Origin of the sequence: Casimicrobium huifangae (genome assembly GCF_009746125.1) — a bacterium.
GTDB classification, from domain to species: domain Bacteria; phylum Pseudomonadota; class Gammaproteobacteria; order Burkholderiales; family Casimicrobiaceae; genus Casimicrobium; species Casimicrobium huifangae.
This window is the reverse complement of record NZ_CP041352.1, coordinates 2,526,835-2,988,207: the sequence shown is the minus strand read 5'-3', so window position 1 is coordinate 2,988,207 and position 461,373 is coordinate 2,526,835. Positions and strand designations below refer to the sequence as shown.

388 protein-coding genes, 9 tRNA genes, 3 rRNA genes and 3 pseudogenes (2 of these 403 cut by a window edge) are annotated in these 461,373 nt (G+C 62.3%); 220 read left to right on the top strand and 183 right to left on the bottom strand.

All coding sequences use genetic code 11. The features are described from left to right. The 6 genes from narH to FKL89_RS13440 all read left to right on the top strand — a co-directional run. On the top strand, positions 1-851 hold the 3' portion of the coding sequence (narH, locus tag FKL89_RS13465) for a nitrate reductase subunit beta (protein ID WP_156863304.1). 673 nt of this gene lie to the left of the window's left edge; only the last 851 of its 1,524 coding nucleotides appear in the window; its start codon lies off the left edge, out of view; its stop codon occupies positions 849-851. Between the two features lie 3 nt (positions 852-854). Then, on the top strand, positions 855-1,550 hold the full coding sequence (gene narJ / locus FKL89_RS13460) for a nitrate reductase molybdenum cofactor assembly chaperone (protein WP_181955196.1): 696 nt from the start codon (positions 855-857) through the stop codon (positions 1,548-1,550). Continuing rightward, positions 1,547-2,278 carry a respiratory nitrate reductase subunit gamma gene (gene narI / locus FKL89_RS13455; RefSeq protein WP_156863303.1) on the top strand — a complete coding sequence of 244 codons (732 nt, stop codon included), beginning with the start codon at positions 1,547-1,549 and terminating at the stop codon, positions 2,276-2,278. Before narJ ends, narI begins: the two co-directional genes overlap by 4 nt. Before the next feature lie 161 nt (positions 2,279-2,439). Beyond that, complete coding sequence (locus FKL89_RS13450; RefSeq protein ID WP_238363605.1) at positions 2,440-3,258, top strand: peptidylprolyl isomerase; 819 nt, start codon at positions 2,440-2,442, stop codon at positions 3,256-3,258. A gap of 21 nt (positions 3,259-3,279) precedes the next feature. Next, positions 3,280-3,969: a carbonic anhydrase gene (locus FKL89_RS13445; protein ID WP_156863301.1), complete on the top strand. Its 690-nt coding sequence runs from the start codon at positions 3,280-3,282 to the stop codon at positions 3,967-3,969. A gap of 108 nt (positions 3,970-4,077) precedes the next feature. Further along, on the top strand, positions 4,078-4,758 hold the full coding sequence (locus FKL89_RS13440) for a Crp/Fnr family transcriptional regulator (protein ID WP_156863300.1): 681 nt from the start codon (positions 4,078-4,080) through the stop codon (positions 4,756-4,758). An 85-nt stretch (positions 4,759-4,843) separates the two neighbouring features. On the opposite strand, the gene FKL89_RS13435 is transcribed toward FKL89_RS13440, so the two are convergent. Continuing rightward, complete coding sequence (locus tag FKL89_RS13435; RefSeq protein ID WP_156863299.1) at positions 4,844-5,182, bottom strand: c-type cytochrome; 339 nt, start codon at positions 5,180-5,182, stop codon at positions 4,844-4,846. Positions 5,183-5,193: 11 nt separating this feature from the next. Next, positions 5,194-6,912 (bottom strand): nitrite reductase, encoded by a 1,719-nt coding sequence (locus tag FKL89_RS13430; RefSeq protein WP_156863298.1) that lies wholly within the window; start codon positions 6,910-6,912, stop codon positions 5,194-5,196. 268 nt (positions 6,913-7,180) lie between these two features. Here FKL89_RS13430 and FKL89_RS13425 point away from each other — a divergent pair, with 268 nt between their 5' ends. From FKL89_RS13425 to FKL89_RS13380, 10 genes are all read left to right on the top strand, one after another. Beyond that, positions 7,181-9,160 carry a TonB-dependent receptor plug domain-containing protein gene (locus FKL89_RS13425; protein ID WP_156863297.1) on the top strand — a complete coding sequence of 660 codons (1,980 nt, stop codon included), beginning with the start codon at positions 7,181-7,183 and terminating at the stop codon, positions 9,158-9,160. Between the two features lie 29 nt (positions 9,161-9,189). Continuing rightward, positions 9,190-10,437 (top strand): NAD(P)H-dependent flavin oxidoreductase, encoded by a 1,248-nt coding sequence (locus tag FKL89_RS13420; protein WP_156863296.1) that lies wholly within the window; start codon positions 9,190-9,192, stop codon positions 10,435-10,437. 4 nt (positions 10,438-10,441) lie between these two features. Next, positions 10,442-11,752, top strand: a complete 1,311-nt coding sequence (locus tag FKL89_RS13415; protein ID WP_156863295.1) for an NnrS family protein — start codon at positions 10,442-10,444, stop codon at positions 11,750-11,752. Between the two features lie 134 nt (positions 11,753-11,886). Further along, positions 11,887-14,805: an adenosylcobalamin-dependent ribonucleoside-diphosphate reductase gene (locus FKL89_RS13410; RefSeq protein WP_156863294.1), complete on the top strand. Its 2,919-nt coding sequence runs from the start codon at positions 11,887-11,889 to the stop codon at positions 14,803-14,805. After that, positions 14,802-15,377 carry a hemerythrin domain-containing protein gene (locus tag FKL89_RS13405; protein ID WP_156863293.1) on the top strand — a complete coding sequence of 192 codons (576 nt, stop codon included), beginning with the start codon at positions 14,802-14,804 and terminating at the stop codon, positions 15,375-15,377. Before FKL89_RS13410 ends, FKL89_RS13405 begins: the two co-directional genes overlap by 4 nt. Positions 15,378-15,637: 260 nt before the next feature. Beyond that, entirely contained in the window at positions 15,638-17,029 is a 1,392-nt protein-coding gene (locus FKL89_RS13400) for an aminotransferase (protein ID WP_156863292.1), read from the top strand. 15 nt (positions 17,030-17,044) lie between these two features. Continuing rightward, a complete protein-coding gene (locus tag FKL89_RS13395; protein ID WP_156863291.1) occupies positions 17,045-17,269 on the top strand; it encodes a hypothetical protein in 225 nt (74 codons plus the stop codon). A 284-nt stretch (positions 17,270-17,553) separates the two neighbouring features. Then, complete coding sequence (locus FKL89_RS13390) at positions 17,554-19,767, top strand: TonB-dependent receptor plug domain-containing protein (RefSeq protein ID WP_162527519.1); 2,214 nt, start codon at positions 17,554-17,556, stop codon at positions 19,765-19,767. A 45-nt stretch (positions 19,768-19,812) separates the two neighbouring features. Next, positions 19,813-20,565, top strand: a complete 753-nt coding sequence (locus FKL89_RS13385; protein WP_156863289.1) for an SDR family NAD(P)-dependent oxidoreductase — start codon at positions 19,813-19,815, stop codon at positions 20,563-20,565. 283 nt (positions 20,566-20,848) lie between these two features. Beyond that, a complete protein-coding gene (locus tag FKL89_RS13380; RefSeq protein WP_156863288.1) occupies positions 20,849-21,694 on the top strand; it encodes a YihY/virulence factor BrkB family protein in 846 nt (281 codons plus the stop codon). 25 nt (positions 21,695-21,719) lie between these two features. Here FKL89_RS13380 and FKL89_RS13375 read toward each other — a convergent pair whose 3' ends face one another. Next, the gene (locus tag FKL89_RS13375) at positions 21,720-22,793 is read right to left on the bottom strand and encodes a substrate-binding domain-containing protein (RefSeq protein ID WP_156863287.1); all 1,074 of its coding nucleotides are present in this window, start codon (positions 22,791-22,793) and stop codon (positions 21,720-21,722) included. A 256-nt stretch (positions 22,794-23,049) separates the two neighbouring features. Between FKL89_RS13375 and FKL89_RS13370 the strand changes: the two genes are divergently transcribed. The 4 genes from FKL89_RS13370 to FKL89_RS13355 all read left to right on the top strand — a co-directional run bounded on the left by FKL89_RS13370 (position 23,050) and on the right by FKL89_RS13355 (position 26,642). Continuing rightward, positions 23,050-24,378, top strand: coding sequence for a substrate-binding domain-containing protein (locus FKL89_RS13370; protein WP_162527518.1), 1,329 nt, complete (start codon positions 23,050-23,052; stop codon positions 24,376-24,378). Further along, positions 24,375-25,079, top strand: coding sequence for an ABC transporter permease (locus FKL89_RS13365; RefSeq protein WP_156863285.1), 705 nt, complete (start codon positions 24,375-24,377; stop codon positions 25,077-25,079). Before FKL89_RS13370 ends, FKL89_RS13365 begins: the two co-directional genes overlap by 4 nt. Continuing rightward, positions 25,072-25,770, top strand: a complete 699-nt coding sequence (locus FKL89_RS13360) for an energy-coupling factor ABC transporter ATP-binding protein (RefSeq protein ID WP_156863284.1) — start codon at positions 25,072-25,074, stop codon at positions 25,768-25,770. The genes FKL89_RS13365 and FKL89_RS13360 overlap by 8 nt, the downstream gene beginning before the upstream one ends. Before the next feature lie 98 nt (positions 25,771-25,868). Beyond that, positions 25,869-26,642: an ABC transporter substrate-binding protein gene (locus FKL89_RS13355; protein WP_238363603.1), complete on the top strand. Its 774-nt coding sequence runs from the start codon at positions 25,869-25,871 to the stop codon at positions 26,640-26,642. A 21-nt stretch (positions 26,643-26,663) separates the two neighbouring features. Here the strand turns inward: FKL89_RS13355 and FKL89_RS13350 are convergent, their stop codons facing one another. Then, positions 26,664-27,296: an HAD hydrolase-like protein gene (locus FKL89_RS13350; RefSeq protein ID WP_156863283.1), complete on the bottom strand. Its 633-nt coding sequence runs from the start codon at positions 27,294-27,296 to the stop codon at positions 26,664-26,666. A gap of 176 nt (positions 27,297-27,472) precedes the next feature. Here FKL89_RS13350 and FKL89_RS13345 point away from each other — a divergent pair, with 176 nt between their 5' ends. Continuing rightward, complete coding sequence (locus FKL89_RS13345) at positions 27,473-29,359, top strand: MFS transporter (RefSeq protein WP_156863282.1); 1,887 nt, start codon at positions 27,473-27,475, stop codon at positions 29,357-29,359. Positions 29,360-29,377: 18 nt separating this feature from the next. On the opposite strand, the gene FKL89_RS13340 is transcribed toward FKL89_RS13345, so the two are convergent. Then, positions 29,378-29,635, bottom strand: coding sequence for a hypothetical protein (locus tag FKL89_RS13340; RefSeq protein WP_156863281.1), 258 nt, complete (start codon positions 29,633-29,635; stop codon positions 29,378-29,380). A 134-nt stretch (positions 29,636-29,769) separates the two neighbouring features. Between FKL89_RS13340 and aroC the strand changes: the two genes are divergently transcribed. Next, positions 29,770-30,870, top strand: a complete 1,101-nt coding sequence (gene aroC / locus FKL89_RS13335; RefSeq protein WP_156863280.1) for a chorismate synthase — start codon at positions 29,770-29,772, stop codon at positions 30,868-30,870. A gap of 314 nt (positions 30,871-31,184) precedes the next feature. Continuing rightward, positions 31,185-31,838 (top strand): adenylate kinase, encoded by a 654-nt coding sequence (gene adk / locus FKL89_RS13330; protein WP_156863279.1) that lies wholly within the window; start codon positions 31,185-31,187, stop codon positions 31,836-31,838. A gap of 66 nt (positions 31,839-31,904) precedes the next feature. Here adk and FKL89_RS13325 read toward each other — a convergent pair whose 3' ends face one another. Beyond that, positions 31,905-32,828, bottom strand: a complete 924-nt coding sequence (locus FKL89_RS13325) for a LysR family transcriptional regulator (protein ID WP_156864695.1) — start codon at positions 32,826-32,828, stop codon at positions 31,905-31,907. A 197-nt stretch (positions 32,829-33,025) separates the two neighbouring features. On the opposite strand from FKL89_RS13325, the gene FKL89_RS13320 reads away from it, so the two are divergent. After that, positions 33,026-33,661, top strand: a complete 636-nt coding sequence (locus tag FKL89_RS13320) for an NAD(P)-dependent oxidoreductase (protein WP_156863278.1) — start codon at positions 33,026-33,028, stop codon at positions 33,659-33,661. Between the two features lie 25 nt (positions 33,662-33,686). Next, positions 33,687-34,097 carry a DoxX family protein gene (locus FKL89_RS13315; protein ID WP_156863277.1) on the top strand — a complete coding sequence of 137 codons (411 nt, stop codon included), beginning with the start codon at positions 33,687-33,689 and terminating at the stop codon, positions 34,095-34,097. A gap of 9 nt (positions 34,098-34,106) precedes the next feature. On the opposite strand, the gene FKL89_RS13310 is transcribed toward FKL89_RS13315, so the two are convergent. The 4 genes from FKL89_RS13310 to FKL89_RS13295 all read right to left on the bottom strand — a co-directional run bounded on the left by FKL89_RS13310 (position 34,107) and on the right by FKL89_RS13295 (position 38,958). Next, positions 34,107-35,648, bottom strand: a complete 1,542-nt coding sequence (locus FKL89_RS13310) for a serine/threonine-protein kinase (protein WP_156863276.1) — start codon at positions 35,646-35,648, stop codon at positions 34,107-34,109. A 37-nt stretch (positions 35,649-35,685) separates the two neighbouring features. After that, on the bottom strand, positions 35,686-36,282 hold the full coding sequence (locus FKL89_RS13305) for an ECF-type sigma factor (RefSeq protein ID WP_156863275.1): 597 nt from the start codon (positions 36,280-36,282) through the stop codon (positions 35,686-35,688). 231 nt (positions 36,283-36,513) lie between these two features. Further along, positions 36,514-37,377, bottom strand: coding sequence for a thioredoxin (trxA, locus tag FKL89_RS13300; protein ID WP_156863274.1), 864 nt, complete (start codon positions 37,375-37,377; stop codon positions 36,514-36,516). Positions 37,378-37,467: 90 nt separating this feature from the next. Beyond that, a complete protein-coding gene (locus tag FKL89_RS13295) occupies positions 37,468-38,958 on the bottom strand; it encodes a mannose-1-phosphate guanylyltransferase/mannose-6-phosphate isomerase (RefSeq protein WP_156863273.1) in 1,491 nt (496 codons plus the stop codon). A gap of 115 nt (positions 38,959-39,073) precedes the next feature. Between FKL89_RS13295 and FKL89_RS13290 the strand changes: the two genes are divergently transcribed. From FKL89_RS13290 to FKL89_RS13265, 6 genes are all read left to right on the top strand, one after another. Then, positions 39,074-39,952 (top strand): DMT family transporter, encoded by an 879-nt coding sequence (locus tag FKL89_RS13290; protein WP_156863272.1) that lies wholly within the window; start codon positions 39,074-39,076, stop codon positions 39,950-39,952. A 152-nt stretch (positions 39,953-40,104) separates the two neighbouring features. Next, positions 40,105-41,937, top strand: coding sequence for an ABC transporter substrate-binding protein (locus FKL89_RS13285; RefSeq protein ID WP_162527517.1), 1,833 nt, complete (start codon positions 40,105-40,107; stop codon positions 41,935-41,937). Positions 41,938-41,940: 3 nt separating this feature from the next. After that, positions 41,941-42,879 (top strand): ABC transporter permease, encoded by a 939-nt coding sequence (locus tag FKL89_RS13280; RefSeq protein ID WP_156863270.1) that lies wholly within the window; start codon positions 41,941-41,943, stop codon positions 42,877-42,879. A gap of 10 nt (positions 42,880-42,889) precedes the next feature. Continuing rightward, positions 42,890-44,065, top strand: a complete 1,176-nt coding sequence (locus tag FKL89_RS13275) for an ABC transporter permease (protein ID WP_156863269.1) — start codon at positions 42,890-42,892, stop codon at positions 44,063-44,065. A 10-nt stretch (positions 44,066-44,075) separates the two neighbouring features. Beyond that, positions 44,076-45,767 carry an ABC transporter ATP-binding protein gene (locus FKL89_RS13270; RefSeq protein ID WP_156863268.1) on the top strand — a complete coding sequence of 564 codons (1,692 nt, stop codon included), beginning with the start codon at positions 44,076-44,078 and terminating at the stop codon, positions 45,765-45,767. Between the two features lie 583 nt (positions 45,768-46,350). Beyond that, a complete protein-coding gene (locus tag FKL89_RS13265) occupies positions 46,351-49,107 on the top strand; it encodes a TonB-dependent receptor (protein ID WP_162527516.1) in 2,757 nt (918 codons plus the stop codon). Here the strand turns inward: FKL89_RS13265 and FKL89_RS20185 are convergent. Continuing rightward, complete coding sequence (locus tag FKL89_RS20185; protein ID WP_162527515.1) at positions 49,092-49,229, bottom strand: hypothetical protein; 138 nt, start codon at positions 49,227-49,229, stop codon at positions 49,092-49,094. The genes FKL89_RS13265 and FKL89_RS20185 overlap by 16 nt on opposite strands. 48 nt (positions 49,230-49,277) lie before the next feature. Here FKL89_RS20185 and FKL89_RS13260 point away from each other — a divergent pair, with 48 nt between their 5' ends. Beyond that, the gene (locus FKL89_RS13260) at positions 49,278-51,272 is read left to right on the top strand and encodes a S9 family peptidase (protein WP_162527514.1); all 1,995 of its coding nucleotides are present in this window, start codon (positions 49,278-49,280) and stop codon (positions 51,270-51,272) included. Positions 51,273-51,365: 93 nt separating this feature from the next. On the opposite strand, the gene FKL89_RS13255 is transcribed toward FKL89_RS13260, so the two are convergent. After that, a complete protein-coding gene (locus FKL89_RS13255; RefSeq protein WP_156863265.1) occupies positions 51,366-53,378 on the bottom strand; it encodes a S9 family peptidase in 2,013 nt (670 codons plus the stop codon). Between the two features lie 513 nt (positions 53,379-53,891). Between FKL89_RS13255 and FKL89_RS13250 the strand changes: the two genes are divergently transcribed. The 6 genes from FKL89_RS13250 (at position 53,892) to FKL89_RS13225 (ending at position 60,570) form a co-directional block, all read left to right on the top strand. Then, positions 53,892-56,651: a TonB-dependent receptor gene (locus FKL89_RS13250; RefSeq protein ID WP_156863264.1), complete on the top strand. Its 2,760-nt coding sequence runs from the start codon at positions 53,892-53,894 to the stop codon at positions 56,649-56,651. A 434-nt stretch (positions 56,652-57,085) separates the two neighbouring features. Then, positions 57,086-57,970, top strand: coding sequence for a MotA/TolQ/ExbB proton channel family protein (locus FKL89_RS13245; protein ID WP_156863263.1), 885 nt, complete (start codon positions 57,086-57,088; stop codon positions 57,968-57,970). A 30-nt stretch (positions 57,971-58,000) separates the two neighbouring features. Next, a complete protein-coding gene (locus FKL89_RS13240; RefSeq protein ID WP_156863262.1) occupies positions 58,001-58,432 on the top strand; it encodes an ExbD/TolR family protein in 432 nt (143 codons plus the stop codon). A 35-nt stretch (positions 58,433-58,467) separates the two neighbouring features. Next, positions 58,468-58,890 (top strand): ExbD/TolR family protein, encoded by a 423-nt coding sequence (locus tag FKL89_RS13235; protein ID WP_156863261.1) that lies wholly within the window; start codon positions 58,468-58,470, stop codon positions 58,888-58,890. A 53-nt stretch (positions 58,891-58,943) separates the two neighbouring features. Further along, positions 58,944-59,642 (top strand): energy transducer TonB, encoded by a 699-nt coding sequence (locus FKL89_RS13230; protein WP_156863260.1) that lies wholly within the window; start codon positions 58,944-58,946, stop codon positions 59,640-59,642. A gap of 409 nt (positions 59,643-60,051) precedes the next feature. Beyond that, positions 60,052-60,570: a lipocalin family protein gene (locus FKL89_RS13225; RefSeq protein WP_162527513.1), complete on the top strand. Its 519-nt coding sequence runs from the start codon at positions 60,052-60,054 to the stop codon at positions 60,568-60,570. Between the two features lie 43 nt (positions 60,571-60,613). Here the strand turns inward: FKL89_RS13225 and FKL89_RS13220 are convergent, their stop codons facing one another. The 4 genes from FKL89_RS13220 to pcnB form a co-directional block, all read right to left on the bottom strand. Then, positions 60,614-62,683, bottom strand: coding sequence for a type IV pilus assembly protein FimV (locus FKL89_RS13220; RefSeq protein WP_156863258.1), 2,070 nt, complete (start codon positions 62,681-62,683; stop codon positions 60,614-60,616). 90 nt (positions 62,684-62,773) lie between these two features. Next, complete coding sequence (locus tag FKL89_RS13215) at positions 62,774-63,421, bottom strand: deoxynucleoside kinase (protein ID WP_156863257.1); 648 nt, start codon at positions 63,419-63,421, stop codon at positions 62,774-62,776. 1 nt (position 63,422) lies between these two features. Further along, positions 63,423-63,956, bottom strand: coding sequence for a 2-amino-4-hydroxy-6-hydroxymethyldihydropteridine diphosphokinase (folK, locus tag FKL89_RS13210; protein ID WP_156863256.1), 534 nt, complete (start codon positions 63,954-63,956; stop codon positions 63,423-63,425). A 32-nt stretch (positions 63,957-63,988) separates the two neighbouring features. Further along, the gene (gene pcnB / locus FKL89_RS13205; protein WP_156863255.1) at positions 63,989-65,380 is read right to left on the bottom strand and encodes a polynucleotide adenylyltransferase PcnB; all 1,392 of its coding nucleotides are present in this window, start codon (positions 65,378-65,380) and stop codon (positions 63,989-63,991) included. Positions 65,381-65,635: 255 nt separating this feature from the next. Between pcnB and ppa the strand changes: the two genes are divergently transcribed. Beyond that, the gene (gene ppa, locus FKL89_RS13200; RefSeq protein WP_156863254.1) at positions 65,636-66,169 is read left to right on the top strand and encodes an inorganic diphosphatase; all 534 of its coding nucleotides are present in this window, start codon (positions 65,636-65,638) and stop codon (positions 66,167-66,169) included. A 17-nt stretch (positions 66,170-66,186) separates the two neighbouring features. Here the strand turns inward: ppa and FKL89_RS13195 are convergent, their stop codons facing one another. Further along, a complete protein-coding gene (locus tag FKL89_RS13195) occupies positions 66,187-67,116 on the bottom strand; it encodes a peptidoglycan-binding domain-containing protein (RefSeq protein WP_156863253.1) in 930 nt (309 codons plus the stop codon). Positions 67,117-67,374: 258 nt separating this feature from the next. Here FKL89_RS13195 and FKL89_RS13190 point away from each other — a divergent pair, with 258 nt between their 5' ends. The 4 genes from FKL89_RS13190 to FKL89_RS13175 all read left to right on the top strand — a co-directional run bounded on the left by FKL89_RS13190 (position 67,375) and on the right by FKL89_RS13175 (position 70,506). Further along, positions 67,375-67,884 (top strand): DUF6622 family protein, encoded by a 510-nt coding sequence (locus FKL89_RS13190; protein ID WP_156863252.1) that lies wholly within the window; start codon positions 67,375-67,377, stop codon positions 67,882-67,884. A 19-nt stretch (positions 67,885-67,903) separates the two neighbouring features. Further along, positions 67,904-69,058: a sensor histidine kinase gene (locus tag FKL89_RS13185; protein WP_156863251.1), complete on the top strand. Its 1,155-nt coding sequence runs from the start codon at positions 67,904-67,906 to the stop codon at positions 69,056-69,058. Between the two features lie 127 nt (positions 69,059-69,185). Continuing rightward, a complete protein-coding gene (locus FKL89_RS13180; RefSeq protein ID WP_156863250.1) occupies positions 69,186-69,986 on the top strand; it encodes a LytR/AlgR family response regulator transcription factor in 801 nt (266 codons plus the stop codon). 88 nt (positions 69,987-70,074) lie between these two features. Further along, complete coding sequence (locus tag FKL89_RS13175; protein ID WP_156863249.1) at positions 70,075-70,506, top strand: GFA family protein; 432 nt, start codon at positions 70,075-70,077, stop codon at positions 70,504-70,506. Here the strand turns inward: FKL89_RS13175 and FKL89_RS13170 are convergent. From FKL89_RS13170 to egtB, 4 genes are all read right to left on the bottom strand, one after another. Further along, complete coding sequence (locus FKL89_RS13170; protein WP_156863248.1) at positions 70,503-70,907, bottom strand: ribonucleotide reductase subunit alpha; 405 nt, start codon at positions 70,905-70,907, stop codon at positions 70,503-70,505. The genes FKL89_RS13175 and FKL89_RS13170 overlap by 4 nt on opposite strands. A 132-nt stretch (positions 70,908-71,039) precedes the next feature. Then, complete coding sequence (locus FKL89_RS13165) at positions 71,040-71,789, bottom strand: DUF2189 domain-containing protein (protein ID WP_238363357.1); 750 nt, start codon at positions 71,787-71,789, stop codon at positions 71,040-71,042. Positions 71,790-72,118: 329 nt separating this feature from the next. Beyond that, positions 72,119-73,141: an L-histidine N(alpha)-methyltransferase gene (gene egtD / locus FKL89_RS13160; RefSeq protein ID WP_156863246.1), complete on the bottom strand. Its 1,023-nt coding sequence runs from the start codon at positions 73,139-73,141 to the stop codon at positions 72,119-72,121. A 25-nt stretch (positions 73,142-73,166) separates the two neighbouring features. Next, positions 73,167-74,477 carry an ergothioneine biosynthesis protein EgtB gene (gene egtB / locus FKL89_RS13155; RefSeq protein ID WP_156863245.1) on the bottom strand — a complete coding sequence of 437 codons (1,311 nt, stop codon included), beginning with the start codon at positions 74,475-74,477 and terminating at the stop codon, positions 73,167-73,169. A gap of 446 nt (positions 74,478-74,923) precedes the next feature. Here egtB and FKL89_RS13150 point away from each other — a divergent pair, with 446 nt between their 5' ends. The 5 genes from FKL89_RS13150 to FKL89_RS13130 all read left to right on the top strand — a co-directional run bounded on the left by FKL89_RS13150 (position 74,924) and on the right by FKL89_RS13130 (position 81,894). Beyond that, a complete protein-coding gene (locus FKL89_RS13150) occupies positions 74,924-75,700 on the top strand; it encodes a TetR/AcrR family transcriptional regulator (RefSeq protein WP_156863244.1) in 777 nt (258 codons plus the stop codon). After that, positions 75,697-76,986, top strand: coding sequence for an efflux RND transporter periplasmic adaptor subunit (locus tag FKL89_RS13145; RefSeq protein WP_156863243.1), 1,290 nt, complete (start codon positions 75,697-75,699; stop codon positions 76,984-76,986). Before FKL89_RS13150 ends, FKL89_RS13145 begins: the two co-directional genes overlap by 4 nt. Beyond that, positions 76,983-80,072: an efflux RND transporter permease subunit gene (locus FKL89_RS13140; protein WP_156863242.1), complete on the top strand. Its 3,090-nt coding sequence runs from the start codon at positions 76,983-76,985 to the stop codon at positions 80,070-80,072. The genes FKL89_RS13145 and FKL89_RS13140 overlap by 4 nt, the downstream gene beginning before the upstream one ends. Before the next feature lie 160 nt (positions 80,073-80,232). After that, a complete protein-coding gene (locus FKL89_RS13135) occupies positions 80,233-81,498 on the top strand; it encodes an Nramp family divalent metal transporter (protein WP_156863241.1) in 1,266 nt (421 codons plus the stop codon). Between the two features lie 201 nt (positions 81,499-81,699). Further along, entirely contained in the window at positions 81,700-81,894 is a 195-nt protein-coding gene (locus tag FKL89_RS13130) for a hypothetical protein (RefSeq protein WP_156863240.1), read from the top strand. A 29-nt stretch (positions 81,895-81,923) separates the two neighbouring features. Here FKL89_RS13130 and FKL89_RS13125 read toward each other — a convergent pair whose 3' ends face one another. The 4 genes from FKL89_RS13125 to FKL89_RS13110 all read right to left on the bottom strand — a co-directional run bounded on the left by FKL89_RS13125 (position 81,924) and on the right by FKL89_RS13110 (position 85,666). Next, positions 81,924-83,258: an ankyrin repeat domain-containing protein gene (locus FKL89_RS13125; RefSeq protein WP_156863239.1), complete on the bottom strand. Its 1,335-nt coding sequence runs from the start codon at positions 83,256-83,258 to the stop codon at positions 81,924-81,926. Next, complete coding sequence (locus FKL89_RS13120) at positions 83,255-83,845, bottom strand: RNA polymerase sigma factor (protein WP_156863238.1); 591 nt, start codon at positions 83,843-83,845, stop codon at positions 83,255-83,257. The genes FKL89_RS13125 and FKL89_RS13120 overlap by 4 nt, the downstream gene beginning before the upstream one ends. 70 nt (positions 83,846-83,915) lie before the next feature. After that, the gene (locus FKL89_RS13115) at positions 83,916-84,812 is read right to left on the bottom strand and encodes a hypothetical protein (protein WP_156863237.1); all 897 of its coding nucleotides are present in this window, start codon (positions 84,810-84,812) and stop codon (positions 83,916-83,918) included. Between the two features lie 251 nt (positions 84,813-85,063). After that, positions 85,064-85,666 (bottom strand): restriction endonuclease, encoded by a 603-nt coding sequence (locus FKL89_RS13110; protein ID WP_162527512.1) that lies wholly within the window; start codon positions 85,664-85,666, stop codon positions 85,064-85,066. A 222-nt stretch (positions 85,667-85,888) separates the two neighbouring features. Here FKL89_RS13110 and FKL89_RS13105 point away from each other — a divergent pair, with 222 nt between their 5' ends. Together FKL89_RS13105 and FKL89_RS13100 are read left to right on the top strand one after the other, a co-directional pair. Further along, positions 85,889-86,899, top strand: a complete 1,011-nt coding sequence (locus tag FKL89_RS13105; RefSeq protein WP_156863235.1) for a Bug family tripartite tricarboxylate transporter substrate binding protein — start codon at positions 85,889-85,891, stop codon at positions 86,897-86,899. 170 nt (positions 86,900-87,069) lie between these two features. After that, a complete protein-coding gene (locus FKL89_RS13100) occupies positions 87,070-88,194 on the top strand; it encodes a LamG domain-containing protein (RefSeq protein WP_156863234.1) in 1,125 nt (374 codons plus the stop codon). A gap of 36 nt (positions 88,195-88,230) precedes the next feature. Here FKL89_RS13100 and FKL89_RS13095 read toward each other — a convergent pair whose 3' ends face one another. The 6 genes from FKL89_RS13095 to FKL89_RS13070 all read right to left on the bottom strand — a co-directional run bounded on the left by FKL89_RS13095 (position 88,231) and on the right by FKL89_RS13070 (position 93,689). After that, positions 88,231-88,443 carry a DUF2788 domain-containing protein gene (locus FKL89_RS13095; RefSeq protein ID WP_156863233.1) on the bottom strand — a complete coding sequence of 71 codons (213 nt, stop codon included), beginning with the start codon at positions 88,441-88,443 and terminating at the stop codon, positions 88,231-88,233. After that, positions 88,440-89,336 (bottom strand): DUF2189 domain-containing protein, encoded by an 897-nt coding sequence (locus FKL89_RS13090; RefSeq protein WP_420361126.1) that lies wholly within the window; start codon positions 89,334-89,336, stop codon positions 88,440-88,442. Before FKL89_RS13090 ends, FKL89_RS13095 begins: the two co-directional genes overlap by 4 nt. 81 nt (positions 89,337-89,417) lie before the next feature. Next, a complete protein-coding gene (locus FKL89_RS13085; protein ID WP_156863231.1) occupies positions 89,418-90,092 on the bottom strand; it encodes a glutathione S-transferase family protein in 675 nt (224 codons plus the stop codon). Between the two features lie 33 nt (positions 90,093-90,125). Then, a complete protein-coding gene (locus FKL89_RS13080; protein ID WP_156863230.1) occupies positions 90,126-91,928 on the bottom strand; it encodes an acyl-CoA dehydrogenase family protein in 1,803 nt (600 codons plus the stop codon). 76 nt (positions 91,929-92,004) lie between these two features. Beyond that, entirely contained in the window at positions 92,005-92,937 is a 933-nt protein-coding gene (locus tag FKL89_RS13075; RefSeq protein ID WP_156863229.1) for an electron transfer flavoprotein subunit alpha/FixB family protein, read from the bottom strand. A gap of 2 nt (positions 92,938-92,939) precedes the next feature. Beyond that, entirely contained in the window at positions 92,940-93,689 is a 750-nt protein-coding gene (locus FKL89_RS13070) for an electron transfer flavoprotein subunit beta/FixA family protein (RefSeq protein WP_156863228.1), read from the bottom strand. 262 nt (positions 93,690-93,951) lie between these two features. On the opposite strand from FKL89_RS13070, the gene FKL89_RS13065 reads away from it, so the two are divergent. Both FKL89_RS13065 and FKL89_RS13060 read left to right on the top strand, forming a co-directional pair. Beyond that, entirely contained in the window at positions 93,952-95,769 is a 1,818-nt protein-coding gene (locus tag FKL89_RS13065; RefSeq protein WP_156863227.1) for a hypothetical protein, read from the top strand. Further along, positions 95,766-96,215: a GtrA family protein gene (locus FKL89_RS13060; RefSeq protein WP_156863226.1), complete on the top strand. Its 450-nt coding sequence runs from the start codon at positions 95,766-95,768 to the stop codon at positions 96,213-96,215. Before FKL89_RS13065 ends, FKL89_RS13060 begins: the two co-directional genes overlap by 4 nt. Here FKL89_RS13060 and FKL89_RS13055 read toward each other — a convergent pair. Both FKL89_RS13055 and FKL89_RS13050 read right to left on the bottom strand, forming a co-directional pair. Beyond that, positions 96,212-96,562 (bottom strand): hypothetical protein, encoded by a 351-nt coding sequence (locus tag FKL89_RS13055; RefSeq protein ID WP_156863225.1) that lies wholly within the window; start codon positions 96,560-96,562, stop codon positions 96,212-96,214. The two genes, FKL89_RS13060 and FKL89_RS13055, sit on opposite strands and share 4 nt — an antisense overlap. Further along, positions 96,559-97,374 (bottom strand): enoyl-CoA hydratase, encoded by an 816-nt coding sequence (locus FKL89_RS13050; RefSeq protein ID WP_156864694.1) that lies wholly within the window; start codon positions 97,372-97,374, stop codon positions 96,559-96,561. The genes FKL89_RS13055 and FKL89_RS13050 overlap by 4 nt, the downstream gene beginning before the upstream one ends. A gap of 24 nt (positions 97,375-97,398) precedes the next feature. Here FKL89_RS13050 and FKL89_RS13045 point away from each other — a divergent pair, with 24 nt between their 5' ends. After that, the gene (locus FKL89_RS13045) at positions 97,399-97,965 is read left to right on the top strand and encodes a cob(I)yrinic acid a,c-diamide adenosyltransferase (protein WP_156863224.1); all 567 of its coding nucleotides are present in this window, start codon (positions 97,399-97,401) and stop codon (positions 97,963-97,965) included. Positions 97,966-98,082: 117 nt separating this feature from the next. Next, a complete protein-coding gene (locus FKL89_RS13040; RefSeq protein ID WP_156863223.1) occupies positions 98,083-100,140 on the top strand; it encodes a M3 family metallopeptidase in 2,058 nt (685 codons plus the stop codon). Between the two features lie 142 nt (positions 100,141-100,282). On the opposite strand, the gene gloA is transcribed toward FKL89_RS13040, so the two are convergent. The 4 genes from gloA to FKL89_RS13020 all read right to left on the bottom strand — a co-directional run bounded on the left by gloA (position 100,283) and on the right by FKL89_RS13020 (position 105,947). Next, the gene (gloA, locus tag FKL89_RS13035) at positions 100,283-100,669 is read right to left on the bottom strand and encodes a lactoylglutathione lyase (RefSeq protein WP_156863222.1); all 387 of its coding nucleotides are present in this window, start codon (positions 100,667-100,669) and stop codon (positions 100,283-100,285) included. A 236-nt stretch (positions 100,670-100,905) separates the two neighbouring features. Beyond that, complete coding sequence (locus FKL89_RS13030) at positions 100,906-102,054, bottom strand: NHL repeat-containing protein (RefSeq protein WP_156863221.1); 1,149 nt, start codon at positions 102,052-102,054, stop codon at positions 100,906-100,908. A gap of 43 nt (positions 102,055-102,097) precedes the next feature. Continuing rightward, positions 102,098-105,124: an FAD-binding and (Fe-S)-binding domain-containing protein gene (locus FKL89_RS13025; protein ID WP_156863220.1), complete on the bottom strand. Its 3,027-nt coding sequence runs from the start codon at positions 105,122-105,124 to the stop codon at positions 102,098-102,100. Between the two features lie 133 nt (positions 105,125-105,257). Further along, positions 105,258-105,947: a GntR family transcriptional regulator gene (locus FKL89_RS13020; RefSeq protein WP_156863219.1), complete on the bottom strand. Its 690-nt coding sequence runs from the start codon at positions 105,945-105,947 to the stop codon at positions 105,258-105,260. A 125-nt stretch (positions 105,948-106,072) separates the two neighbouring features. On the opposite strand from FKL89_RS13020, the gene FKL89_RS13015 reads away from it, so the two are divergent. Together FKL89_RS13015 and FKL89_RS13010 are read left to right on the top strand one after the other, a co-directional pair. Further along, complete coding sequence (locus FKL89_RS13015; RefSeq protein ID WP_156863218.1) at positions 106,073-107,293, top strand: pyridoxal-phosphate-dependent aminotransferase family protein; 1,221 nt, start codon at positions 106,073-106,075, stop codon at positions 107,291-107,293. Positions 107,294-107,301: 8 nt separating this feature from the next. Next, positions 107,302-108,291, top strand: a complete 990-nt coding sequence (locus FKL89_RS13010) for a Bug family tripartite tricarboxylate transporter substrate binding protein (protein ID WP_156863217.1) — start codon at positions 107,302-107,304, stop codon at positions 108,289-108,291. Here the strand turns inward: FKL89_RS13010 and FKL89_RS13005 are convergent. The 6 genes from FKL89_RS13005 to FKL89_RS12980 all read right to left on the bottom strand — a co-directional run bounded on the left by FKL89_RS13005 (position 108,288) and on the right by FKL89_RS12980 (position 113,950). Continuing rightward, positions 108,288-109,229: a CysB family HTH-type transcriptional regulator gene (locus FKL89_RS13005; protein WP_156863216.1), complete on the bottom strand. Its 942-nt coding sequence runs from the start codon at positions 109,227-109,229 to the stop codon at positions 108,288-108,290. The genes FKL89_RS13010 and FKL89_RS13005 overlap by 4 nt on opposite strands. A 23-nt stretch (positions 109,230-109,252) precedes the next feature. After that, positions 109,253-110,284, bottom strand: a complete 1,032-nt coding sequence (locus tag FKL89_RS13000) for a sulfate/molybdate ABC transporter ATP-binding protein (protein ID WP_156863215.1) — start codon at positions 110,282-110,284, stop codon at positions 109,253-109,255. Next, positions 110,281-111,174 (bottom strand): sulfate ABC transporter permease subunit CysW, encoded by an 894-nt coding sequence (cysW, locus tag FKL89_RS12995; RefSeq protein ID WP_156863214.1) that lies wholly within the window; start codon positions 111,172-111,174, stop codon positions 110,281-110,283. The genes FKL89_RS13000 and cysW overlap by 4 nt, the downstream gene beginning before the upstream one ends. Beyond that, positions 111,171-112,100 carry a sulfate ABC transporter permease subunit CysT gene (gene cysT / locus FKL89_RS12990; protein ID WP_156863213.1) on the bottom strand — a complete coding sequence of 310 codons (930 nt, stop codon included), beginning with the start codon at positions 112,098-112,100 and terminating at the stop codon, positions 111,171-111,173. Before cysT ends, cysW begins: the two co-directional genes overlap by 4 nt. A gap of 103 nt (positions 112,101-112,203) precedes the next feature. After that, positions 112,204-112,893 (bottom strand): RBBP9/YdeN family alpha/beta hydrolase, encoded by a 690-nt coding sequence (locus tag FKL89_RS12985; protein ID WP_156863212.1) that lies wholly within the window; start codon positions 112,891-112,893, stop codon positions 112,204-112,206. A 37-nt stretch (positions 112,894-112,930) separates the two neighbouring features. Then, entirely contained in the window at positions 112,931-113,950 is a 1,020-nt protein-coding gene (locus FKL89_RS12980) for a sulfate ABC transporter substrate-binding protein (RefSeq protein WP_156863211.1), read from the bottom strand. Between the two features lie 222 nt (positions 113,951-114,172). On the opposite strand from FKL89_RS12980, the gene FKL89_RS12975 reads away from it, so the two are divergent. After that, positions 114,173-114,898 (top strand): tetratricopeptide repeat protein, encoded by a 726-nt coding sequence (locus tag FKL89_RS12975; protein ID WP_156863210.1) that lies wholly within the window; start codon positions 114,173-114,175, stop codon positions 114,896-114,898. A gap of 104 nt (positions 114,899-115,002) precedes the next feature. Here the strand turns inward: FKL89_RS12975 and FKL89_RS12970 are convergent, their stop codons facing one another. The 4 genes from FKL89_RS12970 to FKL89_RS12955 form a co-directional block, all read right to left on the bottom strand. Beyond that, on the bottom strand, positions 115,003-115,380 hold the full coding sequence (locus tag FKL89_RS12970) for a hypothetical protein (protein WP_181955195.1): 378 nt from the start codon (positions 115,378-115,380) through the stop codon (positions 115,003-115,005). Further along, positions 115,377-116,186 carry a GNAT family N-acetyltransferase gene (locus FKL89_RS12965; RefSeq protein ID WP_156863209.1) on the bottom strand — a complete coding sequence of 270 codons (810 nt, stop codon included), beginning with the start codon at positions 116,184-116,186 and terminating at the stop codon, positions 115,377-115,379. The genes FKL89_RS12970 and FKL89_RS12965 overlap by 4 nt, the downstream gene beginning before the upstream one ends. A gap of 47 nt (positions 116,187-116,233) precedes the next feature. Continuing rightward, entirely contained in the window at positions 116,234-117,886 is a 1,653-nt protein-coding gene (locus tag FKL89_RS12960; RefSeq protein WP_156864693.1) for an electron transfer flavoprotein-ubiquinone oxidoreductase, read from the bottom strand. Positions 117,887-117,985: 99 nt separating this feature from the next. Continuing rightward, positions 117,986-118,582, bottom strand: a complete 597-nt coding sequence (locus FKL89_RS12955; protein ID WP_156863208.1) for a GNAT family N-acetyltransferase — start codon at positions 118,580-118,582, stop codon at positions 117,986-117,988. Between the two features lie 59 nt (positions 118,583-118,641). On the opposite strand from FKL89_RS12955, the gene FKL89_RS12950 reads away from it, so the two are divergent. The 4 genes from FKL89_RS12950 (at position 118,642) to FKL89_RS12935 (ending at position 123,059) form a co-directional block, all read left to right on the top strand. Beyond that, complete coding sequence (locus FKL89_RS12950; RefSeq protein WP_170293819.1) at positions 118,642-119,082, top strand: acyl-CoA thioesterase; 441 nt, start codon at positions 118,642-118,644, stop codon at positions 119,080-119,082. 31 nt (positions 119,083-119,113) lie between these two features. Continuing rightward, positions 119,114-121,120, top strand: coding sequence for an acetoacetate--CoA ligase (locus tag FKL89_RS12945; protein WP_156863207.1), 2,007 nt, complete (start codon positions 119,114-119,116; stop codon positions 121,118-121,120). A gap of 330 nt (positions 121,121-121,450) precedes the next feature. Then, positions 121,451-122,146: a CoA transferase subunit A gene (locus tag FKL89_RS12940; protein ID WP_156863206.1), complete on the top strand. Its 696-nt coding sequence runs from the start codon at positions 121,451-121,453 to the stop codon at positions 122,144-122,146. Between the two features lie 274 nt (positions 122,147-122,420). Then, positions 122,421-123,059, top strand: a complete 639-nt coding sequence (locus tag FKL89_RS12935; protein WP_156863205.1) for a CoA transferase subunit B — start codon at positions 122,421-122,423, stop codon at positions 123,057-123,059. Positions 123,060-123,102: 43 nt separating this feature from the next. Here FKL89_RS12935 and FKL89_RS12930 read toward each other — a convergent pair whose 3' ends face one another. After that, positions 123,103-124,284, bottom strand: coding sequence for a lipase family protein (locus FKL89_RS12930; RefSeq protein ID WP_156863204.1), 1,182 nt, complete (start codon positions 124,282-124,284; stop codon positions 123,103-123,105). A 199-nt stretch (positions 124,285-124,483) separates the two neighbouring features. Beyond that, positions 124,484-125,101 carry a DUF4198 domain-containing protein gene (locus FKL89_RS12925; RefSeq protein ID WP_238363356.1) on the bottom strand — a complete coding sequence of 206 codons (618 nt, stop codon included), beginning with the start codon at positions 125,099-125,101 and terminating at the stop codon, positions 124,484-124,486. Between the two features lie 177 nt (positions 125,102-125,278). Between FKL89_RS12925 and FKL89_RS12920 the strand changes: the two genes are divergently transcribed. The 7 genes from FKL89_RS12920 (at position 125,279) to FKL89_RS12890 (ending at position 129,267) form a co-directional block, all read left to right on the top strand. Then, positions 125,279-125,647: a VOC family protein gene (locus tag FKL89_RS12920; protein WP_156863203.1), complete on the top strand. Its 369-nt coding sequence runs from the start codon at positions 125,279-125,281 to the stop codon at positions 125,645-125,647. Positions 125,648-125,712: 65 nt separating this feature from the next. Then, positions 125,713-127,041, top strand: a complete 1,329-nt coding sequence (locus FKL89_RS12915) for an MFS transporter (RefSeq protein WP_238363355.1) — start codon at positions 125,713-125,715, stop codon at positions 127,039-127,041. A 101-nt stretch (positions 127,042-127,142) separates the two neighbouring features. Next, a complete protein-coding gene (locus tag FKL89_RS12910; RefSeq protein WP_156863202.1) occupies positions 127,143-127,574 on the top strand; it encodes an energy transducer TonB in 432 nt (143 codons plus the stop codon). An 81-nt stretch (positions 127,575-127,655) separates the two neighbouring features. After that, positions 127,656-127,732: transfer RNA gene (locus FKL89_RS12905), tRNA-Pro, on the top strand. 86 nt (positions 127,733-127,818) lie between these two features. Beyond that, positions 127,819-127,895: transfer RNA gene (locus FKL89_RS12900), tRNA-Arg, on the top strand. A gap of 36 nt (positions 127,896-127,931) precedes the next feature. Then, a tRNA-His gene (locus tag FKL89_RS12895) sits at positions 127,932-128,006 on the top strand. Positions 128,007-128,322: 316 nt separating this feature from the next. Further along, positions 128,323-129,267, top strand: a complete 945-nt coding sequence (locus FKL89_RS12890; RefSeq protein ID WP_156863201.1) for a DMT family transporter — start codon at positions 128,323-128,325, stop codon at positions 129,265-129,267. A 55-nt stretch (positions 129,268-129,322) separates the two neighbouring features. Here FKL89_RS12890 and FKL89_RS12885 read toward each other — a convergent pair whose 3' ends face one another. Next, on the bottom strand, positions 129,323-131,131 hold the full coding sequence (locus FKL89_RS12885; protein ID WP_156863200.1) for an ABC transporter substrate-binding protein: 1,809 nt from the start codon (positions 131,129-131,131) through the stop codon (positions 129,323-129,325). A gap of 135 nt (positions 131,132-131,266) precedes the next feature. On the opposite strand from FKL89_RS12885, the gene FKL89_RS12880 reads away from it, so the two are divergent. Continuing rightward, positions 131,267-131,911 (top strand): trimeric intracellular cation channel family protein, encoded by a 645-nt coding sequence (locus tag FKL89_RS12880; RefSeq protein WP_156863199.1) that lies wholly within the window; start codon positions 131,267-131,269, stop codon positions 131,909-131,911. A gap of 89 nt (positions 131,912-132,000) precedes the next feature. On the opposite strand, the gene FKL89_RS12875 is transcribed toward FKL89_RS12880, so the two are convergent. From FKL89_RS12875 to FKL89_RS12865, 3 genes are all read right to left on the bottom strand, one after another. Continuing rightward, a complete protein-coding gene (locus FKL89_RS12875; protein ID WP_156863198.1) occupies positions 132,001-132,798 on the bottom strand; it encodes an alpha/beta fold hydrolase in 798 nt (265 codons plus the stop codon). Next, on the bottom strand, positions 132,795-134,375 hold the full coding sequence (locus FKL89_RS12870) for a benzoate-CoA ligase family protein (protein WP_156863197.1): 1,581 nt from the start codon (positions 134,373-134,375) through the stop codon (positions 132,795-132,797). The genes FKL89_RS12875 and FKL89_RS12870 overlap by 4 nt, the downstream gene beginning before the upstream one ends. 92 nt (positions 134,376-134,467) lie before the next feature. Further along, positions 134,468-136,033, bottom strand: a complete 1,566-nt coding sequence (locus FKL89_RS12865) for a 3,4-dehydroadipyl-CoA semialdehyde dehydrogenase (RefSeq protein ID WP_156863196.1) — start codon at positions 136,031-136,033, stop codon at positions 134,468-134,470. Between the two features lie 165 nt (positions 136,034-136,198). On the opposite strand from FKL89_RS12865, the gene FKL89_RS12860 reads away from it, so the two are divergent. The 8 genes from FKL89_RS12860 (at position 136,199) to FKL89_RS12825 (ending at position 148,354) form a co-directional block, all read left to right on the top strand. Next, positions 136,199-137,158: a helix-turn-helix transcriptional regulator gene (locus FKL89_RS12860; protein WP_238363354.1), complete on the top strand. Its 960-nt coding sequence runs from the start codon at positions 136,199-136,201 to the stop codon at positions 137,156-137,158. Positions 137,159-137,346: 188 nt separating this feature from the next. After that, the gene (gene boxC, locus FKL89_RS12855) at positions 137,347-139,023 is read left to right on the top strand and encodes a 2,3-epoxybenzoyl-CoA dihydrolase (protein WP_156863195.1); all 1,677 of its coding nucleotides are present in this window, start codon (positions 137,347-137,349) and stop codon (positions 139,021-139,023) included. 52 nt (positions 139,024-139,075) lie between these two features. Then, a complete protein-coding gene (boxB, locus tag FKL89_RS12850) occupies positions 139,076-140,506 on the top strand; it encodes a benzoyl-CoA 2,3-epoxidase subunit BoxB (protein WP_156863194.1) in 1,431 nt (476 codons plus the stop codon). A gap of 299 nt (positions 140,507-140,805) precedes the next feature. Beyond that, a complete protein-coding gene (boxA, locus tag FKL89_RS12845; protein WP_156863193.1) occupies positions 140,806-142,086 on the top strand; it encodes a benzoyl-CoA 2,3-epoxidase subunit BoxA in 1,281 nt (426 codons plus the stop codon). A gap of 178 nt (positions 142,087-142,264) precedes the next feature. Continuing rightward, a complete protein-coding gene (locus FKL89_RS12840) occupies positions 142,265-144,007 on the top strand; it encodes an NADH-ubiquinone oxidoreductase-F iron-sulfur binding region domain-containing protein (protein WP_156863192.1) in 1,743 nt (580 codons plus the stop codon). Further along, on the top strand, positions 144,004-146,820 hold the full coding sequence (gene fdhF / locus FKL89_RS12835; RefSeq protein WP_156863191.1) for a formate dehydrogenase subunit alpha: 2,817 nt from the start codon (positions 144,004-144,006) through the stop codon (positions 146,818-146,820). The genes FKL89_RS12840 and fdhF overlap by 4 nt, the downstream gene beginning before the upstream one ends. Positions 146,821-146,830: 10 nt before the next feature. Beyond that, complete coding sequence (locus FKL89_RS12830) at positions 146,831-147,271, top strand: MaoC family dehydratase (protein ID WP_156863189.1); 441 nt, start codon at positions 146,831-146,833, stop codon at positions 147,269-147,271. A 99-nt stretch (positions 147,272-147,370) separates the two neighbouring features. Next, the gene (locus FKL89_RS12825) at positions 147,371-148,354 is read left to right on the top strand and encodes a Bug family tripartite tricarboxylate transporter substrate binding protein (protein WP_156863187.1); all 984 of its coding nucleotides are present in this window, start codon (positions 147,371-147,373) and stop codon (positions 148,352-148,354) included. A 167-nt stretch (positions 148,355-148,521) separates the two neighbouring features. Here the strand turns inward: FKL89_RS12825 and FKL89_RS12820 are convergent, their stop codons facing one another. From FKL89_RS12820 to FKL89_RS12805, 4 genes are read right to left on the bottom strand one after another with little or no spacing between them, the layout of a single operon-like run. Next, positions 148,522-149,871 carry a sulfate adenylyltransferase subunit 1 gene (locus FKL89_RS12820; RefSeq protein WP_156863185.1) on the bottom strand — a complete coding sequence of 450 codons (1,350 nt, stop codon included), beginning with the start codon at positions 149,869-149,871 and terminating at the stop codon, positions 148,522-148,524. A gap of 36 nt (positions 149,872-149,907) precedes the next feature. After that, on the bottom strand, positions 149,908-150,876 hold the full coding sequence (cysD, locus tag FKL89_RS12815) for a sulfate adenylyltransferase subunit CysD (RefSeq protein WP_156863183.1): 969 nt from the start codon (positions 150,874-150,876) through the stop codon (positions 149,908-149,910). Beyond that, positions 150,873-151,676 (bottom strand): phosphoadenylyl-sulfate reductase, encoded by an 804-nt coding sequence (locus FKL89_RS12810; RefSeq protein WP_156863182.1) that lies wholly within the window; start codon positions 151,674-151,676, stop codon positions 150,873-150,875. The genes cysD and FKL89_RS12810 overlap by 4 nt, the downstream gene beginning before the upstream one ends. Positions 151,677-151,716: 40 nt before the next feature. Beyond that, complete coding sequence (locus FKL89_RS12805) at positions 151,717-152,517, bottom strand: sulfite exporter TauE/SafE family protein (protein ID WP_156863180.1); 801 nt, start codon at positions 152,515-152,517, stop codon at positions 151,717-151,719. A gap of 132 nt (positions 152,518-152,649) precedes the next feature. Here FKL89_RS12805 and FKL89_RS12800 point away from each other — a divergent pair. From FKL89_RS12800 to truB, 14 genes are all read left to right on the top strand, one after another. Further along, a tRNA-Ser gene (locus FKL89_RS12800) sits at positions 152,650-152,740 on the top strand. A gap of 116 nt (positions 152,741-152,856) precedes the next feature. Then, the gene (locus tag FKL89_RS12795; protein WP_156863178.1) at positions 152,857-154,566 is read left to right on the top strand and encodes an AMP-binding protein; all 1,710 of its coding nucleotides are present in this window, start codon (positions 152,857-152,859) and stop codon (positions 154,564-154,566) included. 257 nt (positions 154,567-154,823) lie between these two features. Beyond that, a tRNA-Met gene (locus FKL89_RS12790) sits at positions 154,824-154,900 on the top strand. 413 nt (positions 154,901-155,313) lie between these two features. Further along, a 16S ribosomal RNA gene (locus tag FKL89_RS12785) occupies positions 155,314-156,847 on the top strand. A gap of 169 nt (positions 156,848-157,016) precedes the next feature. Beyond that, positions 157,017-157,092, top strand: a tRNA-Ala gene (locus FKL89_RS12780). Between the two features lie 48 nt (positions 157,093-157,140). Beyond that, positions 157,141-157,217: transfer RNA gene (locus FKL89_RS12775), tRNA-Ile, on the top strand. A 314-nt stretch (positions 157,218-157,531) separates the two neighbouring features. Next, positions 157,532-160,413, top strand: a 23S ribosomal RNA gene (locus FKL89_RS12770). A gap of 164 nt (positions 160,414-160,577) precedes the next feature. Beyond that, positions 160,578-160,692, top strand: a 5S ribosomal RNA gene (rrf, locus tag FKL89_RS12765). Together the 16S, 23S and 5S rRNA genes with 4 tRNA genes alongside form the textbook arrangement of a ribosomal RNA operon. Positions 160,693-160,793: 101 nt before the next feature. Next, positions 160,794-160,869, top strand: a tRNA-Phe gene (locus FKL89_RS12760). Positions 160,870-160,959: 90 nt separating this feature from the next. Then, positions 160,960-161,412 (top strand): ribosome maturation factor RimP, encoded by a 453-nt coding sequence (locus FKL89_RS12755; RefSeq protein ID WP_162527511.1) that lies wholly within the window; start codon positions 160,960-160,962, stop codon positions 161,410-161,412. 12 nt (positions 161,413-161,424) lie between these two features. Further along, positions 161,425-162,987, top strand: coding sequence for a transcription termination factor NusA (nusA, locus tag FKL89_RS12750; RefSeq protein ID WP_156863174.1), 1,563 nt, complete (start codon positions 161,425-161,427; stop codon positions 162,985-162,987). A gap of 20 nt (positions 162,988-163,007) precedes the next feature. Next, a complete protein-coding gene (gene infB, locus FKL89_RS12745) occupies positions 163,008-165,839 on the top strand; it encodes a translation initiation factor IF-2 (protein WP_156864688.1) in 2,832 nt (943 codons plus the stop codon). Between the two features lie 4 nt (positions 165,840-165,843). Beyond that, entirely contained in the window at positions 165,844-166,260 is a 417-nt protein-coding gene (gene rbfA / locus FKL89_RS12740; RefSeq protein ID WP_156863172.1) for a 30S ribosome-binding factor RbfA, read from the top strand. An 8-nt stretch (positions 166,261-166,268) separates the two neighbouring features. Beyond that, a complete protein-coding gene (gene truB / locus FKL89_RS12735; protein WP_156863170.1) occupies positions 166,269-167,198 on the top strand; it encodes a tRNA pseudouridine(55) synthase TruB in 930 nt (309 codons plus the stop codon). A gap of 149 nt (positions 167,199-167,347) precedes the next feature. On the opposite strand, the gene FKL89_RS12730 is transcribed toward truB, so the two are convergent. The 6 genes from FKL89_RS12730 to FKL89_RS12705 all read right to left on the bottom strand — a co-directional run bounded on the left by FKL89_RS12730 (position 167,348) and on the right by FKL89_RS12705 (position 175,222). After that, entirely contained in the window at positions 167,348-168,277 is a 930-nt protein-coding gene (locus FKL89_RS12730; RefSeq protein WP_156863168.1) for a dienelactone hydrolase family protein, read from the bottom strand. Between the two features lie 20 nt (positions 168,278-168,297). Next, on the bottom strand, positions 168,298-170,691 hold the full coding sequence (locus FKL89_RS12725; protein WP_156863166.1) for a glycoside hydrolase family 31 protein: 2,394 nt from the start codon (positions 170,689-170,691) through the stop codon (positions 168,298-168,300). Beyond that, a complete protein-coding gene (locus FKL89_RS12720; RefSeq protein ID WP_156863164.1) occupies positions 170,691-171,785 on the bottom strand; it encodes an ABC transporter ATP-binding protein in 1,095 nt (364 codons plus the stop codon). Before FKL89_RS12720 ends, FKL89_RS12725 begins: the two co-directional genes overlap by 1 nt. Then, positions 171,785-172,834: a carbohydrate ABC transporter permease gene (locus FKL89_RS12715; RefSeq protein ID WP_156863163.1), complete on the bottom strand. Its 1,050-nt coding sequence runs from the start codon at positions 172,832-172,834 to the stop codon at positions 171,785-171,787. Before FKL89_RS12715 ends, FKL89_RS12720 begins: the two co-directional genes overlap by 1 nt. Beyond that, complete coding sequence (locus FKL89_RS12710) at positions 172,831-173,748, bottom strand: carbohydrate ABC transporter permease (protein WP_238363352.1); 918 nt, start codon at positions 173,746-173,748, stop codon at positions 172,831-172,833. The genes FKL89_RS12715 and FKL89_RS12710 overlap by 4 nt, the downstream gene beginning before the upstream one ends. Positions 173,749-173,995: 247 nt before the next feature. Continuing rightward, the gene (locus FKL89_RS12705) at positions 173,996-175,222 is read right to left on the bottom strand and encodes an ABC transporter substrate-binding protein (RefSeq protein WP_156863159.1); all 1,227 of its coding nucleotides are present in this window, start codon (positions 175,220-175,222) and stop codon (positions 173,996-173,998) included. 272 nt (positions 175,223-175,494) lie between these two features. Between FKL89_RS12705 and gltX the strand changes: the two genes are divergently transcribed. Together gltX and FKL89_RS12695 are read left to right on the top strand one after the other, a co-directional pair. Then, positions 175,495-176,931 (top strand): glutamate--tRNA ligase, encoded by a 1,437-nt coding sequence (gene gltX / locus FKL89_RS12700; RefSeq protein ID WP_156863157.1) that lies wholly within the window; start codon positions 175,495-175,497, stop codon positions 176,929-176,931. Between the two features lie 51 nt (positions 176,932-176,982). Beyond that, the gene (locus FKL89_RS12695; protein ID WP_156863155.1) at positions 176,983-177,774 is read left to right on the top strand and encodes a DsbC family protein; all 792 of its coding nucleotides are present in this window, start codon (positions 176,983-176,985) and stop codon (positions 177,772-177,774) included. Positions 177,775-178,220: 446 nt separating this feature from the next. Here FKL89_RS12695 and FKL89_RS12690 read toward each other — a convergent pair whose 3' ends face one another. Next, a complete protein-coding gene (locus tag FKL89_RS12690) occupies positions 178,221-179,228 on the bottom strand; it encodes an XdhC family protein (RefSeq protein ID WP_156863153.1) in 1,008 nt (335 codons plus the stop codon). Positions 179,229-179,588: 360 nt separating this feature from the next. Here FKL89_RS12690 and FKL89_RS12685 point away from each other — a divergent pair, with 360 nt between their 5' ends. Next, positions 179,589-179,861: a hypothetical protein gene (locus tag FKL89_RS12685; RefSeq protein WP_156863152.1), complete on the top strand. Its 273-nt coding sequence runs from the start codon at positions 179,589-179,591 to the stop codon at positions 179,859-179,861. A 39-nt stretch (positions 179,862-179,900) separates the two neighbouring features. Here the strand turns inward: FKL89_RS12685 and FKL89_RS12680 are convergent, their stop codons facing one another. The 4 genes from FKL89_RS12680 to FKL89_RS12665 form a co-directional block, all read right to left on the bottom strand. Next, positions 179,901-180,701 (bottom strand): hypothetical protein, encoded by an 801-nt coding sequence (locus tag FKL89_RS12680; RefSeq protein WP_156863150.1) that lies wholly within the window; start codon positions 180,699-180,701, stop codon positions 179,901-179,903. Between the two features lie 144 nt (positions 180,702-180,845). Further along, complete coding sequence (locus FKL89_RS12675) at positions 180,846-181,259, bottom strand: type II toxin-antitoxin system VapC family toxin (RefSeq protein WP_156863148.1); 414 nt, start codon at positions 181,257-181,259, stop codon at positions 180,846-180,848. Between the two features lie 9 nt (positions 181,260-181,268). Beyond that, positions 181,269-181,502 (bottom strand): ribbon-helix-helix domain-containing protein, encoded by a 234-nt coding sequence (locus FKL89_RS12670; protein WP_156863146.1) that lies wholly within the window; start codon positions 181,500-181,502, stop codon positions 181,269-181,271. A gap of 405 nt (positions 181,503-181,907) precedes the next feature. After that, positions 181,908-182,522, bottom strand: a complete 615-nt coding sequence (locus FKL89_RS12665) for a TetR/AcrR family transcriptional regulator (RefSeq protein ID WP_156863144.1) — start codon at positions 182,520-182,522, stop codon at positions 181,908-181,910. A 70-nt stretch (positions 182,523-182,592) separates the two neighbouring features. On the opposite strand from FKL89_RS12665, the gene FKL89_RS12660 reads away from it, so the two are divergent. The 8 genes from FKL89_RS12660 to FKL89_RS12625 are packed head-to-tail and all read left to right on the top strand — an operon-like array spanning position 182,593 to position 189,904. Next, on the top strand, positions 182,593-183,957 hold the full coding sequence (locus FKL89_RS12660; RefSeq protein ID WP_238363351.1) for an NAD(P)/FAD-dependent oxidoreductase: 1,365 nt from the start codon (positions 182,593-182,595) through the stop codon (positions 183,955-183,957). After that, positions 183,942-184,808 (top strand): DUF1365 domain-containing protein, encoded by an 867-nt coding sequence (locus FKL89_RS12655; protein ID WP_238363350.1) that lies wholly within the window; start codon positions 183,942-183,944, stop codon positions 184,806-184,808. The genes FKL89_RS12660 and FKL89_RS12655 overlap by 16 nt, the downstream gene beginning before the upstream one ends. Positions 184,809-184,810: 2 nt before the next feature. Beyond that, positions 184,811-186,058, top strand: coding sequence for an SAM-dependent methyltransferase (locus FKL89_RS12650; protein ID WP_156863143.1), 1,248 nt, complete (start codon positions 184,811-184,813; stop codon positions 186,056-186,058). 2 nt (positions 186,059-186,060) lie between these two features. Then, positions 186,061-186,951: an SDR family NAD(P)-dependent oxidoreductase gene (locus FKL89_RS12645; protein WP_156863141.1), complete on the top strand. Its 891-nt coding sequence runs from the start codon at positions 186,061-186,063 to the stop codon at positions 186,949-186,951. Then, entirely contained in the window at positions 186,948-187,403 is a 456-nt protein-coding gene (locus FKL89_RS12640) for a nuclear transport factor 2 family protein (RefSeq protein WP_156863139.1), read from the top strand. Before FKL89_RS12645 ends, FKL89_RS12640 begins: the two co-directional genes overlap by 4 nt. 4 nt (positions 187,404-187,407) lie before the next feature. Continuing rightward, positions 187,408-188,025, top strand: a complete 618-nt coding sequence (locus FKL89_RS12635; protein WP_238363349.1) for a chalcone isomerase family protein — start codon at positions 187,408-187,410, stop codon at positions 188,023-188,025. After that, a complete protein-coding gene (locus FKL89_RS12630; protein WP_156863136.1) occupies positions 188,022-189,356 on the top strand; it encodes an MFS transporter in 1,335 nt (444 codons plus the stop codon). The genes FKL89_RS12635 and FKL89_RS12630 overlap by 4 nt, the downstream gene beginning before the upstream one ends. Then, entirely contained in the window at positions 189,353-189,904 is a 552-nt protein-coding gene (locus FKL89_RS12625) for a DUF3833 domain-containing protein (protein WP_156863134.1), read from the top strand. Before FKL89_RS12630 ends, FKL89_RS12625 begins: the two co-directional genes overlap by 4 nt. A gap of 36 nt (positions 189,905-189,940) precedes the next feature. On the opposite strand, the gene FKL89_RS12620 is transcribed toward FKL89_RS12625, so the two are convergent. Then, entirely contained in the window at positions 189,941-191,983 is a 2,043-nt protein-coding gene (locus FKL89_RS12620) for a sigma-54-dependent Fis family transcriptional regulator (RefSeq protein ID WP_156863132.1), read from the bottom strand. A 477-nt stretch (positions 191,984-192,460) separates the two neighbouring features. Between FKL89_RS12620 and FKL89_RS12615 the strand changes: the two genes are divergently transcribed. The 11 genes from FKL89_RS12615 (at position 192,461) to FKL89_RS12565 (ending at position 204,226) form a co-directional block, all read left to right on the top strand. Then, positions 192,461-192,925, top strand: a complete 465-nt coding sequence (locus FKL89_RS12615; RefSeq protein ID WP_156863130.1) for a (2Fe-2S)-binding protein — start codon at positions 192,461-192,463, stop codon at positions 192,923-192,925. 15 nt (positions 192,926-192,940) lie between these two features. Beyond that, positions 192,941-195,289, top strand: a complete 2,349-nt coding sequence (locus tag FKL89_RS12610) for a xanthine dehydrogenase family protein molybdopterin-binding subunit (RefSeq protein ID WP_156863128.1) — start codon at positions 192,941-192,943, stop codon at positions 195,287-195,289. Positions 195,290-195,321: 32 nt separating this feature from the next. Continuing rightward, positions 195,322-196,116, top strand: a complete 795-nt coding sequence (locus tag FKL89_RS12605) for an FAD binding domain-containing protein (protein ID WP_156863127.1) — start codon at positions 195,322-195,324, stop codon at positions 196,114-196,116. Positions 196,117-196,207: 91 nt separating this feature from the next. Beyond that, on the top strand, positions 196,208-197,092 hold the full coding sequence (locus tag FKL89_RS12600; RefSeq protein WP_156863125.1) for an AAA family ATPase: 885 nt from the start codon (positions 196,208-196,210) through the stop codon (positions 197,090-197,092). Between the two features lie 4 nt (positions 197,093-197,096). Then, on the top strand, positions 197,097-198,338 hold the full coding sequence (locus FKL89_RS12595; protein ID WP_238363348.1) for a vWA domain-containing protein: 1,242 nt from the start codon (positions 197,097-197,099) through the stop codon (positions 198,336-198,338). A 25-nt stretch (positions 198,339-198,363) separates the two neighbouring features. Further along, positions 198,364-198,948: an SRPBCC family protein gene (locus FKL89_RS12590; protein ID WP_238363347.1), complete on the top strand. Its 585-nt coding sequence runs from the start codon at positions 198,364-198,366 to the stop codon at positions 198,946-198,948. Between the two features lie 48 nt (positions 198,949-198,996). Further along, positions 198,997-199,785, top strand: a complete 789-nt coding sequence (locus FKL89_RS12585; protein ID WP_156863120.1) for a HesA/MoeB/ThiF family protein — start codon at positions 198,997-198,999, stop codon at positions 199,783-199,785. Positions 199,786-199,969: 184 nt separating this feature from the next. Then, positions 199,970-200,434, top strand: a complete 465-nt coding sequence (locus FKL89_RS12580; protein WP_156863119.1) for a (2Fe-2S)-binding protein — start codon at positions 199,970-199,972, stop codon at positions 200,432-200,434. An 11-nt stretch (positions 200,435-200,445) separates the two neighbouring features. Continuing rightward, positions 200,446-202,599, top strand: coding sequence for a xanthine dehydrogenase family protein molybdopterin-binding subunit (locus FKL89_RS12575; protein ID WP_156863117.1), 2,154 nt, complete (start codon positions 200,446-200,448; stop codon positions 202,597-202,599). Between the two features lie 177 nt (positions 202,600-202,776). Next, complete coding sequence (locus FKL89_RS12570) at positions 202,777-203,481, top strand: glutathione S-transferase N-terminal domain-containing protein (protein WP_156863115.1); 705 nt, start codon at positions 202,777-202,779, stop codon at positions 203,479-203,481. 55 nt (positions 203,482-203,536) lie between these two features. Continuing rightward, a complete protein-coding gene (locus FKL89_RS12565; RefSeq protein WP_156863113.1) occupies positions 203,537-204,226 on the top strand; it encodes a glutathione S-transferase family protein in 690 nt (229 codons plus the stop codon). Here FKL89_RS12565 and FKL89_RS12555 read toward each other — a convergent pair. The 4 genes and pseudogenes from FKL89_RS12555 to FKL89_RS12540 all read right to left on the bottom strand — a co-directional run bounded on the left by FKL89_RS12555 (position 204,223) and on the right by FKL89_RS12540 (position 207,663). Further along, positions 204,223-205,829: pseudogene (locus FKL89_RS12555) on the bottom strand (TonB-dependent receptor plug domain-containing protein). The gene FKL89_RS12565 and the pseudogene FKL89_RS12555 overlap by 4 nt on opposite strands. A gap of 133 nt (positions 205,830-205,962) precedes the next feature. Beyond that, complete coding sequence (locus FKL89_RS12550) at positions 205,963-206,424, bottom strand: copper chaperone PCu(A)C (protein ID WP_156863110.1); 462 nt, start codon at positions 206,422-206,424, stop codon at positions 205,963-205,965. A gap of 43 nt (positions 206,425-206,467) precedes the next feature. Next, a complete protein-coding gene (locus FKL89_RS12545) occupies positions 206,468-207,034 on the bottom strand; it encodes an SCO family protein (RefSeq protein ID WP_337774371.1) in 567 nt (188 codons plus the stop codon). Between the two features lie 236 nt (positions 207,035-207,270). After that, positions 207,271-207,663, bottom strand: coding sequence for a DUF2946 domain-containing protein (locus FKL89_RS12540; protein WP_156863106.1), 393 nt, complete (start codon positions 207,661-207,663; stop codon positions 207,271-207,273). Between the two features lie 327 nt (positions 207,664-207,990). On the opposite strand from FKL89_RS12540, the gene FKL89_RS12535 reads away from it, so the two are divergent. From FKL89_RS12535 to FKL89_RS12465, 15 genes are all read left to right on the top strand, one after another. Beyond that, a complete protein-coding gene (locus FKL89_RS12535; RefSeq protein ID WP_156863104.1) occupies positions 207,991-208,479 on the top strand; it encodes a Fe-S cluster assembly transcription factor in 489 nt (162 codons plus the stop codon). Between the two features lie 26 nt (positions 208,480-208,505). Further along, positions 208,506-209,714 (top strand): IscS subfamily cysteine desulfurase, encoded by a 1,209-nt coding sequence (locus FKL89_RS12530; protein WP_156863102.1) that lies wholly within the window; start codon positions 208,506-208,508, stop codon positions 209,712-209,714. Positions 209,715-209,840: 126 nt separating this feature from the next. Then, positions 209,841-210,242: a Fe-S cluster assembly scaffold IscU gene (iscU, locus tag FKL89_RS12525; RefSeq protein WP_156863101.1), complete on the top strand. Its 402-nt coding sequence runs from the start codon at positions 209,841-209,843 to the stop codon at positions 210,240-210,242. Between the two features lie 138 nt (positions 210,243-210,380). Continuing rightward, complete coding sequence (gene iscA, locus FKL89_RS12520) at positions 210,381-210,704, top strand: iron-sulfur cluster assembly protein IscA (protein WP_156863099.1); 324 nt, start codon at positions 210,381-210,383, stop codon at positions 210,702-210,704. A gap of 13 nt (positions 210,705-210,717) precedes the next feature. After that, on the top strand, positions 210,718-211,074 hold the full coding sequence (locus FKL89_RS12515) for a DUF3703 domain-containing protein (protein ID WP_156863097.1): 357 nt from the start codon (positions 210,718-210,720) through the stop codon (positions 211,072-211,074). A 5-nt stretch (positions 211,075-211,079) separates the two neighbouring features. After that, complete coding sequence (gene hscB, locus FKL89_RS12510; protein ID WP_156863096.1) at positions 211,080-211,592, top strand: Fe-S protein assembly co-chaperone HscB; 513 nt, start codon at positions 211,080-211,082, stop codon at positions 211,590-211,592. Positions 211,593-211,633: 41 nt separating this feature from the next. Then, the gene (hscA, locus tag FKL89_RS12505) at positions 211,634-213,523 is read left to right on the top strand and encodes a Fe-S protein assembly chaperone HscA (RefSeq protein WP_156863094.1); all 1,890 of its coding nucleotides are present in this window, start codon (positions 211,634-211,636) and stop codon (positions 213,521-213,523) included. Positions 213,524-213,528: 5 nt separating this feature from the next. Next, a complete protein-coding gene (gene fdx / locus FKL89_RS12500) occupies positions 213,529-213,867 on the top strand; it encodes an ISC system 2Fe-2S type ferredoxin (protein WP_156863092.1) in 339 nt (112 codons plus the stop codon). Beyond that, positions 213,867-214,076 (top strand): Fe-S cluster assembly protein IscX, encoded by a 210-nt coding sequence (iscX, locus tag FKL89_RS12495; protein ID WP_156863090.1) that lies wholly within the window; start codon positions 213,867-213,869, stop codon positions 214,074-214,076. The genes fdx and iscX overlap by 1 nt, the downstream gene beginning before the upstream one ends. Positions 214,077-214,265: 189 nt before the next feature. Beyond that, entirely contained in the window at positions 214,266-214,658 is a 393-nt protein-coding gene (locus tag FKL89_RS12490) for a hypothetical protein (protein ID WP_156863088.1), read from the top strand. Between the two features lie 107 nt (positions 214,659-214,765). Continuing rightward, positions 214,766-215,170 carry a hypothetical protein gene (locus FKL89_RS12485; protein WP_156863086.1) on the top strand — a complete coding sequence of 135 codons (405 nt, stop codon included), beginning with the start codon at positions 214,766-214,768 and terminating at the stop codon, positions 215,168-215,170. Positions 215,171-215,204: 34 nt separating this feature from the next. Next, complete coding sequence (locus FKL89_RS12480; protein ID WP_238363346.1) at positions 215,205-216,608, top strand: TolC family protein; 1,404 nt, start codon at positions 215,205-215,207, stop codon at positions 216,606-216,608. Positions 216,609-216,621: 13 nt separating this feature from the next. Beyond that, a complete protein-coding gene (locus FKL89_RS12475; RefSeq protein WP_156863082.1) occupies positions 216,622-218,076 on the top strand; it encodes a multicopper oxidase family protein in 1,455 nt (484 codons plus the stop codon). Further along, a complete protein-coding gene (locus FKL89_RS12470) occupies positions 218,073-218,612 on the top strand; it encodes a cupredoxin domain-containing protein (RefSeq protein ID WP_238363345.1) in 540 nt (179 codons plus the stop codon). Before FKL89_RS12475 ends, FKL89_RS12470 begins: the two co-directional genes overlap by 4 nt. A gap of 129 nt (positions 218,613-218,741) precedes the next feature. Further along, positions 218,742-219,050: a copper-binding protein gene (locus tag FKL89_RS12465; protein ID WP_156863081.1), complete on the top strand. Its 309-nt coding sequence runs from the start codon at positions 218,742-218,744 to the stop codon at positions 219,048-219,050. Positions 219,051-219,173: 123 nt separating this feature from the next. Here the strand turns inward: FKL89_RS12465 and FKL89_RS12460 are convergent, their stop codons facing one another. Then, positions 219,174-219,362: a DUF2933 domain-containing protein gene (locus FKL89_RS12460; protein ID WP_238363601.1), complete on the bottom strand. Its 189-nt coding sequence runs from the start codon at positions 219,360-219,362 to the stop codon at positions 219,174-219,176. A gap of 403 nt (positions 219,363-219,765) precedes the next feature. On the opposite strand from FKL89_RS12460, the gene FKL89_RS12455 reads away from it, so the two are divergent. Both FKL89_RS12455 and FKL89_RS12450 read left to right on the top strand, forming a co-directional pair. After that, entirely contained in the window at positions 219,766-221,997 is a 2,232-nt protein-coding gene (locus tag FKL89_RS12455; protein WP_238363344.1) for a copper-transporting P-type ATPase, read from the top strand. A 3-nt stretch (positions 221,998-222,000) separates the two neighbouring features. Then, entirely contained in the window at positions 222,001-222,543 is a 543-nt protein-coding gene (locus tag FKL89_RS12450) for a metal-dependent hydrolase (RefSeq protein ID WP_156863075.1), read from the top strand. 226 nt (positions 222,544-222,769) lie between these two features. On the opposite strand, the gene FKL89_RS12445 is transcribed toward FKL89_RS12450, so the two are convergent. The 4 genes from FKL89_RS12445 to FKL89_RS12430 form a co-directional block, all read right to left on the bottom strand. Continuing rightward, the gene (locus FKL89_RS12445) at positions 222,770-225,898 is read right to left on the bottom strand and encodes an efflux RND transporter permease subunit (protein ID WP_156863073.1); all 3,129 of its coding nucleotides are present in this window, start codon (positions 225,896-225,898) and stop codon (positions 222,770-222,772) included. After that, positions 225,895-227,463 (bottom strand): efflux RND transporter periplasmic adaptor subunit, encoded by a 1,569-nt coding sequence (locus FKL89_RS12440; protein WP_156863071.1) that lies wholly within the window; start codon positions 227,461-227,463, stop codon positions 225,895-225,897. Before FKL89_RS12440 ends, FKL89_RS12445 begins: the two co-directional genes overlap by 4 nt. Beyond that, complete coding sequence (locus FKL89_RS12435) at positions 227,460-228,830, bottom strand: TolC family protein (RefSeq protein ID WP_238363343.1); 1,371 nt, start codon at positions 228,828-228,830, stop codon at positions 227,460-227,462. The genes FKL89_RS12440 and FKL89_RS12435 overlap by 4 nt, the downstream gene beginning before the upstream one ends. Positions 228,831-229,530: 700 nt before the next feature. Next, a complete protein-coding gene (locus FKL89_RS12430) occupies positions 229,531-232,389 on the bottom strand; it encodes an Rne/Rng family ribonuclease (RefSeq protein ID WP_156863067.1) in 2,859 nt (952 codons plus the stop codon). A gap of 598 nt (positions 232,390-232,987) precedes the next feature. Between FKL89_RS12430 and FKL89_RS12425 the strand changes: the two genes are divergently transcribed. Genes FKL89_RS12425 through FKL89_RS12415 form a run of 3 tightly spaced genes read left to right on the top strand, consistent with a single transcriptional unit; the run spans position 232,988 to position 235,662 of the window. After that, positions 232,988-234,019 (top strand): RluA family pseudouridine synthase, encoded by a 1,032-nt coding sequence (locus FKL89_RS12425; protein WP_156864684.1) that lies wholly within the window; start codon positions 232,988-232,990, stop codon positions 234,017-234,019. A gap of 9 nt (positions 234,020-234,028) precedes the next feature. Next, positions 234,029-234,688 (top strand): HAD-IA family hydrolase, encoded by a 660-nt coding sequence (locus FKL89_RS12420; protein ID WP_156863065.1) that lies wholly within the window; start codon positions 234,029-234,031, stop codon positions 234,686-234,688. 17 nt (positions 234,689-234,705) lie between these two features. Further along, positions 234,706-235,662 carry a S49 family peptidase gene (locus FKL89_RS12415; RefSeq protein WP_156863064.1) on the top strand — a complete coding sequence of 319 codons (957 nt, stop codon included), beginning with the start codon at positions 234,706-234,708 and terminating at the stop codon, positions 235,660-235,662. A gap of 46 nt (positions 235,663-235,708) precedes the next feature. Here FKL89_RS12415 and FKL89_RS12410 read toward each other — a convergent pair whose 3' ends face one another. From FKL89_RS12410 to serB, 3 genes are all read right to left on the bottom strand, one after another. Beyond that, positions 235,709-236,227, bottom strand: coding sequence for a flavodoxin family protein (locus tag FKL89_RS12410; protein ID WP_162527508.1), 519 nt, complete (start codon positions 236,225-236,227; stop codon positions 235,709-235,711). Between the two features lie 172 nt (positions 236,228-236,399). After that, positions 236,400-238,565 (bottom strand): Ig-like domain-containing protein, encoded by a 2,166-nt coding sequence (locus FKL89_RS12405; RefSeq protein WP_156863061.1) that lies wholly within the window; start codon positions 238,563-238,565, stop codon positions 236,400-236,402. A gap of 86 nt (positions 238,566-238,651) precedes the next feature. Then, a complete protein-coding gene (serB, locus tag FKL89_RS12400) occupies positions 238,652-239,356 on the bottom strand; it encodes a phosphoserine phosphatase SerB (RefSeq protein WP_156863059.1) in 705 nt (234 codons plus the stop codon). A 321-nt stretch (positions 239,357-239,677) separates the two neighbouring features. On the opposite strand from serB, the gene FKL89_RS12395 reads away from it, so the two are divergent. Then, on the top strand, positions 239,678-240,202 hold the full coding sequence (locus tag FKL89_RS12395; protein ID WP_156863057.1) for a gamma carbonic anhydrase family protein: 525 nt from the start codon (positions 239,678-239,680) through the stop codon (positions 240,200-240,202). Between the two features lie 29 nt (positions 240,203-240,231). On the opposite strand, the gene FKL89_RS12390 is transcribed toward FKL89_RS12395, so the two are convergent. Beyond that, entirely contained in the window at positions 240,232-240,780 is a 549-nt protein-coding gene (locus tag FKL89_RS12390) for a DUF924 family protein (RefSeq protein ID WP_156863055.1), read from the bottom strand. Positions 240,781-240,836: 56 nt separating this feature from the next. Further along, the gene (gene rnr, locus FKL89_RS12385; RefSeq protein ID WP_162527507.1) at positions 240,837-242,771 is read right to left on the bottom strand and encodes a ribonuclease R; all 1,935 of its coding nucleotides are present in this window, start codon (positions 242,769-242,771) and stop codon (positions 240,837-240,839) included. A gap of 442 nt (positions 242,772-243,213) precedes the next feature. On the opposite strand from rnr, the gene FKL89_RS12380 reads away from it, so the two are divergent. The 5 genes from FKL89_RS12380 (at position 243,214) to FKL89_RS12360 (ending at position 248,112) form a co-directional block, all read left to right on the top strand. Continuing rightward, positions 243,214-243,298: transfer RNA gene (locus FKL89_RS12380), tRNA-Leu, on the top strand. 232 nt (positions 243,299-243,530) lie between these two features. After that, the gene (locus FKL89_RS12375) at positions 243,531-245,810 is read left to right on the top strand and encodes a M64 family metallopeptidase (RefSeq protein WP_156863052.1); all 2,280 of its coding nucleotides are present in this window, start codon (positions 243,531-243,533) and stop codon (positions 245,808-245,810) included. Between the two features lie 16 nt (positions 245,811-245,826). Further along, positions 245,827-247,461 carry a mechanosensitive ion channel family protein gene (locus FKL89_RS12370; RefSeq protein WP_156863050.1) on the top strand — a complete coding sequence of 545 codons (1,635 nt, stop codon included), beginning with the start codon at positions 245,827-245,829 and terminating at the stop codon, positions 247,459-247,461. A 32-nt stretch (positions 247,462-247,493) separates the two neighbouring features. Next, positions 247,494-247,835, top strand: a complete 342-nt coding sequence (locus FKL89_RS12365; protein ID WP_156863048.1) for a transcriptional regulator — start codon at positions 247,494-247,496, stop codon at positions 247,833-247,835. Continuing rightward, a complete protein-coding gene (locus FKL89_RS12360; RefSeq protein WP_156863046.1) occupies positions 247,810-248,112 on the top strand; it encodes a helix-turn-helix domain-containing protein in 303 nt (100 codons plus the stop codon). Before FKL89_RS12365 ends, FKL89_RS12360 begins: the two co-directional genes overlap by 26 nt. 92 nt (positions 248,113-248,204) lie before the next feature. On the opposite strand, the gene FKL89_RS12355 is transcribed toward FKL89_RS12360, so the two are convergent. Together FKL89_RS12355 and FKL89_RS12350 are read right to left on the bottom strand one after the other, a co-directional pair. Further along, complete coding sequence (locus FKL89_RS12355) at positions 248,205-249,191, bottom strand: Bug family tripartite tricarboxylate transporter substrate binding protein (RefSeq protein WP_156863045.1); 987 nt, start codon at positions 249,189-249,191, stop codon at positions 248,205-248,207. Positions 249,192-249,284: 93 nt separating this feature from the next. Further along, positions 249,285-250,388: an ornithine cyclodeaminase gene (locus FKL89_RS12350; protein WP_156863044.1), complete on the bottom strand. Its 1,104-nt coding sequence runs from the start codon at positions 250,386-250,388 to the stop codon at positions 249,285-249,287. Positions 250,389-250,518: 130 nt separating this feature from the next. Here FKL89_RS12350 and FKL89_RS12345 point away from each other — a divergent pair, with 130 nt between their 5' ends. From FKL89_RS12345 to FKL89_RS12325, 5 genes are all read left to right on the top strand, one after another. Continuing rightward, the gene (locus FKL89_RS12345) at positions 250,519-250,944 is read left to right on the top strand and encodes an Lrp/AsnC family transcriptional regulator (protein WP_156863043.1); all 426 of its coding nucleotides are present in this window, start codon (positions 250,519-250,521) and stop codon (positions 250,942-250,944) included. Positions 250,945-251,352: 408 nt separating this feature from the next. Then, positions 251,353-252,450 carry an ABC transporter substrate-binding protein gene (locus FKL89_RS12340; RefSeq protein WP_156863042.1) on the top strand — a complete coding sequence of 366 codons (1,098 nt, stop codon included), beginning with the start codon at positions 251,353-251,355 and terminating at the stop codon, positions 252,448-252,450. A gap of 236 nt (positions 252,451-252,686) precedes the next feature. Then, positions 252,687-253,760 carry a gentisate 1,2-dioxygenase gene (gene gtdA, locus FKL89_RS12335; protein WP_156863041.1) on the top strand — a complete coding sequence of 358 codons (1,074 nt, stop codon included), beginning with the start codon at positions 252,687-252,689 and terminating at the stop codon, positions 253,758-253,760. A 38-nt stretch (positions 253,761-253,798) separates the two neighbouring features. Then, the gene (locus tag FKL89_RS12330; RefSeq protein ID WP_156863040.1) at positions 253,799-254,494 is read left to right on the top strand and encodes a fumarylacetoacetate hydrolase family protein; all 696 of its coding nucleotides are present in this window, start codon (positions 253,799-253,801) and stop codon (positions 254,492-254,494) included. 1 nt (position 254,495) lies between these two features. Continuing rightward, a complete protein-coding gene (locus FKL89_RS12325; RefSeq protein WP_238363342.1) occupies positions 254,496-255,167 on the top strand; it encodes an RraA family protein in 672 nt (223 codons plus the stop codon). A gap of 35 nt (positions 255,168-255,202) precedes the next feature. On the opposite strand, the gene FKL89_RS12320 is transcribed toward FKL89_RS12325, so the two are convergent. The 4 genes from FKL89_RS12320 to FKL89_RS12305 all read right to left on the bottom strand — a co-directional run bounded on the left by FKL89_RS12320 (position 255,203) and on the right by FKL89_RS12305 (position 259,509). Next, entirely contained in the window at positions 255,203-256,234 is a 1,032-nt protein-coding gene (locus tag FKL89_RS12320; protein ID WP_156863038.1) for a lipase secretion chaperone, read from the bottom strand. Next, positions 256,231-257,181 (bottom strand): esterase/lipase family protein, encoded by a 951-nt coding sequence (locus FKL89_RS12315; RefSeq protein ID WP_156863036.1) that lies wholly within the window; start codon positions 257,179-257,181, stop codon positions 256,231-256,233. The genes FKL89_RS12320 and FKL89_RS12315 overlap by 4 nt, the downstream gene beginning before the upstream one ends. Before the next feature lie 403 nt (positions 257,182-257,584). Beyond that, positions 257,585-258,121, bottom strand: a complete 537-nt coding sequence (locus tag FKL89_RS12310) for a hypothetical protein (RefSeq protein ID WP_156863034.1) — start codon at positions 258,119-258,121, stop codon at positions 257,585-257,587. A gap of 137 nt (positions 258,122-258,258) precedes the next feature. Further along, positions 258,259-259,509, bottom strand: coding sequence for a diguanylate cyclase (locus tag FKL89_RS12305; RefSeq protein WP_156863032.1), 1,251 nt, complete (start codon positions 259,507-259,509; stop codon positions 258,259-258,261). Positions 259,510-259,713: 204 nt separating this feature from the next. Here FKL89_RS12305 and FKL89_RS12300 point away from each other — a divergent pair, with 204 nt between their 5' ends. Continuing rightward, a complete protein-coding gene (locus tag FKL89_RS12300) occupies positions 259,714-260,949 on the top strand; it encodes a vanadium-dependent haloperoxidase (RefSeq protein WP_156863030.1) in 1,236 nt (411 codons plus the stop codon). Positions 260,950-261,200: 251 nt separating this feature from the next. Further along, a pseudogene (locus tag FKL89_RS12295) lies at positions 261,201-262,095 on the top strand (transporter substrate-binding domain-containing protein). Between the two features lie 249 nt (positions 262,096-262,344). On the opposite strand, the gene FKL89_RS12290 reads toward FKL89_RS12295, so the two are convergent. The 6 genes from FKL89_RS12290 to FKL89_RS12265 form a co-directional block, all read right to left on the bottom strand. Then, positions 262,345-263,385, bottom strand: coding sequence for a hypothetical protein (locus FKL89_RS12290; RefSeq protein WP_156863029.1), 1,041 nt, complete (start codon positions 263,383-263,385; stop codon positions 262,345-262,347). Positions 263,386-263,400: 15 nt separating this feature from the next. Then, the gene (locus tag FKL89_RS12285) at positions 263,401-263,877 is read right to left on the bottom strand and encodes a hypothetical protein (RefSeq protein WP_156863028.1); all 477 of its coding nucleotides are present in this window, start codon (positions 263,875-263,877) and stop codon (positions 263,401-263,403) included. A gap of 202 nt (positions 263,878-264,079) precedes the next feature. Further along, complete coding sequence (locus tag FKL89_RS12280; RefSeq protein WP_156863027.1) at positions 264,080-265,132, bottom strand: VWA domain-containing protein; 1,053 nt, start codon at positions 265,130-265,132, stop codon at positions 264,080-264,082. Continuing rightward, complete coding sequence (locus tag FKL89_RS12275) at positions 265,129-266,067, bottom strand: DUF58 domain-containing protein (RefSeq protein WP_238363341.1); 939 nt, start codon at positions 266,065-266,067, stop codon at positions 265,129-265,131. The genes FKL89_RS12280 and FKL89_RS12275 overlap by 4 nt, the downstream gene beginning before the upstream one ends. 7 nt (positions 266,068-266,074) lie before the next feature. Next, the gene (locus FKL89_RS12270) at positions 266,075-267,079 is read right to left on the bottom strand and encodes an AAA family ATPase (protein WP_156863025.1); all 1,005 of its coding nucleotides are present in this window, start codon (positions 267,077-267,079) and stop codon (positions 266,075-266,077) included. A gap of 99 nt (positions 267,080-267,178) precedes the next feature. Then, positions 267,179-267,985, bottom strand: coding sequence for a S1C family serine protease (locus tag FKL89_RS12265; protein WP_395705942.1), 807 nt, complete (start codon positions 267,983-267,985; stop codon positions 267,179-267,181). A gap of 369 nt (positions 267,986-268,354) precedes the next feature. On the opposite strand from FKL89_RS12265, the gene FKL89_RS12260 reads away from it, so the two are divergent. Then, positions 268,355-270,124, top strand: coding sequence for a putative bifunctional diguanylate cyclase/phosphodiesterase (locus FKL89_RS12260; protein ID WP_162527506.1), 1,770 nt, complete (start codon positions 268,355-268,357; stop codon positions 270,122-270,124). Here FKL89_RS12260 and FKL89_RS12255 read toward each other — a convergent pair. From FKL89_RS12255 to FKL89_RS12190, 14 genes are all read right to left on the bottom strand, one after another. Beyond that, positions 270,121-271,227 (bottom strand): alpha/beta fold hydrolase, encoded by a 1,107-nt coding sequence (locus FKL89_RS12255; protein WP_156864682.1) that lies wholly within the window; start codon positions 271,225-271,227, stop codon positions 270,121-270,123. The two genes, FKL89_RS12260 and FKL89_RS12255, sit on opposite strands and share 4 nt — an antisense overlap. A gap of 321 nt (positions 271,228-271,548) precedes the next feature. Next, entirely contained in the window at positions 271,549-272,064 is a 516-nt protein-coding gene (locus FKL89_RS12250) for a hypothetical protein (RefSeq protein ID WP_156863022.1), read from the bottom strand. Between the two features lie 296 nt (positions 272,065-272,360). Next, positions 272,361-272,645, bottom strand: coding sequence for a type II toxin-antitoxin system RelE family toxin (locus FKL89_RS12245; protein ID WP_156863021.1), 285 nt, complete (start codon positions 272,643-272,645; stop codon positions 272,361-272,363). Then, positions 272,635-272,886, bottom strand: a complete 252-nt coding sequence (locus FKL89_RS12240; protein ID WP_156863020.1) for a type II toxin-antitoxin system Phd/YefM family antitoxin — start codon at positions 272,884-272,886, stop codon at positions 272,635-272,637. Before FKL89_RS12240 ends, FKL89_RS12245 begins: the two co-directional genes overlap by 11 nt. 83 nt (positions 272,887-272,969) lie before the next feature. Beyond that, entirely contained in the window at positions 272,970-273,548 is a 579-nt protein-coding gene (locus tag FKL89_RS12235) for a hypothetical protein (RefSeq protein ID WP_156863019.1), read from the bottom strand. Positions 273,549-273,611: 63 nt separating this feature from the next. After that, entirely contained in the window at positions 273,612-274,259 is a 648-nt protein-coding gene (locus tag FKL89_RS12230) for a glutathione S-transferase family protein (RefSeq protein WP_156863018.1), read from the bottom strand. A gap of 52 nt (positions 274,260-274,311) precedes the next feature. Continuing rightward, positions 274,312-274,734 carry a DUF3052 family protein gene (locus FKL89_RS12225; RefSeq protein ID WP_156863017.1) on the bottom strand — a complete coding sequence of 141 codons (423 nt, stop codon included), beginning with the start codon at positions 274,732-274,734 and terminating at the stop codon, positions 274,312-274,314. Between the two features lie 61 nt (positions 274,735-274,795). Further along, positions 274,796-275,308 (bottom strand): phosphoribosyltransferase, encoded by a 513-nt coding sequence (locus FKL89_RS12220; RefSeq protein WP_156863016.1) that lies wholly within the window; start codon positions 275,306-275,308, stop codon positions 274,796-274,798. A 386-nt stretch (positions 275,309-275,694) separates the two neighbouring features. Beyond that, positions 275,695-276,984, bottom strand: coding sequence for an adenylosuccinate synthase (locus tag FKL89_RS12215; RefSeq protein WP_156863015.1), 1,290 nt, complete (start codon positions 276,982-276,984; stop codon positions 275,695-275,697). 270 nt (positions 276,985-277,254) lie between these two features. Continuing rightward, positions 277,255-278,235 carry an ATP phosphoribosyltransferase regulatory subunit gene (locus tag FKL89_RS12210; protein WP_156863014.1) on the bottom strand — a complete coding sequence of 327 codons (981 nt, stop codon included), beginning with the start codon at positions 278,233-278,235 and terminating at the stop codon, positions 277,255-277,257. 216 nt (positions 278,236-278,451) lie between these two features. Next, positions 278,452-278,988, bottom strand: a complete 537-nt coding sequence (locus tag FKL89_RS12205; RefSeq protein WP_156863013.1) for an RDD family protein — start codon at positions 278,986-278,988, stop codon at positions 278,452-278,454. A gap of 100 nt (positions 278,989-279,088) precedes the next feature. Further along, positions 279,089-279,670, bottom strand: coding sequence for a DUF3106 domain-containing protein (locus FKL89_RS12200; RefSeq protein WP_156863012.1), 582 nt, complete (start codon positions 279,668-279,670; stop codon positions 279,089-279,091). Beyond that, a complete protein-coding gene (locus FKL89_RS12195; protein WP_156863011.1) occupies positions 279,667-280,083 on the bottom strand; it encodes a DUF3619 family protein in 417 nt (138 codons plus the stop codon). Before FKL89_RS12195 ends, FKL89_RS12200 begins: the two co-directional genes overlap by 4 nt. After that, on the bottom strand, positions 280,080-280,646 hold the full coding sequence (locus tag FKL89_RS12190) for an RNA polymerase sigma factor (protein ID WP_156864681.1): 567 nt from the start codon (positions 280,644-280,646) through the stop codon (positions 280,080-280,082). The genes FKL89_RS12195 and FKL89_RS12190 overlap by 4 nt, the downstream gene beginning before the upstream one ends. Positions 280,647-280,860: 214 nt before the next feature. On the opposite strand from FKL89_RS12190, the gene FKL89_RS12185 reads away from it, so the two are divergent. Further along, positions 280,861-281,610 carry a helix-turn-helix domain-containing protein gene (locus FKL89_RS12185; protein WP_156863010.1) on the top strand — a complete coding sequence of 250 codons (750 nt, stop codon included), beginning with the start codon at positions 280,861-280,863 and terminating at the stop codon, positions 281,608-281,610. A 136-nt stretch (positions 281,611-281,746) separates the two neighbouring features. Here FKL89_RS12185 and FKL89_RS12180 read toward each other — a convergent pair whose 3' ends face one another. The 6 genes from FKL89_RS12180 to FKL89_RS12155 all read right to left on the bottom strand — a co-directional run bounded on the left by FKL89_RS12180 (position 281,747) and on the right by FKL89_RS12155 (position 292,664). Continuing rightward, a complete protein-coding gene (locus tag FKL89_RS12180) occupies positions 281,747-283,201 on the bottom strand; it encodes an alpha/beta hydrolase family protein (RefSeq protein WP_156863009.1) in 1,455 nt (484 codons plus the stop codon). A gap of 231 nt (positions 283,202-283,432) precedes the next feature. Then, complete coding sequence (locus FKL89_RS12175) at positions 283,433-285,463, bottom strand: NADPH-dependent 2,4-dienoyl-CoA reductase (protein WP_156863008.1); 2,031 nt, start codon at positions 285,461-285,463, stop codon at positions 283,433-283,435. A 111-nt stretch (positions 285,464-285,574) separates the two neighbouring features. Further along, the gene (locus FKL89_RS12170) at positions 285,575-287,659 is read right to left on the bottom strand and encodes a 3-hydroxybutyrate oligomer hydrolase family protein (RefSeq protein ID WP_156863007.1); all 2,085 of its coding nucleotides are present in this window, start codon (positions 287,657-287,659) and stop codon (positions 285,575-285,577) included. A gap of 164 nt (positions 287,660-287,823) precedes the next feature. Then, positions 287,824-289,926 (bottom strand): S41 family peptidase, encoded by a 2,103-nt coding sequence (locus tag FKL89_RS12165; RefSeq protein WP_162527505.1) that lies wholly within the window; start codon positions 289,924-289,926, stop codon positions 287,824-287,826. 98 nt (positions 289,927-290,024) lie between these two features. After that, positions 290,025-291,017, bottom strand: a complete 993-nt coding sequence (locus FKL89_RS12160; protein ID WP_156863005.1) for an endonuclease/exonuclease/phosphatase family protein — start codon at positions 291,015-291,017, stop codon at positions 290,025-290,027. Between the two features lie 66 nt (positions 291,018-291,083). Next, positions 291,084-292,664, bottom strand: coding sequence for an ABC transporter substrate-binding protein (locus FKL89_RS12155; protein ID WP_156863004.1), 1,581 nt, complete (start codon positions 292,662-292,664; stop codon positions 291,084-291,086). Between the two features lie 250 nt (positions 292,665-292,914). On the opposite strand from FKL89_RS12155, the gene hrpA reads away from it, so the two are divergent. From hrpA to FKL89_RS12140, 3 genes are all read left to right on the top strand, one after another. Beyond that, on the top strand, positions 292,915-296,868 hold the full coding sequence (gene hrpA / locus FKL89_RS12150; protein ID WP_156863003.1) for an ATP-dependent RNA helicase HrpA: 3,954 nt from the start codon (positions 292,915-292,917) through the stop codon (positions 296,866-296,868). A 144-nt stretch (positions 296,869-297,012) separates the two neighbouring features. Next, positions 297,013-299,307: a DUF1631 family protein gene (locus FKL89_RS12145; RefSeq protein ID WP_156863002.1), complete on the top strand. Its 2,295-nt coding sequence runs from the start codon at positions 297,013-297,015 to the stop codon at positions 299,305-299,307. 27 nt (positions 299,308-299,334) lie between these two features. Beyond that, positions 299,335-299,973 carry a molybdopterin-binding protein gene (locus FKL89_RS12140; RefSeq protein ID WP_162527504.1) on the top strand — a complete coding sequence of 213 codons (639 nt, stop codon included), beginning with the start codon at positions 299,335-299,337 and terminating at the stop codon, positions 299,971-299,973. On the opposite strand, the gene FKL89_RS12135 is transcribed toward FKL89_RS12140, so the two are convergent. After that, positions 299,970-300,995, bottom strand: a complete 1,026-nt coding sequence (locus FKL89_RS12135) for a quinone-dependent dihydroorotate dehydrogenase (RefSeq protein ID WP_156863000.1) — start codon at positions 300,993-300,995, stop codon at positions 299,970-299,972. The genes FKL89_RS12140 and FKL89_RS12135 overlap by 4 nt on opposite strands. A gap of 18 nt (positions 300,996-301,013) precedes the next feature. Between FKL89_RS12135 and mltB the strand changes: the two genes are divergently transcribed. Beyond that, positions 301,014-302,048, top strand: a complete 1,035-nt coding sequence (gene mltB, locus FKL89_RS12130) for a lytic murein transglycosylase B (protein ID WP_156862999.1) — start codon at positions 301,014-301,016, stop codon at positions 302,046-302,048. 161 nt (positions 302,049-302,209) lie between these two features. Here mltB and queF read toward each other — a convergent pair whose 3' ends face one another. Further along, positions 302,210-302,650, bottom strand: coding sequence for a preQ(1) synthase (queF, locus tag FKL89_RS12125; RefSeq protein ID WP_156862998.1), 441 nt, complete (start codon positions 302,648-302,650; stop codon positions 302,210-302,212). Positions 302,651-302,790: 140 nt separating this feature from the next. On the opposite strand from queF, the gene smc reads away from it, so the two are divergent. From smc to FKL89_RS12105, 4 genes are read left to right on the top strand one after another with little or no spacing between them, the layout of a single operon-like run. After that, a complete protein-coding gene (gene smc, locus FKL89_RS12120) occupies positions 302,791-306,294 on the top strand; it encodes a chromosome segregation protein SMC (RefSeq protein WP_156862997.1) in 3,504 nt (1,167 codons plus the stop codon). A 53-nt stretch (positions 306,295-306,347) separates the two neighbouring features. Beyond that, positions 306,348-307,589 (top strand): cell division protein ZipA C-terminal FtsZ-binding domain-containing protein, encoded by a 1,242-nt coding sequence (locus tag FKL89_RS12115; protein ID WP_156862996.1) that lies wholly within the window; start codon positions 306,348-306,350, stop codon positions 307,587-307,589. A gap of 13 nt (positions 307,590-307,602) precedes the next feature. Continuing rightward, positions 307,603-309,660, top strand: coding sequence for an NAD-dependent DNA ligase LigA (ligA, locus tag FKL89_RS12110; RefSeq protein WP_181955194.1), 2,058 nt, complete (start codon positions 307,603-307,605; stop codon positions 309,658-309,660). An 11-nt stretch (positions 309,661-309,671) separates the two neighbouring features. Beyond that, positions 309,672-310,589, top strand: coding sequence for a UTP--glucose-1-phosphate uridylyltransferase (locus tag FKL89_RS12105; RefSeq protein WP_156862994.1), 918 nt, complete (start codon positions 309,672-309,674; stop codon positions 310,587-310,589). Between the two features lie 103 nt (positions 310,590-310,692). On the opposite strand, the gene FKL89_RS12100 is transcribed toward FKL89_RS12105, so the two are convergent. The 5 genes from FKL89_RS12100 to FKL89_RS12080 all read right to left on the bottom strand — a co-directional run bounded on the left by FKL89_RS12100 (position 310,693) and on the right by FKL89_RS12080 (position 317,559). Further along, the gene (locus FKL89_RS12100) at positions 310,693-311,895 is read right to left on the bottom strand and encodes an ABC transporter permease (protein ID WP_156862993.1); all 1,203 of its coding nucleotides are present in this window, start codon (positions 311,893-311,895) and stop codon (positions 310,693-310,695) included. Beyond that, complete coding sequence (locus tag FKL89_RS12095; protein ID WP_156862992.1) at positions 311,892-312,671, bottom strand: ABC transporter ATP-binding protein; 780 nt, start codon at positions 312,669-312,671, stop codon at positions 311,892-311,894. The genes FKL89_RS12100 and FKL89_RS12095 overlap by 4 nt, the downstream gene beginning before the upstream one ends. Then, on the bottom strand, positions 312,668-314,185 hold the full coding sequence (locus FKL89_RS12090) for an alpha/beta fold hydrolase (protein WP_156862991.1): 1,518 nt from the start codon (positions 314,183-314,185) through the stop codon (positions 312,668-312,670). Before FKL89_RS12090 ends, FKL89_RS12095 begins: the two co-directional genes overlap by 4 nt. A gap of 110 nt (positions 314,186-314,295) precedes the next feature. Further along, positions 314,296-314,796 (bottom strand): hypothetical protein, encoded by a 501-nt coding sequence (locus FKL89_RS12085; protein ID WP_156862990.1) that lies wholly within the window; start codon positions 314,794-314,796, stop codon positions 314,296-314,298. A gap of 228 nt (positions 314,797-315,024) precedes the next feature. Next, positions 315,025-317,559, bottom strand: coding sequence for a penicillin acylase family protein (locus tag FKL89_RS12080; protein ID WP_162527503.1), 2,535 nt, complete (start codon positions 317,557-317,559; stop codon positions 315,025-315,027). A gap of 111 nt (positions 317,560-317,670) precedes the next feature. Between FKL89_RS12080 and clpB the strand changes: the two genes are divergently transcribed. Next, entirely contained in the window at positions 317,671-320,250 is a 2,580-nt protein-coding gene (gene clpB, locus FKL89_RS12075) for an ATP-dependent chaperone ClpB (protein ID WP_156862988.1), read from the top strand. A 139-nt stretch (positions 320,251-320,389) separates the two neighbouring features. Next, entirely contained in the window at positions 320,390-320,941 is a 552-nt protein-coding gene (gene aac(6') / locus FKL89_RS12070) for an aminoglycoside 6'-N-acetyltransferase (RefSeq protein ID WP_156862987.1), read from the top strand. A 73-nt stretch (positions 320,942-321,014) separates the two neighbouring features. On the opposite strand, the gene FKL89_RS12065 is transcribed toward aac(6'), so the two are convergent. The 3 genes from FKL89_RS12065 to FKL89_RS12055 form a co-directional block, all read right to left on the bottom strand. After that, on the bottom strand, positions 321,015-321,467 hold the full coding sequence (locus FKL89_RS12065) for a hypothetical protein (protein ID WP_156862986.1): 453 nt from the start codon (positions 321,465-321,467) through the stop codon (positions 321,015-321,017). Between the two features lie 517 nt (positions 321,468-321,984). After that, the gene (locus tag FKL89_RS12060; RefSeq protein ID WP_156862985.1) at positions 321,985-323,739 is read right to left on the bottom strand and encodes an NAD-binding protein; all 1,755 of its coding nucleotides are present in this window, start codon (positions 323,737-323,739) and stop codon (positions 321,985-321,987) included. A gap of 32 nt (positions 323,740-323,771) precedes the next feature. Further along, positions 323,772-324,155, bottom strand: a complete 384-nt coding sequence (locus FKL89_RS12055; protein ID WP_156862984.1) for a DUF6394 family protein — start codon at positions 324,153-324,155, stop codon at positions 323,772-323,774. A gap of 457 nt (positions 324,156-324,612) precedes the next feature. Here FKL89_RS12055 and FKL89_RS12050 point away from each other — a divergent pair, with 457 nt between their 5' ends. Further along, the gene (locus FKL89_RS12050; RefSeq protein WP_156862983.1) at positions 324,613-325,647 is read left to right on the top strand and encodes a hypothetical protein; all 1,035 of its coding nucleotides are present in this window, start codon (positions 324,613-324,615) and stop codon (positions 325,645-325,647) included. A 562-nt stretch (positions 325,648-326,209) separates the two neighbouring features. Here the strand turns inward: FKL89_RS12050 and FKL89_RS12045 are convergent. Beyond that, positions 326,210-326,743, bottom strand: a complete 534-nt coding sequence (locus FKL89_RS12045; protein ID WP_156862982.1) for a phasin family protein — start codon at positions 326,741-326,743, stop codon at positions 326,210-326,212. A gap of 262 nt (positions 326,744-327,005) precedes the next feature. Between FKL89_RS12045 and phaR the strand changes: the two genes are divergently transcribed. The 3 genes from phaR to FKL89_RS12030 all read left to right on the top strand — a co-directional run bounded on the left by phaR (position 327,006) and on the right by FKL89_RS12030 (position 329,953). Next, a complete protein-coding gene (gene phaR, locus FKL89_RS12040) occupies positions 327,006-327,611 on the top strand; it encodes a polyhydroxyalkanoate synthesis repressor PhaR (RefSeq protein ID WP_156862981.1) in 606 nt (201 codons plus the stop codon). Positions 327,612-327,790: 179 nt separating this feature from the next. Next, a complete protein-coding gene (gene rimO / locus FKL89_RS12035) occupies positions 327,791-329,173 on the top strand; it encodes a 30S ribosomal protein S12 methylthiotransferase RimO (protein ID WP_156862980.1) in 1,383 nt (460 codons plus the stop codon). Positions 329,174-329,254: 81 nt separating this feature from the next. After that, positions 329,255-329,953, top strand: coding sequence for a DUF2711 family protein (locus tag FKL89_RS12030; protein WP_156862979.1), 699 nt, complete (start codon positions 329,255-329,257; stop codon positions 329,951-329,953). A gap of 39 nt (positions 329,954-329,992) precedes the next feature. Here FKL89_RS12030 and FKL89_RS12025 read toward each other — a convergent pair whose 3' ends face one another. Together FKL89_RS12025 and FKL89_RS12020 are read right to left on the bottom strand one after the other, a co-directional pair. Beyond that, the gene (locus tag FKL89_RS12025; RefSeq protein ID WP_238363340.1) at positions 329,993-330,772 is read right to left on the bottom strand and encodes a molybdate ABC transporter substrate-binding protein; all 780 of its coding nucleotides are present in this window, start codon (positions 330,770-330,772) and stop codon (positions 329,993-329,995) included. 211 nt (positions 330,773-330,983) lie between these two features. Beyond that, entirely contained in the window at positions 330,984-331,433 is a 450-nt protein-coding gene (locus tag FKL89_RS12020; protein WP_156862978.1) for a hypothetical protein, read from the bottom strand. A gap of 67 nt (positions 331,434-331,500) precedes the next feature. Between FKL89_RS12020 and FKL89_RS12015 the strand changes: the two genes are divergently transcribed. From FKL89_RS12015 to FKL89_RS11985, 7 genes are all read left to right on the top strand, one after another. Further along, positions 331,501-332,202, top strand: a complete 702-nt coding sequence (locus FKL89_RS12015; RefSeq protein WP_156862977.1) for a cupredoxin domain-containing protein — start codon at positions 331,501-331,503, stop codon at positions 332,200-332,202. Positions 332,203-332,217: 15 nt separating this feature from the next. Continuing rightward, complete coding sequence (locus FKL89_RS12010; RefSeq protein WP_156862976.1) at positions 332,218-333,267, top strand: DUF72 domain-containing protein; 1,050 nt, start codon at positions 332,218-332,220, stop codon at positions 333,265-333,267. 36 nt (positions 333,268-333,303) lie between these two features. Next, complete coding sequence (locus FKL89_RS12005; RefSeq protein WP_156862975.1) at positions 333,304-333,942, top strand: DUF47 domain-containing protein; 639 nt, start codon at positions 333,304-333,306, stop codon at positions 333,940-333,942. 22 nt (positions 333,943-333,964) lie between these two features. Beyond that, positions 333,965-334,975, top strand: a complete 1,011-nt coding sequence (locus FKL89_RS12000) for an inorganic phosphate transporter (RefSeq protein ID WP_156862974.1) — start codon at positions 333,965-333,967, stop codon at positions 334,973-334,975. A gap of 34 nt (positions 334,976-335,009) precedes the next feature. Next, complete coding sequence (locus tag FKL89_RS11995) at positions 335,010-336,095, top strand: sensor histidine kinase (protein WP_156862973.1); 1,086 nt, start codon at positions 335,010-335,012, stop codon at positions 336,093-336,095. A 17-nt stretch (positions 336,096-336,112) separates the two neighbouring features. Beyond that, a complete protein-coding gene (locus tag FKL89_RS11990; protein WP_156862972.1) occupies positions 336,113-336,862 on the top strand; it encodes a LytR/AlgR family response regulator transcription factor in 750 nt (249 codons plus the stop codon). 136 nt (positions 336,863-336,998) lie between these two features. Next, positions 336,999-339,104: a S9 family peptidase gene (locus FKL89_RS11985; RefSeq protein ID WP_162527501.1), complete on the top strand. Its 2,106-nt coding sequence runs from the start codon at positions 336,999-337,001 to the stop codon at positions 339,102-339,104. Positions 339,105-339,156: 52 nt separating this feature from the next. Here FKL89_RS11985 and FKL89_RS11980 read toward each other — a convergent pair whose 3' ends face one another. The 4 genes from FKL89_RS11980 to FKL89_RS11965 all read right to left on the bottom strand — a co-directional run bounded on the left by FKL89_RS11980 (position 339,157) and on the right by FKL89_RS11965 (position 343,259). Then, positions 339,157-339,978 carry a sugar phosphate isomerase/epimerase family protein gene (locus FKL89_RS11980; protein ID WP_156862970.1) on the bottom strand — a complete coding sequence of 274 codons (822 nt, stop codon included), beginning with the start codon at positions 339,976-339,978 and terminating at the stop codon, positions 339,157-339,159. A 6-nt stretch (positions 339,979-339,984) separates the two neighbouring features. Continuing rightward, the gene (locus tag FKL89_RS11975; RefSeq protein ID WP_156862969.1) at positions 339,985-340,611 is read right to left on the bottom strand and encodes an NIPSNAP family protein; all 627 of its coding nucleotides are present in this window, start codon (positions 340,609-340,611) and stop codon (positions 339,985-339,987) included. Positions 340,612-340,684: 73 nt separating this feature from the next. Then, positions 340,685-342,397 carry an FAD-dependent oxidoreductase gene (locus FKL89_RS11970; RefSeq protein ID WP_156862968.1) on the bottom strand — a complete coding sequence of 571 codons (1,713 nt, stop codon included), beginning with the start codon at positions 342,395-342,397 and terminating at the stop codon, positions 340,685-340,687. A gap of 28 nt (positions 342,398-342,425) precedes the next feature. Continuing rightward, positions 342,426-343,259: an IclR family transcriptional regulator gene (locus FKL89_RS11965; RefSeq protein WP_156862967.1), complete on the bottom strand. Its 834-nt coding sequence runs from the start codon at positions 343,257-343,259 to the stop codon at positions 342,426-342,428. A gap of 232 nt (positions 343,260-343,491) precedes the next feature. On the opposite strand from FKL89_RS11965, the gene FKL89_RS11960 reads away from it, so the two are divergent. Then, complete coding sequence (locus tag FKL89_RS11960; RefSeq protein ID WP_156862966.1) at positions 343,492-344,286, top strand: shikimate dehydrogenase family protein; 795 nt, start codon at positions 343,492-343,494, stop codon at positions 344,284-344,286. Position 344,287: 1 nt separating this feature from the next. After that, the gene (locus FKL89_RS11955) at positions 344,288-346,063 is read left to right on the top strand and encodes an FAD-dependent oxidoreductase (protein WP_156862965.1); all 1,776 of its coding nucleotides are present in this window, start codon (positions 344,288-344,290) and stop codon (positions 346,061-346,063) included. 60 nt (positions 346,064-346,123) lie between these two features. On the opposite strand, the gene FKL89_RS11950 is transcribed toward FKL89_RS11955, so the two are convergent. Next, complete coding sequence (locus FKL89_RS11950) at positions 346,124-347,401, bottom strand: Glu/Leu/Phe/Val family dehydrogenase (protein WP_156862964.1); 1,278 nt, start codon at positions 347,399-347,401, stop codon at positions 346,124-346,126. 339 nt (positions 347,402-347,740) lie between these two features. Here FKL89_RS11950 and FKL89_RS11945 point away from each other — a divergent pair, with 339 nt between their 5' ends. Beyond that, positions 347,741-348,580 carry an amino acid ABC transporter substrate-binding protein gene (locus FKL89_RS11945; protein WP_162527500.1) on the top strand — a complete coding sequence of 280 codons (840 nt, stop codon included), beginning with the start codon at positions 347,741-347,743 and terminating at the stop codon, positions 348,578-348,580. Between the two features lie 162 nt (positions 348,581-348,742). After that, positions 348,743-352,615: a phosphoribosylformylglycinamidine synthase gene (gene purL / locus FKL89_RS11940; protein WP_156862962.1), complete on the top strand. Its 3,873-nt coding sequence runs from the start codon at positions 348,743-348,745 to the stop codon at positions 352,613-352,615. 150 nt (positions 352,616-352,765) lie between these two features. Here purL and FKL89_RS11935 read toward each other — a convergent pair whose 3' ends face one another. The 5 genes from FKL89_RS11935 to pncB all read right to left on the bottom strand — a co-directional run bounded on the left by FKL89_RS11935 (position 352,766) and on the right by pncB (position 360,071). Beyond that, positions 352,766-354,688, bottom strand: a complete 1,923-nt coding sequence (locus FKL89_RS11935) for a hypothetical protein (protein ID WP_156862961.1) — start codon at positions 354,686-354,688, stop codon at positions 352,766-352,768. Positions 354,689-354,818: 130 nt separating this feature from the next. Further along, on the bottom strand, positions 354,819-356,009 hold the full coding sequence (locus FKL89_RS11930) for an MFS transporter (protein ID WP_156862960.1): 1,191 nt from the start codon (positions 356,007-356,009) through the stop codon (positions 354,819-354,821). A 129-nt stretch (positions 356,010-356,138) separates the two neighbouring features. Beyond that, positions 356,139-357,665, bottom strand: coding sequence for a UxaA family hydrolase (locus FKL89_RS11925; protein WP_156862959.1), 1,527 nt, complete (start codon positions 357,663-357,665; stop codon positions 356,139-356,141). A gap of 85 nt (positions 357,666-357,750) precedes the next feature. Beyond that, positions 357,751-358,755 carry a tripartite tricarboxylate transporter substrate binding protein gene (locus FKL89_RS11920; RefSeq protein WP_156862958.1) on the bottom strand — a complete coding sequence of 335 codons (1,005 nt, stop codon included), beginning with the start codon at positions 358,753-358,755 and terminating at the stop codon, positions 357,751-357,753. 152 nt (positions 358,756-358,907) lie between these two features. Further along, on the bottom strand, positions 358,908-360,071 hold the full coding sequence (pncB, locus tag FKL89_RS11915; protein ID WP_156864679.1) for a nicotinate phosphoribosyltransferase: 1,164 nt from the start codon (positions 360,069-360,071) through the stop codon (positions 358,908-358,910). Positions 360,072-360,251: 180 nt separating this feature from the next. Between pncB and FKL89_RS11910 the strand changes: the two genes are divergently transcribed. Further along, positions 360,252-361,547, top strand: a complete 1,296-nt coding sequence (locus tag FKL89_RS11910) for a matrixin family metalloprotease (protein ID WP_162527499.1) — start codon at positions 360,252-360,254, stop codon at positions 361,545-361,547. Continuing rightward, entirely contained in the window at positions 361,514-364,132 is a 2,619-nt protein-coding gene (locus tag FKL89_RS11905; protein WP_156862956.1) for a S8 family serine peptidase, read from the top strand. Before FKL89_RS11910 ends, FKL89_RS11905 begins: the two co-directional genes overlap by 34 nt. A 208-nt stretch (positions 364,133-364,340) precedes the next feature. Here FKL89_RS11905 and FKL89_RS11900 read toward each other — a convergent pair whose 3' ends face one another. After that, positions 364,341-364,979, bottom strand: coding sequence for a LysE family translocator (locus FKL89_RS11900; protein ID WP_156862955.1), 639 nt, complete (start codon positions 364,977-364,979; stop codon positions 364,341-364,343). A gap of 119 nt (positions 364,980-365,098) precedes the next feature. Here FKL89_RS11900 and FKL89_RS11895 point away from each other — a divergent pair, with 119 nt between their 5' ends. Next, on the top strand, positions 365,099-365,926 hold the full coding sequence (locus FKL89_RS11895; protein WP_156862954.1) for an alpha/beta fold hydrolase: 828 nt from the start codon (positions 365,099-365,101) through the stop codon (positions 365,924-365,926). 213 nt (positions 365,927-366,139) lie between these two features. Here the strand turns inward: FKL89_RS11895 and FKL89_RS11890 are convergent, their stop codons facing one another. The 4 genes from FKL89_RS11890 to FKL89_RS11875 form a co-directional block, all read right to left on the bottom strand. Continuing rightward, complete coding sequence (locus tag FKL89_RS11890) at positions 366,140-367,204, bottom strand: purine-nucleoside phosphorylase (protein ID WP_156862953.1); 1,065 nt, start codon at positions 367,202-367,204, stop codon at positions 366,140-366,142. A 73-nt stretch (positions 367,205-367,277) separates the two neighbouring features. Continuing rightward, positions 367,278-368,246 carry a Bug family tripartite tricarboxylate transporter substrate binding protein gene (locus tag FKL89_RS11885; RefSeq protein ID WP_156862952.1) on the bottom strand — a complete coding sequence of 323 codons (969 nt, stop codon included), beginning with the start codon at positions 368,244-368,246 and terminating at the stop codon, positions 367,278-367,280. A 39-nt stretch (positions 368,247-368,285) separates the two neighbouring features. Next, a complete protein-coding gene (locus tag FKL89_RS11880; protein WP_156862951.1) occupies positions 368,286-369,671 on the bottom strand; it encodes a phosphomannomutase/phosphoglucomutase in 1,386 nt (461 codons plus the stop codon). A gap of 108 nt (positions 369,672-369,779) precedes the next feature. After that, entirely contained in the window at positions 369,780-370,751 is a 972-nt protein-coding gene (locus FKL89_RS11875) for a YheT family hydrolase (RefSeq protein ID WP_156862950.1), read from the bottom strand. 83 nt (positions 370,752-370,834) lie between these two features. On the opposite strand from FKL89_RS11875, the gene FKL89_RS11870 reads away from it, so the two are divergent. Continuing rightward, a complete protein-coding gene (locus FKL89_RS11870) occupies positions 370,835-371,524 on the top strand; it encodes a LysE family translocator (RefSeq protein ID WP_156862949.1) in 690 nt (229 codons plus the stop codon). A 3-nt stretch (positions 371,525-371,527) separates the two neighbouring features. Here FKL89_RS11870 and aroG read toward each other — a convergent pair whose 3' ends face one another. From aroG to FKL89_RS11855, 3 genes are all read right to left on the bottom strand, one after another. After that, complete coding sequence (gene aroG / locus FKL89_RS11865; RefSeq protein ID WP_156862948.1) at positions 371,528-372,604, bottom strand: 3-deoxy-7-phosphoheptulonate synthase AroG; 1,077 nt, start codon at positions 372,602-372,604, stop codon at positions 371,528-371,530. A gap of 562 nt (positions 372,605-373,166) precedes the next feature. Further along, positions 373,167-376,157, bottom strand: coding sequence for a serine/threonine-protein kinase (locus tag FKL89_RS11860; protein WP_156862947.1), 2,991 nt, complete (start codon positions 376,155-376,157; stop codon positions 373,167-373,169). 67 nt (positions 376,158-376,224) lie between these two features. After that, positions 376,225-376,800 carry an ECF-type sigma factor gene (locus FKL89_RS11855; protein ID WP_156862946.1) on the bottom strand — a complete coding sequence of 192 codons (576 nt, stop codon included), beginning with the start codon at positions 376,798-376,800 and terminating at the stop codon, positions 376,225-376,227. Positions 376,801-376,894: 94 nt separating this feature from the next. Between FKL89_RS11855 and FKL89_RS11850 the strand changes: the two genes are divergently transcribed. After that, positions 376,895-378,127 (top strand): metal-dependent hydrolase family protein, encoded by a 1,233-nt coding sequence (locus FKL89_RS11850; RefSeq protein WP_156862945.1) that lies wholly within the window; start codon positions 376,895-376,897, stop codon positions 378,125-378,127. Positions 378,128-378,340: 213 nt separating this feature from the next. Here the strand turns inward: FKL89_RS11850 and FKL89_RS11845 are convergent, their stop codons facing one another. Continuing rightward, the gene (locus FKL89_RS11845) at positions 378,341-379,942 is read right to left on the bottom strand and encodes an ABC transporter substrate-binding protein (RefSeq protein ID WP_181955193.1); all 1,602 of its coding nucleotides are present in this window, start codon (positions 379,940-379,942) and stop codon (positions 378,341-378,343) included. Between the two features lie 162 nt (positions 379,943-380,104). Here FKL89_RS11845 and FKL89_RS11840 point away from each other — a divergent pair, with 162 nt between their 5' ends. From FKL89_RS11840 to FKL89_RS11820, 5 genes are read left to right on the top strand one after another with little or no spacing between them, the layout of a single operon-like run. After that, the gene (locus tag FKL89_RS11840; RefSeq protein ID WP_156862944.1) at positions 380,105-381,220 is read left to right on the top strand and encodes a Re/Si-specific NAD(P)(+) transhydrogenase subunit alpha; all 1,116 of its coding nucleotides are present in this window, start codon (positions 380,105-380,107) and stop codon (positions 381,218-381,220) included. Further along, positions 381,217-381,540, top strand: coding sequence for an NAD(P) transhydrogenase subunit alpha part 2 (locus FKL89_RS11835; RefSeq protein ID WP_156862943.1), 324 nt, complete (start codon positions 381,217-381,219; stop codon positions 381,538-381,540). Before FKL89_RS11840 ends, FKL89_RS11835 begins: the two co-directional genes overlap by 4 nt. Next, positions 381,537-382,958 (top strand): NAD(P)(+) transhydrogenase (Re/Si-specific) subunit beta, encoded by a 1,422-nt coding sequence (locus FKL89_RS11830; RefSeq protein WP_156862942.1) that lies wholly within the window; start codon positions 381,537-381,539, stop codon positions 382,956-382,958. The genes FKL89_RS11835 and FKL89_RS11830 overlap by 4 nt, the downstream gene beginning before the upstream one ends. Before the next feature lie 19 nt (positions 382,959-382,977). After that, the gene (locus tag FKL89_RS11825) at positions 382,978-383,940 is read left to right on the top strand and encodes a DUF4268 domain-containing protein (protein ID WP_238363339.1); all 963 of its coding nucleotides are present in this window, start codon (positions 382,978-382,980) and stop codon (positions 383,938-383,940) included. 3 nt (positions 383,941-383,943) lie between these two features. Further along, positions 383,944-384,849 (top strand): EamA family transporter, encoded by a 906-nt coding sequence (locus FKL89_RS11820; RefSeq protein ID WP_156862940.1) that lies wholly within the window; start codon positions 383,944-383,946, stop codon positions 384,847-384,849. Here the strand turns inward: FKL89_RS11820 and FKL89_RS11815 are convergent. From FKL89_RS11815 to tal, 5 genes are all read right to left on the bottom strand, one after another. Next, entirely contained in the window at positions 384,846-385,904 is a 1,059-nt protein-coding gene (locus FKL89_RS11815; protein WP_156862939.1) for a cation diffusion facilitator family transporter, read from the bottom strand. The two genes, FKL89_RS11820 and FKL89_RS11815, sit on opposite strands and share 4 nt — an antisense overlap. Before the next feature lie 75 nt (positions 385,905-385,979). Continuing rightward, positions 385,980-386,915, bottom strand: coding sequence for a histone deacetylase family protein (locus FKL89_RS11810; RefSeq protein WP_156864677.1), 936 nt, complete (start codon positions 386,913-386,915; stop codon positions 385,980-385,982). 123 nt (positions 386,916-387,038) lie between these two features. Next, on the bottom strand, positions 387,039-387,596 hold the full coding sequence (gene efp / locus FKL89_RS11805) for an elongation factor P (RefSeq protein WP_156862938.1): 558 nt from the start codon (positions 387,594-387,596) through the stop codon (positions 387,039-387,041). A 144-nt stretch (positions 387,597-387,740) separates the two neighbouring features. After that, complete coding sequence (gene earP / locus FKL89_RS11800) at positions 387,741-388,817, bottom strand: elongation factor P maturation arginine rhamnosyltransferase EarP (RefSeq protein WP_238363338.1); 1,077 nt, start codon at positions 388,815-388,817, stop codon at positions 387,741-387,743. 141 nt (positions 388,818-388,958) lie between these two features. Next, positions 388,959-389,891: a transaldolase gene (gene tal / locus FKL89_RS11795; protein ID WP_156862937.1), complete on the bottom strand. Its 933-nt coding sequence runs from the start codon at positions 389,889-389,891 to the stop codon at positions 388,959-388,961. 111 nt (positions 389,892-390,002) lie between these two features. Between tal and zwf the strand changes: the two genes are divergently transcribed. From zwf to FKL89_RS11750, 9 genes are all read left to right on the top strand, one after another. Further along, the gene (zwf, locus tag FKL89_RS11790; protein WP_156862936.1) at positions 390,003-391,460 is read left to right on the top strand and encodes a glucose-6-phosphate dehydrogenase; all 1,458 of its coding nucleotides are present in this window, start codon (positions 390,003-390,005) and stop codon (positions 391,458-391,460) included. Between the two features lie 9 nt (positions 391,461-391,469). Then, complete coding sequence (locus tag FKL89_RS11785) at positions 391,470-392,435, top strand: MurR/RpiR family transcriptional regulator (RefSeq protein ID WP_156862935.1); 966 nt, start codon at positions 391,470-391,472, stop codon at positions 392,433-392,435. 70 nt (positions 392,436-392,505) lie between these two features. Then, positions 392,506-393,357: a CDP-diacylglycerol--serine O-phosphatidyltransferase gene (gene pssA / locus FKL89_RS11780; protein ID WP_156862934.1), complete on the top strand. Its 852-nt coding sequence runs from the start codon at positions 392,506-392,508 to the stop codon at positions 393,355-393,357. Positions 393,358-393,418: 61 nt separating this feature from the next. Beyond that, positions 393,419-394,624, top strand: coding sequence for a DUF2279 domain-containing protein (locus FKL89_RS11775; RefSeq protein WP_156862933.1), 1,206 nt, complete (start codon positions 393,419-393,421; stop codon positions 394,622-394,624). 355 nt (positions 394,625-394,979) lie between these two features. Then, positions 394,980-396,686 carry a 2-isopropylmalate synthase gene (gene leuA / locus FKL89_RS11770; RefSeq protein ID WP_156862932.1) on the top strand — a complete coding sequence of 569 codons (1,707 nt, stop codon included), beginning with the start codon at positions 394,980-394,982 and terminating at the stop codon, positions 396,684-396,686. An 81-nt stretch (positions 396,687-396,767) separates the two neighbouring features. Next, on the top strand, positions 396,768-397,253 hold the full coding sequence (locus FKL89_RS11765; RefSeq protein WP_156862931.1) for a GNAT family N-acetyltransferase: 486 nt from the start codon (positions 396,768-396,770) through the stop codon (positions 397,251-397,253). A gap of 15 nt (positions 397,254-397,268) precedes the next feature. Next, positions 397,269-397,613 carry a hypothetical protein gene (locus FKL89_RS11760; protein WP_156862930.1) on the top strand — a complete coding sequence of 115 codons (345 nt, stop codon included), beginning with the start codon at positions 397,269-397,271 and terminating at the stop codon, positions 397,611-397,613. A gap of 129 nt (positions 397,614-397,742) precedes the next feature. Next, complete coding sequence (locus FKL89_RS11755) at positions 397,743-398,759, top strand: glycosyltransferase family 9 protein (protein WP_156862929.1); 1,017 nt, start codon at positions 397,743-397,745, stop codon at positions 398,757-398,759. Between the two features lie 107 nt (positions 398,760-398,866). Next, positions 398,867-399,979, top strand: a complete 1,113-nt coding sequence (locus tag FKL89_RS11750; protein ID WP_238363337.1) for a malate/lactate/ureidoglycolate dehydrogenase — start codon at positions 398,867-398,869, stop codon at positions 399,977-399,979. A gap of 110 nt (positions 399,980-400,089) precedes the next feature. On the opposite strand, the gene ccoG is transcribed toward FKL89_RS11750, so the two are convergent. The 4 genes from ccoG to FKL89_RS11730 all read right to left on the bottom strand — a co-directional run bounded on the left by ccoG (position 400,090) and on the right by FKL89_RS11730 (position 403,019). Continuing rightward, a complete protein-coding gene (gene ccoG, locus FKL89_RS11745) occupies positions 400,090-401,598 on the bottom strand; it encodes a cytochrome c oxidase accessory protein CcoG (protein WP_156862928.1) in 1,509 nt (502 codons plus the stop codon). A gap of 30 nt (positions 401,599-401,628) precedes the next feature. Continuing rightward, positions 401,629-401,886, bottom strand: coding sequence for a DUF2249 domain-containing protein (locus FKL89_RS11740; protein WP_156864674.1), 258 nt, complete (start codon positions 401,884-401,886; stop codon positions 401,629-401,631). Between the two features lie 49 nt (positions 401,887-401,935). Then, positions 401,936-402,367 carry a hemerythrin domain-containing protein gene (locus FKL89_RS11735; protein ID WP_156862927.1) on the bottom strand — a complete coding sequence of 144 codons (432 nt, stop codon included), beginning with the start codon at positions 402,365-402,367 and terminating at the stop codon, positions 401,936-401,938. A gap of 172 nt (positions 402,368-402,539) precedes the next feature. After that, entirely contained in the window at positions 402,540-403,019 is a 480-nt protein-coding gene (locus FKL89_RS11730; RefSeq protein WP_156862926.1) for an RrF2 family transcriptional regulator, read from the bottom strand. A gap of 249 nt (positions 403,020-403,268) precedes the next feature. Between FKL89_RS11730 and FKL89_RS11725 the strand changes: the two genes are divergently transcribed. Then, entirely contained in the window at positions 403,269-404,297 is a 1,029-nt protein-coding gene (locus tag FKL89_RS11725) for a Bug family tripartite tricarboxylate transporter substrate binding protein (RefSeq protein WP_156862925.1), read from the top strand. Positions 404,298-404,451: 154 nt separating this feature from the next. Here the strand turns inward: FKL89_RS11725 and FKL89_RS11720 are convergent, their stop codons facing one another. The 6 genes from FKL89_RS11720 to FKL89_RS11695 form a co-directional block, all read right to left on the bottom strand. Beyond that, complete coding sequence (locus tag FKL89_RS11720) at positions 404,452-405,240, bottom strand: fumarylacetoacetate hydrolase family protein (RefSeq protein WP_156864673.1); 789 nt, start codon at positions 405,238-405,240, stop codon at positions 404,452-404,454. Positions 405,241-405,441: 201 nt separating this feature from the next. Continuing rightward, positions 405,442-406,950, bottom strand: a complete 1,509-nt coding sequence (locus tag FKL89_RS11715) for a tripartite tricarboxylate transporter permease (protein ID WP_156862924.1) — start codon at positions 406,948-406,950, stop codon at positions 405,442-405,444. A gap of 9 nt (positions 406,951-406,959) precedes the next feature. Then, positions 406,960-407,421, bottom strand: a complete 462-nt coding sequence (locus FKL89_RS11710) for a tripartite tricarboxylate transporter TctB family protein (protein ID WP_156862923.1) — start codon at positions 407,419-407,421, stop codon at positions 406,960-406,962. A 145-nt stretch (positions 407,422-407,566) separates the two neighbouring features. After that, complete coding sequence (locus tag FKL89_RS11705; protein ID WP_156862922.1) at positions 407,567-408,388, bottom strand: peptidylprolyl isomerase; 822 nt, start codon at positions 408,386-408,388, stop codon at positions 407,567-407,569. Further along, positions 408,385-408,687 (bottom strand): BolA family protein, encoded by a 303-nt coding sequence (locus FKL89_RS11700; protein ID WP_156862921.1) that lies wholly within the window; start codon positions 408,685-408,687, stop codon positions 408,385-408,387. Before FKL89_RS11700 ends, FKL89_RS11705 begins: the two co-directional genes overlap by 4 nt. Before the next feature lie 21 nt (positions 408,688-408,708). Continuing rightward, positions 408,709-409,281, bottom strand: a complete 573-nt coding sequence (locus tag FKL89_RS11695) for a septation protein A (protein ID WP_156862920.1) — start codon at positions 409,279-409,281, stop codon at positions 408,709-408,711. A 192-nt stretch (positions 409,282-409,473) separates the two neighbouring features. Here FKL89_RS11695 and FKL89_RS11690 point away from each other — a divergent pair, with 192 nt between their 5' ends. Together FKL89_RS11690 and FKL89_RS11685 are read left to right on the top strand one after the other, a co-directional pair. Next, positions 409,474-409,953 carry a MarR family winged helix-turn-helix transcriptional regulator gene (locus FKL89_RS11690; protein WP_156862919.1) on the top strand — a complete coding sequence of 160 codons (480 nt, stop codon included), beginning with the start codon at positions 409,474-409,476 and terminating at the stop codon, positions 409,951-409,953. A 9-nt stretch (positions 409,954-409,962) separates the two neighbouring features. Further along, complete coding sequence (locus tag FKL89_RS11685) at positions 409,963-410,388, top strand: organic hydroperoxide resistance protein (RefSeq protein ID WP_156862918.1); 426 nt, start codon at positions 409,963-409,965, stop codon at positions 410,386-410,388. Positions 410,389-410,415: 27 nt separating this feature from the next. On the opposite strand, the gene ampD is transcribed toward FKL89_RS11685, so the two are convergent. Genes ampD through FKL89_RS11665 form a run of 4 tightly spaced genes read right to left on the bottom strand, consistent with a single transcriptional unit; the run spans position 410,416 to position 414,237 of the window. Continuing rightward, positions 410,416-410,982, bottom strand: coding sequence for a 1,6-anhydro-N-acetylmuramyl-L-alanine amidase AmpD (gene ampD / locus FKL89_RS11680; protein ID WP_156862917.1), 567 nt, complete (start codon positions 410,980-410,982; stop codon positions 410,416-410,418). Continuing rightward, positions 410,975-412,417, bottom strand: a complete 1,443-nt coding sequence (locus FKL89_RS11675; RefSeq protein WP_156862916.1) for a sigma-54-dependent transcriptional regulator — start codon at positions 412,415-412,417, stop codon at positions 410,975-410,977. The genes ampD and FKL89_RS11675 overlap by 8 nt, the downstream gene beginning before the upstream one ends. Before the next feature lie 10 nt (positions 412,418-412,427). Further along, the gene (locus FKL89_RS11670) at positions 412,428-414,017 is read right to left on the bottom strand and encodes a sensor histidine kinase (RefSeq protein ID WP_156862915.1); all 1,590 of its coding nucleotides are present in this window, start codon (positions 414,015-414,017) and stop codon (positions 412,428-412,430) included. Continuing rightward, on the bottom strand, positions 414,001-414,237 hold the full coding sequence (locus FKL89_RS11665) for a PP0621 family protein (RefSeq protein ID WP_156862914.1): 237 nt from the start codon (positions 414,235-414,237) through the stop codon (positions 414,001-414,003). The genes FKL89_RS11670 and FKL89_RS11665 overlap by 17 nt, the downstream gene beginning before the upstream one ends. A 124-nt stretch (positions 414,238-414,361) precedes the next feature. Between FKL89_RS11665 and FKL89_RS11660 the strand changes: the two genes are divergently transcribed. Beyond that, complete coding sequence (locus FKL89_RS11660) at positions 414,362-414,793, top strand: PhaM family polyhydroxyalkanoate granule multifunctional regulatory protein (protein ID WP_156862913.1); 432 nt, start codon at positions 414,362-414,364, stop codon at positions 414,791-414,793. Between the two features lie 390 nt (positions 414,794-415,183). Continuing rightward, the gene (locus tag FKL89_RS11655; protein ID WP_156862912.1) at positions 415,184-415,987 is read left to right on the top strand and encodes a ZIP family metal transporter; all 804 of its coding nucleotides are present in this window, start codon (positions 415,184-415,186) and stop codon (positions 415,985-415,987) included. A gap of 17 nt (positions 415,988-416,004) precedes the next feature. Here the strand turns inward: FKL89_RS11655 and FKL89_RS11650 are convergent, their stop codons facing one another. Next, a complete protein-coding gene (locus FKL89_RS11650) occupies positions 416,005-416,235 on the bottom strand; it encodes a hypothetical protein (protein ID WP_156862911.1) in 231 nt (76 codons plus the stop codon). 124 nt (positions 416,236-416,359) lie between these two features. On the opposite strand from FKL89_RS11650, the gene FKL89_RS11645 reads away from it, so the two are divergent. From FKL89_RS11645 to FKL89_RS11630, 4 genes are all read left to right on the top strand, one after another. Then, entirely contained in the window at positions 416,360-418,189 is a 1,830-nt protein-coding gene (locus FKL89_RS11645; protein ID WP_156862910.1) for a PHA/PHB synthase family protein, read from the top strand. A gap of 72 nt (positions 418,190-418,261) precedes the next feature. Continuing rightward, entirely contained in the window at positions 418,262-419,002 is a 741-nt protein-coding gene (gene phbB / locus FKL89_RS11640; RefSeq protein WP_156862909.1) for an acetoacetyl-CoA reductase, read from the top strand. Between the two features lie 347 nt (positions 419,003-419,349). Continuing rightward, positions 419,350-420,129 carry a gamma-glutamyl-gamma-aminobutyrate hydrolase family protein gene (locus tag FKL89_RS11635; RefSeq protein WP_156862908.1) on the top strand — a complete coding sequence of 260 codons (780 nt, stop codon included), beginning with the start codon at positions 419,350-419,352 and terminating at the stop codon, positions 420,127-420,129. A gap of 24 nt (positions 420,130-420,153) precedes the next feature. Continuing rightward, entirely contained in the window at positions 420,154-420,792 is a 639-nt protein-coding gene (locus FKL89_RS11630) for an MBL fold metallo-hydrolase (protein WP_156862907.1), read from the top strand. A gap of 28 nt (positions 420,793-420,820) precedes the next feature. On the opposite strand, the gene FKL89_RS11625 is transcribed toward FKL89_RS11630, so the two are convergent. Further along, a complete protein-coding gene (locus FKL89_RS11625; protein WP_156862906.1) occupies positions 420,821-422,428 on the bottom strand; it encodes a toll/interleukin-1 receptor domain-containing protein in 1,608 nt (535 codons plus the stop codon). 87 nt (positions 422,429-422,515) lie between these two features. Beyond that, positions 422,516-424,933 carry a tetratricopeptide repeat protein gene (locus FKL89_RS11620; RefSeq protein WP_156862905.1) on the bottom strand — a complete coding sequence of 806 codons (2,418 nt, stop codon included), beginning with the start codon at positions 424,931-424,933 and terminating at the stop codon, positions 422,516-422,518. Between FKL89_RS11620 and FKL89_RS11615 the strand changes: the two genes are divergently transcribed. The 4 genes from FKL89_RS11615 (at position 424,933) to FKL89_RS11600 (ending at position 428,934) form a co-directional block, all read left to right on the top strand. Next, positions 424,933-425,583, top strand: coding sequence for a Crp/Fnr family transcriptional regulator (locus FKL89_RS11615; RefSeq protein WP_156862904.1), 651 nt, complete (start codon positions 424,933-424,935; stop codon positions 425,581-425,583). The genes FKL89_RS11620 and FKL89_RS11615 overlap by 1 nt on opposite strands. Before the next feature lie 172 nt (positions 425,584-425,755). After that, complete coding sequence (locus FKL89_RS11610; protein ID WP_156862903.1) at positions 425,756-426,067, top strand: hypothetical protein; 312 nt, start codon at positions 425,756-425,758, stop codon at positions 426,065-426,067. Between the two features lie 597 nt (positions 426,068-426,664). Further along, complete coding sequence (locus FKL89_RS11605) at positions 426,665-428,452, top strand: adenylate/guanylate cyclase domain-containing protein (RefSeq protein ID WP_162527498.1); 1,788 nt, start codon at positions 426,665-426,667, stop codon at positions 428,450-428,452. 80 nt (positions 428,453-428,532) lie between these two features. Further along, positions 428,533-428,934: a hypothetical protein gene (locus FKL89_RS11600; RefSeq protein ID WP_238363334.1), complete on the top strand. Its 402-nt coding sequence runs from the start codon at positions 428,533-428,535 to the stop codon at positions 428,932-428,934. Between the two features lie 156 nt (positions 428,935-429,090). On the opposite strand, the gene FKL89_RS11595 is transcribed toward FKL89_RS11600, so the two are convergent. The 3 genes from FKL89_RS11595 to FKL89_RS11585 all read right to left on the bottom strand — a co-directional run bounded on the left by FKL89_RS11595 (position 429,091) and on the right by FKL89_RS11585 (position 431,955). After that, complete coding sequence (locus tag FKL89_RS11595) at positions 429,091-429,828, bottom strand: FadR/GntR family transcriptional regulator (protein WP_156862900.1); 738 nt, start codon at positions 429,826-429,828, stop codon at positions 429,091-429,093. Between the two features lie 119 nt (positions 429,829-429,947). Then, positions 429,948-430,934 carry a Bug family tripartite tricarboxylate transporter substrate binding protein gene (locus FKL89_RS11590; RefSeq protein WP_156862899.1) on the bottom strand — a complete coding sequence of 329 codons (987 nt, stop codon included), beginning with the start codon at positions 430,932-430,934 and terminating at the stop codon, positions 429,948-429,950. Positions 430,935-431,028: 94 nt separating this feature from the next. After that, positions 431,029-431,955: a dihydrodipicolinate synthase family protein gene (locus tag FKL89_RS11585; protein ID WP_156862898.1), complete on the bottom strand. Its 927-nt coding sequence runs from the start codon at positions 431,953-431,955 to the stop codon at positions 431,029-431,031. A 343-nt stretch (positions 431,956-432,298) separates the two neighbouring features. Here FKL89_RS11585 and FKL89_RS11580 point away from each other — a divergent pair, with 343 nt between their 5' ends. Further along, positions 432,299-433,027, top strand: a complete 729-nt coding sequence (locus tag FKL89_RS11580) for an SDR family NAD(P)-dependent oxidoreductase (RefSeq protein ID WP_156862897.1) — start codon at positions 432,299-432,301, stop codon at positions 433,025-433,027. Between the two features lie 11 nt (positions 433,028-433,038). Beyond that, positions 433,039-433,683, top strand: a complete 645-nt coding sequence (locus FKL89_RS11575) for a DMP19 family protein (protein WP_162527497.1) — start codon at positions 433,039-433,041, stop codon at positions 433,681-433,683. A 37-nt stretch (positions 433,684-433,720) separates the two neighbouring features. Here FKL89_RS11575 and FKL89_RS11570 read toward each other — a convergent pair whose 3' ends face one another. Beyond that, complete coding sequence (locus FKL89_RS11570) at positions 433,721-436,093, bottom strand: winged helix-turn-helix domain-containing protein (protein ID WP_156862895.1); 2,373 nt, start codon at positions 436,091-436,093, stop codon at positions 433,721-433,723. Positions 436,094-436,251: 158 nt separating this feature from the next. Between FKL89_RS11570 and FKL89_RS20370 the strand changes: the two genes are divergently transcribed. Continuing rightward, positions 436,252-437,610 (top strand): hypothetical protein, encoded by a 1,359-nt coding sequence (locus FKL89_RS20370; protein WP_238363333.1) that lies wholly within the window; start codon positions 436,252-436,254, stop codon positions 437,608-437,610. Positions 437,611-437,633: 23 nt separating this feature from the next. Here FKL89_RS20370 and FKL89_RS11560 read toward each other — a convergent pair whose 3' ends face one another. Further along, positions 437,634-438,587 carry a COX15/CtaA family protein gene (locus tag FKL89_RS11560; RefSeq protein ID WP_162527496.1) on the bottom strand — a complete coding sequence of 318 codons (954 nt, stop codon included), beginning with the start codon at positions 438,585-438,587 and terminating at the stop codon, positions 437,634-437,636. Between the two features lie 215 nt (positions 438,588-438,802). On the opposite strand from FKL89_RS11560, the gene FKL89_RS20230 reads away from it, so the two are divergent. Genes FKL89_RS20230 through dnaB form a run of 10 tightly spaced genes read left to right on the top strand, consistent with a single transcriptional unit; the run spans position 438,803 to position 450,148 of the window. Further along, on the top strand, positions 438,803-438,958 hold the full coding sequence (locus tag FKL89_RS20230) for a hypothetical protein (RefSeq protein WP_170293818.1): 156 nt from the start codon (positions 438,803-438,805) through the stop codon (positions 438,956-438,958). A 52-nt stretch (positions 438,959-439,010) separates the two neighbouring features. Continuing rightward, complete coding sequence (locus tag FKL89_RS11555; protein WP_156862893.1) at positions 439,011-439,550, top strand: cupredoxin domain-containing protein; 540 nt, start codon at positions 439,011-439,013, stop codon at positions 439,548-439,550. A gap of 12 nt (positions 439,551-439,562) precedes the next feature. Continuing rightward, positions 439,563-441,263, top strand: a complete 1,701-nt coding sequence (locus FKL89_RS11550; RefSeq protein WP_156862892.1) for a cbb3-type cytochrome c oxidase subunit I — start codon at positions 439,563-439,565, stop codon at positions 441,261-441,263. 7 nt (positions 441,264-441,270) lie between these two features. Further along, entirely contained in the window at positions 441,271-442,167 is an 897-nt protein-coding gene (gene cyoE, locus FKL89_RS11545; RefSeq protein ID WP_156862891.1) for a heme o synthase, read from the top strand. Continuing rightward, positions 442,167-443,153: an SCO family protein gene (locus FKL89_RS11540; RefSeq protein ID WP_156862890.1), complete on the top strand. Its 987-nt coding sequence runs from the start codon at positions 442,167-442,169 to the stop codon at positions 443,151-443,153. Before cyoE ends, FKL89_RS11540 begins: the two co-directional genes overlap by 1 nt. Then, positions 443,113-444,750 carry a cytochrome b N-terminal domain-containing protein gene (locus tag FKL89_RS11535; RefSeq protein WP_156862889.1) on the top strand — a complete coding sequence of 546 codons (1,638 nt, stop codon included), beginning with the start codon at positions 443,113-443,115 and terminating at the stop codon, positions 444,748-444,750. Before FKL89_RS11540 ends, FKL89_RS11535 begins: the two co-directional genes overlap by 41 nt. After that, a complete protein-coding gene (locus FKL89_RS11530; RefSeq protein WP_238363331.1) occupies positions 444,747-445,274 on the top strand; it encodes a hypothetical protein in 528 nt (175 codons plus the stop codon). Before FKL89_RS11535 ends, FKL89_RS11530 begins: the two co-directional genes overlap by 4 nt. Continuing rightward, a complete protein-coding gene (locus tag FKL89_RS11525) occupies positions 445,271-446,716 on the top strand; it encodes a cbb3-type cytochrome c oxidase subunit I (RefSeq protein ID WP_156862888.1) in 1,446 nt (481 codons plus the stop codon). The genes FKL89_RS11530 and FKL89_RS11525 overlap by 4 nt, the downstream gene beginning before the upstream one ends. Before the next feature lie 5 nt (positions 446,717-446,721). Next, positions 446,722-448,665 (top strand): 2Fe-2S iron-sulfur cluster-binding protein, encoded by a 1,944-nt coding sequence (locus tag FKL89_RS11520; RefSeq protein ID WP_238363330.1) that lies wholly within the window; start codon positions 446,722-446,724, stop codon positions 448,663-448,665. Between the two features lie 49 nt (positions 448,666-448,714). Next, complete coding sequence (dnaB, locus tag FKL89_RS11515) at positions 448,715-450,148, top strand: replicative DNA helicase (protein WP_156862887.1); 1,434 nt, start codon at positions 448,715-448,717, stop codon at positions 450,146-450,148. A gap of 164 nt (positions 450,149-450,312) precedes the next feature. Here dnaB and FKL89_RS11510 read toward each other — a convergent pair whose 3' ends face one another. The 5 genes from FKL89_RS11510 to FKL89_RS11490 form a co-directional block, all read right to left on the bottom strand. Then, on the bottom strand, positions 450,313-450,666 hold the full coding sequence (locus tag FKL89_RS11510) for a type II toxin-antitoxin system VapC family toxin (protein ID WP_420361147.1): 354 nt from the start codon (positions 450,664-450,666) through the stop codon (positions 450,313-450,315). A 41-nt stretch (positions 450,667-450,707) separates the two neighbouring features. Continuing rightward, positions 450,708-450,965 (bottom strand): type II toxin-antitoxin system Phd/YefM family antitoxin, encoded by a 258-nt coding sequence (locus FKL89_RS11505; RefSeq protein WP_156862885.1) that lies wholly within the window; start codon positions 450,963-450,965, stop codon positions 450,708-450,710. Between the two features lie 177 nt (positions 450,966-451,142). Next, positions 451,143-452,474: a sulfatase family protein gene (locus FKL89_RS11500; RefSeq protein ID WP_156862884.1), complete on the bottom strand. Its 1,332-nt coding sequence runs from the start codon at positions 452,472-452,474 to the stop codon at positions 451,143-451,145. Next, positions 452,474-453,478 (bottom strand): Bug family tripartite tricarboxylate transporter substrate binding protein, encoded by a 1,005-nt coding sequence (locus FKL89_RS11495; protein WP_156862883.1) that lies wholly within the window; start codon positions 453,476-453,478, stop codon positions 452,474-452,476. The genes FKL89_RS11500 and FKL89_RS11495 overlap by 1 nt, the downstream gene beginning before the upstream one ends. A 19-nt stretch (positions 453,479-453,497) precedes the next feature. Then, positions 453,498-454,466 (bottom strand): Bug family tripartite tricarboxylate transporter substrate binding protein, encoded by a 969-nt coding sequence (locus tag FKL89_RS11490; RefSeq protein ID WP_156862882.1) that lies wholly within the window; start codon positions 454,464-454,466, stop codon positions 453,498-453,500. Positions 454,467-454,560: 94 nt separating this feature from the next. On the opposite strand from FKL89_RS11490, the gene FKL89_RS11485 reads away from it, so the two are divergent. After that, positions 454,561-455,109, top strand: a complete 549-nt coding sequence (locus tag FKL89_RS11485; RefSeq protein ID WP_238363329.1) for a MarR family winged helix-turn-helix transcriptional regulator — start codon at positions 454,561-454,563, stop codon at positions 455,107-455,109. A gap of 101 nt (positions 455,110-455,210) precedes the next feature. Here FKL89_RS11485 and FKL89_RS11480 read toward each other — a convergent pair whose 3' ends face one another. The 4 genes from FKL89_RS11480 to FKL89_RS11465 all read right to left on the bottom strand — a co-directional run bounded on the left by FKL89_RS11480 (position 455,211) and on the right by FKL89_RS11465 (position 457,562). Beyond that, positions 455,211-455,762 carry a GNAT family N-acetyltransferase gene (locus FKL89_RS11480; RefSeq protein WP_156862881.1) on the bottom strand — a complete coding sequence of 184 codons (552 nt, stop codon included), beginning with the start codon at positions 455,760-455,762 and terminating at the stop codon, positions 455,211-455,213. Between the two features lies 1 nt (position 455,763). Further along, positions 455,764-456,303, bottom strand: coding sequence for a phage tail protein (locus FKL89_RS11475; protein ID WP_156862880.1), 540 nt, complete (start codon positions 456,301-456,303; stop codon positions 455,764-455,766). 100 nt (positions 456,304-456,403) lie between these two features. Beyond that, complete coding sequence (locus FKL89_RS11470) at positions 456,404-456,940, bottom strand: phage tail protein (protein ID WP_156862879.1); 537 nt, start codon at positions 456,938-456,940, stop codon at positions 456,404-456,406. Positions 456,941-457,016: 76 nt separating this feature from the next. Then, positions 457,017-457,562: a phage tail protein gene (locus FKL89_RS11465; RefSeq protein WP_156864668.1), complete on the bottom strand. Its 546-nt coding sequence runs from the start codon at positions 457,560-457,562 to the stop codon at positions 457,017-457,019. A 296-nt stretch (positions 457,563-457,858) separates the two neighbouring features. Here FKL89_RS11465 and FKL89_RS11460 point away from each other — a divergent pair. Then, positions 457,859-461,373: pseudogene (locus FKL89_RS11460) on the top strand (beta strand repeat-containing protein) (its annotated part continues 1,207 nt past the right edge of the window); the annotation flags it as partial.

Here is a 461,373-nt window from a genome sequence, read left to right as displayed (position 1 = left end):
GCTGCCCGTACAAGAAGATTTACTACAACTGGCAGACTGGCAAGGCCGAGAAGTGCATCTTCTGCTACCCGCGCATCGAAGCGGGTCAGCCAACGGTTTGCTCCGAAACCTGTGTCGGCCGCATCCGCTACCTGGGCGTACTGCTGTACGACGCCGACCGTATCGAGCAGGCAGCAAGCACCGAACACGACCGCGATCTCTATCAGGCGCAGCTGGACATCTTCCTTGACCCCAGCGACCCGAAGGTGATCGCTCAGGCTCGTGCTGATGGCATCCCGGATGCATGGCTGGAGGCGGCGCGCAGGAGTCCGGTCTACAAGATGGCGGTTGACTGGAAGGTGGCGTTGCCGCTGCACCCGGAATACCGCACGCTGCCAATGGTCTGGTACGTCCCGCCACTGTCGCCGATTACGGCAGCAGCGAATGCTGGTCACGTGGGCACCAATGGCGAGATCCCTGACGTCAACCAGTTGCGCATTCCGGTGAAGTACCTGGCGAATCTGTTGACCGCCGGTGACACCCAGCCGGTGGTGCGTGCGCTTGAGCGGATGCTGGCGATGCGCGCCTATCAGCGCGGCAAGCATGTCGAGGGCGTGACCAATATCAAGGCACTGCAGCAGGTCAACCTGACCGAAGCCGATGTGGCCGAGATGTATCACGTCATGGCGATTGCCAACTACGAGGATCGCTTCGTGATTCCGACCACCCATCGTGAGTATGCGGAAAACGCGTTCGATGTTCGCGGTGGTTGCGGCTTTTCGTTTGGCAATGGCTGCTCCGATGGAGCCAGTAGTGCCAGCCTGTTTGGCGGCAGCAAGCGTCGCACCATCCCGATCAAGGTGGAGGTATAGGCAATGGCTGCAACTTCCATCTCAAAAAGTTTGCGGGTGCTCGCGCACTTGCTTGCCTATCCGACGCCGGAGCTGCGCCAGCATCTGCCTGAGCTCCGTCGGGCGCTGGCTGATGAAGGCGCCGTACGCGGTCGTCGCCTTGAAGAATTGACCGCCTTGGTCGACGCGCTTGACCGTCTGCCGGCACTGGACGCCGAAGCGGCCTATGTCGAACTGTTTGATCGTGGACGGGCGACATCACTGCACCTGTTCGAGCACGTGCACGGAGACTCCCGTGATCGTGGGCCGGCAATGATCGACCTGGCAAAGACGTACGAGCAGAAAGGCCTGTACCTGGCACCGGGCGAAATGCCCGATTACCTGCCAACGGTACTCGAGTTCGCATCAATGCAGCCCGTTGACGTCGCGCGCGAGTTTCTCGCCGAGATGACGCACATACTGCAGGCGATCTTCAGTGCGCTGAGTAAACGTCAAAGCGCCTATGCCTCCGTCCTCGGGGCGTTGATCGAATTGTCCGGCGGTCGCGCCGAGCGGGTGGACGTCGCTGCCGATCCAGCGCTTGACGAAACATGGGAAGAGCCGCTTGCCTTCGGCGGTTGCAGTACGAACGGGCAATCCCGTCCCGGAGCGGCACAGCCAGTGCAGCTCGTCAGAAATCACAATCCTTCGTCAACACGTTCTTCGGGAGCATCCGCATGAACTACCTCGACACCCTGCTGTTTGGCTACTACCCGTACATCTGTCTGGCGGTCTTCTTTCTCGGCAGCCTGATCCGGTTCGACCGCGACCAATACACGTGGAAGAGCGATTCGTCGCAGTTGCTGCGTGCCGGGCAGTTGCGTCTCGGCAACAACCTGTTTCACGCCGGCGTGCTGTTCCTGTTCTTCGGACACTTTTTCGGCATGCTGACACCACATGCGGTGTACGAGCACTTCATCGGCGCTGGCGCCAAGCAACTGATGGCGATGGTGAGCGGTGGCGTGGCAGGTGCGCTGGCGTTTGTCGGGTTGTCCATATTGCTGCACCGTCGCCTGACCGATGATCGGATTCGCGCCACCTCAAAGCCGAGCGACATCCTGATTTCGGTTCTGCTTTGGCTCCAGCTTGCGCTCGGGCTGGCCACCATTCCGTTCTCCGCGCAGCACATGGATGGCAGCATGATGATAAAGCTGGCGGAGTGGGGGCAGCGGATCGTCACTTTCCGTAGTGGTGCGGCCGAGTTGCTTGTCGATGCGGGCTGGGTGTTTCGCCTGCACATGTTCCTGGGCATGACGATTTTCCTGATCTTCCCGTTTACGCGGCTCGTTCACGTGTGGAGTGGTTTCGCCTCGATCAGCTACGTCTTGCGTCCCTATCAGCTGGTTCGTAGCCGTCGGATCGGCGTCGGTGAAGGTCAATCGCCCGCCTCGGCGCGCGGCAACCGTTGATCACTGCTTCAGCAACATTCAAGGAGATGATCATGCAACATGGATGTGGTTCGGGTTCTGGTACCTGCAGTTGTTCGGGGGGCGTGACATCTCCCGGGGCAGTGCTGGCGGCCGACGGTGGCAAAGCTGCCGTCGGGAGTAGTGACGCAGCGCTCGATGCGATGGTGGCGGCATTCAATGCAAGGGCGTCTGGCTACGTACCGGCTCCCACTGTCGGTGAAGTGGCGAGCGTCAATGGCATCGCGCTGCACGCCGCCGGTGATCGCCCTGACGACGACAGTTTGCGGCAACGGGCCTGCGGTGAACTGTTGCGCCAGGAGGCGATCAGGCAGGACCTGCTTGATGCCGGTGACGTCGCTGGCGACGCTGGCGCGCAGTCGGAAGCGGCGACGTCCGCCATCGAAGCGCTTCTCGATCGGACCCTGGTCGTACCGCAGCCGGATGAAGCTACCTGTCGCCGGTACTACGAGCAGAACGACAACCGCTTCCGTGCCGGCGAGCGGGTATCGCTGCGTCACATCCTGTTCGCAGTGACTCCAGGGATTGATGTCGCCCAGTTGCGGCGGCGTGCTGAAGCTGCCTTGCTCGATGCACGGTGCCGGTCCGACGACGGCGAAGACCGATTCCCGTCACTTGCCCGTGAGTTGAGCAACTGTCCGAGTGGTGCAGAAGGCGGCGTGCTTGGCTGGTTGCAGGCGCAGGACTGTGCTCCCGAGTTTGCACGGGAAGTGTTTGATCAGAGTGAAATTGGGGTCTTGCCCCGCCTTGTCCACAGCCGCTTTGGCCTTCACGTCGTCGAGGTGCTGGCCAGACAACCCGGTACGCTACTGCCCTATGAGAGTGCGAGAGGTGCTGTAGCCCAGATGCTGCAGCAACAGAGTTACGTCACGGCCGTACGCCAGTACCTCCAGTTGCTTGCGGGGAGTGCTGACATCCGGGGTGTCGATCTGGATGCGGCGGATTCGCCGCTCGTGCAGTAGTCCGGTCGGATTGCTACCGCAGTGACTGACGAGCTGCTCGACCGACTGCGGCGCTTTCACGACGACGCGTTTCCACAGTATCAGTCGCACTTCCGGGAGCTGGTTGAGGACGGTCAGCATCCGATGACCCTGTTCATCGGCTGCTCGGATTCGAGAATCGTCCCCTATCTGCTGACCGGCGCAGGCCCGGGCGAGCTGTTTCTCGTCCGCAATGTCGGTGCCTTTGTACCGCCGTATGACCAGTCGCAAGGATTCCATGGCACGGCAGCCGCAATCGAGTTTGCGGTGCTCAACCTGAATGTGAAGCGCATCGTTGTCTGCGGCCACACGCACTGCGGCGCCATCCGTGCCTTGTACGGCGAGGTGCCACGGGAGGCGCAGAACCTGGCGCTGTGGCTGGAGCTTGGTCGCGAGGCCGCGTTGCCGGTGGCTGAGCCCGGCCCCGAGGTGCTGCGACGAACCGAGCAGCGTGCGGTGGTCCTGCAGCTTGAGCGGTTGATGGACTACCCGATGGTGCGCCAGCGCGTCGAGGCAGGCAGCCTGACACTTCATGGCTGGCACTACGTTATCGAGGACGGCGAGATTCATGTGTTCGACGTTCAGCAGGGTGGGTTCGTGCCGGCGTCAAAGTCCGAACACGCTGGCACAGGACCGTACCTGACAGGGGAACCGGATCAAATGCTGGATGCGAGTGGAATTCCGTTTGCATAGCCCCCGAATGTGATGATGGTCGTCAATTGCGCAGATGGCCAGACAGAAGAAGATGCGCGCTCTGAAATTTCGTCGATAACGGAGGTTTCCGTGCCAGAACGATCACCAATGGACCCTGCGCTTTGGTTGGCGCGGCTACCGCTATTTCACGACATCGATCCACAGGCGCTTGCTCGCCTCGCTGAAAGCAGCCGGGTGCGACGCTTCGAACGAAGTGATTTTGTCTTCCGCATGGGTGATCCGTGCGACAGTTTCCACGTCGTGCTGTCGGGACAGGTAAAGCTCTTTGTGCTGTCGCCGGCTGGGCACGAAAAGGTGATTGAACTGGTTGGTCCGGGCGCGAGTTTCGCGGAAGCATTGATGTTTCTCGGTCGCCCATGCGTCGTCCATGCCCAGTGTCTGGCCGATTGCGCACTGCTTTCAGTACAGCGCAAAGCCGTGCTGGACGAGGTGCAGGCGGACAGTGGCTTCGCGTTGCGCATGCTGGCCGGGTTGTCGCGCCGGCTGCACGGCCTGGTCTCCGACGTGCAGGCTTACGCGCTGCAAAACGGGGTACAGCGGGTAATCGGCTACCTGCTGCGTGATCAGGCCATGGACGATGAGCGTGCGGATGATGCAGTGACCGTGTCCTTGCCAGTCAGCAAGGCTACGCTGGCGTCGCGCCTGTCACTCACGCCAGAGTACTTCTCGCGGGTGTTGCGCGAGCTCGAAGATGCCAAGCTGATTGAAGTGGACCGTCGCGACATTCGGATTCCCGACGTAAAGCGTCTGTCGGCCTATACCGGCTAGCGTTGCCAGCGCACCCGCGACGGCTGTCGCCCGCGACAAAAAAAGGGCGAACCCAAAGGTTCGCCCAGCTTCTGCCTTGGCAGGCCTATTGCGCGAGGATGTACTCCACGGCAGCCTTCAGGTCAGCATCCGATATCTTGTCCGGTGGATTGGGGGACATCGGTACAGGTCCGAAGGTCCCTTTGCCGCCTTCACGCACCTTCTTGCTGAGCACAGCGACGGCACCGGCCTGACCCTTGTAGCGTGCAGCGATGTCCTTGAACGAGGGCCCGACCAGTTTCTTGTCCTTGACGTGGCAGGCGACGCAGCCTGCCTTCGTCATTGCCTCTTCGGGCGTCGCACTGATCACGGGGCTCGTACCGGAGGCTGCCAACAAGGCGGCGATCGCCGTCGTGACCAGTCCTTTTGGAACGCAGGATTTCATCTGGTCACTCCCTAGTACACGTCGTGCACGGTGTTGTAGATGTTGAACTTGCCGGTTGGGGTGATGAGGCGCGGGTCCTTGATCACGGCCTTGAGCTTCAACGTCTTGTCATCAACCACGACAATCGCGCTTTCCTTGTTCTTGGCCGACCACACCGAGAACCACACTTCATCGCCAGCCTTGTTGTACTCCGGCTGCACAACGCGTTTGGCGCCGTCATCCTTGAGTCCGGCCCATTGGGCGATCGGCAGAACCTTGAAGCCCTTGTCGAGATTCTTGGTGTCGAACACTGCCACGGATTGCGAAACGGCTGCTTCCGGATTCAGGGCGGTATCGACGTACAGGTTGGTTGACTTGGGATGAGTCTTGATGAACAACGACCCGCCGCCCTGGCCCTTGACCTGTGCCACTTCCTTGAACGCGTATTGCTTGTGCTTCACCGGATCGGTGGCGATCAGCGAGATCGCTTCGTCCCCCAGGTGACTGGTTGCCCATACCGGACCAAACTTGGGATGCACAAAGTTGGCGCCACGGCCCGGATGCGGAATCTTGCTCACATCCACCAGCTTGACCAGCTTGTCTTCCTTGGCATCGACCACGGCGATCTTGTTCGACTGGTTGGCAGCCACGAGGAAATAGCGCTTGGTGCTATCCCAGCCGCCGTCGTGCAGGAAGCGCGCAGTGGCGATCTCGGTGGTCTTCAGTGCGTTGAGATCGGAGTAGTCGACCATCAGCGTCTTGCCGGTTTCCTTGACGTTGACCACAAACTCCGGGCGGAAGTGGCTGGCCACGATGCTGGCCACGCGCGGTTCGGGGTGGAACTCCTGCTTGTCGACCGTATTGCCACGGGTGGATACGATCTTGAGCGGTTCCAGCGTGTCGCCGTTCATCACCGTGTATTGTGGAGGCCAGTAGCTGCCGGCGATGGCGAACTTGTCCTCGTAACCTTTGTACTTGCTGGTATCCACCGAACGCGCTTCAAGGCCGACACGAATTTCGGCCACGTTGTCGGGCTTTTCCATCCACAGATCAATCATGTTGATCTTGGCGTCGCGACCGATCACGAACAGGTAGCGACCAGAAGCCGACACACGCGAGATGTGGACCGCGTAACCGGTCTTCACGATGTTGATGATCTTCTTGCTGTCACCATCAATGAGCGCGACTTCACCGGTGTCCCGCAACGTCGTCGAGAAGATGTTCTCGATGTTGTAGTTATTCATCTTCTTCTTGGGGCGCTTGTCCGGCGGAATGATGACCTTCCACGTCTGCTTCATCTGCTCCATGCCAAATTCCGGCGGCATCGGCGGATCGTGCTGGATATAGCGGGCGAGGATATCCACCTCTTTCTCGGTCATCTCGCCGCTGGTTTGCCAGTTCGGCATGCCGGCCGGTGAGCCGTAGGCAATGAACACCTTGAGATAGTCCGTTCCCTTGCCAAGGGTGATGTCCGGCGTCAGCGGCTTGCCGGTAGCGCCTTTACGCAGCACACCGTGGCAGCCGGCGCAACGCTCGAAGTACATCTTGCGCGCGACGTCGAATTCCGCCTGTGTCATCGGCGGCGCCTTCGGATTGGTTGCCTGATACATCGGCTCGGTGGCCAGTGGCGACGAGCCAGCCTGATACTTCATTTCGGCTTCGGTGACAGGCTTCTTGTCCTGTGCGAAGACGGCGATCGGCAATGTCGCTGCTACAGCCAGCGCGAGATATGCGGATTTGATGCGTTTCATGTTGCACTCCAGTTTCGGGTTGATCGCCATTCAGCGGAAAACTCCGTTCTCAGGCGCTGGGTGCATCGTCGACCACAGTGAGCTTCGCATCCTTGACCTGGTTTCAGAATGGCCGGCGCCCGGATGCATCGTGCACAAAGTATGCGCTGGATCAAAGTGACTGTGGAACCACCACCACTAGACTGCAAACCTGAACTGGATCAAGGATGATCGCAGAGGTGGCAGGGAAACTCCGCGGACACTTTTCCTGCAGTTGCCCCCTCCCACGATGAGATATTTTCGACCCCGACTGCTGCGACGCAGTCTTGTTCATCTTGCAGGCGCAGCGGGCGTTCTCACCACCGGTGCCGCATTCGCCGACTCATCTGCCAGCGTCGAGACGATGCAGTTGGTCGTTGTTTCGGCGACGCGCCATGCGTTGCCCGTTGCTGACGCACCGGCTGCGACAACCGTGCTCTCGCGTGAGCAGATTGAAATGAAGGCGGCCGACAATGTGCTTGAGGCTCTGCGCGGCGAAACAGGCATCACAGTCTTCGGGCGCACCATCGCTGGCCGCAAGGCGCTGGCGCTGCGCGGGCTCGATCCAAAGCACACGCTTTTTCTGGTTGACGGCAAGCGCATCAGTGCGACAGATGGTGTCATCGGACACACGGACTTTCAGCTTGACTGGGTTGCCATGCCGGAAGTCGAGCGGATCGAGGTGGTGCGAGGTCCGATGGCATCTTTGTACGGTGCCGAAGCCCTGGGTGGCGTTGTCCAGATCTTCACGCGGGCGCCATCGAAAAAGTTTGAGGCCGACGTGGCGGTTGACGCGTTCAGCGCCGACAGCGACCGGGGTGGTGACGGACACCGCGCCTCAGCACGCCTGTCGTCTCCATTGACCGACTCGCTCGCTGCGTCGCTGAGCGTCACCGACGCGAGAAGGCAGGCCATTTCCTCCGCGCTTGATCCCCGCCTGTCAGATCTTGAAGGGCGCTCACGCTTCGACGCCTCGGGCCGGCTCCTCTGGCAAGTGATACGTGGTCACAGCATTGACCTTGAACACAGGGTGGCCCGTGAAGAGCGATGGACGAATGCGATCGAGAAGAGCGGTCGGCGGCGCCTGTACGAATCCGATACCGATGTCGACCGCGATCACAGTGCCTTGACATGGAACGCCGACTGGGCTGCGACCGGCGACGCCGCGCGCGAGATCAACTCGACGATCCGCATCTATCGCACCCGTCTCGAAATGACCAATGCGCGTACCAATGGAGTCGCTGCGCTACGGCCCAACGCGCTGGATGATCGTGTGGTTGAGGCCGTACTCACCCTGCGGCCTGCTGCCGCCCATGCCGTGACCGCAGGCGCCGAGGGACGACAGGAGCGACTGACCAACGCCGGGTTACCCGGTGGCGATGCCCAGGTCAACCACAGCTCACTTTACCTGCAGGATGAGTGGAATCTGGCCCGCAACGCAACGGTCACCACTGGGCTGCGCCACGACAGTCACCAGCATTTCGGCAACCAGTGGAGTCCTCGCCTGTACGGCGTATGGCGGCTGGCGCCGGAGTGGGTACTCAAGGGCGGTTACAGTCATGGCTTCAAACCGCCCACGCTCAAACAGGTCACGCCCGGCTATCAGGAGGACGAAGGTCCTTACACCTACGTGTCGAACCCGGCGGTTCGCGCAGAGCGCAACGATGGCTTTGAGCTGGGCGCGGTGTGGGATACCGAACGCGCCGGCGTACAGGCCATGCTGTTTGACAACCGGGTGCGTGATCTGATCGTACCGCGCCTGCTGGGTGTTATCTCCGGCCGCACTACCTACGTTTTCGACAATATCGACCGCGCGAAGTTGTTGGGCGGCGAGGCGACCGCCAACGTACGCCTCGGATCGCAATGGCGACTGTCGGCGAGCTATCAATACCTCGATGCGCGTGACGGCTTTGGCCAGCGGATCGAGAAGCGGCCGCGACACACGTTCGGGGCAGCGCTTGATTGGGTGCAGGGCGCCTGGCGCGCCAATCTGCGCGCCGATTCAACAGCGGGACAGGTAATTGCCACGGCCGTTCCCGGCCAACTGTCGCAGGCGGCGCCCAGCCTCACCTACATCGGAGCCAGCGTTGCGCGCGACCTTGGCAAGGGCCTGAGGGCGGTTGCCTCGGTCAGCAATCTCACCAACATCAATCCAGCGGAGCGTTCGGCGTTGTTCACCTGGGGTGAAGCACCACGAACGTTCCGCATCTCACTGCACGCGCGCTGGTAGCCGCGCTACACACCACGGAGTTTCCCGACATGCTTTCTGCTCAACCGTCAAACCGTCTGCAATCGGCAACAGCCGATAGCTCCGCGCTCGCGCTATGGCAAATGATGGAGCAGTCAGGGCTTCGTGCACTGGCGCTGGGCGGCAGGCAGTTGTTGCCGGTTGTGCAGGGCGGCATGGGCGTTGGCGTCTCGGCGCATCGGCTGGCGGGAACGGTTGCCTCAATGGGAGCGATGGGCACCATTGCCTCAGTTGATCTGCGTCATCACCACCCGGATCTCGCCGAATGTACCCGTCAGTTGCCGATGGGGCCGGAATCGAAGGAGACAATTGACGCCGCCAACCTTGAAGCGCTTCGCCGCGAGATTGCGCAAGCGAAGGCGATTGCGGCGGGTCGCGGTCTGATCGCAGTCAACGTCATGAAAGCACTGAATGCCTACGCCGCGTCCGTGCGCACGGCGCTGGAGGCTGGTGCTGATGCCGTGGTTGTCGGCGCTGGTCTGCCGCTTGATCTGCCCGATCTGGCGCGCGATTTCCCGGCTGCCGGTCTGGTGCCCATTCTTTCCGATGCTCGTGGCGTGCAACTGATCGTGCGCAAGTGGGAACGCAAGCAGCGCATGCCGGCAGCGATCGTGATCGAACACCCGGCCCACGCAGGAGGACATCTTGGCGCAACCCGCCTGGGCGATGTACACGATGGCCGGTTTGAATTCGACGTTGTACTGCCTGCAGTGCAAGACTTCCTGCGTGGCGCGGGTCTTGAACGGACGGTGCCGGTGATCGCCGCAGGCGGCATTCGCAGCTTCGAGGACATTCGCCGCATGCAGTCACTCGGTGCAGCCGCCGTCCAGATGGGCACTGCATTCGCGGTGACGGAGGAAGGCGATGCACACCGCGTGTTCAAGGAAGTGCTGGCCGGCGCGCGCAGCGAGGACATCGTTGAATTCCAGAGCGTGGCCGGGTTGCCGGCGCGCGCCGTCCGTACCGCATGGATGCAGGGCTATCTGAAAGTGGAGTCGACGCTCAAGGCAGCAGCACACGCCAAGGCACGCTGCGCCAAGAAGTTCGACTGTCTTGTCCAGTGCGGTTTGCGCGACGGTCTTGCCGACTGGGGACAGTTCTGCATCGACAACCAGCTGGTTGCAGCGCTGCGCGGTGATCTGAAGAAAGGGCTCTTCTTCAGGGGCGCTGGCAGTTTGCCGTTTGGCGACGCGATCCGCCCGGTGCGCGATCTCTTCGAGCGCCTGCTGACACCCGCCAGCGGAACGGCTGCTGCCTGATGCGATGAAGACCATCGCCATTCAGCCTGTCGCCGTTCTTTCGAAACCTCGACCCCCGACGTCTGGCCGGACGGATCCGCCCTGGCAGTTTGCCACCTTGCTGGAGGCGCCACATCGCCTCGCCTTTGCTGCGGGGGCATTGCTGCTGGCGTTGAGCGCGCTCTGGTGGCTTGCTGCGCTGGTCGCACGCGAGATTGCTGCACCATTCGCGTGGGCGGTACCGATGCCGATCGCGCACAGCCTGCTGATGGCATTCGGTTTCATGCCGCTGTTTTTCGTCGGTTTCCTGTTCACCGCCGGCCCGCGCTGGTTGGGGATGCCGCCGGTACACGCGCGCAGCCTCGTGGTACCAGTCGCCGTCTATGCGTTTGCCTGGCTGGTCTACCTGCCCGCTGTGCACATCAACCTGTACGTGGCAGTGGGTTGCGTGGCGTTGGCGGCGTACGCCTGGAGCATGCTCGGATGGCGCTATGCGCGGATGGTCGACGCCAGCGACGCCGAGGATCGCGTGCATGCCCGCGTGGTGCGAATCGGCGTCGTGATGGGCATGGCGGCGCTGTGGACGGCTGCGTTCGCCTGCGCGACCGAATCCTGGCTGCTGCTTCGGGTCACCGTGATCGGTTCGCTCTGGGGTTGCCTCGCCATGACTTATCTAGGCGTTGCTCACCGCATGATCCCGTTCTTTACTGCGAGTGCATTGCCGTTTCTTGACGCGTGGCGGCCTATGTGGCTACTGGGGGTCTTTGTCGCAACGACCGTGACCGGATTTATTTCCGGCGTGATTGATCTGACCGTATGGCCGGCCCCGATGCTGGTGCGGATGCTGCAATTGTTGCCAGAGGCCGCTCTTGGATTGGGGCTGCTGCTCCTCGCCGTACGCTGGGGAATCGTGCAGAGTCTGCGCGTGCGGCTGCTGGCCATGTTGCACGTCGGGTTCGTCTGGCTGGGGCTGGTCTTCGTGCTGCAGGCGGTGTCGCACAGCATGCTGCTCGTCACCGACGAGAGCCGGTCGCTTGGCCTGGCGCCACTGCACGCGCTGACCATGGGCTTCATGGGGGCAACGCTGATTGCGATGGCCACACGCGTCAGTGCTGGCCATAGCGGTCGTCATCTGGTGGCGGACAACCTGGTGTGGACCTTGTTCTGGGTGCAACAAGTGGCGACGGTGCTGCGGGTGACCGCCGCGTGCTGGCCGGGTGCGCCGTCGTGGCTGACCTCGGTCGCAGCCTCGCTGTGGGCGCTGGCGACGGTGAGCTGGGCGGTCCGCTACGGACGCTGGTACGGGCGGCCACGTACGGATGGGGCGCCGGGGTAGGGGCAAGGGTGCGAGGCACTGGCTCTGCTCGCCAGTCGCGGAGGATAATGGGGTTGTCCCGACGCACGTTCACACAACGTCAGGGCAAACCTCTAGGTGTGTGGTTTTGAAGTTTGCCGCAAGGTGGAGGATGAATGACTGAATTGCTTGCTGCTGCCATAAGCGCGTCGCGTGTCCAAACGGAACCGTTGGCGCCACAGACCATCAGCGAAGAAGTATTGCTGGAGAAGTACGCGAAAGGCGACGAGAAGTCCGTCGCTGACGTGTACGCAAGGGTTGCCCGTGCGCTCGCCGAGGCTGAGCTGCCGGAGCACCGCACGCACTGGGCGCAAAAGTTTGCCGAGGCGCTGGAAGCCGGCTTCATCCCGGCGGGACGCATCCAGTCGGCGGCGGGTACCTCGCTGTCGGCCACGCTGATCAACTGCTTCGTGCAACCGGTCGGTGACTCCATTACGCACGTCGAGGATGGTCATCCGGGCATCTATGCTGCGCTGGCAGAAGCAGCAGAGACGATGCGCCGAGGCGGCGGCGTCGGCTACGACTTTTCGCGCATTCGTCCGCGCGGTGCGGCGGTCGGCAGCACGCAGTCACTGGCATCAGGGCCAGTGTCGTACATGCGGGTGTTTGACCGTTCCTGTGAAACAGTCGAATCGGCGGGTTCGCGGCGTGGTGCGCAGATGGGCGTTCTGCGTTGCGATCACCCGGACATTGAAGAGTTCATCCACGCCAAGGACGGCGGTGACCTGCGCAACTTCAACATTTCAGTCGCAGTGACCGATGCTTTCATGGAAGCGGTGGTGGCAGACGGTAACGTGTCGCTGGTGCATCGCGCAGCGCCGGGGCCGGAGCAGATCGCAGCGGGCGCCTATCAGCTTGGCGCGAGCGAGGGCGGGCTCTGGGTCTACCGTAACCTGCCAGCGCGCACGCTGTGGGACCAGATCATGCGCTCGACGTATGACCATGCCGAGCCGGGCGTACTGTTCCTCGACCGCATCAATCGCGACAACAATCTGTCGTACTGCGAGACGATCGCCACTACCAACCCCTGCGCTGAGCAACCGCTGCCGCCCAACGGCTGCTGCTGTCTGGGTTCGATCAATCTGGCGCGCTTCGTCAGCGATCCGTTTACCGCAGAGGCGAAGTTCGACGAAGCCGGCTTTGCGCAACTGGTTCGTGTCGCCGTGCGCATGCTCGACAACGTGCTCGACGTGACCGTATGGCCGTTGCCGCAACAACATGTCGAGGCGATGAACAAGCGGCGCATCGGGCTCGGCTTCACTGCGCTCGGTGACGCGCTGATCATGCTCAACCTGCGCTACGACACCCCCGAGGCGCGGGCGATGGCGACGCGCATTTCCGAGCTGATGCGTGACACCGCGTACGCCGCCTCGGTCGATCTGGCCCGGGAACGCGGGGTTTTTCCGCTGTTCAATGCCGACCTTTATCTGAGCGCACCAACCTTCGCCTCGCGCTTGCCGCAGGAACTGAAGGCAAAGATTCGCGCGACCGGTCTGCGCAATTCGCATCTGCTGTCGATTGCGCCGACAGGCACCATCAGCCTGGCCTTCGCCGACAACGCCAGCAACGGCATCGAGCCGCCCTTCAGCTGGAGCTATCTGCGCAAGAAGCGCATGCCGGACGGGACGACCAAGGAATACGCCGTCGAGGATCATGCCTGGCGGCTGTTTCACCATCTGCGCGGTGAGACGCACAAGAGCGAACCGTTGCCGCATGCTTTCGTGACAGCGCTGGAGATGAGCGCCAAGGCGCACGAAGCCATGGTGGCAGCCGTGGCGCCGTACGTCGACACGGCGATCTCGAAGACGGTGAACGTCCCGGCTGACTATCCTTACGCCGACTTTCAGGATCTGTACCTTGATGCCTGGCGGTCGGGCCTGAAGGGGCTGGCCACCTATCGACCGAATGCCATTTTGGGCTCGGTGCTGAGCACGCACGAGACGCCGAAAGCGGCGCCGGCCGCGTTGGCGAGCGATGGCGTCAACCAGCGCCTGGCGTTGAAGCGATTGCCAGCGCCGGTGCTGGCCTCATTGCGCTGGCCGGGACGGCCCGAGCTGCCCGGCGGCAACGCTGCATGGACGTACATGATCCATCACCCGTTTGGCGACTTCGCGCTGTTTGTTGGTGAACTGGCGCGCGAGGAGGGCGGTAAGCTACGCCCGTTCGAGGCGTGGGTGAACGGCGCCGAGCAGCCGCGCGGGTTGGGCGCATTGGCGAAGACATTGTCGATGGACATGCGCGCCAACGATGCGGCGTGGCTGAAACTCAAACTCGATGCGCTGGCGACGGTCAGCGAAGAGCGCGCCTTCGAGATGCCATTCCCGCCGCATGGCGAACCACGGCTGTTCCCCGGCGTCGTCGCGGCCACGGCCGCGGTGATCCGCTGGCGCTGCGACATGCTGGGCACTTTCACCGAAGACGATGCCGCGCCGACACCCGTGCTGGACGCCATGTTCAGTCGCGACGAGCCGGAGACGGGGCCGTGCGGCACGCTGGCATGGACCGTGGACATCGACAACCCGGTGGCCGGCGAGCGCTTTTCGCTCACACTCAAGGAAGTGAACCTGCCAGACGGCGAGGGTGGCATTACCACCCGGCCGTGCGCCCTTGGACTCTCGGGCAACTACCCGCGCGCACTGGATGGGCTGGCGCGGTTGCTCTCGCTCGATATGCGGGTAATTGACCCGGCATGGATCGGCATGAAGCTGCGCAAGCTCACCAACTACGCTGAGCCGCTCGGGCAGTTCATGGCCTTCGTGCCGGGATTGCCGCACGGCGCGCGACGGCAGCAGACCTGGCCGTCGACAGTCGCCTACATGGCGCGGCTGATCATCCATCGCTACGCGATGCTGGGCATCCTCAACGAGGAAGGCTTCCCGGTGCGCGATATGGGGGTGCTCGACACGCCCGAGCAGCCGGGCGTATTGCACGCATTGCCGGGCAAGACCTGCCCCGAGTGCGGCAATCCGACGATGATTCATCGCGACGGTTGCGATTTCTGCACTGCCTGCGGTTACGTCGGGCAATGCGGATGACGACATCAAGCGCAGCACTGCCGGGTTTCAGCGCGCCAGCCGCGAGCTTTGATGAGCCCTTCGCGATGCTTTCAGGCTGCCACGAGCGGGTAGAGCGCACGCTGCGCCTGCTCGCGCGCTTGGTCGAACACGTGGCAGCAAAGGGCAGCGACGCGCAAGCGCAAAGTGCGGCGAACGACGTGCTGCGCTACTTCGATATCGCAGCGCCGCGGCACCATGAAGACGAAGAACTGCACGTCTTCCCGTTGCTGCTGACGCAGGCGGATGCGGCGCACTTCGCGCTGGGCGAACATGTACGGCGCATGCAGGCCGATCATGTGCAGATGGGCGCAGTGTGGGCCGAGTTGCGCCCCCTGTTGCAGGCGGTGGCTGCGGGCGTATCGCCACCGCCGAGCCTGGGCGATTGCGCTGACCGGTTTGCGGCGTTGTACGCCAGCCACATCGACACCGAGGAGCGGCTGCTCTATCCCGCGGCAGCTGGCCTGATCGCGCCCGAGGCGCTGCAGCGAATGAGCGACGATATGCGGCGCCGCCGCGCCGCGCCCGTCCCGGCAGCGCAGGCTGCGATTTGAGCGGAGGCGCCTGGCCGTTCGCCGCCGCGCAATAGACGGCAAAGACGCTCCATCATCGGCAATAACAGCTTTTTGTTGGAACCCTCAACGGCATTGGGCTAGGCGGCCGATTTTGGCAAAAGTCGATCAGCGATGGACATTTTGAGCGTCTGCGAGTCGATTGACTAGCCGCAGGCAGCCGTTCATGTTCGGGTGGTACAGTCAAAAAATGTGCAACATTCGCTGCGCAGCCTGCGCCAGCCATCAAACCGTCACCGCTTATGACTGTCTCCACCACTGCGTCGTCGCTCGCCCGTAAGGACGTTGCCAACCACTTTCACCCCTACACCAACCTGCGCGCCATCGAGCAGGACGCGCCGCTGATTATCGTCGAAGGCGATGGCATCGAGGTGATCGACGACGCCGGCAAGCGTTACATCGAAGGCATGGCCGGGCTCTGGTGTGCATCGCTGGGTTTCAGCGAAAAGCGGCTCGCCGAAGCAGCACGGCGGCAGATGGAAGTGCTGCCGTACTACCACTCGTTCTCCGGCAAGGCGCACAACGTGGTGGCCGAGCTGAGCGAAAAGCTGATTTCGCTGGCACCGACGCCAGCCCTGCGCGACGGACGTGTGATCTTTGCCAACTCGGGCTCGGAGGCCAACGACACCGCGTTCAAGCTGGTGCGCTACTACCACAACGCCATTGGCAAGCCGCAGAAGAAAAAGGTGATCGCGCGGGTCAAGGGCTATCACGGTGTCACCGTCGCTACGGCCTCGTTGTCGGGCATCCCGATGATGCATCAGCACTTCGACCTGCCGATTGACGGCGTGCTGCGCGTGGGCTGCCCACATCCGTACCAGTTTGCGCAGGACGGCGAAGCGCCAGAGCAATTTGCCACCCGGCTCGCCGAAGAACTGGAAGCGCTGATCCTGAAGGAAGGCCCGGACACTATCGGCGGCTTCATCGCCGAGCCGATCCAGGGAGCGGGTGGCGTGATCGTGCCGCCGCCGACCTACTTTGAGAAGATCCAGCCGATCCTCAAAAAGTACGACATCCTGTTCATCGCCGATGAGGTGATCACCGGCTTTGGCCGTACCGGCAACCTGTTCGGCAGCCAGACCTTCAAGCTGGAACCGGACCTGCTGACGACCGCCAAGATGATTACGTCGGCCTATGTGCCGCTGTCGGCGCTCTACGTCAGCGGCAAGATCTATCAGGCTTGTGCCGATGCCAGTGCCAGCCTCGGCGTGTTCGGCCACGGCTACACCTATTCGGGGCATCCGCTTGGTTGTGCGGTGGCGCTGGAGACGCTGAAGATTTACGAGGAACGGCAGATCGTCGAGCACGTGCGGGCGATGACGCCGGTGTTCCAGCAGGGACTGCAGGCGTTTGCCGGGCATCCTCTCATTGGCGATGTACGCGGCGTCGGGCTGATCGGCGCCGTCGAGCTGGCGGAAGATCGCACGGCGCGCAAACCGTTCGACCCCAAACGCGGCGTCGGTGCCTATCTGGTGCGGCGGGCACAGGAACACGGCCTGATCCTGCGTGTGATGGGGGGCGACATCATTGCCTTCAGTCCACCGCTGATCATTACCGAGGCGCAGATCACCGAGATGATGACGCGCTTCGCGCGGGCGCTGGACGACACGGCATCGTGGCTGAAGGGCGTTTGAAAGGCAATACGAGTCATGGAACTGAAACTGACCCTCACTGCCACCGCACAGAAGCTCATCCGCAAGACTGAGTTCACGTTCTCCACCAATGCCGATCCCGGCATGACCATGCCGCAGGTGGGCGACATGATGCGGGTGACGATGGACGAGCCACCGGTGTTTTTCAAGGTGATCCAGCGTGCCTATGACTTCACCACGTCGCCGATTACCGTGACGCTGGTGCTTGGGGCGCCGGACTAGGCCGCTTTCCCGGACCCGCGTATCGCGCCTGTCCGTCGTTCGTCGCACGGTTACGTTTGCTTACATTCGCACCGTCGGTCGATCCCTACAATCTGGAACTTGTCGTACCTCTTTCGGGAATAGGGCGAGCCGCCCGCACTTCAGCGGCGGCCTCGGTCCATCTCCATCCGTTGCTCCGTTCCATGCCACCATTTTTTCTACGCGCCCTCGCGCTCGCCGTTGCCTCGAGCTTTTCTTGTCCCGTTCTGGTCTCTGCGCAGAGCACTCCCGCCGCGCCGGCGCCCGTGCCAACTGCGTCTGAGCCTGCACCGCCAGTTGCTCCGCCTGCACCAGCAGAAAATGCCCAGCCGCGTCGCAGTCCTGCGGGCGCGCAGCGCGTCGAGCAGGTGGAAATTACTGGCAAGAACACCGGCACCGATGAGCGCCGCAACTCGACAGCGGCCAAGATCGTCATCACGCGTGAGGACATAGAGCAATACGGTGACAGCAATCTTGGCGACGTGATGCGGCGCCTTCCCGGCGTCACGTCCGGTGGTCGCCCCGGCCGGCCTGGCCCACCCGCGATGCGGGGCATGGGCGGCGGCTTCACGCAGATCCTGATTGACGGCCAGCGCATCCCGCCGGGCTTTTCGATTGAGCAGTTGTCGCCCGACCAGGTTGAGCGCATCGAGATCTACCGGGCGCCGACGGCCGAGACCGGTGCCCGCGCCATTGCCGGCACCATCAACATCATCCTGCGTGAGCCGCTGCGCCAGACCAACAATGACCTGCGACTGGCCATTGCCTCTGAACGTGGCCTGGTGGTGCCGGAGGCATCATGGACACGCAACGATACTTTTGGCGACAACGGCACCTACAACGCGACGCTGACCGCCCGCACCCGTCACCAGTACAACGACAGCCACAATCGCACCACCTACGTCGATACCGCCACCGGCAAGACGACACTGGATGACGAAACCGTCAGCCACAGCGAGGAGAAGGGGCAGAACCTGTTCGGCAATGTCCGCTGGCAGTGGCGGCTTGGCAACGGTGAGCAGTTCGGTGTGCAACTCCTCGGCGGCCACAGTACGTCCGACAACAAGGGCAGCACCAACCTGACCGAATACACCGGCCCCGGTGCAGCCTATGCTTTGAGCCAGTACAAGTTCGACGGCAACTTCGACTTTGCCCGCATCAACCTCAATCTCAACAAGCGGCTCAACGACACTACCCGCTACGAGCTGCGCGGCGGCTTCGGCGGCTTTCAGTCCGACACTGACTTGCGCGTCAATCAATATGACGCGGCAAGTTCGCTGTTGCGACTGCAAACGACGGAAGCTAGTGTGCGTGATCGTGGTGGTGCCTTCTCTGGCAAGGTCGTACACAACACGCCGGGTGACAAGAGTCATGCCATCACTGCGGGATGGGACATGGAAGGGCTCAAGCGCCGCGAGAACTCGGTAACGCTGCTCAACGGCGTGCAGCAGCTTGAAGACCTCGGCACCGTGTTTGACATCTCGACGCGACGTCTTGCCTACTACGTGCAGGACGAATGGGATCCGGCGCCGAACTGGTCCGCCAACGTTGGCTTGCGCTACGAGGAAATTCAGACAAAGAGTAGTTCGGCGGAAGACGGCTTTGTGAACACCAGCCGGGTGCTGACGCCGCTGGCGCACGTGGTCTGGCGTTTCGCTTCGCCGCGGCGTGATCAGGTGCGCCTGAGCCTGACGCAGAGCTATCGTGCGCCGAATGTCGGCCAGCTCACGCCAAAGCCGACGCTGTCGGTCAGCTACCCGGTACCCGGCTCGAATTTGTACACGGCGCCAGACCGAGCCGGCAATCCAATGCTCAAGCCCGAGCGCGCCAACGGCCTTGATCTGGCCTACGAGCATTACCTGTCTGCGGGCGGCATCATGTCGGCCAACTTGTTTGCCCGGCAACTGCATGATGTGATCCGCAACGTGACCTCACTGGAGGACGTGTCATGGGCCAGTTCACCGCGGTATGTCAACCGGCCGCAGAACCTCGGCGACGCAAAGACCTACGGCATCGAGCTGGAGGCAAAGTTTCGCGTCAATGAACTGATGGCTGACGCCGGCGCGCTCGGTCGTCTCAGCGTCAAGATGAATGGCAGTTTCTACACGTCGAAGGTGGCTGCGATCCCCGGCCCGGACAACCGCATCGACGGCCAGCCCGCCTTCACCGGCAATTTGGGCCTCGACTATCGCTTTACTGGCGTACCGCTGGCGATCGGCGGCAACCTGGCGTGGACGCCGTCGTACGAAGTGCAGCAAACCGAGACGCAGCGGCAGAAGCTCTCCACCAGGCGGGTGTTCGACGCCTATGCAACGTGGAACTTCACACCGGGCACGAGGCTCCGGTTCTCGGCGTCGAATATCGCGCCGCTCGATTCGGTGACGCAGACCACCAACTTCGAAGGCAACATTCGCCAGAGCACGCTTGGCGTGGCGCGCACCTATGTCAACTACGCTTTGCGGCTGGAAGTGCGGCTGTAGCGGGCTGTTCGTATTGGAGGCGTATCGCCCGCCTACAATCAATGCATGGCGAACACCAAGAAAACCCTGCTGCTGACCGGTGCCTCGCGCGGCATCGGGCACGCGACGGTCAAACACTTTCATGCCGCCGAGTGGCGGGTCATCACCGTGTCGCGCCAGCCGTTCGACAAGATCTGCCCGTGGCCGCAGGGGGAGAAGGATCACATTCAGGGTGACCTCAACGATGTCGAGCACTACGATGCCATCATTGCCAGCATCCGCGCCAAACTTGCTGAACCGGAGACCGGGGGGCGCCTCGCCGCGCTGGTCAACAACGCTGGCATTTCGCCCAAACTGCCGGGCGGCAAGCGCATGGGCGTGCTTGATACCGATCTCGCGGCCTGGCAGAACGTTTTCAACGTCAATCTGTTCGCCACGGCGCTCTTGGCACGTGGTTTGTTCGAGGAGCTGAAGGCCGCGCAGGGCAGCGTGGTGAACGTCACCTCGATTGCTGGCTCCAAGGTACACCCCTTCGCTGGCGTGGCCTACGCAACATCGAAGGCCGCTCTTGCCGCGCTGACGCGCGAGATGGCACACGACTTTGGCCCACACGGTGTCCGCTGCAACGCCATCGCGCCGGGCGAAATCGATACCTCCATCCTGTCACCGGGGACTGCCGACATTGTCGAACGCGAGATTCCAATGAAGCGCCTTGGCAAGCCAAGTGAAGTGGCGCAGTTGATCTATTTCCTGTGCACGTCGCAGAGTTCTTATGTCAACGGGGCCGAGATACACGTCAACGGCGGCGAGCACGTCTGATGTCGGGTATGGCAGGGCGTGATGCTGCGTTGCGCGCCGGCTTGTGTACGTCAAGTACACGTCGCCGACGCGCGCCTTGCCTGACGCCCCGCCATACCGGACATCCCGCGTTGCCAATCGATGGCGGCTGGAACTGGACGCCATCTGGCGCGATGGCTGGCGTACCTGACGTACGCCGCGTCGACGCGCGCCTTGCCTGCCGTCCGCTCACGACGCGCATGCTTGAGATCTGGCACTCCCGCCGAGCATGTTGCTGCCGGCCCCTGTCGCCCCTCCTTGACCCATGACGCTCTGGCATGCGCTGCGCCGCTACTTCAAGGGAGACGGCCTGGTCTTCTCAGGGTATCTGGCGTTCCTCACCCTGCTGGGCATCTTGCCGGCCCTGGCGATCCTCTTCTGGCTATCGCAGCAGAGCGTGCTGATTCGCTCGGCTGACGGTGCCCTGCGTGATTTCCTCTACAGCAACCTGTTCCCAGACGCGGCGCGCCAGGTGATGGGGGTTGTCGACAAACTGAGGGCCAACGCGCGTGGCCTCGGGCAGACTGGTGTCATCATTGTTGCGGCTGACCTCGTTCTGAAGGCGCTCACGCTCAACGCTGCGGTTGACCGCATCTGGGGCCCCGCGCGACGCAGCATCTGGGGGTATGTGCGCGGCGTGCTGGCGGTGCTGGTGGCATTGCCGCTATTTGTCGGCGCGCTGGCGTGGTTGCTGCAGTTTCTGGAGTTGTTCGTCGTTCGCCTGATTCCCGGCGCCGAGAGATTCACTCACTTTGTCTTTGACCCGATCCAGATTGGCGCGCCACTGGTACTGGGGCTGACGCTGCTCTACCGCTGGGTGCCGGTGAAGGTGCACACCTGGCGTTCGCCGGTGATCGTCGCGTTCTGTGTCACCCTGCTGGTGGTCGGTGCCCGTTTCCTCATCGGGCACTATCTCGCTCAGGCGCAGCAACTGAAATCGCTGTACGGCGCATTCATTGCCTTTCCGCTGCTGATGATCACGATTTTCGTGATCTGGGCGCTGGTACTTTACGGGGCTGCGCTGGTGGCGGAGGGGTTCGGCAGCCAATGGCGCTGGCCCGGTGCCAAAAAGACACGGCCGAAGCGGACAGACCTGGTCAGCACGAAGTGATGACCGCCTCCGCAGACATTCCGGGTTATCGACGCGCCGCTGCCAGCACGCGGTAGCCCGGGAGCTTCGCAGCCTGCTGATGCGTCGCCGCGATCAATGCAGCGACCGTTTCGTGGGTACGTGTGTCTACCGCGCCTGCCAGACGATAGGTCTCGGTGGTGAGCGGGATGAAGCCCAGATTGAACTGTGCCGCCGCGGCTTTGAGCCCCGGCCCAGCGTCGGCGGCGCCGGCGGCGACAGTCGCCGCCACTGCCTGATGAGTGAACTCTTCCTGATCGTAGCCTTCGATCCGGCTTGGTGAAATACCGGCATCACTCAGCCATGCGTCCAGCAAAATGCGGGTACCGGAGCCACGCTGGCGATTGACGAAACGAATCCCCTCGCGGGCAATGTCCGCGATCGACTCAATCTGGCGCTTTGCGCGCGGCGCAACGATGATCCCCTGTTCGCGCTCCATGATCGGCAGGCTCCAGAAGTCACTATCGGACTCAACCCGCTCCCAAGGTGAATTGGCACGCTCGGAGGCGGTTGTCGTGACATGGTGATAGCCGGCCAGATCAGCATCGCCTTGCAATAGCGAACGAACGCAGTCAACACTACCCGCGTTGCTCAGATGAATCAGTTCGCTCAGGTCTACCGACGCTGATTGTCCAGAGGCAGGCGAAACGCCTCGCCGTGCATTGATCGCCCTCGCGATGGCGTAATCGTGGCTCGCCATCAGCCGAAGCAGTGGCCGGTCACGAAGCGCGCGCGCCAGATCTGTCGTCAGCGCTGCCACCGGCTCAGGCGGCGGGGGTAGAAACAGCGCACCGTGACGTTCGAGGGCGGCGAGCAGGGCGCCGCCTTTGCCGGTCAGTTGCGTTCCGCGCCCACGGGCCTTGCCGATCAGCTTGCAGCCAAGGGCGGCATCAAACGAAAGCATTCGTCCCCAGAGCGTGCGGTAAGTGACTCCGAGCACGTTCGCCGCCGCAGTGATGGATTGCGTGTCAGCCAGCGTACGCAAACAACGCGTCAATTCAACGAGGTCAACCTCAGAGGACCCAATGCGAAGCGTCGCGTTGGCGGTGAACTCAATTGCCAGGCTCGGTATTTTTGACATCCCGCAATTGTCTCATTGAAACTATATATGACTGTAGTTGCATATTAAATGGTAATTACGGGAAAAATCCAGAATGAGTGTTGCTTGTCAAAAAAGTCAAAGTCAGATCAGCAGACTGCAGTCATTCCGGCCTAATCTGTACGACGCGCCTGACAATGTTCATGATGGAGGACGATCTGTGGACTGGTTTCCGCGAGCGAGCTTTACTGCGGTACTGTTGCACGGAGCGATCTTGACCGGTCTCGCGAATTTCCCTGTGTCTGATGCCGCTGCGCAGCCGCAGCCACTCGCTGGCGGCGATGGCGCTGCTGCGGTGACTACCGCCGGACCTGTTGTTGCCTATGCCGCAGGCAGTCTGCGCGAGGCGATGCAGGCGTTGCAGACGGCTTATGCAGCGGAGCGGCTGGCTGCACGACCTCCATCGGGCGCGACTCCGACATCGACCACTGCACGCCCAGCCGTACGCTTTTTGTTCGGGCCATCCGGCAAGTTGCGCGAACGCATTGAAGCGGGCGAGGAGGCGCATCTGTTTGCGTCGGCTTCGCCGGTGCATACGGAACGGCTGCTTGCGAGCGGCAAGCTACGTTCATCAAACGCATTCGCCAGCAATTCGCTGTGCGTGCTGGCACGCCCGGGTGTCGCGATCAACGAAGGCAACGTCATCGCCACGCTGCTTGATGTCAACCTGAAGCTGGGCACCTCCACACCGGGCGCAGATCCGTCCGGTGACTACACATGGGAGATGTTTCGCAAAATTGACGCTGTTCAGCCTGGCGCTTACGCGCGACTGGACGCCAAGGCGCTCAAGCTCGTCGGCGCCGAGATCAACGCCGCCGATACCAAGGCGCCCTATGCTGATTTGCTGGTGGGGCGACGTGCCGATGTGTTTGTGACTTATTGCACTAACGCGCGGGCGGCTCAGCGCGAGGTGCCGGGTATCAGTTTCGTGCGCGTTCCGGACGCCTATGACATTGCCACGTCATACACCATCGGGATTGCCACCAGTGCACCGAACGAAGCGCGGGAGTTTCTGCGCTATGTGCTTTCGCAGCGGGCACAGAAGGTGGTCGGTGAACTGGGTTTCTCGCCGCCACCGCAACGCTGTGAACAGGTGGAGCCGGCGCTTTCTGCAGCACACGCTGCATGGAGCGGCAAAGCGGTGCCGCTGATTGCCGGTGCAGGTGCTGAAAGCAAGTCCGTGGCCTCGCCATCAATCCGTATCGCGACTCGCCATGCGGTGACGCTGCAGCCAGCCGGAGCGCTGCGTTTTCGTCATCGGGCACAGGGTGGCGTGGCGGGCAGCTTTGGCGGCAACATGCAATTTACTGCTGGCGAGACCGGTCGAGTCGAGGTCTTTGTTGACCGTCGTGCCTGGATTGATGTCGTTCGTCTCGCCGACGACGTGTCTCTCGCACCGACGCGCGGTGATCGCTGGCTGGGCTGCGCCGGCGTTGGCAAGAATTTGGGCTTTCTGCTGCAGGCGGGCGAACGCTACGAGTTGCGGCTGTCGGAGGTTGACAGCGCGCAAGCCGCCGTACTGCTGATGCCGATGGCCGATTCCGGATCGACGAAGCCCGCGAAGTGAGTCTGCTCGCGGATTCTTTTGGCTCAGCGCTCACGTTGCTCGCATCTGCCGACGCGACGCTGTCTGAAATCACCTGGCTTTCCCTGCGTGTCAGCGCGACGGCTACACTGCTCGCCGCCGCGCTTGGATTACCGCTTGGCGCTTGGGTTGCGCTTGCGCGTGGGGGCTGGCGGCAGTCGGTGATCGTAGTGCTCAACGCTGCCATGGGCCTGCCGCCCGTCGTGGTCGGACTCGTCGTGTATCTGCTGCTGTCGCGCAGCGGTCCGCTGGGCACGCTTGGCTGGCTATTTACGCCCGCCGGCATGGTGATGGCACAGACAGTGCTCATCACACCAATCATCGCCGCGCTCGCGCGGCAGACCATTGAGGATGCCCATGCGCCGCTGGCCGACTGGTTTGCATCGCTCGGCCTGACCACGACGCAGCGTGTGGTGACCTTGCTGCACGAAGCGCGCTTTTCGCTGGCGGTAGTGCTGCTTGCGGGCTTCGGACGCGCAATTGCCGAAGTGGGCGCCGTAATGATGGTTGGCGGCAACATCGCCGGCAGCACCCGTGTGATGACGACGACCATCGCGCTTGAAACCTCAAAGGGCGATTTGCCTCTGGCGCTGGCCCTGGGCATGCTGCTGGTGACGCTGGTATTGATGGTGAACGGCGGCGCGCAGGCACTCAAGCGGTGGATGGAGCGGCGCCATGGCTGAAACCAGCGTGTTGCTCGGGTTGGCCGGTGTTACCGTCAGTCGTGACGGGGCGCAATTGCTGGCCGACGTGCAACTGACCGTCACTTCGGGCGAGCGTGTTGTGGTGCTTGGTGCCAATGGTGCAGGCAAGTCAACTCTGCTCAAGGTCGCCAATGGCGTTCTTGTGCCTGACCACGGCCGCGTTGACGCGCCACCACGTACAGCCCAGGCGCATGTGTTCCAGCGGCCAGCAGTGCTGGCACGTAGCGTGTTTGCGAACGTTCAGTTTGTGCTTGCTGCGCATGGGGTTGACGAACCGGAACGCAGTGCGCGTGCCAAGCGCGCGCTGTTGGCATGTGATCTGGCGAGTCTGCGCGACCGGCCGGCGCGCACGCTCTCCGGCGGCGAACAACAGCGTCTTGCCCTGGCCGGTGCCTGGGCTTGTGAACCAGCCTTGCTGTTTGCCGACGAGCCTACCGCCAATCTGGCACCGGTGTCGGCCCGTGCTATCGAACAACTGTTGCTGCGCCTGCACGGCAACGGTACGACGCTGGTAATGACGACGCATAACGTCGCACAGGCCCGCCGCATGGCGACGCGAATTGTCTTTGTCGATGGCGGTCGCGTGGTCGAAGACCGGTCCGTCGATGTTTTTTTTGATCGCCCGGAGTCTGCCGCGGCGCGTGCTTATCTTGAAGGAGAAACACTGTGAACTTCCCGCACGAATTGATAACGAGCCCCAAATTTCGCGTGCAACGCGCCATGTTCGGCGCCTTGGCCAGCGCAGCGCTGGCTGTGCTTTCCGGCCTGATGCCAGCGTCGGCAGCGGCTCAGGATACGTCGATTGTGGTGTCGTCGACCACGTCCACCGAGCAGTCGGGGCTGTTTGGTTTCCTGCTGCCGCAGTTCACCAAATCCAGCGGCATTGCCGTCAAGGTGGTTGCACTTGGGACGGGGCAGGCGCTTGATGTCGGGCGTCGAGGCGATGCCGATGTGGTGTTCGTGCATGACCAAACGGCTGAGGAGAAATTCGTCGCGGAAGGAGCGGGCGTTGAACGCGTGGCGGTCATGTACAACGACTTTGTGCTCGTTGGTCCTGCCGATGACCCCGCCAAGGCAGCTGGCAAAGACATCGTGGCTGGCCTGAAGGCGGTCCATGCGGCGAAGGCGGCGTTCGTTTCGCGTGGCGACAAGAGTGGCACCCATGCCGCTGAACTTCGCTACTGGAAGCAGGCGTCGCTTGATCCCGCTGGCGAAAAAGCTGCGTGGTACCGCGACACCGGCTCCGGCATGGGGCCGGCGCTCAATACCGCTGCCGCGATGAATGCCTACCTGCTTGCCGACCGTGGCACCTGGCTGTCATTCAAGAACCGGCAGAACCTGAAGATCATCGTCGAAGGCGACAGCAAGCTGTTCAACCAGTACGGCGTGATTCTCGTGAACCCGAAAAAGCATCCGCATGTGAAAGCGGTGGCAGGTCAGAAGTTCATCGACTGGCTGGTCAGCGCCGAAGGGCAGGGCACGATCGCCGCCTACAAGATCGGTGGTGAGCAGCTGTTCTTTCCGAATGCTGTGAAGAAGTAGCGCTTCAGTACTGCGTAGCCGCTATGCGGCTCGCAGCAGTCGCGCGATGTCGGCGACGGTGGCGAACTCAACTTCGGGTTGGTGTGCGCGCAGTGATTCGATGGTGCCATAGCCCCAGGCGACCGCCGCAAACGCAACCCCGGCGGTGCGCGCTGCCTCGGCATCGGTAGTCTGGTCGCCGACGTAAAGCGCTTGCGCGGCCGGGATTCCCAGCTGATGCAGGACTTTGTTGAGTCGCGCCGGTTTGCCAAAGATCGACATGCCGCATTCGTAACTTGCGAATAGTGCGGCAGCATCTCGGCCCAGCACCTGGCGAACGTTGTCCTCGGCGTTCGATGACACGATTGCCAGTTGCAGGTCGGCTTCGGCCAGGTCGCGCAGCATCCGGGGCACACCGTCAAATAGCTGAACTTGATGCTGGTTTTGCCGCATCAGCGCGATGAAGTCTTTGGCGACCAACGGCAGCTTCCAGCGCGGCATTCCGACATGCTCCATCAGCTCGCGTGGGCTGCGCTGGCGCAGCGCTGGTACCTCGGCGGCGTCGATTGGCCTGAACCCATGCCTAGCTGCCAGCTGGTTGAACACGCCAGCAAAGAACGGAAAAGAATCGGCCAGCGTGCCGTCGAAGTCAAAAATGATGAGGCGGTAGTCCATCGTTTGCCTGCTAGCCATCTGTGGCCCGGTCATGCGCGAATGTACGACGGACAGCATCACCGGCGGTATTGCGGCGTGATACTTCGGTGTAGACGGGTGTCGTCGGCAGGTGATCGGGCACAATTTGCTTCGTTACCAGTCGCCACCATCTGGCGCGGCCAATCCTGGGGGAAAGCATGTCCGGTCACAGTCAGTTTGCGCTGCTCGGCGAACGCCGTTTCGCACCGTTCTTCTGGACGCAGTTTTTGGGCGCGATGAACGACAACGTGTTCAAGAACGGCATGATCATCTTCATGGCGTTCGGTGGCATGACGCTCGCGGGGATGGATTCCAATCTGCTGGTGAACGCCGCTGGCGCCGTGTTCATCCTGCCCTTCGTGCTGTTCTCTGCGTTTGCCGGACAACTGGCTGACAAATACGAAAAGACGCGGGTGGTGCGCGGCGTCAAGATTTTCGAGATCGTGGTGATGGCGCTCGGGGCCGTGGGCTTTGTGACCGCGAACCTGGCGATCCTGTTCATTGCGCTGTTCGCAATGGGGTTGCACTCCACGCTGTTCGGCCCGGTGAAGTACTCCATCCTGCCGCAGGCGCTGCAGCAGGACGAACTGGTCGGCGGCAATGGGCTGGTGGAGTCCGGCACCTTCGTGGCGATCCTGCTCGGCACCATCGCCGGCGGCGTGCTGGTCGCGATGAAGCCGAGCGGCCCGATGATCGTGGCGGCTTCGACCATTGTGCTGGCGGTGATCGGCTATCTGGTGAGTCGCTCGGTTCCCGAGGCGCCGGCGACGGACCCGACACTGAAACTGAACTGGAATCCGTTCACCGAAACCGCCGCCAATCTGCGGCTTGCCGCGAAGAACATCGTGGTCTGGCGCTCAATGCTCGGGATCTCGTGGCTCTGGTTCTACGGCGCAATGCTGCTCAACCAGTTTGCCAACATGAGCAAGGATGTTCTGGGCGGCAACGAGCAGGTGGCGACCGCTCTGCTGGCCGTGTTTGCGGTGGGCGTAGCGGTGGGCTCGCTGCTCTGCGAGCGGTTGTCGGGCAAGAAGGTGGAGATCGGTCTGGTGCCGTTTGGCTCGATCGGCATGAGCCTGTTCGCGATTGATCTGTACTTTGCAACCAAAGGCTTGAAGCCGGCGGGCCATAGCGGTGTCGGTGAATTCATTGCCAAGCCCGAGCACTGGCGTGTGATCGCCGACCTGTTCCTGCTCTCGGTCAGTGGCGGCCTCTACAGCGTGCCGCTGTACGCACTAATTCAGGAGCGTGCCGATCCGTCGCACCGCTCACGCATCATCGCGGCAAACAATATTCTGAATGCGATCTTCATGGTGGTGTCCGCGCTGCTGGCGATTGCGCTGATCAAGTTCGCACACTTCAATGTGCCGGAACTGATCCTCACCATTGGCGTGCTGAACGCCGTCGTGGCGACCTACATTTACACGCTGACGCCGGAATTTCTGCTGCGTTTCCTCTGCTGGATGTTGATCTCGTTCGCCTACCGTTTGCGCGTGAAAGGCCTCGAAAACATTCCGGATAAAGGCCCGGTGATCGTGGTGGCCAATCATGTGAGCTACGTCGATGCGCTGGTGATCACGGCCGCCTGCCGCCGCCCGATCCAGTTCGTGATGGATCACAACATCTTCAAGACGCCGGTGCTGGCCTGGGTGTTCCGTCAGATGAAGGCGATCCCGATTGCAGGTGCGAAGGAAGACCCGGCGATGATGGCGCAAGCCTTCGAACGCGTGAAGCAGACGCTGGCCGACGGCGACGTGGTGGGCATCTTCCCGGAGGGCAAGCTGACCAAGGATGGCGAAATGAACCCTTTCCGCCCGGGCATCGAGCGCATCGTCGCCGAGACCGGCGTACCCGTCGTGCCGCTGGCACTGCGCGGGTTGTGGGGTAGTTTCTTTAGTCGAAGCGTTGACGGTCAGGCGTTCAAGCGTGTCCGCGGCTTTTTCAACCGGATTGAACTGGTGGGTGGGGCGCTGGTGCCGGCCGGAAATGTCACGGCACCCAAGCTCGAAGCCGACGTGAAAGCGCTACGCGGCGACATGCGCTAGCCGCGCAGCGATCGACCGTCAGACCGACAGATTCACCCAGTTTGCCTGCAGCTCGGTCGGCGCGGTGCGGATGTCGAACGCGTCGACGCGGTCAGCTTCACTGTTGCTGACGGTGCTGCTCAGGTTCAGTTCTCCATACGCGCGAATGGCGCTGAAGCTGCCTTCGCGCAGCTCGAGATCGCTCGGCTCTGGCCGCTGTGGCGTGTCGCCGATGAAGGTGTGCAGTTCTGGCTGATGTTCGACTTGCTGCGGTGTTCCGGGTGGTTTGATGTTCATGAGAAGTCCTTTCGGGTATTCGCTTTGGCGATGGAAGGATCGTAGGCGGCTCCCCTCGACGGCCCTATCGGCGCCGTCCGCTTGTGTCCGTAGGACGCGTCTGACGGCGCGAAGGCGCCCCGTAAAATCCCTGCATGTCTGGAAACACCCTCGGAACCCTCTTTGCCGTGACCACCTTTGGTGAGTCACACGGCCCCGCGATAGGTTGTGTCATCGATGGCTGCCCGCCGGGGTTACCGTTGGCGGCGGAGGACATCCAGCCCGATCTCGACCGCCGCAAACCGGGCACCTCGCGGCATGTGACGCAGCGCAAGGAAGACGACACCGTCGAGATTCTTTCCGGCGTGTTTGAAGGCGTCACCACCGGTACGCCGATCGGACTGTTGATCCGCAATACCGACCAGCGCAGCAAGGATTACGGCAACATTGCGCAGACTTTTCGTCCGGGGCACGCTGATTACACCTACTGGATGAAGTTCGGCCAGCGCGACTATCGTGGTGGCGGCCGTTCGTCGGCAAGGCTGACCGCGCCGATCGTGGCGGCAGGCGCGGTGGCAAAGAAGTGGCTGGCGCAGCGCTACGGCGTGACGGTGCGCGGCTATTGCGCGCAGATTGGTGACGTTGAAATCCCGTTCGAGTCGCACGACAGCGTGAACGAAAACCCGTTCTTTGCGCCGGTTCGCAACGATTCGCCCAAGCTCGCCGAGCTTGAGCAATACATGGACGAGCTACGCAAGAGCGGCGACAGCTGCGGCGCGAAGATCTACGTCGAAGCGACTGGCTTGCCGGTGGGCTGGGGCGAACCGCTATATGACCGGCTCGATGCCGACATCGCGCACGCCATGATGGGGCTCAATGCCGTGAAGGGCGTGGAAATCGGCGCCGGCTTCCGCTCGGTCACGCAGAAGGGCACCGAACATTCCGACGAGATCGTCGATGGCAAGTTCGTGAGCAACAACGCGGGCGGCGTGCTCGGCGGCATTTCGACCGGGCAGCCGGTCACCGTCAACATCGCCATCAAGCCGACCAGCAGCACGCGCCTGGACCGGGTGAGCATCGACAAGGCCGGGCAGCCGGTGACGCTCAACACCCACGGTCGCCACGACCCTTGCGTGGGCATCCGCGCCACACCGATTGCCGAGGCGCTACTGGCACTGGTGCTGATCGAGCATGCGCTGCGGCATCGGGCGCAGAACGCCGACGTGGTGGTTACCACGCCAGTCGTAAAGGCTTGAGTCCGGCATGGTGTGAAGGCGCAGCCTTGGGCAGCGTCGTCCCTCGGGCGCATCGTTGCGGCGCACAGACTGTTCATCGCGGCCACTCAGCTTTTCGTTGAACGCCCCATTTGATGGCGGCTTTGAGGACGAATCTGCCAAAAGTCGACATTCAGTGATTTATGTATTCTGGCCCGATGAAATGGACGTTTCCATAAAAAGCTGATACGCCACAGATGCCCCGACGCACCGTTTGGAGGCGACCGTCAGGCCTGCGCAAGAAGCGACGGGTCATAATCAGACAAAGCGCTATTCATCCACCACGAATCCAAGACATGCGACTCATTCTTCTGGGGGCCCCGGGGGCGGGCAAAGGCACGCAGGCGAAGTTCATCTGCGAGAAGTTCGGCATCCCGCAAATTTCTACCGGTGACATGCTGCGCGCCGCCGTCAAGGCGGGCACGCCGCTGGGCCTTGCCGCCAAGAAGGTGATGGATTCCGGCGCACTGGTCAGTGACGACATCATCATCGGTCTCGTCAAGGAGCGTCTGAAGGAGCCCGATTGCAAGAACGGCTACCTGTTTGACGGTTTTCCGCGCACCATTCCGCAGGCCGAGGCCATGAAGGACGCCGGCGTTGCCATCGATTACGCCCTCGAAATCGCGGTGCCGGACGAAGTGATCGTTTCGCGCATGAGCGGTCGCCGCGTGCATCTGGCCTCGGGCCGCACCTATCATGTGCAGTTCAATCCGCCCAAGGTCGAAGGCAAGGACGACGTCACCGGCGAGGACCTCATCCAGCGCAAGGATGACGAAGAGGCCACGGTCAAGACCCGCCTCAAGGTCTATCACGACCAGACTGAAGTGTTGCTGGGCTACTACGCCGACTGGGCGAAGACTGGCAAAGCGGGCGCACCGAAGTACGTACAGATCAATGGCGTCGGCGACGTCAATGCCATTACGGCGGCGGTGCTGGCAGCGCTGAAGTAGCCGTTACCGCACCTCATCAAAAAAGGCCGCTGCGATTTTCGCGCGGCCTTTTTCGTTGGCGGCAAGTCAGAAGCCGCCACCCGCCTGATCCTCGATCAGCGCCCGCCGCGTGCGCGGGCTGTCCAGCGCCTGCAGCCACCAGGTCAGTGCATGCCCTTGGGCGCCACGTGGCTGATTGCGCCAGGCGTAGCTGGTGCGCGCGACGCGCAGTGCGCGTTGTTGCACGGTTTTGGCGACCAGCTCGCCGGCATCGACATACGGCTGCGCCAGGTGCAGCGGCAGAAAGCCACAACCAAGGCCACGCAGATGGGCATCGAGTTTGGCCTGCATGCTGGGCACGGTGAACACATCCTGCCCGGCCAGCAGGTTCACGCTGAGGCCATCGCCGCGCAAGGTTGAATCCGCTACTGCAACCACGCGGTGCTGCGCGATTTCTTCGTCGGACAGCGGCTCTGGTCGCTTTGCCAGCGGGTGTCGCGGCGCGACGGCGAACACAAAGGGCATGTCGCCGAGGGCCTTCACCTGGATGCCTGCGAGCTGTGTGCTGGCGATGCTGCCAGTCTCGAATGCGCCGCCCAGCGCGATGTCGGCCTTGCCGGTCGTCAGCGCCTGCCAGGTGCCGGACAGCGTCTCTCCACGCAGACGCAGGCGCGTCGGCGCTTTCAGCTCGAAGAATGCCTGACAAAGTTCGAACACCACCTTGCGTGAGATCAGGCTATCGACTGCGATGGTCAACACCGGCTCCCAGCCCGTCGCGACACGCTTCACGCGTTCGGCAATCGCGGCGACATCTGCCAGCATGCGGCGGCCCTCGCGCAGCAGTTCGGCGCCGGCGGGCGTCAGCTTCGCATTGCGAGATCGTCGATCAAACAGCAGCACATCGAGCGTTTCCTCGAGTTGTCGCACGCGGTAGGAGAGCGCACTGGGAACCAGATCCAGTGCACGCGCTGCCGCAGCGAAGCCGCCCTGGGTGGCGATGGCGTCGAGCATCGCGAAGCTCTCTGGTGTGAGCACTTTGCCGTAGAGATCGCTGGCGGTCGCAGAGCTATTAATTCAGAAAATTTGCACGATATAGTCAAAAACAGGTGATTATTTTGAAGTGTAATCGGCGCAAAAATTCTGTCCATCGCGGCGCTGCACTCTTTCAAGGGCGCCGAATAAACCGAACATCACCGTAAGGACATCGTATGAAACTCTTTCTCTTCGGCGTTACTGGCAACGCGGGCCAGGCCATCCTGCAGGAAGCGCTGTCACGCGGCCACAGCGTCACCGCTGCCGCGCGGCAGACGGGTTTTTTCCATCCCGTTGGCAAGGCCAGCGTGGTGACGGCCGATGTGCTTGATGCCGCCACGTTGAAGGACTCGATCAAGGGCCATGACGCGGTGGTCGTGGCGATCAGCGGACGCAAGAGCGGTCACGACACCGTGGCGCGGGCGGCAACCAATCTGCTGGCGACGATGCCGGAAGCCGGTGTGTCGCGCTTGTTGTGGGTGGGCGGCGCTGGCAGCCTGGAAGTGGCTCCCGGGCTGCGTCTGGTTGACACGCCCCAATTCCCGGCGATCTACAAGGAAGAGGCGCTCGGTCAGGCCGCAGCGCTGCAAACCCTGCGTGCCGGCAAGACCAGCGTCAACTGGACCTACGTCAGCCCGCCGGCGATGATTGGCGTGGGCGGTCGTACCGGCAAATACCGCGTGGGTGGCGATCAGTTGCTGGTCGACGGTAACGGCGTCAGCACCATCACCTGGATCGACTACGCAGTTGCAGTGGTCGACGAACTGGAAAAGAATGCCCATCCGCAAGCGCGGATCACGGTGGCTTACTAAACCGTAAACAGGAAAGCGAAACAGAATGAACGCAATGCAAAATCCCCTGACCCTGATCGGCCGCATCATGCTGGCGGTGTTGTTCCTGCCCGCTGGGCTATCAAAGATCGGCGGCTTCGCGGGTACTGCGGGTTACATCGCCTCGAAGGGCCTTCCGCTGCCGGAAGTCGGCGCGGCAATCGCTATCGCGGTCGAGGTGCTGGGCGGCCTGGCGCTGATTCTCGGCTTTGGTACCCGCTGGGCGGCGCTGATTCTGGCGATCTTCACCGTGGTCGCGGGCGTGATCTTTCACAACTTCTGGGCGTCGCCGGCTGACCAGCAGATGGTGCAACAGATCATGTTCATGAAGAACATTGCCGTGGCTGGTGGCTTGCTGCTGCTGGCTGCCTGGGGGCCAGGTTCGATCAGCGTTGACGCCAAACGCGGTAACGCTTAACGCTCACCGCTACGGCGCGGCGCCCAGGTGGCGCCGCAATTGCTCGCGCGCCTCGGCATCGTTGCCCAGGCGCGCTTCGGCGTCTTTGTTGGCCTGATCGATCGCCGGTAGCAAATTCGGGTCGGTGCTGGCTGCGGCATTGGCGCGATGCCTGCGTAACAGGTCGGCCAGCGCCTGTGCTACCCGCGTGGACCGCGCCGCCTCGTCGCGGGCGCGGGCAATCTCGTTCCGCGCGGTCGCAGCGTCCGTCAGGGCAGTGCCGCGCTGCCACAAGCTCAGCCCGAGCGCGACGATGATGCCGGCCACCAGCAGCGTGCCGGCGCCGACCAGTTGCCAGTGGCGCTTGAACCAGAGCCTGGTGGCGTAGGCGCGGTCGCCCGCGTGCAGTGAGGTGGGTCGCGCGGTCATCCAGGCGTCGAGGTCGGCTGCCAGCGAGGCTGCGGTGGGATAGCGCTCTTCCGGCGCCAACCGCATGGCGCGGCGGATGATGTTGTCGAGATCGCCGCGCAGCCGGCTTGCATCGACTGGCGGCGGGATGGTGTCGGGAATCGGGCGCTCGGGTTTGGGCTGAGCCAGACTTGCCGACGCCAGCGGCGGGTCACTGTGCACCACGGCGTATTCGAGCGCGGCGCGCGTGCTGCTGGCGGCGAATGGCCGGTTGCCCGTGCACAGATGGAACAGCAGCACACCCAGCGAATAGACGTCGCTGGCCGGCATGGTCGGGTCGCCGGTGATCTGCTCCGGTGAGGCGTATTCAAGCGTGAGGCCGCGACCAGTCAACTGGGTGAGTTTGGTCATCGGCTCGTTGGGGTCGCTGTCGAGCACGCCGGCGACGCCGAAGTCGAGCAATTTCACCTGACCGTCGCGGGTGACCAGCACGTTTGACGGCTTCAGATCGCGGTGCAACACGTGCTGGTTGTGCGCGTGCTCGACGGCGAGCGCCACATCACGCACCAGCCGCAGGCGCTGCTCCAGCGTGCGCGCGTGCTGCGTGACGTAGTCGAGCAGCGGAATGCCGTCGACCAGCTCCAGCACGATGAACGCCTGCCCGGCTTCGACGCCGGCATCGAGCAGGCGCGCGATGTTGGGGTGATTGAGCCGCGCCAGCACCACGCGCTCGCGGGCGAAACGGCGCGACAGCTTGTCGTGCGAGAGATCAGTGCGCAGCAGCTTCACTGCGACGCTGGCCTTGTACAGGCCGTCACTGCGCTTCGCCCGCCACACTTCGCCCATGCCGCCTTTGCCAAGGCAGCTCTCCAGCGTCCAGGCGCCAAACTTCTGGCCGACGGCATAGCCTTCGGCAGGCTCGGTGAGCGCTTCTTTCAGTACGGAATTGAACGGCGCCTGAGTCAGGGGCACGGTCTTGTCGACGTTGGCGGCGGCTACCAGCAGCGCCATCAGCTCCTTGGCGACGAGCGGCTCGCTACCCCAGAGATTTCGGATGTAGGGGATGCGATCAGTCTCGGGCAGGTCGATGACTTCGTCGAACAGGTCGGAGACACGCTGCCAGAGCTCCGGCGGCAGGTCGGAGAGCTTCATCGGCTCGGGCATGGCAGGCTCTGCGGACGTGGAACGGTGGGACGACGGGTCAGGGAGCGCTGCTGGCCGCAGTCTCGGTGCCGAGCGAGCGCGACAGCAGGGCGCGCGCCTTGAGCAGGTCGCGGTTGATGGTACGCAGCGTGACGCCCAGCTCGTTCGCGACCTCCTGCAGCGAAAGGCCGGAGAACACGTGCAGCTCGATCACCTGATAAAGCCGCTGGTCGAGCTTTTGCAACTGGTCGAGCGCCTCATCGAGCGCCACCATGTCGGTCACGTCCATCCACGGCGCCAGCGTGCCGTCGGCCGCCGACATGGTGAGCAGCGTCATGCCGCCACCGCGCTTTTCGGCGTCGCGCTCGCGCACGAAGTCGATCACGATCGAGCGCAGCACCTTGCCGACGTAGGCGAAGAACTGCAGCCGCGTTTGCCCCTGCAAGCCTTCACGCTCGGCCATCCGCATGAAGCCTTCGTGCACCAGCGCGGTGGCGTTGAGGCCGGTGACACCACCGGCCTGCGCCAGCTTGCCGCGGGCAAGGCGCTTGATGTCCGGGTAGAGGCTGGAAAACAGCGCCCGCATGGCGTCGGAATCACCGCTGGCGGCGCGCTGCACGAGCAGCGTCGGTGGTGTGGAAATCTTGCTGGACACGCTTGGAAACCCCCTGTACCCGCCGCGAGACCCCGATGGCCACAGCGAGAAGACTATGCCGTTATTGTGCAATGGAATGACGGCAATCGCGGCGCATTCGCGCCAGAGGATTGGCTTTTTGCTGCAAGCCCCATTCGATCAGGGCTCAGACAGCAATAGCATTGAATGTCGACTTTTGGCGATTTACAGCGTCAAGCCCTTTGCCGACGCCATTCGCACAAAAAGGTGCTGCTAGTTGAGCGTCGCCGCGAGCGCCTGCCGGTAGCGTCGGACCAGCTCTGGCTGTTCATTGGCCAGCGAGAAATACTCGACCATGCGCTTTTTCGCGGCCTGTTCGTTCCAGGCGCGATCCAGTTGCACCGATTCGAGCAAGGTCTGGAAGGCCGGCTCGTACTGGTTCTGCGCGGCGTAGACGGCGGCAAGGTGGTAGCGGGCGTCGTGGTCGTTCGCATCCTTGTCGATGCGTGCCTTGAGCGCGGCGGCCTCCGGTGAATTGCCGGCTTCCTCGGCGGCGAGGATTTTGGTGGCAACGCGCTGGAAGTCTTCCTCCATGCGGGTCATCGGCGAGCAGGCTTCGAGATAAGCCTTGGCTTCGTCGATGCGGTTGTCGCGCATGGCGACGTCGGCCAGCATCACGCGGGCCGCGTCGAGCTGCGGATTGATGGCCAGCGCGACCTTCAGTTCATCCACAGCGCCGTTGATGTCGCCGGCGTCGAGCTTGGCGACGGCTTTGCCCAGGCGTTCGTCGCTCTCCGACGGCACGATCTTGTCGAGGAACTGCCGTACGGCGCTTTCCGGCTGTGCGCCCTGGAACGCGCTCACGGGCTTTTGCCCCTTGAGCGCGATAACCGTCGGGATCGAGCGGATGCCGAACATGCCGGCAATTTCCTGCTGTTCGTCGGAATTGACCTTGGCGAGGCGAAAACGGCCGCCGTATTCCGCCGCCAGCTTTTCCAGAATCGGCGTCAACGTCTTGCACGGGCCGCACCACGGCGCCCAGAAATCGAGCACGATGGGTGTCTGGTCGGACGCCGCGATGACGTCGGCCTCGAAGTTTTCTACGGTGACTTCAAAGATGTGCGGAGAGGAGGTCATGAGGTTCTGAAATTGGGCTTTGAATTGACAAGGCAGATTGCGGCGACGGCAGATTTCTCAATCAACAGTCGCCACCGTTGCGGGCGGGCGCTACGTGCGCTGGTAACGGTCTTCCAGGCGGACGATGTCGTCCTCGCCGAGGTAGCTGCCCATTTGCACCTCGATGAACTCAACGGGGTCGTCAGTTTCGTTGGCGATGCGATGCACGGTGCCGACCGGGATGTGCACATGCTCGCCGGCCTTGTAGGCCTGCACGCGCTCACCCAGTGTGATGGTCGCCGTGCCCTTGATGATGACCCAGTGCTCGGCACGTTTGTGGTGCAGTTGCAGCGAGATCGCCTGTCCCGGATAGACGCCGAGGTGTTTGACCTGATAGGCAAGCGCTGAGCCCTCGGGCGGCGCCGAGCCCAGCGAGTCGTACCAGCCCCAGGGCCGCTCAACGCGGCGATGCAGTTGTGCGCGGCTGTCGCTGCGTTCGGACAGCGTGGTGGCGATCTTCTTGACGTCCTGCGCGTAATCCTTGCTCGCCACCAGAATCGCGTCCGGCGTATGCACGATCACGGCGTCATCAATGCCGACGCAGGCCACCACGGGCGCGTTGGGGCCGGTGGTCCGCACGTAGGTGTTGTTCGATTGCTCAAAAATGGCTTCGCCAATTGCCGCATTGCCGCGATCATCCTTCGGTGCAATGGCCCATGCGCTGTCCCAGGCGCCGATGTCGCTCCAGCCTGCATCAAGCGGCACCACCACGCCGCGAATGTTGAGGGCTGGCGAGGCGGCGAGCTTTTCCATGACCGCGTAGTCAATCGAATTGGACGGGCAGGTCGCGAACACTTTGGCGTCGGGCAGCAGGTCGTCACCAACCGCGCTGGCGCCAGCCAGCGAAGCCTCACAGGCCGCCAGCATCGCTGGCTCCAGCGCCGCCAGCGCGCGCAGCCAGACGCTGGCACGCACCACGAAAAGGCCGCTGTTCCACAAATACTGCCCACTCGCCACATAGTCGCGCGCCTTCTCCAGCGGCGGCTTCTCAACGAAGGAATCGAGCACGAAGGCGGCCGGATCGAAAGCACTGGTGCCGCCGACCTTGAGGTAGCCATAACCCGTGGCAGGCTCGGTGGGGACGATGCCGAAGGTGACGATCGCGTCGCCGGCAGCGGTGTTCTGCGTCACTCGCAACGCGGTCGCCACCACCCGCTGAAAGGCGCCGATATCGGCGATCACGTGGTCGGCTGGCATCACCAGCAGCGTTGGATCAGCGCCGGGGTGGGCTGCCTGCGCGCGCAGCGCGGCAAGTGTGAGCGCTGGCGCAGTGTTGCGGCCGGCCGGCTCGGCAATCAACTGGGCATGACTTTCGCCAATTTCCATCAACTGCCGGCGGGTGACGAAACGGTGCGAGTCGTTGCAGACCACGATGGGCGCGCTGCTGGCAGCGGCATCGAAGTCAGCGAGTCGCTGCGCCGTGGCCTGCAGCATGGTCGCCTCGTCGTGCACGGCGAGCAGCTGCTTGGGCATGTGCGAGCGCGAGAGCGGCCACAGACGGGTGCCGCTGCCGCCACAAAGTATGACTGGTGTGATCATCATGGCCGACATTCTGTCACTGGCGGCGGCGACCGTCCGCTGCTGAATTGCTCGCCCGTACAAACGGAGCGGCTGGCGTCCACGGCGGAATAGCTCCCAGCGTGCAAAATGCAGGCAGATGCATGCCTCACACGATCACCGGCGCGCCATCCTCCTGATGCTGGTCGGGCTGGCGCTACTGCTTTGTCTCGACGCCAGCGGCAAGTACCTGGGCGCACAGGGCGTTCCGGTGGGCGCTTCTACCTGGTCGCGCTACTTCGGCCATTTCCTCGTGGTGCTGGCCATTTTTTCCGGGCGCGATGGCGTGCGCCTGTTCCGCCCGCGCCGCGCCTGGGTGCAGTGGGTGCGCGGCGTGATGATGGTGGGGGTGACGCTGTTCTACTTCGCTGCGCTCGGCTATGTGCCGCTGGCCGAGGGGACGGCAATCTTCTTCCTGACGCCGATCCTGACCACGATTCTGTCGTCGTGGTTTCTGCATGAGCGGCCCGGTCGCTGGACCATTGTGTCCATCGCGCTGGGCTTTTGTGGCGTGCTGATCGTGGTGCGTCCCGGCTCGCAGGTGCCGCTGACCGGCGTGCTGCTGGTGCTCGGCGCCGCCTGCTGCAACGCGGCGTATCAAACACTTACTCGGGCAGCCAGCGCGTCCGACAGTGCGCCCGAGCGCAGCAGCACCCAGCTCATGTATGCCGGGCTGGTCGGTGCCTTGCTGATGACGCTGGCGGCGCCATTGTGGTGGACGCCGGGGTGGTACCTGGACAAGAGCCTCATCACCTGGGTCGTGTTCCTGATGACTGGCGTGCTGGGTGCACTGGGGCATCTGCTGCTGATCCGCGCCTATCGTCTCGCCCAGGCTACCGTGATCGCGCCGTGGATGTACATGCAGTTGCTGCTCTCGGTGGCCATCGGCTGGCTGGTGTTTGGTGCGGTGCCGGATACGGTGACGCTGGTCGGCATGCTGGTGATCGGGGTTTCCCCGCAGTTGACGCGGCTGAAGTGACGCGACCGACAGCGAGGCCGCGCCAATGGGCCGTCGCGGGCCGTTTCGTGGCGCAGCGCCCGTACAATCGCCGCTTCCGATAATTTGCGGTCCACAAGACCGGAATAACAACTATGGCAACTTGGCCTCTTTCACATTCACTGAGGCGGGGGTTGGCGCAACGTCTGATCGGCGTGGGCGCTGCAACAGTTGCGGCAGTCAGCTTGCTGGCGGGCTGCGGCGACACGGCAAAGAGCGGCACCGACGGTGCCACCGTCTCGGCCGTATCACCCGTCAAGTCCCCTGACGGCAAGAAGGTCGTTCGCTTCCCCTTCGTGATCGGCGAGTCCGGTTTCGATCCGGTGACTGCGCATGACCTCTACTCCAGCGAGGTCATCGACGGCATTTTCGACACCATCCTGACCTACGACTACATGGCACGCCCCGCCAAGCTCGTACCCAAGCTTGCCGCAGAAATGCCACTGGTTGAGGACAGCGGCAAGCGCTGGACCATCAAGCTGGTGAAAGGTGCCTACTTCTCGCCGCATGAAGTTTTCAACGGCAAGAAGCGTGAGGTGACAGCGCGCGACGTTGAATATTCGTTCAAGCGCCACTATGACGATTCGCTGAAACCGGTGTGGCGCTTCCTCACCGATGGCAAGATCGTTGGCCTCAACGCCTGGTATGACAAAAGCAAGAAGTCCGATGGCCTGCTGTGGGACGAGCCAGTGCCGGGCCTTGAAGTGCTCGATTCGCACACGCTGCGCATCTCGCTGACCAAGCCGGACTACAACTTTGGCTACGTGCTGGCGCATGTGGCAATGTCTATCGTTGCGCGCGAAGTGGTCGAGAAGTACCCGAACGACGTGCAGAGCCATCCGGTCGGCTCCAGCGCGTACTACCTGAAGGAATGGGTACGCGGCCAGCGCATCATTCTTGAAAAGAATCCGAACTGGCGTGGTGGCACCTGGAACTTCAAGGCCAACGCCGACGATCCGTACGACGAAGTCATCGTCAAGCAGATGCAGGGCAAGCCGCTCGCGCAGATTGACCGCGTCGAGATCTACCCGATTGAGGAAGAGCAGTCGCGCTGGCTGGCATTCAAGAACAAGCAGCTCGACTTCATCAACATGCCGCAGTCGTTCATCAAGCAGGCGCTGCCGGGAGGCAAGCTGTCGCCGGAACTGGCGGCGGAAGGCATTCGTGTGCAGAAGGCGGTGGACCCGGAGTACACCTACACCTACTTCCAGTGGAACGACCCGGTGTGGGGTGGCCTGGAGCTGCCGAAGGTCGCGCTGCGCCGTGCGATTGCCTACGCCATCAACCGCGACGAAGAAATCGAAATCATCCGCAAGGGCAATGCCAAGCGGGCCGAGTTCATCATCCCCGAGGGCATCGTTGGCCATCAGGCGAATTACAAATCGAGCGTCAGCTACAACCCGGCGCTCGCTAACGCCTTGCTCGACAAATTTGGCTACAAGAAGGGCGCTGACGGCTACCGCAACACACCGGATGGCAAACCGTTCACGTTCAAATACACCTCGACGCCAATCGCCATCGAGCGTGAATTCGACGAGCTGTACAAGAAGAACATGGACGCGATCGGCATCCGCTATGAAGCCGAGAAAGAGAAATTCGCTGATTCGATCAAGCGCGAAAAGCGTTGCCAGATCATGATTCGCGCCGCGGCGTGGATTGCCGACTATCCGGACGGCGACAACTTCACGCAACTGCTCTACAGCAAGAACATTGGTGAGTCCAACAACGGCTGCTACAAGAGCCCGGCTTACGACAAGCTCTACGAGCAGTCTGCCGTGCTGCCCGATGGCCCCGAGCGTGACAAGCTTTATCTCGAAATGCAGAAGCAGTTCGAGGCCGATACGCCGTGGGTGCTCGGCGTGACCCGCTACCGCAACCAGATGGTGTATCCGTGGGTGCTCGGCTACAAGCGGCATCCGGTGCTGCTGGCGAACTGGATGTATTACGACATCAATATGGGGAAGTAGCTCATGGCCGCCTACATCATTCGCCGACTATGGCAGATCATCCCGACGATGGCCGGGGTGATCCTGCTGATCTTTACGCTGTTCAACGTGGTGGGCGGTGATCCTGCCTATCTGCTGGCCGGCAAGATCTCCAACCCGGAACAGATCGCCAATATCCGCAAGCAGCTCGGTATCGATGAGCCTTACTGGATGCAGCTGCTGATCTTCGTGAAACAGGTGGTGACCTTTGACTTCGGCGCCAGCTGGAGCACCAACGAGGTGGTGTCGCACATGTTTGCGTCCCGGCTGCCGGCATCGCTGATGATCACCGTACCGCTGCTGATTCTGGAGACGATCATCGCGGTGAGCATCGCACTGGCAGTGGCCTATGTGCGCGGCTCGTTCACTGATCGCGCAGCGATGGTGACCTGCACGGTCGCGCAGTCGATCTCGATTCTGGTCTACATCATCGTGTTCCAGTATGTGCTCGCCTACAAATGGGGATTGTTCCCGGTGCAGGGCTGGGGCAATAACTTCGGCGAAAACCTGTTCAAGTTTGCGGCGCTGCCTATCCTGATCGCGCTGGTCGTGTCGCTGGCACCGAATATCCGCCTGTACCGCACTTTCCTGCTTGACGAGGTGAACCAGGACTACGTGCGTACCGCCCGGGCCAAAGGGCTCTCCGAGAACCGCGTGATGTTTGTGCACGTGCTACGCAATGCGTCGATTCCGATCATCACCAACCTGATGATCCAGTTGCCAGGCCTGCTGGTGGGCCTGTTCCTGATTGAGCGCTTCTTCTCGGTGCCGGGCATCGGCCGTGAGGTGATCCTCGCAGTGGAACGCTCGGACTTCCCGGTCATCAAGGCGATAACGGTCTATGTGGCGCTGGCCACGATGCTTGCCAACCTGGCAGCGGATCTGCTCTACAAGGCAGTCGATCCGCGCGTAGAACTGAAATAAGGACGGCAAGATGACTACTGCTGCAATGAATGCCGCGGCGGCCAGCGCGCCTGCCCGTTCCCCCGGTCTCTGGTCGCTGGCGTGGAAGCGCCTGCTCGGTGACCGTATCGCCATTGTTTCGATGATCGCGGTAATCCTGTTTCTTTTGTTGTCACTGGCTTCGTTTGTTGGCCTGGTGGCGAAAGACTGGAACCGTGAAGTGGCGATCAACTACGCACCGCCGACGCTGTTCAAGGACAGTCACAAACCGGCCGCTGACCTCAAGGCTGGCGCCAAGGACAGCGGGCCCGCAGTGGACAGCGGTGCCGCCAAGGCGGAGGTGGTCAACGATCGCGATCCGTTACGCGACGTGATCATCGAACTGAAGGGCCAGCTCGGTCAGGCCACGGGCGAGGTCGACTCCGGCATCAAGGTGGTTGACCCGCTCGCAGACGTCATGGCCGAGCTGCGCAAACAGCTTGGTCGGACGGGCGACGGCGCTGTGGCTCAGGCGGACGAAAAACGTGCGGAGCACTTGCCGTTTGGCGCCGACAAATGGGGCCGTGATGTACTCAAGAAGGTCATCCAGGGGTCGGAGACGTCCATTCTGGTGGGCTTTGCCGCCGCCATCGTGGCAACGCTGCTCGGTACCGTCCTTGGCGCCTTCGCCGGGTACTTCGGCGGCAAGACCGACGACGCGCTGAACTGGTTCTATTCGATCTTCAGCTCGATTCCGTACATCCTGCTGGTACTGGCGATTGCCGCCGTACTCAAGCAGAAGGGCATCGTGACCGTGGTGCTGATTCTCGGTCTCACCGGATGGACCAGCATCTTTCGGCTGGTGCGCGCCGAGTACCTGAAGCACAAGGCGCGCGACTACGTGCGCGCGGCCAACGCGATTGGCGCATCCAACATGCGCCGCATGTTTGTGCACATCTTCCCGAACATCTCGCACGTGGTGCTGGTACAGCTCTCGCTGCATGTGGTGCTATTCATCAAGAGCGAGGTGATCCTGTCCTTCCTCGGTTTCGGTGTGCCGGTCGATACGGTGAGCTGGGGCTCGATGTTGAACGAGGCGCAGAACGAACTGATTCTTGGCTACTGGTGGCAACTGGTGGCGGCCACGGCGTTCATGGCAGTGCTGGTTACAGCGTTCAGCCTGTTCACCGATGCGCTGCGCGACGCGCTTGACCCGAAACTGAAGTAGCGAGGACACCATGACGACACCACTTCTCTCCGTCAAGAATCTTCGCGTCAAGTTCCGCCTCGACAAGAAGAACTCCTTCGAAGCGCTCAAGGGCATTTCGTTCGACGTGATGCCCAACCAGACCGTCGCCCTGGTCGGCGAGTCCGGCTCCGGCAAATCGGTCAGTTCGCTGGCCATTCTCGGTCTGCTGCCGAAGGAAAACGCGACCGTTGATCGTGCCAGTGTGATCGAGTTCGAAGGCCGCAATCTGCTGACTTTCTCGAACGCCGAAAAGCGGGCGCTACGCGGCAGCAAAATCTCGATGATCTTTCAGGAGCCGATGAGCTCGCTGAATCCGGTGTTCACTGTGGGCTACCAGATCGAAGAGGTGCTGAAGGAGCACAAGGGGCTTGCTGGCAAGGCGGCACGCGAACGTGCGATCGCGCTGTTGACTGAGGTAGGCATTCCGGAGCCGGCGATCAAGATCGACAGCTTCCCGCACCAGATGTCCGGCGGCCAGCAGCAGCGCGTCATGATTGCGATGGCGATCGCCTGTGAACCCAAACTGCTCATCGCCGACGAGCCAACGACCGCGCTCGACGTCACCATCCAGAAGCAGATCCTCGACCTGATCGCCGAGCTGCAGAAGAAGCATGGCATGAGCGTGCTGTTCATCACTCACGACCTCGCGGTGGTGGGCGATATCGCCGATCATGTGGTGGTGATGCGGCACGGTGAAATCCGTGAGCAGGGCGCGGCCAGGGAGGTCTTTGCTGCACCGAAGGACGACTACACCCGCGCCTTGCTGGCGTGCCGTCCGGTGGTGGATTCGCGTCCGAAGCGTCTGCCGGTGATCGATGACTTCATGAGCGGGCGGGCTGACCAGATGCGTCTCGACCAGCGCACGCGGGGCGTCAAGGATAGCGATCCAGTCGTGCTTGAGGTCAAAGGCCTGTGCAAGGATTTTGTCTCGCGTGAGGGCTTCTTCGGCAAGCGCGTGTTCCATGCCGTGAAGGACGTGTCCTTCAAGCTGCGCAAGGGCAAGACGCTTGGGCTGGTGGGTGAGTCCGGCTCCGGCAAGACCACCGTCGGCCTCACCATCATGAAGCTGCACGATGCCACGAAGGGCGAGGCCTGGTTCGACGGCAAGAACATTCTTGCCATGCGCGAAAAGGAATTCCTGCCCTACAAGAAGCGCATCCAGATCATCTTCCAGAACCCCTATGCGTCGCTGAACCCCCGTTTCACTGTGGGTCAGATCATCTGCGAGCCGATGGTGGTGCACGGCATCGGCAGCAGCGCCGATGAGCGCGCTAAGATGGCCTTCGAGCTGCTGGCGAAAGTCGGACTGCCGGAGATGAGCTTCTACAAGTATCCGCACGAGTTCTCGGGCGGCCAGCGTCAGCGTATCGCCATCGCGCGCTGCCTGACCATGAAGCCGGACATCCTGATCTGTGACGAGTCAGTGTCGGCGCTGGATGTGTCGGTGCAGGCACAGGTGCTCAATCTGCTGCAGGATCTGCAGGACGAATTTGGCCTCTCCTACATCTTCATTTCGCATGACCTCGCCGTCGTCAAATACATGAGCGACGAAGTCATGGTGATGAACAACGGTGAGGTGGTGGAGCAGGGTGATTCCGACGCCCTGTATTCGGCGCCGCAGCAGCCCTATACGCGCAAGCTGCTGGATTCGATCCCGAAGGGCCTGGGCGCCCACGGCTAGCAGGCACGACCTCAAACATCGCGGAGGGGAGGCGGCTTTTCCCGGTTGGTACGCGCCAGCCGGATGGTCGCCGGTCGCCTGCTGCCATCGCCAGCGCGGCCATCATGTGCGCTGCTGCCACTTGCCTCGCTGACTCAGTTGGCATTTGCCATCAACATGCGTTCACACGATCGTTGTCGTACATCTAACGTGCTGTTGTAGCGGTGCAACGTCTGCTGATTGGCTCTGGCCTGAAAGGCCCATTATGAAAGGGCTTGGCGCCGCTTTTACGGGAAAGTCGACTTTTAGCGAAAATCGCGTGAAAGCCCTGCAAACAATGGGCTTCGTCAAAATTCCTGTAACGATTCTGTACAGCTGTTCAGCGCTCCGGATGACCTCAGTTTCGGATTCAGGTACTGGCCGGTCTTGGAAAAATCGCTTATATTTCAAAGAATTACAGAGATTGAGCCTGCGAGGCTTGCAACGGAGGGCGGAACGCTCCGAAGCGCCCGGCAGGACATCCCTGTAGGCGAAATGACGGCTTGATGACAGAATTAAAAAGTCATTCTTCCAACCGCCCGCAATGGGGATTACAGAGGTATTTATGATTAAAAAGAAGCAATTGGCTGTCGCTATCGCGGCAACTTTTGTGGCCACCGGGGTTGCTTACGCACAGCAACAGCCGCAGAAGGTCGAAAAAGTCGAGGTAACCGGTTCCAACATCAAGCGGACCGATGTTGAGACCGTTGCGCCGGTTGACGTCATCACCCGTGAGCAGATCGAGAAGTCCGGTCAGCCCACCATCGCTGAAGTGCTGCGCAACGTGCCGGCCAACAGCGGTAACTCGTACAACGAAAGCTTCTCCAACAGCTTCGCACCGGGCGCCTCGGGCATCTCGCTGCGTGGTCTGGGCCAGAAAGCCACCCTCGTGCTCATCAACGGTCGTCGTACCGCTGGTTATGGCTTCGCGCAAAACCTGCAAGACACCTTCGTTGACCTGAACTCGATTCCGTCGGCGGCTGTTGAGCGTATCGAAGTGCTGAAGGATGGCGCCTCCGCCATTTACGGCTCTGACGCGATCGCCGGTGTGGTGAACGTGATCCTGCGCAAGGATTACAAAGGCATCGAAATGTCGGCTGGTGCGGGCACTGCTGCCGGCAAGAACGACTATCGCTTCAGCGCCACTGGCGGCTTCGGCGACCTCGGCAAGGACAAGTTCTCGGTCCTCGGCGTGTTCGACTACTACAAGCGTGATCTGGTCAAGCTGAGCGACACCGACTTCGGTGCCTCGCGTGACTGGCGTGGTCGTGCAGGCGGCGGTCGTAACTTCGACTCGCTGACCGGCCTCGGCACGTGGCAGCAATACACCAACGCCGGTGTTGCGACCCAGAACTTCCAGGCAGTGCCTGGCTGTAACGCCGCTGGTGGCACTTTGATGACCGGCCCGCAAGCTGTTGCTGCCGGTTTGATCAACCTGTCGTCGAACCAGTCGGCTGCCACGCTGGCCACGCTGCAAGCGCGCGCTGCTGCCACCAACACGTTCTGTACTTACAACTCGAACAACGCGATCACCGCGCTGCCGGGCACCGAGCGTTTTGGCTTCCTGGGCCGCGGCACGGTTGAAATTTCGCCGAACCTGCAAGGTTATGCCGAGGTCGGTCTGTCGCAAGTCAAGAGCAACCAGATCTTCACCCAGCCGTTCTTCAACACGACCGGCCTGACCCAGACTGCGGTTGGCTTGCGTCCGTTCAGCTACACGGTGAACTTCGCCCCCGGCGTCGCCGGCAATCCGTTCAGCACGCTGGCTCGCTACGCTGGCTCGCTGAGCGACATGGGTACCCGCGACACCTCGATCAAGTCTGACACCTATCGCGTGCTGGCTGGTTTGAAGTGGACGGCTGGCTCGTGGGACGGTGACAGCGCCTTCGGCTGGTCGCGCAACGAAGTGACGTCGACCAACACCAACCGTCTGAACATCGCTGGCGTAAGCGCTGCGTTCGGCATCTCTTCGGCTGCCCAGCCGCCGGTGCCGACATCGAACAGCTCGACTTACAACCTCAACAATCCGTCGGCCAACAGTGCTGCGGTTCGCGATTCGATCCGCGCCAATTTTGACCGCAAGTCGGCTTCGGAACTGTTCTTCATTGACACCCGCGCATCCACCGAGTTTGCCCAGCTCACGCTGCCTGGCGGCCCGGTTGGCCTGGCGGTTGGTGCTGAGTACCGCGCCGAAAAGCTGAAGGACAGCCCGGCAGCGATCGCCCAGCAGGGTTTGATCCTCGGCCAGGGCATCACCAAGACCGACGGTGATCGCAACAGCATCGCGGTGTTCGCCGAAGCCAGCCTGCCGATCCTGAAGAACCTCGAGGCTCAACTGGCCGTTCGCTCTGACCGCTACAACGACTACGGCAGCTCGACGGTGCCGAAGGTTGGCCTGAAGTGGAAAGTGTCGCCGGAAGTCGTGCTCCGCGCCAACTGGGGCCAGGGTTTCCGCGCTCCGACGCTGCCGGAAATCTCGCCGTCGGTCGCCACGTTCTTCACCCAGGTGAACGATCCGGTAACGGGCGCTTCGGGCATCAACATTTCGGGTATCTTCGCGGGTAACCCGAACCTGAAGGCGGAAACGTCCAAGAGCGCAACGATCGGTGCCGTGTTCGAACCGACCCGTGACCTCAACATCGGCGTTAACTGGTACCAGATCGACTGGAAGGACCAGGTTGGTTCCTACAGCTTCCAGAACCTGGTCAACAACAACGGCGTGATCAACGGTGTTCAGCAGGGTATCGTTACCCGTGATCCGGCGACCAACGCGATCGTGTCGGTGCAAACCAACTACACGAACCTCAGCGAAGTGACCACCCGTGGTTTTGACTTCGACCTGAACTATCGCCTCAACACGCTGTACGGCAAACTGGGCTTCCGCGCTGGTGGTTCGTACCTCGAGAAGTACGCGATTGATGGTGACGAGTACGTAGGTGGCAACGGCTACACCTCGCTGCCGCGCATTCGTGGCTTCGCGCAGCTGTCGTGGGAGCAGGGTCCGTACTCTGCTGCTCTGACCGCGAACTACATCCACAGCTACTACCAGCAGCTGCTGGCCGCGAGCTACTTCTCGACCGCCAACGATCCGCGTTTCCAGACCGGCGTATACGGCGACAAGATCGGTTCGCGTACCACGCTTGATCTGTTCGGCGCTTACGAGTTCAACAACAAGCTGAAGATCTCCGGCTCGGTGCTGAACATCGCCAACAAGCAACCGCCGTACGATCCGGGCACGTCCTCGACGTTCCTGTATGACTTCACGCAGTTCGACGTGCGTGGTCGTGCATATCGCCTGAACCTGACCTACAAGTTCAAGTAATAGGCGCAAAGCCCCTCGCGGGGCTTCGGAAGAGGGGCTTCGGCCCCTTTTTCTTTTTGTGCGACGCCCTTCTCCGGGTGGTAATGTGTCGGCTGGTGCCGTTTCACCAGATCGCGCAGCATGGCATCATTGCATCTGCCGACGCCCGCTTCCCACAGGACTTCCGACGCATGAACACACCACTCTTTCGCTTTCTCGCGCTCTGTCTCGGCGCGTTTCTGCTGCCACTCCCCGCTGCGATCGGTCAGGGCGCTGCAGAGATCCCGGTCGAAACGCTGTTCAAGAAGACCGAGTACCGCTCGCTGACGTTTTCGCCGGACCAGAAGTCGATGGCGGCGTTGATGCCGGTAAACAGTCGCTACAACCTCGTCATCATCGATCTCGATAAACGCGCTGCCACGCGAGTGACCAACTTCGACAAGGCTGATGTGCTGAGTTTCTGGTGGGCGAGCAATGATCGCCTGCTGTTCACCACTGGTGACATGCAGCAACTGGCGGCCAACGCGGGCGACGGTGGCTTGTTTGCCGTGGATCGTGACGGACGCAATTCACGCATCCTGGTGCAGCCGATCACGGCGACACCTGGCCAGTACGTTGGCCGGCAGACCAGTTTCGTTGGCCGCATCAAGGACAGCAGGGACGAAGTGATTGTCTCCGCGAATGACCGCTCTGCCGATTCGCAGGATCTGTATCGCATGAATATCGTGACCGGGCGCAAGTCACTGATCAGCTTTGATTCGCCCGGCAAGGTGAATGACTGGGTTCTGGATCGCAACAATCTGGCTCGCGCGGCCTATACCGAGGATCAGAAGGAGAACGTCTACGCGTTTCATTACCGCGCCTCCGACAAGCAGCAATTCAAGGTCTTGCGTCAGTGGGATCACATGTTGAAGGACGTGGTGATTCCGGTTGGTTTCGACACGGACAACAAGACCATGTTCGTTGCCAGCAACATCGGCCGCGACACTGTCGCTTTCTTTCGCTTCGACCCTGAAGCTAACAAGCTGGGTGAACTGATTTACGGCGATGACCGCTTTGACATGGTGAGTCCAGGCCCGCTCGGCGGTGGTGGCGGCGCACTGCGGTTCAGTGGGCGCGACGAAGACCCCGGCAAGATCATCGGCGTCACTTACGATGCCGACCGGCGCAAGACCGTCTGGTTCGACCCCGCCGTGCAGAAGACACAGGCCATGCTCGACGCGGCGCTGCCGGCGGGCTACAGCAATCGCTGGAACCCGAATCATCGTCGTTCGCTGGTCATGTCGTCGTCTGACACTGATCCGGGGCGCTACTACATCTTCGATCAGGACAAGAAGACGCTGGAGGAAACTGGTGTTCGTCCGGCACCCTGGATTGACCCGAAGCAGATGCGGCCGATGCAGTACGTATCGTGGACGGCGCCAGACGGGCTCAAGGTGGACGGCTACCTGACGCTGCCGGCGAGTTATCGACCTGGGGCTCCGGTCCCCTTGATCCTGCATCCGCACGGTGGGCCCTGGGTGCGGGATATCGGCGGCTTCAACCCCGAAGTCCAGTTCATGGCGAACCGAGGTTTTGCCGTGCTGCAGCCAAACTTCCGGGGGTCGACCGGATACGGCCGCCGTCACCTCACGTCCGGCTACATGCACTTCGGCGATACACCCATGGAGGATCAAATTGCGGGCGTCGAATGGGCCATCAAGGAGGGTTTTGCCGATCGCAACCGCATTGGCGTTTTCGGCGCCAGCTACGGCGGCTATTCAACGCTAATGGTGATGGTCATGCGGCCGGAGCTCTTCAAGTGGGGCGTCAACTACGTGGGCGTTGCCGACATGTTCGTCAAACAGGACACGCAGCCGGCCCAGAAGTACTCTGACTTCGGCTATCTCGCCAAGCTGGTCATCGGTGACCAGAAAGCCAATCGCGAGATGTTTGAACGGATGTCACCGGCGCGCTACGTCAGCAGGATCCAGGGCCCCGTATTCCACGCCTACGGCGGCGAGGATCGCAACGTCGATATCGAAAACGGTCGCGTCATCCGCGCGGCGTTTGAACGTGCCGGTAAAGCGCACGAGTGGATGTTCGTGGCCGATGAAGGGCATGGCTATCGGCTCGACAAGAACGTTTTCGAGTTCTACAAACGCTTCGATGCCTTCATCAAGAAGAACACACCGAATCCCAGGTAGCTGCCGACACAAACGGTTCGCCCGCTAGCGGTCAGCCGGCAACAAAAAAGGAGGCCTCGGCCTCCTTTTTTGCTGGTTGTTGCGGTTGGCTTGCTATTTGCCGATCTGCTCGTCGAGGAACTTCAGTACCTGGGTGTACAGGTCGATGTTGTTCTCGAGTCGACCGAATCCGTGGCCTTCCTTTTCCTTGATCACAAAGGCCTTGGCCGGGTTGCCCGCAGCCTTGAGTGCCTTGTCCATGCGGATGATCTGGTCGATCGGGACACGGATGTCATCCTGACCGGCATACAGGAACACAGCACCCTTGACCTTGGTCGCATTGTTGACCGGTGAAATGTCGCGTACCAGCTGTGACTTCAGGTCCTGCACGCCGATGATGGCTTTCCAGAAGTCGACCGCCGCCGGGCTGCTGACGTAGTCCGTGTCCAGCGAGGTGTTCTGATAAACGAGATCGGCGACGGCGAGGCCGGCGACGGCGCACTTGAACAGATCCGGCGTCTTCACCATCGCCTGCAGCGACGCGTAACCACCGTAGCTTGCACCCGAGATGCAGGCTCGCTTTGGATCGGCAAATCCCTGCTCGACAGCCCATTTCAGTGCATCTTCGTGATCTTCCGACATCTGGCGGCCGATGGTGCCAAAGCCTGCCGTGTAGACCTTGCTGCCGATTCCCGGTGTGATGCGGAAATTGGGCACTACAACGGCGTAGCCGCGCGAGGCGAACAACTGCCCTTCGATAAAGCCGAATCCTGACCCGAAGCGATCCGCACGGACACTTGGACCGCCGTGAATGTGAACGATGGTCGGCAACTTGTCGCCCTGTTTGTAGCCTTTGGGCAGGAAGTAGTAGCCGGTGATTTCAAGTCCGTCGCGCGTCTTGTAACGGAACGGACGTTGTTCGACCAGTTTTCCGTCCAGCCACGGGCGCGAGGCACCGACTTCTTCCAGCGTGCGCTTCTGCTCGTCGAGCAGGTACCAGCGCGTGGACTTCTGATCCGAGAAGGAAGTCACCAGCAGCCGTTTGCCATCGGGCGTGCGCCGGAACGTATTGACCATCCCCGGAAGCGCTGCATCGAGCATGGCCTGGGTTTTGGCCCGGCCCTCGTCGGTCCAGACCGTCTCGGGCTTGTCACCGTTGACCTGATAGCCCAATACCCGGTCGGTTTCGCCTTCCACCAGAACGCCGGCCACGCGGTCGCCCTGCGAGTCTGCGCCCATGTCGAAACGCGGGTGCGACGCGATCATTTCACCGACTTTCTTTGTTTCCGGGTCGTAGCGATAGATTGCCATCGTGTCGCGGTCGCGGTTGGTGGCAATTTGCAGCGTCTTGTTGTCCGACTCAAACGCCAGCGGAACAAATACCGCGCCCTTGTCGCGCGAATAGCGTGCGATCTCTTCCCACGGGCTGCCTTCGCCCTTGCGGTAGTAGACGACACGGGTAATTTCATCCTTTACGCCGGCAACCACGACACGCGGCACCAGCTTGCTGTCGAGCATCCATTCAATGGTCAGATCGGCCGGGCGGCCGGAGGTGAGCAGGGTGGTGCGACCGGTATTGAGGTTCAGTCGGTACAGATCGACGGAATCGGCCGACGTCTGGTTGCCCTCGGCAATGACCTCGTCAGTGTTGCCCGGGATCGTACGGTGCAACGACAGGCTGCGATACACATACTGGTTGCGTTGCCGCGTTTCCCGGACGGTCGGCGCCAGGCGGCGCGCGCCGGAGCCATCGCGACCGACGACGAACAGGCCACCACCGTCGAATTGACCAGCGCCAGTGGGCGAGTTCGCCTGCCCCAGCGAGAAGATCAGACGGTCATCGCCAACCCAGGCAACATTGATCACGTCGTAGTCATCAAATGCCGTCAGCAGGTTGCCCTTGCGGGTTTCCATGTCCATCACCAGCAGGTTCATCCGGCCCTTGAACGGCGCCGTCGCCGCCAGGTATTTGCCCGAGCGCGACAGCGTGGGGCCGGCCAGGCTCGGGCTCTTCCAGATGTCCTCGACCGTCAATTGATTGGCAGCGGGGGCGGTGGCCGGCTGTGCCTGCGCGCTGGCGCCAAACAGTGGCACCGCCAGGGCGAGAATCGCAACTACTTTACGCATCCTAACTCCAGATTGCTGCGTGCGAAGCACGCGAAAGTAAACCTGAAAAGTTAGCTGAATATCGGGCGCCTCGACACGTCGCTGGTCGCAATGTGTCGTCGCTCGTCACAAAGACGGCGACGCACTCGAACTCGCGGTCTGTATCACCTGAGATTGCGCGGGAGGTAGTGTCATGTGGCGTGTTGTAGCTGCGCAACGCATGTGGCAGCGGCATTTTCTGGAAATGGCCTTTTAATGCGGCCTGAAAGCCTATTTTGCAAAAAGTCGACTTTACTGAAAAAACGTGTGCAGGCCCCGTAAAATAAAGGAAAAGTCGACAAAGATGATGGGTTCGGATTTGCATCTTACGATGTAATATGAGCGCCGATTCGGCATCAACGGGCTGTTCTCGATGCGTTCAAAACAACGCCAGATCAAGCACTTACGAGACATCCGGCAGGTGCTCACATCGTCACCGGGTCCGGCGTCGCAGCGGACAGCGTCTGACCGGTAGCTGACAGAACCGCACTGAACATGCAGAATGCTCAGGTCATATTCATGTCATCTTTCGGGGATCTTTTTATGCAAATCAAACGGAAGCACCTTGCCGTTGCGGTTATCAACGCCGTGGCAGTGATGGCGAGCGGAGCTGTTTACGCGCAGTCGGAGCCGCAAAAAGTCGAACGGGTAGAGGTTACGGGGTCGGCCATTAAGCGCATTGAGGCTGAGGCGGCATTGCCCGTCCAGGTAATGACGCGCAAGGATATCGAGCGCACTGGCGCCACGTCCGTGGCGGAATTGGTGCAAAAACTGCCTGCCGTTCAGGGATTCACCGAGGCTTCGCAGTCAGTTGGTGGCGGAGGGGGCGGGTTGTCCTCTGCGTCTCTGCGCGGATTGGGCGGCCAACGCACACTCGTTCTGCTGAACGGCCGCCGGATGGCCGCATATGCGGGCCAGACGCTGACGGGTTACGGTGATGGTATCGACCTTAATCTGCTTCCACTCGCCGCGATTGAGCGCGTCGAGATCCTGACCGATGGCGCCTCCACACTCTATGGAACCGACGCTATCGCTGGCGTGATCAATTTCATCACCAAGTCGACCTACTCTGGCATCGATGTTGCCGGTTCGTATTTTTCTCCGCAGAAGTCTGGCGCCAAGGAATACACCGTATCGGCGACCGCGGGTGTCGGTGACCTGCAAAAAGACGGCTACAACTTCATGATCGCCGCCACGCACAACGATCGTGAACAGCTTCGCGCCGATCAGCGTGATTTTTCCCGTACGGGCATTCTCTCGTTCAACTACAACGGCCAAACTTACGACTTCTTCAATGGTTCGAGCCGCGGCATTCCGGGCAACATTCGTCCCAGCACGGAAGCCGACATCAATGCGCTCGGTGCGCGCAACCCGTATTTCATGGCCAATGGCCGTTGCCCTGACCGTCACGTTGCGATTGGCCGTCAGTGCTTCTTCGACTATGCGTCGACCCTAGAGATATACCCTGAACAGACTCGTACCAGCGGTATGTTGTCGTTTAGCAAGCGTCTGGGGGGGGATCACACCCTATTTGGTGAGCTGCTGTACGCCGAGTCCAAGATGATCTCGCGCATTGCCGCGCCGCCAGTTGACATCCCGGTGGCCACCACAAGTCCGTTCTATTCCTATGCTCGCGCTTTGGGATACACGGGCAACGTCACGGTCCGCTGGCGTCTTTGGGATGCCGAAAACCGCACCACTGAGGATACTGGCAAGGCGACCCACTTCACCCTCGGTAGCAAAGGGGTGGTAGCCGGTTGGGATTACTCGACTGCGTTTACCCACTCGGAGAACAAGTGGGCTGAGAATTATTTGGCTGGCTGGATGAAGTCCAATGAACTTCTGGCCGCCCTCGGCTCTGGCACGTTGAACCCGTTCGTTGGACCAGGGCAGCAGTCGGCAGCAGCTTTGGCGACGATCAACGGCGCTGTTTATCGTGGCATGTACAAGAGCGCAGACACTGCCTTGACGATGGTGGACGTCAAGGCATCGCGAGAGCTCTTCGCTGCGCCTGGTGGCACGTCGATGATCGCTGTCGGCGCAGACTTCCGGCGCGAATCCAATACCTACACACCGTCGGCTATCGCTCGCGCGCAGGGTAACGTCATCGCTGGCGACAGCGCTGCGGAAGAGCCCTACGATCTCGCACGTCGTTCATTCGGCGCCTTTGCCGAGGTTGCTGTTCCTCTTACCAAGACGCTGGAGCTGACTGGTGCAGTGCGTGGCGATCACTACTCGGACATCGGTAGCACGACGAATTTCAAGCTGGCCGGACGCTGGCAGCCCACTCAACAAGTGCTGGTGCGTGGTTCGTTCGGGACGGGGTTCAAAGCACCGAGCATCGCGCAGGTTTCCAACATTCATCAGCTCTACGGTGTGACAGGTGGGTCGTATACCTGCCCGTTCCCGGCTAGCGATGCGATGGCGCGATACTGCGTTCCTGGCAGCACGCAGTACAACGTGTTTGCGGAAGGCACGCCAAATCTGAAGGCAGAAAAGTCTCAACAGTTCACACTGGGCGTGCGCTTCGAGCCTTCGCCGATGGCCACCATTGGTGTCGACTACTGGTCGATCAATCTGAAAGATCGCATCAGCCAGCTCGACGAAAGCGTGGTGTTCGGTGATCCAGTGCGATATCGCAATCTGTTTACAACGTACACAGATCCGACTTCCGGTTCGACTGACTTGGCCATCCTGCTGAAGAACGCCAACCTCGGCAAGAGTCAGACCTCCGGTCTTGACTTTGACGTCGCGCTGCGCTTCAAGACACCTGTTGGACAGCTGACCTCACAGCTTCTGGCGACATACACGCTGAAGAATCGCTACCAGCGTGAAAATGGCGGCGCTTACTTTACCGACCTCGGCAACTTTAACGACGGCGGTGTTACGTTCCGGTTCCTTGGTCGTTGGATCAATACGCTCGAATACGGCAAGTGGACGCACTCGGCAACCGTGAACTACAAGTCTGGCTACGGAGATCAGTTCCAGAGCGCGGACGATTGCCTTGTATCCGATGCGAACGGTGATTGCGTTGATATCCGCCGTGAGGTCAAGCCGTACGTCACCTTCGATTGGCAAACGGTCTATCAGCACAACAAGAACCTCAAGCTCTCGCTCGGTGTTCTGAATCTGCTTGATCAGGACCCGCCGCTGAGCATCAAGACCGTGGGCGGTCACCAGCTCGGCTATGACAATCGGTACACGGATCCGCGTGGCCGCACGTTCTACGGGCGCATCAACTACACGTTCAAGTAGTCGTTGCTTTTCTGCGGATTTGCGATAATCCGCAGCTTGCTCAGGCCGGCGCCGCCAAATTCTGGTGGGCCGGCTTGTGCTTTGTCTGTTCCCGTTTATCGATCTTGACGGTCAGCAACGCTCACAAGGCGTGCCCGACTGTTTTCTCACAAGGAATGCAGGTATTTTGCAAACAGGCGCTGTCCTGCGGCTTCGTCCCGTGCGGAACCGTTCGATTCATGCTCGCGCATCAGGCTGTGGCGGTTACGCCCGGCTGCGAGCTTTACCCCCACCAGTTCTTGCTTATGCCTCCCCGGTTTTGATCCGTGGCACGAGCGGTGGTGTGCAGTTTGCTTCTACGTTACATTCCCCTTTTCCAATCAAACTAGTGTCATGTATGATGTCGTACATCGACGATGCCGTGAGGCAAAAAGGAGTCTTCTGTGTCCATTGAAATGAAAAAAGCAATTCGCCGTACTGGCAGTGCACTGATGGCCGGCTCAGTGCTGTTCGTCTCGCTGGTCAGCGCCCCGCTGTCCGTTTTCGCCCAGACGCCCGCTGCTGGTGGCGCGCCCGCCGCGTCGTCTTCCGCTGCACCGGCGGCTACCCCTGCAGCTGCTCCGACTCCCGCAGCTGCCCCGGCTCCGGCGCCGTTCCAGGCAGGCAAACCTGCCACCGAAAAAGTCGAAAACCCCTACGGCCTGAAGGCGCTGTGGGCGGAAGGCGACGTCGTTGCCAAAACCACCCTGATCATCATGGTCATCATGTCGGTCGGCACCTGGTACATCATGGTTGCCAAGCTGCTTGAACTGTCCAAAATCGGCCGCCAAGCGAAGCAGGCCGAGAGTTCCTTCTGGAGCGCTCCGTCGATTGCCCAGGGCGTTGAGTCCCTGAAAGAGCAAAGCCCGTTCCGCTTCCTCGCTGAAGCCGGTCTCGAAGCAACCAAGAAGCATGAAGGCCTGCTTGCGCATATCAGCTTCTCCGACTGGGTTACGCAGTCGATCCAGCGTGCTACCGACAGCGTGCAAAGCAACATGCAGAATGGTCTCGCGTTCCTTGCTACTGTCGGCTCTACCGCCCCGTTCATCGGGCTCTTCGGTACCGTTTGGGGCATTTACAACGCGCTCGTGAAGATCGGTGTGTCCGGTCAGGCGTCAATTGACAAGGTTGCCGGTCCGGTGGGTGAGGCGCTGATCATGACGGCCATCGGCCTCGCCGTCGCGGTTCCGGCCGTGTTGGGTTACAACTTCATCGTCCGTCGTAACAAAACCACGATGGACAAGATCCGCAACTTCGGCTCCGATCTGCACTCGGTGCTGATCGCGTCCGGCAAGAAGTAATCGCAAGAATCTGACAACGGAGCCTGAACCATGGGCATGAACGTTGGCAGCGCCAGCGGCGACGAAGACCAGGTCAACTCGACCATCAACACGACGCCTCTGGTGGACGTGATGCTGGTGATGCTGATCATCTTCCTGATCACCATTCCAGTGGTGACGACGTCGATCAAGGTGCAACTTCCGAAGGAAGAAATACAGATCCGCGAATCGAAGCCGGAGAACATCGTTGTTTCCGTCGATGGCAACGGCCGCATGTTCATGTATGACACGCCGATTCGTGATATCCGCGATCTCACCGATCGCCTGAAGAAGTTTTCCAAGATGGATCCGCAACCCGAGGTGCATATCCGGGGCGATCTGGCGGCAAACTATGACGGCGTCGGTCGGGTCATCTTCGCGTGCCGCTCCGCAGGCATTTCGAAGATCGCGTTCCTGACCGAACCTGCAGCGCGTGGCGAATAGCCGCGCCGCACGCAGACATAAGAAGGATTGAACCTATGGGAATGAACCTGGGTAATTCGAGCGGTGATGCGGACGTCATGGTCGACATGAACACCACCCCGCTCATTGACGTGATGCTGGTACTGCTGGTCATGCTGATCATCACCATTCCGATTCAGTTGCACTCGGTCAACATGAATATGCCGCCGCCGAGCCCCAACAAGCCGCTGGTGGAACCGGAAATCGTCAAGATCGACATTGACGAAAACAGCGTTGTGTACTGGAACGGTGCGGCGATGCCGAACCGGGCTGAACTTGAGGCAAAAATGGCAACAGCGGCGGCGCAACAAACGCAGCCGGAAATCCATTTGCGGCCCAACAAACTCGCCAAGTACGAGATCGTTGCCTATGTGATGGCTGCCTCGCAACGCGCGGGACTGGTCAAGATGGGCATCCTCGGACACGAGCAATTCCTGTAAAGCGCTACGCCATAGAGCACGACGCCAAAAGCTGAAGAAAGCGCTGAACACGCATGGATTACACCTATAAACCCGCGAAATCGAGCAAGCGAACGATCGCCATCGCCGCCGTGCTCGCTCTGCACGCTTTCATTGTCTACGCGCTGGTCACCGGGCTGGCGCGCAAGGCAGTGGAAGTGATCAAGAAGCCGCTGGAAGCGAAGATCGTGGAGGAGGTCAAGTTGCCGCCGCCACCGCCACCGCCTCCACCGCCTCCGCCACCGCCGAAGCAGCCGAATCTGCCGCCACCGCCTCCCGCCGCGCCGCCGCCTCCGTACGTGCCGCCGGTTGAAGTCGTGGTGCAGGCACCGGCCGCGCCGACGATTACCACGACGACAACCGAACCGCCGAAGACCGATTACAAGATCGCGCCTCCGGTTCCGCCGGCACCGCCGGCACCGCCTGCGCCACCGCCGCGACCAGCGGTTACGCGTCTCGGCATGTCGGCGCTACCCAACCCGTGTCGCCCGGATTCGCCGCCGGCCCGCGACATGAACAAGGCAGGTATCGATCGCATCGACGGTACCATCCTCGCGACAGTCAATCCCGATGGTTCGTTCTCCAACGTCCGGGTCCGGGAAGTGACGCCAGGCAACATGCGCAATGCTGTACAGCGTACGTTCAATGGCCCGCTGACGGATCCAGCATGCCGTACCGAGAAATCGGACAGCAGCCACGAGGTTGAGATTCCGTTCACCATGAAGCTCGACTGATTGTTTCTGCCGGACCGACGCGTCGTCTGACGATGACGCGTCTGGGTCGAACAGACGCAATTGCACGAAAAGGCGACCCTTGCGGTCGCTTTTTCTTTATGTACTTGCTGGCATCGCGGCTACGCTCGTGCGCGCCGAGAAGTCCTGCTCGCCCATCGGGAACGGTGGCCGAAGCACGATAATCTGCGGTCTTACCGCCTGAGATCCTTGTCATGCTGTTTCTAGTTACACGCAACAACGATCGCCGTCGTCGGCGAACTGTCGGCCCCTGCTCCACGCAGGAAGGGCGCCTCGACAACGACATACCCAATTTCCTGTGGGCCGTACAGGCGTCGTGGCGTATATGAGTCATCTGCGTGCAATTGCTTCTGCGCTGTTGCTGATGCCAGCGGCAGCCAGCAGTGCCAGCATGGACGTGACGCCAGTACAGTCGCTGGATGTGTCACGCTATATGGGGAGCTGGCACGAAATTGCGGCGATTCCGCAGTTCTTTCAACGCAAATGTGTTCGCGATACGCGGGCGACCTACTCCCTGGACCCAGGTCAGCCGTTGATCATTGTTGAAAACGTCTGTACCAGAGACGACGGCGGCAAGGAACGGGTTCTGGGCCGGGCGCGTCCAGTTGAAGGGCAAGCCGCATCACGCCTGGAAGTCACATTTCTCGATCTGTTTGGCGAGTACCGTTTCTGGGTCGCGGCCGACTATTGGGTCATCGCTCTTGACCCGCAATATCGCTGGGCAGTCGTCGGGCACCCGACACGGCGCTATGGATGGGTGCTGTCGCGTGAGCCGCGCCTTGCGCCAGTTGTGCTGGCAGAGATCATCGGGCGCATCAAATCGCAAGGTTACGACGCTTGCCAGTTTGTGGTGACGCCGCAGACCGGGGGGCTTTCCGTGCGGCGCCCGCTTTGTGAGGCTCTGCCGTGACGTGAGTCCTTTGTTGCCCGGAAGTCGTGGCCCTAAGGGCAGCTCACGACCTTTCGGGCGGCGGCATGTTGCGCAGAAACGAGTCAAGTTCGCCGGGCTTGGGGGTGTCGATCATGTCGAGCGAAAGGTCCCACTTCGGCGTGCCGTCCGCATCGTTGGCGCCGCGTGACTCCCAGTCGGCGGCAGGGAACTCAACCGGTGCGCCCGCTGCAATGCCCTCATGCACCTGCAACAACAGGAGGATGTCGCGATACGCCGCCAGGCTGAAGCCAAGCCGTGAGCCGCCGCGGTTGTCGTACAGCAGTTCCTCAAGAAACTTCTTGGCCTCTGCCGTGCCCCAATCGCGCTCGATTCGGGACACGAGATGCGGGAACGCTTCCAGGCCATCGTCCAGCGCCAGCTCATGGCCATAGTTGTCCCAGTCGGGCATGCGTCCGTTGAACTGTTTGCGAAATCTGGGCGCCAGCTCGTCGTAGCCGGCTCGATTGTTGGTGCGCCGGTACAGATCAAAAATCATCAGCCAGGGCGCCGGTGATGAGTGTTCCACATCCTGGCCTTCCTGGCTGTCGATGTGAGCGCGCAAAATTTCAATGGCCTGATCGTTGCGACCAAGGTCGGAGTAGACCTGAGCCTCATCGGTGATCTGCGACAACTCGGTCACGTCGACGTGCGACTCCGTGTCGCGCAACTGGAACAACGGGCTGATCAGCCGGTCGGATGCCTCGCTGGCCTCCTTTGCAGTCATCGGCGCCTGGGCGGGTGTCGCTGCTTTGGTTGACGGCCCTTCGTCCGCTCCTGGCGACGATTCGCCCGAGTTTTGCGATGCTGTTGAAGTCGCGGTAGTGCGGGCGGCCGTGGTATTGACCACGGTCCTTGTTGGCATCACCGTGTCAAATTCGTCGCCCGTCTGCACGACAGTCACCGGGCCGGCATTGGCAAACTGCACTTGCGAGCGCTGCGCCTGCCGCTGCCGCACCAGGAACACGATCAAGCCGAGTACCAGCAGGCTTGCCGGTATCCAAAGCCATTTCTTCCAGTCCCACTCGCTAGCCGCAGCGCTGGCGATTGCTGGCTTGCCAGCGGATTCGGCGGCGCCGGTTTTGGTGGTCACGACAGCGCTGCCGCCGGCGGCAGCGATTTGTGCCTGAAGCTCAGCCAGACGGCGCTGGGCCACGACCAAATCCGCTTCCAGCCTGGGCGCAAGGTCTTCTTCGATCGGTGCTGCGAACAATCGGGCACGCCGCTCCTTCGCGATAGCCGCCTGCAGTTCGTTACTGCCTGTAGCTGACGGTGCGCCCCCGGCTGCGGCGCTGGTATCGAAACTGGGTAAGTCACTGGCGATGCGCAACCGCGGTATGGCCAACGCGGCGATGGAAGCATCCTCGATGGCAACGCCGCCTGCGGCCGCGCCGCCCTGGACGCGCAGTTCGTCGGGGCGTGGTGATGCCGGCTTCGCTTCGTCCTTGCCAACCACTGAGCGGCCCGCGCGGGATGAAGCTCTGGTCGGTGCGGCAATTGTCGACTCATTCGCCACGGCGGGATTCCCGGCGCTGGTGCGACGGGACTTGGCCCGGGCCGCTGATCGGTCTCCGGCCTTTGGCGAAGACTTTGCTGCGGCAACATCGCCCGCCGGGTTGTCGACCGTGCGTGCACCCGACTCGGCCTGCGGTGGTGAGATCACCGGTGGCAGTGGGGGCGCTGCGGCGCTTTCACGAGCGGTCAGCGGAGGGGGATCAAGCAGGATCGTGTATTCGCGCCGGATCGGCGTGTCACAGATTGCCTCGATGGCGACGCGAACAACCGGTTCGTCGACGGATCGGGCGCTGCGCACCAGTAACCGCGGCGTATTGCCGAGGTCCAGTTCTATGCGCGCTTGACTGACTGAGGACAAGCCGTCGGCACGGCTGGATGTGGCAATACGGAAGCAGCGTGCTTCCAGCGAATCACCAGGGGCGCCCAGCAGCGGAATGCTCATGCGCAGGGGTTGTCCGAGGTAGGACGTGACCTGCTCGGTACCGAAAGACAGTGCAAGGCTCGACGGTGCGACCGCGACCAGCGCGAGCGCGACCGCCACGCGCAGATACACACGCTCCGACACAACCCGAGGCGTCAACCGATACTCCCCACGATTACTTTTGATATGAACTCCGACCAGAGGGAGTGTAACCAAGAACCGCCGCCGGCCTGTCGCGCGCCGTCCTGTTCAGCCGATGGCATCGACGTTGAAAAACTCACGGCTGCCGCGCATCTGGGCGATGCGCTGGACAAGCAAGTCGAGGTGGTCGGGGTTGTCGACGAAGTTCAGACCGTCAGTGTTGACGAACAGCACCGGGGCCGCGTCGTAGCGGTGGAAAAGTCTGACATAGGCGTCGGACAGGCGGACGAGGTAGTCTGCTCCGACCGCCTGCTCATAGCGAATGCCGCGCTGCCGCACCCGTGCGAGCAGGGTGTCGGATGACGCTTGCAGCGCCAGCACCAGATCGGGGCGTGGCGACTGCGGCTGCAGATGCGCATACAGTCTGCGATACAGCGCCAGTTCATCCTCGGCCAGCGTGAGCTCGGCAAACAATGGATCTTTGTCGAGCATGAAGTCGGCGACCACCACGCGCTGAAACAAACTGAGTTGCGCCAGATGTTTCACCTGGTCGGCGCGCTGAAACAGAAAGTTCAGCTGCGTTGGCAAGGCGTAGCGAGAGGGCTCGGCGTAAAAGCGGGCAAGAAATGGATTGTCCGCCGGAGCTTCCAGCAGGAGTTCAGCGCCAAGGCGTTCACCCAGAAGTCGTGCGAGACTGGTCTTGCCGACTCCGATGGGGCCTTCGACGACAACGTAGCGCAGTCCGGTCAGATCCATCTCATGCCGCCTGCCTGACTGTTTGGACGGCGTTGATGGCGGCGGGTGGCATTGCCCGCAGCAGATCAGCCGCCTTGCCATGACCCGGAACCTCGGCGCCCGGTGCGATTTCCGCCAGCGGACGTAGGACGAAGGCGCGTTCGTGCATCCTTGGATGGGGCAAGGTCAGCCTGGCCGAGTCGATGGCCAGATTGTCGTAGAGCAGGATGTCGATATCGATGGTCCGCGCAGCGTTGCGTTCGTTGCCGCGCACGCGTCCGTGATCCTGCTCGATACGCATGGTTGCACTGAGCAGGGGCTCCGGGTCAAGCGTCGTGTCAATTGCGGCCACGGCATTGATGTAGTCAGGCTGCGCTGACACTGCGCCCCACGCAGCGCTTTGGTAGAGCGATGAGACAGCAACCACCGCAATGCCCGGGATCTGTTGCAACGCCAGTATCGTACGCAGTACCTGCTGTTGCGGCTGCAGCAGGTTGCTGCCCAAGGCAAGGTAAGCCCGATGCCAGCCAACTCCGGGGGTGGCGACGTCAGCCATTCTTGCCGGCGGTTGGCCGCGCCAGGGCACTGCTACTCGATGCTGCCGCCGGTGTCACCAGTGCCACCGTCATTGCTGTCATCGCGCCGCTTGCGGCCCCTTCCGCCGCGCGAGCGTCGCCGGCGCCCGCCTGCGTCGCTGGTGCCGCCGCCGTGCTTGAGTTGCGCGCGTTGCCGCTGGCTGATCAGCTCCTGGCGGATGTCCGGATCGGACTCGATGAAGTTGGTCCACCAGTCCGCCAGTTCCTGCTCGATCTCACCGGCCGCCGCGCGCAGCAGCAGGAAGTCGTAGGCAGCGCGGAAGCGCGGCTGCTCCACCATGCGCAGCGCCGCCTTGCTGGTGCGCTGTTCGAAGCGTGGCTGCATCAGCCAGATTTCACGCGTGATGCCGGCAAACCGCTGTGGCAGTGTGATCGTCTCGCGCTGTTCGTCGATCACCTGCTCCATTGCCAGCATCAGTGCCGGCACATGATGCTCGCCGCGCGCTTCAATCTCGCTCCAGCGCTTCACCACCTGGTGCCAGAGCAGGCTGGCGAACAGGAAGGCGGGCGATACCGGCTTGTCTTCGCGTACCCGGCGATCCGTGTTGTCGAGCGCCAGCTCGATGAATTTCTGGCCACCAGGCTGCTGGTAGATCAGGTCGAGCAGGGGTAGCAAACCCTCGGCGAGACCGTGTTTGCGCAGCTCGGCGAGGGTGGCATTGGCGTAGCCGGAGAGCAGCAACTTCTGGATTTCGTCAAACAGGCGCGCCGGCGGCACGTTCTTGATCAGCTCCGAATGCTCGCGAATCGGTGTCGCGGTGGCCTTGGCGATGCTGCAATTGAGTTTTACGGCGAGGCGCACCGCACGCAGCATGCGCACCGGGTCTTCGCGGTAGCGCGTTTCGGCGGTGCCGATCAACCGCAGCGTGCGCTTCTCGACGTCCTTCAGGCCGCCCATGAAATCGACCACGACGTCTTTCGTCGGGTCGTAATAAAGCGCGTTGATGGTGAAGTCGCGCCGCGCAGCATCCTCTGCCTGGGTGCCGTAGACGTTGTCTGAGGTGATGCGGCCGGTGGCATCGGCCTCGACCTCGCCGCCGCGATTGCTGCGGAAGGTAGAGACCTCGATCGTCTCATCGCCGAACATCACGTGAACGAGCTTGAAGCGGCGCCCGATGATGAAAGCGCGGCGGAACTCGTGGCGCACCTCTTCCGGCGTCGCATTGGTAGCGACGTCGAAATCTTTCGGGATGACGCCAAGCAGCGCGTCGCGGACGGCACCGCCGACGATGTAAGCCTCGAACCCGGCCCGCTGCAATTTCTCGCAGACGTAGACGGCGTTCCTGCTCATATGCTCGCTGTGGATGCCGAGCGCCTTGCCGGAATGTTCGACGCGCACCGGCTTCTTGCGGGGCAGCACACGTTCGATGAATGCTTTGATCATGCGACGAAAGCCTATGCAACGGCCGCGACCGGATGGGTTCGCGGTGCGCGTCCCAAGGCGTCGTCATTGCGCTGGCCGGTCGCAGCGGGTGCAGACCGGGCAGTGAAATGACCCCGTGGGACGGCGGTGGAAAGTGCGCGAAGTATAGCGAGCATGCGCCTTGCAGCGCACCGGACAAGCTCGCTGCGCCAGTTTTGCGTCAGGTCGAGCCACTACAATGCTGCGACGCAACAAATCCGTTTTCGCGAGACCTCCATGGCATTCGATAATCTTTCCCCCGGCCGCGACGTTCCCAACGACATCAACGTCGTCATCGAAATTCCGATGAATGGCGAGCCGATCAAGTACGAAGTCGACAAGGCCACCGGCGCGATCTTCGTTGACCGCTTCATGTCGACAGCGATGCACTATCCGTGCAACTACGGCTACATCCCGAAAACGCTCTCGGGAGACGGTGATCCGGCTGACGTGCTGGTGCTGTCGCCAGTGCCGCTGATGCCCGGGGTGGTGGTGCGATGCCGCCCGATCGGCATGCTCAAGATGCAGGACGAAGCTGGTAGCGACGAGAAACTGCTGGCGGTACCGGTCGACAAGCTGACCAGCATCTACCGCAACGTGCAGAGCCCACGCGATCTGCCGCCGATTGAGGTGGATCGCATCACCCACTTCTTCGAGCACTACAAGGATCTGGAACCGGGCAAATTCGTCAAGGTGCTTGGCTGGACCGAGGCCGCTGACGCGCGCGCCGAGATCATGGCCGCGATGGAGCGCTTCAACGCCAAGAAGTAGTCGCCGGGACGGCGGCGTCAGGGCGCTGTTCCCCAGCCCGGTGGCACCCAGGCCATCGTGTAGTCCGGGATGATGAAGCGCCAGAATTTCGAGAAGCGTGGCCACGGTACCGAGTTTTGTTTCGGGCTGTTGGCCGGCGCGTAGTTCAGCGCATCAATCATTACCTTGCGGTTGCGGCTGACCCAGGCGTCGCGAATGAGGTCACCGCCCTTCACAAACAGCGGAATGTAGACGGTGTGGCTGCCGACTTGCGCGGCCAGGGTGCCCATGCGGTCGAAGCCGCGCACCTCCTTCAGCCAGTTGTAGTAGCCGACGTGGATGCGCACGGCTTCCTCGTTGTTGGCTAGTATTCGCGCCGCCACCTGCTCGCCGCGCTGCGCCTTTGACGTACCCGGCGGATCAACCGGCAGCCCCGCCCAGGCGTAGTACTCCTGCTTGTCCGGGTTACCGGTTTCCATCTGGCCGAAGCCGCTGGCGGGCCCATCCTTGCCACTGTCGGTGATCTGGCGGCGGTTGCAGAACTGCGACTCCTCGAAGAAGATCGAGAGGATGATCTCGGTGCTGAGCGACGAGCGGTTGTGGCGCTCAATCGCCGCCTTCAGCGTGAACAGGTCCCATGCCTTCTCCGGCTTCCACAGGCCGCCGCCGGGGCGGTCGTTCTTGCTGAACTCGAAGCTGAATTGTGGCGGCTTCGAGCCGGGGATCACACCGGGAATGCCAATCGACATCAGCGCGTCGTCGATGCGTGACCAGGTCACCGGCCCCACCACGCCGTCGATGACGATACCCAGTGCGGCCTGAGCCTCGCGCACACGGGCGCCGGTTTTCGGTCCAAACATGCCGTCCACGATCAGCATCGCGTACTCGGTTGGCAACGCGTTCAGGGCCGCCTGCAGGATTTTGACGTCTGGCCCCTTGGAGCCCTGCATCAGTGTCGGTTTGGCCATGTTGTTCCCCTCGCTTTGCTGTTTCTTTTACCGCAGTAGCACGTGCGCACTGCCGCCGGCCGCTTGCCGCACAACCACAAGCCTGAATAGACGAATAACCCCATTCATTTGCGCCAGAGCGCTCGCAGCCGCCGGTGACATCCACGCCAGCATTTGCCCGCTGGCGCCCCCGTCACTCCATTCGTCGCAGCAGGCTGACGCCGAAGGGCTCACCGGCAAACATTCAGTCATCGTAATGAACACACGTTGGAGTTGGCAATGAACGGATTCGCATCACAAATCATCAGCGGCACGCCGGTTTGGGTGTGGGGCATCCTGGCCACCCTGGTGGTACTAGGCTTGCAGCAGCTACGCGCAAGAACCGTCCGTCGTCACATCGTGCTGATCGCACCGGTCGCGTTCTTGTTCGTAGGCCTGCTGTCGGCAGGGCGGGGTGCGTCGGGCTTTGCCGTATGGGCGCTGGCGCTGCTGACCACGGCAGCATTGACTTTCCTGGTCTGGAAGCCGACCGCAGGTGCCCGTTACGACGCCGCAATTGACCGTCTGCATGTGCCGGGCAGTGTGGTGCCGATGCTGCTGATGCTGACCATCTTCCTGTTCAACTACGCGATCAACATCGCGCTGGCCGTCAATCCGGCGCTACGTGGTGAGTTCGCATGGCAGGTCGGTCCGGCCCTGATCCTGGGCGTGCTTTCCGGCATCTTCATCGGACGCGCGGCTACACTGTTTCGCATGAATCGTTCCGCTAACGGCCTCGTTGCCGCCTGACCCGGATAGCACCTGATTGATGGATCCGAAAATCGAGGCGCGCCTGAAACCGGGGACCGACTATCACCCGCTGCAGGTGATTCCGTTCTTCCGGCGCTGGCGTCCCTCGGTGCTGCGCAATCTGCTGTTCACCGCGATCCTGTGCGCCATCGTGATCGCGGTCATCGTGCTGTTTTCGCTTGGCATGGGCCATCGCATCACCTGGAAGATGCTCGCGGAAGTGGCCACTTTCAGCCTGCTGATCGGCTATACCCAGCACTACCTGTACAAGATCACCATCACGCTGGCACGCCGCCGGCAGCGCCTGGCGCCGTTGCTGATGCATCCGATGATGCTGGGCGTGGCGCTGCCGATCGCCGCGATCTATGTCGGCTACGTGCTCGCGGTGTCGCTGCTGACTGGCACGCTGTGGCTCAACGTCAGCGAAAACTGGCGCGGTTTCGTGTTCGCCAGCTGCGTCACCATCGCCATCGGCTGGCTGCTGTGGGAGGCCATTGAAGCGACCCGCAAGAACGAGGTTGAGCGGCGTGAACGGGCCGAGCTGCAGGCCAATGTTGACCGTGCCGAGCGTGAGCGCACCACTGCCGAGCTGAAGGCGCTGCGCGCCCAGGTCGAGCCGCATTTCCTCTACAACACGCTGTCCAATGTGGTCAGTCTGATCGAGCGCGAGCCGGCCACCGCGAAGTACATGACCGAGCGGCTGATCGGCTATCTGCGGCATACGCTCGACGCCTCGCGCCGCGAGAACGCTACCGTCGGCGATGAACTGGCCATCATTGCCGACTATCTGGAAATCCTGCGGCTGCGGATGGGCGAGCGACTCTGGTACGAGGTTGCCGCCGACGACGCCACGCGTGCGTTGCCGCTGTCGCCCATGCTGCTGCAGCCACTGGTGGAGAACGCGATCAAGCACGGGCTGGAGCCGAAAATCGAAGGCGGGCGCATCACGGTCAGCGCCGTAGTGCAGGATGGTCGCCTCAATATCGTCGTTGAGGATACTGGCCTCGGCTTTGGTGTCGCCACGGATACGGCCGGCAGCGGCAGTGGCCTGGCCAACGTCCGCGGCCGGCTGAAAGCAATTTACGGCGATGCCGCGCGGCTCAGCATCGAGCAGCCGGAAGCAGGCACAAGAATCCGTCTGTCACTGCCGATCGCAGCCTCTGCTGCTGTGTGACATCTTTTTGCTGAAAGGCGCATCCGAATGGGGCCTGCAGCATGAAATGGGCGATAGTTGACTTTTAGCTAAAACAAGCTCCAAGCCCATATTCAATAACGGTTCAACTGAAAAGCTGAAGTGCATCATGACGCAACCCGTTGCCCTCATCGCCGAAGACGAAGCCAATCTCGCCCACGCGCTCAGGGACGCGCTCGCGCGCACCTGGCCGGAGCTGCGCGTGGCCGAGATCGTCGGCAACGGGCCGGCCGCGATTCACGCCGTTGACCAGCATGCGCCCGATGTGCTGTTCCTCGACATCCGTATGCCGGGGCTCACCGGTCTGCAGGTGGCCGAGCGCCTGGCGGGCTCGGCCGGGGGGCCGGGACCGCTGGTAGTGTTTGTCACGGCCTACAACGAATACGCGGTGCAGGCCTTCGAACGGGAAGCGGTGGACTACCTGGTCAAGCCGGTGATTGATGACCGCCTCGCCGAAACCGTCGAGCGGCTGAAAAAGCGGCTTGCCAACGCCGCGACTCCAGCCACAACGGGCAGCGACGAGCTGGGTCGGGCGCTTGACCTCATCAAACGCCTTGCCGGCGGTGCGGGAACGGCGGCGGCGTCCTACCTCAAATTTCTGCGTGCCGGCATCGGCGACACCGTTCGCATCGTGCCGGTCGACGAGGTGACGCATCTGCAGGCGCAGGACAAATACGTCTCGATCTACACGCCCGACGGCGAGCAGCTGATCCGCATCTCGCTCAAGGAGCTGGCCGACCAGCTCGACCCGGCGCTCTTCGTGCAGGTGCATCGTTCGACCATCGTCAACATGCGCGCGGTCGAAACTGCCGATCGCGATTTCACCGGCCGCGTGCTGCTCACACTCCGGGGCGTCAAGGACAAGGTGCAGGTGTCGCGGCAGTACGCGCACCTGTTCACCCGTATGTGAGCAGCCGCTGTGCAAGTGAGCGGGCACGCGTCAAGGCGTTCAAGGCACAATGGGTGCAGCCTTATTCATCACGAAAGCGAGCACTGTCATGAGCGAACGAACCGGCGGCTGTCTCTGTGGTCAAGTGCGTTATCGGCTCACTGGCGAGCCACTTGTCGCGCGCATCTGCTGGTGTCGCGATTGCCAGCACATCGCCGGCAACGGCACGGCAAATGCCATTTTCCGGAGCGACGATATCGAGTTCAGCGGCGAGGTGGCAGCGTTCACCAGTACCGCCGAAAGCGGCAATCAGGTTCGTCGCCGCTTCTGCCCGCGCTGTGGCAGCCATCTGTTCGCCGACAACACCGGTCGTGCCGGGTTCACCGTGGTGCGCGTCGGCACGCTCGACGATCCGTCGTCAGTGACACCTGTTGCCAACATCTGGAGCGCCAGCGCGCCGCGATGGGCCTGTCTGGATCCAGCGATCGACCGCGTTGAACGGCAGCCGACGCTGCCACCGGCACCGACGCGGCCGGGCTAGCGCAACGCTACCGCCTTGCCCTCGCGGTTGAAAGCGATGAAGTTGTCGATCATGCCTTCCTTGACTGCCTCGACCATCTGCTGCAGATAGGGCTCGGCTTCGTCACTGCTGGGGGCAACGCCACCCTGGCCGGACATGCCTGCAGCAAAGACGATGCCCCAATCGTGACCGAACTGCGCAGCCTCACTGAGCAAGGCGGCAAAGCTGCCCAACTCCTGCGGTGATTTGTCAACGCACATCACAGGTGTCAATTCACCGCCTTGGCCCGCTTCAAAGGCGGCGCGTTGCGCGGGTGAAGCACTGTTCGACAAGCTAACGCTGGCGAACACCAGCAACAAGCGCTGTGCATCGGGCTGCGCGATGGCAGCGTTGATCAGGTCGTCGAAGTGGGTAATGCTCATGGCGATTGCAACTGGACTCGGACCGCTGCGATGATGTGGAGATTGGACATTTTGGCCGCAAATCGCCTTGTACAACCTGCTTTGCCGCAATTACCCGGCGGGCAGCAGCTCTTGCCGCCCAATTTGATCAAGTCAGACCACCACGTCGCGGGCGATCCTGGGCGGCGTAGCTGGGTCGACCTTCGCTGGCACCAGCGCCCGATACGCATGCCAGGTGGCGTGGCCAAGCCAGGGCCCGACCAGGATGAGGCCGATGAAGGCGGGCAGCATGGCGACGAGTGTCAATACCGCGATGGTGGCGCCCCACAAAGCCAGCGAGCCGGGGGAGGCAAGGCAGACGCGCACGCTGGTCAGCGCGGCGGTGATGGCGTCGGTATTGCGGTTGAGCATCAGCGGAATGGCTACGACGCTGGTCACGAACACCAGTGTGGCGAAGATGGCACCAACGATCACGTAGGCGATCACAAAGGGCACGTTCTGCAGCGTCATGAACGCGCGCAGTATGTCGCCCGTCTCCGGCAAGCCGCCGGTGTAGAAAAGGGCGAATACCACCAGCGAGGCGCGGCCCCACAGCAGCTCCAGCACGCCGAGCACGGCGGCGAAGATGGCGATGTTTTTCGCGTTGTTGCGGAAGGCGAGCGCGGCGCGCTTGATCTCTGGCTGCTTGCCGCGCTCCAGCGCGTACGAGATGGCGTAACAGCCCACGCAGATGAAGGGGCCTACCAGCAGAAAACCGGAAATCAGCGCCATCAGGTAGGCCGGCGCACGGTTGAAAGTCAACATCAACAGCGCGCCCATCGCCACGAAGCAGACACCGAACCACACGCCGGTGAGATAGGACCGCATCAGGTCCTGCCAGCCAAGCCGGAGCCAGTTCAGCACTTCCCGAGGTGCGACGTCCGTCGCGATCGGAATGAGGAATGATTCAGGCGCCGCTGCTGCCGACGCTGATGTGTTAGCCGGCGACGCCTCAGGGCTCGACGTGGACGAGGTACTGCCAGGCAAAGATTCGCCAGACGACATGACGCGGTGCCTCCTTGAGATTTCTTGTCGGGCAGACTGCTGACGTAACGGGGACCGCGCTGCCGCTGCCGGCGCCATCTGCTGCAGCGAAATTTAACGCAGATCAATTTTCTGGAGGCCCGCCATTTCAGGGGCGGCAAACTGGCGCACGGCTATGCGCACAGGGGCGCGAAACGCGCAACAGGCTGCTACGTCGTGGCGTAAAACACGCTGAAATCACCCCGCGTGTCCTGCCAGAGCCGGATGTCTGTGAATCCGGCTTCGACCAGCAGGGCGCGGAATTCATCGGGAGCGAACTTGTAGGAGTTCTCGGTGTGGATGCGCTCGCCGGCCGCGAAACGACGGGTGTGTCCACGCACCTTCACGTTCATCTCACGCCGCGCTTCGACGTGCATTTCGATGCGGCCCAGCGCCGGGTTGTAGAAGCCGCGATGCAGCCAGTCGCGCACATCGAAATCAGTGCCGAGCAGCGCATTCACATGGCGCAGTGCGTTGAGGTTGAACGCGGCAGTGACGCCGAGCGCGTCATCGTAGGCGGCGTCGAGACGGGCACTGTCTTTTTTGGCATCGACTCCGATCAGCAAGCCACAGCCGTGACCGTGGCAGTGGGCGCGGATCTGTTTCAGGAACCACAGCGCTTCGTCCGGCAGGAAGTTGCCGATTGACGAGCCGGGATAGAAGAACAGCGACGGCTGCGGTGCCAGCACCGGCGTCACGTCGAGCACGCGCGAAAAATCGGTAATCAGTCCGGCCAGTTCCGGTGCGTCAGCGTTGCCGGCGAGGCGGGAGAGCGCTTCGGTCAGCGCGGTGGCGGAAATGTCCACCGCAACGTAACGGGAGGGCCGCAGCGATGCGAACCATTTCTCCGCCTTCACCGAGTCGCCGGATCCGAGATCCACAAACTGCTTGCCGGTGCCAATCACGGCGGCGATGTCGTCGCGGAACTGCTCGAAGATCGCCGCCTCGGTGCGCGTCGGGTAATACTCGGGCGTCAGCACGATCGCGTTGTACAACGTCGAGCCCAGCGCGTCGTAGAAGAACTTCGGCGCGATGCTGGCCGCCGGCGCCAGCAGGCTGCGCTCCAGCGCGTCAAGCTCGGCGCGGGCATCGAGTTTCAGCGTGTTGGTGATGCTGAAGTGTCTGGTATCGGCGTCGATGGCCGCATTTGCTGCGGCGATGCGATGGCTGGTGATTAGATGATGTGGTGCCATGTTCTTCTGCCCCGGGCTCGTGCCTTTAGCGTGCAAGGCGGATGCCGGTGAACTGCCAGCGCTTTTCGGGCTGGAAGAAGTTGCGATAGGTCAGCCGTGCGTGCCCGACCGGCGTGGCGAGCGAGCTGCCGCGCAGCACAAACTGGTTGCACATGAATTTGCCGTTGTATTCACCGACGGCACCTTCGGCGGTGCGAAAGCCGGGATAGCCGAGATACGCTGACGCCGTCCACTGCCAGAGCGTGCCGTAGAGCTGCAGCAGGCCACCCGCCTCTTTGCCTGCGGCATGCGGGTGCAGGGCGGCCGAGTCGCGCGGTTGCAGCGGAGGGGCGTCGCATACCTCGCTGGCGGCATGTTCCCACTCGGACTCGGTCGGCAGCCGCGCATCGGCCCAGCGGGCGTAGGCATCGGCCTCAAAAAAGCTGACGTGACTGGCTGGGGCATCGAGGTCAAGCGCCTGCAATCCGTGCAGCGTGAATTCCTGCCAGCCACCGCTGTCGCCGTCGGCCTGTCGCCAGTACAGCGGCGCCCGCCAGCCGCCGTGGTTGACGCGGTCCCAGCCTTCCGACAGCCACAACTCGTGGCGCGCATAGCCGCCATCAGCAATGAAGGCGAGGTAGTCACGATTGCTGACCAGCCGACGCGCGAGCTGGAAGGGCCGCAGAAATACCTGATGCCGCGGCGACTCGTTGTCGAAGGCAAACGTCTCGCCCTGATGGCCGATCTCAACCAGCCCGCCGGTGAAGGATTGCCATTCAGCGCTGACGGCAGTCGTGCCGGTTGCGACATCGCTGGCCGCGCGAGCTGCAGGCCCCGGGGCGGCGACGTAGGCTGGACACAGGGGGTTCACCGACAGCATGTGCTTGAGGTCGGTCAGCATCAACTCCTGATGCTGCTGTTCGTGGTTGATGCCCAGCGCCAGCAATTGCTGCACGGCGGCGCCGATGATAGGGTCACCCAGCAGCGCGACCATCGCGGTGTCAACGTGGGTGCGATAGGCGCGGACCTCATCAAGCGACGGCCGCGACAGCAGGCCGCGTTCCGGACGCGGATGCTTGTCGCCGACTGTGTTGTAGTAGCTGTTGTAGAGCACCTTGAAGGCCGGGTCGAAGGCGCGATAGTCATCGTCGAAGGTTTCGAGAATGAAGGTCTCGAAGAACCAGGTGGTGTGCGCCAGATGCCACTTGACCGGGCTTGCGTCCGGCATCGACTGCACCTGGCTGTCCTCGGCCGACAATGGCGCTGCAATCGCCACGCTCGCCGCGCGCACGCGCTGATAGGCGCCAATGCGCGCCTGCGCAGAAAGGTGGGCGAGGGTGCTGGTATCCGGCGACATGGGGCCTCCTTTGCTCAGGGTTCCGCCTGATCGGTGTCGTCGAGGCCCTGACTGCGGCCAGTTATCCATCATACGAACGAAAACCGCTGCCGGTTTCCGCCGCGAACGCGATCAATTCGGCGTCACTGCGGCAAAGTCGTCGCTTGATCGGCGCTCCTTACAAATTGCCAGCGCCGTCGCGCGTCGCAATTGTGACTGTCGCAAGCGTCGTGCAGTGGTCGCTCGGGTTTGACAGCTTTTCGTTCTATGCGTTCCTGCATCAGGGCTATGAGCGATAAATCATCAAAGTCAACAAACGTCAATATTCCCCGTCAGGCCCAATGAAATGGTCGTTGCGGGAAAAAGCTGCTAGTTCATAGAACTTTTTCACCGAGACCACTTTACAACTGACCGCGAGTCATTTACAGTCCGCACCCAACTGACTCGTGGTCATTTAACGGAATTTCATGACGCTTTTCAAGAAGTTTTTTGCCTGCCACGCAGCGGGTGTCGTTCGTGAGTCGGGCGGCGGCCGCCCGCGTGTGCGAGCGGTCGATGGCGAGGACAAGGAAGCGCGCCGTCAGGCCATTCTTGATGCCGCCGAGCGCCTGTTTGCGGAGCGCCATGAGCTGGCCAATGTGGCCGACGTCGCCGAAGCCGCCGGCCTCGCCAAAGGCACCGTTTACCTCTACTTCCAGACCAAGGAAGAGATTTACCTGGCGCTGCACTTGCGCCATGAAGAGGCGTTCTTCACTGCGCTGATCGACCAGCTGCAACGCGACGAGCCATTTCGCTTCGAGCACATTTTTGATCTCGCCCGCCGGCACATGATCTCCGACCCGACGCACATGGCGCTGGGCGCCTGCTGCATTGGCTTTGCACCAAACGCCGTACCGCTCGAAGCGGGCATCAATTTTCAGACCAAGCTCACCGGCTGGCTGCTCACTGCGGGCGCCGGGCTTGAACGTCATCTGCCGCGTCTGGCGCCGGGCGAGGGTGTACGTCTGCTCAAGCACAGTTATGCATTGATGATCGGGCTATTTTCACTGCGCAACGAGCGCAACGAATCCGACGTCAAGTGCCCGGTGCTGCCCGGCCTCGGCACCTACCAGCAGGAAGCATCGCTGGCCCTCATCCGCTACTGGGCCCACGTGGCCGGCGTCCCCGACAGCACGGTGGCGGCCATGAGCCGCGCCACCGGACTGCCTGAATTCAACCGCGACATCACCAACGACCAACCATGAACACCAAGAAGGCAACTCTCCTCCTCGCCCTGCTGATGGGCACCGTGATGATCAGCGCCTGCGGCAACAAGGACGAAGCGAAAGCCGCCGAAGGTGCTGCGCCGAAAGCCGAGGCCACCGCCGGCAAGGCCGATGCGCCGCGCCCGGTGCGCACGATGCAGGCTGGCATCAGCTCACTCGCCGATGTCAACTACCTGCCGGGTGAAGTGCGCCCGCGCTACGAGCAGCGCTACGGTTTCCGCGTGCCGGGAAAAATTGCGCGCCGGCTGGTTGATGTAGGTCAGGAAGTCAAGGCCGGACAAGTGCTAGCCGTTCTCGATTCGGCCGATGTGCTGCCCGCGATCAACGCGCAGGCCGCGCAAGTCGAAGTCGCCCGCACCGACTTCAATCTGCAACAGAGTGAGCTCAAGCGTCAGAAGGAACTGCGCGACAAGGGCTTCGTCTCCGGCGCTGCGCTTGAGCGTCAGGCGGCGGCGACCGAGGCCGCCGATGCCCGTGTCAAGGCGGCGCAATCGCAACTCGCCAACGCACAGAACGGGCTTGCCTTCCAGACCCTGAAGGCTGATCGTGACGGTGTGGTGGTCGGCGTGGACGCCGAAGCGGGCAGCGTGGTCGCCGCCGGGCAAAGCGTGGTGCGCGTGGCGCAGCTCGGCGAGAAAGAGTTGCTGGTCAACGTGCCGGAGCGTGCCGTTGCGCTGATGAAGCAGGCGACCGGCTTCATGGCGCATCTGGATGCGGTGCCGGGCAAGCTCTACAGCGCCAAACTGCGCGAACTGTCGCCTGCGGCCGATGCCGCCAGCCGCACCTATACCGCTCGCCTCAGCATTACCAACGCCGACGACGCGCTGAAGCTCGGCATGAGCGCGACCGTGCGCCTCGACCTCGCCGCGACGCAAGCCATCGTGGTGCCCAACACCGCGCTCTACACCCGTGACAGTACGCCGCGCGTCTGGGTGGTTGATCGCAGCAGCGAAACGGTGCGCGCCGTAGACGTGAAGCTCGGTGAAAGCACGGCTGATGGCGTGGCGATCACCGCCGGCCTGAAGCCGGGGGACATCGTGGTCACCGCCGGTGCAAATCTGTTGCTGCCGGGACAGAAAGTGCGCCTGCTGGAGCCGCCTCCGGTTGCCGCAGTTCCGGCAGCGGACGCCACCGCTACCGCGTCTGCTGCTCCGGCTAACGCTGGCGTGCCTGCTGCAGCAACAGCCGCCGCGGCCCCCGCACCCGCACCTGCGAAGGCAGCGCCCGCAGCTGCTGCGACCGCTCAAGCCGCGAGCAAGCCATGATTGGCCGCAGCCCACAAGACGGCGGCAAATTCAACGTTTCCGCCGCTGCGATCAAGCACAAGCAACTGACCATCTTTTTCATCCTGGCGATCGCCATCGCCGGCTTCGCGGCGTACTTCAAGCTGGGTCAGCGCGAGGACCCGGATTTCACCTTCCGCGCCATCACGGTGCGCACGCTGTGGCCGGGCGCTACCACCGCGCAGGTGGACTCGCAGATCACCGACCGGCTTGAGAAGAAGCTGCAGGAGATGCCGTACTTCAAGCGGACGCAGAGCTACTCGAAGCCCGGTGAATCAATGATCATCCTGGAGCTGGTGGATACCGCGCCGCGCAAGGATATTCAGGCGCTCTGGTATCAGGTGCGCAAGAAGGTAGGCGACATCCGCCACACCCTGCCGCCGGAGGCGCTTGGCCCGTTCTTCAACGATGAATTCGGCGACGTATTTGGCTCCATATACGCCTTCACCGGCGACGGCTTCACGCTGTCCGAATTACGCGACAAGGTGGAGGACGTGCGGCAGGAGCTGCTGCGCATTCCCGATGTGTCGAAGATTGAGCTGGTCGGCGTCGTCGATGACAAGATCTACATCGAGATTGCCAATGCCAAGATCGGCGCGCTGGGGATTGACGCCAATTCGATCGCGCAGCAATTGCAGGCGCAGAACGCGATCACGCCGTCGGGTGTGATCCAGACCAAGGACAACGCCGTCGCGCTGCGGGTCAGCGGCAATTTCGACTCGGTGAAATCGGTGCGTGAACTGCAGCTCGCGGTGCCGAACTCGGGCGGTCGCCTGATCCGGCTCGGTGACATCGCGAGCGTCTATCGCGGCTACGCCGACCCGCCGACGCAGACCATCCGCTTTGGTGGCAAGCCCGGTATTGCGCTCTCGGTGTCGATGAAGAGCGATGGCGACGTGCTGCAACTCGGCGACAGCCTGACCCGCGAGATGGAGCGCATCCGCGGTGATCTGCCGGTCGGCATCGAATTTCATCAGGTGAGCAACCAGCCGAAAGTGGTCAAACAGGCGGTGGGCACCTTCATGCGCTCGCTGCTGGAGGCGGTGGCGATTGTGCTGGCGGTGAGCTTCCTGTCCCTCGGCTGGCGCGCTGGCGCGGTGGTCGCGCTGACTATTCCGTTTGTGCTGCTGTCCACCTTCCTGGCCATGCAGATCTTCAAGATTGATCTGCATCGCATCTCAACCGGCGCGCTGATCATCGCGCTCGGCCTGCTGGTGGATGACGCCATGATCGTGGTCGAGATGATGGTGCGCAAGCTGGAGGAGGGCTTCGACAAGTTCGCCTCGGCCACCTTCGCCTATGCCACCACGGCGTGGCCGATGCTGTCCGGCACGCTGGTGACGGCAGCCGGCTTCCTGCCAATTGCGACCGCCAAGTCATCGACCGGTGAATACACCTTCGACATGTTCAGCGTGACCACCATCGCGCTGGTGCTGTCGTGGTTCGCTGCGATCATCGCCACGCCGCTGTTCGGTTACTGGATATTGAAGAAACCGAAGAACGCCACGGCTGAAGGCGAGGAACACGAGCACTTCGACACGCCGTTTTACGCCCGCCTGCGTGCCACCATCGACTGGTGCATCAGCCATCGCTGGATCACTATCGGCATCACCGCAGCCGGCCTGGTGCTCGGCTTCATCGGCATGGGCCTGACCGAGAAGCAGTTCTTTCCGACCAGCGACCGCACGGAAGTGATGGTCGAGATGTGGTTGCCGGAGGGTTCCAGCTTCAAGGCCACCGAAGCGCGCGTCGAACAGCTGGAAGCGCTGCTCAAGGCTGACAAGGATGTGCAGACCTTCGTCACCAGCGTCGGCATGTCCTTGCCGCGCTACTTCCTGTCGCTGAATCAGGAGCTGTTCCGCCCGAACTTCGCCCACACGCTGATCCTCACCGCCGACGTCGAGGCCCGCAACCGCGTCACGGCGAAGCTGCAGAAGGAACTGGACAGCAACTTCCCCGGCGTACGTGGCCGCGCACTGAAGACCCCGCTCGGGCCACCAGTCGCCTACCCGGTCATCTTCCGCGTCAGCGGGCCTGACATCGCCAAGCTCAAGCAGATTGGCGACGAAGTTGCCGCTGTAGTGCGCAAGCATCCGAAGACGGTGGAAGTGAACACCGACTGGGGCGACCGTTCGCCTGCGTTGCAGATCGAGGTCGACCAGGATCGCGCCCGCGCGCTCGGGGTCACGTCGTTTGCGGTAGCGCGTTCGCTCGGCGGCGCGGTTTCCGGCGCCACCATCGGCCAGTTCCGCGAGCGTGATAAGCTCATCGACGTCGTGTTGCGCGGGCCCGAGGCCGAGCGCGTGGCGATCCCGCAGGTGGATGATCTGCAGGTGCCCACCGCGAGCGGACGCACGGTGCCGCTGGCGCAAGTGGCCAGCGTGACACAGGTGATGGAAGAGCCGATCATCCGCCGCTATTCACGGGTGCCGACGCTCTCGGTGCGCTCCGACATCGTGGAAGGTGTGCAGGCGCCGGACATCTCGGCGCAGATCAATCCGCAGCTTGATGCCATTCGTGCCAAACTGCCCCCCGGCTATCGCATCGAAGCCGGCGGCGCGTTTGAGGAGAACACCAAGGCGCAGGCCTCGATCGGTGCCGGCGTGCCGCTAATGATCTTTGTGTGGTTGGCACTGCTGATGCTGCAACTGCAACGCTTCTCGCTCGCCGCGATGGTGCTGATCACGGCGCCGTTCGGCATCGTCGGTGTAGCGCTCGGGCTGCTTACCTTCCGCATGCCGTTCGGTTTCGTGGCGATGCTGGGCATGATTGCGCTGATGGGCATCATCATGCGCAACACCATCATCCTGATCGACCAGATCAAGCAGGATCTCGAAACCGGCACCCACGCCTGGGTGGCGGCACGTGAGGCTGCCGTGCGGCGCTTCCGTCCGATTGCGCTTACGGCCGCCGCAGCAGTGCTGGCGATGATTCCGTTGACCCGTAGCGTGCTGTGGGGGCCGATGGCCGTGGCGATCATGGCTGGCCTGATCGTGGCGACGGCACTGACCATTCTCGCGGTGCCGGCGATCTACGCGGCGTGGTACCGGGTGAAGCGCCCGGCGTAATGTTCGTTCTGGCGGCGCAGTGCGATGGGCGCTGCGCCGCGTAGTAGATGCCAGCGATGGTCAGCACTTGGTCAGTCGCATGGTGAGATGATTTGTTTGCGGGCGCTGGGCCCCCTTGGCGCTCGCACTTCGTTTTTCCAGTCCACTTCCAGAGGCGGCGATGGAACCTCTCAAAAAACTCGCCAGCCATCCGGGTATCAAGCATCTTGGCCCCGGTCTCATTACCGGTGCGGCGGACGATGATCCCAGCGGCATCGCCACTTACTCGCAGGGCGGCGCACAGTTCGGCTTCAACATGCTGTGGACGGTCATCCTGACCTATCCGCTGATGAGCGGCATCCAGATGATCAGCGCGCGCCTGGGTTGCCTCACCGGGCGCGGCCTCGCTGCCAACATCAAGGCGCAGTTCCCGCGACCGGTGCTGTTCGCGGTGGTTGGGCTGCTGCTGCTAGCCAACACAGTAAACATTGCCGCCGACATCGCGGCGATGGGCGAGGCCCTGCGCCTGCTGCTGGGCGGCTCGGCGCATGTCTACTCGGTCACCTTCGGACTGCTTTGCCTCGTGCTGCAGGTGTTTCTGCCGTACGAGCGCTATGTCCGCTACCTCAAATGGCTGACGCTGGCGCTGCTGGCCTATGTGGCCGTGGCCTTCACCATCGAGGTGCCGTGGCTGGAAGTGGGCGCGCGAGTCGTACTGCCCTCGCTGGCGATCAACCGCGACAGCATCATGATGGTGGTCGCCGTGTTTGGCACCACCATCAGCCCCTATCTGTTCTTCTGGCAGGCCGCACAGGAGATGGAAGACCTGCGCAGCCTGCGTGAACGTGGCGAGGCAATCAGCGATGACGCTGCGCGTGGCCACCTGAGCCGCATCCGCTGGGACACCTATGTCGGCATGGGTTTCTCCAACCTGATTGCCTTCTTCATCATTCTGAGCGCAGCGGCGACGCTGCATAGTGCGGGCGTCACCGACATTCAGACTTCGGCGCAGGCCGCCGAGGCGTTGCGCCCGCTGGCTGGCAACTTTGCGTTTTTGCTGTTCAGCCTCGGCATCATCGGCACCGGCATGCTCGCGGTGCCGGTGCTCGCCGGCTCGGCGGCTTACGCGGTGGTGGAGAGCTTCGACTGGAAGAGCGGCCTCGACAAGAAACTGCACGAAGCGAAGGAGTTCTACGGCATCATCGCCTTCGCCACCGTCGGCGGCGTCGCCCTCAACTTCACACCGATTGATCCGATCAAGGCGCTGTACTGGAGCGCCGTCATCAACGGTGTCATCGCTCTGCCGATCATGGTGGTGATGATGCTGCTCGGCAGCAACCCGAAGGTGATGGGCCACTTCGTCATCGGCCGCCGCCTGCGCTGGCTGGGGTGGCTCGCGACGGCTGTGATGGCGGTCGCGGTGGTGGCTATGTTTGTGACGATATGACCGCAACGACCATCGTCGCGACAATAAAGGCGGTACCCGCTATTCGTCGCCTGCCCATTTCGCGAACTGACATGGAACCTTATCGTTCGCTCCGCTGAATACAGCATGTAGTGACTTGCGGCCGCCGATTGTTTCGGCCTGCTGCCTGTGATTGCGCGCATCGGTACGCGCTGCAACACAGTTCATTCAGGGAGACGAATCATGGAATTGCTGCACGCGATCTTCGCGTTCAATCTGGTGACCAGCCTGGGCATACTCGGCGCTGCCTATGCCATTCACCGGCGCGACGACACTACCGTCGACGGCCGTCCGTTGCCGCGCCTGAGTTTTGCTGGCATGTCCGGCGCCGCGCTGGCACTGGGCATGGTGAGCGCGGTGGCGACGCTGTTTGTCTGATACCCGCGCAATCGATCAGACAGCGTCCGCTACTTGGCGCCAGCAGCCTCCAGCACGCGCACAATCTCCGTCTGATTACCTTCCCGCGCGATCTGTAGCGGTGTGCGGCCGCGATCATCGCGGGCATTGACATTGGCGCCGCGCGCGATGGCGCTGCGTACCGATTCAACCTGACCTGAACGCAGCGCCGAGAACAGCGCCACGTTGGCCATGCCTTGTTGCATCGGTGGCGTCAAGTCACCGATACGCGCTGGCGCTGCGGCCGCAGGCATTGGTGGCGGAGCAGCGCCCGCTGCCGCTGCCGGGGCGGCAGGCGCAGCAGCGGGTGCCGTTGCGACCGCCATCGTCTGTTCGGAAACTGCTTTTGCACGTGCCTCTGCACGCGGTTCGGTGCGCTCGTTACGTGCAAGCGCCCCGGACGCGGCGACTCCGCTGGCGATTGCTGCGTCAGTCGTCGCTGCTGCTGGCTGCTCGGTTTTGGCCGCCCGGGCGGCGGTGCTGCGCTTGGCCAATTCGGCCAACGCGACCGCGTCTTCCGCGGGGGGCGCGGTGGCGGCCGGCGAGGCCGGGAACGGCTGCGGAGTACGAGCCGCCATGACAGGTGCGGCAGGTGCCGGCGGTGCCGGTGGCGCCGCAGGAATGACCGGGGCTGCGCTCGGGACAGGTTTCGCCAGCGCAATGACTGGCTCATCCGCTTTCACCTTGGCGCGACCGGCCTCGCTGTCAGCGCGGGCACGGCCGACGTTGAACGCCATCAGGTCTTCTGCGCTCTCCCGTTTCGCTGGCAGGACCGTAGCGGGCGCGGTATCGCGTGCGGCCGACGTGGCGCCACCCATCGCGGCGCGATCCGTGCTGGTGGCACCAGCGACAGCGATTTGCGCCTCTGCCGGTGGTGCGGCGGCCGGTGTCGGTGCTGCGGCGCTCGCTGCGACGGGTTGCGCCGTGTTGGCAGAGATGGCCGCGTTGGCGCCGTCGCTGCCATCGCGCGCTGCTTTCTCGCTCGCTGCCGGGGACGCGGCCGCCGGCGCACTCGCTGCAGCGACTGCTGACTCGGGGGCGGGTTGCGTCGTAAGCCGGTACATCCAGACACCAGCAATGCCGAGCACCAGCCCGGCCGCTGCGCGCCAGTACCACGCCCGGTCGTTCGCGGCCGGGCGGATGACGATGGCTTCCGGCATCGCGCGCAGGTCACCGGACTTGGCAGCCGCGTGACCACTGTTCGACTGAGCGACAACGCGCGCGTGGGCCAGCACTGCATCGCGCACGCGTGGGCTCGGGCGCGCGTCGTCGTGCGCGCTGGCCTGACGGTAGGCGTCGACGAGCGCATCCGAGCGCGCGTTGTTGGTATTGCGTGGCTCGCTCATGCGCGCACCTCCGCGAAATCGGCGAGCAGTTCCTTCAGCTTGTTGCGCGCGTAGCGCAGGCGGCTCTTTGCTGTTTCGAACGAGACACCGGTGGCGGCTGCAATGTCATCCACGCTCATGTCGCCTTCGGCCTGCAGCAGGAAAGCTTCGCGCTGGTCGGGCGGCAGTTGTTCAATGGCGGCGAGCAGCGCTTTTGCCTGCTCGCGCGACGTCACCTGCCGCAGCGGGCCGAGGCGGGAATCGGCGGCAAGGTCGGAGAACATCGATTCGCCATCGTCGTTCTCGGCGTCGATACTGGTGTGGTTTTTCGCGGTGCGGGCGTGGTCAATCACGCGGTTGCGCGCCATCGTGAACAGCCAGGTCTTGAACTTGGCAGTGGGTTCATAGCTCGCCGCCGTACGGGCGACAGCGAACCAGAGCTCCTGAACCAGATCGTCGGCCACAGCCTGATTCTGCACGCTGCGGAAAACGAAGCGCCAGACGCCGGTTTCGTGACGGTCATAGAGCTGTTCGAACGCGTTCATATTGCCTCGCGCAAACGCCAGCATCAGGGCTTCATCAGTCTCGTTGGAAGGTGGCGCGGCCATGCACGGGATTATCCATGCATGGCCGCCCTCTTTGTCGCCCGGCGCTGACCGCTCCGGCGATCCGTTCTGCCTAGCGCCAGTGACGCGGCGGATCCGGCACGTAGCCGAGGTTGTCCGGGAACGGGTTCGGTGTGCGCTGCCACGGGCGGGGCGACTGGATCACCCCCATCGACACCAGATTCTCGTAGCTGTCGTAGCGGATGCGTATGGTTTCGTTCGGCGATGATTGCGCGCGCTCGAACGAGGTGTGAGTGACCTGCGACCACTCACGTTCACCGTGGCCGGTACCGAGCTTTTCGCGTGCTGCCTCGGCGCGACCGTCGTAGCGCGGCTCGGCGCGTTTCGCCATCTCGGCGGGTGGAGCGCTGGCGGCGGGGGCAGCCGGTGCCGGCTGCGCAGTATTTGACGCGGAGTCGGCAGCACGGCCAGCCGCGCCGGTTTCCATGTCCGATTTGCGACCCCCTTGTGGCCACCATGGTGGCGACATCTGCGGCGTGACTTGAACCGGCGGCTGGTAGACGCGTTCCTTGAAAAGGGCGACACCGATCACGCCGACATTCGCCGGGCGCCCGGTGCGCTCGGCGTAGGACGCTGGGGAGGCAACGAATTCGAACGCTGCGACCTCGGCGTTACTCTTGCGCCAGCCGGTCACTTCGTAGCGCTGGTAGCCGTTGAACACGTAGCCCGACTGCTCGGTGCTGGCAGTCTGGCCGTTGAGCACATTGACGCCATCGACCGACATCACTGCCAGTACGCGACCGCCGGAGGCGTTGGCCACCGACACCGAGTATTTGGCGCCGGGCGTGCCGGCCACCCAGTATTCGCCGCGATAGTAATGCACCGGCAGCGTTTGCCCGGTGCTGCGGTCAACGACGGTCACGTCGGCCAGACGGCCGATGGCGCTGGCGTTCATCGATACCGCAGCGGTGGCAGCAAGAACGGCGGTAAACAAGGCTTTGTGCAACATGGCGGGCTCCTTCAGCTTGCCTGCACGCCCCGGAAATGAGGCGGTTAGTGACTGAAACGAGCCGGCGTGGCAAACGGGGTTAACGACAGCGAAAAAGGCTCGCGAGCCCTATGCGGACGTTATGACTTTTTCGTCCAAGCACCATTGATCGCGGGGTACGGGCCGATTTCCACAGAAGTCGACATGGCCGCGAAATACACCGATAGCCCTAATCGAATGGGGCTTTCAGGCAAAAGCTGTAATGGATGCCGCTAACGGTGCGCAGCCACCGGCGGTGCTTCGCTGGGCTGGCCGATCGTGATGATGGTGGTCGGTACGCCGGTGGGCAGACCGGCAGTGTCGTTGAGCATCTCGCGCAGCGTCGCGCCGTCGATCAACTGCAGATTGCGCCCGCTGGCAAACGCCAGCGTTTCACGGGTGAATTGGCCGGTGGTAACGATGAAGCCCCCCGCAGCATGCCGGGCGCGCACCTGGTTGTGCAACTCGCGCGCCGTCGTGACTTCAATGGACGGCGAGCGCCATTCCAGACAGTGGACGAGGAAATACTCGCCTGACTTGCGCAGCACCATGTTGCTGGCGCCATCTGGAGCCCGCTTGCCTTCGCTGCCAACCAGATAGCCGCGATGGCGGAACGCCTGGCTGACCAGCAGCTCGAACTGCTGCCACGTCAGCCGGTTGAGCGGCACCAGCATTGGATTGGGCGATACCTCGGCAGCACGCTGCAACTGGCGCCGGCGCTGCAGGGTGTTGACCAGCAGCAGAATGGCGATCACCAGCAGTAGCCCGACCACTACCAGCAGCCACAGATCAGCGCTGGCAAAAAAGCCGGTGGCAGGTTGTGCGGCGGGGTTCATGGTTGGGGCGGGAGGACAGCGGACAACGACAAAGTGACATTTTGCGTCATCTCGACGTGTTGCAACCTGCGAGATGCCGGAATGTGCTGGCCGGTGTGCGGCGAGCGACCACCGGCGCAACAGCAATCGTCGGTGCGACGTGCGCATCAGTTTGGAATGAGCGGTACGCCGCATCGACATCGCCGCCCGACGCCGCTACCATGCAGCGCACAGGAGGTCACCATGCAGTCAGTCTTCGCTTCGTTTCGCCGCTTGCCCGGCGCTGTCTTGACTTGCGCCGCCGTTTTCGGCGCTGCGGTATCCATCGCCCCAGTCGCTGCGCAGGCGCCCGCCAGCAGCTTCCCGGACAAACCTTTGCGCATCGTCGTCACCTTCACGACCGGCGGCGCACCCGACATCCTGGCGCGCATCCTTTCGGAAAAGATGTCCGCGAGCTGGGGGCAGCCAGTGGTGGTGGACAACAAGCCCGGCGCCGGCGGCAACCCTGGCGCCGATTTCGTCGCCAAATCGCCGGCTGATGGCTACACCGTCGTCGTCGGCACCGTCGGGACGCACTCGATCAACCCGGCGCTTTACTCAAAGATGCCGTACGACGCGGTGAAAGACTTCGCGCCGATCACGCTGCTGGCCACCACCCCCAACATGCTGGTGATCAACAACGACGTGCCGGCGAAAAACCTCAAGGACTTCATCGCGCTTGGCAAGAAGGAGGGCAAGATGACCTTCGCGTCGTCGGGCTCGGGCACTTCGATCCATGTCTCGGGTGAGCTGTTCAAGACGATGACCGGCATCGACATGGTTCATGTGCCCTACAAGGGCCGCGCAACGGCGATCCCCGACGTGCTCGGCGGCCGTGTCACCATGATGTTCGACAACATGCCGTCGAGTCTGGCGCTGGTGCGCGAAGGCAAACTGCGCGCACTGGGCGTCACCAGCGCCCAGCGCTCGCCTGCCGCACCGGAGATCCCGACGATTGCGGAGTCCGGCTTGCCAGGCTTTGATGCCGTCAGCTGGTTCGCGCTATTCGCACCGGCCGGCACGCCGAAACCCATCGTCGACAAATGGGCCACCGAGGTGCGGCGTGTGCTGAAGTTGCCGGACGTCGCCAAACGTCTCGCTGATAACGGCCTGGAACCGGTCGGCTCCACGCCGGAGGAGCTGGCGGCGTATCAGCGCGCCGAAATCACCAAGTGGGCGAAGGTGGTCAAGGATTCCGGCGCCAAGGCGGATTGATTCGCGGGTATGTGTTGCCAGCGCTCGCGACCGGGTGAGTGCTCTACTGGCGCGATAGTGATCTTGCGCCGCATCAAGGAAAGCCCCCCGTAGCAGGCACACCATACGAAACATAGCGATGCGCAGATGACATTCGTCACCTGCGAAACATCGCAGTTTCGGAGGTTGCCGTGAAGTTGCGTCATGTCGTGGGTGTGTTGCTGGCTGCAGTGCTGGCGACGGTTTCGCTGTCTGCTGCTGCCGTTTGCCAGGCGCCGCTGTCCGGTCTGGTGAACTGGTGGAGGGCCGAGGGTAACGGCGCGGATGTGGTGGGGTCGTACAACGGCGCGCGCATGCTGGGGGCTGGCTTCGCGGCGGGTCAGCATGGGCAGGCGTTCAATCTGGATGGCGTTGACGACTATGTGCATGTTGGCATGCTCGGCAACATTGGTGTCAACGAGGCGGATCCGTTCTCGGTGTCGTTGTGGGTCAACGCGCTGGAACTGACCCGTAACTCACCGCAAGTCATTGCCAGCAACTACATGGGCGAGCGGGGCGGTACTGGTGACTATTACACCTACCTGTTCACCGTGATGGACCAGCTGTACTTCGGGGTTGGCAAACGTCAACTTGCTGGTATCACGGTGTACGCCACGTTGCCGGCTGGTTGGCATCTGGTGACTGGCACTTACGACGGCTCGTCTGTTTCGATCTACGTCGATGGCGTTTTGGTCGAGACCGGCACGCGCCCGTTCAGCGACTCTGTGCCCAACACTCGCGGCTGGAACTTCGGAGACTTCTCGCCGGAAACCAACTGGTCTCACCTGACGCTCGGCGGCGCAGACCGCAATGGTGCCTTCACCGGTCAGCTCGACGAGATTCAGGTGTTCGACCGGGCGCTGACGGCGAACGAGGTGGCGAGCTTGTATCAGGCTGCCGGTGACGTGTGCGGATCACCGACACCTACGCTTGATATCGACGGCAACGCGCTGGGCGGCAAATACACTGCGCTGACCGATGGCGTGCTTGCGCTGCGTTACCTGCTCGGGCTTTCCGGCCCTGCGATGACAGCGGGAGCGACAGGCCACAACCCGGCGCGCGACGACAGCGCCATGTTGCTCCATCTCGACAAGATGCGCTGGGCGCTTGATGTGGACGACAGTGGTGTCGCCGATGCAGCGACTGACGGCCTGATGATCCTGCGCTATCTGCTCGGCTTCCGCGGCAATGCGCTGATCGCCGACGCGCTCGGCACCAATGCGGGCCGGACCACGCCGGCAGCCATCGAGTCCTGGCTCGCGACGCTGACGCCGTGAAGCCTGCAGGTTTTCAAATACCGCGCAGCTTCGCCGCTATTTGGCCAGTATCCAGGTGATGACCTGCTTGGCGATGAAGCCGGTCATGCCGAAGCCGAGGGCAAGAAAGAGAACGAAGGTACCAAGCTTGCCTGCCTTGCTCTCCCAGGCGAGCTGGGCGATGATGAACACCATGTAGAGCATGAAGGCGCCAACGCCGAAGGTGAGGCCGAACCACGAGATCTGTGCCTCGGTGAAGCCGAAGATCATGCTGACACCCTGGTGGCGTCAGGCGCAGCAGGTGCGATGCGTTCCGGGATCGCCGTTGCATCAACGAGATCGCGGTAAGCGTGCCAGCTTGCATGGCCAAGCATTGGCACGATGACAATCATGCCGAGCAGGGCAGTGACGAAGCCGCAGAACGTAAAGATCATCAGCATCGCGGCCCACAGCGCCATTGTGACCGGATTGGTGAGGACGACTCGCCAACTGACCAGCACCGCATCGAGTGCGTTGACGTGGCGGTCGAGCAGGAGCGGCATTGAGATCACGCTGGAGGCAAACACCGGCGCGGCAAGGACACCACCCATGGTGAGCCAGGCCTCGAACACAAAGTGATCCGGTGACAGCACGATGTGGCGCACGAAGTCTTCGGGCGTTGCGATGGGTACGGGTGAGAAGAGTGTGATGAACGCCGCCGAGGTGAGGACCCAGCCGGTGCCCGCGAGCGCTAGAAGCAGGCCGAAGCGCACGAGGCACCAGTAGCTGGCCGGGTCCGAGCGGCGGTTGACGCCCCAGTGTGTCCAGGTGCGCAGCAGTAGCGCCATGTCGGCCGGCTCGCCGCGCTCCAGTGCACGGCTGAGCGCGTAAAGGCCGGTTGCCAATACCGGCGCGACGACGAGGAAGCCGGAGAACGCGCCAGCGAGCAACCAGAAGCGGTCGCGTGCCAGCGCGAACAGCGCGGCGCCGAAGATAGCTACTGCGATGCCATGAGCCACGCTGACCCAACGACAAGCGATGAAATCGCGACCCGCACGTGCCATCCAGTGAAAGGGCCGGGTTGGGCTGACCGAGTGCACGACGATTGCCGCCATGCGATCACGCCGCCGGGCGAGCGTTTGCGGGGACGATGGCAAGTGGTGGGGAGTGGGAGGCTCGTTCACGGCACGAAGTCTACGGATTCACTGAGACGTCGCCGCTGACCTGTGTCAATCCGGTTGCCGCCCTTGCCAGGCGCAAAGTGGTCAGATGACCGGCTCCTTCAGGCCTTCTTTTGCCACCACACGCTGTACTGCCGGGCGGGCCAGCATGCGGTGCATGAAGGGGCCGAGATGCGGCCAGAAGGCGACGTTGCTCGCTTTCTGCGTGGCTGGCGGCGCGCCTTCAAAAACTCGAGTCCAGCGACCCAGCATGAATGCGTAGATGTCCAGTACGCTGAATTTTTCACCCATCATCCACGGTCCATCACTCTGCGCCAGTTGGTCATCGAGTTGCTTGAGCATCGCGCCCATGCGCTCCTGCGTCCTGGCCTTGATGGCGGCAACCGCAGACGGGTCAGTCGCCGCGGTGTAGCGGTCGGTGTAGAAGTACATGATCACCGCTGGTTGCAGCGTGTTGGTCATCCACATCAGCCACTTGTAAAAATGGGCTCGCTCAACGGTACCGACGGCCGGAGCCAAGCCAAACTGCGGATATTTGTCGGTGAGGTAGAGGCAGATCGCTGCTGTTTCGTAAAGCACCAGATCGTCATCGATCAGTACCGGAATCAGGCCATTTGGATTGAGCTTGAGGTACTCTGCGGACTTGTGCGCGTTGTTGGCTCGATCCACCTGCTTCAGCTCGAACGGCAGGCCCATCTCTTCGAGCAGGATGTGCGGCGTGATCGACGCGTTCGACGGTGCATAGTGCAGCTGGATCATGACGAGTGTTCCTTTTGACGACGGCAATGACGGTCAGAACGCGGCTTCCGCCAGCGCCAACGTGCCTTCCGAGCCGTTGACGATCACCTCGGCTGCGGCAATCGCCTCCGGGATCATGGTGTCAGCGAAGTAGCGCATCGTTGCGATCTTCGCTTCAAGGAATGCGCGGTCATCGCTGCCCGCGTTGATGCGCTGTTCGGCTGCCAGCGCGACGCGCGCCAGTTGCCAGCCGCCGCAGACGATGCCGAACAGCTTCACCATCGGCACCGAGCCCGCGAAGCAGGCGCGGACGTTCTGGTTGAAGTTGCCAAGATTGAATTCCACCGCGCGTTCAACGGCATCAATGCCTTCGACCAGGCGCTTGTGCGAGGCTTTCAGATGCGGGTTGGACGATTTCGCCAGCTCTGCGCAGAATGCACGCATGGTCGTGATCAGTGCCTTGGCAGTGACGCCGCCTTCACGCGCCATCTTGCGGCCGACGAGATCGTTGGCCTGAATGGCAGTGGTGCCCTCGTAGATCGTGGTGATGCGGGCGTCGCGGTAGTGCTGGGCGGCGCCGGTTTCCTCGACGAAGCCCATGCCACCGTGGACCTGAATGCCCTGATAGGTGACGTCCTGCGCCATCTCGGTGGCCCAGCCCTTGTGCACGGGAATCATGAGTTCAACGAAGGCCTGATTGGCCTTGCGCACTTCGGCGTCGGGATGGGCCTCAGCGAGATCGAATGCGTAGCCGGTGGCAATCGCCAGCGCGCGTGCCGCCTCGGTCTGCGCCCGCATGCGCAGCAGCATGCGGCGTACGTCGGGGTGACGGATGATCGGTACCGACGGATTCTTCGGCGCACCGACATCGCGCGACTGCACGCGCTCGCGGGCGAAGGCGACGGCGCGCTGGTAGGCGCGCTCGGCGATACCCACGCCTTGCAGGCCGACGCCGAAGCGTGCCAGATTCATCATGACGAACATGTATTCAAGGCCGCGATTGACCTCGCCGACCACGTAGCCAACCGCACCGCCGGCGTCGCCGAACTGCATCACGCAGGTGGGTGAGCCGTGAATGCCCAGCTTGTGTTCGATCGACACGCACTGTGCATCGTTGCGGGCACCCAGCGAACCATCTTTGTTAACCAGGAACTTCGGCACTGCGAACAGCGAGATACCCTTCACGCCCTCTGGTGCATCGGGCAGGCGGGCCAGCACCAGATGCACGATGTTCTCGGTGAAATCGTGCTCGCCGAAGGTGATGAAGATCTTGGTGCCGAAAATCCTGAAGGTGCCATCGGGTTGCGGTTCGGCACGGGTTTTGACCAGCGCCAGATCAGAGCCTGCCTGCGGCTCGGTCAGGTTCATGGTGCCGGTCCATTCGCCGCTCACCATCTTCGGAACAAAGATCTGCTTGAGCTCATCCGAGCCGGCCAGCAGCAGTGCCTCGATGGCGCCTTGGGTCAGCATCGGCAGCAGGCCGAAGCTCATGTTCGACGAATGCACCATCTCGTCAGTCAGCGTGATCAGCGAGCGCGGCATGCCAAGGCCACCAAACGCCTCCGGCATCGGCAGCGCTGCGCCGCCCATGGCGCAATAGGCGTCATAGGCCGTCTTGAAGCCTTTGGGCGTCGATACCGAGTTGTCGGCGGGATTGTGCCTCGCACCTTCCTGATCGCCTGACCAGTTCAGTGGATCAAGTACCTCGTTGGCAAACTTGGCCGACTCTTCAATGATCGCGAACACCGTGTCCGGCGTCGCTTCAGCGAAATGCGGCAGCGCCGACAGCTCGCTCAGCGGCGCGATGGTTTCGAGAAGAAGACGATACTCTTTGACGGGGGCGTGATAAGTGCTCATGGCGCGTTCTCTGCGGGCGGTGGCGGGCTGGGCGGAAATAAAAAAGCGGGCAACCGCCCGCTTTGTGACTGGGTGACTAGAGCTGGCTGGTCAACTGCGGCACGGCCTCAAAGAGGTCCGCCACCAGGCCATAGTCGGCCACGCTGAAGATCGGCGCGTCCGGGTCCTTGTTGATGGCGACGATGACTTTCGAATCCTTCATGCCCGCGAGATGCTGGATCGCGCCGCTGATCCCGACCGCGACGTAGAGCTCCGGTGCCACAATCTTGCCGGTCTGACCGACTTGGTAATCGTTCGGCACAAAGCCCGCGTCAACGGCGGCGCGCGAGGCGCCCATGGCGGCGTTGAGCTTGTCGGCCAGCGGTGTCAGTACCTCGCGGTATTTCTCGCCAGAACCCAGGCCACGGCCACCGGACACGATGATCTTGGCGGCGGTCAGCTCGGGGCGTTCGCTCTTGGTGATTTCAGCCGAGACGAAGCTTGCGACGCCGATATCAGCAACCGCAGCGACGCTTTCGACGGCACCACTACCGCCAGTCGTAGCTGCTGCAGCGAACGCGGTACCACGCACGGTGATGATCTTCACGCTGTCCGACGATTTGACCGTCGCGTAGGCGTTGCCTGCGTAAATCGGCCGCACAAAGGTGTCAGCGTCCACGACCTTGATGATGTCGCTGATCTGCGCCTTGTCGAGGAGGGCTGCCACGCGTGGTGCAACGCTCTTGCCGTACGCAGTAGCGGGGGCGAGGATGTGGCTGTAGCTGCCAGCGACGGCGACGATCTGCGCCGCTGCGTTTTCTGGCAGCAGATTGGCATGCGCGGCACCGTCGGCATGCAGCACCTTGCTGACGCCAGCGACTTGCGCTGCGGCGGTTGCAGCTGCGCCCGCGTTGTTGCCGGCCACCAGCACATGCACATCGCCACCGATCGCCGCTGCGGCCGAGATGACGTTGAGCGTTGCTGCTTTGAGCGAGCCGTGATCGTGTTCTGCAATAACGAGATTAGCCATGATCAGATCACCTTCGCTTCATTCTTGAGTTTGTCGATCAGGGCGGCTACATCGGCCACCTTCACACCGCCCTGGCGCTTCGGTGGCTCTTCCACTTTCAGCGTGGTCAGACGCGGCGTGACATCTACGCCGAGGTCCGCCGGCTTCACGTTGTCGAGCTGCTTCTTTTTCGCCTTCATGATGTTGGGCAGCGTGGCGTAGCGCGGCTCGTTCAGGCGTAGATCAGTGGTGATGATGGCGGGCAATTTCAGGGCGACGGTTTCGAGACCACCGTCGACTTCGCGGGTCACGGTTGCGGTGTCGCCCGCAACTTCCACTTTGGAGGCAAACGTCGCCTGGCCCCAGCCGAGCAGCGCAGCCAGCATCTGGCCGGTCTGGTTGGCGTCGTCGTCAATCGCCTGCTTGCCAAGGACCACCAGTTTCGGCTGTTCCTTGTCGACCACTGCCTTGAGCAGTTTCGCCACCGCCAGCGGTTGCAGATCGGCGTCCGTCTCGATCAGGATGCCGCGATCAGCGCCGATCGCCATCGCGTTGCGCAGCGTTTCCTGGCATTGCGCCACACCGGCAGACACGGCGATGATTTCGGTCGCCACGCCCTTTTCCTTCAGGCGAACCGCTTCTTCAACGGCGATTTCGCAGAACGGATTCATCGACATCTTGACGTTCGCGATATCGACGCCCGAGTTGTCGGGCTTGACGCGCACTTTCACGTTGTAGTCCACAACGCGCTTGACCGGGACGAGTATCTTCACACCTGCTCCTGAGGGCGGAAATTGCGCAACCACGCGTATGGACGCATGACGCACCGCCGGTTGACGTTAACGTTAGCTTGCCATTATAAAAACTGGCGCACGCGGGCGGCGATTCTTCGCGCAGTGCTTTGAGCCGTGGCTCTAAAGCCCGGCCCGTGACGACGTGGCGGGGGGGGACGCCGACGATGGCCGCTTCTTCGGGTACGCTCGCAGAATGGAAGCCAGTTTCACAAAACGCCGTGGCCGGTGGCATGCAGGAGCAATGCTGCTGTTGCTGGTATTAACGGCGGCTTACGTGCTGGCGGTGGCCAATGGCATCGTGACGATTGACGTTGCCCGCGACCTGTTCTGGGCCATCGAAATCGCCGACGGGCGCGCCTTGCCTTTGCTCGGTCCGCCGGTGGGATCGGTCGAGCTGCTGGCCGCGTGGTGGTACTACCTCGGTGCGCTCGCCATATGGCTGGGCGGCTCGGTGACGGCCTATTTTGCGCTGCTTGGCCTGCTCGCGGCCAGCAAGTACCTGCTGATCTACCTTACTGGCCTTCGCATCGGTGACGCGCGATTTGCCGCATTGCTGTCAGCCGCTGCCGCAGCGCCCGGGATTGCGGGCTATCAATTGTTCGGCGTCGGTCACACCCAATTGCTTGAAGCCGCAGTCTGGGGATGCGCGCTCCTTTCACTTCGCCTGTGCCAACCGGGGGCCAGACCGTCTCAGCGCGCGGTGATTGCCAATGCAGCTCTCCTCGGTGCATGCGCTGCACTCGCACTGCACGCTCACCCCACGGCGGTGTTGCTGTCGCCCTGGTTGATGGCGGCGCTTGTTGCCGTGCCACGTCCGCATCGCCTGACAGCGGCGGTGGCTGCGATGATCGGTGGTGGACTGATTTTCCTGCCTTTGATATTGGCTCATTGGATGCCGGGCCTTGCCGGCGACAGTGCCGCGATCAACGCGCCTGGCGTTTCCGGTCTCGGCGGCACCCTCAGCGGCTTCACGCCGCTGTTGGTGAACCTGCTCTGGCAGCAGCCGCTGGCGGTGCTGGATACTGCGTTGAACGCAGCGGGTGTGCTGGTCGCCGCCACGCATGTCGTATGGGGGGCGCTGCTGGTTGCCGCTGCGGCAGGCGGGCTGCTTGCCCTGAACGACATCCGCTGGAGGAAGCAGCTGGTCGCGGCGGCCGCGACGCTGATTGCAGTGCTGGCAGCGACTGCGCTGCTGCGTGACCACACACCGTTCTACATGCTTTACGTGGCGCTGCCGCCTTACGCCCTGGTGTTGGCTATCGGCTGGCGCGCCCTCGAGCGAGTTCGTGTTTTGCCGACGGCGATTGTTTTGGCGGCGGTCGTGCTGCATGTTCTCGTCGTGGTGGGGCTGGTCAACACGGCACAACGCGGTCTTGTCCACTCGCACCTGCCGTTGCACTCGAACATGCGTGATACCAGCACTACCGCGCACGATGAATCTGTGCTGTCGGCTCCCGCTCGCGACGAGGTTGCCGCCCGGTTTCTGTGCAGACATGAGGGCGATGCGTCATTGCATGGCGACGTCGCTTCCTTCGCCATGGGCCTCGGCCACGAAATGCGCTTGCATTGCGCTGGGCGGAAGTCGCAGGTCCATATTGGCGGATTGACGTCGCCGTGGATATGGCTGCCCGCCGACGCCTGGACAATCCTGAACGTCAAGCCGACCGTGAATTTGCGAGGCGGCGGGCTCGCTCCGGCCAGTGCAGTCGTTGCGCCCGCAAGCCCGCTGCCCGCGGTGTCTGGTCGGAACTATCCACCGCGAATGGACCTGATGCTGGCGGCGGCCAGGGCAAAGACCTGGTCAACGTCGCTGACGACCACTGCTGATTCCATCCTCGTCGTCAGCAATCTGTTGCCGACTTCGCCTGCCTTTGCAGTTCGTGTTTTGCGCAACGATGTTGTGCAGCCGGCGGCGCTGCGCTTCGCGAACACCAGTGCTTATCGCTGTACCGCCTGCGCCGACGGCGCCGCACATTGGACAGTGGAGGTGCTAGGTGGGCTACCCGAGACAACCTCAATCGCTGCACTATCGCCGCCGACTGCTACGCTACCGCGATGAGTAATGACGTGGAGCAGCAAAAGCCGGCCGTGCGGGAAACTGCGGGGCAGGCGGGTCGCTATCTGATTGGGGCGTTCATTGCGCTGGCAATTGACGCAACCATCGTGTCGGTCATGGTGAGCATGGGGGCCCCCGTACTGATTGCCCGCCTGCTGGCGATGCTGGCTGGCGTGACCACGACCTATGCTTTCAATCGTCGCTACACCTTTGCCCCCAGCCATCCGGCATCATTTGCCGATTGGGGGCGCTACGTGGCAGCGCAATCAGTCGGCTCCGCCATCAATTTCGCACTGTCGACAGGTTTGTTGTGGCTGTCCGACCGGTCTGTGCTGCAAATTTGGGGCGCGGTGATAGTGGGAGCAGCGGCCGGCTTCTGCGTGAATTTCTTCACAGCCCGCCGCTTGTTGCATAACTCCGATACGGCGCAGCAGAAATCGGGCCGCTAGTCGCGTCCGTCTGGTCGCCGGCCGCGAATATCCACCGCCGTCGTCGGATCGAGGCTGGCTGGAGTGATGGGTGGCACCAGGGCCGCCGACCGGCTTACGCGGCGCATATAGCCGAGCGCGGTCAGCGGAACGCCAATCGCCCACAGTCCGGCGACGAGTGCGACAGAGCGCCAGGAAAACTCGGCGAACAGCATGGCGACGCCGGCAATCAGCATTACCATCGTCGTGACCGGAAGCATCACCAGCAGACTCATGCGATAGCGTTGCCACCAGCTCTGTCGCGACCACTCGCGCAGGGTGTCCCACGCCTCCTGCGGTGGCGGCACGTTGCGGTCGATGATGCTCATCGGCCGCTCCAGGCCGGCATTGGCCGCTTGGCGATGAAAGCGTCAATGCCCGCCTGGGCATCGCCCGACTGCATGTCGCTCGCCATGTTGCCCGCGGCCAATTGGTAAGCTGCATCAAGCGGATACCCCTGCCCTTGCCGTAGTTGCCGCAGCAACCGTTTTCCGGACGCCAGCGCGTAGCGGGACTTCGATGCCAACTGATCAGCCAAGCTCTGTACTTCTTGCATAAGGCAATTATCGTCTACGCAGCGGTTGACCAGTCCCCACGCGGCAGCCTGCTCAGCGTCAACAAACTCACCGGTCAGCAGCATTTCCGCTGCGTGCTTCGGCGCCAGGCTTCGGCTGAGCGCAACGGCGGGCGTCGAACAGAACAATCCCAAGTTGATGCCGCTGGTGGCGAACCGCGCCGAACGGGCGGCTACGGCGAGGTCGCAGGAGGCGACCAGCTGACAGCCTGCAGCGGTTGCAACGCCCTGCACGGCAGCAATCACTGGCTGCTGCAGCTCAGCAATGGTCAGCATCAGCCGCGAGCAACGGTTGAACAGTTCGTTCTGCCAGCTTTCGGCGGGGTTGGCGCGCATCTCGCGCAAATCGTGGCCGGCGCAAAACGCCTTCCCGCTGGCGGCAAGCACCAGCACTGAGCACGCCGGATCGCGCGAGGCTGATTCGAGGGCTTGCTGCAGGGCTGCAAGCATGTCCGATGAGAGGGCGTTGTATTGCGCCGGCCGGTTCAGGGTAAGGGTTACCACGCTCCCGCTGGCGGTCCGCAGCACGGGAGCATCTTCTACACTACCGGGTTGTTTTACATCCATTGGCGCGCCAGCAGCAGTTGAGCTATGGGCCATCGACTCTCCAAGATTACAACGAAAACCGGCGACGGTGGCACCACTGGTCTCGGCGATGGTTCGCGCGTACCGAAAACGCATCCGCGGATTGCTGCGATCGGCGAAGTCGACGAACTGAATTGCGTGGTCGGGCTGTTGCTGACGGAGACGCTCTCGGACCAGCTTCGCGAGTCTCTGGTTGACGTCCAGCACGACCTGTTCGATCTTGGCGGCGAGCTGTCGATTCCGGGCTACACCGCGATTGGCGAGACGCATGTGGCTCGGCTCGAAGCGTTGTCAGAATCGCTCAACGCGGAGCTGCCCATGCTCAAGGATTTCATCCTGCCTGGCGGTTCGCGGGCAGCGGCTTACGCGCATCTGGTGCGAACGGTGTGCCGCCGCGCTGAGCGGGCGGTGCTGGTGCTGGCGGCGAGCGAGACGGTTTCTGACGATGCCCGCGTCTACCTCAATCGCCTCAGCGACCTGGCTTTCGTGCTGGCGCGCACACTTAACCGTGCTGCCGGACAGCCGGACGTGCTGTGGCGCAAGGATCGCCGCGCCAATGCAACTCCCGCCTAAGACAGTTAAAGGCGCTCACTATCGTTAACCCCGGCCGCTGCGATCTGCTCATCCTGCAGTACGCGGCACCGACGAATCTGGCGCCTACCCGGCGTCATCAGCATCAGTAAGGTCCCCATGCACAACCCGCTTCTTGCCACCTGGAACGCCCCGTACGGTCTGCCGCCTTTCGCGGAGACGCGTCCTGAACATTTTGGCCCGGCCTTTGCTGCCGCATGTGCAGAGCATCATGCCGAGCTCGACGCCATTGCTGGCAATCCCGAGCCCGCGACGTTCGCCAACACAATCGCCGCGTTCGATCGTGCCGGCTGGAAGTTTGTCCGCTTCGGCGAAATGTTCTGGAATTTGAGCGCTGCCCACACCAGTCCCGCGCTGGAAGCAGTGGAGCGCGAGCTGGCGCCAAAGATTGCCATGCATCAGAGCGCCGTTTACATGCATCAGACGCTGTTCTCGCGCATCGACACCGTCGTAAATTCTGCCGAGATGCAGTTGCTGGCGGACGAGGACCGTCGCCTGGCGGAGCGCGTGCACCTCGACTTCGTTCGTCAAGGCGCACGCATCGCCGCCGACCAGCGTGAGCGTTACGCCGCCATCGTGGGCCAGCTGGCAACGCTGTGCACGCAGTTCTCGCAGAATGTGCTGAAGGACGAAACCGACTGGGTGCTCTGGCTTGAGGACGAAGCATCGCGCGCCGGATTGCCAGCCGATGTCCTCAACTCGGCGCGCGCCGCAGCGGCAGAGCGCGGGCGAGCTGACGGCTGCGCGATCACGTTGTCGCGCAGCTCGGTGGTGCCGTTTCTCACCTTCTCCACGCGGCGTGACCTGCGCCAGGTCGCCTTCGACGCCTGGGTCTCGCGTGGTGCGCATGATGGCCCGAGCGACAACCGTCAGATCATTGTCGATATCCTCAAGCTGCGTCAGGAGCAGGCCGAGCTGCACGGTTACAGAACATTTGCCGATTTTCAGCTGGTGGATCGCATGGCGAAAACGCCCGAGGCCGCGCGCGCGCTGATGCTGCAGGCGTGGGAGCCAGCGAAGGCCACGCTCGTTCGTGAGGCCGCGCTGCTCAACGCAAGCCGCATCGCGCACGGGCAGACTGAGGCACTCGAACCCTGGGACTGGCGCTTCTACGAGGAAAAGGTGCGACAGTCGCACTTCGAGCTTGACGACGCGGTAGTGAAACCCTATTTCGAGCTCGACCGCATGATTGCCGCGATGTTTGGCGTGGCGGGACGGTTGTTTGGACTCAGTTTCAAGGAAGTCACGCAGGCGCCGGGCATCAAGCTTTATCACCCGGATGCACGGCTGTTCGAAGTGCATCGTGAAGGCAAGCTGAAAGCGCTGTTCATCTCCGACAATTTCGCACGTTCGTCGAAGCGCGGCGGGGCGTGGATGTCGAGCTATCGCGTGCAGGGCAGGAATAGCGTGCATGGCGAGGTGGTCCCGATCGTTGGCAACCACAACAACTTCGCCAAGGCACCTGCCGGGCAGCCCAACCTGATCTCGTTCGACGACGTGCGCACGTTGTTCCATGAATTCGGTCATGGCCTGCACGGCATGCTGTCGAATGTCCGCTACGAGCGGCTGGCAGGGACCAATGTCTATCAGGACTATGTGGAGCTGCCGTCGCAGTTGTTCGAGCATTGGGCCCTTCAGCCCGAGGTGCTTGCCGAGTTTGCGCGTCGCTTCGATACCGGCGAGACAATTCCGGAAGCGCTGGTCAAACGTATCCGCGCGGCGGCGAAGTTCGGTAATGGCTTCGAGAGCGTGCAGTATGTGTCGTCTACGCTCACCGATCTCGCGGTGCACTCACGCAGCAATTTCGATGGCTTCGACGTGATGGCATTCGAACAGGAAGAGCTGGCCCGCATCGGCATGCCGCGCGAGGCGCATCCGATGCACAGATTCACGGGCTTCCGGCATCTGTTCTCTGATGCCGCCTACGCTGCGGGTTACTACGTGTATATGTGGGCCGCCGTGCTCGACAACGACGCCTTCGAGGCGTTCGAGGAGGCTGGCAACGCGTTCGACGCCCCAACGGCGAAACGCCTGCACGACTACATCTACTCCGCAGGCAGCTCGATCGAGTCCGCCGATGCCTACCGCGCGTTCCGCGGGCGCGATGCGAAGGTGGAGGCGATGTTGCGGAAGCGGGGGCTGGTGGAGACGGTGTAATTCCCCGGCCGCTGTTCGTCGCAAACACGTAGCCCGGAGAAGCGCAGCGCGTCCGGGAGTTTCTCTACATGCGCTAACGGCACGAATCGATCGACCGCGTTAACAACTGCCTTGACGCGCTTCGCTTCTCAAGGCTACGGCCTCAAGCCTTTGCCTCAATCAACTCAATCTTGTACCCGTCCGGGTCCTGCACGAAGGCGATGACGGTGCTGCCGCCTTTGACCGGGCCGGCTTCGCGGGTGACATTGCCGCCAGCGGCGCGTACGGCATCGCAGGCTGCGGCGGCGTTGGCCACGGCGATGGCGATGTGGCCGAAGGCGGTGCCGATCTCATAGCTCGGGACGCCGTAGTTGTAGGTCAGCTCGATCGTTGCGCCGTCCTTTTCATCGCCGTAACCAACGAACGCCAGTGAGTACTTCTGCTCGGGCCGATCCGTCGTGCGCAAGAGCTGCATGCCCATCACTCGGGTGTAGAAGTCGATGGAGCGTTGCAGGTCGCCGACGCGCAGCATGGTGTGGAGAATTCGCATGGGGTTACCTCTACTCTAAATTTCGAACTGGGTGACGCGGTGGTCGCCTCGGTGTTGTTGGCTTTTCTCTGGAAACCCCATTCAATAAGGGCCCCTGCGTATAAATGGCTATAAGTCGATTTCTGTCATTTTCACGGTATTAGCCCATATAAATTGAGCTTCTTCGGGAAAAGCCAATACCGAAATCGACTCGCAACCATCCCGCCAGACGCATCTGACCACGCCAGCGACGCTGACTACTGCACGCGGCGGAACCGTTGCGCCCGCTTGCCGGTGTCAACCTCGCTGGTGTACACCGATCCTTCCGAGTCGATCGCAATGTTGTGTACCCAGTGGAAGTCGCCGGCCTGGCGTCCGGGGCGGCCGAACGATCCGATCTTTTCGCCGGTCGCGCGCTCGACAATGCGCACTTCGTTGTTGGTGCCATCGGCAATCAGCAGGTAGCGCTGCGCCGCGTCCTCGGACGGCACCAGATCCCAGGTTGAGCCGGAGCCTTGCGTGGCGGCGTCGTAGACGAACTGCTTCAGGAACTCGCCCTTCTTGTTGAAGATCTGCACGCGGTTGTTCATGCGGTCGCAAACGTAGACCAGATTGTCTTTCGTCATGCGCACGCAGTGCACCGGCATGCCGAAGTGTGCCGATTCCGGGTTGTAGTTCGGGAAATTGCCGTCCTCCGGCTTCTTGCCATAGGCGCCCCAGTGCCGTTTGTAGGCACCGGTGGCAGCGTCGAACACAATGACGCGACGATTGCCGTAGCCGTCGGCAACAAACAGCTCATTGGCATCGGCATCAAGCTCCATGTGCGCGGGCCGGCTAAGCTGCGTGGTCGAATTGCTGCCTTCGCTCTTGCCCGGCTTGCCGATCTGCATCAGGAACTTGCCGTCGGGAGTGAACTTGAGCAGCATGCCGTCGGTGTTGGCGTTGCCGCCGACCCAGACGTCGCCTTTCGGGTCAACGTAGATGCCGTGCTCGTTGGCGGGCCAGTCGTAGCCAGTACCCTTGCCACCCCACGAACGCAGCAGATTGCCCGCGCGATCAAACTGCAGTACCGGCGGCGCCGCCACACAGCACTTCGAGCGCGGCGGCGTCAGTGCCGCGCCTTTCTCGTCGTCGGTGAGGGTCAGCGGCCGGTGAATCAGCCAGATGGTGTCGTTGCGGTCAACCGCGATGCCTGCCACCTGCCCAAGAATCCAGTTGTTGGGCAGCGGCTTCGGCCACAGCGCGTCCACCGCGTAGCGCGGCCCGCCTGCAACAGTCGCGCCTTCCACCCTGGCGTGGACGTGCGAATGGTTCCCTGCGGACTGCGGGCCGTGTGCGCAGCCCGCGAGCAGCAGCAGCGAACCCACACTGGCAGTGACGACAGACAGCGAGCGAAGCAATGACATGATGACTCCCCTTCTTTGCGCTCTTGATAATGCGCGGACGAGACTATTGCAGATGTTCGGCCAGAACGCGAATGGCATGTTTCGCTTCACGCGCTGCGCCGTCGTGAATCTGGTGCCGGCAACTGGTACCGTCGGCAACGATGATCGCGCCGGGTGAATTGCGGACGGCCGGTAGCAGCGACAGCTCGGCCATCTGCATCGAGATTTCGTAATGCTTTGAGTCATAGCCAAACGCGCCAGCCATGCCACAGCAGGAGCTTTCGATCAGGTTTGGCTTGACGTCCGGGATCAAGCCCAGCAGCGAGAGCGTCGGGGTCATTTCGCCAAACGCTTTCTGGTGGCAGTGGCCGTGCACGAGGATCGGTGATGCTGCAGGCTTGAGCTTGGCGCGCAGTTCGTCGAGTTTGCCCGCTTTCTCCTCGCGTTCGAGGAAAGTTTCGATCAGCATGGCGTGCCTGGCGACGACGTCCGCTTCTTCGCCCAGGCGCATGGCCGGGATTTCGTCGCGCAGCGTGAACAGGCAGCTGGGTTCCAGGCCGACGATGTCGATGCCCGCTTCGGCAAATTCGAGCAGGGCCGAGAGCAGATAGTGCGCCTGCTGCTTGGCGGCTTCCACCATGCCGACGGCGAGGAAGGTGCGGCCGCAGCAGAGGTTGCGCTCGTCGCGGTCGCCTTGCGGCGTCCAGCGCGGAATGTGAACTTTGTAGCCTGCCGCACCGAGCACTGCAATTGCTGCGTCCACGTTTTCGCGCTCGAAGGCGCCGTTGAAGGTGTCAACGAACAGCACCACCACACGCTCGCCCGCGGCATGGGCGTCGAGCAGTGCGCGGCCACCTACCAGCACCGGGCCGGTCGGCGGCTTGGATAGTGTTGCCCATACCGTGTCGCTGCGCCACTCCGGCAGTGAGCGTTTTGCTGAAAAGCCGAACATGCGCTCACCCAGTTTGGCAAGCCACGGCATGCGATTGCGCGCGTTGAACCAGCCAGGATGCTTTGCTGCAAACGGCGCCGTGATTGGCAATCGCGCGATCAGATTGTCACGAATCGAGAAGCCGTGCTTCTTCTTGTAGTGATGCAGGTGCTCCACCTTCATCTTCGCCATGTCGACGCCCGTGGGGCAATCGCGCTTGCAGCCCTTGCAACTGACGCAGAGATCCAGCGCGTCGTGAACTTCGTCGCTGGCGATGCCATCGCTGCCGATCTGGCCAGAAATCGCCAGCCGTAGCGTATTGGCCCGGCCGCGCGTGGCATGTTGCTCATCGCGAGTCACGCGATAGCTTGGGCACATGGTGCCAGCGTCGAACTTGCGGCAGTGGCCGTTGTTGTTGCACATTTCCACGGCCTTGGCAAACCCTTCCGCCGGGTCGCCACCGGTGCCAGGCCCCGTGGTCTGCTCGGTGACCGCATCGTTCTGCACATTCCACGCACTCCAGTCGAGTGTCGTCTGGATCGGAATTACCCGGTAGTCTGGCTTGAAGCGGAAGAGGCTCGCGTCATCCATCTTCGGCGGATCAATGATCTTGCCGGGGTTAAACAGGTTTTGCGGGTCAAAGGTGCGCTTGATCTCGCGGAACGCCGACGTGATGGCCGGTCCGAATTGCCATTCGACCCATTCGCCACGGCAGAGGCCGTCACCATGCTCGCCGCTGTACGCACCCTTGTAGCGTCGTACCAGCGCACTTGCTTCATCGGCGATGGCGCGCATTTTCGCTGCGCCACCCTCCGGGCCAGCGTGGCGCATGTCGAGGATCGGGCGCACGTGCAGCGTGCCCACACTGGCATGCGCGTACCAGGTGCCGCGGGTGCCGTGTCGGGCGAACACTTCGGTCAACTGCGCGGTGTAGTCAGCCAGATGCTCCAGCGGCACCGCGCAATCCTCAATGAAGCTCACCGGCTTGCCATCGCCCTTGAGGCTCATCATGATGTTGAGCCCGGCCTTGCGCACTTCCCACAGGTTCTTCTGTGGCGCATCGTCGGTCATCTGCACCACGGCACCGGGCAGGCCGAGTGTGCCGATCAGATCAACCAACTGCGAGAGTTTGCGCTTGAGTGCATCGCGATCATCGCCGGAGAACTCCACCAGCAAAATCGCTTCAGGCTCGCCCACCAGCGCCGTGCGGATCGTCGGCGCGAAGGCCGGGTTGGCGAGCGAGAGCTCGATCATCGTGCGATCCACCAGCTCGACGGCCGTCGGCCCGAGTTTCACGATGTGCTGCGCCGAGTCCATCGCCCGATGGAAAGTCGGGAAGTTGACCACGCCGAGCACCTTCGCTTTCGGCAAGGGCGAGAGTGCCAGCGTCAGTGATTTGGTGAAAGCGAGCGTACCCTCCGAGCCCACCAGCAGATGCGCGAGATTGACACTGCCGTCAGCGGTGTAGGGCCGTTCGCTCTGGTTGCAGAAAATGTCGAGGTTGTAGCCGGCGACGCGACGCATGACCTTGGGCCACACACGCTCAATTTCCTCACGATGTTTCGCAGCGAGGGAAGCCGCCAGCGCGCCCAGTTGTTGGGCAGGTCCGGTCGCATCCGCTTGCGGGCCAAACGACGTGACGCGACCATCCGCCAACCAGGCGTCGATACCCAGCACGTTGTGCACCATGTTGCCGTAGGCGATGGAGCGTGAGCCGCAGGAATTGTTGCCTGCCATGCCGCCCAGTGTGGCCTGTGCGCTGGTCGATACGTCCACCGGAAACCAGAGCCCGTGGGGCTTGAGGTAGGCGTTGAGGTGGTCAAGCACCATGCCCGGTTCAACCATCACGGTGCGTGCTTCGGCGTCGAATGCGAGCACGTTGCGCAGGTACTTCGAATTGTCGATGACCAGTGCCACGCCGGTCGTCTGCCCGCACTGGCTGGTACCGCCGCCGCGCGCGAGCACCGGCACCTTCAGGTCGCGAGCGATGTCGATGGCGTTCGTAACGTCGTCCGCAGTGCGCGGCACCAGCACACCCACTGGCATCTGCTGGTAGATCGATGCGTCGGTCGAGTAGCGACCGCGATCAGCGTCGGAGAAAAGGACCTCGCCCTGGGTGTGCTGGCGGAGGCGATGGGCGAGTTGGGGGGCGTCGGACATGGACTAGATCGGTCAACAGTATTTCGTAGTTTTGTAGCCTCGATGCAACGAAGTGGAATCGAGGGGCGATATCGGTTCGGCGAACAATTGCCTCGATTTCGCTATCGCTGCATCGAGGCTACGGGGTTATGACTTAGAGAGATGCGCCGGCCCGATTGAGCTGGCCGCTTCGAATGAGTTCCAGCACTGCATCGCGCTTGTTGTTGAGATGTTCAGTGAGAACAGTGCGCATCGCTGCACCGTCGTGGCGGGCGAGGGCGTCGATCATGCGCTCGTGCTCGTCAACGGCGCGCTGCCATTTTTGCCCGTCCTGATTGGAACGAAAGCGCAGCGCCTGCAGGCGGGCATTGAGCTGGGCATAAGTTCGCGTCAGCACCGGGTTCTTTGCGGCGGCGTTGATGCAGGCGTGAATCTGTGCGTTGAGCGCGTAATAGCGCGGCAGGTCACGCCGTGTGTAAGCTGCGAGCATCTCAAAGTGCAGCGCGCGGATCTCTGCGAGTTCGTCGTCGGTGATGCGCGCCGCGGCAAGCTCGCCCGAATGCGCTTCGAGATTGGCCATCACCTCAAAGGTGTCGATCACATCCTGCTCGCCAAGCGAGAGCGCAACGGCGCCACGGTTCGGCAGCAGCTCGACGAGGCCCTCCGAGGCCAGCATCTTGATCGCCTCGCGCAGCGGCGTGCGAGAGATCTTAAGTTGCTCGCAAAGCTCGCGCTCATTCAGCTTGGCACCGGGCGCAATGGTGCCTTCGATCAGCATGCTGCGCAGCCGGGCGGCCGCCTGATGTGGGAGCGCCTGGCGGGCGAGTTCGATGATTTCGGCCATGCTCTATTTTTGCATACAAATTGACCGAGCTTCAAGTGAGTAGGGATTTATTCCCTTGCGATTCCGGTTGACAAATGAATTTTGTATGCAAAAATGCCCCGTCACTGATCGTGAGATATACCGCCATGCTGCAACTGAATTTCCACCCTGCTGGACGCCATCAACTGTCGATTCCCGGGCCGTCGCCGGTGCCGGATCGCATCCTGCGTGCGATGAGCATGCCGACCATCGACCATCGCGGCCCGGAGTTCGCGACGCTCGGGTTCAAAGTGCTGGCGGACCTGAAGAAGATATTCAAGACCGAGCACCCCGTCATCATCTATCCCGCCTCGGGCACCGGCGCGTGGGAGGCAGCGCTGTGCAACGTGCTGTCGCCGGGGGATCAGGTGTTGATGTACGAGACGGGGCAGTTCGCCACGCTCTGGAAGAAGATGGCCGACCGTTTGGGTGTGAAAACAGAGTTTATCGGCCTGCCAGGTCTGGAGGGCTGGCGACGTGGCGTGCAGGCCGATCTCATCGAAGCGCGCTTGAAGGCCGACACCGGGCACGCGATCAAGGCGGTGTGCGTGGTGCACAACGAAACCTCGACCGGTGTGACCAGCAATATTGCAGCGGTACGCGCAGCCATCGACGCGGCCGGGCATCCCGCGCTTCTCATGGTCGACACCATCTCCGGGCTCGCCAGCGCCGACTACCGGCATGACGAATGGGGCGTGGACGTGACCGTGTCCGGTTCGCAGAAGGGCCTGATGCTGCCGCCGGGCATTTCGTTTAACGCAGTTTCACCGAAGGCGATCGAGGTCAGCAAACACGCGCGCCTTCCCAAGGCGTTCTGGGCTTGGGACGAGATGCTGGAGTTCAACAAGACCGGATACTTCCCGTACACACCGAGCACCAATATGCTGTACGGCCTGCATGAGGCGCTCGACATGATCCTCGGCGAGGGGCTCGACAACGTCTTCGCCCGACATCAACGTCTGGCGCGCGCCTGCCGTGCTGCGGTGAACGCCTGGGGTCTGGAGATCCAGTGCGCTGATCCGGCCGTCTATTCGCCAGTGCTGACCGGTGTCATGATGCCCGACGGTGTCGATGCCGACGCCGTGCGCAAGATCATCTATGACCGCTTTGATGCCTCGTTGGGCACGGGTCTCGGCAAGGTGAAGAGCAAGATGTTCCGCATTGGTCATCTTGGCGAATGCAATGATGTGTCGCTGATGGGTACGATCTGCGCGGTCGAGATGGGGCTCGCCATGGCGGGCGTCTCGCTCAAGGGGAGCGGCGTAGTTGCAGCGATGGCTGAACTTCAGAAGCAGGCGGCTACCACCCGCGCACCAACCCGGAACTAAGGACAACGATGAACAAACCCAATACCACCCGCCGCCAATTGATCAAGGCGCTCGCCGCAGCACCGCTCGCCGGTAGCGGCGCGCTATGGGCACAAGGTACCTGGCCACAGGGGCCGGTCAAGATCGTTGTGGGCTTTCCGCCGGGCGGTGGTACCGATGCACTTGCCCGTGTGCTGGCGCCCAAGCTCACGACCATGTGGGGGCAGCAGGTCATCGTCGAGAACCGTGCTGGCGTTGCCGGTGTGCTTGCGGCCGACGTGGTGGCCAAGTCGACGGATGGCCTGACGCTGCTGATGGGCCATATCAATTCGCATGGCATTGGCCCGGCGCTGAATCCGAAGATGCCCTACAACGCGGAGACCGATTTCTCTCCATTGGCGCTGGTGGGCGTGACGCCGAACGTGCTGATCTGCCACCCGAATGCACCGGCGAAGACGCTGAAGGACATCGTTGCGCTCGCAAAGGCAAAGCCCGGCACGCTGTCATTCGGCTCTGCGGGCAGCGGTAGCGCGCAGCATCTGGCGCTGGAGCTGTTCAAGGTTGCGGCAGGCGTCGATGTGCTGCACGTGCCGTACAAAGGCAGTGCCCCACTGTTGACAGATCTGATGGGCGGCCAGATTAACTATTCGTTCGACACCATGGCGGCGGTGACGCCACATGTCAAGGGCGGCAAGGTGCACGCAGTTGCGCAGACCCGCACCAAGCGCTCGGCGTCCTATCCGGATCTGCCGACTGTTGCGGAGAGCGGCTATCCCGGTTTTGAGGCCACGACGTGGTACGGCATGATTGGGCCAGCTCGCATGGCGTCCGACCTCGTGCAGCGGATCAATCGCGACATCAACACTGCGATGGCGATGCCGGACGTCAAGGAGCGCCTCAATGCAGTGGGTGCTGAAGACGGCGGCGGTACGGCGCAACAGTTTGCCGACTTCATGCGCGCCGAGCGGGTGAAGTGGGCGCGCGTCGTGAAGGAAGCCAACGTCAAGGTGGACGCCTAGATCGCCGCTTCCTCAGCCCGAGGCGTAACGCCGGATTGCACGACACTGCGCGTCAGTGACGGCGCGCACAGCTCGATGAATTTGTAGGCGAAATCGCGCAGATAGTGGCCACGACGTACCGCGATGCGCGTCACGTTGGCCGGGAACAGGTGATCAGCATTGAGCAATGCCAGGCCACGATCTTTGGCCTCGTTGAAGGCACCGGATGCGATGATGCCGATGCCCAGTTCCAGTTCGACGTAGGTTTTAATCACATCGGCGTCGAGTGCCGACAACACCACGTCGGGGTCGAGCGCCGCTGCAGCGAAAGTCTGGTCGATGCGCGCGCGCCCGGTAAACCCCTCGTGATACGTAATGATCGGGTAGTCGGCAATTGCCCGCAAGTTCAGAGGCTGCGCCGCAGCCAGTGGATGCCCAGCCGGTACCACCACCGCATGGTGCCAGGCGTAGAACGGAAACGTCGCCAGCTCTGGCTCGTCAGCCAGGGCTTCAGTGGCAACGCCAATATCTGCCTTGCCTTCAAGCAGCAGCGCCAGCGTCTCTGCCGGACTGCCCTGATGCAGGGCCAGATGGACTTTCGGGAAGGCTTTACGGAACTCCGCTACCACTCGTGGCAGCGCGTAGCGCGCCTGCGTATGTGTGGTGGCAATGGTGAGTTGGCCTTCATCGCGATTGGCGTACTGCGCTGCGAGATGCTTGATGTTCTTCGCATCCAGCAGCAGACGCTCCACGATTGTCACCAGCTCGCGACCGGGATCCGTCAGCCCGGTGAGACGCTTGCCCTTGCGCACGAAAAGCTCGACGCCGAGCTCGTCTTCGAGATCCTTGATGTGCTTGCTGACACCCGACTGTGAAGTGAAGAGCGCATTGCCGACCTCGGTCAGATTGAAGTTCTGACGGACGGTTTCGCGAATGATGCGGAGTTGCTGAAAGTTCATGGGGAAATTGGTGTGCTTGGGTGTCAGGCCGCTTTCGCCAGATCGAACGAGCGCAGCTTTGCCGGCACCAGATGCACCGGTCGGCCTTCGGTCAACTGCAGCGCCTCAAACTCCTGCCGCGTCAGCTCGACTTCGTAGTACTGCGGCGCAGCCTTGCTGTCGGTCAGGTGTTGCGCCTGCAACTCAACGCGTGCGGAGCTACCGAAGGCATGAATGCGACTCACACGCGCGGCAACGCCAGCGTTACCGGCAAGGCCGAGATCAGTGACAATGGTGGTCTCGTGCGGGCGCGCGTAACCCACGGCGGAATCGCTGCCGGCAAGAGGGAAGCGGTTGGCTGAACCGAGGAAGCTGTAGACGAAAGACGACGCAGGATTGCGGTACACCTCGTCCGGTGCGCCGACTTGTTCGACCTGCCCCTGGTTGATCAGCACAATGCGGTCGGACACTTCCACCGCCTCATCCTGATCATGGGTCACAAAGACGGAGGTCACGTGCAGTTCGTCATGCAGGCGACGCAGCCAGCGGCGCAGTTCCTTGCGCACCTTGGCATCGAGCGCACCAAAGGGCTCGTCGAGCAGCAGCACGCGCGGCTCGACGGCGAGCGCGCGGGCAAGCGCGATGCGCTGGCGCTGGCCGCCCGAGAGTTGCGCAGGGAAGCGGTCACCGGCCCAGTCAAGCTGCACCAGCTCCAGCAGTTGGTGCACCTTTCGCCTGATTTCACTCTCTGCCGGCCGTGTCTTGCGTGGACGGGCGCGCAGGCCGAAGGCCACGTTGTCAAACACGGTCATGTGCCGGAACAGCGCGTAGTGCTGGAACACGAAGCCGACTTGGCGTTCACGCACATGGGTGTCGGAGGCGTCATCGCCGTCAAGCCAGACGCGACCGCTATCCGCCGTCTCGAGTCCGGCGATGATTCGCAGCAGGGTTGTCTTGCCGCAGCCCGACGGGCCCAGCAGGGCGACCAGCTCGCCGGTCGGAAAGTCCAGCGACACATCCTTCAGCGCCTGAAAGGTACCGAAGGATTTTTGCAGGTGTTCAACGCGAATGCTCATGAATGGGCGTCCTCTTGTGCGGCAGCGATGGCCTTCGCCTGGCGCCACTCAACGAAAGTTTTGAGAATGAGGGTTACGAGTGCCAGCAGGGCGAGGAGCGAAGCAACCGCGAAGGCCGCGGCAAACTGGTATTCGTTGTAGAGAATTTCGATGTGCAGCGGCATGGTGTTGGTGAGCCCGCGAATGTGCCCGGACACCACCGACACGGCGCCAAATTCGCCCATCGCTCGGGCGTTGCACAGGATCACGCCGTAGAGCAGTCCCCACTTCACGTTGGGCAGCGTCACCTGCCAGAACACGCGCCAGCCGGAGGCGCCAAGCACCACGGCAGCTTCTTCCTCTTCCTTGCCCTGCGCCTGCATCAGCGGGATCAATTCGCGCGCCACAAAAGGAACCGTAACGAATACGGTTGCCAGCACAATGCCCGGCACGGCGAAAATGATCTTGATGTCGTGCTCACGCAGCCAGCCGCCGAACCAGCCGTTCAGGCCGAAGACCAGCACGTAAATCAGCCCGGCGACCACCGGGGACACCGAGAACGGCAGATCAATCAGTGTGATCAAGATCTGCTTTCCGCGAAAGTCAAATTTGGCAACCGCCCACGCCGCGGCGACACCGAAGACCACATTGAGCGGCACTGCAATGGCAGCTGCCAGCAGAGTGAGTTTGATCGAAGCAATCGCATCGGGTTCGACGATGGCTGCGAAGTAGACTTCCCATCCCTTGCGCAGTGCTTCGGCAAAGACGGAGATCAGCGGCAGCAGCAGAAACAGCGCGAAGTAACTGACGCCGAGCCCGACTAGCGTCCACTTCACCCATGCCGGATCACGGGTAGCTGCGCGTGTCTCGAAGCGGCCATAGCGATGCCCGGCCGCAAACAGGCCGTTCATGGTTGTCTCCCGGAGCGGCGCGCGCTCCACGCCTGCAGCAGATTGATCGCCAGCAACAGCACAAACGAGAAAAACAGCATCACCACTGCCACCGCAGTGGCACCGCGATAGTCATATTGTTCAAGTTTGGTGATGATGATCAGCGGAGTGATCTCGGACACATACGGCATATTGCCGGCGATGAAGATCACCGACCCATACTCTCCGACTGCCCGGGCGAACGCCAGCGCGAAGCCGGTGAGTAGCGCGGGAAGCACCGCCGGAAATATGACTTGCGCAAAGGTGCGCAGACGAGACGCACCGAGACTTGCAGCGGCTTCCTCAAATTCCGCGTCGTGGTCCTCAAGCACCGGCTGCACGGTTCGCACCACAAAGGGCAGACCGATAAAAACGAGCGCCACAAACACACCCAATGGTGTGAACGCCACTTTGACCCCAAGCGGTTCAAGCAGGCTGCCGAGCCAGCCGTTCTTCGAATAGAGAGCTGTCAGCGCGATGCCGGCCACAGCAGTGGGCAGCGCGAAAGGAAGATCCACCAGGGTGTCAATCAGCTTGCGACCGGGAAAGTTGTATCGGACGAGTACCCACGCAAGCAGCAAGCCAAATGCTGCATTGAGTAACGCGGCGGCCAGTGCTGCACCAAAGCTCAGCAGGTAGGTAGCAACCACCCGTGGCGCAGCAACTGCTTCCCAGAATTGGGGCCACGATAACTGCGCAGTCTTCAGAAATAGTGTCAGCAGCGGAATGAGGACTACCAGCGACAGATAAGTCAACGTGATACCAAGCGACAGTGAGAAGCCCGGAAGCACGCGTTGCGCCGATCGCCGACGCGGTATGCGGTGTATGGCAGCGAGGGCAACATTTTTTGGAGAGGACTGTCGTCGGATTGACGTCCAAGGACGTAGTGCGGAGGTGCTGGCGGTCATGGAAACTGCGGCGATGAAGATGAAAAGTTAGATCTGTTTGAGCGATTGCCAACGTACTGAATTGGTACTAGCGTATGCATATTTCGCATAAGCAAGCGACAGTTCATCCAAACCACTGCCGCGCCAACATCCGCTCGCCACGCTGGCCATGTGCGTGCGAATACCCAGTGTCAACCGCCTCGATGTGGCCAAGTGGTTCGTTTCCGTGTGCGTGCCGCAACCGCTCAAGTACCGCAAGGCCTTGCGGCCAGGGGCCGTGACCCGACTCGACATTGATATGCCCGGCGCGACCGATGCATTCGAACTGCGCACCCCAGCGGTCGGCCCAGACGGAGGCGGCCGTCAGCCGCATCCAGGGATCGTTGCTGCTTGCCACCACGACGGCGGGGACTCCGAGACGTCGGTGCGGGAGCAGTGCGGTGATGGTGTCTTTCAGGTCGGTGGTTTGGGTGACCGACGAGCCACCGCTGGTCAGCAGCCCTCGTGGTCCGAAGCGCTCCGGGTTGGCGGGTGCCACCAGCAGCATGCCGGCGACGCGGTCCTCCGGATCGCTTCGCTGAGCAAGTGCCGCCACCGCCGCGAGGCAACCGAAGCTGTGGGCGACCAGCCAGACAGCGCCCACGGCGTCGTCAATCGCTGCACCGACACGGGCCGACCAGGCATCGAGTGACGCGATGGCCCAGTCCGCCTGCTGCACGCGGTGCGCACCTTCGATGCGCGACTCCATCCAGCTTTGCCAGTGGCCCGGGCCGCTGCCATAGAGGCCCGGGATGATGAGCGTCGTCGACTTCATGCGATTGGCGTTGAGCAGGGGTTGCGGTAGCGAGTTACTACTTGCGCGCCGCGATCTGGTCAAACACGCCGCCGTCGGCGAAATGCGTCTTTTGTGCTTTCTGCCAGCCGCCGAACACTTCGTCGATGGTCACCAGTTTGACCGGCGCAAACTGCTTGGCGAATTGCGCGGCCACCTTGGCGTCACGTGGCCGGTAGTAGTGTTTGGCGGCAATCTGCTGGCCTTCCGGGGTGTAGATGAACTCGAGATACGCCTGCGCCTGTTTGCGGGTGCCGCGCTTGTCCACCACTTTGTCGACCACACTCACCGGCGGTTCAGCCAGGATCGAGAGCGACGGTGTGACCAGTTCGAATTTGTCAGGCCCAAGCTCCTTGATGGCGAGATAGGCCTCGTTTTCCCAGGCAATCAGCACGTCACCAATGCCGCGTTCCACGAAGGTGGTGGTGGCGCCGCGAGCGCCGGAATCGAGCACTTTCACGTTGTCGAAGATCGATTTGGTGAAGGCCCGCGCTTTGGCCTCATCACCGCCCGGTTGCCTGAGCGCATAGGCCCATGCTGCCAGGTAATTCCAGCGCGCACCGCCGGATGTCTTCGGGTTCGGCGTGATCACCTCAACACCGGGGCGCGCGAGGTCGTTCCAGTCCTTGATCTTCTTCGGGTTGCCCTTGCGCACCAAAAATACGATGGTCGAGGTGTAAGGTGACGCATTGTTCGGCAGTCGTTTCTGCCAGTCCTGCGGCAGCAGCTTGCCGTTTTCGTAGAGTGCATCAATGTCGTAGGCGAGCGCCAGGGTGACCACATCGGCTTCGAGACCGTCAATCACCGCGCGCGCCTGCTTGCCGGAGCCGCCGTGGGATTGCTTGATGCTGATCGTCTCGTTGGTCTTGGCCTTCCACTGTTTGGCGAAGGCAGCATTTAGATCGGAATAAAGCTCGCGGGTCGGGTCATAAGAGACATTGAGCAGACTGACCTGCGCATGGGCGTGGGGGGCGCCAAGTGCGGCCAGCGCGAACGCTGCTGCGATGCTGGTGAAACGGGGGGCGGTGTTGCGTGACATGCGAAAAGCTCTGCGTGAACAAAAGAAGTGATGGCAGAACAATAGGTTCGACAGCGCTCAAAGAGAACCAAGAAAAATTCACATGCTTAGCAGTTCTCGCACGATGTTGATCGCGGTGGGCTGGCGCAGGCAGGATCTGCCAGCTAGCATCCGAGGTGCGGGCCGTCGTGCGCAGGTGTGTTTGGTGCGACAACCGGCAAGGACTTCCAGGGAGCGCTTCGCATGAAATTCATCCGCCTGTGCCTCATCGTGATCGTTGCAGCGGTCGCTACGCCCTGCGTGGCGGGCGAAGCTGACGCGCAGTTGATGATGGCCCTGCTGTATTGGCGAGGTCGGGCGGTGGTCCGCGATGATCGCGTTGCGTTCGCGTGGATGAGCAAGGCCGCGCAACGCAACAACGCCGAGGCGCTGAATCACCTGGGCAGCATGTATGAGCGAGGCGAGGGCGTTGAGCGTGACGCGGTTCAGGCGCTGCGCCATTTCGAGCAGGCGGCAGAGCTGGGCAGCCCGAGCGGTCAGTTCAATACCGGTCGCGCGTACAACGGGGCCATCGGTACCCGGCGCGACACCATTCGGGCGCGTTACTGGTATGAGCTGGCGGACGCGCACGAGGTACGTGGTTATCCGGCGTTGGTTGGCCCCCATCCGACAGAATCGACGGATGGCGGTAAGCGTCAGCTGCCGGACCAATGCCGGCCTTCGCGCCCGCCAATTCTGGCGATGAATCGCCTGGGACTCCGCGAGGTGAGCGGGCGCCTCTTTTTTGCCGTGGACGGAGAAGGCAAAGTCCGTGGTGTGCGCAATCAAGCGCTATCGGCGCCCGAGTTGCGCTACGAGTCTGTGGCGTGGTTCAGCGAGTCATTGCGCTCCGAGCGTTGTCAGCTCGATGTCGCGATGCGCGGTCGCGCGGTGGTCGTGCCATACCGTTTTGTCGTGACCGGATGGTGAGCTGGGCGCTAAAGCTTGGTCGTTCAACTTTCTATTGAAAGTGACATCTGATAAGGGCTGAGGCGACAGAAAAGCCCAAAGTCGACAAAGGTGATTTGCCGACGCTAGGCCTTATCCGGTGGTCGTTTTGGAAAAAAGCTGATCGCTGCCCGACAGCTTTGTCCAGTCAGCAAACCGGACTGCGAAGCGACGCCATTGACGGCACTCACGATGCCGGTTTCAAGCGTGCTGGCGGCCTCGCCGATGTGTGCAGTGTTGTGGCTGACGACAATGGCAGCGACGCCAGCTGCGTCAAGCACCTGTAAGCCACGCACCCCGGCATCGTCTAGCCCCATTCCGGCGTCGTTGAAGATTGCCAGCGCTGGCGGGTGAGCGAGGGCAAGATGCGCCGCGCTGATGGCACCCTGTGAGCCGCTGACAACAATCTGCCCCGCCATCTCCGCCGTGATCGCGCTGATGCTGTCGATCAGGAAGGTTTTCACGACGCGGCGGCAGGCGTGTCGGCGATGTGCTTTTCGTAGAACATCAACGTAGAGAGGGGCTCAAAGCCCAGACGCGCCAGGATCGGCTGGCTCTCTGGGCTGGCTTCTACCGCCAGGTGGCTGGCGCCACGCTTGGCAGCGGCCTGAGCGCGCACGGCAAGCATCAGCGTGTAGGCGTGCTGACGCCGCCACGCGGCTTTGGTTGTGCCGCCACAGAGCAGGGCGATCGGATCGCCGGGGTGATGGAACATGTAGCCGCTGGTCACCGCTTCGCCGTCTGGTGCGAAGCCTGCGTAGAACAGGATGCCGGGGTCGTGCTGATCGATACGGCTCTTGTAATCGTTGACGTAGCGCGCATTCGGCGCCCCGGGCCAGACATCGTCCCAGATTTGCTGATAGGCGTCGAGGTCGCGCACGGTGGTCAGTTGTCGCGCGGCAAGCGGGCCAGACGGGGCAGCAGGCAGCGCGGCGAGCACCGTGTCAACGGCCGCGACCATCAGTGTGCTCGGATCGTTTTCTTCAAAGCCACGCGCGAGCAGGGCCGAGCGCAGGGCGTCGTGCGCGCGGTCGTGCCGGTAGAGCTTCCACATGAGTACCCCAGCGTGCCCATGCACCGCTGCCATTTCAGCGTCAACATGCAGTGCGGCGTCGCTGTCGTCAAAGTCATGCCACATGACGAAGCGCTGGCTGCCGCTCGATGTGGTGTAGCGCGAGAGATGCGGCAGCCGCTCGGGCGCCATACCGGCTGGATGCGCATTGCGGCGCATCGTGTCGTCATAGAGCGCGAGGAGGGCGGCAGGATTCATGGGGGTCATTTCGTGCCCTCGCCCTTGAGGGGAGAGGGGATAGTGCGCTACATCACGCTATACACCGGCCCGCCGCCGCCTTCCGGCGTGACCCAGTGAATGTTCTGCAGTGGGTCCTTGATGTCGCAAGTCTTGCAGTGCACGCAGTTCTGCGCGTTGATCTGCAGTTTCTTCGCGCCATCGTCGCTATCAACGAACTCGTAAACGCCGGCCGGGCAATAGCGGCTTTCCGGCCCGGCGTAACGGGCCAGGTTGTGCTTGACCGGGATCGAGGCGTCGCGCAGTTGCAGATGCACTGGCTGATCTTCCTCGTGGTTGGTGTTGGACAGGAACACCGACGAAAGCTTGTCGAAGCTGATCACGCCGTCGGGTTTCGGGTAGTCGATCTTTGGCATCTGGTCTGCCGACTTCAGATACTCGTTGTCCGGTTTGCCGTGGCGTAGCGTCCAGCCGACCAGTTTGCCGAGCCCGAGGTCGTTCATCCACATATGGATGCCGCCGTGCAGCGTGCCCAGCGTCATGCCCCACTTGAGGCCGGGCTTGACGTTGCGTACCTTGTAGAGATCGTTAAACACCCAGCTCTTCTTCCAGCCGTCGTTGTAGGCGTGCAGCTCGTCGTGCTGGCGATCAGTCTTGAGCGCGTCGAAAGCGGACTCGGCCGCCAGCATGCCGGTCTTCATCGCGTTGTGGGTGCCCTTGATGCGCGGCAGGTTCACGAAGCCGGCGCTGCAGCCGATCAGCGCGCCGCCGGGGAACGACAGTTTCGGCACGCTCTGCAGTCCGCCTTCGTTGATCGCACGGGCGCCATAAGCCAATCGCTTGCCGCCTTCGAACAGCGGCTTGATGTGCGGGTGTGTCTTGAAACGCTGGAACTCGTCGAACGGCGACAGCCACGGGTTCTCGTAGTTCAGATGGATCACGAAGCCCACGGCCACCAGCGCGTCGTTGTTCTCGTTGGTCAGGTGGTAGAGGAACGAGCCGCCGCCGGTTTTCGAGTCGAGCGGCCAGCCCTGCGAGTGCGTCACCAGGCCCGGCTTGTGTTTGGCCGGGTCAATTTGCCACAGCTCCTTGATACCGATGCCGTACTTCTGCGGATCGACGCCATCGCGCAGGTTGAACTTTTTCATCAACTCCTGCGACAGTGACCCGCGAACACCTTCCGCGAACAGCGTGTACTTGGCATGCAGCTCCATGCCGGGCTGATACTCGCCCTTTTTTTCGCCATCCTTGCCAATGCCCATGTCGCCGGTGGCGACGCCGATCACGGCACCCGCATCGTTGAACAGCACTTCGGCCGCTGCAAAGCCAGGATAAATTTCGACGCCCATCGCCTCCGCCTGCTCGCCCAGCCACTTGCACACGCGACCCAGGCTCACGATGTAGTTGCCGTGGTTGTTCATCAGCTTCGGCAGCGTCCAGTTCGGAATCTTTGACGCGCCCGTCTCCGTCAGCGTCCAGAACTGGTCGTCGGTCACCGGCGTGTGAATCGGCGCACCCTTGTCCTTCCAGTCGGGGATCAGCTCATTGAGAGCGGTCGGGTCGATCACCGCGCCGGACAGGATGTGGGCGCCAATCTCGCCGCCCTTTTCGAGAATGCAGACCGAGATTTCGCGGTCATTCTCGGCGGCGAGCTGTTTCAGTCGAATCGCCGCAGCCAGGCCGGACGGGCCACCGCCAACGATTACCACGTCGTATTCCATCGCCTCGCGGTCGGCTCGGATGCTGGTCATGTTTTTCTCTCAGGACGAATGACGAATGACGAATGACGGGATGGCCCGGAATTCATCATTCGTCATTGGTCATTCGATCTCGCACAGCGTGACGCGCTCGCGCAGCGTCTTGCGCATCTTGTATTTGCCGCTGAGCAGGTCAGTGTCGATGCGCTGGTATCCGCAGCGCTCATAAAGGCGTACGGCAGGGTTCTCGCGAAACACGTTGAGCGTGAGCTCGATGCGCCCGCGATCACGCGCCAGCGCGTCTGCCAGCGCGAGAGCGGTGCTGCCAATGCCGCGACCGCACAGCGCCGCCTCGAGCTGGATGTCGCCGATGTGCAGGGCATTCGGGCAATCCGGCTCGTCGCGCACGCTCAGGAAGCCGGCAGTTTGTTCTGCCGACATCGCATGGTCGGTCGGCTGGCAAACGATCAGGAAGAAATCCGCCTGCGGTGCGAAGTTGCGCCATCGGGTTTCGTCGAAGCGTTGCCGGCGTTGTTGCAGATACGGTGTCATGTTGCGTGCGGCCAGTTGCAGGCAATACTCCATGCGGCGGTCGGTGATCGCCAGCGGCGCCAGCGAGATCGCATGCGTGGTGAATGGCCCGGCACCGACCGTGGCAAGAGTGCCGCCATGCCGTGTCGTGACAAGGCGGCCGGAATCCGGTTCGCTGCTGCAGTACATCGGCCGATTATAGTTAGCGCTCAACTGGTGATTTTGCGCATATTGAGGCAGTTTTTTCGATGGATCACTCCAAACAGATCGTCAGCGTCACCGCACTGCGGGATGTGGTCATGCACGAAGTCGCCATGCCGGTGCGCTGGGGCGACATGGATGCCTACCAGCACGTCAATAACACGGTGTACTTCCGCTACATGGAGCAGTGCCGTCTGGAATGGTTTGCCAAGCTTGGCTTCGAGACGGTGGGCGTTGATATCGTGCCGATTCTGGTCGAGGCGAATTGCCGCTTCATACGTGCAGTGACCCATCCGGCGACCGTCCGGGTAACCATCCGGGTGACCGACATTGGCCCGAAGATTGTCGAGACCACGCATGACATTTTTGTCGGTGACGATCTCTACGCCACGGGCATCTGCAAGCTGCTCTGGATGAGCCGCAGCGCGAACAAGGGCGTCTCGCTGCCAGACGCGGTGCGGACGCGCCTGCTGGCTGTGAAGTCGTGATGGCGGACTGCCGCTCCTGCAGAGTTGCGCGATGACGGCCCCGTTGTGGACGCCGTCGCCAGAGCGGGCCGCCGCCACGCGTATCGCAGCGTTTACACAGCACCTGCGCGACAAGTACGGTCAGCGCTTCCCCGACTACTGGAGCCTGTGGCGCTGGTCAATCGCCAACAAGGAATACTTCTGGCGCGAGCTGTGGGACTTCTGCGGCATCATCGGTGAGCAGGGCGCGCGGGCGCTGATTGACGGGCACCTCATGCCCGGGGCCAGGTGGTTCCCCGACGCGCAACTCAATTTCGCCGAGAACCTGCTGAAAAAGCGGGGCGATGACGACGCGCTGGTGTTCTGGAACGAGCATGGAGCTCGCCGTCGCCTGAGTTTCGATGCACTGCGGCTGGACGTAGCGCGCGTGCAGCAGGCGCTGCGCGATGCTGGCGTGCAGGCGGGCGACCGTGTGGCGAGCATCCTGCCAAATATTCCGGAAGCGGCGATCGCCATGCTCGGCACGACGAGCCTTGGCGCGACGTGGTCGTCATCGTCGCCGGATTTTGGCGTGCAGGGCGTGCTGGACCGCTTCACGCAAATCGCGCCGAAAGTGCTGTTCGCCGTGAATGGCTACTTCTACAACGGCAAAGCCGTCGATACCCGTGACAAGGTGCGCGAGATTGCCGCCCGCCTGCCGAGTGTCGAACGGGTGGTGTGGGTAGAGTACATCGACGATCATCCAGTGCATGGGGTAGGAGCGGCTCCGCCGCGACCCCGGCCGGGCTCGGCAACGGTTGATCGCGGCGGAGCCGCTCCTACAGAGGAGACTCCTTGGCATGACTTCCTTGCCAACGACGCCACCGAGCCAAGCTTCGAGCGCTTCCCGTTTGACCATCCGCTGGTGATCGTCTATTCGAGCGGCACTACTGGCCTGCCCAAGTGCATGGTGCATGGCGTCGGCGGAACACTGTTGCAGCACGTGAAAGAGCATGTGCTGCATAGCGATGTGCGCGACGGCGACCGCGTGTTTTATTTCTCCACCACTGGCTGGGTGATGTGGAACTGGCTGATCTCAGGGCTGGCGACAGGCGCCGCCTGCATGCTGTACGACGGCTCGCCGTTCGCCAATGGCGGCCGCATCCTGTGGGACTTTGCCGAGGCCGAACGCTTCACGCTGTTCGGCACCAGTGCCAAGTACATTGATGCGATCAAGAAGGCCGGCGTGGTGCCGCGCCGCTCGCACCAGTTGCCCGCCCTGCGTGCAGTGCTGTCGACCGGTTCACCGCTGCTGCCCGAGAGTTTCGACTACGTGTACGAATGCGTGAAGCCGGACGTGCATCTGGCGTCCATCTCCGGTGGCACCGACATCATGGCCTGCTTCGCTGCCGGCAATCCGGCGCTGCCGGTCTATCGCGGTGAACTTCAATGCCGGGGCCTTGGGATGGCGACCGACGTCTTCGACGAGGACGGGCGTGCGCTTGCGGGCGAGATGGGCGAACTGGTCTGCACCCAGACTTTCCCGTCGATGCCGCTCTATTTCATGAACGACCCTGACGGTGCGCGTTACCGGGCTTCGTATTTCGAGCGCTTCCCGGGTCTGTGGTGCCACGGTGACTGGTGCCAGATCACCGCCAACGACGGCATGGTGATCGTCGGTCGCTCGGACGCCACGCTGAACCCTGGCGGTGTACGCATTGGCACCGCCGAGATCTATCGCCAGGTCGAGACCCTGCCCGAAGTCGTCGAATCGATCGTGATCGGGCAACAGTTTCAGGGCGATGCCCGGGTGGTGCTGTTCGTCAAGCTTGCCGACGGGCTCAGGCTCGACGTGGCGCTGATTGAAAGGATCAAGCAGCGCATCCGAGAAAACACTACACCGCGTCATGTGCCGGCGAAGGTGGTGCAGGTGCCCGACATTCCGCGCACCAAGAGCAACAAGATCGTGGAGTTGGCGGTGCGCGACGTCGTGCACGGCAGGAACGTCAAGAATGTCGACGCGCTGGCCAACCCGGAAGCGCTCGAATACTTCCGTAACCGGAGAGAGCTGGCGGACTGACCATCTTGCGCGGCCATCGCGCCGCGCATGAGGTTGCCGCCGCAATTTGGGCGGCAGTTGTGATGGTGGATTCACGACGACGGCGACGTCTTCGTACGACCTTGTGGCTTTACAACTTTCAGTCGAGATTGTTTTTGGATATGGGCTCAAGCCGCAATTTGCCCGCTTGTCGACTTTATGAATATTCAGGCTTCAGCCCGCGTCTGATCGTGATTCCAAGTGAAAGCCGCTTGGGTTGGCGCGGTTTTGTGCATTGCATCAAACGGTGACGGCAAATCCGTACAATCTTGCGGTCAACCACGATGCCCCGGTGGGGGTCTGGAGCTTAGTGTGAACAAGGTATTCCCGAGCGCCGACGCGGCGCTCTCCGACATCATCAAGGACGGGCAGACGCTCGGTGTCGGCGGCTTTGGCCTCTGCGGCATTCCCGAGGCGCTGATCGATGCGCTGGTGCGCACCGGCAAGACCGGCCTGACAGCGGTGTCGAACAACGCGGGCGTCGACGGCTTTGGTCTAGGCAAATTGCTCGCCACTCGCCAGATCAAGAAGATGATCTCGAGCTACGTCGGTGAGAACAAGGAGTTCGAGCGGCAGTATCTCTCCGGTGAACTGGAGCTTGAATTCACGCCACAGGGCACGCTGGCCGAGAAGCTGCGCGCCGGCGGCGCCGGCATCCCGGCGTTCTTCACCAAGACCGGCGTTGGCACCATCGTCGCCGACGGCAAGGAAATCCGCGAGTTCGACGGCGTGAAGTACGTCATGGAGCGCTCGATCGCTCCCGACGTATCGCTGGTCAAAGCCTACATCGCCGACAAATCCGGCAACCTAGTGTTCCGGAAGACCGCCCGTAACTTCAATCCGAATGTGGCGATGGCCGGCAAGATCACCGTGGTTGAAGTTGAAAAGATCGTCGATACCGGCGCACTCGACCCGGATCAGGTGCATCTGCCGGGCATCTTTGTTCATCGCATTGTGCTCAATGCAACGCCTGAAAAGCGCATTGAACAGCGCACGGTGCGCGCGTAGCGACGCGAAGGACGACGCGCTTCGCGCTAGGACGTCGCTCGCTGGCGCTTGCTAGGACGACGCGCCGCAGGCGCTAGGACGCGAGGTTGCGTTGACCATCTTCCCCCTTCTGAATCCCATCTACATTTGATACACAGTTACAGTGTGAAGAGTACGAAATCGATGGCCGAGCTTTGCGTCCTGGGTGCGCGACACACGTGTCGCCACCTCGCACTCGCGCGCCGTCGTCCTTCGTCCTTCGTCCTGCGACGAGCGTAGCGAGGAGCAAAAAAACATGCCCTGGAATCGTGACGAAATGGCGGCGCGTGCCGCGAAAGAACTGCGGGACGGCTTCTATGTGAACCTTGGCATCGGCTTGCCGACGCTGGTGGCGAATCACGTGCCGAAAGGCATGGAAGTGTGGCTGCAAAGTGAGAACGGCCTGCTTGGCATCGGGCCGTTCCCGACTGAAGATCAGGTCGACGCCGACCTCATCAACGCCGGCAAGCAGACGGTGACCACGCTGCCGGGCTCGTCGATTTTCTCGTCGGCTGACAGCTTCGGCATGATCCGCGGCGGCAAGATCAACCTCGCCATCCTCGGCGCCATGCAGGTAAGCGAGAAGGGCGATCTGGCCAACTGGATGATCCCCGGCAAGATGGTCAAGGGCATGGGCGGCGCGATGGACCTCGTTGCCGGTGTTGGCCGCGTGGTGGTGCTGATGGAGCACGTCGCCAAGAAAAAGGACGGCTCGACGGATCTCAAAATCCTGCCCGCCTGCACTCTGCCGCTGACCGGCGTTGGCGTCGTCAATCTCATCATCACCGATCTCGGTGTGATGGAGGTGACCAAAGGCGGGCTCAAGCTGGTCGAATTGGCACCCGGCGTGACCCGCGAGGAAATCGCAGCCGCCACCGGCTGCCCGCTGCACTAGGCACGGCCGGCACAGCCCGCGCTGCCGCCGTTGTGGCGGCGCGCTAGAACGGCCGCATCGATGCCGCTTTCGCCATCAGTCGGATCGGCGTAAACAGCAACTGCAGCGCCCAGCGGATGAAGGCCCGGGTCAATGCCAGGCCTTTCTGCGCGGCCATGCCGGCAAAGCGCAGAATGGCGCCAACCAGGGTGGTCACGTACATCGACATCTTTTCGGTGAGTTGTGCCGCGCGCTCCAGCATGATGGCGAGCTGATCAAGCAAGGTCAACGCACCAAGCGCGACAGGCCCGGCTACCGCCACGAACAGGTCGAGACTCTGGTCCACCAGCCAGCGCAGCGCGCGGCCGAGCATGTCAAAGGCAAACGCGCCCATCGGCACAACCGCCTCACGGCCATTCGCAACATCCTTCAGCCAGGCCTCCGCCACCTGTCCAGCGGTGCGGTTGTTCGTGGTGGCACTGACGTTGTTCCAGCCGAGACCCGCCACCGCTTGCAGGTAGCTGCTCTTCATGCTGTGCGCGCCGAAACTGATCAGACTGGTGCGATTACCGCCAATCACGTTACCAGCGCCGCCGTAGGGCACGTGCATGAACGGCCACAACGGGACCATCGGCACCGGGTCGGCGAAGTGGAATACGCGGTGGATGTGATTGCTGCCAAGGCGATCGGTCAAGTCCGACGAAAAACGCCCGCCACCGACTCGCGGCGAGCCGAAGGTGTAAAGCTCAGGCCGGCCGATGCCTCGCTGGTGGCAGTGCGCCGCTGCCAGTGTCGCCAGCGCGCCCCCCAGGCTGTGGCCGACGCAGTGCACGGTGCCCACCATGCGGCCGCGGGTCAAGGTTGCCAGTGCCGTATCGAGCTGGTTGACGAACGACGCGAAGGTGTTCTGGAAACCGGCGTGAACCGACGAGCCGGTCGGCCCGCTGTGCATGGCAAAGTTGCCATCGGTCAGCCAGTCGGCGACGACGTCGGTGCCGCGGCAGGCGATCAGCACGTCACCCTGAAACAGGCCCTTGCCAGCCGCGACATAGCCGAAGCCGCTGATCGGGTGCCAGAAGACGAGGCCGCCGCTGCTGCCGGTGAATCGCGAGGGATCGCCAACCGTGAAGATGTCCTCACAGCCCAGTTGCTGGTCTGCGTCGTGCGCCTGCGACACGGACTGGGTGCGCAGGAAGTAGACGCCATTGGCGATATCGGCTGCGCGAGTCGGGGTTAGAACCGGCATGATCAGACGCTTTCAAAAATTGGGCTGCAAGCGGGGTTGCTGCAACCGCAGGGCCGCGCTGGTGGCACCAGCGATTTGCGCCGGGCGCTATCTGCTGCACCCGGCATCCAATGACAGACTATCTACCCGTAGACGGAACGAACATGGCAAAAGTGACATTGGCCGTGCAGCAGACGGGCCGCAGGGGCCGAGTTGGATGCTATCGACCGGCGCCGCCGGCAAACCTGCAGATGCCGGAGATGTCGCCCATCTTTTCGCGCGGCGCTTCCAGTGAACAGGTGACGACAATTGGCTTCGACGGATCGGCCAGCGTCTTCATGCCACCGCCGCCGGCCGGATTGTCGATGTTGGTCCGATCCAGATACGACAACTCGTCGTTGCGCGAGTATCCCCGTTTCACCGTTCGCCATGCGATGTAGGACTTGCCATCATGCTCGATGGTGATGCTCTGCTCGACGTAGGGCTCATGCGGCAGAACGCTGCCGAGCAGCATGGTGCCATTCAATTCAGCGAACGAGAAGCGTCCCTGAGCGTCAGTGGTGACCGTATCGTCGTAGGTCTTGTTGCCCCATCGCCACTGTGCTTGCCGCTTCAGTACAGCGCCGGCGACTGGTTTGCCCTGGCTGAGCACCACGCCACTCACGGGCGAGAACAACACGACTTTACCCATGGCACTGACCTCCGAACAGCCGGTGAAAGCAATCGCGATCGCGACGCCAAGAACGCCCCTTGCGGCCAGCGCAAAAAAGGACACGGCCCGCGCAACGACGCAGGACGCCAGTTTGGCGATGTTGAAGGTGCGCAGGGTGCTGATCACGGAGGCAATCTTAGCTCAGGTGTGCAGCATGTGGAGGCGGGCTCTGCAGCCGGGGAAGAAACGATTGCGGTGACGAGTAACGGCTGTGCGGTTGCTGCCTGCTGGCCACTCGGGCAGAATCGTCCGCGTCCTGCCAGCCAGACACGTTTGTACGCCGAAGATCGAAAGGATGTACGCATGGCCATCGTTCGCTACCTTGTCAACGACGTTGATGCGGCGCTGCCGTTCTACGAGGCGCTGGGCTTCACGCTCGCTGATCGGTGGGGGCCACCGTTTGCGATTGTTGAACGTGGCGATCTGCAGCTCTGGCTTAGCGGTCCGGGTACCTCGGCCGCAAAGCCGATGCCTGATGGCGCGAAACCGGTCGCCGGTGGCTGGAACCGCATCGTCATTGAGCACGACGATCTCGACGCCGCATTGAACGCACTGCGGTCGCTGGGCGTGCGCTTTCGCAATGAACCGGTCAAAGGGCCGGGCGGACGTCAGGTGCTGATCGAAGATCCCTCCGGCAACCCGGTTGAGTTGTTCGAGGCAAAACTGGAATAGGCCGACCGGCAGGCCGCGATGCTTGCCCGCCGCCCGGCAGAGTTGGGCAAGAAAGATTGCATGCCATGACCGTCAACGCGACCGCCACCAACAGCGCGGCATTGCCAGTGACCCGCCGGGAGGTGTGGTCGTGGGCGATGTACGACTTCGCCAATTCCGGCTACACCACGGTGGTGATCACCGCGATTTTCAATGCGTTCTTCGTCAGCGTGATCGCCGGAGGTGCCGACTGGGCCACACTGCTGTGGACGACCGTTGTTGCCATCTCCTACGTGATTGTGATGATCGTCGGCCCGGTGCTTGGCGCCTGGGCCGACCGGCGCGCCGCGAAGAAGCGGGTGCTGGCGCTGGCCACGGTTGGCTGCGTATTGACCACGCTGGCGCTGGCGCCGGTGGCGGCGCAGGGCGACGCGTGGCTGATTGCGGCCTGTGTGCTGTTCATTGCCAGCAATGTCTTCTATTCGCTCGGCGAGAATTTCACCGCTGCTTTTTTACCGGAACTGGCCACCAGCGAGCACATCGCGAGGGTGTCCGCGTGGGGCTGGAGCCTTGGTTATGTTGGCGGACTCGTCACGCTGGGTGTGTGCCTGTGGTGGGTGTTGTCGCAGCAGGCGGCAGGTGCAAAGGCCATCGACTACATCCCATGGACGCTGGTGATTACGGCCGTCGTCTATGCGCTGGCCAGTATTCCGACTTTCCTGTTCCTGCGCGAGCGTGCCGTGCCGCGCGCCAGCGTTGCTGAGGATGACGCCGGGCACGTGATGCGTGGCATTGCGACCAAGTTGGCACGCTCAATGCGCGAGCTCAGGCAATACCCCGACCTCCGCCGTTTCTTCTGGGCCGGGCTGGCCTATCAGGCGGGGCTCGCCGTGGTCATTACGCTGGCCTCGGTGTACGCCGAACAGGCACTGGGCTTCAAGATGGCCGACACCATCAAACTGCTGCTGGTGGTGAACGTGTCGGCGGCGATTGGTGCCTTCCTGTTTGGTTACGTGCAGGATCGTATTGGTCACAAGCCGACGCTGGCGATCACGCTGTTGATGTGGATCGCCACCGTCGTCATCGCCTACGTCTGGCATACCCAGACGGGCTTCTGGGTGGCCGCCAATCTGGCCGGACTTTGTCTGGGCGCATCGCAGTCTGGCGGGCGGGCACTGGTCGGCATCCTGAGCCCGCGGCAGCGAGTTGCGGAGTTCTACGGCTTGTGGGGCCTGGTGGTGCGCCTGGCCGGGGTGATCGGGCCGCTGCTGTATGGGACGGTGACCTGGGCGACCGCCGGCAACCATCGCCTGGCACTGCTGATTACTGGTGGCATGTTCGTGATCGGCCTTGTCCTGCTGGCCCGCGTCGACGTTGGGGCGGGCGAGCGCGCAGCCGGACGCGCCTCGGCCTAGGATCGGCGCGGAGCAGGGCGCGATTGCCAAGCGGCGCACAAAAGAGTAAGTTGCGTCTTGCCGTCGAGGCTTTGATTTGTCCATACTCATCTGGAGGCTTCATGAAACGATTGCTTCTTGTCGCGACCGCCGCCTTGTCCGTCAGCGCTGCGGGAGCCGCTTTTGCCGACGAAACCAACTTCCCCGCCCGTCACCGCACGCTCGAATCAACTGCGCCGAGCAGTTGTGGCGAGTGGGTGGCACCGCTACCGGATCGCCGCGTCAAGGTCAGCCTGCCGTACGACGCGCGCAAGCGGGAGGGCATGGCGCGCGTTACTTTCACCATCGGACCGGACGGTAGCTATGCTGGGCTGGTGTCGGCGCAGACCAATGATGCCGCCTTCGTGCAGGCGGCCGAGCAGTCGCTGCAGTACTGGACATTCAAGGCTGCACGCTGCAACGGTGTCGCGGTGCCGATCGAGGCCAGCATGTATTTCAACTTCCGCAACGAAGGCTTCGTCTCCTACGCAGCCGGCAACCCGATCCAGAACTGAGTGCCGGTCACGGCACGCACGGCACACAAGGGGCACCGCTTTCAGCAGGTCGCCCCGATATCGGGCTATAATCGACAGCTTCGGGGCGTAGCGCAGCCCGGTAGCGCGCTTGCTTTGGGAGCAAGATGTCGAAGGTTCGAATCCTTTCGCCCCGACCAAAGCATGACGCGCAAGCCAGTGCTCGAATTTGTGTGCTGTCCAGTCAGGCAGTGCCCGATGTACGCTCCGATGTACGTCACACAGGGCGCCCGTAGCTCATCTGGATAGAGCATCAGCCTTCTAAGCTGAGGGTAACAGGTTCGAGTCCTGTCGGGCGTGCCAGAGCGTTTGATGAGCAGTGCAGTACCGATTTCAATGGCGGCCGTAGCTCAGCGGTAGAGTCCTGGATTGTGATTCCAGTTGTCGTGGGTTCGAACCCCATCGGCCGCCCCACTACCCCAAAAGCCCCGCAATGCGGGGCTTTTGCTTTTGTAGACTTTCAGCACCAGTATCTTTGTATGAAAATCCGCATACGAATGCGGCATAGACTGCGAAAATGCAAAAAGTCGAGTTTTGGAGAAAATGCGCTGGGAGCCCTTATTCGGTGGGCATTTCTGACAAAAGATGCTGGCGGCAGCAATTTGGGCTGTTGCCGCTCGAACGACGGTTGGCGGCTATCACCGACCAGTCCGAAGTTTTTGCACGTATGTCCACATAAGCCGCAACGATGGGCCGACGGGTCGGCATCGGTTTCCTAGAATCGGCGCCAATGCAATCCCAACGTCCCGGCGCCTCCGATCACCGCGCTGGACTCGCCCTCGCTGCCGCGCTGACGCTCATCGTGATCTGGGGCGTCAATTTCACCGTGCAAAAGTACGTCTATAGCGCTACCGGCCCCGGCGGCTTCCTGTTCGCGCGCTATCTGATCATGCCGCTTTGCGCGGTCGGCTTGCTGTTCTGGCGCTTCGGCACGCGATGGCCGCGAGTGACGCGCGCCGACTTCTGGGTGCTGGCGCGGCTGGGCATTGCCGGGCACTTCCTGCACGTCGGCATGGTGACTTATGGCATTCACTGGTCGACCGCCTTCTCCAGCTCGCTGATCCTCGCCTGCGGGCCTATCTTTACGCTGCTGATCCTGCGCTGGATGGGTGTGGAGCGCCTGCAGCGGGCGCAGATCGTGGGTGTCGCCATCGCCTTCGGCGGCGTACTGGTGTTTCTCTCCGACAAACTGCTGGCAGGCAACTGGAAGGCTTCCGGCGGCGATCTGTTCCTGCTGGTGGCGGCGAGCTTCTTCTCGTATTACACCGTCGCTGCCAAGCCGATGATTGAGCGGCTGGGCGGTATCGTCACCATGACCTACGCGACCATCATCGGCAGCGTGCCGGTAGTGCTGTTTTCGCTGCCAGCCGGGCTCGCCGTGCAATGGTCACAGGTGCCGGTCAGCGTGTTTGTGGCGATGCTCTGGGCGGTCACCATCTCCGCCTTCATGGGTTGGCTGGTCTGGGGCTGGGTCAACAGTATCCGTGGCGTGGCGCGCACCGCACCGCTGATGTACCTGATGCCGCCCGTCGCCGGGCTCGTCGCCTGGGCGTGGGCAGGCGAGCACTACACCGGCACCAAGCTGGTGGGGGCTGCGGTCACGCTGGGCGGCGTGGCCATCGCGCAGTTCTCCGGCAGCCGGCGCCCGGCAGAGGCGGCACCCGTCATCGATTGAGCGTGGCCGCCGTCGGCGCGGCATTCGTGGCGCGAAGCGGCGGCGGCCTTACTGCTTACCGCTTCGGCAGTTTCGCGGTATCGATGTCCATGAATTCCCACGCGTCGTGCCCGATCGGGTGTTGCTTGTAGCCCATCACCCACGGCTGCTCCAGGTAGTACTGCACGTCATGCCACGGCGCGATCCACGGCGCGTAGAACTTGACGATGTCTTCCATCTGGTTGATGAGCTGCAGCCGCGCCGGGCTGCCCGGCATGGCGTGAATCTTTTCGTAGCGCTCATCCATGTCCTTGAACTGGAAGCGCGCATAGTTTTCGCCGCCCGGCTGCGCCGTGGCGCTGATCAGCATCTGAAAGAAATTTTCAGCGTCAGGGTAATCGGCGTTCCAGCCCTCGCGCGTCATCTTGCCCTGGCCCTGTCGCGCTGCCTTGCGCATGTCGGGTGTCTTCATCGTTTCGATGGCGAGGCGGATGCCGATGGCGTCCATCGACTTCTTCCACAGTTCGGCGAGCTGCCGCTCAATGCCTGAAGTGCGCGCGACGTAAGGGATGATCAGCGGTGAGCCGTCCGGCATTTCGCGATAGCCGTCGCCATCGCGGTCCTTGTAGCCGAAGCGGTCGAGCAGGGCCTTCGCCAGTGCCGGGTCGTAGACATGGGCGCGCGGCCGCTTGTCGTCGTGGCCGACCACGCCCGGCGGCACGATGCCCTTGCCAGCCAGCCCGTCACCCTGGAACACCACGCGGATCTGCTCGTCGAGCGGGTACCCCAGTGAGATCGCGCGTCGCAAAGCGATCTTCTCCCGGGTGTAGCCACCGGTAATCGGGTCGTTCATGTTGAACATCGTGTACCAGACGTTCGGCTTCATGCGCGGGAACAGCCGAATGCCCTGCTGGGCGTACTCAGGTTTCAGCTTGCCTTCGCTCTTGGCGACGTTGGACACCGACGCCGGCAGGATGGGCAGATAGTCATGCTGACCCGACAGAAAGGCGAGCCATGACGCCTGGCCTTCTTCAATCGGATACACCTCAATGCGGTCAATTGACGGGACCGCCTTGCCCCGCATCGCTTTGACCATGGCCTGATCCTCGGCAGCGTCCGATGCCCAGTCCCAGACGCGCTTGCGGTAGTTCGGGTTTTTCACCAGCACGGTCTTGCTGGCGCGTTTGTACTCGCTTCGCAGCAGTTGATAGGCGCCGGTGCCGACCGGGCTGCTGCCGTAGTCAAGTCCGTACCGTTCGACCGCCTCGCGCGCCGACGCGCCGGTGGCGGGCATCGCGAGCAGATACGCGAAGTTGTAGTCCGGCGCCTTCAGCCGGATGCGCAGCGTGTAGCGGTCCACCACTTCAAAGCCGGGCATCGGCGTGTCGTAGTCGAACTTGCCAGTTTTGGCAGCAGCGGCACGCGCCTCGTCCCCGCCGATGATCTTGCCTTCGACAAGGAACAGCCAGGGCGACTTCACCGCCGGGTCCAGCAAGCGCTTCAACGAATAAGCGTAATCTGCGGCGGTCAACTCGCGTGGCTTGCCCTGGAACGCTGTGTCATCGGCGAAGAAGACGCCCTTCTGTAACTTGCAGAGAAAGGTGGCGCCGTTGTCGCTGATCGCCGGCAGCGCCTCCAGCGTGCGTGGCACCAGTTTCGCCGGGCGTGCCAGATAGTGATACTCCAGCATCGGCTCATTGATGCGCTCGGTGATGGTCTGCGAGCTTTCGTCCGAGGCAAACGCGTTGTCGTAGCTGGTCTCGGCGGTGGAGGTAGAGAGCCGCAACACCTTGGCCTGATCGGCTGCTTGCGCCAGTGGCGTCAGCACCGTGAAGGCCAGCGCGATGCAGGCGGCGCACGATCTCCGGAAAATCCTGTTGTTCATGTCTTTGCGATGACTTTGCTTCAGCCCCGCAGTCTATTTGATGGACGAGCCGCCTGATCGCGGCAAGCAGTCCACAGGGCGGTAGCGGTGATGCCGCTTCTGGCTGCGGGCGGATCAATGCACGAAAATCAGCACATGAACCCGCTCGTCACACAAACGCTCTCTACCGCGCAAACCATCATCGAAATCGCCGCAACGGCTGCCTTTGCGCTGTCCGGCGTCATCGAGGCGGCACGCAAGCGGCTGGATGCCGTGGGCATTGCGGTGGTCGCGTTCCTTGCTGCGTTTGGTGGCGGCACCCTGCGCGACGTGCTGCTCGACCGGCGGCCTTTCTTCTGGGTGGCAAATCAGTGGTACGTGTGGGCGCTGCTCACGCTCTGTGCGGCGGCGATGCTGATGCTGCGGGCGCGTCATTTTCGCGTTACTGAACGGGCGATGCAGTGGCCCGATGCACTGGGTCTGGGTCTGTTCGCTGCCAGCGGCACCCAGATCGCGCTGGATGCCCAGATGCCGGGCCTGATCGCGGTGCTGATGGGTGTCATGACGGCCGCGTTCGGCGGCGTATTGCGCGACATCGTGTGCAACGAAATTCCCTCTGCCTTCCGTGATCACCGCCCGTACGCTGTTTGCGCGTTCGTTGGTGGCTGGGTCGTCGTTGCCATCGACCGTATGGCGCAGATGCCGACGCTTGCACTGGCCGTCGGCGGGTTGCTGGCCACCGTGCTACGTCTGCTGGCCATCCGCCTGGACTGGACATTGCCGCGCTGGCGGGTGGAGTGAGAGTGGGGCGACTGGATGCATCGATGCGGCGTCAAATTGGGCGCTGGTTCGATGAACAAATGCCTCGATTCCGTTTCACGTCATCGCGGCTACCGGGGCGACGCAACGAATGTCTTAACCGCATCAATCACGGCGTCCGCCTGATCCCGATGCGGTGAGTGGCCACAATTCTCCAGCTTCAGCAAGTGTGCCTGTGGCACCTGCTTCGCAATGCCGTCGATCTGCGACATGGTGCCGTACTCATCGTCCACACCCTGAATCGCGAGCACAGGGCAGCTGATCTTCGGCAGCAGCGCCTCGATGTTCCACGTACGGAAGGCCGGGTCCAGCCAGATGTCGTTCCAGCCCCAGAAGGCGGAATCGACATCGTCGTGATAGCGGGCGAGCTTGCTGCGCAGGTCTGTCGCCAGATAGACCTCACGTGTCTTCGCGATGCTGGTGACGGATATGTCTTCGACAAAGATATGCGGCGCGGCGACGATGACGCCCGCGACGCGATCCGGGAAGAGCGCCGCATGAATCAGCGCGATGGAGCCGCCGTCGCTATGGCCGAACAGCCAGGGTTTGTCGGTTGCCGCATTGATGCCGAGCGCAGTGAGCAGCGCGGGCAGCACCTCGCGAGCCTGCAAGTGCATGAAGTCCACGCCCCACTTCTCGCCGTGCGGGCGTGGCGTCGAGCGGCCATAGCCCGGGCGAGAGTAGACGAGGCCCCGGGCGCCCGCCGCTTCACACAAGCGGGCAGGGAAGTCCCGCCACATCGCCACCGAGCCGAGGCCCTCGTGCAGGAAGACAATCAGCGGCGCAGCGTCATCAGCCGTACCGACCCATTGGTATTCGATTTGCAGCGGCGGCGAGCCCGTGTTGCCGAGTGCTACAACATTCGTCATTGGATGCGCGACTTTTCGAGATCACGCAGCTTGAAGCGCTGAATCTTGCCGGTGGCCGTTTTGGGCAGCTCGGCGAGAAACTCGACCTGGCGCGGGTACTTGTAGGGTGCGAGTTTCGCTTTCACGAAGGTCTGCAATTCCAGCGACAGCGCATCGCTGCCGAGGCTCTTGTCCTTGAGCACGACGAAGGCCTTGGCGCGGGTGAGGCCGTTCTCGTCATCGACGCCGATCACGGCCGACTCGAGCACCGCCGGGTGCTGCATCAGGGTGGACTCCACTTCGAACGGCGACACGTATTGCCCGCTTACCTTGAGCATGTCGTCGCTGCGACCCGCGTAGACGTAGTAGCCATCGGCATCGCGGAAGTATTTGTCACCGCTCTTGGTCCAGGCGCCACGGAAGGTGTCGTTCGATTTTTCGCGGTTGTTCCAGTACATCAGCGCCGACGATGGGCCGCTGATGTAGAGATCCCCCACTTCCTCGCTGCCGGTGAGCACATGGCCGGTTTCGTCGCGCAGTTCGACTACGTAGCCGGGCACCGCCTTGCCAGTGGTGCCATAGCGCACGTCGCCGGGGCGGTTGGAGAGGAAGATGTGCAACATCTCCGTGGAGCCAATGCCGTCAATGATTTCGCAACCGAAGTGCGCGGTCCACTTCTCGCCAATCTCGCGCGGCAGCGCTTCACCGGCTGACGAGCACATGCGAAGTGCGACGTCGGCGCGCGCCGGCAGACCCGGCGCGGCAAGCATGCCGGCGTAGCCGGTTGGAGCGCCAAAGAAAACCGTAGGCTGTCGTTCTGTGAAGCGTTTGAAGCAGGCGTCTGGTGTCGGTCGCTCGGCCATCAGCACCACCGTCGCACCCACCGACAGCGGAAACGACAGCGCGTTGCCAAGGCCGTAGGCGAAGAACAGCTTGGCTGCCGAGAAGCAGACATCGCCGTCGCTGAGACCGAGTACGGGCGCCGCGTACAGCTCGGCCGTCCAGTACAGGTTGGCGTGCGTGTGTGCGGTGCCCTTTGGGCGCCCGGTGGACCCGGACGAGTAAAGCCAGAAGCCGATGTCGTCACGATGCGTGGTGGCAGCGGCTACGGCGGCGATGTGGCTGTCGACGAACTGGCGGAATGGGATTTCATCGGCCGCATGCTCGCTCCCCCGGGACACGATGATCGTCCTGATCTCATGTTGCGCCTTGGCCATCGCTGCCCGCAGCGTTGGCAGCAGCGCTGCCGAGACCAGCGTCACCTGCGCGCGGCTGTGCTCCAGCATGTAGGCGTACTCATCAACGGTCAGCAGCGTGTTCACCGCCACCGGCACGATCCCCGCGTGTAGTGCGCCGAGAAAACTCACCGGCCAGTCATTGCAGTCATGCATCAGCAGCAGCACCCGCTCCTCGCGGCGCACGCCGAGTGCATGCAGGCCAGCCGCGCACCGTTGCACACGGTCAGCCAGTGCGGCGTAAGTGAGTGTCTCTGCGTCGTCAATGTAGGCGGCTTTGGCACCGCGTGTCGCATTGCGCTCGATCAGATGTTGTGCAAAGTTGAAGCGCTCAGGCGGCGCTGTGGGCGTTTGCGGGGTCATCAAGTCCTCCTCATTCGGTCGCCACGGTCGGCTTTGGTGCGGCGGTGTTTGCGTCTTCGCCAGTCGCGATCTAGCCCAGCCTGCAACAAGTTCTACAGGGTAAACGGGGCAGCGGCAATCGCGTCCAGCACCGCAGCGTCTGCCTGGACGGCCGAGCGACGGTGATAGAAGCCCAGCGCGCGCAGGCCGCCCAGCTCCTCGCCGCCACCCGCGCGGCCGGGGCCGCCATGCAGTGAATGCGGCATCACGTTGCCGTGGCCGGTGTGGGTCGCGGCGACCGCTGGTGAAATCACATGCACCCGACCGTGACTGTCTGCCAGCGCGGTGCCAGCCTGCGCGAGCGTGGCCGGGTCGGCGCCGTAGACCGAGGCGACCAGTGAGCCCTCGCCACGGCGAATCAGGGTCAGGGCGTGGTCAAGATTGCGGTAGGGCATCAGCGTTGACACCGGGCCAAGTACTTCGGTGCGATGCACCACGTCTGCGCTGTCCGGGTCACGCGTACCGAGCAGGGTTGGCCCAACGCAGGCGGCGACTGCCGGATCAGCGTCAACCAGCGCATGCTGCTTGCCATCGTGCAGCACTGATGTCTGCTGGCTGAGCGCGGCAATGCCGTCAACCGCCGACTGATAATGTTCCCGACTCACCAACGAACCCATGCGCACTGCCTCGTTGCGCGGATTGCCGACAGTGGTCTTGGCTAGTCTGGCCGAGATCGCCTGCGCTGCGGCGTCGTAGAGATGTTCTGGCACCAGTACGCGACGAATCGCCGTGCACTTCTGGCCAGACTTCACGGTCATCTCGCGAACGACTTCCTTCACCAGCAAGGCAAACGCTTCAGAGTCGGCAGCGGCATCGGGCAGGAGCAAGGCAGAGTTCAGGCTGTCGGCTTCGATATTAACTCGCACCGAACGGGCTGCAATGGCAGGGTGAGCTCGGATCGCCGCTGCGGTATCGGCAGATCCAGTGAATGACAGCACATCAAACGGCTGCAACTGGTCGAGCAGACCGGCCGAGCTGCCACAGATGACCGACAGCGTACCGGGCGGAAGGATGCCCGCTGCGACGACATCAGCGACCATGCGCTGCGTCAGCCAGGCCGTCGCGGTGGCCGGCTTTACGATGACCGGCACGCCGGAGAGCAGGGCGGGAGCCGCTTTCTCCCACAAGCCCCAGGACGGGAAGTTGAAGGCGTTGATGAACAGCGCCACGCCTCGCGTGGGCGTCAGCAGATGCTGGCTGGCAAAGGTGCTCTCCTTGCCCAGTTTGATGCAGGCGCCGTCTGCCAGCACGTGATGATCGCCGAGTGCTGCTCCCCAGCGAGCGTATTGCCCGATAGTGAAGATGGCGCCGTCGATGTCGACCGCCGAGTCGTTTTTCGTGGTCCCTGAATTGGCGGTGGCGACGTCGTAGTAGGCGTCGCGGTTGGCCTGCAGTACCTTCACGATGTCGGCCAGCCGGGCGGCACGGGTGGCGTAGGTCATCGCCCGCAGCGCAGCACCCCCTTCGTTGCGGGCGTAGTTGAAGGCGGCGGCGAGGTCGAGTCCGTCGCGCGACACGCGCACCAGGTCTGCACCGGTCACCGGGTCGCGCAGCAGCGTTCCCGCGCCGGCGCCGGCGATCCACTGGCCAGCGACAAAGTTCTTCAGCAATTCAGTCATCAAATGGTCCTGTTCCGGTTGCCGCGATCTTGCTTTTCGGGAAAAATGCTGAATAACGCATTTGCGAAATACGCAATATAATGCATTTTATGGTCAGACAAGCAATTACATTGTCCTTGTGGGTCTCCGTCTGCCGGGCTGGTGCACCCGCAAGAGAGCAACACCGTGCGTCGCACTGATCCGGAAATTGTTCAATCGGGCGATGGCGACGTGCGCGACGCCTTTCTGGTCGCGCTGGGCGAACGGGTGCGTTCGCTGCGTGCGCGCAAGGGGATGACGCGACGCGATCTGGCGACTGCATCGGATGTGTCGGAGCGCCACCTGGCCAGCCTGGAAGGCGGGGTGGGTAATGCCTCGGTGCTGATTCTGCGTCAGGTGGCACATGCCCTCGACACCCAGATTGCCGAGCTGGTGGGTGACGAAACTACCGCGTCGCCAGAGTGGCTGTTGATTCGCGATTTGCTGCGCAATCGCAGCGACGATGAGCTGCGTCGCGGCCGTCTGGCGCTGGCAGAAGCCTATGGCGAAGCTGGCAGCCAGTCGGCGCGCTCGCGGCGCATTGCGCTGGTAGGGTTGCGCGGCGCCGGCAAGTCCACCCTCGGGCAGCGGCTGGCGGACTCGCTGGATGCGCCCTTCGTGGAACTCAACCGCGAAATTGAGCGGGTCTCCGGCTGTGGTCTGACTGAAATACACAATCTGCTCGGCCCCAACGCCTACCGGCGCTACGAGCGCAGGGCGCTTGAGGAGACTATCCAGCTCTACCCGGATGCGGTGATTGCGACGCCGGGGGGCATCGTGTCGGATGCGTCGAATTTCAATCTGCTGCTTGCCAATTGCTTCACGGTGTGGCTCAAAGCCTCGCCCGAAGAGCATATGAGCCGGGTGATTGCCCAGGGCGACTTCCGGCCGATGGCGGCCAGCGGATCGGGCGCCGCTGCCAGCGGACGCGAGACGCCAGCGGCTGCGCTTGGTGAGGCAATGGATGACCTCAAGCGCATCCTTGCCGGGCGAGCCGCTTTCTACAGCAAGGCGGATATTGCCTTCGATACGTCGGGCAAGAGTCTCGACGAAAGCGCCGCTGCCTTGCTGGCGATGGTGACAGCGGCGACGCTAAAAACGCAATAAAGTGCAGTTTGTTGCTTGACATGGTTCAATAAATGCACAATAATGCGTGTCATTGAGGCCTGCTTGTTGCGCCAAACGCCGAAACTGGTGACGCATGCTGGCCGGTCCGCGCCACAGAACATAGTCCGTTTGCGCAATCTGGCGAATTGAGCCGGAGAGGCAGGCAGAAAGCCGAGGAGCCCTGATCCATGTCCGCAGCAATCGCTGATACCGCCGTCAGCAAGATCGACTACCGCACCGAACCGGCTAAATACCACCACTGGTGGCTCTCGTTCGACGGCCCGATCGCCACGCTGGCGATGAACGTTGACGAAAACGCTGGTCTGAAGCCTGGTTACAAGCTGAAGCTCAACAGCTACGACCTCGGCGTCGATATTGAGCTGCATGACGCCGTCAATCGCGTCCGTTTCGAGCACCCCGAAGTTCGCACCGTGGTGGTGACCAGCCTCAAGGACCGCGTGTTCTGCTCGGGTGCCAATATCTTTATGCTGGGCGTGTCGAGCCACGCGTGGAAAGTGAATTTCTGCAAATTCACCAACGAAACACGTAACGGCCTCGAAGACTCCAGTGCTAACTCGGGTCTCAAGTTCCTCGCGGCCGTGAACGGTTCCTGCGCGGGTGGTGGCTACGAGCTGGCGCTGGCCTGCGACGAAATCCTGCTGGTTGACGACCGCTCGTCCGCAGTTTCGCTGCCAGAAGTGCCGCTGCTGGGCGTGTTGCCGGGCACCGGCGGGCTGACGCGGGTGACTGACAAGCGCCATGTGCGCCACGATCTGGCCGACATCTTCTGCACCACGACAGAGGGGGTGCGTGGCCAGAAAGCGAAAGACTGGCGGCTGGTGGATGACATCGCCAAGCCGGCGCAGTTTGCCGAAAGGGTGAAGGCACGTGCGCTTGAGCTTGCAGCGAAGAGTGATCGTCCGGCCACCGGCAAGGGCGTGCCTCTGCCGCGCGTTGAACGCTCTGAAGGCGCCGATTCACTCACCTACGCCAACGTAACGGTGAACATTGATCGTGCACGGCGTCAGGCCACGTTTACAGTCAAGGCGCCGACGGCCGCAACGCCGGACAGCATCGAAGGCATTGAAGCCCAGGGCGCTGCGTGGTGGCCGCTGGCGATGGCACGCGAGCTCGACGATGCGATCCTGTCGATGCGCACCAATGAGCTGGACATCGGCACCTGGATTTTGAAAACCGAAGGCGATGCCGCTGCGGTGCTCGCCAGCGATGCCACGCTAGTCAAGTTCAAGGATCACTGGCTGGTGCGCGAGACGATTGGCTTGATCCGTCGCACTTTCTCGCGCATCGATGTGTCATCACGCAGCTTGTTCTCGCTGATCGAGCCCGGCTCCTGCTTCGCCGGCACCTTCCTTGAACTGGCGCTCGCGGCTGATCGCAGCTACATGCTGGCGCTGCCGGACGATGCGGCGAAGGCACCGAAGCTCATCGTGGGCGACATGAACTTTGGCATGTTGCCGATGGCCACCGGGCAATCGCGCCTGCAGCGCCGCTTCTACGAAGAAGCGCCGGTACTCGACGCGATCCGCGCGAAGGCGGGCCAGTCGCTCGATGCCGATGCGGCGTTCGCGCTCGGACTCGTCACTTCGGCACCGGACGATATCGACTGGACCGACGAGGTGCGCATTGCGCTGGAAGAGCGCGCCGCCATGTCGCCCGACGCGCTGACCGGCATGGAGGCCAACCTGCGCTTCAACGGCAAGGAGAACATGGTCACCCGCGTCTTCGGTCGTCTGACTGCGTGGCAAAACTGGATTTTCCAGCGCCCCAATGCGGTGGGCGAGAAAGGCGCGCTCAAGGTCTACGGCAAGGGCGAGAAGGCCGCCTTTGACATGAATCGCGTGTAACCGGCGAGTCCATCCACAGTTTGCAGAACAGTACCCAGCAAGGAGTGTCCCCATGAGCGGCAGCATCAACTACAGCGAGAAGATCCCGAATAATGTGAATCTGTCAGAGGACAAGACGCTGCAACGCGCGCTTGAGCACTGGCAGCCGAACTACCTCTCGTGGTGGGGCGACATGGGGCCGGATGGCTCGCAGAATTTCGACGTTTACCTGCGCACCGCGATCAGTGTGGACCCGCAGGGTTGGGCGCAATTCGGCCACGTCAAGATGCCTGATTACCGCTGGGGCATCTTCCTGAATCCGAAGGACGAAGGCCGCCAGGTCAATTTCGGTGAGCACAAAGGCGAAGCGGCGTGGCAGGAAGTGCCGGGCGAGCACCGCGCCAACCTGCGCCGCATTATCGTGACGCAGGGCGACACCGAGCCGGCCTCGGTGGAGCAGCAGCGTCACCTTGGCCTGACCGCGCCAAGCCAGTACGATCTGCGCAACCTGTTCCAGGTGAATGTGGAAGAGGGCCGCCACCTGTGGGCGATGGTCTACCTGCTGCACAAGTACTTCGGCCGCGACGGCCGCGAGGAAGGCGAAGCACTGCTCGATCGCCGCTCGGGCGACGAGAACAACCCGCGCATCCTGGGCGCCTTCAACGAGAAGACGCCGGACTGGCTGTCGTTCTACATGTTCACCTACTTCACTGACCGTGACGGCAAGTTCCAGCTCTGTGCGCTGGCCGAGAGTGGCTTCGATCCGCTGGCTCGCACCACCAAGTTCATGCTCACCGAAGAAGCGCATCACATGTTCGTGGGCGAGAGCGGTGTCTCGCGCGTGATCCAGCGCACCTGTGACGTGATGAACCAGCTGAAGACCGACGACCCGGCGAAGATTCGTGCGGCAGGCGTGATTGATCTGGAGACGATCCAGCGCTACCTCAACTTCCACTTCAGCGTGACCATTGATCTCTTCGGCGCCGATGAGTCCAGCAACGCTGCGATCTTCTACAACAGTGGTCTCAAGGGCCGCTTCGAAGAAACCAAGCGCGACGATGATCATCGTTTGCAGGGCCAGACGTATGGCGTGCTCGCTGTGCAGGACGGTAAGCTGGTCGAGCGCCAGGTGCCGATGCTCAACGCGCTGAACGAAGTGCTGCGCGATGACTACATCAAGGATTCGATCGGCGGCGTCAATCGCTGGAACAAGGTCATCGAAAAGGCCGGAATACCGTTCCGCCTGGTCACGCCGCACAAGGCCTTCAACCGCAAGATTGGCACGCTCTCGGGCGTGAAGGTGAGCCCGGATGGTCGCGTGGTGTCCGAGGCGGAATGGGCCGCCAACGAGAAACACTGGCTGCCGAGCGCTGAAGATCGCGCCTTCGTGGCGTCACTGATGGGCCGCGTGGTGGATCCGGGCAAGTTTGCCAACTGGATTGCGCCGCCGGTGATGGGCATCAATCGCCAGCCAATCGACTTCCAGTACGTGCGCTTCAACTAGGCGATTCGGGACGGCTTGCCGCCCGAATCGCTCCACGCGTTCAACCCGATCAGCGTCGCTTCGCTGGCTGACGGGTTAACTTGGCGCATTGGCTTTTTGTGGGAAACCCCGTTTTGTTTGGGCTTTCGCTAGCGAATCGCCGAAAGTCGACTAAATGGATTTTGTGGTCCTAGGCCCAATTTGAATGCGGCTTTCACGAAAGAGCCAATGCCTGCCAGCGTTTGTTCTACGCTTCAATCTCACCTGTGCAGGCGCGTCGGCGCGCAGGCAATTGCTGAAGCCAATTCGAAAGATTTGCCATGACCTCCACTGCTGAAGCCACCGAATCGGTCGAATCCGCCGTCCTCCGCCAGCACCTGATTGACCCCGAGATCTGCATCCGCTGCAACACCTGCGAGGAAACCTGCCCGGTCGACGCCATCACGCATGACTCGCGCAACTACGTGGTCGATGCCAGCAAGTGCAACGCCTGCATGGCCTGCATCCCGCCGTGCCCGACCGGATCAATTGATAACTGGCGCAATGTGCTGCGCGCCGATGCCTACAGCACAACCGAGCAATTGACCTGGGACATCCTGCCGTCGCAGAAGCATTTTGAGATTCCCGTGGTTGCGGGCACCTCGGCAGCCACGGATGTGGCGGACCTGTTGCCTGCCGAAGCCGAGCAACTGGCGCAGGCCAATTCGGCGATTTCTCTTGGCGCCGGCGCTGTGGTTCCGCCGTGGTCGGCCGCGCATCCGTATGTGAACCTTTACGGGCACAAGGCGCCGGTCACAGCCACGGTCAGCGGCAACTTCCGTGTGACCGAGCTCGGCACCGACAGTGACACCCATCACATCGTGCTCGATTTCGGCAGCACGCCGTTCCCGGTGCTCGAGGGGCAATCGATCGGCGTGATCCCGCCGGGTGTGGATGCCAACGGTCGCCCGCATCATGCGCGGCAATACTCGATCGCCAGCCCACGCGACGGCGAACGACCGAATTACAACAACATCTCACTGACGGTGAAGCGCGTCACCGAGGACTACGACGGCAAGCCGGTGCGTGGCGTGGCGTCGAACTACGTTTGCGACCTGAAGAAGGGCGACACCGTGCAGGTGATCGGTCCGTTTGGGACCAGTTTCCTGATGCCCAATCACGCGGGCAGCAATATCCTGATGATCTGCACCGGCACCGGCAGCGCACCGATGCGCGCAATGACCGAACGCCGTCGCCGTCGTCGCGACAAGGGTGAGGGCGGCAAGCTGATGCTCTTCTTTGGCGCCCGCTCACAGAAAGAGCTGCCCTACTTCGGCCCGCTGATGAATCTGCCCAAGGACTTCATCGACATCAACTTCGCCTTCTCTCGCACCCCAAACCAGCCCAAGCGCTATGTACAGGATGCCATGCGGGAGCGTGCGGCGGATGTTGCTGCGCTACTCAAGGACAAAAATACCTGCATCTATGTCTGCGGCATCAAGGGCATGGAAACTGGGGTTCTGGATGTGCTCCGCGACACTGCCATTGCGCATGGGCTGGACTGGCAGGCACTGCATGCCGAGCTGAGGCGCGAAGGACGATTGCATCTGGAGACGTATTGACGGGGCAATACGTCGCTGCCGACCGTAGCCTCGATGGAACGAAGTGGAATCGAGGGTTGCCTTGGCTCGGTGACAAGTGCCTCGATTCCGCTTTGCTGCATCAAGGCTACGGAGCTACGCACTGCCGGGGAGTTGCTGCTCGATGCGAACTCCCGGCCCGAAGTGAAACAATAGAACCATGACAGCAGTTGCATCGGTTCCCGTCTCCAGCATCAAACGAAAAGGTAGCGCGTATCGCGTCCGCGAAGTGGCGCCGGCAGCACTGGCGGCGGTTGATGAAGCGCTTGCGGCGGCGGGTCACGAGGTCGGTGCGATCGGTCCTGCCGGCGCCGGCATGGCGTTGCGGCGCGGCCGTTTGATCGAGTATTTGCACGCCCTGCAAGATCGCTTCGGACAATTGGCTGAGCCGCACCTTGCGGCGGTGGCGCAACGACTGCGCCTGGCGGTGGTCGAGGTTTACGAGGTGGCGAGTTTCTATCACCACTTCGACATCGTGCGCGAAGACGCCGCAGGCAATCTGCCAATGCCGCCCCGCGTCACCGTGCGGGTGTGCAACGGTCTCGCCTGCGAGCTGGCGGGCGCGAAGGATCTGCTGGCGCGTCTGCCGCAGATTCTCGATGCCGAGGTGCGGGTGATTGCCGCGCCTTGTGTTGGCCGTTGTGAGCAGGCGCCGGTCGCGGTGGTTGGCCAGCGCGCGATTGCCGGCGCAACCACCGACGCCGTGGCGGCATGCGTATCGCGCAATGAAACGCAGGCGGTTATTGAGCGATACGTTGACTACGCCAGCTATCTGGCCCAAGGCGGCTATCGCACGTTGCGCGAATGCGCTGATGGCTCGCGCGATGTCGAGAGCGTGTTGCAGACGATGGAGTACTCGGGGCTGCGCGGCCTCGGCGGCGCCGGCTTTCCGGCTGGGCGCAAGTGGCGCATCGTGCGCAATGAAGCCGCCCCACGTCTGATGGCGGTGAACATTGACGAAGGCGAGCCCGGCACCTTCAAGGACCGCCACTATCTTGAGCGCAATCCGCATCAGTTTCTCGAAGGCATGCTGATCGCCGCCTGGGCCGTAGGCATTGAGTCAATCTACATCTATCTGCGTGACGAATATCACGGTTGCCGCGAAATGCTCACGCGCGAGCTCGTCTCGCTGCTTGCCAATCCGCCAATCGCTGACATGCCGACCATCGAGCTGCGTCGTGGCGCTGGTGCCTACATCTGTGGCGAAGAGTCAGCGATGATTGAGTCGATCGAAGGCAAGCGCGGCATGCCTCGTCTGCGCCCGCCGTACGTCGCTCAGGTGGGTCTTTTTGGACGCCCTACGCTGGAGCACAACTTCGAGACGCTGTACTGGGTGCCCCAAATTCTGGCGCGCGGTGCCGACTGGTTTGCCGGTCAGGGCAGGCATGGTCGCAAGGGGCTGCGCTCGTTCTCGGTGAGTGGGCGCGTCAAGTCGCCGGGTGTCAAGCTGGCACCTGCGGGCATCACCTTGAATGAACTGATTGACGAACACTGCGGTGGCATGGCCGACGGCCACACGCTTTACGCGTATCTGCCCGGTGGTGCGTCCGGCGGCATCCTGCCTGCCTCTCTGGCCGATGTGCCGCTCGACTTTGACGTGCTGCAACCCCATGGCTGCTTCATCGGCTCGGCAGCGGTGATCGTGCTGTCGCAGCAAGATCGCGTCACCGATGCAGCGCGCAATCTGATGGCGTTCTTCGAGCACGAGAGCTGCGGGCAGTGCACGCCGTGCCGTGCCGGCACCACCAAGGCGCGCCAACTGATCGCCAATGACCAGTGGGACAAAACCCTCCTCGGTGAGCTGTCGCAAGTCATGCGCGATGCGTCGATCTGCGGTCTTGGGCAGGCGGCACCGAATCCGGTGGATTGCGTGATCAAGTATTTTCCGCAGGAGCTGGCATGAGCGGCCAACTGACGCTGGACGGCCAGTCCGTCGCATTCATGTCTGGAGAAACACTGTGGGATGTCGCGCTCCGAAACGGCAATGAGCTGCCGCACCTGTGCCATATCCCCGGCCTGACGCCGGCGGGCAACTGCCGCGCCTGCATGGTGGAGGTCGAGGGCGAACGTGTGCTGGCCGCGTCCTGTTGCCGGGCCGCCGCCGACGGCATGAAGGTGAACACCGCCAGCGAGCGCGCGACCACGGCTCGTGCAATGGTGCTTGAGCTCCTGATGAGCGACGCTGGGGAGGTCACCGATACCCTGACGCCGCAGTCGGAGCTAAACCGGTGGGCGCGCGAGACTGGCGCGCGTACGGGGCGTTTGCCGGCACACAAGAGCGGCTCGACTGACGCGTCGCATCCGGCAATGACGGTGAATCTCGATGCCTGCATCCAGTGCACGCGCTGCCTGCGTGCCTGCCGTGACGAGCAGGTCAACGATGTGATCGGCCTCGCATACCGTGGCACGCACGCGAAGATCGTATTTGATGCTGATGCACTGATGGGACATTCGTCGTGCGTCGCCTGCGGCGAGTGCGTGCAAGCCTGCCCGACAGGGGCGCTGATGCCGGCCAAAGCGGCGGGAATGCAGCCAGTGGCCCGCGAGGTGGATTCAGTGTGCCCGTATTGCGGCGTGGGGTGCCAGCTCACCTATCACGTCGGCGCTGACGCATCCGGCGCCGAGGCCATTCATTTTGTGACCGGACGCGATGGCCCGGCCAACCACGGCCGCCTGTGCGTCAAGGGGCGCTATGGCTTCGACTATGTGCGACATGGCGAGCGGCTCACCGCGCCGCTGATTCGCCGCGACGGCGTGGCCAAGAATGCTGCAGACATCGAACGCGTCAAGCGCGGCGAGGTGGCGTTGTCGGCCTTGTTTCGAGAGGCGAGCTGGGAAGAGGCGCTGGACGTTGCTGCGAACGGATTGCGCGAGTTGCGTGACGCAGCATCTGCGGGCGCGCCGTCTGCGCTGGCCGGGTTCGGTTCGGCCAAGGGCAGCAATGAAGAGGCTTATCTCTTCCAGAAACTCGTTCGTCAGGGCTTCCGCAGCAACAATGTGGATCACTGCACGCGGCTGTGCCATGCCAGCTCGGTGGCGGCGCTGCTGGAAGGCATCGGCTCCGGCTCGGTGAGCAATCCGGTGGAGGATGTGGCGCATTCGGAACTGATTTTTTTGATTGGTGCCAACCCGAGCTCCAATCATCCGGTGGCTGCGAGCTGGATCAAAAATGCGGTCAAGCGCGGTGCGAAACTGGTGCTAGCCGACCCTCGCCAGACGCCGCTCGCACGTTTCGCGCACTGGCACCTGCAGTTCCGCCCGGATACGGACGTGGCGTTGCTCAACGGCCTGCTGCACGTGATCATCCACGAGGGTTTGACCGATCCGGCGTTCATTGCGTCCCGCGTCAATGGATTCGAAGCGCTGAAGGCAGCGGTGGAGGAGGCAACGCCCGAGCGCATGGCCGATATCTGCGGTATTGACGCGGAAACCATCCGCGCTGTGGCGCGCGCCTACGCGACGTCGAAAGCGTCGATGATCCTCTGGGGCATGGGCATCAGTCAGCATGTGCACGGCACCGACAATGCGCGTTGCCTGATCTCGCTGGCAATGACGACCGGGCAGATTGGTCGCGCTGGTACCGGCCTGCATCCGCTGCGCGGGCAAAACAATGTGCAGGGCGCCTCTGACGCTGGCCTGATACCGATGATGCTGCCGAACTACCAGCGTGTGAGCAACACTGCCGCGCGGGAGCATTTCGAAGCGCTGTGGGGCGTCCCTATCGACGACAAGCCTGGCCTCACGGTCGTCGAGGTGATGAATGCCATCCACGCTGGCACCGTGCGCGGCATGTACATCGAAGGCGAAAACCCGGCGATGTCCGACCCCGATCTTGATCATGCGCGTGCGGCGCTGGCCAAGCTCAAGCATCTGGTGGTGCAGGACATCTTCCCGACCGAAACGGCGATCCTTGCCGACGTGATCCTCCCAGCCTCCGCGCATGCCGAGAAATGGGGCAGTTACACCAACACCGATCGCCTGATTCAGGTCGGGCGACCAGCGCTGACACCTCCGGGCAGTGCGCGACAGGACTTGTGGGCAATTGAACAGATTGGCCGTCGTCTAGGACTCGACTGGGACTATTGGCGCGATGCCGATGGTGACGGACACGCGGCGACAGAGACTCCGGTGGCGCGGGTGTATGAAGAAATGCGCTCGGTCATGGCGCCACTCACCGGTGTTTCCTGGTCGCGTCTGCGTAGCGAAGAAGCCGTCGTGACACCCGCGATGCGTGAAGATGCGCCGGGCGAGGCCGTAGTGTTTGTCGATCACTTTCCGACCAGCGACGGCCGCGCCTCACTGGCGGCGACGCGCTTCGCACCAAGCGTCGAGCAAGTCAGTGCCGACTATCCCTTTGTACTGGCCACCGGCCGCATCCTGCAGCACTGGCACGGAGGCGCGATGACCCGCCGTGCGCAGACGCTGGAGGCGCTGGCACCGGAGCCGCTGTTCAACATGCATCCCGACGACGCCGCAGACGCAGGTCTGTTAGATGGCGACGCCATCTGCGTGACGTCTCATCACGGCGAAGTGAACGCGCGTGTGGCGGTGGAATCGAGCGTGCAGCGCGGCCAGTTGTTCATCCCGTTCGCCTATTGGGAAGCCGCTGCCAACAAGCTGACCGGCAGCGCGCTGGACCCATTCGGCAAGATCCCCGGGTTCAAGGTGACAGCAGTGCGCGTGACCGCAGCAGCGCGGCCGGACCTGCACGCATGAAAGCAATCGCATGAAATTCGCAGACTTTGCGGTCGGGCAGGTGATTGAGGCAGGCCCGTATGTTGTTGACGAGACGGAAGTGCTGAGCTTCGCCAAAGCCTACGACCCACAGTGGTTTCATACCGATCCCGAGGCCGCTGCGAAGGGACGATTTGGCGGACTGATCGCCAGCGGCTGGCACACGTGCGGCATCGCCATGCGACTGGCGGCGGATGCAGCCTTGCATGGCTCCGAATCTTTCGCGTCGCCGGGCCTTGCCTACGTGAAATGGCTGCATCCGGTGCGACCGGGTGACGCGCTGCGCCTGCGCGCAACCGTGATTGAATGCCGCCGCTCGGAAAAGCGCCCAGAGCTCGGCGTCTTGCGCTGGCGCTGGCAGCTTTACAACGCGCACAGCACTGAAGTGCTCGATCTCGAAGCGACCAGCCTGTTTGATTTGTCGCCGCGCTGATCTTGTCGCGATCTGCGCTTGCATAGCAGTCATCCGGACACTCCGGGCGCATGCGCTACGCTTGCGGCAACCCATTGGCTGTATCTGGAGGCATCGCCCATGAAATCGATCATCACCACCACCGCTGCCGTCGCTGTGACGCTGTCGTCAGCATTCACTCTTGGCAGCGCGCCTGCTCGCGCGCAGAGCTGGCCAACGAAACCTGTTCGCATCGTCGTACCGGCGCCCGGCGGCTCGTCGCTGGACATCGTGGCGCGTTTGCTGGGCGACAAGCTCAAGGACAAGTGGGGCCAGCCAGTGATCGTCGATCCGAAGCCGGGCGCGGGGGGCACGATCGGTGTGGATGTCGCCGCGAAGTCGACCGACAACCACACGCTGGTCATCGGCTTCCCTGGCCCGACGGCGTATGGCCCCTTCCTTTACAAGAAGATGCCATACGACGTCAGCAAGGACCTGGTGCCCATCGTCATCACCACCACGCAGCCGAACGTGCTGGCGGTGAACGGCAATCTGCCGGTGAAGAACGTCGCGGAGCTGGTTGCCTACGCTAAGGCCAACCCCGGCAAACTGTCCTATGCCAGCGTCGGCAACGGCTCGTCGTCACATCTGGCGATGGAGCTGTTCAAAACCGAGGCGGGGATTGACGCGCAGCACATTCCGTTCAACGGTTCGCCCCCAGCCGCGCTGTCGACGGCGAACGGCGACACGCAACTGCTGTTTGCGGTGGCTTCCGGCATTGCGCCGCATGTGCAGAGCGGCAAGATTCGTCAGATCGCAGTGACCAGCAAGGGCCGTTTTGAATCATTGAAGGACCTGCCGAGCATTGCGGAGAGCGGTATCAAGGACTTTGAGGCTGTTGCCTGGAACGGGCTGTTCGGGCCTTCCTCGCTGCCGGCCGACGTGGTGGCCAAGATCAACGCCGACGTCAACGCGGCCCTGGCCGATGCAGGCGTGAAGGAACGCATCGTCAACGCCGGCATGGCGCCTGGCGGCGGTACCGCTGCATCGTTCAAGTCGATGCTGGACGCCGACATGAAGAAGTGGGGTGGCATCATCAAGCGATTGAACATACAGCTTGATTGAAAAACGGCGTCTGCGTGGGGCCTACGGCCGCTTTTCGCCTATTGTCGACTTTACGACAAATTCGGTGTCAGGCCCTTTGTAGTCGTGGTTTGAGAAAAAAAGCTGAAGCATGGTCCGGCCATCCAAGCCCCCGTGTTTCCGACGGTTGCGCGCGGCAACGGCGGACGCTACGCTGCGATCATTCCCGCTGCGGCCGTCGCATTGGTGCCCGGATCAACCAGCACGAACGAACCGAGCGTGGTGCTTTCGGCGAACGCAGCGAGCGGCAAGGGTTGCGCGAATTCAACCTCGGCCCGCACCAGATCGTTGGCGTTCACGGTGGGCGCAAGTGCGGGCTCGGCGGCCCAATCGTCCTCGGCGTCGGTGGTCCCCACGTCACGCCATTCGCCAGCCTGCAAGTCGAGACGGGAAGAAATTGCAGTGACCCGCGCGGGCAACCAGCGCGAACCGTGGCGGACGACGTAGCGTCGGCCCACCGTGAGCGGTGCAGTGTCCAGCCATGCGAGCGTTGCCTGAGCGCGCTGGCGGGGCGCGCTGGTTTCAGCGGCGGACCCAGCAACGATCCAGTCGCCCCGCGCCACGTCAACCTGACGGTCGAAGCGCACGGCGACTGCTTCACCGGGCAGAGCCTGTTGAACCGTGCCGCGACCGGTGCGGATGGCTGCGACAACTGCGCTGGCGCCGCTCGGGAATACGCGAATCTCATCGCCCACGGCAATCGCCGCTTCGGCAACGTCGCCAGTCACCCAGCGCACATGATCATCGTTGTTATCGCGAGTGACCCATTGCACAGCGATGTGCGCGTGGCTACCCGCGTGGCCTTCCACCAACGCCAGCGATTCAAGGTGTGGCAGCAAGGCCGGTCCCTGGAACCATGCGGTGCGCTCGGTGTGCGCGACGACGCCGTCGCCCTCCAGTGCGGAAAGCGGAATCGCAGTGAACGACACGATCTCAAGCGAAGCTGTGAGTTCACCGAATGCACGGACGACGCGCTCGAACTTGGTCGCGTCAAAGCCGATGGCGTCCATCTTGTTGACGGCCACCACGATGTGCTGCAAACGCAGCAGGCCGGCCAGCGCCGTATGGCGCTTGGTTTGCGGCAAAAGTGCAACGCGTTCCTGCGTGAAGTCGAGCTTGGTGACATCGATCAGCACTACAGCTACGTCGCTCTTTGAAGCGCCGGTGACCATGTTGCGCGTGTACTGCTCGTGCCCCGGTGCGTCGGCGATGATGAACTTGCGCTTCGGCGTGGCGAAGTAACGGTAGGCCACGTCTATCGTGATGCCTTGTTCACGCTCGGCCTCCAGCCCGTCGGTGACGAGTGACAGGTCAACTTGCCCGTTGCGGCTCTGAGCACCGCGCGCGCGGCCTAGCGCATCGAGCTGGTCAACCATCAGCGCCTTGCTGTCATACAGCAGGCGGCCAATCAGGGTGCTCTTGCCGTCATCAACGCTGCCGCAGGTGATGAAGCGGAGCGGGCGGTTGTGAATGTCGTGAGAGGAGGAGGGCGTATTCATTATTTGTAATCTGTGCGGTGTGACGGACGTGCGACTCTAGAAGTAGCCTTCCTTCTTGCGTCGCTCCATTGCAGCGTCGTTGGCGCGGTCGTCCATGCGTGTTGCGCCACGTTCCGATGCGGTGGCGGTGATGGTTTCCAGAATGACCTCGTCCGCCGTTGCCGCCGTGCTCGCTACCGGGCAGGTGCAGGAGATGTCGCCGACGGTACGGAAACGGACATCACGGGTGACGACAGTCTCACCCGTGCGTGGCGGCGTAATGTCGGTGACCGGCACCAGCAAGCCGTTACGTTCGATCACTTCACGCTGATGTGTGTAGTAGATCGACGGCAGCTCAATGTTTTCGCGTGCGATGTAGTTCCACACGTCCAGCTCGGTCCAGTTGGAAATGGGGAACACGCGGAAGTGTTCTCCTTGTGCGATGCGGGTGTTGTAGAGATTCCATAGCTCTGGTCGCTGCGCTCGCGGCTGCCATTGACCAAAGCTGTCGCGGTGCGAAAACACACGTTCCTTGGCGCGTGCCTTTTCCTCGTCACGGCGGGCGCCACCCACCATGGCATCGAAGCGATTGGCCTCAATCGTTTCGAGCAGCGTAATGGTCTGGTAGGGGTTGCGACTTTCCAGTGGATGTGCGAGGCGGATCGTTCCTTTCGCGATCGAATCGTCGAGATGGCCGACGATCAGATTGAATCCATGTTTCTGCACCAGGTGCTCACGGAACGCAATCACCTCCGGGAAATTGTGCCCGGTATCAATGTGCACGATCGGCACTGGCAGTTTGCCGGGTGCTGCGGCCTTCATTGCGAGATGCAATACCACTAGAGAATCCTTGCCGCAGGAACAGAGGATCGCCGGGCGTTCGAAGCTGCCGAACACCTCACGCAGGATGCTGATCGCCTCGTCCTCCAGCCAGTCGAGATGAGCATTGCTGTGGACCGGGCGGCCAGCAGCGAGACCGTGGTCTATCTCGGCGGCGGAGTTGAGAAATGCGTCGCGAGCAGTCATGCGGGTACCCTGGAGGACTGATTGGCAGGTTGATCTGTGGATGTCTTGTGCACTACGTGGATGCCACATTCGGTAGCGGTGCCGGAGACAGCAGCCTCCCACCACCAGCGCCCCGCGCGCGGGTGTTCGTCAAAGCGGATGGGGCGCGTGCAGGGATCGCAGCCTATGCTGGCGTAGCCCCTGTCGTAGAGCGGGCTGACGGGGATGTTTTCGAGGTCAATGAAGTACCACAGGGCCTCGTCGGTCCAGTCGGCGAGCGGGTTGAACTTCTCAAGGCCAAAGCCGGCATCATGTTCCTGATGCGGCACATTGGCGCGGCCGGCACTTTGTGCGCGACGCAGGCCGGTCACCCAGGCACGCTTGCCCGCGAGTGCAGCGCGCAGCGGTTCGGTCTTGCGTACGGTGCAGCAGAGTTCGCGCGCGGCTTTACTTTCATAGATCGCGCTGTCGTCCTGTGCCGCCTTCAAGGCGGCCAGACGGGCGCCTGTCGGAACGACGCGCTCAATGCTTGCGCCGTAATGCGACTCGACCGCACTCCACAATTCGATTGTCGCCTGTGGCAGGCGACCGGTGTCGAGCGCGAAAGTACCGATTGGCAGTCGTTCGCGCTGGATGAGATGGAAGAGCACCATGTCCTCGGCCGACAGGCTGCTGGCCAGCGCGCAGGGAGAGTGCGTTGCTGCGCGACGCAGGGTGGCAACGCTATCCGCCAACAGCGTACCGAACTGATCGGGGCACGCGACGGCCTGTGGTCGCCGGTACCACGGTTTGGTGGTGGCGGGTAGGGATTGTTGGTTCATGATCTCTTGTTGGGGAGCCTGCGGGAGCAAAGCACTATGACTAGGCGACCAGTTTGACGCCGGCAAAACCCAGTGCCCCGACGAGCAGGCTGCGGGTGGCGACTTCGGGGACGCGTTTCGAAAGGCGCGCGCCAATCAGAATGCCGGGCACGGAACCTACCAGCAGCGCGGCGAGCAGCGCGATGTCAAGGTGACCAACGCTGGCGTGGGCGAGCCCCGCAGCTGCTGTCAGCGGCACGGCGTAGGCGATGTCGGTGCCCACGATCCGCGTAATTGGCAGCGCCGGATGCAGGAGCAGCAGGGCGGTGACGCCTATGGCGCCTGCGCCGACCGACGACAGCGTGACCACAGAGCCGATCGCGAAACCTAGCACCACCGTCGGCCACAGACGCTGTGAGCGCGTGATGTCATGTGCTGGCTCGTTACCGGCGTGGGCACGTCGGAAGCTCAGTAGCCAAGGCCGGAGGAGCAGTGCGAGGGCGGTGACGAATAGTGCGAAACCAAGTGCAGTACGAATCACGCGATTGAGTGAGTCGATGTTGGGCTTCAGCCCATGCACAAATGCGAAGGCGATCCCGGCGCCACTCAAGCTGGCAATGATCAATAGGGTCAGCAATCGTTTGGCAACGTTGCCGACGCGCCAGTGGGCCAGCGCACCGAACGACTTGGTAATCGCCGCGAAGAGGAGATCAGTGCCAACGGCTATTGCCGGGGGAACCCCGAGCCCACCAACCAGAATTGGGGTCATCAGAGAGCCGCCACCGACGCCGGTCAGCCCAACGATGATGCCGATCAGCAGACCGATGAGTGGCAGATGGATATTTGCGAGCAGGTCGGACATGAAACGATGCTAGGCACCCGCGCCGGACCGCTAACGCGTCGATTTGAAATTAGTTCATATGCATTTATGAATAAAGCGAAACGCGAGGGCGTGAATTTTCTGTGCGGCACAGTACAATTGTCGGCTAACCACGGAGGGATGGATGAGTGGTTTAAGTCGCACGCCTGGAAAGCGTGTTTAGGTTAATAGCCTAACCGGGGTTCGAATCCCCGTCCCTCCGCCAGCCTGAATTGATCGGCCCGCCATTGCGGGCCTTTTTTATTTCGGCCTTCGGCAATTCAGAGCTGTCGCTCGGTTCGCGGCCTTGACGCATGCCTACAATGCGGGCAGGAGGAGAACATGGCTGAAGCGACCGCAGACAAACCCTGGCTCAATCTTTATCCGGCGACAGTCCCGCGGGAAGTCGATTTGGCGGCGTACTCGAATCTTGCCGACCTGATTGAAGAAGCGTTGACGAAGTATGCGGATCGTGTCGCCTTTCATTGCAGCGGCACAGACCTCACCTATCGCGAATTGGATCGGCTCAGCTCAGCGTTTGCAGTGCATCTCGCGAAGCACGGATTTCAGAAGGGGGATCGTTTCGCATTGATGATGCCCAATGTGCTGCAGTATCCAATCGCACTGATGGGGTGTTTGCGGCTTGGACTCACGGTGGTCAATTGCAACCCCCTCTACACTGCACGTGAGCTTGAGCATCAACTTCGTGACTCAGGGGCTAAAGGCATTCTGGTGATCGAAAATTTCGCCAGCGTGCTCGCCGAGGTGATCGATAGGACCGATGTCAAACACGTCGTGGTGACCGGATTGGGTGATTGCCTGAGTTGGTGGAAGGGGCCCGGGCTCAACTTCCTTGTGCGTCATGTCGCGAAGCTGGTCCCGGAGTTCAAGTTTGGTGCCGCGATCCGCTTCAACTCCGCTCTTTCGGATGGCGCAGGCGGCGCGATTGCGCGTGAGGCATTGGGCAGTGAAGATGTCGCCTTTTTGCAGTACACGGGGGGAACAACCGGCGTTTCGAAGGGCGCCATCCTTACGCATGGCAACATCGTTGCCAACGTCTTGCAGTCGCGGGCTTGGTTGTTCGGCTTTCAACACGACGAGCGCGACGAGTGCGTAATCGCTGCGTTGCCGCTGTATCACATCTTTGCGCTCACCGCGTGCACGTTCGTCTATGTAACGATGGGCGCAAAGGTGGTACTCGTTACCAATCCGCGCGACGTGCCTGCATTTGTTCGACAGCTTGCGCAACACAAATTCACTGTTCTTCCCGGGGTGAATACATTGTTCACTGCCCTAATGAATCATGAGGACTTCGCGAAGCTGGATTTCAGCGCGTTGCGTCACGGCCTGGGCGGTGGCATGGCCGTGCAGCGCGCAACTGCAGAAGAATGGCGCCGGGTGACTGGAACACCCCTGATTGAGGCTTACGGCCTGACCGAAACCTCGCCGGGTGCGACGATCAACCCGGTAACGGACGGCGGCTATAACGGCTCAATCGGCCTGCCCATTCCGTCAACCGAGGTGCGTTTGCGTCGGGACGATGGCAGCTGGATCGCGCTGGATGATTTCGAGTCGACAGGCGAGATTTGTATTCGAGGTCCACAGGTCATGCGGGGTTACTACAACCGCCCTGAGGAGACTGAAAAAGTCCTTGATGCGGATGGGTGGTTGTCGACCGGAGATGTCGGGCGCATGGATGCGAATGGCTTCTTCTACATCGTTGATCGCAAGAAGGACATGATTCTGGTTTCTGGCTTCAACGTCTATCCCAACGAAGTGGAAGGCGTCGTTGCGATGCATCCGGGGGTGCTTGAAGTTGCTGCCATCGGCGTTCCGGACGGAAAATCAGGTGAAGTAGTCAAGATATTTGTTGTCCGCAAGGATCCGTCGTTGACCGGCCCGCAGGTGCTTGCGCATTGCCGTGAAAACATGACGGGGTACAAGATTCCCAAGTACGTCGAATTCCGCAATGAGTTACCCAAGACTAACGTCGGGAAGATTCTGCGCAGAGAGCTACGTGACGAGGAGATGCGCCGCAAGGAGGCGGCGTAAGTTAGAGTCTGCGCTCAATTTCTCATTTTTTTCACAAACTGTTGTGAGTATTGGGTTGGCGGGTGATGTTGCTTAAGGAATGGGCGGTGGAATGCTTAAGAGTTAGGCAAAAAGAGGGGGTAAAGAGGGGTTTTTGGGTGAGATGGGGTTGCAAAGGGTTTTTAGCTGTGCCATAATTTCTGTCTTCGCTGATCGAACGCAACGCAGCAAATAACGACGAGTTAGTTGTGCTGAGTTTGAAAGGCAGAAGCCGCAGGCGCGGGGTGGAGCAGTCTGGCAGCTCGTCGGGCTCATAACCCGAAGGTCGAAGGTTCAAATCCTTCCCCCGCAACCAGTTCAGGTCTGACAAAGATTTGGAAATGGTTGCGAAGTCTGTGAAACAAAGACTTGCTTGATGTGGCGTAAGCGCGTTGAGTAAGTTGAGAGAAATAATTTGCGAGGCATTAGAATAGATGCCCCGGAAATGATTTCTCTCGAAAAAGCCGGAAGGCAGATTCGGGAAAGCCTCGAAAGAGGTGAATGGAGAAATCGCTGCTCTTTAAGAATTGAGACAACCGAAACGTGTAGGTACTTCGGAGAATAGCCAGCCGCTCTAGGGTTTGGCGAGCTTCAGAGGTGCATGCACGGATGGGGAGATGTTCTTCTCTGATTGATCCAGGCTTTGCTAAGCCGCCAAAGGTCAGTTAAGGGAGGGATGTCGAAGAACCGTTCAGTGTAATTTTGAGTATTGTGAAATTAGCAGTGATTGAACTGAAGAGTTTGATCCTGGCTCAGATTGAACGCTGGCGGCATGCTTTACACATGCAAGTCGAACGGCAGCGCGGGGGCAACCCTGGCGGCGAGTGGCGAACGGGTGAGTAATGCATCGGAACGTATCCTGTAATGGGGGATAACGTAGCGAAAGTTACGCTAATACCGCATACGCTCGAGAGAGGAAAGTGGGGGATCGCAAGACCTCACGTTATAGGAGCGGCCGATGTCCGATTAGCTAGTTGGTGGGGTAAAGGCCTACCAAGGCGACGATCGGTAGCTGGTCTGAGAGGATGATCAGCCACACTGGGACTGAGACACGGCCCAGACTCCTACGGGAGGCAGCAGTGGGGAATTTTGGACAATGGGCGAAAGCCTGATCCAGCCATGCCGCGTGCGGGAAGAAGGCCTTCGGGTTGTAAACCGCTTTAGTCCGGGAAAAAGGGGTGCGAGGATAATACCCTCGTGCTTTGATGGTACTGGAAGAATAAGCACCGGCTAACTACGTGCCAGCAGCCGCGGTAATACGTAGGGTGCGAGCGTTAATCGGAATTACTGGGCGTAAAGCGTGCGCAGGCGGTCTTGTAAGACAGTCGTGAAAGCCCCGGGCTTAACCTGGGAACTGCGATTGTGACTGCAAGGCTAGAGTGTGTCAGAGGGGGGTGGAATTCCACGTGTAGCAGTGAAATGCGTAGAGATGTGGAGGAACACCGATGGCGAAGGCAGCCCCCTGGGATAACACTGACGCTCATGCACGAAAGCGTGGGGAGCAAACAGGATTAGATACCCTGGTAGTCCACGCCCTAAACGATGTCAACTGGTTGTTGGAAGGGTAACCTTTTAGTAACGAAGCTAACGCGTGAAGTTGACCGCCTGGGGAGTACGGTCGCAAGATTAAAACTCAAAGGAATTGACGGGGACCCGCACAAGCGGTGGATGATGTGGTTTAATTCGATGCAACGCGAAAAACCTTACCTACACTTGACATGCCAGAAATCCTGCAGAGATGTGGGAGTGCCGCAAGGAATCTGGGCACAGGTGCTGCATGGCTGTCGTCAGCTCGTGTCGTGAGATGTTGGGTTAAGTCCCGCAACGAGCGCAACCCTTGTCACTAGTTGCTACATTTAGTTGGGCACTCTAGTGAGACTGCCGGTGACAAACCGGAGGAAGGTGGGGATGACGTCAAGTCCTCATGGCCCTTATGTGTAGGGCTACACACGTCATACAATGGTCGGTACAGAGGGTTGCCAACCCGCGAGGGGGAGCTAATCTCACAAAGCCGATCGTAGTCCGGATCGCAGTCTGCAACTCGACTGCGTGAAGTCGGAATCGCTAGTAATCGTGGATCAGCATGTCACGGTGAATACGTTCCCGGGTCTTGTACACACCGCCCGTCACACCATGGGAGTGGAATCCGCCAGAAGTAGTTAGCCTAACCGCAAGGAGGGCGATTACCACGGTAGGTTTCATGACTGGGGTGAAGTCGTAACAAGGTAGCCGTATCGGAAGGTGCGGCTGGATCACCTCCTTTCTAGAGAACGCGCCTCGAAGACGTGTTTGATGGTCGAAAGACTCTCAGCATGATCTTCCGAAGTGCCTGCACTCGTTTCGGTTGTCTGAACATAAAGAGACACAACCTGTTGCGCTTTGCGCTGCTGGCTGGCTGACAAGCTGGTTTCGGCGGGCGTAAAGCGGCAAGCGGGGGATTAGCTCAGCTGGGAGAGCACCTGCTTTGCAAGCAGGGGGTCGTCGGTTCGATCCCGTCATCCTCCACCACTTTCGATGAGTTGCGCCAGATGGGTGCCGCTGATTAAAAGTTTCGGAGGGTCTTTAGCTCAGCTGGTTAGAGCACCGTCTTGATAAGGCGGGGGTCGATGGTTCGAGTCCATCAAGACCCACCATTCAAATATCGCGGGTTGTGGTCAGGTGCATAGGCATCAGCAATAAAAGTTGTTCAAGCGCTTATTGCTGATGGCTATCCAATCGGTAGTCTCTGTTCTTTAAAAATCTGGAAGAAGTTTGTTCACGCTCATTGATGAGATGAGATGTGGACATGGGTTTAGATTGTATTTTTGGTGTTCCGATACCGGCCGCTTCCGTTGGTCGGGTTGAAGGTTCGGGGCATCAAGTTCTCATACACACCTGTGACGCGGTGCTGTTGTTTGAGTTAACGCCGAAAGGAGTTGACTCAGGTGATGGTGTTTGAGCGTTATAGGATCAAGTGACCAAGCGCACATGGCGGATGCCTTGGCGGCAACAGGCGATGAAAGACGTGTAAGCCTGCGATAAGTCTCGGGGAGCTGGCAATAGAGCTTTGATCCGGGAATTTCTGAATGGGGAAACCCACCCGCAAGGGTACTCCCTGCTGAATACATAGGCAGGGTAGAGCGAACGCAGTGAATTGAAACATCTCAGTAGCTGCAGGAAAAGACATCAACCGAGATTCCCAAAGTAGTGGCGAGCGAAATGGGAAGAGCCTTCACGATTTAGCTGTTGACATAACCAAACGGTCTGGAAAGTCCGACGATACTGGGTGATAGTCCCGTAGGTGAAATGTTGGCGGTGGAACTAGGCGTGAGAGAAGTAGGGCGGGACACGTGAAATCCTGTCTGAAGATGGGGGGACCATCCTCCAAGGCTAAATACTCGTTGCCGACCGATAGCGAACTAGTACTGTGAAGGAAAGGTGAAAAGAACCCCGGGAGGGGAGTGAAATAGATCCTGAAACCGTGTGCGTACAAACAGTCGGAGCTCGAAAGAGTGACGGCGTACCTTTTGTATAATGGGTCAGCGACTTACGTTCAGTTGCGAGCTTAACCGAATAGGGTAGGCGTAGGGAAACCGAGTCTGATAAGGGCGTTTAGTAGCTGGGCGTAGACCCGAAACCGGATGATCTAGTCATGGCCAGGATGAAGGTGGGGTAACACCTACTGGAGGTCCGAACCGACTGTTGTTGCAAAAACAGCGGATGAGTTGTGACTAGGGGTGAAAGGCTAAACAAATCCGGAGATAGCTGGTTCTCCTCGAAAACTATTGAGGTAGTGCCTCGTGTATATCCACTGGGGGTAGAGCACTGTAATGGCTAGGGGGACATGTAGTCTTACCAAACCATAGCAAACTCCGAATACCAGTGAGAGTGAGCACGGGAGACAGTCCTCGGGTGCTAACGTCCGAGGGCAAGAGGGAAACAACCCAGACCGCCAGCTAAGGTCCCCAAGATATGGCTAAGTGGGAAACGAAGTGGGAAGGCATAGACAGTCAGGATGTTGGCTTAGAAGCAGCCATCATTTAAAGAAAGCGTAATAGCTCACTGATCGAGTCGTCCTGCGCGGAAGATGTAACGGGGCTCAAGCCATACACCGAAGCTGCGGATCGTAGCAATACGATGGTAGAGGAGCGTTCTGTAAGCCTGTGAAGGTGTCTCGTAAGGGATGCTGGAGGTATCAGAAGTGCGAATGCTGACATGAGTAGCGTTAAAACGGGTGAAAAGCCCGTTCGCCGAAAACCCAAGGTTTCCTGCGCAACGTTCATCGGCGCAGGGTGAGTCGGCCCCTAAGGCGAGGCAGAGATGCGTAGTCGATGGGAAGCTGGTTAATATTCCAGCACCGATTGTTGATGCGATGGGGGGACGGAGAAAGCTAACCGAGCTGAGTGTTGGATTACTCAGTGAAAGCCTGTAGACGTGCTGCTTAGGTAAATCCGGGCGGCTTAGTTGAGGGGTGAGACGAAACGCTCTTCGGAGTGCCAAGTCGGCGATGCTCTGCTTCCAAGAAAAGCCTCTAAGCTTCAGTCAACAATTGACCGTACCGCAAACCGACACTGGTGGGTAGGATGAAAATTCTAAGGCGCTTGAGAGAACTCTGGAGAAGGAACTCGGCAAATTGATACCGTAACTTCGGGAGAAGGTATGCCCTGGTAGATTGTAGGAGTACATCCGAAGGTCGAGAGGGTCGCAGAGAATCGGTGGCTGCAACTGTTTACCAAAAACACAGGACTCTGCTAACACGAAAGTGGATGTATAGGGTCTGACGCCTGCCCGGTGCTGGAAGATTAAATGATGGGGTGCAAGCTCTTGATTGAAGTCCCAGTAAACGGCGGCCGTAACTATAACGGTCCTAAGGTAGCGAAATTCCTTGTCGGGTAAGTTCCGACCCGCACGAATGGCGTAATGATGGCCACACTGTCTCCTCCAGAGACTCAGCGAAGTTGAAGTGTTTGTGATGATGCAATCTCCCCGCGGCAAGACGGAAAGACCCCATGAACCTTTACTGTAGCTTTGCATGGGACTGTGACGATGTTTGTGTAGGATAGCTGGGAGGCTTTGAAACCGGGACGCTAGTTTCGGTGGAGCCAACGTTGAAATACCAGCCTGATGGCGTTGCGGTTCTAACCTGGCCCCCTGAATCGGGGGTGGGGACAGTGCATGGTGGGCAGTTTGACTGGGGCGGTCTCCTCCTAAAAGGTAACGGAGGAGCTCGAAGGTGCGCTCAGCGCGGTCGGAAATCGCGCTACTGGAGTGTAATGGCACAAGCGCGCTTGACTGCGAGACTGACAAGTCGAGCAGGTACGAAAGTAGGACATAGTGATCCGGTGGTTCTGTATGGAAGGGCCATCGCTCAACGGACAAAAGGTACTCTGGGGATAACAGGCTGATACCGCCCAAGAGTTCATATCGACGGCGGTGTTTGGCACCTCGATGTCGGCTCATCTCATCCTGGGGCTGTAGCCGGTCCCAAGGGTATGGCTGTTCGCCATTTAAAGAGGTACGTGAGCTGGGTTCAAAACGTCGTGAGACAGTTTGGTCCCTATCTGCCGTGGGCGCTGGAAATTTGACGGGGCCTGTTCCTAGTACGAGAGGACCGGAATGGACGTACCGCTGGTGTACCTGTTGTTTCGCCAGAAGCATCGCAGGGTAGCTATGTACGGAAGAGATAACCGCTGAAAGCATCTAAGCGGGAAACTCGCCCGAAGATTAGATTTCCCCGGGGGCTCGACCCCCCTGAAGAGCCGTTCAAGACCAGGACGTTGATAGGTCAGGTGTGGAAGCGCAGTAATGCGTTGAGCTAACTGATACTAATTACTCGTGCGGCTTGATCCTATAACTCACAAATATCAAAACCCGAATGAGCAGCAATGCTTGTCCGGACAACTCGCACCGCAAGTCAATCAACCGGTGTGACAGAGAGTCAGTCTCAACCCAAAACTTCTTCCAGCGCGTCGCAACAACGATTCAACCCGTTGCCGCGCCGCGTACCCTTTTAGTTTGACGCCCATAGCTAACTGGTCCCACCCCTTCCCATCCCGAACAGGACCGTGAAACAGTTCGGCGCCAATGATAGTCAGCCTTATAGCTCGCGAAAGTAGGTCAGCGTCAAACTACCCCCACACAACAACGCCCCTCCCCTCCACGGTGGGGCGTTCGTCTATCCGCCGATGACTCGTTAGTGTGCTGTCGGCAATTGATACAATTAAAAATTCGGCCAAGTAGCTCAGTTGGTAGAGCAGCGGATTGAAAATCCGCGTGTCGGTGGTTCGATTCCGCCCTTGGCCACCACTTCCCCGTGCGGGGAAGCGCTTGCGTAATTCCCAAGCGCATTTTTCGCCGGTGTATTCATGGAAATGGGCTTAGGCCCATTTTTTTTTGGTGACGACGCAAGCACAATCACTAATCGCTGAACTACTCTCTGCCAATGGGTACGAACTCATCGAGGTGGAGTATGTTGCTGCGCGTGAACTCTATCGCGTCTTTATTGATCGACCAGACAGTCGCCGGGGCTTGGATCGAATTGCAGTCGAGGATTGCGCGACGGTTTCTGATCTGGTGCAGGATGCGCTCATGGCCGCCAATGTGCCCTACGAGCATCTCGAGGTTTCGTCTCCAGGTATTGATCGCGCACTGACTTGCCCCGGGCATTTTGAGCGATTTGCCGGAGAAACCATAAAGCTCACTATCGCACCACCCTATGACGGGCTTAGAAAACTCGCGGGTGTGCTCAGTGGTTTCGAACATGATCATGTCGTTGTCGCCGTGGATGGCGTCACTCACCGAATTCCTTACGAAAACGTCGCGCGTGCTCGCGTTGTGCCGCAGTACTAGCTGGAGAAAACTATGAATCGCGAAATCCTCGTTCTTGCAGATGCGCTGGCACGCGAAAAGAGCGTCCCTAAAGAAATCATCTTCCAGGCACTGGAGCAGGCCTTGGCGTCCGCCACCAAGCGCCTGAACAAGGAACGCATTGAAGCGCGCGTCGAGATTGATCGAGAAACCGGAGACTACAAGTCGTTCCGTCGCTGGTTGATCGTTCCGGACGAGGAATTCGTCGATCCCGACAATCAGATGATGCTGCGTGAGGCGCACGAATTCGACACCAGCAAGCAGATGGGTGAGTATGTCGAAGAATCGCTGGAGCCGATTCCGTTCGGTCGCATCGGGGCGCAGGCCGCCAAACAGGTAATTCTGCAGAAGGTGCGCGACGCCGAGCGCGAGCAAGTACTGGAGGAATTCCTGTCCCGCAATGACCAACTCATCAACGGGACGGTACGGCGAATTGATCGTGGCAATGTAATTGTTGAGTCCGGTCGTGTCGAAGGCGTCATCCCGCGCGACCAGCTGATTTCCAAGGAAAACTTCCGCGTGGGCGATCGGGTGCGAGCTTATGTGCTTCGTGTTGATCGGCAGGCGCGTGGCCCGCAGCTGATTCTTTCCCGGACTGCACCGCAATTCGTGGCCGCGCTGTTTGAGCTCGAAGTGCCGGAAATCGAAGAAGGCGTCATCGAAATCAAGGCCGTTGCCCGTGATCCTGGCCTGCGTGCAAAGATCGCCGTAAAGTCGAACGATCCGCGCCTTGACCCGCAGGGCACCTGCATTGGCATGCGCGGTTCGCGTGTCAATTCGGTCACCAATGAACTGGCCGGCGAACGCATCGACATCATCCTGTATGCCGAAGACACGGCCCAGTTCGTCATCAACGCGTTGGCTCCGGCACAGATCACCAGCATCGTCGTCGACGAAGAGCGGCATGCAATGGACGTCGTGGTCAACGAAGACAACCTTGCACTGGCAATTGGCAAGGGCGGTCAGAACGTACGTCTTGCATCCGAGCTGACGGGTTGGCAGCTCAATCTGATGAGCGAGGAGCAGTCAGCCAACAAGGCTGAAGCAGAGGCAGTCCGGCTGCGCAACGCCTTCATGGAAAAGCTCGACGTCGATGAGGAAGTGGCGCAGATCCTCGTTGACGAGGGCTTTTCAACCGTCGAGGAGGTGGCCTATGTACCCCTCGGCGAGTTGCAGGCGATCGAAGCTTTTGATGACGACACCGTCCAGGAATTGCGCACCCGCGCGCGCAACGCTGCACTGACGGAAGAAATTGCCAAGGAAGAAGTGCTCGAGAACGCGGCGGACGACCTCAAGACCCTGGAAGGTGTCGACACCGAACTGTTGATGAAGCTGTCACGATTTGGCATCACCACGCGCGACGCGCTGGCTGATCTCGCATCAGATGAGCTATGCGCGATTCGCGTGCTTCCGGAAGAGCGCGCGCGCGCGTTGATCGACAATGACTTCGCCGACTTGACCGACGAAGAGCGCCAGCAAATGAGCCGCTCTGACGCCAAGGCAGCAACACAACTGATTGCCCGTGCTCGCGAATCCTGGTTCGCGGCAGCGCAGTAGAAATCGGGGGCCGCTTGAGTATCACGAAAACCACAGTTACCGAGTTTGCGACCGAGCTGAATCTCAGCCCGGCAGCTTTGCTAAAGCAGCTCACTGCAGCCGGCGTTGCCGCCTCCAGTGCCGACGCGCCACTTTCTGCCAGCGACAAGGGCAAATTGCTCGACTATCTGCGCAAACAGCACGGGGCCGCTGATGAAAGCGCCGGCAAGCGCATCACGCTGACGCGCAAGTCGACGACCGAGTTGCGAACTGCCGATGCGTCGGGCAAATCACGCACCGTACAGGTTGAAGTTCGCAAGAAGCGCGTGCTCGTCACCCGAGCCTCCGAGGCACCGGCGCCAGCCGTTGCCGCGCAACCCGCCGTGGCTGTGCTGTCGGCGGAGGAGGTCGCTGCCCGCGAGGCAGAAGCAGCGCGGGACGCTGCGTTGCGCGAGGCGCAAGAACGCAGCCAGCTCGAAAAGCAGGCACGCGAAGCCGCACGTTCTGCGCCAAAAGCCGCCACGGCTGAGGTTGCTGCTGAGGCAGAAAGCGCAGCAACCGAGGCCGTCACGGAGCCCGCAGAGCCGGTGCCGACGCCCGCGCCGGTGGTAGCAGCGCCAGCGCCGGTGATTGGCGAAGCAGTGACGCGGGTTGTCGCCAGCAAGCCGGAGAGCGCGCCGAGCGCCCAGCCGGTGGCTGCAGCTCCCGCCAAAGCGGTTGCGGCTCCGGTCGCATCGCCCCCACCGTCGGTAGCCAGTGCTGCGACGGAGGCGCCGCGGCCCCGAATCGGCGAGCGCGTGGATTTGACGCCGCTGCCGCCCAAGCCCAAGTCAACTGAGAACACGCTGCATCGTCCAGCCAAACCGACGACGGCCAAGCCTGGCGCCAAGGATGCACCGGCTTCGGGCGGTGCACGTCCCGGCAGCAAGGCCGGCGACAAGAAGTCGCCTGCCTGGCAGGAAGATGCGGCGCGCAAGAAGGTCATGAAGGGGCGCGACGCTGCGCCTGAGGCCGGTGCAGCAGACGGCTGGAAGTCCGGTGCGCGCGGCAAGTCACATGGTGGCAAGCGTGGTTCCGACGGTGGCCGACAGCAGATGGTTGAGCAACCGGATGCAACGCCGCGCGAGATTGTGGTGCCGGAGACCATCACCGTCGCCGAACTCGCTCACAAGATGTCCATCAAGGCCGCCGAACTTATCAAGAACATGATGAAGATGGGCCAGATGGTCACCATCAATCAGGTGCTCGATCGTGACACGGCGATGATTCTCGTCGAGGAGATGGGCCGCACCGCTGTGGCCGCCAAGGACGACGATCCCGATGCAGCGCTGACCGAACACGTCGGCGACGGCGATGCCAAGCTTGAGGTGCGACCGCCGGTCGTTACCATCATGGGCCACGTCGACCACGGCAAGACCTCGCTGCTCGACAAGATCCGGAGTGCCCGCGTCGCCAGCGGCGAAGCCGGCGGCATCACGCAGCACATTGGCGCCTATCACGTGACGACGCCGCGCGGCGTCATCACCTTCCTCGACACGCCGGGCCACGAGGCGTTTACCGCCATGCGTGCGCGCGGTGCCAAGGTTACTGACATCGTGATCCTGGTGGTCGCGGCCGACGACGGTGTGATGCCTCAGACGAAGGAGGCTATCTCGCATGCCAAGGCTGCGAACGTGCCGATGATCGTCGCCATCAACAAGATCGACAAGCCGGGGGCCAACCCCGACCGTGTCAAGCAGGAACTCGTCACCGAAGGCGTCGTGCCCGAGGAATACGGCGGCGAGGCGATCTTCGTGCCGGTGTCCGCACTCACTGGCCAGGGCATCGACACGCTGCTCGAAACCATCCTGCTGCAGGCCGAAGTGCTCGAACTTCGCGCACCGGTCGATGCGCCGGCGCGTGGCCTGGTCATCGAGGCCCGCCTCGACAAGGGCAAGGGCCCGGTCGCGACGGTGCTTGTTACGAGCGGCACACTCAAGCGCGGCGACATGGTGCTGGCGGGCTCGGTGTTTGGCCGTGTACGCGCGATGAACGACGAGGACGGCAAGAACGCCACTTCGGCCGGTCCGGCGATTCCGGTCGAGATTCAGGGCCTGTCCGACGTGCCTTCGGCCGGTGACGACATCCTGGTGCTCGGCGACGAGCGCAAGGCGCGCGAGATCGCACTGTTCCGTCAGGGCAAGTTCCGCGACGTCAAGCTGGCCAAGCAGCAGGCCGCCAAGCTCGAAAACGCGTTCGCCAACATGGGCGAGACGGCCGCCAAGCTGCTGCCGCTGATCATCAAGTCGGATGTGCAGGGCTCGTACGAAGGTCTGGCACACGCGCTCGGCAAACTGTCTACCGACGAAGTACGTGTGCAGATCGTGCATAGCGCAGTGGGTGCCATCACCGAGAGCGACATCAACCTCGCCGTGGCTTCCAAGGCTATCGTGATCGGCTTCAACGTGCGTGCCGATGCGGCCGCGCGCAAGCTGTCCGAGGCCGAAGGCGTGCAGATTCGTTATTACGACATCATCTACGAAGCGGTTGATGACGTGAAGAACGCGCTGTCCGGCATGCTGGCGCCCGAACAGAAGGAAAGCACCCTCGGCCTCGTCGAAATCCGCCAGGTGTTCCGCATCTCGAAAGTTGGTGCGGTGGCCGGTTGCTACGTGCTTGAAGGTATCGTCAAGCGCGGATCGCTGGTCCGTCTGCTGCGCGACAACGTGGTGGTCTGGAGCGGCGAGCTCGATTCGCTCAAACGCTTCAAGGACGACGTGAAGGAAGTGAAGGAAGGCTACGAATGCGGTCTTTCGCTCAAGAACTACAACGAAATCCAGGAAGGCGACCGCCTCGAGATCTACGAGATCGTCGAAGTGTCGCGTACGCTGTAACGGAATGAAGCAGGGCTTTTCCCCGCGCGCGTTGAGAATCTCCGAGCAGATCCAGCGCGAGCTCGCACAGATGCTCGCGCTTGAGGTCAAGGACCCGCGTGTGAAAGGTGTGACCATCACTCAGGTGGAGGTCACCGCCGATCTGTCCCACGCGATGGTGCGCTACGTCTGCCACGCCGGTTACGCCGGCCAGGCCGATGCTGACGCGGGCTTCCGCAGTGTCAACGGCTTTCTACGTCACGGCATCGCAGAGCGCCTGTCGATCTTCAAGGCGCCGCAACTGCGCTTCGAGTACGACAAGACGTTTGAAGAAGGCACCCGGCTCTCGGCGCTGATTGATCAGGCCCGCGCCGATGACGCCCGTGTGATTGCGCCGGACTCGCCAGGCGCGATCCCCGGCGCCCCCGAAGCCGACCGTTAGCAGTCGTCATGACACCGCACGGCGTTGCGCTCGTCGACAAGCCGGCGGGTATGTCCTCATTTTCCGTCGTATCCCGCCTGCGTCGAGTCATGCGTCCGCTCGGTGTCAGCAAGGTCGGGCACACCGGCACGTTGGACCCGCTGGCGACCGGCTTGCTGCCGATATGCATCAGCGAGGCCACCAAGTTCGCGCAGCGGCTGCTCGATTCCGACAAGGGCTATCTCGCCACGGTGCAGTTTGGCGCGGCGACCACCACTGGTGATGCCGAGGGTGAAGTCACCCATCGCAGCGATCGCTCTCTGACGGCAAGTGACGTTGCTGCTGCGTTGGCGACCTTCCAGGGGCCTATCCGGCAAAAGCCGCCAGCGTTTTCCGCGCTCAAGATCGCCGGCAAGCCCGCGTACGAGTACGCGCGGGCAGGGCAGTCGGTCGAGATTGCCGAGCGCGAAGTAACGATTCACGCGATCACTTTGTTGGCGTTTGACGAAGCAACGCAACGCGCCGACATCGAGGTGCTGTGCAGCAAAGGCACCTACATCCGTTCGCTGGCGGTCGATCTGGCGGTCGCGCTGGGCTCCGCAGGCCATCTCGCAGCGCTGCGCCGCACGCGCACCGGTGGCTTTAGCCTGTCGGAAGCGCGCCCGCTGGATGCATGGATGGAAGCGAGCGACGAGCAACGGCTGGCGTGGCTGCTGCCAACAGATTCGCTGGTGATTGACCTGCCGCGCATCGACCTCGATACCGCCAACGCGACCAATCTTTGCAACGGCAAACTGGTGGCCCTCAGCAGGGTAGCAAACGCTGATGTGTCTGGCGCCACCGCCGACTCAACGCTTTGCCGCGTTTACACCGGCGACGCGCCCGCCCGATTCATCGGCCTCGGGCGACTCGGTGACAGCGGCATTTTGCGGGTTGAGCGGCTGCTATCGACGAAGTAGCTTTTCCATGAAAGCCTTGATCAAAAAGGGCTCAGTGATGATATTGCGCCGAAGTCGACTTCTGTTACTTCTATGCCTCTAGCCCTTGTTCGGTAAGGGTTTGACAAAAAAGCTGCTTCCGACTTCTTGCCGTCTTCCGCTGACACGCCTTACGCCACAACCCGTCGCAGCCGATTCAGCACGTGGGTGCGCATCGCCGCTGTCTCCTGGTGCCCGCAGTCAAATGCAATCTGGCGCCAATTTTCAGGGGCCTTGAGCGCGGCGTAAGCCTGCTGCATCGACTCGTCGATCATGCGCGCTCCGGTCGGCGGCGTGAGCGGGTCGTCGCGACCGAAGCACGACAGGTGTGCTCGCGGAGCGATCAGCGCGCTGATCTCTGCAGCCGTGAATTCGGCACACAGTCCCGGCACGAAGAAATATTCTCCGTGCAAATCAAAGTTACCGTTGGCGAGCAGCGCTTCATATTCAGCGAGGCAGCACAGATCGATGCACTGCGTGATGCGTTCATTGAGCGCGGCGCACCAGACAGCCATCGTGCTGCCCATCGAGAGCCCGAGCGCGGTGACGGGCAAATTGGCCAACCCCGGTTGCGCCAGCGCCCAGTCGAGCGCCGTGAGGCTGTCATGCACGCGATAGCCCCACAGCGTTTTGCCCTCCCACAACAGGCGCTTGGCCATCGCCCGCTCGCTGTTGCGATTGCGCTCACCGAAGCACCAGTGGTCAATCGCGAGCACCGCGTAACCCATCGCCGGCAACACCTCGCCATACGCCGGTGATAGCAACGCCGGGCGGCCAAGCAGCAGCTCATCCTTGCCCATCGCAAAGCGATTACCATGAGCGTGGCAGTAGAGCACCAGCCCACGCGGTGGAGCATCAAGAGGACGCAGCAGCAGCGCCGGAACTGGCTCGACGTTATTGAGCTTCAACGACCAGTGTTCAACGCGGCATGCGTCTGTGGATTCACGGCGCAGCAATTCGCCCTGGGGCGGGGCTGGCAGGGCCGGGCGCGGCCCGAGCAGCCGCCACAAGTCTGCGCGCCGCTGCGCGGTCGCCAGCGGGTCACCCAGCCACGGCCACATCGCCATTGCGCCAGGCGCGGTCAGCGCACCAGCGCCACACCGCTCGACTGCAGGTGCAGGGGCCGCTGTTCGCTGGCGGGCAACACCACGCGAATCTGGTCATATGGCAACGGCCACTCGCCCGTCTGCGTCAGCGAAATGGTCAACTGATCCTTGTTCGCCGCAGCGCGCAGACCGTGAAGGACGTGGCGATCAGCGGCGTGCGTGGTTTGCAGGCCATCATCCTCAAACAGCAGCGCTTCCGTGGCATCCGTTGCCGTGCCCGCCGAGCCGGCCGGCACTGGCCAATAGTGCAAGGCGCGCGACGGCTCCTCGGTCTTCGCCAGATCGTCCTCGCCGTCGGACATTGGGATCAGTGCTCCGGCCCGCACAAACAGCGGCACCCGATCCAGCGGCGCATCAACGGTGATGGTCTGGCCACCGGGGTAGTACTGCTGCGTCCAGTAGTCGAACCAGCCGGCAGATTCTTTGCTGAGTGGCAGGTAGAGCGTCCGGCTGCGGGCACCATCTTCAAACACCGGCGCGACCAGCAGATAGGGCCCGACCATCATCTCATCGTTGTCACGCCACGTGTTGGCGTCGTCGCCGAAGTCAAAAAACGTTGGCCGCAACACCGGCTGGTGCGCCGTGCTTGCCCGCCACATCAGCGTGTAGAGATACGGCATAAAGCGCAAGCGCAGCCCGATGGCCGCGCGGATCGCTGGCGTGGCGCTCGCATGCAGCCACGGCGAATTGACGCTGCCGTCGGCCTTCCATGAGTTCATGATCATGCGCGGCACCAGGCAGCACGCCTGCGTCCAGCGGATCAGCATTTCCGGGCTCGGCACCGGTCCGGCAAAGCCGCCGATGTCGTGCCCTACGTTGAACATGCCGGAAAGGCTCATGGTCAGCGCCATGCGCTGGTTCCAGCGCATCGTGTGCCAGCTCGTCGTGTTGTCGCCGCTCCAGGTCTGGGCGTAGCGCTGGATGCCCGGCGGGCCGGCGCGGGTGACGGTGTAGACGCGCTCGTTGGGGTTGCTCTCGGCCTGCGCTTCGTACGTGGCCTGCGTCATCAGCAGCGCATGCAGCGAGCGCGAACGATGAATCGGGATTGGCTTCGCGTTGCCCTCACCGCCATCGCCGCCGTGCGACTGGCCGGACTCGCTCCAGATCTCGTACTCGTTGTTGTCATTCCACGCGGTATCAATACCGAAGCCGAGCACTTGCTGTTTGACACCGTTTTGCCACCACTTGCGGTCGGCTGGGCGTGTGAAGTCGAGATGCGCACCCCAGCCGTCCCAGAACTGGTCGAGGCAGGGCTTGCCGGTCGCGCTGTCACGCACAAAACCGCCCGCTGCCTCGATACCGGCATAGGCCGGGTGATCGTTGAGCAGGCAGGGCTTCAGGTTTGCCATCGTGCGCACGCCAGCCGACTTGAACGCTGCGAGCAATCCGCGGGCATCGGGGAATTTGCTGGTGTTCCAGGTGAACACGTAGCGCTGCTTGCCACGGCTGGTATACCCGGAGCCAAAGTGGAAGCTTGATAGCGGGAAGCAGTCACGCTCCGCAAAGCCGAGAAACTCGCGAATTTTGTGCTGGGCGTCCGGAAAGTCAGCGAGCGCCATCGCAGTGTTGGCAAAGCCCAGGGTCCAGCGCGGTGGCAGCGCGGTGCCACCGATCAGCGCGACGAAGCGAGCGAGCGCGGCCGATACATCAGGCCCGGCCAACACGTAGAAGTCGAGGTCGCCGTCGGCAATCTCCGTCGAGCGATAGAAGTCGTGATAGTTGTCGTACTCCTGCCCGAAGTCGAAGGTGCATTCGGCCAGCGTATCGTAGTAGATGCCGTAGGTGCTGCCAGTGTCGGCCCGGCGCCCGAGGAAGAACGGCCAGTGCTTGTAAAGCGGGTCACTGGTCTCGCCGTTGTAGCCGAGCGCGTCGAGCTGCCGTGTGCGCAGGCGGCGGCCGGACTTGTTGAGCGGCCCGGTCTTGTCGCCGAGGCCGAAATACTGGTCTTCAGCGTCGCGTGCCTGCCAGTGCGTGAGCGTGCCTGAGCGCGCTGCGCTGCCGTACGCATAACTCGCGCGGTCGCGACAGCAGACGTGCCAGTTGTCACCGATCTTTTGTTCCCAGTCGATGGCGAAGGGTTCGAGGCGGATGTTCGCTCGGAGTGTTGCGGACTCAGCCGTCGCGCCATCGTTGCTTTGTGCGACTGACGCAATGGATCGTGCGAAAACTTGGGTGCGATCTTGCGCCTTGCCGACGTTAGGGGCAATGGACCATGTCACCGGCTCCCGCAGACCGTCCGGTGCAGTAAACAACACGCGACCCAGCCCATCGGCCACGATGCCAATGCGGCAGTGCCAGCCGCTGTCGAATGTAACCTCAATCCAACCATCCTGCGCGGCCTTCAGGCGCGCTACGCGTAGCGGTGTCATCAGCGCACCGCCTGTTCGTTGCCGTCCGTGGCAAACAACCGGCAGATATCGGGCGCAGCGTAGACCGTAGCGGTTTCGCCGATCTTCGTGCTGACCTGCCCTGCCACCTGCGCCGTGATTCGTGGGCCTTCGGCACCCGCTTTGCCGCCCGGCAATGTGCCGTAGAGCAGGGAATGCCCACCCAGTTGCTCCACGCCAGTGACCGTCATTGGCAACGCGATTGCGCCTTGTGTGGCCTCAAGGGTCAAGTGCTCCGGACGAACGCCGAGCGTGAGTGCGGTGCCCGATGCGGGCTTGCTTTCGGTACGCATTGCAAAGGTCGCGCCGTGGTCGGTCACGATGTTGTCGCCATGCCCCGCTGTGACCGGCACAAAGTTCATCTGTGGCGAGCCGATAAAACCGGCGACAAACTTGTTATCCGGCCGGTTGTAGAGATCGAGCGGCGTGCCAACCTGTTCGATATTGCCGGCGCGCAGCACGACGATTTTGTCGGCCATGGTCATGGCTTCCACCTGATCGTGGGTCACGTAAATCATGGTGGCGCCAAGGCGGCGATGCAGGCCGGTGATTTCGCCACGCATCGATACGCGAAGTTCGGCATCAAGATTCGACAACGGTTCATCAAACAGGAAAATCTTGGGCTCGCGAACGATGGAGCGGCCGATCGCCACGCGCTGACGCTGGCCACCCGAGAGCTGTGTCGGCTTGCGCTCCAGCAAGGTGTCGAGTCGCAACAGCTTCGCCGCCGCATCGACCTTGCTCTTCACCTGATCTTTTGGCGTGCCAATGTTTTCAAGACCAAACGCCATGTTTTGATACACGGTCATGTGCGGGTACAGCGCGTACGACTGGAACACCATGGCGAGCCCGCGGTCCGCCGCACGAATGTCGTTGGCACGTGTGCCGTCGATGAACAGCTCGCCCGACGTGATGTCTTCCAGTCCGCAAATCATGCGCAGCAGTGTCGACTTGCCGCAGCCGGACGGGCCGACGAAGACGACAAATTCGCCGTCATGCACGTCGAGATTGACTCCGCGAATCACCTTCGCGCTGCCGAAGTCTTTGACGACGTTTTTGAGTTGAAGCGAAGCCATTATTTAACCCCTGCGGACGCAATGCCCTGCGTGATGTACTTCTGGAGGAAAGCGAACACGATGGTGATTGGCAGCAGCGTGATCACCGTCATCGCCAGCAGGTAGTTCCACTGCGTGACGAGATCGCCCTGGAACGCGTTGAGTGCCAGTTGCAGCGTGAATTTTTCGTTCTTCGAGAGCACGATCAACGGCCACAGGAAGTCATTCCAGCGCCACATCACCGAGAAGATGGCCAGCACCGCCAGCGCCGGTGCGGCCAGTGGCAGCACGATGCGCCAGTAAATCTGCCACTCGCTCGCGTGATCCATGCGCGCGGCGTCGAGCAGTTCGTCGGGAATCGTGAGCATGTATTGCCGCAACAGGAAGACGCCAGTCGGCGTCGCAATCGCTGGCCAGATGACGCCCCACAAACTGTTGAGCATCCCAAGCTCGGATACCACCAGAAAATTCGGCACCAGCACAATGGCAGGCGGCACCATCAAGGTTCCGAGAATCAGCAGGAATACTGAGGTGCGGCCCTTGAATTTGTATTTCGACAGAGCAAACGCTGCCATCGAGTTGAACAGCAGCGTGAGAATCGTGGCCACCAGCGTGATGAACACGGAGTTCCACAGGTACGTGCCGAACTGGATCTTGCCGCCGAGGTCGGTGTAGTTCTCGGTGGCGAGTTTGAATTCGCGCACTGGCTCGCGGTCTTTCACGTTGACGCGAATCGGTTCGTCCGGTCGTGCCGGGTCAATGTGCGTGGCCATGAGTCCGATGCGGCGCACTTCGGGCAATTCCTTTGTGGTTCCGTCCGGCAGTTTGATGCGGTAGACCGGCTTCATTTTTTCTTCGCCGGGCACCGCCACCGCCTTCTGCCCGTACGGTAGAAACGACGGCGGAAATTCGTTCAGCGCCGCCTCGGTTTTGAATGACGAGCCAACCAGCCAGATCACTGGCCCGAACATCAGGAAGAGGCCCAGCGTCAGGTAGACGTAGGACAGCCAGTCCGTCCAGTCGAGGCTGCGTCCGTTGCGGGTGCGGGTGAGGAACTTGAGTGCCTTCATTTCGCGCGCTCCCCCATTTCGTCAGCCTTCGATAGTCGCAACTGCAACAGCGTCAATGCAACCAGCGCCAGCGCCAGCAACAACGAACCCGCTGCCGCAATGCCGTAGAGCCGCACCGGTTCGACAAAACCGGTGTGATAGATGAACTGCACGATGAAGGTGGTGGCCGAGCCGGGCCCGCCACCGGTGAGCACGAAAACGTCGTCGAATGTCTGCACCGCCTTGATCAGCGCCAGCACCAGCACCACCATCAAGTTCGGCATCAGCAGCGGCAGCGTCACCCGCGTAAGCGAGCGCCAGGGCGAGGCTTTGTCGAGCTGCGCGGCTTCGTATAAGTCCGCTGGAATGGCCTGCAGGCCGGCGAGCAGAATGAGCATGTAAAAGCCCATGTGCGCCCAGATGGATACGAAGGTGACCCAGAAGAACGCCCAGCCCGGTTCCGCGAGCCAGAGCACAGGCGGTGCGTCAACGGCCACCATTGCGGCATTGAGCAGACCATCGCGTTGCAGGATCCATTTCCAGATCAGCGCAACGACGACGGGAGAGAGTAGAACAGGGTAGAAAAACACCCCGCGCCAGAAGCCACGGCCGATGATCTTGCGATTCAGCACCAGCGCGGTGATGAGGCTGAACAGCACCATCAGCGATACCTGGAAGAACGCGTATTTGGCGGTGTTGAAAATGGACCGCCAGAACACGTCCTTGGTGCAACTCGACGGGTCAAGGTATGAGCCGCATTCGAGCAGCGTGGAGAAGTTCTCGACGCCAACACCGGGTCGTTGCAACGGGTAGAGGTTCACGCCGCCGGTGAACGCGTAGTAGATGTTGATTGCGATCGGCACGAAAGTGAACAGCAGGATCACGATCACGTTCGGTGCCAGAAAGAACCACGGCGTACCGGGTCTGGTTTTCATGATTTGATCCTTACGTCTTTTGGCCGGATCGCCCATTTAATTGGGCCTGAACCGCGAAAACGGCTAAAGTCGACTTTGTGGCTTATCGTGCGCTACGCCCATCTTGAATGAGGCATTTAGTAAAAAGCTGCACTACGTTTACTGGCGAACTGCGGCGCTGATCGCTGCGGCGCGTGTTGAGCACAACGGCTCAACACTTTTTTGACGCAGACAGGCAGGGGTGGTGGGCCGAAGCCCACCCTGCACACTACTTCGCCGCTGCCTTCACCTGCTCGTCTAGATCCGACGCCAGGCGCTTGAGCGCATCATCAACGGTGATCTCGCCAGCGATGGCTTGACCCAGACGTGCCGCCGTCGGCTGGAACACCGCGCGATTCAGGCGATAGCCCTGCAAATCGAAGTTCGGCTTGAGAATCTTGCCAACATCGCCCACGAACGTGTTCAGCGCAGCCTTCGCCAACGGTGACACGTTGTAAGTCACGCCCGCTTTTGCCACACCCAGATGTGCCGGAATATTTTCCGTTTTCGCCATCATTTCTGCGTAATTCGCGTCCGTCGCCAGGAAGTCGAGGAATTTCGCCACTTCGGCCGGCGCCTTGGTGCGCTTCAGTCCCACGTAGGCCGCACCACCGGGCATGGCCGTGCAACCCGCCGGGCCGCAGGGTGCCGGCGCCACCGCCCAGTCAAACGACTTGGTGACGTTTTTGTCCATGCGGTTCACCTGCCACGAGCCGGAGTAATACAGCACGATACGGCCGTTGGCGAACTCTTCAAACGCGTCGCGATAGGCAGAGCCGCCGAGGCCGCCCCACACTTCTTTCGGCATCAGGCCCGACTTGTGCCAACCCACGAACTTGTTCGCGGCCAGCTTGAAGCCGTCGTCAATCACCGGGCCGCCCTTGGCGTCGAAATATTTGGAACCGTAGGCGACAGCCAGCGGTGCGAAGCGATGACCCGTGCGATCCATGGCGGCCGCGAACGGCGTCTTGGTCGCATCGGCCACTTTTTTCGCGGCGGCCATCCAGTCATCCCACGTTGCGGTGGCTGGCGGCATCGGCACTTTGGCCTGTTCAAACAGCGTCTTGTTCACATACAGACCAGTGACCGTCAATTGCGACATCAGACCGTAGATGCCCTTGTCGGTCGGGCCGGCGCGGAACCAGCTGAGCGTGGACGCGAAATTGTCCTGCCATGCCTTCTGTCGCGCCGCACTCAGGTGTGGCGTGAGGTCAAGGTAATACTTGTTCAGGCCACCGAGATCGGTGACGCGCGCGATATCCGGGCCTTCGCCGGCGGCAAGCTGCACCGGCAGCGTTTCGACGACGGCCTTGTAAGGCACTTTGTCGATGATGATTTTGGTGCCAGGGTTGGCGGCCTCGAAGCGCTTGGCGATTTCGCCGGTCACTTCGCACTCATTGCCATCGGAATAGCACTGCACGCGCAGATCCGCAGCATGAGCGGTCAGCATGGACATGGCCACAAGTGCCGTCGTCACTGCAGTCAGGCGCGTAGCACGCAAACGTACATTCTTCACAACACAGTCCTCCTCAAAACGTCAGTTCTCAACAGTATCAAATTGCCGGCGACAAACTAACTGGCGACGTAATCGCCGGAATGATAAGTCATATAGATGATATATATGATTACGGGTTTTCCCGTAATTCGCCTGCGTGGCGCCCAATTGCGATTTGCGCCGATCGTCCAGGGCAATGGCTCGCGACAATGGCGTGCCAATAAAATTGGATGATGACTGACCGTAAAACTGATACCGGACCCCGCGCCCCGATTCGCACGCGCTTCGCGCCTTCACCCACCGGCACCCTGCACCTCGGCAACATCCGCACTGCGCTGTTTGCGTGGGCCTATGCCCGCCATCACAACGGCCAGTTTGTGCTGCGGATCGAGGACACCGATCTCGAGCGCTCCAGCGAATCCAGCGCCGACGGTATCCTGCGCGACATGGCCTGGCTGGGCCTGGATATCGACGAAGGCCCCTTCTATCAAATGCAGCGCATGCCGCGCTACCGCGAGGTGGTGGCGCAGATGCTGGCCGACGGCCGTGCCTACCACTGCTACATGAGTGTGGAGGAGCTTGATGCCCTGCGCGAAAAGCAGAAGGCCAACAACGAAAAGCCGCGCTACAACGGGCACTGGCGGCCGGAGAACGTGGCGAAGCAAGGCCTCACGCCGCCGCCCGGTGTGCTGCCGGTGATCCGCTTCCGCAACCCGGACGACGGCGTGGTGGCGTGGGACGACGCGGTGAAGGGCCGCATCGAGATCGCCAACAGCGAGCTCGACGATCTGGTGATCGCGCGGCAGGCGCCGGTGGGCGAGGTCGGTGTGCCGACGTACAACTTCTGCGTGGTGGTGGACGACATCGACATGCAGATCAGCCACGTCATCCGTGGCGATGGACACGTGATGAACACGCCGCGGCAGATCAACATCTTCCGCGCGCTTGGCAAGGAGCCGCCGGTGTTCGGCCACACCCCGACGGTGCTCGGCAACGACGGCGAAAAGCTCTCCAAGCGCCACGGTGCGACCGGGCTCAACGAATACGCCGCCAACGGTTATCTGCCCGAGGCGATCATCAACGGCCTCGCGCGCCTCGGCTGGTCGCACGGCAACGACGAAATCTTTACGCCGCAGCAACTGGTTGAATGGTTCAACCTTGAGTCACTGACGCCGTCACCTGCACGCTTCGACGCTGAAAAGTTCGAATGGCTGAACGGCGAGCACGTCAAGCGATTGCCGGTGGACGTGCTGGCCGCAAAACTCGAACCGTTCCTGCGCGAGCAGGGCTACGATTTGAATGTCGGGCCGAGCGCGCTCGCCGTCGCCGAGCTGCTGCGCGAACGCGCCCCCACCCTGCGCAAGATGGCGGAACTGGCCCACTTTTGCTATCACGCTGTCACGCCCGACGCTGCGCTGCTGGCGCAACATCTGACCGACGCGAACAAACCGGCGATTGCCTGGGTCAAAGAGCAGCTCGCGGTGACGGAATGGGCCAAACCCGCACTGGCTGCGATCCTGAAAGAAGCACAAGCGAAGTTTGCGCTCAAAACGCCGCAGGTAATGATGCCGCTGCGCGTGCTGCTCACGGGTGTCGCGCAGGCGCCGGCGGTGGACGCGCTGATGCTCACGCTCGGGCGCGAGAAGACGTTGCAGCGGATCACCGTCTAGTTTGTGGTTTCATTACGCATAGATTGCGACGAAAGTTTTTTGGAGTAAGTCATGATGTTTGCCTCCCGCCTTGCGGCGCGTTTTGCCGGTGTTGCCACCGCGCTTGTGCTGGTCGCGTTGCCCGCCCTCGCGCAGACCCCCGCCGGCACGGTCGCTCCGGCCGTCGCCGACAACATCCGCAAGGTGCTCGGCCCCAAGATCAACGGTGGTGGCAAGATCGACGCCATCCGCCCGGCGCCGATGGCCGGGCTGTACGAGGTGCAGATCGGCACCGACGTGCTCTACGTGAACGAGACGGCGAACTTCCTCTTCCAGGGCTCGCTGGTTGATCTAGACAAGGGGCGTGACCTCACCCGCGAGCGCAAGGAGGCGCTGGTCGCCGAGATGGAAGCGAAGGTAATGCCGGCGCTCTGGTCTGGCGAATCGCTCAACGATGCGGTGAAGCTGGTGAAGGGCAAGGGCACTCGCAAGGTCGTCGTGTTTGAAGACCCGTATTGCGGCTATTGCAAAAAGCTGCGCCAGAGCTTCGCCGAGATGGACGACATCACCGTCTACACCTTCATGGTGGCGCAGTTGAGCCAGGATTCCGCCCCCAAGGCGCGCGACCTCTGGTGTTCGGCCGACCGCATCAAGGCCTACGACGACTGGATGCTGCGCAGCAAAGCCCCAGCCGCAGCGGACAAAGCCTGCGCCGACCCGACGCAGCGCGTCGCCGGCCTCGCCAAACGCCTCGGCGTCGGCCCGGTGCCGCACGTCGTATTTGCTGATGGCAGTAAGAACGTCGGCTACATGCCGTCCGCCGATCTCGGCAAGAAGCTCGGCACGGTCAAGGCGACGTTCTAGGCGCAGCGGCAGTAGGGCGGCACGCTAGCGGTGCCGCCGAACGCGGTGGCTTACCGCGCCCCGTGACCGATCAGCCTGCGGCAACGACACAAGGCGGGACCGCAAGCGTCCCGCCCTACGATCATTTGTCATTCCGGCGAAGGCGGGAATCCAGACCGTGAGGCCGCCAGACTCATGTGACGGTACGCAAGCGCAGGCACTTCGGTCTGGTTTTTTGCTTGCGCAGCGCGCACAAGTGTGCACCTACGGGGCGTGCGATCGGGTGGTCATGTCGTAGGGCGGCACGCTAGCGGTGCCGCCGAAAGCAGTGGCGCAACGCGCCCATCGGCTGACAGGCCTGCGGCAACGACACGAGGCGGGACCGCGAGCGTCCCGCCCTACGATTTACCTCGTGTTCGTAATCCGTTCGTGGTGAGCTTGTCGAACCACCACGTCGAACGGAGCACCTACAGCGCACACCCCGCCGAAGTGGTTGCCGCCGCCGGCACTTCGCTCTTGCTGCGCGTCATCGTCACGCCGCGTTTCATCGCCGTCATTTCGGCGAGGATGGAGATGGCGATTTCGCTTGGCGTCTTGGCGCCGATGTCGAGGCCGACCGGGCCGCGCAGCTTGGTCAGCTCCTCGGCCGTCACGTCAAACTCCAGCAGCCGCTCGCGGCGCTTGTCGTTGTTGCGCCTCGAACCCAGTGCGCCCACGTAGAACGCCGGTGACTTGAGCGCCTCCATCAACGCCAGATCGTCCAGCTTCGGGTCGTGCGTCAGCGCCACCACCGCGCTGTTGCGATCCAGATTCATCGCGATTACCGTGTCGTCCGGCATCTCTTTGGTCATGGTCACCTGCGGAAGATCGTGCCATTGCTCCTGATACTCGTCGCGCGGGTCGCACACCGTCACCTGATAGTCGAGCGGGATCGCCATCGTCGCCAGATACTTCGAGAGCTGGCCGGCGCCGATGATCAGCAGCCGGTAGCGCGGGCCGTGAATGGTGGTGAGCGTGTTGCCGTCAAAGGCCAGCACGTCGGCGCCGGTGGCATCGGCGCGGTGGGTGACGGCGGTGGCCAGGTTCAGTGTGCGCTTCACAATGCGATGCGCCTCCAGATCGGCGAGCAGGCCGCGAATATCGCTCTGCGGCGTCAGCGGCTCCAGCACCATCTCCACCGTGCCGCCGCAGGGCAGGCCAAACTGATGCGCCTGATCGGCTGACACACCGTAGCGAACACTCTCCGGCAGCCGCGCGGCGAGCTTGCCGTCCTTCACCTTGGCGATCAGGTCATCCTCAATGCAGCCGCCCGACACCGAGCCAATCACCTGCCCGTCATCACGAATCGCCATCATCGCGCCAATCGGCCGCGGCGCGCTGCCCCAGGTGCGCACCACCGTGCCCAGCGTCGCCCGGCGACCACTGTCAGTCCAGGCGAGGGCGGTTTTGAGAACGTCGAGGTCGAGGTTGTCCATGATCGTGTTGTCAAAGGTTGCGGTTTGTCGAAGCAGGGGGCGGTCTATCAGTCCGTTCGTGGTGAGCGATTCTTCCCGTTCGTGGTGAGCTTGTCGAACCACGAGCGGCACCGCCACGATATCGTGGCGATACGACTAGCGAATCTTACGCTGGGTGCGAGCTGAATGCAGGTTGCGTGCCGACCGGCGTTCGCCGAGAGAGTCGGCTGGGACATGCGGCCAGTTGTTCCAACTTGGAACACCTGTGAACGCGCTGTTGCATCAGCTAGACACGCCAATCGGCTCTGAGCCCGTGCGATGCTGGGTGCAGAATGGCGACGCTTTTGCCGCATAGCTTTCAGCATCAACAAGAAATTTGCAATGAACAAGACTGCAAGTACCGATCACGTGTTGTTCACAATAAGCACGACCGACTCGGAAATAGGTGTCAGTCGCGAGACGCTCTCGCGACTGGTCGCGACGTTGGGAATGAACGAGACACAGGTCTTGCACTACGCGTTGCGCCAGCTTGCGCGCGCGCTGTTGCCCGCGTACGAGGCGGATGACGGGCCACTCAGCGCGAAGCAGTTGTGCGCGATTCGCAAAGCGGTTCCGGAAGGGCGTCACAAGTCGATCAAGTGCAGCCTGTTCTGAAAAACTTCGTAAGCACTAGACCGCAGTGAGCGCGATTGTCTATTGTTCGCGTTTTTGTTTTCTACGCGCTCGCACCCCCTTTATGTAAACCGCGTCGGCGATTTCGCCCGGTTCGAGATTTAGCGCGACGTTAATCAATGAAGCCCACTCCGAATCCGGGAGCCTGAAGTACGGAGGCAATTTATTTATTTGAGCGCCGGTGTTTTCGGCAATTGACTCGAACAACGCTTTGATGAAGTCGGCCTTGGAGGCGCGACTTGATTCAACGGCAGCGAGCGTCAAAGGGTCTCCCGCCTCAACGTGCGAAGACGCGGCATCTTCTGCGAGAGCAAATACGATTGCGCTCAATGATGGCCAATACTTGAGATCGTATTCTCGCCGCAGTTGTCGCAACTTTGGTTTGACGTCGGATCCAAATCGATCGATGTGCGACGAAGCGTCTTCAATCAACTCACAAACATCATAGTGAGTGCCGCCCCTGAAACCAGAACTGTTCTGCAATTCCGAGCGCTGCTCCAGAAGTGTGGCCAGTTCGCCCGCAACGCTCGCGATTTGACGGTTGATGCCGATCAACCGTTGTCGTGCTTTGCGCGCGTTCAGGTTTTCTTCTGGATTCCAACCTGCCATCGTACTTATTACGCAACCTAGAAACGTGTTGATCGCGTCTGGCCGATTGCGAAGATTGCGTCCGAGTTCTTCGTAGACTTCGCGCAACTCTGACGAGCGCTCAAGTAGTCGCTTCGCAGCGGCACTTTCACCTGGTATCGGAGATTCGCGTACTTCCTTTTCCAGAAAATCTATGCAGGTTTGCGTTACGTCGATAGAGCAATTTTTGTTCACTGGCGGGCGCCTCGAATATGCGGTCCAGGCAGGTTATCGACACTTGCGAGGAAAGTCGGTACCTGAAATGCAATTTGTTTTGGATCGCTTCAGGTACCTACCGACAAAGTGGCCCGAAGAGCCGTTCACTTACTGGTGACGCTGCTAGCGTTGTGAAACTTCATTCCAATCCACCCACCGCAACCCCATCACCCTCGAAAACTCCCGCACATTGCGCGTGACCAGCGTGCCCTGATAGCGCATTGCTGTTGCGGCGATCAGGGTGTCGTGCGGGCCGATTGGGGTGCCTGCGGCTTCGAGCTCAGCGCGGATGCGGGCGGCTTCGGCGGCGCATTCGCTGTCGAAGGGGAGCATTTGCATTGGCTGCAATAGCTGCTTGAGCGCGGCGAGCCTTGGCGCGGCGGCTTCGGGCGGGAGCCGCAGCAGGCCGTATTGCAGTTCGTACTCCACGATGGCGGGCACGCCGAGGTCGGCGGGCCGGATGGCTTGCAGGCGCGGCACCACCTGCGGGTCACCGCGGAAGTAGTAGCTGATGGTGTTGCTGTCGAGGATGAACATGGCCGGCGGCTAGAAGCCCAAGCGCGGCGTGTCTTCCGGCTGCGCGTCACCAGTGCCGTCACCCACCAGGGGGAAGTCCGGGAAGCTGCCTGCGAGGTTCAGGCAGGCGGGTGGCCATTCCTGCGCGGCGTAGCGGCGGATGGCCTCGGCCACCCAGCGGCTTTTGGACATGCCATGCGCGTGCGCTGCCTGATCGACCAGAGCTTGCGTGGCGTCGTCGAGGTAGAGGGTGATTTGCGACATGATGGGCATCCGGGAAGGGATGAGACGGAAATAATTATAATTTCACTTATATGTATTTAGTGGCTAGAAGTATGTTTTGATGCAGCATCTTTTCAGTGAAAGCCGCATTTGAATTGGGCTTGAAGGCCTTTTTGGTGTGAAGTCAACTTTTCGATGAATAGCACGCTGAGCCCATAGCCAATGGGCGTTTCTCTGAAAAGCTATAGCGTTTTCGCGTGCAGATGATTGCCTGAAAGACAACCATCGCTGGTGCGCATTCGGTCTGGATCCCCGCCTTCGCGGGGATGACGGCAACTAAAGCGATCTGAGCAACTACAGCGAGGGTGCGTTCGGTCTTGGTACCCGCCTTCGCGGGGATGACAGCGGAGCGGGGGAGCGCTGCGCCTTTGTGGCCAAGGCTATCGGCTACGGTTTGGCGCCAACCCCGCCGAAATACACCGACAGCGTGTGCTCCACGATCTCGGCGTTGCTGAGCTTGCTGTAGAGGCGCAGGAACTCGACGGACGGGTCGCAGGTGCGGGCGTAGAACGAGTAGAGGATCACGTCCTCCGGCAGGTCCTTGCGCATCTGGCCGGTCTTCTGCGCGTCGCGCACCAGTTTGACCAGCGCGTTGTTGAGCTTGAGCGCGCGCATTGTGTAGCCGAGGTTTTTCACCAGCATGTCGCGCACGTGCGGGCTGGTGGCGGGCAGGAAGGGCAGGCCACCTTTCAGGCGCAGATCAAGCGCCCAGCCCAGCAGGCGGCGGATGCGCTCCAGCGCGGGCAGGTCGTCGGGCAGGGCGGCGAGCGTTTCGTTGGCGCCGTCGAGCAGGCGGATCATGCATTCGCCGGCCAGCTCCTCTTTTGACTTGAAGTGCTTGTAGAGGCTGGGCTTGGAGACACCCACGTCGGTGGCAACCTCGTCCATCGTCATCAGGTCAAAACCGCGATTGGTCAGGATGCGCGTGGCAGCGTCGAGGATGGCGTCCTCGCGCTGTTGAAACGCCTGATCCTTGAAGCTGATGCGTTTGAGCAGGCTCAAAAAATACCCACAAGTAAAAATAGTTACTGTATAGTAGCGACGCTACCGATTAGTAACTATTCTATTGCCTGTGGCCCAAGACACCAACAATTTCTCTGCCAAACCCGCATCGAGCGGGCATTCCCGCCACATTGCCGTGGTTGGCGCCGGGGTGGCCGGGCTGGGCGCCGCCTGGCTGCTGCAACGCCAGGGCCACCGGGTGACGCTGTACGAGCGTGACGGGCGCTTTGGCGGGCATGCCAACACGGTGGACGTGACGCTCGATGGCGCCATCGCTCCGGTGGACACCGGCTTTCTGGTCTTCAACGGCAAGACCTACCCGAACCTGATTGGCCTGTTCGGCGAGCTCGGCGTGGAGAGCTACGAGACCGAGATGACCTTTGGCGTCAGCGCTGACCGCGGGCGGCTGGAGTGGGCCGGCACCAATCTCGGCACGGTGTTCGCGCAGCCGGGCAATCTGTTCTCGCCGCGCTTCATCGGCATGATCCGCGACCTGCTGCGCTTCAACCGGAATGCCGACGCGCATCTGGCTGAATGCGCGCAGACGCCGGAGCGCACGCTGGGCCAATTGCTCGATGCGCATGGCTACGGGCAGCCGCTGCGGGACTTGTATCTGGTGCCGATGGCGGCGTCGATCTGGTCGACGCGGGCAGACGAAATCCTCGATTATCCCGCGGCCACCTTTTTGCGCTTTTGCCAGAACCATTGCCTGCTGCAGGTGAATAACCGGCCGGTGTGGCGGTCGGTGCTGAATGGTTCGCGCAGCTACGTGCAGCGCATCCTGGCCGCCGTGCCGGATTGCCGGCACGGCGCCGCGGTGGAGGCGGTGATTTCGCGTGAGGCGGGCGTGGACATCGTTGCCGGCGGGCAGATGGAGCACTTTGACGATGTGGTGCTGGCTGCGCACGCGCCGGAATCTCTGGCACTGCTGAAGGCTGGTACGGCGCATGGCAGCGCGATGACCGAAGGCGATCAATTACTGCAAACGCTCGCGGCCTTCCGCTATCAGGCGAACGATGCGTTTTTGCATACCGACACCGCGCTGCTGCCAAAGCGACGCAAAGTGTGGTCGGCGTGGAACTACATTGATCAGGATGGTGCCGGCGCGGCGGGTGGCAACGCGCAGGGCGGCGTTTGCGTGAGCTATCTGCTCAATCGTTTGCAGCGCTTGCCGTTCACCACGCCGCTGGTGGTGACGTTGAATCCGCGGGTGTTGCCGTTGCCGGACAAGCGCATCCAGCACTTTGTGTATGAGCACCCGATCTTTGATGCGGCGGCGATCCGCGCGCAGGACGCGCTGCCCGGCGTGCAGGGGCGAGGGCATGTGTGGCTGGCGGGCGCTTGGACGCGCTACGGCTTTCATGAAGATGGCCTGCTCTCGGCGTTGCGCGTGGCGCAGCAGTTTGGCGATTTGCCGGGATGGGCACGGCCATGATAGGGGCGCCGCGCGAAACGCTGCGGCCCGCCGGCGAGCTGATCGCGGCGACGGTGGTGCACGAACGCACGCGCCCGGCGCGGCATCGCTTCAGCTACCCGTTGTTCTGCCTGCGGCTGGATGTGGAGCGCCTGCAGGAGCTGCCTGATGCGACAAACGGCTGGCTGCGCATTGATCCGCAAACGCGCTGGCAGTGCCTGCGCCCGTTCACGCTGCAAACGCGCGACTACGGCGCCCGCGATGGCAGCGACCTCGGAGCGTGGGCGCGCGAGCAGGTGGATGCGGCGGGCGTGAAACTGTTACCCGGCGCTTCACGTATTGAACTGCAAACCTTTCCACGGCTGTTCGGCTTCGTGTTCAACCCGGTGAGTTTCTGGTTCTGTCGTGACGAGAACGACGCGCTGCGTGTGCTGATCGCCGAGGTCAACAACACTTTCGGAGAGCACCACTTTTATGTGGTCACGGCCGACGACCGTGGCGCCATCGGCACCGATACCGCGCTCACCTGCCGCAAGGCAATGCATGTGTCGCCGTTCTGCGAGGTGCGCGGGCGCTACCGCTTCCGCGTCACCGCAGGGCGCACGGCGCGTCGCGTGGACGTGGACTACTACGACGGCGAACAACTGCTGATCGCTACCCGGATCGCGGGCCATGCCGTGGCGTTGGATGGCGCGGTACTGCGCACGCAACTGTGGCGCTTTCCGCTGATGACGTTCGGCGTCGTGGCGCGCATTCACTGGCAGGCGCTCAAGCTCTGGCTGAAGCGCGTGCCCTGGTTCCACAAACCTGATTACGCCGGACCGCTGCGGACCGGCAACACCATTGTTGAGACGAAAGAAGGAAGAGCCTGACCATGTCGACCACCGAAAGCCTGAATAGCGGCACTCACGGCATTGCACATGCACGCCACAATCAGCGCATCCCCTTCGCGGCACGGGCATTCCTGCGGGCGCTTGAGCACTTGCGGCATGGTCATCTGGTGGTGCACACGCCGGACGGGCGTCACCTGTCGTTCGGACAGGCGGGCGTTGATGGCACGGTTGCCGCGCATCTGGCGATTGCCGACTGGCGCGCCTGCGGCAAGATCCTGAGCGGCGGCGACATTGGCTTCGCCGAGGCGCTGCGCGAAGGCTGGGTCGATTCCGCCGATCTCACTGCGCTGCTGCGGCTGGCGATTGATAACGAACAGGCGGTGGCGAAGTTGGTGCATTCCAGCGGCATCGCTGGCCTCGTGCATCGCATTCGTCATTTGCTCAACCGCAATTCGAAGGCTGGCAGCAAGCGCAACATCCATGCGCACTACGACCTCGGCAACGAGTTCTATCGACTGTGGCTCGACAGCACGTGGACCTACTCCTCCGCGCTGTTTGTCGGTGACTACGCGCAGCCGCTGGCGACGGCGCAGACCAACAAATACCGCCGCATCGTCGACACGCTGGGCCTTAAGCCCGGCCAGCGCGTGCTGGAGATTGGTTGCGGCTGGGGCGGCTTTGCGGAATATGCCGCCGCTCGCGGCATTCAGGTGCACGGCATCACGGTGTCGCAGGCGCAGCTTGAGTTTGCGCAGGATCGCTTGCGCCGCGCCGGGCTCGATCAATTGGCGAAGCTGGAGTTTCGCGACTACCGCGATCTCACTGGCACCTATGACGCTGTGGTGTCGATTGAAATGTTCGAGGCCGTGGGTGAGCAGTATTGGGCTGGCTATTTCGACACCGTGGCAGCACGGCTGGCGCCGGGCGGACAGGCGCTGATCCAGAGCATCACCATCGACGACGCGCAGTTTGAGCACTACCGTCGTGGTACTGACTTCATCCAGCAGTTCATCTTCCCCGGTGGCATGCTGCCGTCGCCGACGCGCTTTCGCAGCGAGGCCGACAAGGCGGGGCTTGGTACGCTGGAATCGTTCGCGTTTGGCAAGGATTACGCCGAGACGTTGCGTCGCTGGCGTGATGCGTTCGAGCAGCAATTGGGCAGCGTGCGGGCGCTGGGTTTTGACGAGGCCTTCATCCGCATCTGGCGCCTGTATCTGGCCTACTGCGAGGCCGGCTTCGACAGCGGACGCACCGACGTGATGCACTTTCATCTGCGCAAGGCGGGCTGATCATGAACCGGCAATTTGTGGCGGAATCGCCGCCGGCGACGCCAGTCGCGGGCGCGGTGCAAACGGCGCAGTCCACGCGCTGGCCGTGGTGGCGGTCGCCCAACCGCCGTCGTGCCGACTGGCAAGGCCAGCGGGTGTGGCTGATCGGTGCCTCCAGTGGCATTGGCGCGGCGCTGGCCGCGCAGCTCATGGCGCGCGGCGCATCGGTAGCGCTCTCCGCGCGCAACGTCGAAGCGCTGCAGCGCGTGGCGGACGGTGCCAGCGCGGGCTCGAACGGGAGAGCTCTTGTGCTGCCCTTCGACGCAACGCAGCAAGGGCAGTGGGCCGGCGCGCATGGCAAGCTGAATGTTGCCTGGGGCGGCGTTGACGTTGTGGTGTTCTGTGCGGGCGCCTACGCGCCGATGCGCGCCTGGGAGATTGATGATCGGCAGATGTCGCAAATCGTCGACGTTAACCTGCGTAGCGTGTATCACGGGCTGGAGCGGGTGATTCCCGATCTGCGTGCGGGCGGCACCGGCGCGCTGGTGCTGGTGGCGAGCGTGGCCGGGCTGATGGGGCTGCCCAATGCGACGGTGTACGGCCCGACCAAGGCGGCGCTGATCAATCTGGCAGAGCTGCTGCACAGCGATCTGCGCGGCGACGGTGTGGACGTGTATCTGGTCAACCCAGGCTTTGTGCAGACGCCGCTGACGGCAAAGAACGAGTTCCCGATGCCGGCGATCCAGACACCGGAACAGGCCGCGCAGGCCATCATGCGCGGGCTGGCGGCGGGGCGCTTCAGCATCCACTTCCCGAAGCGCTTCACTGGCTGGCTGTATCTGCTGCGCCACCTGCCGGACCGCGTCCGGCTGGCGATTGTGCGGGGGCTGATGGCAGCGAGGCCGGCACGATGAGCGAGGCCACCACACCGGCGTCGATAGGGCTGCCACCGCTCGTCGAGCGCTACAACGCGCTGCGGGTGGACACACTGCGCGAGCTGCTGGCTTGCTACGCCGAGCAGGCGCACTTCAAGGACCCATTCAACGATGTCGTCGGCCGCGCCGAAATTGACCGCATCTTCCGCCACATGTTCGCCACACTTGAGCAGCCGACTTTCGTGATCGGCAATGCGCTGGCCGGTAATCGCGATGCGATGCTGCGCTGGGAGTTCCGCTTCGGGCTGAGTGGCAAATCGTATCTGGTGCCCGGCAGCACAGCGCTCGCATTTGATGACAGTGGCCGTGTGATTGACCATGTCGACTATTGGGACCCGACCGAAACAGTCTGGGCTCATCTGCCGCTGGTTGGAGCACCAGTGCGCTGGCTGCGGCGCCGGTTTTCATCAGCGCACTTTGAGCGTGGCTGAAAAGATGAACAAAGGCAGAAGTAACCCCGTCCGAGGCCGCCGCGACTGCATGGTTCGGGTGGCTGCATTGCCAGTTGCCATGCTGGTGCTCCCGCAAGGCTCGACTGCGCAGACCGCGCAAGCCACACCGGGTGGCGGCGAGCAACCGCCAGATGAAGTGCGCCGGCGTCGCCCCGCAGCGCGACTGTCGGGACGCGGTACCTTGCGCTTTCTTGGGTTGCACATCTACGACGCGCTGCTGTGGGTGGAGAACGCCATCGACAGCGGCAACTACGCGGCGCATCCGCTGGCGCTGGAACTGCGTTATGCCCGATCGCTGTACGGATCGCTGATAGCGGAGCGCTCGCTGCGCGAGATGGAACGCGCCGGTCCGATCCCGGCCATACAGTCGGAGCGCTGGCTGGCCTTCATGCGCGAAGCCTTCCCCGATGTGGGTGCGGGCGACCGCATCACCGGGTTGTGGAACCCGGCGGACGAGACGTCCGAATTTGTCATCAACGGCAAAGCGGGCAAAGCCTTGCGTGATCGCGCGTTTGGTGAACGCTTCTTCGGCATCTGGCTGGGCAACAGTACGTCCGAACCGGCGTTGCGACAGGCGTTGCTGGGGCGCAAGGCGCCGTGACTGTCGCGACCGGAAGCATCGTCCGCTACGGCGCGCTCGGGCTGCCTCTGGCGTTCGTTGCCCTGCCCCTGCATGTGCAGTGGGCAAATGTGGCGGCGAGCACGTGGGCGTTGCCACTGGGCATGATCGGTGGCCTGCTGCTGGCGGTGCGCGCGCTTGATGCTGTGGTGGACCCGTGGCTCGGCCGTGTCATGGACCGGGTGTTTGCGGCGCAGCGCGCCTGGCTGGTCGCCGCCTTCGCAACGTCACTGGTGGTGGCAGGCTTTGCACTTTTGTTCTCCAGCCCGCCGTCGTTTGTTCGGGGCGAAACTGACCTGACCATTGCTTGGGCCGCTGCAGCGTTGGCCTTGACCTACCTTGGCTACAGCGCTGCGCAGATCGTGCATCAAGCGTGGGGCGCGCGCTGGGGTGGCGATGCAGCGCAGCGCGCTCGTATCGTGGCCGGGCGCGAAGCGTTTGCACTGGTCGGCGTGGTGTCGGCCACGGTGCTGCCCGCAGTGATGGGTTGGCCGGGCTTGAGCGCACTGCTTGCCGCGCTGGCGGTGATTGCACTGGTCATGTTGCGCGGCGTGCGCACGCCTGCATCTGCTGCCTCAACGCTGCCGGCGACGCAACTGGCTGCGGTTGCGTCTACGTCTGCCCGCGGCACACAGTCGCCGTGGCGGCTGCCAGCCTTTCGCCAGCTGATGCTGGTGTACGTGATCAGTGGGTTCGCCGCCGCCGTGCCCGCGAATCTGGTCATCTTCTACATCCGCGACCGCCTGCTGGCGAGTGCGTGGGAGCCGGCGTTTCTGTTTGCCTACTTCGCCGCTGCGGCGCTGTCGATGCCGTTGTGGACGCGTCTCGCCGGTCGCTATGGATTGGTGCGCTGCTGGGCGGGCAGCATGGCCCTGGCAACGGCCAGCTTCGCCGGCGCGGCGTGGCTCAGCACCGGCCATGAGTGGCTGTTCCTCGCCGTCTGCATCGGCAGTGGCATCGCGTTGGGGGCCGAACTGATCGCGCCGGCTGCGCTGCTGGCCGGGGTGCTGCAACGGAGCGGCGGCGGTTATGGCGGCGAGGGGGCATGGTTTGGCTGGTGGACGTTCGCCAGCAAATTCAATCTCGCGCTTGCTGCAGGCGTGGCGCTGCCGCTGGTCGCGCAGCTTGGCTACACACCTGGTGGGCGCGAAGCGTCAGCCGTCCAGGCGCTGGCGCTGGTTTACGGCGTGCTGCCCTGCGTGGTGAAACTGGTTTCCCTTGGTCTGCTGCTGGCGCTTGGTCGCGAACTCGAGCCACCCGCGGGCTCACCCAATCATCGTTCAACGCTTGCGAATGAGGTTTCTTCACCATGAATACCGTTCCCACCCGTCGCCAATTGCTGCTTGGCACTGCCGCCGCTTCGCTGCTGGCATTGGCAGGCTGCGCGTCGCCGCAGATCGCCGACTATGCGGCCGAAAAGCCGGTGCTCGATCTGCGCGAATATTTCAACGGCAAGATCGAGGCGCACGGCGTGTTCCGCGACCGCAATGGTCTGGTCAAACGCCGCTTCGTGGTGGCAATGGACTGCCGCTGGGATGGCGACGATGGGGTGCTCGACGAACAGTTCGTGTACAGCGACGGCGAGCGACAGCGCCGCGTCTGGCGATTGAAGCACTTGGGCGATGGTCGCTATAGCGGACGCGCCGACGATGTGGTCGGCGTGGCCGATGGCAGCGCGCGTGGCAATGCCTTTCGCTGGCAGTACACCCTGCGCCTGCCAGTTGATGGCAAGGAGTACGAAGTGCAGTTTGACGACTGGATGTATCTGATCGACGACCGCGTGATGCTGAATCACGCCACCATGAGCAAGTTCGGCATCAAGCTCGGCGAGGTGCAGCTGTCGTTTCACCGCCCGCGCTGAGGCCCGGCTCTCTGCCTCGCCCCGGCGCCGTCGGTCTCAGGGGGAGGCTGGCCGTAGCAGGTCTTTCGGCAGCTTGCGGTAGAGCGTATTGCGGCTGACGCCAAGCTCACGCGCTGCAGCGGAAAGGTTGCCATGATGGCGGGCGAGCGCACGCTGCATGGCGTCCAGCGCGAGATCGTCGAGCGACGCGGCAGCATTGGCGCTAACCGTGCGGCTCGCGTTGATTGGTGGGGCGATATTGGCCGCGCTGCCGCTGCCCGAATTCAACTCCGCGACATCGTCGAGGAAGTCGTCTGGCAGATGCTCACGGCCGATGACCGTGACGGGCGCGGCGATCGCCATCGCGGTGGCCAGCACATTGGAGAGCTGGCGCAGATTGCCGGGCCACTGATGCTGCATCACCAGCGCCCACACATCCGGCGCCAGTCGCCATTGCGGACCACCCTGGGCGTGTAACAGGCGGGAGACTATTTCGCGCAGATCGCTGCGCTCCCGCAGCGCCGGCAGCCGCACGGTCAAACCGTTCAGCCGGTAGTACAGATCGTCGCGGAAGCCGCCGACCTTGATCAGATCGCGCAGCCGCTTGTGGGTGGCGCACACCAGTCGGACATCGACCGGAATCGCCTTGCCGCTGCCGAGTGGCGTGACGACACGCTCCTGCAGCACACGCAGCAGCCGCGCCTGCATGGCAAGCGGCATGTCGCCAATCTCATCGAGGAAAAGGGTGCCGCCGTGGGCTTGCAACAGCTTGCCCTGATGCCCCTTACGGCGGGCGCCGGTGAACGCGCCGTCTTCGTAGCCGAATAGCTCGGATTCGATCAGCCCTTCCGGCACGGCCGCACAGTTGATGGCGACGAACGGGCCGTCCCGCCGCGCTGAGGCACGATGAATGGCGAGCGAGAACCACTCCTTGCCGGCACCGGTTTCTGCTTCGAGCAGGATGCTGACATCGGTCGCCGCAACCCGACGCAGGCGGGCGATGACACTGGCGACCTGGGCGTCACCGGAGTCGAGATCATCGAAGTTGGCCTGTGGCAACGTCTGTGTCGGCGCATCCGGCCTGACGGCCGCTGGTTTCGTGGCGGTCGGGGCGACTGGCGCGTCGGCGCGCGTGGCCCGTTCAGGCGGCGCTGCGGAAGTTTCTTCCCGCGCTGCGGCCGCGTAGGTCCGCGTGGAAGTGGTGGCAGGCACGGCAAAGATGCGCACACCGCTCGGCAGCACGCATTGCAGCGGTTTGTTGATCGCCAGGTACGCCAGCTCGAACAATTCGGACGGGGCACGCCGCAGCAGCGACAGCGCGGTGTGGGTGCGGATTGACGAGAGCGAGAGCTCGGTCTGCAGGCAGGCGCTGCGGTTGGCGGCAAGGATACGGCCATCCGGCGCGATGGCGAGCAGACCCTCCATCAAGGTGCCGATGAACTCGGCGCGCGCGTGGAAGGCGACGATGAGCTGACCGAAGTAGGTGCGGCGGAACAGCGTGTTCTCGATCATCTGCGCGCTCATGCGCACCAGACCCATCGTGTGCTTGTGGAAGCCACGATAGTCGCCAGTCACGTCGAGCACGCCGAGCAGATCGCCAGCCGGCGCGAAGATCGGCGCGGCCGAGCAGGTAAGGCCGTGATTGGCGGTCAGGAAATGTTCATTGGCGTGCACGACCACCGGCGCCCGCTCGTGGATGGAAGTACCGATGGCGTTGGTGCCCTTCTGCGCCTCACCCCAGTTGACTCCGGGCCGCAGCGCCACCTTGGCCGCCTGCTGCTCGAAACTGTCGTCACCAATCGAATGCAGCACCACGCCCTTGGCGTCGGTCAGCACCACCATGCTGTCGGTATCGATGATCTGCTGGTGCAGCGTCTCCATCACCGGTGCGGCGTGACGCATCAGCTCGGTGTTCTGCTCGCGCAGCAGACGCAAATCAGTGGTGGCGAGCGCGTGGAAATCCTGCGACTCGTGCGTGCGCAGGCCGGCACGGCGGCTGCGGTCCCATGAGGTTTCGATCACCATCGCATGCGAATCTGCATGATAGGTGCCAATGGCGCCGGGCGATGCGGGTGACAGCGGTGATTGCGGCGCGAACATAGCTCCTCCATGCGTGCCGGGTACTGCTTGTGTGCCAGCCCGCGATCCCTCCAGAGCGCGGGCAACCCATTGCTGTCAATGTCAGCTTTGCGTTGCGGTCAACCAGTGAACGGCAACGGGATACGGAACATTGCGCAAGCGCAACGCCAGCAATGGATGGATGTGAAGAGTCTAACTGATACCGGAACGTTCGCAGAGTGTGCAAAGTGTTGCAAATTGACACGCTTTTGCCGCCGGGATGTGCCAGCGCGTAGCGCATCGCCAATGGAATTGTGGCGCTCGTCGCTCTCGCGTTGCACCGGCCGGCGTGGCGGCGAGCGCGCGCGGATTCAGGCGGTGAGTTCATCGCTACTGGTATGAAGTTTGCGCCTTGTCCGCTACCAAAAACGCCGCTTCATTGTTGCGGCGCAAGAAATTAGCGACCGTAGCATTGCAAGGCCGCATCGAGTTGACTTTCGAAAAAGTGAGGAGTGCACCATGACCGTTAACGTCAACATGAAGGTGAATGGCAAGTCGGTAACTGCCGATGTCGCCGCGTCCACCACGCTGGTCGAGTTCATCCGCGAACACCTGCGGCTGACCGGTACCCATGTCGGCTGCAATACTGCCCAGTGTGGTGCCTGTACTGTCCACGTCAACGGCCGCGCCGTGAAGTCCTGCAACATGCTCGCGGCCCAGGCGGCTGGCGCTGATGTCACCACCATCGAAGGTCTGGCGGCAGCCAATGGCGACATGCATCCGATGCAGGCCGCGTTCAAGGAGCATCACGGCCTGCAGTGCGGTTTCTGTACGCCCGGCATGGTGATGAGTGCCTGTGAGCTGAAGGGCAAGATGCCCAACGCCACCGACGAGCAGATTCGCGAGGCGCTCGACGGCAACATTTGCCGCTGCACCGGCTATCAGAACATCGTCAAGGCCGTCAAAGCCGGTCTGGCCGCGTAGAAAAGGAGCACAGCCATGAAAGCAGACGGCATCGGCGCCCGCGTTACCCGCAAGGAAGATCACCGCTTTCTCACCGGCAACGGGCAATACACCGACGACATCACGCTGCCGCATCAGAGCTATGCGGCCTTTGTGCGCTCGCCACATGCGCATGCCACCATCAACAGCATCGACAGCAAGGCGGCGGCAGCGATGCCCGGCGTGTTGGCGATCTTCACCGGCAAGGACATCGCGGCCACCGGTATTGGCGGCCTGCCCTGCGGCTGGCTGATCAACAACAAGGACGGCTCGCCGATGAAAGAGCCGCCGCATCACATCCTCGCCGTCGACAAGGCCCGTTACGTCGGTGATCAGGTCGCCATCGTGGTGGCCGAGACCCTGGAGCAGGCGAGAGCTGCCGCCGAGGCGGTGGAAGTGGACTATGGCGTACTGCCGGCGGTGGTCAATACTGCCACTGCTTCCAAGGCAAAGGCCTCGGTGCACGATGCCGCTGCCGACAATGTCTGCTACGTGTGGGGGCATGGCGACGGCGCCGCGGTGGACAAGGCCATCGCGTCAGCCCACAAGGTGTCCACGCTGGATATCGTCAACAACCGCTTGATTCCCAACGCCATCGAGCCGCGCGCAGCAAATGCTGCCTACGACAAGTCGAGCGACAGCTACACGCTCTACGTCGCCAACCAGAACCCGCACGTCGAACGCCTGCTGATGTGCGCCTTTGTGCTCGGTATTCCCGAGCACAAGATGCGGGTGGTAGCGCCGGACGTCGGCGGTGGATTTGGCTCGAAGATCTTCCTTTACGCCGAGGAAACGGTGCTGGTCTGGGCCTCCAAACGTGTCGGTCGCCCGATCAAGTGGACGGCAGACCGGATGGAATCCTTCCTCTCCGATGCGCATGGTCGCGACCATGTGACGCGCGTGCAGATGGCGATGGACGCCAACGGCAAGTTCACCGGCATGAAGGTCATCACCACAGCGAACGTCGGGGCCTACCTTTCCACCTTTGCATCCTGCGTGCCGACGATCCTTTATGCCACGCTGCTTGCGGGTCAGTACACCACGCCAGCGGTCTACTGCGAGGTCACGGCGGTGTTTACCAACACAGCGCCGGTGGATGCCTACCGCGGCGCCGGGCGGCCGGAGGCCACCTATGTTGTCGAGCGCATCGTCGAGACGGCGGCGCGTGACATGGGACTCGACCCGGCCGAGATTCGCCGCCGCAACTTCATCACCACCTTCCCGTACGCTACGCCGGTGGGCCTGACATACGATATTGGCGACTATCACGCCTGTCTGGAAAAGGCGATCAAACTCGCAGATTACGCCGGCTTCCCGGCGCGTCAGGCCGAAGCAAAGGCGCGCGGCAAACTGCGCGGCATTGGCTTCTCCAGTTACATCGAGGCCTGCGGACTTGCGCCGTCCAACGTCGCCGGCGCGCTGGGCGCCCGCGCTGGCCTGTTCGAAGCGGGCGAGGTGCGTGTCCATCCCACCGGCAAGGTGACGGTGTTCACCGGATCGCATTCGCATGGCCAGGGTCACGAGACGACCTTTGCGCAGGTGGTGGCCGACAAGCTGGGCATACCGATGGATGACGTTGACATCCAGCACGGTGATACCGGCAAGGTACTGTTCGGCATGGGAACTTACGGCAGCCGCTCTCTCGCGGTCGGCGGTACGGCCATCGTGAAGGCGGTCGACAAGGTCATCGCCAAGGGCAAGAAGATCGCCGCTCATCTGCTGGAGGCTGCCGACACTGACATCGAATTCAAGGATGGCGTGTTCAAGGTGGCAGGTACCGACAAGAACGTACCGTTTGCCAACGTCGCGCTGAGTGCCTACGTGCCGCACAACTATCCGCTCGACAAGCTGGAACCGGGACTGAACGAAAACGCGTTCTACGACCCGACCAACTTCACCTACCCGGCCGGCACCCACATTTGCGAGGTGGAGATTGACCCGGATACCGGCAAGACCGAGATCGTCAAGTTCACCGCCGTCGATGACTTCGGCAACATCATCAATCCCATGATCGTCGAAGGTCAGGTGCACGGCGGTCTCGCCCAGGGTATCGGTCAGGCGCTGCTGGAAGGTTGCGTTTACGACAATGAGAGCGGGCAGCTGCTGACGGCGACCTACATGGACTACGCAATGCCGCGTGCCGACGATCTGCCGAATTTCACGGTGGACACGCATGTGACGCCGTGTACGCACAATCCGCTTGGCGTAAAAGGTTGTGGTGAGGCTGGCGCCATCGGCTCACCGGCCGCGCTCATGAACGCCATCACGCACGCCGTGGGCGCCCGCGACATCGCGATGCCCGCTACGCCGGAACGCGTCTGGCGCGCCATCCAGGCCAACGCCTGATCCCTGCTGCGAACCACGAAAAGGATAAACCCATGCAAGCTATTCAACTGCATCAACCGACTTCGCTGGCCAACGCAGCGCAATTGCGCAGCGGCTCCGGGGACGCACGCTTTCTGGCGGGCGGCCAAAGCCTGCTGGCGGCGATGAAACTGGGCCTCAACAGTGCAACTGATCTGGTCAACCTGGCAGCGCTGCCCGAGCTCGCTGGCGTGAAGGTGGAGGGCAACAGCGTCGTGATCGGCGCCATGACACGCCACGCCGATGTGGCTGCCAACGCCGACGTCAAGCGCCTCATTCCGGCGCTGGCGGCGCTGGCAGGTGGCATTGGCGACCGCCAGGTGCGCAACATGGGCACGCTCGGCGGCTCCATTGCCAACGCCGACCCGGCGGCATGCTATCCGGCCGCAGTCGTTGGTCTGGGCGCGACCGTGCGTACCAACAAGCGCGAGATCGCGGCCGATGACTTTTTCCGCGGCTTTTATGAAACGGCTCTGGCAGAAGACGAAATCGTGACCAGCGTGAGCTTTCCAGTGCCGCAGAAGGCAGCCTATGTGAAGTTCAAGAATCCAGCCTCGCGCTTTGCCCTGGTGGGCGTGTTTGTCGCGAAAACTCCTGGTGGCGCGCGCGTCGCCGTGACGGGGGCGGCAGGCTCGGTATTTCGGGCAACCGCTATCGAGCAGGCGCTCAACGGTAACTGGTCGGCCGCTGCTGCGAAGGCAGTCAAGGTAAGCGCCGACAACCTGAACAGCGATCTGCACGCAAGTGCAGAGTACCGCGCTCATTTGATTCCGGTACTGGCGTCTCGCGCGGTCGCCGCTGCTGGCTAGCAGCAGTTGATCATCGGCGCCGGCTGGTGCCGGTGCCGCAACCATCTCCCACTGCCCCGCGTGTAAGCTCACTCTCCACCGGGGCCTTTTTATGCAGACCATTCCTGAATCAATCGACGCCACCCAGGCGCTGCTGTCATCGGCCGACTACATCGCCGACCGCGAACTTGCTACAACCGTTTTTCTGGCGCTTAAGATGCAGCGCCCGCTGTTTCTTGAGGGTGATGCGGGCGTTGGCAAGACGGAAGTGGCAAAGGCGCTCTCAGGCGCGCTCGGGCGCGAGCTGATCCGCCTGCAATGCTATGAGGGGCTCGACGTATCGCAAGCCGCCTACGAGTGGAATGTGCAGCGTCAGTTGTTCGCGGTGCGTGCCCGCGAAGGCGCGTTGCCGGAGGAGGTGGAAGCCACCATCTACGGGCCGCAGTACCTGATCAAGCGCCCGTTGTTGCGCGCGCTGGAGAGCATGACTGCGGCGTCCCCGGTGCTTCTGATCGACGAGCTGGATCGCGCCGACGAGCCTTTCGAGGCTTATCTGCTTGAGGTGCTGTCGGACTTCCAGTTGACTATCCCTGAACTCGGTACAGTGCGGGCGACCACACCGCCCATCGTGGTGATTACTTCGAACCGTACGCGCGAGATTCACGATGCCATCAAGCGCCGCTGCCTGTATTACTGGGTGGACTATCCCACGCTTGAGCGAGAGCTGGCTATCGTGCGTCGCAAGCTGCCTGGCGTCAACGAGCGGTTGTCGTTGCAGATTGTGAAGTTCATCCAGCGCCTGCGCCGCGAAGAACTGTTCAAGTTGCCCGGGGTTGCCGAGACAATCGACTGGACGCGGGCATTGACGGCGCTGGATGTGCTGGAGCTGTCGCCGCAGAATATCGCCGATACCCTGGGAGTGCTGCTCAAGTACCAGGACGACATCGCAAAGTTGCGCACGCAGATCGATTCCGTGCTGGCGGATGCAAGTAATTAGTCCTTTGCGGGCCAATGCCGCCAGCCATACAGGGGCGCTGGCCAACAATGTGGTGCACTTTGTGCGCCTGATACGTGCTGCCGGCGTGCGCGCCGGTACGGCCAGCACGCTCAATGCGCTGGCGCTGGTGGAAGCCGCCGGCATCGAGCGGCGAGCGGACATTCGGGCTGCGTTGCGGTCAACGCTGATCTCGCGTCCCGAGCATCGCGAACTGTTCGACATTGCGTTCGACCTCTTCTGGAAGGACCCGCAGATTCAGGAGAAGATGCTCAGCGCTTTGCTGCCCACTGTGCAGGGGCGGGGGCAGACGCCGCCACCACCGCCTCCGCCGCAACGGCTGACTGATGCGTTTGCGCCCGACGCGCCGCGAGTTGCTCCGAAGCGCCTGCCGAACCAGCAGGACGAGGTGAATTTCGATGCGACGTTGACATTCTCGGCCAGCGAGAAGCTGCAACGCATGGACTTTGAGCAGATGAACGCCGCCGAGTGGGAGGCCGCACGCAAGGCTGCTGCCAGTCTGGCGCTGCCGATGCGTCCGCTGCGCACCCGAAGGTCCGCGCCGGCGCGGCAAGGGCGTATTGATCTTCGTGCCTGTCTGCAGCAGAGCCGCAAGACCGGTGGCGAAATCATCGGCATCGAGCGAACCCAGCCCGGCGAACGACCGCCCAAGCTGGTCGTGCTGTGCGATATCTCAGGCTCGATGCATCGCTACACCCGGATGTTCCTGCACTTTGTGCACGCGCTGGCCAATGCCACCGGCGCAAGCAGTCGTGGTGGTCGGCCACAGAAGCTCGAGGTGTTCCTGTTTGGAACACGTCTGACCCATGTGACACGTCACTTGCGGGGACAGGACGTCGATGTGGCGCTGGCACGAGTTGCCGCTGCCGCCCCGGACTGGAGCGGCGGCACCCGCATCGGCGCTTGCCTGTATGAGTTCAACCTGCGCTGGGCACGCCGGGTGCTGGGCTACGGGGCCCAGGTGTTGCTGCTGACTGACGGGCTTGATCGCGAAGATACGACATTGCTGACGAAGGCTGCGGACCGGCTCGGCAGGAGTTGCCGCAACCTGATCTGGCTGAACCCACTGTTGCGTTACGACGGGTTTGAGCCACGCGCTGCCGGCGTGCGGGCGTTGCTGCCTCATGTCGACACCTTCGTACCGGTGCACAATCTGAATTCAATTGCCGACCTGGCGCAGTCGCTTGGTGGCGGCAAGGCCCGCGTGGCATCAACGCATACTCGATGAAAGTGAAAGGACTTCTGCAATGGACATGAGCGACTCCCGCGTGATCCGGGCACCCCGTGACCGGGTCTGGGTCGCACTGAATGATCCTGCCGTGCTCAAGCAATGCGTGTTCGGCTGTGAATCGCTTGATCGCCAGGACGATGGATCGCTGGTGGCTGCAATGGCGGTTCGTGTCGGGCCGGTGGCAGCCAAGTTCAAAGGCAAGTTGCACATGGAGAACGTTGCGGCTCCCGAGCACTACACCCTTGTGTTTGAAGGTAATGGTGGCGCCGCAGGGTTCGCCAAAGGCTCGGCGGAAGTGACCTTGACTGATGCGGAAGGGGGCGGCACGCTTCTGCAATACAAGGCGTCGTCGCAGGTCGGTGGCAAGCTTGCGCAGGTTGGCTCGCGGCTGGTCGACGCCGCCGCCCGCAAAATTGCTGACGACTTTTTCACCAAGTTCGGCGAACTGGTAGCACCTGCTGCGGCAGCACCGGCTGGCGATGAAGCCACCGCTGCGGCAAGCACGGGCGCTGCTGGAACGACGACAAAATCGGGTGGTTTGCCGGTAGTCTGGATCGTGGCGGGCGCCATTGCGCTGGCGATCATCGGCTGGTGGCTGATGCGATAGGGTGACGTTGCACGCAACGCAACGACAAGCCCTTTATAGAATCGCCGCGTGAACGACGAACAACTGCTGCGCTACTCGCGCCACATCCTGCTGGACGAACTGGGCGTTGACGGCCAGCAGCGATTGCTTGATGCGCATGTGCTGATTGTGGGGGCTGGCGGTTTGGGCTGTCCGGCCGCGCTCTATCTCGCGAGTGCCGGAGTCGGCACTATCACCGTTGCCGATCATGACGTGGTTGACCTGACCAATCTGCAGCGACAGATCGCACACGACATGACCACTGTCGGACTACCGAAGGTCGAGTCGGTGCAGCGCCGCGTCTGGTCGATCAATCCTGACGTCAAGTTGTTGCCGTTGCCGGAGAAACTCGCGGGTCAGCCGTTGCTGGATGCAGTCGCCGCAGCTGATGTCGTGCTTGATTGCAGCGACCGTTTTGCCACTCGCCACGAGGTGAACCGTGCCTGCGTTGCGCTGGGCAAACCGTTGGTCTCTGGCGCGGCCGTACGTCTGGACGGCCAGCTGAGTGTGTTCGACGTCCGCCGCGCGGATTCACCGTGCTACGCCTGCCTGTACCCGGACACCACTGACTTCGAAGAGGATCGCTGCGCTACTCTAGGTGTATTCGCACCGCTGGTCGGCATCGTCGGCACCATGCAGGCTGCGGAAGTGATCAAGCTGCTAGCGGGCTTTGGTGAGCCATTGACCGGGCGGCTGCTGACACTGGACGCGCGCAGTATGGCGGTGATGACACTGGCGATCAAACGCCAGCCAGACTGTGCAGTCTGTGGCGAACGCCATGCGCTGGCGGGCGCTGCAGGCGCCGCCACCGACGCGTAGCGACCGCTTTACGCAATAACCAGCGCTGTCCAATGGCATGCAACGCCAGAGCGAGCAATAAAGTTTCACCGGCACTATCGTTCGCTGGCAGATTGTCCTATGCTCGCAAACACAAACACTTGTCCGCATCAGGTTGAGCGCACTCAATGCTGAAGCAAGTTCACACAAAGGGAGGAGTACAACGATGAAACTGACTGTCAATGGGAAACCCGCCAATTTTGAAGGCGATCCCGATACCCCGATTCTGTGGGTACTGCGTGACCATCTGGATGTAACCAGCCCGAAGTTCGGCTGTGGCATGGCGCTTTGTGGCGCCTGCACCGTACATCTTGATGGCGCGCCGATCCGCTCTTGTTCTACACCGGTTAGCGCCGCTGTCGGCAAAAAAATCACCACCATTGAAGGTCTGCCGACGAAGGTTGGCAAGGCTCTGCAGGATGCCTGGGTGGCCGAGGAAGTACCGCAGTGCGGTTACTGCCAGACCGGGCAGATGATGAGCGCCGCTGCACTGATCAGCAAGAACCCGAATCCGTCGGAAGCCGAGATTGTTGGTGCGATGGATGGCAATGTCTGTCGTTGTGGCACTTATCACCGCATCCAGAAGGCCGTTGTCCGCGCGGGCAAGGCTGTTGCTGGTGCCAAGGCGTGAGGAGGACGATGATGAGCAAGCAAATCAAACCCGTGCTGCGCGACCAACTTGAATCCTCCGCCCGACGCGGCTTCATGAAATCGACCAGCGCGCTGGGTGGCGCGCTGGTAGTTGGCTTCCATCTGCCGGCGTCGAACGCGGCTGCGGCCAAGGCGGACGCCGCGCAGGTTGCCAATGCCTTCGTCAAGGTCGATGCCAAAGGCGGTGTCACCATCATGTGCCATCGCTCCGAGATGGGGCAGGGCGTGTACACCTCGATGCCGATGCTGGTCGCCGAGGAACTGGGCGTGCCGCTGTCGGCGGTCAAGGTGGAAATGGCGCCATCGGCGCCGGTTTACATCAACGCGATGCTGGGTGGCCAGATCACTGGTGGCTCGACCTCGGTGCGTGACGCCTGGACCAAACTGCGCGAGGCGGGCGCATCCGCACGCACAGTGCTGGTGGCTGCCGCGGCGGAGACCTGGAAGGTGCCAGCGACCGAGTGCACGGCCGTCAACGGCGTGGTGTCGCACAAGAGTGGCAAGAAGCTCGCTTACGGTGCGCTGGTGGCCAAAGCATCGGCGATGAAGATGCCTGAGAAGGTCGCGCTGAAGGATCCTAAGGATTGGACCATCATCGGCAAACAGAAGGCGCGTATTGACACGCCGGCAAAGGTTGCTGGCAAGGCGCAGTACGGCATCGACGTCAAGAAGCCGGGGATGCTGATCGCTGCGCTGGCGCAGGCGCCAGTGATCGGCGGCAAGGTAGTGAAGGTCAATGATGCCAAGGCCCGTGCGGTAAAGGGCGTGGTCAACGTGGTGCAGATTCCGGACGGCGTCGCCGTGCTCGCGAAAGATTTCTACACCGCGAAAAAAGGTCGTGATGCGCTGGAAATTGAGTGGGATAACGGCCCGGCTGCGAATCTGGACAGCCTCGAAATTGAAGCCAGCTTGCGCACCGCTTCGGTCAATCCCGGCGCCGTGATGCGCAAGGACGGCAAAGGTGCTGCTGATATCGACAAAGCGGCGCGCAAGGTCGAGGCCGAGTATGAGTTGCCCTTCCTCGCCCACGCTACCCTGGAGCCGGTCAACTGCACGGCCGAGATCGTCAACGGCGAATGCCACATCACCGGGCCGATCCAGTTCCAGCAGGGCGCGCAGTATGGCGTTGCAGCCGGTATTGGCATGCCGCCAGAAAAGGTCTTCATTCACACCACATTTCTTGGCGGTGGCTACGGCCGCAAGCTGGAGCTCGACTTCCAGATTCAGGCCGCGCAAATCGCCAAGGCAGCCGGCAAGCCAGTGAAGATGATCTGGACGCGCGAAGACGACATGACGCACGATTTCTATCGTCCGCTGTCGTTGCATCAGATGAGCGCAGGGCTCGACGCGAATGGCAACGTGACGACGTTCTACAGCAAGATGACTTCGCCGTCGGTCACTGCCCGCGCGTTCCCGCCGGTGGTGCAGAACGGCAAGGATCCGTTCATGGCCGAAGGCTCGGAGAATCTGACCTACAAGATCCCGAACGTGCAGATCGAAAACGTCATTCACGATACCGGCATTCGCGTGGGCTACTGGCGCAGTGTGTCGAACGCGCTCAACGCCTTCGCTGTGGAGAGCTTTGTCGACGAGATCGCCGCTGCCACGAAGAAGGATCCGGTAGCGCTGCGCATGGAGATGCTGAAAGGCGACGCCCGTTCCCAGAATGTGCTCAAGCTGGCTACCGAAAAGGCAGGCTGGGGCAAGGCAGCGGCGGGGCGCGCGCTGGGTGTGGCGCAGATGGAGTGCTACGGCACGCACTCGGCGCTGGTAGCCGAAGTGTCGATGGTGAACGGCGTGCCGAAGGTGCACAAGATCACGGCAGTGATCGATTGCGGCATCGTCGTGCATCCGGACCAGGCGAATGCGCAGATCGAGTCGGGCATCCTGCTCGGTTTCTCCAGCGGCATGAAGAATGCGATCACCTTCAAGGATGGTCACCCGGAACAGCGCAACTTCGACACCTACACCATGCTGCGCATGAGCGAGGCGCCGGCAATCGACATCACCTTCGTGCAAAGCAGCGCCGCACCGGGTGGTCTTGGCGAAGTTGGCGTACCACTCGTAATGCCCGCCATCGCCAACGCGGTTGCTACGCTCACTGGCAAACGGGTTCGCAAGCTTCCACTGTTGCAGAACGTTTAGTACCCAAGCCTGCTACCAAAGCCCGCTTCGGCGGGCTTTTTTCTTTCGCTCGGCGACTCATAAGACACGATGAACACATAGCCCTACTGTCGGGGCCGTTGATTCCGTGTGGCGCAACCACAAATGCCTGGGTGTCAGCGACGCATCGCCTTCATCTTCATTTGCACAGGAAATTCCATGGCCGACCTCAGCGCATTCCCGATCACAAAGAAGTGGCCCGCGACTCACGCGGACCGCATCCAGCTCTACTCGCTGCCCACGCCCAATGGTGTCAAGGTGTCGATCATGCTTGAAGAGACGGGATTGCCGTACGAGCCGCATCTGGTCAGCTTCGAAAGCAACGAACAGATGACGCCGGAGTTTCTGTCGTTGAATCCGAACAACAAGATCCCCGCCATCATCGACCCCGATGGCCCTAGCGGCAAGCCGTTGCCGCTTTGGGAAACCGGTGCGATCCTGATCTATCTGGCGGAGAAGACTGGCAAATTCATTCCGTCGGATGCGGCGCACCGCTACGAAGCGATCCAGTGGGTCATGTGGCAGATGGGCGGCGTCGGGCCGATGTTCGGGCAACTCGGCTTCTTCCACAAGTTTGCCGGCAAGGACTATGAGGACAAGCGTCCGCGTGATCGCTACGTGGCCGAGTCAAAACGCCTGCTGGGAGTGCTCAATGGCCGCCTCGCGACACGGCAATGGATCATGGGCGACGACTACACCATCGCAGACATCGCTACCTTTCCCTGGGTGCGCAACCTGATCGGCTTCTATGGCGCCGGTGATCTCGTCGGTATCAACGATTTCCCGCATGTGACGCGGGCGCTCGAAGCATTCGTCGCGCGGCCGGCGGTAGCGAAAGGCCTGACGATTCCGGCGCGCAGCTAGGCGTCCGCGCGGCCTGGGGGGGCACCGGGCGCGTGATGGCGTGATTCAATACGCCATGGCTACGCTCTACCACTGTGTCAGCGCCCGTTCCTTCCGCGTCCTCTGGATGCTGGAGGAAATCGGGCTGCCGTATGACTTGCGGATGCTGGCGTTTCCGCCGCGTGTGCATCACAAGGACTTTCTCGCCCTCAATCCGCGGGGCACAGTGCCGCTGTTCATTGATGGTGCGGCGCGGATGACCGAGTCGGCTGCGATCTGCCAATATCTTGCACAACAGTACGCTCCGGCAACGTTCGGGGTCGCGCCGGACGAGTCCTACTACGGGGACTATCTCAACTACCTGCACATGAGCGACGCCACGCTGACCTTCCCGCAGACGCTGGTGTTGCGCTATTCACGATTCGAGCTACCGGAACATCGGCAGCCGCAAGTCGTCGAGGACTACGGCAAGTGGTTCCACGCGCGCCTGCGCACGCTGGAGCCGCAGCTTGCCGCACACCCGTTCCTGTGCGCTGAGCGCTTCACGGCAGCTGACGTGGCTGTCGGCTATGCGTTGATGTTGGCCGAACTGCTTGGCCTGCACGAACGTTTCACGCCCGCTGTCGCTGCGTACTGGCTCCGGTTGTCCGCGCGAGACGGCTACCAGCGCGCGCTGGTGGTGCAGGAACAGGCGGCGCGCGGGCAGGGCGTGTCGCCCCGACCTGCGTCCGAACCGCCCGGCGATATGCTCATAGGTAAGGTCTAGAAATCCGCCTGCAGCGACGCGTAGTAGGTGCGCTGTGGGTACGGATGGAAGTTCCAGTACTTGTAGTTGTTGAGGTTGTCAATGCCGACCGCAGCGGTAACCGTTTGGCTGACTTTCCAGACCACGCGTGAGTCCATCGTGAAGAAGCGGCTGACGCCCTGATAGGTGTAGCCGTTGATATCGGCGTTGTTCAGAGTTCGGTACTGGGTGCCGCTGTAGCGGGCCGCCAGTGTGGCCGTCCATGCGGAGTTGATGCGGTAGCTGGCCAGCGCCGTCGCGCGCCACTTCGGAATGTTGGGCTGCCATTTGCCGATGGTGTCGCCTGGCGTGGCGACAAAGCCCGAGTTTTCCTTGATGATGGAGTCGGCGAAGGTCAGGCTGCCGAGCAGGTCGAGGCCTTTGATGCCCACGTCCTGCGCATTGGCTGCCAGTTCCACGCCTTTGGTCGCGATGCGCCCGACGTTGACAACGCGCGAAATATTCTTGTTCGCGATGGCGTCGAAGACCGTCTGCGAATAGAGCGAGTCACGGGTGTTCTCGGCGAACAACGTTGCGCGCAACGAGGTACTGCCCAGATCCGTCTCCGCCGACAGTTCGCCCGTCCATGAGGCCTCCGGCCGCTGCCGCCGCCATCAGTGAGCGTGCCGGCACCGCCCGACGCAGCTGCCGGCAGCGTGTTGCTGGCGGCGATCTGCCGCAACTGGTCGCGCTCGTTTCGGTACAGGCTTGCCGCGATGTCGACATCGTTCTGCCACAGGCCGAAGGTGTAGCTGGCCCGCACCGTCGGTGAGAAGTCGTATGCCACTTTCACTTTAGCGTAGTCCTGGCGCGTGTGGTACTGTGTTCCGGTTCCGAGGATCCACCACGGCTGACCTGCGTTGTTGTTGTCCTGTGCAGCGCCGGTGACAGCCGTGCCGCTGCTGCCAGCGATGCCGGCACTCAGCAAGCGCGTTGCGAAGGTGAGCGGCTGCCCGTTGCTGTCCATGTGATTGACCGCGAGCCACCACGACCAGGCGCCGCTGCGGCTGCCGAGAGAGGCACTGGTTTGCCACGCCTTGTAGTTGCTGTGGGTGTTGTAGCGATCGAACGGCTGGTAGCTGAAGTTGCTGGCCACGTGCGCTTCGAATTTGTTGGGCATGCGTGTCTGGCAGTCCACCACCGCGCCCACCGAGTTGCCGCTGTAGGCCGCCGAGAACGGGCCGTACATCACGTCGACACGGGCAATTTCTTCTGGCGTGACCAAGCCCTTGCGCGGCAGGACGGAGAGGCCGCTCACACCGTTGCCGAGCAGGTTGGACAGTTGAATGCCGTCAGCAAACACCAGCGAACGCGCGCTGTTGCCAGTGCCGGACGCGCGGGTGGAGAGGATGGCGTGGTTGTAGTCGCCCTCATGGCGCTTGCGCACCAGCAGGCTCGGGAAGTACTTGAGCACGTCCTCACTGCCGGTGGCGTTGATGGTACGTTCGATCGGTTTGGCATCTAGTCCTTACATCGTGGTGGATATGTGCGTTGGCAGTGACGTCGGCTGGTTGCCAGTGACGACGACCACCCCCAGTTTCTTGGTTGGAGCTATGGTGGCGTCGTTCAAGGACGACGTGGGCATCTGCCACGCTGCCAGAAAGCAGCGCTACGGTGAGCAATTTGGTGGATTATTTCTTCTGGTGAAAGCCTGTTGGTGACGACGGAAATCGAAGGGCGCGGTTGACTGCGGCCGGTGCGGTGCCGGGAGTCACCGATCAGTGCTTGTGTGCGTCTGGGGGCGCGACGCTGGCGTTGAGCGGCCGTGCTGGCGCCTTGATTTCCATCGTGTGCTTCTTGTTGTCGAGGCCGACGAACTCAAGCGTGATGGGGACGGTGTCGCCGTCTTTCACCTGCTGCTTCAGGTCCAGCAACATCACGTGATAGCTGCCCGGCTTGAGGGCGAGCGTTTGCCCGGCGGGAATCTCGATGCCGGGGATTTGCCGCATCTTCATCACGCCGTTGTCCATCGCCATTTCATGAATCTCGACGACGCCGGCGACAGGCGATTTGCCGGCGACCAGCCGCATGCTCTGGTCGGCCTTCAATTGCATGAAGGCACCGGTGGCCTTCTGCTGCGGCACCGTGGCGCGCACCCACGGCTCGGAGATGGTGACCTGGGCGCCCGCAAGCGAAGCGGCCGAGGTGATGAGGGCGATGAGGTTGTGCTTGAGGTTCATGAGATGTCCTTGCATGGTTGAGAGAGGTTTGAACTGAGATTTGTCAGGGGCCGGTGGCAGCGTCCTTGAGCAGCGCGCTGATGTCGGCCGCGAGGTCCGTAGCGGTGGTGGCGTGGCTGACGGCGAGGCGCAGCGTGCCGGTGGGATCGAACACGTAGCTGGTTGCCGTGTGATCCATCGTGTAGCTCGACCCGGTGGGCACCTTGGCGTAGTGCACGCGGAAGTCCGATGCGGTCTTTTGCGTCTGCGCGAGGTCGCCACTCAGGCCGATGAATGACGGGTCAAACGCCTGGGTGTATTCGCGCAGGATAGCTGGCGTGTCGCGCTCCGGGTCGACGGTGATGAACACCGCCAAAAAGCGCTCGCCCTGCTTGCCGAGCAGGCGTTTCACGTCCGCCGCGCGCGTCAACGCGGTGGGGCACACGTCAGGGCATTGCGTGAAGCCAAAGAAGACCAGCACCGCCTTGCCGCGAAAGTCAGCCACGGTGCGCTCACTGCCATCCGGTGCCCGCAAACGGAAGTCGTGCCCGTACGGTGCGCCGGTGATGTCGATCGAGTGGAAGCGCGCCAGCGCCTCACTACTGCGATCGCAGCCGGCGAGCAGCGACACGGAACAGCACAGGATGAGAAGCGACAACGCACGCCAGCGGCTTTGCGGAAAAAAACGCATATCGACACACCACAACAACGGATCAATCGGCGGCGTTGTTGGGCGCGCGCAATCGCAGCACGAACAATGCTGGCCGAGAGGCCAGTCAGCTATCGGATGGGTTTGCCTGGTGCGACGCCCTGATCAAACGCCGATGGCGATTGCGCGCTGATGGCAGCGGCAATCGCTACGGGCGATCAGGCGTGTTGTGGCGGTGCGCGAGATAGTGCCGGCGCCCAGGCATGCGGCGGGCGCGGGGCGGCGTAAAACAGCGCGGGAAATGCGCTGTGTGTGAAGACATGAGGGACGAAAGGCAGCGGCGCTGGCGGTAAAGCCAGTGGCGCTTGCTCGATGTGGCAAAACGGGCAGTGCTCGCTCAAATGCTGCGCTGCGGAACGGTCGTCACTCCCGTTGGGTACGGACGGGTCCAAAACCACACGCTTGCTGCCGTCAGCAGAGCAAAGCTCCACCCACATGGCGGGAGAGGTAATGCCCAGCGCGCCAGCCACCGAGGGCGCCAGCGCGGCAAACAGCAGCACCATCGCGGTGAACGCGGCGACGATTTGCTGTTTGGGACGGCGCAAGTGCATGATTTCATTGTAAGTTGGTGTTCCGCGTACGTCAGCTGAAAACAATGACTTTTGTCAAAGAAGCGCATTTAAGCAGGGCGTATGGCCCGAAATTGCCGTTTTTCGACTTTTGGCTTTTTTGTGCTTCAAGCCCAATGCGAATAGGGTTTACGGCAAAAAGCTATTAGCAGTTGGACAGAGACTTACTGAATCACTCGGTTATTCACTTGACTGAAATGGTCGGAATTTTTATAATCCGAGTGAAATGATCAAGTTTTCTCCGCTGCAGTGCCACGTGGTGCCAATAGCGGGGATGTGCAAGGTCCTCAACCGGAGTGCAAAGCTGCCATGAAACTCACCACCAAGGGGCGTTTCGCCGTCACCGCCATGATCGATGTGGCGCTGTTCAACCATGAAGGCCCGGTGACGCTGGCCGAAGTGTCGGAACGGCAGAAAATTTCCCTCTCCTACCTTGAGCAACTGTTCGGCAAGCTGCGCCGGCACGGGCTGGTCGAAAGCGTGCGCGGCCCCGGCGGCGGCTACAACCTGGCGAAACCGCCGGCAACCGTCAGCGTGTCCGACATCATCCTTGCCGTCGATGAGCCGATCGACACCACCAGTTGCGGCGGCGAGAAAAACTGCCACGACGACGGCATCTGCCTCACCCATCACCTGTGGTCGAGCCTGAATGCCCACATCTTCACCTATCTGCAGGGCGTCAGCCTGCAGTCGCTGGTGGACGATGCCAAGGAGCGCAAGTCGCCGTCGATTCATGTGGTGCAGGATCACCGTAAAACGACGGCACCGATGTCGCCGGTCGTGCCGTACCCCATTTAGTCAAACAGGCAAGCGGAGCAGTTGTAATGAGTTTGCCCATTTACATGGACTACAGCGCCACCACCCCGGTCGATCCGCGGGTGGCGGCGAAGATGATCCCCTGGCTCACCGAGCATTTCGGTAACCCGGCCTCGCGCTCGCACGCCTACGGCTGGGAGGCCGAGGCGGCGGTGGAAGAGGCACGTGAGCACGTCGCAGCGCTGGTCAATTGCGATGCCAAGGAAATTGTCTGGACGTCCGGTGCGACCGAGTCGATCAATCTGGCGCTCAAGGGCGCGGCGCAGTTCTACAAGGAACGTGGCAAGCACCTCATCACGGTGAAGACCGAGCACAAGGCGACGCTCGACACCATGCGCGAGCTGGAGCGTCAGGGCTTCGAGGTCACTTACCTGGACGTGCAGGAAAACGGCCTGATCGACATGAATGCGTTTCAGGCGGCGCTGCGCCCGGACACGATTCTGGTGTCGGTGATGTTCGTCAACAACGAAATCGGCGTCATCCAGCCGATCGCCGAGATCGCCGAAATCACGCGCAGCAAGGGCATCATCTTCCACGTCGATAGTGCACAGGCCACCGGCAAGGTCGAGATTGACCTGCAGGCGCTGAAGGTTGACCTGATGAGCTTCTCGGCGCACAAGACCTATGGCCCCAAGGGCATGGGCGCGCTGTTCGTGCGCAAGAAGCCTCGCATCCGTCTGGAGGCGCAGATTCACGGCGGTGGTCATGAGCGTGGCTTCCGCTCCGGCACGCTGGCGACGCACCAGATCGTCGGCATGGGTGAGGCGTTCCGCCTGGCGAAGGCCGAGATGAAGACCGAGAACGAGCGCATCCGCATGCTGCGTGATCGTCTCTACAAGGGCCTGAAAGACATCCCCGAGGTGTTCATCAACGGCGACATGGAGCAGCGCGTTCCGCACAACCTGAACGTGAGCTTCAACTTCGTCGAAGGCGAAAGCTTGATCATGGGCGTGAAGGAAGTCGCGGTATCGTCCGGCTCGGCCTGCACGTCGGCGTCGCTGGAGCCCAGTTACGTGCTGCGTGCGCTCGGTCGCAGCGACGAACTCGCGCACAGCTCGATCCGCATGACGGTCGGCCGCTTCACGACTGAAGCAGACATTGACAACACGATTGCAACGATGAAGCGCACGGTGGAAAAGCTGCGCGCGATGAGCCCGCTGTGGGATATGCACCTGGAGGGGATTGATCTTTCCACCGTGCAGTGGGCTGCGCATTAATGCGCTACGCGCAGGACGAATGACGAAAGACGAATGACGCAAAGCGGATGACACTTTCCAGTTCCAGCAGACTGTTTCGTCACTCGTCATTGGTCATTCGTCCTCAAATTTACGGAGTAAATTTTCATGGCATATAGCGAAAAAGTCGTCGATCACTATGAAAACCCGCGCAACGTCGGGTCGTTCGCCAAGGACGAAGCCGATGTTGGTACCGGTATGGTCGGTGCACCGGCCTGCGGTGACGTGATGAAACTGCAGATCAAGGTTGGCGCCAATGGTGTCATTGAAGACGCAAAGTTCAAGACTTACGGCTGCGGCTCTGCCATTGCATCATCTTCGCTGGTGACCGAATGGGTCAAGGGCAAGACGCTTGATGAAGCGATGAACCTGAAGAACACCCAGATCGCCGAGGAACTGGCGCTGCCGCCAGTGAAAATTCACTGCTCGATCCTCGCCGAAGACGCAATCAAGGCGGCGGTGCAGGACTACAAGGCGAAGCACACCGCGCCTGAAAAAGCGACCGTTTAGTTGTTAGTCCGTTCGTGGTGAGCGTGTCGAACCATGAACACGCTAGTTACTTGATCAAGTTGCATGAATCGTAGGGCGGGCACTGCCCGCCTTGTGCAGAACCGGCGGGCAGTGCCCGCCCTACGAAGGTAGTTGTTTATGTCAGTCACTCTCACCCAAGCCGCCGCCAATCACGTCCAGAAGTACATCGCCAAGCGCGGTCGCGGTATCGGTATTCGTCTCGGTGTGAAGACCACCGGGTGCTCGGGCCTTGCCTACAAACTTGAGTATGCCGACGAGTCGCAACCCGAGGATCTGGTGTTCGAAAGCTTTGGCACCAAAGTGTTGATCGATCCGAAGAGCCTCAGCGTCCTTGACGGTACCGAGCTTGATTTCCAGCGCGAAGGGTTGAATGAGGGCTTCAAATTCAACAACCCGCGTGAAAAGGCGCGTTGCGGCTGCGGCGAATCGTTCACGGTGTAACGCAGCGTCGCGCATGACTTCGTTTCGCAGGAATATTGAGCCGGCTGTCCGTCGCGAGTTGAATGCGGCGTCGCTGGTGCAAGCGCCGGCAGCGCAGTTTCGTCACCTGGAACGCGCTCACGTCCTCGGTCAGCAGTCCACCGCACTGCACGTGCTGGCCCACCTTCGCATGGCCCGATGGGCTTTTCACCAGAAGGACATGGCGGAACTGCGCGGACAACTGATGCGCATCATCGGTGCGGCAACCAAGACCGTGTTTGGCTGGGTTCCTACCGGCAACACCGGCGGCGCCAACGTCAGCCCGTTCAAGCCGTTGCCGATTCCCGATGATCTCGCGGCAGAAATTGCTGCGGCACGCCGGGGCAGGTAAGCGTGATGAACGCTTTTGAGGCGTTCGGCTTGCAGGCGGACACCAATATCGATTTGTCGGCACTGGCCTCGCGCTATCGCGACCTGCAATCTGCAGTACATCCCGACCGCTTTGCCAACGCGACCGACGTCGAGCAGCGCATCGCCATGGCACGTGCCGTCGAGATCAACGATGCCTACAACACGCTGAAAGACCCGGTGCGGCGGGCGATGCACTTGTTGTCGCTCAAGGGCATCGACGCGCTGGCCGCAAGTGACACGTCAATGCCGGTGGACTTCCTGATGGAACAGGTTGAATGGCGCGAGGCGCTGGCCGACGCCAAGCTGAAGGAAGACAGCGAGCGGCTGGAAGAAATGGCGAGCGAGATCACCAGTATCCTGCACTCGCTCGGCGATACCTTTGCGGCCGCCTGGCGCGGCGAGCATCTGCCGGTTGCGACGACGCTGGCGCGCAAGATGCGCTTCATGCAGAAGCTCGGTGACGAGGTCGATGCCGCGCTGGCCGATCTGGAACAATAGCCCGCACTCCCCGGCTCAAGCCCACAACAGAAAAAACACGCATGGCGCTGCTGCAAATTTCCGAGCCCAACGAAAGCCCCGAACCGCACACGCGACGGCTGGCGGTGGGCATAGATCTCGGGACCACCAACTCGCTGGTCGCGACCATTCGTAACGCGGTGCCCGAGTGCCTGCCCGATGTCGATGGCCACACCATGCTGCCGTCTGCCGTGCGCTATGGCGAAGAGGGCGTGATCGAGATCGGCGATGCGGCGCTCGCGCATCGTGGCGATGATGCGCTCAACACCATCACTTCGGTCAAACGCTTCATGGGCCGCAGCGTGGCTGACCTGCGCGGCGATGCCACGGCACGCTACCAGTTCTCGACGCCGACTGGTGATGGCAAGGGCCAGCTCAAGATCACCACGCGGCAGGGTGCGATGTCGCCGATTGAAATCTCGGCGGAGATTTTGCGTGCGCTTAAGGATCGCGCGGAGCAGAGCCTTGGCGGCCCGCTGTATGGCGCCGTGATCACGGTGCCAGCATACTTCGACGACGCGCAGCGTCAGGCCACCAAAGACGCTGCCAAGCTCGCGGGACTGAACGTATTGCGGCTGCTCAACGAGCCCACTGCTGCGGCCGTCGCGTACGGACTCGACAAGCATGCTGAAGGCACTTTCCTGATCTACGACCTCGGCGGCGGCACCTTTGACGTGTCGATCCTGCGCCTGTCGCGTGGCGTGTTCGAGGTGCTGGCGACGGCGGGTGATACCCATCTCGGCGGCGACGACTTTGATTCGGCGCTGGCCAAGCACGCCTTCGATACCTGGGGCCTCACACGCACGCTGTCGCCGACAGGGCAGGCCAATCTGCATGCCGCCGCGCGTGGCGCGAAAGAAGCTCTGACCGACGCGGCGACAGCAACAATCAAGGTCAACTGGGGCTGTGGCTTCGACAGCTCCCTCGACGTAGAGCGCGAGCAGTTTTTCTCGCTCACGCAGCCGCTGGTTGACCGCACGCTAACGGCCGTCAAGCGCGCGCTGCGCGACGCCAAAGTGAAGGCGGAAGAGATTGACGGCGTGGTGCTGGTCGGCGGCGCGACGCGCATGCCGCATGTGCGTGCCGCGCTGCAGGCACATTTCGGCAAGCCGCCGCTGGCTGACATGAATCCCGACGAGGTTGTGGCGCTGGGCGCCGCGATCCAGGCCGACCAGCTGGCGGGCAACGCCAGCGCAGGCGGTGAACATCTGCTGCTTGATGTGATCCCGCTGTCGCTCGGGCTGGAGACGATGGGTGGGCTGGTCGAAAAGATCATTCCGCGCAACTCGACCATCCCGGTGGCCAAGGCGCAGGAGTTCACCACCTTCAAGGACGGCCAGACCGCGATGGCGCTGCACGTGGTGCAGGGCGAGCGTGAGCTGGTGGCTGATTGCCGTTCGCTGGCGCGTTTCGAACTGCGTGGCATCCCGCCGATGGTGGCGGGCGCGGCGCGCATTCGCGTGACCTTTCAGGTGGACGCTGATGGCTTGCTGTCGGTCAGCGCTACCGAGACCACCAGCAATGTCCGCGCCGATATCGTGGTCAAGCCGAGTTACGGTCTGGGTGACGGCGAAATTGCGAGCATGCTGCAGAGCGCTTTTGCCGCGGCCGGCAGCGACATGCAAGCGCGTGCGCTCGCCGAGGCGCGCGTTGATGCCCAGGCGCTGATCGCTGCGTTGTCCAACGCGGTGAATGTTGACCGCGCGCTGTTGAACGATGCCGAGCACGCCGCGCTATCGTCACAAATTGCCCATCTGAAGCAGTTGGCCGAGGGCAGCGACCATCGTGCCATTGCGCGTGCGACCGAGGCGCTCAATGTGGCCAGCACTGATTTTGCCGGGCGGCGAATGGATCGCGCAGTGCGCGAGGCCCTCACCGGCCGCCGTATCGACAGCGTTGAAAAGATGGTTTGAGCGATATGGCGGTCATCAAAGTGCTCCCACACCCGGAGCTTTGCCCCGAGGGTGTTCAATTCACGCCGAAGCCCGGTGTGTCGCTGTGTACGGCCCTGCTTGACGCCAATATCGGCATCGAGCATGCGTGCGATCAGTCGCTCGCCTGTACCACGTGCCACGTGATCGTTCGCGAAGGCTTCAGCAAGACGGGCGAAATGAGCGAGGACGAAGAAGATCTGCTCGATCGCGCGTGGGGGCTGACCAGTGTGTCGCGTCTGTCCTGCCAGGTGAAGGTGGGTGACGATGACCTCACCGTGGAGCTGCCGAAATACACCATCAACCACGCGCGGGAGAATCACTGATGGCTGCGCCCAAGCTCAAATGGACCGATTCGCTGGAAATCGCGATCCAGCTCACCGACGCCCATCCTGATGTGGATCCGGCGCAGGTGCGCTTCACGGCGCTGATGGACATGGTGCTGGCGCTGCCCGAGTTTGACGACGACCCGAAGCACTGCGGTGAGCGCATTCTGGAGGCCATCCAGCAAGCGTGGATCGATGAACTGGACTGACAGCTTTCTCATCAACTCCTTGTTGCACGTGGGCTAAGACCACGAAAGTGATAAAAGTCGACTTGTCGGCGAAGTGTGCTTTCAGCCCAAAGTGAATGCGGCTTAGCCTGAAAAGTTGATGACCAGTGCGCTGCAAAGGAACTTGACGCAACGCAGGGCGCCTAACCGGTGTTCTGCGAAAATGTTTTTATGAATCGTGTTCGCATTCTGCTGGTCTTGCTGATTGCCTTTACCCTGCCGTGGCAGGGCGTGGCGGCGACCACGCGCGTGCATTGCGTCGTGATGGGCGGGAGTGCGGCCGCGATGCATGTGCCGCAGCACGCCGGCGGCTCACATGGTGCGCACAAGCATGCTGCCGACGCGACAACTGCCGATCGCCATCATGCGCACGCTACGCACGGCGACATGCCGGCAACAGGTGACAGCAAAGCCGATTGCAGCGCGTTCTGTTGCGCGGCAACGATCAGCGCGTCGCCGGCACAGATGATCGTTCCGGTGCCAACGCTGCCGCTGTTGCCCGAAATACCGGCCGTACGTCCGACCTACGACCCTGACGGCTTCGACCGTCCACCACGAACCTGAAGACACCGTAACCGCCCATCACGTCAGGATGCGGCGGGAAGCGCCCTTGCGCGCAAAAAGTGCTGGTGCCGAGCGCACCCACCCGGTTTTGTTTTCGGAGTTTGTCGATGTTGTTTTCAAGCGATAGCCTGCGCGGCCACGCCCGGCGCTACTGGCGAGACGATGCGCGTTCCTTGGTTCGGGTCCTGGTCCTGCTCACCGGGATCAGCTTGACCGGTTTCTCTACTGCGGCATTGACCGCGCCCGATCCCGCCAGTGCGGACTTGCCAGGCATTGCCCCGGTGTACCGCTCGGCATTCGACGGATACCGCAGTTGGCAGGACCGGCCCGTGCAGCCCTGGACCGCCAGCAACGAGGCGACTGCCCGCGCCGGCGGTTGGCGCGCCTACGCGCGCGAGGCCGCGCGCGACGCAGCGCGCGAGTCAACTGTTGCTCCTCCGCCTGCATCAAGTCCCCAGGTCAAACCGCCCGCAGGGCAGCAACCAGCAAAGGGCTCCACACATGCGCACTAGGGCAATTTCGCTCCCCGACAATGGATGGCAAAAATTGGCGTGCAACGCGCTGGCGGCGCTTGGGGCGCTGATCATCCTCGGCGGTTGCGCATCGACGCGCCCGGCATCGACGGTCGCCAACGTGCAGAAGATGGCGCGTGAGCTCGGCGGTGTCAGTGTGGAAGCCGCGCGCAATGGCGAAGATCGACGCGCGATTGAGAATCGTGTGGCGACGTTGCTGGCGCAGCCGCTCAATGCCGAAAGCGCGGTTCAGGTGGCGCTGCTCAACAATCGCGGCCTGCAGGCGACGCTGGCTGAACTCGGCGTCGCCGATGCCGAGTTGCTGGAGGCCAGTCGCCTGCCCAACCCAGGCCTCACCATCAGCCGCCCGCGCAGTGGTGCCAACCTTGAAATCGAGCACTCGCTGCACTACAGCCTCGCGCGACTGCTGGTGTTGCCACTGCTGAAGCGAACCGAGGAAGCACGCTTCGAGCAGACGCAACGGGCAGTCGCCGTGGAAGTGCTGACACTGGCCTCGGAGACACGCAAGGCCTGGTACCAGGCAGTTGCTGCCACCGAGTCCGCACGCTACCTCGCGCAGGTGAAAGACGCGGCCGAAGCGAGTGCTGAACTGGCGCGACGCATGGCCGAGGCGGGCAACTTCAATCGTCTGCAACGGGCACGCGAACAGGCGTTCTATGCCGAGGCGACGCTGAATTTGGCGCGGGCGCAGCAGGCGGCGACAAGTGCCCGCGAGCGGCTGACGCGTCTGCTCGGGCTGTGGGGAGATCAAACAGCGCTTGCATTGCCAGAGCGGCTACCTGAACTGCCCGTGAACTTGCCGGAACGCGTCGATCTCGAACGCACCGCGCTGACGCAGCGGCTGGATGTGTTGAGCGCCAAATTTGGCGCCGAGCGGACCGCGCGCAATCTCGGTCTCACCCGGACCACGCGCTTCCTGAATCTTCTCGATCTTGGACTCACGCGCAAGACGTCAGAAGGCAATTCGTCCAATCTTGGCTATGAGTTGTCCATCGAGTTGCCGCTGTTTGACTGGGGTGAATCGCGTATCGAAAAGGCTGAGGCTTACTACATGCAGGCGGTCAACCGCGCTGCCGAGACTGCGGTGAATGCGCGTTCGGAGGTCCGTGAGGCCTATCTTGCCTGGCGCACTGCGTACGACGTTGCCCGGCATTACCGCGATGAAATGGTGCCGCTGGCAAAGCGCATCTCGGACGAAAACCTGTTGCGTTACAACGGCATGCTGATTGGCGTGTTTGAGCTGCTGGCCGATACGCGCACTCAGATCGCCACTGTCAACGCAGCGATCGGCGCGCAACGCGACTTCTGGCTGGCCAATGCTGATCTCGACATGGCGATGGTCGGCAAACCCAATCTCACCTCATTCGCCACGACGGGCGGCGCCGCGAGCACATCGCAAGCCGGCGGCGGACATTGACGAGGCACATGTGATGACTTCAAGACGACAATTTTTTGCTGGTGCCGGCACTGTTGCCGCCGCGGTGACGGCGGGCGCGGTGAGCCGTGTGGCGCTTGCCGCACTGCCTGAACCCGTGCTGCAGATGCGGGCCGACACCATGCCGCCGCTGACACCGAACAGCGGCCGCCCCTACAACCCGGTGGTCACACTCAACGGCTGGACCTTGCCGTGGCGCATGAACAACGGCGTGAAGGAATTTCATCTGGTCGCCGAACCGGTGGTGCGCGAAATGGCACCGGGGATGAAAGCGCATCTGTGGGGCTACAACGGACAAAGCCCGGGCCCGACCATTGAAGTGGTGGAAGGTGATCGCGTGCGCATCTTCGTCACCAACAAGCTGCCCGAACACACCAGCATGCACTGGCATGGCCAGCGCTTGCCGAACGGCATGGACGGTGTGTCAGGGCTGACGCAACCCTCAATCCAGCCGGGCAAGACGTTCGTCTATGAGTTTGTGGCGCGGCGACCCGGCACCTTCATGTATCACCCGCACGCTGACGAAATGACGCAGATGGCGATGGGCATGATGGGCTTCTGGGTGACACACCCGAAAGCGAAGCATCCGTTGATCAGCGAGGTCGATCGCGATTTCTGCTTCCTGCTCGCAGCCTATGACATCGATCCCGGCAGTTACACGCCGAAGATCATGACCATGCTCGACTTCAACCTGTGGACGTGGAATAGCCGGCTGTTCCCGGGCATTGACTCATTCAACGTGCGCCATGGTGATCGCGTCCGAATGCGCATTGGCAATCTGACGATGACTAATCATCCAATCCACGTTCACGGTCACGAGTTTGAAGTGACTGGCACAGATGGCGGGCCGGTACCGAAAACCGCCCGCTGGCCGGAAGTGACGACCGACATCGGTGTTGGCCAGATGCGCCAGATTGAATTCATCGCCGACGAAGAAGGCGATTGGGCGATGCACTGCCACAAGAGTCACCACACCATGAACGCGATGGGGCACAACGTGCCCACGATGATCGGTGTCGATCACAGCGGGGTCGCCGCCAGGATCAACAAGCTGATCCCGGACTACATGGTGATGGGTGAGCGCGGCATGGCCGACATGGCCGAGATGGAAATGCCGCTGCCCGACAACACGATTCCGATGATGACCGGCCAGGGGCCGTTCGGCGGTGTCGAGATGGGCGGCATGTTCAGCGTGCTCAAAGTGCGACGCGAGCAGAAGCGGGGGGACTACAGCGACCCTGGCTGGTTCAAGCACCCGCCAGGGACGCAGGCTCGCGAGTGGACCGGCGCCGCACCGGCCACGCCGCGTGCAAGTGATGCAGGCGGTGGGGCAATGCCCCGTGTCGCAACCCCTGTCACCAATCAACGGCCCGGCACGTCTGGCGCGACGGTCGAAGTGCAGGTGCGCAAGCCCGTGGGAACGGCCGGTCACGGGGGGCATGGACAATGAGCGGCCCCCCGCGGTATCTCCGGCGCATGATCGCCGTGACTCTGGTGACGGGCATTGCCGGAGTGAACACCGTCCACGCACATGGTGAGCACGCCAGCACTGAATCAGTCAAAGCGCGCAGCGCCACCAAGACGACAGTGAAAGAACAGAAGGCTTGGGGAATTGCTGGCGATACCAAGGCTGTGCGCCGCACGGTGAACGTGACCATGCTGGACAGCATGCGCTTCGCGCCCGACGCGATCACGGTGCGAGTTGGTGAGACATTACGCATCCGCGTGCACAACACGGGAACGATGCTGCACGAATTCGTGATCGGCACACCGGCCGACAACGCTGCCCACGCTGAACTGATGCTCAAGCACCCGGGCATGGAGCACGATGAGCCCTACATGGCACACGTGGCGCCAGGCAAGACTGGCGAAATCGTCTGGCAGTTCAACCGTGCGGGCGAGTTCGAATTCGCCTGCCTGATTGCCGGGCACTATCAGGCCGGAATGCGAGGCACGCTCCGCGTCCTGTCGACGCGCGGACACTAACCCTTTCTGGCCATTTAACTACTTTCTAACGACGTCAAGCAAGCAAAGGTCAAATCAATGCAATCCAGCCAAATCCACTTCATTCGCACCGTCGTGCTTACCGCCTTTGCGGCTGGGGCCGCTCCGGTAATGCTGTCACTCACCGCAATAGCTCACGCAGCCGACAATCATGCCAGCCACGCTGGACATGTCCCGGCGGCAGCGACGCCTGCTATCGAGCCAGCAGAAGGCGAAATCCGCAAGATCGATACCGATGCCAGAAAGATCACCATCAAGCATGGTGAGATCAAGAATCTTGACATGCCGGCAATGACGATGGTCTTCCAATTGCAGGAAAGCGTTCAGATCGGCACGCTCAAAGTGGGCGACAAGATCAAGTTCAAAGTGGCTAGCGTCGCGGGGAAGTACACAGTCACCGAGTTGCAGGTCATCAAATAGGCGAAATGCGGATAGGATCCGACTACTTCAATTGCACGCGGCACTCCTGCATTCGGCCAACAGTGTTTGACATATCGGACAGTCGCTACGCTGTTCGCTCGTGCGGAGGACCGTAACGATCCACTATTTGTGACTATTCATGGGCATGCGATGTTCGGGCTGATCATGGTCTGAATCTCCGTGTTTGTGGTGTCCGTGGTGCATGAACAGGTGCATCAACGGGCACGCCAAAAGCAGGAGATAAGGGCTTAGCCCAAAGATATGGCCCCAGTGCTCGCGAAGCGCGAACGCAATAGCGATCACGGCGAGCATCAGGGCAGCGACTCGGCAGCGTGCCACAGCAGATGACGTTTTGCGAGAGGGATTGTCGTTCATTTTCGTGAGCGCCATGTTCAGCAGAACACCGGTAGGATACGCCTGTATTCGCTCCTCTTTTTGTCCGTCGCGCAGTTAGTCGTTCCTGCCCGCTTTTGTGTTGCTTCATCGCTAACCAGATTCTCGGAAAACTGCCCGCATCGAAGAGAACATTCACCTTCTTGTGCAAGATCCTTGGTAACGCAGATTCGCAGCTAGATCCGTGCAGATCCGGTTTTGGTAGATGCTCAACGAATTCGTATTCCCCAGTCGATGAAGATCGGGTTTTGATCAACTGTTTTCATTGCGAGCCGTGCAGATGAACGAACACGAACACCATCACCATCAAGATCACACATCAATGCCAACCGGACACTCCGGCCACCGCACGCCGGCTGCCGTGTCGTCAGGGTCGGCGGCGCCACCTGATCGTGAGGCCGATGCTACTGACGTGCCAGCAGCTATCAATGGCAGGGTGATCTATACCTGCCCAATGCATCCGCAAATTCGCAAGGATGGCCCCGGTATTTGCCCCATCTGCGGCATGACACTGGAGCCGGTTATGCCGACCCTCGACACCGATGACAACCCGGAGCTTGAGGATTTCCGTCGACGATTCTGGTGGACATTGCCGCTGACGGCGGTGGTTACCTTGCTCGCGATGTTTGGTCACCGCATTGCGTGGCCGGGCGCGGCCTTGCAGAGCTGGATCGAGCTGTTGTTCAGCCTGCCCGTTGTGCTGTGGGCGGGCGCTCCCTTTTTCGTGCGCGGTTGGCAGTCTGTCGTCAACCGTAGTCCAAATATGTGGACACTCATCGGGCTGGGTACCGGTGCAGCTTTTTTGTATAGCGTCATTGCGACCGTAGTACCCGGTGCTTTTCCTGCTGATTTTCAGTCAATGGGGCGGGTGTCGGTTTACTTTGAAGCAGCGGCTGTGATCATTTCGCTGACGCTGCTTGGACAGATGCTGGAGCTGAAGGCGAGATCGCAGACATCTGCCGCCATCAAATCGCTGCTCGGTCTTGCACCCAAGACAGCGCGGCGCATCGGCGCGGATGGCACTGAAGAAGATGTGCCGTTATCGCATGTGCATGTTGGCGACGTCCTGCGCGTCAGGCCCGGCGAGAAAGTGCCGGTGGACGGCGTGGTCACTGAGGGCAGCAGCGCCGTTGATGAGTCAATGCTGACCGGCGAGCCGATTCCGGTGAGCAAGCGTCCCGGCGACAAACTGGTTGGTGCCTCGCTCAACACCACCGGGGCGATGGTGATGCGCTCCGAAAAGGTCGGTGCGCAGACGCTGCTGTCGCAAATCGTGCAAATGGTGGCACAGGCGCAGCGTTCCCGTGCGCCAATGCAGCGAATGGCGGACCGCGTAGCCGCCTACTTCGTCGTGGGAGTCGTCATCATCGCGTTGCTGACGCTGATTGGCTGGGGCGTGCTGGGGCCGGCACCAAGCTGGGTGTACGGACTCGTGAATTCGGTCGCAGTATTGATCATTGCTTGCCCCTGTGCCCTTGGTCTCGCGACGCCAATGTCAATCATGGTGGTGACCGGCAAGGCGGCAACACAAGGCATTCTCTTTCGGGACGCAGCTGCGATCGAGAATCTCAGAAAAGTGAACACGCTGATCGTTGACAAGACCGGTACCCTGACCGAGGGAAAGCCGCGGTTCAACGCCGTCGTCAGTGCCGGCGCGCTGAGTGAGGACGATGTATTGCGTCTCGCGGCCAGTCTCGACCAGGGCAGCGAGCACCCGCTGGCCGCTGCGATTGTTTGGGCCGCCAGCGAACGGGGCCTCCCGTTAACCAAGCCGGAATCATTTGAATCCGCGACCGGCATCGGCGTGCAGGGGCGGGTCGGTGGTGATGCCCTGATGCTTGGCAATACAGCGCTTATGGCGCAGGCGGATGTGACCGTTGACTCGTTGAAGGATCAAGCGGAAACGTTGCGTGCATCTGGCGCCAGCGTCATGTATCTGGCGGTGAATCAGCGCCTCGCGGGACTACTCGCCGTCTCGGATCCGATCAAGGAAAGTACGCCAGAAGCCGTGGCACAGCTACAGCGAACTGGCATTCGCGTCATCATGGCAACTGGCGATGGTGTTGCTACCGCTCGCGCGGTCGCCAGTACGCTCGGCATCGACGAGTACTACGGTGAAGTAAAACCGGCAGACAAGCTGTCGCTGGTGACGCGATTGCAGCAGGAAGGCAGTATCGTCGCCATGGCGGGGGACGGTATCAACGACGCGCCTGCTCTGGCGAAGGCCGACGTCGGTATTGCGATGGGAACGGGAACAGATGTTGCGATGAATAGCGCTCAGGTTACGCTCGTCAAGGGCGATCTGCGTGGCATTGCTGCTGCGCGAGAGCTCTCGGCCGCGAGCGTGAGCAACATGAAACAGAATCTTGGCTTCGCCTTTATCTACAACGCACTTGGCGTGCCGTTGGCTGCGGGCCTGCTGTACCCATTCACTGGGTGGCTGCTTTCACCGATGATCGCTGCCCTTGCGATGAGCCTGAGTTCAGCGTCAGTGGTGGCGAATGCTTTGCGCCTGCGTCTCGCGAGACACACGGCTCAGGGGATGCTGGCCTGACGCATGGACATCGTTGCGCATGGGCTGTGGGCTGGTATTGGCGTCTCTGCGGCGAGTCGGTATTGGGCAATCGACCGCAAGACGGCCATTGCCACGGTTCTGGCGGCCATGGTGCCCGATGTCATTCAATTGCTGCCGTTTGTGGGTCGAGTGTTATTTGATGCCGACGGCGTCAAGGTGCTTACGGCTTATGTGACGGCTCTCCCCGGAATGGAGCCGGCACTGCCGCCAGCGGTGGCTTCGCTCACCCATCACCTGCACTGCATCATGCACAGCGCCGTGGTGGCTGGTGTGGTGACGGCACTTTACTGGATTGTCATGCGTTCGCTGTGGTTGCCCCTGCTTGGCTGGTGGTCGCACATCGTCATCGACGTGTTCACACACTCGGCAGACTTCTACCCTGTGCCCGTGCTCTACCCCTTCACCGAGCGCGGATTTGACGGGCTTGCGTGGAATACACCGTGGTTTATGGTAGCCAACTATCTGGTGATCGCATGCGCGATTGTCTACTTGCGCCTCACCCGGCGCCCGGTGGTGGAACGATAGGCACCATCGGCAACCAGGTGCGGCACCATTCGCTACGGCAACACCTCGCGCCGCAGGAGGACTTGACGAACCTGGTGTTGATCGGGCGAGGGTGCCATACCGCATGGAACGCAACACCTGCGTCGAGCGCTGTGCGCGGACGTAACAACCGTTGCACATGCTGCACGAACACACTCTGCTGTTGTTGCAGGTGTTGCCGCAGTGGCAAGTGCGATCCTTTGCTGCATTATTTTTGACGGGCACGACGCCGCAATATCAGGTAGGCGGCGGGGATGACAAACATCGACAATAGCGGTGCCGTGACCATGCCACCCACCATCGGCGCGGCGATACGCTGCATCACCTCCGAGCCTGTACCTGCGCCAACCATGATTGGCACCAGCCCCGCCACGATCACTGCGACGGTCATCGCTTTCGGTCGCACGCGCAGTACCGCGCCATGATGGATTGCGTTCAGCAGGTCATCGTCGGTTGCCTTGCCGTTGGCGACGCTGGCGTCCCATGCCTGCCGCAGATAGAGCAGCATGATTACGCCGAACTCGGCCGCCACACCCGCCAGCGCGATGAAACCAACACCGCTGGCCACTGACAGATTGTGGCCAAGCACCCAGAGCAGCCAGACACCGCCAGCAAGAGCGAAGGGCAAGGTAGCCAGAATCAGCATCGCCTCGTCGAAGCGACGGAATGTCAGATAAAGCAGCACGAAGATGATCAACAACGTTGCGGGCACCACGATTTTCAGTTTGGCGCTGGCACGCTCCAGATATTCGAACTGACCTGACCACGACACGGACATGCCGGGTGGCAGCTTGATCTCCTTCGACACGGCCGCCTGCATCTCTTTCACTACCGTGCGTAGATCGCGGCCACGAATGTCAACGTAGACCCACCCCGACAGGCGAACGTTCTCGCTCTTGAGCATCGGCGGGCCGTCGGCAATCACCATATCGGCGACGTCAGACAAGCGCAGCCTCGCGCCGCGCTCGGTGAGGATTGGCAACGCGCGCAATTTCTCCAGCGAGTCGCGGATTTCGCGTGGATAGCGAACATTGATCGGGAAGCGCTGCAGGCCTTCGACCGTCTCGCCAATGTTGTCGCCACCGACGGCAGCTGACACGATGCTTTGCACATCAGCGATGTTGAGGCCAAACCGTGCAGCGCTGTCGCGGTTGATGCGAATGTCGACATAACGTCCGCCGCTCAACCGCTCGGCCAGTGCGGAGGTCACGCCGGGAACGGTTTTGACGATGCGCTCAATGTCGGTCGCTACCCGGTCAATCGACGCCAGATCGGTGCCTGCTACTTTCACACCGACCGGGCTCTTGATGCCGGTGGCCAGCATGTCAATTCGGTTGCGGATCGGCGGTACCCAGATGTTGGAGAGTCCTGGTACTTTGACGACACGATCCAGTTCTTCGACCAGCTTGTCCGGGGTCATGCCGGGTCGCCATTGCTCGCGCGGCTTGAACTGAATGGTGGTCTCCAGCATCTCCAGCGGCGCCGGATCCGTCGCTGACTCGGCACGGCCTGCTTTGCCGAACACCCGCGCGACTTCAGGTACGGTCTTGATGAGACGATCCGTCTGCTGCAAGAGTTCACCAACTTTTCCGGCGGATATACCGGGCAAGGCCGACGGCATGTAGAGCAGATCGCCTTCGTCCAGCGGCGGCATGAATTCGCCACCCAGCTGGGTCGCTGGCCACGCGCTGGCGATGGCCACCAAAAGAGCAGAAACCAATGTGCTCTTCGGAAAGCGCAGCACCGTGTTGAGCAGAGGCTGGTAAAGCGCGATCAGCAGCCGGTTCAGGGGATTCTTCTGTTCGTCGGGAATGCGGCCACGAATGAGATAGCCCATCAGCACCGGTACCAGCGTTACCGACAGCCCTGCTGCGGCTGCCATTGCGTAAGTTTTGGTGAAGGCAAGCGGGGCAAACAGACGACCCTCCTGTGCCTCCAGCGTAAACACAGGAATGAATGACAGCGTGATGATCAATAGTGAGAAGAACAGTGCTGGACCGACTTCTACGGCGGCATCGCCGATGACTCGCCATTGGGCCTCACTGTGCAGTTCGACGCCGGGATTCGCATGTCGCCAGTGTTCGATGTGCTTGTGGGCGTTCTCGATCATGACGACGGCAGCGTCGACCATCGCACCAATGGCAATGGCGATGCCGCCGAGCGACATGATGTTGGCGTTGACGCCTTGATGATGCATGATGATGAAGGCGATCAGCACGCCCAGCGGCAGCGACACGATAGCCACGAACGCCGAACGCAAATGAAACAGGAAAACCAGGCATACCAGCGCGACGACAATGAATTCCTCCGCCAGCTTCGTCTTTAGGTGGTCCACCGCGCGCAGGATCAGATCTGACCGGTCGTAGACAGGCACGATCTCGACGCCCGGTGGCAAACTGGGTTTGAGAGCGGCCAGCTTCGCCTTGACGGCGGCAATCGTTTCCAGCGCATTCTTGCCTGAGCGCATCACCACAACGCCACCGACGACTTCACCTTCGCCATCGAGCTCAGCGATGCCGCGGCGCATTTCGGGACCAACCTGAACACGCGCCACGTCACCCAGCCGCACTGATACCCCGGCATCCGTTGTCACCAGCGGAATCTTGCGGAAGTCATCCAGCGAGCGCAGATAACCTGACGCGCGCACCATGTACTCCGCCTCGCCAAGCTCCAGCACTGAGCCACCGGCCTCCTGATTGGCGCGCTGAACGGCTTCGATGACTTTGCTGTGCGGCAGGTTGTAGGCGCGCAAGCGCTCTGGATCAAGCACGATCTGATACTGCCGCACCATGCCTCCGATGCTGGCGACTTCGGACACGTTGGCAACTGCCTTGAGCTCGTACTTCAGGAACCAATCCTGCAGTGCTCTGAGCTGCGACAGGTCTTGCTGACCAGTTCTGTCGATCAGTGCGTACTCATAAACCCAGCCGACGCCGGTAGCATCCGGCCCGAGTGCCGCCGTGGCGCCACGTGGCAAACGTGCCTGCGCCTGATTGAGGTATTCGAGTACGCGCGAGCGAGCCCAGTAGGGATCGGTGCCATCCTCGAACAGCACATAGACGAATGAGTCACCGAAGAACGAATAGCCACGCACGGTCTTCGCGCCCGGTACCGACAGCATGGTGGTGGTCAGCGGATAGGTGATCTGGTTCTCGACAATCTGAGGCGCCTGACCGGGATAAGTGGTGCGGATGATGACCTGGACATCGGAGAGGTCGGGAATGGCATCCAGCGGCGTGCGCTGCGCCGAATAGATGCCCCAGCCGGCGACGGTGAGTGTCGCCAGCAGCACCAGAAAGCGGTTGCCGAGTGACCAGCGAATGAGCGCCGCGATCATGGTGACTTGTCCTTGGGGGGTGTGTTGGCCGGGAGAACCTGCAGGCGGATCAACCGGAATTCATTGTCGCCGTGCGCTTCGAACTCGAAGGCGACGCGACTTCCTACCGTCAAGTTCGCAGGCAGTGCGGTCGCGGGCCGCTTGAACGGCATGGTCATGGCGCCCCACTTGAGCGTGGCGATCGGCCCGTGCGAAAGCGTTACTTCGCCTGTGTCTATCGCCTCAACGATTCCTTCGCCGTGATGCACAGGACGGGCTGGTGAGGACGGCTGTGACATGATGTCGCCGGAAAGGCGTGCAAGACCCGTGGTGAGACTCGCCTCAGAATCGAGCAAGAATTGCCCTGATACCGCGACTCGTTGTCCTGCCAGCAGTCCCTTTCGTATCTCGGTGAATCCGTTTGCCTCGGCACCGGTCTCGACGTCAACTGGGCGGAAGCGACCGTTCGATTCGCCGACCACCATGACGATAGTCCGGCGACCGGTCTGAATCACCGCTTCGGTCGGCACTTGCAAAACGTTGCCCTGAGCTACTCGACCGAAGCGCAGGCTGATGAACATCCCTGGAAGTAGTCGCCCGCGCGGATTTGGGAGTTCAATTCGGGTGCGAATGGTGCGCGTGGTCGCGTTGACTTCGGGCAGCAGCCCGCTGACGCGCCCTCGAAACACTTCGCCAGGCAGCGCAGGTGTCATGCCTTCAATCGTTGCTCCCGAACGTATCCCGGAGGCTTGGCTTTCGGGTATGTCCGCGTTTACCCAGACGGACGACAGTCCGTTGACCCGCATCAGGACGCTGCCCGCAGCAACGGCCAGACCCTCCCGTACGGCGAGCTCGGAGACCACGCCTCCGGAAGTGGCTGTCAGCGTCATTCGACGTTGCAATTGTCCCGATTGCTCAACGGCGCGGATGACGTCGTCCGGCATGCCCGCGATCACCATTCGTTGTCGGGCTGCGTCAACCAGCAAGCCAACGTCCGTGCCTTGTGTCTTGCGCACCGCCAGGAACTCTTCCTGCGCGGCTAGCCACTCCGGTACAAAGAGTTCGGCGACTGCCTGGCCTCGCTGCACCGAGTCGAGCGGCGCCCTGACCAGCAGCCGCTCGACGGTACCTGCAACGCGGGTGGACACGACAGTCGCCTCGCGCTCGTTATACGCGACCGTGCCACTGGCTTCGAAAGGTACGTTCAGCGGGCCACTTGCCACCGTGGCTGTGCGGATACCGAGGCTCTGCTGCACCTGTGGGTTGACGGCGACACCGCCCGCCATGCTGTCCACGTCATCAGCGTACTTCGGTACCAGTGCCATGTCCATATAGGGCGAGCGACCAGGACGATCAAACTTCTGCGAAGGCACCATCGGGTCGTACCAGTAGAGCACCCGCCGACCTGACGCTGGATTGGCTTCGTTGGTGGACGCTGGTGTGGCTGCCGTCATGGCGCCACCCGACGCTGCGGTTGGGTTCACCATCCTTTGCCCCTGATTCAGGCCGATCCACCATGCGCCGCCTGTCAGCAGCGACGCGCCGGCGATCACCAGCCCGATCTTGATTTGCGAACTCTTTTTCACTTTGCGCGCTCCGTGTTTGTGTATTGAGACGCACTGCCATCTGGTAGCAGATAGCGCAGTTGTGCCCAAGTCCGTGCCTGCTCTCGCTCGATGTCGAGTCGCTGCATGGCAATGTCGATTTCGTTACGACGTGCATCCACCACCGAGACGAGAGACACCGTTCCGCTGCGGTAACTGTTCAGCGTGGCAGTTGTCCGCTCCCGTGCCAGCGGCAACAACCTGTTGTCAAGCAAGCGAAGCCGATCACGGTGACTGCTCCACTCGGCACGAAGCGTCTGCCGTTCTGCGATGTGGCTGCGAATCAACTCCGCACGCTGTGCCACCCATTGGTCAATTTGGGCAACGCGCGCAGCAATGTCCAAATCCTGTCGGCGACTTGTCGCGACAGGCAAGGGAATGCTGACAGCAATTGAAAACAGGTTAGCTTTGTCACCGCCGCGCTGGCCCAGACTGATTTCCCAAGTCCAGTCTGGCCGTTTGGCCGCACTTGCAAGGTCCCTGTCTGCCAAAGCCGTGGCGATCTGTGCGTCCAGCGCCAGTACCGCCGGGTGGAGCTCCACCCCCTGATCGTCTGCTGGCACCGATGTCGCCCACGCTGGCAAACCGCCGCGGGTTTCTGGATTGGCCATGCGTCCGATCCAGCGCGCAAGTTGCGCTTGAGCGACTTGGCCTTGCCGGTCGACCTGAATCGCTCGATCATCTATCGTGGCGACTGCAGACTGTGCCAGCGCTACATCCGCTTGTGTATTCCGTCCGGCGCGATATGCGGCAATGGCAGCATCGACAGCCAGTGTGGCCTCGGCGCGCTGCGTTGCCAGCACTCTCCGTTGCTGATCACTGAAGAAAGTGTCGATCCACGCCAGGGCGGTTTCGCGCTGCAACGCTGCGATCTGCACGCGGCGGTTCTGATGCTCGCGTTGAATCTCTCCGTCCAGTCGACGGCGGCGCGCATCCAGCTTTTCGGAGCCGGTAATTTCCTGGGAAATGGCGATGCGACGCATCGTCATGGTGTCAGCCGTCAGTCGCCCGCGATCGTTCCCGCTTACTGGAAGGTTATCAACCCCGGCGCGGAGCACCGGGTCGGGCCATTCTCCAGCGCTTTGGCGCATTGCCTGAACGGCGCGAATCGAATGACCCTGCGCCTGCAGTTGCGGAGAATTTTCGACTGCAATTTGCAGGGCTTGGGCGAATTCGATGCTGTTCGTGGAGGCGCCAGGTTCGGCTGACGCTGGCGTTTGCCAAGGGGCGAGAAGGGTAAAAGCCACCGCTGTCTGCCACAACTTCCACGATGGGCGGTGGCCAACAGACGCTTTGCAATGAGTTCGAGGTAGTTCGGGTTTGCAACGAGCACAAACATGGTCGGCCAAGGCACTTAGCATGGCGCATCTCCTTACGTTCAGACAACGGACGCGACGCTGCAGCGCAGTGAGCTGCAGCAGACGGACTAGTGACGTTTGAACGCTACGGAGCGGGAGGTCGTTCGAGGCGGACGACTTCAGCGGAGCTGAAGTTCGCGAAAGGTGCCCGAAGTGCTTCGAGCGGACGATCTTGAGGCCGGGAAGCGTTATCGGCTGGCAGCAGCCCGATCGAGTGAGCGAAGGCGCAAAGTGCACTCAAAGGGCATGCTGCATCGTCTGCCGCTGCGCTGGTAGCTGACGAATCGTGATGATGCGTTGCGCCATCTTGATGGACTGCTGCTCCCTCACTCACACGAGACAGCTCGCAGCTCAGCTCACAAGATTGGGCAAAGACGCTCCCTGACAGCAAAGTCATAAGGAGAATTGCAACCCATCGCCGCATCGTCTTATGCACTTGAACATAGTAGCACCCGCATTGAGCGTTGCTCTATGGCGAAATGTCCAAACTGCGATCCATTTGCGTTTGGTCAATGAGTGCGTGGCGGCTGGCAGAACGGCGGTACTGCGCCGTAAGCGTCTTCAGGCGATCAGCGCAAACGGTGAAACGATTAACGTTGCAGCTGGCGGCAGGACGTGTTCCCCAAGCGCGCGATACCGCCAAAAAGCAAAAGGCCCGCGAGGGCGGGCCTTTTGCATGCAGAGTCGCGAGCTACTGCTGTACGGTCTCGGGTTGTCCCGACGGTTTGCCGGTCTCTACCATTTGCATTGGCTCGGCGGCAACCTCGGCGCGCGGCGGGCGTGCGCGACCGCGCTTGACCGGTTCATCGGCCACTGCGGGCGACGGCGCGCCACTGCTGCGGGTTTCCATCATCTGCAAGCCAGCATCACCGGGCAACTGGTAGGTGAAGGGCTTCACCGATTCGCGTGCAGCCACTGGGGCGGCAGTCGCAGCCGGTGCGGCAGGAGCTGCGACTTGCGCCGCAGGTGCCATCGGGGCTGGGGCAGATACAGGGGCGCTTGCTGGCGCCGGCGCGGCATCGAACATCGACGCTTGCACCCCACCAGCCGCCTCGTTCACCTTCGGCGCGGTTACAACACCGGCATCACCCTGACTGTCGGTGGCTGCGCGTTCGCGGCGTCCTTCTCCACCTTCACCATTTTCGCCGCGTTCGCCACGGCTGTCGCGATCGCGGCGACGCGAACCACGTTCGCCGCGCGGCGGACGATCGCCACGTTCTTGCGACGTGCCATCGACTGTCGTTTGCGGTTGTGCGCTGGTGGCCTGTTGAACGTCAGCTGCTTGCGCTTCTGCGTTTGCAACCAGCGGTGCCGGCGCATTGTTGCCGTCGCGCGGCGGGCGATCACCGCGCTCGCCGCGTTCACGACGCCCGCCACGGTCACCGCGTTCACCGCGGTTTTCGCGATTCTCACGGTTCTCGCGCGGAGCCTTGTTGCTGTCGGCCGCGCCTCCTGCAACCACTCCGGCACCCGGCGTCACCGCTTCGGCGGCATTGGCCTGATTGCGTGCATCACGCTGTTCGCGCGGCTCGCGTTGCTCGCGCGGAGCGCGGTCGCCCTGACGGTTGCCGTCCGTGCGGCCGTCACGTTTAGCGTCACCACGATCCTTCCGGTCGCTACGGTTGTCGCGATCACCGCGACTTTCGTTGCGATCGCCTTTACCGTTGCGGTCCTTGCGATCACCACGGTCATTGCGGTCATTGCGGTCGCGGCGGTCACCGCGATCATTGCGACCACCACGGTCACGGTTACCGTCGCGGCGGTCATCGCGTTTCTTTTCTTCCGCCTTTGCGGGTTGTGGCTCAGCGACCGGTGCCGCAGCCTCAATGCCGAAGATCGACTTCACGCGCGCCCAAAGGCCAGCCTTTTGCATGGGCGCCACCGCCACAGGTGCTGCAGCAGCAACCGGTGTTTCCGGCTTCGGCTCGACGACCGGGGCCGGCTGCGCAGGCGTGATGCCCTTGACCGCAGCCTCGACGCGAACCTCGTGGGCTTCCTGCTTGATCGCCTCGACGGGATCAACCTGCTCGGGACGCTCGACCATCTTGTAGCTGGTCGGAAGCGGTTCGGCCGAGTTGAGCTCGTCGTGCTTCAGACGCTGCACCGTGTAGTTGGGCGTCTCGAGGTACATGTTGGGGATCAGCACCACGCTGACCTTGAGGCGCGTCTCGAGCGACTGGATGTCGAATCGCTTCTCGTTGAGCAGATAGGTCGCGACGTCAACCGGGACTTGCGCGATGACCTGCGCGCTGTTGTCCTTCATCGCCTCTTCCTGGATGATGCGCAGGATGTGCAGCGCGATCGATTCGGTCGAGCGGATGTGGCCGGTGCCGTGGCAGCGCGGGCAGGGCAGGTGGGCCGACTCGCCGAGGCTTGGTTTCAGGCGCTGACGCGACAGCTCCATCAGGCCGAAGCGCGAGATCTTGCCCAGCTGCACGCGGGCGCGGTCGAGCTTCATCGCGTCGCGGAGCTTGTCTTCGACTTCGCGCTGATGCTTGGACGACTCCATGTCGATGAAGTCCACGACGACGAGGCCGCCGAGGTCACGCAGGCGCAACTGGCGCGCGACTTCTTCGGCCGCTTCGAGGTTGGTGTTGAACGCCGTCGTCTCGATGTCGCCGCCTTTGGTGGCGCGTGCCGAGTTGACGTCGATCGAGACCAGCGCCTCGGTGTGGTCGATGACGATCGCGCCACCCGAGGGCAGGTTGACCGTGCGGCTGAACGCGCTTTCGATCTGGTGTTCGATCTGGAAGCGCGAGAACAGCGGCACATCGTCGTGATAGAGCTTGACGCGGCTGACCGTGTTGGGCATCACATGGCCCATGAAGCCCTTGGCCTGCTCGAAGATGTCTTCGGTGTCGATCAGGATCTCGCCGATGTCCTGCGTGTAGTAGTCGCGGATGGCGCGAATCACCAGGCTCGATTCCTGATAGATCAGCAGCGGTGCCTTGTTGCCCTTGGCGGCACCGTCAATGGCGGTCCACAGTTGCAGGAGGTAGTTCAGATCCCATTGCAGCTCTTCTGCGGTACGGCCAATACCGGCGGTGCGGGCGATGATGCTCATGCCGTTAGGCACTTCGAGCTGCGCCATGGTGTCACGCAGTTCGTTGCGGTCTTCGCCCTCGATGCGGCGCGATACGCCGCCGCCGCGAGGGTTATTAGGCATCAGCACCAGATAACGGCCGGCCAGCGAGACGAAGCTGGTCAGCGCGGCGCCCTTGTTGCCACGCTCGTCCTTCTCTACCTGAACGATCAGTTCCTGGCCAACCTTCAGGCTGTCGCCGATCTTGTTACGGCTGACATCAGCGTCGCCGGAGAGCACGGAGCGTGCGATTTCCTTGAATGGCAGGAAGCCGTTGCGCTCGGTGCCGTAGTCGACGAAACAGGCTTCCAGCGACGGCTCGACGCGCGTGATGGTGCCCTTGTAGATGTTGCTTTTGCGCTGCTCCTTGGAAGCAGACTCGATGTCGAGATCGATCAGTTTCTGACCATCGACGATGGCAACGCGCAGTTCTTCCGACTGGGTTGCATTGAACAGCATGCGTTTCATGCGTACCTTCCCGTTCAGCGAACGAGCGGTGAACCAGACGGATGCTGCTAAGCCAGTGAAATGTCACCGATTCTCGCGGCGCGCAGCGCGGGCGAGAATGGGCGCATAGATCTGAACAGAAAAATCGTGGCCTGACGGATGGGAGGCAGAACCTTGACCTGGCCAGACAACCGGGGCAACGAGTACGCGCGAGGCGCGGTCGCTGTCGGGGTGGGCAGGGCGGGAGCCCGGTCGTTGACCGGGAGGCTCACGCTGGTTGCGCTGTTGCGCGGGTTCATGACGAAATTTTCTTCTTGGGACTCGCCGTTGGTTATCGGGCGGCCCCGCTTCAATCTTTTTTCACAGGCCAGCGAGCAACGAAAGGCGCCGCGCGGTGGCTGAACTCTTACAATCGCCGCTTTTCCCGGTGGCGGCTTGACCGTGGAATCCGCGCGAATCCCGCTTACCTGACGCGAAGCGGATCATTGCTGACCCTCTGTTCGCCCGCACTTTCCATGATAGTCACCCAGAAAGCGCCTGTTGGTGGCGTGGACCCGTGCACCGGATTCAAAATGCCGCAGTTCCTTCGAACTACGTCAACAGGCAAATTATAAGGCAAATGAAGGACTTAGGACGCGTTTCTCGGCAATTTTCTGCCGCTGATGGAGCCTCCCGGCAGGGCGTCGATGACGCTGGCGCTGTGGTGGCGAAAGTGCGTCATCTTCGCGTAACCGAAGACTACGCCGGCCAGCGCGTTGACAACTTCCTTATCCGCGAGCTGAAAGGGGTGCCCAAGACGCATGTTTATCGCATCATCCGTTCCGGCGAGGTACGGGTTAACGGCGGTCGCGTGCGTGCCGAAACCAAGCTGTCAACCGGCGATGAGGTGCGGTTGCCGCCGGTCCGCGTGGCCGAATCAGCGATGGTCCCGACTGCACCCGGCGAGTTCCCGCATCCCGTGCTGTGGGAGGATCAGCACCTGCTGGCGGTCGACAAACCAGCCGGGGTGGCCGTGCATGGCGGCTCCGGCATCAGCTTTGGTGTTATCGAGCAATTGCGTATGGCGCGGCCGCAGGCGCCACTGCTCGAACTGGTGCACCGGCTCGACCGCGACACCTCCGGCGTATTGCTGATCGCCAAGACCCGTGCCGGCTTGCTGGGCATGCACGATACCTTGCGCGAAAAATCGGGTGACAAGCGTTACCTGGCCGCCGTCAAGGGCGAATGGGTGAACGACCGCCAACATGTAAAAGCGCCGCTGGCAAAGTACACGCGACCGGACGGCGAACGTCGGGTTGAGGTCAATGCCGACGAAGGACAATTCGCGCACACAATTTTCAACCTGCTGGAGCGGCGGCCCGAGATGAGTCTGCTTGAAGCGGAGCTGAAGACCGGTCGTACCCATCAGATACGTGTTCATCTGCAGCATCTGGGTTTCCCGATCGCCGGTGACGACAAATACGGTGATGCGGCGTGGAACAAGCTGTTGCGCGGGCGGCAACCGGTGCCGCTGCGGCGCATGTTCTTGCATGCCAAATCGTTCACGTTCGAGCACCCGGTGACGGGGCTGCCCATCACGGTGGAAGCCCCATTGCCGCGGGAGCTGGCCAGTTTCTGGTACGGCAACACGGCACCTGCGAGTAGTGGTTAAGGTTTTGCAATGAGTGAACGTCGTTACCCCCTGGTAGTGTTTGACTGGGACGGCACGCTGGCCGATTCCACGGCAGTGATCCGTCGCGCGCTTCAGCGCGCAGCGGGCGATCTTGGCTATCCGGTGCCTTCTGACGAGCAGGCCTCGTTCATCATCGGCATGGGACTGCGGCCTGCACTTGAGCACGCGGTGCCGACGTTGCGGGAGGCCGATCTGCTCCCACTGACGGAACGCTACCGCTACCACTTCCTGGCCGGCGAGAACGAAATCGTGCTGTTCGATGGCGTACCCGAGATGCTGGCATCGCTGAAGGGCCGTGGTCATTGGCTGGCGGTAGCGACCGGAAAGTCGCGGCGCGGGCTTGATCGCGCTTTCGAAACGCTCGGCCTGCGTGAGTTTTTCGCGGCATCGCGCTGCGCCGACGAGGGCTTTTCCAAGCCGCATCCGGGCATGCTGCACGCGATATTTGACGAAACGGGCATGCAGCCGTCGCAGGCGGTGATGATTGGCGACACCACGCATGACCTGCAGCTTGCCGAAAACGCTGGCGCCCATTCAATCGGCGTGACCTACGGCGCCCATGAGCCGGCGCTATTGAAAGCACACCGATCACTGACACTGGTAGATTCGGTGTCCGCGTTGCGCCATTTTCTCGAAACCAACGCCTGATTTTCAAAGTGGAACCCATGGATCAACTGCCGTCGCAGCCCGGCTGGGAACGGGAACTCGTCACCAAGCTTGCCCAGATGAATCTCAAGGAGCAGCGTGCCCGTCGCCGCTGGTCAATCTTCTTCCGGCTGGTGTGGCTTGCGCTTGCGCTTGTGGTATTCGCCGCGATCATGGGCTGGATCGGTCATGGCGGCAGCGGCAGCGATCGCTCCGGTCGCCACACCGCCCTGGTGCGGCTGGAAGGTGAGATCGACGATCACGGCAAGGCGAGCGCCGAAAACATCAATGCTGCACTGAACGCGGCATTTCAGGATCCGGACAGCGTCGCAGTGGTGCTCAATATCAACAGCCCGGGTGGTTCGCCAGTGCAATCTTCCCGCATCTACAACGAGATTCGCCGGTTGCGCAAAGACTACCAGGACAAGCCGCTTTACGTCGTGGTCGACGAAATGTGCGCCTCCGGGGGCTATTACGTTGCCGCCGCTGCGGACAAGATTTTTGTCGATGGTTCGAGCCTCGTAGGTTCCATCGGCGTGATCTTCCACGGTTTTGGTGTTGACAAGGCCATGGAGAAACTCGGCGTCGAATCGCGCACCGTCACGGCCGGCGAAAACAAGGCCTTCATGGATCCGTTCTCCCCAGCGAAGCCGGAACACAAGGCGCACCTGGAAGCAATGCTTGGCGAGGTGCATCAGCAATTCATCAAGGCTGTCAAGGATGGTCGCGGCGACCGGCTCAAGCTCAACACGCCTGGCCTGTTTACCGGCCTGATCTGGAGCGGTAACAAGGCGGTCGAAAATGGCCTGGCCGACGGACTTGGCTCGGTTGATAGTGTTGCCCGCGAAATCACCAAGGCAGAAGATCTGATTGACTACACCGTCGAAGAAAATGCCTTCGACAAATTCGCGCGCAAGCTTGGCACCAGCTTTGGCGCCGGCGTCATGCAGTCGATGGTCAAGGCAGGCTGGAAGTAGCCTTTTCGGTCCGGCCGGTGGGTACCGCGCGCAAGCGGCGCAGGCTCTACAGCGCGCCGATGGTCAGGGCTTCGGCGAACAGCTGACCCAGCTCCCTTGCGGCGTCGAGATCGGTACGTGCCAGATCACCACGCGATGACCCAGCCTCGCCGCCAACGCGGCGAGCGATGATGCCGGGGTGCGCCTTGCGCAGACGCCAGCCAGTGACGATGCGATCAACGCTCTGCATGGCGCCGGTTCCGTCATTGCCGGCGCACACCAGAACGGCGTACGGGCGTCCCGCGATGCGGCTTTCAGTGCCACCACCGTAAGCGGTTGTGTCCGTCATGCAGGCATAGAAGACACGATCAAAAAAGGCCTTGAGCGTGCCTGCCATATAGCCAAAGTTCTCCGGCGTGGCGAAGACCAGCGCATCGGCGCCCAGCAAGTCGCCAGCGTCCGCCACGGTTGCCGAGCGGGTGATCGCTGCTACCCCGTCAACGCCGCTGGCGCCATCCAGAAAGGCGCTCACCAGCGCGCGAGCGCCGCCGCTGGCGGAGTGGTGGATCACAAGTATGCGTTTCATCTGGATGTCGAAGCCGCGGATCAGCGGCGATCGTGTGGTGAGTGCTGCGAAACGATATTGTGCGCCCGCTGCTTTCCTCGCATTACAGGTATCTGGCAGGTGAGCATGCTCCGGCGATACCGGCAAAAAAAAAGGGCCAACGAATGGCCCTTTTTCCAGCACTCTCCAGCGATCAGGGATCAACCAGGGTAACCGTTGCCGTCGAGGTGCCACCGCGGCCATCGCTGATGGTGTAGGTGAACGCACTCACGTAGTAGCAGGCGTCAGTACCGTCATAGAACACGGCTTTGCCATCCGGTGTGATGCTGACTTTGCCCCGGCCGGCCGGTGGTTGTGTCAACGAGATGATGCGCAGCGGATCGCCGTCAGGATCACGATCGTTGGCCAGCAGCGAGCTCAACACCTTGGTGCCATAGCACGGGACGTCGACGCGATCATCCACGGCGACCGGCGGATTGTTCGGTGCGGCGTTGATGGTGACGTTGACCGTCGCTGTCGACGATCCACCCTTGCCGTCGCTGACGGTGTAGGTGAAGCTGTCGGTGGCTCCCGCCGGGCAGGTGGTTGCGTTTGGCGTGTAGACGATCTTGCCAGACGAGATGGCAGCGGTACCTTTGCCCGGTGTGGTGACGCTGGAGATGGTCAGCGTGTCGCCATCGGGGTCGGTATCGTTGGCCAGCACGTTGAACGTTGCCGCAGCGCTGCACTCAATGGTGTAGGCGTCATTGGCTGCAGCCGGTGCGCGGTTGAGATAGCGGCGGGCACCGGTTGTCTGCGTGGTGGTGACTTCAGCGAAGCGGTAGGTGTCGATTGCCGTCTTGTGCTGCGCCGAGTTGTGCAGCGCGCGGCTGACCCAGTTGTTGGGCACGTCCTCAATCACTTCCTTCTGCACCTGGCGCTCAATCATCGGCGCAGTGGCGGCGGCGGCTGTCGGCGTACCAGCGGAAGCGGCGGCAGGCGTCTGTGGCGCCGGCGCTGCGGCTACCGCCACCGGAACCCGCACTTCCTCGACCTTTTCCTTCACCACCAGCACGTCGGTGTCAGTACGGCGGTTGCGGAAGCTCTGGCCCTTCACTTCCGGGTACTTCGGCGACTTGCCTGCCTTGCCATCCGTCGTGACCAGATTCTCCGGCACGCCCTTGGAGACGAGGTATGCCTTGACCGCCTCGGCACGTTTCTTGGACAGCGCGAAGTTGTTGCGGTCAGATCCGGTCGGGCAGGTGTGGCCGACGACGTTGACCTTGAGTTCGACATACGGACGCTGCGCCGCGATGCGGCTGACCAGCCCATCCAGCTCCTTCAGCGCCGCCGGTTTGAGCTTGGCGGAACCGAGGTCAAAGTAGGTCTCCTGCGCGTCGCTGGCGTTGGCGCGGCTAACACGCTTTTCAAGGCGGGTAGCGGGTTCCTGCGGTTTGGTGGCGGTGCCGGCAGCCTTGGCAGCGTCAGCAGACGCTGCAGCGGCGACTGGCGGCTTCCAGTTCGGATCCGGTACCCGCTCGGTCGCGGTCACCATGCGGCTAACCTTGTTCGAGCGGAAGTTCGACTTCGGTGCGCCAAATTCATAGCGCAGCATCAGCATGCCGCGCTGGTCGTTGCGGGTGCCTTCGAAGTCACCGGTTTTGCGCAGGATCTCGCCCGACAATGCGATCGAGATTGGCGAGCCAGCGAAGAACTTCTCGGCCATCAGGGTGCCGGTCCATTGCTTCGACGAATACTTGCCCCATTCATAGTCAAGACCGGCCGTCACGCGCAGCAGGGCGGCTTCATAGAAATGCCCAACCCGGCCGCCGACACCCCAGTCGTAGGCGCGGGTGAAGGAACGCGTAGTCACCGTGGTGATGGTGTCCTGCTCGTATGGGCGCCCGGCTTCGCTGCCGGTTTGGGTGACAGTGGTTGCCACACTGCTGGTCGAGTTGAGGGTGGCACCCGACAGACCTTTGCTGGCGTAAGCGTTCCAGAACCAGCGTTCGTATTCCTGGCCGCCGCCCAGCGTCGCTTTGCGCAGATCACGGTCACCCTGGTCGTAGGCTGCAAACAGCTTGTTGACCGCAGCGCCGCCGGACGTCCAGTGGTGCGAGAGCTTGGCGCCGCCCGAATTGCGGCTGGCCCAGAGCTCGGCCAGCGTGGCTGACTTGTCGTCGCCCTGCAGCACCTGAAAAATTTCGCCGCGCGCGTTGTTGTCGCTATCGATGCCGACGCCGATGCGCGTATTGGCACCGACGTATTGCAGGTTGGCGCCGGGGACGGGTTTGGCTGCGTCCTGCGCGAACGCGGGCGCGACGATGGAAGCGCCGCCAAGAAGAATGGCAAGCGCTGCGTTGGATGATTTTCGGTTCATGGTTTCCCCCGAGGACGTGGAATGTCGCTCGCTAGCTGAAAAGTCTAGCAAAGGGGCGCTGAAAAAACGAGAAAAAGCCCGTGAAATCAGGGCAGTAGCGCGAGAAGCGTATCCATTCCGCCAATATTGATGGCCACTGGCACCTGCTCGCGCACTTTCGGTTTGGCGTGATAGGCAACCCCAAGCGTTGCCGCGTGAAGCATCGGCAAATCGTTGGCGCCGTCGCCGAGTGCGATGCTGGCGCGGCGATCGGCCGGGAGCGTGCTGGCAAAGAAGCGCAGCAGACGCTCCTTTTCGACCGCATCGACGATGGCGCCGCAGACCTTGCCGGTAAGCCGGCCGTCGTGTTCGGCCAGCGTGTTGGCGCGGGTCCAGGTGTAGCCAAAGCGCTGCCGCATGCGCTCGGTGAAGTAGGTGAAGCCGCCGGAGACGAGTAGCGTTTTCACCCCGTTTTTGTTGGCATGGGCCATCAACTCGGCGAGCCCGGGCGAGGGCTTCAGCCGCTCGGCGTAGACCTCGGCGAGCACTTTGGTGGACAGGCCTTCGAGACAGGCGACCCGCTTTCTCAGACTCGCCTGAAAATCCAGCTCGCCGCGCATGGCTGCCTCGGTGATCGCGGAAACCTCGGCCTTGACGCCGGCGAAATCAGCAATTTCGTCGATGCATTCGATGGTGATGGCCGTGGAATCCATGTCCATCGCGATCAGCCCGACCTGGGTGATCGGGATGGCACGGTCAGCGGGCAGTACGTTGGCGGCGGGCGAGGAATGGGTAGCGGCAGTTGAGGTCATGGCTGGTGATTTTAGGTGGCCACCTGACAATGACTTTTTACTATCAACTTTTTGACGAAACAGCCATTCTTAAAGGGCTCAGACCGCGTTTGATACAAAAGTCGACTTCATAGAAAATTGCGCCCTTTACCCAATGCAGATAAAGGTTTCATACAAAAGCCGAACATCAGAGATCGCAAACTGACGTTTACGGACCGCACCCGTCAAAGCCCTGCCACGCGCTGCCGGATGCAATTCAGGTCAAATAGCAGCCACACCATCAATCCGCCTTCCGGTTCAAGCTCGGCTGGAGCGGCATCAAAACAAGGCACAGGTGAGCGCATGGCAATCTACGAACTCGACGGCGTCCGGCCGCAAATTCACGCAACGGCATGGATTGCCGAATCCGCCGAGGTGATCGGCAATGTGCACATCGGCGCCGATTGCAGCATCTGGCCCGGTGTAGTGATTCGTGGCGACAACGAGCCCATCCGTATCGGCGACGGCAGCAACATCCAGGACAACTCGGTGCTGCACTCCGACCTCGACATGCCGCTGACCATCGGCCGTCGCGTGACCGTTGGCCACAAGGTCATCCTGCACGGCTGCACGGTGGGCGATGGTTCGCTGATTGGCATGGGTGCCACCGTGCTGAACAAGGCCGTGATCGGCAATGACTCGCTGGTCGGCGCCTGCGCATTGGTCACCGAGGGCAAGTCGTTCCCGGATCGATCGCTGATCGTCGGCAGCCCGGCGGCCGCAAAGCGCGAGCTCACGCCCGAGGCCATCGCCGGGCTCGGCCGCAGCGCCGATGGCTATATCGAAAACGGCAAGCGATTCCGCAAGGGGCTCAAGCGCATCGCTTGAACGCCAAGCGGGCGTGCAAACGGGAACGGTTAGCCCGCGAACCCGCCCTCATCGAGGTACTTCCGTTCTTCCGCCGTCATCGCACGGCCAAGAACGGGATTACGATGCGGAAAGCGCCCGAAGCGGGCGATTGCATCCCGGTGAATCTCGGCATAGCGCAAGCCGTCGCCATCGAGCGCGCGGTACAGTGCCACTGAGCGTTCCTGGTCGGCCAACTGCTCGCTGTGCATGAACGGCAGGTAGAAAAAGCGTCTCATGTCGTCGCCGACGACACGGTCGAAGCCTCTGGTGATGGCCGCGTCGGCGACGGCGACAGCCTGAGCGTCCGTCGCAAACATGCGCGCCGTATTGCGAAAACTGTTGCGCGGATACTGGTCGAGCAGGATCAGCAGCGCGAGGGCGCCTTCGGCATTGTTCTGCCAGTCCGCCAGATCGCCGCGCGCCGCCGCTTCATGCTCGGCCGCGAAGCGCTCGCGGAACAGCGTGTCAAACGCCACGTCCTTGCGAAACCAGCGCTCCGGACCAGCGTCTCGCCAGAACTTCACGACCTCATTGGGGGAAGCAAAAGTGGGGTTCATTTCGTGCAGGAAGGAATGCGTTTGCGTGTGGATGAACCGGGCTTACTGCCGACTAATCAGGCCTCGGCCGGCCCAACATACTGGAAATCCACCTTCGCATTCTCGGGATTGACCGATGCGATCTTCACGCGAACTCGTTCACCAAGGGCGATCGTGAAGCCGCTGCGCTGGCCGACCAGCGTCACTTTGTCGCGGCCCAGTTCGTAGTAGTCACGCGGCAGCGTGGTGGCATGGATCAGGCCATCGGCGAAGGTTTCGTCCAGCGTGACGAAAGCCCCGAACGGCACCACGCCGGAGACGGTGCCATTGAACTCTTCACCCAGGTGCGCTTCTAGGTATTTCGACTTCAGGAACTGGGTGACCTCGCGTGACGCAATGTCCGCGCGGCGCTCGTTGGCGCTGCACATATCGCCCAACTGTTCCCAGTCTTCGTTCGAGTACTTTTTGCCTGCCAGCACGGCTTTGATACCACGGTGCACCAGCAGATCCGGGTAACGGCGGATCGGCGACGTGAAGTGCGCGTAGTGGTCGTAGGCCAGGCCAAAGTGCCCCGCGTTGTGTGGCGTGTAGATCGCCTGCGGCAGCGAGCGCAGCAGGACGGTATGCAGGGCGGGGGCATCGATGCGTTCGCGCGTCTGCTCGATCAGCAGTGCGTAGTCCTTCGGCGATGGTCGTTCGCCGCCGCCTAGCGTCAGGCCGCGCAGTGACAGCGTTTCACGCAATGCCGCCAGCTTTTCTGGCAATGGGACGTCGTGCACCCGGTAGAGCAGCGGCTGCTTGGCGCGAGCAAGGAACTGCGCGGTGCAGACGTTCGCCGCCAGCATCATCTCCTCGATCAGCTTGTGCGCGTCGTTGCGCACGGCTGGCCGAATGCTGGCAACGCTGCCGTCATCATTGAACGAGAAAACCGCCTCCTGCCCTTCAAAATCAAGCGCACCGCGCCGTTCACGAACTTCGCGGAACAGTTTGTAGAGGGTATGGAGTGTCTTCAGCGAAGCTTCAATGCTGCCGGCTTTCGGCTTCGCCGCTTCCAGCGTCGGCAATTGCGCGGCGACTTCGGTATAGGTCAACCGCGCCTTGGAGTTCATCACCGCGGCGTAGAACTCGAAGCCCGTGATGTGCCCGGCCGCGCTCACCTTCATGTCGCAGACCATGCACAGGCGATCCACGTTCGGCCGCAAGCTGCACAGCTCGTTCGACAGCGCCTCGGGCAACATCGGGATCACGCGCCGCGGAAAGTAGACGCTAGTGGTGCGCTCGCGCGCATCGGCGTCGAGTGCCATGTTGAGCTTGACGTAGTGCGACACATCGGCAATCGCCACTACGAGCCGGTAGCCGCGTCCGGACTTCTCGGCGTAGACGGCGTCGTCAAAGTCCTTGGCAGTCTCGCCATCGATGGTGACCAGCGCCATCTCGCGCAGATCGACACGACCCTTGCGGTCGGCCGCCGTCACCTTGTCGCCGTAGGCCGCTGCTTCTTTCAGCGTCGCCTGCGAGAAGACGTAAGGCAGATTGTGTTTGCGGATGGCGATTTCGAGTTCAATGTCGGACGAATCCTCGTCGCCAATCACTTCCACGACCTCGCCAGTCGCATCGTCGTACGGCGTGGGCTGGCGGGTGATCTCCACGACCACGATCTGGTTCACCGTGGCCGTGCTCAGCTTGTTGCGCGGGATAACGATGTCCTGATTGATCCGGCGCTCCGAGGCGACGAGGAACCACACACCATCCTTGCTGCGCAGCTTGCCGACGACCCGATGATTCGCCCGCTGCAGGATGCTGACGATCTCGCCAGTGGTCTTGCCATCACGTGTGGTACCGGTGGTCTGCACGGCCACGCGGTCGCCATGCAGCACGGCGCGCATCGCATCCTCGGTGAGAAAGATGTCGTCGCCGCCCTGATCGAGCTTGACGAAACCGTAGCCATCCGCGTGGCCGATGATGGTGCCGACGAGCGCGTTCGGCGGCACCACCGGTGCGGGCGGCGCCACCGCGTTTCGGGCCGCGACTGGCGTTGCGCCGGGTGCTGCTTTACGTTTGGTCGCTGCACTTGCGGCGCCCGACGCGTTCGCGTTCTGCGCAGAAGTCTTTGCGCGAGGCTGGGCAGCCGGCTTGACTGCAGCGGACTTACTGGTTTTCCCCGTCGTCTTACCGGCGGCGTTTGCCGATGCGGCGCTGACTGATGGATTGGGCGCTGCAGGTTGCCGCTTTTTCCCGTCGGAAGCATCCTGAACAGATTTCTTCACTTTCGCAGGCACTGCGGCGGCTGCCTTTGCCGTTGCCGCAATCTTTTTTTTCGATGCGCCAGACGCCTTGATGGACGTGGGCTTTACCGCTTTCTGTGAGGTGCTTTTGCCTGCTTTTTTGGCAGTTTGGGTCGATGTCTTTTGAGTTTTTTTCGTTATCAATCTATAATCTCGGTTTGCCTGAATTGCCCAGGTGGCGGAATTGGTAGACGCACTAGTTTCAGGTACTAGCGAGTAACATCGTGGGGGTTCGAGTCCCTTCCTGGGCACCAACTGCACATGCAGTTGGGTAGTTTGTTAGGCCAGACGAGTTTGTAACTCAGTGCTGGCAACAAAGCAAAGCAAAGGCAACCAGACAAAACCGGCGCAAGCCGGTTTTTGTTTTTGGGCAACGGCGATTGATATTGCGGAGCGCGCAAATTGATCGCGCCGTGATCTGGATGCCCGATACTTGCACCAAGCCTCCACGTTGTACGAAGGAGGATTACGGGGTAGGTGAGGGCGATGATCACAATTTCCAGCAAGCGGCTTCGGCCCGCGATGTCGCGATTACTCGCGATTGTCGTAACGATGCTGACGGTCGCCTTGGCGCTGCCTGCTGTTGCTGCGCCGGCCCACTATTTCGTGATCAGCGAGGCCGCCGACGGCACGCTCTCGGTCGTATCTCACCAGTATGTGAACCTGGACGCAGTGCCCGATGCATTGACGCCTGACGCCCTCGGCTCACGGCAGGACAGTTACCTGGACGTCGTCGTGCGCGACAAATCCGGCAACGATGTGGTGTTCAGCAGCGTGGCGAGCAGCTCGGCGTGGTTGCGCGGCGAGTTTCACGGCAGTGATGACCATATCGACGGCCACCACTTGCCGCTCGCCGAGCGCCACTACGTCGTTCGCCTCGCGGTTGAGCCGGGGCGCGTGCTGCAGTTGCGCAGCCGGCGGATGGCAAGCACTCAGGCGCTGACAGGTGCCAGCCAATCGATTGAAATTGACCTCGACACGCCGTCGAGCGCGCTTTCGACCTCGTCAACCGTAGCGCCCGCGGCCCTGCCTGCGGGCAGCGCGACTGGCTATCTGGCGCAAACCGGCAACCCAGCCAATCGCCTTGACCTGCTGATCGTCGCGGAAGGGTATACCGCCGCACAACAGGCGCAATTCGTTCTGGACGCGACCGCGCTGGCGAACGGCATGCTTGGCATTTCGCCCTACAGTGACTTCCGGCAGTTGATCAACGTGCAATGGTTGTTTGTGCCGTCGAATCAATCCGGTGCCGACAAACCAACGTGTGCCGAGACACCGGGCAGCACTGTGGTGGTTGTCGATACCGCGTTTGACGGGACCTTTTGCACCAGTGGCATCCGGCGACTGGTTACTGTCAGCAGCAGCAAGGTGCTCACTGCTGCCGCCAACGCGCCCGACTGGGACAAGATCCTCGTGCTCGTGAACGACAGCGAATACGGCGGCTCTGGTGGCACGCTGGGCGTGGGCACCACGCATTCGGCCGCCGTGCAGATCATGCAGCATGAGTTCGGGCACAGCTTCACCAAACTTGCCGATGAATATGAGACCGCCTATCCCGGATTTCCTGCCTGTAGCGATCTGAGCGCACCCGGCAATTGCGAGGTGAACGTCAGCAACCAGACGGATCGCGCGCTGCTGAAGTGGTCCGGCTGGGTGGACGCCGCAACCGCAATTCCGACCACTGCTGCACTCGCTGATGCGCTAGGCGCCGGGCTCTGGCAGGGCGCACGCTACCTGACCACCGGCATGTACCGGCAGTGCTACAACGGCATCATGCGGGCGTTGGGCCGCCCGTTCTGTCGGGTCGACGGAGAGGCCTTCGTCAAGAAGCTGTACGGCCCAGGCTGGGGCGTGCCCTCGACAGGTGTCAGCCTGATCGAACCGGGCGCAATCCCGACCGGAGCGACAGTGAACGCAACCGGTGGTTCGATACTCAGCTTTCGTGCGCTGCTTGCGGGCTCAGTGGCTGCCGGCGGCCTCACCGCGACCTGGCTGGTGGATGGCAGCGTGATCCGGGTTGACTCCGCAGTACATGGCAGCGTGGTTCGCTTCAACTACACGGTGCCGGCCAGCGGCACGCACAGCGTCGAGTTGCGCGTGACCGACAGCACACCACTGACGCTGGCGCGCCCGCAGAGCTCGCGCATCTGGACGGTGCAGCCGGGCAGCAACACGCTGGGGGTGTCGATCCGGGGCACGGGGAGCGGCAGCGTCGCGAGCAATCCGGTGGGCATCACCTGCGGCAGCACATGTACCTTGGCGTTCGCCAGCCCGACCAGCGTCACATTGACCGCAACGCCAGCGGCGGGCTCGGTCTTCGTCGGCTGGCTTGGCGCCTGCATCGGTACCGGCGTCTGCACCGTCACCGCCGGCACTGCGACGATGGTGACGGCCACGTTTGCGCCGACGACGCTGGCGCTGCGACTTGACGTTGATGGCAATGGCGCTTATCGGGCCGCGACCGACGGCGTGCTGGCCGTGCGCTATCTGCTTGGGCACAGCAGTAGCGCTCTGGTTGCAGCTGCAGTCGGCAACGCGGCAACGCGGAGCACGCCAACGCTAGTGACGCAATATCTCGATACCCTGGCGCCGCTGCTGGATGTGGATGGCAACGGGCTGATCGAAGCGCAGTACGACGGCGTGATCGTGTTGCGCTATCTGCTCGGCCTTCGTGGCAACGCACTGACCGCAAACGCGCTTGGGCCGGGCGCAACGCGGCTTTCCGCCAGTGCGGTCGAAGCTGCGATCCTGCCAATGGTTCCGTGACTGGAGCGTAGAAGTCATGACTGATCGCAAAACGGCACACGCAATGTTGATGCGCTGCTGGCAATTCGTCACCGTTGCGGTTGCGTTGCTGGCCACGGGCACGTCGCACGCGGCCGACGCCACCACGCCCCCCGAGGCACCGCTGGTGGTGGGCAACCGGACCATTCACGTGTTTCGCGCAACGCTGGGCGCTTTCACACCATCGGATCGTGCCGATGCAGCGCGGCAACGGATTGACCGGGCATTTGACGAGGGCGGCGAAGGGTGGACATCGGTCAAGGCGTCCGACAGCGGCGTGTTGATCGAACTGGATGGCAAACCCATGTTCACGGTGGCGCCCGGTGACGCGCGGCTTGCTGCCGGGGAGACGACTGCAGACTTGGCCAACCAGGCATCGCGCCTGTTGCAGAAGGCGTGGCGTGAGTCGCGTGAGCGTCGTGACATGCGCGCCGTGTGGGCGGCGGCCGGCCGGACAGCGCTGGCGGCTGCCGTTCTGGTCGTTGCGCTGCTGTTGATCTGGCGCGTCGTGCGCGTTCTGCGCCGTGCGATGACGGCACGACTGGCCAGCGGCCTCAAAGGGCTTGCCGTCGCTGGCGACAGCCGCCGGCTTTCGGCGTTATTCATCTCCTCGGTGTCGCGCACCTTTCTGTTGCTCGCCTGGATCCTCAGCCTGTTTGCCGTCTTCGCGTTCCTGACCTATGGTCTTGAGCAGTTCGTGCTGACGCGGCCGATGGGCGAGAGCCTGCTGCAATCCTTCTCCGCGCTGGCGTTGCAGGCGGTCAATTCCATTGGCGCGTCCCTGCCGGGCGTATTCATTGCGGCCATCGTCTTTTTGGTGGCGTGGATCGCGACCCAGATTTCCACCGAGTTCTTTGCCCATGTGGGTGCTGGAAAGTCCAGTTTTGGCATGCTGGATGCGCACACCGCGCCGTCCACCCGCCGCATCGTCAACGCCGCGCTCTGGTTATTCGCTCTGGCGATGGCCTATCCTTACCTGCCCGGCGCACAGACCGAAGCGTTCAAGGGCCTCACCGTCATCCTTGGCTTGATGGTGTCGATTGGGGCCTCGGGTGTTATCGGGCAGATTGCAAGCGGCGTGATGCTGGTCTACACCCGCGCACTTTCGGTGGGCGAATACGTGCGCATTCAGGATTGTGAAGGCACGGTGACCGAGCTGGGCCTGTTCGTCACGCGCCTGCGCACTGGTATGGGCGAGGAAATCGCGCTACCCAATTCGGTAGTGCTCGCCAACGTGACGCGCAACTTCTCGCGCGTTGCACCGGGCACCGGCTTCGTGCTCGACACCACCATCACCATCGGCTACGACGTAGCTTGGCGGCAGGTGCACGCCATGTTGCTCGAAGCTGCGAAAACCATCCCCGAGATCGGCGCGCAACCTGAACCCTACGTGGTGCAGACCGCGCTGTCGGACTTCTATGTCGCCTACAAACTGGTCGTTTACGTCAGCGCCGACCGACCCGCCGCCCGCGCCCGCGTCACCAGCGATCTCTACGCCGCCATCCAGGACACGTTCAACAAGTACGGCGTGCAGATCATGTCGCCCAACTACTTCGAAGACCCCGAAAAGCCCAAGATCGTGCCGGAGTCGGAGTGGTTTGCGGCGCCGGCGAAGCGCACCGATAACAGATAGCCGTTGGTACGGCATTGCCGTATAATTAAAAAATGTTTACCGTCGTCGAAACTGATGTCTTCGTGCGTTATGCGCAGGCCATCTGGTCAGACACAGAGCGTGACGAATTCATTGGCTGGATCGCCAATAACCCGATGAGCGGCGCGGTGATCCCGGAAACGGGTGGCCTTCGCAAGGTACGTTATGCGCGGCAGGGCATGGGCAAACGGGGCGGTGCTCGAGTGATTTATTACAACGTACTCGACGACGGCAAAATTTGGCTCCTGATCGTTTACAGCAAAGCCAAATTTGACAATCTACCCACAGCCTTTTTGAACAAACTCAAGGCCGCTGTTTTGGAGAGCGATGATGAAAAGCGCAAAAGCCGCCACTGATGAACTGAAGCAGTTTCAGGACGATCTGCTTGCCTCCGTGAAGCAGATGAAGTCAGGGCGTGCTGCACGCACGACGCAAGTCATCGTTACCGCAGCGTCCGAGGCGCGCGCACGCACGGGTCTCACGCAAGGCGAGTTTGCCGAATTGCTCGGCGTGTCGGTTCGCACGCTTCAGGATTGGGAGCAGGGGCGACGCGATCCTACGGGCGCTGCCCAAACTTTGCTGCGGGTTGCGGTCAAGCATCCGAAGATTTTGCGTGGGTTAGCAACCGCGTAGTCGCGAATCAACATTACCGATGATTCTGACTACGCGATATGTAGCCCTCGATACGTCCGGGCCATGCGATCCGAAGAAGCATCAGAACGAATCTATTCCGCCGTCATCTTCGCATCCCGAGCAGTCTTCCCAAGACGCTCGTATTCAGCGCGCGCCAGCGCATCCAGCTCGGCCGCAGACGAGCTCTTCGGCGTAAATCCTGCACGCAACAATTTCTCCTTCACTTCGGGCATCGCCAGCGCTTCCACAAACGCCTGATTGAGTTTTTGCACGACGACAGGCGGCATGCCAGCCGGGCCGAAGACACCGAACCACGGGTCTACGGCGTAACCCTTGAGGCCAGCTTCTGCGAGCGTGGGCACGTCCGGCAGCGAGGGTGAGCGCGCTGCGCCTGCGACAGCGAGTGCGCGCAACTTGCCAGACTGAATGTGTGGCAGCGAGGCTGGCAGGTTGTCGAACATCACCTTGATGTGGCCGCCGATCATGTCGTTAATGGCCGGGTTGCTGCCCTTGTAGGCAACGTGGGTCAGATCGGTTTGCGTTGTCTGCGCGAAGAGCACGCCGGACAAGTGCATCGAAGTGCCGGCACCGGCAGTGCCGTAGGTGAGGCCGGGGTTCTTCTTGGCGAAAGCGACGAGGTCAGCCACCGATTTGATGGGCGTGTCGGCGGGCACTTCGAGCACGATGGTCGAGTAGCCGAGCATGCTGATGCCCGCGAAATCCTTGCGTGGATCGAACGCCATCGCCTTGTAGACGTGCGGGTTCAGCGCATTGGTCGAGATTGCGCCAAAGCCAATGGTGTAGCCGTCCGGTGCCGCCTTGGCCACCGCGTCCATGCCGACGTTGCCGCCGGCACCGGCACGGTTCTCCACGATCACCGGCTGGCCGAGCTTTTCGCTGACCTTTTGTCCGACGATGCGTGCCACGATGTCGGTGGTACCGCCCGGCAGATAAGGCACGATGAAGTGGATTGGTTTGGCGGGCCAACCCGGCTGAGCGGATACGGCCCACGGCAGCACTGCGAAGGCGGCGGCACCGCTGGTTACACAAAGACGGGCAAAGGTATGAAGCAATTTCATGACTACAACGTGTTGAAACGGAACGACGCAGTGTAGTCAGCGCAATGGCGCGTAACGACCGGCGATTCCACATCGCTGGTCGGGAGAAACTATTCAGGCAATAGCTGGTTCGTACGCGTATGTGTCAGCGGCATGCGTCGCGTCCGCTGCGAGCAACGCGAACAGATTTTTTGGGTCGTCCTGATCGGCAATGAGTGGCAGCGTTTGCCCAAAGCCAGAGGCTTCAGCCAGCGCCAGCAGGTAACGCAACGCCGAATAGTCCTCCACCGCAAAGCCGACTGAGTCGAATACGGTCACTTCTGCGTTGTCGGTACGGCCTGGAGCACAGCCCGAGAGCACACGCCAAAGCTCGGTGACGGCGAAGTCTGCCGGCATCTGCTGGATGTCACCCTCAATCCGCGTCTGCGGCTCGTATTCGACGAACACGCGGGCGCTCGCCAGCACGTCGGCGTGCAATTCGGTCTTGCCAGGGCAGTCGCCGCCTACCGCATTGATGTGCGTGCCCGGCGCAATCATGTCGGCGGTGACGATGGTGGCGTTGGTCTTGTCGGCAGTGATGGTGGTGACGATGTCAGCACCAAGCACAGCTTCAGCCGCGCTCTGATGCGCAGTCGCGCGCAAGCCTTGCGTCGCGAGGTTGGCCGCGAGTTTTGCGGTGGCGGCGCGGTCGACGTCAAACAGACGAAATTCCTCAATGCCGAGCACTTCGGCGAATGCCAGCGCCTGAAATTCGCTCTGGGCGCCATTGCCGATGATCGCCATCACGCGACTGCCTTTACGGGCAAGCGCGCGGGCGGCCATTGCCGAGGCGGCGGCGGTGCGCAGTGCGGTGGTCAGCGTCATCTCGGACAGCAGCAGCGGCAAACCGGTGTCGACATCGGCTAGCACGCCGAATGCCATCACAGTTGGCAGAGCATTGCGCGTGTTCTTTGGATGTCCGTTGACGTATTTGAAGGCGTAGCGAGTGGCGTCTGACACCGGCATCAGCTCAATCACGCCGTCGGGAGAATGGTTGGCGACGCGTGGTGACTTGTCGAATTCCTGCCAGCGCAGGAAGTCTGCCGTCATGGCCTCCGTCATTTCACGCAGCACACGGCGCACGCCTCGCAGGCGAACCAGGCGGGCGACATCTGCTGGCGACAGAAACAGGGGTTGACGAATTGCGGGGGCCAGGGGAGTAGTGTGAAGCGAACGCATAGGCAAGCTCAGCGAGTAAGGCGATGAAGAGGATTGTGAAGGCTTGCGATGACAATTCATATCGGCAGAAATGTCTAAAAAACAGCAGATTTATGACGAAATGACAGCATTGACTGATTAAAATGCAAAAATGGACGAAATTGACCACAAGCTAATCTCGCTATTGCGGGTCAATGCGCGCGACAGCGTGGCCACGCTTGCCCATCGCCTTGGTGTGTCGCGGGGCACCGTCACCAACCGTATCGCCAAGCTGGAAGAGCAGGGGGTAATCGTCGGCTACACGGTGCGCCTGCGGCCCGATGTGAAGCAGGATCAGATCAACGCCTGGATGAGCATCGCAGTCGAGGGCAACCAGACACGGCGCGTCATCGCCGAGCTGCTCGGCGAACCGTCGATTGCCGTGCTGCATGACACCAACGGCCGCTGGGATCTGCTGGCGCAACTGCGTGCGGAAACTCTTGCCGAAATGTCGCAGGCGCTGGAGCGAATCCGGCTGATCAAGGGCATCAGCAATACCGAGACCAGCATTCATCTGGTGACTTACCGCGCCTCGTAGCTGCCGGTGCAACGCGTGGAGGAGGCTCCGGACGCGCAGCAGTGCGCAGTGCGCGCCAGGCCAGCAGTTGTTCGATCAGGTGCGGCTACAGCACGACGCCTTCGGATAAGTCTGGTAGGTCCGAAACTTGCCGGGTTGATAACGCCGCAATGACTTATTGCGACTAGCATCGCACGGCGTCGCGGCATACCAAATCTCGCAGCAACAGAGAGATCGCCGCGGCCACGCGCGACAGCGGACAGCGTTCCGTGCGCGACTACCAACAGATGTAATTGTGATCGAGGGATATTGATGACTCACCTACTGCAAGTCCTGCGGCTGGCGTTTCGCGCTTGCACAACGTTGCTTGGCTCAAATCGGGCGCCTGCCAAGCTTGCGCGTTGTGGTGGGCGCTTGCGGGCCGGTTACATGGCGGGTCTGCTTGCCGTCGGCGCCGCATCGGCGCAGGACCTGACCGTGGCCCAGATCGGCCCCTTCACCGGACTGCCATCACCGGACGCAGCAGAAATCAATGCCGGTGCGCAGGCGCTTTTTGATTCGGTCAACGCGACTGGCGGCATTGGTGGCCGCAACATCAAGCTCATGAAGTTTGACGATGGCTTTACTGCGCCGGGTTTTATCGCGCAGTTCAAGGTGGCGATGGAAGCTGGCCCCATTGCGCTGTTGAGCCCGATCGGATCGGCGGCAATCAGCAAGATGATGCAGGATGGCTTGCTCGATTCGACTGATGTGATCGTGATGAACGCGATCCCTGGTTCGGAGCAGTTTCGCAATCCTGGCCACCCCAAGCTCTTTCATGTTCGCGCTGGTGATCGCGCGCAACTCGAACGCATCCTTGGGCATGCCAAGGTGCTGAGCGTGAACGAGATGCATGTGCTGCACCAGGACCTGCCGATTGGCACCGGCGGTCTGGCGACCGTGCAGGATCTCGCTGGCCGTATCGGCGGCATGAAAGTAACGTCCACCGGCACCAAGCACGACCCCGAGGCGCTCACGGTGGCCGCTCGCGATGCGGCCAAGGTGCCGATCAGCAGCAGCGTCATCGTGATCGGCACGCCAAAGTTCTGTGCCGATGCCATTGCGAAGTGGCGATCAGGCGGCGGTCGTCATCAGATTTACACACTGTCCTATGTGCCGGCCGGCCTGCTGACCAAAGTGGTGGGTGAGGCGGGGGCCCGTGGCGTTGGTATCGCCCAGACTTTCCCGTCGCCACAGGGCAGCAAGCTCAAGCTGCAGCGTGAATTCCAGCAGACCATGCAGCAGTACGCGCCGAACATCAAGGACTACAGCTACTTTCATCTCGAAGGTTACGTGTCAGCCCGGGTGCTGGTTGCAGGGCTGCGCCGCGCCGGTGCCCGCCCGACGGCGTCGACGCTGCGCGCCGCACTCAAGGACATGGGCGAGATTAGCGTCGGCGGCTTCAACGTTGACTTCCGCAAGGGCAATGTGGGGAGTAGCTGGGTGGATATCGCGGTAGTCAGTGAGGGCGGACGCCTGCGTTACTGATGCGTGGATGCGCCGGCCGGGCTCTGTACCGGCCACACGACCCGGCGGGTAGCGTCGTTATGCCAAATCGGCCAGCAGGGAGTTGCCCCTGTCCGGCGCGACGGCCGGATCAGATACCCGGCACCGGTCTTGGGCCCGCGCTGACGTCTATCATGCGTTGCTGAGTGGCATCGATAGCACCGGTCAGGCGGGACGTCAGCTGGCGCTTGACGCCTCAAGTCAGCAGGGATCTTCAAATGAATGCAGCGGAAAGCAAGGTTGCTTCAGCAGCCGCTACGGAAGCGCGCGCCGCGCTCTACGCCGAGATGTCGCCGCATCACCTGACACCGTTGTGGGAAGTGCTGCACGCGCTGGTGCCGCCGCAGCCGAACACGCCCTGTGTGCCGGCGTTGTGGCGCTATGACGACGTCCGCCCCTACCTGATGCGGGCGGGCGAAGTGATCACCGCGGAAGAGGCGGTGCGCCGCGTGCTGATTCTCGAAAACCCGGCGCTGCGTGGGCAGAGCGCCATCACGCAATCGCTCTACGCCGGGTTGCAACTGATCTTGCCGGGCGAAGTGGCCCCCAGTCACCGTCACACGCAAAGCGCGCTGCGCTTTGTGGTCGAAGGCCGGGGCGCATTCACCGCCGTGAACGGCGAGCGCACCACCATGCAGCCGGGCGACTTCATCATCACTCCGCAATGGACCTGGCACGACCACGGCAGCGAGGCCGATGGCCCGGTGGTCTGGCTGGACGGGCTCGACATTCCGATGATCCGCTTCTTCGATGCTGGCTTTGCGGAGAATGGCACCTCGGCGCAGCAGCAGATCACTCGCCCCGAGGGTCACAACTTCGCCCGCTACGGAGCCAACATGCTGCCGGTGCGCTATGACGCGCCGCATGGCAGCACCTCGCCAATCTTCAGTTACCCCTACGCGCGCAGCCGCGAGGCGCTGGCGCGGCTGGAGCGCGACGGCCCGGTGGATGCGCACGACGGCTTCAAGTTGCGTTACGTGAACCCGGCCACTGGCGGCTCGCCGATGCCGACCATGGCAACCTTCCTGCAATTGTTGCCGCGAGGTTTCAGCGGCAAACCCTATCGCCAGACGGACGGTACCGTGTTCAGTGTGGTTGAGGGGCGAGGGCGCGCCACTATCGGGCGTGGCGACAGCCAATGGCACTACGATTTCGGTCCGCGCGACCACTTTGTGGTGCCTTCGTGGCATACGCTGTCACTGTCGGCCAGCGACGAATGCGTTTTGTTCAGTTATTCCGACCGACCCGTGCAGCAGGCGCTGTCCATCTGGCACGAAGAACGACTGGCCTGATCACACCATCTTCCCGTCCTCATTCCAATTCGAATCCCATGAACTACGTCCTTCCGCCCGCACCCGTTACCTCACTGCCCGTCGTTGGCTCCGATCAGCGCTTCCCGGTGCGCCGCGTTTACTGCGTTGGCCGCAATTACGTGGAGCATGCGCAGGAGATGGGCTTTAGCGGCCGTGAGGCGCCGTTCTTCTTCATGAAACCAGCGGACGCCGTGATCGTTTGCACACCCGGCACTGCGGCCGAAATTACCTATCCGAGCCTGACCAAAAACTACCATCATGAGGTGGAGCTGGTGGTTGCCATCGGCAAGGGCGGCAAGAACATCACCCAGGCCGATGCCGCGAAGCACATCTTCGGCTACGCCATCGGGCTCGACATGACGCGCCGTGATCTGCAGGGCGAAGCCAAGAAGCAGGGCCGTCCGTGGGAGATCGGCAAGGCGGTCGACCAGTCGGCGCCGATGGGGCCGATCACACCGATCGCCAGGTCGGGCGAGATCACCAAGGGGGCGATCACGCTCACGGTGAACGGCAAGGCCGCGCAATCGAGTGACATCGGCAAGCTGATCTGGAATGTCAACGAAGTAATTGAGCACCTCTCCGCCGCCTGGGAGCTACAACCGGGCGACCTGATCATGACGGGTACGCCCGAAGGCGTGGCTGCTGTGGTCGCTGGCGACGTAATGGTTGCGAGTTGCGCCGGTGTTGAGACGATCACCGTAAAAGTGGTTTGACGTGACTGCCGCACCGGCAGCGTCGTCGTCCGCACTCGCAGCCCGGCTCGGCTGCCTTTATACCGGCGCAGTGCATGATGTGTTGCGCGGCATGGGTGTGGATCGCTTCGTGTTGCCAAGCAACCTGCGCCCTCTCGACCCCAGCCTGAAAGTCGCCGGACCAGCCTGGACGGTCAGCGGCCACATTGACACCACCATCTCACGCCACGACAGCCTGCTCGGCTGGACCACGTTGTTGTCACGTGCCCCGTCCGGCCATGTGGTGGTCTGCCAGCCGCACAACCAGTCCATCGCGCTGATGGGCGAACTGTCTGCGGAGACGTTGAAGAACAAGGGCGTGCTGGGCTACGTCGTTGACGGTGGCTGCCGCGATACGGACTTCATTCTCGAACAGCGCTTCCCGGTGTTCCACAGCTTCTTTAGCCCTGCCGACATTGCAGCGCGCTGGTGTCCCGATGCCTTTGAGCAGCCCATCACCATCGGCGAGGTCACCATCCGCACGGGCGACTGGATTCTCGGGGATCGCGACGGGGTGATTGCCATCCCGCACGAGAAGATCGAGGCGGTACTCGATGAAACCGAGAAAGTGGCCGCAACCGAGAATCAGGTCCGCGATGCCATTCGTGCGGGTATCGATCCCGTTGATGCCTACCTGAAGTACGGCAAGTTCTGACGGCAGGCGGCGCACCGCCCCCAGGGTTTCGGCTGCTAACGGCGCAGCGACAGCGCAGCATCGAGGCGCAACAATTCGCGTTCGTTAAAGAGGCGATTGCGCGTTGCCGCAAGCGCTTCGCTGCCCAGGGTTCCGCTGCGATGCTCGTTCAGTGCCAGCTCGTATTGCCCGAGTCGATAGGCCCAATCGCGCTCTGCCTGATCAAGCGCTGCGAGACGTTGCGCGACTGCTTCGCCGTGCTCGGCAGCGCGTGCCGCGAAGCGTTCGGCGTCGCTCGCATTGCGCGCGTCGAATGCCGATGTCTGATTCTGCAGGCTTAGCGACTGTTGCCATCGGGCACGCTCCTCGCGTTCACTGGCCGTCAGTTCGCGCTCCGCTGCCGCGAGCGCAGTGGCTCTTTCGGCCGATGTGCGCAGCGGATTGGCTTCCAGATCAAGGCGCGCCATTGTGTAGCGGTCAAGGCGGTCGTCGGCAGCGAACAGCGCGGCATATTCCTCGGGCGAAAAGAGCCCGAGCCGCAACGAGCGTCGTGCCTCGTAGGTCGCGCGCAGTGCGGTGAGGTCATTCGCCGGCGGGCGCAGGTGCATCGCATCCAGCGACTCAAGGTATCCGACATAGCGCAGCACAAACTTCATCGCGGCGTCGGCAATGGCTGGCGCGAATTGTTGGCGCACCCGCTCGCCAAGCCGTACGCGGAACGCATGAGGGTCGTCGCGCATGCTGCCCTGGCCAAGGGCATCGCCGATCAGATCGTCGATGACGCTTGCAAGCGCAGGTATTTGCAGCAGCGCGGCCGGCGCTGGCTCGTCGGTGGCAATCACGGTGCCTGAGCTCGCAATGCGGGTAGAGGCCATCGCAGTGCGATACGCGGCAACGTCATTGGCGGCAGCGCGCTCTCCGGTCACAGCGACCGGGTCGGACCGCTCGCTGTGCCGTCGCGAAGCGTCGCGCCACGCGTTCCAGGCAACCGGTGCTGTGATGCCCAGTAGCAGGGCTGCAAGCCCCACTGCGACAACTGCGCGGTTGGCGAGCGGCGTCGCCGGTTGCGATGAGTGATCCCGATTCACAAGCCTGCCGCTTGCAGACGGTTGGCGTGCTGGCGGTAGAGCGTCTTTGGACTGACCGAGAAGAGGTCCACGAAGCCGAGCAACTGGTTCACCTCATCCAGATGGTTCTGGGCGTAGACGCCGAGTGACTGGCCCAGTTTCGACGAACACACTGATACCAGTCCGTCGTTCTGTGCACCGTGCAGCTGGCCAAGCACGGCGAGCGGTGCGTCCAGTACGTCGAACACATTGGTGAGGTTGCGGTCACCGGTCCACGAGTAGTAGCGAATGCCGTTCACCACGCTGGCGCCGTCGCCGCAGCTGCTGGTCGGTATTGCCTGCGGAAACTTGGCGTTGAATGCTGCCGAGCCTGACGTGGTGAGCGACTTCATCGCCGCAATTGCGTTCTGTTCGTAGGCGGTGCTACCCGAGAGGAAACTGATGACCTGGCCGAAGGCGTTGATGAAGGCGGCCGCGACGCCACGCAGCCACGAGCCCTCGCGCAGGTTGGCGTCGACAAAGTCCGCCACTTTTGAGCCTTTGTTCGGGCCGCCGACAGCGGTGACCGAGGCGACCAGCTCCGGCGCTACCGCTGCGACGTAACGCACCGTCTGACTGCCGTGCGAGTGACCGATCAGATTGACCTTTTGCGCGCCGGTGATGGCCAGTACGTTACGCACCTGTTGCAGCAACTGCTCGCCCCGTTGCTCGGAACTGCTGAACGCGGAAACCTGCGCCACGAATACGCGCGCACCGCCGTCACGCAGCGACTGCGGAATGCCGTAGAAGTAATCGACCGCACCGACCTGATCGAAGCCCGACATTCCATGCATCAGCACGATCGGGTAGCGGGTAGTGGTGTATCCGGCGTGCGCGGCGCCGGCAACGAGGGTGATGAGTGCGGCCAGAACGAGCTGACGACATTGCCTGCGGCCGGTGACCAACAGATCACCAATAGTGCTGAACATGAACTGCCTCCTTGTTGGGTACATGAACGCGGACGGACCGGTCTTGTGCGGCTCTAAACGGCCGTTTGGAATTACCGATTGAATTTGTAGCGTGATGTCCGTCGGGCTCATCCCGATTCAAACGCAGGGAAAACCCTTGTTCAGATTGCTGCAGATCGCAACCGGCAGCGCGATAGCTGATCGAGATGTCAGCAGATGGTCTACTTTATGGCTTTTTGCCGAAAAGCGCATTTTAATTGGGCTTTATTAGCTAAATCGCTACAAGTCGACTTTCGGTAGAATCGAGCTTGTAGCCCATACAGAAATGACGTTTTCACGAAAAGTTGATAGTCGCACGAGTCGTGGCGTCCGGACGTCCGCCGGCGCGCTGCAGCTCGCCGGGGTGTTGTCGCGCTTGCCGAGCTTACTGCTGGCGATCTTCGGCCTTGAAGCTGCCGCCGGTAATGCTCAATCTGGCTTTGGTCTTCACTTCCACCAGATCGAAGCTGAACGAGCCTTCAATGACTTTGCCCTTGACCGAGGTGACTTCCAGCTGGTTTTTTCCATCCGCCAGGCGGTACTCGGCCTGTGGTTCGCCGAACGGCTGTTTGCTGACGCCTTTGGCGAAGCTGACCTCGCAGCTGCGGCTGCCAGCGGCGGGAAAGGTGAACTTGACGGGTTTGCCATCGTAGTTGCGGCAATTGATCGATAGTTTGTCGACCGGTGTCTTCGGTGGCGGATAGGCAGAGGCGCCCTTGGTGCTGGCCATCAGGTTAAGCACGCCCTTGGTGGGGATCAGAAACACGATGCCATCGTCGTCGCTCTCGAATGCTTTCCCGTCGACGGTGGCACCGAGGCGCTGGGTTTCTGCCTGCGCCGCCATCGGCAGCAGCGGCAGGCACAGGCCTGTCATCGCGGCTGCCAGAGTCAGTGCGCGTACGCGCCGGGGTGAGGGGGACATTGCAAAGTGCATGGTGCTCCAGAGGTAGGGTGGTAAGGTGGTTAACTGCCTTTTCGCGGGATCGGGCGGGCAAGCCATGCGCGCGCTGCCAGACTCGTCATCAGGCGGGTGCACCGGCGTCATGATGGGCTGCGGGATTAGACCTGCCCGGCTTCGGTCGTCTCATCGGCGCGGATGACACGATTGCGACCGGTCTGCTTGGCAACGTAGAGTGCGCGATCGGCCCGGTTGATCAGGGCCCGGGCGTCTTCTTTCGTGTTCCACTCGGCCACGCCGAAGCTTGCACTGACGGCGCCTACCAGATCGTAGGGGACAGTCGCGATCTTCGAGCGGACTGCCTCGGCGATCGCCAGCGCGGCGTCAATGCGGGTTTCGCGCAGCAGGATGATGAATTCTTCGCCACCAAAGCGCGCGGCGCAATCGGAGCCGCGAAGCAACTCGCGCACGCGCAGCGCCGTGTTCTTGAGCACCACGTCACCGCTATCGTGGCCGAAGGTGTCGTTGATCCGCTTGAAGAAGTCAAGATCAAACATCACCACCGAGAGCCCGGTGTTATGGATGCGTGCGTCCGCCATCGCCGATTCGAGATGCTCGAAGAAGCGTCGCCGGTTGACCAGATCAGTGAGGAAGTCCTTGGTCGCCAGCTCCTCGAGCTGCTTGTTGACACGCGCCATCGGCTCAATGACCAGCCCCGACATCACCAGGTTCAGCGCCAGAAACATCAGCCCGAAAATGCACAGCAGGGACCACATGAAACTGTAGAACGTGCGTCGCGCTTTCTCCAGCGGATAAAGCATTGGCAGCTTCACCACCTGCATGCCGATCGTCTCGTTCATTTGCCAGCCGAAGCCATTCTTCTCGCCGTAAATCTGCAGCATCGACGCCGGGGCAGCGGCCGGCACACTGTGGCAGGCCAGGCACTGCGCCTGCTTGATGATGATGGGTCGCGCGACATACACCGAGCGTTGCACGCCTTCGCCCTGAAGGCCGGTCAGCTCCGTCTGCGTGGCGTCTGCGCGGAATTTTTCGATCAGCGTGCGCTCCCAGTCGCTGGCCCGATCGCGCGGGTTGGTCGGGTTGAGCACAGCCTCCTTGTATTCATAGGCGGGGAAGCGGTCACGCAGGCGACGCAAGGTCTCTGTGGCGGCGAATGCCGGCACTGTCTGCGGCAGGAAGCGCTTGTCGTTGAGCGGGTCGAGATGAGGCTTGATCTCGTCGGTGGTGTAGCTGCGGATGGCGAGCGCCGTTTCCATCAGCACCTGCGAATTCTGGCGAACATCGCTGATGGCGTCGCTCTCCAGCGCATGGTGGTAGTACCAGGCGGCACCGACCAGACTGAGCAGGAAGATCGCAACCAGAAGGAGATTGAATTTGACGCGTATCGACATAAGGCCCCGCGATGGCGATCAAGCCCGCTGATGAGGCCCGGACCGGGCAACGCGGGTACCGCGCGGATGATATAGACAGATGCGGCGGATGCGAAGCCCTGCCGGGGCCAGCTGGCGACCAGGCTCGCCCGACGCCAATCGTTGTATGGCGTGACAGCGCCGACGTTCCGACGTATCGTCACGACTTCAAACGAAGGGGGCGATATGGGCAAACAGTTTCGATCACTCACTTGCGCGGCAGCGGCACTGCTGCTGATGGCGGCAACGCCGTCGCACGCCGAGGTCGTTGCCGACTGGCTGGCGGTGGCACCAAAGGCACTATCGGCATCGCCGCGGGCGCAATCGGGGCGGGCATCGGTGCTCGCCAATCTGGCGATGTTCAACGCCTTGAACGCAATTACGCCCCGCTACACGTCGTACGGTCCGGCAGTGGATCCGGTGCCCGACGCATCGCCTGATGCCGCCGCAGCCACCGCCGCGTTCACCGTGCTGAGCAGCGTGCCGGGAGCAGATCAGGCAGCGCTCGCCAAAACGCTGGAAGAGTCGCTGAAACCTGTCACCGACGCTGCGGCGCGGGCGAAAGGCGCAGCCCTTGGCAAGCGCGTTGCCTATGCCTTGCTCGCATCGCGCGCCGATGACGTATTCGCGCGCGTCGAACCGGCAAAGCGCGATGCCGCGGCAGGTGTCTACGAGCTGACGGCAGACCATAAGATGGAATCAAGCGTTGCCATCATCCGCATGCGACCCTTCGCCATCGCCAGCGTCAATGCCTATGACCCAGGGCCGCCGCCGGCCCCGGACAGCGTTGTCGCCAAACGCGATCTGGCCGAAGTGAAAGCAATTGGCGCGAGAAACAGTGCGACGCGCAGCGCCGACCAGTCGGTTGCCGCAGTGTTCTGGAACTCTGGCGAGGATACCGACGGCCTGCCGTTCTTCCAGCGCATTGCTGACGCGCGCAAGCTATCGTCGCTCGACTTTGCGCGCATGATGGCGCTCTCCGACATGGCCGACTTCGACTCGCGCATCGTCTACGTCGGCATCAAGGACAAGTACCGCTACTGGCGACCGGTGAACGCCATTCGCGGCAAGTTTGCCGACGCCAGTGTCGCTGACGCGGCATGGGAGTCCCTGATCGCCGCGCCGCCGAACCCTGACTATCCCTCCGGCGGTGGTGTTGGCGGCGGCTTCTTCATCGCATTGCTGACAACGTTCGATCCTGATGGCAAGGTGCCGCTCAGCTGGAAGAACACCGCCATTGGCGTCACCCGCACGTGGCCGAACGCGCAGGCAATGGCAGCGGAGCTTGCTGCCTCGCGCGTGTGGGGCGGCATCCACTTCCGCAACTCGGTCGATACGGGTTATCGCATTGGCAAACGGGTGGCGGAAGAGGTGTTTTCGACGCAGCTCAGACCGTTGCCAGGCAAATCGCGATGGATGTGAGCCAAACTTCCAGCGCGTCAGTGGTGTGTGCCCCTGTCGTGGCGGCGCACGTCGCAACTTGAAACAGGAGGATCTTTCGGGTTTCGTTGCGCTTCCGCAAGAGATTCAGACATAGTCGGCATAGGATTATTCTGTGGGTGTGACCTCGCCCTTGGCCCGTAGTCCGGTTAGTGACTGAGGTGATGCCTGCGCTTTTCAGTAGAGCGATGAAGGAATCGTCCAAAGCATCCGTTCAACCGGAAGGGAATCTCATGAAAGTTCACCAATTTGCATCTGCCGTCGTAGCGAGCGTTGGTATTGCTGCCGTTGCTGCGCATGCTGACGCCCAGACGCTGAAGAAGGTTTCAGATACCAACAAGATCACCGTTTCGTATCGGGAATCGTCCGTCCCATTCAGCTACACAACGGGTTCCGCAAAGGCGGTCGGCTTTGCCGTTGATCTGACGGAGGCGATTGTCGCCGACGTGAAGAAGGAAGTCGGAAAGCCAAATCTCGAAGTGGTCTACGTCCCGGTGTCGGCGCAGACGCGCATACCGATGCTGGTTTCGGGAGCCTATGATCTTGAGTGCGGATCAACCACCAATACCGCAGCGCGAGGCAAGGAAGTGCAGTTTGCGATTAGCCACTTCTTTACTGGCACACGTCTATTGGCCAAAAAAGGTCAACGGCATTCGGAACTATGCGGATCTGAAAGGCAAGGCAGTTGCAACCACAGGGGGTAGCACCAACGAAAAGGTGCTTCGAAAGTACAGCGACGACAACAACCTCGGCTTGCAGGTCGTTCTTGGCAAGGACTATGACGACGCGTTGAAACTGGTGGAAGATGACAAGGCGGTTGCCTTCGCCATGGACGACATATTGTTGTTCGGGTTGATGGCGAATTCGCGGAATCCGGCTGCCCTCGAAGTCGTTGGTGATACCTTGCAAGTGGAGCCGTACGGATGCATGCTGCGCAAGGACGACCCGGAATTCAAGAAGCTCGTCGACGGAACCATTTCGCGCCTGATGAAGACCGGTGAGTTTTCGAGGCTGTACTCCAAGTGGTTTGAATCGCCAATTCCGCCGAAAGGCATGAACCTGAACATGCCGATGAGTGCGCAGCTGAAGGAGAATCTCACGCAGCAAAGTGACAAGCCGGCGCAGTAGCGGTTTAGCGGGCTTACTAAGGACGGCCGCTCCCGTGATGACGATTTGCTTGATCGCGCGGGTTAGGCCAAGCCGTATTCGCCGTTGTGAAGTCGCGTACGGAGGCGGTCGCGCCTGCACAACTCGGCAAAATTCCAACGCCGACTGTCGCGATAGAGGTGCGAGGTAGAAAGGTGTTGTGCAACCGTCTGATCCTGCTGGCGTTCGCCTTCGCAAACGCGGTGCGGCTTCGACGACGGCAGCGCAGGGCTACAGCGCGCGCAGGAAATTGATCGCCAGCTGCTCATCTGAAGATGTCCAGCCTTCGCTCATCACTTTGATGAGAAAGTCGCGCAGCGCGCGGTTGCTGGCGATGGTGGCCTTGAGCTGGGCGTCGCGGCGGGCGTAGTTGACGTAGGCGAGGGCGACGTCGTCGGCATCGCTGCTGTAGTCGGCGTTGAGACTGCCGAATACGCGCAGCACGAACGCGGCATTGGTGCGGTACTCGGTGGCGAGCGCCTTGGCCATGCCGTCTTCGTTCACGCCCGACCAGAAGCTGGTGAAGCGCGCCACGAAGCCACGCGTCAGCGGGTCACTGGTGCCGGCGGCTTCAACATAGGCGTGATCGGCGAGCAGGGCACCGAGCGCGCCACCGACCAGCACGCCAATGGCGACGCCGACCGGCCCGCCCCAGATGCCCGCTGCGGCACCCATCGCGGCACCGCCCGCGAAGCCACCGCCAACGCCGCCGGCGATGTTGGCCGCCTCGCGCCCGGTCTGCCACCACGGGTTTTCAGCGGTGCCAATGTTGTAACCAGCGATCAGGATGGTGGCGAGCCACAGCCCGCGTGATGTCCAGCGCAGACGGGGGATCCAGGCGTTGGCACGGGGGCGCGGGCGTCCAGCGCTTTCGATCACTTCGATCAGCACGCGGCGCTGGTCGGCGCCGCTGAGTTTCTCGAATGGCTGACCGTCAAGCTTCAGGTTCTTGAGCGCACGCTTGATCGCCTCTTCAAACGAAATGCCGTTCTTCTTCATTGCCTCGGCGATTGAGCGGCCGAGGTCGAAGTCGCGGCGCCGCGCCATGTCGAGAATCTCATTGCGGGCGCCGTGGGCAAGCTCGGCCCCGCGCTGCGCCGAGATCTCGCCGGACTCGACGGCGGCACGCAAGCTGCGGCTCATCTCCTGTGCCTGATCGCGATACCAGGCGCGCACCTCGGCCATCTTGATGAAGCGGATGGCGAAGTTATTGGCGGCGAGTTCGAACTCGCGCAGCGCGGTTTCAAAGTCCTGCTTCTTGTCGTCAGCCATGAAAGCGCTCCGCGGTCAGGTCGGTCGATTGAGCTGCAGCAAATGCAGACGATGGGTGGCCCACCAGCGTTGATAGCGCCAGCCACTCGGCAGTGGCGATCGCCAAGCGGCACGCTGGCTGACGCTGAGCCGATAGCGGTTTTCCACACCCGGAAAGACGAAGGTCAACCCCGCCGCGTCGAGACCGACCTCGGCAAAGCCGCCAGCGACAAACATGCCGCCACCGTGGATGGCATCGATGATACGACCCGTGCTGTCGAGCAGGTAGAGCGACGCCGTGACATCCCAGGGACTGTCGGAGCCGAGCACGGCCAGCAGGCAGCCGTCGGCTACTTCGTATTGAGCGTCGAGGATGGTGTTGTCAAAGCGGTCGGCGAGCAAATTGCCGTTGAGCGCGAGCTGGCATTCGCCCTTGCTGTCATCGGTGCTGTGCACGGCAAGGCGGGTGCTCTTGCGCAAGGCGAGCGGGCTGGATGAATCGGCGGTAGTCACAACGGGCGGCTGATGGAGAAACGCGGCACGGGCAGGATTCGGGTCGCCCGCCTGCACTGAGCCTGATGCGGCGATACGACGCCGAACGTGCTGCGACCGAAGGCGATCCGGGTTGATTTATGCTGTTGGCATTGTTTGAGAGTGTACCCGGTTGCCGGCGACTTGCAATCGCCAGCGTGGGTCAACTGCGGTGGACGGTGCGCTACGCCACGCGCCCGTACCACGCCAGCGAGAGCCCAGCCGCGAGCAACGCGAACGCGGCGGCAACCAGCGCGAAGAGGCCGGAAACCTCGGTCTCCTTCTTCTCAACGGCCAGCTTGGTGCTCAACGTGTTGTAGACCTTCTTCAGATCAGCCGCCGTGCCGGCGTAGAAGTACTCTGCGGCGGTACGGTTGGCGATCTGCTTGAGCGTGTCTTCATCGAGCCGCACACGCATCGACCAGCCCTCGAAGCCGATGGTCTCGCCGTTCACCGTGCCGATGCCGACGGTGTAGACACGCACGCCGCGATCGGCGGCCATCTTTGCGGCCTCCATCGGGTCCACGCCCGTGGTGCGCTGGCCATCGGTCAGCATGATGATCGCAGCGGAGGTGTAGGAGCCCGGCGCTACCGGGTCACGATCCTTCTTGTCCTTGTCTTTCGCCGCATCGTCAATCGACCGTGCCTTGCCGAAGGCGCCCGAGCGGCCCCACTGCATTTGCCCGATGTCGATGCCGTCGTCGGGGAACAAGGTTGCCAGCGAGAGCACGATGCCGTTACCCGTCGCGGTGCCGCGCTGCAACTGGAAGCGGTCGATCGCGGTAACCAGGTCCTCGCGTGACAGCGTGGGCAACTGAGCCAGCTGCGCCGTGCCCGCGAAGGCCACGATACCTACCCGCACGTGGCGCGGTAGATCGTTGAGAAAGGCCTTCGCCGCGTTTTGAGCCGCGACGATGCGTGACGGTTCAACGTCGGTCGCCCGCATGCTGCCGGACACATCCATCGCCAGCATGATGGTCTGCTTGTTCGACGGCAGGTGCACCACGGCCACCGGTCGCGCCGCGGCCACCAGCATGAGCCCAAGCGCGACCAGCATTAGCGCGGGGGGCACGTGGCGCTTCCAGGTCGAACGTCGCGTCGCCGCTTGTCGCACCAGCGCGAGGTTGGCAAACGCCACTGCATTCTTCTTGCGCCGCCGCAGCAGCCACACATAGAACGCAACGAGCAACGGCAGCAGCAGCAAGGTCCAAAGCAGCAGGGGCCAGGTAAACGTCATGCGGCGGCCCTCGCGGTCTGCCTGATTTGCGGCTGGCGGCGCCGCGCTTGCGCGAAGCGCACCAGATTGTCGAGCAGCGACTGATTGGTGGCGAGCTGCATGAAGCCTGCGCCGTAGCGTGCGCAGATACGTTGCACATTCGCTGCATGTTCGATGGCCAGCGCTGCGTAGCGTTCGCGGAACGCGGCGTCGCCGGTGTCAACAAAAAACTGCTCCCCGGTCTCGGGGTCTTCCATCGTCACCAACCCGAGGTCAGGCACGGTTTGCTCGGCTGGATCGGTCATGTGCACGGCCACTACATCATGCCGCTGCGCCAGGTGCGCGAGCGGCACCTCCCAGCCGGGCTCGCTGATGAAGTCAGAGACGATGAACACGGCGCTGCGTCGCTTTAGCGTCGCGGCTGCGCGCTGCAGCAGCATCGCCAGTCGCGTTGGCCCAACGGCACCGAGCACCGGGCGATGGCGCATGCGGTGTAGCAGGTGCAGCACATGCCGGCGATCACTGCCGGGTGGGATGACTGCGTCTACCGTCGAGCCGTAGAGCATGGCGCCGGCGCGGTTGCCGTGCCGTGACAACAGTCGCGCCATCGTCGCCACGAAGCGCACGGTTACATCGCGTTTGCTCTCGCGCGCCGAGCCAAAATCCGAGGACGGACTGAGGTCAACGAGGAACCACGCATTCATGTCGCGGTCCTCGCTGAACTGGCGCACGTAGGGCGAGCTCATGCGAGCGGTGACGTTCCAGTCGATGTGGCGCACGTCGTCTTCGAACTGGTATTCGCGCAGCCCGGCGAAATCGAGCCCAAAGCCGCGCAGCAACGTGCGGTAATCGCCCTGCAACAGACCATCGAGACGGCGCAGCACGGTCCACTCGAGACGCAGCAGGACCTGCTCGTCGGTCTCGCGAGCAGCAATGCCTGGGGATGGCTCAGGCATGATGCTCTCAGGCTGCTTTCGGTTCTTCATCGCGCGACTGTAGCGGCTTGATGGGGGCGGCTACCTTGCTCATGATGCGGCTGAGGATTGCATCAGTCGTGACGCCGTCGGACAGTGCCTCGTAGCTCAGCGAAATGCGGTGGCGCAGCACATCGTGCACCAGATCGGTCATGTCCTCGGTGAGCACATAACGGCGGCCGCGCATCAGCGCCAGCGCCCGTGCACCTTCGGTGAGCGCAATGCTGCCGCGCGGGCTGGCGCCGTAGGTGATGTACTTGCTGAAATCGGTGAGACCGATCTTCGCCGGGTTGCGCGTGGCGGCGACCAGCTTCACCGCGTATTGCACCAGTGCCGGGTCGACGTAGACCTCGCGGCAAGCGTTCTGCAGCGTCTGCAATTCTTCGGTGGTGGCGATCGGGACCAGATCAGTGCGCGGGCCGGTGACCCGCTGCACGATGACGAATTCCTCCTCGTCGGTGGGATAGTCCACCAGCACCTTCATCATGAAGCGGTCCACCTGCGCTTCTGGCAACGGATAGGTGCCTTCGGTCTCGATCGGGTTCTGCGTCGCCATCACCACGAACGGCTTTGGCACCCGATGTGTCTCGCCGGCGATAGTGACCTGTCGCTCTTGCATCACCTCCAGCAACGCGCTCTGCACCTTCGCCGGCGCCCGGTTGATCTCGTCGGCCAGCAGCAGGTTGGCAAACACCGGGCCCAGCGTGGTGCTGAACGCGCCAGTGCCAGGGTGATAGACGCGGGTGCCCACCAGATCGGCAGGCACCAGATCGGGGGTGAACTGGATGCGCCGGAAGCTGCCGTGGATGGCGGTCGCCAGCGTTTTCACCGTGAGCGTTTTGGCCAGTCCGGGCACGCCTTCCACCAGCAGATGCCCCTCGGCCAGCAGCGCCACCATCACCCGCTCAAGAAAGCGATCCTGACCTACAACAACCCGCTTGACCTCATAGAGGATGCGTTCCATCAACTCGCCGCTTGCTGTGTCAGTGCTCATCTTGGTTCCAATTTCCTTGTCGCCTGTAGGAGCGGCTCCGCCGCGACCCCAAGTGTTGACTGTCAAAATGTCGCGGCAGAGCCGCTCCTGCACCTGAATTCAAAACGGTGGCATACCCACCGCTGACGCCGCGTTCTCGATCGGTACCGCAAAGCCGATGCCGACAAACGTTCGCTGGTTTTCGTTCGGGTTCAGGATGGCTGTGACGATGCCCACCACTTCGCCCTCGGCCGTCACCAGCGGGCCGCCCGAATTGCCGGGGTTCGCCGCCGCGTCAAACTGGATCAGGTTCGACAGCATGCGCTTGCCTTCCGGCGACATGAAATTGCGGTTCAGGCCGGACACGATCCCGGCCGAAACTGAAGGCCCGATGCCGAATGGAAAACCTACCGCAAACACGTGATCGCCCGGCGCGAGGTTTTGCGTGCTCGCCATCGTCGCGGCCAGCATGTCGTCGGGAATCTTCAGCGCACGGATCACGGCGAGGTCATGCTCTGGCCGCGCACCACTGAAGTAAGCCTCGCTCTCCAGGCCGTCCATGAATGTGACCTTGATCTTCTCGGCGCCCTGCACTACGTGCAGGTTGGTCAGGATGGTGCCGTTATCGACGATCACCACGCCGGTGCCGACGCCGTATTGCACTTGCTCTTTCGTCTTCGGATCGGTCACGTAGCCGTTGACGCGCACCACCGAGGGCAGGATGGTCTCGTAAGCCTTTGCGGCAGGCGAAGGCAGCACGGCCTCCCGCAGGCTGTGCGCGACTGCGGCGTCAATCTTTTCCTGCGTGAGGCGCACCGGCTTCGGCGCGAACGCCGCGTAGAGTCCCGCAGCAATCCCGAGCACAGCCAGCGCGCCCGCCGCGCCAGCCAGCGCCGACTTCACTGTGCCGATGTCTGGGCGTTTCACCCATTTCCTCAACCCTGCAAAAAAAGCCCGCAGTTTCATGAGACACCAGCACATGATGGAAGACGCATAGTAATCATTCGTCGCCTTGCGTCAAGGCGAGCGACTCGCTGCGGGACGTGTTGGCGCCACGGTTTGCGCCGCAACGGTTAACTACTGACGTTCTTACTGGCCCGCTACAGCCTGGCGACTTGCATGGCGGCGAGTCGGGCGTTCAATGCATTTGTCATGATCGTGCTTGCAGTGGCGCCAACCCGTTGTTGGCCACCACCATCGCCGGAACCTTGCTGCGCCAACATTGCCGTCGGCACAACTAGGACAAATCCGGAAAATGAGATAATTGTCATTAGTAAAAAATAATTGCAAGGCCGGGTGAAGAGATTCCTGCATGCTGGGACCGCCATCGCCACTGTCGGGCGTGAGTTGGGTGTCTCGACCGTCACCGCTGCCAACGAGCCGCGACTCAAGCCGTCGGCGCTCTCCACGCGCGCGATCCTTGACGCCTGCGCCACTGTCACCCTGCTGGTCAATCGGTCCGGCACCATCGAGTTCGAGAGCGCCGAGCTGGCGAGGCTCACTGGATGGTCGCAACAAAGCTGTGTCGGCAAGCCATGCTTTGAGGTGCTCCGGGTCAATGCGGCCCAGCGTATTGATTCCGCTTTCAATCTGATCGTGCGTGGTCGCCTGCAGCGGGCAACCTTCGAGTTTGAGGTGACGGCAACCAACGGCGACGTGCTGGTCTTTCTGGCGACGCTGACCGATGCACTCTCTGTGGCAGATGTGGGCGCGGTGGTCATCACGGCGCAGGAGATCTCGCGGCGCAAGGCATTCGAAATTGCACTGCGCCACAACGCCAATCATGATTCGCTGACCGGCCTGTACAACCGTCGTGCGGCGCTGCGCCAGATCAACCGCTGGATTGAAGAGGACGAAACGCCCAACGCACGGCCAGCCGTGTTGCTGCTCGACATTGACGGTTTCAAGGCGGTCAATGATGTGTACGGCCACGCGGTTGGCGATGCCATGCTGGTTGCGGTGGCGCAACGGCTCAGCGCGCTGGACCCGGCCAATGTGGGCGTGGCACGCCTGGGTGGCGACGAGCTGCTGCTGTTCGCCCGCTATGAAGACGCCGAGAAGCAGTTGCCGCAGATCGCGGTCACGGTGCTGGCGGCGATGCGCAAACCGGTGCAGGCCGAATCACACTGGATTCACACCAGCGTCAGTATCGGCATCGCGGCCTGCCCCGACGGCGGCAAGACGGCCGACGAATTGGTGCGGCATGCTGACCTTGCGCTCTATCAGGCCAAGGATGCCGGGCGCAACACGGTGCGCTGGTTCGGCCGCGAAGCGGCGACCCGGCTGCGCGAACGCACGGTGCTGCGGCGTGAGCTCGAGCGCGCGTTGAGCGGCGACGAGTTTGCGATGCACTATCAGCCGATCGTCGACGTCAATTCGCGCTCGATCTATGCGCATGAGGCGTTGTTGCGCTGGCATCATCCGCAACGTGGCCTGCTCACTGCGCGCGACTTCATTCACGAGATTGACGGTGCCGGGCTCACGGTGCCGCTGGCGCAATGGGCCTTGCAGGCGGCGTTCCGGAGCGCACTGGCGAGCGAATCGGTGCGAGCCAGCCCGATCGCCATCAATGTCCACCCGCGTCTGCTGCAGCGGCCGGATTTCGCCCGCAATCTGATGCAGTCACTGCGTGATGACAACATTCAGCCGCAACAGATCGCCCTCGAAATTACCGAGCAGGACTTTGTGCGCACGGCGGACGCCTCACCCGCCAATATCGTCGCGCTCGCCGACGCCGGAATCCGTGTCGTGATTGACGACTTCGGCACCGGTTTCTCCAACTTTGGTTACCTCACGCGCTTTCCGGTGCACGCGATCAAGATCGACCGCGAATTTGTCGCCCAGATTGGCATCAATGCGCGGTCCGAGACGCTGATCAGTGCGTTGATTGGTCTGGCGGAGGAGCTGGGCATCCAGACCATCGGAGAAGGCATCGAAAACGCCGAGCAGAGTGACTATCTGGTGCATCAAGGCTGCGTGCTGCAGCAGGGCTATTACTGGGGCCGCCCGTCGGCAGGCGGCGCGCCGACGCCGCTGTTGCCGAACGACTCACTGACGATTGTCTAGCGTTGCGCCAGCTTCGGCGCGTTCGCGAGCAGCTCCGCCAGTTCCTTCTTCCAGAACTTCGCCTGCCCGGTGGTGCCGTGCCCGGCGGTACTTTCGCTGCCGGGGATGAGCAGGATGCGGCCGTTCTTCACCCGCTTGATCTCGCGATCCAGCACGCCCAGTTCCGGCGGGTTGCGCTCATCGTCGGCCGAGTTGATGGCCAGCAGTGTTGCCTTGATGCGTTCCAGCCCCGTCGAAGGGTCGTAGTCGCGTGACGACTCCCACTGGTAGAGGTGATCGTTGGCATCGCCAGCGAACGGCCCGTTGAGGCGCTGGTTCAGCCATTCATCCGCCTTGGCGCTGGTCGGCGCCGCCTCGAACAATGCCTGATTGCCGCCGTTGGTCGCGGTCGCGAAAAACACCGACGCGAACTGCAGGCTGCGCGGCTGCCTGGTGTAGTTGCCGTTCATCCATTCCGGGTCGTTGCGGATGGAATCGATGATCAGCCGCCTCATCATCCAGTTACGGCCCGACATCGCCGTCGGCAGCGACGCCATCGGCACCGCAACGTCCATCGCGTCCGGGTACTTATGCGCCCAGATCCACACCTGCATGCCGCCCATTGAATTGCCGATCACCAGCCGCAACCGCTTGACGCCCAGATGCTCAGTCACCAGCCGGTACTGCGCGTCCACCATGTCGTCGTAGTTGTACTTGGGGAACTTCGCGCGCAGCCCGTCCGAGGGCTTGCTCGATTTGCCAGCGCCAATCGCGTCCGGCAGGATGATGAAGTAGCGGCTCGCGTCCAGCGGCTGCCCGGCGCCAAACAGCTCGCCCGCAAACGCAGGTGAGAGCATGCCCGCGCCCGAGCCGGTGGTGCCATGCAGCACCAGCACCGGCTCGCCCGTCGGCTCACCCACGGTGCGGTAGTTCAGCCGCAGTTCCGGTAGCACTTCACCGGTGTGAAAGCGGAAGTCGCGGACGACCCAAGTGCCTTCCTTTGACGCCGGGTAGTCGGCAGCTATCGCAGGCGCAGCAACCGTTGATGTGATGGCAGCCGCAGCGGTTAGCACCAGCGCGGCTCCCGTTGATCGTACTCTGCGGGCCGGCGACGATGACGACATCAAGCGATGCAGCGTGCGATCAATCCAGTCCAGATGTTTCATGTGAGCCTCCTTCTGTTTGCTGTGGCAAATGTCTTGCGCGTTCCTGTTATTCGACTTGTCGCGCTACGGCGGTATATCACTGCTCGGTCCGGATTGGTGCCGTACGGGTCATTTGTGATTGGTTGGTGCGGTTTTCTAGCCGCCGGGTTGCAGCACGCGTTCACGCGGCTGCCATATTGTGAACCGGCACGAAGTAACTATCACTTTTCCGTTCGTGGTGAGCCTGTCGAACCATGAACGCCGTACAGATAAATCGTGTCGGATCAATAGTGCGCGAGCTCAGGAAGGCACTCGCACAAGGCGCGCAGCCGCCGCGCTCAAAAGCGCCCGCGAGTAGAGTTTGTGAAAACCAAGCAAGGCCGTGAACCCAAATCCCAAGCTTGATTTGCCAGTTACCGGGTTCACCGCCGGCACCACGGCAGACCCAAAGCAAATCCGCGTATGTCCCGGCACATCCGAAGGCGCAACCATCAGCCACGACCGCGTAAGCCCGCCGATGTCACACATCAGCACCTGATCCGGTGCCCGAGCCTCCACCCGCCACGCCGCGAACTCGTTCAACTCACCCGCCGCCAATTGCCGCGCCTGAAGATCGGTTGATGGCCGCGAGAGAAACACCCGCAGCAGCCAGCGCTCAAGCATGAAAAGACGACCGGTGTAGAACGCTTCGACGAATTCTGCGTGAGTGACGGTGCGGGAGATTGCCGTGGTGAAGCAGTCGGTGTAGGCGCCGGCGTTGGCGTAGTTGGACAGGAGCGCATGGGGGAGTAGCGGGTGGGGCCGAATGTGCCGCATCGTCAAATACCAGGTGAGCGATTTCTGCCTACGCTTCGCTTTGTGTGCGGACGAACTATCCGAGCCATTTCCGGTAACTCGCCGACCAGTCCACCGTAGCCGTGGTCTGACTTAAACCAAATAGCCTCCACAGAACGCGGGGCGGTTCAGTTTGCGTTGGCAATGAAGATTTTTGACTGGACACGGGCGAGGCGAAGCGATTTCAACTTCGTGTTGATCATGTCATTTGACGCATTGATGCGGTCAAGGTCAATTTGCCATCGCGAAGCTCGTGGGCGTACCAACCGCTACAGTCGTCACGGGCGTCGCGCCTGCAGCAATTCGTAAACGTCGTCACGCGAACTGACAGCGAGAATCGTGAGTAGCCGCACCTTGTCATCGACGTGATATGCGAGTCGATATTGCGGTGTGGTGATTTTTATCTTGTAACAATCAGGTTCACCGTGCAGAGCGTCCTTGGCGACACGCGGATTTGTCAGCCGTTCCTTCGCCAGCTTTTGCTTGAAGCGGCGCTTTACAGATTCGTCAAGGCGCTTCCATTCCGCTTCGGCTAGCGGATGGATCGCAAGCTCATAGGTCATCGAGCGTGATTTTGCGCGCACTCTTGATGGACGCCACGCGCGCCGCTGCCCTTGACGTGATCAAACGATCAGCCGCCTGATCAAGCAACGCTTCCATCAGACGCGTGGACAGGATGTAACCCGCAGGCCGATTGTGATTGAGCACAACCACAGCCGTTTCGTCGGCCTGCTCGAAAGCACGAGCCGGTGATTCGCGCAAATCGGAGATGCCAATGCTGCGGGTGGAAAGAAGAGTGTCCATAGTGCGATTGTAACGAAATAAATACGAAATTTCGTCTATATTTTCCGGCTATCGCGATGAATGAGCCAACCAGGCGACCGGTTCTAGTTGCCCGCCGCCGGCCACGCCCCCTGATCCACGCACCCACCCGTGTGCACAATGCCCGCCAGCCCGTCGTTGGGCACGAACACCTGATTGGCTGCTGTCTTGGCGTAGGTGATGCCGTCACCGCAGTCGGCGCTTTGCGTGGTGCCGACGACGATCATGCTGCCGGGGCGGACGTCGCAGGAGAGCAGGCGGTCGAGCTGGCTCCATTGCTTGCAGATGGCGAATTTGGCGCGGTAGTCATCGCGCGTGCCGGTGGGCCGCTCGAACGACCAGAAGCTGCCGAGCTTTGAGTACGGTTGTGTGGAATCGATCAGGCGATACAGCCGCACCGGCTGCGTGACCACATAGCTGCGGGCGGAGCAGAGGTAGCCATTGCCGCTTTGCCGCTGGGCCTGCGCCATCAGCGGTGGGTTCGGGGCTTCGACCAGTCCGGGTGCAGCGGCGCCGATGGCGCCAACGCACGCGAGGCCATCGACGCCGTCATTGCTGCTGGGCGATGCCACCGGCGCCGGCGCTGTGGCGCAGCCGGCCAGCATGGCTGCAAGCAGTGTGATTGCGGCGGATTGCTTGATCATGCGGGTCCCTTGCCAACGGCGGTTTTTGTCAGCATAGCCGTGTTCGGACCATTCTGAACCGGCCTAGTCGGGTGGGAAGCGTTCCGGCCAGAAGGCCTGCAGCTGTGGCTCCGCGTCCACGCGCTGCACCACCGGTGTCATGCGCGGCGCCGCCTGGTAGAAGCGCTCGCGCCAAGGCCCGAAGCGGGATACAACGGTGACGTAGAGGTCGAGCACGGTCAACTCGTCGCCGAGCAGATAGCGCCCAGGGGCAACCTGCTTGTCCATGTTGGCCCAGCAGAACGCGATGCGGTCGTGCACGGCGTTGACGACGGACTCGCGCGCGCCCGGCGGTGCGCCGATGCGCTGCACGTCGGGCTTGATCCAGTGCAGCGAGTAGATGGCGGAGGACACGTACACCATCCAGCGCAGAAACTGGGTACGGCGCGCATCACCCGGCGCCGGGGCCAGCCGCGCCTCGGGGTGCAGATCGGCAAGATAAATCAGGATCGCAGCGCTCTCGGTCATCACCTCGCCATCGGGCAGCACCAGCGTTGGGATCTGCCGCATCGGGTTCACCGGCGCAACGCGGTCGCGCGCGGCTTCCTCGGCCCAGGTGGCGCCTTTGACCAGCGCGTAGGGGATGCCCAGCAGCGTCAGGGCCGCTTCGACCGCGATGGAGCCGGACGCCTGCGCACCGTAGAGCGTGAGTTGGGGTTGTGCGGTGTTCATGAGGCTGCGAGTATCGCGCCCCTGATGCTCGGCCGGCAAGGCCGGCGGGTGACTACCGAAGGGCTTTGCGGATCACCAGTTTGAGCCCGGACCACGTGGCGTCCACTGCGCACACTTTGACGTCAACCAGCCCCATCGGCAGCGCAACGGCGCGGATGGTGTCCTCGGTGATGTCGGTGGGGACATTCGACGCTTTCTTCGGCCACGAGACCCAGATCATGCCGTCCGTTGCGAGCAGCGGACGGATGCGTTCCAGTGCGGCGACGAGGTCGGTGCGGGCGAGGGCGAAAAGGTGGACGAGGCCAGCGCCGGGTGTCACGTTGGTTGAAAACGTGACATCAGCTGGCAGCGGCGCGAGCAGATCGCGGTAGTAGGCCGGCGCATTGACGGCGCAGACCGCAGTTCCGGGCTTGATGCCGAGCTTCTTTGCAAGCGGGGTGCCGGAATAGCCGGCTGGCGTGTCAGGCGCGTTCATGGTTCGACAAGCTCACCACGAACGGAAGAGCACGGGACCACGAACGGATCGAACGGGGCACTCAGTCTTCTCGCGACAGCTGGTGCGGGCGCGTGGAGTCGTAGCCTTCAAACGGCTGATGAATCCACGGATTGGTGGGCAGGAACTCGACGAAGTAGTCGGGATGAAAGGTTGAGACGCCCTTCTTCCACAGCACACCGGTGCGCACGTCTTTCAGGTGCGGATAGCGCGTCGGCAACTCCTGCTTGACCACATGCAGCGTGTGTCCGGAGTCCACCATGTCGTCGACCACCAGCACGCGATCCCCCAGTGTGGCACTGGTCATCGTCAGATGCTCCGACACCAGCAGCTTGCCGCGAACGGTGCCACCTTCCTCGACATAGCTCGACGTGCTCATGATCGCGAGCGGCTTGTCGAAGATGCGGGAGAGCTGGTCGCCCACGCGCAGGCCACCGCGCGCGATGCAGATGATGTGGTCGAACTCCCACTTCGAATCGTAAACCACCAGCGCCAGCTTTTCGATCAGGCGATGGTAGCGTTGCCAGGTGACGTAAAGGTGGCCGGTGTCGGTCATGGTTCAGGACGTCGCGCTTCGCGCTAGGACGACGCGCGTCGCTTCGCTTGCGCTAGGACGTCGCTCGCATTCGCTTGCTAGGACGCAATGTTTGGAAATGAAAGCAATAGTCTAGCGCGAGAGACAGGACGTCGCGCTTCGCGCCAGGACGGCGGCCTTGCCTGCGGCGGCCTAGGACGACGCTCGCATTCGCTCGCTAGGACGCGAGGACTTGCGACGGGGCGTTGCTTCGCCGCCCGGCAGCGCGTTTGCTTGACTTTGCAATCCATGTGTCTGGCCGCAGGACAGTCGGCAAATCATCGCGTCCTAGGCCTGCCGAAGGCAGGCCGTCGTCCTAGCGCCAGCGAAGCGAGCGCGTCGTCCTAGGGCGCGGAGCGCCAGTCGTCCTAGTTCAGCGGGTGCTGCATCAGGATGGTGTCGTCGCGCTCGAAGCCCGTAGACACCAGCGCGATTGGCACACCGGTCAGCGCCTCGACGCGCTTGAGATAGCTCTGCGCATTCATCGGCAACTGCTCGAACTTGCGGATGCCGAACACCGATTCCTTCCAGCCAGCCAGCGTTTCGTACACCGGCTTGCAGTCGGCAACGGCGCTGGAGCCGTACGGCAGGCGGTCGATCCATTCGCCGCGGAAGTCGTAGCCGGTGCAGATCTTGATCTCGTCCATGCCCGAGAGCACGTCGAGCTTCATGATCGCCATGCCATCGACGCCGTTGATCTCGAAGCTGCGCTTGAGGGCAGGGATGTCGAGCCAGCCGCAGCGACGCGGGCGGCCGGTGACTGAGCCGAATTCATTGCCGCGCTTCGCCAGACCGGCACCGATGTCGTCGAACAGCTCGGTCGGGAACGGGCCGGAGCCGACGCGCGTGGTGTAGGCCTTGGTGATGCCGAGCACGTAATCGATCATGCGCGCGCCCACGCCGGCGCCGGGGCCAGCGGCCCCCGAGACGCAGTTGGACGAGGTGACGAAGGGGTAGGTGCCGTTATCCACATCCAGCAGCGTGCCCTGCGCACCTTCGAACAACAGCGGTTTGCCATGGCGGCGTGCTTCGGTCAGTGCGTGCGAGACGTCGGCCAGCATTGGTGCGATCTGTTCGCCGGCCTTGCGTAGCGTGTCAAGCGTCTGCGCGTAATCGACCGTTGGCGCGTTCAGGTAATTCGCCAGCATGAAGTTGTGATACTCGAGCACTTCTTTCAGCTTGGCTTCCAGCGTCGGCTCGGTGAGGTCGTGCAGGCGGATGGCGCGGCGGGCGACCTTGTCTTCGTACGTCGGGCCGATGCCGCGGCCGGTGGTCCCGATCTTGGCGTCACCGCGCTTGGCTTCGCGGGCCTGGTCAACCGCAACGTGATACGGCGCGACCACCGGGCAGGCGTGGGCAATCTTGAGGCGCGAACGCACTTCAACGCCTGCGGCTTCCAGTTCGCCGATTTCCTTCATCAGGTCCGCGGGCGACACCACGACGCCATTGCCGAGATAGCAGGTGGTGTGCGGATGCAGCATGCCCGACGGAATCAGGCGCAGCACCGTCTTTTTGCCGTTGACGACCAGTGTGTGGCCGGCATTGTGGCCGCCCTGAAAGCGCACGACACCGTGCACCTGTTCGGCGAGCCAATCAACAATTTTCCCTTTACCTTCGTCACCCCATTGGGTGCCGATGACGACGACGTTACGTGGCATTTACAGTGTTCCTGATTGGTGGGGAAGGACGACGGGCGCTACGCGCCCTAGGACGACGGCCTGCCTGCGGCGGCCTAAGACGACGCTCGCATTCGCTCGCTAGGACGCGATGTGAGAAGAGGAGAAGAGTGCGACTATCAATTGCGCTCACCTTGGCCGGTTCGGAGGGTGATTTGGGCTGGACAGGTCGCAAATCATTGCGTCCTAGGCCCCCGAAGCCAGGCCGTCGTCCTAGCGCGAGCGCAGCGACGCGCGTCGTCCTGCCGCTGCTCACGCGGTGACCTCGGCCAGCGCCCGCAGATCAACAAACGAGAAACCGGTCGCCGGTCGTGCGCGGGCATTGCCTTGGGTGAAGGCTTCACCGACGCCGTCATAGCGGCCGCCGCGGGCGACGACATGCGTTGTGCCTTGCAGATAGGCGACGAAGACGAGGCCGGTGTGATAGTCGAGCCCCGGCAGGTCGGCGAGGTCGAGCGAGCACTGCGCGCCAGATTCGGTGATGGCGGTGGCGACGGCTTCGAGCTGGTCGAGCGCGGCGGTGATCGTGGCGTTGCGCGGCAGCGCGGCGCGGGCGCGTTGCAGCACGGTCTTGGCTGGGCCGAACAGCGTGGTCAGCGTGGCGAGCGTCTGCCGGGCTTCGTCGGACAGCGATTTGATGTCGGACAGCGCGGTGCTGCTTTTGGCGGCGAGCGCGGCGTCGGCCGCCTGGGTGGCCTTGGGCGAGAGTTCGTAGTGCTGCGCCAGCGCCTTGAACACACCGACATGGCCGCAGTCGAGCAGCAGCGGCGCGGCGCCTGCCGCTTTGGCGGACGCGATCATCAACCGGACGATTTCCACGTCGCCGTTGACGGTGGCATCGCCAAACAGCTCGGCGCCCACCTGCGTCAGCGCGCGGCTGGAGCCGATGCTGGCCTCGGCGCGCAACACTTCGCCAGCGTAGCAATAGCGGCGCGGCGTGCTGGCGTCACTGCCGGAATAGGTGGCGTCGATGCGCGCGACCTGCGGCGTGATGTCAGGCCGCACGCCGAGCAGCTTGCCGGAGAGCGGGTCGATCAGCTTGAAGGTGTTGTGTTCAAGGTCGCGGCCGGTGCCGGTGAGCAGGGCTTCGAGATGCTCGATTAGCGGCGGGTTGACCAGTGCGTAGCCAGCAGCGGCGAAGCTGTCGAGCAGCGCGCGGCGCGTGGCTTCCATGCGCTGCGCCTCGGGCGGCAGCACATCTTCAACGTAATCGGGGAGAACCCATTTGCGCATGGCGCGGGCGGAGCGCTCGGCAGGTCGCGAACGCTGGAGTTATTGACAACGAATTCTACTGGAGCAAGTTTTGCACGTGGCTGACACGGCGAACTGGACGATCAGCTTTTGCGGGGAAAGCTCATTTGATTTGGGCTCCGACTGCAAAAATAACGACAGTCGATATTTGAAAAAATGGGCTCAGAGCCCTTTTCCGTTGGCAGTTCCACAGAAAAGCTATTGTGCCGAAAAGACCACCCGCGTGCCGGCCAGCCGGTCGTGCAGGAACTGCCGTTCACGGTCTGCAAATGCCCACAGGAAATTGGCGAACAGCCCAAGAATCCACCAGGCGCTGCCTTTGGTACCGATCAGCATGAACATGCCGAGCCCCAGCGCCGGGCCGATCCAGGTGGCGAGGTAGCGGATGACGGCCTGCCGCCGAGAAACTGTACCGCCGTCGACAGAAAGCAGCCGCAGCGACCAGGTCTTGAAGGCGAGCGTGCGCCGCCCGTCGATCCAGAAATACATGAAGTAGGCGCCTATCGACAGAAACAGGTAGGCCTGCTGCAACACGGCGACCGGTCCGGTCAGCACCTGCGGGCGGCCGGCACTCATCGATTCGCCCGACAGCGAGGCGAAGATCAGGCCAACGATGAACAGATAGGCGACGAGAAAAAGCAGCTCGTGGACAAAGGCGCCGAAGCGACGCCAGAGGCCCGCGATTGGCGGACTGGCAGGTGTTGAGGCAGACAGGGGAACAGTGGGCGCAGACATTGGGCCGCAATGTTAAGGCAACGCCTGTTTCTGGCGTCCGGCGGTCGATCGGCGGGACCACCGCGCGGCCGCCACACGCGGGCCGCGAAGCAGACAGCAGCTATTTGCCCGGACTGGAGGGTGGCACAGCCGGCGCCGGTTGCGTCGGGGCAGTGCCCGTTGCGGCCGGCGCAGGAGCGGCCTGCGGAGTCTTCGCCGAGGGCGATGCCGAGCGGGCGGGGACGGCTGGCTTGGGCTGCTCGGCCGCCTTCTTGCGCAGTTCGTCACGCTTCTCTGGCGGCAGATTGCGATATTCGTCCCACTTCTGCGGTACGGCCGCACGCTTTTCTGCGGGAAGGGTCTTCAGTTCGTTGTACTGTTCTCGCGCTTTGCGTCGCTCGTCGGGCGTCAGTTTGGCCCATCCGGCCATGCGATCATGCAGCTTCTGCTGTTGATCAGGCGGCATCGTCGGGTATTTGGCGGCGATCTCGCGCCATTTCTTCTTGCGAATATCTGACAGGGTGCCCCAGTCCGCCTGCAGGGGCGCGAGAACTTTCTGCTCTTCCGGCTTCAGGTCCTGCCACTTCTGCGCCATCGCGCCCGGCGAGAACAACAGCCCGAGCGAGAAAAGCAAAACGGCCGCGAGTCGTTGGACGTTCGCGGCCGCTGCTGCGGAAAGCAGGTTACCGTGCCGTGGTGTCACTGTTCTTCCCGCAGGAAATGGGAGAAGCCTTTATCGAGAAGGGCATCGACTGGTACGTCATCGGCGAGCAGCATCACGTCCACATCAGCCGTATCGCGGGCGGTGACGTATTCGTTCCACTGCTGATAGCCAACGGTAGACAGAACAGCGGCAACTACCAGACCAGTGGCCCAGAAGCGCCAGTCGGTCAGGCGTGAGCGAACGCCACCGGCGATGGTCAGCGTACCGCCGCTGACCACCGTGGCGCTGGCGGGTTGTGCCTCAAGCGAAGCAATCGCCGCCCGGCGAGCTTCCGCCAGGCGATACGCGACGCCCGGCTTGACGTTCTCGGCGCCGGCGTCGAGATAAGGACGCAACGCCTTGCCGACGCGATCGAGTTCCTGATCGGGGAGGAGGATTTGTTCTTTTTTCATAGTGTGATCCCTTTCTGGCGCAGCAAACCTTGCAGGGCATGAACCGCGCGGGAGCAGTGTGTTTTCACGCTTCCCTCCGAGCAGCCCATGGCGGCAGCCGTCTCGGCAGTATCCATATCTTCCCAGTAACGCAGCAGGAACGCTTCCCGTTGACGCGCCGGCAGCTTCGCCAGCGCTTCCTCGATGGCGCCCATCGCCTGACCTTGTTCCAGTGCGGCGAGCGGCTGATCCTTGCCGACCGCGCTGTCCTGCGATTCGAGGATTTCGAGGACGTCAAAGTCGTCGTCGGCCTCGGCGCCACCCAGGCTGGAAAAGTTGGTGACGTACTGGTTGCGCGTCTTGGTGCGGCGGAAATAGTCGAGGATGGTGTTCTGCAGGATGCGGGTGAAAAGCATCGGCAGCTCTGCGGCTGGCTTGTCCGCATAGCTCTCGGTCAGCTTCATCATCGAGTCCTGCACGATGTCGAGCGCCGCATCATCGTCGCGCACGGCGTAGGCCGCATGCTTGAAGGCACGGCGTTCAACCGAGGCGAGGAATGCGTTGATCTCTTTGGCCTGAGCCAGGGTGGGACCTTTCTTTTGCTTCGGCGCGAGCTTGGGCATCGCGCTTGTAAGTTGGGCGATTATAGGCACCGAACCAGCGACCACTGCAGCGAACATCTGGACAGTTTCTCCCCTGAAAAATCATCCAAACACGGGAAAGCCCCGCCTGCTTGCGATAACGTAGCGGCAGCAAAACGGATGACAGAATCGTCGCCGTGCCGACGGAAGGTGCCAGATGAGCCCACTGATCTCGACCCTGAAACGGGTGCTGAAAACTCGCGGTGTGACCTATGCCGATCTGGCAGAGCGGATCGCGCTGTCGGAAGCGAGCGTGAAGCGCCTGTTCTCGCAGGGGACTTTCACGCTGGAGCGGCTGGAGCAGGTCTGCGCTGCGCTGGAAATTGATGTCTTCGAGCTGGCCAAGCTCGCCCGTGGCGAGCAGGCGCGCGCCCAGGAGCTGACCGTGAAGCAGGAGCAGGCGCTGGCGAAGGACCGCGTGCTGCTGGGCGTGTTTTATCTGGCCTACAACGGCTGGCAGATTGACGACATCGTGGCGAAGTATGAATTCACGCGGTCGCAGGTGTTCTCGCTGCTGCGCAAGCTGGATGGCATCGGCGTGCTCGATCTGCTGCCGGGCGATCAGGTGCGCATGAAGGTGGCGCGCAACCTGCGTCTGCGCCGGCGCGGGCCGATCGAGCTGGCCTATGGTCGTGCGGTGGTGGGCGAATTCCTGCGACCGGAATTCGATCAGGTCGGTGGCATGTTCCGTTTTGAATTCCGCGAGCTGTCGAACGCGAGCTTTGAGGTGCTCAAACGCAAGCTGGAGCGGCTCGCCGATGAGGTGCATGAGCTCGCCGAGCTCGACAGCATGCTGCCGTCGAAAGAACGGCAGACGGTGGGTGTTGCGGTCGGGCTGCGGCCGTGGACGGTGTCGATGGTGAGTGGCTTGCCGTTACGAAATGCACCGACTGCCCGGGAACCGTGAAGCAGCTATTTACCCGGAGCCGCACCGGATATGGGCTCGGAGCGGAAAAGTGGCAATAGTCGACAAAATGAAAAACGGGCCCGAAGGCCCGTTCGAACAAGGCTTTCCAGAGAAAGCCAATGCTGTCCGACTGAGCTTACAAGCCCGACGCCAGCACGCCCTGGAAGAACGTACGCACGGCGACGTTGCAGAACGGCGGCACCAGCGAGCCGTGATAGGCACCGACAACGCGCTCTGCCGGCGTGGCGCCCAGCGTCGGATCGGCCGCTGCGGCGGCTTTGGCAGCTGCAAAGCCGCCAGCCAGCGTCGGGCCGACAGTCGCCGCGTCTTCAAGGTTCATCACTGTGATGAGTGACGATGCGCCCTTGGAGGCGAACGAAGCGGCCGCGTCGGCGGTATTCGTGCCGTAAACCGTAGGATCCTGCGCGCCGAAGCACATGGCGATCGGACGTGTCGGTGTCCAGCCGAGCAGGTCGTTCTTGGCGGCGGCAACCCATGCCGGATGCTGCGGGTTCGACAGCACGGCCTGACGATAGCTCTGCTTGAGCAGGTTGGGCGTGCCCACCCCGGCGGCGAACAGCGCGTCGAGCGACGGATCACCGGTCACCAGGGCGCCGCTGGCGAACAGCTTGGTCGGCAGCTTGCCGGTGGTGAACAACTGGTTGAAGGTCAGCGCGCCCGGCAGCAGCGTTTCGATCCCGCTCGCGTACGGCGTTTCGTAGACGTCGCTGGTCGACGTGTACATGTTGCCGTAGGCCATCTGCCAACTGGTCAGGATCATCGGCGTGAATACAGTAGCGCCTGCATTGACACCGCCCGCGTAAACGGTCTGGAAGGTTTTCACCAGCGAATACGGACCGGACATCGGGCCGGCGGCCGTCACCTTGAATTCGCTGGAATAGGTCGTCTGCATCGCACGGTGCGTTGCCATCGCTACGTGACCACCTTGCGAGTAGCCGGAGAGGAACAGTTTGCCCGAGTCACTGGCGCCGATGTTCGGGAACGCCTTGCGGGCCGCACGCAGCGCGTCAACCATATCGTTGGACTGCTGTTCGGCGTTGAGGTAGGGGTGATAGGGCAGGCGCGAGGCGTCGTAGCCAGCGTAGTTCGAGGTCACGACGATGAACCCCTGCGCAGCGTACATCGCCGCCAGCAGGGCGGCCTCACTGTTGGCCGGGCTGGCAATGTTGTAGCCCTTTTCGACCGTGGTGCCGTGGCTGTAGAGCAGCACCGGGCGCGCACCGGTACAAGCGGCGTCAGTGCCTTTCGGCACCATGATGCCGCCGGTTGCATTGGTGGCCTCGCCCTTGCCGCCGACGGTGTTGTACTCCATGTAGTGGAAGTTGATGCCGCACTTCGGCGTGCCGGCAATGGCGAGCAGATTGCGTCCGGTGGCCGACGCCGAGAACGTCGCGCTGACGTCGGCAGCGGTGGGCATGCTGGCCAGTGTGACCGGCGGATTGGCGACCAGTGTGCCGCGCCCGGTGGTCAGATCGATCGCCGGGCCGGTAGCGACGTCACCGCCGCCACTACAGGCAGTCAAAACGGCCGCGGCCAGGGCGCCAAGCCCGAGCGAATGAATGGATTTCATGCAGTTCCTCCTTGTGTCGAATGCTTCGCGTCCGGCAAACTTTCCGCAGCGATCGGCCACAGACCGGACAGGGTATCAATCCGCGATGTTAGGCGTTTGTTTCACCGCCTGCCAGCGCTGCGTTTCGCGGGCCGGTCCGGCGCCCGGTGGGTGTTGCGTTTCTGGTGGCCCGCGTAGCGGCTGCGGCGTTTAGAACGCGCTGCGACGGCCGCGATGTGTCAGGGCCGGCGCTCAGGCTGCGGCGGCGGCCCGGCTGGCCTGATTGATTGCCCGCTTGGCGTCCAGCTCTGACGCCACATCAGCGCCGCCCAGCAGCGTGACTTTCATGCCGGCAGCGACCAGCGGCTCCTGCAACTCGCGCAACGGCACCTGTCCGGCGCAGAGGATGATGTTGTCGACGTCAAGCCAGGTCGCGTTCTCGCGCTTTTCGCCATAGCTCACCAGCAGGCCCTGATCGCCGATCTGTTCGTAGTTGACGCTGCCGACCATCTCGACGCCGCGTGACTTGAGCTCGGCGCGATGAATCCAGCCGGTTGTCTTGCCAAGGCCGGCACCGGGCTTGCCTACCTTGCGTTGCAGCAGTGTGATCTGACGCAGCGGCGCGGCCGGTTTCGGCTTGACCACGCCGCCCGGCACGGTGGTCGGATCCACCACGCCCCACTCGGCGAGCCATTCGTCGAGATGAAGCGTCGGCGAGTGATCGCCCTTGACCAGGAATTCCGCGACATCGAAGCCGATGCCGCCGGCGCCGATGATGGCGACTTTCTGGCCCACCGGCGCGCGCCGCGCAAGCACGTCCACATAGGAGAGCACCTTGGGGTGATCCTGCCCCGGAATCTGCGGGTCACGCGGCGTCACACCGGTGGCGAGGAACACTTCGTCATAGGCGCCGGAAACCAGTGTGGCCGCCTCGGCACGGGTGTTGAAGTGCACATTGACGCCGGTGACTTCGAGCTTGCGCCGGAAGTACTTGAGCATCTCGTGAAACTCCTCTTTGCCCGGAATGCTTGCCGCCATGTTGAGCTGGCCGCCGACCTTGTCGGACGCCTCGAACAGATGGACCTCATGACCCCGTTCGCCCAGCACGGTGGCGGCAGCGATGCCGGCAGCCCCGGCGCCGACCACGGCGAACTTGCGCCGCTTCGGCGTTGGCCGGTAGACCAGCTCGGTCTCGTTGCACGCACGCGGATTGACCAGGCAGCTCGACATTTTCTGCGCGAAGATGTGGTCGAGGCAGGCCTGATTGCAGCCAATACAGACATTGATCTCGTCGCGGCGGCCCTGTGCCGCCTTGTTGACGAATTCAGGGTCGGCGAGGAAGGGCCGCGCCATCGACACCATGTCCGCACAACCATCGGCCAGCACCTGTTCGGCCACCTCGGGCACGTTGATGCGGTTGGACGTGATGACTGGAATGCCAACTTCTGGTTTGAGCTTCTTCGTGAGCCACGTCCATGCTGCGCGCGGTACGCTGGTCGCGATGGTCGGCACCCGCGCCTCGTGCCAGCCGATACCGGTGTTGATGATCGTGGCGCCGGCCTTTTCGATGGCCTTGGCGAGTTGCACCACCTCGCTCCACACACTCCCGCCAGGCACCAGATCAATCAGTGACAAGCGGAAGATGATGATGAAGTCCGGGCCGACTGCCTCGCGCACGCGGCGCACGATCTCCACCGGTAGCCGCATGCGGTTCTCATAGCTGCCACCCCACTCATCGGTGCGACGGTTGGTGTAGCTGGTGAGAAACTCGTTGATGAAGTAGCCCTCGGAGCCCATGATCTCGACGCCGTCGTAGCCACCCTCGCGGGCGAGTACCGCACAGCGCACGAACGACCGGATCTGGCGCTCGATACCGCGCACGCTGAGTTCGCGTGGCGTGAACGGGGTAATCGGTGATTTCAGCCGCGACGGGGCCACCGACAGCGGTGAGTACCCGTAGCGCCCGGCATGCAGTATTTGCAGCGCGATCTTGCTGCCTTCGGCATGCACGGCCTCGGTCACCACACGGTGCTTCTTTGCTGCGCTGCTGGTCGCCAGGCGTGACCCGAAGGGCGACAGCCATCCTTCAATATTGGGTGCGTAGCCGCCAGTAACCATCAGGCCGACACCGCCACGCGCGCGTTCGGCGAAATAGGCGGCGAGTCGCGGAAAGTGCTCCGCCTTGTCCTCAAGCCCGGTATGCATCGAGCCCATCAACACGCGATTCCTGAGTGTGGTGAATCCGACATCGAGAGGGGCAAGCAGATTTGGGTACGAGGACATGGCAGTCAATCACGAAAAAAATGGCGCGCCCGAAGGCTACGCCATTTTGCAGTGAGGGTTCAGCGGCGCCGCCGCCGTTTGAAGCGGCGGCTCTACCGCATTGCAGCGATGCTATTGCGGGATGGTCAGGGTATTGGCCGAGAAGGTGATGGCATCGGCAGCCGCAGGCGATGCGCTGATCGCCGGCAGGTTTGTCGCCGTGATGGCCGGCGCCGCGCCAGCGGTACCGCCGCGCGGCGTCGTACGCACCACCTGCGAAGGCGGCAACGCCTTGCCGTTTTTCAGATTGTCATACATCGCGTCCATTGCCCGATTGAAGTAGACATGCAACGGGATGAAGCGCGTGTCATAGCCGGGCAGCGCGGCGTTGCCGATGAAGGCATCAAAGTGTTGGGCGTTGGTGACTTCGATGTAGCTGAGCTTGCTGTTCGCGTCGTTGACCTTGCTTTGCGCAACGTAGGGACGTGAGGAGTGATTGACCGGCACCAGCGCGTCGTTGCGACCGTGCACGATGATGGTTGGCTTGCCCTGCAGGCGGCCGCTTCGCTGCACGGCCTTGATGTTCGCTGCCACGGTGTTGTCGCTCAGCTTGCCGGCAATGCAGCGTGCGCCGTCGAGGTTGTAGTCGAACACGCCGCCTGCCGACGCCGAGCCGGCACCTTCGATGATGGCACCGGTCGGATTGTTGAAGTTGACGATGTTGATACCGCTGGACGGCGGGATGCCGTTGCCGGTGCCGAACAGCCGTGCGAACGCAGCCGGTGCAATGGCGGTCGGCCTGAAGTCGGCGCCTGTCGCCGCAAAGCCATAGCCGCAAAGATTGTCCGCCACATTGGCTTGCGCGTAGGTGTTGACATAGGTCACCGCAATGGCCGGCACCGCGAAGGCGAAGTGCGAAGCATGCAGCAGGTCAGACTCGGGAAGCCAGCCGGCGGCACGAATTTTCGCCAGTGCTTCATCAGCTTGAGCTGCAGGGGTGGTGGCAGTGAGCAGGCCTTTCGCGGCAAGCGAGGCACAGCGCCCGGCGCCAGCGACTGCGTTGACAAATGCGACGCCGGGTGCGCTGGCCAGTGATGAAGACAGCGCAGCACATGGCTGGTAAAGCATCGCCTGCGCGGTGTAGTCCATCAGGCTCTTGCCAGCGTTGCTGACCGTGGTCGCGCCGAATTTGACGACGGCGCCGCCGCTGCCATCGGGCTGAATCTGCGGCTCGCCAACAGCGACGCCATCAATCAGGCCCTCGGTATCAAGCTCAGCGGCAGCCAGCGCGGCGCCGCCGCCATTGGAAACGCTGGACGCGATGACCAGCGTGTTGTCCGGTGTGAACTTCACCGTTGCCGCGTTGTTCACTTTTGGCGCCAGTTCCTCGTTCAACGCGAAGAATGCAAATTTCACCGCCTGCAGCGTGAACTTGCCCCAGTCTTTCTCGGGGTTCTGCTGCGAATGGGCATGTTTGACCGCGATACGGTTATTGGCGGCAGTGCCAGCGGGCGGGGTGGCAACGAATTGCGCACCGGCCATTGCTGTCGTTGGCCGTCCGAACATGTCGAACACGGTGTTGGTTGCCAGGTCGTGCGCGCCATTGCCGGTGCCCTTGTCGGTGTAGGCGACGGCGCAACCTTTCTTCAGGCCCCATTCCCCAGCGGTGGCGATGGCGCCGTAGACGCCACGCGACCCCGACGAAGCTGCCGTGACAATACACGGCGACGCGGCGTTGAAGGTCGCCGGAATCTGCACCAGCATGGTGACATTCTGCTTGCCCGTGCCGTCGTCGGCGAACGCGAGGTATTCGGTACCGGCGATCTTGCCTTCCCCCGTGCCGACCACGCCATTGGCGTCGACGTTCGGGCCGAACAGCACACCAAAGCCGCCGCTGGTGGTGATGTCGACCAGCGCGCGGTAGTTGTTGTAGATCGCCAGTCGGCGTAGCTCGGCGGCAGTCGGATTCAACGCATCGTTGATGGTCGGAGACACCGCGCTTTGCAGCCCGGTTTTGCCGAGACCGGCCGTCAGCAGGTCGTTGCCGCTGCCGTCGAAAGTTGCGCGTTGCACGACACCAGCGACGAACGACGGCTGGCTGTTGAGCAGCACATCATTGCTGGAGCCGCAGCCACCGAGCAGCAACACTCCGGCAAGGGCGACCCACGGCACGGTGCCGTTCGTTGATTCGGTGCCGCTGCGTGTGCGAACAGTCATATCCAATTTCCCCAGATAGTTGAATGATCCCGGCGAACCGGGCGGTTTACTGCAATCAATCGCGGCGCTGGCTATCGGCCCTGCGATTGAGGTTATGCAAAGTGATGGTCATGTCACAGGTCCAATGTGCCGTAGTTTCCGTTCAGACACGGATCACGCCCCACTCAATACCGTCCGAGCAGCACCGGCGCAACGGGCCGGACGACCGGCAGCGACTTCTGGCTGCCAGGATTTACCGCTTCGCGGCCGGGCCGCTCAATGATGGCCAGCGCCTCGTTGGCAGGTTGTCGCAGGCCAATCGCTTGCGCCGGATCGGCAGCGTTGGCTGTTTGCTTTGTCTGCGCACTCGCGGCCGGGGCCTGACAGACGCCAGCGGCGCGCCTGCCCAGTGCTGCACTCAACATGCCTTCCTGAGTATCGCCAAGCACGCGCGTCAGATCGTCGGCAACCGGACAGGTGGCCGAGAAGCCCTCAACGTAGTCGCCTTCGCCTTTGTTGTTGGCCGCCGTGATCTGGATTGAGTAGTAGGTGGTGCCGCAGTTGTCCCACGGGTAGAACGCATACGGCTTGCCGCAGGTGGTACCGCCAAGGGTAATCGCTTCAACATCGACGCCACGCAGGCCGTTGATCAGCGATTCACTGGCGGAGCAACTGTTGCCAGTGGTCAGTACAAAGACGCGGCCAAGATTCAGCGTCGGCAGCGCTTGCCCAGCCGCCACGGATCGCCCTTGCGTTGCGGTGTAGAACGGCGTGGTCACATCCGCAGCGCTGTTGCCGAAAATTCCGTACGGCAGCTTGTCATTGAATTTGTCGCGCGAGAACGCCTTGCCTGCGGTGCGCGCGGGGCCGGCGATCATGTAGGCCAGTTGTGATGAGATCGCCACCAAGCCGCCGCTGTTGTAGCGCAGATCGAGAATCAGGTCGTTCACGCCTGCCTGCTGCAAGCCCGCGATGGCATTGACCAGCGCAGCCTCAGTACTGTTGGTCGAGAACGTCGTCAGCACCAGATAGCCGACTTTGCCGCTGCTGGTATCGATCACACCGTTGAGCGGCACCGGCTGGATGGTGACGCTGGTGGCGACCAGCGTCGCGTTGCGGCTGCCGCCAGCGGCGGGCTGAAAGACAAAGCGGTGGGACTCGCCACTGGCGGTGGGGTTAAGACCGCGATTGAGCGTATTGACATCGTTGCCGAACGCCAGATCAACACCGTCAATGGAGACGACCGAGTCACCGCGCAACACACCTGCGTTGGCGGCCGGAGAACCCGGCGTCACCATCGCAACGACCAGCTTGCGAGGGGGTGAGGTGGCGACGAAAGACCAGCGAATACCATAACCGAACGAAGCACCCCCGACCGCCGACTGTTCATATTCTGCGGTCGATTGTGACCATGAGAACTGGTCCTTCCTCTTGCCGGAAGGCACGTAAACGGGTGTCTTCAAGGCATCGTAGTAACCCACCGCGGTGCTGAACAACGCGCCGTCGAGATCTGGAATTTCGCGGTACCAGAGATAGTTTTCATCTTTCCACGAACGCAGCCAGGACTTTTCGTCACTCAGCGAACCAGCGCGGTCAGGATAGCTGCGGCCGGTGTAGGGGCTCGACCCGACGCGAGGCACCGCGCAACGGTCTTCAAACACCCCGGACGGTATCAGTGCGGCGCGTGCGGACTCTGGTGTGCTGCCCGACACACAGAACACTATCCCTTCGCCGGTCCAGCCACGCACCAGCATCTCCTGATACGCCGCTGCGCTGATGCTGTAGCGGTGATTTGGCGTATCCACCTGCGTTTGCTTGCGGAATGCGCGATACACGGGCAATGGCGCTGACAACGGGCATGCACCGTTTGCCGGTACGGTCACAGCGAAGTCCAGTCCTTCGTTACTGAAGTTCGTCAGGCCGGCGCTGGCGATCAGCGCACAATCCGCCGGCATTCCGTAGAAGTGCGAAGTGACGCCCGAAGCGCTGTTGACCACGATTCGATAACGACAGACCGGTGCCAGTGGGGCTGCAGCGCCGCCAGCGGCAACGGCCTGAAAACTCATGCCGGTCCGCTTGAAGTCCACCAGTGAGTCGAGAATGGACTGTTCGCTGGCGCGCCCGGTCAGGAAGTAAGTAGCAATCGAGGCGTTGTAATACTCGACGACTGTGACCGGCTGCTGTGCTGCCGCGGGCAAAACCATGCCGATCAGGGCCGCGGCGAAGGTGCACAGCGACGTAAAAGCGGCGCCAACTTTCTCGCGCGCAGTGGTGCAGGGTTGACTCATGCTCATGGTGGGGCGCTTTTGATGTGTTTGACGGTGGGCAGATGAATACACATTATGACGAATGCATGGCGAAATCTCGCCGCGGACGTGATTGACCGTCAGAGCGAAAATTCGACGCACAGTCCGGCGTGATCGCTGGCGGCGTTGTGTGCATAGCCGACGGTTGGATAACGCTCGCCGTCGTATTGCCGACACTTGAGCGTGATGCCGCGGCGATTGATGGCGCGGGACGTGCGCTTGAGTCTCGGGTCGTGCAGGATGTAGTCGAGACGCGACACATCCTGCCCGACCACGTAGTAGTGTGTCCAGCGCTCGTTTCGCGGCAAGTCGGCAAAACTGTCCTGCAAGCCGCAGGTCATCAGCGGGGCCAGCGATTGCCCGCGCTGCGGGTGGGTGTCATCGACGTTCAGGTCGCCGAAAACAATGGGCAGCTTGCCCGCTGCCTGCGCGGTCTTGACCAGTTCGGCGACGCGGGTCGCCTGACGCGTACGCAATTCATCCGGAGGCAATAGTTCACGCCGCGAGCTCTTGCCCTGTGACTTGAAGTGATTGGCCATGAAGGTCAGCGTCTGGCCGTTGACGCGCAGATCGAGTTCCAGGCAATCGCGCGAAAACAGGGCGTTACGTGCCAGATAGACCGGTCCGCCATCGTCGCTGACCACGCCCCATTCCACGCTCTGTCGGGGTTCCAGTGTCTCATGTGCGTGCGTACGCAGGCCCAGTACGTCGGCGGCGAATCCCTTGCGCACACAGATGCCAACATCGATGCCGCGCCCGTCGTTGCCTTCGACCAGAAAGATGCGGTCGAAGTAGTGCGAGAGGTACTGCTGGTTGAAGATGCGCAGCGCGGCCAGGTTCTCCACCTCGGACACGCCAAGTACGTCGGGCTGCATGTCGAGGATCACCCGCGCGGTGTTGTCGCGCTGCATGCCGGCGAGCGCGATGTTGCCATCGGCGCCGTCGGTACCGCGATCCACCGCCGTGACGCCTACCGCAATCACCTGACGGTCATAGGGCAGTGCCTCGCTGACCGGGTTGCCGAAGGCGTAGCGCGTGAACAGGTTTTCGACGTTGAACCAGGCGACACGCATGACGTTTGCACCGTTGAAAAGAAACAGGCCGCATTATGCGGCCTGTTGCGAGTGGCGGATATCGGACTATTTAACGGTGATCCACTCGTACTGCACGTAGTTGTCAGCCCGGTGCACAACGTTCACGTTGCTGCGCGCGGCCCACGGGATTACCTGACGATGCAGCGGCAGATGGTTGATCTCATCGTTGTGGGCAAGCAGCGCCTGTTTCACCAGTGCCTCACGCTTCTTGGGGTCAACTTCCTTGCTTTGCGCTGCGGCGGCCTGATCAAGCTTGTCGTTCTTGTAGTTGCCGTAGTTGTAGTCACCGATACCGCCGGGTTGACGGTTACGCAGCACCGGCGTCAGCGTGGTTTCGGCATCGGTAATGGCGCCACCCCAACCCAGCATGTAGAGCGAGGCGTCGAGCTTGTCGAGACGCGGGAAGTACACGGCACGAGGCTGGGCGTCGAGCTTGATCTTGATGCCGATCTTCGCCCACATTGACGCCAGCGCCTGGCAGATCTTCTCGTCGTTGATGTAGCGGTTGTTCGGGCAGTGCATGGTGACCTCGAAGCCCTGCGGGTAGCCTGCCTCAGCCATCAGTTTGGTTGCGGCGGCCACGTCATACGGACGACGCTTTTCGATGGCCGGGTCGTTGTAAGCACCGAGCGGCGACGGCGTGATGCCGCCGGTGGGGAAGGCCTGGCCGCGCATGAGCTTGGTCTTGATTGCCTCGATGTCGATGGCCTGATACATCGCCTGGCGCACGCGCTTGTCCTTGAACGGGTTTTTGCCCTTGACATTCGAGTACAGCAGTTCGTCGCGGGCCTGATCCATTCCAATGAAGACGACGCGATTCTCGACGCCGTTGATCACCTTCACATTCGGCGTCTTTTCGAGTCGCTCAAGATCTTGCGGCGGCGGGTCGAGGATGAAATCCACTTCGCCGGAAATCAGCGCGGCAACCCGGGTGGCGTCGTTCTTGATCGACGAATAGGTGACCGAAGTGACGTTGCCTTCCTGCTTGCCCCACCACTGGTCGTTTTTCTTCCAGATGGTCTTCACATCAGGCTGCCGGCTGACCAGGCGGAAGGGGCCGGTGCCGTTGGCGTTCAGCGAGGTGAATTTCTCTTCCTTGTTCTTGTAGTCGAGCGGTGTGGCAGCGTTGTTCTTCTCGCACCAGACCTTGCTCATGATGAAGATCTGGTTCACATGATCGAGGAAGATCGGGTTCGGCTCTTTCAGCTTGAATTCGACCGTGTAGTCGTCGATCTTGCGCGGCGTGCCGGCCTGAGTGGCGTACACCCGCAGTTGCGAGGTGGGTGCGCGGGCGCGATCCATCGAGAACACCACGTCGTCGGCGGTGAACGGCGTGCCGTCGTGGAACTTCACACCCTTGCGCAGCTTGAACTGCCAGGTCAGCGGGTCAATCTGCTTCCACTCGGTGGCGAGGCCGGGGCCAAGCTTGAGCTTCTTGTCGCGGATCAGCAGGAACTCGTACACCTGCGAGTTCACCGAGTTGGTCAGCCCCTCGTTTTGCGAGTGCGGGTCCATCGTTTGCGGATCACCCGCAGAAGCCCAGCGCAGGGGATTGGCAATCACCGAACTGGCGGCCAGCGCGGCGGCACAGGCGGTAAGCGCGAAAAAGCGATTGATGCGTTTCATCGAACGGCTTTCAAGTTGAATGGAAGAAGACGACGCAGTGTAGCGAGTTTCCTGCCGGTTGCTTTTGGGGCAACTACCGTCTCGGGGAGCTGCACAGGCGTCATCAGCTTTCTGACAAAACGCCCATTTGATATGGGCTGTAGAAATTTTGTGGCCATAGTCGACTTCGTCGAAATCGTCCATCCAGCCCATGTCGAATGCCGGTTTCAGCGAAAAGCCAAGAGCGACTGACATAGAATCCGGCGCTCGCATGACCGTCACCACCTCACAGATTTCACCCCGCGCTACGCCCACGCTGGACCGCCAGTCCATGCTGCTGGCGGACTACTGGCGCATCCAGCGCAAGGCGAAGCAGCTCAAGCCCGATCAGCTCGCCGCCGACATTGCCCGCGCGGAGGCGCGCTTTCGCGATCGCCTCTCGCGTTCGCCAGCGATCATCTACGCCGAAGGCTTGCCAGTCTCGGAGCGGGCCGACGAGGTCGCCTCGCTGATCCGCAACCATCAGGTGGTGGTGCTGACCGGAGAGACCGGCTCGGGCAAGACGACACAGTTGCCGAAGATCGCGCTCGCCGCCGGGCGCGGGCGGCACGGGCTGATCGGCCACACGCAGCCGCGTCGCATCGCCGCCAGCAGCGTGGCGACTCGCATCGCGAAAGAGCTGGGCGAAGAGGTCGGCCAGAGCGTCGGCTTCAAGGTGCGCTTCACCGAAAAGGGCGCGCAGGACGGCTTCATCAAGCTGATGACCGACGGCATCCTGCTCGCCGAAACACAGACTGACAAATTCCTCAACGCCTACGACACCATCATCATCGACGAGGCGCACGAGCGCTCGCTGAACATCGATTTTCTGCTCGGCTACCTGCGGCAACTGCTGCCAAAGCGGCCCGACCTCAAAGTCATCATCACCTCGGCCACCATCGATGCCGAGCGCTTCGCGTTGCACTTTCAGGATCGCCACGGCAAACCGGCGCCGCTGATCGCAGTGTCGGGCCGCACCTATCCAGTCGATGTGCTCTATCGCTCCGCCGAGAGCGAGGACGACGATGAAGAAAAGCTGGAAGAGGCCATCGCCGACGCAGTAGACGAGCTCTGGCTCAACGGCCCAGGCGACGTGCTGGTGTTTCTGCCCGGCGAACGCGAAATTCGCGAGACGCAGGACATCCTGCGCCGACGGCTGAAACCGGGCACCGAGATCCTGCCGCTGTTCTCGCGGCTTTCGGTGCAGGACCAGCAGCGCATCTTTTCTGGCTCGAACGGCCGCCGCGTGATCCTCTCGACGAACGTCGCCGAGACATCGCTGACCGTGCCCGGCATCCGCTATGTGGTGGATACGGGCCTCGCACGGCTCAACCGCTACAGCGTGAAGAACAAGGTGCAGTTGCTGCAGATCGAGAAGATCTCGCAGGCCAGCGCCAACCAGCGTGCCGGCCGCTGCGGCCGCGTCGGGCCGGGCATCTGCGTGCGGCTGTACAGCGAAGAGGATTTCAAGGCGCGCAGCGAATTCACCGATCCGGAAATCCTGCGCTCATCGCTTGCGGGTGTGATCCTGCGCCTGGCCGCGCTCGGGCTAGGCCGCGTGCAGGAGTTCCCGTTCATCGAGCCGCCGTCGAGCCGAGCGATCGCTGACGGCATCGCACAGTTGCAGGAGCTGGGCGCTTTGACCGGTGAAGCCAACGCACCGGAGCTGACCAACATCGGCCGTGAGCTGGCGCGCATCCCGGTCGATCCGCGCATCGGTCGCATGCTGATCGAAGCGAAGAAGCTCGGGGTGCTGTCCGAAGTGCTGGTAATTGCCGCAGCGCTCTCGGTGCCGGACCCTCGTGAGCGGCCCTTCGAGGCGCGCGATGCCGCCGACCGCGCGCATCAGTGGTTCAAGGACGCCAAGAGCGATTTCCTCTCGCTGCTCAACATCTGGAAATTCTTCGTCGATCTGCGCGAAGAGGGCGGTCACAAGCGGCAGGTGCAGGCTTGTCGCGAGAAATTCCTCAACTGGCTGCGGTTGCGCGAATGGCGTGATCTGCACGGGCAATTGGCGCAGACGTTGCGCGAACTGAACTGGAACACCGACGGCGAGCTGGCGAAGGAGGCTCCCTACGACGCCTTCCATCGCGCCCTGCTACCCGGCTTGCTCGGCAATATCGGCGTCAAGAGCGACGAAGGTGACTTCTACCTCGGCGCGCGCGGCATCAAATTCCATCCGTTCCCTGGCAGCGGTGTCGACAAAAAAGGCCTGAAATGGCTGGTCGCCGCCGAGCTGGCCGAGACGACACGGCTTTACGCCCGCACGCTGGCCAAGATCGACCCGGACTGGATTGAGGCGGCAGCGGGCGATGTCGTGACCAGAAATTACTTCGAGCCGAAGTGGGAGCGCGCCAGCGGTCAGGTGGTGGCCAGCGAGCGCGTTTCGCTCTACGGTCTCGCCATCGTGCCGCGCCGCCGGGTCAACTACAGCCGCATTGCGCCGGGCGAAGCGCACGAAATCTTCGCCGTGGCGCTGGCGATGGGTGAAGTGGAAACGGCAGCTGCGTTCTACGCGCACAACCTGAAGCTGGTGAAGGACGTGCAGGCGCTGGAGGACAAGGCGCGCCGCACCGACGTACTGGTGTCCGAGGAAACCATCGCCGCGTTTTACAAAGCGCGTATTCCGTCCGAAATCTCCACCCGGGCCGACCTCGAAAAATGGCTCAAGGCCGAGGATCAGGCCACGCTGTCGCCGACCGAGCGCGCCGAGCTTCGCGGCAGCCGCGACCAGTCGCTACGCCTGTCGCGTGAGCAGCTCATGCGCCACGGCGCCGAGGCGATCACTGAAGAGCAGTTCCCGAAGACGCTCAAGCTCGGAGACTTCGAGGTGCCCGTCAGCTACCGCTTCGAGCCGGGGCACATGATGGACGGCGTCACCGTGCGCTTGCCGCTGCCATTGCTCAACGCTGTGGAAGACCGTTTCGCCAGCTGGCTCATTCCGGGTCTTTGGCGTGAAAAAATCGCGGCTTACCTGAAGGCGCTTCCGAAGGCTGAGCGCGGCCGGGTGCAGCCGGTGCCGGACACCGTCACCGCGTTCCTGGAGCTCGCGACGCCACGCGAAAAGCCGCTGCCCGAGGCGCTGCTGGATTTTCTGCGCGACTATCTGAGTCTGAAATTGCCGGCCTCGGTGTGGGACCGCATCGAGTTGCCAGGCCATCTGTCGGTCAACTTCCGTGTGATGGACGGAGAGGGCAACGAGCTGGCGATGGGGCGCGATCTGGGCCAGCTGCAGCAGGACCTGGGGCAAGCGGCGCGCATGGCTTTTCAAGGCTCGGCAGCGACCGACACATCAGGCGCCGCTGTCGACATCGAGAAGACCGGCCTTACCGGCTGGACGATCGGTACCCTGCCGGAAGGTATTCCAGTCAAGCGCGCAGGGCGAAATGTCACCGCCTACCCCGCCTGTGTGGACGAGGGCGCTTCGGTTGCGGTGCGCCTGTTCGAGACGGCACAGGAGGCCGAGCGCGCGCATCGCCGGGGCGTGGTGCGGTTGATTTCGCTGGAGCTCAAGCAGCAGTTGCGCAATTGGGAGAAAGGCCCGGGGGGCTTCAACCAGAGCGCCCTGCAACTGAAGACGGCGATTGCCACCGACAAGCTGCTGGCGGATTTTCTGGCCACGCTCGCCGATCGCGCCATCATCGGCGACGACGTCCTGCCGCGCGATGAGAAGCACTACCGCGAGCAGATCGCCCGCGCCAAGCAGCGCATCCCGGTGGTTGCCGAGGCGCTCGGGCGCACGCTCACGCAGGTCGCCGATGCCTATGCCGCCCTGCAGGGCTCGCTGTTTGGCCCGGCCGTGCGCAACAAGGCCATCGTGCCGGTGCTGGCGGCGTGGCGTGACCGTCTGGTGCATCCTGGCTTCCTGGCCGCGACGCCCTGGGCACAGCTGCCGCATCTGCCCCGCTATTTGCGTGCGCTGGGCAAGCGACTCGAGAAGTATCAGACCATGCCGGAGCGCGAAACGCGGCATGCGCCGGTGCTGGCTGACTACTGGAGCGACTGGCGCGCCGAGGTCGATCGCGTCGGCGCGGCTGCTGGCGACGCTCTGCTCGATTTCCGATGGCAGATCGAGGAGCTGAATGTGTCGCTGTTTGCCCAGGAATTGAAGACGCCGTACCCGGTCTCGGCCAAGCGTCTCGACAAGGCCTGGGCCGAAATCGTGGCATCGGCGCCACGCCAGTAGGAAAGAACTGAGCAATGGGTGAACCAACGCAAGGCCACTGTGCTAGATTGTGACGTGACAAATTTCGTCACTCTGATTCTTGCGGCTATTTCTCGTTACCGTGCGCCCCGACTTCCTTGTTAACTGAATCTCCTGAAATTGCCCATGCCGACTGAAGCAGCATCCGCCGTCCCGGTCAACGCGCTATTCAACGGTTGCCGCGATCTCATGCTGCATCGCAGCAACTTGCAGCTTGCAGCGGCATTCGACCGGCTGTCGGACCTGCTGATCGACAACGCGACCAAAGCGTATGAACCGAAGCAGGTCAGCGCGTTGCTGGACGCGCGTTCGATGCTGTTGCGGCTGCGTGGCGCCATCGCTGCTTCGTTCGCCGATGAATTGACGCAACGGGCCGATGGCCGCAAGTCCTGCGCCATGCCGACGGGGGTCGAGAAAGCGGTCGAGGAACTCTCCCTGCAATCCGACGATGTGCTCGATGAATACGTGACAGCGCGGGCGCTGGCACGCTCGATCGAGAGCGCCTGTCTCGGCGAATTGCCGTCCTTTCACCAGAAAATTGCGTTGCTGAAGCGCTCACCGACGCTGAAGCTGGAAGACGATCCTTTTTCGCCGCAGTCAATTGTCAGCGCGCTGCTTTCGGCCATGCAGGCATCCGGCGAAACGACCGCGGATATCCGCCTGCAATGGCTGCGTGCGCTGTCAACGATTGGCGGGCTGGGTTTCAACGATGTGTATGCCGATCTCAACCGCTATTTGACCGATAACGGGGTCACAGTCCAGCGTCCACGTGCGGCGCAACGTCAGGGCCATGCGCCCGGTCAGGCGGCGCAGGGCGGCATGCCGGCAGGGCAGGGGCACATGGCTGGCGGAGCCGGGCAGCAGATGCCTGGTGCGGCAGGCGCGCCCATGCAATCATGGGATCAGGGCGGCTACGGGCAGGATTTTGGCGGTGCCGGCTACGGCGCCGACATGATGGGAGGCGCCCAGTTCGCTCAGTTGTCAACCCAGCCCGATGCGGCTCCGCTGCAGCAGCTCGCCAACAATCTGGTGTCGCTGGTGGAGCGACTGCAGCATGTAGTGCCAGCGATCTCGGGGGGGCCGGCTGCGGCCGATCCGTCGCTTGCCTCTGTGGTGCGTAACCGTGAGGCAATGCAGGTCAGCGCAGCGCTTGGTTTTGCGCCGAACGGCGCGTTCCGGTCGCCGCTCCTGGCAGGCGTCGACCGGCGGCTGATTGATAGCCTCACCACCATGCAGTTGAACACCGGGCAGGTGGATTTTTCCGCGCCGGCGCCGGCGCCGCGCACCGTGCTGCGCGAGGTTGTGCCGGGTTACTCATCGGGCGAGATCTCGGTGCTGGACGCAACGACCACCGAGCTCGTGGCCATGCTGTTCGATTTCGTGCTCGCTCGTCGTGAGCTGCGCGACGAGATCAAGGTGCTGTTGGGTCGCCTGCAGATTCCGATGCTGAAGGCGGCCATGGTTGACCGCGGGTTTTTCTCGCGCAAGAACCATCCGGGGCGGCAGTTGCTCAATCGCCTCGCTGACGCAGGGATCGGCTGGGCGCCGGAGGACGGCTTTGACGACCCGCTGTTCCACAAGATCCAGGAAGTGGTTGACCATATCTGTCGCGACTTCGTCGACGATCTGGGCATTTTCACTGCCGCCATGGTGGACCTTGAGCAATACATCGCCGAGCAGGAGCTGAACGCCAAGCCCTCCATCGAGGCCGAAACGGCGGAGGCCCAGGCGGCAGATCGCCACATCGCAGCGGTCCGTGAGGCGAAGGACACGGTCGACGCCCGCATCAGCCAGCACGCACTGCCCGAGCCGATCAAGGAATTCATCGAAGTTGCCTGGCAGCCGCACCTGCAGGATGCGTTGCTCGAGCGTGGCAAGGAAAGCGGCGAGTACGCCAAGGCGGTGGAGGCGCTCGACGAGCTGATCTGGAGCGTCACCCCGAAAGACCAGCCGGCCGAGCGAGCCCAGCTCAGCCAGCGGGTGCCGTCACTGGTCAAGCGGCTGCGCGAAGGGCTCAAATCGCTGTCAAATGAGACGGTTGCGCCCTTTTTTGACAAGCTCTTCGAGGTGCATTCAGGCCTGCTGCGCGGCACGACGCCGGAGTACACGCCACCTGTCGAAATCCCGGAAGCGAGCAACGACACCGCCTTCGATCCGTTCCGCGAGCTGGTCAAGCAGATGGAACGCAACCAGTGGATCGAAATGAGCGATGAGAAGGGCGCACTGACCTACGCCAAGCTTGCGTGGGTCAGTCCGCAAGGAACGACCTACCTGTTCACCACCCGCCATGGCCGCAAGGCCGCGTCGTTGTCACCTGAGGAACTGGCTGAGTGGTTCCGCACTGACAAGGCACGCATGATCGAGTCGGAGCCGATCGTTGATCGCGCGCTGGCAGGCATGTTCCAGACCGCCACCGGCTAGGCGACCACCCGTCGCTGCATTTCTGTGGTGCCCGAGCTCGGAGTAATCATTGCCGGCGATTTTGCGCTGGCCACCGGTGCTGACCGGCACTTGCCGTTTTTGACGCGTGAGCTGGCGGCCAGCACGGGCGGTGCCGCTCGCGTGGCATGGGCGTGGCTGGTTCCGGCTGACCCAGTGGCTATTGCAGCGGCCTTACATGAGGCGTGGTTGCGCCCCCAGCTGGTCGCCTGCTTTGGTGGGCTCGGTGAGGGAAGTGATGATCACGTCCGCGCGGCGCTGGCAGCGTTGCAGGCGGGGCGAATCGAAGTGGGATTGGCGCCGCACGTCGCCAGCGCGGCCGATGGTGTCGTATCGGCTGGCAACATCGCCTGCTTTTCCGGTCACCCGGAGCGGGCGCATCCGCGCTTTCGTGACTGGTGGCGCGCGCAGGCGGGCATGCGCGACGCCATAGCGGAAGCCGTGACCGAAACACTGCCGTGGCCGTTGCCGGAATCAGCACTGAGGCAGGCTGCCCGCAGCACGGTCGCCCGCGCGCATCCGCAAGTGCGTCAGCACATCGGCGCCGCAGCCGACGGCGCGCCGCGCCTCGTTTTTACTGCTGGTAGTCGCGGCAAGGCGCAGGCAGCGCGCAAGGCGCTGCAGCGCCTGCTGGCGGGTGGCAGTTAGGCACGCGACGCCAGTCCGCGAACCAGATCACCCACAAATCCAGGCCCGCGATACAGCATGCCGGTGTAGATCTGGATCAGGCTGGCGCCGAGATCGAGCTTGCGCGCGGCGTCTGCCACCGACATGATGCCGCCGACGCCGATGACCGGCACCCGACCGTTCGTCGCCTTCACCACCTGCGCCAGCACGGCGTCGGCACGCTGCGTCAGCGGCGCGCCACTCAAGCCACCGGCCTCCTGGGCGTTCGCGTGGCCTGCCACGCCGTCGCGGCGGATGGTGGTGTTGCTGGAAATGATGGCATCGGCACCGGCCTCGATGATGGCGTCAACGACGTCGGCGATGATCGCGTCATCGAGATCCGGCGCAATTTTCACCGCGATTGGCCGGCGGCGACCATGCAGGCGGGCGAGCGTGCGGCCTTCGTCGGTGAGCGTCCTGACCAGCGCGGCGACCGAATCTGGCGCCTGCAGATCGCGCAGATTCTTGGTGTTCGGCGACGAGATGTTGATGGTGACGTAGTCGGCCGTGGTGTACACGGCCCGCAGCGCCAGCAGGTAGTCGTCGGCGGCACGCTCGATCGGGGTGACTGCGTTCTTGCCGATGTTGACACCGACCGGCACCGTGGTGTCGCGCGTCTGCAAGCGCTTCAGGGCATCGTCAACGCCGCCGTTGTTGAAGCCCAGACGGTTGATCAGCGCCTCATGCTCGGGCAGGCGGAACATGCGCGGCTGCGGGTTGCCGGGTTGTGGTTTGGGCGTGAGCGTGCCCACTTCGATGAAGCCAAATCCCAGTTGCGCCAGTCCGCGCAGATGCTTCGCGTCCTTGTCCAGCCCGGCTGCGAGACCCACGCGATTGGGAAAACTCAGGCCCATCACGGTGACCGGCTTCGGCGGCGGCAGATAGCCAGCCCACACGCGGGCGAGTCCGAGCGAGGCCTGGGCGTCGAGTGCCGCGAAGGCGGCACAGTGGGCGGCCTCAGGGTCAAGCGCGAACAGGAAGGGGCGGAATAGCGAGTAACTCATGCCGCTATTATCTCTGCCATGTTGCGCCCGTCTTCTGCGATTGCTGCCGCCCTTGCGCTGGCGGCTCAGTGTCTCGTTGTTTCACCTGCTGCCGCGCAGGATTTTCGAGATCGGCCCGAGGTCGCGGCACTCAAGGCCGAGCTGGTGGCGGAGCATGGCTTTGATGCGGCGTCGCTTGATGCCACGTTCGCCAAAATCCGGCGCCTCGATCGCGTGGTCGCGCTGATGGACGCGCCGATCCGGGCGCCAACACCGTGGCACATCTACTGGCCGCGGCACATTGGTGGCGACCGCCTGCAGCGTGGCAGCGAGTTTCTGCGCGCCAACCGCGCGAGCTTTGAATCGGCGGCGCATGCCTACGGCGTGCCGGAGCATGTGATCGCGGCAATCATCGGCGTCGAGACCGTGTATGGCCGTATCACCGGCAATTTCCGCGTCGTCGATGCGCTGGCCACGCTGGCGTTCGACTATCCGCGCAGGGCGGATTTCTTTCGCGGTGAATTGAAGGATCTGCTGCTGCTGGCACGCGAGCAGAATAAGTCGCCGTTCGACTTCACTGGCTCGTTTGCCGGCGCGATGGGCTGGCCGCAATTCATGCCGGGCAGCTACCGGCGCTGGGCGGTGGATTTTGACAACGACCAGAAGATCGACCTCTGGAATTCGCCGGCGGACATCATCGGCTCGGTGGCGTCATTCCTGTCGGGGCACGGCTGGCAGCGCGGCGAGCCAGTGATGTTGCCGGTGGCCAAACCGTCGGCGGAAATCATCGCGACGTTTGACGGCGGCTTGGCACCGCGCAAACCGCTGAAGGACTATCTCGCCGCCGGCGTCAGGATCACGGCGAAGGACAGTGACGTCACGCTACCCGCCGACGACGCCCAGGTGGGCCTGATCTCGCTGGATCGTGCCGACGGCAGCGACGAATACTGGCTCGTCTTCGAGAATTTCTACGTGATCACGCGCTACAACCGCTCACGGATGTACGCCTCCAGCGTGTGGTCACTGGCGTACGCGCTGAGGGGCGTCCTCACCAAGCCGGCCAAGGCATCCTGAACGCTTGTCGAGGCGTATTTCGCGCAATTGACTTTTTGCGGAAAGCCCCATTCCGATTGGGCTAAGGGCAACGAATAAGCAAAAGTCGACTTTGCCTGCTTTTTGGTGCTGAGCCCTTGCTGAATCGTGCTTTCAGCCCGGAGCTATTAACGTAGCGGCGCCTAAACCGCCGCCGGATTGGCCAACCCAAATCGCGTCAGATCGACGGCTGGCTTCGGATTCCAGCCTGGCGCCTGATGCTCGGCAACCACGTTGGTGTAAATCCCGCCGCGCACGTTCCAGCGGGCGGTGACGCGGGCGAAGCGTGGCGCGATGGTGGCGACGATCTTGTCCAGCACGTCGTTGGTGACCTTCTCGTGGAAGGCGCCGATGTCGCGGAAGCTCCACATGAACATTTTCAGCGCCTTCAGCTCGATGCAGGTGGCGTCGGCGATGTACTCGATCGTGAAGTGCGCGAAGTCCGGCTGGCCGGTCAGCGGGCAGTGGCAGGTGAACTCGGGAATCTGGATGTGAATCAGATAATCCCGGCCCGGATGCGGATTCGGGAAGACATCGAGGTGCGTTTGCGGCGCGGAGGGGTTCGAAGGTTGACGTTCAGACATGTTTTTCTTGCAATTTCAAAGGCTTAGGTGGCGCGGTGCAGCACCTATAATCGACTGGATTTTATCGCTGGGCGCGACGCGGCTGTCCGGTTCCCGCTGCTCACTGTTCTCCGCTCACTGCTCACCTGTCCCAACGCTCAATGCGCCTTACATCGATCAAACTTTCCGGGTTCAAGTCGTTCGTTGACCCGACCACCATTGCACTGCCCGGTCAGCTCGTCGGCATTGTCGGCCCCAACGGCTGCGGCAAGTCCAACGTGATTGACGCCGTGCGCTGGGTGCTGGGCGAAAGCAAGGCGTCCGCGCTGCGCGGCGAATCGATGGACGACGTCATCTTCAACGGTGGCGGCGAGCGCAAGCCCGTCGCACGCGCCAGCGTGGAGCTGGTGTTCGACAACGCCAGCGGCCGTGCTGCCGGGCAATGGAGCCAGTACGCCGAGCTGTCGGTGAAGCGCGTGGTGCAACGCGATGTCGGCTCCAGCTACTACATCAACAATCAGGCGGTGCGGCGTCGCGACATTCTCGACGTGTTCCTTGGCACCGGCCTCGGCCCGCGCGCCTACGCGGTGATCGAGCAGGGCATGATCTCGCGCATCATCGAGGCCAAGCCGGAAGAGCTGCGCGTGTTCCTCGAAGAGGCCGCAGGCGTCTCGCGCTACAAGGAGCGGCGCAAGGAGACCGAAGGTCGCCTCGGCGATACTCGCGAAAACCTCGCCCGTGTGCACGACATCCAGACCGAGTTGACCTCGCAGGTGGAGCGCCTGGAAGGCCAGGCCAAGATTGCCGCGCGCTATCGCGAGCTGGAAAAAGAAAAGCTCGAAAGCCAGGCTCTGCTGTTTGCGCAGCGGCGCGAAGAGGCCGTCAAGCAACGTGAGTCCGCCGTGCGCGTGCTCGGCGAGAACGAAACTGCGCTGCTCGCGAAAGAAACTGAAGTGCAGGCGCTGGCGACGCAGCTCGAAGGACTGCGCCAGGACGTTTTCACCAAGAATGACGCGCAGCACACGGCGCAGGGCGCGTTCTACGAGATCAATTCCGAAGTCACGCGTATCGAGCAGCAACTCTCGTTCGAGCGTGATCGTGCGCAGCGCGTGGCGCAGGAAGTTGCGCAGCGACAGGCGCGCCTTGCCAACGCACAGGAGCAGGCCGGGCAGCTCGACGAGGCGCTGGCCGAGGCGAACGATGCGGTCGCCGTTGCTGCCGCGAAGCACGTAGAACAGAAAGAATTCGTCGATACCGCCGGCACTGCGCTGCCGCTGGCAGAGACGGCGTTGCGCGCGGCGTCCACCGCGCTCGCCGATGTGCAGCAGGCGATCAACGCGATCGACAGCGAAGCCCAGCTTTCGCAGCTCAAGAAGTCCACCACCGAGAAAAGCATTGCCCAGTTGCAGGCGCGCCAACTTCGTCTCACCCAGGAGCGCGAACGCCTGAATGCGCCGGAGGACGCCGAGCTGATTGCCATCGATGAGCAGCTTGAGGGCGAGCGCGCCGAGCTCGAAGCTGCCGAGCAGACGGCGCAGGAGGCCGAGGCCGCAGCTACTCATGCTGACGAAGAGCGTGCGCATCGCCGCGCTGAACTTGATGTCGCCCAGCGCAAGCTCGGTGAGCTGCGGGCACGCGAGAATGCCATCGGCAGCGTACAGGCCAAGTTCGGCAATCGTGGTGAAGGCCAGTTGCAGCGCTGGCTCGACGAGCACCAGATTCGCGGCGACAAATTCTGGTCGAAACTCAAGGTGGATGCCGGCTGGGAAGACGCGGTTGAGGCCGTGCTTCGGGATCGCCTGAACGCATTGCCGGTTGCGTCGCTCGAAGAAGCGATGCGCTTGCCGGTGCCGCCCGCGCGGCTGACGGTATTTGCTGGCCATAGCGCAGCCACGGCATACGCTCACGAGCACGCACTGGCCTCGCACGTCCGCGCCGACGACCCGGCCATCGCATCCGCGGCGGCGCACTGGCTGCATGGCGTGCGGGTTGCCGAGACGACAGCCGATGCGCTGGCGGTACGGGCTTCGCTCGCAAGCGGCGAGGTAATCGTCACCCGTGAGGGCCATCTGGTCGGTGCCAACAGCATCACCTGGTTTGCCCCGGACGAAGCGGTACATGGCGCCATGGCGCGGCAACGCGAGCTCACCGAAATTGCGGCCCATCTGAGCGACGCGCAAGCTGCGGCCAGCAAGGCCGAGACGGCTTTTGCCCATGCCGACAAGCGCTATCAGGACCTGCGCGTGCAGGCCACGCAGCAGCGCGGCGCCATTGTCAGCGTGCAGCGCCGTGTGCACAACCTCGAAGTCGAGCGACTGCAGATCGAGCAGGCGCGCGCGCAGGCGACTGAGCGCACCAAACAGATTTCCGACGAACTTGCCGAGATCGGCGAATCCATCGCCGCCGAGCAGGAGCATGTGCAGTCGCATGTCGAAGCGCTTGCGATTGCTGACGAAAAGCGGGGAGCGGCCCACGCCGACCGTGAGATCAAGCGCGGCGTGCGCAATGAAGCGGATGTCGCGCTGGTCAAGGCACGCGAGGCTTTGCGCGGCGCGGAAATCGCGCTGCGCGACGCCATGTATGGCGAGCGTGCCGCGCAAGAGCGCGTGCAGGATCTGTCGCGCCGCATCGCGGCCAACCAGCAACAGATCAAGGAGCTCGACGCTGATGTCGCGCGACTCTTGACTGAGCAGAGCAGCATCCTGCTGACGCCGCTGGAAGAAGGCTTGCAATCGCAACTGAATGTTCGCGTCGAACGCGAAGCCACACTGAAAGCGGCGCGCGAGGCGGTGGATGCCGCCAACGCGGCGCTGCGCGAGGCCGACGAGCAACGCCTGAAGCTCGAGCAGGAGCTGGAGCCGATCCGCAAGAAGATTGAGGATGCACGCCTGCGGCAGAACTCCGCCGAGGTCAATCTCGCGCAGTTCGAGGAGCAGTTGGCCACGCTCAAGGTGGATGCCGAATGGCTCACCCAGGCGCTGGAAAAGGCGCCGCGTGCAGCCGAGCTGCAGCGCACGGTGGCGCGGGTTGACGGCGAGATCGCCCAGCTGGGTGCCGTGAACCTGGCTGCGCTCGAAGAGTTGCAGCAGGCCTCCGAGCGCAAGCTTTACCTCGACGCGCAGGCAGGCGATCTGGCCGAGGCGGTGCAGACGCTGGAAGACGCGATCCGTCGCATCGACCGCGAAACCCGCGCGCAGTTGCAGGACACCTACAACAAGGTCAACGAGCAATTCGGCCGCCTGTTCCCGACGCTGTTCGGCGGTGGTCACGCCAAACTGGTGCTGACTGGTGAGGAAATCCTCGACGCCGGTATCCAGGTCGTCGCGCAGCCGCCCGGCAAACGCAATGCGTCGATCCATCTGCTGTCCGGCGGCGAAAAGGCGCTGACCGCGACGGCGCTCGTGTTCGCGCTGTTCCAGTTGAATCCGGCACCGTTCTGCCTGCTCGATGAGGTTGACGCGCCGCTGGATGACCCGAACACCGAGCGCTTCTGCCGTCTTGTGCGCGAGATGTCGGCTGCGACACAATTCCTCTTCATTTCGCACAACCGCATTGCTATGGAGATGGCGGAGCAATTGATTGGTGTCACGATGAATGAACCGGGGGTTTCACGCATCGTCGGAGTTGACGTGTCGCAGGCCATGCGCATGGCGGAGGCCGCCTAAGTGCCGCTGCGATACCTGCTCACGTCGAACCGCTGCAGTCAGGGAGCGCGACGTTGAATTCGCTGCAAATCGGTCTGATCGCCATCGGCGCTTTTGTCGTGGCATTGTTGTTCGTCTGGCACTGGTGGCAGACCAGACGGCTCGGGCGTCGTGACCAGAGCGCAAAACCTGATCTGTCAAGTTCGCGCGGCACGAGAGAGGACGATGGAGCCCCGCTCTTGACTGACGTCGAGGAGCCGGCAATAACTGCCCCACGCGCCACGCTGCCTGGACGAGCGGAGCCGACGCTGGATCCGGCGGTTGCGCAGGCATGGGAGCCCCGCGTCCGCCTGGAACCGGATGATCCGCCGACCGCGATCGAGCCAGAGGAGCTGCCGCCGGATACGGGGGTAGCTGCAGACACGCCGCCTCCCGCAAGTTCCGGGGTTACCCAGCACAGTGGAGAGGCAGAACCCGCCGCTGCGCCGCGTACGCGTCTGCAATCCGAGTGGCCGTTCGACGAGCGCCTGCACGTGCACGCCTCGGTCGTCAATCTGACCGGCGGCCCGTTTGATGCCGCTCCCTTTGTGGCGGCGGCGGGTCGCGCAACGGCGTGGGTGCGACTGTTCCGGCAAAGCCCGTGGGACATGTTTGATCCAATGCACGTCGGCTCGGTGCAGCAGCTGGTGCTGGCACTGCCGCTGGCGTCACGGGCGGGTCCGATTGAGGCTTCCGATATTGATGCCTGGCGTTTTGCATTGACTGAGCTGGCCACGGCGCAAGGTGCCGAGGCGCAGTTTCATGGCTTTCGCGACGGCCCTGCGCGCGCGGTTGAACTCGACAGCTTCCTTGCCGCTGTGGACATCATTCCGGCCGCCTATCTGGTCAAGAAGGATGGTGGCCAGTGGCCCGGCACCAAGCTGCGCGGCACCCTGGAGGCCAATGGCTTCCGCCTGCAGTCAGATGGCCGCTTTGCCTACCATGAGGTTGAATCCGACGCGGTGATCTTTCACGCGGTTGATGGCTTCGAGCGGCCGTTCACGCCCGAGCGGTTGCGAACTGAAAACATCGCTGCGCTGCGCTGCGTGCTGGAGCCGGTGCGGCTGACACAGCCGCTGGCTCGGTTCGACGTTTTCCGGCAGAGCCTGCGAGCGCTGTCAAAGCTGCTGGGCGCCGATCTCAAGACCAGCGAAGGTGCAGCGCTCGACGAGGCTGAATTCGCAGCGATGCGCGACGAAGTGAAGACCGCAATGGATGCGCTGGCTGGCGCCGGCATCGAGCCGGGCTCGGACACTGCACGCTCACTGTTTGGCTGAGCAGGGCGCTGCCATGTTCGCCGCCGAAGCCGATTTCAAGCGCGCGCAGACGTTGCGCGAGCAACTTGTCGAGGCGAACCACCAGTATTACGTCGCGCTCAACCCGGACCCAGCGAAAAGCATCACCGACGCCGAGTACGACCGCTTGTTTCGTGAGCTGCAGGCGCTGGAGGCGCAGTTCCCGGAGTTGCAGACGCCGGATTCGCCGACGTTGCGCGTGGGGGGCAAGGCGCTCGATGCGTTTCCGACGGTGCGCCACGCGGTGCCGATGCTGTCGATCCGCACCGAGACCGACACCACGGTCACAGGCGCGATGGCGTTTGACGCGCGGGTGCGCCGCGAGCTGAAACTGACCGAGAGCGATCCGCCGGTGGACTATTTCGCCGAGCTCAAGTTCGACGGCCTCGCGCTCTCGCTGCGCTACGAAAATGGCTTGCTCGTGCGCGCGGCCACGCGTGGCGACGGCGAGATCGGTGAAGAGGTCACCGAGAACGCTCGAACCATCAAAAATGTGCCGCTGCGCTTGCGCACCGACTCCCCTCCGCCGGTGCTCGAAGTGCGTGGCGAGGCGCTGATGACGCGGGCCGACTTTGATCGCTACAACGAGAAGCAACGTGCGGCGGGGTTGCCGACGCTGGTCAACCCGCGCAATGGCGCGGCGGGCAGCATCCGTCAGCTAGATCCCAAGCTCGCTGCACAACGGCCACTGACGTTTTTCGCGTATGGCCTGGGCGAAGTGCAGGGTTGGGATTTGCCGCCCACACAGGCGGGTGTGCTCGATGCGCTGGCCGCGCTGGGGCTGCCGGTGAATGACCGCCGCCGCGTGGTGCAAGGCGCCGACGCCCTCGCGGCCTTTCACACCGAGGTTGGCGCCGCCCGTGACGGCCTGGGCTTCGATATCGACGGCGTCGTCTACAAGGTCAATCGCCGTGACTGGCAGGAGCAGCTTGGCTTCGTGACCAGAGAGCCGCGCTGGGCTGTTGCCCACAAGTTTCCTGCGCAGGAGGAGACGACTAAAGTGCTGGCGATCGAGGTGCAGGTTGGGCGTACCGGCGCGATCACCCCGGTGGCCCGGCTGGAACCGGTGTTCGTGGGTGGTGTAACGGTATCGAATGCCACGTTGCATAACCTCGACGAAGTGCGGCGCAAGGACGTGCGCGTGGGCGACACCGTGGTCGTGCGCCGTGCGGGCGACGTGATTCCCGAAGTGGTTCGCGCAGTCGTTGAACAGCGGCCCGCGGATACGGTCGAATTCGAGCTGCCCACGCAATGCCCCGAATGCAACTCGGTGGTCGAGCGGCCTGAGGGTGAAGCCATTGCGCGCTGCACCGGCGGCATGATCTGCCCGGCGCAACGTAAAGGCATGTTGCTGCATTTTGCGCAGCGGCGTGCACTGGACATTGAGGGCTTGGGCGACAAACTGGTGGAGCAACTGGTTGACGGCAATCTGGTGCATGAAGCGGCGGACCTTTTTGGTCTTACGCGCGAGCAGCTTGCGGCGCTCGACCGCATGGGTGAAAAATCTGCGACCAGTATCGTGAGTGCGCTGGCGACAGCACGCAAGGCCGAGCTGCACCGCTTCATTTTCGCGCTGGGTATCCGTCACGTTGGCGAGACCACGGCGAAGGATCTCGCGCGCCACTTCGGTTCCATCGAGGCGCTGATGGCTGCTGATGAAAATGCGCTGCTTGCCGTGCGTGACGTGGGGCCAATTGTTGCTGCCAGCATCGCGCATTTCTTCGCCAACGAGAAGAACCGCAACGCAGTCGGGCGCCTGCTCGCCTGCGGCTTCGAGTTCGCCCCGGTGGCGACACCGGTGGCCGCGAGCGCTGACAGTCCGATCGCAGGCAAGACGTTCGTGCTGACCGGTACGCTGCCCACGCTCAAGCGCGACGAAGCGAAAGCGATGATCGAAGCGGCCGGCGGCAAGGTCTCTGGCTCGGTGTCCAAAAAGACGCACTACGTCGTTGCGGGCGCGGAAGCTGGCAGCAAGCTTGACGACGCGCAGAAGCTTGGCATCCCGGTGCTGCAAGAATCCGAATTTCTTGATCTCATCAAATCCTCGACCTGAATTTGCCCGCGATGACTCAAATCCGTAAAGCTGTCTTCCCCGTCGCCGGTCTCGGCACCCGCTTTTTGCCTGCCACCAAGGCGATGCCGAAAGAGATGCTGACTGTCGTCGACAAGCCGCTGATCCAGTACGCCGTGGAAGAAGCGGCGGCGGCGGGTATCACCGACATGATCTTTGTGACCGGCCGCAACAAGCGCGCCATCGAGGATCACTTTGACCGCGCCTACGAGCTGGAGAACGAGCTGGAACGCGCTGGCAAGCAGGCGCTGCTCGACGAGCTGCAGGCGTCAATTCCGTCCAACATCAATTGCATCTTTCTGCGCCAGGGCGATGCGCTCGGCCTGGGCCATGCGGTGCTCTGCGCGCAGCCCGTGGTCGGTGATGAACCGTTCGCAGTGATCCTCGCCGATGAGCTGATTCGAGCCACCGACAGCGGCCCCGGTGCGCGCGGCTCCACGGCGCAGCTCGCCGATGTCTACACGCGGCTGTGCGGCGCCGGTAACGGTGGCGGTGGCGTGATCGGCGTCAACTACATGCCGGGCGATTCGATCCAGCGTTACGGTGCCATCAAGATCGCCGATACCGTCAAACATCCCGACGGCGACGCCATGCGTCTGGCCGCGTTCGTCGAGAAGCCGAAACCCGCCGAGGCGCCCTCGCAGTTCGGCGCCATCGGCCGCTATGTCCTGCCGGCATCCATCTTCGCGCATCTCAAGCAGATCAAGCGCGGCAGTGGCGGCGAGATTCAACTCACGGACGCCATCGCCACCCTGGCGGCGGTCGAACCTGTCTACGCGGTGGAAACGGTGGGCCGTCGATATGACTGCGGTACCAAGCTTGGCTATCTCGAAGCCACCGTGAAACTCGGGCTCGAACGTCCAGAGTTCAGCGCGGAATTTGCGGCGATCCTGAAACAGCTTTCGCTGTAAAGCCCAATATCAACGCGGCTTACAGGCAGCTTCAGCCAGAACTCGACTATCGATGGTTTCTGCTTTCAAGCCCAATTGAAACGGGCTTTTCAGTCAAAAGCTGTCACTTTCCAGCAAGCATTTTTTCGTCGCCGAGCCGGCGGCTGAAGACGAAAAGCGCAACCGCACAGATCGCGGCGGGGATGACGATCATTGCCAGCCAGTCGCTGCTGGTGATGGTCTCTGAGCGCAACACCTTGCTGAGCACGGCGTATTGGCCGTTGACTGGCACCCATTTGTCCCACCACGGCGCCTTGGTCTGACGGAAGAAGCTCATCAGCGGCAAAAGGCCGATCATCGAGACACCGAACTGCAGCGAGCTCTGTGCTTCCTTGGCGGTTTTGCCGGCGGCGCCGAAGGCGAGCAGCACCGCAGGCACCATGAAGGCGAACGGCACCAGCACGGCCATGAAGCCAGCGTACTCACGCAGGCCAAAGCTGAACGGCAATCCAAGGCGGTCAATCGGCACCACCTGCAGCGCCAGCACGAAGCCAAGCAACGATACCGACACCGCGATCAGGTTGACGCCGCTGACGGCCAGCCACTTGCCGATCGTGAGTTCGGGTACTGTGACGGGCGTGGCCAGCAGCGGCTCCAGTGTCTGCCGTTCGCGCTCGCCCGCCGTGACGTCAAGCGCGGCAGCGATGGCGCCCATCAGGCCGGCGAAGAGCGCGTAAAAGCTCATGATCTGCAACATCCGTGAACCTTTTTGCTCCGCCGTGGCGAGATCAAGGTCGTCGAGTTGCACTGGCCGGGCGACCTGCGGGGCGACGCCGCGCAGAATCAGTCGTTCGTTGCCCACGTATTCCGCCCAGCTGCGCACCGCGCGAGCCAGCCGGCTGGCCACCGGTGCCGAACGGTCGCGGCTCGATTCGGTGACCAGGGTGATGCGCGCGGCACGACCGCTGGCATAGGCGGCGGCGAAGTCTGGATCAATCACCAGCACAGCATCGAGATCTCCGGATTTGACCCGCGCTTCGTAATCCGCCGGATCGGCCTCGACCTTGATGCCGCCGCGCTCCAGAAAGCGCACCAGATCGGGCGCGAATTGGGCGTTGACAATCGGTGCGGTGACTTTTTCGATGCGCTCGGTGACTGATTGCGCGACGAAGTAAATCATCCCCACCACCAGCGGGCCGGAGATTGCGACTGCGAACAGTCCCCAGAAGATGCTCTTGCGGTCGCGCAGCAGATCACTGAACTCTTTGCGTGCGACCAGCAACAGTCGTGTCAGGCTGAACATTGAATTTTGCTTGCTGTTGCTCATGCGAAGAGCCCTTCCTCGCTGCCGATCAGTTTGACGAAGGCGTCTTCCAGCGATGACAGTCCGGTCGCTGCCAGCGCCTCATCGGGCGTACCGTTGAACACCACGGTGCCTTTGTCGATGATCACTACCCGGTCGCAGAGCGCAGCGACCTCCTGCATGATGTGGCTGGAAAACAGCACGCATTTGCCCTTGTCCCGCAGACCACGGATCAAGTCGCGCATGCTGCGGGTGGACATGATGTCGAGACCGTTGGTCGGTTCGTCAAGCAGCACCGTTTGCGGGTCGTGCACCAGCGCGCGGGCGATTGCTACCTTCATGCGCTCACCCTGCGAGAAGCCCTGTGTGGGTCGGTCAGCGAGAGCATGCAGACCAAGCTCGTCGATCAGCGTGTCGGCGCGCTGCCGTGCTTCGCTTTCGGCAAGGCCGTGCAGGCGGCCGAAGTAGGCGATGTTCTCGCGCGCCGTCAGCCGCCAGTAGAGGCCTTTGGCATCGCCCAGCACGCCCAGGCGCCGACGCACTTGCGCACGGCCCTGCGCGATGTCGTGGCCGTCGATGCGGGCGCTGCCGCTGTCGGGGGTCAACAGGGTGGACAGCATGCGCAGCGTGGTGGTCTTGCCGGCACCGTTGGGGCCGAGCAGACCGGTTACCTCGCCATCGCGGGCGACGAAGCTCACATCGTTGACGGCAGTGACGCGACGGGTGGTGGAGCGCAGGGCGAAGGCGGAGCGCCGCTCACGCACTTCAAACTGCTTGCAGAGGGCGGTGACCTCGATCATGGCCTTGCCTCCAGCGGCGACACGTAGAACAGCGGTGGCGGCAGCTTCAGATCGGCTTCGCAGTTGTCCTTTGCTGCAGCGATGTCACCCGCCTCGACGAACTTGACGATCACGCGGCGCAGGCAGGGTAGCGGCGACACGATGTGGCCCGAGTTCGGTACAACGATGTGTCTGCTGCGCGCGAGTGTTTTCGCGGCCAGTTCGGCTTGTGCAGGCGGCGTCACCGGGTCCGCGGCGCCTGAGAGCAGGAGGACAGGTGCATCGCCGGTGGTGGGTTCAAAGAATTCCGGTGCGACCTTGCCGTGCGGCAAGTCCTTGCAGAAGCTGTAGAACAGATCGGTCAGCGCCTGAAAACGCGGATTGGGCGCCGGGCTGCGGCCCAGCATGTCCTCGGCGCACATCACCGCGAAGCGCTGCGCCACGGCAATATCACCCTCCGTTATTGAGCTGGCCGCCAGTGTGCTGAGTAAGGGGGCGAAGTTACTCTGCGCTGCCTGACCCAGTAGCGCTGGAATCAATCGCGCGCTCTCCGGCTTGTAGAGCAGGGGCCACAGCAGCGACATCAGCTTGCGGTCGCTCATCACGCCCTGTAGTGGCTTGCCGGTGGCCGGATGCGGCAGGCTGACCGTCGGCGGTTTGCTGCGCAGCTCAGCCAGCAGGCGGTCAAACGCTGCGAGCGCATTGGGGTAGGCCTTGTTGCAGCCCTTGGATGCAGTGCAGGCAGCGAGCACGGCGCGCAATTGCGCCTCCGACGTCGCCAGCGCATCGTCCGGCAGCCGCAGGGTGGTGGGCGCAACGCCATCGAGAACAGCCGTACGGATGCTCGCCGGGTGGCGCTTCAGGTAGCGTAGCGCCACGCGCGAACCATAGCTCCCCCCCCAGACGTTGATACGCACGTGTCCCAGCGCCTTGCGCACTGCTTCCAGATCATCGATGTAGTCGTCGGTGCGATGCGCTGCCGGGTTGCCTTGCAGCGTTGCCAGGCAACCCGCCCACTCCGCACGCTCGGCCCCGTCGGCCGTCGAGAAGGCTGCGGTGATCGGGTCGGCTTTCGAGGTGTCGGCCGAAGGCGATTTGCAGGTCAGCGTTTTGCTTTTGCCCGTGCCACGCTGGTCAACCAGCACGATGTCGCGCTTCTTGCGCAAATCCGACAGTGCCGCCACCAGCGGCCCGATGTCACTGGCTGCCTGCCCGGGACCACCGGCGAAGAAGTACACCGGATCGGGCTCGGCCTTTCGCGCCAGCGCTGGCAGCACGGCGACGTGAATGCGGATCGTCTTGTCCGCATTGACCGCGCTTTCGGGCACCGCGAACTGCGCACAACGTACCGCCGTATCAATGCCACGCAGGCGGCAACTGCTGAATTCAATGGTGGGTGAGGCGGCCGTGGCCGGAGCGGCGATGACGGTGGCAAGTGCCAGCCCGATGATGCGGACGTATGCCGTCCGGCGAATGGGCGCCAAGTGCGGGCTGTCGCTGCCAACTGTTCGCAAGGATGAAAGGGTCTGCTTCATGACTGCAAAGCGTAGCAGTCGAACGCGCTCCGCTCGCGTTGATGTGACCGGTTGCGACCAGTAGCGATGGATGGTGTCTGCCCGGCGCGAGCGGAAACGACTGCGCGGTGCTAGCGGGTATTTTCGGCGGCGCGCCGGACCTCATCGAGGAACTTCTGCCCGGTGCTGGCGCCGAGATGGCGGTCCAGTGTCTGCCGGATTTCGGTGATGGCCTGCCGCAGTTCGCGAGAATCGCGGCAACGCTCGATGCGTGCTGTCATCGTGTCAGCGCCCGGGCCGAGAAGTTCATGCAGCATGCGCACGGCCGTGCGCCGCACGGCCTGCACCTGCGCCTCGGTGGGCTCGGGGGCAGTGTCGGCCGCTGCGGTTTGTGCCATCTGGGCGGCGACACTAACGCCGCTGTCGGACGCGATCAGAGCCTGGGACTCGAGCTCTGCAATCAGAAAATCGATCTCCGAACCGCGCACAAACGTGGCGAGCCTTGAGACCGGCGTATTGCCGTCGATCAGGATCAGCAGGCGGCGCAGCTCGGCACGCAGCCCCAGGTCGCGTGTTTGCACTTCATGCATGCCGGCGTCAGTTTTTCGGTAGACAGTATTTGGATTGAGCATGCCAGCCTCCCGGCGAACCCCTCTGAAACGCATCTTTTCGCCCGACTTTCCTGCAATGCTCCGGTTGCACGCGGCATGAAGTGTCGGCTGCGATGTCGAGGGACCACACGGTGTCAGTCTTTTTACAAGTTAAGCACAAATTGCATATGGTTGGGAAGAATAGCGCCGCACCGCAGGCGGCTGACAGATGCCGGCGATGATGCAGGTGGCAAACTTCCGTGGCGAAGCTCAGGGAGCGCTGCCGCGAAGGGATATTTGCCCTGCGACCTGAGGGTGCCCAAGGTCGATGTACGCCCCGGCGCCGCCCGAGCCCCAGCGCCGCGCCAGATCGCGATAGTGCGGCGAGAATGGATTGCCCGATTGTCCCGTGGAATAGATGATGGTGGCCGCATTGGCGTCGGCCACCGACAGGTCATACACGGCGCGCAGGCTGGCCGCGAATTCATTGGCGAAGGGATCCGGGTCGCGCCCGCGCACCTTGCCGACCATCACCGAATAGGTGTCGCCGCTCGTCGGCGTGCGGATCTCGAACAGCTCCTTGAGCACTGGGACGTTGGAGAACGGCCGATGCTCGCTGCGCGCGAAGTGGGTGGTATCCCAGCGCCAGGTGTTGACGTCCTTGCCGTGAGTGGCCTGCAGCGCGTCCAGCGCAGCGTCGAATGCGGCAGCGACGACGTCATCGCAGCTCTCTTTGGCGGGTGTGGTGCTGTCGTCGCACCAGTAGGCGTCGTTGCGTGCAAGTACGCCGTTCAGTGCAGTGCGGAAATCGCGGCGGCCGAAGATCGCGTTGAACAGCGTTTTCCCCATGTCGTCGGCAAAGGCGCGGCGAGTCGTCTCGCGGGCCCAGCTCCAGTAGACCAATGTAGCAACAGCCGGGTCGTATTGCGAACTGGTCAGCGGCTCTTTCTCGAAATGCTTCAGCGCACGCAGGGCATCGGCAGCCAGCGGGTGCTTTGATGTGATTTTTGGCAACCACTTCAAGAGCGGCATGTCATGCGTGTGCTTCAGGTCGTGCTGGATTTCGCGCAGGCTTTGCGCATCGTGCTTCGGCCTGGCAGCGAGCAGCTCCTCGATGCGCTGCTTGCGACCCGCGTGCGCCCATTCGCCGCTCAGATAGTGCGGATAGTTGTCGCCGTGAATGCGCTGGTTGGCGGTGGCCAGGAAGCTGTCTACTGACTGCTGTGGCAATTTTTCGTAAGGCAGATAGCCAGACCAGTCGTACTTCGCGTCCCAGCCAGGTACCGGCGCGATGCCGTTGATGTCGTTCTCCGGCTTGCGAACGGGTACCCGACCCGCGGCGATGAATGCGGTGTTGCCCTGAGTGTCGGCCATCACCACGTTCTGCTGTGGGGCGACGTGGTGACGCAGCGCTTCCTTGAGTTCGGCGACGGTCTGCGCCTTGTTCATGGCGGGGGCCGCCAGCACGCTCAGGTTATCGGCGTCGAGCGCGGTCCAGCGCAGCGCGACAGCGAACTTCTTGCTATCGATGGCGGCGGCGAGCGGCGCGTTGACATCGGAAATGATCGGCCCGTGGCGTGACTCGCGCACGGTGATCTGTGCGTCCGCTTCGCCCTTGACCTTGAAGGTTTCGCTGCGTGTGGCAAGCTTTTGCCAGCCGTCGGGCGTGCGCGCTTCGCCGCGTTCGTTGATCTCCTCGATGTAGAGGTCTTGCACGTCGGGGCCGGTGTTGGTGAAGCCCCACGCCACGCCTTTGGTACGGCCGAGAATCACGGACGGCGCACCGGGCAGCGTGGCGCCGCTCACCTCGATGCCGGGCGCCCTCTGCCGCGTGAAATACCAGATTGCAGGGGCTGCCAGCGAGAGATGCGGATCGTTGGCCAGCAGCGGCTTGCCGCTGGTCGTACGACTGCCGTTGACGACCCAGTTGTTGGAGCCAATACCTTCGATGCCGGCAGAGAGGAACTGCCAGACATCTCCCTCTCCCCTCGTGGGAGAGGGTTGGGGAGACGGGGATGACTGCGTTGCCAAGGCCACGGTCCCCCTCTCCCCTGGCCCCTCTCCCACAGGGGGCGAGGGGAACTCATTCGTCGCGAGCCCGTTGCGGATAATTCCCAGCGCCTTGTACATCGCCACATAGTCCGCATGCGGCGGCAGCTTGTCGCCCGGCTGTGCGGGGAGCAGTTCGTCGATTCTTGAAACCGGCATCTTCGCCGCCATCTGCAATCGGAGCAATTCGTTGCTCCAGTTGCCGCCGAGGTCATAGGCCATCATGATCGCCCAGGCCAGCGTGTCGGCGGGTTCCCAGGTGCCCGGTTGCACGCCGAGAATCACAAATTCCGGCGGGCGCACGGTCATCGCTTCGCGCACGTAGCTGTTCACGCCATCAGCATAAGCCTGCAGCAGATCGCGCGTCTCTGCCGGCAGCCGCTCAAGCTGCGCGCGCGCGGCACGATGCACACCCAGCGTGCGCAGGAAGCGGTCGGTATCGAGCGCCTTCGGCCCGAGTATTTCGGCCAGTTCGCCGCGACCGATGCGGCGATGCATTTCGAGCTGCCAGAGCCGGTCGCGCGCGTGCATGAAGCCGACGGCGAACGACAGATCGCGCTCTGATTTCGCTTCGATGGCAGGGATGCCGTCGCCGTCAATGCTGATGGCGGTGTCACCAATCTTGCCGGCGGCGGGGCTGAGAGCGTGCTGTGCAGTGTTCGCCGGAACGCTGCGCCATACATAGATGCCAGCGACGCCGGCAGCCAGCGCTACAAGACCGATCAGCCCGAGCAATATCCGTTTCAGCCAGCGCACATGTCCCCCTAATGTCGGTATGTCAAATTGTCCTGTTTGATGCTGATCAGTTGAATCGCCGCAGCTAATCCCTACATTGCCTACAGACAATTACATACCGAGGGACGCCCCATGCGTTTCGACAAACTCACCACCAAGTTCCAGCAGGCATTTGCCGAAGCGCAGTCTATCGCGCTCGGTCTCGATGCCACCCAGATCGAACCACAACATCTGCTCATGGCTCTGCTTGAGCAGGAAGACGGCGGCACCAAGTCGTTGCTGCAGCGCGCGGGCGTCAACACCGCCAAGCTCGAACGCGACCTCAAGGCCGCCATCGAGCGCCTGCCGCGGCAGCAGGGCGGCGACGGCAACATATCAATTGGCCGCGACCTCAATGGACTGCTCAACCTGACCGACAAGGAAGCCACCAAGCGTGGCGACCAGTTCATCGCCAGCGAGCTGTTTCTGCTTGCACTGGCAGGCGACAAGAGCGAGACCGGCCGCATCTTCAAGGACGCTGGCGCCACTAGCAAGACGCTGGAAGCGGCGATCACCGCCGTGCGCGGCGACAGCGGCGTTGACTCGCAGGAGGCCGAAGGCCAGCGCCAGTCGCTGGAGAAATATTGCATCGACCTCACGGCGCGTGCCCGCTCCGGCAAGCTCGACCCGGTGATCGGCCGTGACGACGAGATTCGCCGCGTGGTGCAGGTGCTGCAACGCCGCACCAAGAACAACCCGGTGCTGATCGGCGAACCCGGTGTCGGCAAGACGGCCATCGTCGAAGGCCTCGCGCAGCGCATCGTCAACGGCGAGGTGCCGGAAGGGCTCAAGAACAAGCGTGTGCTGTCGCTCGACTTCGCGGCGCTGCTGGCCGGCGCGAAGTATCGCGGTGAGTTCGAGGAACGGCTCAAGGCAGTACTCAAGGATCTGGCCAAAGACGAAGGGCAGACCATCGTCTTCATCGACGAGCTGCACACCATGGTCGGCGCCGGCAAGGCCGAGGGCGCGATGGACGCCGGCAACATGCTGAAGCCGGCGCTGGCACGCGGCGAGCTGCATTGCGTGGGCGCCACGACGCTCGATGAATACCGCAAGTACATCGAGAAGGATGCCGCGCTTGAGCGCCGCTTTCAGAAGGTGCTGGTGGGCGAGCCGTCGGTGGAATCCACTATCGCCATCCTGCGCGGTTTGCAGGAGAAGTATGAAGTCCACCACGGCGTTGACATCACTGACCCGGCCATCGTTGCCGCAGCCGAGCTCTCGCATCGCTACATCACGGACCGCTTCCTGCCTGACAAGGCGATCGACCTGATCGACGAGGCGGCAAGCCGCATCAAGATGGAGATCGACTCCAAACCCGAGGTGATGGACAAGCTGGATCGTCGCATCATCCAGTTGAAGATCGAGCGCGAGGCGGTGAAGAAAGAAACCGACGACGCGTCGAAGAAACGCCTCGCCCTGCTGGAGGAAGAAATCCAGAAACTCGAGCGTGAATACGCCGACTTCGACGAAGTGCTGCGCGGTGAAAAAGCCGCCGTGCAGGGCTCTCAGGGCGTGAAAGAGCAGATCGAAAAGCTCAAGCTCGAAATGGATGAAGCGCGCCGTCGTGGTGACTTCGCGCGCATGTCCGAAATCCAGTACGGCAAGCTGCCGGAACTGGAAGCGAAGCTCAAGGAAGCCGAATCCGGCAAGGGCGAGGGCAAGACGGCCAAACCGCGCCTGCTGCGCACCTCGGTAGGCGCTGAAGAGATCGCCGAGGTGGTGTCACGCGCCACTGGCATCCCGGTGTCGAAGATGATGCAGGGCGAACGCGAAAAGCTGCTGCACATCGAAGATGCTCTGCACAAGCGCGTGGTAGGGCAGGATGAAGCGGTGTCGCTGGTGGCCGATGCGATTCGGCGCTCGCGCGCGGGTCTTGCTGATCCGAACAAACCGTACGGTTCGTTCCTGTTCCTCGGCCCGACCGGCGTCGGCAAGACCGAGCTCACCAAGGCGTTGGCGCAGTTCCTCTTCGATAGCGATCAGTCGCTGATCCGCATCGACATGAGCGAATACATGGAGAAGCATTCGGTTGCCCGCCTGATCGGCGCGCCGCCGGGCTACGTGGGCTTTGATGAGGGCGGGCAGCTCACCGAGCAGGTGCGCCGCAAGCCGTACAGCGTGATCCTGTTCGACGAAGTCGAGAAGGCGCATCCGGACGTGTTCAACGTGCTGCTGCAGGCGCTCGACGACGGCCGCATGACGGACGGTCAGGGCCGTACGGTGGACTTCAAGAATACCGTGATCATCATGACCTCGAACCTCGGCGGCCAGAAGATCCAGAGCATGGTGGACGAGCCGAGCGAGCTGATCAAGATCGCGGTGATGGCCGAGGTGAAGAGCCACTTCCGCCCTGAGTTCATCAACCGCATCGACGAGATCGTGGTGTTCCACGCGCTCGGCAAGGACAACATCAAGGGCATCGCAAAAATCCAGTTGCAGCGCCTCGAAGAACGCCTCGCCAAGCTCGACCTCAAGCTCCAGCTCAGCGACGCCGCACTCGACGTGATCTGCGAAGCCGGCTTCGACCCGGTATTCGGCGCCCGTCCGCTCAAGCGCGCGATCCAGCAATCGATTGAGAACCCGCTCTCGAAAGAACTGCTGACCGGCAAGTTTGTTCCTGGCGCGACGGTGAAGGTGAATGCGAAGGGCGGCGAAATAGTGTTTGGCTGATAGCCCTCGTGCAACCGTCGTCCCGGCGAGTGCCGCGACGACGGATTGGTTTGTGCCGTAGCCCGGAGGAGCGCAGCGCGTCAGGGCTGCTTTGTAAAACGCCTTGACGCGCTTCGCTTCCCAAGGCTACAACCGTCACATGCTCCTGACCTCTACCCTCGTCGAACTCCGCCTGATGCGGGAGGAGGATCTGCCAATGCTGCACGAATGGTTGAATCGTCCGCACATTGTCGAGTGGTGGGGGAACGAGCGGCCATCGATGGACGAAGTGCGGGCGAAGTATCTGCCGCGTGTACTTGCGGCTGAACGTGTCACACCTTACATCGCGTTGCTGGATGGCCGGCCTTTTGCCTATGCGCAGTCGTACGTGGCACTTGGCAGTGGCGACGGCTGGTGGGAAGAGGTGACTGATCCCGGTGTGCGCGGTATCGACCAATCCATTGCCGACGAGACGTTGCTCGGCCAAGGCCTGGGCACTCGTCTGGTCCAGGCGCTTGTGCAGCGTCTGTTGCGTGACCCAGCGGTGACCACCGTGCAAACGGACCCAGCACCCGATAATGCTCGCGCAATTCGCTGCTATGAAAAGGCCGGGTTTCGCCGCGTCAAGGATATCGTCACCCCTGACGGGCCTGCCACATACATGCTTTGCGGCCGTCAGGCGCTTGCTGGCAGCGTCAACCCGGCCGCTTGAGCACCTTGACGCCGCGCGCGGTGAGCCGAAGCGCTGCGTCGATCCGGGTTTCGTCGATGCGTTCATGGCGGCTTCACTCGGCAGCAGTGCGCTGCGCGGGCGGTTTGCTGAACGCCGAGCGCACCTCGGGCGCGAGGGACGCCCAGACCGCGTCACTCGATTGTCCCCAGGCGCGTGCCTGTGCGAGCATGCTGCCCACCGATATGCGTGGCGCAGCGCCGAGCAGGCGGCCAAGCGATGCGCGGATCGTAGCTTCGATCTTGCCGGCGATCAGGTCGCTGCGGATCGACTCGGCAACACAGAAGACAAGCAGCGATTGCAGCTCGAAGCGCTGGCTGCCGGTGGCAGTGCGCACCGAACGAATCGCGTTGTTGAGCGTGGCCGCGTCGATCTGCATGGCGTCGATGGTGCTGGCGTAACGGGTGAACGCCTGGCCGCCAATCAGCGAGACGTAAAAATCCAGCGTGCCCATTTGCAGGGTCAAGGCGTCAGCGGCGCTGCCACCCTCGGGAACGAGCTGCACCATGATCTGCGTCGGCGTGACGTTGCAGGCACGGTAGAAGCCGTTGTCAAAGCGGATCAGGTCAGGGCGTGTTCACACTATTTTCGCAAGATGCGTTGCCACGAGACGGCGATGGATGCAAGGAGCACTGCGCCGGCCGTGGTGGTTCCACGGCCAAGCAGGGCGACGCGGCAGACGCGCCGTCTCGTGGCAACCCTTCGGGGCATGTCGTATTTTCGCGCCCGGTGTTGTTGCGAAGTCCTTGTGGTGCTCGCACCACGGCGGCCTTCGCGCCTAACCGTGCATCGAAAATACGACCGCCGCACTCGCAAAAATAGTGTGAACACGCCCTGTGTCATAACTGTTGGCGTCGCGAATGGCGGCGATCTGGTGTGACCAGCTTGAATCAATGCGGAGTGTGTACATGCCTGGCTCCTGATGACATCGTCATTGATGACATACGGAATCAGGATGGCGAAAGCGACACTGCGCCGCTTCTGATTTGCTGATGGAAGTTGCCAGCGACCTTGCAGAAGCAGCGCTAGCTGGCCGATTCATCGGGCCTGCCGACCTGGCTTGCCCGTTGTTGCGCCGCCCGCTCGCGCCGCGCGCGCAGCACGCGGAACAACCATGAGCGCGGTGGTTCCACGCCGCTGCGCGCGTACTCGACAGCGGTGACGTCGCGTATGTATCGGCGTTGCAGCCGCTCGGCGCGATCATCGCCGACAAACAGGATGCGGTCGCCGGGCAACAAGGTCGTTTCCGCCGCCGGCAGCAGCGTGAGGTCGCTGCCGCGCGCGAGCATCAGCGGCAGGCAGGCGAGCGGTTCGTCCGCGACGTAAGGATCTCGCTGCAGCAGGCGCAGCGGCAGCGGACAACCGCCGCTCTGGAAGAACGCGGAGAACATGCCTGGTTGCATCACGTCGCAATGGAAAGTCCAGACCCGTGGTGCGCCGCGCCCCAGCGATTGCTGGATGGACTCGATCACGGCCGCCGCCATATGGCTGCCCTCCGTCGCCACCCGGCGCAGGAAGGTGGCAAGCAGCGGCACCTTGATCAACTGCAGACATTCGTGGACCATGATGTCGGCCTGCACGAAGCGCATGTTGGCGCGTGCAGCGTGGATCAGCACGCTGTCGGCAACGTGGTTTTGCCGGATCACCACATAGATCTTCGGGCTGACGCGGCGGGCGAGCGTGGTGATGGCCAGGTTGGCCGCGTCGTTATCGGTGCCTGCCACCACGACGGCGGCATGGGCGATGTCGGCGCCGCCGAGTGCGCGGTCGGTATCGTCGTCGACGACCAGCTGATGCTGTTCGTCGTCGATCGCGCCTGCGCCCCGGTGGTCGACCGCCCGCCAGGGAATGTGCCGGGCATCGAGCACACGCGCGATGGCGCGGCCGAAGCGGCCGAAGCCGACGATCACCCACGGCCCGGCCGGAATACCCAGGCGGTTGGGGCAGTGCGCGTCCGGTGAGTCGGTCAGCCACTCCTCCAGCCGCAGCACGTCCGGTGCGTCGAGATCGAGCGCGAGGTTGGTGGCGAAGGTCTCGAACGGATTGACCACCTGAATGCCGCCCAGCGCGAGCAGGTTTTGCTGCGCGGTGGCGTCCTTGACGCGGGCGATGATCTGCAGGTCACTGCGCAGCGTGCGGGCGCCGATGGCAATAGTCTGGTTGACATCGTCCCGCGAGGTCATCGCCAGCAGCCCGGCGCATTCGGGGCGATCAATGCCGGCGTCGCGCAGCACATCAGGAAAGCGGGCGTCGGCACACAGCGCGATCAGCGGCTGCGAGACATCCTCGATCACCAGCTTTGCCGCGCGCTCCGGCCGTTGCTCGATGGTCACAATGCGGTAGCCCAGGCGATCAAGCGCCCGCGCGATCTGTGCGGAGCTCTGACCGTATCCGCAGACGATGAAAAAGCGGCTGCCGACGTGGCGCACCCGCCAGGTGAACATGCTGCGGGCAACGGCGGTGCGGAAGGTCATGTCCGACACCAGAGCGAAGATTGAGCCGAGGGTGTAGGTCCAGCCAATCACGGTAAGGTGAATGGTGAGGATCATCCACATGCGCTGCGCATCGCTGAAGGCGTTGGGGATTTCGCCAAAACCGATGGTGGTGGCCGTGTAGCTGACCACGTAGAAGGCGTGAAACAGGCTCATGTACTCGCGCGTGCCATCGGCGCGGACGCCGGGCGTGAGGGCGAGGCCGGACACGGTGACGGCATAGAGCGAGATCAGCACGATCAGCGGCGCCCGCATGCGGCGCAGGATCAGGAAGAGAACGTCACTCATGGGGTGGCGTCTTCAGCGCGCAAGGCCGGGTATCAGCGGCCCTGACGCAAGGTTTCGCCAATCAGCAGGATGATCGAGATGAAGTTGGCGAGCAGGGCGCCGCCGGAGAGCGAAACCACCGTGGATACCGACGGGCCGTCCATCGGCAGCCCCTGGCCGTAGACATGCACCATCCAGAACACTGCGGCGGCGACGAGCTGCAGTGAGGCCACCAGCGAGGTGGCGAGGTGGGTGGCGCCGAGGTGTGTGCGGTCGCCAAACTTGAGCACGGTGGCGATCAGATTGACGGCGACAGCCGCGCCAAGCTCCATCGGGTGGTGCAGTGCGGGTTCGTCAATGTCGCCGATGAAAAAGCCGAAATTGAGTGTGCAGGCGAGGATGATGAAGAAACCGAAGATGACTTTCTCGAGATTCATGGCTTGCCTTTACTCCGGACCTTGCAACGATGATGGCCAGCGCAACTGCGCGGTCAGGAGGAGCATAGCGATACGCGGCGCCGTCTGCGGGCAAGTTGAAAACTGCAGCGGCCCGGCGAGGGTGAGGTGAGGGTGGTACAGCTTTTCTGCACAGCCATCCGGAAAGGCTTTTCGGCAATGGGCCCAAGGCTGTGACGGACGGTCAAAACCCATTGTTTGCGTCAATGTCGACTTACGACCAAATGATGGCTTAAGCCCTTATTGGATAGGCTTTTTCAACAAAAGGTGCTGTTTGCTGGCTCAGATACCGCAGTTGGCTGTGTTGCCTCGCAGGTCCGACAATACGTGACTGGGAAAGTCGCCGGACTCCTGGATTGGCACGAGCTGGACGCTACGGGCGTCTTTCCTTCTGCAGGAGCATTCCTGAACCATCAGCCAGACAGAGCAGAGGCAAGCAATGGCGAAGCGCACACGGGTCAAGACAAACGGTGACGTGACGGCCGGCGGCCGCACGCAGATGAGCGCTCGAGACCGGGCGAAAGCCTGGCTGCTGGCGCACGGCTCGCCGCGCTTCCTGATGTCGATGATGCTGGCCTCGACCATCGGCTGCGGCTTCCTGGCGTCGGTGGCGATGCATCATCTCGGCGTCAATTCACCCAAGTGGCGCTACCCGCTCGCCGTGCTGGCGGCTTGGGCGGTGTTCCTTGGGCTGGTGAGCCTCTGGGTGTGGGCGGTGCGGCGCCAGAATGCGCGCGCCGACGAGCAGGCGTCACGCGCACTGGGCAGCGGCAATCGCCAGCAGGCGCGCAGCGATTCGCGTTCGTCGTTTGACTTGCCGGGTAGCGGCAGTTCCAGCGGATCGGGCGGGTCAGGCAGCTCCGGTTCGTCGTGGGGCGGCGGAGGTGGCGGGCGCTTCGGCGGCGGCGGCAGCAGCGGTTCGTTCGGCGACGCGCCGGCGCAGGGTTTTGCCAGCGGCTTCGCGTCCGGCAGCAATCCGGGCAACGCGATTGGCAGCGCTGATTTCGCGGATTCACTCTCGGTTGCCGATAGTGCGGCGGCAAGCGACGGCGGTGGCCTTCTCGGCGGTGGTTCCGGCGGGTCTGGTGGCGGGGGCAGCTCCGGCGGTGGATCGAGCAGCAGCTGGAGCCTGGGGGACATCGATCTGGGCGACGACGCCGGGGCCTTCATCATTGTCGTCATCGCAGTGATCGTGGTGGCGGCCGCCGTATTCGGCATCGCGTTCTATGCCGTGTACAGCGCGCCCACCTTTTTTGCCGAGCTGCTGATCGACGGCGGTGTGGGCACCTGGCTGTACAAGCGGGCCAACGTGAAGGACGAACCCGACTGGTTGGGCACCGCCGTGCGGCGCACGCTGTGGCCAGTGGCGGCAGCGCTGGTGCTGTTCTGGGCGTTCGGCGGTCTGATCGAGTTCATGGCGCCGGGCGCCACCACCGTCGGGCAGGCCTTGCAGACGACACAGCAGACGCGTTGACAAAGGTGCTGCGTTGGATAGCCGCTACCCGCACCGGCTCGTTTCGGCCCGCTGCTGACGCCACAAAGAAAAAGCCCGCGCGGCAAGCCGGGCGGGCTGGAGGGACTTCGTGACTGCCTGCTCTGGAGGACGGAGGAGGGGCGGCAATCATCGAGTCATCATCACCGAGGACACGTGTAGCGTCTCATGATGAAGGGTGTCGCGGTCCCACCTTGTTGGGTGGGATCGGCACGATCCCCGGGGCTTGTTAACACTGTTTTCACGAGCTGCGTTGCCACGAGGCGGCGATGGATGCAAGGAGCACTGCGCTGGCCGTGGTGGTTCCACGGCCAAGCAGGGCGACGCGGCAGACGCGCCGTCTCGTGGCAACCCTTCGGGGCGTGTCGTATTTTCGCGCCCGGTGTTGTTGCGAAGCCCTTGTGGTGCCCGCACCACGGCGGCCTTCGCGCCTAACCGTGCATCGAAAATACGACCGCCGCACTCGCGAAAACAGTGTTAACAAGCCCCTTCATTGCGGGGCTGCTGCGAGCAGCGCCCCACTTGGAGTTTGTATACGTGCTGATTACTTGCGCTTCGGGGCAGCCTTGGCAGCAGCCTTGACTTGCGAGCCGGCGAACTCAACGCCTTCTTTCGTTGCCTTGGCAACGGTTTCGAAAGCAGCCATCGACGTTTCAACGCCAGCCTTCACAGCAGACAGCGCGTAGTCGGCACCCGGAACGCCTTGCGGGGCGCTCTTGGCCAGCTTGTCGAGGTTCGACACGAAGGTCTTGGCAGCTTCAGCGGCTTGCGCTTCAGCGAACTGCATGGCTTCGGTTTGGGCAGAAGCGATCAGGTCGAGCGCGGCGCGGCCGGTCGTCGTGGCCCAGTCAGCCTTTTCTTCGAGTTGCTTGGCGCGCAGCGGAACGAGGTCCTGCGGAGCCTTGACCGAAGCCAGCGCGTGCAGGTCAGCAGCGGTAGCAGCGGCGAATTCGTTGGCAGCTTTCACGCCGAAGGTCGAAGCCTTGGTGCTGTAAGCAACAGCAGCGTCAACGCCCTTGAGCACGTTGGCGAGGTAAGCACGGTTCATTTCAGCGACTTGTTCGAAAACGGGGATCATGTATTTCTCCTGGATTTGGTTTCGCAGCCGAAATTGCTGCAGCGCACAAAATGAATGTTAGTGATGCTTCACGACCAAGTCAAGACAAATTTGTTGCGACGCAGCAAATTAGAGTCGAAACACCTAGGAATGGTTTGAAACGGCGTGGAACCGCCGTTTTCTGCGGCTGCCGGATCGTGCCGAAAATGGCCGCAAAGCCGCATCCGCATGCGGCTTTGCGCACTGCACTACAATGGCGCACTGCACAAAGAGGATCGTTACGATGGCAACCAAGGCAGGTTTCGGCGCCCGCGCGGCAACAGGAGCGCGCTCCGCAATGCGCATCATCAAAAAGTATCCCAATCGCAGGCTTTATGACACGGCCACCAGCGGCTACATCACGCTGGCGGACGTCAAGCAGATGGTGGTGGAAAACACGCCATTCCAGGTGCGCGATGCCAAGACCAACGAGGAGCTGACTCGCGCGATCCTGCTGCAGATCATTCTTGAAGAGGAAGCGGCCGGTGTGCCGATGTTCTCCAATGAGATGCTGGCGCAGATGATCCGTTTTTACGGTGGTGCCATGCAGGGCGTGGTGGGCGGACTGTTCGAGCAGAACGTGCGCGCCTTCATGGACTTCCAGAAGAAGATGGCGGAGCAGGGCGGCGCCATGTTGGGCGGTACCGGTGGCGATCCGTCCAAGGTGGGCTCGGAGGTCTGGCAGCAGTTCATGCAGATGCAGGCGCCGGCGATGCAGGGCGTGATGGGCAACTACCTCGAGCAATCGAGCAAGATGTTCCTCGACATGCAGCAGAAGATGCAGGAAAGCACCAAGCAGTTCTTCCCCGGTTTTCAGTTCCCCGGATTCCCCGGCGGCGAGAAGAAGTAGCGCGCTCTGCGCGCAGGACGAAAGACGAATGACGGACGCGCTTCGCGCTAGACGAAGCGCTCGCGCCATTGCACGCTGAGATTTCGAGCCTGTGTCGATAGCCCGAAATTGATCGCCAGCCTTTGCGTCATTCGTCCTCCGTCATTGGTCCTCTTTTGGCGCGCATTCCAACCCACACTATGAGCGGCAGCACGTTGCAAACCAAATCATCAGCGCCAAAAGTAGGCTTCGTTTCCCTCGGCTGCCCGAAGGCCCTCGTCGACAGCGAACAGGTGCTCACGCGCCTGAAGGCCGAGGGCTATGCGACCGTTGGCGACTACGCCGATGCCGATCTGGTGGTGGTCAACACCTGCGGCTTCATTGATGACGCGGTCGCCGAATCGCTCGACGCCATTGGTGAGGCGATTGCCGAAAACGGCAAGGTGATCGTCACCGGTTGCCTCGGCGCCAAGCAGGACGGTGACTTCATCCGCAACATCCACCCGAAGGTGCTCGCCGTCACCGGCCCGCATGCGCCGAACGAGGTGATGGACGCGGTACACACGCATCTGCCCAAGCCGCATCACCAGTTCATCGACCTGGTTCCCGACCACGGCGTCAAGCTGACGCCCAAGCACTACGCCTATCTCAAGATCTCGGAAGGCTGCAATCATCGTTGCAGCTTCTGCATCATCCCGTCGATGCGCGGCGACCTCGTCAGCCGACCAATTGGCGAAGTGATGCGCGAGGCCGAGTCGCTGGTGAAATCCGGCGTCAAGGAGCTGCTGGTCATCTCGCAGGACACTTCGGCGTACGGCGTCGACGTCAAATACCGCACCGACTTCGTCAACGGCAAGCCGGTCAAGACGCGCATGCTGGAGTTGGCCGAATCGCTCGGGCAGCTTGGCGTTTGGACGCGCATGCACTACGTGTACCCGTACCCGAGCGTGGACAACGTGATTCCGCTGATGGCGCAGAGCACGCTGGCGAGTGGTGGGCGCGTGTTGCCCTACCTGGATGTGCCGTTCCAGCACGCCAATCCGCGCATCCTGAAGCTCATGAAGCGCCCGGCCAGCGGCGAGAAAAATATCGAGCGCATTCAGGCCTGGCGCGCGGCCTGCCCTGATCTCACCATTCGCTCCACCTTCATCGTCGGCTTCCCCGGCGAGACGGAAGCCGAGTTCGAAGAGCTGCTCGATTTCCTGCGCGAGGCGCAGCTTGATCGCGTTGGCTGCTTCGCGTATTCACCTGTCGAAGGCGCAACGGCGAACGATCTGCCGGATCAACTGCCGGACGAGGTCAAGGAAGAACGCCGCGAGCGCTTCATGGAAGTGCAGGCCGAGATCAGCGAGGCCCGCCTGCGCGCCAAGATCGGCCGCGAGATCGAAGTGATCGTCGACGACGTGCAGGACAACATCGCTGTCGCCCGCTCATGGGCCGACGCCCCGGAGATCGACGGCTTGGTGCACGTGCAGCAGGCAGATTCGCTCAACGTTGGCGACATCGTCAAGGTCACGGTGGTCGAGACGACCGAGCATGACCTGATTGCGGTGTTGCCGGGGTATGAGCGGGACCAAGACTGAGTCGCATTCTGCTGTGAACGTACTGATGCTTGCGACCCGCGTTGTGAATAGTCTTGGAGCACCACGACCCGGACGTCGGCCTTGAACACGCGAGTATTGCCCGACAGGGAACGCTTTGCCTCGTGTCCGGGTGACGGAAGAATTCTCAAGTATTACGAGGGTAAGTTTGATTCGGTCTATGTTTCATTGAGTCCATTTCTCAGACCGATCTCAATTTCACGTGAGACGCTTGAATCGGACGACTCACTCGGTCGCCGTCAAATCGTCGGCGCTTGCGAACCGGTGACGTGGCGAGAGGTTATGCGTCTTGCCGGGCTGCCGTCGCTGTCGGCTGTTGATATCGGCTTGCGTACCCTTAGCCTGGGGCTCAATCCGCAGTATCAGAACAGAGACTACGCGAAACGTATTTCCGAGCTTGCGCTCGCGAATGGCATCGTTGCTCCAGCAGACGGCGAACACTCCGATCTCTTGCACAATCAGGTTCTGCGTCTATTTCAAGAACTTGGCCACAAATGGGTGTGGATCGGCGACGAGTTTTGCACAGAGCGAAAGTTGTACTGGGTCGAGGACTTGCTGACAGAGTCGGTTCAGACGATTCGCGGTCATTGCAACGTATTTTCCCCGGACCAGTCATTGCTTTGGACTGTGCACTGGGAGAGCCACTTCTCTCTCATTTGCTCCTCCAGGGAAAATCTCGACCGTGTCAACGTTGCGGGTAGGTTAGAGGGCTTCCTTTGTACTCCCGGCACCGAGATGTACTGGAGCGTGCACGGAATGTGATCCTTTAGTCCGTTCGGGCCCAACAGCCAGCCGTCAAGGTCACGGCCCCTCCATCCCCTTGTCCTTCAACACCTCCCGCGTCTTGGCGCTGGCGAGCGCGGCGAGTAGTGCGCGCGCTGCCTCCGCGTCGCGCGCGTTGCCGCTGATGGCGCCGGCATAGACGGTGTAGTTCTGGATTTCGGCCGGGATCGGGCCAACGAGCTGGGCGCCGGGGACGGCGAGGATTTCGCTGATCTGGTGGATGGCGAGGTCGGCCTGGTCGTTGACCAGCCGCTGCGCCACGAGGCCGCCCGGCACCAGCACGGCCTTGGGCTTGATGCGGTCAGCGATGCCCGCCTTCTCGAACCATTGCGACAGATAAATGCCACTGGATCCGCCGGCCGCCGGGTCGATGTAGGCGACCGCGCGCGCGGCGAGCAGGGCGCTCTTGAAGGCATCGACGCTGCTGATATCCGGCAGCGGCGCGCCGCGCTTGACGGCCACGCCGATCGCCACCTTTGCCAGCCGCTGCACGCTGCCGCCGACCACCTTGCTGTCCTTCGCCAGCGGCTCCAGCGCGCCGGGCGTCAGCACCACCAGATCAAACGCCTCGCCACTGTTGATGCGCTTCACCAGGGCACCGGCCGTGTCGTTGTCGATCACCAGCTTGTGCCCGGTCTGCTTCTCAAAGTCCGCCGCGATGGCGGTTACTACCGGCTTGAAGGCGCCAGCGGTGAGTACCTTGATCTCGGCGGCGGCGACCGGCATCGTACTCAGCGCAAGTCCGGTCACGCTCATCATCGCGCCAATCGCCAAACGCCATCGGTTCAAAACTGCCATATCTTTCTCCAGTGCTAGCGACTGATTGCCATCCCGCCAGCCGCAGCGCGAAGTGTCAACCAAAAGCGGCGGGTCGGGCAGATGCCGTACAGCTTTTTGCCATAACCCGCATTTTAATTGGGCTCATCGCGCGTTTTTTCAAATACTCGACTTTACGCGAAATGCAGGCGTAAGCCTTATGCAACGGACTTTATGGAGCAATGCTGATGATCTACGGGAGTGTTTTATCGCGCCCCTCTGCCGCCCGCGCTTCCCGCTCGAATGGGTTGTTCCAGTAGTAGGCGCCAAAGTTCCGTGCGCGCAGCGCGGCGTACAAGCCGGCTCCGACATAGGCGAACGGGAAAAGCGGTCCCCAGCGCTCGCACTGGCGCACGTGCGCATGCTCATGCACGCGGCAGCCGTCCATGCAGCCGGCGTCGCGCGCGACGATCACATGGCCGATGGTCGCCGCCGCAAAGCCAGCGCCGCCGGTCAGCAGGCGGAACCACGGCCCATGCAGAAACCACGACAGTGCCGGGCCAGTGATTTCCAGCACGCCGTTCACCACGCGCCACTGGGCACGCCACAACGCGAGCGGCAGCAACGGCAGGGCGCAGAGGCTGACCGGTGCTACCCAGAGCACGGCGGCGACGCGTGCAATACGGCGAACGACGGATGACACGGGCGCAAAGTTAACGTAGATTCCGTTTCTGCTGACAACATCCATCTGATCGCGGAGAAGTCCATTCATGCGGTTCACTACCAAGCATTTCCCGGCGCAGCCGAAAGCCCTTCGCAGGCTTGCTGTCGTCGCAGCGCTCGGCGCCGCGCTGGTCGCGACCGCTGCGCAGGCCGGAACGCTGGTCGCCCAGATCAAGGACAAGAACGGCGCCCCGGTGCCCAATGCCGTGGTCTACGCGATGCCGGTGGGCGGCCCGGCGCCGGCAGCGGCGGCCAACGCCACTGCGACGGTGGAGCAGTCTTTCTTCAAGTTCGAGCCGTTCGTCAGTGTGGTGCAGACCGGCACCCGCATGCGCTTTCCGAACCGTGACCGGGGCGAGCATCACATCAAGGTGTTGTCCGGCCCGTCGGTCTTTGAGCACAAGGTTTACACCCGCAAGGAACCCGATCCGGTGCTTCTGGACAAGACCGGCCAGATCACGCTGCAATGCCTGATCCACGACTGGATGAATGCGCACATCTACGTGGTGGATTCGCCTTACTTCGGCAAGACGACCAAGGCGGGCTCAGCCGTAGTCGAGAACGTTCCTGCCGGTGAGTACGATGTGTTTGTGACGCATCCGAGCATGCTGGTGCCAGGGCAGATCAGTCCGTCGATGCCGCGCCGCGTCAAGTTCGACGCCAGCAATGTGCAGGTGCTGGAAGCGCGTCTCGAACTGGTGCCCAAGGCTGAGCCGTCGCGCCGGACGCCACCTGCGCACTACGAGTAGCCGCGGGCCGTAGCGTTGCCGGTCGGTCAGTTCGACTTGTTCGGCGGCGCGCCTGAGCCCGCCGCAAAGCCGTCGGCCAAGGCTGCCGATCACCGTGCCCCGCGACGAGGCGACAGCGACCGCGCAGTGCCGCCCGCAGCGCAAGACTCCCATCTCGCCGGACTCGGGGCCGCGCTGCCGCAGGGCGTTCATCTTGGCACTTCGTCGTGGAGTTTCCCCGGCTGGAGCGGTCTGGTCTATGAAGGCAGCCATTCCGAGGTAAAGCTCTCGCGGCAGGGCCTTGGTGCCTACGCCGCGCATCCGCTGCTGCGCACGGTCGGCATTGACCGTACTTTCTACGCGCCGATGGCGGAGGCGGATTTCCGCCGGTATGCCGGCCAGGCACGCGCGGTAGCGCCGGATTTCCGCTTTCTGGTCAAAGCGCCAATGCTGTTCACCGGTCCGCGCTTGCGCAGCGACGACGGCCAGTGGACGGACAACCCGGCCTTTCTCAGTGCGGCGCTGGCGACGGCGCAATTCGTGCAGCCTGCGACGCAGGGGCTGGGCGACAGCTGCGGCCCGCTGGTGTTCCAGTTCCCGCCGCTGGGGCCGCGCTTCACGCGGGCGCCGCAGCGCTTCGCCGATGCGCTGGCAGAGTTTCTGCTGGCCTTGCCCAGGCTGTATGGGTCGGCTTTCTACGCCGTCGAAGTGCGTGATCAGGAGCTGCTGACCGATGACTACCTCGCCGCCCTGTGTGCGGGCGGCGCAACGCATTGCATCGCAATCCACGCCCGGATGCCGCCCGCAGCTACGCAGGGGCGCTTCTGGCGCGACGCCGGGCGGCTGCCACTGGTGGTGCGGTGGAGCCTTCACTCGGGAATGAAATACGAGGAAGCGAAGGAGCGTTACGCACCGTTCAACGCTCTTGTTGACGAGGATCCGGAAGGGCGCGAACAGGTGGCCGTGCTGATCGCGGAGGCGGTGCGGCGCGAAATCGCGGCTTACATCATCGTCAACAACAAGGCGGAAGGTTCGGCACCACTTACCATACACAAGCTCGCCGACCGATTGGTGCAGCGCAGCTAGAATCCGGGCAACTTTGAAAATTAGCAGGGGTCGCGCATGTTCGGTCGCTTCATGCCGCAGGAAGGGCGCTTTTTTGAACTTTTCAATCTGCATGCCCATGAAATTGTCGAAGGTGGCAAGGAGCTGGTGGCGCTGCTGAACGCGCTGGGTGAGGGGGCCACTGACCTGCGCGATCATGCCAACGCGATTGATGCGATCGAAAAACGTGGCGACACTTACACCCGCGAAGCGATCCAGCTGCTGCACAAGACTTTCATCACGCCACTCGACCGCGAGGAGATTCACCGGCTGATCTCCAATATGGATGACGTACTGGATCTGATGCAGGACGTCGCCGAGTCGGTCTCACTCTACGACATCAAGACGGTCACGCCCGAAGCCAAGCAGCTTGGCGAGATCTGCCTGCAATGCTGCGAGCGCGTCAAGTCCGCTGTGGCGCTGGTTTCCAATATGGACAACGCGACTACCATCCTGAAAATTTGTGAGGAAATTGACCGCCTCGAATCGGATGCCGACCGCGTGATGCGCAGCGCCATCTCGAAACTGTTCCGCACCGAGCGCGATGCCGTGCAGCTCATCAAGTTGAAGGCCATCTACGAGCTGCTGGAGACGGTGACCGACCGCTGTGAAGACGTCGCCAATGTGATGCAGGGCATCGTCATCGAAAACGCCTGAACCCCAGGCAGGACGGCTCGTCATGGAACCTACCGCAATCGCCCTCTGGGTCATCGTATTGCTCGTTGCGCTCGCGCTTGCGTTCGATTTCATGAACGGCTTTCACGACGCGGCCAACGCTATCGCCACCATTGTCTCCACTGGCGTGCTGAAGCCGGGGCAGGCCGTAATCTGGGCGGCATGCTTCAATTTTCTGGCGCTGTTCATCTTCGGGTTGCACGTGGCGGCGACCATCGGCAAGGGCATGGTCGATCCCAGCGTGGTCGATAGCCACGTGATCTTTGGCGCACTGGTTGGCGCCATCAGCTGGAACGTCATCACCTGGTACTACGGCATCCCGTCATCGTCATCGCATGCGCTGATCGGCGGCATGATTGGCGCCACGGTGGCAAAGGCGGGTACCGGTGCGCTGGTCGGCGCCGGCATCGGCAAGACGGTGGTATTCATCGTGGTGTCACCGGCGATGGGGTTCATCCTCGGCGCGTTGATGATGCTGGCGGTGTCGTGGATCTTCCGCCGTGCCATGCCAGGACGGGTTGACCGCTGGTTCCGGCGTGGGCAGTTGCTCTCCTGCGCGCTGTACAGCCTGGGTCACGGCAGCAACGACGCGCAGAAGACAATGGGCATCATCTGGTTGCTGCTGATCATTGCCGGTCTCGCGACCAAGGATGTGAAGTCCCTGCCTTACTGGGTCATCATCAGTTGCTACGCCGCCATTTCGCTTGGCACTTTGTTCGGCGGCTGGCGTATCGTCAAGACGATGGGGCAGAAGATCACCAAGCTGAAGCCGGTCGGTGGCTTCTGTGCCGAGACCGGCGGCGCCATTACATTGTTTGTGGCGTCGAGCTTCGGCATTCCAGTGTCCACGACGCACACGATCACCGGGGCCATCGTCGGCGTGGGCGCCGCGCGCAAGTTCTCGGCGGTGCGCTGGGGTATTGCCGGCAGCATTGTCTGGGCCTGGGTGTTCACCATTCCAGCGTCGGCTTTCATTGCCGCCCTGGCCTGGTGGTTCGGCAAACAACTTTTCTAGGTCAATCCCTGTGGATTCACAGGCGCCGGTAGCGATGTCACGCCACTGGCGCTGGCTATTCGCGTCAATCCCGGTCGCGTTGTTGCTGGCCTCACTGGCGGCCTGGGCGGTGCCCGACATTGCGTTTTACGAGGCGTGGCCGGCGTTCAACGTGATGTTTTTCCTGGTGGGACTGGCGGTCATTCCGGTCTTCTCGCCAACTGCGAGTCTGGCCCGCAAGCTGATCCACATCACGGTGCTGGCACCGGTCGCTGCGGTGTTCATCGCCATCCTGATCGGTGCAGCGCTGGATCGATACTACGGTAACGATCTGCGGCAGACTTTCTACCTGCGCTTTCAGGCAACGCTGATTGCCGGCTTGTCGGCAGGGCTGCTTTACGCGGCTGTCGTTGGCGCCATCGTTTATCTGCGGGCGCAGCAGGTGGCACTGGCCAACCGCCGGCTCTCGTCCGAGAAACAGGCGAGCGACGTGCAGCGACAGTTGACCGAGACGCGTCTGCGCCTGCTGCAGGCGCAAATTGAACCGCACTTCCTGTTCAACACACTGGCGTCGGCGCAGCAGCTCGCGCAAAAGGGCGCACCTGACGCTGCCCGGCTGATTGGCCATCTGGTTCGCTTTCTGCGGATTTCGATCCCGTCAATGCGTGATGACAAGGGGGCGCTGAAGCGGGAATTCGAACAGATAGCCGCATATCTGGCCATCATGCAGACGCGCATGGGTGAGCGGCTGCAGTACTCGGTTGAAGCACAGGCGGGCAGTGAGCAGTTTCCATTGCCGCCGGCATTGGTGATGACGCTGGTCGAGAACGCGATCAAGCACGGCATTGAGCCCGCTGCCGAGGGTGGCCGCGTGGACGTGCGCTCGCTGATTGACGGTCAGCAGCTGGTCATCAGCGTGGCGGACACCGGCGTTGGTCTGACACCGGATTCGGGCGATGCAGGGGAAACCGGCACGGGTCTCGGGCTTTCCAACATCGCGCAACGTCTGCAGGCGATCTACGGTGACGCAGCGCGCCTGCAGCTCACACAAAATGCGCCACGCGGCTGTCTTGCTACGCTTTTTTTGCCGCTGACGGCTGGTGACACGCCGGCGCCGCCTTCATCAACACTGCCTGTCTGACTCGCATTGCAACATCCATGGATCCGATTCGCTGCCTGATTGCCGACGATGAACCACTGATGCGGGACCGCATGCGCGAGCTGCTCGCTGCATACAGCGACTTCGAGCTGGTCGCCGAGGCCGGTAACGGCGCTGATGCGCTGGAGAAGTTTGAAGCCACGCAACCGGACGTTTGTTTTCTCGACATTCGCATGCCGATACGGTCCGGGCTGGAGGTGGCTACTGAAATTGGTGATCGTTCGCGCATCGTGTTCTGCACCGCCTATGACCAGTTTGCGATCGAGGCGTTTGAGCGCGGCGCGGTGGACTACCTGCTGAAGCCGGTCGAGGAGGAACGGCTGGCGGTGACGCTGGAGCGATTGCGCAAGGGCATCGATACCCCGCCCGACGATGTCACCCCGGTCATCCACCTGCTCAACAGCCAGACGCCACGCACCACGCCGAGACTCAAGTGGATCAAGGCACTGGTCGGGCATGACGTGAAGATGTTCCCGGTCGATGATGTGATCTTCTTCCAGTCCGACACCAAATACACAAGGGTTGTTACCGAGACCGAGGATGTGCTGATCCGAACTTCGCTGCGTGAGCTGCTCGACGGCCTCGACCCGGAAATCTTCTGGCAGGTTCACCGCAGTGCGATCGTCAACGTGAACCGGATCACGCGCATCACTCGCGATGGCGTCGAAAAGCATTCACTGGTGCTCCGGGGTTGCCCGGAAAAAATCGCGGTCAGCCGCCACTTCTTTCATCTGTTCAAGCAGATGTGATGCGGAGCCCGTCGCCCGTATCGTCACTGATCCCCGGCACTCGTCATTGGTCGCAAATCGATTTCTGGCGGGCTCCTGTCGCCGCAAACTGGACGTCATGACAAGCGGTACCAACACGTCGGCAGGGGGCAGGCGTATGCACAGCACTGTTGGCGGCTACCGTGGCGGACGCCAGTGGTGGAAGGTGCTTTCGCTGCTGCTGGCGGCATTGCTGCTAGCGCCGCTGTACGCACAGTCATCAACGCAAGCCAGCACTGGCTCTGCCACTGTTTCGCCGCCGGCCTTGCCCGCGCTTGCCACGCCACCGCAGCCGGGCACGGCATTGCCGCAGACGGCTACGCCGCCTGCGCAGATCGCGACGCAGGACTTTTTCCGTCTGCCAGACGTATTCCGCCCTGGGCTCTCGCCTGATGGCAACCATCTCGCTTTTCTGGCGCGCGCTGGCGGCCGCCTCGGGCTCGCCGTCATCGATGTCGAAAAGCGTACGTCCCGGATGATCGCAACACTGCCGGACACCGACATCGTCGAGTATTACTGGGTCAACTCGAGGCGGCTGGTGTTTGTCAGCGGCAACGTGTTCGACCCGGTGGGCATTGCCAACCCCTGGCGCACCGGGGGCCTGTTCGCGGTAGACCGCGACGGCAGCGAGGCAAAGCGCCTTGCGCTGCCGATGGGCGAGGGTGGCGCCATCATCGTGCGGCCACGTTACACACGAGTAATGGCCACGCTCGCCGATGGCAGCGACGACATCATTGTCGCCAGCAACGAGCGCAACTTCGATGCCAGCGACGTCTATCGCCTGAACACCCGTACCGCACGCAAGAAGCTGCTGAGTTTCGATAACCCCGGCGACGTCGTGCAGTGGGCGCTTGATCGCGATGGCATACCGCGCGGTGCGGTCTCCAGCAAAGGGCCGGTGAACCGCGTCTTCTACCGCCGCGACGACAAGTCACCCTGGATCAAATGGAGCGAAGGCGACTTCCGGGAACCGGCCAGCTGGCCGCATTCGATCGGTTATGACGGCAGTATTTTTGGCTTCGGCCTCAAGGACCGCAGCGAGGCGAGACTCGCCAGCTCGCGGCTGACGGCGGCGCTGCTGCGTTTCGACGAACGCGGGCAGACGCAGGCGGTGCTGGCGCATCGCGATGACTATGACTTGCTGTATCCCGTCTTCGACCCCGTCGCGAAGAAGCTGGCTGGTGTCGGCTATCGCGGTGAGCGACAGGCGATTGCCTGGCTGGACGAGCGTTGGGCCGCATTGCAGCGGCAATTCGACCAGCAACTGCCGAACGCAGTGAACTTCTTCGTGCCACCAGAGCAGGGCAAGCGAATGCTGGTTTACTCGTTTTCCGACCGGCTGCCGGGTACGGTGTATCTGTTTGACTTCCAGACCAGCAAACTTGAATACCTGATCGACGCGCGGCCCTGGCTTAAGCCGGCGCTGATGGCGGAGTCGCGCATCGTGAAGTTCAACGCGCGCGATGAACTGCCGCTGACGGCGCTGCTCACGCTACCGCGCAACGTGGCGCCGAAAAACCTGCCGTTGGTGGTGATCGTACATGGTGGCCCATGGGTACCGGGGTACGCGTGGCAGTGGGACGCCGAGGCGCAGTTTCTGGCATCGCGTGGCTACGCAGTGATCCAGCCGAACTTTCGTGGTACGGCGGGCCTTGGTGCAAGGCATTTGCTGGCCAGCTTCCGGCAATGGGGGTTAGCGATGCAGGACGACATCACTGACACCGCACAGTGGGCCGTGAAGCAGGGCATTGCGGACCCAAAGCGCATGTGTATCTACGGCGCGAGCTACGGCGGTTACGCGGCGATGCAGGCGCTGGTGCGCACGCCCGAGCAGTTCCAGTGCGCCATTAACTATGTTGGCGTGACTGACCTGCAGTTGTTTCATTCGGTGACATGGTCAGACTCCAGTGACAGCGATTTCATGCGCTACCTGTTCCCGTTGATGGTCGGTGATCCCGACCGCGACACCGCGCAACTGCGAGCCACCTCCCCGGCGCAGAACGCGGAGCGCATTACCAGGCCGGTGTTGATGGCGTACGGTGGCGAAGACCGGCGTGTGCCATTGATTCATGGCGAAAAGATGCGTGACGCAATGGAGCGAGCGGGCAAGCCAGTCGAATGGATGGTGCGCGCTGACGAAGGGCATGGCTACGCAAAGCTGGAAAACCGCGTCGAGTTCTACAACCGCATGGAGGCCTTGCTCAAACGCACGATCGGGCGCTAGGCGCGTGGACGCCGTACTGCCTTGTGATCAACTCAGTCGTGAAGACGCGTTGCTATTGGATCGACGGGTGGTCGCACAGTACCGCACGCGCAGCAGCCAGTGCCTGCCTTGCCCACTCACGCTCACCAAGACGCGGAACGCGGAGATAGTTGGGCACCTCGACGCTGATCGGCAGATCAGTCGGCAACGCCGAAAACAGTCCGCTCAGGTCGATGCCTCCTTCGCCCGGCAGCAGGCGTTCCTGGCGGGCCGTGTGGATCAACTCCTCATCTGTCGCGGGAATTTCGGCAGGCGCGTCGCAAATCTGCGCATAGTGCAGCCAATGGCGGGGAATGGCGGCGATGTCCGCCCGCGTGGTTGCCGAGCGAGCGAAGTGCAGTGCGTCGACCAGCACACCTCCCCAGACTGGCGAGCCTGCCGCCTCGACGAGAGCGACGGCTTGTTTTGCGTTCTTGACCGCCGTCCACGGCATGAATTCGAGGTTCGCATGCAACCTGTACTGTCCGGCGAGCTGGCAAATGCGCGCGAAGTTGTCGGCGAGCCGGGACTGATCGGGGTCGTCGGCAGCGACCAGCAGCGAGTGCGCGCCCAGCGCGGCGCCTGCCTCAAGTAACGGCACATAACGCGTCGCATCGAAGTCGCTGCCGATGCGGATGATTTCGAGATCGAACACGCCGACACCAGTATCACGTATCCGCTGCCGGGTTTCGCGCAGGGCAACTGCGTCACCAATCAGGTGCTGCTGCGGTGCACCGGCTGCGTTTGGCAGCAGGCGCAGGCCAACGTAGCCATAGCCCAGCTCTGCCGCAAGCGACACCATGTCTGCGGGTCGCAATGCACTGGTGGTGAGATAGGCGAGTGAATAGGTGCGCATGAGCGGCTAGCGCAATGGCGATACTGGGGTTGGCAAGGCGATGGTCGATGTCATCGCCGTGGTGAGCCATGCCGGGCCGCCTTTCGGAGGCCAGATCCCCTGCGCGACAGCTTCAGCTCGCGCCTTGCTGCGTGCGTCGAGCGAGGGGTACGCCCAGATGTTGGTGAAGCGCAGCGGGCCGTCGAGCGCGACCATGGCGATGATGCATGGCGAGATTTTTTCGCGTTCGGGCACGAACTGTTGCCACAGATCAATGGTGGGCTGTACACCGTCCGGCTTGATGCCGTAGGTCCGAATCTCATACACGGGCCCCAGGAGGCCGCTTTCAGCGGTCGGGCGAACCGGGCGCATCCACGGAAATGCGCGGTAACTGTCGAGCGTCAGCGATTGGTAGATTGATCCGCAGCCAAAGGCGTTGCCACCATCCTGAGTGCGCTGTCGCTCTGCCTGCAGCCTCGCCACATCGGGAAAGCCGCGTAGTACCAGCATCTGGTTCAGGGTGCCGATATCGGTGAACCAGCAGCCGAGCAGTTCACCACCGGCTTCGGGCGCTGAGCAGAAGGCTTGTACCTGACTTGCTGCCTGCGCAGCGGTGCCAAAGGGCAAGGTCATGGTGGCGATTTCGTAGTACATGAGGTGGTCCTTGTTCTGGAGAATCGGTTGATCGAGGCGCTGTCGACGAAGACAGACGTCATCATTGCGGACGTCAATGCGGCGGCAACGCCGCGGCATGTCGGGCGGCCAGATAACCAAAAGTCATCGCCGGACCGAGCGTGATGCCACCGCTCGGGTAGCGCCCGCCCATGATCGAATTCATGTCATTGCCGCAGGCGTAGAGGCCACCAATAGGCATGCCGCTGGAGTCCAATACCTGCGCGTTGTTGTCCGTCACCAGCCCGGCAAAGGTGCCAAGGCTGCCCGGAACCACCCTCACCGCATAGAACGGCGCCTGCGTGATCGGCGCCATGCAGGGGTTGGGTCCACCATGCTTAGCGTCGCCCTGAATTCGGTTGTACGCGGTTTCGCCCTTGTGAAAGTCCGCATCGACGCCGGCAGCGGTCTGGCTGTTGTAGCGAGCTACCGTTGCCGTAAGCGCCGACGCGTTGATGCCGCACTCGGTCGCCAGCGCCGCCAGCGTGCGCCCGCGCTTGAGATATCCGGATCGCAGATACGGCCTGAGTGGCAGTGGCGCCGGCTTTGCAGCGCCGAGGCCCCAGTGACGGATGAAGGCGTGATCGCAAACCAGCCACGCTTCGACTGTGGGCTTGCCATCGCAAACGCGCAGCAGATCGGTCATGAAGTCGTAGTAGGAGTTGGCTTCGTTGGTGAATCGCACGCCATCGCGCGTGACTGAGATCAGGCCGGGTTTCGCCCGCTCCAGCAAGTGGGGGTAGTGGCCCAAGCTGCCATCGGGACGGGGTACCAGTGAAACTGGTGCGAGTGCCGCGGGTGACGCCTGATTGCGGGATACTGAACCGCCGACTTCTTCGCCCGCGCGAAGCCCTTCGCCGGTGCAACTCCCTGCTGCCGCCGACCAGTGCTCTCGACCGGAAGGGGCGTGCGGCAGCAGTTGCTGCTTGCGCGCGATGTCGTGCGGGAAGCCGCCACAGGCGAGTACGACGCCGCGCGTGGCACGGACTTCTACGTCGCCGTGTGGACTGTGAATGATGGCACCGGTGACTCGGCCGCCGACGTGTTGATTGCCACCGACAAGTCGTACCAGCGAGGTGTTGAGCCGAATTTCCACGTTGCGGTCGAGCGCTGAACGCACCAGCGCGGCGACCAGCGCATTGCCGTTGACCAGATGCATGCCGCAGCCATGTAGCAGGCGATCACGCCAATGTCGCAGCACGCGTCGCGTGACGTAGGCGAATGAAGACCATGATCGCATGGCATTGAAGAAGTGCCGTATATCCGCGCCTGAGGCGATTCCCATGCCCCACGGTGCCGTTTCGCGGAGCGGGGGCTTCAGGTGCCTGATGTGCTCTCCGAGCTGACGTCCGTCGAACGGCGCTGCGCATACGCTGCGACCGCCGGTCGCAGCGTCAGGACTGTTGCCGTGAAAATCGGGGATCACGTTGCCGTCAATGAACTGCAGCGCCGTCTGTTCGCGAAAGAACGTCACCATGTGCGGTGCGTTTTCAAGAAAAGTGCGTACCAGAGGCTCGTTGCATCCATCACCGAGCTCGTGGCGCAGGTAGTTGAGTGGCGCGTCGATGCTTTCGACAATACCCGCCGCGACAGCCAGTGGATTGCGTGGCACCCACATCCAGCCCCCCGACCAGGCGGTCGTACCGCCGAATTGTGAATCCTTCTCGACAACGATCACCTTGAGGCCAAGATGTGCTGCGACCACAGCAGTCGACAGTCCACCCGCACCGGAGCCGGCGACGAGCAGGTCGCAATGCTCGACTTGCATTGCTCGCTCCGGCGACGTGGTCAGCGAGTCAGGCTGCATAGATCGGTTTGGCCGCACTGTCGGCTGCTCGCGCTGCTCCTCGACCGACCCGACTGAGGAAGGGTGAGGCGCTGCTCGCGGCCGCGAGCTGAGCCGCGAACGACAGCAGCTCCGGCGCCAGCGACTCCATCCGCGCCTCGGTGAAACGCACTGTTGGCCCGGCGATACTGACCACGCCCAGTGGTGGCTGCCCAGCCAGTCGAACCGGCGCCGCCATCGCATTGAGGCCGGCGGTATAGGTCTCGACGGTGATGCTGTAGCCGCGTTCGCGTGCTGCCTGCACGTGCGCCAGTACGGCCTGCACCGTGCGTGGCGCGTTGGGACCAAATTCCTCGGCGCTACCGATCTCTTGGGTACCCAGCAGACGAAGGGCTTCTTCATCGCTCAGTGCGGACATCCAGGCGATGCCGGAGGAGGAGCAGGATAGTCGCGCGTCACTGCCCATGTCCGGGTCGTAGCGCAAGCCCTGGCGCGCTCCCTGAGCGCGGGCAACCCATGTCAGGCGCTGACCATCAATTACTGAAAGCCGTACCAGCTCGCCCGAGATTTCGGCGAGGCGATTAAGCAGCGGCTGTGCCACATCAACGATGCCCGTGTTGCTGAGAAAGCTCAGTCCGAGCGAGACCAGTTTGGTGGTCAATACGTAGTCGCCGTGGTCTCTTGTTTGCCGCACATAACCGCAGCGAACCAGATCGGCCAGCAGACGGTGCGTTGCGCTGCGCGGAATGTCGAGCTGGTCTGCAATCGCGGCAAGCTCAAGAGGTTCACCGCGCTGGGAGAGCAGCTCCAGGATGCCCAGGGTTCGTTCAAGGATGCCGTTCATCTTGCTTTCGTGTTGCTGCACCAGCGCGTAGTCACCGCATTTGCGCAGGCGGCAGGAGATTGGCGACCGCTCTGCGGCTGCTGGGTGCCTCCGACTGCTGCGTTTGCCTGCTGATATGCGGAAGTAGAATTTTATTCGAAAATGGAATAATATTCCAAGCGTGAGAAAAAGCAAGTAAAATCAACTTCATACCCAATTGCGGGCCGGTAGAGATCTGGCGGCGGAAGACAAAATGATCGAGACACTCAATGGCGCAACGCGCGTCCACTTTATCGTCGGCGACCCCATCGCGCAGGTAAAGTCGCCCGCAGGCGTGACGCAAGCGTTCGGCCAGCGCCAACAAAACGCTGTCGTAGTGCCGGCGCACGTCGCACCGGCTGATCTGGCCAACTGGTTGCGCGGCGTATCGCTGGCAAAAAATGTCGACGGCATCATCGTCACGGTCCCCCACAAATTTGCTTGCTGCGACCTCTGCGGCAGTACGTCCGACCGGGCGCGATTCCTGAAGACGGTCAACACCATGCGTCGCAATGCCGACGGCAGTTGGCACGGCGACATTTTCGATGGTCTCGGCTTTGTGGCTGCAATGCGTGACAACGGCTGCGAGCCACTGGGCAAGCGGGCGCTGCTGGTAGGTGCGGGCGGTGCCGGTTCAGCCATCGCGCATGCGCTGGTGATGGCCGGGGTTAGCGGGCTGGCAATCCACGATGAGGATGCGGCACGCCGCACCTCACTGGTGGATCGTCTCGCTACGCTGGGCCGTGCACCGGTGACGCATGGCAGCCCCGATCCGGCCGGATTCGACATCGTGCTCAACGCGACCCCGGTCGGCATGCGGCAAGCAGACCCTTATCCGCTGGAGGTTGCCCGACTGTCGGCGGACATGTTCGTCGGTTGTGTGATTACAGTGCCTGCCATTACACCTTTGATCGCGGCAGCGCGCCAGCTCGGCTGTGCCACCATGACCGGAGCAGACATGTTTGGCCGCGTGCGCGATCTGATGGTCGATTTCCTGCTCGGGGCATGACATGGACGTCTCGCTGCAGTCGGTCGCTGACCAGGATGTATTCGATGTCGTCGTGATCGGCGCTGGCTGCGCCGGTATGTCGGCGGCGCTGTGCGCCGCGATTGACGGCGCGCGTGTCTTGCTGGTGGAGCGCACTGAGTACCTTGGCGGCACCACTGCGCTGTCCGCCGCAACCAGCTGGGTGCCGCTCAGCAAGCCGGGGCTGGCAGTAGACCCGAGCGACAGCTATGAAAAGGCGCTGGACTTTCTGGATCGGGCGGTAGGCGCGCGGGCGCCGCGTGCCTTGCGTGAGGCATTTCTTGCCAATGGTCACGAGGCCGTTGCCAAGCTGGAGGACAACAGCCACGTGCAGTATCAGGTGCGCCAGTTGCATCCTGACTATATGACCGAGCTGCCCGGCTCTGTACTGCGGGGCCGCGCCATTGAGCCCAAGCCGTTCGACGGCCGCTTGCTGGGCAAAGCGCTCAAGCTGATCAGACCGCCGATCCCGGAGTTCACGGTGCTAGGCGGCATGATGGTTGATCGTGATGACATCGGGCACCTGTTGAACGTCGGCAAATCCTTCAAGTCGTTCCGCTATGCGATGCGCATCATCCTGCGCCATCAGATGGACCGGCTACTGCACGGTCGCGGTACGCGGCTGGTCATGGGCAATGCGCTGATCGGGCGGTTGCTGCTGTCTCTACGCGAACGCAAGGTGACCATTGTGAATCGCTGCAATGTGACGGCGCTGCGAACGCAGGGAGAAGGCGAGACAGGCAAGAGCGTCACTGGCGTCGTACTTGAGCAGGACGGCGTCCGTCGCGAAGTGGTGGTTCGAGGCGGCGTAGTCCTTGCCAGCGGCGGCTTCAATCGCCATCCTAAACGACGTGGTGAGTGGTTGCCGGGTGTCAGTCCCGATTGGTGCCCCGCTGCGCCGGGCCATACCGGGAGCGCGCAGGACCTTGCTATTGCCATCGGCGCCAGCTATGGCGCCACAGAATTGGCCTCAGATCCGGCAGAAGACGGCAAAGTGCTGAGTCATGCGTTCTGGGCGCCGGTTTCGATTCGCAAGCGTGCCGACGGTAGCGTCGCGGCCTTCCCGCACTTCGTGATGGATCGTGGCAAGCCGGGGATGATCACGGTGAACCAGCGCGGTGAGCGATTCGTCAATGAGTCGACGTCCTACCATCTGTTTGGCCTGGCCATGCAGGCCGCTGATCGGCACGCACCCAGTATTCCGGCGTGGCTGGTTTGCGATGCGGAAGCGCTGGCGCGCTATGGTCTCGGCATGATTCGGCCGGGAGCGAAGGAGGGGGCAAGCATCGCGCCATTTCTGGCCGACGGCTACCTGACGCAAGGTCGCACAGTGGCTGAATTGGCTGCGAAGATGGGCGCCGACCCTGCGGTGCTGACGGCAACGATCGAACGATTCAATGCGGCGGCGGAGCGGGGTGTTGACGCCGAGTTCCAGCGTGGCAGCACTGACTACCAGCGAGCCAACGGCGACGCCACGCGCAGCGCCAAAAATCCCTGTCTGGGGGCATTGCGAACCGGGCCGTACTACGCGATCCGGCTCTACCCGGGGGACATTGGCGCAGCAACAGGTCTGCGCACCGATGCCGCTGCGCGGGTGCTGGACCAGCGCGGCGAGCCAATCGCCGGCTTGTATGCCTGCGGCAATGACATGCACTCGATCATGGGGGGAACCTACCCCGCGCCCGGCATCACGATCGGCCCTGGCCTGACGTTTGCGTATCTTGCGGCGCAGGATGCAGTGGCGCGCAGCGCTACCTGACGGTGACAGGCGCGGCCGGTGCCAGCCGCTACGCCGGCTGGCACGCTGTCGTCGGCAGGATCAGGGGTAGAGCCCGCGCAGTTCGCGCGCTGCCAGTACGCGAGTGCAGGCGATGATGAACGCGGCGGTGCGCAGGGAGACCTTGTGTTTGTCTGCGGTGTGCACTACGGCCTTGAGCGCTTCGACCATGATGCGTTCAAGGCGATCGTTGATCTCTGCTTCCGTCCAGAAGAAACTGGAGAAATCCTGCACCCATTCAAAGTAGCTGACAGTTACGCCGCCAGCGTTGGCGATGACGTCCGGCACCACAGTGATGCCGCGGTCATGCAGGATATCGTCGGCCTGCGGGGTCGTCGGGCCGTTAGCGCCTTCGACGACCAGTCGGGTCGAGATTGATTTTGCACGCGTCGCCGTAAGCTGGTTCTCAAGCGCCGCCGGGATGAAGATGTCACTCTTCAGCGCCCAGAATTCATCTTCGGTGATCGGCGTTACGCCAATGTATTCGGTCAGCTTGTTGCCCTGCGCCACGAACTCAAGCGCGGCATCGACGTTGATGCCAGCTTCATTGACGACAGCGCCGCTGACGTCCTGGATGCCGACAACGATCGCTCCCGCAGCCTTGAACAGGCGTGCAGCGATACCGCCTACGTTGCCAAAGCCTTGTACGACGACCCGTGCCCCTTTGATGTCAAGGCCCATCGCATAAGCGGTTTCGCGTGCCGCGATGTAGACGCCACGGCCAGTCGCTTCACGACGACCAAGCGAGCCGCCCAGTGCGATCGGTTTGCCGGTGACGACGCCGGTCGCAGTGGCGCCGACGTTCATCGAATAGGTGTCCATCATCCACGCCATGATCTGGTCGTTGGTGTTGACGTCCGGTGCCGGGATGTCCTTGTCGGGACCGATGATCAGCCCAATTTCGCTGGTGTAGCGGCGGGTCAGACGCTCCAGTTCGGGGCGCGTGAGTGTTTTCGGGTCAACACGGATGCCGCCTTTGGCACCACCGTAGGGCAGGTTGACCGCTGCGTTCTTGACCGTCATCCACGCCGACAGCGCCATCACCTCGTCGATGGTGACGTCCGGGTGGAAGCGGACCCCCCCCTTGCCGGGACCACGGGAAAGATTGTGCTGCGCGCGGAAACCTTCGAAATGCGCCACGGTGCCGTCGTCGCGGTTGATCGGGATGTCAACCGCCAGCACGCGTTTGCAGCGCTTGAGGGTCTCAACCCAGCGTGCGAGGTGGCCAAGGTGCGGCGTCACACGGTCCACCTGCTGCAGGTAAATCTGCCACGGGCTGTTGGGGTTGTTTGGAACGTAGGAAAGACCCGTCGTGGTCATCTTGTATCCAGGGTAAGGATGAAAACCCGCAATGTAGGGCCCCGATGTTGTGGTGGACAATGTCCGACAATGCATTTACTGGCATGCGTCATGCTCGATTCCGATTGCATGCGATATCGGGTGCGTTTCAAATAGGGTGCAAGGCACGGAACAGTGCTAAGGTGATGGTGAGCGGCGAAGGATTGCACAGATATTCAGCCGCAATCATCCGGTACCGGAGGCGACCCCGCGTCGCAGGCATTACATTCACAATCACGCGTTGCCTGGCCGGGCGCGGCCGACATTGCTTTTCGGGAGTAGCGAACGATGTTGAGGGGATATTGGTCGAGGAAGCTGGTATTGCTGGCGCTAGTTGCCGTCTCTGCATGGAGTCATGCCGATACGCTATCGGAAGTTCGGGAGCGAGGCGAGTTCCGGCTCGGTCATCGCGAGAGTTCGTCGCCGTTTTCGTACATCAACGACAAGGGTGAAGCGGTTGGTTATTCGGTCGACATTTGTCTGAAGGTTTTCGATCTGGTCAAGAGCGAGCTCAAGCGCTCTGACCTGCGACTCAGGCTGGTCGCCCTGAAGCCGGCAGACCGTATCGCAGCGGTGAGAGACGGCCGTGTTGATGTCGAGTGTGGTTCGACTACCAACACTGTCACGCGGCAGAAGGACGTGGCGTTCAGCTACACGACATTCATGGCCGGCGCGCGTTTGCTGGCGAAGAAGTCGTCGAACCTGAAAGACCTGACCGATCTGCGTGGCAAGACGATCGTGGTGACCGAGAAGACCACTACCGAGACGGTGATCAAGCAGCTCAACACCGAACGCAATCTGGGCATGAAGATCGTGCTGGCCAAAGACCATGCCGAGGGCTTCGCCAAAATGGAATCTGGCGAGGCGGCGGCGGTGGCCAATGACGACGCTTTGCTGTTTGGTCTGGTTGGCAAATCGAAGGACCCGACGGCGTACGACTTTGTCGGCAAGTACGTTTCTGTCGAACCTTACGGCATCATGTACCGCAAGGATGATCCTGCGTTCGAGAAGCTGATCGACAACGCGATCGCAGGCCTGTTCAGCAATGGGCAGATCAGGACGATCTATGCCAAGTGGTTCGAGAGTGGCGCGTTCAAGCTGCCGATGAACCAGTACATGAAAGAAAACCTCAAGCTGCCGAACAAGTACGGCGTACAGTAGGTAATAGCGCAGGCGGCGGTGTTCTTCGCTCCGGCCGCCCGCTGTGGTGGGCGAACGCAGGGGCGGTGCAGATAGTCGCTCACCCGCTAAAATCCAGTTTTCCGCACCAGCTTTCGGCGCTTTGGCTTCTGTCGGACGCGCCGGCCGCACACCGCCTCGCGCATGCCCGCCACCTTCCTGTCCCTTCGCGGCTCCGCCGCGCTCTCGCAGTTTCGTCAAGACAAACTGGTTGCTACCCTCACCGAACATCGGGTGACTGCGATCAACGCCGAGTTCTGGCACTTCGCCGCAGTCAATCGCGAGCTCAACCGCGAAGAGCGCACCCGGCTCGATGCCTTGCTGGCCTATGGCGCTGATGCCGAACCGAGCGACGGGCACCAATATGCGTTCCTGGTCGTACCACGCTTGGGCACCATCTCACCGTGGTCGTCGAAGGCGACCGACATCGCCCACAACTGCGGGCTCGACGCCGTGCAGCGGATCGAGCGTGGCGTGTGGTTCTGGGTCTCTGCAGAGAAGGCGCTGACCACGCAGGCGAAACGCGCCATTGAGGACGCCTGTCATGACCGCATGACCGAAGCCGTGCTGCCGGACATCAAGGCCGCTGAAGCATTGTTTGACGTGCACGCTGCAAAACCGCTGGCGAGCATCCCTCGCAACACCGGGTCGCTCAAGCATGCCAACAGTGAGCTCGGGCTGGCACTGTCACCCGACGAAATCGACTACCTCGCCGCCGCGTTCGACAAACTGGGTCGCGATCCGACGGACGTTGAGCTCCTGATGTTCGCGCAGGCCAATTCGGAGCACTGTCGACACAAGGTATTCAACGCGAGCTGGACGATCGACGGTGTGGCGCAGGATCGTTCGCTGTTTGCGATGATCCGCAACACTCACAACCTGGCACCCGGCGGCACCGAGATTGCGTACTCCGACAATGCAGCCATTCTGACCGGCGGCGACGCCGAGCGTTTCTATCCGGACGCCGACGGCAAGTACGATGCGCATCGCGACCGCACGCACTACCTCGCCAAGGTCGAGACCCACAACCACCCCACCGCGATTGCACCGTTCGCCGGCGCCGCGACGGGCGCGGGCGGTGAGATCCGCGACGAAGGCGCGACGGGCCGTGGCGCCGTGCCCAAGGCCGGGCTCACCGGCTTTACCACGTCCAACCTGCGCCTGCCCGGCCTGCCGCAGCCCTGGGAGGCCGCGACGGCAAACGTCGGCAAACCGGCCCGCATTTCTTCGGCGCTGGACATCATGATTCAGGGCCCGATTGGTGGTGCCGCATTCAACGATGAGTTCGGTCGCCCAAACCTCGGTGGCTATTTCCGCACCTTCGAGCAACAGGTGGGCGATACGGTTTACGGCTATCACAAGCCGATCATGATTGCCGGTGGCGTCGGTGCGGTGTCGGATGCCCACGTGCACAAGATTGCCTTTCCGGCGGGCACGCTGCTGATCCAGCTCGGCGGTGAGGGCATGCGTATTGGCATGGGCGGTGGCGCAGCGTCGTCAATGACGACCGGCCAGAACACGGCAGATCTTGACTTCGACTCGGTGCAGCGCGGTAACCCCGAGATGGAGCGGCGCGCGCAGGAAGTCATCAACGCGTGCTGGCGGCTGCGCGATGTCAATCCGATCCTTGCCATCCACGACGTTGGTGCGGGCGGCCTGTCGAACGCGTTGCCCGAGCTGGTACATGGCGCGGGCAATGAGAGCGATCCGCGCGGCGCATTGTTCGACCTGCGCAAAGTGCTGACGCTGGAGCCCGGCATGAGTCCGGCCGAAATCTGGTGCAACGAGTCGCAGGAGCGCTACGTGCTGGCGATTGCGCCGCAGAGCCTTGCGACGTTCAAATCGTTCTGCGAACGCGAGCGTTGTCCGTTCGCCGTGCTCGGCGTTGCGGACGGGTCGGGCAATCTGACCGTCGCCGACGCCAAGTTCAGCAACAAGCCGGTGGACATGCCGCTCGAAGTGTTGCTCGGCAAACCACCCAAGATGGAGCGCAACGCCGTGCGCAAGGCAGCGCCCGGTGCGTCGCTCGCTGCGAGCGCCGTGAGCTTGCGTGACGTTGCCTATCGCGTGTTGCAGCATCCAACGGTCGCAGACAAAACCTTCCTCGTCACCATCGGTGACCGCTTCGTCGGTGGTCTCACCGCACGCGAACAGATGGTCGGCCCCTGGCAGGTTCCGGTGGCCGATTGCGCTGTCACGCTGCGCGATTTCGTGGGCGACGCTGGCGAGGCGATGGCGATGGGCGAGCGCACGCCGCTCGCTGTTCTCAATGCCCCCGCATCGGCGCGCATGGCGGTGGCGGAAGCCATCACCAATATTGCCTCAGCACGCATCCATGCCATCGGCGACATCAAGCTCTCCGCCAACTGGATGGCCGCTGTTGATGTGGCCGGCGAAGATGCCGCGCTTTTCGACGCCGTGCACGCGGTGGGCATGGAGCTTTGCCCGGCCCTCGGCATCGCCATCCCGGTCGGCAAAGACTCGATGAGCATGCGCACCTCCTGGGGCGATGGCTCCTGCAAAAAGTCCGTGCACTCGCCGGTGTCGCTGATCGTCAGCGCTTTTGCCAACGTCGTTGACGTCAAGCGCACGCTGACGCCGCTGTTGCGCACCGAGGGTGACACAGTATTGCTGCTGGTTGACGTGGCGCGCGGCAAGGCGCGGCTGGGTGGCTCGATCTACGCCCAGGTGCTCTCGCAGATGGGTGACAGCACGCCGGATTGCGATTCTGCGGATGACCTCAAGGCGTTCTTCGCAGGCGTGCAGGCGCTCAACGCGCAGGGCCTGGCGCTCGCCTATCACGACAAGTCCGATGGAGGTCTGTTGGCGACGCTCGCGGAGATGATGATCGCCTCGCGCTCGGGTCTGACGGTGACGCTTGATGCGGCTGCTGATGCGTTTGGTGTGCTGTTCAATGAGGAACTCGGCGCCGTCGTCCAGGTCCGCCGCGCCGATTTGGCAAAGGCTCGCGATGCATTTGCTGGTCTGCCAGTGCACGAGATCGCCACCTTGCGCGACGATGGCAAACTGGTGATCGAACAGGGCGGCAAGACGATCCTTGATGAGGCGCGTCAGGCCCTGCATGCGGCGTGGAGTGCCACCAGCATCGAGATCCAGCGCCTGCGCGACAACCCGGACTGTGCCGATGCCGAGTTCGACCGCGTGTTTGATGATGCCGACGTCGGCCTCACGCCGCGTGTTCTTTTCGATGCCACGGTCAACGTGGCGGCGCCGATGATCGCGACGGGCTCGCGTCCCAAAGTCGCGATCCTGCGCGAGCAGGGCGTCAATTCGCATATTGAGACCGGGCACGTGTTCACGATGGCTGGCTTCGATGCCTACGATGTGCACATGACCGACCTGCAGACCGGTCGTCGCACACTGGATGAATTCAAGGGCTTTGTCGCGTGTGGTGGATTTAGCTACGGCGACGTGCTGGGCGCCGGCGCTGGCTGGGCGAAGTCGATCCTGCTGAATCCGGTGCTGCGCGAGCAGTTCCAGGAATTCTTTGGCGAGGACGATACCTTCGCGCTCGGCATTTGCAACGGCTGCCAGATGCTGGCGCAGATGGCGCCGATCATCCCCGGCGCTGAACACTGGCCGAAGTTCGTGCGCAACGGCAGTGAACAGTTCGAGTGTCGCACCGCGCTGGTGGAAGTGATGGACACGCCGTCGATTTTCTTCAAGGGCATGGAAAAGACCCGGCTTCCCATCGTGGTGGCGCACGGCGAGGGCTTCGCGCAGTTCAAGAACGAGGAACAATTCGAGGCCGCGCAGTCGCTGGTTACGCTGCGCTTCATCGACGGCCACGGTGCCGCCACCGAAACCTATCCGCTGAACCCGAACGGCTCACCGGGCGGCATTACCGGGCTCACTACGGCGGATGGCCGCTTCAACGTGCTGATGCCACACCCGGAGCGCACTCATCGCGTCGAGAACTTTTCGTGGCATCCCGAAGGCTGGACGCGCTCGCCGTGGCTGCGAATGTTCGAGAACGCCAGAATTTGGCTGGGATAGCCTGAAAGGGCGGAAGCACCTTTTGGGCAGAAACGTCTTTTTTACTGGGCTACCAGGCTGATTCGACAGAAAGTCGACTTTTGGCGTTTTACCTTGTCAAGCCCGGTGCAATAGGGCTTCTTCGCCAAAGTTGATGTGCCATGCGCGGCGCTACCGCAAGTACGCAATCACCTTTTGCGCTGCGGCATCGGCTTCTGCGAACTGGGCAGCATTCCGCAGCTCACGCAGCGTGGCCAGTTCACGTTCGATCACCAGTCGCGCGGCGGTCTCGGTCGCCTCCACCTGTTGCGGCGCCACCGCACCGAACACCTGCCGCGCCAGCTCGCCGGCGCGATTGCCTGCGCCGACCTCGGCGTACGCCAGCGAGACGTCGGCCATGACGCCGTAACGCTCGCCTGCCGGCAGACTGGCGGCAGCCTCGAAGGCGGCTGTGGCGGCCGCCAGCACACGCTCACGCGCTTCGCCATCGGCAAGCAATGGCGAAACGGCGCGCAACGCAGCCGCCCGCGCTGATGGCGATGCGATCTTTTCCAGCGTGGCGAAAGCAGCAGCCAGCGTTCGCGCAGCCTTGTCAGCCTCGGCTCCCGCCTGTCGCTGCGCTCGCCAGGCCAGTGCGAGGATACGAACTTGAGTACCGACAGTCGCCGCGTTCGCGTCGTTGCCGGTCTTCGGCGCCAGCGCCTCGATCTCGGACGCGAGCGTGCGGGCGCGAGTCGTCGCGCCCGATGCGGCGGACATCTGCGCCTCGGCAGCGAGTAGCTGCGCCTTTGCCAGCGCCCATTCCGCCTGGGCGTGGGCCCGCGACGGTGCGTCCTTGATGGCGTCAAGGCCGGTTTGTGCGCGACTGAGCAGGTCGCGCCCCGTGTCAATCAGATGCGCTTTGCTGCCGAGCGCAGCGCCGGCTCTCGCCAGTGCGATCGCGCGCTCGCCAGCATCGGCGACTGCGGTCAGCGCATCCTGCAAGCGTGGCAGTTGGGCGGCGAACTGCGACGCCGGCGTCGCCGCGAGCATTAATGCCTGAATTTCGATCTCCTGCACCCGCACCTCGGCAGCGAGCGCCGGTTCTCCGATCAGTTCGGGCGTAGTTTTGACCGATAGCAGGACGTCGCGCGCCTTCGACAGTTGCCCGATTTCAGCCAGCGTGCGCGAGGTGGCCAGCGCCAGCTGCATCTTGCGCTGCATGCTGATGCCAACGATTGGGTGCGCCGCGACGCCGGCAGTGCCGGCAGCGACGGCAGCTTGCGGGTGAGCCAGCTGCTCCACTGCGCCTTCGAGAGCAAGGCTGCGCAAGGTAACCCGGTTAGCGGAGCCAGCTGTGGCCAGGGCGCTGGACGGCAGATCCCGGCTTGCAGTGCCCGTCAGCCCTTCAAAAAAGCGCTGACTTGCCAGCGACCAGTCGCCCTTGCTGCTGACCCACAGCGCAATCAATCCACCACCGACCAAGGCAACGGTGGCGGCGCCGAGCGAGGCGGCGATCCGCTGCATGCGGAGACGGCGATCACGGCGGTGATCAACTTCGACCAGCTCGTACGCGCCACCGAGATCGGCGCGAATATGCTTGCGGAAGATCGCGGCCTGCGCCTCCATGCGCATGCGGTCTTCGGCATTGATCTTTTGTCGCGAGTCCCGCTCGGCCTTGCGCTCCCGCGCCCTGGCGATTTTCTTGCGCTTGCGCAGCAGGGCTGGTGTGATCTTGTCGACGTAAACGCCACAGGCCGGGCACTTGCGCTCCTCCGTCAGGTGAACATGCTCACTACAGGCGGGGCGGGTCACGCGATCGTCGTGCACCAGCGTCTGCACGTTAAGCGCCGGCGTGACAGACACCGTCAGGCCGGCACGGACAAAGCGCTCCGCGACCTGCACGGCACGCGACTTCGGCGACGAGCCCTTGACCTTGGCCATCTGCCCGGCACGCAGCAGCTTCAGCAGGGAAGCGACGTACTTCTCCGGGATGCCGGCGGCCTGCAGAGCAACCGGATCAAGCGAATCGACGTCGCCGCCATCCCGCAGCCGTACCATCACGTCGTACAGCTCGTATTCGCTTTCGAGAGAGAGTTCTTGCTTGTCAGCCAAGGTGTTTCGGTGCCGCAGTCGCCGCCACCTTTCCGGCAGTCTGTCGTGAATTTACTAACGTAAACAAGTATGACATGCGGCGGGCTGAAGGTGCACACCAATTTGCACTGCCGTGCAATGTCGCCTCCCCCTAAGCGCCGGCATCGCTTCGCCGCGATCGGATGGCCAGCCAAAGCGCCGCGATCAGGGCGATGGCAATGAACGGCGCTGCCGTGTAATTGACGATCTCCCAGCCGCGTGCGTTCACCAGCACGCCGGCACTGGACGACGACACCGCCATGGTGCCGAACACCAGCATGTCGTTGAAACCCTGAACGCGCGTCTTTTCGGACGGCCGATAGGTCTCGGTCAGCAACGCGGTGCCGCCGATGAACATGAAGTTCCAGCCGACGCCAAGGACAAACAGGCCGAACCAGAAATGCGCCACGGTGGTGCCGGACAGATCGATGCCGAGCGTCACGAAATTCAGCAGGCAGCCGACGATGATGATCTGCAGCGCGCCGAAGCGCTTGATCAGGTTGCCGGTGAAGAAGCTTGGCGCAAACATGCCCACCACGTGCCACTCGAGCACGAATACGCCCTCCTTGAACGGATGACCGCAAAAATTCATCGCCAGCGGCGTCGCCACCATCAGCAAGTTCATGACGCCGTAGCCCAGCGCTGCCGACAGCGCCGCGACGATGAATTTCGGCTGCCGTGCGATTTCGCCCAACGGCCGGGCCGGTTCATCGCTCGTGTCGATGCCCAGCGCCGGCAGCTTCAGCCGCGACTGTACGACCATCGCGACGATGGCGAAGGCCACCAGCGAGAGATAAGTGCCAGCATAGGTGACAGCCAGCCAGTCCTTGGTCAGCTTCGAGCTCTCCGGCCCGATCAGGCCGCCGACAATGCCACCCGCCAACACCAGCGAGATAGCCCGTGCCTTGTCCGGCCCGGTCACCGCATCAGCGGCGGCAAAGCGGTAGAAGCCGCCAGTGGCGTTGTAGCAGCCGATGAAAAAAGTGCCGAGGCACAGGCCCCAGAACGACCTGGCCATCACGGCCACCGCACAGATGACGGCGCCGAGCATCGCCAGCAGGCTGCCGGTCATGAAGCCCCGGCGCCGGCCGCGCCTGCGCATGAACGACGCGGCGGGCATCGCCGAAATCGCGCTGCCGATCACGTAAGTCATCGCCGGCAATGTGGCGAGAATCTTGTTGTCGGCCAGCATGTAGCCGGTCAGGGCGTTCACCGCCATCAGGATGACCGTATTGGTCAGCAGCAGGCCCTGACAGAGGGCAAGCAGAAAAACGGTGCGGCGCTGGTCTGGTGCGAAGCTCATGCGGAGATGGTAGCGCGGCGAGCTTGCCGCCCGCCGCGCCTGGTTCGGCCTTGAGAGAGGAGTGTGCTTGCCCGCAAACGGGCGGGGACGCGGCAATGCGCTGCCAGAGCAGCGCCTAAATATCTACGGTCAGGTAACGATGCCCAGCGACCACGGCACGAATTCGTTGTCGCCCAGGCCGAGTTCCTCGCTGCGCGTACGTTTGCCGGAGGCGACGTCGAGAATTTCGCGAAAGATATCCTCGCCCAGTTCGGCGACGGTACAGGCGCCATCCACCACCACGCCGCAGTTGATGTCCATGTCGTCACGCAATTTCTCGAACATCGGCGTATTGCTGGCGAGCTTGATCGACGGCACTGGCTTGGCGCCAAACATCGAGCCGCGACCGGTGGTGAAGCAGATCAGGTTGGCGCCGCTGGCAATCTGGCCGGTGGCGGAGCAGGGATCGAAGCCGGGCGAATCCATGAACACAAAGCCGTGCTGGTCAATCGGCTCGGCGTATTCGTACACCGCCTGCAGCGGCGTGGTGCCGCCTTTCATCGCCGAGCCCAGCGATTTTTCAAAGATATTGGCGATGCCGCCCGCCTGATTGCCGGCGACGACCACGCCGTTCATTTGCCCGCTCTGGCCGCGCGAATATTCCTTCCACCATGCAAGGCGATCCAGCAGTTTCTGCCCGACCGCCGGCGTCATCGCGCGACGCGTCAGCATGTGCTCGACGCCATAGATTTCGGGCGTCTCCGACAGGATCGCGGTGCCGCCGTGGCGCACCAGAATGTCCATTGCAGCGCCGAGCGCCGGGTTGGCGGTGATGCCCGAAAAGCCATCGGAGCCGCCGCATTGCAGGCCGATCGACAGATGCTTCGCGCTCACTGCGACCCGCTTCACGTCGTTGGCTGCGGGCAGCATCGCGGTGATCGCATCGACGCCAGCCTGAATGCTGGCACGGGTGCCGGCAGTGTCCTGCATGATGAGCGGCACCAGCGTCGGGCCAGTCGCCAGCGACTGCGAAGAGAGCAGATCGCCCACCTGATTGCGTTCACAGCCGAGGCCGATGATCAGCACTGCCGCCAGGTTGGCATGCTTCGCATAACCCGCCAGCGTGCGGCGGAAGACGTCGAAATTGAGGCTCGGTGTCGACATGCCGCAGCCGGTGTTGTGGGTAAACGCCACCACACCATCGACGTTGGGGAATGGCGCGAGACGCTCTGCCGTGAAGTGTTCAGCGATCTTGCGGCACACCGTGGCTGAGCAGTTCACGCTGGAGAGAATGCCGATGTAGTTGCGGGTGGCCACGCGACCATCGTCACGCACGATGCCCAGGAAGGTGGCCTGCTGCGTTTCGGGCAGGTAGTCAACCGGCGTCACGTCCTCACAGAAATGCGGGTCACGGTCAAACTCGACAAACTGCAGGTTGTGTGTGTGCACGTGTTCGCCCGGCGCGATGTCGCGTGCAGCCATGCCGATCACGGTGTTGTACTTGCGCACCGGCGTGCCCGCTGCGATTGCTGCGGCAGCGATCTTGTGCCCGGCGGGCACCTGTGCGCGTACCTTGAGCCCGAGATCAGGCAGATCCTGCCCAAGCGAGAGCGCCGCTTTGGCGACCAGAATGTTGTCGGTGGGGTGCAGACGGATCAGGGGGCTTGAAGAAGTCATTCAGTGCAACAACGGTGTGGGAGCGGGCTTGCCCGCGAACGGACATCGGGCTAATGCAGGTCGCGGCAGGACTGCTCCAGCCCGGCTAGCTCTTGATCAATTCCTTGAGCTTGAGGCGCTCGATCAACAGCTTTTCACGCTGCATCATGGTCATGACATATTTCTCGTAGTCGGGGCCGTCAAGGTAGAGCACTGGTGCGTCAATCTTGTCGCACGCGGACTTGAACTCGGGGCTGGCCACCGCAATGCGGAACGCGTCGCGGAGTTTTTTGGTGATCGCCGGATCCAGGCCTTTCGGCGCGCCGATGCCGTTGGGCGCATCGACCACCACGTTGTAGCCGGCGTCCTTCAGCGTGGGCGCGTCCTTGAAGCGCGGCACCCGCGTCTCGCCCCAGGTGGCGAGCAGCCGCAGTTTGCCGGATTCGACGTGTGGCGCCCAGGAGCTGGAGTCCGCCAGTGCATCGACATGGCCGCCGATCAGTGCCTGCAGCGCCTCGGCGCCACCCTTGAACGGGATGTGGCGGAACTGTGCGCTCGCCGCCAGCGCGAATTCCTCCATGCCAACATGGGTGGCACCACCAACGCCAGCGTGCGCGTAGGTCACCGCACCCGGATTGGCTTTGGCATGGGCGACGAATTCGTTGAGCGTCTTCCACGGTGCGTTCGCCTGCACTGCGATCCCGAACACCTGCCCGGACGTACGGGCAAGGTAGGTGAAGTCTTTCAGCGGGTCCGGTGCGATGGTGCCGAGCTGCGAAAAGCGGGTCACCGAAATCGGAATCTGGCCGATGGTATAGCCGTCCGCTTTGGCGCTGGCCATTGCCTTGGCACCCAGCATGCCCGAGGCACCGACACGGTTTTCCACCACGATGCTTTGTCCGAGCACCTTCGCCGCAGCGACGCAGAGTGCACGCATGGTCTGGTCGGCAGTGCCGCCGGCGGGCCAGGGGCAGATGAAGGTGATGGGGCGCTCGGGGTACTCGGCAGCCCACGCGGGAAACGCTGCGGCACCCGCTGTGCCAACGCCGGCGAGCAATAGCTGGCGACGCGTTTGATCCACGGTGGCGACCGCAGCCTGATCTTTCGACATGAAGATTCCTCCTGTTTACCCTGAATTTTCCGGGTAGCGGCTGTCGCTTTGCTCGCGCGATGCGATGGCGCCAGAACGTTGCTACCGGCAGAAAAGATGATCGCTGCAGTGATGCACGTGGCGCGCGCAAGCACGCGTCTGAGGGCACGCGATCAGGCGATCTCGAACACCTGCTTCAGGTAGGTCAGATACGACGCGTCGTCGCACATCGTCTTTGCCGGGGTGTCGGAGAGTTTGGCTACTGGCTGCCCGTTGCAGCGGACCATCTTGAGCACGATTTGCAGCGGCGTGTAGCCGAGATCATTGGTGAGATTGGTGCCGATGCCGAACGCGGTCTTGGCGCGTCCCTGAAAGTGCCGGGCGATTTCGATGGCGCGCGGAAAGCTCAGCCCGTCGCTGAACACCAGCGATTTGGTCTTCGGGTCCACACGGTTTGCCAGATAGTGACTGATGATGGCTTCACCCCAGGCGATGGGTTCGCCGCTGTCATGGCGCGCGCCATCGAACAGCTTGCAGAAGTACATGTCGAAGTCGCGCATGAAGGCGTTCAGGCCGGCCACGTCCGAGAGTGCAATTCCGAGGTCGCCGCGATATTCATCCGCCCACTTCTGGAATGCCCAGCGCTGCGAGTCACGCAGCCGCGGCCCCAGCGCCTGTGCCGCCTGCAGCCACTCGTGCGCCATGGTGCCCACCGCAAGCAGACCGAGTTCTTTCGCGAAATACGCATTGCTGGTGCCTACGAACGCACCCTGCGTGCGGGCCTTGACCGTACTCAGCACCTCGCGTTGCCAGGTGTGCGAAAAACGGCGCCGCGTGCCGTAATCGGCGAACGAAAAACCAAGCTCTGGCGAAAGCGCGTTGACCAGATCAAGTTTGGCGGCGAGGCGGCGCCGGCCTTCCTCAAGGTCGGGCACCGGCTGCGTGCGGCGAAAGTAGACCTCGTTGACGATGGCGAGGATCGGGATCTCAAACAGGATCGTGTGCAGCCACGGCCCCTTGATCTCGATGGCGAGATCGTCACCGGCAGCGCGGATGTCGATGTGCTTGCGGTTGAAGTGAAACAGCGCCAGAAAATCGACAAAGTCGCTCTTCACATAGCGCAATGAACGCAGGTAGTCGAGCTCATCATCGGCAAAACGCAAGGCGCACAGCGCATCCACCTCACGATTGATTTCATCGGCAAACGGCGCCAGCGCCACCCCCTCGTTGCGGCACTTGAAGCGGTACTCCACCTGCGCACCGGGAAACTGGTGCAGCACCGCCTGCATCATGGTGAACTTGTAGAGGTCGGTGTCGAGGAGGGAGTGGATGATCACGGTGGCACAGAGCAGGGGATGCAATGACAGTTTAGCTGTCCCATGGCCCCGCCCGAGATGCCGTGCGTGGCGTTGTCGTGCAGTCTGCTCTGAATCTAAAATATGCTTCCAGCATACAAACATGGGTGCCGGCTGTTGATGCACTGTCTCCGCGCTTCGCTGCTTTTCGCCGCAACCTGCTTGTTACCCGTTTGCGTGCTCGCGAGTACGCAAGCCGTTCGGCTGGACGAGCGCGACGCTACGGTTCGTGGCGAGACATCCGGCGAGGCTGCGCCCAGACCCGCGCAGTTGCGATCAAGGCGATTCGATGCTGCGGATGACGAACCGAAGTTCATTCGTTATACGGAGACCACGGGATGGCCCGGCGGCATCGTGCACTGGCGCTACAACGACAGCGGTCGGCCTGGCAGTATCGTGGCCAGTTCTGCGGCGGCACTGGCGGTGATTCAGACCGCCATGGCAAAGTGGACTGCAGTCTGCAATGTGACCTTCATCTATGACGGGACGTCGACGGCAACTCCCACGCTGGTCAATCCTTCTCCGACTTTTGACGGCGTGAATGTCGTTGGCTGGCAAGCGCAGTCGGCCCCACAAACTGGCGTCGCCGGCATCGGTTGGAGTTTGCCTGAGCCAGGCCCGATCATTGAAGGGGATGTTGCGCTCAACAACACGTACAACCCCGATTTGGCCGTCACCATCGTCCACGAATTGGGACATCTGCTCGGGCTCAAGCACTCTGACGTTTCCAATGTCGTGATGTCAGGGCCGCCGCTAACTTCGTATGTAGCGCAGAGCAATCTGCAGGCAGACGACATCGCGGGCTGCGTGAATATTTATGGCCCGGCGACGGCTTTGCCAACCATCTCCGGCACCATCACCAATGGCGCTGCCGGTGTGGCCGGTGTCAGTTTCTGCGCGCAACCTTCGGCTGGCGTGAGTTGCACCGCGTCAAATGCCTCCGGGGCGTATAGCTGCACGGTGCCCAGCGGATGGACCGGCCGGCTGCATTCACCGATGGTGGGCAGCAACCGGATTCCCGCGCAGTCGTTCGCCAATGTCACTTCCGCCGTCACGCGCAATGTGTCCGCCAGCAGCGGCGTGCCTGGTTGCAACCTTGACGTGGACAACAATGGTCTGTTCGATGCGGCTACGGATGGTGTCGCGATCATGCGGCGCATGTTGGGTTTCGGGCAATCTGCATTTGCGGGCCTCGCGGGCACATGCGCCGCGAATACGACTGCCAGCGCAATCTATGCGGCGACGAACGCAAGCTACAACGCTGCGGGTTACAACGCCACCGGCGGCAGCGCGACGCTGCCCGCGACAGATGGTGCGGTGATCCTGCGCGCCATGCTCGGACTCACCGGTTCTGCGGTGACCAACGGCCTCGGGCTTGCGTCTGAAGGCGGAGCGAGCCGAACTTCATGGACTAACATCCAGTCATGGCTGAACACGACCTGCGGCGCGAATTTCTAGGACTCGGGCAGCGGGTTGGCAGCACGATGGTGTCTGGAGCACCTGGCTCCCGGTCGCCCGTGCGATCAGTTTCAGCGCTGTTGCTCGCGGTCGTGGTGCTGGCAGCAGGGGTTGCTGGCGCGGCGGCGCCGAAGACGGTGAACTCGCCATCCGGCAACAGTGCCAAGGCGACGGATGCGCGGGACGTGCTGGGCCTGATCGTCAAGTTTGAAGCCGACGCTGGTCTCGCGTTGCCGGCCGCAGCGCTGCGTGAAACGCGTCTGGCGCGAATCAGTTCGCTGCTGGCCCCGATTGGGGTGCGGGTGTCGTATGTGCGCACGCTGGCGAGTGGCGCCGAACTGTTGCGCTTCGACCAGCCGATGGGGTTGGGTGACGCCGAGGCGATGGCGGCGACAGTGTCGCGTCTGGAAGGGGTGCGCTATGCAGCGCCGAATCGCACCATTCGGCCGCAGGCGGTGCCTACCGATCCGGATTTTCCGTCGCAATGGGGCTTTCAGTACGTGCCGGGATCGGCAGAGGGCGCCAACTTTGTGTCGGCGTGGGACATCACCCGCGGCGCGGCCAGTCAAACAATCGGCGTGATCGATGCCGGTATCTCGGGCAGCAACGAGGAGATTGTGGGACAGTTGCGGCGGGATCCGCTGTTCCCGAACGGTGGCTATGACTTTTATTCGACACCCGAAACGCCAGGAGATGGCGACGGCCGTGACGATGACCCCGAGCAGCTGCCCAGTACGTGCGGGCACGGGACGCACGTGGCAGGCACCATCGGTGCACGGACAGCGTTCGCCGGTCTCGGTGTTGGGATTGCGGGCGGTGCACCTGACAGCAAGCTTCTTATTGCTCGTGCGCTCAGCTACAGCGGCACCGATGCCGATGCGATTGACGCGATGCACTGGATGGCCGGCGATACGGTGCCCGGTGTCGCGGTCAATCCCAATATTCCGGTCGCCGTCAATATGAGCTTCGGTGCATCCGGCGGCTCCTGCGGACCTGCCTATCAGGAGGCGGTCGATGCCTTGCGTGCGGCTGCGGTGGTGCCGGTGGCTGCGGCCGGTAACACCAATCAGGATGTTGCGATTTTCGCGCCGGCCAACTGCCGAGGCGTTGTCGCGGTCGCGGCGGCCGATACCCTGGGTGCAAAAGCGTCATTCAGCAATTACGGCGCTGGCGTGGTGATCACGGCACCTGGCGTCGATATTCTTTCTACAGGCGGTGCGGGCAGCACCAATGTCTCCTGCTTCAAGAGCGGCACATCGATGGCCGCGCCGCACGTCACTGCAGCGGTTGGCCTGATGCGCGCGCTGATGCCCGCGCTCAACGTCAATCAGGTGGCACTGGCGCTGAAGTCCGCCGCGCGTCCCTTCCCGGTGGGCAGCACCTGTACCACCAGCATCTGCGGTGCCGGCCTGCTGGATGCCCGGCGCTCGCTGGATGCCTTGACTGGCAGCGTCGTCCGCATCGGCTGGAACGAGCCCGCAGTGACGCTGCGCGAGAACGACGGCAACCTGGTGGTGACGGTGAGTCGCATTGGCAACCCGTCGCAGGCGGTCACCGTCGGCGTGGTCGCCGACCCCGGAACGGCGCTCGCGGGCGTGGATTACGGCACGCCAAGTTCAACCACGCTCACCTGGGCGGCCAACGACGTCAGTGACCGTACGGTGACGGTGCCCATCATCGCCCGCAGCGGCGAGCAGGGCACACGCGCCTTCGCGCTGCGCCTCTACACGATCTCCGGTGGAACGCAAATCGTGGCGCCGGCGTCGATCAACGTAACGATCAACGAGGTCGATTGCAACTCGGTCACGCCGATTCTGTTTGGCGAGACCAAGAGCGGCAGCCTCGACGTTGACCATCCGGAAAACTATTGCCACGGCGGCGTGCGCGGCCCGGCGTTCAACACCGTGCGCTACAGTTTTGCAGGCAACGCGGGTGACGTCGTGTCAATCGACATGACCAGCACCACCGCAGCGCCCAATGTGCTCGACACCTATGTCTATCTGCTCGGGCCCGACAAGCGCGTGCTGGCCGAGAACGACGACATCGTATCGACCGTGAACCGCAATTCGCGGATCGTGCAGCACCAGCTCACCCAGACCGGCACCCACTACATCGATGCCACCACCTACGGCAGCTCTGCCGATGCCACCGGCAGTTTCAATCTGCGGCTGTACCACTGCGGCGGCTACGTCGCCGGCAGCACGTGCAGCGTCGATATCGACGGCGACGGTCTGGTCGACAGCACTGACTCGCTGCTGGCGGTGCGCCGTCTTGCTGGCATGACAGGCTCGGCCCTGGTGGTGGGCCAGTCGTTCCGGGCGTGCGCCAGCCGCACGACCGGTGGCGCCATCGCAAGCTTCATCGACACCCAAAATACCCCCTCCGGGCCGCCGTTGGCGTTCGACATTGATGGCGACGGGCAAGTGCTGGCCAGCACCGACGGCCTGTTGCTTGTGCGTGCCTTGCTTGGCTTGACCGGTGACGCTGTCATCACCGGCGCGCTGGGGCCGGCCGCGACGCGCAACACCTGGCCGCTGATCCGCACTTATCTGAATGGGCAGTGTGGTCTGGCGCTGTTGCCGTGACCTGAGGAAACGCTGAACAAATCCCACGTGCGCATTGCATCGTCGGACTTGGGCTCACCGCTCATCCCAATCCGCCGCGCGCTGCATCACCCGGACTTATTCAGCGTTTCCCCAAATCGCTGTGCCCGCGAGCTGCGGCGCGTTCCGGGCTCGACTTTTGACGAAATGTGGCACTGAGCCCAATCCGATTGGGGCTTTCGCCAAAAAGCTATTGCCGCCGGTCGAGCAGCAGGACGGCGGCGCCTGAGGCCACGAACAGTCCGGCGCTGCCACGGTTGACGCCGCGCAGCCAGGCTGGGTGGGTGGCCAGCCAGCGGTTCACGCTGCCAGCCGCGGCGCCGAGTGCACTGTAGGCAATGATGGTCAGCACGGAGAAGATCGCGCCGAGCAGCAGCATTTGTATGAGCGGGCTCGAAGCGCCCTCACCTGCCCGCACGAACTGCGGCACGAAAGCCAGCACGAACAGGGCAACCTTCGGGTTGAGCAGATTGCTCAGCACGCCACGCATGAAGATCACCCGGAGTGGTGCCGGCTTCGCGGTCACCAGCGCGGTGCCGACGGCGGCGCTGCGCCACTGCTGGATGCCGAGATAGATCAGGTAGGCACCACCGACCAGCTTCATCACCCAGAACGCCGTCTGGCTGGCGGTTAGCAACGCACTGACGCCGAACGCGGCCAGCAGCGAATGGCCCATGATGCCAACGCCCGCGCCACAGGCGTGCGCGCAGCCGGCGGTCCGCCCCTGAGTGAGCCCGCGCGAGAGCGAAAGCAGCATGTCGGGCCCGGGAATCGCGATGATGATGGCGACCGCCGGCAGATAGAGGAGGGTTTGGTCGAGGCTCAGCATCACGGCAGTCTAGCGCGGTGGCAGCAGCCAGCTCGCCACCGTGACTGCCTAAGAAAAACCCCAATCCGGGCAGAGATCGGCATACACTGCCACGACAGGCATCCGCTGCGGGGACGAGTATGGCAACTGTCCAGCTTTCCGATGGGATGACGGCTTATGAGCTTGCCGGGCCGGAGGCTGGCCCGCTGGTGTTGCTGGTTCACGGCGGCACCATCCCGATGTGGACGTGGGACTGCCAGATGGCGGCGCTGCACGGCGCCGGCTTCCGCACCCTGCGCTACGACATGTACGGCAAGGGCCATTCAGCGGCACCGGCGGTGCAATATGACCGCGCGCTGTTCCGGCGGCAGTTGCAGGAACTGCTAGAAGCCCTTGCGGTGCCGCTGCCACTGCATCTGGCGGGGTTCTCTTTCGGCGGCGCCGTGGCAGCCGGCTATTGCGTGGCGTTCCCAAAGCAGGTGGCGTCGCTGGCGCTGATCGCGCCGGTGTTGCGCTTTGAGGAGGGGCACCCGATGCTGCGCACCGCGCGGCTGCCGGTGGCGGGCCAGCTCTTCGTGCAGTATGTGGTGCTGAAGAAAGCGGCCGAGCGGGCCGCGCGTCTGTGGGCGGGGGCGCCGGACGCCGACCGCTACGGACGACTGTTTCAGGAGCAGTTGTTGCAGCCTGGATTTGATCGCGCTTTTGCGTCATTTCTGCGTAGCGACGCGCTGGATGATTACTCCGAGACCTATCGTCAGGCCGGAAAGGTAATGCGCAACACCTTGCTGGTCTGGGGCGACCACGACACCGATATCCGGCGATCACACATCGTGCGCGTGCGCGACTGGCTGCCGCAGGCCGACTACCACGAGCTGGCCGGCGCCGGGCACGGGGCGATGTTTCAGGCGGCTGATCGGGTCAACGAGATTCTGGTGCGGCACCTGCAAATGGCATCGCGCCAGGCCTGAGCCGTCACTCCCTCTGGAGCCATTCAGCTTTTTACCGAGAGCCTCATTTGCATTGGGCTATCAGCGGGTTATTGATGCTTGTCGACTTCCGCCTATTTGCGGCGGTAGGCCCAACGAAATGGTCGTTTCACCGAAAAGATGTATGCCAATCACCGGTCTGGCTTCGTCGCTGCCTGGCAGGCGGCCGGCTCAGCCGGGGCTACCGGCTGATCGTCATGGTTGCGGCACGCCGTTCTGCCATGCCGACCAATGGCTGACGATGTCATTGATCAGCAGGCTGCCGACGCGGAACAGATTCTCGGTGGCCGGACCAAAGCCGCCGGAGCCGCCGTTGGTTGAAGCCATCAGTGACGCATACGCTGACTGTCCGGGGTAGGGGCGGTCGAAGTTCGACGCCGTGCGCAGCACCGCCAGACGTTTGATATCCACCTTGCCCGCCGCCGCAGCGCGAGCCAGCGCGTTGTACGTTGCGTTGTCCTCCTGCTGCGTGGTGCAGTAGGTGCCGCGACCATCGGTCAGCAGTTTGGTCCAGTCGCGGGCGTGCTGGCCGAGGCGATGGCCGTGCCACCAGGTGTCGCCGCCCAGTGTGTCGCACTGCTTCACCGTTGGCGGCTTATTCGCGGGCGCCTTGCGATAGTGGGCGCGGTAACGCTTCGCCTTGTCGCTGTCGGCCAGCGTGACACCTTGCGACAGGGCCAGCGCCTTTTGCAGCAGCGCCTCATCAAGCTGCGCGACCTCGGTGTGATATTCGAACTTCGGCTTCTCGCCGGGGCCTTTGGTCATGATGCCGAGGTAACCGCGCTGCCAGCCCTTCGGCATCTCGCGGGCGTCGATCTCATGCGCAATGCCAACGTCCACCAGATAGCGCGCCCAGGTCGCTGTGCCAGTGGTGCCCTGCGCTGGGTCAATACCGGCGATGCCGGCGACCAGAAAGTACGTTTGCCGCAGATCGAAGCGCGGGTCCAGCGTCAGCGCCATCACTGAAGCCGCGACGTTGGCGTGACCCATGCCGGCAATCATCAGGCAGACATCATCGGCATTGCAGCGAATCGCATTTGACTCGGGCAACAGCCCCGGCACCGGGATCTCCTGCTCCAGCTTCAGCGGTGCAATCCACGGCTTTGCCTCCGGTGGGAACATGCTGATGATGACCGCTTTCAGCGGGCGCGGTGGCGTCTGCTGTCCGAACGCTGTGGTCGCTGAGCATGCGACCGTTAGCGAGACAAGCAGGCGGCAGATGGTTCGAACGGGCAGGCAACGCAGGGCGGCGACGGGCATAAGCGACTTTCAACCAGTAAAAGAGAAAGGCCCGAAACCGGGCCTTTCTGCATGCACAAAGCGATCCAGAGGATCAGAGTTCCAGCGAAATCTTCTTGGCGTCGACCACGCGCTTCCACTTGGCGACCTCGCGCTTGACCTGGTCGCTGAACTGCTCCGGCGTGTTGCCGATGACAAAGGCGCCGTTTTCTTCAAGCTTCTTGACGGTGTCCGGATCTTTCAAGGCCTGTATCGAGGCCTCGTAGATTTTCTTGACGATGTCTTTCGGCATGTTGGCCGGGCCGACCAGACCGAACCAGGTGTCGGCCTCGTAGCTCTTCAAACCCAGCTCGGCGAAGGTCGGCACATTGGGCAGCTGCGGGATGCGCTTCGGGAACGCCAGTCCGATCGGGATGAAGTTGCCCGCCTTGATTTGCGCCAGCGAGGAGGACAGGTTGTCCCACATGATTGGCACGTTGCCGGCGAGCACGTCGGTCACGGCCGGGCCAGCGCCCTTGTAGGCGATGTGCTGGGCATCGGTGCCGGTCTCGACCAGGAACAGCTCCATCGCGAGGTGGCCTACGCCGCCCGCGCCTGAGCTCGCGTAGCTGAACTTGCCTGGATTGGCTTTCAGGGCCGCGACGAATGACTTGTAGTCCTGATGCGGGAAGTTCTTATTGACGATGATGATGCCCGGCACCGACGCGAGGTTGGTGATGTGGGTGAACTGGGTCATCGGGTCAAGCTTGTTGTTCTTGTAGGCAACGATGTTGGTGCCCATCGTCGACACCGAACCCATGCCGATGGTGTAACCGTCGGCCGGCGACTTGGCGATTTCCGCGGCACCGATCGAGCCACCGGCGCCCGCCTTGTTCTCGACGATCACCGGTTGCCCGAGCAGCGGGGACAACTTGGCGGCCATGATGCGGCCGACGATATCGGTGCTGCCGCCAGGGGCGAACGGAATCACCAGGCGGATTGGCTTGCTGGGATAGGCCTGTGCAAAGGTGACGCTGGCTGCGAGAGCTGCGGCGACCGCAGCGGCGGTTTTGATGAGACGCATAACGTAAGTTCCTCCGAAAAACTGGCCGAAAGTGTACGGCTAAAACGGCAACACGATTTCGGGGTTGACCCGCGCAAACTGGGCGCGGAAGTCATCCTGGATGCGAGCGAGCGCTGCCGGCGTGTCTGCCTCAAAACGGAGCACGATGACTGGCGTGGTGTTGGACGGCCGTGCCAGCCCGAAGCCGTCGGCGTACTCGACGCGCAGGCCGTCAATGGTGGCGATGCGGGTGGCGGTGGTGAACTCTGCTTTCGCCTTGAGCTGTTCCATCAGTGTGAAGTGCTCACCTTCGGCACACTTCAGGTTCAGTTCGGGCGTCGAGGGCGCGTTCGGCAAGTCTTCGAGCACCCTGCTCGGGTTGGCTGACTTTGAGACGATTTCGAGCAGCCGGGCGCCGCAGTAGATGGCGTCGTCGAAGCCGTACCAACGCTCCTTGAAGAAGATGTGGCCGCTCATCTCGCCAGCCAGCGGGGCGCCAGTCTCCTTGAGTTTCGCCTTGACCAGCGAATGCCCGGTCTTCCACATCATCGGCTCGCCGCCATGGTCGCGGATGTACTTGTCGAGCAGTCGTGTGCATTTGACGTCGTAAATGATGGTGGCACCCGGATTGCGCGAGAGCACGTCGCCGGCGAACAGCATCATCTGACGGTCGGGGAAAATGATGTCGCCGTTCTTGGTCACGATGCCGAGGCGGTCACCGTCGCCATCAAAGGCCAGACCGAGCTCGACGTCGGTCTCGCGCACCACCTTGATGAGGTCTTCAAGGTTCTCCGGCTTCGACGGATCGGGGTGATGGTTCGGGAAGTTGCCGTCGATGTCGCAGAACATCTCGACGACTTCGCAGCCCATCGCGCGGAAGATTTTCGGAGCGAGTTCACCTGCTGCGCCATTGCCGCAGTCCACCGCGATCTTCATCGGGCGCGCGAGCTTGGCATCGCCGACGATGCGGTCGATATAGGCCTGCTTGATATCGGCAGCGCTTTGCTTGCCGCTGCCGGACTTGACGTCGCCCGACTCGGCGCGCGTCTTGATCGACTGGATGGTGTCGCCCCAGATCGCCTCGCCGGCAACGACCATCTTGATGCCGTTGTAGTCGGGCGGGTTGTGGCTGCCCGTCACGCTGACGCAGGAGCCGGTGCCGAGATGATGGCCCGCGAAGTACGACACCGGCGTCGGCACGAGCCCCAGATCAATGGCGTCACAGCCGGTGGAGGTGATGCCGTCACGTAGCGCCTGCGAGAGCGCGGGCCCAGACAGGCGGCCATCGCGTCCGACTGCAATTGCACTCGCGCCGCGCTCGAGCGAGAGCGTGCCGAGCGACTGGCCAACGGCATAGGCGATGTCAGGCGTCAGCGTTTTGCCAACGATGCCGCGGATGTCGTAGGCCTTGAAGATTTCGGGGGGGAGGGCGGGGCGGGTGGTCATGCCAGAGATTGTAGGGTGGGCAACTGCTTGCCCGCGCGTCGCTGCACGACCGATTCTGTGTGCATCTTTGTGGCCTTGGCAGACCGCGTGGGCAACGAGTTGTCCGTTCTACGGCAGATTCGACATGAAGAATTCGCAGAGCCGTTTCGGCAGCCAGTCCAGACGCCCCGGGAATGGCCCCGTGACGAACCCGACGTGACCACCGTCCGTCGGTTGTTCCAGCACCACGTTGTCCGGTACTTCCCATTCGTTGGGGAACAGTGACGCAGGAACGAACGGATCGTTCATTGCGTTGAGCAGCAGGAAAGGTAGTCTGATGTTTGGGATGAAACCGCGGGACGAAGCGCGGTGGTAGTAGTCCCATGCGCTCGAATAACCGTGTGTCGGCGCCGTATAGTGCTCATCGAACTGCGAAAAGCTCTTTGGTTTGGCGAGGAACCCCTTTTCGCGCAGATGCGGATGCTGCTCCATGCGCTTGGCGTAGCTCTCACCCATCGCCCGCATGAAGTAGGTGTTGAACACCCAGTTGTGGGTGTGCAGAATGGCCTCCGCCGAGATGCCAAGGTCGAGCGGGTTCGATACCGATGCTGCCGCCGCGATGACATCCTTGGCCATCTCACCCTGTTCACCGCACCACTTGGTCAGCGCATTGCCGCCGAGCGAAACACCAACAGCAAAAATCGTGCGCTCAGGAAAGCGCTTGCGCATCTCGTGGAGGACGATGTCACAGTGTTCGCTGTCGCCGGAGTGATACGAGCGGGGCAGGCGATTGGGCTCGCCCGAGCAACCGCGGAAGTGCGCGACCATGCCGGTCCAGCCGCGCGAATTGGCCTCGGCCATGGTGTTGCGGCAGTATTGCGAATCGCTGGAGCCCTCCAGTCCGTGAAAGAAGACAAGAAGCGGTTGCGCGGCGTCAGTTGCGTCAGCCCAGTCGAGGTCAACAAAGTCGCCATCGTCGAGCTCCAGCCGCTCCCGGCGATATGCAACGCGGGCGCGGGGCAGGTACTGCGCGTAGATGCTTTGCAGATGGCCGGTGGGTAGCCACCAGGGGCGCTGGTAAGTTGACTCGATGCGGGGCATGCAGCGAGTTTATGGCAGCCGCCGCAGTGGTGGTGACGCGCTGGCCAGACGGCTGCCCAGCGCGTCGATGTATGCTGCGGCTCATGGATACCAGCCTCGTCAGTCTTTTGCCCCCGTGGTCCACGCTCAGCGTGTTTATCGGCGCCAGCTTCCTGCTCGCCGTGATCCCGGGCCCCGTGGTGCTTTATGTCGTCGCGCGCAGCCTCTCGCAGGGCCGGCGCGCCGGGCTGATGTCGGTCGCCGGCGCTTCCACCGGTTCGCTGGTCAACGGCATCGCGGCGGGTGTTGGCCTGGCGGCCCTGTTCTCGGCCTCAGCGCTGATCTACTCGGTGTTCAAGTACGTCGGCGCCGCGTATTTGATCTATCTTGGGGTGAAGACGCTGCGGGCGACCAGTGACGACAAGGCAGGCGCAGCGGTGGACGCCGCGCTGCGCGCCGGGAAGGCCGAGTCAGTGCCGCTGTGGCCCTTGTTTCGCGATGGCTTCATCGTGGCGCTGTTCAATCCGAAGACGATCATCTTCTTCTCGGCTTTCCTGCCGCAATTCATGACCGAGCATGGCGCGGGCGGTGCCGCAGCTACGCAGGCAGTGGTGCTGAGTGCGCTGTTTGTGCTGATCGCCTCGGCGAGTGACGCCGTGTACGCCATTGCGGCCGGCAGCATTGCGCCGTGGCTTGCCCGGCATCGCGGTGCCGGCAAGACCGGTCGCACCATTGCCGGATGCTCCTTTATCGGTCTGGGCCTGTTTGCGGCGCTGTCCGGCCGCAAGACCTAGGCGCTACTCCGGCTGCGCCAGTCGGCGCTTCTGCACGTCGGCCGCGAGCTGGCGCAGCACGCCTTCGGTCTGCGCCCAGTCGATGCAGGCGTCGGTGATGGAGACGCCGTAGGCCAGCTCTTTACCCGGTGTCAGGTCCTGGCGGCCTGGATTGAGGTGCGATTCGATCATGACGCCGAAGATGCGCTCGTCGCCCGCGGCCATCTGGCGGCCGACATCGGCCGAGACCTCGATCTGCTTGTCGTGCTGCTTGCTGGAATTGGCGTGCGAGAAGTCGATCATGATGCGTTGCGGCAGACCCGCCTTGCCGAGCTCGGCGCCCGAAGCTTCGACGCTCGCGGCGTCGTAGTTGGGCGCCTTGCCGCCGCGCAGGATCACGTGGCAGTCCTCGTTGCCGTTGGTCGACACGATGGCGCTGTGGCCGCCTTTGGTGACCGACAGGAAGAAGTGCGGCGCTGCGGCGGCCTTGATGGCGTCAACCGCGATCTTGATGTTGCCATCGGTGCCGTTCTTGAAACCCATCGGGCAGCTCATGCCGCTGGCGAGCTGGCGGTGCACCTGGCTCTCGGTGGTGCGGGCGCCGATCGCGCCCCAGGAGATGAGGTCGGCGTAATACTGTGGCGTCAGCGTGTCGAGGAACTCGGTCGCCGCCGGCACGCCCATCTCGTTGATGTCGAGCAGCAGCTCGCGGCACAGGCGCAGGCCCTCGTTGATCTTGAAGCTGCCATCGAGATGCGGATCGTTGATCAGGCCTTTCCAGCCCACCGTCGTACGCGGCTTCTCGAAGTAGACGCGCATGACGACGATCAGGTCGTGTTTCAGCTCGTCGCGCAACGCCTTGAGGCGTTTGGCGTATTCCAGCGCTGCCTTCTTGTCGTGAATCGAACAGGGGCCAACGATCACCACCAGGCGGTCATCGGCGCCGTGCAATACCTTGTGAATTTCGCGGCGGGTGTCAAACACCAGTTGCTCGACCGTCTCGTTGACCTTGAACTCACGCAGCAGATGTGAGGGCGGGGCGAGCTCGAAGATGTCCTTGATGCGGACGTCATCGATTTGGCGATTGAGCGAAGCAGGCATGATCATTCCTTGTTGCGATGCAGCGATTTTATCGCAAGCAACAAAATTGCTGTACATGCCAAATTAACCAATTTTCAAGCAAAATAATTGCGCAATATGTTGGATTTAGTCGGATAAATCTAGCTTATGCCGGCGAAACGGCTCATTGGCTTTTCTGCGGAAGTTCCATTCAGTGAGGGCTACAGTTGTTTTATTGCCTAAAGTCGATATTTAACAAAAATAGCCCGTATGCCCTATCCAGTGGGAATTTTGCTAAAAAGCTGTCATCCGAAACGGGCAAAAAAAGAGCTCATCCGGGGATGAGCTCCAGATTTCGCACGCAGGCAGGGAGGAGCTGCCTGACGCACACGGCGCCGCGCGGAGCGCGGCAACGCTGACCGATGCGCTGCAAGCATCGGGGTTGGCAACAGCTCCGGGGAGAGTGTCACCTGAGCCAGCGGCAGTCGAGGTTGCGCAACTGGCTCATGGTGACAGACGCAGCGTCAAGGGAAATTGCGACGTCACCGGCCAACTTTTTTGGTGATGCTGTGCGACCGCAGCTACCGCGACGAAGTGGTGACCGCTACGGCAGCACGAAAAATCCGCTCAGCACCTTCGGCATGGTGGCGGCCGTTCGCCCGAAGTGGGGGGCCAGCTCGTCACGATAGCGTGCGGCGTCTCGTGAATCGAAGCCCGCCTGAGCGGCCGCGTTGACGTAATTCCACTGCGCAAACACGCGGTGTGTCGGCGGCAGACCCTCCGGGATCGCCGCCCGCGCCTGCGCGAGCGAGGCTTGTGCCAATGGGCGATCGGCAGGTTTGCCGCGCAGCGCCAGTACGTAGGCGTGATCGATCAGTACAAAGGCGTGGCGCAGCGAAACCCGCTCGCCCTTTTTCTCGTAATCCTGCAGGCGACGCTCGATCTGGCCGATGGCGGCGTCGTACTGGCCACGCATGCGCGCGATGCTGGCCAATGCGGTTTCGGTGCGGGTGGCGTTGGCCGGTGCCTTGTCACGCCCTTTCTCGCGGGCGCTGGCGGACAGTGCTTCTGCCTTGTCCGGCTGCTCGAGCGCGATAGCCACCATCGCCGCCCGCAGCAGCAGCTGACGCAGACGGGGTGAATCAGGAGAAACCTGCGTCAATATCTGCCCGGTCAGCGCGTCCAGCTTGTCCAGCAGCTCCGGTGCCGGACTCATGTTGAAGCGGGCCCGAATCTCGACCAGATCGAGCTGGTTGCGCAGTTGGTTGGACGAGTCGCTGTCGCCATGCGCCGTTGCCCGCTCCAGCAGGCGTTCGAAGGTCTTCAGCGCCTCGGCGCCGAGCCCGGCCTGCACGTAATAGAGCCCGAGATCGTTGAGCAGCTCGTCGATGCGCTCGCTGCGCTCGCCAGCCAGGCGCTGCCAGCGGCCGATCAGCTCGAGGATGGTCTGCTCCACGCCGCGCGGGTCGCCGAGCACGTTCTGCACGGTGATCAGGTTGCCCTGATGATTAAGCGCCGTCTTCAGGTCGTTTGCCGGCGGGCTGGCGTAAAGCTGCGCGTTCCTGCGCAGCAGGTTGAGGGCATCCTGCCAGCGACCGGCGCGCGTGTAGGCCGCGGCCAGGTCGCCCTCGGCGTCGGCGATGCGCCAGGCACGGTTGGGCAGCGGTTCGGTAGTGGTCTGGTATTCGCGGATGACGGCGCGGAAATGCCCTTCTGCCTCGTCGATGCGGTAGACGCCCGCCAGAATGTTGGCATAGCGGAGCTGGATTTCGATCAGCTCGGGTGACTTGGCCGGCAGCAATCTGGCAGCCCGATCCATGACCGGCTGCATCACGCTCACCGCCTCGGTGTAGTCGTCCGACCAGTACAGCACCCAGGCCAGCAGCCCGCGCGCACGCAGGGTGTTGAGCGAGTTCTCCCCGTACAACTCGGTAGACAGCGCCAGGGCGCGCCGCGCCAGCGGCAGGGCGTCGTTGTCGCGCGACAGCGAGCGATAGATACCGGCGAACAGCCGTGCGAGGCGCTCTTCGGTGACCGGTTCATCGCGGAAGCGCAGCTTGCTGTCACGAGCCGCTTCGTCGAGCAGATCAAGGGCGGACGGCCATTTGCCGCCATGGAGATCAGGATCTGCGCGGCCGAGCAGTTCGACAAGATAGTCGGCCGTCTTGTTGGCGCGTGTCGCCTCTGCACGGGCACGCTGATACTGCCAGAGCGAGAGCGCGAGACCGGCGCCAAGCGCCACAAACAGGGTTGCTGTGAGACTGACGGGAAGCCAGTTGCGGCGCAGCCAGAGTCGCGTGCGGTAGCTGCGGTCCTCACGCCGCGCGGCGATCGGGCGCCGTTCCATCCAGCGGCGCAGATCGGCGACGAAGGCTTCCATCGACGGGTAGCGGTCAGCAGGATCAATGCGCATGGCGCGGGCGACGATGGCGTCGATGTCACCTCCCAGCCGCGCCGGATCGGACGGCGGCGGGATGTTGTCGCGGGCAGTGACGTGGTGCGTGCTGGCGGCCGCATGCGAGACGCGGTCGGGCGTGGTGTGCAGTACCGCGTGTTCCAGCGCTGCGCGGCCATGCTTCTCGGGCAAGTGCGCGCGGCGGCCCGCGAGCAGGTGATAGGCCAGCGCGCCGAGCGAATAGATGTCGCTGGCGACTCCAGTCGCGTCCCCGGTGATCTGCTCCGGCGCGGCGTACTCGACGGTGAGACCGCGACCGCCGATGCGCGTCGCCTCGGACGAAGTGGCTTCATCATGATCGGCGTCATCGAGCAACCCGGCGACGCCAAAGTCGAGCAGCTTGACGTGGCCGCCCGGTGTCACCAGCACGTTCGATGGTTTGAGATCGCGGTGCACCACCAGTTGCGAGTGGGCATAGGAGACCGCCTCACCGATTTCGCGGATCAGCTCGATGCGTGCCTGGACCGTCGGTGCCTGTTCGGCCACGTAGTTGAGCAACGGTTTGCCATCGACATATTCGAGCACCAGGAAGGGCTGCCCGAACAATCGCCCGGCGTCGATGAGCCGTGCGATGCCGGGGTGATTCAGCCTTGCCAGCAACGCCCGCTCTTGCGCGAATCGGGCCTCGAAGCGCTCGGCATCGCCATCGGTGCGCAGGAACTTGACGGCGGCCTTGGCCTGATAGAGCCCGTCGGCGCGGGTGGCAAGCCATACCTCGCCCATGCCACCGACGCCGATGACCTCCTGCAGTCTCCACGCGCCACACAGCTCGCCGGAGCTGCGGGTGTTCTCGCTACGGGCGCGCTCGGCGCGCAGCGCGCGCTGCAGCAGGCCGTCAAAGCCGCGTTCCCCGCCGTCTCCCATCACCGCGCCGAGCACGGTGGAGAGTTCGGTGGTCAGGCCAGGCGGGCGCGGCGGCTTGTCGCGGACAAAATCTGTCGCCAGCGTCTGCGCGTGGGCGCGGCCGAGTAGCCGCCGCACCTCGTTGGCTACCCGCGGATCGCGGTCGGACAGCGAGCGCATGAACCCCGGTCGCGTCAGGTCGTCGCATTCGAGGGCTTCGTCGAAAGCAGCGTTGACGGCTTTCCAGAAAGCTGCGTCGAATTCGTTGTCAGACGGAGGAGGGGCCGCGTCGCTCATGGTGTCTTACAAAGACGCGGCTGCGGAAAAAACTGCGTCAGGTGCCTGCCGCCGCCCTGTGGCAGACTCAAATGCGCTCGCCGGAAACGTCCAGCCACTCGGCGAGCATCGCACGCGCCTTGGTGATCTCCCGGTTGACCGTACGGGTCGAGATGCCACGCGATTCGGCGGTCTCCTCGATGGTCATGCCGCAAAAGAAATGCAACTCCGCAGTGTGGTACATGCCTTCATCGACGGCCTTTAGCCGCTCGAGCGCCTGATCAAGTGCCACTACATCCACGGCGGGCAGCCAGCCATCGGGTGCCGAATCGGCGTGCGACAGCGTCATCAGTGTGGCGCCGCCGCCGCGCTTTTCGGCGTCACGGGCGCGCACGAAGTCGATCACGATCGAGCGCAGCACCTTGCCAACATAGGCGAAGAACTGCACCCGCGTTTCGCCCTGCAATCCCTTGCGCTCGGCCATGCGCATGAAACCTTCATGCACCAGTGCGGTAGCGTTGAGACCGGTGACGCCACCTGCCTGGGCGAGACGCGCACGTGCCACCCGCTTGATTTCGGGATACAGTTCTGCATAGAGCGTGCTCATCGCGGCGGAATCGCCACCGGCGGCACGCTGAAACAGATCGGGAGGGGCGTCTGGCATGATTTCCTCGCAGAAGCCGTCTTTTTACCTTTTTGGCCGCGTTCTAGTCAGCAATTGATGATTGCTGGCAGCGGGCCGCTGTGCAGGATGTGACATGTCGCGACAAATTCTTACCAATCTCCGGCTGTTCGATAGCCTCGCGGGCGTGCTGCGTCCGGTCGCTGCGGTGGTGGTGGCTGATGGCCGCGTTGAGGCGGTGATCCAGCCCGGTGGTCCCGTGCCGGTCGGGGAGGTGGTTGACCTCGGCGGCCGTGTCGTGCTGCCGGGGCTCATCGATTGCCACGTGCACGTGATGGCGGTTCACCACGACGTCTGGCAGCTCTCGATGCAGCCACCAACCTACATCACCGCGCAGGCGACGCATGTGCTGGAGGGGATGCTGCTGCGTGGCTTTACCACCGTGCGCGACGCGGCTGGCGCAGACTACGGAGTGCAGCTCGCCATCGAGCGCGGCTTCCTGCGCGGACCGCGCTTGTTCATCGCTGGCGCACCACTGTCACAAACCGGCGGGCATGCCGACATCCGGCCGCGTGGCGTCAAGGAATTCATCTGCACCTGCGCCGGTGTCGGGCTATTCCCGGCGCTGGCCGACGGTGTGCCGGAGGTGCGGCGCGCGGTGCGCGAGCAGCTTCGCCACGGTGCCAACCAGATCAAGATCATGGCGGGCGGTGGTGTGGCCAGCCCGACCGATCCGATTGACGGCACCCAGTATTCTTTGGAGGAGCTGACCGCGATCTGCGAGGAAACTACTGCTGCGAATACCTACGCGATGGCGCATGCCTACTCGCCGCGCTCTATCACCCGCGCGGTGCAGTGCGGCGTGCGCACCATCGAGCACGGCAACCTGCTCGACGAAGCCTCGGCGAAAGTGATGAAGCAGCACGGCGCGTTTCTGGTGCCGACGCTGGCAACCTACGCCGTGCTTGGCGACGAGGGCAAACGTTTGGCTTGGAGCGACGAAATGCTCGCCAAACTGGACCGCGTGAAAGATGCGGGAACGCAGGCCATTGCAATTGCCAAGGCCGCCGGCGTGCCCATCGGTTTTGGCACCGATCTGCTCGGCAGCATGCATCCGCAGCAGGCGCGCGAGTGGCGCCTTCGGGCGAGCGTGCAGACCCCGGTGGAGCAACTGCAAAGCGCCACTAGCGTGGCGGCAACCGTGCTCAATCAGGAAGGCAAACTCGGTGTCATCGCACCTGGTGCGTACGCGGACTTGATCGTAGTGGATGGCGACCCGACGCAGGACATCACCGTGATGTGCGAACCCGAGAGAAATTTTGTCGGCATCATGAAGGCCGGGAAATGGGAGAAGGTCGTTGCCTGCTGACTGGTGTGTAGTGCGATCAGCAGCTTTTCTCGCCAACCCGCAGATGAACTGGGCTTTTCGGCGGATTTTTATAATTATCGACTTCTGATATTTTTTGCCGTGATGCCTTATGTAGGCTGAGTTTGAGCGACAAGCTGATGTTCGGGGAACTCATTCTGCACATGTAAAAACAGGCGCCGAAGCGCCTGTTTTTGTTTGGGCCGATTGCCCGGATCAGGACCCGCCGCCCGAGACCTTGGCGAAGCGCGCTTCCGGACGGTCGTCCGAGCGGTGCAGCGTGGTGACTTCTTTCTTCATCGCCCACGGACGGATTTGGTGGTGCAGTGTCACGTAGTAGCTCTCTTCCTTGGTGCGCTCGAGCGCACGGCGGATCAGGGCGTTACGCTTGGTCACGTCCGGCTCGGTCTTCAACTGGTCGATGATGGCGTCGAGGCGCGTATCGTTGATGCGGCCCAGGTTGAAGTTGCCGTCGGCACCGGTGGTCTTGGTGCGCACCAGTGATTGCAGCGAGTACAGCGCGTCATAGGTGGCCACACCCCAGCCCAGCATGTAGACGCTGGTGTCGAAGTTCTGGATCTTGGCGATGTAGGGCGCGAAGTTCATCGAGTTCAGCTTCGGTTTGAGGCCGATCTTCGCCCACATTGCGACCACCGCCTGACAGACCTTTTCGTCGTTGACGTAGCGGTTGTTGGGGCAGTCCAGCGTCAGCTCAAAGCCATTCGGATAGCCCGCTTCGGCCAGCAGCTTCTTCGCCTTCTCGACGTTGAATTCCGCCTTGTCGATATCGTTGCTGTGGCCGTTGACGCCCGGCGCGACGATGATGGCCGCCGGCACCGAGAGGCCGCGCATGATCGACTTCTTGATCGCTTCGCGGTCCACCGCCAGCGACAGTGCCTCACGCACACGCTTGTCCTTGAACGGGTTCTTGCCCTTGACGTTGGTGTACTTCGCCTCATCGCTCCATTGATCCATGCCGAGGAAAATGGTGCGAACCTCGATACCTTCCAGAACTTTCAGCTTCGGGTCCTTCTTCAGGCGCTCGACGTCCTGCGGCGGGACTTCCGACGACATGTCGATGTCACCGGCGATCAGTGCCGAGATGCGAGTGGCGTCGGCCTTGATCGGAAGGTAGGTGTAGGCGGTGACGTTACCGTCCTTCTTGCCCCACCAGTTGGGGTTCTCGACCATCTCGATGCGCTGCTCTGGCGCCCAGGCCTTCCACATGTACGGGCCGGTGCCCATCGCGTTGCGCGAGGCGTAGGTTTCTTCCTTCGCCTTGTAATCCTGGATATTGGTGACCTTGTTCTTCTCGCTCCACGATTTGCTCATGATGCGGAAGTCGATGATGTTGCGCAGCAGGATCGGGTTCGGCGCCGGCATGATGAAGTCAACCGTGTAGTCGTCGACTTTCTTCACTTCGCCGATGCCGGCAATGTAGATCTGCATCGTGCCCTGCGGCTGTTTGATGCGGTTGAAGCTGAACACCACGTCGTCGGCGGTGAACGGCGTGCCATCATGGAATTTCACGCCCTTGCGCAGTTCGAAACGCACCTGCGTCGGCGAGATGTAGGTCCACTTGGTGGCCAGCGCTGGCTCCACCTCGAACTTGGCGTTGTAGCGAGTCAACCCCTCATACACGTGCATCAGAATCGCGTTGGTGGTGGCGTGGTTCTGGGAATGCGGGTCGGCAGTCAGGATGTCGTTCTGGGCAGCGTTCTTGAGCGTTGCGGCACCAGCAGTGAAGACGGCGGCGGACAGGGCGAAGCCCATTGCAGCGGCTACGCCACGCAGCGCCAGACGGTTGATTGTGGGCATGAAAAGTACCTCCGGAAACCTAATCCTCAAATTTAACTGCAACAGCAAAAAAGGCGCGGCGAATGCTCGATTATTCGATCAAGGGTTAACCCGTCTGAAGCGCTGCGCAACGCGCGGGAAAGCGGCTACACTGCTTTGGTCAAACAAAAGGGGAGGTGCCCGATGAGAATCGGCATCATCAAGGAGACGACGGCTGGCGAGACGCGAGTTGCGGCGACGCCCGAGACCGTCAAGAAACTGGTCGCCATTCCAGGCTTTTCAGTCACTATCGAGTCCGGCGCGGGCGCTGCGTCAAGCCTGCTGGATGAGGCCTATGCTGCGGCCGGCGCTACGGTCAGTGCCAGCGCTGCAGAAGTGCTCGCTGCCAGCGATATTGTGCTCAAGGTGCGCGCGCCCGGCGCTGAAGAGCTGGCTGCGATGAGAAGTGGCACCCATCTTGTGGGCATGCTGAACCCGTTCAATGCCGACGGCATCGCCGCGATCAAGGGCAAAGGCGTCAACGGCTTTTCGCTGGAGCGGGCGCCACGCACCACACGCGCGCAAAGCCTTGACGTGCTGTCGTCGCAGGCCAACATCGCCGGTTACAAGGCTGTGATTCTGGCGGCGAACCACTACCCGAAGTTTTTCCCGATGCTGATGACAGCGGCGGGCACGGTGAAAGCTGCCCGCGTGGTTATTCTCGGGGTTGGCGTGGCCGGGCTGCAGGCGATTGCCACCGCCAAGCGTCTCGGCGCGGTGATTGAAGCCTCTGACGTGCGTCCGGCAGTGAAAGAGCAGGTGGAGTCGCTCGGGGCGAAATTCATCGACGTCCCTTACGAAACCGACGAGGAGCGCGAAACGGCGCAAGGCGTTGGCGGTTATGCGAAACCGATGCCCGAGAGCTGGATGGCACGGCAACGTGCCGAGGTCGCCAAGCGGGTCGCGGCGGCCGATTGCGTGATCACGACTGCGCTGATTCCTGGACGTCCGGCCCCCGTGCTGGTGACTGAAGAAATGGTCAAGGCGATGAAGCCGGGCTCGGTGATCGTCGATCTTGCGGCCGAGCAGGGCGGTAATTGCCCGCTGACCGAGAAGGATAAAGTGGTCGTCAAGCATGGCGTGACGCTGGTCGGGCATACCAACCTGGCGGCACTGCTGCCGCAGGACGCCAGTGCGCTCTATGCCCGCAACGTGCTGGACTTCCTGAAACTGCTGGTGGATTTCAAGACCGGTGAATTCAAGATCAACATGGACGACGACATCGTCGCAGCCACACTGGTGACGGGAGATAAAAAGTGAGCGGCGTCGAACACATTGTCATCAACCTGATCATCTTTGTGCTGGCGATTTACGTCGGCTATCACGTCGTCTGGACGGTGACACCAGCGCTGCACACACCGCTGATGGCGGTGACCAATGCGATCTCGGCGATCATCATCGTGGGGGCCATGCTGGCCGCTGCGCTGACCGAGACCACGCTCGGCAAGACCATGGGCGTGCTGGCGGTGGCGCTGGCTGCCGTGAATATCTTTGGTGGCTTTCTGGTGACCAAACGCATGCTTGAAATGTTCAAGAAGAAAGAGAAAAAAGCTGAAGCGAAGCCGGAGGTTGCCAAATGAGCATGAACGTCGTTGTTCTTCTCTACCTTGTCGCCTCGGTCTTTTTCATTCAGGCACTCAAGGGGCTCTCGCACCCCACCACGTCCATCACGGGCAACCGTTTTGGCATGGTGGGCATGGCCATCGCGATGGTGACGACCGCAGCGTTGATATTCAAGCTGGCAGGCGAGTCGGCCCTTGGCCTCAGCTATGTGCTTGGCGGGCTGGTGGTTGGCGGTGGCATTGGCGCCGTGATGGCCAAGCGCGTCGAGATGACCAAAATGCCCGAGCTGGTTGCTTTCATGCACAGCATGATCGGTCTGGCGGCGGTGTGTATCGCCGTGGCTGCCGTGGTCGAGCCTTACGCCTTCGGTATCACGCAAAAGGGCGGCGCGATTCCCGGCGGTAATCGCATCGAACTGGCGCTCGGTGCCTTCATCGGTGCTATCACGTTTTCCGGCTCCGTCATCGCCTTTGGCAAGCTCTCGGGCAAGTACAAATTCCGCCTGTTTCAGGGAGCACCTGTCACTTTCAAAGGGCAACACGCGCTGAACGCCGTGCTCGGATTGGCGACGCTGTTCTTCATCTTTGGCTTCTGGCATTCAGAGTCATTCACCGACTTCACGATCATCTGCGCGCTCGGCTTCCTGCTCGGCGTGCTCATCATCATTCCGATCGGCGGCGCTGACATGCCGGTGGTGGTGTCGATGCTGAACAGCTACTCCGGCTGGGCGGCGGCGGGCATCGGTTTTTCGCTGAACAACCCGATGCTGATCATCGCCGGTTCGCTGGTCGGTTCGTCCGGTGCGATCCTGTCCTACATCATGTGCAAGGCGATGAACCGTTCGTTCATCAGCGTCATCCTCGGCGGCTTCGGTGGCGAGGGCGGCGCCGCGACGGGCAGCAAGGAGCAGCGCCCGGTCAAGAGCGGCAGTGCGGACGATGCGGCCTTCATGCTGTCGAACGCTGACAGCGTGGTGATCGTGCCGGGGTATGGCCTCGCGGTCGCCCGCGCGCAGCACGCCGTGAAGGAACTTGCGCAAAAGCTGATCGCCAAGGGGGTCGACGTCAAGTACGCGATTCATCCAGTGGCGGGCCGCATGCCGGGGCACATGAATGTGTTGCTGGCCGAGGCCGAAGTGCCGTATGACCAGGTGCACGAAATGGAGGACATCAACTCCGAGTTCGCGCAAACCGACGTGGTGCTGGTGCTCGGTGCCAACGACGTGGTGAACCCGCTTGCCCTGCAGAAAGGCAGCCCGATCTACGGCATGCCGATTCTTGAGGCCTACAAGGCGCGCACCGTTATCGTCAACAAGCGCTCGATGGCAGCAGGTTACGCCGGGCTCGACAACGAACTCTTCTACATGGACAAGACCATGATGGTGTTCGGCGATGCCAAAGGCGTGGTTGAGGCGATGTTGAAAGCGGTCGAATAGCGTGGCGTTGTCTCGGCCGTTGGCCAAGCTTGAAAGGGTTGACGATCTTCGCACCATCTGGTCGTCCGAACCGGCTGACTTCACGCCCTGGCTCGCAGAGGAGGATAGCCTGTCGATTCTTTCGGAGGCGCTAGGGCTGGATTTGGAGTTGGTGGCTCAGGAACAGGGTGTCGGCCCGTATCGCGCTGATATTTTGTGTAGGGACCTTGCCACCGGCACGAATGTCCTGATCGAAAATCAGCTTGAGTCGACCGATCACCCACATTTGGGACAAATCCTGACCTATGCCGCAGGCCTGGATGCCCGAACGATTATCTGGATCGCCAAGCGTTCGACTGAAGAGCATCGTGCTGCCGTGGACTGGCTGAACGAAGTCACGGTAGACGGTTTCAGCTTTTTCTTGCTGGAGATTGAACTCTGGAAGTTCGTTGGTTCTGACAATGTTGCACCGAAGTTCAACATTGTGAGTAAGCCGAACGACTGGCGCCGAAGCGTTGCTGAGCGTGCGCGGAGTAGTGAATTGACGGAGACTCAGTCACTGTACCTTGAGTACTGGACGGCGTTGCGCGACTACATCAAGCGATGTGGGGGCGCTGTGACACCACAGAAACCAGCGCCCCAGCACTGGGTAAACTGCGCTCTGGGGCGCTCGGGAATCAACATGGACGTTTTTGCGTCCAGGGAGAAGCGCTGGATTGGCGTCGAAATTGTTGTCGTCCAACCTCCAGGTTTCGCACCGAAGGAGGCGTTCAACGCCTTGCTGGCGCAACGAGAATCGATCCAACAAGAGACAGGCTTTCCACTGGATTGGCGCGAACTGCCGGATAGCAAGATGTCGCGGATCGTCACAATCTGGAACGATGTCAACATGGATGATCGAGCGGAATGGCCGATTCAGTTTGATTGGATTTCGCGCCGACTTGACACGATGCGACGCGTATTCGCACCGCGCGTCAAGTCGTTGAAACCTTCTGCAGCCTGACCTTTGCCCCTTCGCCACACGCTCCTCGCTCTCGCCATTGCCACCGTGTGGGGGTTGACCTTCGTTTCGATCAAGCTGGCGCTGGTGAGCGTGCCGCCCTTTGCGCTGTCGGGCTGGCGCTTTTTCATGGCTGCAGTGCCGCTGGTGTTGTTTGTCGGGCGACCGCAGGTGCCCTGGTGCTGGCTGGTGCTCTACGCGCTGTTCATCGCCGTGGGCCAATTCGCCGTGATGTTCATTTCGCTCAACATGGGTATGCCCGCCGGCTTGATGTCGCTGGTGGTGCAGACGCAAGTGTTTTTCACCATTGGCCTCGCAGTGGCGCTCTACGGCGAAGCCATACACCGCGCGCAGTTGGTGGGTGCACTGATCGCGGCGATCGGCTTGGTCATCATCGGTGTGACCAAGTTGCAAGGCGGTGTCGGAGCAGCATTCCTGCTCGTGCTGCTTGCGGCGTTCTTCTGGGGCGCGGGGAACACAGTGGCAAAGCACGTGGCGCGCATCGCGCATACTGGTCGAGTCAGCGCGATGAACTTTGTGGCCTGGACGAGTCTGGCTGCCGTGCCGCCGCTGGTGGTGATTTCGCTCATCGTGGAGCCAGCGGGTGCGCTGACCGCGCCGCTGAGGACGCCGAGTTGGGCGTTGTGGGCCAATCTCTGCGTGCTGGCCTATGCCGCGCAAGTGTTTGGCTACGGCCTCTGGTCGAACTTGCTGACGCGCTACCCGGCGTCGATGGTGTCACCGTTTGCGCTGTGGGTGCCCGTGGCGGGCATGACCGCAACGGCGTGGGCTTTCGGTGAGCGTCTTTCCGCCACGCAACTGCTTGGCGCTGCCGTCGTGCTCACCGGGCTGGCGATTGCGGTGCTCGGGCCGAAGTGGATGGCGACGCGAGACGGTAAGGCTCGAGGCTAGTGCGCCAGCCCACAGCGCTCGCGCAGCGCGCAGTGTGCGGCGTCGCCGGTTTCGATCTGCAGGGTTGCATGATCAATGGCGAATCGCTCGTGCAATTCGTCACAGACGTCCTTGAGCCATGCATCACCCGGATGTCCGTCCGGGCAAACGAGATGCGCGGTCAGTGCGACCGCCTCGGTCGACAGCGCCCAGATATGCAGGTCATGCAGGCTTTGCACCGGGGCACGGTGTGCCAGAAACCCGGCGACCGCGCTGGCATCGACGTGCGCCGGCACCGCGTCAAGCGAGAGGCGCAATGAGTCAACCAGGAGCCGCCACGAGCCCCAGGCGATCACGACGGCGATGATGAGACTGGTGACCGGGTCGAGCCACAGCCAGCCGGTGACTCCCATCAGCGCGGCGCTCGCCACCACGCCGGCAGACACCGCCGCGTCCGCCGCCATGTGCAGATAGGCGCCGCGCACGTTGAGATCGGTCTTGCTGCCACGCATGAACAACCAGGCAGTGAAACCGTTGATCGCGATCCCGATCAGCGCAATAACTATCACCGGACCGGTGGCGACGACCTGCGGCTCGTTCAGTCGACCGATGGCCTCCCAGACGATGGCACCCAGCGCAACGAACAGCAGCACGGCGTTGGCCAGCGCCGCAAGAATGGAAGTGCGTCCGAGGCCGTAGGAATGCCGCGCGGAGGGTTTGCGCCGCGAGAGCCACACGGCAGCCCACGCCAGCAATAGCCCAAGCACGTCGGAGAGGTTGTGGCCGGCGTCGGCCACCAGTGCCAGCGAATGCAGCCAGAAACCTGCGACCGCCTCAATCAGCGCATAGCTGACATTCAGCGCAACGCCAATGGCGAAGATGCGGTCGTAGTTGATCGGCCCATGTGCGTGGGCATGCCCGCCGTGACCGTGTGTGTGTCCGTGCCCGTGGCCATGAGCCTCCTTCTGCGGGTGCGAACTGGTGGTCGCGCCGTGTGCGTCACCGTCGTGATGCGGGTGCGCGTGGCGCGGATGGCCTGCGTCGTCCGATGCGTGGTGCGAATGATGGCCGTGCATGCGCGCAATGCTACCGCGCGTTTCGTGCCGACCAGTAGTCGCCAGCGCGACGGACGACCGCGCAACGATGCCCGGTCAATCGGCGCCGATCAACACTTTCACGTGTTCGCCGACGCTGCGGGCAAGCGCGGGCAGGTGATAACCGCCCTCAAGCAGTGAAACGATACGCCCGCGACAATGTTTGTCGGCTACCGCAACGAGTTGCTGCGTCAGCCAGCGGTAGTCGGCGTCCACCCAGCCGAGGGATGCGAGGTCGTCTTCGCGGTGCGCGTCGAAACCAGCCGAGATGACCACCAGCTGCGGTGCAAAGTCATCAATCGCCGGCAGCCAGCGGTCGAGCACGGCGGCGCGCATGGCGTCTCCGCGAGAGTAGGCGGGCAGCGGCACGTTGACCATGTTGGCGGCCATCGGCACATCACCGTTGCCGGGATAAAGGTGATGCTGAAAGGTTGACACCATCAGCACGCGCCGCGCATCGCACTGGTCGGCAAGTATCTCTTCGGTGCCGTTCCCGTGATGCACGTCGAAGTCAACCAGCAGCACACGCTCGAGGCCGTGCGCCTGTATCGCGTGCAGCACAGCGATCGCTGCATTGTTGAAAAAGCAGAACCCCATCGCGCGATGACGCTCGGCGTGATGGCCGGGCGGACGGATGTTGCAGAACGCACGCGGCGCATCACCAGCGCACACCAGATCAACAGCCTTGACTGCGGCGCCGGCACTGTGCTGGGCAGCAAGCAGCGTGTACGGATTCATAGTGGTGTCGCCGTCGATGCCGCAGTAACCCTGCTGCGGCGCCATCCGTTCAATCGAGTCGACCATCTCGCGTGTGTGTGCCCGCAGGATTGTGTGCGGGGGCGCGGCAGCGGCGATCTCTTCCCGCATGAAATCAAGCAAGCCTTGCGCACGCAGGTAGTCGTCAACCACCCGTACCCGGTCGGGGCATTCGGGGTGATGCGACCCCATTTCGTGCTTGAGTGCGTACGGATGCGTGAGATAGGCGACGAGCATCGTCAACGGTTCCTCCTGTATGCATTATCTCCGCTCCAAAACAAAAGGCCCGTGCGATAGTTGGGCTATCGCATGGGCCATTGCGCTGGATCAAGGCTGCGTTGCAGCAGCCAGAACTACCAGTTAGACGCGTTTCTTGAACTCGTCGGTGCGAGTGTCGATCTCGATCTTGTCGCCGGTGTTGACGAAGGCCGGAACCGGGATCTCGAAGCCGGTGCCCTTGAGCTTGGCGGGCTTCATGACCTTGCCCGAGGTGTCACCGCGCACGGCCGGCTCGGTGTATTCCACCTCACGCACCAGCGAGGTCGGCAGCTCGATGCCGATGGCGCGGCCGTCGTAGAACGTGACTTCGCACGGCATTGCGTCTTCGAGGTACTTGAGCGCGTCAGTCATGGTGTCAGGCTCGATCTCGTACTGGTTGTACTCGGCGTCCATGAACACGTACATCGGATCGGCGAAGTAGCTGTAGGTCACTTCCTTCTTTTCGAGGACGATGACATCGAATTTTTCGTCAGCTTTGAACACCGGCTCGGCACCAGTGCCGGTGAGCAGGTTCTTGAGCTTGGTCTTGACCACGGCGGCGTTGCGGCCGGACTTGTTGTATTCGGCCTTGACCACGACCATCGGGTCGTTGCCGATCATGATGACGTTGCCGGCGCGGAGTTCTTGTGCGGTTTTCATGGTGGTTTCGTTGTGGATGCGCGCCGGTTGAAGTGTTTTCCGTCGTCTACGTCAGCACGTTGGCTTGACAGCGATGACTGACAATGCCGGAATGGCAATGTCGGAGGGGTTTGGCCCGCAGGTTTTGTAGCAAAGCCTTTGATTTTAGCCGACTTTTTGCGTTTTCACCAGAGCGACGAACCTAACGAGCCGGGTGGCGAGGTCGGTCTGCTGCATGAGCAGGGCGCGCCAGCGGATGGCGTGTTGCCGAAGCGTTGGCAAGTGAGTGACGAATTCGGCGTAGGATGTCGCGTTCCGGTCACCGGCAACAAACGCGTGGCTGGCACGGCGATAGGCGTCCGCCACCAACGCCGGCAGGCTTTCGCAGTAGCGGTCGAGCCAGGCATCGAGCTTGACCCAATGGGCATCGTCGTCGGTCGGGTAGATGTGCCAGAGCATCGGTTTGGCTGCCCATTGCGCGCGGACGAAGGAGTCTTCGCCGCGTACCAGCAGCAGGTCGAACGGCGCGAGCAGGGCGTCGAAATCGGGTTGTGGCACGGGGGGCGCCGTGCGCCATTCCGGCGCGCAATCGGCTAGCGGCGCAGCCACGCTCACCGCTACGCGCTGACCGGATGCTCCGAACGCATCCGTCAGTGCCCGCACAGGGGCTTGCGGGTAGGTGAAAACAAACAGGCGCTGCGGCAGGTCGGCTGCGGCTAGCGTCCTGGATTGTGATTCCGGTTGTCGTGAATCCACCGGCGTAAGACTTCGCTCCCGAATCAAGCCGCCGGATTGACCGGTAAATCCGGGGCAAAAGAAGTATTTGGTCAGCGGCAGCCGCGGATGCGGGCTTGCGCGACCGTGGATGTCATCGACCCAGGTTTCGGCGCTGAGATATTCAAGGTTCAACCAGACGGGTTTGGTGGCTTGCGCAGCCATTGCCTGCACGTAGTCCGCCGGCGGGTCGCAGGCGAAGGCCTCGATGACGACCTCTGCGGGCGTCAACGTGTTGGCGTTTTGCCACGGCACGACAGTGACGCCAAGCAGCGCTTGCGTCGAAGCCGACGCAGCATCCACCTCGGGTGCGATGAAGCGAAACGCGTGCAGGTCATCGACGATCAGCCGCACCGTGCAGCCGTGCTCGGCGACCAGCTGCCGCGCCAGCCGCCAGCAGACGCCAATGTCACCGTAGTTGTCGATGACGCGGCAGAACAGGTCTACGGTCGTTCCGGCAAGCAGCACCTTTTCAGTGGAAGCCCCATTCAATGTGGGCTCACACGGCTTTGCGAAAGAAGTCGAGTTTCATCAATTTTGGCTATTCAGCCCAGATGGAATGCTGGTTTCAGTAAAAAGTTGTACTCAGGCAGTTCCGGTTCGCTGCCATCAAAGCGCTGCTGAAATCAGGCTTTCCAGCTTGCCGGCATCGACGGCAAACGCACGGATGCCTTCCGCCAGCTTCTCGGTTGCCATCGCGTCGTTGTTCAGTGCGTAGCGGAACGCGGGCTCGGACGTGTCCAGTTTGATGGGCGCCGTGGCAGCCTTGCCGGGGATCAGTTTGCGTTCAACCGGCTCGTTCATGCCCTGCAGCTGGTTCAGCAGGTCGGGCGAGATGGTCAGCAGGTCGCAGCCGGCGAGCGCCAGGATTTCGCCGATATTGCGGAAGCTGGCACCCATCACCTCGGTCCTGTAGCCGTAGTGCTTGTAGTACGCGTAGATGAAGCGCACCGACTGCACGCCGGGGTCTTCCTCAGCGGTGAAATCCTTGCCGTCGCGCTTTTTGTACCAGTCCAGAATGCGGCCCACGAAAGGTGAGATCAGCGTGATGCCGCCCTCGGCGCAGGCGGCTGCCTGAATCGGGCTGAACAGCAGCGTCAGATTGCAGTGGATGCCTTCCTTTTCGAGCACGGTGGCGGCCTGAATGCCCTCCCAGGTGGAGGCAATCTTGATCAGCACACGGTCCTTGCCGATTCCGGCCGCCGCGTAGAGTGCAATCAGCTCGCGCGCCTTGCCGATGGTCGCCGGAGTGTCGAACGACAGCCTCGCATCCACCTCAGTCGAGACGCGGCCGGGCACGATGTTGAGGATTTCCAGGCCGAAACGGATCAGCACCTGATCGACGATGGCGCCGATGCTTTTGCCCTTGTGTGCTGCCACCGTTTCGCTGAACAGCGGCTTGTAGGCGTCCTGCTGTACCGCCTTCAGGATCAGCGACGGATTGGTCGTGGCGTCACGCGGCGTGTAGGCGCGCATGGCGTTGAAATCGCCGGTGTCGGCGACGACGGTGGTGAATTGTTTGAGCTGGTCGAGGGTGTTCATGGCAGGGTTCCGGACGGAAGAGCGTGTTTCGTTGTCGCGAAGGCTTTGCCATCGCGTCAAATGCTGTAATTTTAGCTTGTTGTTTTACTACAAGGCTGCTATTGTTATCGTATGAACGGCAACTTTGATCTGGTCATTTTCGGTGGCACCGGCGATCTGGCGCTACGCAAACTTTATCCTGCCTTGTTTCGTGCCGAATGCGATGCCTGCCTGCACGCCGGCGGTCGCATTATTGCTGCCGCGCGACAGAAGATGGACGACGCGGCGTTTCGCGACCGCGTGAGTGAAGCGCTGAATCGCTTCGCCCCGGACATCATAAAGGCCGCGCCCGACGGCGCCCTGGCGCGATTCCTCGCGCGCATTGCCTATTTCGCACTCGACGTCAATGCGCCTGAACAATATCGCGAGTTGAAAGCCCGACTGGACGAGCGGGCGAGTCAGACGGTGTTCTATCTGTCAGTGGGACCGGCGTTGTTCCCGGCCATCATCGACGGGCTCAAGACGTCCGGGCTCAATACGTCCGAGACGCGCATCGTGCTTGAGAAGCCGCTCGGGCGCGATCTGGTGTCGTCGCGGCAGATCAACGATCTGGTGCTCGACGCCTTCAGCGAAGCGCAGGTCTATCGCATCGACCACTATCTCGGCAAGGAAAGCGTGCAGAACCTTCTGGCGCTGCGTTTTGGCAACACGCTGCTGGAGCCGCTGTGGAATCGCACCTGGGTCAGCAATGTGCAAATCACCATTGCCGAGATGGTTGGTGTGGAGACTCGCGGCGAGTTCTACGACAGCACCGGCGCCTTCCGCGACATGGTGCAGAACCATCTGCTCAACCTGCTTTGCATTACCGCGATGGAGCCGCCGTCGAGCCTCGATCCAGACGCCGTGCGCGATGAGAAATTGCAGGTGCTGCGGTCACTGAAGCCGTGGACGCAGGAGTCACTGCGCGAGAACATCGTTCGCGGCCAATACCGGGCCGGCAGCATGGGCGGGCAGGCGGTTGGCCCCTATCTGGCCGAGGCGGGCGTTACCGCAGGGTCCTGCACGGAGAGTTACGTCGCATTGCGTACCGAGGTCGCGAACTGGCGCTGGGCCGGTGTGCCTTTCTTTCTGCGTACCGGCAAGCGCATGGCCGAGCGGCGCGCGGAAGTAGTGATCAATTTCCGTTCGCCACCGCACTCGATTTTCGACAGCGCGCTGGCGCCGAATCGCCTGGTCATTACGCTGCAGCCCGAGGAGAGCGTGCGGCTCTACACCATGGCCAAGGCGCCGGGCGATGGCATGCGCCTGCGCGAGGTGTATCTTGATCTCGACTTCCAGCAATTCTTCCGTGAGCGCCGGCAGGATGCCTACGAGCGCCTGCTGCTCGACGTGTTGCGGGGCAACGCGACGCTGTTCATGCGCCGCGACGAGGCTGACGCCGCGTGGCGCTGGTGCCAGCCGGTACTGGATCACTGGGCCGCCGAGCAGACAGCCCCGATCGGCTATGCCGCCGGCAGCTGGGGTCCGCCGGCGTCCAGTCGGCTGACTGCGATTGCCGATACCGCATGGCACGAAGAGCTGAACATTTAGGGGATGATCATGAACACTGCAGTACCGGCAAACAGGATTGAATCGACTGGTTCTGTCGTTGCCAGCAACGATTCGACCTCGACCGACGCACTGGTGTCGCGTATCACCGCCGTGCGTCTCAGCCTGCGTCCCAGCGAGCAGCGCGTCGCGAGCTATGTGCTTGGTCAGCCCAATCGCGTGGCCCACATGGCCATCGCCGAATTGGCGGAGGCGGTCGGCGTGACTGATCCCACCATCGCGCGTTTCTGTCAGGCGCTTGGCTTCACGGGTTTCAAGGCGTTCAAGGTAGCGCTGGCCAAAAGCCTGGCGACTGGCGTTCCGTATGTGCACACCGACGTGTCGGCGCAGGATTCGTCAGCGGATGTGATTGCCAAGGTGTTTGATCGCTCGATTGCGACGCTGATCGCGATGCGCAACCAGGTCGATCCGAAAGTCTTCGAGCGCGCTGCCGAGGCCATCGCACGGGCGCGCAAGGTGGAGTTCTATGGCGTCGGCAATTCGGGCGTGGTGGCGATGGACGCGCAGCACAAGTTCTTTTTGCTCGGCATGCACACCGTTGCCTACAACGATCCGCATTGGCAGGTACAGTCTGCGGCCTTGCTCACGCACGAGGATGTGGTCGTCGCGATCTCGCGTACCGGCCGCACGCGAGACATGATCCAGACCTGCGAGCTTGCGCAGCGCGCCGGGGCGACGGTGATCGCGGTGACCGAACGCGCATCGCAACTGGCCAAACTGGCTGACATTGCGCTTGCCGTCGATGTTGACGAAGACCCGGATGTTTATTCGCCAATGGTTGGACGGCTTGCGCAGTTGACGCTGGTGGACGCGCTGGCGGTCGCCGTCGCGCTCAAGCGCGGTCCGGAGCTGCAGGAGACATTGCGCAAGGCAAAGGAAACGCTCATCGCCAAACGCGAGAAAGAAGGCGAAATGCTGACGCCACTCACGCTGGCGGCACGCAGCCGCTGGATTTGATCGGGAGCGCAGCGATAGCGCGTCGAATCCCGCGAATCTTTCCCGGCAGACAGCCGCTACACTTCGGGCAATGAATCTGCCCACTCAAGACGATCGTGACCGTGAGCCCGCCGCCAGTGGCACCGGCCAATTGACCATTCGCGAACGGCGGGCAGCGCTGAAGAACAAGATTCGCCGCCGCGGCATCTACGTGCTGCCAAACCTGTTCACGCTGGCCGCATTGTTCTTCGGCTTCTTCGGCATCGTGCAGGCGATGAACCTGCGCTTCGACTACGCCGCCGTATCGGTCTTTGTTGCCATGGTGCTTGACAGCCTCGATGGCCGTGTCGCCCGCATGACCAACACGCAGACCGCCTTTGGCGCAGAGCTCGATTCGATTGCCGACATGGTCAGTTTTGGCGCGGCACCGGCGCTGATCGTCTACGAGTGGGCGCTGCGCTCGTTGCCCAGCCCGCGTATCGCCCTTGCTGCGGCCTTCATCTACGCCGCCTGTGCGGCGCTTCGCCTGGCGCGCTTCAACGTGCAGATCGGTGTGATCGACAAGCGCTTCTTCAATGGCTTGCCGAGCCCGGCGGCCGCAGCGGTCATTGCCGGCTTTGTGCTGCTGATGGATGACCTTGACATTGAAGGCGAGGACGTTGCCTGGTGGGCCTTCGCGGTCACGCTGGTGGCCGGCATTTCAATGGTGACGACGGCGAAGTTCTTCAGCTTCAAGGCGATGAGCCGTCGCGCAATTTCGTTTACAGCGATTGCGCTGCTGGCGGTGGGCTTCGGCTTGATGTTGATGCACCCGCCGACGGTGATCTTTGGGGTGTTCCTGGCGTATCTGGCGTCCGGTTATGTCGTGTGGCTCTGGCGACTCTTTCGCAAGCCGCAGGGCGTGACAGAAGTGGCGGCAACCGGAGCTGAAGAAAAGAAATAGGGCTTTGTGGCAGCGGCCGACAGGCATTGACTGGGCACGAAGAACTGACAGGGGGGATTTGATGGTGAAGTTGTGTGACCGGTGCGCCACATGGGGTTCGTTTGCCGTTGGCGTAGCGTTGCTGTTTTCTGGCAGCGGTTCGGCGCAGGACGTCGCGAGCAGTGTGAAGTTGTCGCCGGCGATGGAGCCGATATATGGCGCTGTAGCTGCGGCGGCAGCTGGCAACGCAGCAGTAGATGATTCCGCTGTTCCGTCCGCCGAGACTGCGGGGCAACTGGCGCCCCATGCCTTTACTGTTGCTGAGCTGTTCGCTGATGTGTCTTCGGCAGCCAGCATAGCGCCTGTGGCAAGTGCCGCCATCGCCGGCGCGGCATCTGCTGGCGGCGCTTCGGCAGCCGGTGCGGTGGCAGGCAGCGAGCTGGACAAGGCCCAACGGATCAAGCGTTGCCAGGACTTCATGCGCCTGCCATGGGGCCCGTTGCAGGATTGCCGCAAGGCGATCGTGGCAAGCGCTGTGGGCACGGTGCTGACAACTGGTGCATTCCAGTGGTGGAAGCGTGGTTTCTCGTCGCACATCACGCGCATCACCGAGGGGGGATTTGGCCGCGAAACCTACACCGGTGGCGTCGACAAGTTGAGCCATGCCTACACGTTCTATATCGGTACAAGGCTGGTCAGCGATGCGCTGCAGTGGAGCGGCTCATCGAAGGGCGAGGCACTGGCGATCTCCGCAGTGGCCAATGCCGGGACGGCCTATCTGATCGAGCTGTTCGACGGGTACTCGAAGAAGACTTACGGCTTCAGTCGTGAAGACTTGGCCGCCGACGCCGTTGGCATTCTGATGGGCAGCGCCGTGGTCATGTGGCCTGATCTCGACCGGAAATTCGCCTATCGCATGCGCTATTTCCCGAAGGGCGCTGGCGGCAGTGCCAACTTCATTGACAGCTACGAGGGGCAGACCTACTTCTTGACTGCCCGGCTGAGTGGATTCATGAATCTGTCGCCCAAGAATCCCCTGCGCTACCTTGAACTGGTTTTTGGCTACCGCGGCACCGGCTTCAAGCCTCGGGAAGGCATTCCTGGAGTCGACTATGCGCGCCACGAACGGCGCACTTATTACGGCATCGGACTCAACATGGAAGAGATTCTGCGCGGTACGCTGTTCCGCGATAACCCGCAGCCGACCCGCATCCAGTCAATCACCGAGGGCGTGCTGACCTATGTACAGCTACCCGGCACGGTGTTCGCCAAGACGCACGCGTTCTAGCGCGTTCTGGTCGCGCACGCGGCCTGGCAGTTTGCTGCGCCTCGCAAGAGCTCATGCGCTGCGCAGCGCGAATTGATTCACCGCAAGGACTGCGCACAGCGACTTGAATGCGCCGGCTTGATGAGCTATATTTACAAAATGCATTCGCATAGCCAGCAACTCACTCACGTGAGCGCCGCCTTCACGACATCCCTGCTGTCGCTGATTTCGCTCGGCCTGCTGCTGGCGCTGCTGCGCTCGCGCGCAGACAAATAACCCCCACCCCCTCCCGCTGCGCCACGTCTGATCCCCGAAATGGGAGACGAGGCTGCATTCCCGCATTCCCCTTCCAGAATCGTCGAGGCTCATCATGCCCATGTTGAAACAACCCAGCCAGAAATACGCCGCCTTCAAACCGATCCTGTTGGCCGATCGAACCTGGCCCAACCAGACCATCACCAAACCACCCGTGTGGCTCGCGACTGACCTTCGCGACGGCAATCAGGCGCTGATCGAGCCGATGGACGTCGAACGCAAGAAGAAGATGTTCGCACTCAACTGCAAGGTCGGCATCAAGGAGATTGAAGTCGGCTTTCCGTCGGCATCACAGACCGACTTCGATTTCGTCCGCTACCTGATTGAGCAGAAGCAGATTCCTGACGACGTCTGGATTCAGGTGCTCTCACCCTCGCGTGAGGCGTTTATCGAACGTACCTTCGAGGCATTGAAGGGCGCCAAGCGGGCAATTTTTCATCTCTACCATGCGGTCGCACCAGTGATGCGCAACGTCGTGTTCGGCATGTCGCAGGACCAGATCGTCAACGAGTTGACCATCCCGCATGTGCGCCAGGTCTGCGAGACGATGAAGCGCTTTCCGGAGACCATCTGGCGCTTCGAGTTTTCTCCGGAGATGTTCTCGAACACGGAGCTTGAATTCTCCAGGCGTGTGGTCGACACCGTGGTGGAAGTTTTTGGCGCCACGCCCCAGAATCCGGTCATCATCAATCTGCCGACCACGGTGGAGAACGCCACGCCCAACTGCTTTGCGGACCAGATTGAATGGATGCATCGCAACGTCGCCAAACGTGATTGCATCGTGCTCTCGGTGCATCCGCATAATGACCGTGGCACCGGCACTGCGGCCGCCGAGCTCGCCATGATGGCTGGCGCTGATCGTGTGGAAGGCTGCCTGTTTGGCAACGGTGAACGCACCGGCAACGTCGACATCGTGAACCTCGCGCTCAACATGTACTCGCAGGGCGTGCATCCGAACCTCGACTTCAGCGATATCGACGATATCAAGAAGACCGTCGAATATTGCAACCAGATCGCGGTTCATCCACGTCATCCGTACGCAGGAGACCTTGTCTACACGAGCTTCTCGGGCTCGCATCAGGATGCGATCAAGAAGGCCTTTGCCAATCGCGACGCCAACCCGAATGGCATCTGGGATATGCCCTACCTGCCGATCGACCCGATGGACGTGGGCCGCAACTATGAGGCGGTGATCCGCGTCAATTCACAGTCCGGCAAGGGCGGCATCAGCTACCTTCTGCAAAGCGAATACGGCATAGATCTGCCGCGCCGCATGCAGATCGAGTTCTCGCAGGTGGTGCAGCAGGTGATGGACACCACCGGCAAGGAAATGACAGCCGACGACATCTGGAACATCTTTGATGGCGAATATGTCAGCAAGAAGGCGCCGTACAAGTATGTCGCACACAAGCTGGCGGAAGATTCGTCGAAGCCGGATGCGGTGGAAGTGCATGCCGAAGTGGTGATCGACGGTGACACCCACAAGGCCAAAGGCGTTGGCAACGGCCCGATTGACGCCTTCGTTGCCGCGATTGCCAGCGAGCTTCATGCGCCGGTGAAGGTGATGGACTATCACGAACACGCGATCGGGCAGGGCGCCAACGCTACCGCCATCACCTATATCGAAATGCGTGTCGGCGACGGCCCGTCGCTGCATGGTGTTGGGATGGACAGCAATATCGTCACGGCTTCGTTCAAGGCGATTCTGTCAGGCTTGAATCGTGATGTAGCGCGCGTCAAACAGGCGCCCGAGGTGGTCGGGGAGTAACGATGGCGGCATCAGCGCGGCATCGTGCATAGTGTGAACAGGCCCTCATTCGTCGTATCCCGTTTTGCAAAACGCGCCAATATGCCCACAATCAGCCGTCCGCATCCGCATGACGCCTCCGCGATGCATGCCCTGCAGCAAAAGGCTTTCGCGGAAGAGGGGCGTCGCAGCGGCACGACCATGATTCCACCGCTGACCGAGACCGTCGAAGCGATTGCCGCGCATGTGGTCACGCAGACTGCACTGGTTGCACGCGAGGGCGACACCATCATCGGCAGCGTACGAGGTGTCGTGACGGACGGCATGTGCACGATTCGTGCGCTGGTGGTCGACCCGGCGCACCAGGGTCGTGGCATCGGCTCAACACTGCTGCGCGCGCTCGAAGCGGCGCTGCCCGACGTCCAGCGCTTTGAACTCACGACCAACATGCTGATGGAGAACAACGTACCGTTCTACGAGCGGCATGGATACTCGGTGTATGAGACGATACAGCACAACGAGATCATTCGGCTGGCGTTGATGTCGAAGCCGGTTGTACGCGCGGATCAACCCGCTTCGTACGACTGAGCAGCAGCTCATCCCATGCCATTTCTGCTTGTCATCGCCGGATTGTTTATCGCCTTTCAGGCGGTCGTCGGCTTTCTCTTTGGCCAGCTCTTCGCTGGTCACTTGTCGGTGGCAGCGTCGCTGACTGGATGCGCCGGACTTGTGAGTGCGCTCATAGCGTTCAAATTGGCCAGCAGCGAACGTTGGACGGCAGGCTGGGCGCGATGGACTCCATTGCTGGCGCTGCTTGGCGTTGCGCTGGATGTCGCGGATTACTACCTTCACCTCAACATCCCCGGCAACTACTACCCGTGGTTTCTGGTTGGACCGTTTGTTGGCGCACTGGTGCTGGTAGCAGCTACTGCGTGGCGCCGCCGCTAGCTCAGGCTGTGACGAAGCGTTCCGCCCGCGAGTTGCTTCACATCGCTGATCGCCCCGACCAAACAAGTTCAACGAAAATGACGGTAGCGATTCGTCCCGTGGATCGCAGGCTTCATTGGCGTTGAACACATGTCCGTCACCACCATCGCGCACCGTCCCGTCGTTGTCCGTTTCGCCGCCCTTGGCGATGTCGTTCTGCTCACGGTGCTGCTGGAGCAGCTTGCCAGGCGCCACGGCACTCCAGTTGATTTGTTAGCGTCCGGTGGCTGGACGCGCACGTTGCTCGCCAACGACCCGGCCGTAGCGGACGTCCAGCTGGTGACCAGTCGCAAGAGTCCGTACTGGTTTACGGCCAGCCAGCGCGAAGCAGTGCAATGGCTGGCTGCACATAAAGGGCCGGTGTATTTGTGTGACCCGGACAAATACGCGCGACGGCTGGTTGAGCGCGCGGTGCCGCGTGAACGCATCATCGCACCGTGGGATAACTGGCCCGGCCTTGGGGCGCATTGGGCCGACTGGTGGCACAGCACAGGCAGCGGCGAGCCGCTCGCGGCGGGGCGTGGCCAGCCGCGCCTATATGCGTCGCCTGACTGGGTTGCTGACGCGCACGCCTGGGCAGGTGCACGTGGTGTCGGCGATGCCCCCATCCTGCTGATCCAGCCCGGCAACAAGAAGACATCGAAACGCTGGTCGCTGCACCGCACTAACAACGACAAGTTCTGGCCGGTTGAGCGCTGGGCTCAGGTCATTGCCGGTGCGTTGCAGGCGAAGCCGGCGCTGCGGGTGGTGGTCTGCGGTTCGCCGCGCGAGGCTGATCTGGTGAACGAAATTGTTGCCGCTTGTGCGGACTCGCGGGTGCTGACGGCAGCAGAGGACTTGCCGTTGCCACGCTTGATCGGTCTGGCGTCGTTCGCGCACAGCATGATTTCCATTGACACTGGCCCGGCCCACATTGCTGCCGCGATGGACTGTCCCTGCGTGGTGCTGTTTGGCTACCACGGGTGGGGGCGCTGGGTACCACGGGCGCCGCATTCGCAGGTGATCCCGCTCGGCAACCGCGAGACGAAGGACGACGGCAATGTTGCGAGTATCAGCGCGGCAGATGCGTTGGCCGCGTGGCAGCGGCTGCTGCCTCGCGGTGGCTGACCGCACCGACGCAGACTCATTGCAGCGCGCCGTGAAGTCGGGCCGGCGTTCCGTCACGCGATTCGGTAGCGTCGGCGCGACAGCCTGAGCGCCTAAACTCCTGCGCCATGAGCACCGATACCTCCGCCATGCGCACCATTCACCCCGACGCCCTGCACCGCTGGGTTAACGACGTCTTTCTTGCTGCCGGCTCCTCAGCCACCGAGGCGCGGCTGACTGCCGATCATCTCGTCCTGTCAAACCTGAGCGGTCACGACTCCCACGGCGTCGGCATGGTGCCGCGTTACGTCAAGGCCATCGCGGCGGGCGAGTTGGTGCTTAACCAGAATGTGGAGGTGGTGACCGACACCGGCGGGCTGATGCTGATTGACGCGCATCGCGGCATTGGCCAGAGCGTGACGCATCAGGCGATGGTGATCGCGATTGAGCGGGCGAAGGAGAGCGGTGTCTGCGTCATGGGGCTGCGCAACTCGCACCACCTCGGCCGGGTCGGGCACTGGGCGGAGCAGGCGGTCAGCGAAGGGCTGATTGCGATTCACTTCACTAACGCCGTGAGCCAGCATTGGGTGGCGCCTTACGGTGGTGCCGAGGCGCGCTTTGTGACCAATCCTTTTACCGTAGGCATCCCGCGGCCGGACGCCGACGGCGGCCCGATTGTGCTGGACTTCGCCACCAGCGCCATCGCCCAGGGCAAGGTGCGCGTGGCCTACAACGCCAAGAAGCACACGCCCGAAGGCGCGCTGATTGATCATGAGGGCTTTCCGACCACCAATCCCGGTGTGCTGTTCGAGCCGGTCAATGGCCGCACCGGTGCGCTGACCACGATGGCGGCGCACAAGGGCTACGCGCTGGCGATGGTTTGCGAACTACTCGGCGCTGCACTGACCGGCGGCCCGGTCACCATCCCGAAAAACCAGCCCAAGGCCGGGGTGTGGAACAACATGCTGACCATCGTGTTCGACCCGGCCCGATTTGGCACCCAAAGCGCCTTTGAGATGGCGACGCGTGAGTTCGTCGAATGGGTGCAATCGGCCAAGCTCGCCGAGGGATTTGACGCCATCCTGATGCCGGGTGACCCCGAGCGCCAGTCGCGCAAGGCACGCGCGCAGGCGGTGCCGATCGACGACGGGACAATCGCCGAGATGGATGCGGCGGCAGCAACTGTGGCGGCCGCCAACCAGGGCAGAGGTCCAGGAGCGTTGTCGCTGCAGATGGCGTAGCGCTCGAACGACGGCTACAGCTTTTTTTGCAAAGCCTTGTTGCATGGGGCTGGCGGCCCAGAAGGCGGAAAGTCGATGCTTTTCGCTTGGCAGCCATGCAGAAATTGCCTCTAGCGCGGCACGAAGAAGGTCGATTTTTCGGTCATCGTTTGCAACGACGAGCCGTCGTTGCCGGCGGCGGTGATGTCGATGCCGATCGTGCTGGAGCGCCCGCGTAGCGGTTCCGCAGCATCAGCACCGAGGCGCAGGCGCAGCGACAGTTTGCCGCTGCTGCCAGCCTCCAGCGTCGTGCTGGTCGGCGTGACGATGCGTAGCACGGGGTTGCCGCTGGCATCGCGTGGATTACCTTCGTTCGATAGCGCCACTGACAGATGCAGGGGGCGTTCAGTGGCATTCACCAGGTGCAGCTGGTACACGTTCTCGATAGCGCCGTCGTCGGCCACGCGGGCCAGTGCTGCGCGATCACGAACGATGTCGACCCGGAAGTCGGGTCGTTGCCACAGGCTCACGGCGAACGTGGTGATTGCCGCGCCGAGCAGCGCACCGTAGATGAGCACGCGCGGGCGCGCTACCCGTCGCAGCATCTCACGACGACTCAGCCGCTGCGCGACCCCGTTCTCGGTCGAGTAGCGAATCAGGCCTTTGCGGTAGCCCATGCGGTCCATCACATCGTCGCAGGCGTCGATGCACGCCGCGCAGCCGATGCATTCGTTCTGCAGGCCGTTGCGAATGTCGATGCCGGTGGGGCAAACGTGGACGCAAAGCTTGCAATCGAGACAGTCACCCAGCGCCAGCGTATTGCGATCGGCCTTGCGCGAGCGTCCGCCGCGCGGATCGCCGCGCGCGCTGTCGTAGGCGATCACCATCGAGTCCTTGTCGATCAGCGCGCTCTGGAAACGTGCGTACGGGCAGATGAACTTGCACATCTGCTCGCGCAGGTAGCCGGCGTTGCCGTACGTCGCAAAGCCGTAAAACAGAACCCAGAACCACTCCCACGGCGAAAACGACAGCGCAGCGGCCTCGCTGGCAAGTGTGCGTATGGGCGTGAAGTAGCCAACGAAGCTGAACCCGGTGAACAGGCTGATCAGGATCCAGATCGTCTGCTTGCTGCCTTTGCGCGCGAATTTGACCGGCGTCCACGGGCCACTGTCGAGGCGCATGCGGGCGAGGCGGTCGCCCTCGGTACGGCGCTCGACCCACAGGAAAATTTCCGTGTAGACGGTTTGCGGGCAGGCATAGCCACACCAGAGGCGCCCGGCCATCGCGGTGAAGAAGAAGAGGGCGAGTGCTGAGATGACCAGCAGCGCGGCCAGGTAGATGAAATCCTGCGGTTGCAGCAGCAGTCCGAAGATCTGGAAACGGCGCTGCGTGGGGTCGAACAGCACGGCCTGCCGGCCATTCCACTGCAACCACGGCAGCCCGTAAAACACCAGCTGCGTCAGCCACACCATTGCCCAGCGCCAGCCGGCGAACCAGCCGTGCACGGCGCGCGGGTAAATCTTGGGCTGCTTTTCGTAGAGGTCAATGACGACTTCGCGGTCCGGTTCGGCTGCGCCCGCACTGACGGCGGCGGGCGTGAGCGCGCGGATCGGAATCACTCGGGATGGGGTGTTGTGCATCTCGCTCTGGTCGTCTCTGGGGCGGAAGCTTCAGCGAACGACGAAATCGATCGCAATGGCGCCGGGATCGCGCTGACGATATTCGATCGACACCGATTCACCATAGCGCGCCCGCAGCTGATCGAGCAGCGGCAGCGGATCGTGGTCGTTGACGAAACGCATCGTCTCGCCGGGGTTCAGGGCATCAAGCGCACCGAAGATGGCGGCATGGCGAAAGCGTTTGGCGATGCCGCGTGCGTCGAAGGGATAGATCGCCGTGGGCGACAGGTGCAGATGTGGTTGCGAGATGGTGCTCATTCGGTGACTCCGAGTTCGTGTTGATGGAAATGGCGATGTGTCATATCGACACCGTCGGAAGCGTGGACGGACGGTTGAGGGTGTTGGCCAGCGCATCGAGATCCAGCAGGCGCTGCGCCAGTGGGAACAGCACGCGTTCCTCATAGCGGACGTGCTCACGCATCGCCTCGCCCCATTCGGCCAACGCGTCAGGTTCGCCGTCGCGCAGGCGAGCCACCAATTGTCGCAACTGCTGGTGCTGCGCGAATGCCCGTGCGGCCTCGTCGCCGGCACCGGCGGCGGCCAGGGCAGGTAGCAGGCTGGCCTCTTCGGTTGCCAGATGAGCTGCAATGCTGCTGTCCCAGAGCGCCAGTGTGCGCAGGCGCACCGTGTCCGCGTGCTGACCTTGGCAGGCCGCGACGGCCTGTCGCGCGTACGACAGCGCGTCGTGGTGTTCGCGTGAAAGAGGAATCAGTGCAGCTTGGCGTTTCATCGGTGCGTCGGCCAGTGCCTTGGCGGCTTCGGTCTGTCGATAAGATTTATTTGCTATGTATCTATGTTAGGTCGCCCTGGCTCTTAAAGCAATATTAAAAAGTAATCTTTATTGCGCCAGATCAGACAGGGCGCTGGCCAGCGACCGGCAGCGGAACAGAGCGGGCCGGCTTCTACTTGCCGGATTCGCTGACGGCAGGCCGACGCCGCAGAGGTTGCAACTTCATCGTACGGGCTTGCGCGGGACCATCGCCATGAGCCGGCAGTACGTCGGCCAGCGTATGGCCATCGAGGTGGTCGAGAAACTGTCGCAGCGCGCCGCTGACGATGGCGGTCAGCCGGCACTGTCCGGTCAAGGTGCAGGTGTTGCCGGTGGCGAGGCATTCCACCAGGTTGAAATCCGGTTCGACGCTGCGCACGACTGCGCCCAGGTTGATCTCGCCGGGCGCTCGCGCCAGCCGCATGCCGCCGCCCTTGCCACGCACCGTCTCGATAAACCCCGCGAGCCCAAGCTGGTGCGTGATCTTCATCAGGTGCGCTTCCGAGATGCCGTAGGCGGCAGCGACTTCGGCGATCGTGCATAGCTGTTCCGGCCGCTGCGCGACATACATCAGCAGACGCAGCGAGTAATCCGTCATGGTGGTCAGGCGCATCGCGGGTCCGGGGCTGCTCTCATGCCGGCATTTTGCCGGCTGTGGTGGCAATCTGGTTGACCGAGCGCAGCAATTGTTGACCTGCGGTCGCCGTCGCGATCATGGCCCTCGCGACATACCGCATTTTCCATACGGGATAGCCGTCATTGACGGTGCCCTTGCTTTCTCCTAAATTTCCGGTGAGCGGTGATCAATACACCATACCGCTCAACTGAATCGTGCGGCAAGCACGGCGATCAAGGAGGAATCATGGATCACATTGCACCGGGCGGTTTGCCGCTTGACCACGTTGGCGTTGGTACGGTGTCGCCGTCGCGCCGTCAGTTCCTGCAGACGACGCTGGCGGTTGCCGCCGCTGGGGCGCTGCCCGGCGTTGCAGTCGGCCAGGCCTACCCGGCGAAACCGATCCGCCTGATCTGCCCGTGGCCAGCGGGTGGTGCAACGGATGCCGTGATGCGCGCCATCGCCGAGAGTGCGGGCAAGGCGCTCGGCGGGTCCATGTTGGTGGAGAACAAGGCCGGCGCCAGCGGCATGCTGGGCCCCAACGAGCTGGTGAAGGCGGCGCCGGACGGCTACACGCTGTCGCAACTCACCATCGGCGTCGCGCGGCTGCCGCACATGCAGAAGATGCAGTTCGATCCGCTCAAGGATTTCACCTACATCGCCTGCCTGACCGGCTACACCTTTGGCATCGTGGTGCGCAGCGATTCGCCGATCAAGAGCATCAAGGATCTCGTCGAGTACGCCAAGGCAAACCCCGAGAAGTTCACTTATGGCACGCCGGGGGCCGGCACCACGCCGCATCTGGCAGTGGAGGAGTTCGCGGCGAAGGCAGGCATCAAGCTTTCGCATATCCCGTACAAGGGCGCAGCGGAGGGCGTGCAGGCCGTGCTTGGCGGCCATGTGATGTCGCACAGCGATTCGACGGGCTGGGCGCCGCAGGTTGACGCCGGTAATTTGCGCCTGCTCGCCACCTACGGCAGCAAGCGGGCGAAGCGCTACCCGAACGTGCCGACGCTGAACGAGCTCGGGTACGAGACGATTTCGGACTCGCCGTTCGGCATCGGCGCACCCAGGGGCATGGATCCAGCACTCACCCGGCGCCTGCACGACGCGTTCAAAAAGACGCTGGAAGACCCGGCGGTGCTTGCGACCTTCGACAAGTACGACCAGTCGGTGATCTACATGAACACAGCCGACTACACGAAGTTCATCGCCGAACAGTACGTCAAGGAAAAGGCGGTCATCGAGCGGCTGGGGCTCGGCGTCAAGGCCTGATCGGGTTACAGCCTGAGTCTGAAAACCTTATTCCATCTGGGCTCAGCACCACAAATAGCCAAAAGTCGACTTTTGGTCGAATTGCGTACTGAGCCCTTATCCAATGGTCGATTCGACAAAAAGATGATGCCGCGAATGACTGCGCGGCAAACCGCTAAACCACCTTCACGTTGAGGTCCGGCAAACCTTCGAGCTTGCCGGTCATCAGGTCGCCGCGCACCACCGGACCGACATTCTCTGGCGTGCCGGAATAGATGATGTCGCCAGCCATTAGCTCGAACGCTTCCGAGAGCTTGCTGATCTGTTCGGCAACGTTCCAGATCATCTGGTTCAGGTCGGCGTTCTGCTTGACGTTGCCGTTGACCAGCAGCTGGATGCGGCCCTTGCTGAAGTGACCAGTCTGCCCGACGCGATGGATCGGCCCGATTGGCGCCGATCGGTCAAAGCTCTTGCCGATCTCCCAGGGCTTCTTTTCGTCACCCATCGCACGCTGCAGGTCGCGCCGGGTCATGTCGAGCCCGAGCGCATAGCCGTAGACGTGCGACAGCGCATCAGCCATTGCGATGTTGCGACCACCGCTCTTGAGTGCTGCGACCAGCTCGATCTCGTAGTGGTAGTTCTTGGTCAGCGGTGGATAGGGGTGATCCACCGTCTGGCCGGGCGGTACGAACTGGATCGCATCGGTCGGTTTCTGGAAGAAGAACGGCGGCTCGCGGGTCGGGTCCGAGCCCATCTCACGGGCGTGCGCAGCGTAGTTGCGGCCGATGCAGTAGATGCGACGCACCGGAAAGACCTCATTGCTGCCGACGATCGGGATGGTTGTTGCTGCAATCTGGAACGGCGTGGCACGCGTTGTCGGGCTGGCGCTGACGTTGACGGTGGTCGAGCAGGCGGTGAGCGCGGTGGCGCTGCCGAGTGCACCTGCGGTGCCGAGCGTTTTCAGGACGTCACGGCGGGTGGTGCCGGGTGGATTCGATGGGCTGGACGTGATTTCCTCCTGCTGCAATATCGTTGCGTTGCTGCGTCTGGTGCCTTTGGCTAGGGCGCACGGCTCGCGGGACACACGTTCGCGAAGGATACGCTGGGCCAAACAAAACGGGCACCGAAGTGCCCGTTTTTTCGTATCGAGAGATCGTGCTGAGGATCAATCCTCGACGAAAGTCTCGTCGCGCTTCTTGCGGATTGCCGGCATCGCCAGGATGATCAGCAGAATCAACGACAGTACCAGCATGGTGGCGCTGATCGGGCGCTCCAGGAACACCGACGGGCTGCCCCGCGACAGCAGCAGCGCGCGGCGCAGGTTCTCTTCCATCATCGGGCCAAGGATGAAGCCAAGCAGCAGCGGGGCTGCTTCGCATTCCAGCTTGGCGAAGATGTATCCGACCACGCCGAACACCGCGATGATCCAGACGTCGAACGTGGTGTTGTTCACGGTGTAAACGCCGATGCAGCAGAACACCAGGATCATCGGGTAGAGCAGACGATACGGAATCTTCAGCAACTGCACCCACATGCCAATCAGCGGCAGGTTAAGGATCACCAGCATCAGGTTACCGACCCACATCGAGGCGATCAGGCCCCAGAACAACTGCGGGTTGGCGGTGATGACCTGCGGACCCGGCTGGATGTTGTGGATGGTCATCGCGCCCACCATCAGCGCCATCACGGCATTCGGCGGAATGCCCAGCGTGAGCAGGGGGATGAAGGAGGTTTGCGCACCAGCGTTATTGGCTGACTCCGGTGCCGCGACGCCACGGATGTTGCCCTTGCCGAAGGCCGGCTTGGCGTTGGCGCCGGCCATTTTCTTCTCGAGCGAATACGACGAGAACGAAGCGAGCAGCGCACCGCCACCAGGAAGAATGCCGAGCAGCGAGCCGAGCAGCGTGCCGCGAGTAATTGCACCCGCAGAATCCTTGAAGTCCTGTGCCGTTGGCAGCAGCTTGCCCACCTTGGCGGTAAAGATTTCGCGGGCTTCGCCCTTTTCAAGGTTGATCAGGATTTCGCCGATGCCGAAAATGCCCATCGCGACTGCGACGAAGCCGATGCCATCGGTGAGTTCCGGGGTGTCGAAGCTGTAGCGAGCGACGCCGGAGTTCACGTCGGTGCCGACCAGCCCCAGCACGATGCCGAGCACGATCATCGCGATAGCCTTGACCACTGAACCGTGCGCCAGCACGACAGCGGCGATCAGGCCCAGCACCATCAGCGAGAAGTAGTCGGCCGGGCCGAACTTGAGAGCGGCTTCCGACAGCGGCGGTGCGAACGCGGCGACCAGCAGCGTCGAGAACGAGCCGGCGATGAAGGAGCCGATGGCAGCCATACCCAGCGCGGCGCCGGCACGGCCCTGACGCGCCATCTGGTAGCCGTCAAGCGCGGTGACCACCGAGGACGATTCGCCCGGCAGGTTGACCAGAATCGCCGTGGTGGAGCCACCGTACTGCGCGCCGTAGTAGATGCCGGCCAGCATGATCAGCGCCGACACCGGCGGCAGGGCATAGGTGGTAGGCAACAGCATGGCGATGGTTGCCACCGGGCCGATGCCGGGCAACACACCGATCAGCGTTCCCAGCAGGCAGCCGACCAGCGCGTAAAGGATATTGGTCACCGTCAGCGCGACGCCAAATCCCAGAGACAGGTTATTGAGCAGATCCATGGTGTTTGCCTAGCTCCAGGGGAAGAGTTTCATCTGCAGCTTGAGCCCCCACACGAAGACGGCAGCGCAGAACAGGCACATGATCACGGTGATGATTGCCAGTTCACGATAATTCTTGTCGTGAGCCGCGATGCCGGAAATGATGGTGAGCAGGATGATTGCGATCACCATGCCGAGCGACGGCAGTGTGGCACCGAACAGCACCACAGCGGCTGTCAGGATGATGACCGGCTTCCAGGTCCAGCCGATGCCATCAGTTGCGGCCCATTGCGCCTGATTCTTGAGGCCAATACCGGCGACGATAACGCCCAGCACCGCCATCACACCGCCGAGAATGCGCGGGAAGTACCCCGGCCCCATACGGGCGGCTGTCCCCATCTGATAGTTGTATGCCCCAACAAAGAACACCACGCCGATGACGATGAACATCAATCCGGCGAGCAGATCCTTGTTTTTCAAGAAACTGTTCAAGTAACGCCTCCTCCGAAGTAGTGACTTGTTGATTATTGTTGATCAGACTGTCGCCTGCCTGTCCTTTTTGTCACCCGAAAATGAAAAAGCCACCCGAAGGTGGCTTTGTGCATCGCAGCGAAATGCTCGCTGAGTGGCTGGCAGCTTACTTGATGCCAGCCTTGGCACGCAGCTCGGCGAGATGCTTCTCGACGACCTGACCCTGCAGGCGTTGCGCCAGTTGCGGCTTCACTTCATCGAAGCTCGGCACCTTGGCATCGCGGACGTCATCAAGCTGGATGATGTGGTAGCCGAACGGGCTTTGTACCGGTTGCGGCGTGTATTTGCCTTTTTGCAGGGCAACCAGCGCATCGGCAAACGGCTTCACGTAGTTGGATGGCACCGCCCAGTCGAGATCACCGCCGTTGTCTTTCGAGCCGGGGTCCTTCGAGTTGGCTTTGGCGAGATCGTCGAACTTGGCGCCGCCCTGCAGTTGCTTGATCAGTGCGTCAGCATCTTCCTTCTTCTCGACCAGGATATGGCGAGCGCGGTATTCCTTGTCGCCAAGGCCGGCCTTGATGGTTTCGTACTCTTTCTTGAGCACATCGTCACCGACCGGATTGGCGCCAAGGAAGTCACCGATGTAGGCGCGAATCAGGATCGACTCGCTCGCCACCTGCATCTGCGTTTTCATCGTGGCGTCGCGATCCATGCCTTTGGCTTTGGCGGCGCGCAGGAACAGCTCGCGGTTGGTCAATTCATCGCGCAGCGCGGCACGCAGCTCGGGCGAGTCCGGCTGCCCTTGCCCCATGCGTTCCTTGAGGATAAGGTCGAACTGCGCCTGCGATACCAGGTCACCGCCGGCGGCGGGCTTGGCGGCGGCTGCGGCTGCCGCTGCCGCCGGTTTCTTGGCTGCCGTTTGCGCAACGGCCGGTGTGCCCATCACGGCGAGCAGCAGAGCGGTCGCGAGCGTTTGACGATAGATCATTGAAGATTCCTGTTGTTGGATTTGTCGTTGGTTGATGAAAGTTCTTCGGGCGTACTGGTGATCAGCGACAGCGCATGAATGCGCGCCGGCATCAAATCAGCCACCAGCCGGTAGACCGCCCGGTGGCGAGCCACCGTGGAAAGCCCGGAAAACGCGTTGGACACGATTTTCGCCGATAAGTGCCCGCCGCCGGTATTTCCGGCATGACCGGCGTGTTTTGCCGAGTCATCGGCCACCTCAACGGTGGTGGGCGCCAGCGGGGCCAGCCGCTCAATCAGCAGTGCAGTCAGTTCGCTCATGGCCGTCCGCTGGATGGCCGATCAGGCCTGATCGCCCCGGGTGGGTGCGTTATCAACGGGGTCGCCTTCCTTCATGTATTTGGCGAGCACGACCACATTGGCGACGGTAAAGGCGAAAAAGATGCCCATCGCCCACCACACCTTGAAATTGACCCAGGCATCAAGGCTGTATTGCGTTGCAACATAACCATTCAGCGCCGTCATGAACGCAAAGAAGACGATCCACGCCCACGTGATGCGGCCCCAGACGGCGTCAGGTGCCTGAATCTGCGCCTGCTGGAAAAGCACACGAATCCAGTCGCGCCCGAGTACCAGCTTGCCGAAGAGCAGGGTGAGCCCGAAGGCGCCGTACAACGCGGACGGCTTCCACTTGATGAAGGTTTCATCGTGCAGCAGCAGCGTCGCGCCGCCGAAGATCACGATGATGCCGAGCGACAGCCACTGCATGGTGCTGACCTTGCGTGTGGCGAACCAGGCGTAGGCGATCGCCAGAACCGAAGCTGCGATGGCGACGCCGGTGGCGAAATAGATGTCTTTGAGCTTGTACGCGGCGAAGAACAGGATGATCGGCGCGTATTCGAGGATGAACTGCATGGGTGCGCATTGTATGCAGTTGGCCAACGCTGCGGCTTATCTGCACAAGTCACTAACGATTAAAAATTGTTGACAATTATATTGTGTGCAATATAATTTATTCCGATGACGAATTGACCGACGCGCCAGCGCGATGAGCGCCAGCGCAACCAGGCCGCCACGACTCGCCTGTCCGAAGGCAAACGCTCCACGATGAAGACACCTGCCAACATTCTCGACCTCGATGCCCAGCTCTGTTTCGCGCTGTATTCGTCGTCGCTGGCCATGACCAAGGTGTACAAGCCCCTGCTGGCGGAGCTCGGTCTGACCTATCCGCAATATCTGGTGATGCTGGCCTTGTGGCAGCACGGCACCTTGGGTGTCGGCGAGCTGGGCGCGCGGCTGTTTCTGGATTCCGGCACGCTGACACCGCTGACCAAGCGGCTGCAGGCGCTTGGCCTGTTGCAACGCCAGCGAAGCGAACGCGATGAGCGCCATGTCGAGCTGTCGCTGACACCGGCCGGCAAGCGGTTGCGCGCGCGGGCGGAGGCTATTCCGCGTTGCATCCTGCAATTGTCGGGCTGCGATCTGCCCGCCATCGAATCACTGACGCGCGAGCTGCAGGCCTTGCGCGACCAACTGGTTGCCCGTGTGGCGACCGAGCCTGCGCCAACCCTCACTCCCGAAAATTAAGGAAAGCCCATGTCTCTCGAAAAAGTTCTCTACCGCGCGCAAGCCACCTCGACCGGCGGCCGCGAGGGCACGTCGCGCTCGTCCGACGGCATTCTCGATGTCAAGCTGACGACCCCGAAGGAGCTTGGTGGCAATGGCCTGCCCGGTACCAACCCCGAACAGCTGTTCGCCGCGGGCTACAGCGCCTGCTTCCTCGGCGCCCTCAAGTTTGTCGCCGGCAAGGCCAAGGTCGCGCTGCCCGCCGACACCACCATCACCGGCGATGTCGGTATCGGCCCACTGCCGACGGGCTTTGGTATCGAGGTGACGCTGACCGTCGCCATTCCGGGCGTTGATCGTGCCGTGGCGCAGGGTCTGGTCGACCAGGCGCACATCGTCTGCCCGTACTCGAACGCGACGCGTGGCAACATCGACGTGACACTCAAGTTGGCGTAGCCAGAATGCGTGCGGTGCAGGCAGGCCCTAGACTGCCCAGCGCCGCGCAAGTCGCGAAAAATCAAAGGTTGGGCCAGGATCTACCTTGCGCCCGGCCGCAATTTCGCTGTGCGTGGTGACCGCGCGGACCGGATAACGGGCCGCGATGGCTGCGAGCAATGGGTCCAGCGCCGTGTACTGTGCGGCCGTGAAAGGCTGCACGGCATCGCCTTCGATTTCGATGCCGATCGAGTAGTCATTGCAGGTGTGTCGACCGTGCCAGCAGGAGACACCGGCTTGCCAGGCACGATCATCGCAGCTCACAAACTGCTGCAATAACCCGCCGCGGCGCAGAAAAAAGTGCGCCGATACCTGCAGGTGCGCTATCGCTTCCAGCTCGGCGTTGCCGGAGGGATTGAGCCGGTTCTCGAAAAAGGCCGCCACCTCGTCACCCCCGAATACCCCGGGTGGCAGGCTGATGTGATGCAGCACCACCAGATCGACGGTTGTGCCTTCCGGTCGCGCATTGAAATTCGGGCTGTAACGGCGTTCGGCGGCGAGCCACCAGCCAGCGTCCCAGGCTGCGGTGGAATCAATTGCCAGAGCGTTACTCATCGTCCGGTTCAAGGCCCAGCCGCTCCAGCCGATAGCGCATCGAGCGGAAGGTAATGCCGAGCAGCTTGGCGGCCTGGGTGCGATTGCCACGCGTCTGCGCCAGTGCCAGCTCCAGGGTTTCGCGCTCGGCGCGATCAAGAAAGTCCTGCAGTGGCGTTCGTCCAGCCAGCGTGCCAGAGCCGGTTGGCGTCGATGTGGCTGCTGCCTGGGTGACCGGATTGTCGTCAACGGTCAACCGCAAATCCGAAACCTCAATGCGGGCCGGATTGTCGGCCAGCGCCATGGCGCGCTCGAGGACGTTTTCAAGCTCACGAACGTTGCCCGGGAAGCTATAGCGTGTCAACGCCGTAATTGCCGACGGTGCCAGCGCAACGGTCATGCCGCTGGCGATGCGCGCCAGCGTGCGCATGGCGATGACGGGGATGTCGGACGCAATTTCACGCAGCGCGGGCATCGACACCTGCAATACGTTCAGACGGTAAAACAGGTCCTGCCGGAAGTGCCCGGATTGCACCAGGGTTCCAAGATTCTTGTGGGTGGCGCTCACGATGCGCACATCAATCGCGTCTTCGGCAGTGCTGCCCACCTTGCGCACCTTGCGCTCCTGGATGGCGCGCAGCAGCTTCACCTGCAACTGCAGCGGCAAATCGGCGACTTCGTCGAGAAAGAGGGTACCGCCCGAGGCGGCCTGAAAGAAGCCATCGCGATCGCTCTCGGCGCCGGTGAATGCACCTTTGCGGTAGCCGAAGAACTCGCTTTCCATCAGGTTCTCGGGGATTGCACCGCAGTTGACGGCGACAAAGGGGCCGTTGGCGCGCGGCCCCGATGCATGCAGGATGCGTGCGGCGAGTTCCTTGCCGGTGCCGGATTCGCCGTGAATATGCACTGGCGTCTGCGTGTTGGCCAGCTTGGCCAGCAGCGTGCGCAACGCTTCGATGGTGGGCGACTCGCCGATCAGCGCCGGTACGTTCGCTGATGCATTGACCGCAGCGGCTCCGGCGCTGGCGTGCCCACCGCCACTTGCTGCTGCCGTTGCCGCCCCAATACGCCGCTCCGGCACCTTGATGGCCGATTTGACCAGGGTCCGCAACTGATCGAGCGAAACCGGCTTGGCAAGATAGTCGAAGGCGCCGGCCTTCAGCGCCGCCACCGCATTGTCGGCATTACCGAAGGCGGTGATCACGGCGCAGGGCAGGTCAAGCCCGCGTTCGGCGATGGCCGCCAGCACATCGAGTCCGGTGCCATCTCCGAGCTGCATATCGGTCAGACACAACGAATAGGTCTGGCGGTCGAGCGCCGCCAGTGCGCTTTCACGGCAATCAGCAGTGACCACTTCCAGGCCGAGCTTGGTCAGGGTCAGCTGCATCAACGTCAGCAGATCGGGTTCATCGTCCACCACCAGCACACGCGGGGCGGTCTCAAGTTTTTTGGCCATTGGGCGCCTGTCAGTGAATCGGCATCAAGGGTAATTCGAGCACAAAGCGGGCTCCCTTTTTGGAGGAGCCAAGACGTACGCTACCACCGTTGGCCAGTGCCAGTTCGCGCACCAGATAGAGCCCGAGCCCGGTGCTGCCGCTGCCGCTGTAGAACGGCTCGAAGATGCGGTCCGAAATGTCTGCGGGAACGCCGTCGCCGTCATCGATCACGGTGATCACGGCACGCTGCATGTCGTCTTCCACCGTTGCCGTGATGGTGACGCTGTTTTCTACCCTGGCCGAGTGCCGCCACGCGTTGGACACCAGATTGACCAGCATTTCCTCAAAGTGACCACGGTCGGCGTGGATCGTTGCCTGGCCCTGCGTGGCGATGCGGAAAGCGTTTCGAGGTGCGGGCAAGGTGGCGCTCAGGTCATCAATCAGCTCAGTCACTGCGGTTTCGACCTCGATGGCGACCGGTGTGCCGCGATCGCGGCGCCCGAGCAGGGAGACATCGCGCACGATGCGATCGATGCGGTCGACGTTCTTGTCGATCATGGTGGTCAGCGCCTGCGCTTCGGGCCGCTCCGCCATTTCCTCGCCAATCAGCTGAGCCGCCTGCTTGATGGCGGACAGCGGGTTACGGATTTCGTGGGCGATGCTGGCCGACAGGCGGCCGAGCGCGGCGAGCTTGATCTGCTGCGCCTGCGCTTCGGCCTGATCCATGTCTTCGAGAAACACCAGCGTTCCGGCACGCTCCTCCAGATCCACCGGCATCATGCGCGGCACCAGCGAGCGCTGCCCGTCGCGCGTGCGAATGGGCGCTGCATCCAGCGTACTGCCGGAAACAAAGAACGCCTGCCAGCGAGCGTGCAGATCGGGCGACAGTTCGTGCAGCTGCACGCCGCGTTGCATCGACGCCTCGTCGCCACCCAGCCAGCGGGTCGCCTGTGGATTGGCCATCACGATCTGGCCCAGCGCGCCGACGACGAGAACGCCATCTTCCAGCTCGTTGATGACCACCTGATTGATATGCGCAAGGCGCCGAACATCAGCGGTGCGTAGCGCCGCCCGGTGCTCCGACTCTTCGGCGCTGCGCCCAAGCAGCATGCCGAGCAGCGCGAGCAGGAAGTAGCCGGCGCCGACCAGTGCGGCCTGCGTGATCGCCTGCACCGAGCCGGTACGCAGCAGCAGCTCTGCCAGCAACAGCGCGATTGATGCCAATGCCGCGTGCGCCAGCGCGATGCGACTGCGCAGAAACCAGCCATGCGCGGCGAGGATCGGATAAAGATACGTGGCCAGCGTCGTCGCCGGCGTGTGAGAGTCAAAAAAGGTGCTGGCAATGAACAGCAAATCGATTGCCAGCTGCGCCAGCAACAGGCCGCTGATACCGCCACGGAATCGACCCAGCATCGCCACGCTGAGCAGCGCCCAGACGGCATAGGCCGAACTCGCTGCGTAGCTGAACGAGCCGAGATTGGTGGCACCCGACGCCACCGCCAGCGCGACGGCGACTACGCAGCGGTACAGCGCCAGCAGACGCAGTACGCGCAGCGGCGTGCCGATCAGCGCACCGCGCAGCGCGGCGTTGACCGCGATACCTTCAGCGCCGGTTTGCACAGTTGGCGTCGCCGCAGCCGTAGCCGGTTTCGGTCATCACCGCGTTCGACTTCGGCAGATAGACGCCACAGCGGCCGCAGCGGATCATCGGCTCATTGGCGGCCGCGCGCTCGCGTTTTTCCCGTTCCTGCCGCTCGCGTTTCGTCTGATGGGCCGAGAACATGCGCAGCGCCAGCAACACCAGAAAGAAGACAACAATCCAGAAGATGATTTTTCCCACGTAGCAATCCGGCGCCAACGAGCGCATCGCGAGTAGACTTCAAACGAGTCTAGCAGCGAAGTGACCGCCGCGAGTCTGGCGGTGGTGTTGATCGGCAATCACGGAGGAAAGGGTGGGGCGGGGCATGTCAAAACCGGCAGCAAATGAGCCTTGGGCCGCGTGGGCGGAATCCATGCAGAAGATGATGAGCAATCCGGCGGCGCTGAACCCGTTTGCCGGCATGATGGGCTTGCCGGGGATGCCAGGCATGCCCGGTGCCAGCGCGGCGGGTGGTGCCTTTGACCCGCAGCAGTTCATGAAGGCGATTGACCCGGCCGAGATCGAACGGCGTATTCAGGACTTGCGCGCCGTGGAGGCATGGATGAAGCTTGCGCTGTCGGGCGTCGAGGTGTCAATCCGCACGATGGAAATGCAGCGGGATGCCTACGCTTCGTTCAACAAGATGAGCGAATCGGCAAGCAAGACCATGAACGACAGTGCCGAGGCTGCCGTCGCGGCCGTGCGCGGGACACGTACCGTCAAGCGCGCCGCGCGCGGTACGGCGCGCAAACGCTGAACGCGAGGCGTCGTCGTAAAGGCGTTTTGACAGTCAGCTTTTGGCTGAATACACCATAGGATATGGGCTCAAGCCATAAAAAGCCGTGAAGTCGACTTCTTAACCTTTTCGTCGCACATGCGGCGTGAGTCCTTATTCGGTAAGGGGGCTGCAAAGATATTTGCCAAAGCTGTTGCCGATTTGGTGGACCTTTTTTGAGTGCCTGGCAACAATGGTTGCCGACCATGTGACCGGCGATGCGGCGACGCATTGCCGAGTTTGCGCAGTCACTGAAGACGTCATTCGCGTAAAATGCAATTCTGTTGCGATTAACGGCGCAGAACCGCGCCGTGATGAGAGTTCAAGTCAGACTCTCTTGCCAATCGCGCCGCTCCTTCGCAGCTCCCCGTTTTGACGCTCCTCGCCATCATCATCGCCGCCGTTATCGGTGGCATCGCTTCCTGTGCTGTCGCAGCATTCGCGCTTTATGCCCGACTGACTTCGATCGAGCGCTGGGTGGCATTTGCCGTGGGCGCGATGCTGGCGGTGGTATTTCTGGACATCCTGCCGCACGCGCTGTCGGAAGGCGTGGCGCCGGCCTCGCTGATGGCGTGGGTGCTCGGCGGTGTGCTGTTCTTCTTTTTCCTCGAAAAACTGGTGATCTGGCGGCACTCGCACGGCGACCTGACGCCCCGCGACGCGGCGGACGATCACGACCACGCGCGTCACCACAGCCACGGACATCACCATCACGACGGCGGTCGCTCGGGCCTGATGGTCCTGATCGGGGATTCCCTGCACAACGCGACCGATGGCGTGGTGATTGCTGCCGCGTTTCTCGCCGATTTCAGGCTGGGCGTGGTGACTGCGCTGGCGATCATCGCCCATGAAGTGCCGCAGGAAGTGAGCGATTTCTTCGTGCTGCTGCACTCGGGTTACTCGCGCAGCAAGGCCTTTCTCTACAACCTGATTTCGAGCCTGGCGATGGTGGTCGGCGGCGTGATCGCCTATTTCGCGCTGGAAAAGGCAGAGACCTGGGTGACCCCGGTGCTCGCCTTCGCGGCGGCGTCAATGCTTTACGTGGCGGTGGCAGATCTGATTCCGACCCTGCATCGCCGTTTTTCGCTGAAGGACACCCTGCAGCAGATGGTAATGATCGGTCTCGGCGTCGCTACGGTGACGCTGACTCATTCGCTGCTGCACGTCGGGCACTGAGCCAAGGCCGGAACGCATCAACGGCGCGGGTCTGCCCCCGCTTGATCAGTCCCCGAGGTGTTGCCTGCCTCAGTACTTTCCTGCCCATCCTCGCGACGCTTTGGCCGCCGCAGACCGCGTGTCCATAGCAGGATGGCGATTGGCAGCACACCGAGAAACAGCACGCGCACCACGGCTTTCAGCAAGGTGTCAGAAACTGCGGCGATCATTACGACAACGTAAAGCCAGCCGATCGCAACGATGATCATCGGGCAGTGGTCAAGTAAGCAACACTTGATGTTACTTCCGCGTCATCAATTCCGAAAAGCGCGATCAGGGCATTGCCAGCGCGAAGTGCGTTGGCTACATTGACTCAGGTAAGGAGGCGCAGCGATGAGTACCAAAAAGCCGGGTGAGGCGGGCAACAATCCCTTCGCAGCGTGGATGGAGAACAATCCTTTTGCTGCAGCGGCGGCGAATAATCCCTTCGCAGCAGGGTCGGCAGACAATCCCTTTGCCGGTGGCGGCAAGGCCGGGGCCAACCCGTTTGCGGCGGGCCTTGACGCCATGCAGACCATGATGAGCGGCAACCTCGGGCAGCAGCCGTGGGCCGCATCGGCTATGCCGTCCTTTGCCGGGGCACCGGCCGCGCCGGAGGCCGGCTGGTGGTGGTTGCCGGCCGTCAAGCCGGAAGCATTTCAGGCCGCGGCGATGAAATGGTTTTCACCGCAGACCGATGTCGCTGCACTGGCAGCGGCGGACCGACGCTTCCGTGGCGAAGGCTGGCAGTCGCAGCCGTTCTTTCAGGCCGTGCGCGACCAGTATTTGCGCACTGCGGCGTTCTGGCGCGATGTGGTCGAACATGCCGACCTTGACGACCGTGAGCGGCATCGCGCGAAGTTCTTCCTGGAACAGTTCCTTGATGCCTCGGCGCCGAGCAACTTCTTCCTGACCAACCCCGAGGCCATCCAGCGCGCGGTCGAAACCAAGGGCGAAAGCGTCAAGCACGGCATGGAAAACCTGGCCCACGACATTGAGGCCGGCCACATTGCCATGACCGACGAGACCGCGTTCAAGGTGGGTGAAAACCTCGCCGTGACGCCCGGTCAGGTGGTGTTCCGCAACGAGCTGATCGAGATCATTCATTACACGCCGACGCAAAAAACGGTCTACCAGCGGCCGCTGCTGATCGTGCCGCCGTGCATCAACAAGTTCTACATCCTCGACCTGAAACCGGAGAACTCCTTTGTTGCCCATGCCGTGGCACAAGGCTTCAATGTGTATCTGGTGTCGTGGCGCAATGTGCCGGAAGAGCTGAAGACGCTGACCTGGGAAGACTACCTGGAAGAGGGCGCGCTGACCGCGATCGACGAAGTGCGCAGCCACGCCGGTATCGAAAAAATCAACGTGCTGGGCTTCTGCGTCGGCGGCACCATTCTCGCCAGCGCGCTGGGCGTGCTGGCGGCGCGCGGCGAGCTGGACGACTTTATCGAGAGCGCGACCTATCTCACCACGCTGCTCGACTTCAGCGAGCCAGGCGACATCAAGGCCTATCTGGGCGAGAGCACTTACCAGATGCGGGCGCAGCAGTTCGGGCCGGACGGCACCGGCGGCATGATGAAAGGCTCGGAGCTGGCGCAATCGTTTGCGTCGCTGCGCGCCAACGACCTGATCTGGAACTACGTGGTCAACAACTATCTCAAAGGGCAGGATCCGCCGGCCTTTGACCTGTTATTCTGGAACGGCGATTCGACCAATCTGCCGGGGCCGATGTACCTGTACTACATCCGCAATTTCTATCTCGACAACAAGCTCACCGAACACGGTGGCATCAACATGCTGGGCGAAGACGTTGATCTCGCGCTGGTTGACGTGCCAACGTTTGTCTACTGCTCGCGGGAAGACCACATCGTGCCCTGGAAGAGCGCCTTTGCTTCGGCCGAGTTGTGGGGCGGTGATGTTGAGTTTGTGATGGGCGCATCCGGGCATATCGCCGGCGTCATCAATCCGCCGGGGCCGAAAAAACGCAGCTACTGGACGGGCAATTTCCCGGCACCGACGCCGGAGGCGTGGGACAGCAAGGCGAAAGAGCACCCCGGCAGCTGGTGGCCGCACTGGTACACCTGGCTGGCGCCGCATTCCGGCAAGCGGGTCGCCGCACCGAAGCAGCCGAAGTCAAAGCTTGGCGCAGCGCCGGGCACGTATGTACTGGCGAAAGCCTGATCAACGCCTGATTTTTTGCAGTCGCGGTAGCGCCGCGTCCGCAGTTTTCGAGTCGACAATAAGGAGAGAGAAATGTCACGTATTGCATTGATTACCGGCGGCATGGGCGGCCTCGGCGAAGCCATCTGCATCAAGATGGCCGCGCTGGGCTATCAGGTCGTCACCACCTATTCGCCCGGCAACAAGACGTGGAAAGAGTGGCTCGATTCAATGAAGCAGCAGGGCCACAACTTCAAGGCCTATCCCTGCGATGTCGCGGATTTTGATTCCGCCAAAGCCTGCATCGAACAGGTCACCAAAGAGGTTGGCCCGGTTGACGTGCTGGTGAACAACGCCGGTATCACCCGCGACATGACGTTCAAGAAGATGGACAAGGTCAACTGGCATGCCGTGATGTCGACCAACCTCGATTCCACGTTCAACATGACCAAGCAGGTCTGCGACGGCATGCTGGATCGTGGCTGGGGCCGCATCATCAACATCTCGTCGGTGAACGGCCAGAAGGGTGCCTTCGGCCAGACCAACTACTCGGCCGCCAAGGCCGGCATGCACGGCTTCACCAAGGCGCTGGCGCTGGAGGTGGCGCGCAAGGGCGTGACCGTCAACACCATCTCGCCGGGTTACATCGGCACCAAGATGGTCATGGCGATCCCGCAGGACGTGCTCGACAGCAAGATCATCCCGCAGATCCCGATGGGCCGTCTCGGCAAGCCGGAAGAAGTAGCCGGTCTGGTCGCTTACCTCGCCAGCGAAGAGGCCGCGTTCCTGACTGGTGCCAACATCGCGATCAACGGTGGCCAGCACATGCAGTAACGACCGTATCCGCCCGCCGGTGCAAGCTGCCGGGGCGCGTGTCGGCATTCGACGGGGTATATGGCTTTTTGCTGTATGCCCCGTTTTAATTGGGCTTGGAGCCGAATTTCGTTACAAGTCGACTGTTGTGTTTTTCGGCGCCCAAGCCGCATTCAGCTGTGCACTGAAAGAAATGCTGCCGGCAAATCGGCGCTGACAAATTGATCGCGGTGACCATCGCGTAGCGGCGCCCGCCGTGTTTCAGCGCAACATCCGCAGAAGCCGTTTGCGTTTGCTGGCATGTGACAATCCATCCCCCCGTTGCAGTCAATGCAGCGCCGGTATCTTTCCAATCAATCACTTACGCCATGCCGGTCGCCGCCAAGCATCCACCGCTCGTTCTCATCCCCTGTGACAACCGCATGTTCGGCGATGTGCCGATGGTGGTGCTCTACAACCGCTACTTCGACGCCGTGCGCGATCAGGCCGGCTGCCTGCCGATCCCGCTGCCGTGCACCGGCAAGGAAGACCTGGATGCATATCTCTCGATTGCCGACGGCGTCATGCTGACTGGATCGCCGGCCAATGTGCATCCCTCGCACTTCGGGCAAAACGTGCATGATGAATCGCTGCCGCTCGACGCCATGCGCGACGCCACCACCTTGCCCCTGATCCGCCGCGTTGTCGAGCTCGGCATGCCCTTGCTCGCGATTTGCCGTGGCTTGCAGGAGATCAACGTTGCCCTCGGCGGCAGCCTGCATCAGGCCATTCAGGAGCTGCCGGGGCGCGACGACCATCGCGGCGCCCGTGGCCGTGCCGGTGTGCTGACGCCCGAGCGCTATGCGCCGGCACATCCGGTCGCTATCACAAGCGGTGGCTGTCTCGCCGCGATTCTCGGGCGTGACGAAGTGGTGGTGAACTCAGTGCACGGCCAGGGCATTGACCGGCCCGCTGAGGGCGTGCGTGTGGAGGCGCTGGCACCGGATGGCCAGATTGAAGCCATCTCGCTGGCGGCGCATTCCGGCTTTTCGCTGGCGCTGCAATGGCATCCCGAGTGGCGCGCGTCCGAGGACGCCACGTCGCAGAAGATCTTCGCCGCATTCGGCACGGCCTGCCAGCAGTGGCGTGCTGCGCGATCAGCCGCCTGACCTGATTTGCCGCCGTTGCGTTAGATGCTTCACTACAAAACCATTCCCGTCACGCCCTTCCAGCAAAACTGCAGCCTGCTCTGGTGCGACGAAACGCATGATGGCGCCGTCATCGATCCGGGCGGTGAGATTGATCGCTTGCTGGCTGAGGCCGAGCGACTGGGCGTCACGATTGAGCAAATCTGGCTCACGCATGCACATATCGATCACGCAGGCGGAACGTCAGAGCTCGCGAAACGACTGGAGGTGCCGATCATCGGGCCGCATCCGGGCGACCAGTTCTGGATCGACGCACTGGCGGAGCAGGGGCAGATGTTTGGCTTTCCGCGCGTGGACCCGTTCACGCCCACGCGCTGGCTTGCCGATGGCGACACTGTTGAACTGGGGGGGCATGTGCTCAATGTGCGTCATTGCCCCGGCCACACGCCGGGCCACGTAGTGTTCCATTCACCCGAGCTGAAGCGCGCCTTTGTTGGCGACGTTCTCTTTGCCGGATCAATCGGGCGTACCGATTTTCCGCAGGGCGACCACCAGACCCTGATCAACAGCATCCGGCAACGCCTGTGGCCGATGGGTGACGACACCGTGTTCATTCCGGGGCATGGGCCAGAGAGCACGTTCGGACGCGAACGCAAGATGAACCCCTACGTGCGCGGCGTCTGACCCGTTTCGTGCGGTGCCACCAGGATGATCAGCGCTGTAACGGATCAGCCTCGGCCGGCGGTGAAGCATTGGCCTGGGCCAGAACCTTGTCAATGAAATCGCGATCGTCTCTGGCGTCGACAAACTGGATGTGATCAAACTCTGCCGGGACCTGAACTGTTTCACGAAGCACTGGAATGATGAAATCGTTCTGGTTTACGCGGCGGATTGCGGCGCGCTCCATTTCGAAGCGGCAGAACCCTTTGCTGAAGTAGTCCTTTGAATACACTGCAACGAAATGCCTGCTGCTGTTGATGGCCGTCACCAGGGTTGCGTACCACGACGCGCCCGCCTTGATGTCTTCGGTATCAAAGAACACCCGTAGCGGCCTGCCGCTCGCGTCGCGCGCGCTTCGCAACGGCTCATATACGTTTTTTGCTACCCAGCGAGCGTTGTCAGGGGTTCTCGAATAACTGATGAAGAAATCGTATTGAGGCGCCAGAACTTCGCGTTGGTCATCAATCTGCATCTCTACTGCGCTGCGAAGCGCCGCCTGTCGCGCGCTGAGCCACGCCAGTGCCACCGCCAGCATCACCCCAACAGCAACCAGCGTGACCCGCGGGTAGAGATAGCCAAGCGCATACGTCAATCCGATCCACATCGCGACAAGAGTGAGGCCGAGCACCACGGCCCCCAGTGCGGGCACCCACAGCGTAAGGGTTTGCCGGCGCGGCAGTCGTCGCAGGCGCAAGAACGCTAGCACTGAAGCAAGAGGCACCACGGTTGCCAGCACAACCACTATCCAGTCACTGGTCAATGGTCGCTGAGCAACCGCTGCATCAAAAGTGCTCGTCCGCTCAATCAGTGCCCAGGCAAGCAGCTCCGGGCCGCTGCGGTTTGCAAAGGGACTGCGATCCTTGTCGAGACTGCCGATCAATACGTTGGTTCCGGTCAAATCGACCGATCCCTTCGCGCCACGGAAATTGATGCTGCCGTCGACCGCGCGAAACGCACGGACCGTATGCTCAACGGCAACAGCGGGCTTGCCGACGTTGACGATCAGTGATGTGTTCTCCGAGGTGACAGGGCGAGCAAATTGCTGTTCGGCAACGACGACCGCCAGCGCGGGCACCGCCAGAGCGGACGACAAGGCAAGAAAGGGCTCGTACTTGAGCGTGCTTCCGCCAAACTCGAATTGCGTATGGCCGAAGCCGTCGAGCTGTTGCTGGTAAATCGGGGCCGCGTGGCTGCTCATGAATTGCGCCGTCGGGTTGCCGCTCTGGTCGACCGGGTTGATCGCGGCAAAGACCGGAATTCGTGCGTCACGCAGTTGTCGCAATGAACCCTGCAGCACATCCAGTCCACGGGGGTCGGACGAAAAATAAACGTCAAGAATCACCATGCGCGGGCGCTGGCGCTCGCGGATGGCTGCTAGCACGTCGCTGATCTCCCTGCGGAACACGGTCGGGTCACCGTCTGCGTCTTCATACGGGACGTCCACGATCACCCACTGCTGCGGCCAGCTAGGCGTGTTGGACTTGTTCAGTAAACCGAATACCCGCCAGTCCGCTTCCCGCCACCACGGCGTCCACAGCACCACGGCCATCGCGAGCAACCAGAGCGCGGTGTAGCGGGCTATCGAGGGTACTGAGATCACGAGTACACGGTTTGACACTGACTGTAAGCGATGGATGGTGGAACTGTCGTACGGCAAGTGCTGCGAGGGAAAGACAGCCTTCGCGATCTACTTGGCACTGCTTCCGCTGCCAGCAGGCGTGGCGGTGGCATTGGAGGATGACCGCGCTGAGATAGCGGCCCGCGTTCGCTTGGCATCGTCGGAATATTTGGCGGCTTTCTCGGCGTCTCCGAGCATTGTCCATGCCTCTGTGAGGCGATCTTGTGCTTCTGCAATCAACAATTGACTGGTTAAGTCGGCCATTTGGCTCGCCTTTGCCACGGCCCGTTCTAAATAGGCAATGGCAGCTCGCGCATCGCCAGCCGACATCGAAATCCGGGCCAGGCTGGCAAGGCTCGCCGTGGCGAACGTCGCGCTTGCACGATCACTTGAGTTAGCAAGGGTGGCAATAATCCTTTCCAGGTGGAATCGTGCACTCTCAAGTTCTCCACGCTTCTCGAATATCGTCGCCAGGCGAGCGTGCGAAATGTTGACGCGTGAGCCGATTCCGCTCCCATAGTGGCTTTCGGCTGATGAGATCGCCTTGCTAAAGGCGCTGATCGCGAGATTCTCGTGCCCAAGTTTGTCGTGGCAAGTACCGAAGGCCTGATGGATCAGAAACTCCTCGGCGCTGCCACCGGCTGGCGGTCGCTGCCGATAAGTGGTCTCGGCACTTTCGAACGACTTTAGGGCTGCCTGACAATTGCCCAGTCGGGCCAGCATTTCGCCCTGAAATAAGTATGCTCGTATGACAGATTCAGAGTCAGCAATCTGTGCTTCTTCGTAGAGCATCACTGATTTTTTGATTGCCTGCATCGCATCCTCCATGCGTCCTTGCCGCAAATTGTGTCTTGCTACCTGATATAGGGTAAGTGCGACGGCACGGTTGGCTTCGCTGGGATATAGCTCAGCCTGCATTGCGCGAGCTCTGGCAAAGTGTTCGCTAGCGGTTGGGAAGTCTCCCAGCAGCGACAACACCGTACCTAGAGTCATGTAACTCCAAGCTGTATCGGGATGTGCGCGATTTGGATATAGCTTTACTCGCATGGCTAGAGACTCTTCAAGGAGCGAACGCGCCTTCACCGGGTTGCCCTCATTCAAATACGCGACACCCATATTGTGGATAGTGTTAGCCAAGCTGGCTTTACTGTCCGGGTGCGATTCACGAACCGCGGTCGCACGCGCATCTTCGAGCATTTGCAGCGCTTTTGCAGATTCTCCCAATCTTGCGTAGGCCTGCGCAAGATTTCCCAAGGCACAACTTTGACAAACGGCAGATTCGATGCCTGATCGCCGTGCCAGGTCAAGCGATTCCCCAAAGAGTGCAAGCGCTTGACGAATCTCCCCTAATTCGGCGTGCGTGGCGCCAGTCGCAAGAAGAAATTTGAAGCGCTTCGCGTTGGACAGGCCGCGCAACGTACTCGCACGCTGCGATAGCGTTAGTGCGATCCTCGGCTTGTCCACTTTGCGCATCACATTGATGAGATTCGCAAGAGAGGCAGCAATTCGCTCATCGTTGCGGCTCGCTTCGCTCTCCTCGAGCTGCTTCTGAAAGTACTCCTCCGCCCCCTTGAGCGTGTCGAATGTCTTCAGATAGTCGTCGTAATTGAGCTGATAGGTGACACTGCGTTTGGTATTGGTATCCAGTGTTTCGCTGGTAACAACTTCAGCCGTCCGATCCTCAGCACCCGGCTCGCGGATCAGCACCTTCACCTCGCGCTGTACTTCGACGGTGCCTTCGGTCACCGAAAATCGGATCTCCTTGTCCGGTTCAACCTCAACGCTGAACCGGGTGCCTCTGACAAAGGCGAGAAAGCGGCGGTAATTCACGTTGAAGAAGTTGAGCGCCTTGACGACGTCAAGCGACACGCTGCCTTCCTCGATGGAGTAGCTTTCTCCTTCATCACTGACGAGGCGAACGACGAAGCGGCTACCGGGTTGAAGTGTGATGGTGTTGCCGTTACTGGATTTGAGCGTGATCACGGTACGCGCAGGAACAATCAGCTCGGACTCGAATTCGAGCTCGCTGCCGCGCGCGAGCGAACGTTGCACGGGTGAGGCATTTCCCTTTGCGCGGAGCGCTGCATCGACGGACGATACGTCGGATTTGCCGTCCACCTGAATGCCAGTGACCACAATGTTGGATGCTGCTGCCGCAACGGCCATACAACCGGCGACGAAGGCACCAGTCGCGGCACGAAGCCATGAGGCTATTGACCGAGGTCGCTTGGCAGGCATTGCGCAGGCGCTGCGCGTGAGCCTTGCCTGCGCTGGGACGATATGGCAAAGATAGTTCAACTTAAACATCTCGCACCCTTTCAGCAGCCCGGTCGCAGGCAGCAAAGCCACGTCCAGTGCCGCGCGTCGAACCAATATATGCCGGACTGCAGGGCCTGTCCATTGACGATTCCGCAGAAAAATCGCGGAGAATTCTGCACATTGCCGGTCGGTGTGATGCGCGTCCGGTGTCACGAAGGTGCTATCCAATGTCGACCTCGAGTCCCAGTCAACAGCAGCTACTCGCCATTAGCGATCCCGCCATCCGTGCCCTTGCTGCCTGCGGTGTGGTGCGGAGCTTCCCGCGGAACACCTTGCTCATCACCGAGGGTGACAGTTCCGACACCATTTATGTCTTGCTCGCGGGAGCGGTCAAGGTTTTCGTCTCGGACGCCGGAGGCACGGAGATGATCCTGGCCAACCGCAGCGCGGGCGAGTTTGTTGGCGAACTCGCTCTCGATGGTCGCGCGCGGTCGGCGTCGGTGATGACAATCGAGCCATGCACACTCGTACTCATTTCGCGGGCGATGTTGCGCAGCGCAGTGATGAGTGATCCTGATTTCGCAATGACGTTGGTCGATGTGCTCATCGCACGCACCCGACGCACTACGGAAGTGGCAAAAAACCTCGCGCTGATGGATGTGTACGAGCGGGTGACACAATTGCTCAATGAGATTTGCGAACCTCGCAACGGGCTTCGGGTGTCTGCAAAAAAGCTGACGCAGATCGAGATTGCTGAACGGGTGGGGGCTTCTCGCGACATGGTGAGCCGCATACTGAAGGAACTGGTGGCCGGGGGGTACCTGTCAGTGGAGCAGAAGACGTACACGATTCACAAGCCATTTCCTGCGCACTGGTAGAGCTGCTTGTGGGTTGTGCAGCGCCCTGAAAACTTCGCGCACCATCAACTGAATTTGCCGAATATTCGGCATTTTTTTTGCCGACTTTGCGATAACGCTGCGACTCGCTGAAAACCTAAATTGTCTCCACGCAAACGCCTCATGTTGAGGCGGTGCAAAACAGGAGATGATCATGTTGAACGGCAATATTCGCACCGAATTGAAGCCCGGCGTAGCGACCGCCCAAAGCGATGACCGTCGCGAAAGTCTGAGTGTTATGGCTGCTTTTGTCGCATGCTTTGCTGCCATCGCGTTTGCGCTGATCGCCATCGCGACCGCTCCGTTGTCGAACGTCACGGCGCCGCGTGGCGCTGATGTTGCCGCTGCTGCGGCTGTTCCCGAGCCGCTGCCGGCCGATGCAGCAACGCCCGTCGCTCCGGAGCCGGTGTCCCGTCCGGAGCGCGCCGAGCCGACCAGCGGTAACGTCGTCGACATGACGTATTAGCAGCGGTCATGGACTGTCGAAAACACGCGGATTTGCCTGACCTTGCAATGACAATGGCTGTGTGCCTGTTCACGTTGGCTTGCGGTTCAACCGCAGCAGCTGAACCTGCACACAGCGCAAACGGTGATTGAGCGTATCTCGAAGGCAGACTCAATGATGCTGTTACGCACTATGTCGCCGCAGCAGCGACAGGCGATGTTTGCGCGCAGGAGCTTGCAGGGACCATAAACCTGCATGGCGCCGCACTGTGTCCGTCGCGACCGACCCGTCACCGGGCTGCGTCGAAGTGGCTTCGCGCTGCGGCAATCGGCGGCAACGCCGCCGCCCAGCGGATGCTCGCAGCGATGTATTCTTTCGGTCACGGGGTAGAGCAGAACATGGCGACGACAGAGAGCAGGCGGTGGTGGCCGCAGAAGGTTGATGAAGTCAGCCCCGTTCGTTGCTCCGTGCTGCCAGCTGTAGACGACCGCGGCGATGCTGGTCGCGGGGCAAGTGGCGTGTTTTGTGAGTCACAACGACGGTTTGCTGTGCCGTGAGGTTCCGCCTCCCGCGAGTGGTACCCCCGGTTTGTCCGGCAACGAGCGTGAGGGAGAGCAGATGAACAATATTGAGTCCATTCGGGACTTGATCGCGCAAAGCCGGAACGCTGAGGCGCTGGACGCTGTTCGTGCCAGCGTCTCCGATTCAGCCGACCCACCAGCAGCAGAAGCGGCTTATCTGGCATGCCTCGCTTGTGTAAGGATGGGTGCCTTTGCCGAGGCACAGACCTGGTACGGACGTCTCGATCTGACGACCATCGCAGACGCGTCGTTGCGCAGTGACGCACTGTGTGTCGCTGCCCGCATCTCCAAGCTGCGATTTGCCGCGCTCAAATCCGTCGACGAGCATCGTGCCATCCGCCATGCGGTCGAAGCTTTCATCCATTACAAGAAAGCGTTTGACGAGTACGTGACGCCCTATGCGGCTATCAATGCTGCGGCGATGGCATGGATCATTGGTGAGAACGCAGCCTGCAGGCAGTTCGCGCACATTGCCCTCATCGGCAGTCTTGGCCTGGCAGGGGTGTGGCCATGCGCCACAAGAGCCGAAGCGCATCTTCTGCTGGGAGACGTCACAGCAGCGCAGACGGAATATCGGGCTGCATACGGCCTTGCCCGAGGGCAGCACGGCCTGGTCGCATCCATGCGCAGGCAGCTCGATTTGCTCGCCGTACCCGGCAGCCATGACTGCCTCAACGAAGTTCCAGCGCCAGTGGTGATTGCGTTTACCGGCCACATGCTCGACCGACCGGATCGCGAAGTGCCGAGATTCACCGGGACAATGGCGGACGCCGTTGCACGCAGGTTGCGCGAAAAGATCGACGGCTACGGGCAGGTGGTTGGATTCAGTCAGGCTGCGTGCGGTGCCGACATCCTGTTTCTCGAAGCTATGCAGGAGGCAGGCATGCAGACAACCGTTGTGTTGCCTTTTTCGGCTGCAGACTACCTCGAGACCAGCGTGACATTCGCTGGCCCGGCATGGGTGGCCCGGCACCGGAAGGTGCTGGCGAACGCGACGCGTGTCGTCCATGCCACCGAAGAGCGCTATCTGGGAGATGATGTGCTGTTCCAGCACGCCGCCGATCTAATTCAGGGTATGGCTTTTCTCCGCGCGAGTGAGCTCGCCACTACGCCACACCTGCTGGTGGTCGCGCAATCGGGAGCGGAGTCGCACCTGGGAGGCACAGTCGCGACCGCGACGCGCTGGAACAGTGCTGATTGGACATCCGACTGCATCGAACTGGAGCCGACAGTACTTCCGGCGCTGCAAGCTGAGCGCCAGCCGATGACCGGCGAGCCGATGCCGTCGCGCCGCACGATACATTCCTTCATGTTTGCCGACGTTACCGGCTTCTCGAAGATGCCCGAAGAGTACACGCCGGCCTTCGTTGATACTTTTCTGACATCCATTCGATGTGTTCTCGATGCAATGCAACGGCCACCTGTCGACGCCAACACGCGCGGCGACGGTTTGTACCTGGTGTTTGATTCCGCAAACGATGCTGCCATCTGCGCCCACAATGTGCTTGCAGCCATCCGGGCAACTGACTGGACCGCACTGGGACTGCCGCAAGATACGACGGTGCGTATTGGACTGCACGCCGGGCCAGCCTATCGAACCTATGACCCAGTGATGCGGAAAGATACGTTCTACGGTTCGCACGTCAACCGCGCCGCTCGGCTGGAGGCGATCGTGCAGCCGGGCCAGATTTATGCGACCGAGACCTTTGCCGCCTTGCTGGCGGTGAATGGTGAGACCGGCTTCCGTTGCGAGTACATCGGTGAGACGCAACTGCCGAAGAGCTTCGGCACTGCACCACTGTATCGGGTCCTGCGAACGGCTTGACTTTGTTGTCGCACGTAGGCTACCTTGCGGATCGGCAACCAAAAAACGCGACCACGGGGGAACTGGTGAACGCGCTAACTATGACTCCAGCTGAACTGTTCTGGTTTGGTATTGCTCTGGTTATTTCGCTGCCTCTTGGCGGGATCGCCACGGCGATCTTCTACCGCCGGCTGATCAAGCGTCTTGATCTCGCCTCAAAACTTCCCGCCGGACCGGTCGTGCCTGGCTGGCTTATCGGCGTCATTGAGCGCATTTTCTTCACCATCGTAGTGGCCTACGACATTTCTGGCGCGGCCGTCGGCATGGTGGCATGGATAACGGTAAAGATGGTGTCGAGCTGGAATCGGCCCGATCGCACTCACGCCAAGGAAGATGCGGAGAGTGCCGTGCAGCTGTCCATGGCGGCGCTGCTCGCCAGTCTGGTGTCAGTGACCTTCGCGGCAGTCGGCGGCTTGCTTTGGCGGGCAGCGCTACTCAGTTGACCGCGAGGCGCAGGCAATCGCCCGGTGCCGCAGTGATGGTCAGGACCGGAAGCCAGCCCTGACGGTCGCGACGGCCGCTATTGATGCGGAGAGAGGGCAATCGCGGCCGTCGCGGCTACTGCTGCAGCGTGTCGTGGGACGGTGGGCGACGACGCCCTAGTTGTCCCGTTCGCGATTGATCAAGCGCTGCCGTGCCTGGTCGAGGTGAAACTGCATCGCCACACGGGCGCGGTCACCGTCGCGGGCGCGAATGGCTTCGACAATCGCGGTGTGCTCCTCCAGCACCTTTTGTGCACGCCGCGCGGAGCCGGAGCGCGTGAGGCTGATGGTCAGCCGCATGAAGCCGGACATCGCTTCGTGCGTGCTGTCGAGCACACTGACGAAAAACTCGTTGTTGGCGGCATCGGCAATGGCGCGATGAAAGGCGAGGTCTTCCTCGGCGTTGATGCGGCCCTCGTCAGCGCTGGCGGCGAAACGGGTGTGGGCTTCGTCGATGACGCGCAATTGCGTGTCGCTGTGGCGCAGCGCAGCCAGACGTGCGGCTTCGCCTTCGAGCGCGATGCGGACTTCCTGGCAGCGCAGATACTCGGCGACGTTATCGGCCGACGTGAGCGACTTCAGGCGTGATGCCGGCTGCGCGCTGACGAACGAGCCCAGGCCCTGATGCGCCGTGACAAGGCCGTCGGCGCGCAGGCGCAGCAGCGCTTCACGCACCACCGGGCGCGACACACCGTATTGCTCGGCGATCTCGTTCTCCGATGGCAACTGGTCGCCGACGTTGAGGCGGCCGCTGACGATGCGCTCGAATATCTGCCCGTAAATCTGATCAGACAGGCGGGCGCGCTTGCCGGTGGCAGGCGCTGGATCGGCGGGCGTTGTGGCGGGTTTTGGCATGGGCGCGAGCTTGGGCGGTGGAGCACCCTTTCGTGGCCTTATGGTAGCCCGGTTGCTCGCAACCGGGTTTCGTGCACGAGACGCCCCGGCTGCGAGCAGCCGGGCTACTGCTGCGGCGATCAATCGATCTTGATGTTGCCCGCTTTGATCACTTTCGCCCACTTGGCTATCTCGGCTACCTGGAACGCAGCGAATTGCTCCGGCGTCATGGTCGAAGCTTCCATCCCGAGCTTGCCAAGACGCTCGACGATCTCCGGGCTCTTGAGAATCTTGCCGACTTCCGTCTGCAAGCGGCTTAGGATCGGGGCCGGCACGCCAGCCGGCGCGAAGATCGCCTGCCAGGATTGCAGGTCATAACCCGTCACGCCGCTCTCGGCCATCGTCGGGACATTCGGCAGCGTCGCCGCACGCTTGCTGGACGTCACGGCCAGCGCACGCACCTTGCCGCTTTCGATGAACGGCATCGCCACCACACTGGTGTCAAACATCATCGGCACCTGACCACCGATCACGTCCTGAATAGCCGGCGCGCTCCCCTTGTACGGTACATGCACCATGTCGAGCCCGGCGATGCTCTTGTAGAGTTCACCGCTCAAATGCTGCGAGGTGCCGTTACCGGCGGAGGCAAAGGAGATGCTGCCGGGCTTGGCCTTCGCCGCCGCGGTCAGCTCCTGTACGGTTTTGTAGGGGCTCGATGCGCCCACCACCAACACGTTGGCGTTGGTGCCGATCAGCGCTACCGGCGAGAACGACTTGACCGGGTCATACGGCAGCTTCGGGTAGAGGCTCACATTGATGGCGTGTGAGCTGATGGTGCCGCCGAGGATGGTGTAGCCATCGGGCGCCGCCTTGGCGACGTAGTCCGAGCCGATGTTGCCGCCGGCGCCGGCGCGGTTTTCAACGATGACCGTAGTGCCCAGCGCGGGGCCGAGCTTTTGCGCGATCAGCCGCGCCAGCACGTCAGTCGTACCGCCAGCCGGGAAGGCAACGACATAGGTGATGGGCTTCGATGGCCATTTGTCTTGTGCGAAGGTCGGTGCGGCGAGCACGCAGGCGGTGCCGATGGTGGCGGCGAGCAGGGTGCGGCGAATGGGAGAGAAGTTCATAAGGCCTCCTTGGCAATGTCACTAAATTTGCAGATCGTAGGGCGGGCACTGCCCGCCTGGCGCATGATTGGCGGGCAGTGCCCGCCTGACGCTGTCAACCGGCGTAACCGCCATCCGCCGCCAGCAGCGCCTTCGCCACCGGCTCCACGCGGGCGCGCTCGGCGGGCTCAAGGCCGGTGAGCATCGGCAGCATCGGGCCCATGTCGGCCACGCCGGCGAGCGTGACGGCGTCGTGCAGCACACGGATCGGGCTGATGCCGTCGCGGCAGTCTTCCAGCGGGATGTAGCGGGCGCGGACGGTTTCGGCTTCGTCGTACTTCTTCTGCTTGAGCAGCGACAGCAGTTGCATCGAGCCACGCGGTGCCACACAGACCGAGCCGGAGGTGAATCCGGTCAAACCGAAGTCACGCAGATGCACAATGGCCGGGCGCTCGCCAATGCCGCTGACCAGCAGGTCGCGGTTGACAACCTTTACAAGTTCGCTGAGGTACGGGTCAACCTTCGGGTCTTCCATCACGGCGGCGTATTTGATCGAGGCAACGCGGCCTTCGTCACAGAGCTTGGCAACTGTTTCGGGCTTCAGGTAGTTGGCGGACTTGATGTAGACGACGGCTTTCTTGCCCATCGCGTCGGTCAGGTGGCGCACGCCGGTCGCGATGCCGGCGTCGGTGTACGGAAAGGTCATCGGCAGCAGCATCGCCGTCGGATAGGCGCTGGCCTTGATCACTTTGGCCTGCTCCATCGCCTTGCCATAGTCCGGGCCGACCGAGGGCAGCACCCAGGTGTCGGCGCCGACGCTCTCGGCCAGGAAGTCCAGCAGGCCCGCGTATTCGGCCAGCGGTGCATGGTAGAAGTTGGCGTTGCCGCCGTACATGATGTTCTTCACGCCACCACCTTCAAGGTGCTTGATCAGGCGCAGGTTGGCGGCCTTGTTCAGCGAGAAATCAGCGTTGCGCGCCAGCGGCGGCACGGCGATGACGGAACGTTCGAGGTCGGCTTTGGTGATCGGAGTGGTTTTCATGGGCAGGGTGGTTGGTTGCGTTGAAATTTACAAGTTAACGAAATATATATAACTTGTAAAACAATTGGAAGTGCCTGCGATTCCGTATTGCTCGCAGCGTTGGCTTTTGATGTGAAGCCTCATTTGAATTGGGCTTAGGGCGGTAAATTGCATAAAGTCGACTTAAAGGCATTTCGTGGTCTTAGCCCTTATGAAATGGGCGTTTCATGGAAAAGCCTTATAAGTTTCCCGTTGCTGGCGAGCTGAGCAATGCACTTGCCCGACTCAAGCAAAGCTGGGTCGTCGCCGCAACACAAATCGGGTGACAATCGCGGCATCAAAATTGTGTTGCAAGGTGCAGTTGATGCAAGCTGAATGGACAGGCCGCACGGTGATCGTGACGGGTGCTTCGGGCAATCTGGGCGCTGCCGTCGCGCGGGCGTTTGCGGCGGGCGGGGCGAACCTGGTCTTGGTAGACCGGCATCTCGAGGCGCTACAGCGCGCAGGCTTCGCCGACGACGCCACGCATCTGCTCTCGGTCACCGATCTGCTCGACCAGACGCAGGTGAGTGCGATGGTGCAGGCGGCGGTGGCGAAGTTCGGCGGTGTGCATGTGCTGTGCAACATCGCTGGTGGCTTCCGCATGGGTGAGGCCGTGCACGAGACGTCGGACGCGACGTGGAACTTCCTGTTCGACATCAACGCCCGCACGCTGCTGCATGCCGCGCGCGCCGTAGTGCCGCAGATGCTCGCGCAGTCGCCCGACGCGGCGGGCTGCCGTGGCAAGGTGGTCAACATTGGCGCCTTCGGCGCGCAAAAGGGCGGCGCCCAGATGGGCGCCTACGTGGCATCAAAGGCAAGCGTCATGCGGCTCACCGAATCAATGGCCGCCGAACTGCGCGAGCAGGGCATCAACGTCAACGCCGTGCTGCCCACCATCATCGACACGCCACAGAATCGGGCGGATATGCCGGGCGCTGATCCAGGTAAGTGGGTAGCACCGGAGGCGCTGGCGGACGTAGTGCTGTTCCTTGCGTCCGACGCGGCGCGTGCAGTGAATGGGGCTTTGGTGCCTGTGACGGGGTTGAGTTAGGAGACTACCCGGTGAAGATTGTGTACGCTCGGGTAAGGCAACTCTTGCTTGTCCCTTTGGTGATTTCGACCTTGTCATCTTGTTCTACTCAACCCGATCCGAAGGCCACAGTAATCAGCGAATTGATCGCGAAGTCAGTGCGCGAGTATGCATCGCGAACACGCTACCAAAAGCTTGATGTCCCCACGCTCAACGGCATAGCCGATGACAGACTAGAGCAGGCGATCGTGGACTATGTGGACTACAAAGTCGGTGGCGACTACGCAAGTGAAAGAAAAATCGTAGACGGTCTTTCACCAGGTATTCGCGCGCTGTACATCACTTGGCGGTTAGAGGCAGAAGTCGGTAATGGCGGTTTCAATCAATACTTTTGGAATTCAGCGGGGCAGTTTGCTGACTCTGCGATCAATAGCTTTGAGTTCTTTAACGCGATAGAACACGCAGCGGTCGTACGCGAAGCCCTTGCAGTCCGACAAGCCGAGGCGCAGCTCATGGCTGAGTTCAAACGCGACGGCACCATCGAAGCATTTTCCAAGTCATACAAACACTCGAAACTGGCTCCTGTTGACCAGAAGTTCTTTGCGACAAACGAGAAACTCTCCGCGCTACGGATTGCAAAAATTCGCTCGCAAGTGGAACTGTTCGTCGGCGATTAGCAGCGTTACTTGGACGCGCTTCGCTTCTCCGGGCTACTCAGGGTTGCGGCTTTGCAATCATCAAATCCACCACCGCTGGCGCTTCGCGGGCGACGACGATGGATTGGCCGTCGCGGCTGATGGCGATGTTGGTGCCGGCGGCGCTGGGGGCGAGGTCGATATTGCGGCGCTGACCGCTGTCGAGATCGAGGCGCGCCAATACGCGTTTGTTGCCGTCGCGTCCGGTGAACCAGATCGCACCGGGGCTGAGCGTCCAGTCGAAGCGCAGGCTGTCGTCGAGCTCCACCTTGACCGGCGTGCACGCCATCGTGTCCAGTTTGCAGCGGGTGGCGCCGGTGAGTTGTGGCTGGGTGAACACGAGATCGTTGCCGACGGCAGCGAAGCTCGCCACCAGTGGCAGCGGCAGCCGTTCGGGTGTGCCGCCGGCGATGGGCGCGCGGTAGAGTCGCATGGCATGCTCGGCCAACTCGCCGTAGAGCACGTCGCGGCCGTTGGCCAGCGGCACTGCGTTGTTGACCTTGCTACCCAGATGCGTGAGCTCGATGGCTTCGCCACCACCAAGGCGGATGCGCACAGCGTGCTGCGCGGCCGGTTTGCCATCGGTCACGGCGATGCGTACTGCGAAAACCTCGTTACCATCAGCTGACCAATGCGGCTGGATGTAGCGCGCGTCGCTACTGAGCGGCAGGCGCTGCGGTTCGCCGTCGAGTGCGGCAAGGTGGATGGCATCGCTGCCCGAGCGATTTGACGCGAAGACCACGCGCTTGCCGTCGGGCGAGAACTCGGGCTGATTGCTGTAGCGCGTTGACGGCCACAGTACGCGGGCCGCGTTGGCTGCAGTGCCTGCGCTATCAACGCTTGAGAGCCAGAGGTCGGCGCGGTAAGTCGCCGTCTCGAACACCAGGCTGCCGTTGCTGTGCGCATCAGGGAAACGCGCGCCACGGGCGCCGAGCAAACGGGCGCCGCCATCGGTCAGCGAGACAGCGTTCAGCGCGCGAAACCCCAGCCAGTCCGCCGCTGCGACAAGTCCGCCGCCGCGTGGCAGCCAGGCCACGCCGTAAGAGAGGCCTTCCAGCGCCGACGCCGGCTGCGGCTTCGGCAGTTCGCCTGCGGCCGCACCTGGTCTCGCATTCTTGGACGCAAGCGCGAGCGTCCACAGCCGCACGTGCGACTGCGTGCCGCGAAAGAAGGCAACCGTCTTGCCATCCGGGCTGATGCGCGGGTAAGCGTCATGACCCTCGCCGGGCGCCGGAGCCGTGAGCTGCTCGATGCTGCGGGCAGCAAGGTTGCGGCGCATCAGCGCCAGGGGATAGTCCGCGCGGGGCAGGGCGGCGTAGATTAGCGACGCGCCATCGGCACTGAGGTCGAACACCGGCTGCGGGCGTTGCTGGCAATCCACCAGCACGGTGTCGGTGCCGCGGTCGAGATCGCGCAGGGCAATCGCGCAGTCCGGCTGCCCGCTGGCGGGTGCGGTGCGGCGCAACCAGTACGCGACGCGCTTTCCGTCCGGCATGAACACCGGTGAGGCGACGCGCGCATTGGCCACTGAGAATGCACGTTGCGCACCGCTGGCAATGTCCTGAATCACGATCTCGGAGGTCGTTTCGCTGCTGCGGTCAAACACAACCGACTTGCCATCCGGCGCAAAGCGCGGGTTGCTCTCGGTCTGCGGCGAGGTCGCGAACGGCACGGCCGCGCTGATCTGGCGTTCGAGCTCAATCTGCCGGCTGGCGGATACGGATAGCGGCTGCGTCTTGTAAACCCCATACAGCGCCAGCGCGGCGACCCCGATCAGCGGTAGCCGGATGAGTTTCCATAGCGACACGCGTTGTGCGGTGGCCGCGTCGGGGGTGGTTGCGACCGTCTCGGTGAGCGTTGGCAAGGTCTCTTCACGGGCGTCCGCTGCCGGCCGGCGCGCTGGCGGCACGGGGGGCGACGTCGCTGCACTTGCCACTTCGGACTGGGGTGGTGCTGGTGTCAAACTGGTCTCGGGGGCCGCGTCGGCCGCTTCGGGAACAGATGCCGGGATGGCGCCCGCCGCCAGCAGCAGGTCGGACGATTGCGCCGTTGACTCGACACTGGCGATCAGTCGGTAGCCGATTTTCGGCAGGGTCTCGATGTAGCGCGGATGCTTCGGGTCGTCGCCAAGCGCCGTGCGCAGCTCGGCAATTGCGCGCGACAGCACCTCATCGTTGACCATCCGCCTTGGCCACACGTCATTGAGCAGGGTTTCTCGATTCACCGCACTGCCAGCGTCGGCCGCCAGCCGCAGCAGGACATCCATCAGGATTGGTCGCAAGCGGGTGGTCTTGCCCGAGGCAGAAATCTCATTCGATGCCGGGTCGGCGAGGAATTCGCCGATTTGCACCTGCGTGTCGGGTCGCCAGGAGATTTTCTGGGGCTTTTGCACGCTGCAACTATAGGGTGCCAGACGCCGAAATTGGTGATGGGGAGACTTTTTGGAAGAAAAACGGAGGCTTTGTACCGGGCGCAATGGCGTTTGGCGTCACAGCATGTGGCTTTCTGTCTCTCTGGTTTGAGGCCTTCATGATTCGATGCATTTTGTTTTTGGCAGCGTTGTTCGGTTTGTCAATCTGGACGCCGCTCGCGAGCGCACAGACTGTCTGCCCGTCACGCCTGTTCGTGTCCGGGTACGCCAGCACCGTGCATGTCTACGACGCCTGCACGGGCGCCTTCCAGCGCACGCTGGACAGCCGTACCCGCATCAATGGCGCGCAGGCGATCAAGCTTGGACCTGACGGCCACATCTACCTGGTGAGCGAGAACACGCAGAAGATCCTCAAATACCACCGCGACACGCTGGACTTTCTGGGTGAATACGTCACCACCAATGGCAATCCAACGGGGATAGCCTTCGACAGCCAGGGCCGGCTCTATATCGGTCGCTATGAGGCGAGTGCAGTGTCGCGCTACAGCCGCGCCGGGGCGCTGATTGACGAGCCAGTCGCGCGCAACACGGCTGTGCTGTTCGGCCCGGACAACGGCCTGACCTTCGGGCCGGACGGCAAGCTCTACATCCCTGGCTATGACTCGAACAACGTGGTCAGCTACGACCCCGTAACAGGGGCAGTAGCGGTAGCTATCCCGGCGGGCGCCCAGAACATCGCTGGTTCGCGCGGACTGCTTGTAGCCAAGGACAACCAGCATCTGTGGTTCACCGCCGAGCTTTCCGGGCAGTTGTTCAAATTCAATGTGGCGAGCAAGGCGCTGACGCTGGTCACTGCTGCGCTGATCCGGCCGACTGGCATTGCTTACGCGCCGGATGGCAACCTGTTGGTGGTGAGTGGCGGCGCCGTGGTGAAGCTCGACCCAGCGACCGGCGCCCGCCTCGGCACGGTAGTGGCGGTGGGCAGTGGTGGTCTCAGCCTGCCGACCTACATCGCCGTCATCGGCCCGAAGGTGACTTCGTCGGCGGTGGAGGTGATCGAATACTTCAACATCGGTCTCAACAAATACTTCATCACCGGTCGCACGGCCGAGCAGGCGGCACTGGACGGCGTGCCCGCCGCATTCCGCCGCACCGGCGCGCGCTTTACGGCGTGGGCGGCCGCAGGCGCTCCGGAAGGCACCGAGCCGATTTGCCGCTTTTATCTGCCACCCGCGAAGGGCGGGCCGAACAGCCATTTCTACGGCCGCCCAGCCGATTGCGACCTTGTGCGCGCCACCGGCAACCCGGTGTTCGAGTACGAGGGCGAAGATTTCGCGGTAGCCATTCCAGTGAACGGGGTGTGCCCCAGCTCAACGCCGTTCACGGTCTACCGCTCTTTTAACAACCGGTCCGCGCAGAACGATGGCAATCATCGCTACACCGTCGCCGCTGCGCGCTACAACGAAATGACGGGCAAAGGCTGGGTGCCGGAAGGGACCGTGTTCTGCGCAGCCAACGCAGCCGATGGGACGGAATAGGACAACAGGCTAACGTTTTGTGCTCATGCGGCAACGCGCGTAGCCGGTGCTACTGGGCTTGCGGCGACGGCCAGCAGCAACGCGGCAGTCAGATTGTGAGCAAGCACCGCCCATAGCGGCAACCCGTTGCCCACGGCCAGCGCACCGAGGCCGATCTGAACGAGCACAAGTGCAATCAGCAGTGCTGCCCCACGCTGGTCTCCGGACTTTGCGCGACGATGTGCGCTCATGGTGACGGCGAAAGCCACGAACAGCGCTGCGCTGCGATGCAGCCAGTGCAGCAAGGCTCCTTCTGGGTACCAGGGCTTGGCGTAAGGATCGAACGCCGGCACCTGCCACGGGTTCAGGCTCGACCACGGAAGCGGTGTCATCACCTGGCAATCGGTCAGCGAGGGACAACTGAGCGCGGCATGACTGCCGCTGACCAGCGCACCCAGCGCGATCTGCACGATGAGCCCGAACGCAGCCAGCCAGTGCCACGGTGACGACTGGCGCCGTTGCACCGGCTCAGGTGGCAGCGTTGCCATGCGCCAGAACAGCGCGAACAGCACGAAGCCACCCAGCAGATTGCCCAGCGTGACCGCAGGCAATCGCGCCCCCGCTGTGGCGCGGCCAAGCGCCGCGAGAAACAGCACAACCGCAAGCGCTGCAACAGCCAGCCAGCGCCCGGCCCAACGTTGCGGTCGCGCGGTGAATCCGGCGAACAGCAGAACCAGGGTCAGCGGCAAAAGCAGGATTGCGAACAGGCGATGCAACACGCGGGCGATGACGACATGGTTGTCCACTGTGACGGTGCGAGAGACGCCCTGTTGCTGCGCGTGCATGGCCTCGGCGTAGCACTGCGGCCAGGGCTGACAACTCAAACCATCGGCCGACAGGCGCATGAAGGCGCTCAACCCAACGATGCAGATAACAAGCAGTGCGCCAGTGATGGCGGTGCGCTGCAACAGACGGCGATGTGCTGGATCTGGGTTCATTGGCCGGCTGAGGCACGAAGAAACGCGGGCCAGTGTAGTGGTGGCGGTTGGACTCGGGCGGAACATAAACAACAGACGTTGCGCTGGCGCAGCAACCGTTGAAACGGGGGCCAGACTTATTCTGGATCAATGTCTTGGCAGTGTTGGCAACGGCAAACTGCCGCCCATTCGTGTGGCCGAACGCGCGGCGCACAACCACTTTCGGAGGATGGGTTATGAGCGACAAACAACATGACAACGAGCCGGTACCAATGATGCAGCAGCTGCTGGACAACCCATTCCTGTTGCTGTTCTTCGGCGTCATGGTGCCGATGATCGTGTACTCGTTGTGGGGGGTGATCGACATCCTCACCTTGCCGGTCGCGAAGTAGATGACGGCTGCTGTGGCCATGCGCCACCCAATGCAAAAGAAAGGACGTTGATATGAGCGCCATACTGCCCCCGGCCGAGCGACTGTGGTGGAAGCACCCGCTGGACCGCGTTGAAGGCACCTGGATCGTGATCGCGCTGGTCTGGTGCCTGATCATGTTCGCGATGATGGTTGGCTGGCACATTTACGGCAAGCAGAACCTCTCGACCGAGACCTATCGCACCAGTGTGGAGACCTTCACCGCCAAGGCACAGGCAGTGGTCGACAAATACACCGTGCGTACCGAGACCGATGCCAAGATTCCGGTTGTTGCACCGCCCCCCGGTAGCGACGTTTACCTGATCGCCCGGTTGTGGAGCTTCTGGCCGATCATCGAATTCGAGAAGGGCAAGACCTATCGTCTGCACCTGACTTCACTCGATTACAACCACGGCTTTTCGCTGCAGCCGGCCAACATCAACATCCAGATCGTGCCGGGATTCGAGCATGTCGTGACGGTGACACCCAATCAGTCCGGCACCTATTCGGTGGTCTGCAACGAGTACTGCGGCATCAACCATCACACGATGGTGGGCCGCGTCTACGTGAAATAGGGGGAACCGACGATGGCAAACGCTACAACCTACCGTACCTGCCCGCGATCGGGCCTGCAGTTCGAGGCAAGCGCCGAGCTGCTGATCAAAACCAACGCCGTGGTCGCCGTGGTGTTCCTGCTGCTCGGCGGCATCCTTGCCATTGGCGTGGTGCTGACCCGCTGGCCCGCCGTGCACTGGCTGGAGGCCGACACCTTCTACCAGGTGCTGACGGCCCACGGCATCGACATGCTGATCTTCTGGATCATCTTTTTCGAAGTCGCCGTTCTCTACTTCTGTTCGTCCACTTTGCTGCGCTGTCGATTGGCAACACCCAAGCTGGCCTGGGTTGCCTTTGCGCTGATGCTGATAGGCGCGATCATGAACAACGTCGCCGTATTCCAGGGCGGCTCCAGCGTGATGATGACGTCCTACGTGCCAATGATGGCCGCGCCGTCGTTCTATCTGGGCTTGATCCTGTTCGCGGTAGGCGCGCTGATGGCCTGCTTCATCTTCCTCGGCACACTCGTGGTTGCCAAACGTGAAAAGACTTATCAGGGTTCAATTCCGCTGGTGACTTTTGGCGCCGTGACAGCCTGCATCATTGCGGTGTTCACGATTACCTCGGGTGCCATCATCCTGATCCCGACCTATCTGATGTCGATTGGTCTGGTGAAGCAGGTGGATCCGCTGATCTACCGCACCATCTGGTGGGCATTCGGCCATTCGTCGCAGCAGATCAACGTGGCGGCCCATATCTCGATCTGGTACGCGGTCGCGGCCATTGCGTTCGGCGCCCGCCCGATGTCGGAGCGTGTCAGTCGTGGCGCCTTCCTGCTCTACATCCTGTTTCTGCAACTGGCGAGCGCGCACCACCTGCTGGCCGATCCTGGTGTCAGCACGGCGTGGAAGGTGGTCAACACCAGCTACTTCATGTATTTCGCAGTACTGGCGTCGATGATCCATGGCCTGACCATCCCCGGTGCGATTGAGGTGGCACAACGTGCCAAAGGATTCAACAAAGGGCTCTTCGAATGGCTGCGCAAGGCGCCGTGGGGTAACCCGGTGTTCTCGGGTGTGTTCATCTCGCTGATCGGATTCGGCTTCCTTGGCGGGATCTCCGGGGTGATGATGGGCACCGAACAGCTCAACATGATCATCCACAACACGATCTACGTGCCGGGGCACTTCCACGCCACGGTGGTGGTCGGGACGACGCTGTCGTTCATGGCGCTGACCTACTTCCTGATTCCGGTGCTGTTCAAGCGCGAGATGATCGCACCGGGCCTGGCCAAGTACCAGCCGTACCTGTTCGGCCTGTCGATGTACTTCTTCTGTCTGGTCATGATGGGCGCCGGTACGCTGGGTGTGTCCCGCCGGCACTGGGACATGGCGTTTAATGGTGCAGCGCTCGCCTACGAGTGGCCGGGCGCGGCTTACCTGATGATGGGGCTGGTTGGCATCGCTGGCGTGGCGGCGATTGTCGGCGGCGCGCTCTACATCTACATCACGGTCGGTTCGCTGTTGTGGGGCAAGCGCCTGGATGCCGGTCGCCAGAGCAGCGAATTCACACCGATTCCGCCAACGACGCCGGCGCCGGTGGTACAAACCTATGGCTCTGCCGGTTTCGCGGCGCCAGGTACCTTCACGCTGGCGATGGTGTTTCTGGTGTCCTTCGTCCTGTACTACTTCATCAACTGGAAGTATCTGTCGCAGGTCTGGGGCCTGAGCTAGGCATACCATGAGCACCACACTGGCATCCGGTAGCAGCGAAGTGGGCCGCCTGGCTCGCTCGGTGCTCGGCATCTTCAAGCTGCGTATCGGGGTGATGATCATGGTCACTGGGCTGGTGGGGGCGCTGGTGGCACCGACCGCCTCGCTCGGTGTTGGCCAGTGGCTGGTACTCGCCATGTCGGTGCTGATGGCTTCGGCAAGCGCGGGCGCCTTCAACCAGTACTACGAGTTCGAGAGTGATGCCCGCATGGGGCGGACGCGCAACCGTGCGTTCGTGACCGGCGCGCTGCGCCGTCGTCCGTTGTGGCTGGCTGTCATGGCCGCAATGCTCGCAGGCGCAGTGGCGGCCGCCTGGCAAGTGCTGAATCCACTGGCGGCGATCTTTGTGTTTCTGGGGGCCTTTTTCTATGGAGTGGTGTACACGGTCTGGCTCAAGCGTCGCACCTGGCTGAATATCGTCGTTGGTGGTCTTGCTGGCAGCTTTGCCGTGCTTGCCGGTGCGGCGGCGGTAGACACCCAGATTGGCGCTTTGCCCGGGCTGCTGGCGGTGACGCTATTCCTGTGGACGCCCCCCCACTTCTGGAGCCTCGCCATCGCCAACGAAGCCGAATACGCTGCGGCAGGCGTTCCGATGCTTCCGGTAGTGGTTGGGCCTGAGCGCGCCGCACAGGCTGTATTCGTCAGCGCGGTGCTGCTGGTGGCGGGTTCATTGCTGCCGGTCGCCTTTGGTGCCGGGCTGGTGTATCTGCTTTGCAGCGTCGCCGGGGGCACTTACTTTGTCTATCGGGCATGGCAGCTGACCCGCTCGGTTAATCGCGGGACCGCCATCGGCTCGTTTCTGGCTTCGATCGTGCAGTTAAGCGCCGTACTGGTCGGTGCCAGCGTCGATGCCTGGCTTCGCTAATGAAAAGGCCACGACGGCGACTCATTGCTGGTGAAGATTACATCGCCGCCGGGCGTGAGTTGTGGACGTCCACCGGCGAAGTGCAGGGCGCTGTCTACCGGTTGCTGCGGAGAGCGGTTGCCCTGCTTGCAATCTTGACGCCGATGGTTACTGGGGCCGCTGATGTTGCCGCTAGCGCGCCGCAAGCCACGGTACCTGCACTGAATCAGGTCGAGGCACTGCGCTTGAGTCAAGGCGTCATCGGCAAGCGGCCGACTGACTTCACTCTGTTGAATCGGCAAGGGACACCAGTCCGCTTGTCGAGCTTCCACGGCAAACCGACGCTAGTCAGTTTCATCTACACCGGCTGTTTTCAGGTTTGCCCCACCAACACCCGATCACTGCGTGAGGCGGTGGAGAATCTGCAATCGTCAGTTGGGCGAGATCGATTCAACGTGGTGAGTATCGGGTTCAACCAGCCCTTTGATTCGCCACAGGCAATGCGCAGCTTTGCCGCTCAGCACGCCATCGCAGCGCCCAATTGGGACTTCCTGAGCCCGCCTGCGGATATCGTGGGCGCACTCACCGGTGACTTTGGCTTCAGCTATGTCGAAACCCCAGCAGGTTTTGACCATGTTCTCGCGGTCACGGTGGTCGACGCGTCTGGTGCCATCTATTCGCAGGTGTACGGCGATCGGGTGACGCCAGACAAGATTGGCGAGCCGGTGCGCCAACTGTTGCGCAACGCGCCGGTGCCGCAGAACGCAGGTATCGACGATGTGATCGACCGCATCCGCATCATCTGCACCGTATATGACCCGACGACCGGCAAGTACCGCTACGACTACGGGTTGATCCTGGAGATTGCCGGCGGCGCGACGTTTGCACTGGCCATGTGCTGGTTTTTCATCGGCGAGTGGTGGTCCCGGCGGCGCACGCGTCGCGGCAAAGCCAGTCGTCTGGGCAATGGTGGCTCGGAAAGCGATTTTGCGAGTGCGTCCCGATAGCAGTTTCAGCACGCAGTATCCGGTTGTTCCGGTCCTCGTTGCACCGCAGGGCCAAAGTGGCGCAGCGGAAACGTGGGGGCGGCGGTTCGTACGCAGTCTCGACAGGCCCTTTGATCGCGTGTTTGGCGCCGGGGAGAGCCCACTGCGGCACCTGGGTGCACTCGGTGTCTTTTTCTTTGTTTTGCTGAGCGTCTCCGGTGCCTATCTCTACGCGGTGCTCGATACGTCGGCAACCGGCGCTTATCGGTCGATTGATCGGCTGACGCGGGATGGCAGTTCCCTCGGCGGACTGCTGCGTGGCATCCACCGCTACGCCGCAGATGCAATGGTGCTGTGCACATTCCTGCATCTGGCGCGTGAATGGCTGCTTGGTCGTTTTCGGGCATTCCGCTGGTTCTCGTGGTTGACGGGTGTGCTGCTGTTGCTTTTCATGTTCAGCAGTGGCATCGGTGGCTTCTGGCTTAACTGGGACCAGCTCGGCCAATTCTCGGCGTTGGCCACTGCCGAATGGCTGGATCGCTGGCCAATTTTTGCGTCCCCACTCACAAGAAACTTCCTGACCGCCGATGCGGTAAGCGATCGTCTGTTCTCGTTGTTTGTTTTCGTTCACATTGGTGTTGCGCTGGCGCTGCTGCTTGGGCTCTGGTTCCACGTCCAGCGCATCAGTCGGGCCGACGTGCTACCCCCACAGCGGCTGATGCTTGGCACTGGCGTTTCGTTGCTGCTACTTGCCGTGCTGGCGCCGGTGGTCAGCCAGGCGCCCGCCGAATCGTCGGTGTTGCCTGCGAGTTTGCCGGTTGACTGGTTCGTGCTATTTCCCCATCCCCTCATGTACGCGACCACGCCGACGGTATTGTGGCTGGTCGTTGTATTGAGCATCGGTGCACTGCTGGCGCTGCCACTGCTGAGCCGGCGGCAGCGTCTACCGGTCGCGGTAGTTGATCCGGCGCACTGCAACGGTTGCCGGCGCTGTTTCGATGACTGTCCTTATGCCGCCGTGACAATGGTCGCGCACATTGGCGGCGTGCAGGGCAGGGAGATGGCGCAGGTCGACACCGACCTGTGTGCCAGTTGTGGCATCTGCGTCGGTGCCTGCCCATCGTCGACACCATTTCGCGGCAGCGAAAAGCTGGTTACCGGGATTGACTTGCCGCAGGCACCCATCGACCAGTTGCGCGCCCGCCTGCGGCATGAGCTGGCGGGTACAGAGCCTCACACCGCGGTCGTGATCTTCGGCTGCGACCAGGGGGCGAGGATCGACAGTCTGGCCGATGCACACACGATTCCGTTCAGCCTGGCCTGCATCGGGATGCTGCCACCGTCGTTTGTCGAGTACGCATTGCGTGACGGCGCCGCGGCGGTAGTGGTTACCGGATGCCGCGCCCGTGGTTGCGAGTTCCGGCTGGGGGCGCAGTGGACGGAGGAGCGTCTGGCGGGCAATCGGGAACCGCACTTGCGCCGAGGCGTTGCCGCCGTGCAGGTTGAAACTGTCTGGGCTGAGCGCGGCGAAGAGGGCCGCGTGCGCGCGGCCATCGCCGCGCTTCGCAGGCGAGTGAGCCTCGGTATCGAGGAACAGAAAGCGGAGCACCTGCAATGAGCAGCAGCCAAAAAAGGGAAGCGACCAGCGTGCGCTCAATTGCCGGGCAAATCTTTTTCTACGGCCTGTTTATCGCCTTCATCGGCGTCTTTTCCCGTTGGCCGTCATATCAGGCGCTGGCGCCCGATCGGGCACTGGTCAAGCTGAGTTTCAGCCACCACGGCAAGCCAGTGTCCGACTGCCATCAAACGAGTGCTGCCGAACTCGCCAAGTTGCCACCGAACATGCGGGCGCCGGTGCGTTGCCCGCGCGAACGCTCGCCGGTAACCGTGGAACTTGACGTTGACGGCGCGCTGGCCTATCGCCACGTGGCATTGCCAAGTGGAATCTCGCGCGACGGTGCCGCCTCCGTGTATCACCGACTTGAGGTACCGGCCGGCCAGCATCGATTGCAGGTCCGCCTCGCCGACGATGCCCGCGTTTCGGGATTCGCGCATGTACGCGATGCCACCGTGACCCTTGCGCCCACCCAGATTCTGGTTATCGACTTTGATTCCGCGAAAGGCGGCATTACCCTGCAATGAGTACGATTGCCCACCCGCCACTCAACGACGTTGGCGCGCCGCGACGCCATAGCGTAACCGCCCGGACCGCCCGCACAACCTACAGCTTGCCGGTGCCACTGGACAGCCGCCGAACGATGGCGCGCGCTTGGCTATGGCTTGGTTTGCTGGCGATTGCCGGCTCCGGTTTGTTTTCAATACTGCTCGTACTGTCGCGCACGCCTGTTGTGAATGGGCTGCTGCCCGGCGTTGACTTCTTCCGCACGGCGCTGGTCGTGCACGTGGATCTGTCAGTGCTGGTGTGGTTTATTGCCATCGCCGGTTTGATGTGGAGCATTAGTGGACGCCACGCCTCAGTCGCGTTGGGCTGGGTGGCTATGGTGCTCACTTGTTTCGGCACTGTCGCCATGGCTGCCGCCGCCTTTACCAGTGACCCGCAACCGGTAATGGCGAATTACATTCCGGTGCTGGACAACCGAATCTTCCTTGCCGGGTTGATCGCAGTAGCAGCGGGTGCCGGCCTGCTGGTGTTGCGGGCCTTGTTGGCAGCGCCGGCCACGGGGGCGCTGATCGACGGCCACGCGGCACTGCGTTTTGGCATCAGTGCGGCGGCAGTGGCCTCCGCCGTCGCGCTGCTTGCCTTTGTCTGGTCTTATCTCGTGCTGCCGCATTCGCTGGTGGGCAAGGCTTACTACGAAATTCTGTTCTGGGGCGGTGGCCACGCGCTGCAGTTTGTGTGGACGCTGCTGATGCTGGTTTGCTGGTTGTGGCTCGGGTCTGCCTCCGGCGCCCCTACACTGCTGTCGCCGCGGCTTGCAGTCCTGATGTTTGCGCTGGCCCTGATCGCTGTGTTCGTGACGCCCTACGCCTATCTGGCGTACGACATCGCCACGGTTGAGCATCGCAACCTGCATACATGGGCGATGCGACTGGGTGGTGGGCTCGCGATTGTTCCCATCACACTTGCTGTGGTTGAGGGATTACTGCGAAGTCGTGCGCCAGATGCCGCAGCCAAACCCGTGCGCGCCTCCCTGATCGCCTCCATGTTGCTGTTTGCGTCGGGCGGCATCATCGGTGCGCTGATCCACGGCAACAACGTGAAAATTCCGGCGCACTATCACGGCTGCATCGTCGGTGTGACACTCGCGTTCATGGGGCTGGTCTACCACCTGCTGCCGCAACTTGGCTATCGCACTGTTCGCGGCCGGCTGGCGGTGGCGCAGCCCTACATCTACGGTCTGGGGCAATTGCTGCACATCATCGGGCTGGTGTGGTCGGGTGGCTATGGCGTGCAGCGCAAGGTTGCCGGCGCCGACCAGGTGCTACGAACGGCCGGCGAGACAGCAGGGATGGGCTTGATGGGGCTCGGCGGACTGCTGGCGATCATCGGAGGCATGCTGTTCGTGGTCATCGTGCTCCGCGCGATACTGGCGCAGCCCGAGTGCGCGCGCCAGGGAGCCTAGACAAGGTGATTGCATTGGTGCAGCGCGCGCTGCAAGCGGCTTTCATGGCCGTAGAGGCGCGTTTCAACGCCTTCTTTGGTGATCGGCTTAACCCTTTCTACCATCTGGGGGCGATCAGCTTCTTTCTATTCTGGATTGTGGCGGGCAGCGGCGTCTATCTGTATGCCTTCTTCGGCACTGGTGTCGCTGACGCGTATCTCTCGGTTCAAGCGTTGACAAACCGGCAGTGGTACGCGGGTGGCGTGCTCCGCAGCATTCATCGTTACGCGTCCGATGCATTCGTGTTGACCATGCTGCTGCATCTGGTGCGCCACTTCGCGTTCGACCGTTTCAGCGGGTTCCGTGCTTTCTCGTGGCTGACAGGGCTAATGCTGCTCTGGCTGGTCTATGTGGCCGGCGTCAACGGCTACATGCTGCCGTGGGACCGTCTGGCGCAATTCGTGATCGTCACGTCGTTCGAATGGCTGGACTGGCTACCCGGCCTTGGTGGGACGCTGATCCGCAATGTCATGTACCCCAGCAGCATCAACGACCGGTTCTTCTCGTTGCTGGCGTTCATGCATATCGGCATTTCACTGCTGGTGTTGCTGTTGATGTGGGTACATGTGCAGCGGGTACCAAAGGCGAAGACTGCGCCGCCACGGCCGATCATCGTAGGGCTTCTGCTGGCGCTACTGGTGCTGGCCATGTTCGCACCAGTGGTCAGCCAGCAGGGGCCAGCTGCGCTTGAGCGGGCGGTTGCAAACGTCGATCTCGATTGGTTCTTGTTGCCCTTGTTGCCCCTGATTGAACGCCTGCCAGCCCGTTACGTGTGGACGCTGGTCATCGGGAGCAGTGTGCTGCTCGCCGTGTTGCCGTGGCTGCGTCGACGACCGGTGCGAGCCGGAGCAGGGCCGGTTCACCTGAGAATAGCTGGTAGCACCCGGAAGATCGCCGTGCGGCCGGGCGAGACATTGCTCGACGCCGGATTGCGCGAAGGACTTGCCTTGCCCTTCGAATGCCGCAACGGCGGTTGTGGCGTCTGCGTGTGTACCGTCCTGGATGGCAGAGTCGATCATGGCCTCTATCAGGAACGCGTGCTCCCGGCCGCCGCTCGCAACAGCGGACGAGCGCTGCTGTGCTGCGCCACGCCCCTGACGGACGTTGAGATTGAACTGGATGACACCGCAACGCTGCTGGCACCGGCTGCCAGTGGCGTGCACTCTGCGCGTGTGGAGGCAATGGAGCCACTCGCGCCAGATGTGATGCGATTGCTGCTTGCTACAACTGATGGGCAGAGTGTGCCGTTCAAGGCTGGTCAGTACATCAACATCCTGCTCGATGATGGTCAGCGACGTGCATTCTCGTTCGCAAACCCGCCGCAACGCGCCGACGTGATTGAGCTGCATGTCCGCCGCATCGTCGGTGGTCGCTTCACTGGCCATGTCTTTGACCAGATGAAGGTGGGTGACTCGTTGCGCTTTGAAGGGCCGCTGGGAAGCTTCACTCTGTCTGAGAGTGACGCACCCATTCTCATGGTGGCGGGTGCGACGGGATTTGCGCCGGTCAAGAGCATTCTTGAGGATGCGTTCCTGCGTGGTGTCCAGCGGCCCATGTGGCTGTACTGGGGTGTGCGCCAACCGGCCGACTTCTACCTGCTTGACATCGTGCGAGACTGGGAGCGGCAACATGCCAATTTCCATTTCAGTCCTGTTGTGTCCGAACCGGTTGCGGCGGATCAGTGGGCGGGCCGGATCGGTCTGGTGCATGAAGCCATGCTGACTGATTTTCCGAGTCTGGCTGGTTATGAACTTTACGTGTGCGGCTCCGTCCGTATGGTTGATGCAGCGGTACCAGAATTCCTGGCGCACGGGCTGAGCGCCGACGCATGCTTCTCGGACGCGTTCGTGCCTGCGCGTGCCGCACTTTCGGGCGCCGAACACGTCACGCGACCGCCCGCACACCCATAGCGCTCGTCGCACGCCGGCCGAGGGCGCCGGCGCCGATAGAATCGGTCGAATGGCTCTCGATTCCGACGTACAGGCGCTCCGCACCCCTCCGCATTCGATCGAAGCCGAGCAATCGGTGCTCGGCGCGTTGATCATCGACAACAACGCTATCGACAAGGTAGCGGATCTGCTGAAGTCGGAGGACTTCTACAACGAGGGCCACCGGCTGATCTACGAGCACATTAACCGCCTGGCAGTGGACAGCCACCCGGCCGACGCGGTGACCGTGTCGGAGAGCCTGCGCGCTGCCGGAAAACTGGACTACGTCGGCGGTCTCGCCTACATCGGGGCCATCGCCAACGCCGTGCCGACGGCCGCCAACATCCGCCGTTACGCCGAGATCGTGCGCGACCGTTCGGTGATGCGCCGCCTGGCCGGGGTTGCCACCGACATTGCCGAAGCCGCCTTCAACCCGATGGGCAAGACCAGCGAGCAGTTGCTCGACGAGGCGGAAGGCAAGGTCTTCGAAATCGCCGAATCAGGCGACCGCAGCAAGCAGAATTTCTTTTCACTGTCGGACCTCGCCGCACAGGCGATTGATCGCGTGGAAGAGCTTTACCGTCGCGACAACCCCAGCGACGTGACCGGCACCGCCACTGGCTACACCGACCTGGACCGCATGACCGCGGGCCTGCAGGGCGGCGACCTGATCATCGTGGCCGGCCGTCCGTCGATGGGCAAGACAGCGTTCTCGCTCAACATCGGCGAACACGTCGCGGTGAAGCTCAAGAAGCCGGTTGCGGTGTTCTCGATGGAAATGGGCGCCTTGCAATTGGCGATGCGTCTGATCGGCTCGGTCGGCAAGCTCGACCAGCACGTGCTCCGTACGGGCCGGCTGTCTGAGGGCGACTGGCAGCGCTTCACCGATGCGCTGTCGCAGCTTGACGCCAGCCCGATGTATATCGACGAAACGCCGGCCTTGAACCCGTTCGAGCTACGCGCCCGCGCGCGCCGGCTGGCGCGGCAGGTCGGCGGGCTCGGCCTGATCATCATCGACTACATCCAGCTCATGCAGAGCGCCAGCGGCGGCGAAAACCGCGCCACCGAAATCTCGGAAATCTCGCGCTCGCTGAAGGCGCTGGCGAAAGAGTTGCATGTGCCGGTGATTGCGCTGTCGCAGTTGAACCGCTCGCTGGAACAGCGCCCGAACAAGCGCCCGGTGATGAGCGATCTGCGCGAATCCGGCGCCATCGAGCAGGACGCCGACGTGATCCTCTTCATCTATCGCGACGAGGTCTACAACCAGGAGTCCGCGCAAAAGGGCATTGCCGAAATCATCATCGGCAAGCAGCGTAACGGCCCGATCGGCACCGTCAACCTCACCTTCCGCGGCGAGTTCACCCGCTTCGAAAACTACGCCGCCACGGATTCCTATATGCCGGGCGGCGCCATCCAGTCAGTCAAATCGGCCGGGCCGAAGTTTGGTGGGGATAGTCCGTTTTAGCGAGTCTGCCAACTCTTTGCCGCATTCGGCGGGATCGCAGGCGCCCCGCCCTACGATGTCTCGCGTCTATTCCGCTTTGTGTCGCGCGGCACCATCGGCGTTGCTGCGCTGCGCCTGTGCTCAAACTATGCTTAGTCAACCGAAGTGCGGCGACGTAAGCGTCGTTAAGGGACTACGACGCTCAGGCCAGGCAAGTCAGCAAAGTCACGCTCATTGAACGTCATTAGCGTGTGGCCATTCTCGATGGCTTGAGCGGCAATCCACAAATCGTTCATTCGCGGACGAGGCGAACGACCAGCCGCTTTGACCGAAGCGCATAGCAGACCGTACGCAGCGGCAGTTTGCGCCGTGACGTCGAGTGTCGGTCGCAACTCGATTTGTCGCAGCACGGCGGCGCGGCGGGCACGCTCTGCAGGGTCGAGGCACGCGTGCACGCCGAAGCTGAGCTCGCCGAGCGAAATGACGGAAGTGAACACGGGCGCGTCGCCGGCCCGCGCGATGACGTTCTCACGCGCCAGCGTGCCAGATGCGATCGCGACCCATACACAAGTATCGAGAATTACTCCCACGGATCACGCAGGCTTTCGTTAGCGTTCAGGCGACTGTCTCTCAGCCACGCGCGCCCTTCGCGTGCGCTCAGGACAGGCGCGCGGAAATTGGCGAGCGCCTGCGCGGCCGTCATCGTGCCCGCTTCAGGAGAAAGGCGCGCGATCACCGTACGGCCGCGTTCGATCAGGATCGGTTGACGCTCACGAACGACTTGATCCAGGACTGCGCTGGTGTTGCGCGCAAGCAAAGTGGCGGTGATGCCTTGCATGGATGCTGTCCTAGCAAATTACATATAAATACGTATTTTACGTAATATTTGTAGCGAACGATACGAGACCGATTCCGATTGCGATCAGGGCTGAGGTCTCGCTTCCCGCCTTCGCGGGAATGACGGCACGTCGAATCCTGGACGCGATTTCACGATCTGAAGATGCTGTATCGGTCTCTATCGCTGCGGCATGTCCGCCACCCCATACCCCAAACTCACCGTCGCATCCTCTGGGATGACCGGCACCGTGGCGTCCCAAGCCTCCCACTGCGCACGCATTGCGGCGAGGCGGTCGGGTTCGCGTTTGGCGCGGTTGGCGCGTTCGCGTTCGTCCTGGCTCAGGTCGAAGAGGTAGTCGTGACCGTCGACCCGGAGATACTTCCAGTTGCCGACGCGTAGCGCGCGCTGGCCGCGATGCTTCATGCGCCAGTAGAGTGGGCGATCGAAGCGGTGTTGAGCGTCGCGCAGCACGCCTTCGAGTGAAATCCCGTCTAGCGCGTGATCGGTGGGTGGCTGCGCGCTACCGAGCTGGAGCATCGTGGCGGACCAGTCCATCGTCATGCATTGCTGCTCGGTCACGCCACCGCTGGCGATCACTGCCGGCCAGTGCGCGATCCACGGCACGCGGATACCGCCCTCGGTGAGATCCATCTTGCCGCCGACCAGCGGCCAGTTGTCGGAGAAGCGCTCGCCACCGTTGTCGCTGGTGAAGACGATCAACGTGTTGTCGAGCAGTTGCTCCTTGCGCAGCGCGTCCACCACCCAGCCGATGCCTTCGTCCATGTGGTGGATCATGCGGCGATAGGTCTCAATGTTGCCGCCGTCGAGGTGGAAGAGGTTGCTGCGCACGTCAGCTGCAATCGCAGCGTCGTGCCGCGACTCCCACGGCCAGTGCGGCGCCGTGTAGTGCATGCTCAGGAAGAACGGCTTGCCGCCGCGCGCGTCGTCGGCCATGCGGCGCACATAGTCCGCCGAGCGCTGGGAGATGAGGTCAGTGAGGTAGCCCTCTTGCTGCGCTTCTTCCTCGCCGACGTAAAGATCATGCGCCCCGGTCGTGCTGCAATGGGTGAAGTAGTCCACGCCGCCTGACATCGGGCCGAAGAACTCGTCGTAGCCTGAGCGCAGCGGACTGAAATGCGGCGGATAGCCGAGATGCCACTTGCCGATCAGCGCGGTGTGGTAACCGGCCTCACGCAGCATGCCCGGCAGCGTGGGCACGTCCGGCGGCAGGCCGAGCACGGTGCTGCCCTTGCTGCGGCTGTTGATAGGCTCGTCGGCGCCACCGCGCAGGCGGTACTGGTAGCGGGCGGTCATCAGCGCGAAGCGGGTGGGCGAACACACGGGCGAGTTGCTGTAGCCCTGCGTGAAGCGCAGGCCGTCGGCGGCAAGCTGGTCGATAACCGGTGATACGCGGCCGAAGGCAGCGTCGCGGCCACCGTAGCAGCCGAGATCGGCGAAGCCGAGATCATCGGCCACGATGAAGATGATGTTGGGGCGGGTCGTGCTCATCAATCGACCTTCATGCCGGTCTTCTTGATGACACGGGCGTAGCGGGCCGAGCTGTCGGCAAGGCGTTTCGCGGCGTCAGCGCCTGTCGCGCCGTCGTAGAACATCTCCAGCGTGGCGAACTGGCTTTGCACCTGCGGGCGGTTGAGCGCATCGGCGATGGCTTTCTGCAGGTACTGCACCACCGGGCGGGGCGTGCCTTTCGGCACCCAGGTGGCATAGAGCACTTCGAGCTGCAGGTCATTGACGCCGAGTTCGCCGACGGTTGGCACGTCCGGCGCGCCACGCGCGCGCTGTCGGCTGGTGACGGCGAGCGCGGTGATCTTGCCAGCCTTTACGTGCGGCAGCATGCCGGGAGTTGCCAGCACGCCGCCTTCCACTTCACCCGAGAGCACTGCGGTCACGGCAGGCGTGTTGCCTTTGTACGGCACGTGCTGCACGTTGCCGCCGGTTGCCTCGTTGAATAGCGCGACCGCAAGGTGGCCAGGGCTGCCGCTGCCGCCGCTGGAGAAGCTGAGCGGCTTTTTCGGGGCGGCTGCGATCAACTCCTTCAACGACTTGAAGCCGGTGCCGGGATGCACACCCAGCAGCAGCCCGGACGAGGCCATGATGATGACCGGCTCCAGGTCGTCCGGCTTGAACGGCAGCGTGGCGTATAGATGCGGATTGACCGTGAGCGTGGTGTCGATGCCGAACAGGACGGTGTAGCCATCCGCGGGGCTTTTGGCCACCACTTCGGCGCCAAGGTTGCCGCCGGCGCCAGCGCGGTTGTCGATGATCACCGGTTGCTTGCTGCTCGCGGTGATGTATTCGCCGACCGTGCGCGCGAGAAAGTCAGACGGGCCGCCCGGCGGGAAGTTGTTGATCAGTTTGATCGGTTTGGCGGGGTAGGCCTGCGCCAACGCTGCCGTAGCGGCGAGCGAGGCGAGCAGCCCGACGCTGGCTGCGGCGAGTGTGCGGGCGATCCGTTTCACGTTGGGCGCCGTGATGGTGTGAAGTGCGGACATGATCATTCTCGCGCTGCCCTCAGTCGAGCTGCACGCCAGTGGCCTTGATCGGCTTTTCCCAGCGGGCGAGGTCAGCGCGCTGGGCAGCGGCGAGCTCGGCGGAGGTGGAACCCACCGGGTCATAACCAAGATCGACCAGTTTCTTGCGCAGGCCTGGCTCGCGCACGGCTTTGGCCACCGCACTTTCCAGCCGCTTCAGCGCGTCCGGCGGCAGGTTGGCAGGGCCATACATCGCAAACCATGCCGTGGCGCGCATCGGCACGCCAGCCTCGGCGAGCGTGGGCACCTCGGGCACCTGCGGGTCGCGTTTGTCGCCGGTGACTGCAAGGATTCGGGCCTTGCCGGTGCGGTGTAGTTCGGCGGTCTCGGACACGACGTCGAACTTGTACTGGATGTGGCCGCCCAACAGCGCCGTGTTGGCGGGCCCGCCGCCCTGGAACGGCACATGGTTCATGGTGATGCCTGCCGATTGTTCGAGCAGCACGCCCATGAAGTGCGGCAGCGTGCCCGCCCCGGGCGTGCCGTAGCTCGCGCTGCCAGGGTTGGCACGGGCCAGCGCAATCATTTCCTGGACATTCTTCGCACTGGATGCCGGGCCTGCGACGACGCCAAACTGAAAGTGCCCAATCAGCGACACGGGCGTGAAATCGCGCACAGCGTCGTACTCGAGCTTCTTGTAGACATGCGGGAACAACACCATCGGACCGCTCGGCAGGATGATTACGGTCTGGCCGTCAGCCTTCGCCGCCTTGACTGCTCCAAGTGCAATTCGCCCACCCGCGCCAGCTTTGTTTTCAACCACGATAGTTCCGAAGTCGGCCTTGATGCCGTCGGCGATCAGGCGCGCAATGACATCGGCAGAGCCGCCGGGCGGAAAGCCGACCAGGATCTTCAGCGGTGGTTTGTCCTGAGCTTGCGTGGCTGGTGCGACGGCGAATGCGCTGGCGAGCGCGAGCACAGCAAGCAAAATGCGGTTGTAGCGTTGCATATCGAGTCCTCCTTGTAACTATCTGGCGGAATGTACTCGCGTGGCGGAAAATTGTTCAAATCAACTATTCATTGCCTTGCCAGCGCTGCCTGAATTGACCGCACTGAATCAGACTCCGTCGCGTCGTCTTGCCACGCTGGATGACTTGCTGCTCTTTCGCGTGGCACGGCTAAGTGCTGATGCGGGGGCGATGGTGGTGCGCCTGTGTGAGGGGGGCTATGGCATCACCCGGCGGGAGTGGCGCCTGATGGTGGCGCTGCAGCTCGGCGTTGAAATGCAGCCGTCGGCGCTGGCGGCGGAAATCCACCTTGATCGCGCGCGTACCTCGAAGGCGCTTGGTTCGCTGCGGCAGAAAGGGCTGGTCGCGCGCGTGGCCGTCGCGGGTGACGGACGCAGCGCGCTCGTCAGCCTGACCGATGCTGGGCGCGCCGTTTGCGACGATTTGTTGCCACAAGTGCGGCGCATTAACGAAACGATTGTTGCGACTTTGAATGACACTGAGGCGGCGACGTTTGATCGCTATCTTTCTCGTCTGCATGAGGCAGCGGCGACACTATCAGCCAATCTCGATACGCAGCTGCCACGCGCAAGCCGCCGACTGGGGCGAGGCAATCACTTGCCCAGAGAGCGTCCTCGCAAATGAATGAACTGGTCCAGGGGGCGGTGCGACGATGCGCCAAGCGTATTGCGTCTAAGGGGGCCGCAAACGGTCTTTGCAGGGCATTGCGGCGGCCGAAATAGGCCTCAGGGGGACCAGCGCATCATCCAGTGCGAGTCAACGTCGCCCTGGATAGTGAAACCGAGATGCTGGTAGAGCTTCGTAGCCTGGGCGTTGGCTTTCACCACATGCAGAAGCACGCCGCAATCGCGATCGCGCGCCTGCGCCAACGTTTGCTCAATCAGCGCCGTTCCGATGCCGCGGCCACGGTGTTCGGGCAGCAATGCGATGTCAACGATGTGCATCGGATCGCCGCGAGTGACGTAATAGCGCCCGATCGGTTTGCCGCGCTCACGTTCAATGGCTAGAAAATCGGCGTCACTGAAGTGACCGACAAAGTGTTCGTGCTGAAGTGCAAACTGCTGGTTCAGAAATAGCCGCTTGGTCTGGGCGTCCCATGGCATCGAGCGCATTTCTTCGCTGCGAGTCGTGGCATAGAGGTCGCGTAACCAAGGGAGATCGGTGTTGCGCATCCAGCGTAGCTTCAAGCCACGCTTGGCCAGGAACTCAGGCGCCTGCGCACGTTCAGACCTTTCCGGCGGAAAACTCGCAGGCGCCGGCAGAATCGGGTTCGTCACATCACGGGAACGACGGATAGATGCCTTGCAATGCGATGCAGTAATTGACACCCAGGTAAGGCTGCTGGTTTTCGTGCGGGAAGCCACCGCCCTGACTGGAACTCAGCATATTGGGCGCGAAAGTCGTGTTGATCGGCGTTGCGATATACGGCTTGGGAACCCCTGCAGAAAGCACGGCTAGCGCGGAATTGGCTGCCGGCGTGCCGGTCTTTTTTGCCGCATCTGGCTGCAGGTAAGAATTCACACCGTGATTGTGCTGCGGTATCTGCGTGCTCAATAGCGTCACTGTATTGACGCCGAACGGCTGTCCTAACGTTCGAGGGCTCAGGCCTGGGCCATTGCCCTGCTCGCATCCCGCTCGACCGGCAAAGTTCGGCAGCTGAAAAGTCGTCTGTCCATTCCCGCCGTAGATCACGCCGATCAGCGAGAAGAGGGCTGTGTTTTGCGAAATAGGCAGAGTCGCGCCATTGGCAAATGCCCAGCCGCGCGGGTTGAAATTGAATCCGAACAACTGGATTTCGCCGATGAAAGGTTGTGTCATGACTTGGTTCCTCCGGTGCGGCGTGCCGCTTACCTATGAAATGGCGATGCGATGGTCAATGCCAGTCGCGATTCAGTACGGGGCACTTGGCGCCTGACGATCATCCCTGCGACGGGAAAATGCCCTGTGTCGCGATGCAGTACTGCACCGTGAGAGTTGGCATGCAGTTTTCGTGCGGTTGGCTGCCACCGGCCAAAGAAGTGGACTGTGCTGACATCGCAACCGCCGTCGCGCCGGTGAGATCGGTTGCATAGAAGGTGTCGCCGCTCACCGTACCCGGTAGCAGGGTATTGCCAGGTGTCAGGGAGGTCGCGGCCGCCGTGGTGGCCACAGCGGTATGGGTGTGCGCGGGCATTTGCGTTGGCAGCACCGTCACGGTCTCGGTACCAGCGCGTTGGCCGATCACGTAAGTACTGAGACCGGGACCGGTCCCCTGATGAATGGGAACGCGACCACGCAGATCTGGGACGGCGAAAGTAGTCTGCCCGTCGCCGCCGTAAGTAGTGCCAATCAGCGCGAACAAGGCGTCATACTGGGATATTGGCAGCAGGCTGCCATCACACGCCTGCCAGCCATTCGGTGCGCCGCGCGTGCCGAAGCCAAACATTCGAATCTCACCGATATAGGGGTCGCTCATTACTTGAATCCTCCGAAATTATTGGGTGGGTCTCACGACTCGGTCGTGACCCGACAAACGTTCCGCGTCAGCGCAGCTAGTTACGCGACGGATAAATCCCACTCAGCGCAATGCAAAAGTTAATTACGCTGTACGGCTGGAGGTTGGGATGAGGCTGGTTACCGCCCGCAGGGCTCACGGTTTGCGGATTCAGTGGTACCAAAGCACCATTTGACGGCCCGTACATGTTGAGTGCGGAGGAGGTATTGGTGCTGGTGGCGAAAACGCGAGTGGAAGGGTTACGGTTATCGCCAGCGGTGGTCGATGCATTCACGGAGTGCGTATGCGAAGGCAAATTGGTGCTCAGCAAAGTGACGTTTTCTACGCCGGCTGACTGACCGATCTGCACGGCAGGCGGCTGCCAGCTTGGGTCTACCGAAGAGGCATAGCCGATTGGCGTACGGCTGCGCAAATCGGGCAGAGCGAAGTTGGTGGTGCCGTTGCCGCCGTACTGCGTCCCCAAAAGCGAGAACAGAGCCTGATTCTGCGCAATTGGCAGAAGTTGGCCATTGGCCAGCGCCCAGAACTTCGGCGCGAAGTTAAAGCCAGCCATCATGATCTGGCCAATAAAAAAATCGCTCATGAAGTCTTGCCTTTTGTTGTTGAGCGCGGCGCACCATTGCCCCGGTCTATCCAATGTATTCTGATCATCATCACGAACGGCCGCAAGTTCCATTTTGGGACAAACGACAACTTTTTTTGTTTTGGGCTTTCGGAGATTCACCGATCCTGCTTTAATTGCAGATCAGTGCAGTGCTCAGTCGCCAAATATTTGTTTGTTTCGCTGGCAATTGGGTGCGCTCCGCGTTAAACAGGCGCCACGCGCGTCGCAGCTTTAGCAGATGCCCGATTCGAGGGTGTCGCGATCAGGGGGTAGAAATGCAATTCGTCTCGACGCAACTTTTGAAAAGTTGTGCCACAGGTTTCGGTTTTTGGTCGCGCCTCCTGCTGTTGATGGTGTTGGGCTTCAGCGCGATGTCGGTGCAGGCGGGGGTTTCGCCGTTTTGCCCCACCCAAAATTTGACTGTGTCGCAGGGTGGGTCGGTTACCTCTGCGAACCTCGCCACCTGTGATGATCCGGTGTTCGACATCGGGATGATCCCGGTGACTCCAAATGGTAACCCCTTCAATACGCCCCACGGCACGGTGACTTTGAGCCCTTGCTGCAACATTGGGGGGAATCAGTTTGCTACCTACGCGCACAACGGTGATTCCGCCACGTCCGATACCTTTCAGTTGGAGGATGCAAACGGAGACCTCCTGACCTTCAACGTCACGATCACCGCCGCCGTTTCACCTATCGTGGTTTCCCCGGGGAGTCTGCCGGCGATGACGGCCGGCGCGGCCTTTTCACAGACACTGACTTCGGCTGGTGGACTGGCGGCCTACACCTACGCGCTGCAGAGCGGCTCACTTCCTGTTGGCGTCTCATTGACCAGTGGCGGCTTGCTCAGTGGCACGCCCACCCAGCGTGGCCTTTACGTTTTCACCGTTCGCTCCACTGACAGCACGACTCCAACTGCCCAGTTTGTCGACAAGGGCTACACGGGTAACGTTGCGAACCCTACTCTCACGTTGACGTCGGCTAGTGGTACCGCGATTCAGAACGTCGCCTTTTCGCAAACCTTGACGGTAAGCGGCGGCGTCGCACCATTCAGTTGCCTGCTCGAAACGGGGACATTCCCGGCTGGTATTTCAGTGTCGAGTGGCTGCGTCGTGGGCGGTACGACAACAGCCGCCCCCGGTAACTACCCGGTCACGATCCGGGTGACGGACTCGAGTACCGGCCCCGGTACCTATTTCGAAGTGGAGAACTACACACTGACGGTCAGCCCGCCGCCCAGCGTTTCGATCGCGGTGTCGCCGGCATCGGTCAGCGAAGACGGCGCCACAAATCTTACTTTCACGGTAACACGTTCGCTCAATCTGACTTCGCCGACTGTGGTGAACATCACGACGACGGGCACCGCCACTGCGGGGACGGACTACAGCGGCGCCGTGGCGACAGTGACGATACCGGCCGGCGCAACGACGGCAACCATCGTTATCAATCCTAACGTCGATGGCACCGTTGAACCAGACGAAACCGTGACGCTCACCGTCGCTGCCGGCACGGGATACACAGTGGGTGTCCCGGCAAGTGCGACAGGTACCATACTGAATGACGATGTACCGAGTGCAACGATTAGCGTATCTCCAGCGGCTGTCGCTGAGGATGGCGCCCCCAATCTGATCTTTACGGTTACGCTGAATCAAGCTGCGTTCACCGCTACGAGCATCAACTTCACCATCGGTGGCACGGCGACAAACGGCACAGACTACGCGACTATCGCGTCCCCGTTGGTTATCCCGGCCGGCAACACCACGGGCACCATCACCGTCAATCCGACAGCGGACGCGACGATTGAGGCTGACGAAACCGTCACGCTGACGCTGGCGGCAGGCTCAGGGTACACCGTGGGCGTGCCGAACAGCGCCACCGGCACGATCCTCAACGACGATTTGCCCAATTTGACGATCAACGATGTCACCGTGACTGAAGGCAACAGCGGTATTACCAATGCCGTGTTCACCGTCAGCCTGAGTGCACCGGCCGGCCCGGGCGGCGCCACCTTCAACATCGCCACCGCCAACGGCTCCGCCACCGCTGGCACGGACTACGTCGCCCAGTCGCTGACCGGTCAGACCATTCCAGCAGGCAGCAGCACCTACACCTTTACCGTGCAGGTAATTGCCAATCTACTGAATGAGCCAAACAAGACATTCTTTGTCAATGTCACCGGTGTGACCAACGCGATAGTGGTGGATGGTCAGGGCGTTGGTACCATCAACAATGATGATCCGGTGCCTAGCCTGTCGATCAATGATGTTGCGGTGGTTGAAGGTAATAGCGGCACGACCAACGCCGTGTTTACCGTCACGTTGAGCGCAGCCAGCGGTCAGACTGTCACCGTCAATTACGCAACCGCTGACGGCACCGCGGCGCAGCCGGCCGATTACACCGCCGTGTCGGGCACACTGACCTTCGCTCCGGGGCAGACGACCCGGACCATTACGGTACCCGTGATCGGCGAGACGATTCCCGAGGCCAATGAGACCTTCTTCGTCAACCTGAGCGGTGCGGTGAATGCGACGATTGCCGACAATCAGGGCGTCGGCACCATCACCAATGACGACGTACCGGTGACCATCAGCCCGGTCACGGTGCCCAATGCCACCGTAGCTGCGGCGTACAGTCAGCCGCTCGCCGGCAACGGCGGTTTGGGGCCCTATACATTCGCAGTGACGGGCGGCGCGCTGCCGGCGGGCCTGACGTTGTCTCCAGGTGGTGTGATTGGCGGTACACCGACGGCAGGTGGTACGTTTAACTTCACCGCTACCGCGACCGACAGCAGTGCGGCCCCAGGCCCGTATAGCGGCAGCCAGGCTTACACGCTGGTTGTCAACCCGGCCGTGATCACACTGCCGGCTACGTCGTTGGCGTCTGGCCTGTTCAATACGCCGTACTCCGCTGCGATAACACCGGCCTCAGGTGGCACGGCACCGTATACGTACGCTTTGGCAGCAGGTGCATTGCCGGCCGGTATTAACGTCACTCCGGCGACCGGGGCGTTGGCTGGTACAACGACAGCGGTTGGCACCTTCAATTTCAGCCTCAGCGCCACGGATAGCAGCACCGGTACCGGACCGTATTCAAGCACTCGTGCCTATACGCTGGTGATCAATGCTGCGGTACCTGGCGCGCCGACGATTGGCACGGCGACGCCGGGCAACGGTCAGGCGACGATTGCCTTCACGGCGCCGGCGTCGAACGGTGGCTCAGCGATCACGGGCTACACGGTCACGTGTAACGCGGGAGGCTTCACGGCCACGGGTCTGACCTCGCCGCTGACGGTGACGGGGTTGACCAACGGCACGGCGTACACCTGCTCGGTGGTAGCGACCAACGCAGCGGGCCCGAGTGCGGCCTCGGCGACGGTTGCGGTCACGCCGTACACGGTGCCGGGTGCACCGACGATAGGCGCGGCCACACCGGGCAATGGTCAGGCGACGATCGCGTTCACGGCACCGGCATCCAACGGTGGCTCAGCGATCACGGGCTACACGGTCACGTGTAACGCGGGCGGCTTCACGGCCACGGGTCCGGCCTCGCCGCTGACGGTGACGGGGTTGACCAACGGCACGGCGTACACCTGCTCGGTGGTAGCGACCAACGCAGCGGGCCCGAGTGCGGCGTCTGGCACGGTCACGGTCACGCCGTACACGGTTCCGGGTGCACCGACGATAGGCGCGGCCACACCGGGCAATGGTCAGGCGACGATCGCCTTCACGGCGCCGGCATCCAACGGTGGCTCAGCGATCACGGGCTACACGGTCACGTGTACCGCAGGAGC

Excerpts from the sequence above, each read along its gene's own strand:
- narJ (WP_181955196.1), top strand. The coding sequence starts at position 855 with ATGGCTGCAACTTCCATCTCAAAAAGTTTGCGGGTGCTCGCGCACTTG.
- narI (WP_156863303.1), top strand. The coding sequence starts at position 1,547 with ATGAACTACCTCGACACCCTGCTGTTTGGCTACTACCCGTACATCTGT.
- FKL89_RS13450 (WP_238363605.1), top strand. The coding sequence starts at position 2,440 with ATGGTGGCGGCATTCAATGCAAGGGCGTCTGGCTACGTACCGGCTCCC.
- FKL89_RS13440 (WP_156863300.1), top strand. The coding sequence starts at position 4,078 with ATGGACCCTGCGCTTTGGTTGGCGCGGCTACCGCTATTTCACGACATC.
- FKL89_RS13435 (WP_156863299.1), bottom strand. The coding sequence starts at position 5,182 with ATGAAATCCTGCGTTCCAAAAGGACTGGTCACGACGGCGATCGCCGCC.
- FKL89_RS13430 (WP_156863298.1), bottom strand. The coding sequence starts at position 6,912 with ATGAAACGCATCAAATCCGCATATCTCGCGCTGGCTGTAGCAGCGACA.
- FKL89_RS13425 (WP_156863297.1), top strand. The coding sequence starts at position 7,181 with ATGAGATATTTTCGACCCCGACTGCTGCGACGCAGTCTTGTTCATCTT.
- FKL89_RS13420 (WP_156863296.1), top strand. The coding sequence starts at position 9,190 with ATGCTTTCTGCTCAACCGTCAAACCGTCTGCAATCGGCAACAGCCGAT.
- FKL89_RS13415 (WP_156863295.1), top strand. The coding sequence starts at position 10,442 with ATGAAGACCATCGCCATTCAGCCTGTCGCCGTTCTTTCGAAACCTCGA.
- FKL89_RS13410 (WP_156863294.1), top strand. The coding sequence starts at position 11,887 with ATGACTGAATTGCTTGCTGCTGCCATAAGCGCGTCGCGTGTCCAAACG.
- FKL89_RS13405 (WP_156863293.1), top strand. The coding sequence starts at position 14,802 with ATGACGACATCAAGCGCAGCACTGCCGGGTTTCAGCGCGCCAGCCGCG.
- FKL89_RS13400 (WP_156863292.1), top strand. The coding sequence starts at position 15,638 with ATGACTGTCTCCACCACTGCGTCGTCGCTCGCCCGTAAGGACGTTGCC.
- FKL89_RS13395 (WP_156863291.1), top strand. The coding sequence starts at position 17,045 with ATGGAACTGAAACTGACCCTCACTGCCACCGCACAGAAGCTCATCCGC.
- FKL89_RS13385 (WP_156863289.1), top strand. The coding sequence starts at position 19,813 with ATGGCGAACACCAAGAAAACCCTGCTGCTGACCGGTGCCTCGCGCGGC.
- FKL89_RS13380 (WP_156863288.1), top strand. The coding sequence starts at position 20,849 with ATGACGCTCTGGCATGCGCTGCGCCGCTACTTCAAGGGAGACGGCCTG.
- FKL89_RS13375 (WP_156863287.1), bottom strand. The coding sequence starts at position 22,793 with ATGTCAAAAATACCGAGCCTGGCAATTGAGTTCACCGCCAACGCGACG.
- FKL89_RS13360 (WP_156863284.1), top strand. The coding sequence starts at position 25,072 with ATGGCTGAAACCAGCGTGTTGCTCGGGTTGGCCGGTGTTACCGTCAGT.
- FKL89_RS13355 (WP_238363603.1), top strand. The coding sequence starts at position 25,869 with ATGCCAGCGTCGGCAGCGGCTCAGGATACGTCGATTGTGGTGTCGTCG.
- FKL89_RS13350 (WP_156863283.1), bottom strand. The coding sequence starts at position 27,296 with ATGGACTACCGCCTCATCATTTTTGACTTCGACGGCACGCTGGCCGAT.
- FKL89_RS13345 (WP_156863282.1), top strand. The coding sequence starts at position 27,473 with ATGTCCGGTCACAGTCAGTTTGCGCTGCTCGGCGAACGCCGTTTCGCA.
- FKL89_RS13340 (WP_156863281.1), bottom strand. The coding sequence starts at position 29,635 with ATGAACATCAAACCACCCGGAACACCGCAGCAAGTCGAACATCAGCCA.
- aroC (WP_156863280.1), top strand. The coding sequence starts at position 29,770 with ATGTCTGGAAACACCCTCGGAACCCTCTTTGCCGTGACCACCTTTGGT.
- adk (WP_156863279.1), top strand. The coding sequence starts at position 31,185 with ATGCGACTCATTCTTCTGGGGGCCCCGGGGGCGGGCAAAGGCACGCAG.
- FKL89_RS13325 (WP_156864695.1), bottom strand. The coding sequence starts at position 32,828 with ATGCTCGACGCCATCGCCACCCAGGGCGGCTTCGCTGCGGCAGCGCGT.
- FKL89_RS13320 (WP_156863278.1), top strand. The coding sequence starts at position 33,026 with ATGAAACTCTTTCTCTTCGGCGTTACTGGCAACGCGGGCCAGGCCATC.
- FKL89_RS13315 (WP_156863277.1), top strand. The coding sequence starts at position 33,687 with ATGAACGCAATGCAAAATCCCCTGACCCTGATCGGCCGCATCATGCTG.
- FKL89_RS13310 (WP_156863276.1), bottom strand. The coding sequence starts at position 35,648 with ATGCCCGAGCCGATGAAGCTCTCCGACCTGCCGCCGGAGCTCTGGCAG.
- trxA (WP_156863274.1), bottom strand. The coding sequence starts at position 37,377 with ATGACCTCCTCTCCGCACATCTTTGAAGTCACCGTAGAAAACTTCGAG.
- FKL89_RS13295 (WP_156863273.1), bottom strand. The coding sequence starts at position 38,958 with ATGATGATCACACCAGTCATACTTTGTGGCGGCAGCGGCACCCGTCTG.
- FKL89_RS13290 (WP_156863272.1), top strand. The coding sequence starts at position 39,074 with ATGCATGCCTCACACGATCACCGGCGCGCCATCCTCCTGATGCTGGTC.
- FKL89_RS13280 (WP_156863270.1), top strand. The coding sequence starts at position 41,941 with ATGGCCGCCTACATCATTCGCCGACTATGGCAGATCATCCCGACGATG.
- FKL89_RS13275 (WP_156863269.1), top strand. The coding sequence starts at position 42,890 with ATGACTACTGCTGCAATGAATGCCGCGGCGGCCAGCGCGCCTGCCCGT.
- FKL89_RS13270 (WP_156863268.1), top strand. The coding sequence starts at position 44,076 with ATGACGACACCACTTCTCTCCGTCAAGAATCTTCGCGTCAAGTTCCGC.
- FKL89_RS13265 (WP_162527516.1), top strand. The coding sequence starts at position 46,351 with ATGATTAAAAAGAAGCAATTGGCTGTCGCTATCGCGGCAACTTTTGTG.
- FKL89_RS20185 (WP_162527515.1), bottom strand. The coding sequence starts at position 49,229 with ATGCTGCGCGATCTGGTGAAACGGCACCAGCCGACACATTACCACCCG.
- FKL89_RS13260 (WP_162527514.1), top strand. The coding sequence starts at position 49,278 with ATGAACACACCACTCTTTCGCTTTCTCGCGCTCTGTCTCGGCGCGTTT.
- FKL89_RS13255 (WP_156863265.1), bottom strand. The coding sequence starts at position 53,378 with ATGCGTAAAGTAGTTGCGATTCTCGCCCTGGCGGTGCCACTGTTTGGC.
- FKL89_RS13250 (WP_156863264.1), top strand. The coding sequence starts at position 53,892 with ATGCAGAATGCTCAGGTCATATTCATGTCATCTTTCGGGGATCTTTTT.
- FKL89_RS13245 (WP_156863263.1), top strand. The coding sequence starts at position 57,086 with ATGAAAAAAGCAATTCGCCGTACTGGCAGTGCACTGATGGCCGGCTCA.
- FKL89_RS13240 (WP_156863262.1), top strand. The coding sequence starts at position 58,001 with ATGGGCATGAACGTTGGCAGCGCCAGCGGCGACGAAGACCAGGTCAAC.
- FKL89_RS13235 (WP_156863261.1), top strand. The coding sequence starts at position 58,468 with ATGGGAATGAACCTGGGTAATTCGAGCGGTGATGCGGACGTCATGGTC.
- FKL89_RS13230 (WP_156863260.1), top strand. The coding sequence starts at position 58,944 with ATGGATTACACCTATAAACCCGCGAAATCGAGCAAGCGAACGATCGCC.
- FKL89_RS13225 (WP_162527513.1), top strand. The coding sequence starts at position 60,052 with ATGGACGTGACGCCAGTACAGTCGCTGGATGTGTCACGCTATATGGGG.
- FKL89_RS13215 (WP_156863257.1), bottom strand. The coding sequence starts at position 63,421 with ATGGATCTGACCGGACTGCGCTACGTTGTCGTCGAAGGCCCCATCGGA.
- folK (WP_156863256.1), bottom strand. The coding sequence starts at position 63,956 with ATGGCTGACGTCGCCACCCCCGGAGTTGGCTGGCATCGGGCTTACCTT.
- pcnB (WP_156863255.1), bottom strand. The coding sequence starts at position 65,380 with ATGATCAAAGCATTCATCGAACGTGTGCTGCCCCGCAAGAAGCCGGTG.
- ppa (WP_156863254.1), top strand. The coding sequence starts at position 65,636 with ATGGCATTCGATAATCTTTCCCCCGGCCGCGACGTTCCCAACGACATC.
- FKL89_RS13195 (WP_156863253.1), bottom strand. The coding sequence starts at position 67,116 with ATGGCCAAACCGACACTGATGCAGGGCTCCAAGGGGCCAGACGTCAAA.
- FKL89_RS13190 (WP_156863252.1), top strand. The coding sequence starts at position 67,375 with ATGAACGGATTCGCATCACAAATCATCAGCGGCACGCCGGTTTGGGTG.
- FKL89_RS13185 (WP_156863251.1), top strand. The coding sequence starts at position 67,904 with ATGGATCCGAAAATCGAGGCGCGCCTGAAACCGGGGACCGACTATCAC.
- FKL89_RS13180 (WP_156863250.1), top strand. The coding sequence starts at position 69,186 with ATGACGCAACCCGTTGCCCTCATCGCCGAAGACGAAGCCAATCTCGCC.
- FKL89_RS13175 (WP_156863249.1), top strand. The coding sequence starts at position 70,075 with ATGAGCGAACGAACCGGCGGCTGTCTCTGTGGTCAAGTGCGTTATCGG.
- FKL89_RS13170 (WP_156863248.1), bottom strand. The coding sequence starts at position 70,907 with ATGAGCATTACCCACTTCGACGACCTGATCAACGCTGCCATCGCGCAG.
- egtD (WP_156863246.1), bottom strand. The coding sequence starts at position 73,141 with ATGGCACCACATCATCTAATCACCAGCCATCGCATCGCCGCAGCAAAT.
- egtB (WP_156863245.1), bottom strand. The coding sequence starts at position 74,477 with ATGTCGCCGGATACCAGCACCCTCGCCCACCTTTCTGCGCAGGCGCGC.
- FKL89_RS13150 (WP_156863244.1), top strand. The coding sequence starts at position 74,924 with ATGACGCTTTTCAAGAAGTTTTTTGCCTGCCACGCAGCGGGTGTCGTT.
- FKL89_RS13145 (WP_156863243.1), top strand. The coding sequence starts at position 75,697 with ATGAACACCAAGAAGGCAACTCTCCTCCTCGCCCTGCTGATGGGCACC.
- FKL89_RS13140 (WP_156863242.1), top strand. The coding sequence starts at position 76,983 with ATGATTGGCCGCAGCCCACAAGACGGCGGCAAATTCAACGTTTCCGCC.
- FKL89_RS13135 (WP_156863241.1), top strand. The coding sequence starts at position 80,233 with ATGGAACCTCTCAAAAAACTCGCCAGCCATCCGGGTATCAAGCATCTT.
- FKL89_RS13130 (WP_156863240.1), top strand. The coding sequence starts at position 81,700 with ATGGAATTGCTGCACGCGATCTTCGCGTTCAATCTGGTGACCAGCCTG.
- FKL89_RS13125 (WP_156863239.1), bottom strand. The coding sequence starts at position 83,258 with ATGAGCGAGCCACGCAATACCAACAACGCGCGCTCGGATGCGCTCGTC.
- FKL89_RS13120 (WP_156863238.1), bottom strand. The coding sequence starts at position 83,845 with ATGGCCGCGCCACCTTCCAACGAGACTGATGAAGCCCTGATGCTGGCG.
- FKL89_RS13115 (WP_156863237.1), bottom strand. The coding sequence starts at position 84,812 with ATGTTGCACAAAGCCTTGTTTACCGCCGTTCTTGCTGCCACCGCTGCG.
- FKL89_RS13110 (WP_162527512.1), bottom strand. The coding sequence starts at position 85,666 with ATGAACCCCGCCGCACAACCTGCCACCGGCTTTTTTGCCAGCGCTGAT.
- FKL89_RS13105 (WP_156863235.1), top strand. The coding sequence starts at position 85,889 with ATGCAGTCAGTCTTCGCTTCGTTTCGCCGCTTGCCCGGCGCTGTCTTG.
- FKL89_RS13095 (WP_156863233.1), bottom strand. The coding sequence starts at position 88,443 with ATGATCTTCGGCTTCACCGAGGCACAGATCTCGTGGTTCGGCCTCACC.
- FKL89_RS13085 (WP_156863231.1), bottom strand. The coding sequence starts at position 90,092 with ATGATCCAGCTGCACTATGCACCGTCGAACGCGTCGATCACGCCGCAC.
- FKL89_RS13080 (WP_156863230.1), bottom strand. The coding sequence starts at position 91,928 with ATGAGCACTTATCACGCCCCCGTCAAAGAGTATCGTCTTCTTCTCGAA.
- FKL89_RS13075 (WP_156863229.1), bottom strand. The coding sequence starts at position 92,937 with ATGGCTAATCTCGTTATTGCAGAACACGATCACGGCTCGCTCAAAGCA.
- FKL89_RS13065 (WP_156863227.1), top strand. The coding sequence starts at position 93,952 with ATGCTGCTGTTGCTGGTATTAACGGCGGCTTACGTGCTGGCGGTGGCC.
- FKL89_RS13060 (WP_156863226.1), top strand. The coding sequence starts at position 95,766 with ATGAGTAATGACGTGGAGCAGCAAAAGCCGGCCGTGCGGGAAACTGCG.
- FKL89_RS13055 (WP_156863225.1), bottom strand. The coding sequence starts at position 96,562 with ATGAGCATCATCGACCGCAACGTGCCGCCACCGCAGGAGGCGTGGGAC.
- FKL89_RS13050 (WP_156864694.1), bottom strand. The coding sequence starts at position 97,374 with ATGGATGTAAAACAACCCGGTAGTGTAGAAGATGCTCCCGTGCTGCGG.
- FKL89_RS13045 (WP_156863224.1), top strand. The coding sequence starts at position 97,399 with ATGGGCCATCGACTCTCCAAGATTACAACGAAAACCGGCGACGGTGGC.
- FKL89_RS13040 (WP_156863223.1), top strand. The coding sequence starts at position 98,083 with ATGCACAACCCGCTTCTTGCCACCTGGAACGCCCCGTACGGTCTGCCG.
- gloA (WP_156863222.1), bottom strand. The coding sequence starts at position 100,669 with ATGCGAATTCTCCACACCATGCTGCGCGTCGGCGACCTGCAACGCTCC.
- FKL89_RS13030 (WP_156863221.1), bottom strand. The coding sequence starts at position 102,054 with ATGTCATTGCTTCGCTCGCTGTCTGTCGTCACTGCCAGTGTGGGTTCG.
- FKL89_RS13025 (WP_156863220.1), bottom strand. The coding sequence starts at position 105,124 with ATGTCCGACGCCCCCCAACTCGCCCATCGCCTCCGCCAGCACACCCAG.
- FKL89_RS13020 (WP_156863219.1), bottom strand. The coding sequence starts at position 105,947 with ATGGCCGAAATCATCGAACTCGCCCGCCAGGCGCTCCCACATCAGGCG.
- FKL89_RS13015 (WP_156863218.1), top strand. The coding sequence starts at position 106,073 with ATGCTGCAACTGAATTTCCACCCTGCTGGACGCCATCAACTGTCGATT.
- FKL89_RS13010 (WP_156863217.1), top strand. The coding sequence starts at position 107,302 with ATGAACAAACCCAATACCACCCGCCGCCAATTGATCAAGGCGCTCGCC.
- FKL89_RS13005 (WP_156863216.1), bottom strand. The coding sequence starts at position 109,229 with ATGAACTTTCAGCAACTCCGCATCATTCGCGAAACCGTCCGTCAGAAC.
- FKL89_RS13000 (WP_156863215.1), bottom strand. The coding sequence starts at position 110,284 with ATGAGCATTCGCGTTGAACACCTGCAAAAATCCTTCGGTACCTTTCAG.
- cysW (WP_156863214.1), bottom strand. The coding sequence starts at position 111,174 with ATGAACGGCCTGTTTGCGGCCGGGCATCGCTATGGCCGCTTCGAGACA.
- cysT (WP_156863213.1), bottom strand. The coding sequence starts at position 112,100 with ATGACCGCCAGCACCTCCGCACTACGTCCTTGGACGTCAATCCGACGA.
- FKL89_RS12985 (WP_156863212.1), bottom strand. The coding sequence starts at position 112,893 with ATGAAGTCGACGACGCTCATCATCCCGGGCCTCTATGGCAGCGGCCCG.
- FKL89_RS12980 (WP_156863211.1), bottom strand. The coding sequence starts at position 113,950 with ATGTCACGCAACACCGCCCCCCGTTTCACCAGCATCGCAGCAGCGTTC.
- FKL89_RS12975 (WP_156863210.1), top strand. The coding sequence starts at position 114,173 with ATGAAATTCATCCGCCTGTGCCTCATCGTGATCGTTGCAGCGGTCGCT.
- FKL89_RS12965 (WP_156863209.1), bottom strand. The coding sequence starts at position 116,186 with ATGAATCCTGCCGCCCTCCTCGCGCTCTATGACGACACGATGCGCCGC.
- FKL89_RS12960 (WP_156864693.1), bottom strand. The coding sequence starts at position 117,886 with ATGGAATACGACGTGGTAATCGTTGGCGGTGGCCCGTCCGGCCTGGCT.
- FKL89_RS12955 (WP_156863208.1), bottom strand. The coding sequence starts at position 118,582 with ATGTACTGCAGCAGCGAACCGGATTCCGGCCGCCTTGTCACGACACGG.
- FKL89_RS12950 (WP_170293819.1), top strand. The coding sequence starts at position 118,642 with ATGGATCACTCCAAACAGATCGTCAGCGTCACCGCACTGCGGGATGTG.
- FKL89_RS12945 (WP_156863207.1), top strand. The coding sequence starts at position 119,114 with ATGACGGCCCCGTTGTGGACGCCGTCGCCAGAGCGGGCCGCCGCCACG.
- FKL89_RS12935 (WP_156863205.1), top strand. The coding sequence starts at position 122,421 with ATGCCCTGGAATCGTGACGAAATGGCGGCGCGTGCCGCGAAAGAACTG.
- FKL89_RS12930 (WP_156863204.1), bottom strand. The coding sequence starts at position 124,284 with ATGCCGGTTCTAACCCCGACTCGCGCAGCCGATATCGCCAATGGCGTC.
- FKL89_RS12920 (WP_156863203.1), top strand. The coding sequence starts at position 125,279 with ATGGCCATCGTTCGCTACCTTGTCAACGACGTTGATGCGGCGCTGCCG.
- FKL89_RS12915 (WP_238363355.1), top strand. The coding sequence starts at position 125,713 with ATGACCGTCAACGCGACCGCCACCAACAGCGCGGCATTGCCAGTGACC.
- FKL89_RS12910 (WP_156863202.1), top strand. The coding sequence starts at position 127,143 with ATGAAACGATTGCTTCTTGTCGCGACCGCCGCCTTGTCCGTCAGCGCT.
- FKL89_RS12890 (WP_156863201.1), top strand. The coding sequence starts at position 128,323 with ATGCAATCCCAACGTCCCGGCGCCTCCGATCACCGCGCTGGACTCGCC.
- FKL89_RS12885 (WP_156863200.1), bottom strand. The coding sequence starts at position 131,131 with ATGAACAACAGGATTTTCCGGAGATCGTGCGCCGCCTGCATCGCGCTG.
- FKL89_RS12880 (WP_156863199.1), top strand. The coding sequence starts at position 131,267 with ATGAACCCGCTCGTCACACAAACGCTCTCTACCGCGCAAACCATCATC.
- FKL89_RS12875 (WP_156863198.1), bottom strand. The coding sequence starts at position 132,798 with ATGACGAATGTTGTAGCACTCGGCAACACGGGCTCGCCGCCGCTGCAA.
- FKL89_RS12870 (WP_156863197.1), bottom strand. The coding sequence starts at position 134,375 with ATGACCCCGCAAACGCCCACAGCGCCGCCTGAGCGCTTCAACTTTGCA.
- FKL89_RS12865 (WP_156863196.1), bottom strand. The coding sequence starts at position 136,033 with ATGACTGAATTGCTGAAGAACTTTGTCGCTGGCCAGTGGATCGCCGGC.
- boxC (WP_156863195.1), top strand. The coding sequence starts at position 137,347 with ATGTCCGCAGCAATCGCTGATACCGCCGTCAGCAAGATCGACTACCGC.
- boxB (WP_156863194.1), top strand. The coding sequence starts at position 139,076 with ATGAGCGGCAGCATCAACTACAGCGAGAAGATCCCGAATAATGTGAAT.
- boxA (WP_156863193.1), top strand. The coding sequence starts at position 140,806 with ATGACCTCCACTGCTGAAGCCACCGAATCGGTCGAATCCGCCGTCCTC.
- FKL89_RS12840 (WP_156863192.1), top strand. The coding sequence starts at position 142,265 with ATGACAGCAGTTGCATCGGTTCCCGTCTCCAGCATCAAACGAAAAGGT.
- fdhF (WP_156863191.1), top strand. The coding sequence starts at position 144,004 with ATGAGCGGCCAACTGACGCTGGACGGCCAGTCCGTCGCATTCATGTCT.
- FKL89_RS12830 (WP_156863189.1), top strand. The coding sequence starts at position 146,831 with ATGAAATTCGCAGACTTTGCGGTCGGGCAGGTGATTGAGGCAGGCCCG.
- FKL89_RS12825 (WP_156863187.1), top strand. The coding sequence starts at position 147,371 with ATGAAATCGATCATCACCACCACCGCTGCCGTCGCTGTGACGCTGTCG.
- FKL89_RS12820 (WP_156863185.1), bottom strand. The coding sequence starts at position 149,871 with ATGAATACGCCCTCCTCCTCTCACGACATTCACAACCGCCCGCTCCGC.
- cysD (WP_156863183.1), bottom strand. The coding sequence starts at position 150,876 with ATGACTGCTCGCGACGCATTTCTCAACTCCGCCGCCGAGATAGACCAC.
- FKL89_RS12810 (WP_156863182.1), bottom strand. The coding sequence starts at position 151,676 with ATGAACCAACAATCCCTACCCGCCACCACCAAACCGTGGTACCGGCGA.
- FKL89_RS12805 (WP_156863180.1), bottom strand. The coding sequence starts at position 152,517 with ATGTCCGACCTGCTCGCAAATATCCATCTGCCACTCATCGGTCTGCTG.
- FKL89_RS12795 (WP_156863178.1), top strand. The coding sequence starts at position 152,857 with ATGGCTGAAGCGACCGCAGACAAACCCTGGCTCAATCTTTATCCGGCG.
- nusA (WP_156863174.1), top strand. The coding sequence starts at position 161,425 with ATGAATCGCGAAATCCTCGTTCTTGCAGATGCGCTGGCACGCGAAAAG.
- rbfA (WP_156863172.1), top strand. The coding sequence starts at position 165,844 with ATGAAGCAGGGCTTTTCCCCGCGCGCGTTGAGAATCTCCGAGCAGATC.
- truB (WP_156863170.1), top strand. The coding sequence starts at position 166,269 with ATGACACCGCACGGCGTTGCGCTCGTCGACAAGCCGGCGGGTATGTCC.
- FKL89_RS12730 (WP_156863168.1), bottom strand. The coding sequence starts at position 168,277 with ATGTGGCCGTGGCTGGGTGACCCGCTGGCGACCGCGCAGCGGCGCGCA.
- FKL89_RS12725 (WP_156863166.1), bottom strand. The coding sequence starts at position 170,691 with ATGACACCGCTACGCGTAGCGCGCCTGAAGGCCGCGCAGGATGGTTGG.
- FKL89_RS12720 (WP_156863164.1), bottom strand. The coding sequence starts at position 171,785 with ATGGCTTCGCTTCAACTCAAAAACGTCGTCAAAGACTTCGGCAGCGCG.
- FKL89_RS12715 (WP_156863163.1), bottom strand. The coding sequence starts at position 172,834 with ATGAAGGCACTCAAGTTCCTCACCCGCACCCGCAACGGACGCAGCCTC.
- FKL89_RS12710 (WP_238363352.1), bottom strand. The coding sequence starts at position 173,748 with ATGAAAACCAGACCCGGTACGCCGTGGTTCTTTCTGGCACCGAACGTG.
- FKL89_RS12705 (WP_156863159.1), bottom strand. The coding sequence starts at position 175,222 with ATGTCCATGCTGACCGCTCATGCTGCGGATCTGCGCGTGCAGTGCTAT.
- gltX (WP_156863157.1), top strand. The coding sequence starts at position 175,495 with ATGACTGACCGTAAAACTGATACCGGACCCCGCGCCCCGATTCGCACG.
- FKL89_RS12695 (WP_156863155.1), top strand. The coding sequence starts at position 176,983 with ATGATGTTTGCCTCCCGCCTTGCGGCGCGTTTTGCCGGTGTTGCCACC.
- FKL89_RS12690 (WP_156863153.1), bottom strand. The coding sequence starts at position 179,228 with ATGGACAACCTCGACCTCGACGTTCTCAAAACCGCCCTCGCCTGGACT.
- FKL89_RS12685 (WP_156863152.1), top strand. The coding sequence starts at position 179,589 with ATGAACAAGACTGCAAGTACCGATCACGTGTTGTTCACAATAAGCACG.
- FKL89_RS12675 (WP_156863148.1), bottom strand. The coding sequence starts at position 181,259 with ATGTTCATCCTCGACAGCAACACCATCAGCTACTACTTCCGCGGTGAC.
- FKL89_RS12670 (WP_156863146.1), bottom strand. The coding sequence starts at position 181,502 with ATGTCGCAAATCACCCTCTACCTCGACGACGCCACGCAAGCTCTGGTC.
- FKL89_RS12655 (WP_238363350.1), top strand. The coding sequence starts at position 183,942 with ATGGGCACGGCCATGATAGGGGCGCCGCGCGAAACGCTGCGGCCCGCC.
- FKL89_RS12650 (WP_156863143.1), top strand. The coding sequence starts at position 184,811 with ATGTCGACCACCGAAAGCCTGAATAGCGGCACTCACGGCATTGCACAT.
- FKL89_RS12645 (WP_156863141.1), top strand. The coding sequence starts at position 186,061 with ATGAACCGGCAATTTGTGGCGGAATCGCCGCCGGCGACGCCAGTCGCG.
- FKL89_RS12640 (WP_156863139.1), top strand. The coding sequence starts at position 186,948 with ATGAGCGAGGCCACCACACCGGCGTCGATAGGGCTGCCACCGCTCGTC.
- FKL89_RS12635 (WP_238363349.1), top strand. The coding sequence starts at position 187,408 with ATGAACAAAGGCAGAAGTAACCCCGTCCGAGGCCGCCGCGACTGCATG.
- FKL89_RS12625 (WP_156863134.1), top strand. The coding sequence starts at position 189,353 with ATGAATACCGTTCCCACCCGTCGCCAATTGCTGCTTGGCACTGCCGCC.
- FKL89_RS12620 (WP_156863132.1), bottom strand. The coding sequence starts at position 191,983 with ATGTTCGCGCCGCAATCACCGCTGTCACCCGCATCGCCCGGCGCCATT.
- FKL89_RS12615 (WP_156863130.1), top strand. The coding sequence starts at position 192,461 with ATGACCGTTAACGTCAACATGAAGGTGAATGGCAAGTCGGTAACTGCC.
- FKL89_RS12610 (WP_156863128.1), top strand. The coding sequence starts at position 192,941 with ATGAAAGCAGACGGCATCGGCGCCCGCGTTACCCGCAAGGAAGATCAC.
- FKL89_RS12605 (WP_156863127.1), top strand. The coding sequence starts at position 195,322 with ATGCAAGCTATTCAACTGCATCAACCGACTTCGCTGGCCAACGCAGCG.
- FKL89_RS12600 (WP_156863125.1), top strand. The coding sequence starts at position 196,208 with ATGCAGACCATTCCTGAATCAATCGACGCCACCCAGGCGCTGCTGTCA.
- FKL89_RS12590 (WP_238363347.1), top strand. The coding sequence starts at position 198,364 with ATGAGCGACTCCCGCGTGATCCGGGCACCCCGTGACCGGGTCTGGGTC.
- FKL89_RS12580 (WP_156863119.1), top strand. The coding sequence starts at position 199,970 with ATGAAACTGACTGTCAATGGGAAACCCGCCAATTTTGAAGGCGATCCC.
- FKL89_RS12575 (WP_156863117.1), top strand. The coding sequence starts at position 200,446 with ATGAGCAAGCAAATCAAACCCGTGCTGCGCGACCAACTTGAATCCTCC.
- FKL89_RS12570 (WP_156863115.1), top strand. The coding sequence starts at position 202,777 with ATGGCCGACCTCAGCGCATTCCCGATCACAAAGAAGTGGCCCGCGACT.
- FKL89_RS12565 (WP_156863113.1), top strand. The coding sequence starts at position 203,537 with ATGGCTACGCTCTACCACTGTGTCAGCGCCCGTTCCTTCCGCGTCCTC.
- FKL89_RS12550 (WP_156863110.1), bottom strand. The coding sequence starts at position 206,424 with ATGAACCTCAAGCACAACCTCATCGCCCTCATCACCTCGGCCGCTTCG.
- FKL89_RS12540 (WP_156863106.1), bottom strand. The coding sequence starts at position 207,663 with ATGCACTTGCGCCGTCCCAAACAGCAAATCGTCGCCGCGTTCACCGCG.
- FKL89_RS12535 (WP_156863104.1), top strand. The coding sequence starts at position 207,991 with ATGAAACTCACCACCAAGGGGCGTTTCGCCGTCACCGCCATGATCGAT.
- FKL89_RS12530 (WP_156863102.1), top strand. The coding sequence starts at position 208,506 with ATGAGTTTGCCCATTTACATGGACTACAGCGCCACCACCCCGGTCGAT.
- iscU (WP_156863101.1), top strand. The coding sequence starts at position 209,841 with ATGGCATATAGCGAAAAAGTCGTCGATCACTATGAAAACCCGCGCAAC.
- iscA (WP_156863099.1), top strand. The coding sequence starts at position 210,381 with ATGTCAGTCACTCTCACCCAAGCCGCCGCCAATCACGTCCAGAAGTAC.
- FKL89_RS12515 (WP_156863097.1), top strand. The coding sequence starts at position 210,718 with ATGACTTCGTTTCGCAGGAATATTGAGCCGGCTGTCCGTCGCGAGTTG.
- hscB (WP_156863096.1), top strand. The coding sequence starts at position 211,080 with ATGAACGCTTTTGAGGCGTTCGGCTTGCAGGCGGACACCAATATCGAT.
- hscA (WP_156863094.1), top strand. The coding sequence starts at position 211,634 with ATGGCGCTGCTGCAAATTTCCGAGCCCAACGAAAGCCCCGAACCGCAC.
- fdx (WP_156863092.1), top strand. The coding sequence starts at position 213,529 with ATGGCGGTCATCAAAGTGCTCCCACACCCGGAGCTTTGCCCCGAGGGT.
- iscX (WP_156863090.1), top strand. The coding sequence starts at position 213,867 with ATGGCTGCGCCCAAGCTCAAATGGACCGATTCGCTGGAAATCGCGATC.
- FKL89_RS12490 (WP_156863088.1), top strand. The coding sequence starts at position 214,266 with ATGAATCGTGTTCGCATTCTGCTGGTCTTGCTGATTGCCTTTACCCTG.
- FKL89_RS12485 (WP_156863086.1), top strand. The coding sequence starts at position 214,766 with ATGTTGTTTTCAAGCGATAGCCTGCGCGGCCACGCCCGGCGCTACTGG.
- FKL89_RS12475 (WP_156863082.1), top strand. The coding sequence starts at position 216,622 with ATGACTTCAAGACGACAATTTTTTGCTGGTGCCGGCACTGTTGCCGCC.
- FKL89_RS12470 (WP_238363345.1), top strand. The coding sequence starts at position 218,073 with ATGAGCGGCCCCCCGCGGTATCTCCGGCGCATGATCGCCGTGACTCTG.
- FKL89_RS12465 (WP_156863081.1), top strand. The coding sequence starts at position 218,742 with ATGCTGTCACTCACCGCAATAGCTCACGCAGCCGACAATCATGCCAGC.
- FKL89_RS12460 (WP_238363601.1), bottom strand. The coding sequence starts at position 219,362 with ATGCTCGCCGTGATCGCTATTGCGTTCGCGCTTCGCGAGCACTGGGGC.
- FKL89_RS12455 (WP_238363344.1), top strand. The coding sequence starts at position 219,766 with ATGCCAACCGGACACTCCGGCCACCGCACGCCGGCTGCCGTGTCGTCA.
- FKL89_RS12450 (WP_156863075.1), top strand. The coding sequence starts at position 222,001 with ATGGACATCGTTGCGCATGGGCTGTGGGCTGGTATTGGCGTCTCTGCG.
- FKL89_RS12445 (WP_156863073.1), bottom strand. The coding sequence starts at position 225,898 with ATGATCGCGGCGCTCATTCGCTGGTCACTCGGCAACCGCTTTCTGGTG.
- FKL89_RS12430 (WP_156863067.1), bottom strand. The coding sequence starts at position 232,389 with ATGAAACGCATGCTGTTCAATGCAACCCAGTCGGAAGAACTGCGCGTT.
- FKL89_RS12425 (WP_156864684.1), top strand. The coding sequence starts at position 232,988 with ATGAAGGACTTAGGACGCGTTTCTCGGCAATTTTCTGCCGCTGATGGA.
- FKL89_RS12420 (WP_156863065.1), top strand. The coding sequence starts at position 234,029 with ATGAGTGAACGTCGTTACCCCCTGGTAGTGTTTGACTGGGACGGCACG.
- FKL89_RS12415 (WP_156863064.1), top strand. The coding sequence starts at position 234,706 with ATGGATCAACTGCCGTCGCAGCCCGGCTGGGAACGGGAACTCGTCACC.
- FKL89_RS12410 (WP_162527508.1), bottom strand. The coding sequence starts at position 236,227 with ATGAAACGCATACTTGTGATCCACCACTCCGCCAGCGGCGGCGCTCGC.
- FKL89_RS12405 (WP_156863061.1), bottom strand. The coding sequence starts at position 238,565 with ATGAACCGAAAATCATCCAACGCAGCGCTTGCCATTCTTCTTGGCGGC.
- serB (WP_156863059.1), bottom strand. The coding sequence starts at position 239,356 with ATGACCTCAACTGCCGCTACCCATTCCTCGCCCGCCGCCAACGTACTG.
- FKL89_RS12395 (WP_156863057.1), top strand. The coding sequence starts at position 239,678 with ATGGCAATCTACGAACTCGACGGCGTCCGGCCGCAAATTCACGCAACG.
- FKL89_RS12390 (WP_156863055.1), bottom strand. The coding sequence starts at position 240,780 with ATGAACCCCACTTTTGCTTCCCCCAATGAGGTCGTGAAGTTCTGGCGA.
- FKL89_RS12375 (WP_156863052.1), top strand. The coding sequence starts at position 243,531 with ATGATCACAATTTCCAGCAAGCGGCTTCGGCCCGCGATGTCGCGATTA.
- FKL89_RS12370 (WP_156863050.1), top strand. The coding sequence starts at position 245,827 with ATGACTGATCGCAAAACGGCACACGCAATGTTGATGCGCTGCTGGCAA.
- FKL89_RS12365 (WP_156863048.1), top strand. The coding sequence starts at position 247,494 with ATGTTTACCGTCGTCGAAACTGATGTCTTCGTGCGTTATGCGCAGGCC.
- FKL89_RS12360 (WP_156863046.1), top strand. The coding sequence starts at position 247,810 with ATGAAAAGCGCAAAAGCCGCCACTGATGAACTGAAGCAGTTTCAGGAC.
- FKL89_RS12355 (WP_156863045.1), bottom strand. The coding sequence starts at position 249,191 with ATGAAATTGCTTCATACCTTTGCCCGTCTTTGTGTAACCAGCGGTGCC.
- FKL89_RS12350 (WP_156863044.1), bottom strand. The coding sequence starts at position 250,388 with ATGCGTTCGCTTCACACTACTCCCCTGGCCCCCGCAATTCGTCAACCC.
- FKL89_RS12345 (WP_156863043.1), top strand. The coding sequence starts at position 250,519 with ATGGACGAAATTGACCACAAGCTAATCTCGCTATTGCGGGTCAATGCG.
- FKL89_RS12340 (WP_156863042.1), top strand. The coding sequence starts at position 251,353 with ATGGCGGGTCTGCTTGCCGTCGGCGCCGCATCGGCGCAGGACCTGACC.
- gtdA (WP_156863041.1), top strand. The coding sequence starts at position 252,687 with ATGAATGCAGCGGAAAGCAAGGTTGCTTCAGCAGCCGCTACGGAAGCG.
- FKL89_RS12330 (WP_156863040.1), top strand. The coding sequence starts at position 253,799 with ATGAACTACGTCCTTCCGCCCGCACCCGTTACCTCACTGCCCGTCGTT.
- FKL89_RS12315 (WP_156863036.1), bottom strand. The coding sequence starts at position 257,181 with ATGTTCAGCACTATTGGTGATCTGTTGGTCACCGGCCGCAGGCAATGT.
- FKL89_RS12310 (WP_156863034.1), bottom strand. The coding sequence starts at position 258,121 with ATGTCCCCCTCACCCCGGCGCGTACGCGCACTGACTCTGGCAGCCGCG.
- FKL89_RS12305 (WP_156863032.1), bottom strand. The coding sequence starts at position 259,509 with ATGTCGATACGCGTCAAATTCAATCTCCTTCTGGTTGCGATCTTCCTG.
- FKL89_RS12300 (WP_156863030.1), top strand. The coding sequence starts at position 259,714 with ATGGGCAAACAGTTTCGATCACTCACTTGCGCGGCAGCGGCACTGCTG.
- FKL89_RS12290 (WP_156863029.1), bottom strand. The coding sequence starts at position 263,385 with ATGGCTGACGACAAGAAGCAGGACTTTGAAACCGCGCTGCGCGAGTTC.
- FKL89_RS12280 (WP_156863027.1), bottom strand. The coding sequence starts at position 265,132 with ATGACGTTTACCTGGCCCCTGCTGCTTTGGACCTTGCTGCTGCTGCCG.
- FKL89_RS12275 (WP_238363341.1), bottom strand. The coding sequence starts at position 266,067 with ATGCCTGAGCCATCCCCAGGCATTGCTGCTCGCGAGACCGACGAGCAG.
- FKL89_RS12270 (WP_156863025.1), bottom strand. The coding sequence starts at position 267,079 with ATGAGCACTGACACAGCAAGCGGCGAGTTGATGGAACGCATCCTCTAT.
- FKL89_RS12255 (WP_156864682.1), bottom strand. The coding sequence starts at position 271,227 with ATGTCGTCATCGTCGCCGGCCCGCAGAGTACGATCAACGGGAGCCGCG.
- FKL89_RS12250 (WP_156863022.1), bottom strand. The coding sequence starts at position 272,064 with ATGCGGCACATTCGGCCCCACCCGCTACTCCCCCATGCGCTCCTGTCC.
- FKL89_RS12245 (WP_156863021.1), bottom strand. The coding sequence starts at position 272,645 with ATGACCTATGAGCTTGCGATCCATCCGCTAGCCGAAGCGGAATGGAAG.
- FKL89_RS12240 (WP_156863020.1), bottom strand. The coding sequence starts at position 272,886 with ATGGACACTCTTCTTTCCACCCGCAGCATTGGCATCTCCGATTTGCGC.
- FKL89_RS12235 (WP_156863019.1), bottom strand. The coding sequence starts at position 273,548 with ATGATCAAGCAATCCGCCGCAATCACACTGCTTGCAGCCATGCTGGCC.
- FKL89_RS12230 (WP_156863018.1), bottom strand. The coding sequence starts at position 274,259 with ATGAACACCGCACAACCCCAACTCACGCTCTACGGTGCGCAGGCGTCC.
- FKL89_RS12225 (WP_156863017.1), bottom strand. The coding sequence starts at position 274,734 with ATGAACGCGCCTGACACGCCAGCCGGCTATTCCGGCACCCCGCTTGCA.
- FKL89_RS12220 (WP_156863016.1), bottom strand. The coding sequence starts at position 275,308 with ATGACCGACACCGGCCACCTTTACGTCACCTGGCAACGCTACCATCGC.
- FKL89_RS12215 (WP_156863015.1), bottom strand. The coding sequence starts at position 276,984 with ATGCCACGTAACGTCGTCGTCATCGGCACCCAATGGGGTGACGAAGGT.
- FKL89_RS12210 (WP_156863014.1), bottom strand. The coding sequence starts at position 278,235 with ATGCGCAAATGGGTTCTCCCCGATTACGTTGAAGATGTGCTGCCGCCC.
- FKL89_RS12205 (WP_156863013.1), bottom strand. The coding sequence starts at position 278,988 with ATGTCTGCGCCCACTGTTCCCCTGTCTGCCTCAACACCTGCCAGTCCG.
- FKL89_RS12195 (WP_156863011.1), bottom strand. The coding sequence starts at position 280,083 with ATGAAAAAAGAACAAATCCTCCTCCCCGATCAGGAACTCGATCGCGTC.
- FKL89_RS12185 (WP_156863010.1), top strand. The coding sequence starts at position 280,861 with ATGAGCCCACTGATCTCGACCCTGAAACGGGTGCTGAAAACTCGCGGT.
- FKL89_RS12180 (WP_156863009.1), bottom strand. The coding sequence starts at position 283,201 with ATGAAATCCATTCATTCGCTCGGGCTTGGCGCCCTGGCCGCGGCCGTT.
- FKL89_RS12175 (WP_156863008.1), bottom strand. The coding sequence starts at position 285,463 with ATGTCCTCGTACCCAAATCTGCTTGCCCCTCTCGATGTCGGATTCACC.
- FKL89_RS12170 (WP_156863007.1), bottom strand. The coding sequence starts at position 287,659 with ATGACTGTTCGCACACGCAGCGGCACCGAATCAACGAACGGCACCGTG.
- FKL89_RS12165 (WP_162527505.1), bottom strand. The coding sequence starts at position 289,926 with ATGAGTCAACCCTGCACCACTGCGCGCGAGAAAGTTGGCGCCGCTTTT.
- FKL89_RS12160 (WP_156863005.1), bottom strand. The coding sequence starts at position 291,017 with ATGCGTGTCGCCTGGTTCAACGTCGAAAACCTGTTCACGCGCTACGCC.
- FKL89_RS12155 (WP_156863004.1), bottom strand. The coding sequence starts at position 292,664 with ATGAAACGCATCAATCGCTTTTTCGCGCTTACCGCCTGTGCCGCCGCG.
- hrpA (WP_156863003.1), top strand. The coding sequence starts at position 292,915 with ATGACCGTCACCACCTCACAGATTTCACCCCGCGCTACGCCCACGCTG.
- FKL89_RS12145 (WP_156863002.1), top strand. The coding sequence starts at position 297,013 with ATGCCGACTGAAGCAGCATCCGCCGTCCCGGTCAACGCGCTATTCAAC.
- FKL89_RS12135 (WP_156863000.1), bottom strand. The coding sequence starts at position 300,995 with ATGAGTTACTCGCTATTCCGCCCCTTCCTGTTCGCGCTTGACCCTGAG.
- mltB (WP_156862999.1), top strand. The coding sequence starts at position 301,014 with ATGTTGCGCCCGTCTTCTGCGATTGCTGCCGCCCTTGCGCTGGCGGCT.
- queF (WP_156862998.1), bottom strand. The coding sequence starts at position 302,650 with ATGTCTGAACGTCAACCTTCGAACCCCTCCGCGCCGCAAACGCACCTC.
- smc (WP_156862997.1), top strand. The coding sequence starts at position 302,791 with ATGCGCCTTACATCGATCAAACTTTCCGGGTTCAAGTCGTTCGTTGAC.
- ligA (WP_181955194.1), top strand. The coding sequence starts at position 307,603 with ATGTTCGCCGCCGAAGCCGATTTCAAGCGCGCGCAGACGTTGCGCGAG.
- FKL89_RS12105 (WP_156862994.1), top strand. The coding sequence starts at position 309,672 with ATGACTCAAATCCGTAAAGCTGTCTTCCCCGTCGCCGGTCTCGGCACC.
- FKL89_RS12100 (WP_156862993.1), bottom strand. The coding sequence starts at position 311,895 with ATGAGCAACAGCAAGCAAAATTCAATGTTCAGCCTGACACGACTGTTG.
- FKL89_RS12095 (WP_156862992.1), bottom strand. The coding sequence starts at position 312,671 with ATGATCGAGGTCACCGCCCTCTGCAAGCAGTTTGAAGTGCGTGAGCGG.
- FKL89_RS12090 (WP_156862991.1), bottom strand. The coding sequence starts at position 314,185 with ATGAAGCAGACCCTTTCATCCTTGCGAACAGTTGGCAGCGACAGCCCG.
- FKL89_RS12085 (WP_156862990.1), bottom strand. The coding sequence starts at position 314,796 with ATGCTCAATCCAAATACTGTCTACCGAAAAACTGACGCCGGCATGCAT.
- clpB (WP_156862988.1), top strand. The coding sequence starts at position 317,671 with ATGCGTTTCGACAAACTCACCACCAAGTTCCAGCAGGCATTTGCCGAA.
- FKL89_RS12065 (WP_156862986.1), bottom strand. The coding sequence starts at position 321,467 with ATGGTGCAGCTCGTTCCCGAGGGTGGCAGCGCCGCTGACGCCTTGACC.
- FKL89_RS12060 (WP_156862985.1), bottom strand. The coding sequence starts at position 323,739 with ATGAGTGACGTTCTCTTCCTGATCCTGCGCCGCATGCGGGCGCCGCTG.
- FKL89_RS12055 (WP_156862984.1), bottom strand. The coding sequence starts at position 324,155 with ATGAATCTCGAGAAAGTCATCTTCGGTTTCTTCATCATCCTCGCCTGC.
- FKL89_RS12050 (WP_156862983.1), top strand. The coding sequence starts at position 324,613 with ATGGCGAAGCGCACACGGGTCAAGACAAACGGTGACGTGACGGCCGGC.
- FKL89_RS12045 (WP_156862982.1), bottom strand. The coding sequence starts at position 326,743 with ATGATCCCCGTTTTCGAACAAGTCGCTGAAATGAACCGTGCTTACCTC.
- phaR (WP_156862981.1), top strand. The coding sequence starts at position 327,006 with ATGGCAACCAAGGCAGGTTTCGGCGCCCGCGCGGCAACAGGAGCGCGC.
- rimO (WP_156862980.1), top strand. The coding sequence starts at position 327,791 with ATGAGCGGCAGCACGTTGCAAACCAAATCATCAGCGCCAAAAGTAGGC.
- FKL89_RS12025 (WP_238363340.1), bottom strand. The coding sequence starts at position 330,772 with ATGGCAGTTTTGAACCGATGGCGTTTGGCGATTGGCGCGATGATGAGC.
- FKL89_RS12015 (WP_156862977.1), top strand. The coding sequence starts at position 331,501 with ATGCGGTTCACTACCAAGCATTTCCCGGCGCAGCCGAAAGCCCTTCGC.
- FKL89_RS12005 (WP_156862975.1), top strand. The coding sequence starts at position 333,304 with ATGTTCGGTCGCTTCATGCCGCAGGAAGGGCGCTTTTTTGAACTTTTC.
- FKL89_RS12000 (WP_156862974.1), top strand. The coding sequence starts at position 333,965 with ATGGAACCTACCGCAATCGCCCTCTGGGTCATCGTATTGCTCGTTGCG.
- FKL89_RS11995 (WP_156862973.1), top strand. The coding sequence starts at position 335,010 with ATGTCACGCCACTGGCGCTGGCTATTCGCGTCAATCCCGGTCGCGTTG.
- FKL89_RS11990 (WP_156862972.1), top strand. The coding sequence starts at position 336,113 with ATGGATCCGATTCGCTGCCTGATTGCCGACGATGAACCACTGATGCGG.
- FKL89_RS11985 (WP_162527501.1), top strand. The coding sequence starts at position 336,999 with ATGCACAGCACTGTTGGCGGCTACCGTGGCGGACGCCAGTGGTGGAAG.
- FKL89_RS11980 (WP_156862970.1), bottom strand. The coding sequence starts at position 339,978 with ATGCGCACCTATTCACTCGCCTATCTCACCACCAGTGCATTGCGACCC.
- FKL89_RS11975 (WP_156862969.1), bottom strand. The coding sequence starts at position 340,611 with ATGTACTACGAAATCGCCACCATGACCTTGCCCTTTGGCACCGCTGCG.
- FKL89_RS11970 (WP_156862968.1), bottom strand. The coding sequence starts at position 342,397 with ATGCAAGTCGAGCATTGCGACCTGCTCGTCGCCGGCTCCGGTGCGGGT.
- FKL89_RS11965 (WP_156862967.1), bottom strand. The coding sequence starts at position 343,259 with ATGAACGGCATCCTTGAACGAACCCTGGGCATCCTGGAGCTGCTCTCC.
- FKL89_RS11960 (WP_156862966.1), top strand. The coding sequence starts at position 343,492 with ATGATCGAGACACTCAATGGCGCAACGCGCGTCCACTTTATCGTCGGC.
- FKL89_RS11955 (WP_156862965.1), top strand. The coding sequence starts at position 344,288 with ATGGACGTCTCGCTGCAGTCGGTCGCTGACCAGGATGTATTCGATGTC.
- FKL89_RS11950 (WP_156862964.1), bottom strand. The coding sequence starts at position 347,401 with ATGACCACGACGGGTCTTTCCTACGTTCCAAACAACCCCAACAGCCCG.
- purL (WP_156862962.1), top strand. The coding sequence starts at position 348,743 with ATGCCCGCCACCTTCCTGTCCCTTCGCGGCTCCGCCGCGCTCTCGCAG.
- FKL89_RS11930 (WP_156862960.1), bottom strand. The coding sequence starts at position 356,009 with ATGAGCTTCGCACCAGACCAGCGCCGCACCGTTTTTCTGCTTGCCCTC.
- FKL89_RS11925 (WP_156862959.1), bottom strand. The coding sequence starts at position 357,665 with ATGACTTCTTCAAGCCCCCTGATCCGTCTGCACCCCACCGACAACATT.
- FKL89_RS11920 (WP_156862958.1), bottom strand. The coding sequence starts at position 358,755 with ATGTCGAAAGATCAGGCTGCGGTCGCCACCGTGGATCAAACGCGTCGC.
- FKL89_RS11905 (WP_156862956.1), top strand. The coding sequence starts at position 361,514 with ATGGCTGAACACGACCTGCGGCGCGAATTTCTAGGACTCGGGCAGCGG.
- FKL89_RS11900 (WP_156862955.1), bottom strand. The coding sequence starts at position 364,979 with ATGCTGAGCCTCGACCAAACCCTCCTCTATCTGCCGGCGGTCGCCATC.
- FKL89_RS11895 (WP_156862954.1), top strand. The coding sequence starts at position 365,099 with ATGGCAACTGTCCAGCTTTCCGATGGGATGACGGCTTATGAGCTTGCC.
- FKL89_RS11890 (WP_156862953.1), bottom strand. The coding sequence starts at position 367,204 with ATGCCCGTCGCCGCCCTGCGTTGCCTGCCCGTTCGAACCATCTGCCGC.
- FKL89_RS11885 (WP_156862952.1), bottom strand. The coding sequence starts at position 368,246 with ATGCGTCTCATCAAAACCGCCGCTGCGGTCGCCGCAGCTCTCGCAGCC.
- FKL89_RS11880 (WP_156862951.1), bottom strand. The coding sequence starts at position 369,671 with ATGACCACCCGCCCCGCCCTCCCCCCCGAAATCTTCAAGGCCTACGAC.
- FKL89_RS11875 (WP_156862950.1), bottom strand. The coding sequence starts at position 370,751 with ATGCCCCGCATCGAGTCAACTTACCAGCGCCCCTGGTGGCTACCCACC.
- FKL89_RS11870 (WP_156862949.1), top strand. The coding sequence starts at position 370,835 with ATGGATACCAGCCTCGTCAGTCTTTTGCCCCCGTGGTCCACGCTCAGC.
- aroG (WP_156862948.1), bottom strand. The coding sequence starts at position 372,604 with ATGCCTGCTTCGCTCAATCGCCAAATCGATGACGTCCGCATCAAGGAC.
- FKL89_RS11860 (WP_156862947.1), bottom strand. The coding sequence starts at position 376,157 with ATGAGCGACGCGGCCCCTCCTCCGTCTGACAACGAATTCGACGCAGCT.
- FKL89_RS11855 (WP_156862946.1), bottom strand. The coding sequence starts at position 376,800 with ATGCCAGACGCCCCTCCCGATCTGTTTCAGCGTGCCGCCGGTGGCGAT.
- FKL89_RS11850 (WP_156862945.1), top strand. The coding sequence starts at position 376,895 with ATGTCGCGACAAATTCTTACCAATCTCCGGCTGTTCGATAGCCTCGCG.
- FKL89_RS11845 (WP_181955193.1), bottom strand. The coding sequence starts at position 379,942 with ATGCCCACAATCAACCGTCTGGCGCTGCGTGGCGTAGCCGCTGCAATG.
- FKL89_RS11840 (WP_156862944.1), top strand. The coding sequence starts at position 380,105 with ATGAGAATCGGCATCATCAAGGAGACGACGGCTGGCGAGACGCGAGTT.
- FKL89_RS11830 (WP_156862942.1), top strand. The coding sequence starts at position 381,537 with ATGAGCATGAACGTCGTTGTTCTTCTCTACCTTGTCGCCTCGGTCTTT.
- FKL89_RS11815 (WP_156862939.1), bottom strand. The coding sequence starts at position 385,904 with ATGCACGGCCATCATTCGCACCACGCATCGGACGACGCAGGCCATCCG.
- FKL89_RS11810 (WP_156864677.1), bottom strand. The coding sequence starts at position 386,915 with ATGCTCGTCGCCTATCTCACGCATCCGTACGCACTCAAGCACGAAATG.
- efp (WP_156862938.1), bottom strand. The coding sequence starts at position 387,596 with ATGAAAACCGCACAAGAACTCCGCGCCGGCAACGTCATCATGATCGGC.
- tal (WP_156862937.1), bottom strand. The coding sequence starts at position 389,891 with ATGAACACCCTCGACCAGCTCAAACAATTCACCACCGTCGTCGCCGAC.
- zwf (WP_156862936.1), top strand. The coding sequence starts at position 390,003 with ATGAACGGCAACTTTGATCTGGTCATTTTCGGTGGCACCGGCGATCTG.
- FKL89_RS11785 (WP_156862935.1), top strand. The coding sequence starts at position 391,470 with ATGAACACTGCAGTACCGGCAAACAGGATTGAATCGACTGGTTCTGTC.
- pssA (WP_156862934.1), top strand. The coding sequence starts at position 392,506 with ATGAATCTGCCCACTCAAGACGATCGTGACCGTGAGCCCGCCGCCAGT.
- FKL89_RS11775 (WP_156862933.1), top strand. The coding sequence starts at position 393,419 with ATGGTGAAGTTGTGTGACCGGTGCGCCACATGGGGTTCGTTTGCCGTT.
- leuA (WP_156862932.1), top strand. The coding sequence starts at position 394,980 with ATGTTGAAACAACCCAGCCAGAAATACGCCGCCTTCAAACCGATCCTG.
- FKL89_RS11765 (WP_156862931.1), top strand. The coding sequence starts at position 396,768 with ATGCCCACAATCAGCCGTCCGCATCCGCATGACGCCTCCGCGATGCAT.
- FKL89_RS11760 (WP_156862930.1), top strand. The coding sequence starts at position 397,269 with ATGCCATTTCTGCTTGTCATCGCCGGATTGTTTATCGCCTTTCAGGCG.
- FKL89_RS11755 (WP_156862929.1), top strand. The coding sequence starts at position 397,743 with ATGTCCGTCACCACCATCGCGCACCGTCCCGTCGTTGTCCGTTTCGCC.
- FKL89_RS11750 (WP_238363337.1), top strand. The coding sequence starts at position 398,867 with ATGAGCACCGATACCTCCGCCATGCGCACCATTCACCCCGACGCCCTG.
- ccoG (WP_156862928.1), bottom strand. The coding sequence starts at position 401,598 with ATGCACAACACCCCATCCCGAGTGATTCCGATCCGCGCGCTCACGCCC.
- FKL89_RS11735 (WP_156862927.1), bottom strand. The coding sequence starts at position 402,367 with ATGAAACGCCAAGCTGCACTGATTCCTCTTTCACGCGAACACCACGAC.
- FKL89_RS11730 (WP_156862926.1), bottom strand. The coding sequence starts at position 403,019 with ATGCGCCTGACCACCATGACGGATTACTCGCTGCGTCTGCTGATGTAT.
- FKL89_RS11725 (WP_156862925.1), top strand. The coding sequence starts at position 403,269 with ATGGATCACATTGCACCGGGCGGTTTGCCGCTTGACCACGTTGGCGTT.
- FKL89_RS11715 (WP_156862924.1), bottom strand. The coding sequence starts at position 406,950 with ATGGATCTGCTCAATAACCTGTCTCTGGGATTTGGCGTCGCGCTGACG.
- FKL89_RS11705 (WP_156862922.1), bottom strand. The coding sequence starts at position 408,388 with ATGATCTATCGTCAAACGCTCGCGACCGCTCTGCTGCTCGCCGTGATG.
- FKL89_RS11700 (WP_156862921.1), bottom strand. The coding sequence starts at position 408,687 with ATGAGCGAACTGACTGCACTGCTGATTGAGCGGCTGGCCCCGCTGGCG.
- FKL89_RS11695 (WP_156862920.1), bottom strand. The coding sequence starts at position 409,281 with ATGCAGTTCATCCTCGAATACGCGCCGATCATCCTGTTCTTCGCCGCG.
- FKL89_RS11690 (WP_156862919.1), top strand. The coding sequence starts at position 409,474 with ATGAAGACACCTGCCAACATTCTCGACCTCGATGCCCAGCTCTGTTTC.
- FKL89_RS11685 (WP_156862918.1), top strand. The coding sequence starts at position 409,963 with ATGTCTCTCGAAAAAGTTCTCTACCGCGCGCAAGCCACCTCGACCGGC.
- ampD (WP_156862917.1), bottom strand. The coding sequence starts at position 410,982 with ATGAGTAACGCTCTGGCAATTGATTCCACCGCAGCCTGGGACGCTGGC.
- FKL89_RS11675 (WP_156862916.1), bottom strand. The coding sequence starts at position 412,417 with ATGGCCAAAAAACTTGAGACCGCCCCGCGTGTGCTGGTGGTGGACGAT.
- FKL89_RS11660 (WP_156862913.1), top strand. The coding sequence starts at position 414,362 with ATGTCAAAACCGGCAGCAAATGAGCCTTGGGCCGCGTGGGCGGAATCC.
- FKL89_RS11650 (WP_156862911.1), bottom strand. The coding sequence starts at position 416,235 with ATGATCATCGTTGCGATCGGCTGGCTTTACGTTGTCGTAATGATCGCC.
- FKL89_RS11645 (WP_156862910.1), top strand. The coding sequence starts at position 416,360 with ATGAGTACCAAAAAGCCGGGTGAGGCGGGCAACAATCCCTTCGCAGCG.
- phbB (WP_156862909.1), top strand. The coding sequence starts at position 418,262 with ATGTCACGTATTGCATTGATTACCGGCGGCATGGGCGGCCTCGGCGAA.
- FKL89_RS11635 (WP_156862908.1), top strand. The coding sequence starts at position 419,350 with ATGCCGGTCGCCGCCAAGCATCCACCGCTCGTTCTCATCCCCTGTGAC.
- FKL89_RS11630 (WP_156862907.1), top strand. The coding sequence starts at position 420,154 with ATGCTTCACTACAAAACCATTCCCGTCACGCCCTTCCAGCAAAACTGC.
- FKL89_RS11615 (WP_156862904.1), top strand. The coding sequence starts at position 424,933 with ATGTCGACCTCGAGTCCCAGTCAACAGCAGCTACTCGCCATTAGCGAT.
- FKL89_RS11610 (WP_156862903.1), top strand. The coding sequence starts at position 425,756 with ATGTTGAACGGCAATATTCGCACCGAATTGAAGCCCGGCGTAGCGACC.
- FKL89_RS11605 (WP_162527498.1), top strand. The coding sequence starts at position 426,665 with ATGAACAATATTGAGTCCATTCGGGACTTGATCGCGCAAAGCCGGAAC.
- FKL89_RS11600 (WP_238363334.1), top strand. The coding sequence starts at position 428,533 with ATGACTCCAGCTGAACTGTTCTGGTTTGGTATTGCTCTGGTTATTTCG.
- FKL89_RS11595 (WP_156862900.1), bottom strand. The coding sequence starts at position 429,828 with ATGCCAAAACCCGCCACAACGCCCGCCGATCCAGCGCCTGCCACCGGC.
- FKL89_RS11590 (WP_156862899.1), bottom strand. The coding sequence starts at position 430,934 with ATGAACTTCTCTCCCATTCGCCGCACCCTGCTCGCCGCCACCATCGGC.
- FKL89_RS11585 (WP_156862898.1), bottom strand. The coding sequence starts at position 431,955 with ATGAAAACCACTCCGATCACCAAAGCCGACCTCGAACGTTCCGTCATC.
- FKL89_RS11580 (WP_156862897.1), top strand. The coding sequence starts at position 432,299 with ATGCAAGCTGAATGGACAGGCCGCACGGTGATCGTGACGGGTGCTTCG.
- FKL89_RS11560 (WP_162527496.1), bottom strand. The coding sequence starts at position 438,587 with ATGAACCCAGATCCAGCACATCGCCGTCTGTTGCAGCGCACCGCCATC.
- FKL89_RS20230 (WP_170293818.1), top strand. The coding sequence starts at position 438,803 with ATGAGCGACAAACAACATGACAACGAGCCGGTACCAATGATGCAGCAG.
- FKL89_RS11555 (WP_156862893.1), top strand. The coding sequence starts at position 439,011 with ATGAGCGCCATACTGCCCCCGGCCGAGCGACTGTGGTGGAAGCACCCG.
- FKL89_RS11550 (WP_156862892.1), top strand. The coding sequence starts at position 439,563 with ATGGCAAACGCTACAACCTACCGTACCTGCCCGCGATCGGGCCTGCAG.
- cyoE (WP_156862891.1), top strand. The coding sequence starts at position 441,271 with ATGAGCACCACACTGGCATCCGGTAGCAGCGAAGTGGGCCGCCTGGCT.
- FKL89_RS11540 (WP_156862890.1), top strand. The coding sequence starts at position 442,167 with ATGAAAAGGCCACGACGGCGACTCATTGCTGGTGAAGATTACATCGCC.
- FKL89_RS11535 (WP_156862889.1), top strand. The coding sequence starts at position 443,113 with ATGGTGGCTCGGAAAGCGATTTTGCGAGTGCGTCCCGATAGCAGTTTC.
- FKL89_RS11530 (WP_238363331.1), top strand. The coding sequence starts at position 444,747 with ATGAGCAGCAGCCAAAAAAGGGAAGCGACCAGCGTGCGCTCAATTGCC.
- FKL89_RS11525 (WP_156862888.1), top strand. The coding sequence starts at position 445,271 with ATGAGTACGATTGCCCACCCGCCACTCAACGACGTTGGCGCGCCGCGA.
- dnaB (WP_156862887.1), top strand. The coding sequence starts at position 448,715 with ATGGCTCTCGATTCCGACGTACAGGCGCTCCGCACCCCTCCGCATTCG.
- FKL89_RS11505 (WP_156862885.1), bottom strand. The coding sequence starts at position 450,965 with ATGCAAGGCATCACCGCCACTTTGCTTGCGCGCAACACCAGCGCAGTC.
- FKL89_RS11500 (WP_156862884.1), bottom strand. The coding sequence starts at position 452,474 with ATGAGCACGACCCGCCCCAACATCATCTTCATCGTGGCCGATGATCTC.
- FKL89_RS11495 (WP_156862883.1), bottom strand. The coding sequence starts at position 453,478 with ATGTCCGCACTTCACACCATCACGGCGCCCAACGTGAAACGGATCGCC.
- FKL89_RS11490 (WP_156862882.1), bottom strand. The coding sequence starts at position 454,466 with ATGCAACGCTACAACCGCATTTTGCTTGCTGTGCTCGCGCTCGCCAGC.
- FKL89_RS11475 (WP_156862880.1), bottom strand. The coding sequence starts at position 456,303 with ATGACACAACCTTTCATCGGCGAAATCCAGTTGTTCGGATTCAATTTC.
- FKL89_RS11470 (WP_156862879.1), bottom strand. The coding sequence starts at position 456,940 with ATGAGCGACCCCTATATCGGTGAGATTCGAATGTTTGGCTTCGGCACG.
- FKL89_RS11465 (WP_156864668.1), bottom strand. The coding sequence starts at position 457,562 with ATGAGCGATTTTTTTATTGGCCAGATCATGATGGCTGGCTTTAACTTC.